Here is a 426,943-nt window from a genome sequence, read left to right on the forward strand (position 1 = left end):
GCGGCAGTTCATTGTTTGGATGTGACCGCGATGCACCAGCTTGCGTGTCGTTCGGTGTCGACTTGTTGCCGTCATAAATGTGTTGTGCGCGGCCGTTACGAGATGGGCAGCTTCAAGAACAATTCAATCTGGATATCGGGCTGGTGTCTGGGAGGCCGCGGAACGTGGCTGAAATCAATCGAGTGCGGCTGCGGGGCCAGCTTGCAGATAACTACGACGGGCTGGTCAAGAAATTGACCCGCCGTCTGGGATCGTCGGACTTCGCGTACGAAGCCCTGCACGAGACGTTCCTGCGGCTGGAGCGGGTCACTGACGCCGTCCCGATCCGCAGCCCCGCCGACTATATCTTTCGCATCGCGATCAACATCGCCCGGGATCGCCAGAAGGCGCAGAATCTTCGCGTCAGCGCCGCCGAAATCGATTCATTGCTCGACGTCAGCGACGACGGACCGAGCCCGGCGCGAATCGTCGAGGCGCGCTCCGATATTGATGCCTTCAAGCGTGCGCTGGCCGAATTGCCGGAGCGGCCGCGCGATGTGCTTTATAGTATTACGATCGAGGGACGGACGCCGAGCGATGTGGCAACCCGCCTCGGCGTCAGCGTGCGAACGGTGGAAAGCGATTTGAAGTTGGCCCTGAGCCATTGTGCCGATTGCCTCGATTATACTCTGATCCGTCGTCTCGGCGGTCCTCGTCCCCGTACGTGATCGCATTCGCCGCGGCCGCGACCCGCGCCGTCACCCGCAACCGGCTGTCGAAATTTGTTGCCGGAACAATTTCCAACAACTGCAGGCGCTTGACCTGAAATCAGGGTTCAAGCTGCAGGATTTTCAACCTCTGTTCTGCGGGATAGCGGGCTTTCCGTCGTCTATAGGGTAGAGAGCGATCTCATAAGGACCGTTTGGGTGCCTGGGAAAGGTTCGCCGGAAGTGTTGCGCCGCCTGAAAACACGTGCAGACCTGATCGGCCTGGCAAGCGATCGCCGCGCGGCCTCCCGGCGCGCGATGGGGCGCAAGCTGCAATTACCGGATGTTTCTGGTTGCGTTGTGCGCAATGGCCGATTGCGGTGCCCTGCTGCCGTCGGAATCGTCTATATAGCGAACTTCGCTATGTGCTCGACGCGATCGGGAGGTTGAGGTTTGGCGAGCAGGGTGATGAGCAATCCGTCGTGACCGAGCCGACCCGCACTTCCGGGCCCGATCCGTTGCTGGATGAGGCGCTTGACTGGGTTGTCCGGCTGAAAGCCGGCGCGCCGACACGCGCCGACGTCGACGCGTTGCAACGCTGGCGCGCGCAAAGTCCCGACCACGAGGATGCCTTCAGGGCAGCTGCCCGGCTGCTCCGCAGCGCGAGCGCCGCGGCAAAGGAACTCGCCGATGAGCAGGCCGCCGCGGCCCCCGCGGTGGCGTTGCCGCCCCGGCCATCACGCTTCTTGACGCGGCGCATCGTGTTCGGCGGTGCGATCGCAGCCGCAGCCGGCTATGTGATGATCCGCCCGCCACTCGACATGTGGCCGTCGATCGAGGAGCTCTCGGCCGACTACCGGACCGGGAAGGGCGAACAGCGCAAGGTGATGCTGGCGCCCGACATTTCGGTTGAATTGAACACCCAGACCAGCCTGGCGCTGCGGCCCGCGCCGAACGAGACGCGGGTCGAGTTGATTTCGGGCGAGGCCTCGGTGGTCGCCCGCAGGTCGTCGTCGACGCCGCTGGTGATGCTGGCGCGCGACGGCCGCATCAGCGCGCTGCAGGCCGATTTCAACGCGCGCTGCCTCGATGGCGTGGTTTCGGTGACGTGCCTCGACGGTATCGTCACCGTCGAGCAGGACGGCCGTTCCGTGCAGCTTCGCAAGGCAGAACAGGTCACCTATTCGCGCGCGGGCCTGCAGGCATCGCTTCCGGTCGACGCCAAGCAGGTCGCGGCCTGGCAGACCGGATTGTTGATCTTCCGCGACCGGCCGCTGGCGAGCGTCGTCGACGAAGTGAACCGGTACCGCGCTGGAAAAATCATCATTACCAATGCGGAACTGAAACGCCGGCTCGTCAACGGCACATTCCAGGTCGACAAGCTCGACAATTTCGTCGCCCAGGTCGAGCAACTGTTCGGCGCGCGGATCACATCGCTGCCTGGCGGTGTGGTGCTGATGAGCTGACTAAAGTCGAACGAATCGGCGCCGCGCGCTCGATTTCCTAACAAACCAAAAATTTCTTTTGCGCCGCCGCAGATTCTTTTGCGGGTTTGCGTTCGCCCAGTCGTCTTCAGAGTAAGGCGTCGTCATCGCGGCCTTCCTGTCGCGATGGCGCGCGTCTGCGCGAAGTAAGTGGGACGTCTGTGCGTAGTCGAAGAGATCATCGGGCTATTGGGCATCGTCAGCGATGCCGGATCGGGTTGCGTGTGTCGGCTGCGGCACTCACCGTGGTTGGCTCTGTAGCAGCTATCGTTCCGGCGCGAGCGGCGAAGGAAGCAGCGAAAGATGCGGCTGCGGCTACGGCCGCAGCGCCGGCGGACAAGCAGCCGGCGCAGGCGAATGCACCGGCGCAAAAGCCGTCGGCGCCGCTGCAGCGCTTCGACATCGGCGACTTCGCCGTACAGGGTGCCGATAGATTGCCGCAGGTCGAGATCGAGGAGGCGATTTATCCGTTCCTCGGTCCGGGCAAGACCTCTGATGACGTCGAGAAGGCGCGGGCCGCGCTGGAGAAGGCGTATCACGACAAGGGCTTCCAGACCGTCAGCGTCGCGGTCCCGCAGCAGAACGTGACGGGCGGTGTGGTCACCCTCAAGGTGACTGAGCTGAAGGTCGGGCGGCTGCGGGTGAAGAATTCGCGTTATTTCGATCTCGACCGGATCAAGGACAGCGCGCCTTCGCTGAAGGAGGGCACCGTTCCCAATTTCGGTGACGTCACCAAGGACATCGTGTCGCTCAACCAGTGGCCGGATCGCCGTGTGACACCGGCGCTGCGTGCCGGCGTCGCGCCGGGCACCGTCGACGTCGATCTCAATGTCGAGGACAAGGCGCCGTTCCACGCCAGCCTCGAAGCCAACAACCGGCAATCGCCGTCCACCACGGCGAGCCGCGTCTCCGCCACCGTGCATTACGACAATCTGTGGCAGCTCGGCCATTCCCTGAGTTTCACCTATCAGGTCGCGCCGGAACGCCCGAGCGATGCCGAGGTGTTCTCCGGCTCGTATATGGCGCGGATACCGAACGCCGATTGGCTTAATTTGCTGTTCTACAGCGTCAAGTCGAACAGCAATGTCGCGACGATCGGCGGCACCAATGTGGTCGGCCCCGGCACGATCATCGGCGAGCGCGCCGTGATCACGCTGCCGACGCGCGAGGGCCTGTTCCACACGCTGTCGGTCGGCATGGACTACAAGCATTTCGACCAGACCGTGAAGCTCGGCACCGACGGGTTCTCGTCACCTGTCACTTATTATCCCGTCGTCGCGACGTATGGGGCGACGTTCCAGGAAGAGAAGTTCACGACGCAGTTCAACGCCGGCGTCACCTACAACATCCGGACGCTGAGCAGCCCGTGGGACGAGTTCGACGCGAAGCGCTTCAAGGCTTCGCCGAGCTTCACCCACCTCAACCTCGACGTCTCGCATACCCAGGAGCTGCCGGAAGGCTTCCAGCTCTACGGCAAGGTGCAGGGCCAGATCGCCGACGGCCCGCTGGTCTCGAGCGAGCAGTTCAGCCTCGGCGGTCTCGATACCGTTCGCGGCTATCTCGAGTCCGAGGTGCTCGGCGACAACGGCGCGGTCGCCAATTTCGAGCTGCGCACGCCCAATGTCGGCAGCATGCTGCAGGGCGAGCTCAAGAGCGAAACCGGTGACGGCAAGCCGCGCTTCATCACCTTCAACGATTGGCGCTTCTTCACGTTCTTCGATGCCGGCTACGCGTCGATCCAGCAGCCGCTGCCTGATCAGCAATCGTCATTCGTCGCATGGAGCTACGGCATCGGCACGCGGTTCAAGAGCTTCGATTATTTCAACGGCATGGTCGCGTTCTCCGTGCCGGGGGTTACTCAGCAATACACGCACGCAAACAGTCCGCGCGTGAACTTCCGAATCTGGGGTGAATTCTGATGGGGATGGCTCTTACTCTCGAGCGACGCACGCGCCGGCCGGCGCTGCGTCGAGGCATTGCGAACGTCGCGACGGCGTTGTTGTTCGGGCTCGTCGCCCTGGTGGCGTCGCTCGCGCCGGCCAATGCGTGGTGGAACGACGAATGGTCGCTGCGCAAGAAGATCACGGTCGACGTCAGCGCGTCGGGCGCCAACGTCACCGATCCGATCGGCGGGGTGCCGGTGCTGGTGCGGTTGCATGTCGGCAACTTCCGCTTCAGCTCGGCGAAGGACGACGGCAGCGATCTGCGGTTCGTCGCCGGTGACGACAAGACGCCGCTGAAGCATCACATCGAGAAGTTCGATTCGCTGCTTGGCGAAGGCCTGGTCTGGGTCGCAGTGCCGAACATTGCGCCCGGCGCGCGGACCGATATCTGGCTCTATTACGGCAACAAGAAAGCGCTCGCGACCAGCGATCCCAAGGGCACCTACGATCCGGATACCCTGACGGTCTATCACTTCAACGAGCGCGGCACGCCGGCGATCGATTCCTCGGTGTGGGCCAACAACGCCCAAAGCGTCGGCCAGCCGGCGGACGGTTCTCTGATCGGGACCGGCTTGCGGCTCGACGGCCGCGCGCCGGTAACCGTGCCGGCCTCGCCGTCGCTCGCGGCGCCGGATGGTGCTGCGCTGACCTGGTCGGCCTGGATCAAGCCGGCCGCCTTGCAGCCCAACGCCGCGCTGTTCAGCCGGCGTGACGGCGCCAACGCACTGGTCGTCGGTGTCGACAATGGCAGCCCGTTTGTCGAAGTCACCAATGCGGGCTCCGTGCAGCGCTCGAGCGCCGGAGCACCGGTGGCGGCCGGCAGCTGGCATCATGTCGCCGTCGTTGCCGGAAACGGTCAGGTCACGCTCTATCTCGACGGCGTATCCTACGCCGCGCTCAGCGCGAGTCTGCCCGCCCTCAATACCGTTGGCCTGATCGGAGGAGACTCGTCGACCTCCAGTGCGTCTCCGATCGCGCCTGCGACGGCCCCGTCCGCAGCAACACCGTCAGTGCCCCCTGATGCGCCGGCCGCGGACGGTGGCGCCGCGCCCGCGGCGACGCCGGATACGGCGGCAACGCCGGCACCGGCGCCTGTAGCCGCCGCGATGGCCGGCTTCGTCGGCGACATCGACGAGCTGCAGATCAGCAAGGTCGCGCGGCCCGCCGGACTCATCAAGGTGATGGCGATCGGACAGGGCCCCGACCAGGCCAAGCTGATGGCATTCAGCGTCGACGAGGAGACTGCAAGCTGGCTGTCCGGCTACTTCGCGGTGATCCTGAAGTCGGTGACGCTCGACGGCTGGGTGGTGATCGGCATTCTCCTGATCATGGCCGCGGTCAGCTGGGTGGTGATGTTCGACAGAGCCTCGTATCTCAGCAAGCAGGCCAAGGCGAATGCCCAGTTCATGAAGGGGTTCCGCGAGATCGCGGCCGATCTCACCATGCTGGATCGCGGTGACGCCGACGATATCTCGACGCTGGGCGGACGCCTCACCGAGGCCGACGCCAAGATGATGCGTTCGTCCTCGCTCTACCGCATCTACCACATCGGCGCCGCGGAAATCCGCCACCGCTTCAGCAACTCGCAGCGCGCGCCGGTGCTGTCGGCGGTCTCGATCGCGGCGATCCGCGCGGCGCTCGATAGCGGCGTCGTCAAGGAGATGCAGCGCCTCAACCGACTGATGGTGGTGCTGACCATCGCGATATCAGGCGGACCGTTCCTCGGCCTGCTCGGCACCGTGGTCGGCGTCATGATCACCTTCGCGGCGATCGCGGCGAGCGGCGATGTCAACGTCAACGCGATCGCGCCCGGCATCGCTGCGGCGCTGGTCGCAACCGTCGCCGGTCTCGGCGTCGCGATCCCGGCGCTGTTCGGTTACAACTACCTGATCTCCCGGATCAAGGACCTGACCAACGATATTCAGGTCTTCGTCGACGAGTTCGTGACCAAGATGGCGGAATTCTATTCCGCCGACCGGCCGGACCCGATCGAACACCGCATCGCTGCGGAGTAACGGCCATGCAGATCCAGGCCGACTCCAAGCCCTATGACGACATCAACATCACGCCGATGCTCGACCTCGCCTACGTGCTGCTGGTGATCTTCATCATCATGACGACGGCGACCGTGCAGGGCCAGAAGGTCAATCTGCCGAAGGCCTCGGCGGCGCCGGGCCTTGCGACCCAGACTACCAAGGCGATCACGGTCGCCAATGACGGCAAGATCTTCCTCGACACTGTACCGGTGACCTTGGCCGAGCTCGAGCAGCGGCTGATCCAGCAGAAGGCGCTGACGCCGGAATTTCCGGTGGTGCTGCGCGGCGATGCGCAGGCGCAGTACCAGAGCGTGATGGATGTGTTCGATCTGCTCAGCCGTATCGGCCTGAGCCAGGTCGGGCTCGCCACCAAGCCGCTCGTGAAGTGAGCCAGTCGGGAAGCGACGCCATGATCACGCAGCCATCACCCTTCCCGCTGACCGAGCGCAGGACGCTGCGGTCGTGGCTGAGCGGCATGATGCGATCATTCGATCACGGCTGCGGCGCAGCGGACGTCACGCGCGCCGAGCCCGTTTCGCAGGTGTCGATCCGCGCCGGTATTGGCGCGGAACTCGGTGTGGTCCCGGTCGCCGCGGACGTGCGCGAAGAGCCGCGCGGCGAGGTGGTGGCATTTCCCGTTCATGGCGAGGCCCTGCTGGTCAAGCTCGCGGATGTGCTGCGCCGGTACGTCGCGGGCCGCGAGCCCGCCGACAACCCGCTGCGGCTGACAATCTCGCGATGCCCGTGGGCCCGCCTGTCGATCGACGCGATGGCCTATGTCGACTATTTGAGCGAGGTTGAGACCTTCCACGCAGCGATCGAAGCAGGCCCCGACACCAAGGTCATCCTGAAGACCACGGACTTCGACGCGCTTGCCAGCTTCGTCATGCAATACGTCAATGACAGGCTGCTCGACCGCGCCTCGGTGGAGGCCGCGCCATGAACGCGCCGATGCGGGACCAGAACGCGCGCGCCGCGCCGTCAGCCGACGATCACGATGTCGCCGTCGCGCCCGCAACAGCCGCGGCGCCGCCGACCGCTGCCCGCAACACGGCCGCCCGGAAGGGCGAGCGCAGCGCGCTGCTGCGCTACGGCGCGGTGGTGGCGGTGGTCGCGCTGTTCCTTGGCGGTATCGTCTACTTCTTTCTCGGTCACGACGATCTGCCGCCGCCGCGTCAGGTGCGCGATCTCACCATCGTCAATGTGACGCTGCCACCGCCACCTCCGCCTCCGCCGCCACAGCCGCAGCCCGAGCAGAAGATGATCGAGCAGCCCAAGATGGCGGAGCCCGAGTTCAAGGAAGAGAAGCCGGTCGACAAGCCGAAGGACGAGCCGGCCAAGGACGCCAAGAACGACGAGCCGCCCGGTCCGCTGTCGCTCGATGCCAAGCCGACGGGACCCGGCGATCTGTTCAATCTCGGCGGCAAGCCCGGCGGCAACCCGTATGGCGGAGGCGGCGGCGGTGGCAGCCGCTGGGGTTGGTACACCACGATCATCACCTCGCAGGTCGAGGCGGCGATCCGCGCCAATCCGAAGACCCGCAACATGGCGACGCAAATCCAGGTGCGGCTGTGGGTGGATGGCTCCGGCCACGTCACCCGCGTCGTCCTGACGCCGTCCTCCGGCAATCCGGAGATCGATGCGGCGCTTCGCAACGAGGTGATCGGCAGCCTGACGCTGCGCGAGCCGCCGCCCAAGGACATGCCGATGCCGGTGGTCACGCGCGTCACCGCGCGACGGCCGAGCTGACGAGACCGACTGACGAACGACCAACATTCGAACGACCAACCTACGAACTTCAATGTGCGAGTGAGAACTGGGGGACTGATGTTTAAGAAACGAGCTCACGCAGAATGGCGCGCGTTGCCGCTTGCGGTGTCGCTGAGCGCGCTCGCCTGCGCAACGCCGGCCGTGGGCCAGACCGCGGACCAGGCCGCCGAGCAGGGTCCCGCCGCCGCGGCGAAGCGGACCGATGCCAAGAAGCCGAAGGTGTCGAGCACCAAGCCGACATCGTCGAATGCCACCGTCAACCTCGTCAATCTCTTGGTGCAGCAGGGTGTCCTCAAGGAGGAGCAGGCCCAGGCGCTGATCAAGCAGGCCGAGGACGAGGCCTATGTCTCCCGCCAGGCCGCCAAGGACGCCACCACCAAGGCCGACGACGCTACCAAGGCCGCAACCGCCGCCGCGGCGGCGGCGCAGCCGCCGGGCACCAGGCACGTCACCTACGTTCCCGAAGTCGTCAAAAGACAGTTACGGGAAGAGATTAAGCAGGAGGTGATGGCCAAGGCGCAGAAAGAAAACTGGGCGTCGCCCGGAACCTACCCGGAATGGGCGCAACGCATCCGCTTCTACGGCGATGCGCGCGTGCGCTATCAGGGCAACTATTTCCCGACCGGCAACGACCAGGCCGGCGCCATCAATTTCAACGCCATCAACACCGGTTCGCCCTACGACCTTTCGTCCATCTCGAACCCTTATTCCGCGCCGACTTATGATGCCCTGCAGGACCGCAACCAGTTCCGGTTTCGCGGCCGCCTCGGCATGGAAGCGGACCTGCTATACGGGTTCACGGCCGGCCTGCGCATTGCGTCTGGCGAAAATAACTCGCCGGTGTCGACTAATCAGACGCTTGGTAGCAGCGGGGGCAACTTCTCGAAGTATGGCGTCTGGCTGGATCGCGGCTACATCAACTGGCAGACCTGGGGCGACGATCTGAGGATCTCCGCGGGCCGTTTCGACAATCCGTTCTGGTCGCCGACCGATCTGGTCTGGTACCGCGAACTTGGATTCGACGGTTTTGCCGTTCAGGCCAAGCACGAGGTGTGGGAGGGCTTCACGCCATTCGCGGTGGCCGGCGCATTCCCGATCTATAACACCGATTTCAACGCCGGAATCAATCTGACGACTCCGCCAACCAAGTTCGCGAGCCACGACAAGTGGCTGTTCGGAGGCCAGGTCGGTTTCAATGCGCGATTCAATCAGGACTATGCATTCCGGTTCGGCGTCGCCTACTACGACTTCGACAATGTGCAGGGCCAGCTTTCCAGTCCCTGCATCGTCGAGGTTGCAGCCGACGTTTGCGATACCGACCTGACCCGGCCGTCCTTTGCGCAGAAGGGAAACAGCTATTTCGCGCTGCGTAACATCATCCCCGATCCCCCTGGCACCGGCAACAATGGCGGCACCAGCTTCCAGTACCAGTATTTCGGACTGGTCAGCCAGTATCGCCCGGTGGTCGTCAGCGGACAGCTCGATCTCGGACAGTTCCATCCGACGCACATCGTGCTCGACGGCGAATACGTCAACAACACCGCGTTCAGCCGTTCCCTCATGAACGCTGCGGCGGTGAACAATCGCGGGCCGAGCCCGGATGGCGGCAACACGCCCGGCGCGTTCAACGGTGGCAATCAGGGTTGGCTCGGCCGCGTCACCGTCGGCGACAGGGAGATCAAGCATCTCTGGGATTGGAACGTCCACGCCGGCTACAAATACCTCGAATCCGACGCCACCATCGATGCCTTCGCCGACTCCGACTTCGGTCTCGGCGGCACCAACCTCAAGGGCTATTTCGTCGGCGGCAATATCGGTCTCGGCGAGAATGTCTGGGCGACCTTGCGCTGGATGAGCGCCAACAGCATCGCCGGCAACCCCTATGCCGTCGACGTCCTGCAAGTCGACCTCAACGCGAAGTTCTGACCATGCGCATCGCACTCTTCGTCCTGATGATGGTGATCGGAGCATTGAGCTCCGGCACCGCATTCGCCCAGTCCGAGACCGATCGCCTGCGCGACGCCCTGCGCAGCGCGACGGCGCAGACCCGTGCGCTGGAAGACCAGCGCACGGCGTTGCAGGCCAAGGTCGCCGACGCCGATCGCGAGAAGGCGGTGGCCAAGAAGGAGGTCGACGACCTCAAGGCGCAGCTGAAGAAAGCCGACAAGGAGCATCGCGACGCCGTCGACGAGTTCAATCAACGGCTCGCCGAACGCGATGAGACGCTGGAGAAGTGGAAGTCGGCTTACGAAGAAGCTGCCACTGTTGCCCGCACCAAGGACGCCGAGCGCGCCAAGTTCGAAGGTGAGGCCTCCGCCTACAAGGCCAGCACCAAGAGCTGCATTGCCAAGAACACCCAGCTGATCAAGGCCGGCAAGGAGATGGTGCAGCGCTACAAGGACCTGACCATCGGCGAGATCGTGGTTTCGCGCGAGCCGATGATTCAGCAGCGCCGGGTCGAAATCCAGAATCAGCTGCAGGAAAGCCAGGACAAATTCCTCGATCAGAAGGTGAATCCATGACGACCGCCACTATCGTGAAGCCGCTTCGGTCGATCGGTCTCGCCGCCGCCGTTGCGGCTTTCGTTGCGCCGCTCGATGTCTCGGCGCAAGCGCAGGCTCCCGCGCCACGGACGGTGCAGGCTCCCGTCAGGAAGCCACAGCCCGCGGCTCAGGCGCAAGCCGCCGCCACGCCCGCGCCGGCTCCGGTCGCTGCTGCGCCGAAGCCCACCGCGCCCGAGAATGTCATCGCGCGCGTCGGCGACACCAACGTCTCCGCCGATGATCTCCGCAGCTATGTCGCAGCTCTTGCCCCGCGCGAGCAGGCTGCGCTGGCCAAGGATCCGGCCATGCTGAGCCAGGCGGTCCGGCTGCTGCTCGCCAACCGCCTCGTGCTGCAGGAGGCGGTGGCGAAGAAGTGGGATCAGCAACCCGCCGTCGCCGCGCAGCTCGACCGGGCGCGCGAGGGCGCGGTGGTCGAGCTCTACCTGCAATCGGTGTCGACGCCGCCGGCCAATTTCCCGAGCGAGGACGACCTGCAGAAGGTCTATGAGGCCAATCGCGCCGCGTTCCTGATGCCGCGGCAATTCCAGCTCGCGCAGATCTTCGTCGCCGCGCCGAAGGAGGGCGACAAGGCCGCCGAGGACAAGGCGAAGCAGGAGCTCGACGACGTGCAGCGCAAGCTCAAGGCGCCGGGAGCCGACTTCGCGGCGATCGCGCGCGGCGACAACAACGCTGCCAAGGATGCCGGCGACCTCGGCTGGGTTGCCGAGAGCCAAATCCGTCCGGAGATCCGCAACCAGGTGATGGGGCTCGCCAAGAACAGCGTGTCCGAGCCGATCAAGCTCGACGACGGCTGGCACATCATCAAGCTGCTCGACACCAAGGCGTCCTATACCCGCACCTTGCCCGAAGTGCGCGACCAGCTGGTGCAGCAGATCCGCTCCGAGCGGTCGAACATGATGCGGCGGGCCTATCTCGCCGAGCTGCTGAAGCAGCATCCGCCCGTCCTCAACGAACTTGCCCTGTCGAGCCTGCTCGACGCGTCGAAAAAGTAATACGGAGATAAAGATGCCCGAGATCATCACCAATCTCACCATCGACGGATTGCGCGAGAGCTTCCAGAATGTCGGCTATCGCGTCGAAACGCTGACCGATCCGGTCGCCAACACGACCTATCTGCGCTCGGCGACGGCGGGGCTCGGCTTCGAAATCCGGCCGGGCAACCAGCTCGTCGGCGAGGAGCAGAGTTTTGTCGACGCCACGCTGGTCACCACGCTTCAGGTGCAGGGCGAGCTGCCGCTCGACCTCGTCAATCGCTGGAACACGACGCGGCGGTTCGGGCGGCTGCAGTTCAGCCAGCCGTTCCTGATGTTCTGCCTCGATGTCTCCGTGGCCGGCGGCGTGGCGCCGAACTTTGTGCGGGCGCAAATCGAGGTCTGGGACCGGCTGGTTCAGGAGCTGATCGCCTATCTGCGCGAGGAGCTGCCGAAGATCGTCGCCCGCAATGGCGCGGCGGCTGTCCCGCAGCCGAGTGCGCCGGCCCAGCAGCCGTCCCATGAGCACGCCGCGGAAGCAGGGGCAGGTCCGACGATCCAGTAAATCATGCGGACACGCGACGATCGGGGCCGTAAGCGACCGATGAATGACGGTGCCTCAACGATGAAGGCGGGCAGCTGCAGCCGATGGCGGAAGCTGCTTGATCCCGCTCGTCACCGGGGCAGCCGCATCGCAGCCGGCTGCCTTGTGCTCGCGCTTTGTCTTGTCCAGCCCGCCCGTGCCGAGGGAGAGACGCCGGCGTCGTCATTCAGCACGCGCTTTGCCGCCGTCGAGTCGGCAGACCCTTCAGCCGACGCCACGGCAAAGCCGCCGGCCGAGGCGACGGCGAAGCCGGCCGCGCCGGCCAAAGATGCGGCGAAGGACGGCGGCGGGAAAACGCTCCCGCCTCCGCCGGTAGGCCAGCCCGCGGTCTCGGACGCGCGCATGCGCTATCGCGCGCTGATCGAGAAGGAGGCCGCGGGAAGCGGACTCGCGCCCGAGATCGCCGAGGCGGTGATGGGCGTCGAGAGCGGCTACAATCCCGACGTGATCGGCGGCGTCGGCGAAATCGGGCTGATGCAGCTGCTGCCGTCGACCGCGCGCATGCTCGGCTTCTCCGGCTCGCTTGCCGAACTCGCGATTCCCGAGAACAACATTCACCTCGGCGTCATGTATCTTGCGCAGGCATGGCGCCTTGCCGGTGGCGACCTGTGCACCGCGGTCATGAAGTACCGTGCAGGTCATGGCGAGACCCGCTTCTCCTATCTGTCGGTGAATTATTGCGTGGCGGTGCGCGCCCGGCTATTTGCCCGCGGCTTTCGGGTGACCGGTACCGTACCGGTCGCGACCTTCGGCGAGCCGGGCCGTGCCGGTGGCGGCGGATGTAGCCGCAAATGCCTCGGCGGCGGCGGACGCATCGGCCGCGTCGATCTCGTCGCACTCAACACGCGGCTCAACGCGCTTGTGATCCAGGCCCGGGGAGGGAAATAGCAAGGCCGCTCTCATTCATATCGTTGCCTTGATATCCTCGCTTGATATCTGCCTCTGGCTTCCTATCGTTTGAAACAGTTGTGGTTCTGCAAGGAGCAGCACCGATGAAAGTGATCATGTTGGCGGTCGCCGTTGCCGGATTGTCGATGGTGCAGGCGCAGGCACAGACGCAGCAACACACGCCGCTGCCGGAAATTGTCGTCGGCACACCGCCGCCGGCGCTCAACCTTAACCGCGACACCAGTGGCGGCACCGGCCGGGCCGCGGCAAGAGGCAGCGGCGGCGCGCCCGCCGAGCGTTGCGGCGATGCGGCCTCGCTTGGCTGTATCAACGAGCGGCTCAAGAAGCAGGTCGATCAGGTCAATCCGCCCGTGACGAACACGCCGCCGATCGACGCGAAATCGCAGGATCTCAAGGTGGGCGTGGTCAACATCCCGGCGGTGCAGCAGCAATATGGCCGCAACTTCGGGGTTTCGGCGTTTCCGTACCGCCCGGCCGCGCCGGTCTACACGTCGCCGGTCGGACATCGGTGACGATCGTCGATGTCCAATGATGCTCGATCTTGGTGATGCGACTCGTCACATTTCCGATGGTGGCGTATGGGAAAATGAAGATGGCAATCGCTTACTGATTCCCAACCGCTTGCTGACTTCATGCGCAAATCCGATGTGACGTGTCCAAAATGCCAAGCCGGCTATCGCCGGATCGAACTGACGTCGAAGGGCGGCGCGGCAGGCGAGTTTCTATGCCTGGTTTGCCATGAAGTCCTCGAGAGGATGGACGGTTCGACCGACATCGCTTTCCGGCTGACGGTACAGCCCAACACGAACTCCTACGCGTTTTAGGACCGGCACCCCTGAAAGCGTGCGGGTAGGAAACGCTATTCGCCGCGGATATCGCTCGGGGCCTTGTTGGTCCAGCGGTGGAACGCACGCCTGAAGTTTGCTGCATCGCTGAAGCCGAGCGCCAATGCGATGTCGTCATTGGCCAGCGTCGTGCTGCGGAGATATTTCAGCGCGATCTGGGTCCGCAGCTCGTCGTGCAGCCCCCGGAAGGAAAAGCCCTGCTGGCGAAGCTGGCGCCGCAACGACCGGTCGTTCACGCCGAGCAGCTTGGCGATGGCCTCGAAGGTCGGCGGGTTTGCGATGTCGCGAAGCAGGATGGCGCGGATTTTTCCGGCAATGCCGGTCCGCAATCTCAAGTCGCCGAGCAAGTCGTCGCAGAGGGCGACGATGGTCGGATACGTCGTCTTGTTGCCGAGATCCGCTCTCCGGTCCAGCAACTGCGCCTTGAAGACGATCTGGTTGGCCGGCTGATCGAAACGCACCGGGCACCCGACATGATCGAGCGGAAGCTCGAAGTCCGGTGCCTGCGGATAGGCGAGCGTGATTTCAAGGGGAGCGAAGCCCGGTCCCATGATGTCGCGCATCAGCGAAATGTGGATGCCGATCTGCATCTCGGCGACGAACCGGTACAGCGCGGAATCGGCAAGTGCGTGCAGATTGGGCTCGATGGTCCACCTCGCATGGGCCTTGTCCTCGGCGAATTCGATCGTCGCCAGCGGCGCGGCGAGCGCGTGGTAGCGCATCGCGAATTCCATTGCCTTGCGAAAGTCCGGGCAGCACAGCAGCGCATAGCCGTACATTCCGTAGGTCGAGATGTGGATCGATGCGCCGATGCGATAGGGCAAATGACGGTCGGTCGACAGGCGCAGCGCGTTTTGACAAACCGTCATCAGCTGCGTCAGCGAGATCCGCGCCTGCGGTGAGTGGACGTCGGCCAGCGGAATTCGCGTGTCGCGCAGGATGGCGTCGGCCGGGACGCCGGCGCCGGCCAGCATGTCGAAGACGGCGCCAAGCTTGGTCGTCTCATAGACCTTATCGCTGGTGCCGACGGTCAGGATATCGTTGCGGGAGCCCACAGGCCTCTTCAGTCGCGTGGTTGGTTGCAAAGTGAACCAGCCTTTCCTTCGGTCGGAAAGCAGTGCGCCGCAAACCTGGCCCGAGTGGATTTCCGTTCGCTAGCCCTCGGAACATAGCCGGTTCGCGCCAAAACCCAAGACTCATCAATGGGCCTCCCTTGCTGCGCAGCAGCAAGACCGCCGCCATTGATGAGAGCACCTTGTCCGGTTGAGACCCCGCCGATGTCCGTTTCGGACCTTCACAAATCTCGGGCGTCACGCGAGGCTTCGTCCTAATGTCACACGGCCAGACCGTCGTGATGCAGCACGGCAGACCACACGATCCGCTCGCTTAGAACTGCGGACGCAACGGTCGGAGGACATGCCAGGTCGAGGGAGGCTTCCATGGTTGGAAGGCTGATTCAGACTGCCCAATCCGCCTATCACTATCCGCTCATCTTCAAGCAGCTTTGGCACACGCCGAGCGTCCAGGCGCCGGACCAGGAGATCGTCTATCGCGATCTCAAGCGCCAGACCTATCGACAGACCCGAGAGCGGATCGGCCGTCTCGCCTCGGCGCTCAGCAAGGTCGGCGTCGAGCCCGGCGACACCGTCGGCGTGCTCGAATGGGACAGCCATCGCTTCCTCGAAGCCTTCTTCGCGATCCCGATGATGGGGGCCGTGCTGCAGACGGTGAACGTCCGCCTGTCGCCGGAGCAGATCGCCTACACGATCGATCACGCCGGCGCATCGACGCTGCTGGTCAATGAAGAGTTCGTCGGATTGGTTGAGGGACTGAAGGCGCAACTGCCCAAGGTCAAGCGGATGATCGTGATGTCGGACAAGCCCTCGCCGCAGACCGGCAGCCTGTCCTTCATCGGCGAATATGAGAACCTGCTTGCGGCGGCCTCGCCGGATTACGACTTTCCCGATTTCGACGAGAACACCCAGGCCACCACCTTCTACACGACCGGCACCACCGGTCTGCCGAAGGGCGTCTATTACAGCCACCGCCAGCTCGTGCTGCACACGATCGCCGGGCTTGCGCTGTTCGGCATGGCCGGGTCGCAGGGGCGCTTCTCGCGCGACGACGTCTACATGCCGATCACGCCGATGTTCCACGTTCACGCCTGGGGCTTTCCGTGGTCGGCGACGCTGGCCGGTACCAAGCAGGTCTATCCCGGCCGCTACGAGCCGGCGATGCTGGTCAAGCTGATCAAGAGCGAAGGCGTCACCTTTACCCACGGCGTGCCGACCATCCTGCAGATGCTGCTCAACGCCGCCGCTGCGGCCAAGGTCGATCTCAAGGGCCTCAAGATGGTGATCGGCGGCTCTGCGTTGCCGAAGGCGCTGGCCAAGCAGGCGATGGAGGCCGGCATCGACATCTTCGCGGGTTACGGCATGTCGGAGACCGGCCCGCTTGCGGCGGTGTCCCATGTCCAATCCAGGGATCTCAGCGGCGATCCCGACGGCGAGGTCGAATTCCGCACCCGCGCCGGCATGGCCGGCCCGCTGGTCGACCTGCGCATCGTCGATCCCGACATGAAGGACGTGCCGCATGACGGCAAGTCGCCCGGCGAGATCGTGCTGCGGGCGCCCTGGCTTACCCAGGGCTACTTCAACAACCCCGAAGGCTCGGAGCAGCTCTGGGAGGGCGGCTATCTGCACACCAGCGATATCGCCGTAGTCAGCCCGGGCGGCTATGTCCAGATCACCGACCGGATCAAGGATGTGATCAAGACCGGCGGCGAATGGGTCTCCTCGCTGCAGATCGAGGATCTGATCTCGCAATGCGCGGGCGTGGCCGAGGCCGCGGTGATCGGCGTCAAGGACGAGAAATGGGGCGAGCGGCCGCTCGCGCTCGTGGTCAAGAAACCGTCCGGTGCCGACGGCCTCAGCGACGAGGCCATCAAGGACCATCTCAAGCTGTTCGCCGACAAGGGCGTGATCTCGAAATACGGCATCCCTGGCAAGATCCTGTTCATCGACAGCATTCCGAAGACCAGCGTCGGCAAGATCAACAAGAAGGAGCTGCGCGAGCTGTACGGCGACATGTGACGGCTCGGGTGCAGTCGAGAAAAGATCGTGGAGGACGATGTCATGAGCAACCTCACACTTGCCGGCCTGGGCGAACACGTCGGAAAGGAGCTCGGGCTCTCCGATTGGGTCACGATCGATCAGCAGCGTATCGACAATTTTGCGTCCTGCACCGGCGATCATCAATGGATCCACGTCGATGTCGAACGCGCGAAACGGGAGAGTCCGTTCCGCGGTCCGATCGCGCATGGCTATCTGACGCTCGCGATGGTGGCGCCGCTGGCGATGCAGGTCGGCATCATCCCGCGCGATGCCGCCGCCGGGTTGAACTACGGCGTCGACAAGGTGCGCTTCCTGGCGCCGGTGCCATCAGGCGCGCGGGTGCGGCTGCGGGTCGTGCTGTCCGGCGTTGAGCCGAGGGACGGCGGCCAGGTGATCATGAAAACCCTGAACACGCTGGAGGTTGAAGGATCAGAGAAGCCGGCGCTGATCGCCGAAACGCTGGCCCTTCTGATCCCCGCGGCGGGAGCAAAGCAATGAGCACGGAAAATCGCAGTCCGGAGTCCTCGGCGTCTGACATGTCCGAGGCGGCGTCGCGCAACACGCTGGCGCTCAATCCACTGGTCGGCATCCAGGGGCAGGATCTCGTCGAGGGCGCCGGCATCCTGTTCAAGGCGGTCATCAACGAGCCGAAGGTCGCGACCGAGCAGTGGCTGTCCTTCGTCGGCGAGCTCGGCTCGATCGCTGCCGGCAAGTCGGAGCGGGCGCCGAAGGCCGGCGACAAGCGGTTTGCCGATCCGACCTGGAAGGAGAGCTCGCTGCACTCCGGCCTGCTCAAGGCCTATCTGGCGTGGGGTGAGGCGGTCAACGGTCTGGTCGACAAGACCAGCCTCAGCGACATCGACAAGCAGCGCGGCATCTGATCACGGATATCCTGATCGATGCGGTCGCGCCGACCAACACCATGCTCACCAACCCGGCGGCGGTCCGCAAGTTCATCGACACCGGCGGACAGAGCCTGTGGAGCGGCCTGAAGAACTACATCGGCGACCTGACGCAGAATCGCGGCATGCCGTCGATGGTGGACATGAACGCGTTCAAGGTCGGCGAGAACCTTGCCACCACGCCGGGCGCAGTGATCTTCCGCAACGAGCTGATCGAGTTGATCCAGTACACCCCGACGACGCCGACGGTCAGGAAGCGGCCGCTTTTGATCACGCCGCCGCAGATCAACAAGTATTACGCGCTCGACCTGTCGCCGGACAAGAGCATGGTGCGCTTCCTGCTCGAGAGCGGTTTTCAGGTCTTTGCCGTGAGCTGGCGCAACCCGACGGCGGCGCACCGCGACTGGGGGCTCGACACCTATGTCGCCGCGCTCGACGAGGCGGTCGACGCGGCGCGCGAGATTTCCGGCAGCGAGGACATCTCGATGATGGGATCCTGCTCCGGCGGCATCACCTCGACAGCCTATTTCGCGACGCTCGGCAGCGCCGCCGAGAAGAAGATCAAGAACCTGGTGCTGGCGGTCTGCCTGCTCGATCCCAACTCGGCCGAGGAAAGCACGTTCGGCTGCCTGATGACGCCGGAGACCATGCGGGCGGCCAAGGCGACCTCGCAACTGCGCGGCATCGTCGATGGCCACGATTTGGCGCGGATGTTCGCCTGGATGCGACCTAACGATCTGATCTGGAACTACTGGGTCAACAATTATCTGCTCGGCAACCAGCCGCCGGCGTTCGACATCCTGTACTGGAACGCCGACACGACCCGCCTGCCGGCGGCGCTGCACGGCGACTATCTCGATCTCTATTTCTCCAACCCATTCGTCAACGCCGGCAAGCTGACGCTCAACGACAAGACCATCGACATGAGCAAGGTCAAGGCCGACAGCTACGTCGTCGCAGGGGTGACCGACCACATCACGCCGTGGAAGGGCGTCTACAAGACCGCGCAGATCATGGGCGAGGGCACCACTTTCGTGCTGTCGAACAGCGGGCACCTGCAGAGCCTGCTCAATCCGCCGAGCAATCCGAAGGCGTCCTTCATGATCGGGCCGATCTCCAAGGACAAGCCCGATGCGTTCATGGCCTCGGCCGAGAAGCGCAAGGGCAGCTGGTGGCTCGACTGGCGCGACTGGCTGCAGGCGCGCTCGGGCGACGAGGTGGCGGCGCCCGCCTCGCTCGGCAGCGCGCGCTATCCATCCCTTGGCGCGGCACCGGGGACCTACGTCTTTGACTGACGATCTCACCAGCGCTGACGAGGCCGGGCCGGCGGCGGTTGCGCAGCGCGGCACGATCGAGACGCGGCAGATCGCGATCGACGGCCAGCTGCTTCAGGTCGCGATCCGGCACGGCGACGGCAGCGGGCCGCCATTACTGCTGTTCAACGGGATCGGCGCCAACTGGGAGCTGGCGAAGCCGTTCCTCGACGCGCTGACCGGCACGTCAGCCATCATCTTCGACGTGCCCGGCGTCGGCGGATCGCCGAGGCCGGCATGGCCGTATCGTCCGTCGACCCTGGCGCGGCTCGCCGCCGGGCTGGTTGCGGAGCTGGGCTATGCCGAGGTCGATGTCGCCGGCGTGTCCTGGGGCGGTGGCATCGCGCAGCAATTCGCGCATCAGTTTCCAAAGCGCTGCCGCCGCCTGGTACTTGCCGCGACCGCGCCCGGTTTCACCATGGTGCCGGCAAGTCCGTCGGTGCTGTGGAAGATGGCGACGCCGCGCCGCTACACCGACAAGGGCTACATGAAAACGATCGCCGCCGACATCTATGGCGGCGCGTTTCGCGACGATCCGTCATTGATCGGCCGGCATGCGGCCGCGATGCATGGCGCGCGCAGCATGGGCTATCTTTATCAACTGCTCGCGATGACCGGCTGGACCAGCCTGCCCTGGCTGTGGTCTCTGCCGCAGCCGACGCTGATCCTGATGGGCAGCGACGATCCGCTGGTCCCTCCGGTCAACGGTCAGATCATGGCGAGCCTGATCCCGAACGCCGAACTGCGCCTGATCGACGACGGACATCTGTTCATGGTGACGCGGCCAAAGGAAACCGCCGACTTGATCGAAGCGTTTCTGGCTGACGAGAGTCGTCAGGCCGTGTCGTCATCCCTGCTCGCGCGAACGACGAGCTACTTCAGGGATCTCGTTCCAACGCCCGGAGGCGGACAGCAGAAGCCTTAAACACAGCAACCAGGGAGGATATCGTGACCGACAATACCTCTTACATAGACATGCTGCGCAAGTTCGGCAGAGATCTCGGCTTGCCGAAGCTGAACGTGGACGAATTGCTGCAAGCCCAGAAGAAGAACCTCGAGGCACTCGGCCAGAGCGCGAAGGTTGCGGCCGAGGGCGCGCAATCGGTAGCGCAGAAGCAGCGCGAGGTGATCGAGGCGGGCTTGCGCGAGGCCTCGACCTTGGCGCGCGAGTACAAGCCGCTCGGCAAGATTCATGAGAACCTCGCGCTGCAAACCGAATTCGCGCGGAAGGTGTTCGACATCGCGGTCAAGGGCGCGCAGGACAGCGCGTCGACGGCGCGGCAGTCGACCACGGAAGCGGTGAAGATCATCCAGGACCGGATGAAAGAGAATTTCGACGAGTTCCGCGCCAGCGTCCGCCCGAACAAGCCAACCTGACGTCACGATGAGACGAATCCCGGCAGGGCGTCGGTCGTGTCGGGAGCGCGAGAGTAGGGCGAAGCACCGCTATGCATCAGGGAGGACACCATGGCTAACGCGCAGGCGACACGGTCAGCCAAGCCGGATTACGCGCCGCCGCCGGTCAACGGCGACTTCTACGGGATTGCCACCGTCCTCAACGACACGGAGCGCGCGCTGGTGCAGCGTGTGCGCGCATTCACCGAGGGCGTGGTCGCGCCGCTCATCGAAGAGTTCTGGAGCCGCGACGAATTTCCGTTCGCGATCATCCCTGACATGGCCGAGATCGGCATCGGCGGCGTCGGCTATCAAGGCTATGGCGCGGCCGGCGGCAGCTGGCTGCTGAACGGCTTTGTCGCGATGGAGCTGGCGCGGGTCGATTCCTCGGTCGCGACCTTCTGGGGCGTGCACACCGGGCTTTCGGCAGGCTCGATCTATCTGTGCGGCGACGAATCGCAGAAGCAGCGGTGGCTGCCTGCGATGATGCGCTTCGAGAAGATCGGCTCGTTTGGTCTCACGGAGCCGCTGGTCGGCTCGGCGACGTCGGGCGGCATGCTGACCACCTGCCGCCGCGAGGGCGACGTCTGGATTCTCAACGGCCAGAAGAAGTGGATCGGCAACGCCACTTTCGCGGACATCAACGTAATCTGGGCGCGCGAGGAAGGCTCGAACCAGGTCAAGGGCTTTGTCGTGGCCAAGGACAATCCCGGCTTCTCGGTCGAGAAGATCAAGACCAAGATGGCGCTGCGCGTGGTGCAGAACGGCCTGATCACCCTGAAGGACTGCCGCGTGCCCGAGGCGGACCGCCTGCAGAACGCCAACTCCTTCAAGGACACCGCCAAGGTGCTGCGCATGACCCGCACCGGGGTGGCGTGGTTCGCCGTCGGCTGCGCGATGGGCGCCTATGAACATGCGCTGCGTTATGCAACCGACCGGCAGCAGTTCGGCAGACCGATCGGCGGCTTTCAGCTGGTGCAGGACCTGCTGGTCCGGATGCTCGGCAACGTCACTGCGACGCAGGCGATGATGCTGCGGCTCGGACAGATGCAGGACGAAGGCGTGATGCTGGACGAGCATGCTTCGCTGGCGAAGGCGTTCTGCACCGTCAAATGCCGCGAGACCGTCGGCTATGCGCGCGAGTTGCTGGGCGGCAACGGCATCCTGCTCGAAAACCATATAGGCCGCTTCGTGGCCGATGCCGAGGCGATCTATTCCTATGAGGGCACCCGCGAGATGAACACCCTGATCGTCGGCAAGTCGATCACGGGATTGAGCGCCTTCGTCTGAACCATTGCAAGGCGTCTAATACCGTCATTGCGAGGAGCGAAGCGACGAAGCAATCCATCTTTCCGCATGGTCGGCAATGGATTGCTTCGCTTCCCTCGCAATGACGGGGATAGATCGCGCGACCGTTCACTCCGCCGGCGGCAGGCTGCCTTGGCCGGCTTCGGCGGTTGTCCGCGACAGCATGCCGAGGGCAACGATCGCGGCGGCAAAGCCGGCGGCGGCGCCGACCCCGAGTGCCCAGCGCGGGCCGAGGTGATCGGCGACCCAGCCGACGATCGGTGCGCCGATCGGCGTGCCGCCGAGCGCCACGCCGAGCCGCAGCGCCATCACGCGTCCGCGCATCGCAGGCTCGGTCGCGAGCTGCATCAGCGCGTTCGAGGTGTTGGCGACGGTCAGCGCGGCGACACCGATCACGACGAGTGCTGCGGCGAACAGCCAATAGCTCGGCGCCAGGGCGGCGAGCGTGCAGCCGAGACCAAAGATCGCAGAGCCCAGCATCAGCGAAGAGAACCGCGGCTGGTCGCGGCTCGCGGCGAGCAGCGCGCCCGACATCGTGCCGAGCGCCATCACCGATGACAGCAGCCCGAAGCCGCGCGCGTCGGTGTGGAACACGCCGACCGCCATCGTGGAGATGAAGATCGGAAAGTTCAGTCCGAAGGTCCCGATCAGAAACAGCATGATCAGCGTCGCCCGGAGATCGGGGCGGGACCAGACATAGTGGAAGCCCTGCATGATGCTGCCCTTGGTGGGATGGGCGCGCGCGCTCGGGCGCAGCTCGGAGGTGCGCAGCAGGGTCAGCGAGGTCAGCACCGCGAGGAACGAGGCGCCGTTGAACAGGAAGGCCCAGCCGGTGCCGACGGAGGCGATGATCAGGCCGGCGACGGCCGGGCCGATCATGCGCGCGGCATTGAACGAGGTCGAGTTCAGCGCGATCGCGTTCGACAGGTTCGTGTCGCTGACCAGCTCGGCCACGAAGGTCTGGCGCACCGGCGCGTCGAGCGCTGCCGCGCAGCCGAACAGGAAGGCGAACACATAGACGTGCCAGAGCTGCACCAGTCCGGTGACGGTGAGAATCCCGAGGACCAGCGCGAGCACGCCCATCGTCGCCTGGGTCGCCATCAGCAGCTTGCGCTGGTTGAAATGATCTGCGGCAAAGCCGCTCCACGGCATCAACAATAGTTGTGGGCCGAATTGTAGCGCCATCACGATGCCGACGGCGGATGCGCTATGCTGCGTCAGCTGGGTAAGGACGAGCCAGTCCTGGGCGGCGCGCTGCATCCAGGTGCCGATGTTGGAAACCAGCGCGCCGGCCGCCCAGACCCGGTAGTTGAAGCTTGCGAGCGATCGAAAGACGCGTCTCATGGTCTCTGAGGTTCATTCCCGCCGTGAAACCGTCCGAACCGCCGCGCCAGGAACAGGCCGATCAGGAAGCCGCCGAGACCGAGCGCTGCGACGTCGCTGGTCGTTCTCAAGCCGAAGTCGCCGACGCGGCAGACCAGGAGATATCCGACCGCGAGGTTGAAGAAGCCCCACACGATGTTGACGGTCGATGACGACAGGCCCTCGCCCGGCGGCTTCGCGAACGGACTCTGGAACGGTTCGCCCATCATGCCGGCGACGACGTGAGGGATCGCGTTGGTGAGGAAGGCGCCGCCGAAGAAGTAGGCGACGAGGTCAAGCCAGTTCATGCGTATTGGTCCTTTCAAGCAGATCGATGATCGCCTGCGTCGAGCCGGTTTCGCCGAGCCGCGGGAACACCTGTTCGATGCTGTAGTCATGTGCGTTCGGCCGTGCATCGGTCATGGCGTCGATCGCGAGCGTGACGTTGAAGCCGGCCTCATAGGCCTGCCGTGCCGTGGATTCGACGCCGGTGCCGGTCGCAACGCCGGCGACCACGACCTGCGTGACGCCGCGGGCGCGCAGCTGCTTCTCGAGATCAGTGCTGGCGAACGCACCCCACGTCCGCTTGGTCACGACGATGTCGCCCGGCTGCCGATCGAGCTCCGGAATCAGGTCGGTCCAGCCGTCGGGAAATTGTCCGTCGTGGCGCGGCCGCTCGGTTCGTCCGGGTGCCGTGCCGTCGACATTGACCAGCACGATCGGCAGTCCACGCCGTCGAAACGCGCTGATGAGGGCGCAGGCGCGAACCACGACGTCTCCGAACGGATGCACGAACGGCGCGCCGACGAGCCCTGATTGCAGATCGACGACAATGAGGGCGGTGATCGGATCGAGCGTCGTCAGAGCCATGATCGCTTCCTGTTCTCACAATTGGCGCGGCGCGGCCGGCATCAATCTGCGACCAGCCGTTTCAGCAAGCCGACGGCGGCGGCGAGTTCATCCTGCTCCCGTGCCGACAACCGCGCGGCGATGGTGCGCGACAGCCAGTCCTGCCGCGCGGCGCGGCCGGTGCGCAGCCGCTCGCGGCAGCTATCGGTGAGCGACATGATGGTTTGCCGGCCGTCGTCCGGATCGGGCGCGCCGCGAACCAGACCCGCGGCCTCGAGCGATGATATCGCCGAGCTCATCGACTGCGGACGCATCCCTTCCGATCGCGCCAGGCTCGACACGGTCGCGGGGCCGTCCTTTTCGAGGCGCAGCAGCACCGCGACCTGGGACGGCGGAAGATCCTCGCGCTGGCCCTGCTCACGCAGCCGGCGCTTCAGCGTTCCGATCAACAGGCGAAGGTCTTCGGCGAGCGTGGATGTGCGCGCCGAGCCGGTACGGGCCGCTGCATTGTTCATGTCGGTGAGACTAGCAGATATACAGGTAAACTGTAAAGATTATCTTTGTAGTTTGTCTGCAGAATTCGCGCGGTCTGACCTCGGTGCGGCGGACCGGTTCGCTTGACGTCATCCGATGGCCAGGAGGCGCGGCGCGCACGACATTGTCCGTGCGTGGTAATGCCGGCCGCGGCTCGCAGGGAAATGAAATGGGCAGTGAGCGCCGGCCACATCGCGGCGCGATGACGACGCGTGCTATTCGCTCTCGCTGGTCGCCGGCAGTGCGTACATGTCCCGTGCGCGCCGGGTCGCGGCCGCATAGCGCGCGGTCGCGCTGAGGCTCATCAGGCCGGCGCGCACCAGTCCGAGGATGGCGCGGCGCGAGTGGAACGGCCCGGTCTTGCTCGCGGCATATCCGCGCGGGTAGAGCTGCAGGCGGCCGGCGAGCGCTTCCTGCAACGCCAGCTTCTGGGTCGCGCTCAGGCGCCGGCGCCGCGCAGGCTTTTCCGCTTCCGCCAACATGAGCTCGATACCCAACGATTTCCGTGGCGCGGCCTTCATTGTCAGCTCACACTCCGGCCGACTGGCGCGACCTTCCGCGAGGCGCGGCGCCCGGCCGGCATCGCCATGGACGCCGGCATGTGGCACATCATGGCTTGCGCTGTTGCTCATTCGTAAGACAGAACCGCATTTCGAGCAGCAGTGGCATCTGACGAAAGTCAGGATCAGTTATGACGAAAGTCATATTCGTTTGCGGCCGCTGCCGGCTTACGCCAGAGTGGGCTGCTCGCTGAGTTGATGGGCAACGCATGATCGATTTGAGCGCGGATTTGCTTGCGGCCGCAGGAGCCGACGTCATCGGTCTCGCCGTCATCGGTGCCGACCGAAGCATGCAGCGGAAGATCGGGCGGCTGGTCGAATGGCTTCCCGCGATCGGCGTCGATTGTTGCGAATGCATGCTGCTGGTCGGCATGGAGGCCGAGCTCGCGGCGCTTGCCGGAGGACAGCGGGATATGATCGCGCTGGCCGGTGTCCGCGGTGCCTCGCCTGACATCGCGCAGCCGATGACGGCGGTCGTGCTGTGGAATGATGCACAGTCGCATTACTTCGTCATCGCCATGCCGGACTTCGCGGGACGTCAGGTCGAAACGCTGCTCGGCAGCGAGCGCCGGGCCCGCCGCCTGATGGAGCAGCAGCTCGAGGCGGCAAGCGCGGAAGTGCGCTTTGCCTCGCTGGCGCGGACGCGGCTGCGGCTGGCGCGCGATCTGCACGATACGCTGGTGCATTCGATCGTGGCGCTGCTGACCCAGATCCGGCTGATCAGGCATTATCTGTCGGCCGACCCGGCGCGCGTGGCGGACAGCCTTGCAACCGCCGAAGACGCCGCCGCGAGCGGCCTCTCGCGCGCCCGCGAGGCCATCGATCGCCTGCGCACGCCCGACGATTTGAAGCTTGATCCCGATGTCGAGGGACTGCTTAGCGACTTCGCCGCGCGCAGCGGCGTCAGGGTGTCGATCCAGATCGACGAAGAGGCGCGTCCCGGTTTGCGCGATTGCGGCTTGACGGTTCAACGCATTCTCAGCGAGGCATTGCGTAACGTTCAGGCGCATGCGAAGGCACGCCGTGTCTCGTTTCACGCCTTCGAAGCGCCGGCCGCGGTCGGTCGCAAGCTCGTTGTCGAGATCCGCGACGACGGCCGCGGCTTCGATCTGGCGGTGCCCACGCCCGGACATTTCGGATTGATCGGGATGACCGAATTTGCTGAACTCGTCGGCGGAAGCTGCGCGGTGGAGAGCGCGCCCGGACAGGGAACGCTGGTCCGGATATCGCTCCCCGTGGCGGTGCCGCCGGCAGCGTCTGCCGGCCTGCTGGCCGATTGATGTCGTTGCCGCGCATTCAAGACCTTCGAGAGGATAACGGAAACCCGTGAGCAGAATTGAGAAGGTGCGGGTGCTGATCGCCGAGGATCAGACCCTGATCAGGGAAGGTATCGCCACACTGCTGGCCCAGCAGAACGACGATTTCGAGATCCTTCCCGGTGCATCCGACGGCGAGCAGGCCATCGAATTCGCGCGGCGCTATCGGCCGGACGTCATCCTGATGGACCTGCAGATGCCGCGTGTCGACGGCATCGCGGCGACCCAGCGGATCCTGCGCGAGTTGCCGCAGACCCATATCGTGGTGCTGACGACATTCGAAACCAACGACCTGATCTTCGAGGCGGTCAGCGCCGGCGCCAAGGCGTATCTCCTCAAGGACGCCAGGATGGAGGAGATCGCATCGACCATCCGCGCGGTGATCAACGGCCAGTCCGGGCTGTCGCCCAGCGTCGCCGCGCGCATCCTCGACGAGTTCAAGCGGCTACGCGGCCCGCGCGTCTCGGCGAAGCTGCCGGTTCGCGACGGGTTGACGGCGCGGGAGAATGAAATTCTCACGCTGATCGTCGAGGGCAAGAGCAATACCGAGATCGGTGAACGGCTGCATTTGGCCGAGGGCACGGTGAAGAATTATGTCAGCACCATCCTGGAGAAATGCCATGTCAAGAACCGTACGGAACTGGCAATAAAGGCAATAACTTACTAGAAATAATTGCCCTCAACCGCACGCCACGCGGTTGATCCGGCTGAGATTGCTCGCCTTTCTCTGGGCCGCGCCGACAAAATTGGCTATAGGTTTGTTTCGGATTTGCTTTTTGACACGGCAGGTCCGGATTGCGCGGCTTTGACTAAACAGGGAATGACCATGAAGGGTATCGAGCGCCAGACCAAGGATACGGATGGACTGGCAAACGCGGCGGCCGGCAATGGCGCGGAAGCCGCGGCACATGGCATGGCGGCGATCGATCAGGTCCGCGATCTCCTGTTCGGCGGCGCGCAACGCTCGATTGAGACCAATCTCTCGGGTCTGCGCGAGGAGATGCAGGCATCGCTGAAGCAGATGCAGGCGGACTTCAACAACGAGCTCACCGCGCTGCAGGCGCGGCTCTCCGACCTCGAACGCGATACCGAGCAGAAGCGCCTCGACTCGCTGAAGGATGTCGGTGCGGCCATCACCCAGCTCGGCGCTGCGATCAGCGGATTGGGATCCGGCCGCACGGGCAAATAGCATGGCAGCTGCTGCCGGCCAGAACCGCGAGATCGAGCAGCTCAGGACATTGCTGTTTCAGCCCGAGGCGACGCGTCTGACGTCGCTGGAGGCCGACCTCGACTCGCTGCAGCGCTATGTCGGCAACGCCGATCGCCTGGAGACGGCCACCGCCGGCATTCTGGTCGAGGCGCTGGAGCGCGCCGAGGTCAACCGGCCGCGCGAGCTCGCCACCGCGATTGCGCCGGTCGTGGTCTCAGCGATCCGCAGCGAGATCAAGAATTCGCGCGAGCAGATGATCGAGGCGCTCTATCCGATCGTCGGCCGGCTGGTCAGCGCCGCGGTTGCGAACGCGTTCCGGGAACTGGTTGCCTCGCTCGAGCAGCGCATCAATGCGCTGACCTCGGCGCAATTGTGGGTCGGGCGGGTCAAGTCGCTGGTGACGGGACGTCCGATCAGCGAGTTCGTGCTCGCCGACAGTCCGCCGCAGATCAACCGGCTCCTGATCATCGAACGCGGCAATGGCCGCCTGGTCGCCGACTGGAAGCGCGAGGCGACCGTCGACGAGCGCGCCGACCTGCTCAGCGCCATGGTCGCGGCGATTCTCGAATTCTCCGTGCAGGCGCTGGCCGGCGAGGGCAATCTGCAGACGCTCGATTTCGGCGGACGGCAGCTCGCGCTGCGCGCCTCGCCCCGCTTCATCCTGGCGGCCGAGTGCCTGGGGCCGCTGCGACCCGCCGACAATGCCAGGATCAATTCGCTGTTCTTCGATGCGATCGAACGCATCGACCGTGGCGCGGATTGCGATGCGCCGATGCTCGCCTCGCTCGCAACCGCGATCGAGACCGACGACACGCCGCGGCGGATCGCAAGCCGGCGCGGCAAGGTGATCCTGTTTGCCGTGCTCGCCGCCCTGGCTGCGCTATTGCTTTATTTTGCCGTGACGTCGGTGACGCGCGCGCTGCTGGAGCGGCGTACCCATGCCGCGCTGGAGCAGCTCGCCGCGAAGCAGCCCTTGCTCGCCACCTTCCCGCTGCGGCTCGACTTCGATCACGGTGGCCGAAGCGTGGCCGTCTCGGGCATCGAGCCGAGCCAGTTGGAAACCGCGCCGTTGATCGACGCGCTCGCTGCGGCCGCAACGCCGTACAAGGTCGTCGACCGCATCGGACTGGTGTCCACGCCGGAGCAGGCGGCGGCATCGCAGGCCGGCATTGCAGGCCTGCAGCAGAGCCTGACCCGCCTGCAGGCGAGTCTCGACCAGATGCGCGAGGCGATGGGTGCGCAGGCGAAGTCGGGCGACCAGAAATATGCCGCGCTGAGCGAGCAATATGACAGACTCGGCGAGCAGTACGCGAAATTGGGCGAGCAATATGCGAAGCTGCAATCCGTGGCCGACGGTCCGGCGGCGCGGCTCGACCGTTTCATCGCCTCGACTGCGGTCTTCTTCGTCAACAATTCAGACGAATTCCTCGACAACGACCAGGCCGATCAGCAGCTGCGCGAGCTCGCCGGGCTGCTGACGAACAATGATCTCAGGCTGCGGATCGTCGGCTATGCCGATCAGAGCGGCACCGAAGGCACCAACAAGACGCTGGGGCGCAAGCGTGCGGAGCAGGTGCAGCGCAAGCTGACCGCGCTCGGGGTCGATCCGTCGCGGCTGATTTTGGTTTCGCGCGCCGCGACGATGCCGATCACCGACCGGCTCGACACGACCGCCGGCGGCAACCGCCGCGTGGCGTTCGAGACGGTCTATCGAGGCGAAGTGGCCCGCTGATGCTCACCGCCAAAGTCATGCTGCTCGGCGATATGGGGGTCGGCAAGACCTCGATCCTCTATCGGCTGATCTACAACCGGTTCGAGGGCCAGTACAAATCCACGCTGGGTGTCGAGATTCTGAGCCATGACGTGGTGCCGGCGGATGGCAGCGATCCGATGCGGCTCGTGCTGTGGGACACCGACGGCGATTTCGGAACGCAGATTTTCGACACCGTCTATGTCACCGGCGCATCCGCCGCCATCATCGTGTCCGATGTCACGCGGCCGCAGACCGTGACCCGCATGGTCGAGCTGGTCCGCGGTTTCGAGGGGCGCTTCCCGGGGCGGCCCTACCGGGCGCTGCTCAACAAGATCGACCTGCCGGAGGCTGCCGGCAGCGCCGGCGCGATCGCCGAACTCGCCAAGTCGAGCGTCAAGCCGGTCAGCGCCAAGACCGGCGTCGGCATTGCCGAATGCTTTGTCGAGCTCGCCCAGACCATTCGCCGCCGTCAGCTCTAGTTCGCATAACTCCGCACAGGTTTGTGTCAGCCGTCCCGACTTCTCGGGGCTGGCGAATCGGGCCGGGACGGCTGACTTCATCGCACGTGGGGCGTACGATGAAACGCGCGACATGCGGTGCACGACCGCACGATTCTCTCTCTCCAACTGCACCACGCCGTCCCACACTCCGATAGTGACGATGGTCATCTTCCGCTCGGCCAATGGCCTGCCTATCGTCCACCCGTCACTGGAACCAGTCACGGGACCAACGGTGTCCCGGGCGCACGGAGCGAGAGAACATGAGCATTTTTGGAAGCATCATGGGTGCAATCTTCGGCCACGGTGCCCAGGCCAAGACAGCTGAGACGACAACGACGGCAGCACCCGGCGCCTCGCCGGCACCGACGTCAACCTCTGCATCTGCATCGCCGGCACCCGGCACATCCGCGGCGCAAACGGTCGACGTCGCGGCGATCGTCGACAAGGCGGCGGCCGCCACCGGCGAGAAGCTCGACTGGCGCACCTCGATCGTCGACCTGATGAAGGCGCTCGGCCTCGACAGCAGCCTTGCAGCGCGCAAGGAGCTCGCCAAGGAGCTGCACTACACCGGCGATACCAACAACACCGCCACCATGAATGTCTGGCTGCATCAGCAGGTGATGGCCAAGCTCGCCGCCAATGGCGGCAAGCTCCCGGCCGACATCAAGACCTGATCACCGTTTGAGCCGTGCGCGGCGTTCGCCTGGCGCACGGCTCCGAACCACGTGTATTGCGTAGGAGCAGTTGCGATGACCTCATCTCATCTTGCCATCCTGAACAGACCGCGGACCGGCGTCGTTGCCGCCTCGATCGCCGCAGGACTCGGCCTCGCGGCATTGGCGCTGGGCATCACCATCGCCGTCGCCCGCGCCGATAGCGCCGGCGACGAGCCGCAGCCGGCGCACGTGGATCCCGGTGTGCAGCGCGCCGCGCAGACTCTGCCGCCGGCGCGGGTCATCCTGCCGGCGCCGTGGGAGCAGGCCGCTCCCGTGCAGCCGGTCGCAGCACCAGCGAAGCCCGCAGATCACAAATAATCTTCGCGCCTCTGTAGCGGCCGTCGATCTGCGCATTTTGCGTAACGGTCGCTGCGAATGGCCCGCACACCGCCCAGCTCTGGAGCCTCGCAATGCCAGAACAGGTCAAACTGCCCCGAAAATTGTCGCAAGAGCCCGGCGGTCCGCCGTCGCTGCGGCCGAGCCACCGGCGGGTCATCGAGGAGCTCGACCGCTGGGCCAACAGCCCCGGCCTGCAGCCGCCGAGTGACGGAGAAAAACAAGCCGACGACAAGCGCCGGCGCAAGTAAGCGTGCCGCTGATGGACCCGCATCGCCGAGGATGCGGGCCCAGGGGTGCCGTCTTCGATCAGTTGAACGGCACGCGCGCCCTGGCCGAGAACGTCCAGATCCGGGCCGTGCCGCCGAGCCCGCCATACTCCGCGCCGAGGCCGAGCATCATGCCGCCCGCGAGCCTCGCGTTCAGCCCGCCGGTGACGCGGGCCGACCAGCCCTCCAGCACCAGCGTCGGGTTGACCGGGATGCCGTTCACGGCCAATGCCGCAGCATCGTCCCTGCTGAAGTAGTAGTCGCCATAGACGCCGAGATAGGGCGAGACCACCGCGGCGTCGGTCGTTGCCAGCGGATAGCTCAGCTTGACGCCGCCGGATGCGCGGCCGGTGACGAAGTCCCGCGCGGTCTGCAGCGTGCCGAGCGTGTCGACATAGGCGTTCTCATGCTCCCACAGCGTGTAGAGGCGCGCGGAGGGCTCGATCAGCAGGTTGCTCATCTTGTAATTGCCGGTCAGCCCGGTCGCGAACATCCAGCGGTCGCCATTGAAACTGCCCTGCGCTGTTCCGGCCACGCCATTGTAGCCGATCTGCGAGAAGGTCACGGCGGCGTCGTAACGCAGCGTCGGCGTGATCATCCAGCCGAGATAGCTGCCTGCGGTCCAGCCGTCACCGGTGAGCTTTCCGTTGATGTCCTGGGCCGTGTAGTTGAACGTCTCATAGCCGGCGACCGCGCCGACCAGGAGGTTCGGCATCGCCCGGTAGGTCAGTCCCATCAGGGCGTTGAGCTGGTTGCCGTAGACCGACGAACCTGTTGTCCCGACGCCCGGCGAGGTCGGCGACGACCAGCGGTCGATGCCGCTGCCCCTGACATCGATCCAGAACAGCCAGTCGCGCGGGTCACGGTTGATCGTCGTCTGGGTTTTGGGCGCCGCCTTGGTCGGCAGCTGCCGATCGATTGCCGCAAACGCATTGTCGATTCGCGAATTGCCGCCGCCGCGCGGGCCCGAACTGCGATCCGAGGCGTAGGCACCACGATTCCCGGTGTCCGCCTGCGCCGCGCCGTCTGACGGATCGGCTGCAAAGTTGAAGCGCATCCCGGCGCCGCCTGGCGTCATGAAGCTGCCGCCTTCGCTGAACCCTTCCGAGATCGCGTTGTCGATCGCGCCCGAGATCGCCTGGCCGGAGTTCTGCGCCACCAGCTTGGTGATGTCGATCTGCAATGCCCGCAGCTTCACGCTGTCGGCCGGGACGTTCACGCTCTGCGCCAGCGCCGGCGAGGTGCTGGCGTTGAAGGCGCCGCTGCCGGCATAGCTCGCCGTGATGGTGTGGCTGCCGATCTTGAGCGTCGAGCTCGAGAAGCTCGCCGTGCCTGCCGCGAGCATCACGGTGCGGATCGGCGATCCATTGTCGCTGAAGGTCACTGTGCCGGTCGGCGTGCCGGCTGAGGCGGTGACGTTCGCGGTGAAGGTCACCGATTGGCCAAAACTGCTCGGATTCTGCGACGAGGTCAGCGCGGTCTGGGTTGCCGTTGCGGCTGCAAAGGTGAAGCGGTCTGCCGCTGATGTCGCTGATGTCCCGGCTGCCGTCGTCACCGTGATATCCACCGTTCCCGTTCCCGCCGGCGAGGTCGCCGTGATCTGGGTGCTGGAATTGACGGTGAAGCTGGTTGCAGGGGTTGCGCCGAACGTCACGGCCGTCGCAGCGGTCAAACCTGTGCCTGTGATGATGACCGTCGTCCCGCCGCTGGTCGGGCCTGTGGTCGGCGAGATCGACGTTACCGTCGGCGCGGACGCGACATAGGTGTATTGATCCACGGGAGACGTAGAAGATGTCCCTGACGGGTTGGTCACGGTGACATCGACCGTGCCGGTACCCGCCGGTGCGACGGCGGTGATCTGCTCGTTCGAATCGATCGTGAAGCTCGTTGCACTGGTGGCGCCGAAGTGCACGGCGGTGGCGGTGTTGAAGCTGCCGCCCGCGATGACAACGGTGGTGCCGCCCGCCGCGGGCCCCGTCGTCGGGGAGATCGAGACCACCGCCGGTGGCGAGCTAGCCGCGGCGACCTGGCTGAACAGTGCGGCGGCGATCAGGGCGAGGGCGCATCCGGTGCGTCGCGCGATCGCCGTCAGTCTCGTGCAGAAGTCGGGTGCAAGACGCGAGGCGGCGGAGCGGAAACGAGTCCGCGAGAAATTTGCGATCGGCAACAAGGTAACCCCCGTCGCGCCGGCCCCGCTGCGGAATCGGCGCACATTCAAAAAATACGGGTTTGTTGTAGTACACGGCTCGCGCGGCACGCCGCGGAATCTCCGTACGCATCGGCTTTTGTAACGCGGCGTTGCTGGGCTGCTACGTCATTGCACGATTTGAGAAGCCGTTAGCGCACGATATTGCTGCGAGCAGGCCGTCATTCGCGTTCAGCGCACGCAAAGTGGGTCGTTGATAACGCACCCGTCTCATGAGGTGCTTGCTGCCGGATCGCGGCGGCTACGGCCGCAGGGCCGTCGCAATCAGCGCGGTCGAGGGGATAGCGAAGGTGTCTCCGATCCGCCCGCGCGCGATCTCGCTCCGGAAGGCCCGCGCAACCGTGGCGCTCTGCTCTGCATCGAGCCCGCTCCAATGCGGCATGAACTCGAACAGTTTGTCGACGTCGGCAGGATTGGCGACATGGAGCTTGAAGTCGTGGGTAATCTCGGCGACGACAGGATCGCGGAAGCCGGCCGCGATGACCGCAGCGCTGAGGCGGCCGGGATTGGCGAGCTCGGCGAGGCCCGTGCACGGCATCGGCGTGACGTTATCGGGGTAGAGCCGCCGGATGATCTGCGAGAGCAGCAGATACACGGCGGCGCCGTCGGCGCTCTTCCAGACCGCAATCGCCGCCGATCCGCCTGGCCGCGTCACCCGCGCCATCTCGCGCAGCCCGGCGCGCCAGTCCGGAAACAGCATCACGCCGAACACCGACACCGCCGCATCGAAGGCGGCATCCGGCAAGTCGAGCGCCTGGCCGTCCATCTGCCGTGCCTTGATATTCGCCACATCATGCGCGCGAACCCGTGCCACCATGCCGGCCGAGAAGTCGATCGCGGTGACGTCAGCACCCCTGCGCGCGGCCGCAAGCGCCGCGGCACCGGTGCCGGTGGCGACGTCGAGCACTTTCGACGACGGGCCGATCGGGAGCATCGCGACCGCGGCCTCGGCGAAGTGTGTCGTGAACGGCTGCGACTGCGCCTCGTAGGTCGCGACCATCTTGTCCCAGTGCGCGGGGTCATTGAACGGAAGCGGCTTCGCCTGGTCACTTGGCTGCATGAATCTGGTCCTCGAGACTTTGCTTGTATTTGGCGAGCCGGCGCTTGAAATCCTTCGCGAGCGCGTCGAGCGTCACCGCGCCGAGCCGCTTCAGGAAGAGGGCCTCGACCTCGCGAAACGTGCCTGACAGCGCGTCGTTGACGGCCTGTTCGACCAGGCAGCCGGGATTTTCCGACCGATGGCCCATCGCGACGATCGTGGGCGCGCCGACTGCGCGATAGATGTCGGCAAGCGTGATGTCGGCCGGATCGCGCGCCAGCGTCCAGCCGCCGCCATGGCCCTTCTCCGAACGGACCAGACGCTGCTCGCGCAGGCCCGCCATCACGCGACGCACGACCACCGGGTTGGTGGCCATCGCGTGCGCAAGTTGCTCCGACGTGACAGGCTCACCCGCTCCGATCATGTGGAGCAGGCCATGCAGGACACCAGACAATCGGCTATCGCGTATCATGTAACTTCATATGTTACATGATGAGCTGGACGTCAAGAGGGGGATGGCCGGGCGCATTGTCGTTGCTCGGCGCCCACCTCCCCTTGAAAAGGGGAGGCCGCTTTGCTCGTGAGAGCAAAGCGGGTGGGGATCTGCTCTCTCCATAAACACCGGCGTCTGCGGCTGGCCCCATCCCGACCTTCCGCCGTTCAGGGGAAGGAGAAGAGATCAGGACCTCCCCCTTCAATCGGGATTTGCGTGCCGGATTTGGCGACGCCGCGCGTTTAATCCCCATCGGGGTTTTTGGCGGGGGCGGTATCGTGGGCAGTGTGGCTGTTGATCGGATGTTGCTGGATGCGGCGGCGCATTATGGCGCGGGCCGCGCGACGGAGGCCGGCAAATTGTGCGGCGATATCCTCACCGCCGATCCCGACCATGTTCCGGCGCTGCATCTGTCTGCCGTCATCGCCTTCGTGACCGACCGCGCCGCCGAAGGCGCGGTGCTGCTGAACCGGGTGTTCAGCCTCGATCCGCATCACGGACCGGCGTTCGCCACGCTCGGCGATGCGCTCGCCGTGAAGGGCGAGCACGAGGGCGCGGTGGCGGCGTTCCAGCGCGGCATCACATTGCGGCCGAAGGATGCCGGCCTGCACATCAAGCTCGGCGTTGCGCTGTGCGAGCTGTCTCGCTTCGACGAGGCCGAGGCGGCGTTTCGCCGTGCGATCGCCCTCGATGGCGGCCTGACGCGGGCGCGGTTCAACCTCGCCGTCGCGCTGGCCGGGCAGCAGCGGCCGGTCGAGGCCGAGCAGGCCTATCGCGAGGTGATCGCGCGCGATCCGGCCTATCGCGGCGTCTGGCTCAACCTTGGCAATGCGTTGACCGATCAGAAAAAGCACGACGCCGCCGCCACCGCCTATCGCCGCGGGCTCGGCGCGGATCCCGATCATCCCGGGCTGCATAGCGGCCTTGGCGCGGCCCTCTACCGCCTGGGCCGGCTGGAGGACGCGGTCCTGCACTATCGCCGCGCGATCGCGCTCGATCCCGACAATTTCGCGCCGCGGCGTCTGCTGGCCATGGTGCTGCACGAACTGGGCGAGCGCGAGGAGGCGGTCCGCATCTATCGGCAGGTCTCGGCTCGCGATCCGTCCGATCACGTCATTCTCAACAATCTCGGTGCCTGCCTGTTCGAGCTCGGACAGGTCGACGACGCCATCGCCTGCGCCGAGCTGGCGCTGGCGCTCAAGCCCGACTATGCCGCCGCGCACACCAATCTTGGAATCATCTTCGAGACGCAGAACCTGGTCGAGGCGGCGGTCGCCGCGCATCGGCGGGCCATCGCGCTCGAACCCAATTACGCCAAGGGCCACGCCAATCTTGCGGTCGCGCTGCGCAATGCCGGCGAGATCGACGCGGCGCTGGTGGCCTCGCGCCGCGCCATCGCACTCGATCCCGAACAGCCGCTGGCGCATTACAACCACGCGCATTTCCTCCTGATGAACGGCGAGTTCGAGGAAGGTTTTGAAGAATATCAATGGCGCCGCAAGACCAAGATGCTCAGGGAAGGCGATCCCGTGTTCGACGAGCCGGAATGGCAGGGTGAGCCGCTGGCGGGACGCACGCTGCTGTTGTTTGCCGAATACGGGCTCGGCGACGCCATCAATTTCGTCCGCTACGTACCGATGCTGGCGGGCAAAGGCGGCCGGATCATTCTGCAAGTGCAGCCGGCGCTGGTCTCGCTGCTGCGGCCGATGCTGCCCGACGTCGCGGTGTTCGCCCGCGGCGAGCCGTTGCCGCCGTTCGACCTGCAACTGCCGTTGCTGAGCCTGCCGCGGATCTTCCGCACCACCGTCGAGACTATTCCATCGGCGGCCTCCTACCTGCAGGCGGACGCCACCAAGCTCGCGCGCTGGCGCGAGGCGCTCGCCGGCGTGTCCGTGCTGAAGGTCGGCGTGGTCTGGGCCGGCAACGCCAGGCACAAGGGCGACCGCCAGCGCTCGCTGCCGGCCGATGCCATGCTGCCGCGGCTGGTCACGTCTGGCGTGCAGCTCTACAGCCTGCAGAAGGAGCCGCGGCCGGACGATGCCCCGGTGCTGCGGCGTCTCGGTGCTGATGTTGTCGACCTCGCGCCGACGCTCGGCGATTTCGCCGACACCGCAGCGGCCGTTTGCGCGCTCGATCTCGTCATCGCCGTCGACACCTCGGTGGCGCATCTTGCCGGCGCGCTGGGCCGCCCGGTCTGGATGCTGTGCCCCTATGCGCTCGACTGGCGCTGGCTGCGCGATCGCGCCGACACGCCCTGGTATCCGACCATGCGGTTGTTCCGCCAGGATAAGCCGCAGGCCTGGGAGGGCGTGCTGACGCGGATGTCCGACGAGCTTGCACGCGTCGCACGAGGGGAGCGGGACTTGCTGCTGCCGCAGGCGGCACACGGCTGACGACCAGCCGAGCCTTCCGGCCAGTCACCCCGCGCTCATTCCCTGTGCGCCGCCGAGCAGCTTGGCGTTGAGCCGGCCGCCATCGAACAGCATTTCGGTCACCGCGCCGTCGACGTCGGAGACGGTGACCTGTCCGCCGCCGCTGCTGACGATGCTGGCCTGGGCGAGACGGCGCATCAGCTCCTTGATGAAGGCGGCGCTGACGCCCTCGGTGCGCCGCACGGCCTCGTCGATGACGGGCTGTTCGAGCGGCAGGCCCTTGCCATAGAGCCGGATCAGCTTGCCGCGTCCGGTCTCGTCGGGCAGCGGCACCTCGATCGCCTGGTCGATACGGCCGGGCCGGCCGGCCAGCGCGCTCTCCAGCTCTTCGGGCCGGTTGGAGGTCAGCACGAACAGGATGTCGCAATCCTCCTTCAGGCCGTCCATCTCGTTGAGCAGCTTGTTGAGCAGGGATTCCTCGCACGGCCCGCCCATGTCCTCGCGGTCGCGCGCGATCAGGTCGACATCCTCGATCACGACCATGGTCGGCTGCAGCAGGCGGGCAAGGTTCATATAGGCGCCGAGCAGGCCGACCTGTTCGGCGGTGATGATCAGCGTGGTGTGATCAGGCAGGTTGGTGGCGAGATAGCGAATGGTGTGGGTCTTGCCGGTGCCGGCGGGCCATAGAGCAGGATGCCCTTGCGGGTCGACTGGCCGAGCTTGCGCAGCAGGTCGCGGCTTTCGACAAAGCCGAGCACGTTGCGATCGAGCAGCCGCAGTGTCCGTTCCGGCAGGATCACGTCATCCCGGGCGACGGTCGGCAGGCGGTGCACGGTCACGCCGCGGGCGCGGCCGCGATAGTCAGCGGCATCCTCCAGTGACAGGATCTTTCCGCGATAGGATCGTGCCGCACGCACGGCAGCTTCCAGGTCGGCAAAGGTCCGCTGCACCAGGGCGTTTCCAGCGGCGCCCGCGGGCACCGCAAGCTCGATCCGCAAGCCCGGCTCGCTCTGATAATCGCGATGGTAGCTGAGCAGCACCGCGTAGCGCAGCTCTTCGGTCTGGCACAGCCACAAGCCATTGGTGAGGCATTTCACCGGCTCGGACTCGCCGACGTCGACGTCGTGATACTGCGGCGGGGCGATCGCTGGTGCGTTGCGGCTGTTCTCCATCAGCGCGGCGAAGGCCAGGGTCTCGTAGCGGTGTTCCTCATGAAGGCCGAAGAAATGGATCGGCGCGTCGAACAGCCTGTCGATCGCGATCTGAACATCAGCACGCATGTGACCGGGAAACTGCCGCGACCGGGTCAGGATCTGGTTGCGCGGCACTCCGGCAAAATGCCAATCGAGGGCTATAAAGGCATATCTGAACTCCTCGCCCGGCAGTTTTTCCGAGCTGGCCCTGGCGGCGAGCAAGCAGTTGCTGCACAGGCAGATCGTCTTGCGGACGAGAAAGACATCAGTCACGGGTTCCAGTGAGCCACAGAGGTTGCATGGCCGAGCCGCGTCGGCGGCCTCCGTCGTGATCGTTAACGGATAGCCATTGCTGCGGATCAGTTGCTGCGCGGACTCCAGCAGGGCTTGGGCCACAGGTGCTGGATAGGGACCGCATGCGATTCCGTTCAGGGTCTCGATCCGTGCGGTAGCGGCAACCGCCTCTTTCCGGGATTTGCCGAATACCGTGCGCAGCAGGTCGCGCATGAATTCTATCGGTGTCTCGCTGTCGTCGTGAATGAAGAGCCTGATCGGGCCGTTCTCGGCAAAGACGTCGTGCATGGCCACCTCGAAACGTAATCGGAAACAATAAGAACAAAATAAGAACATCATGACCGCCGGCCTGCGTCAAGCGAAAGATCCTGTCACCTCAGCCCTGGCGTGTGGTGCGCCGATCGATCGGTTCGACCGGGAACGCGTCGCATGCGTAAACGCCGCTCAACACCTGTGACGATCGTGTTGCGGCAAATGCCAAGAGATGGTCGTCGCAGCAGCAAACTTCCGACACATCATCAAGGCGAAAAGGGGCGATCCGACATGGCGCGAGCGCGAGAGCAGAGTCCTCCCGGGGGATCTGCGGTCGCGCAATTATTTTAATAAGAGGCCCTCGTGTCGCACAAACTTCGCTTTGCGATCCTTCTCGTCCTCACCCTGTTCGTCTCGCCCGCGCTGGCGCAGCCCGCCGCCAAGCCGGCGCCGCCGCAGCCCAGTACCAGCGACGCATTGACGCCGGAGCAGGCCAAGCGCGCGCTCGAGACGCTGCAGGACGACAAGAAGCGCGGCGAGATCATCAACACGCTGCGCGCCATCGCCAATGCCTCGCCGCAGGCGGCCGCGCAGCCGGCGCCCGAGCAGCATTCGCCGATCCCGCTCAGCGCGGACAGCCTCGGCGCGCAGCTTCTGCTGATGGTCTCGGAGCAGGTCGGCGAGATGTCGCGCGAGGTCGCCGACGTCGCGCGCACGCTGACGCATTTCCCGGCGTTCTATTACTGGTTCCTGCGCACCGCCAATGATCCGGCAGCCTATGGCCTCATGATCGACATCGCCTGGAAGCTGGCGCTGGTGCTCGGCTGCGCGCTCGCTGCCGAATGGGTGGTGTTCCGCCTGATCAAGCGGCCGGTCGCGTTCCTCGAAGCGCGGCTGCCGCAGACCGCGCGCGTGCCGGTGCAGGCGCTCGCCAGCGCCGATCCGCCGTCGTCGGTTGCCGACGTCACGCCGGAGGGCGATCTGCATCGCCGCCGGCTCAGCCTGGCACGGGCCTGGCAGTCGCTGGTCCGGCTGCCTTTCGTGCTCGGGCGCCTCGTGCTCGAGCTGCTGCCGGTGGTCGTGTTTCTCAGCGTGGCCGCCGCGCTGCTCAGCACTGAGATCGGCAATCAGTCGACCACGCGGCTCGTGATCCTCGCGGTGATCAACGCCTATGCCTTCTCGCGCGCGCTGATCTGTGCGGTGCGCGCGCTGGCCGGCCCGTTCGGCCTGGTCCGCGTCCGTGCCGAGACCGCGGCCTATATCGAGATATGGGCGCGGCGCATCGTCGCCGTCGGGGTCTCGGGGATCTGCTTGGCCAATGTCGCATTGCTGCTCGGGCTGTCCCACGCCGGCTACGCCGCGCTGCTCCGGCTTGTGATGCTGGTGGTGCACCTCTTCATCGTCGTCATCATCCTGCAATGCCGCCGCCAGGTCGCCGACGTCATCCGCGCGCCGGCCGATCGCACCGGCCTTGCGGCACGGACGCGCAATCGTCTCGCTTCGCTGTGGCATGTGCTGGCGATCGCGCTCGATCTCGCGCTGTGGGCGGTGTGGGCGCTGAACATCCGCAACGGCTATTCGCTGCTGCTGCAATATTTCGTCGGCACCGTCGCGGTGCTGCTGGTCACCCGGCTCGTCACCATGGTGGTGCTGAGCCTGATCGACCGCGGCTTCCGCATCAGCCCGGATTTGATGCAGCGCTTCCCGGGACTCGAGACCCGCGCCAACCGCTATCTGCCGCTGCTGCGCAAGGTGGTCACGGCGGTGATCGCTCTGGTCGGCTTCGTCGCGCTGCTCGAGGTCTGGGGCGTCGACGCCATCGTCTGGTTCTATGGCGGCCAGATCGGCTCTCGGCTGATCTCGGCGCTGGTGACGATCGGCATCGCCGCGCTCGCCGCGGCCGTGATCTGGGAAGTCGCCAATGCGCTGATGGACCGGCAGATCGACACGCTGTCGCGCGAGGGGCATTTCGCCCGCGCCGCGCGCCTGCGCACCTTCCAGCCGATGCTGCGCACCGCGCTGTTCTGCATCATCGTCGCGGTGGTCGGGCTCACCGCGCTCAGCGAGATCGGCGTCAATGTCGCGCCGCTGCTCGCCGGCGCCGGCATCGTCGGCATCGCGATCGGCTTCGGTTCGCAGAAGCTGGTGCAGGATCTGATCACCGGGCTGTTCCTGCTGCTCGAGAACACCGTGCAGGTCGGCGACACCGTCACGGTGTCGGGCCTGTCGGGCGTGGTCGAGAACGTCTCGATCCGCACCATGCGGCTGCGCGCCGGCGACGGCTCGGTGCATATCGTGCCGTTCAGCGCGGTGACGACGATCACCAATGCCAGCCGCGGCGCCGGCAATGCCGCGGTCAGCGTCAACGTGTCCTACAAGGAGGACACCGACCGCGCCGGCGAGGTGCTGAAGGACATCGTTTCCGGGATGCGCCAGGAGACGGCGTATCGCGCGCTGATCCGCGGCGATCTCGAATTGTGGGGCGTCGACAAGGTCGACGGCTCGGTCGTGACCATCGTCGGCCAGATCCGCTGTACCGACGGCGGCCGCTGGTCAGTGCAGCGCGAGTTCAACCGCCGCATGAAGCGGCGCTTCCAGGAGGAAGGCATCGAGATCGCCTCGATGGGCCAGACCATCCTGATGCAGCTTCCCGCGCCGACGGAGCCGGATTCCAACAAGCTGCCACGTCGCGCTGCGGGCTGATCTCTTTATCTTGCTCCACCTCTCCCGCTTGCGGGGGAGGTCGGATCGCATCGCAGATGCGATCCGGGTGGGGGCTCTTTCCACGATGTGACTCGCTGAGATACCCCCGCCCCAACCCTCCCCCGCGAGCGGGAGAGGGAGCACAGTCCATTGGCGGCGGGCCGCTCCAGCTCGATCCCAGCTCGCCGTAACTGCTGAGCGTGTTGCGCGTCTCATCGTTGCGACACCGTCTCGCGACGGTGAGACGGCAAGGGCCTCGCTGGGCCCGGGGCATGGCTTGCACTTGGCCGAAAACGCCGCCTTTCTCCTCCTCTCCTGCGATTTCCGCGCTGGCACAGCGCTTGCTCAACGCATTTTCGAATGCGCGGCAAGACGCATTGCATGACTGAATCACAAGCGAAGGAAGGAAACGCACATGGAGCTTGGCTACTTCACCATGCCCTCGCACCCGCCGGAGTGCGGATTGAAGGAGGGCCACGACTGGGACCTGCAGACGCTGCGCTGGCTCGATGAGCTCGGCTATCAGGAAGCCTGGATCGGCGAGCATCACACCGCGCCGTGGGAGCCGCATCCGTCGCCCGACCTGTTGGTCGCGCAGGCGCTGCTGCAGACCAAGAACATCCGTATCGGGCCCGGCGGCTTCCTGCTGCCGTATCATCACCCGGCGGAGCTCGCGAACCGTGTCGCGATGCTCGACCATCTCTCGAATGGGCGGCTCAATTTCGGCGTCGCGGCTTCGGGCCTGCCGAGCGATTGGGCGATGTTCAACGTCGACGGCATGTCGGGCCAGAACCGCGACATGACCCGCGAGGCGCTCGAGATCATCCTGAAGATGTGGTCAGAGCCCGGACCCTGGACCCACAAGGGCAAGTATTGGACGGTGTCGAAGCCGGACACGATGTTCGACTTCCTCAAGCCGCACATCAAGCCGTTACAGGGCCCGCATCCGCCGATCGGCGTCGCCGGCCTGTCGAAGAATTCCGACACGCTCAAGCTCGCAGGCGAACGCGGCTTCATCCCGATGAGCCTCAATCTCAACCCGGCCTATGTCGGCAGCCACTGGGACTCGGTGGAGGCCGGCGCGGCCAAGACCGGCCGCAAGCCGAGCCGCAAGGATTGGCGGCTGGTGCGCGAGGTGTTCGTGGCTGATACCGATGAGGAGGCGTGGAGGCTGTCGACCGGCGACATGATGGGCCGGATGATGGGCGAGTATTTCCTGCCGCTGCTCGGCCATTTCGGCTTCAAGGACTATCTGAAGCACGCCCCCGACGTGCCCGACAGCGACGTCACCGTCGAATATTGCGCACGCCGGAATTGGATCGTCGGTTCGCCCGCGACCGTCACCGAGAAGATCGAGAAGATCTACCGGGAGGTCGGCGGCTTCGGCGTGCTCTGCGTGTTCGGCTTCGACTACAAGCACAAGCCGGAGGCCTGGCGGCACTCGCTGGACCTGCTCAAGAACGAGGTGATGCCGCGGCTCAAGCACCTCGGTGCCGAGTTCGAGAAGGCTGCATGACAGATAGGCAGGGTGCGGGGCTTGCCTCGCACCCTGTCTCGCATATCTTTGAGGGAACTATTCCGGTTCAGGGTCAGGGCATGACGGTCGACGCACAGAGTTTCAAGCAGGCAATGCGGCATTGCGCGGGCGCGGTGGCGCTGGTGACGGTCGGCCGCGAGCCGGGACAGCGCACCGGCCTGACGGTGACCTCGGCCTGCTCGCTGTCGGACAATCCGCCCTCGGTGCTGGTCTGCGTTAACCGTAATGCCAGCGCGCATGAGCGCATCCGCGCCGAGCGGCATTTCGTCATCAACTTCCTGAACGAGGACCACGCGCTGCTGGCGCTGACCTTCTCCGGCCAGAAGGGCGTCAACGGCGACGACCGCTTTGGCTTCGGCCGCTGGACCACCGGCGCGACCGGCGCCCCGGTGCTGGAGGATGCCGTCGCGGCGTTTGATTGCGTCTTGGCGCAGGAGCTCGAGACCAAGACCCATTCGATCTTCATCGGCGAAGTCCAGCATGTCCGCGCCGTGACCACGGTCGATCCGCTGATCTATCTGCGCTCTGGCTTCCAGAGCGTGCGCAACATCCATGATCCGGTCGTGCTTGGCGACATCGATGCGCGGCGCGTCAGCTGGAACGAGTTTTCCTGAAGCGGCGACGGGCGGCACGCCTCTCCGAGTCAATCAGCACTGCTGACCAATCCTGATCAATTTTGACGAACGCGCCATCAACGCGAGCGGCATGATATAACTGCCGTCGCGTATGCAGGAGCGATCGATACGGCGGCGCGAGTTCTTCAACTCTCCTCGTCAGCCGGATGTCTGCGCGATCTCGCTTTGCGAGCCCGCAACGTTCGTCGATATGTCGATCAATCGCTGCGCCCATCGTGCTTGCCGCCAGCAAGCTTGAACCACAAGCGCGTCCCGAGATCGCCAAATCTCTGGTCATCGACAAGGGAGACCAAATCATGAAGATCGTTGTGATCGGCGGCACCGGACTGATCGGCTCCAGGACCGTTGCCATTCTGCGTCAACGCGGCCACGACGTTGTCGCCGCTTCGCCCAAGAGCGGCGTCAACACCATCACCGGCGAGGGGTTGAAGGAGGCACTGGCCGGCGCGGCCGTCGTGATCGACCTGGCCAACTCGCCATCATTCGAGGACAAGGCGGTGATGGCGTTCTTCGAGACTTCCGGGCGCAACCTTCTGGCGGCGGAGGCGCCGGCCGGCGTTAAGCACCATGTCGCGCTCTCGATCGTCGGAACCGACCGCACGCCCGAGAACGGATACTTCCGCGCCAAGGTCGCCCAGGAGAAATTGATCGAGGCGTCCGGCATCCCCTACACCATCATCCGCGCGACGCAGTTCATGGAATTCGTCGGAGCCATCGCCGATGCGGGTGCAGTTGGAAACACCATCAGGCTCTCGCCCGGTCTGTTCCAGCCGATCGCGGCGGAGGATGTGTCCGCCCTTGTGGCCGATGTGGCGCTCGAGCCGCCGCGCAACGGCATCGTCGAGATCGCCGGTCCCGACCGCGCGCCGTTCAACGAGATCGTGGCCCGCTACCTGAAGGCAAAAGGCGACCCGCGTCAGGTGGTGAAGGACCCCGACGCCTTGTACTGGGGCGGCCGGGTCGAGGAGCACTCGCTGGTGCCATTGGGCGAGGCGCGCCTCGGCCGCATCGATCTGAACGAATGGCTGCGCCGCTCGCGGCCGGCAGCCTGATGGCAGTTTCTATTTGAGCCACACCAGCAGCGGAACGGGCGCGCGGCCCTCGCAGGATAGCGTGCCCTCGTAATTGTGCGTCTTGCGGGCGCTGTAGGTGCAGGGCGCGCCGTCCAGCACCAGTTCGGCCGTTACCTGCGAATCCGCACCCGTGAATTGCAGCCGGATCTCGCCGGCGCGTTCCTCGGGTCCATCCTGGACGCAAATTCCGACATGCTTCATCTTCAGCGGTCCGGAGAACTGCTTGCGCGTGTCCGGTCCGCTTTCGGTGAGATGCCCGGTCAGCTCCCATTCGCCGAGCACGCCGGCCTGGCCGAGGATCTCCATCGCACCGAGCCGCGGCACGTGGCAAAGACAGAGCGCAACGGCGCCGAGCAGCGCCGCTCCCCCGTTGCGCGATGTCGTGAGCCGCATCACAGCTTGCTTCCGGTTGTCTGGCGCAATTCGATCAGCTCCGGCCTCGACAGATCCGCATCCGCAGTAAGCCGGGCGATCTGATCAGCGCATTCCCGGGTCTTGGCCTGATCACCGGACGCCTTGGCGCTCTTGATCATCCCGAGATAGGCCGCTAGCCGATTGGGCTCCTTCTTGAGCACGGCCTCGTAGGCGGCGAGCGCGTCGGCGGCCTTGCCGCGATCGAGCAGCATGGCGGCGTAGAGCTCGCGCGCCGGCGCCAGCGGTCCCGGGGTGACGGGATGCTTCTCGGTCTTGTCTTCCGCCTCCGCGGCGGCATTCATCGCGCCGAGCGCCTGGTCGAATTTGCCTTCGGCATATAGCACCCAGGCGCTCGCGATCTGCTGCTGGATGTCGACGATGTTGGACCAGTAGGCGTCCTTCGCGTCCTTCAACTTGTCGCGCAGCTCGGCGAGCTTGGCGATATCGGCCTTGGCGGCAGCCGGGTCACCGGAGCGCGCGGCGCCGACCGCCCGCGCAAAATAGGTGATGGCATCCGCGTAGGCGTACTTGGTCGGACGGACCTGAAGCGCAGCAGCTTCCTTCCAGTCGCCGCGCTCGAACACATAGCGGGCCTGGCTTGCCGCGACTGCGTAAGGCCCGGCGAACCGATCCTGTTTGAACGCGAGCTTGCCGAGCTCGTCGACCACCGCGTGCGCCTCCTTGTCCTGGCCCAGCTGCAGATATGCGTAGACCAGGTAGTCCATCGCGTGCGCCTGATCCTGCTGTTCGCCATCTTCCTTGGCGATGCGCGCGGATTCCTTGTTCGAGGCGATCGATTCCTTCCAGTAGCCGACGCGCGTGAAGATGTGCGACGGCATGTGCTGGGCATGCGGCGCGCGTTCGGCGATCTTGGCATAGCGCATCGCGGCGGGGAGGCCCTTCTCCGCGAGCGCCGGGTAATCGTAGAGATGGATCAGATAGTGGGCGATGCCCGGATGCTCGGGCTGCCGCTTGAAGATCGGCTCGAGCAGCGCCGCGCCCTTGAGCTGGTTGGCGTAGGTCTTGTCGCTCGGGGACGCTGCGACGTTCAGCGTGATCGCATAGGCGATCTGCGCCTCGTCATCGTCGGCATAGTGCGTCGCGACCTGCTCTTCAGCCGCGAGGAATCGCTGCACGCGGGTGCGGTGATCGACCTTGTCGTAGTCGACATACATCGCGGCGATCGCATCGATGTATTCGCGCTCGCGCGGAGTGTTCGCACCCAGCGCCTGGCCCTTCTTCACGGCTTCGAGGCCGAGCGGGAGGTTCTCCGGCGGCGGCGGGCCGTGCGGATTGTAGAGATAGCTGAGCGCGATCCCCCAATAGGCGATGGCGCATTGCGGGTCGGCCTCGAGGACTTCCTCGAAGGTGCGCCGCGATGCGCTGTACCAGAACGAATGCTGATACAGCATGCCGCGGTCGAACAGTTCCTGCGCTTCCGGTTTGCAGGATGTCGCAAAATGGACTTTGCCCAATCGTTGTTCAGTAGAATCCGAAGCAGCAGGTTGCGAAATGGTCGCGGCAATGAGGCCAACGACCACAGCGAGGGGAAACCGTGTCATGGGACCCGCTCCGTGGCGTTGAATGAAAGGTGTAGGATAGCACCGTTCCCGCGCGGCCGGAACAGGAGGTGCTGTTCTGGTCTAGCTGTCCAGCTCGATCCCTAACGCCTTGATCTTCCGGTACAACGTCGCGCGGCTGAGCCCCAGCACCTTGGCAGCGTCCGTCACTCTTCCGTCATTGGCGCGCAATGCTTCGACGATCGCGGCGCGCTCGCTCGCTGCGTGATCGGCTTCCACATGGCGCGTGCCGAACGGTGGCAAATCGAGGTCGGCCTCGGTGATGACGCCGCCCTCGGCGGTGGCGCCTGCGAGCCGCAACACGTGACGGAGCTGGCGCATGTTGCCGGGGAACGGATAGGCCATCAGCTGCATCCAGGCATCCGGCGCGATGCGGCATTGCGGCGCTTCCTCGTCGGCGATCTGCGCGATGATGTCCCTGCGATCGGCGCGTTCGCGCAAGGCGGGCAGCCGGATCTCCATGCCGCGCAGCCGATAGTACAGGTCGGAGCGGAAGCTGCCATCCTCCGCCATCCGCGCCAGGTCGCGATGGGTGGCGCTGATCAGGCGGATGTCGACGGCGACCGGCTTCAGCGCACCGAGCGGCCAGACCTCGCGATTCTCAAGCACGCGGAGCAGCCGCGTTTGCAGCGAAAGCGGCATGTCGCCGATCTCGTCGAGGAATAGCGTGCCGCCGCTGGCCTGCACGATCAGCCCCTTCGATCCCTCGCGCCGCGCGCCGGTGAAGGCGCCGGCCTCGTAGCCGAACAGCTCGGCGTCGATCAGGCTCTCCGGCATCGCCGCGCAGTTCAGCGCGACATAGTTGCGGCCGGAGCGATTGCTGGCCGCGTGGATCGCGCGCGCGAACACGTCCTTGCCGGCGCCGGTCTCGCCCCGCAGCAGGATCGGCAGATCGAGATTGCCGACCGTCATCAGCCGCTTCACGCCCTTGATCAGAGCGGGATCGCGGCCCGCGAGCCGCTGCAGGCCTGAAAACTGTCCGGCCGGCGCTTCGCGCGACGGTGCCGGCAGCGGGCGGGAGACACGCGCGCGCGCCGGTGGCGCCACGCGGCCGCGCCCCCATGGCGTGCCGTCGGCCCGGCGCAGCGTGACCGGCTCGTCCGCGGAACGCGCCGCGCGATCGTCCAGTTGAATCAGGCGCGACAGGTCGATGCCGTCATCGATCATCGCGTCCGTCAGGCCGAACTCGCCGCGCGCGGTGCGGCAGGCGCCGACCACGCGGCGGTCGTCGTCATAGGCGAGCATGCCATGCCCGTCGCCTGGGAGCGTCGCGATCCATGAGGCACGGTAGCGCCGGCGAAAGAACGACTGCTCGATCCGCCGCGTCGCTTCCGCGGTGACGGCGAGCGCCAGTTCATGCGCGCTGCGGCCAAGATCGCTGCGGCACGATGAGATGTTGACGGCGCCGGCGAGCCGGCCGGCATGATCGAACAGCGGCGACACCGCGCAGGTGAACATGTGCCACTGCTCGCGGAAATGCTCGTCGCCATGCACGATGATCGGCCGCTGCTCGGCGAGCGCGGTGCCGAGCCCGTTGGTGCCCTCAAAAGTCTCGGCGAAGTTCGAGCCGGTGTAGATCTTCCATTCCAGGAACATCCGTGCGTAATCGCCCCCGGGCAGCCGGCTCACCAGCATCGTCGCGTTGGGATCGGCGAGGTTGACGCAATAGCCGGAGTCGTGGAGCAAGCGGGCGAGATCCTCGAGTTCCGGGACCGCGACCTGGATCAAATCCTCCATCGGTTCGGCGATGTGCCGGACCTCGGCTTCGGTCAGGGTCTGCGGCGGCCCGCGCCGGGCTGGATCGAGGTTGTGATTGACCACGCAGCGCCGCCAGGACGCGGCAATCCGCGCCTCGGTGTCGACGCTGGCCACCTGATTGGCCGCCGATAAAACACGGGCGACGTGATTCGAGGCCGAAAGATTGGCCATCCAGAGGTCTCCACCCCTAATTTTCCGCGAAGTCTGGCACCCCGACGGCGAATGTCAATTGGCCGACGAGGTCGCGGGGAGGGGACCTTTGGAGGGATCATTACATCGGACGCGGCTCAATCCGCCGGCCGCGCCTCGGGAAATTTCCAGCTGCCATTCAGAACGTCGGAGCGCGGTTGAAACAGCCGCACCGTGTAATTCCACCCCTGCGTGATCGGCAGGCAGTTGGCGATCTTGCCATCGCAGCCGCCGAACTGGATGGTGACCGCGCCATCGGCGGCCTTCCTGGCGGTCACGCTGTTCACCACGTAGCTGTTGGTCGGGTTCGGCTGCAAATAGCCGTCACTGTTGTAGACCGTGAGCGACCAGAAACCATCGACCGGAACATTCTTCACCGTCAGCGTGTGGACCGTGCTGCCGTCGTTGCGCGCCGGCGTGATCGGGAGATAAAGCGCATCCTTCTCGGGATTGCCGCCCCACAGCATGGCGCTGCCGATCAGGTGCTTCACTGGGTCGACCTGCTGCGCGTCGGCGCCGAACATGCGCCCCGTATCGGAGACCGTGGTGCCGAGCTGCAGCAGCGCTGCCTTGACCTTGTTGAGGCTGGCTTCATCCCAGTTCGGAATATCGAACGTGCCGGCGCGTTCCTGCTTCGATGCAATCGCGTCCTGCAAGGCGTGAACCTGCCGGATCTCGTCGCTGTCGGAGAAATCGACCAGGAAGCGGACCACCGCAATGGCATAGCGCGTGCCGATCGTCTCGCGCGTCAGGATGTGGCTGCCCGCGCCGTAATAGACGCCCGTGGTGTATTGGTCCTCATTGACGATCTGCATCGCCATGAAGCGCCTTGCGCCGGCCGGCAGCGTGATCGTCACCGGTCCGGCATCGAGATCGAAGATCGCAAACGAGTACAGCGTATCGCGGTTGGGGCGGACGATGCCTTGCTGCACCGGTGGTGCAAGCTCGCGGCCATGACGGAATTTTCCGAAGCCGCCGCCTTTGACCACGCCGGCGAAATAGACGTCGGTTTGTGCCCGCGCGTAGTTCGCGACGGTGACGGGATGCGGCGGTGGCGCCGGTGTCTGTGCCGATGCGGCCGAACTTGCGAGCGCGAATGTCATGGCTGCCAGGATGCTCGTTTTCATAGGCTCTCCCGAGGTGAGGTCCTTCATGGCCGGAGAGGTAGGCCGGCCAAATATGAAAATGAATGCCTAGGATTGGCAACAAGCCTTCCAGATATGATAGGCTGCTCGCATGGATCTCAACGCGGTCAGGATGTTCGTCGCGGTCGTTCAGGCCGGCAGCCTCTCGGCGGGAGCCGCTCGGCTCGACATTCCGCTGCCGACACTGAGCCGCCGTATCAGGGACCTCGAACGGCAGCTCAAGGTGCAGTTGCTGGAGCGATCGGCGCGCGGCGCGAAGCTGACGGATGCCGGAGCGCGGCTGCACGAGCGCGCCGTCCAGGGCATCGAGCAGCTGCTGGAAGCCGAGCAGGTGGTCGTCAACGACCAGATGCAGTTGAAGGGACGATTGCGGCTGTCGTTGCCGCAGACATTTGAGCCGTGGTGGGAGCTGCTGGCCGCTTTCCAGCAGCGCTATCCGGACATCCAGGTTCATCTTTACTCGACCGAGCGTCGCGTCGACCTGGTCGAGGACGGCATCGATGTCGCGCTTCGGGTCGGCGCGATCGTTCACGAGGCGATGGTGGCGCGCCGCGTGCTGTCGTTCCGCAACGTTCTCGTGGCCAGTCCGCGGCTGATCAAGCGCTTCGAGCTGCCGAAACATCCGGACGCGTTACGTCACCTGCCGTGCGGGGTATGGGCATCGCGGATCGATACCCAGGTGCGATGGGAGCTGGGTGGGCATGTCGTCGAGCCCAATGCCGTGCTGTCCACCAACGACTATCATCATCTGTGCACCCGCGCGCTGCGCGGCGACGTGGTCACGGAGTTGCCGCCCTTCCTGGCAGCGGCGGCGATCCGCGAGAAACGCCTGATCCGGTTGCTGCCGCAACATCTGTTGCCGGAGTGGTCGCTCAACCTGCTCTATCCGCCGCATCGTCACCAATCGACCATCGTGCGAACCTATCTGGATTTCTGCCAGGGCTATCTGCCGAAGATCGTTCAGGCCTGCACAGTCTGAGTGGAGGTGGACGGCTTCAACCTTTCCTTCCCTCTTTCAGGAGGAAAGAGAAGGCGGACTTGTAGCCCGGATGGAGCGTAGCGTAATCCGGGGTTGCTCCAACCGCGGATGGTCCAGTCCCGGATTTCGCTGCGCTCCATCCGGGCTACGGAGCTATTTCACTTCGCCGGCCGTGAGCAGCACGAACGAGCGTCCGGCCGTCTTGTAGGTGCCGCCGAACGCAAACTGCGCGCCCGCCGGTTGCTCCGGCGCGTTCGTATCGAGCAGCAGCGACCACCGTGGTCCCGCTGACGTCGGCGGCAGCTTGAAGTCGACCTCGCCCTCGTAGCTGTTGAGGATCACAAGCACGGTGTCGTCTTCACCCGCGCGGGCGATGGCGGTCTTGCGGGCGCGGCCGTCGAGCACGACACCGAAACATTTGATCCAGCCGGTGGTCCAGTCGGCCTGCGCCATCTCCACGCCTGAGGTGCTGATCCAGACCACGTCGCGGATCTCGAGCTGTTGATCGCGATCGCCGGAAAGGAAGCGGCTGCGGCGCAGGATCGGATAGTCGCGCCGCAGCTTGATCATCCGCCTGGTGAAGGCGAGCTGCTTCTCGGCGTCGTCGGAAAAATTCCAGTCGAACCAGGAGATGTCGTTGTCCTGGCAATAGGCGTTGTTGTTGCCGCGCTGGGTGCGGCCGAACTCGTCGCCGCCGAGCAGCATCGGCGTGCCCTGTGAGGCCAATAGCGTCGCCAGCATGTTGCGCTTCTGGCGTTCGCGCAAAGTGCGGATATCGGGATCGTCGGTCGGGCCCTCGGCGCCGCAATTCCAGGAATGGTTGTCGGACGAGCCGTCGTTGTTGTGCTCGCCGTTCGCCTCATTGTGCTTGCTGTTGTAGCTCGCCCAGTCATTCAGCGTGAACCCGTCATGCGCGGTGATGAAGTTGACGCTGGCCCAGGTGCGACGGCCCTCGCGGTTGAAGACGTCGTGCGAGCCGAGCAGCCGCGGCGCGAGCGCGCCGGGTGCGGCCTCGCCGCGCCAGAAGTCGCGCACGGTGTTGCGGTACTTGTCGTTCCACTCCGCCCAGCCGGCGGGAAATCCGCCGACCTGGTAGCCGCCGGGGCCGCAGTCCCAGGGCTCCGCGATCAGCTTGACGGTGGCGAGCAGCGGGTCCTGATTCATCGCCTTCAGGAAGCCGGACTGCTCGTCGAAGCCGTAGACCTCGCGCGCCAGGATGGTGCCGAGATCGAAGCGGAAGCCATCGACATGCATGTGGCCGGCCCAGTAGCGCAGGCTGTCCATCACCATCTGGATCACGCGGGGATGCGACAGGTTCACCGTGTTGCCGGTGCCGGTATCGTTGATGTAGTAGCGCCGCTTGTCGGGCAGCAGCCGGTAATAGCTCGCATTGTCGATGCCCTTGAACGACAGCGTCGGGCCGTGTTCATTGCCTTCGGCGGTGTGGTTGTAGACGACATCCAGAATGACTTCGAGCCCGGCGCCATGCAGCCGCGACACCATCTCCTTGAATTCGCGAAGGCTGTTCGGCACGTCGGCGGCATAGCGCGGATCCGGCGCGAAGAAGCCGATCGTGTTGTAGCCCCAGTAATTGGTGAGGTGCTTGTCCAGCAGATTGCTGTCGTTGATGAAGGAATGCACCGGCAGCAATTCGACCGAAGTGATGCCGAGCGTCTTCAGATGATCGATCGCGGCGTTCGCGCCGAAGCCGGCATAGGTGCCGCGCAGGTGTTCGTCGATGCCAGGGTGCTGCCTGGTAAAGCCCTTGACGTGGGTCTCGTAGACGATGGTCTCATCCCAGTGCACGTCCTGCCGCTGCGCCTCCTGGACCCAGTCGAAGCCGGGATCGACCACCACGCATTTCGGCATGAACGGCGCGCTGTCGCGGTCATCGAAGGTGAGATCATCGCCGGTTTCCATCTTGTAGCCGAACACCGCCGGATTCCAGATCAGGCTGCCGGCATGGGCACAGGCATAGGGGTCGAGCAGCAGCTTGTTCGGATTGAATCGGTGGCCGCCCTCGGGCTGGTAGGGGCCGTACACGCGATAGCCGTAGAACGTGCCGGGCTGTACGCCGTTCATGAAGCCGTGAAACACTTGGTCGGTATATTCGGGCAGCTCGAAGCGATGCATCTCGCGCTCGCCGTCGAACAGGCAGACCTCGACCTTGGTGGCGTTGGCGGAAAACACCGCGAAGTTGGTGCCATGGCCGCTCCAATGGGCGCCGAGCGGATAGGGCAGCCCTTCCTCGATCACAAAATCGGACATCGTGTCCCCCAAGCCTGGAACTGACAAATCAACCAGCAACAAACGCCGCCGCGCGGAAAACGTTGCATTGGCTAGTTTAGCGGCGGTTACGCGTGGTTCGTGTGACGTCCGGGCAGGCCGAGCGTGGTCACGGCGTCGCGGATATTTGATTCACAGGCCATGCCACATACTCGCCGTCGTCCCGGCGCAGGCCGGGACCCATAACCACAACAGCAGCTTGTTGTGCGACGCTGGAACGACGAGCCGCTTCAGCAACACAAGCTGCGGAGTATGGGTCCCGGCCTTCGCCGGGACGACGATGAGGATGTAGGCGATGCCACACATTCACTGTCGTCCTTGCGAAAGCCAGGACCCATTACCCCAAATCTCGATTGTTGCGTGCCGCGGGGCCGCAGCTCACTTCACAACGCAGTCCTGTGGTAATGGGTCCTGGCTTTCGCCAGGACGACGGCGCGGCTTACAGCAACCGCATCCCCGTCAAACCCGCATGCCCATTCTTGCCAAGACCATCGCACTAGTTGCCCGTCAGCAGTGCAAACCGCCGTCGGTCGATCCGCTCGCGCGCCGATTGTCCCGCTGCGGCGCAAAGATCGGGTGCATAAAGCTGGCAGCTTCCGCGTTCTGCGATCGCCTTGTCGATCATGTCCAGAAGCTGCGCAGGCGCGATGTCGGGAGCCGCGGCAATGCGGCCGGCGACGACGTGCTTTTCCATTGTCTCGCGCTCAGCGTGATCGATATCGGGGTTGCGCCAGCAATTTGCGCACATGATCTTGAAGCTCTCCGAGTGTGAATAGATCACGGCGTCCCCGTCCAACTCTTCGCTGATGTCGGCCAATTGCCGTGCTGTCTCCTGCGTGCCTGCGAAAGCGAAGAACCGGTAATTCCGGCGCAGCAGCGTTGCCAGATGCGGGAAGACCGGTATCTGCTGCTCGCCATAGGTGTGATGCGTAATCGGGGCGCCGTCCATGAGGATGACGTCGCCATAATCGACGCCGAGATCGCGGTACAGCACGCTGCGGATGATGCCATGGCACGGACTCAATCGTTCGATCCAGACGGTTTCCTCCTCGCCTGGGTCATCACGATCTGCCGTCCGCTCAGCAAGGGGACGCTCCGCAAGCCTCACCTTGCAAGCCGGATATCCACCCTCCGGCAACCCAAAGCGCCCATGCTCGATTTTCTGCTCCATGCGTTTCCACACGCTCAACGCGGTCGCGGCGTCGCTTGCGCCGGTGGCGCAGATGCCGAGGTTCCATTCGGTGCTGTCGACAGCCTCCTGTGACAGGCTTGCCGCGGCGCGGTTTGCCGCCACGCCTTCCGCGAACCTGCCGCGCGTCTTGTAGAACAGCCCCAAATTGTAATGATATGCGCTCCTTTGCGGATCGATTCCGATCAGTCTCCGAAGACTGTCTTCGGCGATCGCATCGTGCTGGCGCGCCATCATTCGCGCCGACGTGGCGAGCCCGCGCAGGACGTGCTCCTGTTCCGGCTGCCCCTCGTAGCGCCTGGCCAAGCGGCCCAGCTTTGCGACCATCGTCTGAAATACCGGGTGTTCCGGCGGCGGCGCATTCAGATCGTCGATGTCGCGGACGGCTTCGAGGCACAGGCCGAGCCTCGAGAGGATGGCTATGTCGTCATCGTGGGCGTCTGCGATCTCTGAAAGAACGTCTGCCGCCTCTTCCCTTGCGAGGCTTCGTTCGTCGACAATCCATAACAACGCCATCGCGGCCTCAGGCTGGTGGCGCTGGGCCTTTCGTAGGGGTTGGATCTTCTGCGATGCAGCCTGCTTGCGGTCCGCCTGTCCTTCTGCAACGGCGTCACGCGCAATCGCGTCGATCTCGTCAAAAGAGAGAATTGCGCTCGGACCATTCGACATGAACATCTCCGTGGAGGCGCCTCGATGTGGGCAGGGACCGGCGGTGGTGGGACGCATCTCAACGCAGCGAGACTACATCAATTTCATGCCCTTCAAGCTGGTATGCCCGTTTTTGCCGACGATGATGTGATCATGCACGGCGATGCCGAGTGGCTTGGCGATGTCGACGATCGCCTTGGTCATCTGGATATCGGCCTGCGACGGGGTCGGGTCGCCGGAGGGGTGATTGTGCACCAGGATCAGCGCGGTCGCGGACAATTCCAGCGCGCGCTTGATCACCTCGCGGGGATAGACCGGGGTGTGATCGACGGTGCCGGTCTGCTGCACCTCGTCGGCGATCAGCTGGTTGCGCTTGTCGAGGAACAGCAGGCGGAACTGCTCCTTGTCGGCGAACGCCATGCCGGTGCGGCAGTAGTCGATGACGTCGTTCCACGACGACAGCGCGACGCTGCGCTTGATCTCGCCCTTGGCGATCCGCCCCGCTGCCGCGGCGAGCAGCTTGAGCTGGTTGATCGAGGCATCCTTGACACCCTCGACCTCGCGCAGCCGCGCCACCGGTGCATGCACGACCTCGGCGAAGGAGCCGAACTTCTTCAACAGCGCCTTGGCCAAGGGTTTGGTGTCGCGGCGCGGGATCGCGGCGAACAGCGCCATCTCCAGCAGCTCATAGTCGGTCAGCGCATCCGGCCCGGCGGCGTAGAAGCGCTCGCGCAGCCGTTCGCGATGGCCGTGATAATGCGGCGTCTCGTCGGTGTCGTCGTTGCTGGCATCGGGTTTGGCGGGCATCGGCCACAACCATGCCGTGCCTGCCGCGTTTTGCAAGGGCCGATGCAACTTCCCGGTTTGCCACGATGCGACGGGCGAACTACCGTTACCTGCAACGTTCAGGATCGAAAAGGGGGAGGGCGGCGTGACATCGTTCAAGGTGATCCGCTCGCGCGCCGAGAAGCGCAAGGGCGGGCCGAAGGCGCTCGAGAAACTGCTGCGGCCGCCGGCGGGCGCCAAGGCGCTGGCAAAGCTCGGCGACGACCGCGTGCTGGCCGAGATGACCAGACGCGTGTTCTGCGCGGGCTTTGCCTGGAGCGTGATCGACGCGAAATGGGAGGGCTTCGAAGCGGCTTTCCTCGGCTTCGAGCCAGCCAAGCTCGCCTTCAAGCCCGATGAATTCTGGGAGAAGCTCGTCAGCGACACCAGGATCGTGCGCAACGGCGCCAAGATCATGTCGGTGCGCGACAATGGCCGCTTTGTGCAGGAGATCGCGCGCGAGCATGGCAGCTTCGGCAAATTCCTGAGCGCCTGGCCGTCATCGGACGAGATCGGGCTGCTCGATCTGCTGACCAAGCGCGGCAGCCGGCTCGGCGGCAACACCGGACAGATGCTGCTGCGCTTCCTCGGTTGGGACGGTTTCGTCACCTCGCGCGACGTCGTCGCCTGCCTGCGCGACGCCGGGCTCGACATTGCCGAGGAGGTCAAGTCGAAGCGCGACCTTGCCAAGGTGCAGGCGCAGTTCAACGCCTGGGCGGAGGAGACTGGACTGTCCTATCTGCATCTGTCGCGGATCTGCGCGATGTCGATCGGCGAGAACCATACGCCCGAGGAGATCGTCGAACGCACGCGGAGCGACTACTGATAGAGCGTGATGAAGTCAGACGGAGTAGCAACGGCATCGGAACTGCGCTCCCTCTCTCGCTTGCGGGGGAGGGCCGGGGTGGGGGTGTTGCCACGAGCGAGATTCTCTGTGGGGAGAGAGCCCCCACCCGGATCGCATCTGCCGATGCGATCCGACCTCCCCCGCAAGCGGGAGAGGTCAAATAAGTATCAGACCGTTACCCACGGCTTCTCGCCGTGGCGCTCGGACAGCGTGAAGATCTCGACGCCGTCGGCGGTGACGCCGACCGAGTGCTCGAACTGTGCCGACAGCGAGCGGTCGCGGGTCACCGCGGTCCAGCCGTCGGACAGGATCTTCACATGCGGCTTGCCGAGATTGATCATCGGCTCGATGGTGAAGAACATGCCGGGCTTCAGCGGCGCGCCTTCGCCGGGTCGGCCGATATGGATGATGTTCGGCTCGTCGTGGAACAGGCGGCCGAGGCCGTGGCCGCAGAAGTCGCGCACCACACTCATGCCCTGCGGTTCGACGAAGCTCTGGATGGCGTGGCCGATATCGCCGGTGGTGGCGCCCGGCTTGACCGCGGCAATGCCGCGCATCATCGCCTCATAGGTCACCTCGATCAGCCGCTCGGCCTTCCGCGCGATGGCGCCGATCGCATACATGCGGCTGGAATCGCCGTACCAGCCGTCGACGATGAAGGTGACGTCGACATTGACGATGTCGCCTTCCTTCAGCGGGCGGTCGCCCGGCATGCCGTGGCAGACCACGTGATTGATCGAGGTGCAGGTCGAGTAGCGATAGCCGCGATACATCAGCGTCGCCGGATAGGCGCCGTGGTCGAAGGCGAACTTGCGCACGAAGTCGTCGATGACCGAGGTCGGGACGCCTGGCTTGACGATGTCGGTGAGCGCATCGAGGCATTTCGACACCAGGGCGCCGGCCTTGCGCATGCCGGCAAAGCCGCTCGGTCCGTGCAGCTTGATCTGGCCGGTCTTGCGAAGCGAGGTGTCGGTGGCGTCGATATAGCTCATGGGCGGAATGTTTTCTGCGGGCAAGGGGCTGATTTCAGGGCCTAATTTAATGATCGGCGCGCCCGGCGCAAGCCAAGCTTGGGCATGGGGACAATGCTCAAACGACTTGATTTTCCGGGCCAAATCCGGAACAGCGGCGGCCGCTTGCCCGAAAAAGCCGCACGGAGGCGCTAGCTGGAGACCTCGACCACGCTCTCGACCGGCAGCGCGCCGCCGCGGATCCGGAGTTCCCGCACCGGGTAGGGCACCTTGATGCCGTCCTGCTTGAAGGCATCCCATAGCGCCAGCATGACGTCGCTCTTCACACCGTCCATGCCGTCGGGATCGGCGATCCAGAAGGTCAGTGAGAACTTCATGCCGAGCTCGGCGAATTCGGTCAGGATGCAGTTCGGCGGCTTGCCCTTGAGCGCACGGGCGTGGGCCGTGGCGGTATTGATCGCGAGCTTGCAGACCAGCCTCGGATCGGCGTCGTAATTGGCGGCGAAGGCGATCTTCACCAGCGTATTCTTGTCGGTGTAGGTCCAGTTGGTGACCTTCTGCGTCACCAGGTCCTCGTTCGGGATCAGGAATTCGCGGCCGTCACCGGCGGCGACCGAGATGTAACGGGTCTTCATCGCGCTGATGCGGCCCTGGCTGTCGCCGATGGTGACGAGGTCGCCCGGCTTCACCGACTTGTCGACCAGCAGGATGATGCCCGAGATGAAGTTGGCGACGATCTTCTGCAGGCCGAAACCGATGCCGACACCGACGGCGCCGGACAGCACCGCCAGCGCCGACAGGTTGATCCCGACGGCGCTCAAGGCAATGGCGACCGCGACCACCATCAGGCCGATGCGAATGATCTTGACCAGCAGCACCTGGATCGACGGGGTCAGGTCGGTCGAGCGGGTGATCTGGCCGTCGATGAAATTGCTGGCGATATTGCTCAGCCACAGCGCCAGGATCAGCACCGCGCCGGCCTTGATCAGCAGCAGCGGGCTCAGCCGCAGACCGCCTACGACCACCGCGAACGAATCCAGTGTATCGGCCGCCCAGTCGAGCTGGCCGATGATGCTGAGGGCGGCGACCAGCCAGGCCGCGACCGAGACCAGTTTGACGATGAAGGCGTTGTCGATCACCGAGGTCACGAGGCGGATCACGAGCCAGGCCAGCGCCAGCTTGGCGGAGACCGCGATCAGATAGCTGCGGCTCGGCCAGGTCGCGTGCCACATCACGATGCGCGAGATCACCATCAGGATCGCGAACACGGCGGTGGAGGCGCTCGATACCATTACGCGGGCAAAGTGCCGGAGCGGCAGCGGCCAGCGGCTCGCCAGCGACGACAGGTTGACCCGCGCATGAATGGCGGTATCGGCGGCGTAGGCGAGGCCCGCGGCGGCGAGGATGATGCCGAACTGCAGATAGAACCAGGGCGAGGCGATCTCGGCGCCGACCGAGCGCGCTGCTATTTGGATCGATTCCAGGACGTCCTTCCAGCTCATGTCCATCGGCAAAGTCTCAACTTGAAGCGCGGGTCAGGCAAATGTGATTCGAAGATGCAGGGAGATTCCCACAAAGGCGCGCGCGCGACCATCGATACACCACAGTGTCGGGGCGAGTTAGAGCGTTTTCGAGCGAAGTGGTCACCGGTTCGCGTGAAGAAAACGCGTCAAAACAAGAATCGAGAGCCCCGTTCCGATTTTATCGGAACGGAAAAGGCTCTTGGGGCTCAGGGGACCGGGCACATTGCCGCTTAGGACAGAAATCGGTTGGCGTCCCAGTGTGGCGACGATAAGGATGCAATTGCAAGTATTTGAGACCTCCCAAGTCCTTGAGACCTCCAAAGGCGCATGGCATCCCTCGACTCCGTCAGTATAGCGATCCTGCTCGGTGCGGTGCTGGTGATGGCCGGCATCCTGTCCAGCCTGCTTGCGCTGCGGTTCGGCGCCCCCTTGCTGCTGGTGTTCTTGCTGGTCGGCATGCTGGCGGGCGATTCCGGCCCGGGCCGGCTGCAGTTCGACGACGTCCGCACCACCTATCTGGTCGGCTCGGTGGCGCTGGCGCTGATCCTGTTCGACGGCGGATTGAAGACGCGGTTTGCCAGTATCCGCACGGTGCTGGCGCCCTCGATGATGCTGGCGACCGCCGGCGTGCTGCTGACCGCGCTGATCACGGCGCCGGTCGCCCGCTATGTGCTCGACCTCAACTGGACCGAGTCATTGCTGGTCGGTGCCGTCGTGGCCTCGACCGACGCTGCGGCGGTGTTCCTGCTGGTGCACACCCAGGGCCTGCGCCTGCGCCCGCGCGTCGGCGCGACGCTGGAGGCGGAATCCGGCACCAACGACCCGTTCGCGATCTTCCTCACTCTGATGCTGGTCGAGTTCATCTCGATCGGCCAGAGCTCGGCCGCGCACATCGCGATGGAGTTCATCCAGGAAGCCGTGCTCGGCGCCATCATCGGCGTGATCGGCGGCAGGCTGGTGGTGATCGCGCTGAATCGCGTCGCGCTGCCGCAGGGCCTGCATGCGCCGTTCGTCACGACCGCGGCGCTGGTGATCTTCGGCGGCTCGCAGATCGTGCATGCCTCGGGATTCCTCGCGGTCTATCTCGCCGGTATCATCATCGGCAACCGGCCGACCCGCGCGCACAATTCAGTGGTGACCTTCCTCGACGCCGCGACCTGGCTGGCGCAGATCGTGATGTTCGTGCTGCTCGGCCTCCTGGTGTCGCCGCATCGTCTGCTCTCCAGCGCCGGCGGCGCGGTGCTGGTGGCGTTCGCGCTGATGCTGGTGGCGCGGCCGCTGGCGGTGCTGATCTGCCTTGCGCCGTTCAAGTTCAACTGGCGGGAGAAGGTCTTCATCGCCTGGACCGGCTTGCGCGGCGCGGTCGCGATCTTCCTGGCCTCGATCCCGATGCTGGTCGGCCTGTCGAAGGCGTATCTCTATTTCGACGTCGCCTTCGTCGTCGTCATCATCTCGCTGCTGCTGCAGGGCTGGACGCTGGCGCCGGCGGCGCGGCGGCTGCACGTCGCGCTGCCGCGCGCCGAACGCGGCCCGCGCCGCGTCGAACTGGACCTGCCCGGCCAGCTCGAGCAGCAGCTGGTCGGTTATCCGGTGCGGCCAAAGAGCCTGTATTTCCGCCGCGGGCTGATCCCGTCCTGGTCGAAGCCGACGTTGGTGATCCGCGACGAGCGGATCCTGACGCCTGTCGAGGCCGATCCGGTCGCGCCCGGTGACTACATCTATTTGCTGGCGCCGCCGGAGCGCGCCGAGGCGCTCGATCGCTTCTTCGTCGACATGGCGCCGTCGTCAGCGCCCGATCCGCATCTGCTCGGCGACTTCATGGTGTCCGGCGAGCATACGCTCAGTGAGCTCGCCGAGATCTACGGCGTCAAGGTCGACGAGCACCAGGCCAAGCTGACGCTGGCGGATTATTTCGACGTCAATCTCGACCGCGCGCCGAAGGAAGGCGCCGAGCTTGCGCTCGACGAGATCGTGCTGGTGGCGCGCAGCATCAGCGGCGGCCGCGTCAATGTCGTCGGCCTGCGCCTGCCGGAGGAAGACGAGAAGGTCGCGCCGCAGACGCGGATGCAGACTGTCCGGCGCAAGCTTGCCGATATCTGGGCGTCGGTCGCCGGCGTCTAAAGCGTCTTCGAGCGAAGTGGATGCCGGTTCGCGTGAAGAAAACGCGTCAGAATAAGACCGGCGCCGTCACTGCTTGCGCAGGAAGCTCGAATCCGGGGCGAACTTCTTGATCATGTCGGACAGGCCGTCGTCCGCCGGCGGTCCCTTGGACGCAGCGTCCGGCTTCGGCTCGTCCTTGAACTTCTGGCCGGAGATCTCGGCCAGCGCTGCGAGCAGCGTCTCGTCGAGATGATCGGCCGGTGTCTTTGCAGGCGGTGTCGTCGCAGGTGGCGTATTGGCGGGCGGAGGCGCGACGGGCTGGGCGCCGGCGCGGATCTCGGGCTCGCGCTGCGGCGGCGTTGGCTCTGCCACCGGCTTGAATGTGTCCGCCCGTCTGGCGGCGGCCTCGCTGACCGCGGCGATCAACGATGCTTCGAGGTCGGCGGGCGTCTCGGTCGGGACCGGTGGCGGTGCCGCCGGCATTGGCGGCGGCTCGGCAGGCCTCGCGTCCCGGGGTGCGCGACCGAACAGCGGTTCTCGCTGGCCCGCTGTCGACGGCCGGCTGTCGGTGGCCTTGCCAGGCTCCTTATTAAGCTCCTTGCCAGGCTTGAAGAGACCCGCGCGTTCGGCGGCGACCCTGGCGGAAGCCTCCTCGACCGTGGTGAGCAGGGACGCTTCCAGCGCATCGGCGGGGTTGCTCGGCGCAGTCGCCGGCTTGGCGGCCGGGGCGGCCACCTGCTTTGGCTCCGGCCGGGGCGGCGGCAGCGGCGGTGGCCGCGATGCTTCGACGGGTGCGGGCGGCGGGGCCGGCTGGCCGTCCCGGGCGCGCGCGATGATGCCGTCGACGATTGCCCCGAGCCGGCTTTTGTCGGGGGCGGCGAGATAGCTCGCCGCAAGCTCGTCGACATATTGCGGGCCGTAATCGGCCAGCACCTTGGCAAGCTGGGCGAGATCGGGATCGCTCTCGACCAGCCGGCGCCAGGTCTGCCGGTCGTAGGGCGCGTCCGCCTTCTTGTCGGGCCAGGCCACCCGGCGCGGCTGGCGTTGCGGTCCGGTGTCCTGGCCGGTTTCCTGGCCGATTTCTTGGCCAGTGTCTTGGCCGGTGACCGGGTCGAGGGTCGGCGGCTGTAGCCCGGCACTGAGGCGCGGTGGGGTAAATCCCCCAGCCCCGGCCGGCCCGGCATCATCACCGAGGCGTCGGCGGCGCTCGGCGACCTGCAGCGAGATCAAGCCGATGCCCATCAGCAGGAAGCCGAGCGCGGCCCACGAAATCGTGGCGCACAGCAGCCCGCCGATCAGCAGCAATACCCAGCCAGTCAGTCGCAAAGTGCACCTTTCCCCATGCCCGATCGGATGTCCCGATCCGGACCTAGCAGACAAGATGGGCTATCTTATGCCGACTTTCGGAAAAACGGCCAGCTACGCGCCGCCCGTCAACACCTTAACACCGCCGAACGCGGTGACCTGGCCGCGGCGCAGCATCACGATCTGGGTGGCGAGCTGGCGAAGCTCGGCCGCGTCGTGGCTGACATAGACCATCGGGACACCGGCCTCGTCGCGCAGCCGCACCAGATAGGGCAGGATCTCGAGCTTGCGGCTCTCGTCGAGCGCGCCCAGCGGCTCATCCAGCAGCAACAGCCGCGGCTTGGACAAGAGGGCCCGGCCGAGCGCGACGCGCTGCCGCTCGCCGCCGGAGAGTTTTCCGGGGCGCCGGTCGAGCAGGGCGCCGATGTCGAGCAGATCGACGACGCGTTTGTGTTGCGCAGGATCCTCGGTGAGGCCGTTCATGCGGCGGCCGTAATCGAGGTTCTGCCTGATATCGAGATGCGGAAACAGCCGGGCGTCCTGGAAGACGTAGCCAATGCGCCGCCGGTAGGTCGGGACATGAATGCCGGCCGACGTATCGTCGACCGTCTCGCCGTCGATCACGATGGTGCCGCGATCAGGACGAATCAGTCCGGCGATCGTATTGATCAGCGACGTCTTGCCGGAGCCGGACGCGCCGAACAGGCCGGTGACGCGGCCCTCGCTGGTGAACGATGCCGCCAGCGAGAACTCTCCGAGCTGCTTGGTGATGTCGACGCGCAGCATCGCTATTGTCCGTGCAGGCGTGCGGTGGCGCGGCGCGCGAACACTTCGGCTGCGACCAGCGCGCCAACCGCAAGCACGATCGAGATGATCACGAGCCGCGCCGCGGCAGTGTCGCCGTCAGGCGTCTGGATCAGCGAATAGATCGCCGATGAAATGGTCTGGGTCTCGCCGGGGATGTTGGAGACGAAGGTGATGGTCGCGCCGAACTCGCCGATCGCCTTGGCAAAGCCGAGCACCATGCCGGCCAGCACGCCCGGCAGCGCGAGCGGCAGCGTCACCGTTGCGAACACCCGCCAGGGCGCGGCGCCGAGCGTCTCGGCGGCCTGCTCGAGGCGGCGGTCGACCGCCTCGATCGAGAGCCGGATCGGGCGCACCAGAAGCGGAAACGACATCACGCCGCAGGCGAGCGCAGCACCGGTCCAGCGGAACGCGAACACGATGCCGAGATGATCGGCCAGCCAGCCGCCGACCAGTCCGCGTTTGCCGAAGGTCAGCAGCAGCAGATAGCCGGTGACGACGGGCGGCAGCACCAGCGGCAGATGCACGGCCGCATCAAGCAGCGACTTGCCCCAGAAATCGCGCCGCGCCAGCAGCCAGGCGAGCGCGATACCGAACGGGGTCGCCACCAGCGTTGCGATGACGGCGACCCGCAGCGACAGCAGGATCGCCGTCCATTCGGTCGGCGAAATCTCAAACACTAGCGCATATTCCCGAAGTTCGTATGCAAGTGCGGCTCCTCAGTTGCGAACTTCGGGGACAGACACCAGTAAGAGTCAATAGGCCAGTGCCACTGGTCGATTTGACGTTCCTCACGGTGCGCGCGGCAATCACTGAAGGAACGTCAAATCGGCGGCGCTGGGCTCAGGTCGTCGGGCTGATCAGGAACTTGAAGCCGTACCTCTCGAGGATCGTCTTCGCCGCGGACGAGCGCAGGAAGGCAAGATAGTCAGCGGTCTCGGGCTTGGCGGTCGTGGTCGCCGCGACCGGATAGATGATCGCGGGATGGGTGTCGGCCGGGAACGTGCCGATGATCTTGACGCCGGGCTCGACCTTGGCGTCGGTCGAATAGACGATGCCGAGCACGGCTTCGCCGCGCGCCACCAGCGTCAATGCCGCGCGCACGCTCTCGGCCATCGCGAATTTCGGCTCCGCCGCCTGCCAGGCGCCGAGCTTCTCGAGCGCGGCCTTGGCGTATTTGCCGACCGGCACCGCCTTGACGTCGCCGGTGGCGATCTTGCCGTCGCCGGCGAGCTTGGCGAGATCGAAGCCGGGTCCGATGCTGACATTGCCGATCATGGAATCCTTCGGCGCGATCAGCACGATCGAATTGCCGAGCAGGTTCACCCGGGTCGGCTCATTGATGTTCTTCTGCTTGATCGCATAGTCCATCCAGTCGATGTCGGCGGAGACGAACACGTCGGCCGGCGCGCCCTGTTCGATCTGCTTTGCCAATGCCGAGCTCGCGGCGTAGCTGGCGCTGATCTTGACGCCGGTCTTGGCGGTATAGGCCGCATCGATCTCATCGAGTGCGTTCTTCATCGAGGCGGCGGCAAAGACGGTGAGCGTCTTGTCTTCGGCGCTCGCGGGCGAATGGATCGCGCCGAGCAGGATGACGAAGGCAGTGAAAAGTCCGGCAAGCCTTGAAATCGAAAGTCGTGACATGGAAAGCGCTCCGTGCGAGCTCGCGCACGGACAGGCGCGCGCAAACCAGGCGTTGGGTGGGTTCTGGGCGCGACGGACGGAAGCGCTGTTCCGCTGGTCCCCGAAGGACTTACGGTCCTCGGGGATATCGCAGTGCAAACATAGCAGGCTGGGACTTACGGTAAAGGCGACCGTTTGTCTAACCGGTCGTGCTATTCGTCCGACGGCTGGATCGCAATCGACAGCGAGTTCTCTTTTGAGCCGCTGACCTGCAGCACGAAGGGGCTGGCAGTGAGGTCATATTTCATGGTCTTGCGGATACCGTCGCAATCGGTCGCGCCGCTGAAGGCCTTCGGCTTCAGGAAATGCCCGTCCTGCACCAGGTCGACCCAGGCCCCGGCCGACAGGCTGACGGTATAGAGCCCGGCCTTCGGTGCGGCCTTGAAGCTGGTGAAGCCGGCGAAGGTGCCGTCCTTCGGTGCGCGCTCCGGCGGGCTCGGCAGTTTGGCATCGGCCGGTGCGACCAATGCAAGTGTGATGACGGTCGGCGGCAGTGCGGCCTGTTCGCTGCCCGAGGCGAGCTTGGCGCGATCAGGCGCGGTGAGCGCGGCGCGTGCGCGGTCGATCGACCATTTGAACTTGTCGCAGCCGCTCGGCTCTTCCGCCGCGAAGGCGGGAACTGAGGCAAGCAGGAGCGATGCGGCGAGGAGCGATTTGCGCATGACTGGTCCAATGCAATTGTGACGGATGAAAGAGATCAGCGGCCCCGATCCATCGCTCGAACACGCTTACGGCGCGACGACACGCGAACATAACGCAGTTCGAGCCGGCCGGAAAAGCCGCCTGACAAAGATGTTATTGCTTTGAATATTACTGCTTGGCGTCGGCTGCGTTCAGCACCGTCTTGCAGGCCGCCGGCATCTGCGCCAGCGTCATAGGCGGACGCGGTTTCGGCGGTTTCGGCGGAGGCTTCGGATGCAGCACCGAATCCTTGAACCAGAAGGCGAGATCGGACGGCTTGCAGCCTTCGCCCTCCGATTGCGCCTTCTGCCCCTCGCATGCCGGGCTGCCGGACGGACACCGCATGCGGATGTGGAAGTGGTAGTCGTGGCCCCACCACGGCCGGATCTTCGACAGCCAGCCGCGGTTGCCCTTGGCCTCGCGGCATAGCGCCTTCTTGATCGCGGGATTGACGAAGATGCGCTGCACCGCAGGCTCGCGCGCCGCGTCGCGGAGGACCAGCACATGAGCCGGCGTGAACACGCGCGGATCGATATCGAGCCGGTCGTCGCGCACCATCATCACCGCCGACATCTCCTCGCGGTCCTCGCGCGACAATTTGCGATCGGGCATCGGCGTCAGCCAGATATCGGCGTCGAGCCCGATCTGGTGGCTGGCATGACCTGACAGCGCGGGACCGCCGCGCGGCTGGCCGATGTCACCGACCAGGATGCCGGGCCAGCCGGCGTCCTTGTGCGCGTTGGCTGCAAGCCGCTTCAGGAGCGCGATCATGTTGGGGTGACCCCAATAGCGGTTGCGCGACAGGCGCATCACCTGCCAGGTGTCGCCGTTCAGCGGCATCTGCGCGGCGCCGGCGAGACAGCCCTTGGTGTAGCCGCCGATCGATTGGGTCGGCATCGCTGCCGGCAGCACCTTGCGCGCGAACAGCTGCTTCGCCCCGATTGTTGGATCGCTGGGGTTAGCGAGCGGCGGCAATGGCTGCGGATTGAGCGAGCCCTTGTCCTGCGCACGCGCGGAGATGCTGCAGGCAAGGAGGGTCGAGATCAGGAGCGGGATCAGACGCAGGCGGGGTGTCATTCGGATCACTCTGTCTGCGCAAGGCTAACATGGATTCGAAGCAGGCCAACCGCGCTTTCATCCCATTTGCTTGATCGCCCACAAGGCGGATTAAGATGACCCGCGGCTTCCCGGCTCGCATGTGATCCACGACACTTTACAAGTACGCGTTGCAGGCGACATCATGCGCGCAATAATTTTCAGGCAGGCGTTGTTATGACAAGCGTATGTTGCGTACGGCTGGCGTTTGTCGCCGCGATTGCCGCGTCGACATTGGCGCTCTCTCCGGCGAAAGCCGACATCGTCGTTCACATCGATAAATCGTCGCAGCGCATGGCGGTCAGCGTCGACGGCGCGACGCGCTACAATTGGCCGGTGTCGACCGGGCGGCGCGGCTACGGCACGCCGAACGGCGTGTTCCGTCCGCAGATGCTGGCGCGCCGCTGGTACTCGCGGAAATACTACAACTCGCCGATGCCCTACGCGATCTTCTTCCACGGCGGCTTCGCCATCCACGGCACCTACGAACTCACGCGTCTCGGTGGACCGGCCTCGCATGGTTGCGTGCGCCTGCATCCCTCGCACGCCGCACAGCTCTATGGGCTGGTCGAGCGCAATGGCCGCGGCGGCACGCGGATCGAGATCACCAACTAAACCAGCTCCACAGGACGGTGTGAATCCGGTCGCGCCTTTACCTCGTGATAACCCTGTCACACGCTGGCAAACATTGATGCGCGTGCAGCGTTTTCGGCGCATTCACTGTGCAGGCGGACGCTGGTTTACCCTTCCTTCACCACGCTCCGGCGCTTCCACGCTGCAAATCTGCGCGCAGTGACGCTTGCGCAGCACCAGCTACTCGCATCCGGCGCGAGCTCGCCCGCAAAGCAGGCAGGTCCGGCTTTCTCAGGCAGCGCAGCTATTCGCCGAGAGATACCAATTTTTCAGACACTTATCGCAGAAATGTCGCCGAACTGGAATGCGCGTGGGGCGTGCCGATGATGCGGCCGAAAAAGATCAAGAAACCGAAGCAGGCCAAACTGTCCGGTCCTCAGGGCCGCCGGCCCAGACCGATGCCGAAGTTGTCCGGCAGTTCGCGCCGCACCGCCGTCGAGATCGGCGAACTGGTGCGCCAGCGCGCGCAGGCCGATGCCGCGATCGCCGAGGCCCGCAAGTCCAATGCGCGGCTGCGTGAGGCGATCGACATCCTGCCGCAAGGCATCGTGTTCCTGGACCCCGAAGGCCGCTACACCCTCTGGAACAAGAAATACTCGGAAATCTACAAGCGCAGTTCCGACCTGTTCGAGCAAGGTGCGCGCCTGGAAGACACCATCCGCGTCGGCGTCGCGCGCGGCGACTATCCCGAGGCCGCCGGGCGCGAGGAAGAGTGGATCGCCGAACGGCTCGACAGGATGTACCGGCCGGGCGAGCGGCACGAGCAGGTGCTGGCCGATGGCCGCGTGGTCCTGATCGAGGAGCGGTTGACCGCGGACGGCGGCATCGTCGGCTTGCGCGTCGACATCACCGAACTGAAACAGCGCGAGGCCTCGTTCCGCCTGCTGTTCGACGGCAATCCGGTGCCGATGATCCTGTGCGCGCTCGACGGAGAGAAGATTCTGGCGGTCAATGACGCCGCGATCGCGCACTATGGCTATGTTCGCGCCGAATTCGAGAAGATGACGATCAAGAGCCTGCAGGCGTTCGATGCCGAGCTGCCCTGGGCCGCAGGCCGCAGCAGCGACGAGCAGGCGGCGCGGACCTGGAAGCATGTGCGCGCGGACGGCACGCTGATCGACCTTGCGATCTATTCGCGGCAATTGATGCATGGCGACCAGCCGGCGATGCTGCTCGCGCTGATGGACATCACTGAGCGCAAGCGCGCCGAGGCGCGGCTGGCCTTCATGGCCCAGCACGACAGCCTGACCGGCCTGCCGAACCGCAATCTGCTGCGCCAGCAGATGGAAGACATGCTGCAGCACACCCGCCGCTCCACCGACAAGGTCGCGGTGCTGATGCTCGGGCTCGACAATTTCAAGGCGGTCAACGACACGCTCGGCCACGGCATCGGCGACAAGCTGTTGCGCGGGGTCGCCAAGCGCCTGCGCTCGACGCTGCGCGAGGAAGACGCGCTGGCCCGGCTCAACTCCGATGAATTCACCATCGTGCAGGGCGGCGTGATGCGGCCCGAGGACGCGGTGCTGCTGGCGCGGCGGATCCTGGATGCGATCGGCGAGCCCTATCTGCTCGATGGCCATTCGGTGGTAGTCGGCGCCAGCATCGGGATCGCGATGTCGCCCGGCGACGGCGAGGATTCCGAGAAGCTGCTAAAGAGCGCCGACATGGCGCTATCGCGCGCCAAGAGCGAATTCCGCGGCACCTTCTCGTTCTTCGAGGCCGAGATGGATGCGCGTGCGCAGAGCCGCCGCAAGATCGAGATCGATCTGCGCGATGCGATCCAGAATGAAGGCCTGCGGCCGTACTACCAGCCGCTGGTCGATCTCACCAGCGGACGGATCACCGGCTTCGAGGCCTTGGTGCGCTGGCCGCATCCGGAGCGCGGCATGATCTCACCCGGCGAGTTCATCCCGGTGGCCGAGGAGACCGGCCTGATCAATCCGCTGGGCGCGCTAATGCTGCATCGCGCCTGCAGGGACGCGGCGCAATGGCCCGACGACGTCCGCGTCGCGGTCAATCTGTCGCCGCTGCAATTCCGCACCGGCAATCTGCTGGCGCTGATCACCGACGCGCTGCGGCAATCCGGCCTGCCGGCGCGACGGCTCGAGCTCGAAATCACCGAGACGCTGCTGCTCGAGAAGAGCAGCCAGGTGCTGGCGACGCTGCATGCGCTGCGTGCGCTCGGGGTGCGGATGTCGATGGACGATTTCGGTACCGGCTATTCGAGCCTGAGCTATCTGCGCAGCTTTCCGTTCGACAAGATCAAGATCGACCAGTCGTTCGTGCGCGACCTCGGCGCGAACCCGGACGCGCAGGCGATCGTGCGTTCGATCGTCAGCCTCGGCGTCGGGCTCGGCGTCACCATCACCGCCGAGGGCGTCGAGACCGAGGCGGAGCTGAGCTGCCTGCGCGCCGAGGGCTGCCACGAGGGCCAGGGCTTTCTGTTCAGCCGCGCGCGGCCGAACACCGAGGTCGTCAGCCTGCTGAAGGCGCAGCGCGTCGCCACGGCGGCGTAGCAAAGCCGCCTTCACCGCGTTATTGCGAGCCATCCGGTCGGCGCGAAGCGCCGCCGGATGACAGGCTCCGCGAAGCAATCCATCCGGGGCGTGTACCCATGAAGCCGGTACGCGCGTGCGCGGGAATAGCGAGGTCCTGGTTGCCCTCAAAAACAGACATCGACGATGCCTAAGTGAATGTCCGCAAGCGGCCACAAGCTGACATTAGCCAAGCCGACCAACCATATGCCGTATTCGCAGCCCGTCACGCTGTAGCCGCCTCTGGCCACTCCGCTACTATCTGCTTCGGGTTAAACCAGTCAGCCGCTTCCGAGCGCCAAATGTGGCCGACAAAGGTGGGATTGCAGATCGGTGTGTTCAGCGTGCCGAGGCGGATGCGCACCGCTGCGTCCGGGTTGCCGAGGCGCTCGGCCGTCATTGCTGAGCCGCAAGTCCCGCAGAACCTCCGGACTTTGCCAGGCGACGATTCATAACTAATGAGGCGGTCCTCTCCCCGCAGCCAGCGGAAAGAATTGCGCGGCACGGACATGTTTGCGCCGAAGGCAGTGCCGCTCACTTTGCGACATGTGCGGCAATTGCAAAAGGCGATGGGCGCAGGGGATGCATCCGCCTCAAAGGCCACTGCACCGCACGCACAGCTTCCACTTAGCATGTCGCTGCCTCCTTGTTGACGTGCATCTGACCGACGTTGCGCCGGTCAATCCCGGTTAGTCGTATCCGGTATGGAGCGTACCCAAAATCCGACGAATAGGAGGCCCGTGCCAGCCGCCATTGAGTATCGGTGTGAGGCTATTATAATACAAATCGCATTTGGAAATAAGTGATATCACCTTGACCAATATCAGAAGCATCGACCTGAACCTGCTTTCCGCTTTTGACGCGCTGTACGATGAGCGAAGCGTCACGCGCGCCGCGGAGCGGCTTTCGCTCACGCAGCCAACCGTATCCGGCATGCTCCTCCGATTGCGACAAATGTTTTCGGATCAGCTCTTTGTGCGCTCTTCACACGGGATTGTGGCGACCCCGCGTGCCGAAGCCATTGCCGGCCCCATCAAGGAGCTGCTCGAGAGAGCACACTTGCTCGTCAGCGCCACCACGTTCTCGCCCATGAAAGCCGAAGGCACGATAAAGCTGATGGCAAGCGATTACATCCAGCACGCGGTCGTAGTGCCATTGATCGGCGCGTTGCGGCGACACGCACCAAAGCTCAAAGTGTTGGTTGCTCCGCGACAGGAGCTTGGAGTGACCGAGCGAATGGCGCGTAGCGAGATTGATCTCTACATCAGCTCGCGCGATGTGTCCGATCCGGACCTGCCGTCGATTCCGCTTTACCTTGACCGCTTTGTCTGCGTTGCGCGCAAGCGTCACCCATTCAACGGGCGCCGACTTTCACTCCGAGAACTATGCAAGTTCGATCATTTGCTTGTGCATCCTACAGGACGGAGCCTGCGGGGCCCCGCTGACGAAGTGCTGGCCGCGAGTGGCCATAAGCGTCGGGTCGCAGTCGCCGTACCGACCTTTCACATGCTTTTTGAACTGCTCGCCGCCGATGATTTTGTGGCCTTCGTCCCCGAGCGTGTCCTGCGCGGACGGCAGATTGACGTCAAGAAATTCGAGACAGGTCTGGACATTCCACCGATCGAAGTCGTGGTTAGTTGGCATCCACGCGTTAGTGACGACGCGCGCCACGTCTGGCTTCGGCAAACGCTCGCCGCTGTAACGCAGCAGTCCTAAAAATTCGGCCGGAGCAATGTCGGCTTCGGGTCACAAGGCGACATCCCCGCGGTCTAGACCGCGTGTCCGCTTACCCCTCGAAAGAGGACATCCCGCATTTATGAATACGCGCCCCAGCCTCACGCGCAGCTAGATGGATTGCTTCGTCGCTTCGCTCCTCGCAATGACGTGGAGCTAGGCCCTGCTGTCTGTCCGCTTCTTCTGATGATAGGTCAGCGCCAGCGCTACGCAGTGGCGCAGCGCGGGTTCGGGGAGCTTCCCCGCGACATCGAGCAGGATCGCGCGGTTGCCGCTGTAGCTGAGCTCGGGATAGAGCTCGCGGAAGGTCTCGACCAGATTGGTCTGGCAGTGGAAGTAGACCGCGACCTGGTCGGCGGCGGGCTTCACCTGATCGATCCGGACCGTGCTGCCGCTGCCGGTTTCCGGCGTGAGGTAGCTCGGCTGCCCCCATTTCAGCGTCTCTTCCAGCGCGCCGACGCCCCTGGTTGTCTTCGCGGTGTCGAAGATCAGGCGCCGCAGCGCCAGCAGCTTGGCTTTGACGGGGGCAGGGTAAGCGTCGAACAGCGCGTCGGTCGATTTTGCAGACGGTCGTGTCGCCTTGCTGGTCGATGTTGCCGGCTTGCGCATGGAGGGCTCCGCGAGGACGACGTATCGCGCCAATCTACCATAGCGCCTTGAGCGTCACATAGCCCGCCGCTCAAGCTGCGTTGCGCAGGCCGGCGAGGAACGTGTCGACGCTGTGCGACAGCGCGGAGGCGTGATCGCCCAGCTGGCTCGATGTATCCATCACGTTGCCGGTGAGGGCGCGCGATTGGCCGGCGGCCTCGCTCGCGCCGGCGATATTGGCGGAGACCTCGACGGTGCCGGAGGACGCCTGCTGGACGCTGCGGGCGATCTCGCGCGTCGCCGAGTCCTGCTGCTCGACGGCGGCCGCGATGGCGGTAGCGATGCCCGAGATCTCGCGGATGGTGCCGCTGATGTCGCCGATCGCGCTGACGCAGTTGCCGGTGGCGGACTGGATTGCGCCGACCTGGCCGGCGATCTCCTCGGTCGCCTTCGCGGTCTGGCTCGCCAGCCCCTTCACTTCGGCTGCGACCACGGCAAAGCCGCGGCCGGCCTCGCCGGCGCGCGCGGCCTCGATGGTGGCGTTGAGCGCCAGCAGGTTGGTTTGGCTCGCGATCGCGCTGATCAGGCGCAGCACGTCGCCGATCTTCTCCGCGGAGACGGCGAGGCTCGTCACCATCTCGGTGGTCTCCATCGCCTTGGCCACGGCATTGTCGGCAACGCGGCTGGAATGGGTGACCTGGCGGCCGATCTCGGTGATCGAGGAGGCCAGCTCTTCGGTGGCGGCTGCGACCGCATTGACGCTGGCCGACGCCTCCTCGGACGCGGCGGCGGCCGCCGCGGTCCGCTCAGAAGTGCCGTTGACGCTGGTGGTGATCTCGTTGGCGACGCGCTGCATGGCGCTCGACGATTGCGCCACGGCGGCGACCATGCCCTTGACGTCGGATTCGAAGCGGTCGGCCATCTGCCGCTGCAGCGCCTGCTTGTCGGCCGCAGCCATCACTTTGTCGGCCTCCTGCGCATCGCGCAGCGAAGAGGTTTCGAGCATGCCGCGGCGGAACACGTCGACCGCCTTCGCCATCGTGCCGAGCTCGTCGCGCCGCTCGCTGCCTGATATCGTGACGCTGGTGTCGCCGCTGGACAGGCGGTTCATGACCGCGGTGATCGCGGTGAGCGGCCGCGACAGGCCGCGGCCGAGCAGGAACGCGAGCAACACGGCCGCGGCCAGGATCGCGACGGTGCCGAGGATCAGATTGCGCTGCGCGCTTGCCGCGGCGGCTTCATAGTCGCTGGTGTCCTTGATGATCTCGAGCACGGCGACCGGTTCGCCGGCATAGTTTTTGATCTGCCCGAGATAGAGCTCCACCGCATGGCCGTCGAGCTTCGCGTCGCGCAGCAGGGCTGCACCGTTCATCACGCCCTTGAGCTCGTCCTGGGTGGCGACCACGGTGTCGCCGAAGGTCGAGGACAGCCGCTTGAAGCTCTTGCCGTCGAAGGAATGCACGGCGAGCTCGATGCCGAAGCGCTTCTTGGCGCGGTCGACGAATTCCTTGCCGAACGCGGCGCCGACGTCGACATTGGCCAGCGTCTTGCCGTCATGCATGACCGGGGTCATGCCGAAGATCGAAAGCGCCTCGCGGCCGGGCTCGACGCCGACGATCGGCTTGCCGGCCTTGATCGATTCCACCACCGTCGTGCGCCGCGTCGAGGCGTCGTCGCCGAACAGTTTTGGCGCATGGACCCGGTAGAAGCTGGTCGCCGGGGCCTGCCAGAACGAGATCAGCGGGATGCCTTGCGCCTTCATCGACGCCCAGGGCGCACTGAGCAGCTTGCCGAGGCCCTCGCGGTCGCCTTTGGCGATGGCCTCTTCGACCGGCGGCAGGGCGGCGATCACGGCCGAGACCGCAAGCGCGGCGCGCCCCTCATATTCGATTGCTGCAATCACGCTGTCATATTGCAGCTTGAGCTGCTGATCGAGCGCGAGCCGCGTCAGCGTGCGCTGCTGGCTGATGCAGAAGCTGCCGAGGATGGCGCAGGCGACTGCAACGGTCAGTGAGATCGCCAGGATCAGGCGGGCGGCAATCGATCGAAGCTTGAACATGGGGCCAGTGGAACTCCAGGCATTAGCGCCGGCCGCAAAGTCTCAGAAAAAGCTTAACAACCGGGTGTTGTTGCCGCCGGTATTCGTACCGCGATCATTGCAGGCGGGTGCGACTTTCGTACTGTCCGGCTAAAACGCAATGAGATTGGGTTGAAGCAGTCGGACCGCAGACCCGCTTCGCCTCTCCGCCCTGCGGGGCGGTCGAGACCGGTGAAGCTCGCTCTTACGCCGACGCACCCCGAGCGACGCTGAGCGTCGTCGGTCGAGAATGCCCCGAAGCGGACGTCGCGCAGTGAGCTACGTCCGGCCTCTCAGCCTAAGAGAATTTGCCCCATGTCCGTTCCGTGGCCCACCATATGAGCCCGCTGCCGCCGACAGCGAATACGCCCAAGCAGATCCAATCGTAAATCCCCGCGGCAACGACCCCAGTGCCCAACGCGACAACGGGTACGGTCATCGCAAGATAAAAAGGTCCAGTGTATCGGCAGTGCGTGCGACTACAGCGCTTCGCATTCAACAAGCATGCCGTGCCCATCCAGACGAGGGCGACGATCCAGACTACGGTGCGAAAAGATACGGAGACAAATAGACTGGCAAAAATAGCTGTTTTGGGGATCCACCACGCCAGCGAGCTGGTGTAAACGCCGCCAAGCCAGTCGCGGGAGGTTTGGGTTGGCACGTTGGTCGTCGCCGGTTCAGGTGCAGCAGGAGGCGGCCCCCGGCTCGCCAGAACGGACTGCCTGGATTGGCGGACAGGGCGCGGAGCCGTAGGAGCAGAACACGCAGCAATCGCCCGCCTTGGGCTTTAGCTTTGTTCCGCAGCCGGTGCATTCGTAGAAGAACTGACAGGCGTCGGTTGGCATGGTCTCGGCTTTGGCGGTGGCACAGTGCGGACAGGTGATGGTCGATTGAAGTAGCATCGGATCAGCTCTTGGGTGCGGACGGATAACCCGCCTTCGTGGTCGCCGAGGTAAGTTGGCTCACATCAGCTTTGGCGTCGTCATAGATCACCGTTGCCGTCTTGTCCTTGTAGGACACCGCTACTTTCGCAACGCCGGGGACGGCTTCCAGACTGCCTTTGACGATCGAAGGACAGGCCGCGCAATCCATGTTCTTTACAGCCAATGTAAGGGTTTTCTCTGCTGCCATGGCTGGAGACGACGCGATGATACCGAGGGCGAATGCTGCGGCGGCGAGGGGTTGCCTGTTCATGGGAAAATCTCCGGTTACGAGTTGAGAAAAAGCGGCGCGATGAAGTCGAGGCCGAGCGCGGCGACGACGAGGATCGTTGCGAGGACGAGGCTTGTCTTGACGATGCGGCTCGGCAGCGGGCGTGCGCAGGCCTCACCGTCAGCGCAGGCGCGCGTTGATGCGCGGTAAACTAGCCAATAGCCATATCCGAGGAGCGCAAGCGTCGCGGTGATGAAGTATGGCTGATAGGCTGCAAGCTGGGTGAAATTCCCGATCCATGCCCCACTGACCCCAAGGCCGAACAGCACCAGGGGCAAGATGCAACAGGACGAGGCCGCGAGCGCCCCGAGCAGCCCACCTGCCGCTATGAGACCTTGCCGCCGCCGGTTGTCGCCAATGTGATCAGCTTGATTGATTGTCATGGGCTAAACCGTACATCCTGTAGCGACTACAGGATCAAGGACGATTTCATGCGGACCATCACGTCTTCGGGAGCCGAAAACATCTCAATCGGTGAGTTGTCCAAGCATAGCGGCGTGAACATCGAGACCATCCGCTATTACGAGCGCATCAAAATGCTGCCGCCGCCCCCACGCACCGCAAGCGGGCGGCGGGTCTATGGGCCAACCGAAAAGCGGTCGTTGGCGTTCATCCGGCGCTCCCGTGACCTCGGCTTCACGCTTGAGGAAATTCGAGCCCTGCTGGCCTTGGGAGGTCCAGAACGTGCATCGTGCGCCGACGTGCACAAGATAGCGAGCGCTCATCTGGCGAGCGTTCGGAGTAAGCTCTCCGACCTCGTCAAGCTCGAAGCTATCTTGGCGGAAACGGTCGCTCGATGCTCTGAAGGCGCTACACCCGATTGCCCGGTGCTCGATATTCTGGATGCCGGTCGGGAAGGCTAGGCCATATATCCGATGCATGTCGGTTGTCGGCCCATAGCTGGCGGCCTGAATGACCTTCGAGAACGTCGGCTCTCCGACGTGAACCGGACGTCCCTGGGTTCGGTCGCGATCGACGGCTTTTGACCCAACGCGGACTTCCCTCTCAATGCAACTAGAAGCAATCAGTCCCTCGCGGTTTGAGTGTGAATAAGCCTCGAACATTGACCGCTCTATCGTTCGTGGGATCAATGCTTTGACGCGTAGATCGGCCTTGAGACCCCGCGCCGGTCACCGTAGAATTGAAGACCTGCAAACCAGCGACGAGTTGCGAGTTCAGCACAGGGAAGTTACTCGCGTCTAAAACTGACAATGGCTCTTCCTGTTGGCCCCTTGAATAGGTGACATCGTCATGAGCATGGGTTTAGACCGCAAACCGCAGGTACGCCGGACGACGCCGCCGTCGGAAAGTGTCGTTGCGAGCTGGTACGAGAACGCCAGTTTGCTCGATAGCTACAGCATTGACTTGAGTGCATCGGAACAGTCGAGCATGCGCGAGCTGGCGACGCGGACACTCGTCAATCCACCCGCGTGGCAAAAGGCGTTGATCGCGCTGCGCGACGCCATGGTTACGCCCTTTGGCATCAAAACCTCCGATACGGTCAGGACGGCCCCGGACAGCCATGAACGGGTGGACTTCTTCCCGGTGCACTGGGAGGGCAAGGACGAAATCGTGCTCGGTACCGATGACCGACACCTGGACTTCCGGCTATCTCTGCTCCGACGCCATTCTCCAACAGGCACGTTGCTCATCGCGACAACCGTCGTGCATACCCACAATGCCTTGGGCTTCACCTATCTCAACGCGATCAGGCCTTTTCATCACCTCGTGGTCAGGGCCAACCTGGCGCGCTGTGCACAAACACAACTGCAGTAGAGTCGACACGGCGGATTGATGAGTGCACGCCCTCGTTCAATCTGACTTCATCACGTTTCAGCGGGCGGTCGGCGGCGCGGAGAGATTGCCCGCCAGGATCGCCTTCCCCGCATCTTCATACTGGGTGTCGCGGGCCTGGATCTGCTGCGCGATCGCGTGCATGTCGCGAAACCGCCGCTCGAACGGATTCTTCGCGAACACCGCCGTTGCCCCCGACATGTGATAGGCGATGTCGACCACGGCGGCCGACTGGTGGATGGTCCAGGTCGCGGCGATGCGGATCGCGATGCGATGCGCCTCGCTGATCGGATCGCCGCGGGCGAGATCGCTCCAGACGTCGTGCGCCGTCGCGTACAGATAGGCGCGCGCGGCGCGCAGGCTCGCCTCGGTGCGGCCGATCTGGCCCTGCACGGCGTTGTTGTCGCGCATCGCCTTGAGGCCCTGCGGGGTCTTGCCGCGGGCGAGCTCGGTCGCCGCATCCAGCATGGCGCGCGCGACGCCGAGCGCGGTGGCGGCAAAGCCCATGCTGAACACCATGTTGGTGGAGAGCTTGTAGAGCGGACCGCCCTCGCGGCACGCGGCGGGATCGTCGCGCAGCGCGGCGAATTTTTCCGGGATGAAGAGGTTGTCGACCGAATAGGAATCGGTGCCGGTGCCCTTCAGGCCGATGACGTCCCAGACGTCGTACATCACAGCCTGCGACACCGGGAACAGGATGGTGCGGATTTCCGGCGAGCCGTCGGCCTTCTTGCGCGGTGAGCCGTCGGCCTCGACGACGCGAACGTGGGCACCGAGCCAGCTCGCCTGCCACGAGCCCGAGGCAAAGTCCCAGCGCGCACTGGCGCGGTAGCCGCCGGGCTCGGCGCGCACCTCATGGGCGATCGCGCCCCAGGCCAGAATGCCGGGCGCGGTGTTGAAGATTTCATTGGCGGCGTCGGGCTCAAGATAGGCCGCGGTCATGGCGCAGACGCTGCACTGGCCGAGGCACCAGGCGGTCGATGCGTCGGCCTTGGCGATCTCCTCCTGCATCTGCATGAAGGCATCCAGCGTCGCCTCGGCGCCGCCGAAACGCTTCGGCAGCAGCGCGCGATAGAGCCCATTCTCGACCAGGGCCGCGGTGACGGAAGGCGTCAGCCGCCGCGTCCGTTCGATCTCGTCGGCTTCGCTTGATATCAGCGGCGCCAGCGCGCGCGCCCGCTCGACAAGGTCTACTCCCTGCGGCTTGTTCATGCGTGTCCTCGGCCCCTTCCGACGTTCTTGTTGGGCGGGTTGAGGCAATGGTGGCCCATCCGGCAAAGGAGGGCAAGGCGGGGCGGCGCCGGCGCAGATCAGCTATCCATCGCGGCCGCGCGCGCGATCGACGCACGCATCCGCGCTCAGGCGGCGGCGCGGCCGAGATCGAGCGACGGCTGGCGCTTGGTGGAGAAGCTCAGCGCCACCGCGACCGCGGCAAGGCCGATCGCAAAGGAACCGGCGTGCAGCCACGTGTAGCCATGGAACGTGTCGAACACGTAACCGCCGGCCCACGGCCCGAGCGCCATGCCGAGGCTCGCGAAAGCCGACACCGCGCCGAACACTGTGCCCATGATGCGCGCGCCGAAGAACTCGCGCACCAGCACCGCATAGAGCGGCATCACGCCGCCATAGGCGAGGCCGAACACCACCGACAGCGCGTAGAACTCGCCGAGCTGCGCCACCGCAAGATAGGTCGCGATCGACAGCGCCTGCACCAGCAGGCCGCCGACCAGAACCGGCTTGGCGCCGAGCCGGTCGGCCAGCACGCCGAGCAGCAGCCGTCCGCCGAGCCCGGAGAAGCCGGCGAGGCTGTAGACCGTGACCGCGGTGAGCGGCGCGATGCCGCACACCATGGCGTAGGACACCATGTGAAAGATCGGGCCCGAATGCGCCGCGCAGCAGGCGAAATGGGCCAGTGCCAGCGTGATGAATTGCGGCGTGCGCAGCGCCTGCGCCACGGTCCATTCCGCTTGCGGCGCATTGCCAGCCGTTGCGATCGCGACGTTCGATCCCTGCGGTGCCGGGCGCACCAGGAATGATGCGGGGATCAGCAGCGCCCATGCAGCGATGCCGATCACGAGCATCGCGAAGCGCCAGTCATAGGCCGTGATCAGCCAGCTGGCGGACGGTGCGACCGTCACCGGCGATACACCCATGCCTGCCGACACCAGTGCGACGGCGAGGCTGCGATGCTTGTCGATCCAGGCGCTCGCAAGCGCCATCATCGGCGCATAGAAGCTGCCGGCGGCGATCCCGATCAGCACGCCGAAGCAGAGCTGGAATTGCCACAGGCTCTGCGCCTGGCTTGCCGTCACGAGGCCAAGCCCGAGCAGCAGGCTGCCGGCCAGCACCACGATGCGGGTGCCGAAGCGGTCGGACAGCGCGCCCCAGGCGAACGCTGCAAAACCCATGCAGAGGAAATCCAGCGTCGCCGCCGCCGAGACGCCGGCGCGCGACCAGCCCATCGCATCCGAGATCGGCTGCAGGAACACCGCGAGCGACAGCATGGTGCCGAAGCCGACGCAGGTCATCAGCGCGCCCGCGCCGACGACGACCCAGCCATAGTCGAACCGAGCGTCCTTGCTCATGCGTTTCCCCGGCGCTGTTGTTTATTGTGGTGCGCGCAGGGAGGATGGTGACCTATCCGAGGTCCGGGGGCAATATGACGGGCAACATGCCTCTTATTCCGGGATCAGCGGATCGTGCGTTGCATGCGCAAGATGTCGCAGCGACGCGCGGCTAGAGCGGGGTGAAGTGAGGTTGAATCGATTTGGCCCCGGGGTTGGTCCACCTCTCCCCGATGGGGAGAGGTCGATTTGTGCAGCAAATCGAGTGAGGGGCCGCAGCTCTCACGAGGGACCGTAAGCCCTCACCCGGCGCTCCGCGCCGACCTCTCCCAAGGGAGAGGTGAGCCTCCGACGCCGCTCCAGCCCAAACCTGATCTCATCACGCTCTACCCGCAGTTCCAGGCCCGGCCGATCGGCGTCCAGCTCCAGCACGGACCGTAGCTGCCGCCATTGTAGCGCCCGCCGCCGTGGAAGCCGGGGCGGCCGAAATAGTGCCAATCCCCGCCATAGTAATATTCCGGCGAAAAGTCCGGATAGCCGCGGGCGGCGCCGCGCGGGCCGAGCACCGGAATGGTCTCGTTGGGCGGCTGCCGGTAGCCGGGCAGGAAGCCATAGCCATGCCAGCGGGCGGTCTGCCGCTTCTTCGAGGAGGCGGCCGAGCTCAGATCCGGCTGCAGCAGTGCGAGGATGACGATCGAGAATGACAGGATGCGCAACATGATCGAAGCTTAGTCGGGCCGCCGCGTCGTGGCGATTCAAATCATGGTGCGTTTTGTTGCTGGGACAAGAATGGGCAACAAGCGTGCCTGCGACAGCGTGTCAGCTATCCGGCTACTGTGCATGGGGTTGTTTTCGAGATTTTCACCCAGAGCGGGACCGGCGTGCTTGTCGGCAAGCCGGCGGCAGTTCGAGACGGCGCCTCAGCTATCCACCTTGAGCGCGGCAATGAAGGCTTCCTGCGGGATGTCGACCTTGCCGAACTGCCGCATCTTCTTCTTGCCTTCCTTCTGCTTCTCCAGAAGCTTGCGCTTGCGCGTGATGTCGCCGCCGTAGCACTTCGCGGTGACGTCCTTGCGCAGCGCGCGCACGGTTTCGCGCGCAATCACCTTGCCGCCGATCGCCGCCTGGATCGGGATCTGGAACATGTGCGGCGGGATCAGTTCCTTCATCTTCTCGACCATGGCGCGGCCGCGGCCCTCGGCGCGGGTCCGATGCACCAGCATCGACAGCGCGTCGACCGGCTCGGCGTTGACCAGGATCTGCATCTTGACCAGGTCGGCCGGCTTGTAGTCGGTCAGATGATAGTCGAACGAGGCGTAGCCCTTGGACACCGACTTCAGCCGATCGTAGAAATCGAACACCACCTCGTTGAGCGGCAGGTCGTATTTCACCATCGCGCGGGAGCCGACATAAGTGAGCTCCTTCTGCGCGCCGCGGCGGTCCTGGCACAGCTTCAGCACGCTGCCGAGATATTCGTCCGGGGTGAGGATGGTGGCCTCGATCCACGGCTCCTCGATCTCGGCGATCTTGACCACGTCGGGCATGTCGACCGGGTTGTGGATCTCGAGCTCGGTGCCGTCGGTCAGCTTCATCTTGTAGATGACGCTCGGCGCGGTCGCGATCAGGTTAAGGTCGAACTCGCGCGACAGCCGCTCCTGGATGATCTCGAGATGCAGGAGACCGAGGAAGCCGCAGCGGAAGCCGAAGCCGAGCGCGGCCGAGGTTTCCATCTCGAAGGAGAAGCTGGCGTCGTTCAGCCTGAGCTTGCCCATCGCCGCGCGCAGCGTCTCGAAATCGTCGGCGTCGACCGGGAACAGGCCGCAGAACACCACCGGGATCGCCGGCTTGAAGCCCGGCAGCATTTCGGTGACGGGCTTCTTGTCGTCGGTGATGGTGTCGCCCACGCGCGTGTCGGCGACTTCCTTGATCGCCGCGGTGATGAAGCCGATCTCGCCGGGACCGAGCTCGTCGACCTGCGTCATTTTCGGCGTGAAGAAGCCGACGCGCTCGATGTCGTAGGCCGCGCCGGTGCCCATCATGCGGATGCGGCTGCCCTTCTTCATCACGCCGTCGACGACGCGGATCAGGACGACCACGCCGAGATAGACGTCGTACCAGCTGTCGACCAGCAGCGCCTTCAAGGTCGCGTCGCGGTCGCCCTTCGGCGGCGGCAGGCGGGTGACGACGGCCTCCAGCACATCGGGCACGCCGAGGCCGGTCTTGGCCGAGATCATCACGGCGTCGGAGGCGTCGATGCCGATCACGTCCTCGATCTGCTGCTTGACCTTCTCGGGCTCGGCCGCGGGCAGGTCGACCTTGTTCAGGACCGGCACGATCTCGTGACCGGCGTCGAGCGCATGGTAGACGTTGGCGAGCGTCTGCGCCTCGACGCCCTGGCTGGCGTCGACCACGAGCAGGGAACCCTCGCAGGCCGCCAGCGACCGCGAGACCTCGTAGGCGAAGTCGACATGGCCGGGCGTGTCCATCAAATTGAAGATGTAATCCTTGCCGTCCTTGGCGCGGTAGTTCAGCCGGACGGTCTGCGCCTTGATGGTGATGCCGCGCTCGCGCTCGATATCCATCGAATCGAGCACCTGCTCCTTGCCCGCCATTTCGCGATCCGACAGGCCGCCCGTCATCTGGATCAGGCGGTCGGCAAGGGTCGATTTGCCATGGTCGATATGGGCGACGATGGAGAAGTTGCGGATGTTCGAAATCGGGGCAGTTGTCATGGGGCGCGGGATAGCATCCGCACCCCAGCGCGGGCAACCATATTGCGGTATTTTGCAGGGATGTGACGGCGAATCACGGCCGTGTTTCAGTCAGATCTGCCGTGATCGATTTCCGGGCATGTTTCTGCTAGGTGTTTCGGCCCAAAACCGTGGATCTGACGATGCGCTGGACCCTTCTCGCCGCCGGATTGCTCGCCATGTTGTTCGCAGCGCCGGCGGCCGCCGACAAGCGCGTCGCGCTGGTGGTCGGCAATTCGACCTATCAGAACGTGTCGCGGTTGCAGAATCCGAAGGACGATGCGCAGCTCGTGGCTGGCACCTTGCAGCGGCTGGGCTTTGCGCTGGTCGGCGGGCAGGCCCAGGTCGATCTGGACAAGGCTGGCTTCGATGCCGCGATCCAGCGCTTCGGCAGCCAGCTGATGGGCGCTGACGTCGCGCTGTTCTATTACGCCGGTCATGGCATCCAGGTGCGTGGAACGAATTATCTGGTGCCGGTCTCGGCGAATCCTGTGCGCGAGGCCGATGTCGATTTCCAGATGGTCGATGTCGGCCTGGTGCTGCGGCAGATGGAAGGCGCGGGCACGCGGCTCAACATCGTCATCCTGGACGCCTGCCGGAACAATCCGTTCGGCGGGCGCGGCTTGCGCGCTGCCGATGGGGGCCTCGCCCAGATCCGCGCGCCGGAGGGCACGCTGCTGTCCTACGCGACCCAGCCGGGCAACGTCGCGCTCGACGGCGATGATGGCCACAGCCCCTACACGCGCGCGCTCGTCGACACCATGCAGAAGCCCGGGCTCGACGTGCTGCAGGCGTTCAATCAGGTCGGCCTCATCGTCAAGCGCGCGACCGGCAGCGCGCAGCAGCCCTGGGTCTCCACCTCGCCGATCGACGGCTCGTTCTATTTTGCCGGTAACACACCGGCGCAAGTCGCGACCGCCGATCCGCCGGCGACGGTGATCCCGCCACCGCAAAGCCTGCCGCCGCAAAACGTGCCGTCATCGGCACCGCCGGTGGTGCGCACGCAATCGGATTTCATCATCCCGGATTCCGACAGCCGCCTGCTGTCGGAAAGCGATCTCAGGCTGCTCAGCAAGGACGATCTGCGGATCGCGCGCAATGAAATCTTCGCGCGGCGCGGGCGCTATTTCAACGCGCCCGACCTGACCGCGCGGTTCAGCAGGTTCGCATGGTACGTGCCCCGCTCATGGGATCCGCCGCTCAATGCGATCGAGAGCGCGAATGTCGCGCTGATCGATCGCTTCGAATCCGGTAGCGGCACTGCGCCGAGCGGTTTCATCTTCCCGGATTCCGACCGGCGCCTGCTGACGCCGGCCGATCTGAGGCGGCTGTCGCGGGACGAGCTGCGGATCGCGCGCAACGAGATCTTCGCTCGCAGGGGACGCTATTTCGATTCCGCCGATCTCAAGGCGTATTTCGCCCGCTTCCCCTGGTATGTGCCGAACAGCTGGAATCCGAAGCTGAACGCGATCGAGGAGGCCAATGTCGCGCTGATCGATCAGGCCGGAAAGCGCTGAATGACCGCGCGCGGCACGGCCTGCATCGTTGCTCTGCTGGCGCTGCTGCCGCCGCTCGCACACGCGCAGAGCAACAGCGAACTGCTCGACCGCCTGGTGCGCGCCTATCCCGATGCGCTGTCCGCCCATGACGACACCACGATCACCTGGCGCGACGGCACGGTGATGCCGGTCGACGACGGCGTCTCCGGCAAGCCGTTCGATCAGCTGCTGCGCAATGCCTCGATCCTCGACCAGATGCGGCAGCCCTATCCGTCCGGGCCATCGGCGCCGCCGGCCCCGAACGTCGATCCCGGCCGTTTCCGCAATGAGGCCTTCTTCACGAAGATGTATGGCGACTGCAACACGGCGGAGGTCCGGCGGAACCTGGTGACGATCACCTGGCTGCCGCGGTCTTGGGGCAAGCCGGTTCAGGTCACGCGGGTCAATGGCGTCGCCGAGCGTCTCAAGCAGGTCTCCGCCGAGATCGACGCGCTCGATCCGGCGCTGCGCGCCGCGGCCTTCCCGATCGCCGGTGTGCTATCTTGTCGCGCCGTCGCCGATACCGGGCGGATGAGCATGCATGGCTATGCGGCCGCCATCGACCTCAACCTGAAGGTCTCGGATTACTGGCTGTGGGCAGGTAAAAGCAAAACCATCCCCTACAAGAACCGGATGCCGCGCGAGATCGTCGACATTTTCGAGCGTCATGGCTTCATCTGGGGCGGCAAGTGGTACCACTACGATACCATGCATTTCGAGTATCGGCCGGAGCTTCTCGGAAACTGAACCGGCTCCTTGGAGGCGTTCTCACGCCAAGCTGATTACACTGGCCACAAAAACGCGCTAAAGCGCGATGAAATGCTGGTGAGCAATCACTCATCGCTCCTTCCGCTTCCATTCGGCATGATCGTTCCGGGAAACCGCTTTCCACGTTTCCGGGTCATGCCTCAGGCACAGGCCATGTCGACCGCCACTGCTCTCCCTGCCGCAAGGCGAACCACCCGCAGACTGACGATCCGGCGGATCGCCGCCTGGATTGCCTCGCGCGCCACCGATCCCAAGACCAGCCTGTGGCTCGTGATCGGCTTCGCATTGGTTCACGCGGTGCTGTGGACGCTGATCCTGGTCAAGCTGAAGGCTGCGCAGGACGTCCATATGGATGTCGCGGAGGCCTATGCCTGGGGCCAGCGCTTCCTGCTCGGCTATGGCAAGCATCCGCCGCTGTCGGGCTGGATCGCCGGGGTCTGGTTCAGGATCTTCCCCGTCACCAACTGGTCGACCTACGCGCTCGCGATGGCAACCGTCAGCTTCGCGCTGGTGATGTGCTGGCTGATCGCGCTGCGCGTCGTCGATCGCCGCCGTGCGTTCTTCATGGTGGTGATGCTCGCGCTCTACCCGATCTTCAATTTCAAGGGCTTCAAGTACAACGCCGACCTCGCGCAGCTGGTGCCGTTGCCGCTGCTGGTGCTGGCCTATCTGAACGCGTTCGAGAAGCGCAGCTTCAAATCGGGGCTCTGGCTCGGCTTTGCCGGCATGCTGGCGCTGATGACCAAATACTGGGTGGTGACGATGATCGGCGCCGTCGGGCTTGCCGCGCTGATCCATCCGCAGAGGATGCAATTCCTGCGCTCGCCGGCGCCATGGGTTGCGATCGGCACGATGGTCGTGACGATGATCCCGCATCTGGTGTGGCTGGAGGAGGTGAACTTCGTGCCGTTCACCTATGCCGGCGACGTCTACGCGCTGTCGAGCCGCGAGCTCAACGTCCAGCTCGTGATCGGCTACATCGTGCACAATCTCGGCCTGCTCGCGATTCCGACCGTGCTGGGCCTTGTCGCGCTGCTGCTGGGGTCGGTGCCATGGCGGCCATCGGACGTGCTGGCGCGGATCTGGTCGCGCGGACCCAATCCGGCCGTCAACCTTCCGCAGGCGCTCAACATCTGGATCATCCAGCTGATCGTCGCGATCGGGCCGCCGCTCGGCGCACTGGCATTCACCGTCTACATCAAGACCGATTGGGGCATCCCGCTGTTCTTCCTGGTGCCGCTTGCGCTGGTTGCGATCCCCTCGCTGCGTTTCTCCCGCATGGCGCTGTTCTCGATCATTGCGGTGTGGTTCGTGGCCACGATCGCGACGCTGATCGCCGCGCCCAGCATCGCCACGCAGGAGATCGCCTCCAACCATATCGGCGGCTCGACCTACGCCGCGCGCTCCGAATTGGCGCGCGAGCTGACCCAGACCTGGCAGGACAGATTCCATTCGCGCTGGGCGGTGGTCGTCGCACGCTCGGACATCGGCGAGCCAATGACGTTCTACAGTCCGGATCATCCGGCCTCGCTGGTGCCGGGCGAAGCATGGTCGTCGGGGCTGACGTCGCTCGACGAAGCTAAGCGCCTCGGCTTCATCGGCGTCTGCGACACCACCGATCCGGTGTTCCTGCAGCCATGCGAGGCGTGGATGGCGGAGCATGCCAAGGATGCCGAGCCGCTGGTGATGAACACCATGCGCTTCTTCAACGGCCATCCCGGTCCATCGACGGTGTGGAAGGTCTATCTGGTGCCGCCAGCGAAGTAGCCATTTCCGGGTATAGTGCCCGTTCCGTCATCCTGAGGTGCGAGCTCTTGCGAGCCTCGAAGGATGAATCGGCCACCGGCGGGGCCGTGCATCCTTCGAGGCTCGCTCCGCTCGCACCTCAGGATGACGGGAGAGGCTTTCGCCTGGCACAGCGCGCGAGGCGGGCGCTTACGTGCCTTCTTCGTTGAACTTGCTGGCGACGAGCTCGGCGATGGCGTCCAGCGCCTGCTGCGCCTCGTCGCCTTTCGCGGAGACCACGACCGTGGTGCCGGGCCCTGCGGCCAGCATCATCAAGCCCATGATCGAGGTGCCGCCGACGGTTTCGCCGCCGCGCGTCACCCAGATCTCGGCGTTGAAGCGCTCGACCAGCTGGACGAACTTGGCCGATGCCCGCGCATGCAGGCCGCGCTTGTTGACGATCAGGAGTTCACGCGAGACGGCGCCCGCTGGCACGCCCGGGCCGACATGGTTTTCGCCCGGGGCCTCGCCGCTCATTTGCCTGCGAGAACGCGGCTGGCGATGGTGACGTATTTGCGGCCGGCTTCCTGCGCCATCGCGATCGCGTCGGGCAGCGAGCGCTCCTCGCGAACCTTGGCGAGCTTGACCAGCATGGGAAGATTGATGCCCGCGAGCACTTCCACCTTCGGGCGGCTCATGCAGGAGATCGCCAGGTTCGACGGCGTGCCGCCAAACATGTCGGTGAGGATCGCAACGCCGTCGCCGCTATCGACGCGATTCACCGCCTCGATGATGTCGCTTCGACAGAGGTCGGAATCGTCCTCGGCCCCGATCGTAATCGCTTCAATTTGTTTCTGCGGACCCATGACGTGTTCGAGCGCGGCTCTGAACTCGTCAGCAAGGCGCCCATGGGTCACCAGCACTAGACCAATCATCGGAAACTCCTCGCGGGCGCCCTTTGGTGCACCGCACGAACGCGCCACTTTGACCATCCAGAGGCCCTGCGCAAGAGGGCATCTTGGCTAGTCTCCCGGTTCCTGGCGGTAGAGAGGGGAGGCTGCGCCGGCAAAATCCGACGCGATAGTGGATGTGATATGGTTACCAATTCCCTTCTCACAATTGGCCGCAAGATTACGGGAACATGAACTTTCAGGTTGTCGTCAGCGCAGCGACAACCAGCGGCAGGGGTTGGAAGCCGGCCGGCACGGGAATTCGCGGTATTGAAACACCATTTAAGCAGATCTTGAGTGCCTCGGGCGGCGGCAGCCGCTCGGCATCGTCAGCGGCGAGGTCGACGATCAGGCCGACCACGGCCTCGCCTGCGAACGGACAATGGCGGATTCCGAGGCCTCGGATCTCGATCAGACCGGCCAATTGCTGTGCCGGGCGAACCCACAATTGTTCGCCGGCTGTGTCGAGATGGACACGGTCATCCCCCACTAAAATGACCGGCGGAAGCGCTCCGGTGCGCCCGGCGAGAATCAGATCGAAGGCCAGACGCGACTTGCCGGCGCCCGACGGGCCGCGGATCAGCACCGCACGCTCGCCGACCAGAACGGCGGATGCGTGCACGCTTGAATTGTCGCTCATAGTGTCGGCAGCCTGACCACGAAACGAGCGCCGGCGACGGTGGGCTTGCCGTCTTCGTCCGCAGGGCCCGCGCGGTTCTCGGCCCAGATGCGTCCGCCATGCGCCTCGATGATCTGCTTGGAGATCGAAAGCCCGAGGCCGGAGTTCTGGCCAAAGCCCTGGTGCGGGCGGTCGGTGTAGAAGCGCTCGAAGATCCGCTCCAGCGCGTCCTCGCCGATGCCGGGCCCGTCATCGTCGACCACGATCTCGACCTCGCCGCGGGTGCGGCGGCAGATGATGCGCACCTTGTCGCCCGGCTTGGAGAACGATTGCGCGTTCGACAGCAGATTCGAGACCACCTGGCCGAGCCGGGAATCATGGCCGGGCACCGAGAGCGTGTCGGTCGGTCCGCGGCCCTCGAAGCGGGCTTCGACGGCGACGTCGTGGCCGAGCCGGGTTTCGTTGGCGACGCTGGTCAACGTGGTCAGCAGCCGGCGCAGATCGACCGGCGCCATGTCCTGGCGCTGCAATTCGGCGTCGAGCCGGCTCGCGTCGGAGATGTCGGAGATCAGGCGGTCGAGCCGCTTGACGTCATGCTCGATCACCGCGAGCAGCCGCGCGCGGCTGTTCTCGTTGCGCGCCAAAGGCAGCGTCTCGACCGCCGAGCGCAGCGAGGTCAGCGGGTTCTTCAGCTCATGGGCGACATCGGCGGCGAACATCTCGATCGCCTCGATGCGGCTGTAGAGCGCGTTGGTCATGTCGCGCAGCGCGCCGGAAAGATGGCCGATCTCGTCGCGGCGTCCGGTGAAGTCGGGAATCTCGACGCGGGTCTGGATGCGGTGACGGACGCGCTCGGCGCTTTCCGCGAGCCGCCGCACCGGGCCCGCGATCGTGCTCGCCAGCAGCAGCGACAGCATGATCATGACGGCGGATGCGACCCCGCCGATCTTGAGGATGGCGAGGCGCTCGGACATCACCAGCTGGTCGATGTCGTCGCCTTGGGTGGTCAGCATCAATGCGCCGCGCACGGCGCGGAAATGCTGCACCGGAACGGCAACCGAGACGATGATCGCGCCGCGATCGGTGACGCGCACCGCGCTGCCCTTCATGCCCTCGAGCGATTGCGCGACTTCGGAATAGCCCTTGCCGCCTTCGGGGCCGAGCTCGCGGTAGATCGGCAGGTCGCCGCGGTTGAGCCAGGTCTTGATCGTGGCCTTGGTCTTCTCATACAGCGACGGCTTCTCCGACGGCGGCGGCAGCTCCATCCGCAGCACGTCGCCGCGCGCGAACAGGTTGCGGCTGTCGAGGATCAGGCCGCCATCGCGGTCGAAGATGCGGGCCCGCGTCTTGGTCGGCGCGATCAGGCGGCGCAGGGTCGGCGCGACGCGCTCGGGATTGATCGGGAAGTCAGCAGATTCATCCGGCTGGCCAAAACTCTCGCCGGGCTTGAGGTCGAGCAGCCGGTCGGGATCGATGGTGACGGTGTTGCCTTCGACGGTCGCAGACGCCGCGATCGCCTCCGAGATGATCTCGGCATAGACCAAAAGGCTCTGCGTGCGCGCCTCGATCAGGCCGGCGCGGAACTGCGAGAGATAGAGGATGCTGGCGACCAGCGCGACGAGGCCGGCGAGGTTGAGCGAGACGATGCGGCGGGTCAGGCTCGAGAACGACAGCGCGAAGAAGAATTGACCGGCGCGGCGCACCCAGCCGAGCGGGCGGCGCCAGCCCTTGTCCTGCGCCAATTCGTCGGCCACGGCCTCTTGATCGAGGAGCTGTGACGCGTCCTCGGTGTTCAGTCCCTGCTCGAGCTGCGTTCGATCAAGCACTGGCAAAGCTGCCGGTTGGTATGGATGTCGTCCCGCGAAGCAGACAGTCGCCCGAGCTTACCCCAGCCGTGCGGGGCCTGTCAGTTAACAAGCCGCCCGGGAAGCGCAGATCAGGCTTCCTTGAAGCGATAGCCGACGCCGTACAGCGTCTCGATCATCTCGAAATCGTCGTCGACCACCTTGAACTTCTTGCGCAGCCGCTTGATGTGGCTGTCGATGGTACGGTCGTCGACATAGACCTGGTCGTCATAGGCCGCGTCCATCAGCGCATTGCGGCTCTTCACGACGCCGGGGCGGGTGGCGAGCGCCTGCAGGATCAGGAATTCGGTCACGGTGAGCGTCACCGGCTCGTTCTTCCAGGTGCAGGTGTGGCGCTCCGGATCCATCCGCAGCAGGCCGCGGTCGAGCGCGCGGGCATCCGGCTCCTTCGGTGCCGCGGTCGGATCCTTCGGCTGGCCGCGGCGGAGCACGGCCTTGACGCGTTCCACCAGCAGGCGCTGGGAGAACGGCTTGCGGATAAAATCGTCGGCGCCCATTTTCAAGCCGAACAATTCGTCGATCTCTTCATCCTTCGAGGTGAGGAAGATCACCGGCAGGTCGGACTTCTGGCGCAGCCGGCGCAGCGTTTCCATGCCGTCCATGCGCGGCATCTTGATATCGAGGATCGCAAGATCGGGCGGTGACGTGCGAAACCCATCCAGCGCCGACGCACCGTCCGTGTAGGTCATGATGCGATAGCCTTCGGCTTCGAGCGCGATCGAGACCGACGTGAGAATGTTGCGGTCGTCGTCGACCAAGGCGATTGTGGGCATGAGCTGCTTTCACAATGAGAGTGGTTTAGACGGCGGGCACTCTGGCGACTCGCCGTAGAATATGGGCTTCGAACGCGGTCAACGAGCAATGCAAGCTGGGCTGAAGTGTGACCGAGTTCCGCAAAACGCTCTGCGACCCACGCGTTGGACCCCCATATAGCACCCTGAGACCGTGAGAAAAGGCCCTTTTTTCAACGGGAACCGGCCCGATTCGCCTCCAAAATGACCTGATAGGCCCATGCAACCGACCGCCGACTTCGACCCCGCCCACCTTGCCCGCTCGCTGCTCCGCCGCAGCCGCCAGGGCGCGCTCGCCACGCTGATGACCGGCTCCGGCGACCCCTATTGCTCGCTGGTCAACCTGGCCAGCCACCCCGACGGCTCGCCGATCCTGCTGATTTCCCGGCTGGCGCTGCATACCAGGAATATCCTGGCCGACGACCGGGTGTCGCTGATGCTGGACGAGCGCGCCGAGGGCGACCCGCTGGAGGGCGCCCGGATCATGCTGGCCGGCCGAGCGGAGGAGGTCGCGGAGGCCGAGCGGGAGCTCGTCCGCCGGCGCTACCTTGGCGCTCATCCGTCGGCGGAAGCCTTTGTAGAATTTAAGGATTTCTCGTTTTTCGTGATCCGGCCGGGCGGCGCCCATCTGGTCGCCGGGTTCGGCCGGATCGTCGACCTCAAGCCCGCGCAGTTTCTGACCGACCTCGGTGGTGCCGAAGCGCTGCTGGAGGCCGAGCCGGGCGCGGTGGTGCATATGAACGAGGATCACCGCGAGGCCATGGACCTCTACGCCACGCGGCTGCTCGGCGCGGACAGTGCCGACTGGCTGTGCACCGGCTGCGACCCCGACGGCATGGACATGCAGGCTGGCCGCGACACGCTGCGGCTCGATTTCCCCGAGCGGGTCAGCAACGGCACCGAACTGCGCAAGATGTTGGTGCGGCTCGCCGGCGAGGCGCGCGCCAAAGGATAGAGGGAGGGATAGGGAGCACGACCTGCTCACCCCGAACGGCGGTGCTGGCGTGACGAGGCATGGTGTCGCACGGTGCGGCTCCGCGCGTGTTTGCCGAGGCCGGGTGTAGCGCCTCTGACAGCGCGATCATTTCGTGCCGGCGCCGATATGATCTCCGATGGGCGCGATGCGGGTTGCGAGAATTCCTGACGCTGCTGCTCCGAAAAATCGCAGGGATCGCGAGCTTCAACCGGCGACGTGCATGTGCAACGCGGTGATTGCGTTACCATCGATCGCTACGATCAGTGATGCTGTTGCCGCTGAACGCAGCCCGTGTTGCGGAACATTCGCTGCTGCCGGGCATTGTAGTCATCCAGCTTCGACGACGGCGGATTGAGCTCGGCCGAATGCAGCTCAATGCCGACCCAGTGGTGCTATCCGCGTGCAACACGATCGTGGACGACATGCCTGGCACTGCAACGCAGCGTCAACTCGCGGCGGTCCATCGCAACGACACATCCTCAGCGCGAAATGCATACCCGGCATTCTCCCTGCCTGCTGCGTTGTTCGGCGCGGATACGCGCCAGTCGCTGGCACTCTTTGTGCATTGCAACGCCTTGCTCGCAGCGGGAAAGGCCACGAAACGTCGCCCGATCGCCGCGAAAACAACGAGAAAGCGAAAGCGTTTCGCGCTGCGGTATTTGCGCCCGATGATGTGCCCGCCTTGGAATCAACCAAAAGCCATTCGACTGGCTTGGCAAGCTCGGCGATCCCCACTATTAGGTCGCCGGACCGGGGCCGAGAGGCTATATTCTGATGACGGTCACCGCGGCGGAGCGCGACTAGCGATGTTCGCGCGAACAAGGATACGCGGGTTCGAGGAGGTTCTTCGTGCAAGAGACGGGCGTGCATAACGGTGCCTTCGGCGCCGACAAATTCGGCTTAAAAAATCTCAAGGGCGTGCATTGGAACTATGGCGCGCCGCAGCTCTACGAGCACTCGTTGCGATCAGGCGAAGCGGTGCTCTCGGCCGATGGCGCGCTTTGCGCGGACACCGGCGTGTTCACCGGCCGCAGCCCGAAGGACAAGTTCACGGTCCGCGATGATCTCACCGACAAGAACATGTGGTGGGCCGGCAACCAGTCGATCACCTCGGAGCAGTTCGCGACGCTCCATGCCGACTTCCTCAAGCATGCCGAAGGCATGACGCTGTTTGCGCAAGACCTCTATGGCGGCGCCGATCCGAAGCATCGCATCAAGACGCGCGTCTTCACCGAGCTTGCCTGGCACTCGCTGTTCATCCGCACGCTGCTCATTCGCCCCGAGACGTCGGAGCTCGCGAGCTTCGTGCCCGAACTTACGATCATCGATCTGCCGAGCTTCCGCGCCGATCCAAAACGTCACGGCTGCAAGTCGGAGAACGTCGTCGCGATCGATTTCGCCCGCAAGATCGTCCTGATCGGCGGCTCGCAATATGCCGGCGAGATGAAGAAGAGCGTGTTCACCACGCTGAACTATTACCTGCCCGAGAAGGGCGTGATGCCGATGCACTGCTCGGCCAATGTCGGCCCAGATGGCGACACCGCGATCTTCTTCGGGCTGTCCGGCACCGGCAAGACCACGCTCTCGGCCGATCCCAAGCGCACGCTGATCGGCGATGACGAGCATGGCTGGAGCGAGGACGGCGTCTTCAATTTCGAAGGCGGCTGCTACGCTAAGTGCATCAAGCTGTCGGGCGAAGCCGAGCCGGAAATCTATGCCGCCAGCAAGCGCTTTGGCGCGGTGCTGGAAAACGTCGTGCTCGGCGCCAATGATCGCGTGCCCGATTTCGACGACGGCTCGAAGACCGAGAACACCCGCTCGGCCTATCCGCTCGATTTCATTCCGAACGCTTCGCGCACCGGCTGCGCGCCGCACCCGAAGAACGTGGTGATGCTCGCCGCCGACGCCTTCGGCGTGATGCCGCCGATCGCCAAGCTGACGCCGGCACAGGCGATGTATCACTTCCTGTCCGGCTACACCGCCAAGGTCGCCGGCACCGAGCGTGGTCTCGGCAACGAGCCGCAGCCGGAATTCTCGACCTGCTTCGGTTCGCCGTTCCTGCCGCGCGATCCGTCGGTCTACGGCAACATGCTGCGCGAGCTGATCGCCAAGCACAATGTCGATTGCTGGCTGGTCAACACCGGCTGGACCGGCGGCAAGTACGGCACCGGCCGCCGCATGCCGATCAAGGTGACGCGCGCACTGCTCACCGCGGCGCTGAACGGCTCGCTCCGCAACGCCGACTTCCGCACCGACAGGTATTTCGGCTTCGCGGTGCCGACCTCGCTGCCGGGCGTCGAGCCGCACATCCTCGATCCGATCAAGACCTGGGCCGACAAGGCCGAGTTCGACAAGACCGCGCGTGCGCTGGTCGGCATGTTCCAGAAGAACTTTGCCAAGTTCGAAGCGCAGGTCGACGCCGAAGTCCGCGCCGCCGCGCCGGAAGTGAAGCTCGCGGCGGAGTAAACCGCTCGCGCTGATCTCGCGATTTGAAAAGGCGGCCCTCGTGGCCGCCTTTTTTGTTGCAGTCTCGCTTCCTCCATCCGCGCGCCTCTGCTCCGTCACCCTGAGAGCCTGACCGAAAAAGCAGTGAGTGATTTCAGTCGGCTGTGATTCCTTCGGATTTGCAAAGATTCGAGGGAGTGCACCATGCCATGGACCAAAATCACTCGTGCTCAGTATCTGCGGAACGGACTGCGCTATGCAAGCGACATGACCGACGCGGAGTGGCGTCTGATAGCCAGGAAGTTGCCGGGTCGGCGTCGATTGGGCCGCCCGCGGAAGGTTGATCTGCGCAAGGTGGTCGAGGCCATTTTGTTCATTCTGTCCACCGGCTGCCAATGGCGCGCTCTGCCGCGGGAGTTCCCGCCGTACTCGACGGTGCAAGGTTATTTCTATACTTGGCGCGATACTCGCCGATGGCACAGGATCGTGAAGGCTCTGGTCCGACAGGCACGGCGCAAACTCGGCCGCAAGCCGACACCGACGGCGGCCGTCATCGACAGTCAGAGCGCTTCGACGACACAAGCCGGCGGCCCGCGCGGCTTCGATCCGGGCAAACGTGTTAACGGACGTAAGCGGCACATCGTCACCGATACCAACGGTCTCTTGCTGGCCGTCCACGTTCACCCAGCCAATGTTCAGGACGTGCATGGTGCAGTCCCCTTACTGGAGCGCGTGCGAGAGCGCTTTCCGAAGCTGCGTCATGTCTTTGCTGACCGGGTTTATCGCGGAAAGCAGCTTGTTGGCGCGCTCTCCCATTGCGGGCCATGGACCATTGAGATCGTTCAGCGGCCGCCTGGGGTCAAAGGCTTCCAGCTCTTACCACGACGCTGGGTCGTCGAGCGCACCTTCGCGTGGTTCGGCAGGTGTCGCCGCCTCTCCAGAGATTTCGAGGGCTCCGCCTCAACTGAGGTCGCCTGGCTCCTCGTAGCCCATCTCAGACTCTTGACCCGACGCCTCGCTACGCCCTGAAAATACTCAGCTCATTTGGAGTCAGACTCTGAGGAGCGCGCAGCGCGCGCGTCTCGAAGGGTCGACGGGCACCAGCCGGGCCGTGCATCCTTCGAGACGCGCCTGCGGCGCTCCTCAGGATGACGGGATTGGACTCCTCCGCGGATTACTCACCCATCTCCGGCAGCACGGCGTTGCTCGGTGTCTGCCGATCGGTGATCTGCAGGCCGAACAGGCTGCCGATCAATTCGACCGCGACGCGCGCCGTGCGGCCGCGCTCGTCGAGGAACGGATTGAGCTCGACGATATCGAGCGAGCGCACCAGTCCGGAATCGTGCAGCAGCTCCATGATGAGATGGGCTTCCCGGTAAGTCGCGCCGCCCGGCACGGTGGTGCCGACCCCGGGCGCGACTTCCGGATCGAGGAAGTCGACGTCGAACGAGACATGCAGCACGCCGTTCTTGGCCCTGACGCGCTCGATGACGCGGCGGGTGAGCACGGCGACGCCGAACTCGTCGATCTGGCGCATGTCCGCGATCGAGACGTTGCGCTGCCGCAGCAGCTTGCGCTCCAGCGGATCGACCGAGCGCGTGCCGATCAGGTCGAGCTGATCCGGCGGGATCGAGACGCGCGGCAGCCCGCCGAGCAGGTCGTCGAGGCCGGGCTCGCCACACAGGAAGGCCGCCGACATGCCGTGCATGTTGCCGGTGATGGTGGTGGCCGGCGTGTTGTAGTCGGCATGCGCGTCGACCCACAGCGCGAACAGCGGCCGGCCCTTCTCCTGCCAGTAGCGTGCGACGCCGTTGATCGATCCCATCGACAATGAGTGATCGCCGCCCATGAAGATCGGGATCGCGCCGGAATGCGCCAGCCAGTAGGCGCGCTCGGCGAGGGCGCGGGTCCAGGTCTTCACCTCGTCATAGAATTTGGTGTTCGCCGGCGCCGGGCCGTCGGCGACCACGGCCGGGATCGCAAGGTTGCCGTGGTCGTCAACCCGGAAGTCGAGCTGCTCGAGCAGGCGCGCGATGCCCGCGGTGCGCAGCGCGTCCGGGCCCATCAGCGGGCCGGGCTGCGACGCGCCGATCTCGATGGGAACGCCAAGCAAAGCGATGCGCGAGGGTCTGGAATTGTCGGCTTCGGACATGCGGCAAGGCTCCCAAAGGCGTGGAACAGAAGCGACGCGCCAATGTTCCCTCAACCCTTGAAATAGGCAACCCGGTCCAATCCGGCCATGTGGATAGTTGAGTTGCGCCGAGGATGATTTTTGGTTGAACAAGTCGGGCCGCAGACTCGCTTCGCCTCTCCCGCAAGCGGGAGAGGGGGCGCACCGCGTTCGCATCGCCAGTTCAAGCCTTGAAATAAGCGATCTGCGTGGTGGTGGCGAGCAGGCGGCCGGACGGCGACCACAATTCGCCGTGCTGGTCGCCGTAGCTCTTATGGAAGGTCTTGGCGTCGGCGGTGGCGAGCACGCGGGTGGTGTCCTCCGCATCCATGTCGGCGGCATCGACGTGGAAATAGGTCGTCAGCGACACCGTGCCGAACGGCACCAGCTCGTGCCGCGCGTGGAACACGCGGCCGAAGAACGCGTCCGACATCGACATCAGCGACAGCGCATCGAGCTTGCGCGGCACGCGGTCGGCGATCCAGAGTTTTGAATAGGGGCTCGACGGCTGCTTGGCGCCATCGCCGCCGAGCTTCGGTTCGCCCTCGGCGAAGCGGAAATCATACTGGTTGGCCCAGGTCATCGCGAGCTTCGGATAGGGCCGCAGCTCTTCGAACGGCACCGCGCCGGGAAACTCGGCGGGCTGGTGCGACCACGACGGGCGGCGCTCGGCGAACACCGCGGTCGCCAAGGTCGTGACCTCGCCGCCGCCTTGCGTCATCTCGATCGACCAGTGCTGGCTCGATCGGTTGGCTCTGACCAGGCGGACATCGAGATCGAACATGCCCTCGGCGACCGGCGCACAGTAATTGACCGTCAGCGCCAGCGGATCGCCGGCGCGCTGCGGATGCTGCATCAGGGCGCGCAGGATCGTCGCGGCCGTGCAGCCGCCGAACGGGCCGACGAAGGCCCAGTAATCCGGGCTGGTCCGTCCCTGCCAGCGGCTGTCGCCGGCGGTCACAGCGGTGGCTTCATCGAAAAGGTGCGGAGCCTTGGTGAGCATGAATTACCTTGAATACTTGCTCGTCATTGCGAGGAGCGAAGCGACGAAGCAATCCATCCATCGGCATGTGCGGCGCGATGGATTGCTTCGCTTCGCTCGCAATGACTGCGTGAGGTTCACTGGCAATATCGCGGGCCAGCGCGCGGAATTCAATGATGTCGGACGTAATCGATTTCCGCGTCCCGGGATTACCCCTTCGCCTCGCGCTGGTTGTCGAGCTGCGGCGAGGCGCTCGGGTGCACCGGCACGTGCCAGATGTCCTCGGCATATTCGCGGATGGTGCGGTCGGAGGAGAACCACGCCATGCGCGCCACGTTGAGGATCGAGGCGCGGGTCCAGGCCGGAGGCACCTGCCAGCGGGCGTCGATGCCGCGCTGCGCCTCGTAGTAGGAATCGAAATCGGCCGAGACCATGTAGTGATCGAGGTAGCGCAGCGCGTGCCCGATCGAAGCGAAGCGCGCGGCATCGCCCGGCGAGAACTCGCCGCTCTCGATGGCGCGGATCGCGCGCTCGAGCCGCGGCGACTTGCCGATCACGTCGCTGGCATCGAGCCCCTGCTTGCGGCGGACCATGACGTCGCCGGCCTCGAGGCCGAAGATCGCGATGTTCTCCTCGCCGACATTGTCGCGGATCTCGATATTGGCGCCGTCGAGCGTGCCGATGGTCAGCGCGCCGTTCAGCGCGAGCTTCATGTTGCCGGTGCCGGAGGCCTCCATGCCGGCGGTCGAGATCTGCTCCGAGAGATCGGCGGCGGGGATGATCACCTCGGCGAGGCTGACATTGTAGTCGGCGAGGAAGGCGACCTTCAGCCTGCCGCCGAGCGAGGCGTCGTTGTTGACGACCTCGGCGACGTCGCTGATCAGCTTGATGATCAGCTTGGCGTAGCGGTAGCTCGCCGCCGCCTTGCCCGCGAAGATTTTTACCCGCGGCACCCAGTTCGCCGCCGGATCATCCTTCATCGCGTGATACAGCGCGATCGTCTCCAGGATGTTGAGCAGCTGCCGCTTGTATTCGTGGATGCGCTTGATCTGCACGTCGAACAGCGCCGACGGGTCGACCTTGATGTGGTTGCGCTCGCCGATCAGCCGCGCCAGCGCCAGCTTGTTGTGATGCTTGACGTCGCGGAAGCGCTTCTGGAATTCCAGATCGCTCGAGTGGGGCTCGAGCCGTTCGAGCAGCGAGAAGTCGTCGAGCACGGCCTCGCCGCAGGTCTCGCGCAGCAGCGCGGTCAGCCGCGGGTTGGCCAGCATCAGCCAGCGGCGGAAGGTGATGCCGTTGGTCTTGTTGGTGATGCGCTGGGGATAGAGATGATGAAGGTCGTGGAACACGGTCTCCTTCATCAGGTCGGAATGCATCGCGGAGACGCCGTTGATGCGATGCGAGCCGACGAAGGCAAGCTGGCCCATCCGCACGCGGCGGCCGCTGCGCTCATCGATCAGCGAGACCGAGGCGCGGTATTCGATGTCGCCGGGGAAGCGCTCCTCGGCGAGCGCCAGATGGGCCACGTTGATGCGGTAGATGATCTCGAGATGCCGCGGCAGCAGCCGCTCGAACAATTCGACCGGCCAGGTCTCGAGCGCTTCCGGCAGCAGCGTGTGGTTGGTGTAGGACAGCGTCGCGACGGTGATCTTCCAGGCCTCGTCCCAGCGGAAATTGTGCAGGTCGACCAGGATGCGCATCAGCTCGGTGACTGCAAGGCTCGGATGGGTGTCGTTGAGCTGCACGGCCGCCTTCTGCGCGAGGTTGCGCAGGCCGCCGTCGGAGGAAAGATGCCGCTTCACGAGATCCTGCAACGAGGCCGAGACGAAGAAATATTCCTGGCGCAGGCGGAGCTCACGGCCCGCCGCGCTCTCGTCGTTCGGATAGAGGAATTTGCAGATCGCTTCCGCGCGCGCCTGCTCGGCGCTCGCCGAGACGTAGTCTCCGGTGTTGAAGACGTCGAGCTGGAGCGGATCGGGCGCGTGCGCCGACCAGAGGCGAAGCGCGTTGACGTGCTTGCCGCGCCAGCCGACGATCGGCGTATCGTAGGCCATTGCCTCGACGGTTTCCGCCGGGTGCCAGGTGGCGCGGTCGCGGCCGCGCTCGTCGACATGCTCGACATGGCCGCCGAAGTGGACGTTGTAGACCACCTCCGGCCGCTGGAATTCCCAGGGGTTGCCGAAAGCGAGCCATTCGTCGGGATATTCCTGCTGCCAGCCCTGGTTCATGATCTGGCGGAACAGGCCGAAATCGTAGCGGATGCCGTAGCCGGTCGCGGGGATCGCCAGCGTCGCCATGCTCTCCATGAAGCAGGCCGCGAGCCGCCCGAGACCGCCATTGCCGAGCGCCGCGTCCGGCTCGCATTTGCGCAGGTCCGACAGATCGACGCCGAGGTCGCCGAGCGCGGCCTCGAATAGCGGCAACAGTCCCATATTGTTCAGCGCGTCGGTGAACAGGCGGCCGATCAGGAATTCGAGCGAGAGGTAATAGACGCGCTTGGAGCCGGCGTCGTAGGTCTGCTTCTCGGCCGTCAGCCAGTGGTGCACGATGCGGTCGCGCAGCGCCAGCGCCGCCGCCTTGTACCAGTCGCGCCTGGTCGCCATGCCGGCGTCCTTGCCGATCGCCAGCCGGAGCTTGGCGAGGATCGCGCCCTTGATCTCGGTCAGCGCCAGCTCGTCGATCGGCTGGTTCAATGCCGGGTAGTTTGTTTGTTCGTGCAAAGCGCTCAATCCCTGCCGTTCAGATTTTCCGGATCATGATGCGATCATAGTGTCCGGATCATGCCCCAAGTCGATGATACGCGCGTTGCATGGCAACCGAAACCGCCCGGAACGTTGCCGTGCATGGCGCTGCCGATATTTTATGCAAGGACCGGGCCGATTCAGGGGCCTTCGGAACCGTCGTTGCCGGTGCTACGATCGGCCGTGACAGCCGGGATTTTGTGGCAATTTGGCGGAGGATACGTGATGAGACTCCTGATCGAGATCGCCGCCGCGGCGTTGCTCATGGTGTGCATCACGGCGACGAGCGCAGCCTATGCCGCGGGCAAACCGGGCCGCAGCGCCGACGGCCTGAGCTGCAGCTTCAGCGTGACCCAGAACGCTTCGCCGGCCGCGCGCTGCGCCGCCATCAAGCGGCAATGCGGCGGCAAGTTCTACGCGAATGCCTGCGGCGACAAGCTGCTGTCCGCGGCGAATTAGACGGCCGCACAACGCGCCTTCACGCGTAATTGGAAACACCGTGGTGATACGGATTTCCAAGTCTTAACGAGTTCTTTACAAACACACCTGTCGCGCATGGGGCGGGCACATTTTTTCAGCTCCGACGCATTTCATTCCGAAGCAATTTTCAACGGGCCGCTGACTTAGTCAGCGGCCCAATTGCTTTGCGAGGGCTGTGCGAGCATGGCGACCGCATTTCTCATGGGGTAAAGGCAGTCACCGCAATTCGTCGCCCCGGCGAAGGCCGGGGCCCATAACCACAGCCGTCAGAGAAGATGGGACAGATCGCTCCACTCCGGATTGTCTTGCTCGATCAGGCGAACCTTCCAGTCGCGGCGCCATTCCTTCAGCGCCTTTTCCCGTGCGATCGCCTCTTGTGGTGAAGCGTAGACCTCCATGTAAACCAGTCGCGTGACGCCGTACTTCTTGACGAATTGTGAGCCGCGTCCAGAGCGATGAAGCGTAAGCCGATTGGAAAGATCGTTGCTGACGCCAATGTAGAGCGTCCCATGGCGGCGGCTCGCGAGAATGTAAACGTAATAGACTGCGGCATTCATTTCGGGGCACCGATCACGTGCGCTGTCCGATAGCGGTGGTTATGGGCCCCGGCCTTCGCCGGGGCGACGCCCATGAAGGGCATCAGAACGAATTAAGAACACTTTAGCAAGTCTTTGATATATCATTGTGATTCGGCGCCTGCGCCGACACAATATCTATGGTCTCTCAGTCTCCGCGAGGACTACATGTCCACCATCGCCTTTGATCAATTCGCTCTGACCCGGATTGCCGATTTCGCGCGGTCGCTGTCGCGGCTGCACCAGGCCTCGCGGCGCCAGCCGATCGATGATGACCAGCTCGACCGCGAGTTCAACGCGGTCTGCATGTCGATCTGGGGCTACACCACGGATGACTTCAGCGACGAGCTGTTCTCGAACGAGGATCACGCTTGGCTCGACTCGCTCGATGAGGCGCATGCGCGCATCTTCGCCGGCGAGCAGGGTTACGACCTGGTCGACGATCACGGCATGCTGACGGACTGGTGGGGCTATTGCTGGATGATCCTCGCCGAGAAGCGCGGCCTCCTCAACCCGGAGAACCGCGCCGCCGCGCGGGCCGCGATCGAGGAGAAATACATGGCCGCGCCGAACGTGATCGGCGTGATCGTGGCGCGGTAGCAATTTGTGACAGCGTCATTCCGGGGCGCCTCGAAGAGGCGAACCTGGAATCTCGAGATTCCGGGTCTGGTGCTTACGCACCATCCCGGAATGACGGCTTGCGCCGTCAGTTCGCCTCGGCCCGCTTGGCAGGCTTGGCGGCATGGCCCTTCGGCACCACCGAAGCTGGCGCCGACGGCGCCACATCGCGGCTGGTTTCCGGCAGCGGTGCGTCGCTGGCGATCTCGGCGCTGACGGGCGCGACCTTCATTTCGCCGAGCCGCGCGCGGACTGCCGCGGTCAACCCGGGATAGGAGGCGATCGGCGTGAAGTCGAACGACTGCTCGTTGCCGACGCGAACGCCGGTATAGGCGACGAGGCCGTCGGTGGTTGCGATCACGTCGCCGGCCTTCAGCGAGGCATCGAGCGCGAGGTCGACCGGCGCGAGCCCGGCCGGGTCGCGGCCGTTGCAGGTGCAGTCGGCGCGCAGCGCCTTGCGATAGGCGAAGGCGTTCTCACTGTCGGCGTAGCGCTCGCCCGTGGTCGATGCCGAGCTGTCGATATGGCTGCCGTAATAGACCTTGGTCGCGCTCGCGGGACAGAACGCCTGGCAGAGCTGCGCCGGCGTCGCGTTGCCGCGCATCGTCAGCGGGAAATACTTGCCGTCGCAGCTGCGCACGCAATAGGCCGGTCCGGAACCGGCCACGCGCGGCGCCGAGACCGGTGCGGACGACTGCCGTTCCGGCTGCTGGTTGAGGCCGAACGGATCGGCGAAGAAATTGGCTTGCGGCGGGGCCTGCCGGCCCTGCTGCTTCTGGGAACCGCCGAAGAAGAAATCGAACAGCCCTTCGGCCGAGACGGGGGCGGGCACGACCAGGACGGAACCCGCAAACGCAGCGGCGGCAAGCATCACGCGGCGCCGCATGCGCCGATCACTCAACTCTGTACGCAACGCCAACTCCACCCGACGCGCCTCGCCGCGGCGACAAGGTGCCCCGGCGGCTTCACCATAGTGCCGGATGGTAAACGAGCGATTGATTGGGGGTGACTGCGTCACAGGAAGGCGAGGTCGCGCAATTTCCTCTTCAGCTTCCTCGTCACCTCGCCCCGCCTGCGGGGAGAGGTCGGATCGCATCGCAAGATGCGATCCGGGTGAGGGGGTACAGGTCCCACGGCGCACACGACTCGCGGAAGCAGCTCCTCACCCCAGCCCTCCAAGAGCGAGCTTCGCTCGTCTCGACCCCGTAAGAACGGGGCGAGGGAGAAGAGACCTTCAATCCTTCAGGAACTCGCCGGCCTTGTACAGCGCGCGGAACGGCAGGCCGGCTTCGGCGAATGTCTCGGTCGCGCCTTCCTCGCGGTCGACCATGGTGAAGACCAGCGCGATCTCGCCGCCGGCCTCGCGCACGGCTTCCACAGCCTTCAGCGCGGAGCCGCCGGTCGTGGTGACGTCCTCGACGATCACGATGCGCTTGCCCGCCAGGCTCTCGCCCTTGGCGAGCCCTTCGACCGCGAGCCGCGCGCCGTGCTCCTTCGGCTTCTTGCGCACGAAGAAGGCAGCGATCGGATGACCCTTCAGCCATGACAGCTGTGCAATCGCGCCGGCGAGCGGCACCGCGCCCATCTCGAGCCCGCCGACGAAATCGAGCCGGTCGTCCTTCAGCGCCTCATAGGTGAGCTCGGCGAGCAGCGCGGCGCCTTCGGGATCGAGCATCGTCGGCTTCAGGTTGAAGTAGAAATCGCTCTTGCGGCCCGACGCCAAGGTGATCTCGCCGCGGCCGAACGAACGCTTGCGGATGATCTCGGCGAGGCGGGCGCGGGAGGCTGATTTGGACAAAGGCTTTTTCCCTTGAGGGGTTCTTGGGGGTTTGAGGCGGCCGGCAATCTATCGGCGGTCTGGCGCACATTCCAGCGGGTAAATCCCGCCGTCAACAGTGCCCGCGCCGCCATTTCAGCGCAGCCGCGTGCGGAAAGCGCGGTTGTGCGGCCGTTCCAATCCCCGTAAGCAGGCGCCAAAGACTCGCAAAACGCTCGGCCAAACATTTGCACGGGAAGCGGAAATGACCATCGAGCTGCACACCTGGAACACCCCCAACGGCCGCAAGATCTCGGTGGCGCTGGAGGAAATGGGGCTGCCCTACAAGGTGATCCCGGTGAATATCGGCAAGGGCGAGCAGATGGCGCCCGCGTTCCTGGCGATCAGCCCGAACAACAAGATCCCGGCGATCGTCGATCCGGATGGTCCCGGCGGCAAGCCGGTCAGCATCTTCGAGTCCGGCGCGATCCTGCTCTATCTCGGCGAGAAGACCGGCAAGTTCCTGCCGAAACCGCTGGCCGAGCGGATCCCAGTCTATGAGTGGCTGATGTGGCAGATGGGCGGTTTCGGCCCGATGCCGGGCCAGGTGCACCATTTCATCGCGCTGGACAACGAGCAGGACCGCGCTTACGGCCTGAAGCGCTACATGGCCGAGACGCGGCGGCTCTACGGCGTGTTGGACCGCCGGCTGGATGGCCGCGACTTCGTCGCCGGCGATCTGTCGGTGGCCGATTTCGCCATCCTCGGCTGGGCCTGGCGCCATCCGCGCCACAAGGTCGAGCTGGCCGACTTCCCCAACGTCAAGCGCTGGTACGAGACGCTGATGGCCCGCCCGGCGACGAAGCGGGGCATGGAGGCGAAGCTGGATTGAGACGTGGTGACTGCACTCTTCCCTTCTCCCCTTGTGGGAGAAGGTGGCGCGAAGCGCCGGATGAGGGGTTGTCTCCGCGAGTGAGCTCGTGGAGAGAGACCCCTCACCCGGCTTCATCTCGCTCCGCTCGATTTCGCCACCCTCTCCCACAAGGGGAGAGGGTACTTCCTAGGCCCGCCGTGCCTCGAGCGCCATCTTCATCGCGAGTCCCGCGAGCACCGTGCCCATCAGCCAGCGCTGCACCAAAAGCCAGGTCGGGCGGGTGCCGAGGAACACGGCGATCGAGCCGGCGGCGAGCGCGATCATCGCATTGACGCTGACGCTGATCACGATCTGGATCGAGCCGAGCGCGAGCGACTGCGTCAGCACGCTGGCGCCGGCGGGATCGATGAACTGCGGCAGCAGCGCGAGATAAAGCATCGCGATCTTCGGGTTCAGGAGATTGGTAATGAAGCCCATCGCAAACAGTTTGCGCGGGCCGTCGACCTTCAGCGCCTTGACCTGGAATGGCGAGCGGCCGCCGGGCTTAAGCGCCTGCCACGCCAGCCAGAGCAGATAGGCGGCGCCGGCGAAACGCAGCGCGTCATAGGCGTAGGGAATTGCAAACAGCAACGCGGTGATGCCGAACGCCGCGCACAGCATGTAGAACACGAAGCCGAGCGCCACGCCGCCGAGCGAGACGATGCCGGCCGCCGGACCCTGCGTGATCGAGCGCGAGATCAGATACATCATGTTCGGCCCTGGTGTCAGCACCATGCCGAAGCAGACGAGCGCAAAGCCGAGCAACGCGGATGTGTGGGGCATGGTGGATCTCGCAAGGGATACACGCACTTCTAGCGTGTCATCCGCCGCGCGGCCATGTTGGAATTGCTCTCGGAGCAATGTGGCGGCGAGCGAGATGCGAGGGCTCCCTCTCCCGCTTGCGGGGGAGGGCGGGGTGGGGGTGTCTCCGCGCAGAATCTTTGAGCGGAGAGAGCCCCCACCCGCCACGCTCCGGACGACGCTTCGCGTCGCTCGTCGCGTCGGCCTCCCCCGCAAGCGGGAGAGGCGAAGAAAGCTAATGCGCCTCGTCCCAGTTGTTCGCGGCACGGGCATCGACCTGCAGCGGCAGCGACAGGATCACCGCCGGGAACGGCGCGTCCTGCATCACCTTCTGCACCACCGGCAGCGTCGCCGCGACCTCGTTGTCGGGCACCTCGAAGATCAATTCGTCATGCACTTGCAGCAGCATCTGCGCCGAGAGCTTCTTCTCGGCGAGTGTGTCCTCGACCCGGATCATGGCGCGGCGGATGATGTCGGCCGCGGTGCCCTGCAAGCGCGCGTTGATCGAGGCGCGTTCGTTGAAGGCGCGCACCGAGGCGTTGGACGCCTTGATGTCGGGGTAGTAGCACTTGCGGCCGAACAGCGTCGTCACATAGCCGTTGCGGCGGCAGAAGTCCTTGGTCTCGTCCATATAGGCGCGGATACCCGGGAAGCGCTCGAAATACTTCTTGATGTAGGCGGAGGCTTCCTCGCGCGCGATGCCGAGCTGGTTGGCGAGGCCGAACGCCGAGATGCCGTAGATGATGCCGAAATTGATCGCCTTGGCGCGGCGGCGCACCTCGCTCGGCATGTCCTTGATCGGCACGCCGAACATTTCGGAAGCCGTCATCGCGTGAATGTCGAGCCCGTCGCGGAACGCCTGGCGCAGCACCGGCACGTCGGCGATCTCGGCGAGCAGCCGCAATTCGATCTGGGAGTAATCGGCCGACACCAGCTTGTGGCCGGGCGTTGCGATGAAGGCGCGGCGGATCTTGCGGCCGTCCTCGGTACGAACAGGGATGTTCTGCAAATTCGGCTCGTTCGACGACAACCGGCCTGTCGTGGTCGCAGCCAGCGCGTAGGTCGTGTGCACGCGATGGGTCTGCGGGTTGACATAGTTCGGCAGCGCGTCGGTGTAGGTCGATTTCAGCTTCGAGACCTGGCGCCACTCCAGGATCTTCTTCGGGAAGTCGTGGCCCTGCTCGGCGAGATCGTCGAGCACCTGCGCGGTGGTCGACCAGGCGCCGGTCTTGGTCTTGGTGCCGCCGGGCAATCCCATCTTGCCGAAGATGATGTCGCCGATCTGTTTCGGACTGCCGACATTGACCGGCTCGCCGGCGATCTCCTGGATCTCGGCCTCGACGCGGGCCGCGGTCTGGGCGAAATCGCCCGACAGCCGCGACAGCACCTGGCGGTCGATCGAGATGCCGCGACGCTCCATCCGCGCCAGCACCGAGACCAGCGGCCGCTCCAGCGTCTCGTAGACCGTCGTCATCCGCTCGGCGACGAGGCGCGGCTTCAGCACCCGCCACAGCCTCAGGATCAGGTCGGCGCTTTCGGCCGCGTATTCGGTCGCCTTGTCGATCGTGACCTGATCGAAGGTCAGCTTGCCCTTGCCGCTGCCGACGAGGCCGCCGTAGCTGACGACGGCATGCCCGAACCAACGCTCGGCGAGCGCCTCCAGCGCATGCGAGCCGCGGCCGGCATCGAGCGCGTAGGACATCAGCTGGGCGTCATCGATGTTGCGCAGCGTGACGCCGTGCTGCGCCAAGGTCACCGAGGTGAACTTGACGTTGAAGCCGACCTTCTGGATGCCGGTGGACTCCAGCAGCGGCCTCAAGGCCTTCAGTGCGTCGGCGGTCTTGATCTGCCCGGGCGCGAGGCCCGCATCGAACAGCCCGGCGCCGCCACCGGCCTGCCGGTGGCTGAGCGGGATGTAGCAGGCGTCGTTGGGCGCCACGGCCAGCGCCAGTCCCGACAGCTCGGCCTGCATCGGGTCAATCGATTCCGACATCGCCTCGATCGCGATGTAGCCGGTGTCGTGCGCGCGCGCGACAAAGGCGTTGAGCTGATCGAGGCTGCCGATTGCCTGATAGGCCTTGCGATCGAAGCCGGTCTTGCGGATCGCTTCGCCGCGGGCCTCGGCCAGCGTTGCCGGCGTGCCCTTCAGGCTGGAGTTCTTGTCGTCGCGTGCACCGGTCGGCTTGGCCTTCGGAAGCGGTGCCGCGGCCGATGTCGGTGCGTTGCCCGGCGCCGGCGTCACATCCGATGGCGGCAGCGGCGAGAACACGCTCGCGCCGCTCTTGTTGCCGGGATCGGCATCGACATTGGCAGGGTCGATCTGCGCATAGTCGGCGACGCGGCGGGTGAGGGTGGAGAACTCCATCGCTTTCAGGAAGGCGACCAGCCGGCGCGAGTCGGGCTCGTGCACCGCGAGGTCGTCGAGCGGCACGTCGAGATCGACCTTGTCGTCGAGCAGCACGAGCTGGCGCGAGATGCGCGCCTTCTCGGCGTTCTCGAGCAGCGCTTCGCGCCGCTTCGGCTGCTTGATCTCGCCGGCGCGGAACAGCAGCTGATCGAGATCGCCATACTCGATGATCAGCTGCGCGGCGGTCTTGATGCCGATGCCGGGCACGCCGGGCACGTTGTCGGTGGAATCGCCGGCCAGCGCCTGCACCTCGACCACCTTCTCGGGCGGCACGCCGAATTTCTCGATCACCTCGTCGCGGCCGATGCGGCGATCCTTCATCGTGTCGTACATCACGACCTTGTCGTTGACGAGCTGCATCAGATCCTTGTCCGATGACACGATCGTCGTGGTCGCGCCGCGCTCGGTGGCGAGCCGCGCATAGGTCGCGATCAGATCGTCGGCCTCGAAGCCGGCCTGCTCGAGACAGGGCAGCTCGAAGGCGCGCACCGCCTCGCGGATCAGGGCGAATTGCGGGATCAAATCGTCGGGCGCCGGCGGCCGGTGCGCCTTGTAATCGGGATAGAGCTTGTTGCGGAACGTGATCTCCGACTTGTCGAACACGATCGCCAGATGGGTCGGCCGGTGGTCCTCCGGCATGTCGCGGAGCAGCTTCCACAGCATGTTGCAGAAGCCGAGCACAGCATTGACCTGCAGCCCGTCGGACTTGCGGTTCAGCGGCGGCAGCGCGTGGTAGGCGCGGAAGATGTAGCCCGAACCATCGACCAGGAAGACGTGGTCCCCCTTGGCCGTGGGCTTGCTCGCAACCGGCTTGGCGGCGACGGGCTTGGCTGCGGTCTTCGGGGCGGGCTTGGCGGGGTCTTGGGAGGCTGTTTTCGGCATGGCCGAAACTTAGGGATTTTTGCGCGGATTGACAGCCTTAGTGTCGCTGAATCCGCCCGTGCCACACAACGAATTCGATGAATTCGAGACGCCGCTTCGCGGCTCCTCCAGCGACAAAGGCGAAGCCTTTGCGCGGGGATGACGGGAACAGCGCCAGGACGACGCCGAGAAGCTACGCCTTGTCCCCGGTCGGCGAGAACAGATAGCCGCCGCCGCGGATGGTCCGGATCACCGACGGCTTGGTCGGGTCGAATTCGATCTTGCGGCGGATGCGCATGATGCGCAGGTCGACGGCGCGGTCGAAGGCTTCCGCGTCGCGCGCATTGGCCAGTTCCAGCAGCCGCTCGCGCGACAGTACGCGCTTCGGGTTGGCGGCGAACACCTTCAGCAGGCCGAACTCGGAGGCCGTCAGCGGGTGCTCATTGCCCTCGTCGTCGCGCAGCGCCTGGGCCTCGAGATCGAGCCATTTGGTGCCGAACCGGACCAGTTGCTCCTTTTCGGCCTTGGCGCTCGCCGATTCCGGCGCGGCAGTCTTGGCGGGCCCGCTCCGCCGCAGCACCGAGCGGATGCGCGCCATCAGCTCGCGCAGTTCGCATGGCTTTGCCACGTAATCGTCGGCGCCGAGCTCGAGCCCGACGACGCGGTCGATCGGGCTGGCAGTAGCTGTCAGCATGATGACGGGGACGTTGATCTTGCTCTTGAGGTCGCGAATGATCGACAGACCATCCTCCTCAGGCATGTTGAGGTCCAGCACCACGAGATCGGGCGTGCTGCTCTCGATCTCCTTGCGCAGGCTCTTGCCGCCATCGCACAGCGTCACGCCGAAGCCGTGCATCTTGAGGTAATCGCCGACCATCTCGCGGGCCGGCGCCTCATCGTCGACGATGAAGATATGCGGGTTCTGGTTCATGATGTCTCTGTCGCCGGCAGTGTAACCGTAAAGGTCGACCCCTGTCCGGGGCCCGGGCTCTGTGCGGTCACATGGCCGCCATGCATGTCGATGATGCGCTTGACGATGGAAAGGCCGAGGCCGGTCGAGCTTTCGCCGGCGGTCGGCTTGGCCGACAGCCGCTGGAACCGACCGAACAGCCGGCCGAGATCCTCGGGGCTGAGGCCGGGGCCCTGGTCGGCGATCCGGATCACCGTATCGTCGCCCTCGTGGCTGACCATGACCGTGATCTTGCCGCCGATCGGCGAGTACTTGATGGCGTTGCTGACCAGATTGTCGATCGCCTCGCGGATCCGGTCGGAGTCGCACATCGTGACGAATTGCTGCGGACCCGAGACCGAGATGCTCTGCTGCTTGTTGACGGCCGAGGGCAAATTGGCCTCGGTGACCTCGTTGACGAGGGCCGCGACGTCGACCGGCTCGCGGCGGATGGTGATGTCGAAGGCGTCGGCCATCGCATCCGAGATCAAATGGTCGACCATCGAGGTCAGCCGCTTGGTGGCGTCCCTGATGTGCTCGACCTGGTCGGTGACGCTTTCCTTCGGCGAGCCGGCGCCGATCAGTTCGGTCAGCATCTCGGTGCGGCCGAGGATCACGCCGAGCGGATTCTTCAGATCGTGTGCGACGGTGCCGAGGATCTCGTTCTTGAAGCCGTTGGCGCGCTGCAGCCGCAGCCATTGCGCCGACAGCCGCCGGTTGGCCTGCATCAGCGCGCGGGTGCGCTGCGCGACGCGATCCTCGAGCTGGGTGTTGGCCTCTTGAAGCTGCTGGTAGAGGATCACGTTGTCGAACGCGATCGACAGCCGGCTCGAGAAGATCTCGACCAGCGCGCGGTCGGTGTCGGAGAGCTGGCGCTCGGCCTGCAGCAGCACCACGACCTCGCGGCCGCTGCCGGTGCGCGAATAGAGCACGCTGCGGTGGTCGGCGAACTCGTTCTTGCGGCGCTGGAAGGCTTCCTCCACCATGTGCCGCAGGTCGGGATCGAGCGCCTTCGAGGACGTCGTGCCGATGAAGCGGCTGTAGCAACCCGAGCAGGCCAGCACCGAGAAATCGGCGGCGGCCGAATTGCCGTCGTCGCGCAGCACCAGAATGCCGGCGCAGTCGACATTGAGCAGCGAAGCGAGTTGGGTCAGCACGCCCTCGGCCAACCGCTGCATCGACTTGAAGTCGTACAGCGTCGAGGCCGCGTCGATGATGATCTCGAGGCCGCGCCTGGTCTGCACCATGCGCTCGAGCTGCTGGTAGCTGCGCAGCGCGGCGGTCAGCGAGGTGAACAGCTTGTCGGCGGTGAGCTCGGTCTTCGCCTTGTAGTCGTTGATGTCGTATTGCACGATGACGCGCCGCTCCGGCGCCTGGCCGGGCTGGCCGGTGCGCAGGATGATGCGGACGGTCTCGTTCTTGATCTCGTTGCGGATGTATTCGACGAGCTCGAGGCCGGCGACGTCGGTCTCCATGATGACGTCGAGCAGCACGGCTGCGATGTCGGGATTGTCCCGCATCAGCGTGCGGCCTTCGGCCGCAGAGTAGGCCGACAGGATCTCCAGCGTCGCGCCATTCAGGTTGTAATCGCTCAGCGCAAAACGGGTGCCTTCGTGGACGGCGTGATCGTCGTCGATCACGGCGATCTTCCATTTCCGTACCGGCGAGTCCTCCGGGGGGCTCTCGGTGTCGTCGATCAGTTGGAGGACATCGTCCTGTTCGGCCATTGACTGGTTCCGTCGGCTGCTGCGTCAGTGATCGTGGGCTCGCCCTTGGCGATCCTGGGCATGATAATGCGAAAAGTGGTGCCTTGTCCTACCCTTGACTCCAGCATCATGCGTCCGCCGAGCTGCTGGGTGACGAGGTTATAGACGATATGGAGGCCGAGGCCCGTACCACCTTCGTTGCGTCGCGTCGTAAAGAACGGGTCGAACGCCTGTCGCTGCACGTCCGGCGTCATGCCGGCCCCGTCATCCGCGAAGATGATCTCGACATCATCGGTGCCGCGACCGCGCGCCGAGATCGTGATGCTGCCGGAGCGACCGTCGGCGAAGGCATGATTGACGGCGTTGAGGAAAAGATTGGTTAAGATCTGGCCATAGGCGCCGGGATAGCCGTCGATCAGGAGCCCGTCGGGCACATCGACGGACAGCGCGATCGCGGCCTTCTTCAGCACCGGCCGCAGGCTCGCCACGATCTGGTCGGTCGCTTCGCTCAAGGCAAACTGGCGGCGTTCGGCATGCGAGCGATCGACGGCGACCTGCTTGAACGACTGGATCAGCTCGCCGGCGCGCTGCAGGTTCGAGACCAGTTGCTGCGATGCGTCACGCGAGGCGCGCACGAATTCGTCGAGCTTGGAGCGGCGCAGCGGCTCGGTCTTCAGGTCGTTCTCGAACATCTCGCTGCGGCGGGCAAAGCTCGAGGCGACCGTCAGGCTGATGCCGATCGGATTGTTGACCTCGTGGGCGACACCCGCAACGAGCCCGCCGAGCGCGGCGAGACGCTCGGCATCGATCAGGTTCTGCTGGGCAGCGTTGAGCTCGAGCAGCGCGCTCTCGGCCTTCTCCTTGGCGCTGCGCAGCTCGTCCTCGGTCTTGCGCTTGGCGATGGCGTTTTCGCGGAACACCTCGACCGCACGCGCCATGGCGCCGACCTCGTCCTTGGCTGTGGTGCCCTGCACCGGCCGGTCGAGGTCGCCCGAGGTAATGGTGCGCATCGCGGCCATGATCTGCGCCAGCGGCAGCCGGATCGACAATGCGATCATGACGCCGGCCGACATGATGACGCCGAGGAAGATCACGGCGATCGACAGCACCCGGCGCGAGATCGACGTCAGCGTCTTGTCGAATGTCTCCTGCGCCTTCTGCTCGCGCTGGCGCATCTTCACCGAGAGATCGTCGATCGCGCCGATCGCGTCGGCCTGGCTGGCGTCGATCGAGTTGCGCAGCAGGTCGGTGCGGTTGGTGAGCTGTTCGCTGAGCTTGCCGAGCCCGTCGCGCAGCTCGGCGGTCTTGACCTTGAGCCGCGCCAGCGCCATGCGCTGCAGATCGTTCTCGGCCAGATCGGTCATGACGGGAATCGTCTTCTCGATCGTATCGACGTTGCGGCGGGCTTCCTCGGCCGACGAGGACGCAAGCGAGAGGTAGTAGGCGTTGGCGGCGACCAAGAGCGAGGTGAAAGCTTCGCGCGACTTGCCGAGCGCGGGCCAGATCAGTGCGTCGCGATGGCCGGTGGCGCCCTCGATGATCGAATAGAGCCCCGCCATATCCTTGGTCGGCGTCAGCACCTCTTCGTCATAGGTCTTGGAGATCGTGGTCTGCACGGTGCGCAATTCGCCGAAGCCGTCGAGGAAGCGGCTGGTGACGCGCTCCAGCTGCTCGACCGAGCCCGACAGCATCGGGTCGGTCGAGGCCCGGTTGGTCAGCGTGCCGAGCACGGCCTCGCGCAGCAGCAGGATTTCCGCGAACAGGTCCGGGCTCGGCTGGTTGATGTAGCGATGGATCAGGTTCTGCAGACGGCTGGTCTCGCTTTCGAGCTTGGCCAGGATCTTGTCGGATTCCCGGACCTGGCGGACATCGTCCCAGGCCGAGCCGAGCACCTTCGAGCCGTTCCAGATCAGCACCGCGAGCACGATCACGACCGCGGAATTGAGCAGCGCGATCGAAAGGATGCGCCAGCGGATCGGCACCGCACGCAGCAACTGGACGATGCGGAAACGGCCCTGCGGCCCAAAGGCCGCCCGCCGTCGCATCGTCCCGTCCTGTTTGGGCGCGTCCAAGATCCGGTCACTCCATGTTGCGGATGCGTTCGATCAGCGCAGCTATCGCCGGATCGCGCTCCGCCTTGGCATAGATGCCGGCCACCGCCGCCTCGAACGGCTTGCGGTCGAAGTCAGTCACGACCTTGACGCCGGCCTGCTCCGCCTGCTTGCGCGAGCGGTCCTCGAGCTCCCGCCACTTCTCGCGCATGTAGATGCTGGAGCGCTGCGCGGCTTCGCGGAAGATGGTCTGCTCGTCCGGCGTGAGGCTGGCCCAGGCCTTGCGCGACATCACCAGCACTTCGGGGCTCACGGTGTGCTGGGTCAAGGTGTAGTAGCCGGCGTATTTGTAGTGGCCGGTGGTGACGAAGGACGGCCAGTTGTTTTCCGCGCCGTCGATCAGCCGGTTGGCGAGCCCGGTCAGCACCTGGCCGTAGGCCATCTCGACCGGCTGGGCGCCGAGCGCGCGGATCATCTCCGACATCTGTGCGGATTGCTGCACGCGCAGCCGCAGCCCCTTGAGGTCGTCGAGCGAGCGCACCGGGCGGACGCTGTTATAGATCGAGCGGGCGCCGGAATCGTAGAAGGTCAGCCCGACGAAGCCGTGGGCCTCGAGACTGTTCAGGATCTCGTTGCCGATCGGTCCATCCAGCACATGCTGCAGGTGCTCAAGGGATCGAAACAGGAACGGCATCGCCAGCACGTTCACCGAAGGCACCATGGTTCCGATCAGTGCGACATTGGTCCGGTTCAGATCGATGGCGCCGGCCCGGGTCTGCTCCAGCGTCTCCTTTTCCTCGCCGAGCTGGCGGGAATGGAAGACCACGATGCGGTGCCGGCCGCCGGTGCGTTCGGCGATCAGGCGGTCCATGTAATTCAGCGCCTGGACCGTCGGATAGTCTTCATTCTGGGTATCGGCGGTGCGGAATTCGCGCGCAACGGCACTCGCCGAGACCACTGTGCATAACAGCGCGACGGCAAGCGTTATTGTCCGCGAAAGGCCGGCGCGGCGGTACACTGGCTACAGTTCCCCTTGTGATTTGTGTCCAGGGCGGGAGGAAAAGGTTCAACGCTTTTTTAGCAGATCGGCGATGGTTCGCCCATCGGCCAATCGTTAAAGCCGCGCTGCAACCTGCGGTGTCGATTGAATTTACGGTTGTAGCGCCTTATGACGGCGTGTCCGCATCCGGGAACGGCTGGTTGTGAAGTCCACCTTGAAGCTCGCCTCGAAGCTGCTGCACCTCGTCGTCGCGGCCCTTCTGCTTGTGGCACCAGCGCAAGCCGCGACCGAGATCATGTGGTGGCACGCGATGTCGGGCGAGCTCGGCAAGCAGCTCGAGAAGCTCGCGGCCGACTTCAACGCCTCGCAATCCGACTACCGGATCGTGCCCGCCTACAAGGGCAACTACACCGAGACCGTCACCGCGGCGATCTTCGCGTTCCGCTCGCGCAGCCAGCCGGCGATCGTTCAGGTCAACGAGATCGCCACCGCAACCATGATGGCGGCGCGCGGCGCGATCTATCCGGTGTTCGAGCTGATGCGCGATCAATCGGAGGCGTTCGCGCCGTCGGCCTATCTGCCCGCGGTGGCCGGCTACTATGCCGATGTCGACGGCAACATGCTGTCGTTCCCGTTCAACGCCTCGACGCCGATCCTGTACTACAACAAGGATATGTTCCGGTCGGCCGGGCTCGATCCGAGCGTACCTCCGAAGACCTGGCCGGAGCTCGGCATCGTGGCCAAGCGGCTGCGTTCCGCGGGTGCGATGTGCGGCGTGACCACCTCATGGCCGTCCTGGATCAATGTCGAGAACTTCTCCGCCTTTCACAACCTGCCGATCGCGACCAAGGCCAACGGCTTCTCCGGGCTCGACGCGCAGCTGATCTTCAACAACCCGCTGGTGGTGCGCCACATCGCGCAGCTCGCGCAGTGGCAGGCCGACAAGACCTTCGACTATAGCGGCCGCGGCCAGACCGCCGAGCCGCGCTTTCAGAAGGGCGAGTGCGGCATCTTCATCGGCTCGTCGGGCACCCGCGCCGACATCAAGGCCAATTCGAAATTCGAGGTCGGCTACGGCATGATGCCGTATGATCCCGACGTGCAGGGCGCGCCGCAGAACTCGATCATCGGCGGTGCGACGCTGTGGGTGCTGCGCGACCGGCCGCGCGCCGAATATGCCGGGGTGGCAAAATTCTTCGCCTATCTGTCGCGGCCCGAGGTGCAGGCCGCCTGGCACCAGAACACGGGCTACCTGCCGATCACCCGCGCCGCGTTCGATCTCAGTCGCACGCAGGGATTCTACGAGCGCAATCCCGGTGCCTCGATCTCGATCGAGGAGGTCACGCTGAAGCCGCCGACCGACAATTCCAAGGGCATCCGGCTCGGCTCGTTCGTCCTGATCCGCGACGTGATCGAGGAAGAGCTCGAGCAGGTGTTCGCCGGCAAGCGTTCGGCGCAGGCCGCGATGGACAACGCCGTCGAACGCGGCAACCGCCTGCTGCGCCAGTTCGAGCGCGCCAATCCGGATCGGTGAGGGTGGCCGTCTGGTCTGCTCAACTGCTTCTCCGTCATCCTGAGAGGATGTGAATGTATCGCTCACAAGCGGCGCCACACACTCAGGGTCGTCCTGGCGAAAGCCAGGACCCATTACCCCGGCCGCTCATCGTTGCGCGAGGCTAGGGCCGCGATCCCGCTTACAATCAAATTCGGTGGTTATGGGTCCTGGCTTTCGCCAGGACGACAGCGTTGATAGGCCGCGCGCGAATGCATCTTCCTTCCCTCACCGACTACGACAGCTACCGCGCCTGGCGCGGCGACACGTCGCGCTGGCTGCCGGTGGCGCGTGACATCGCCGACGGCCACGGCCTGCGCTGCGACGATCCGCACGTGTTCTCAACCGGCACCAACCTCGTGGTCGGGCTCGACGGTGAGCTGATCCTGAAACTGTTCCCGCCGTTTCTGCGCCCGCAATTCGTGTCCGAACGCGGTGCGCTCGCCGAGCTGCGCGGACGGCTCGGCATTCCGATCCCGGATCTCATCGCCGAGGGCGAGCGCGACGGCTGGCCCTATCTCGTCATCACGCACCTCGCCGGCACCGTCGGCTCGGAGGTGTGGCCGTCGCTGCCGGAAGCCGAACGGGAGCGCGTGCTCGGCGAAATCGGCGCCGCGATCGCCGAGGTGCAGCGCGTGCCGCCGGGCAGCCTGCTTGTGATCGAGCCGCGCTGGGAGGCCTTCATGCGCGGGCAGATCGCGCAGTGCAGGGCTCGGCACGAACGGCTCGGCCTGCCGGCGAAATTCCTCACCTCGCTCGACGATCTCCTGCGTGACGCCACTGAGCTGATCCCGATGCACGCGCCGCCGGTGATCCTGACCGGCGAGTACATCCCGGAGAATTTCCTGCTGGGCCGCCGGGCCGACGGCTGGCACGTCGCCGGCCTGTTCGACTTCGGCGACGTCCGGACCGGATGGGGCGAGTACGACCTGCTCGGTCCCAGCGCCTTCATGGCGGCCGGGCATCCGCGCCGGGTGCGCAGCCTGTTCGACGGCTTCGGCATCCCGCGCAGCGAGGTGACGTTCACGCTGAAGCGGCGGCTGATGGCGCTCATGATGCTGCACTCGGCCAGCGATCCGCTCCGGCACATCTGCATCGCGGGCTGGCCGGATCGGGTCGACGATCTCGTGCAATTGCAGGAGTTGATCTGGCCCGACTAGCTCTCTGGATGCGATATCGATCGCCGGCCAGAAAGCGAGCAGTGTCTACAATCTGCTTATCTATTAAGCAGATGGCCTTCCTTTGTATGCAATCCATGCCGCGCTGGCCGGCGTCAGAACAACATACCTTCGAAGATTTCTCTCATATCATCAGCGTGTTAGCGCCTCATAAGATCTCGTTAAGGGTTGGCACAATCCTTGCGATCTGAGTTCCAAGGCCGTTCTCACGGGCGTTGGAGCATCACATGAAGCGTCGCGATTTCCTCAAATCGGTGTCCGGGCTGGCCGCGGGGGCGCTGGCGCCGACCGCGCCCGCGATCTGGTCGCCGGCCAAGGCCGACGCGCGCTCCGAGACCCTGCTGATCGTCTCCGAAGGCGGTCCCAACAATCTCGATATCCACGGCGTCGGCACCAACGTGCCCGGCTATGAGGTGTCGTGGAATTGCTACGACCGGCTGATCAGCCACGAGATGAAGAGCGGTCCGGGCGGCGTGCCCTATTACGACCGCGACAAGTTCAAGCCTGAGCTCGCCGAGGACTTCAACATCGGCGACATGTCGGTCACCTTCAAGCTGCGCAAGAACGCCAAATTCCACGACGGCACGCCGGTGACGGCGAAGGACGTCAAATGGTCGCTCGATCGCGCCGTCAGCGTCGGCGGCTTCCCGACCTTCCAGATGAGCGCGGGCTCGCTCACCAAGCCCGAGCAGTTCGTCGTCGTCGATGACAACACGGTGCGCGTCGACTTCCTGAAGAAGGACAGACTGACGATCCCCGATCTCGCTGTGATCGTGCCCTGCGTCGTCAACTCCGAGCTGGTGAAGAAGAACGCCAGCGAGAAGGATCCGTGGGGTCTCGAATTCACCAAGCAGCAGACCGCGGGCTCCGGCGCCTACAAGGTGACCAAATGGACCGCCGGCACGGAAGTGATCATGGAGCGCAACGACGACTGGGTCTGCGGTCCGATGCCGAAGATCAAGCGTGTGATCTGGCGCATGGTGCCGCAGGCCGGCAACCGCCGGGCGCTGCTCGAACGCGGCGATGCCGATATCTCCTACGAACTGCCGTTCAAGGACTTCCAGGAGATGAAGACGAACGGCAAGCTCAACGTGGTCTCGCTGCCGTTCTCCAACGGCATCCAGTACATCGGCATGAACGTGACCAAGCCGCCGTTCGACAATCCCAAGGTGCGGCAGGCGATGGCCTACGCGATGCCGTATCAGAAGATCATGGATGCGGTGTTGTTCGGCCTCGCCAACCCGATGTTCGGCGCGGCAAAGGACAAGCCGACCGAAGTCGCCTGGCCGCAGCCGACCAAGTATTTCACCGACATGGAGAAGGCCAAGGCGCTGCTCGCTGAGGCCGGCTACGCCAACGGCTTCGAGACCACGATCTCGTTCGACCTGAACTTCGCAGGCGTCAACGAGCCGCTCTGCGTGCTGGTGCAGGAGAGCCTCGCGCAGCTCGGCATCAAGACCACCATCAACAAGGTGCCCGGCGCCAACTGGCGTACCGAGCTCACCAAGAAGGAAATGCCGCTGTTCACCAACGTGTTCTCGGGCTGGCTCGATTACCCAGAGTACTTCTTCTACTGGTGCTATCACGGCAATAATTCGATCTTCAACACGATGAGCTACAAGTCGCCGGAGATGGACAAGCTCATCGATGGCGCGCGCATCGCCGCCGCCAACGGCGACACCGCGGCCTATGACGCGGACGTCAAGGGTTTTGTCGACCTCGCCTTCACCGACATCCCGCGCATCCCGCTCTATCAGCCGTTCGTCAACGTCGCGATGCAGAAGAACATCTCGGGCTACCAATACTGGTTCCACCGCCGCCTCGACTACCGCGCGATGGCGAAGGGGTGAGGCGGTGATGCTGACGGTCCGCCACCTATCGGCACGCGCAAGTGAGGTGAGCACGCTTCTCAGGCTCCCTCCCCCCTTGCGGGGGAGGGTGGGGAGAGGGGTAGGCCGCATACGCGCAAGGACGACGCCAGGCGAGATCGTACTTAATCACTCGCTGCATCACGAGCGGATTGGTGGGGCGTTCAATCTGGCATCGGAGCAAGCGGCACCCCTCTCCCCAACCCTCTCCCGCAAGGGGAGAGGGAGCCCTACCAGTCCCGTTGTGGCGTTGCAGCCGGAAACAGCGAGGCGCAGATGCTGATCGTCCGCCAGCCATGGGCATATGGCGTTCATTCGCGTGAGGTGAGCACATCCCTCAGGCACCCTCCCCCCTTGCGGGGGAGGGTGGGGAGAGGGGTAGGCCGCATACGCGCATGGATGACGCCAGGCAAGATCGAGCCTAATCACTCGCTGCATCACGCGTGGATCAGTGGGGCGTTTCGGCTGGTAGCCGAGCAAGCGGCACCCCTCTCCCCAACCCTCGCCCACAAGGGGGGAGGGAGCCCTACCAGTCTCGCTGTGGCTTTGGATACCGGCGGGAGCACCCCATGCTGACCCTCATCGGCAAGCGGTTGCTATTCGCGATCCCGTCGCTGATCGGGGTGGTGATCGTGACGTTCCTGCTGACACGCGCGCTGCCCGGCGATCCGGCGGCGTATTTTGCAGGGCCTGCGGCGACGAAAGAAGCGGTCGACCAGATCAGGAAGAAGCTCGGCTTCGACAAGCCGCTGATCGAGCAGTTCGTCCGCTACACCAATGATCTCGCCCATGGCGATCTCGGCACCTCGCTGACCACGGGGCAGCCGGTCGCCGCCGAGCTGCGCAACCGTCTGCCGGCGTCGGCCGAACTCACGCTGCTCGGCCTCGTCGTCTCGATCGTGATCGCGATCCCGCTCGGCGTGCTGGCGGCGACGCGGCCGGGCTCCTGGATCGATCATCTCTGCCGGGTCACCACGACGGCCGGCGTGTCGCTGCCGGTGTTCTTCACCGGCCTCGTGCTGGTCTACGTGTTCTATTTTCGGCTCGGCTGGTCGCCGGCGCCGCTCGGCCGGCTCGACGTGTTCTATAGCGCACCGCCGACCGTCACCGGCTTCTATCTCATCGATGCGTTGATCGCGCGCGACTTCGAGGCGTTCCGTTCGGCGTTCAGCCAGCTGATCCTGCCGGCGGTGACGCTCGCGATCTTCTCGCTGGCGCCGATCGCGCGCATGACCCGCGCCTCGATGCTGGCGGTGCTGGCGTCCGATTTCGTCCGCACCGCGCGCGCCAGCGGCCTGTCGCCCGGCAAGGTGATCGTGACCTACGCCTTCCGCAACGCGATGCTGCCGGTCATCACCACGCTCAGCATGGTGTTCTCCTTCCTGTTAGGGGCCAATGTGCTGGTGGAGAAAGTGTTCGCCTGGCCCGGCATCGGCTCCTACGCGGTCGAGGCGCTGATCGCGTCCGACTTCGCGCCCGTACAGGGCTTCGTGCTGACCATGGCGGTCATGTACGTGCTGCTCAATCTTCTGATCGACATCCTCTATGGCGTGATCGATCCGCGCGTCAGGCTGGAAGGTTAGGGAGGGCGCATGAGCACCGTTGCACCGACCGTCGAACCCGCAGGTCCCGCCCGCACCTCCGGGCTTGCCGCGGTTCTCGAGCAGACCCGCTACGTGCTTGGCGAGAACAAGGTCACCGGCTTTGCCTTTGCGCTGCTGGTCGTGATCATGTTTGCCGCGCTGTTCGGGCCCTACGTGGTGCCGTACGACCCGCTCGCTTCGGATACCGCGGCTGCATTGAAGCCGCCGTCCGCCGCGCACTGGTTCGGCACCGATCAGCTCGGCCGCGACATCTTCAGCCGCGTCATCGTGGCAACGCGGCTCGACACCTTCATCGCGGTCGCCTCCGTCGTGCTGGTGTTCCTGATGGGCGGGCTGGCCGGCATCGCCGCCGGCTATTTCGGCGGCTGGACCGATCGCATCGTCGGCCGCATCGCCGACACCATCATGGCGTTTCCGCTGTTCGTGCTGGCGATGGGCATCGTCGCGGCGCTCGGCAACACCGTGCAGAACATCATCATCGCGACCGCGATCGTGAACTTTCCGCTCTATGCCCGCGTCGCCCGCGCCGAAGCAAACGTCCGCCGCAATGCCGGCTTCGTGCAGGCCGCGCGGCTCTCCGGCAACGGCGAATACCGCATCCTGCTCGGGCACATCCTGCCCAACATCATGCCGATCATGATCGTGCAGATGTCGCTCACCATGGGCTATGCGATCCTCAACGCCGCGGGCCTCTCGTTCATTGGCCTCGGCGTCCGGCCGCCGACCGCGGAGTGGGGCATCATGGTTGCCGAGGGCGCCGGCTTCATGGTGTCGGGCGAATGGTGGATCGCGCTCTTCCCCGGCCTTGCGCTGATGATCGCAGTGTTCTGCTTCAACCTGCTCGGCGACGGCCTGCGTGACATCGTCGACCCGCAGCGGAGGACGTGATGACGGGCAAATGCGGAGAGCGAAGCGCAACGTTTGGAAGTGAGGCGGGCACTGTTCTCTCATTCCCTCCCCCCTTGCGGGGGAGGGGCAGGGAGAGGGGTAGCCACGAACTCCGACCTTGCCTGGGGCCACCCCTCTCCCTGCCCCTCCCCCGCAAGGGGGGCGGGAGCGTGAGAGCGGTGCCCGCCTTACTTTGCATGGGGTTGTTTTGCGGATTTTTGGATGACGCCTCGCGTGAGGGGCGGCGCATATGACCGCCCAGCCCCTGCTCGACGTCAGCGACCTCACCGTCGAGTTCACGACGCGGCGCGGCATCGTCAAGGCGGTGCAGCACGTCAACATCTCCGTCGGCAAGGGCGAGACCGTCGGCATCGTCGGCGAGTCCGGCTCCGGCAAGTCGGTGACGTCCTATGCCGTGATGCGCATCCTGGATCGCGCCGGCCGGATCGCCGAGGGTTCGGTGATGTTTTCCGGCATCGACGTCAAGGCGGCGACCGAAAGCCAGATGCGTGACCTGCGCGGCCGCGAAGTCTCGATGATCTTCCAGAACCCGCGCGCCGCGCTCAATCCGATCCGCAAGGTCGGGCACCAGATCGAGGACGTGCTGCGCCAGCATGTGCAGCAGGCACAGGTCACCGATCGCGGCGAAACGGCGATCGAGGCGCTGGAGCAGGTCAAGATCGCGCGTCCGCGCGAGCGCTATCACGCCTATCCGTTCGAGCTGTCCGGCGGCATGTGCCAGCGCGTCGTCATCGCGCTCGCGCTGGCCTGCAACCCGCAGCTTCTGATCGCGGACGAGCCGACCACCGGCCTCGACGTCACCACCCAGAAGGCGGTGATGGACCTGATCGTCGAGCTGACCCGGCGCCGATCGATGTCGACGATCCTGATCACGCACGATCTGGGTTTGGCCGCCGCCTATTGCGACCGCGTCGTGGTGATGGAGAAGGGCCGCGTGGTCGAAACCGCAAAGTCGGCCGACATCTTCGCCGCGCCCCAGCACGACTATACGAAGAAGCTGATGCGCGCGACGCCGCGGATCGGGGTGTCGCTCAGGGATCTGTTGCCGGAGGAGGAGGCGAAGTCTCCGCAGCTAGCCTCCGTCATGGCCGGGCTTGACCCGGCCATCCATCAATCTTCGCAAGATGTTTCTTCCTCGATGGACCCCCGGGTCAAGCCCGGGGGTGACGAGAAGAGAGAACCGCTCCTTGTTGTCGAGAAGTTGGTGAAAGAATATCCCCGCCAGGGCGCAGGCTCGGTGCTCACAAAACTGTTCGGCCGCAAGCCGCCGGTCGAGGAGGAGATCTTCCGCGCCGTCGACGGCATCAGCTTCCAGGTCGACCATGGCGAGAGCGTCGGGCTGGTCGGCGAATCCGGTTGCGGCAAGTCGACGACGTCGATGATGGTGATGCGGCTCTTGGACCAGACCTCCGGCCGCATCATGTTCGACGGCGAGGACATCGGCGCCATCATGCCGCAATCCTTCGCGCGGCTGCCGCGGCGCAGCCAGATCCAGATGGTGTTCCAGGATCCGACCGACAGCCTCAACCCGCGCTTCACCGCGGCGCGCGCGATTGCGGACCCGATCATGCAGCTCGGCGACATCAGGGGGCGCGATGCGCTCCGCGACCGCTGCGAGCAGCTGGCGCGGCTGGTCGGCCTGCCGGTCAATCTGCTGGATCGTTTTCCGCATCAGCTTTCCGGCGGCCAGAAGGCCCGCGTCGGTATCGCGCGCGCGATCGCGCTGCACCCGAAGCTCGTCATCCTCGACGAGCCGACCGCGGCACTCGACGTCTCGGTGCAGGCGGTGGTGCTCAATCTGCTGCAGGACCTCAAGCAATCGATGGGCATGAGCTATCTGTTCGTGTCGCACGATCTCAACGTGGTGCGCCTGCTGTGTGATCGCGTCATCGTGATGCGCAGCGGTCGCATCGTCGAGCAGGGCGCATCCGATGACGTCTTGGGCAATCCGCAGGATGCCTATACAAGGGAGCTGCTCACGGCGATCCCGCATCCGCCGTTGCCGGTGTCCTGAAAAAACTTATCGGGAGCGAAATGGACGATCATCTCGACGACTACATGACCGCCGTCGCCCGGACGATGGCGTTGCCCTTGGAAGACGCCTGGCGTCCGGCGGTGCGCGCAAATCTCGAGGTCGCGCTGCGGCTGGCGCGGCTGGTCGATGACTTCCCGCTGCCTGACGAGCTCGCGTCAGCCGCCGTCTATTCGACCTGAGATCGCGATGTCCGAAACGTCCGCTTTCATGTCGGCCGCCGAAATCGCGCAGGCCGTATCGAGCCGCAAGATCACGGCTCTCGCTGCCACCGAGGCGGCGCTCGCGCGGATCGCTGTGCACGACAAGGTCCTCAATGCCTTCACCGACGTTACCGCCGATCGCGCGCGCACCCGGGCCAAGGCGGTCGATGCCGCGATCGCGGCGGGCCAGCCGGCAGGCCCGCTTGCCGGCGTGCCTTTCGCGGTGAAGAACCTGTTCGACGTGCAGGGCCTCTCGACCCGCGCCGGCTCGAAGATCAATCGCGACCTGCCGCCGTCGCCGCGCGATGCCACGCTGATCGAGCGGATGGAAGCGGCCGGTGCCGTGCTGGTCGGCGCGCTCAACATGGGCGAATACGCCTACGACTTCACCGGCGAGAACGCGCATGACGGCCCGTCGCGCAATCCGCATGATCCGACGCGGATGGCCGGCGGCTCCTCGGGCGGCTCCGGCAGCGCCGTCGGCGGCGCGCTGGTGCCGATCGCGCTCGGCTCCGATACCAACGGCTCGATCCGGGTACCGTCGTCATTCTGCGGCACGTTCGGCCTGAAGCCGACCTATGGCCGGCTATCGCGCGCGCGCTCCTTTCCGTTCGTCGCAAGCTTCGATCATCTCGGTCCGTTTGCGCGCAGCGTGACAGATCTCGCGCTGGCCTATGACGTCATGCAGGGGCCTGACACCGAGGATCCCGCCTGCGTCGCGCGACCGCTCGAACCGACCCTGCCGTCACTTGCCGAAGGCATCGGCGGACTGCGCGTTGCGATCGCCGGAGGCTATTTCCAGCAGAATTTGCTGCCGGAGGCCGTCGAAGCGGTCGCGCGCGTCGCCACGGCGCTCGGCGCCGCGCAGACCGTGGAGCTGCCGGAAGCGGCGCGCGCCCGCGCCGCCGCCTTCATCATGACCACGACCGAGGGCGCCGCGCTGCACCTCGATCGGCTGCGCAAGCGGCCCAACGATTTTGACCCGCCGGTGCGCGACCGCCTGATCGCGGGCGCGATGATCCCGGCGGTCTATGTCGACAAGGCGCAGAAATTCCGCCGCTGGTACCGCGCCAAGGTGCTGGAGCTGTTTCAGTCGGTCGACGTGATCCTGGCGCCGGCAACGCCGTGCACGGCGCCGAAGATCGGTCAGGCCACCTTTACGCTCGACGGGGTCGAGCTTCCGGTGCGTCCCAATATCGGTATCCACACCCAGCCGATCTCCTTCATCGGCCTGCCGGTGGCCGCCGTGCCGGTGCCGCTTGAACCGATGCCGATCGCCGTGCAGATCATTGCCGCGCCCTGGCGCGAGGACATCGCGCTGCGGGTCGCCTACGCGCTGGAACAGATGGGTGTCGCCACGGCTCCCGCGCCAAGAGGAATCTAGCATGGAAATTGATCTGCCCGACGTGCTCGCCGAGGTCACCGCGCAGTTCGAGCGCTACGAGAAGGCGCTGGTCTCGAACGATGTCGGCGTGCTCGACGAATTGTTCCGCAACGACAGTCGGACGCTGCGCTATGGCATCGGCGAGAACCTTTATGGCTATGCCGAGATCGCGGCGTTTCGTGCCGGGCGGCCGGCGGCCGGGCTGATGCGCAAGATCGACCGCACCGTGATCACGACCTATGGCCGCGATACCGCAATCGCCTCGACGCTGTTCTATCGGAACAGCGCACCCGGGCGGGTGGGGCGGCAGATGCAGACATGGATTCGCTTCGCTGAGGGCTGGAGAATCGTCGCCGCCCATGTCAGCGTCATTGACGAGCCCAAGGGGGTTTGAGCAAGGGTGATTGAAAGGGCGTTTCAGCCATGAGCCTGGACGATCTTCCGACCCGCGCGCCGCAGCCGCAGGGCACCGAGCCGGAGCCGCTGGTGCGGCGTGTCGATCGCGCGTCGTCGCTGGTCGACAAGACCACCCGCGCCGAGGAACTCCGGCTGCAGCTCGCCGACGAGATCGTGCGCGGCACGCTGCCGCCGGGCGCCGGGCTCGATGAAACCGATCTGGCACGCCGCTTCAAGGTCTCGCGCACGCCGGTGCGCGAGGCGTTGCGGCAGCTCGCCGCCAGCGGCCTGATCGACGCGCGCGCGCATCGCGGTGCCGTGGTGGCGCGGCCCTCGCTCGAGCGGCTCACCGGCATGTTCGAGGCGATGGCTGAGCTCGAGGCGATGTGCGCCGGCCTTGCCGCCGAGCGGATGACGGCGGCGGAACGTCACGCGCTGGAGGCGGTCCATGAGGAGCTGCGGGTATTGAGCTACACCGGCAATCCCGAGCGCTTCCACGAGGTCAATGAGCGCTTTCATAATGCGATCTATGCCGGCTCGCAGAACGCCTATATTGCCGAGATCACCCTGGCGACGCGGGTGCGCGTGCAGCCGTTCCGCCGCGCCCAGTTCCGCAACCTCGGGCGGCTGGCAAAATCCCACGCCGAGCACGACCGCGTCGTCGAAGCCATCCTGCGCGGCGACAAGCCAGGTGCGGCTGCCGCGATGCGCGCCCATATCGAGCAGGTGCGCGGGGAATACGAGACCTACGCGGTGTCGGTGTAGGGCGCGCAGCTCTCGTCATTCCGGGGCGCCGCAAAGCGGCGAGCCCGGAATCCATTCATCCGCGTTTGACGTAGATGACTGATTACGGGCTCTTCCTGCGACCGTCACCGAAGTGAAATGGATTCCGGGCTCGCGCTGCGCGCGCCCCGGAATGACGAAGGCTGCTACGCCTTCGCGCGCTCCGCCATGAACGCCCGCCAGCCGCCATAGGCCGAGATATCCTTCGCGCCGGCGATCGCGGCGGGCTCGACGATGAAGCCCTTGGCCTGCCGTCCGTCGGCCAGCCGGAGCGTGCCGATCGCCATTGGCGGCGGAATCGCGGCGACGAATTTTCCGAACGCGGCCGGCGACATCGCCCACAGCTCGAGCTTGATCGCATGACCAGCACCCGCCTCGATGCGCAGCATGCCGGGTTTCGGTGGCGTGGTGTCGAGCGCGTAGAGCTTGTAGTCCGCCGCGGTGACCGTCTCTTCCAGCAGGCGCGCATCGAGCGTGGTCAGTTCGTGGTTCAGCGCCATGCCGGAGAGATGCGCGCCGACCACCGCGATCGTGATCTCGTCGGCGCCGGCCCGCGCCGGGGCTGCGGCCAGCGGCGGCTGCGGCACCGCCTTGGCGCCGACGGCAAGTCCGGTGTCGGCGTGGAAGGCGCGGCCGATGCTGGCAAGCGCGGCGTCGTGGCCGGCCGGAGCGAGCAGCGTGATGCCGAACGGCGCGCCGTCAGGCCGCATCGCTGCCGGCAGCGCTAGGCCGCACAGATCGAGCAGGTTGACGAAATTGGTGTAGGTGCCGAGCCGCGAGTTGAGCTCGATCGGGTTGGCCAGCACGTCAGCGGTGGAATAGACCGTAGGCGCAGTCGGCAGCACGATCGCATCGCACTGCGCGAAGGTGCGCGCGGCAACGCGGCGCAGCGCCTGCAGGCGGTAGAGTGCGGAGAAGGTATCGGCCGCGGTGGGCCGCGCGCCGCCGATCGTGATCTCGCGTGTCACCGGGTGGATCGCGTCCGGCGACGACGCCAGGAGGTCGCGGATCACGAGATAGCGTTCGGCGACCCAGGGGCCCTCATAGAGCAGCCGCGCGGTCTCGTAGAACGGCTCGAGATCGAATTCGACCAGTTCGGCGCCGAGCGCCTGCCAGCGCTTGCAGGCTTCGCCATAGGCCTTCTCGGCTTCGCGATCGCCGAAGAAGATCAATTGACCGCTCTTGGGAATGCCGAGCTTGAGCTTGGCCGGAAACGCCGCGAGCGGTGCCAGCGGCCGGTCGCGCGAGAACGGATCGGCGTCATCCGGCCCGGCCATCACGGCAAGCGCCGCCAGCGCATCGTCGACGGTGAGCGAGAACACCGAGATGCAGTCGAGCGTGCGGCAGGCCGGCACCAGCCCCGCGTTGGAGATCAGCCCGAGGCTCGGCTTGAGCCCGACGATGTTGTTGAGCATCGCCGGCACGCGGCCGCTGCCCGCGGTGTCGGTGCCGAGCGACAGCGGTACGAGACCCGCTGACACCGCGACCGCGGAGCCCGAGCTCGATCCGCCCGGCACGAGATCGCCGCGCACCGGATTTTTTGGAATGCCGTAGGGCGAGCGCACGCCGACCAGGCCGGTGGCGAACTGGTCGAGATTGGTCTTGCCGATGATGATGGCGCCGGCCGCGCGCAGTTTTGCCGCGGCGGTGGAATCCTGCGCGGGCAGGTAGGAGAAGGCGGGGCAGGCAGCAGTGGTCGGCAGCCCCGCGACGTCGATATTGTCCTTCACCGCGACCGGCACGCCGTAAAGCGGCAGCGTCGGGTCTGCGAGCCGCGCGGCCTCGGCGAGCGCATCCTGCTCGTCGCGCAGGCTGATGAAGATGGCGGGGTCATTGTGCTCGCGGATGCGCTGGTAGCTGCGCGCCACCGTTTGTGCCGACGTCATGGTTCCCGCGCGGTGTGCAGCAACGATCGCGGCGACAGTTTCAGTCACGTGGTTGGCCCGTGTGTTGAGCGGCGAGGCATCGGAAGCCCGTCGCGAGGGAATTGCAGCCTGATCGAAGCAAGCAATGTGCCATTGTGTACAATTTACCTGCGCCCGCGGCGTGACGGATTATTGCACAATATCAGTTGCTTGAAATGCTCACCGAGAGCTGAAGCAATCTCGCCAGCGAGCTCACCTGCTCAATTTTCAGGCAGGCCCGATCAAGCCAAAATGCGACCGGTCGGTCAGGTGAAGCAGGCGAGGATCTGCAATAACCGTTCGCGGTTTTCCTTGCCGATCTTGTCGGCGACATGCCGCTCGTGCTCGGCGGCAAGCCGCCTGAACCGGGCCAGCGCGGTCTTGCCGCGGGCGGTCAAATGCAGCGCGTGGGAGCGGCGGTCGGTGGCGGAAGGAATCCGGATGACGAAGGCGCGTTCTTCCAGGCTGTCGAGCAGATGCACCAGCCGTGCGCGCTCGATCCCGAGCCGCTTTGCGACCGCCATCTGGCTGAGGCCCGGATTGGCCCCGATCACGGTCATGACCGAATATTGGGTCGGGCGGATGTCGACCGCCGCCAGCGTCTTGATGAAGTCCTGAAAGATCCAGAGCTGGAAGCGCCGCACCGCATAGCCGGCGTGGCCGACCAGCGCGTCGAGGCCGATGTCGTCGCCAGTGTCACCACCTTGCGTCCGGCCATTCGCCGTGCGCGCCTGGGGGCGGCGGATTGCCGCTCTCGTTCCTGCCGCCTTGCGCGATGTCTGTTGCCTGCTCGCCATCCTCCAAGGCTAGCGCGCCTGAGGCGGGAGGGAAAGATTGTTGTTGACGACAACAATTGATGTCCGCAACATTATGACCAAAGAGCCCGGCCGGGACTGCGCCGCCGCACCATGTTGCAGCGCGATCCTGATAAGATGCGGGCGAGGAGGAAACCATGACGACGGCCGTCGCCAGCGGAGACGATCCGCACCGCCTGTTCGCCACGCCCGCGATCGTTGCCGTCAGCCGCCCCGACGGCAGCATCCTGGTCCGCTCCATTACGCCGTTGAAGCCAAGCGCCCGCTGCGTCGGCGACTGGCTGGAGCATTGGGCGCAGCAGGCGCCGGACCGCATCTTCCTGGCGGAGCGCGCCAGCGCCGAGGCGCCCTGGAGCACCGTCAGCTATCGCGACGCGCTCGGAATCGTGCGGCGGGCCGCATCGTGGATCCTGGCGCAAGGGCTGAACACCGAGCGGCCGCTCGTTATCCTCGCCGACAACGGCATCAATCACGGGCTGTTCGCGCTCGCCGCCCAGCATGTCGGCGTGCCCTCGGCCGCGATCTCGCCGGCCTATTCCTTGATGTCGAAGGATTTCGACAAGCTGAAGAGCATGATCGCGCTGCTCGATCCCGGGGCGATCTATGTCACAGGCACAAAGCCGTTCGCGGCGGCGCTCGCCGCAATCGCGCCGCTGCATCGGGCGACCATCGTCAGCGGCAATCCCGATGATGCCGGGGCGCTGCCCTTCCGCACTGTCGCGGCGACGCCTGAATCACTAGAGGTCGCAACGGCCTTTGCGGCGGTGACGCCCGACACGATCGCGAAATTCCTGTTCACCTCGGGATCAACGGGCACGCCGAAAGCCGTGATCAACACCCAGCGCATGTTGACCTCGAGCCAGCAGGCCAAGGCGCAGACCTGGACGTTTCTTGAGCGGCCCGGCGAGGAGCTGATCATATTGGATTGGCTGCCCTGGAGCCACACCTTCGGCGCCAACCACAATTTCAATCTGGTGCTGCGCAACGGCGGCACGCTCTATATCGACGGCGGCAAGCCGGCGCCCGGCCTGTTCGCAACCTCGCTCGCCAATCTGCGCAGCGTGGTGCCGACGGTGTATTTCAACGTGCCGCGCGGCTTCGACATGCTGATTGCTGCACTGCGCACCGATGACGAGTTGCGCCGCAAGTTCTTCGCGGGCACCAAATTCGCCTTCTATGCCGGCGCGGCGCTGCCGCAGAATTTGTGGGACGCGTTGGAGGAATTGTCGCTGCAAACGGTCGGCCGCCGCCTGCCGATGGTGTCGGCCTGGGGATCGACCGAGACCTCGCCGCTGGCGACCGATTGTCACTTCCTGGCAAAGCGCTCCGGCAATATCGGCGTGCCGATCCCCGGCACCGAGCTCAAGCTCGTGCCCTCGGGCGACAAGCTCGAGGTCCGCGTGCGCGGGCCCAATGTCACGCCAGGCTATTGGAAGGCGCCCGAACTCACCCGAGAGGCCTTCGATGACGAGGGCTTTTACAAGATTGGCGACGCCGTCACCTTTGCCGATCCCGCACGGCCCGATCTCGGCCTGTTCTTCGATGGCCGCGTGGCCGAGGACTTCAAGCTCAATTCCGGCACCTGGGTCAGCGTCGGCACCTTGCGCGTCGCCGGCATCGCGGCGCTGGCGCCGCTCGCGCAGGATATCGTCGTCACCGGCCATGGACGCGACGAGGTGCGCTTCCTGGTGTTCCCGAACCTCGCCGCCTGCCGTTCGCTCGCAGGGCTGCCCGAGAGCGCCGGTGCGCAGGAGGTGATCGGCCATCCGGCGGTCCGTTCCGCGATCGGGCAGGGGCTGGCACGGCTGAAGGCGCAAGGCGGCCATTCCTCCGGCCACGCCACCCGTGCGCTGCTGCTCGCCGAGCCCGCTTCGGTCGACGGCGGGGAGATCACCGACAAGGGCTACATCAACCAGCGCGCCGTGCTGACGCGTCGCGCCGCGGCGGTGGCGGTCCTGGAGGACGACGCCTCGTCCGAGTGGATCGCCTGCACGGGGTGAAGTCATGGGAGAATTGGCTGCGTACGTCGCATCCCAGCGTCCCGTTGCTCGGTGCTTCGACGTGAGGAACGCACCAGCGGATGGGTTCCCTCCCCCCTTGCGGGGGAGGGTTAGGGAGAGGGGTACCGCACGGCGTGCTCTCAATGTGTACTTCGACGACACGGGCCCCGGCGTTGCGAAAGCGACGTTCGCGCCGATCATCTCGCCCGTGGCCACCCCTCTCCCCAACCCTCCCCCGCAAGGGGGGAGGGAGCCTGAGCGACGTGCTCACCTGACCTGATGGCGGCGTCACATCGCTCCACTTGCGACCCGACGACGCAGCGCATCACGTATTTTTAGTTGCTATGGCAACTAAGCTGTGCGAGTTTCCGCTCCAATCGGGACAGGGCCGGTCAACGGCCACGCTTTTGGGAGGACGATGTTGCGCAGCAGCGCGCGAACAGCACGCATGGACAACCGGGCGAATATCGCGGTGGCGCAGGGCGCCGCCCGCGCTGCCGCCGCGCGGTCAGGTCGTGCTTTGCCCGGTCACGGCGCCGAGATTCTCGTGCAGCCGGCGCAGCAGATCGATCAGCACCTCGCGCTCGTCCTTTTTCAGGCAAGACAGCAGCCGCCGCTCGCGCTCCAGCGCCGCGACGATGACCTTGTCGTGGATGGCGCGGCCGCGCGCGGTCAGGGTGATCGAATGGGTGCGGCCGTCGTCGGGCGCGGTGCGGATCGTCAGCAGGCCGCGCTTCTGCAGCGCCGCAAGGTTGCGGCTGACCGGTCCCTTGTCGAAGCCGATCACCTGGCAGATCCGGGACGCGGGAATCCCGGGCTCGATCGCCAGTTGCGAGATGATCCGCCACTCGGTGACGTTGACGCCGAAATTCTTCTGGTAAAATGCGGTGGCGCTGTTCGACAGCTTGTTGCCGATGAAGGTGATGAATGCCGGCACATAGCGATTGAGGTCCAGCAGCGGGCCATCGGTGGCATCTGCGGGATCGGCCGGTCTCGGCCGGCGGGGCTTTCGGGGGAGGGGCTGGCTGCTCATTTCTCAAATCATCGCTGCGAAACTGTTCGGGAGCAATAGACATGCGGCCCATGTTGACAAGATCAAACCTCGGGAGGTCCCGATGACTGCAACAGAAGGTGCGTCCGTCCCGCATCTCGACGTCGATCCGTTCGCGCTCGAGTTCTTCGCCGACCCGTTCCCGACCCATGAGCGGCTGCGCGAGGCCGGACCGGTGGTCTATCTCGACAAGTGGAATGTCTATGGCGTGGCGCGCTATGCCGAGGTCCATGCGGTCCTGAACGATCCCTTGACGTTCTGCTCCAGCCGCGGCGTCGGCTTGAGCGACTTCTCCAGGGAGAAGCCCTGGCGGCCGCCGAGCCTGATCCTCGAGGCCGACCCGCCGGCGCATACCCGCACTCGGACTGTGCTGAGCTCGGTGCTGTCGGCGACCGTGATGAAGCAGCTGCGCGGGCGATTTGCCGCCGCGGCCGAGGCCCGCGTCGATGCGCTGCTGGAGAAGCGTCGCTTCGACGCGATCGAGGACCTCGCGGAAGCCTATCCGCTGTCGATCTTCCCGGATGCGCTGGGCTTGCGGCCGGAGGGCCGCGAGCATCTGCTGCCTTACGCCAGCCTGGTGTTCAACGCCTTCGGGCCGCCGAACGAGCTGCGCAAGCAGGCGATCGAGCGCTCCGCGCCGCACCAGAGCTACATCGCCGAGCAGTGTCAGCGCGACAATCTCACCCCAGGCGGCATCGGCGCCTGCATCCACGCCCATGTCGATAGCGGTGCCATTACCGCGACCGAGGCGCCGCTCCTGGTGCGCTCGCTGCTATCGGCCGGTCTCGACACGACCGTCAACGGCATCGGCGCCGCCGTCTACTGCCTCGCCCGCTTCCCCGACCAGTTCCAGAAGCTGCGCGGCGATCCGACGCTGGCGCGCAACGCGTTCGAGGAAGCCGTGCGGTTCGAGAGTCCGGTCCAGACTTTCTTCCGCACCACGACCCGCGACGTCGAGCTCAGCGGGGCCAGCATCCCCGAAGGCGAGAAGGTGCTGATGTTCCTGGCTGCGGCCAATCGTGATCCGCGCCGCTGGGAAGCGCCTGATAGCTACGACATCACGCGTCGTACGTCGGGCCATGTCGGCTACGGCTCGGGCATTCACATGTGTGTCGGCCAGCTCGTCGCCCGCCTCGAAGGCGAAGTGATGATGGCGGCGCTGGCGCGTCGTGTCGGCAGGATCGAAATATCAGGCGAGCCAAAGCGCCTTTTCAACAACACGCTGCGCGGGCTGAGCAGCCTGCCGGTCGAGATCACGCCGGCCTGACGAGAAGCTTGGCACCGGCAAAAGGTTGCTTGCGGAAACATGGGAGCGGATACGATGAGGGGCTTTGGGGTTGGGCGATTGAGGATTGGACTTGCGCTGGCATTGGCCTGCGCCGCGGGCAGCGCACGCGCGGAGATTTCCGGCGAAGTCGTGCGTGTCGGCGTGCTCAACGACATTTCCGGCATCTTCCAGGACACCAACGGTATGGGCTCGGTGGAAGCCGCGCGCATGGCGGCGGAGGATTTCAACGGCGGCGGCAAGGGCATCAAGGTCGAGATCGTCTATGCCGATCACCAGAACAAGGCCGACGTGGGATCTGCGATCGCGCGCAAATGGCTCGATGTCGAAGGCGTCGACGCCATCGTCGACGTGCCGAACTCGGCGGTCGGGCTCGCCATCAACACCGTGCTGCGCGACTCGCGGATGACGTTCCTGGCGTCGTCGACCGCGAGCTCCGATCTCACCGGCAAGGCCTGCTCGCCCAACACCATTCAATGGGTCAACGACGCCTGGGCGACCGGCAACACCACGGCGGCCGCGATGATGCAGCGTGGCGGCAAGGACTGGTATTTTGTGACCGTCGACTATGCGCTCGGCAAAGGCATTGAAGCTGAAGCGACGAACTACATCGAGAAGCACGGCGGCAAGGTGCTGGGATCGAGCAAGCATCCGCTCGGCACCTCCGACTTCGCCTCCTTCCTGCTGCAGGCGCAGAATTCCAAGGCCAAGGTGATCGGCCTCGCCAATGCCGGCGGCGACACCATCAACGCGGTGAAGCAGGCGGCCGAGTTCGGCATCCAGGAGGGCGGCCAGACCATGGTGGCGTTCCTGCTGTTCGTCAACGACGTCCACGGCATGGGCCTGAAGGTCGCGCAGGGCCTGCAGTTGCTCGAGGCCTTCTACTGGGACATGAACGACGATACCCGCGCGTTCGCAAAGCGCTTTGCCGCGCGACCTGGTATGAACGGCAAGATGCCGAGCGGCAACCAGGCCGGCGTCTATGCCTCGACGCTCGCCTATCTCAACGCCGTCGCCGCCACCGGCAGCGACGACGCCAAGGTCGTGGTGCCGCAGATGAAGACCTTCAAGGGCAAGGACAAACTGTTCGGCGACACCACGATCCGCCAGGACGGCCGCGTCATCCACCCGATGTATCTGTTCGAGGTGAAGAAGCCGGAGGAGTCGAAATACCCCTACGATTATTACAAGCTGATCGCGACCATCCCGGCCGAGCAGGCATTCCGGCCGATCGCCGATGGCGGATGCGCGCTGGTGAAGTGAGGTTTGCTAGTGAAGTAAGATATTCGCCGCGCGCGCATCCTCCCCTGGAGGGGGAGGATCGGTTCGCATGAAATGCGAACCGAGGTGGGGTGAAAGTCCCCCCAGTCGAGCAGTGCCCGTGTTGAGAGATCACCCCACCCCGGATCGCACGTCGCTTCGCTCGCTGCGATCCGACCCTCCCCCTCCAGGGGAGGGTGAGAGGGCTGTCTGCGCGGAGCGACCGCAACCCCTCACCCGGATCGCATTGCGCTTCGCTTCATGCAATCCGGCCTCTCCCACAAGGGGAGAATTCACAGTCTATAGCAGGCTACAAGAGTCTACACGCGTTCATTAGATCATTGTAATTGCTGATATTATATCTACTCGGCTATAATTGAGTCCATGCCCGTCTACCCCCATCGTGAGGACACTTCGGGGGACACCCAGGGGATTTCATGGCTCGCCGTACACGCTCTGCATCTCTCGAAAACCGCACCAATCGCCTGAAGCTCGCCCCGCGCAAGAAGCCGTACACCGCGCTGATCGCGCCCGGCATCTTTCTCGCGTATCGCCGCAACGCTGGCCCCGGCACGTGGTCGGTGAAGTGCAACGGGTGGCTGAAGCGGTTCGCACTTGCCGATGATCACGAGGACGCGAACGGCAACAGCGTGATGACCTATTGGCAAGCGTTGGAGCATGCCAAGAAGCTGGCGCGTGCTGGTGAAGGCAACACCGAACAGCCGATCAGCGTCGCCGAAGCGGTCGACAGCTATGAGGCCGATCTCGAAACGCGCGACGGCAGCAAATACAACGCCAGTGGGGTCCGTCGCCATCTGGGTACTTTGGCGAACAAGACCGTCGCACTGCTGACCGAACGCGAACTGCGTGACTGGCGCGCCGGTCTGATCAAGAAGGGTTTGAAGGCTTCCAGCGCTGACCGCATCGCCCGTTCGTTCAAGGCGGCACTGGCGCTCGCAGCGCGGAATGACAAGCGCATCGGCAACGCCGCTGCGTGGAAAAACGGACTGAAGAAGCTGCCCGACAGCGAAGTCGCGCGCAACGTCATCTTGCCGGATCAAATCGTGGCTGCGCTGGTTCGCGGCTCCTACGAGGTGAGCCACGACTATGGCGTGACAATTGATGTTCTTGCAGAGACGGGCGCCCGTGAAAGCCAAGCGCTAAGGTTGCGCGTTGCTGATTTGGAAGATCGCGATCCTGCCGCACCCAAGCTCGTGATGCCGAGCAGCCGCAAGGGCAAGAGCCGCAGGATTGAACAACGGCCGCTGGCAATATCGCCCCGGTTAGCAAAGCAGTTGCGGCGGCGAGCGAACGGCAAGGCTCCGCACGAGCGGTTGCTCGATCGTATTCCGAAGCTGTCGGGCCGATTTCATCCCATTGCAAAGCGGCTCGACCTTGGCGCGGAGGTCACGCCGTATGCACTGCGACATTCGTCGATCGTGCGGCAATTGCTGGCACGAGTGCCAACGCGCGTCGTTGCTGCACACCATGACACGTCGGTCGCGATGATCGAGAAGAACTACTCGCGGTACATCATCGGTGATCTGAGCGAGGCAATGACGCGTGCTGCATTGCTCGATCTGCAATTGGTGCAGCCCCTCACAGGAAATCCTACGGTTGAGCGGCTGGCATCGTGATCCCGTAGCCGCGGCTTTGGATGCCGGTGAGTTGCTGTTTGCGTGCTCTTCGCGTGACGTTTGCAATTCCGGTCGCTACAGCCGAGTTATCCAATGCCGTCGCTAGACTTACCCAATGCCAAAACAGACTTATCCAACGCTACCATCTTCACAAAGCGCGACAAACGCCGCTCACTGCTTCGACACATGCCAATGAGTACGGAGAGAAAGAATGGCACGTTTCGAAGCGAACGGCAGCAAGCCGATCCGTCCCAATAAGTCGATTGATCCCGACGCCTATAGCATTGACGAGTTTTGCGCGCGGCACCGCATCAGCCGCCCCCTGTTTTACAAAATGAAGCAGCAGGGCTTGATGCCCGTTACGTTCAACGTCGGCACGCGTGTGCTGATCTCGCGCGAGGCCGCCGCGGTGTGGCGTCGCGCACGTGAGCATGCGGTGCAGGCGCCGAGTTAGGCTACCAATCTTCAGCAAACTGGGCGGCTGACACGGGCAGCCGCAAATCAACACATCCCCAACAAAGCAAGCAACACCCCTAGGGCCTCGCCGAAGGCCACTAGGGGAACGGATGCTTGTGACCTCTGGAAAGATACACATCATGAGCAATAGCACACACAACGACCACAGCGCAAAATGTCCTTTCGAGGAATACGCGAAGCTTGCCGCCGCGGAGACCGCGGACGTTGCTTATCGCGATCTGTTCGAACGTGATGAGTGGGTGCCGAAGCTCGGCACCCCTGGTGCCATCGCGCTTGGCTACGCCATGCGCGATTGGAACACGGTCCCCATTCCCCATTGTCAGAAGAAGCCGATCGGGAATGACTGGCAGCACCGCGTCATCACCGGCAGCAAGATCGAACGGTTCTTCGGCGACAAACCGCAGAACATCGGTGTGCAACTCGGCCTGAAGTCGGGCGGCTTGACCGATATCGACCTGGATTGCCCTGAAGCCACCGTGATCGCGCGCGCAGTGCTGCCGAAGACGGGTGCGATGTTCGGCCGTCAATCGAAGCGTGACAGCCACCACTTGTATTACACGTCGTTGGCGTCGGAGCTCGATCAGGCTGCGTTGCAGTTCAAGGACCCTAACAGCAAGAGCATGCTGTTGGAAGTCCGCATCGGCGGCGGTGACAAGGGTGCCCAGACCGTCTTTCCTGGCTCGGTGCATGAGAGTGGCGAGCCGATCAATTGGGAGGAGGACGATGAGCCCGCGCAAGTCAGCGATGATGAGTTGTTGCGGCAAGCGAAGCTGCTGGCGGCGCTTTGCTTGCTTGCCCGCTATTGGCCGACGAACGGCGGCCGTCACGACGCCGCCCTGACTGTTGGCGGTTTTCTGGCGCGGTGCGGCTTCGGCTTGCCGCGCGTCAAGCTGTGTGCCGAGTGGATCGCGCGCGCGGCGAACGACGAAGAATGGCATGATCGCGTTCGCGCCGCCCATGATGCAGCAATCGCCCATCAGAAGGGCGAACGCACGCGTGGCTATCCGGCGTTGAAGGATCAGTTCGGCGAGAAGGTCGCCGGTAAGATCGCCGAATGGCTCGACTTCAACGAAACCGGCTCGCAGCGCGATGATGTGTATCCCGACGCGATCCGTAACAATCGAACGATGCCGCGCGCCGGTTCCGCGAGCGTGTCCAACGACATTGTGACGGAGGACAGTGCCGCGCAGGAATTCATTGACCTGCACGGCGAAAGCTTGCGCTACTGCCATACCCGTGGCTCGTGGTTTTACTGGAACGGTGTCTGCTGGAAGCAGGACGGTACCGGTCGTGCGTTTGACTATGCTCGCAAGTTGTCGCGCCGTCTTTCGGAAGACCAGGACGAACGCAAGCGGTATATCACCAACAAAACCAGCTTTTCTGCTGGCGTTGAGCGTTTCTCGAAGCACGATCAGAATGTCGCGGTGACCAGCGAATACTGGGATCGCGATCCTTGGTTGCTGGGTACACCTGGCGGCACCGTCGATCTGCGTACCGGCAAGTTGCGTCCTAGTGCGCCTGAGGACGGCGTTACGAAGGTCACAGCCGTGACGCCCGCCAACAGCGGCTGCCCGCTCTGGCTTAAATTCTTGAAGGAGGCGACGAACGCCGATGATGGATTGATCCGCTTCTTGCAGCAGTGGTGCGGTTACGCATTGACCGGCGTTACGTCGGAGCATGCCCTCTTGTTCGTTTGCGGTCCTGGCGGCAACGGCAAGAGCGTGTACCTGAACACCACGTCGCATATCTTGCTTGACTACGCCACCGTCTCGGCGATGGAGACCTTCACGGCATCGAACAATGACAGGCATCCGACTGACCTCGCGATGTTGCACGGTGCGCGCTTGGTTACGGCATCGGAGACGGAGGCGGGTCGTGCCTGGGCTGAAGCCCGCATCAAGCAGATGACGGGCGGCGATCCCATCACCGCGCGCTTCATGCGGCGCGACTTCTTCACCTACGTGCCGCAGTTCAAGTTGACCATCATCGGTAATCATAAGCCGACCCTGACCAACGTCGATGAAGCTGCGCGTCGCCGGTTCAATATCGTGCCGTTCATCCATAAGCCCTCCACGCCCGACCGCCAGCTTCCCGAAAAGCTGCTGGCTGAAGCGCCGGGCATCTTGCAGTGGATGATCGAAGGTTGCCTTGATTGGCAGAAGAATGGACTGGTTCGCCCGAGCTGCGTGATCGAAGCGACCGAGGAGTACTTCAGCGATCAAGAAGTTTTTCCGCGCTGGTTAGAGGAAGAGTGCATCACTGGCGGCACGGTTTCCGAGGCCAGCAGCGTGCTTTACCGTTCATGGTCCGAGTACGCGCGTTCGGTCGGCGCGAAGCCAGGCACGCAGGCTGACTTCAAGGAGAGCATGCGGAAGGCGGGCTTTGCCTACCGCAAGCGCAACAATGTGCGCGAGTTTTGCAGCATTGCCTTGAAGCCGGCCGACGGCGCTGATGCGTGAAGTGTAGCTGAGTGGCAGGCGTGGCAAGCGTGACGGCTTTCTCTCATTACCACTACTACGCGCGCGTGGGGTCGATAAATGGAACAGGCTGTCACGGTTGTCCCGACTGTCACTCAACTCGCTGGGGCAGTTCGGCGGGTCCTTTCTGGCCCTCCGCCAATGCGGGTCGCGCTTGCGCGCGACACGCAACTAGGGCGTGCGAACTCCAAGGGTGTTGATATTAACGCGACCGCGCTCAAGCGGTCAGTGGAGATAACACGAGGTATGTTGACGTTGGACCGCAATCGCTTGATCGATCTTCACTTGCAAATGCTTGCGGAACTCGGATGGACACCGCCATCCGGTGACGTGATTGATGAGATTGCAAATGGCGGCCTGCTGACCGTGATGCAGGCGGCGACCGTTTGCGAAGTGTCCGATGAGACAATCCGCCGATGGAATGCAGATGCCGCTCGCAGGGGGCAGTCGCTCGGTAAAAAGGGCGCGACCTGGTTGATCGGCCGGGCGCGGCTGCTCGACTACGTTGAGAAGTATCAGGGTGGGCTGCCCGCGCGCGTGAAAGCTCAGAACAGGCTTCGGGAATTCTGGCCGAGATGGTCAGAGCCATCAGAGGACCGGCTTGGTTTGGAGAGCCGCCGAGCAAAGGCCCTGTGATTTTGCGCCGGTCGGATGTCCAAGCGGCGAGAACCCGGACGGCCAATGGGATAGGAAATCCTCGCTGGATTTGTTTCGGGCGTCATGAAAGTTGCTATTTAGGATCGCTTCACATAAGTTTCGCATCCTTGGGGTGAGGCAACGGACCGATCCTCATGGTGCAATCGTCCCGGCTTACTTTGGGAATGGCGGTATGGCCTAGTGCCCTGCCGTCACCCAGGGAGCCGGAATAGGCGAAGGGCCGCACGTCTTCGTCGACGGCGGCCCACTTCGACTTTTGGTATAATATGCTTCTCACCATACAATTTCCGCTAGCGGACTTGCGCCCTTTTCTGCTTGGCCCAAACCGCCGTCTCCCAAAGCCTGCTTGGCCCAATGCTCATCCCGGAGGTGAGTTCGTCCGTGGGATCGGCGGAATTGATTTTCGCCGTTTGGGCGGACTGCAGGGGTGGGTCGGCGAAGGCACGCACTGTCTCGCAACCAATCTCGTTTCGCTGGGCGATCTTCCCCAGCCACGGCTCTTGAATGAGGACGAGGTCCCTCCCGGAATTGTAACAACGCGGGTGAAGTTTCGAAGACTTTTCGCTGACGGAGTTGCGCTCGCGAAGTTCGAGTTGGGAATTGCGGCAGGCGGATATCTGCAAACGCGGGACTGGGGCTTATCGTACGATTTTGCAGGGCTGGTAACTGAAGTTGGTAAATTGCAGTGCCGCGTACCGGGTAGCGCAGCGGGGCCTTTGCTATTCTCTGGCAAGCCCTTGGCGACAAGATACGCTGAATGCAGCACCAAACGAGCAATCGATACGCAGGTCTTTGCCAAAGAAAGTCCGGATGAGGCGGGGCTCGTCGTGCCTGGCGACCCGCTGATCTTCATCGATTGTTCTAGTCAGAAGTTTGTTCTGCCGAAAGGCTTCCGTTCTGTCGTGATGCCCGGCAACTTCGACTTCCAAGTTTTCTTCGGGCTCCATCAACAAGGCGCGCTTCGCGTTCCAGTCTGGATACTTTTGCGCAATAAGCAAAGTGATGGGGCGCGGCATCTAAGAATTTTCTTGCAAAGAATGCATGCAGAGAAGGAAGTTCTGAGGGCTGTCCTTGATCGTATCGCTTCCGGTAAAATCGGCGCCTCCGCATCTGAAACACTGCAAAGATACCTTCTAGAAAGCACGCGCCGCATCAATCATTTGGAAGGTAGAGCCGACAAGAAGGCAGTAGATGGCATCGGTACGTTAGCCGCATCCTGTCTTCAATACGTTCAGCCAGGCTGGCTCGATACGCTTATGCAGCGCCTTGATGTGCTGAACGTTAGGCCAAACGTAAAGCGGAATGTAGCGGCACGCATTAGGCGAAATGACTTAATGCAGTTCGTCATTATCGACCAGAGCCAACACGACCACAGGAGAGGCATTTTCATGGGTGACGTTTTCTCAAATATTCAGAACTCGACGATCGTCAACAGATCGACGGTTGAGAGCGCATTCAATAAGACGAAATCAGAAAGCGGCGAGGAAACCGCGTCGATCCTCCTGAAGGTTGCTGAGTTCGTTGCCAAGTCAGGCAACAAGGAGGCGGGCGAATTGCTCGATCAGTTCAACGAGGAGCTAAGCAAGCCTCAGCCAAGGAAATCTCTGCTGAAGAGATCGTGGGACGGCCTTCTCGCGGCCTTGCCCACGATTACAACCGTCGCCGGAGCCGCAACAGCGATCGCTAAGTTGTTCACGTAGCGCGGCCTGATGTCCGGTGAAGCGATCTAGCTTAAATGTGGAACATACCACAAATTTCTGCGCTAGAAATGGGGACCCCCACGCGCACAATCTACGCAAGTGAGGTCTCCGCAGACTAGATTGCCTGAATGCGAAATCCATTCAGAAAGACCCAAGTGCAGAAGCTCGAACCCATCATCGCCGCGCTGACGAAGCGCGGCGAACAGCTCGTCGCCATGCGCGTCGCGGCCCAGGCGACCCTCGACAAGGCAACGAAGGCTCGTCAAGAGGCGCTGTTGTCGGGCGACCTCAGCGATCAGCGCGCCTTGGAGAACTTGCAGACTGCCGTGAACACGGCAGCGTCGTCTGTTGCGGGCTTGGACGATGCACTCGCTGTCCTCGACCAGGACAAGGCGGAGGCAGAAGTCCAACTCGCTGCGGCACTCGAAAGCGCCAAGCGCACGGCGGCGGCGGACAAGCTGGCTAAGCAGGTTGCTGCGATCGAGGCGGCGTTGCCGGGCTATCTTGAACAGTCCCGCATCCTCGCTGGCGCCTTGGCCGAGATCGGTCACTGGCATGTCGAGAGCGGCCAGATCGCTGGCTTTGTGCAGAACGTCATGGGGCAGACCGAAGTCGCCGCCAACTTCGCGTTGGTGGAACTGGCGGCGATGCCCGGCGCGATCCGCCAGGGGCGGCAGGTGATCCCCGGAGAGCCCCCGCCTGTGCCGGTCGCTGCGGCGATCGACCCGACGCCCGAAACGCAGACTGTCTTCATGCTGCGCAGCGCGCATTATCGCGACTATGACGGTCGCAAGCGGTTCGCGGGCCAGTGGGAGGATGCGATCATGCCGCTGGCGACCGCACAGCGCGCATTGCGCGAGCGTGTTGCGGTTCCCGTGACCGATCCGCGTCGTGCGGAACTGCGTGGTATGCGAGGAGGTGACTTCAATCCAACCGCGCCTGATGTCGTCGATCTCGATGCGATCGACGAGTATCAGAATGCGCCGCTCACTGAGCCCGATCCGGTGTTGCGCGCGGCGAATTTCACCGAGATCGACCGCAGCGACGAAGCGCGCTCGATCCAGATTGAGGTGCCGCGGACATGAAGTCAGCGCCCCCAGGTTGGCAGCCGCACCAGGTCGAAACACGCATCGATGGGTGGGTTGTCGATCCTAACGACGAAGCCCGTATCCCGGCCGCCGTGGCAGAGATGATCGCGCGCGCCATGCCGCAGCCGGGCAACGGCGTTGTCGCGAGTATCCGCGCGCGCATGCTGGCGCGGCACAAGAAGGTGCTTGGTTATGTCTGACGATGTTCCGGCTGAGGTAGGACCAGCGACCTTCCTCGCCAAGACGGAGGCCGCTGTCGAGGTCGGGCTGGTGGCCGATCACGACAGCGGTCTCGATGTGGAAGCCGATGACTACGATCGGTTGCTCGCGTCGCTCGGCCGCACATACGATGAAGACGAGCGGATCGCTGTCCATGAAGCTGGGCACGCGGTCTGCGCGCGTCTGCTGGGCCATGAAGTCGGTGGAGTGACTGTGAACCCGGACCCGGTCCGTGGTTCCGAAGGGCTGTGCTGGGGTGTAGAGCACGAGGAGGCGTTCGCGGAAGGTCGCGGAGGTGCCTCCGACGTTCGGGACGCGCTTAGCGCGATCATGCCGCACGCGGGCGACGATCGCCGACCCGTGGCCGATGTTTTCAGCAGCGTCTACACTCAGTGCATCGAGTTTATGGCCGGTCGAGCGGCGGAGCGCATGCTGCTCGATGGCGAACCCGCTACGCCTGTTGACGACCTGTGCCAGGCGCGTGAACTGGCATCGTTGATTTGCACCAGTGACGAGGCGATTGATGTATTCATCGCGCACTGTGACTTAGTCGCGCGCGATTTGCTGATGCCTTACGGCGATGTTGTGATGGTGTTGTCAACAGTTCTGCGTATCAAGCGCACGCTGGATGGTGCGGAGATTGATCAGATCATCTCGGATGTCGAAGCGCGAAAGGCGTTGGCGATTGAGCGTTTTCGTCGGGCCGAGTGGTGGAAGCGCGAGTTGGCGGCGAGCCGCTTTCGTGCCGAATGTGGTTACCTCGATGGAGCGGTTGCCACGTCCAGCCGAGGTCAAGTACCGTAGATCGCAATGCGTTGCGATCGGATGGCGCGGCGGACGTACCCCGCCTGACGATCACGAATGGCCCCGACGTGCAATGTCGTCGGGGTCATTGTTTTAGGGTGCAATAGTTCCCACGCGGATGTCGTCTAGCCTTCAGGCACCCCGGCCATGCGCAAGCCTTGATGCATGCGCTCACGTTTGGCGAGGTAGTTTGGGTTATCAGACTGCGCGCCATCGCGGAAGCGCCGAAGCGTAAAACTTGGAACAAGCGCAAGTCCTAGCCTTGCGGCGGCTCTCGCCTCGTCAAGTGAACCGAGCAACGCTAGTGCAGCGGCGAGTCCAAAATGTGTGAGAGCATGGTTTCGGTTGGCCTCGATGCTACGGAGAAGCCATCGGACTGCTTCAGCATCAGAGCCAAGCTGCAACTTGGCGAAGCCGACTGTCATGAACCATCGATGGGCGAAGGTATCGCGAGGAGAAAGGCGAAACGCTTCGTTCATATGCGCCTCGGTCTCCGCCCCGTGCCCCATAAAATATTTCGCAGTGCCGATTTGCGCGTGGGCTTCAGCCACATTGCGATCCAGAGCCAATGCTCTCGCGCATTCATCTATGCCCTGAGCCGCCCGCTTCGTGGCAATCAACACGGCTCCCAGCACCAAATGGGCAACGGCGTGGCTTGGTGCGACGGAGAGCGCTTTTGATACTTTTGTCTCGGCTGCCGACAGAAGGGAGGCCCGTTCGTCACTCAAGAAGGAGGAACCAGATATCAGATCGGCACCGGCCATCCAGATCACCGCCTCGACATTCCTAGGATCAAGGGCCGATGCCCGTTCAAAAAAGCCGCGAGCCTGAGCCACGTATTCCGGCGTCCAGCCCTTGTAAAGCAAAGCCTTTCCTTGGAAGTACAAGTCCATCGAATTGGGATGCGCAGCTTGTTCTGATCGCCTCGCCTCTTGCTCAGTGAGCTGTGCGTCGAGCGTGTTGGCGAGCCGCGACACGATCTCGTCCTGCATGTCGAACAGATCGGCGGTGGGCTTGTCAAAACGATCGGCCCAGATGTGCGCGCCGGTCTCCACGTCGACAAGCTGGACGTTTACGCGAAGTCGATTGCCACTACGCTGCACCGATCCTTCAAGCGCGTACCGCACGTTCAACTCGCGACCGACTTGTCTGAGATCAAGTGCCTTGCCCTTGTAAGTGAATGCGGTATGTCGACCAATCACGAACGAGCCGCCGATGCGCGACAGGTCTGTGGTCAAACTCTCGGTTACGCCATCAACGAAGTAGTCTTGCTCCGGATCACCGCTCATGTTGCCAAATGGCAGCACAACGATTGAAAGACGAGGCGGCGAAGACGAGGTCCTTGCGCTGCCATACGAGGTCACTGCGCCGGACGAACAATCCGCAGTAACCGCATAGACGCGAACCGTGCGTGCAATGTTCTTGAGAGACTGCTCGCCCAAGTCAACAAACTCGGCTGCAACCTTGCCTTGGAGGTGATCGTAGACAGCAGACGAGATGCAGATACCGCCTGGCTCTGAGATGCTTTCAAGACGCGCCGCAATATTGACGCCGTCCCCGAAGATGTCGTGGGGCTCGACGATTACGTCACCGATATTGATCCCAACGCGGAAAGCAATGCGCTTCTCTTCCGCATCGACAGCGGTAAGTTCCTTGGTGCTGGCTTGGAATTGAATAGCAGCTCGCATCGCTTCGACAGCGCTCGGAAACTCCGCCAAGAACCCGTCACCGGTATTCTTCACGATGCGGCCGCCGTGATCGGCAATAGCGGGCTCGACCGCAGTCGTTAGGAGCGCCATCAGTTTGGAGTGCGTGACCTCTTCGTCGCTATGCATGAGACGTGAGTAGCCCGCCACATCGGCGGCCAGTATCGCCGCCAACCTGCGCTCCACCCGATTTGGTCGCTCTTCCGCCATGGCTGCAAGCCAACCCTAAGATCACTCTACCGCAAGTCGGAGCCGAGTGCCAAACGAGCATTGACGGGTGCCATCAGCGAAAGAGCGAAACGGCCGCGAACCGCTTTCGCGCGGAATATGATTACCTCGATGGGGGCGGTTGTCACATACAGCTCCGGTCAGGTATCGTAATTATCAGCGCTCCCGATCGGATGGCCCGGCGGACGTATCCGGCCTGATGATCTCGGATGGCCCCGACGTGCGATATCGTCGGGGCTGTTGTCGCGGACCTACCAGTGCGAGCGATGGCAGCACAGGGTCGAAAGTTCTCCCGCTCAACTCGTCATAATCAAGTAAACACTTGCGAGGATGCCAGCGGCATCAATCTGGGGAAGTTGTGAACATAACAAAGGAAGTAGGCCATACGCTACACGCTTTGTATGCAGCGGTGCATCGAGCCCATAAAGCGCTTCCGGCAGTTTGGACAATTAACGAGTGCAACCGGATATTGAGCGCGGTAATGGCCGCAAAATCGTTCTCTTGGCGCGTTGTGGGGATAACTCCCAGGGCACTTCAGCAATTTTCGGAGTTGGATTTTCGATACAAAAGCCAACTCGGCATTACGCGAGCCCATATAGTCCCTCGTATTGAAACTGTGAGATCAATCCTCGAAGCCGAAGAGCCATTATCCGAAAGCGCATTTCTAGATATTTGGCTCAAGAATGATCTAACAGTGATCTGCTCTAGAGGCGAGAACAGAGCGGCATTGCCTAAGTACATTCCATTCGAAAACAATGATGGCTTTCTATTTTCGTGCGTTGGAAAGCTGGCCGGTTGGAGCCACAAAAGGCGAGAACAAGAGTTCCTGAGGGATTTGTTTCAGAAAACCCCCGCGACCAGTTTGGAGTGAACAAACAAACGTCGTCGTGATGAAGGAGGGCCCGGCGATCGACGAGATTTTCTCGGATGTGCAGGTGCGATGCGCGAGCATCAGTGCACGCCGCGCGCTAAGCTCTTGTGAAAACGGACTTCGCAAGCACGAGGTAACTATCGTCAGAGTAAAATTGAGGCCGCCGCCCGAGCCTGGTTTAGTGCGAAGAGTTTTGCGAGAGCGTCATCTTCCGAGATGTCAGCCGGCCAGTTGTAGGCGGTAGCCACGGCCGCATCCAGGTCGGCATGGGCGTTCGTGAGCCACGTGGGGCGTTCGTTGTATAAATTGGTCAACGTCCTCTTTTTCAAAATCTCTGCGGCATTTTCGTCAATCGGAAATATGCGGTCCGGAAAGCCGGGCACGACTTCTGGTTCTCTGTAGATCAGATCGAGAGGGTTTAGCCAGCTTTCGCGCAGTTCATTGAGGGCCTTCGCGGCGGCGGCTATTCCGGCAGATGCGGGATTGTCGACATGATTTGATGCCGGAATGTTTGGGGTCATTCCTTCCGGAAACGGGTACGTCTCGAACCCTGTACTTGGGGTGTACTGCGGATCATTGCCCACCCCATGCCATCCGCCGAGACGGAGCGACCAAGCTTCGTGAAATCGACTGTGAAGGAGCCCAAAAAATACATCATCGTCTCGAACAATGACGTTGACACGACTATCAGGCAGAACAGCGGGATTGACCCAGGCAAAAAAGCGATGCTTGGAGACGCGTGGGGTACCAATTAGTCGGCGAAATCCCTTCGCGGCTCGCCGCAGTCCGGGAACTGTCTCTCCATGTTGCCACCAAATTCTCTGCCGTCGCTCACGCTTGTTGCGCTCGCGGAGCGGTTTAACGTGGGTCTTGATGTATTTGAACGGCGCCTCATAAAGCGCGGCTTCCTTCTCGCTCATTTCAGCGAAGTCTACTATCCAAGTGTCCGATGGCCGCCTTGTCATATCCTGTCCGTTCAGCCACGGCCTTAGAACGTCGCTGTTTGGTCGGCCATTCGGGTTCTGGGGGAGAACTAGCCACTCGCGCGCAAGCGCACCAGCGATTTCAAACGGGCCTACTTTTACCGGTCCTTGGAAACAACAATCGGCGTTGAGCGACAGCCGTGAAACTTTTGTAAGGTCGGTTCGTCCACCCGTGAGATCGGAATGAATTGTTGTGACGCTTTTGCCGTCCAAGGTTTTTAGCTGAATACTCGGATTGCTGAGGCCAAAGCAAATCAAAGACACCCGGACAGCGGCGCCTTCGACAATCCAAGGTTCGTCTGAGAGGGCATCGAATATTGTGGCCGAAGAGACAATTTTGTCTAGGACAACTCTGTTTGACCCTCGACGAATTGCCTGAGTTGAGACAAGGCCAACAAGTCGCGTCGTCCCCGTACAGACCTTGCTTAGAGATTTTTCAAACCAGTACGTGACGAGATCAACCCCACCGGGCAGTCGGTCAGAAAATAAATCGCGTAGAGTGCTTACATATTCATTGCCTAAAGTGCCGAGCATGAGCTTGTCGCCGAGGAATGGCGGATTGCCGATTATGGCATCCGCTTCGGGCCACACCGCTTCTGATCCATCGTGGCTAACGAGAGCGTCGCGACATTCGATGGTATCTAACGGCTTTAAGATTGGGCGGTCCGAAACGCCGAAGCCATTACGGCGCATCCACTGAATTTCGCCGATCCACACAGATACGCGGGCGAGTTCGGCTGCATAGGGGTTGATTTCAATTCCCTTGACTGACGACGGGCCGACTTGCGGAAATTCACGGTGCAGACCTAACGCTTCGGCCTCGATGCTGATGCGGTGTTCAATATCCTTCAAAGCCAACAGCGCAAGATAGAGAAAGTTGCCGGAGCCACATGCTGGGTCCAGCACGCGGAACTCGCGGAGCTTGTTCAAGAAAGACCGATAAGTGGCCTCAGCCTGATCATGCGCTTTAGTCCGCGCGCTCGCTGATTTGGCTGAATGCGACTTCTCGACGAACGCGCCTATCGAAACCTTCGTGGTCTCCCATTCCGCAAGCCATGGCGCCACGACGACCGGATCAACAATCATCATGATCTTTTCGCGGTCGGTGTAGTGCGCGCCCAACTGCGAGCGCTTGCCTGGGTCGAGGCCGCGTTCAAATAGCGTACCGAGAATAGATGGATCGATCTCAGCCCAGTCCAGATTGGCCGCGGCCAGCGCTAGTGCAATGTCATCTCGGTCCAGAGGCAGTGCCGTATCATCGTTGAACAGGCCGCCGTTGAACCAAGCGACGTGTTCGAACCCCACCCGTCCGCCGGACTGCATCGCCTTGAAAAGGTCGCGCGCAAGGTACTGGAATTCTTCGGACCGCGAGGATGCATGTTCCAGCATCCGCTTGAACATGTTGTTGGGTAGAAGATCGACATCTTCGGCGAACATGCAGAAGACCAGCCGATTGATAAAATGAGCAACCGTTTCGGCGGCATGGCCTCGATCGCGCAGACGTTGGGCCAGCTTGGCGAATTCAGCGGCAGCTTCCTCGGTGAGAACCTGGCGGGTCTTTCCCGGCCTAAGCCGCTCGGGATCGGAGAACACCCATTTAAGCTTTTGCCGAGCATTGGCATCGCGCAGATCGCTGAGACCGAATTCGTGAACGGCTGAAACGGTATTGGTCCAGTTAGTATGGATTTCTAACCGGTCCATATCGCAGACGACCAGCAGCGGCGGATTTTCAAGTGCAAGAGCATATTGTTGCAGTTGCGCGAAAGCCGCCTTGAGGTCCTTCCGCTTGCCCTTGTATTCCCAGCCGAAATGAGCGCGCTTCCAGACATCGGCCCACCCCTCGCCGCCGGTTGTCTTGGTGGCGCCCCGCTCAAAAGCGTACCAATCGCCTTTTGGATCGGCGTCTGTCGGCGCCGGCTCGTCAAGCACCCGACAAAGATCAATAAAGTGGGATTGGGCGGCCGCTCGTTCGCTTAATTCGACGTTCTTCCACTTCCGGATGAATTCGTCAGGCGTCAATTCAATGGTCCCCAAAAAGCCCGGTCGGCATATCCCAACGGTTGCATCAACGGCAAAGGAGACGCCCAGGTCAACCCCTTCGTTTGGCTTTGCCCATGGAAACGGGCGCACGACGGCGGGGTATCAGGCCGCGATCTGATCTTCCTTATCCGCCCCGCGCCTCACGATCCGCAAGGCATCATCCGGCAACGGCCGCTGTAACTCCTTCGCCTCATCCCATGGCGCACGCATCCATACATTCCGCTCTTCATCGGTCGCCAAGATCACAGGCATCGCCTTGGGATGGATCGGCTCGACCACCGCATTCGCTTGAGTAGTAAGGAACCCATACACAAGGTGCGGCCCAGAGACCGGCTTTGATTTCGTTCCACGATCGCCCTTGAACTCGGTCCAGATGCCAGCGAATGCCGTAAGCGGCCGATCGTCGTTGAGCGCGAACCAAACCACGTCCTTTTTCTTGGTCTCGGGGTTCGGCTCAGGCGCGTACTCGGCGAAGCTGTTGAACGGCACGAGGCAGCGGTTCTCTGGCTTGAGCCAGCCGCGCCAGTGCGGCGATGATGTATTGCGGATGTTGGTGACGGGCGGGCCGCCGGTGCGTGGCGGAGGCGGCATACCCCAGCGCATTAATGCCATCTCCCGCTCTGGGCCGGAGTTGCGAATGACGGGCGCGGGATAGTCGGGGAAGACGCCGGGCATTGGCGCTAGATTGCCGATGTAGCGGTTGATCACGCGAAATAGCCCGATGATCGCGGATTGGTTTGTGGTGATTGAATAAAGATTACACATCCGCGTTCAGCGCGTCTCCGGAGCCAGCCGATCGAGCGTTACTACGCGTTTTGGGGCTGTTGCCAAAATTGGTTATCCGACCAAGTAGCACTGAAGAACGGCTTGAAAGGCACGAACTCTTTGAAGCCCTTAAACGGCAGGAATTGCTTGAAACCCTTAAATGGCTCGAACTGATTGAACGGCCTCATCGGGCCGCCCTGAGACGCTGCTGTGGAAAGCATAGCCGAACCGCCCTTGTCCCATATCCAGCCCTCCCTGTTCCAGCCAAGAAACTGACCATTAAAACTCCAGATGTGCTCGCCGTCTAGATAGGCGAGAGGACGCCCATCAAAGGCGTACACGTGGGTGTTATCGTCGTCGAGGTAGGCGACCGCTGCTCCATGTCGATCATAGTAAGTTAGCGCCATTTGTATCCTTTCTCGGTCATGGTAGTCGCGATCCGCTCGGGTCAAATTCGATTTCGATGATGTCCAATGCATCGCCCCTTTGGTCTCGGCGCCTCCATGCAATTATTGCCTCATCCTTCGTGTCGTAGGTGCGGCTACTGGGGTGAAACTCTCCGGCGAGCGGCCCGACGGGGTCCGCTTTGAATATTACAATCCACTGTTTCTTGAAGGTCATGCAAATCAGCCCAAAAAGCAGATAAGGCCCGACGACGTGGCCATTGATTACGCGGAACAGCGCGATTATCGCGGATTGCACTTTAAGGATCGGCTCTAATTCCGAGAAGGGTCTTGTTGATCCTGCTGCCCCGAACAAACCATTCGCGATCTAGCTCTCGCACGGAGACGTGCGGCTTCGCCTCAAGCTCCTCTCGAAATCGTCGGAGCAGCCTCGGATAATAACTCGCGATGCCCACCACCTGGCCGTTTCCATCAATGTCATGCTCAATATCGGCCCCCCTCAGAACCTGACGGTCCACGATTGGTAAGGTCGTGGGGAAGTACGCGGCCAGAAGCGCAGATGCGTAAGATGGGCCAAAGCCAGCAATCTTTGTATATGCGCATGCCGTCAATCCGAGGAATTCACTTGCCTCTGTGCAAAGAGCGTCGATGGTTTGGAATTCCCCGAGGTCGCGTCCACCGATCAGCATAGCCAGTTCGGAAAGCTGGCGGGTATAGTGAGGCAATTTCTCGCCTAGGCTACGCAGGGGCTCGACAACCGAGTTGTTACCGCCTTTGAAATTGCTGACTAGGGCCAATTCTACCGGCTCGATTTTGTAACGAGCATCTGGTGGCTTTAGCTCGATGAACCGAACAAGGTATTCAAAGGCGAAGTTCAACTTGTCCCATCGTTCCATGAACGTTGCGTTCCCCGAATGGCCTATCTTTGACCCGGCTACCGCGACGGCAGATCACTCGCCGAAATCATCGCCAGGCCGCAAGCGCCACCAGATGGCTGCGCTTGTACGGACGGCCTCCCGCTGGCACTTATGTAGTCGGTGTGCGCAATTTTGGTAATCGCGCGCCCCGGTAAAGCGGAGTGGCTTCGCTGACTGATCTTCGCTGCTTCGGGTAGACCTTGTTTTTTCATTCCACCTCAGCCTCTGTCACCTGTCCTTGAATGCGTCGCTCCAACCTGGATATCGTCCTAGTGAGATCGGGGTCCCCTAGCTTTTCTTCGGCCTCACGCAGGCGAGACATTGCCTCATCAAATATGCTGTATGCTCCGACGAGCTTGTAGTATTGAACGCCAACCTCTGCGTAGGCCGCGAGAAGAGATTTGTTTAGGGCAAAGCGGTTCATGCCAACGAGAGCCAAATCCCGTGCCTCTTCGAGGATTGTCACGCGGTCCTCAGCCATGAGGCCAGGTGACTTGCTTGCGCGGGCGACTAAGAGGTCTACTTTGTACCTGTAGACGGGGCCATCAAGAGAGAAGTCTGCCTCAAACACGCGGATTTCCGTCTCTGCTTTGTCGTAGTCGCCGCTTGCTATGAGGTTTCTGATAAGCCGGTGCCGTGGAACGCGCTCACCCGGTGCTGCGGATATCATCATGCGGAGGAGGCGGTTCTGCGTTTCCTTGCTGGGAATTGACGGAATGCCGGTATCGACATTGCAAAGTTCCTTAATAGTGCGGACTTCAATGTCGTACGTTGGTTGCAGGTTACGAATGACCTGTTCAAACAGCGCTACGATCTTGTCGGTATCATTGAACTTGTAACGAGTTACGATGTTGGCGATTACGGTGTGCCGAGCCCGCCACGCGTAAATGCTCTCTCGCTCGCTTACGTCGTATTCCGTGATGATATCAGTCAGTCCATCGAGCACCGCTGAGATCGACGATGCCGGGATGTGCAGCAGTCTTATCAGGAGCTGGCGATGCACCTTAACTCCTGCATTCTCTAGTGCAGCCACATATCGGTAGATGTCTTGTAGATTTGGTGCCAGCTCAGCGTACTCGCGCAAGATAATGTCATCGAAGTTCTCCGATGCAAATATGCTACGAAGGCAAACAAACATGTCTGCCTCGCACCGGTCTACGAGACGAAGCCGTTTCTCTGGACGGGAAAAGCCGTTGAACTGCGGCTCGATGAGCTTCTTGATGGATGGAGTGATATCTACGAGTTGTAAGAGGCGCTCGATCTCCTCGCCTGAGAGCTGAGAAAGACGAAACTCCTTGCCAAATTTATAAAGCGTCGCCGTCTTTATTCGCGGGTTCCATTGGTGGCGCGTTGCGACGAGTAAGAGCTTAAGATGCGGGTTGTCTGCGGCTAAAAGCCGGTCCGCCAGCTCATTGATTTCGAAGAGGTATTGATGAGCGTCGTCGATCAACAGGACGCCCTTCAGCCCTCGTTCGCGCAAATCGGCCGCTAGTTTGAACCACTCTGAAACCGCGAATGGCATGTCTTGCTTATGCTCCCAACACAGCACGTCCACAGCGCGGAGCTTTTGCAGCGCCTGCCTCGCGGCAGTCGTTTTGCCAACGCCGCTGGCTCCCAGAAGTGTTGCGGTTAGCGCGCTCTCCAACGTGAGCTGGGCGGTGATGTCTGAGGCAACGGTACGATCAAAAGTTAGCCCGGCAAGGATATCGGCATGACTAGCAGCGCGACCATTGAACATGCTTCCTACGTCGCTGCGTTTCGGATCAGAGCCATGCGCAACGTCAATTGTCGCAGGCCGCAACGCCGGATGCCTATCAAGAGGGTCATCGCCGACGATGACAGGCTCGTTGAATTTCTTTGCCGTAAGCCCCGCAAAAAACTCGTCAATTCCGCCAAAACACACAGTAAGACCGCGTGCTTCAAACAATGCTGCACGATCGTCATCGCGCGTGTACAGGAATAGGACGATCTGGCCGCCGTTATCCATTTGCGCGTTGAGATTTGCCGCCTTGTTTGCGATATCGCGTATATCTGGATCGACGAGTGAGTGACCGATGATAATAAGCATCGCGCCAGCAAGGTCACTTTTCAGCCTGGCGTAGAGCTGCTCACGGTAGAGAGAAGTGAGGTCGTAGTCGCCGTCCGTCAAAATGATGCGCGAACGGTCACCATCCACGACGTCCTTCTCTATGGTCCCATGCAGCTTGAAGACTTTCTGCGCGAGCGCATTCTCATGACCGCGGAAATCAAAGTCTGACGAGTAAACATTGATCGGAAGGTCGCGACGCCTGTAGGTCTGTTCAATCAAATCGTCGAAGTTTGTCGTATAGAGGCTCCGCCAATTATAGAGCGGAAGGTTCAATAATCCCCCAGTCGGCTTCAATGATCTGAACTGCTCCCGAAGTGCAGCGATCAGTGTCTTCCGTCCTGCCTTTCTCTCCGCGAGACTAGCGATCTCAGGCAGCGTGAAGCCGGTTTCTGGAAGTGTGAACCGTCGAGCAAAGAAATCGACCAGCGCTTGTGAAGTTGGTGCGCGCGAAGGAATAGAAGACCCTGCACCAAATAGAAGGACTGTTCGCTCCGGCTCTATTCGGCTTATTAGGCTCTGCACACTTTCAACCAAGGTAGCCTCCTGATTCGACTACCAGCGATTGTGGCGTCCCGTCTGCCTCTACCAAATGGATTTAATTTCGCTATCCCCGTTAGCCACAGCGCGGTAGCCATATAAGCTGCGACTGTGGTCGCCTACGGACGGGGCTAAATCAGGTGCAGAGAAAATACGGACACTATAGGGACCCCACCCGCTCAAGTGTTTGATTTAACGATGAATTTTTGTTTATAGCCTCTCCCACAAGGGGAGAGGCGGAGCGTATATGCCGCACGAGAATCGTTCTTGTCGTTACGCCGCCTTCGGGCTCGCCGTCCCGTCCGCCAACTTCACCCGCCCTAGCATCTCTGCAGCCGTCATCACATGCGCGGTCGAGAATGCGAGGATCGTCAGCGTGGCGCGATGCACCTCTTCGGCGGACAGGGCGCCCTGGCCGACATCCGGATAGTCGAACGTACCCGTCGCATCCGACAGGAAGACGACCTTGTAATTGTGGAACATGGCGTCGCGCGCGGTGGCGTGGCAGCAGTTCTCGGTGGTCGTTCCCGAGATGATGACCGTCGTGATGCCCCATTCGCGCAGGATGAGGTCGAGGTCGGTGGCGAAGAACGCGCTGTAGCGGTGCTTCTTGATGACGTGCTCGCCGGCTGCGGGCGCAAGGTCGTTGAAGATCTCGACACCTTCGGTGCCGTCGACCAGTGACGACCGGTCGGCGATCGGCGAGTAGAGATCGTCATACAGCCCCATGTCGCTGCCGTCGCGGCGATGCACATGCGCGGTGTAGATGACGCGGATACCCTTGTCGCGGCAGGCCTTCAGGGTCTGCGCCAGCCGCGGCACCATGGCGGCGGCCTGCGCCGACCGCAGCTTGGCGCCCTCGGCCACGAAATCGTTCTGCATGTCGACCACGATCATGACGGTTCGCGCTGGGTCGATGATGTCGCATTGATAGCCCATGTGGTGTCTCCTCTCCTGAAGGGAGACCGTTTCTACATCCGCCGCGGCCGCCATTCTTGGCTGCGCTGGCCAATCGCTGGCCCCTGCTTGCCAGAACGGAGGGGTGGACGCAGAATATCCGGCTGCCGGGTTGGGCAGGAGCAAGGTCCGATGCAGACCCCAGATCATACAGTCGTCGCGCAAACACTTGTTGCGCCGGGTGACAGCTTTGACCGTTGGCATCACGTCACCTGCCGCGAATTCTCGCTGACCGAATGCCGCCGCGTCGCCGACGAGGCGTTTGAGGCGTCGATCTCGATCCGCCATTTCGGCCCACTCGCGATCAACGACATCTGGTCGTCGACCCCGGCCGCCGACCGCATCCGGGTGATGCGCAGCGCGAGCGACGTCCGCAGGGACCCGCGCGACTATTTCATGCTGTGGCTGACGTTGCGCGGCGAGGTCAGCTTCGCGCAGGGCGGACGCGCGGTGCGGATGCGCCGGGGCGATCTCATGCTCCATGACCAGGCGCAGCCGTTCACGCTCGAATTCGCTCCGAGCGCGCGTTCGATCATGGTGTCGATCCCGCGGCCGCTGCTGCTTGCGCGCCTGCCGGATGCGCAGCGGCTGACGGCACGGCGGGTCGGCAACGCGTCGAAAGTGGGCGCGCTGGCGGGATCGTTGATCCGCCGGCTGGCGCGGCTCGATGACGAGGCCGGGCCGGCCGCGATAAGGCTTGGCGCCTCAGCGCTCGATATTTTCGCGACCACGCTCCAGACCGAGCTGACGGACGATGTGCCGCAGCGCGGCGACGAACGGCTGGCGCGGGTCAAGGCTTATATCGCGGCTAATCTCGACGATCCCGAGCTCGATCTTGATACAATCGCCGCGGCGCAGAACATGGCGCCGCGCACGCTCAATCGCCTGTTCGCACGCGAAGGTACGACGCCGATCCGCTGGCTCTGGCAGCAGCGCCTCGCCGGCGCCTATCAGGCACTGGCCGAACGGCGCTTCAGCCATGTCACCGATGCGGCGCTGAGCTTCGGCTTCAGCGACGTCTCGCATTTCAGCCGCGCCTTCAAGGCCGCGTTCGGCCGCTCGCCGCATCAAGTGATGGGCTGACGCTGTATCCGCCAGTGCGGCTGCGCGGCGGCACGGAGCGATCGCAACCCGCCGACCGGTTCGCGTTCCGCCTCGCTTCATTCGGTCCGCCTTGCGCACAAGGCGAGAGGCGAATCGAGATCGGCAGCACCTGACGCGGCGTGCAGCACCAAAGATGTTATTTCGGCGGAGGCGCCTTCGGGAAGGCCGACACCATCCGGATCTTCCAATTTCCGCCCTGGTTGACATACGCCCCGGTCCAGCGGCCAACCACATCAAGCGGCTCGCCATTCTGATTCTTGCCGGTGATGTGATATTCGCCAGTCGCGATAGCCGTATCGGTTCCCAACGGCTGGGCCTCGTCCACCGTTATTTCATTGTGGTTGAACCCAGCCTTGAAGATGCCTTCGTAGGTCTGGGCGATATCGGTGTGCGACCCGGTCGCATTGACGACCATCCCGCCGGGCGCATAGAGCGCAGCGATCCCGGCACCATTCTGCTTGTTGAAGCTGTCGGCATAGGTCGCCGCGACCTTCTCGAATTGTTGCTTCAGACTTTCGTCGCCAGCGGTCGCGGTCGCAGGCATCGCGAGCAACGCAATGAACAGATATAAGGCGGAAGACATTCGCATTGCATTCCCTCCTTAAAATCATTGTTGAGGATCTGTCTCGGCCAGCCGGGACCGCGATGGTGTAGCACATCGACCATCGATAAGAGCTGCCCGCGCGCCGCGATACGGCAATGCCGCTGGCTAAGAGGGGGTAGTCCCGCTGGCGGAGCCGCGGGGCTCCACGATAGGCGCACGCGCCGCTGCACTCGCTCCGCGCAAGCAGAGCGACGATCCGAAGTTGCGATGAAGCTTACCTCACGGCGCGCAGGAGAAACTCGCTGCCGCGTTCACCGGGCCTGCCTTGTAACGCGGCCAGGTCGGCCAGCGGCACAATGGCAGCGCGCGGATTGTGTCGAAGGCCGGCGCCTCGGTCTGCTGCTCGCGCACTTCGAGATCGCCGGGCGCCTTGCCGTTCTCGACCCAGTCGACCAGCACGGCCAGCATGTCGACATTGGCGGGAGCGCCGGAGCCGACATGGTCGACGCCGGGCGCAGTGTAGAGCCGGGCGAATTCCGCGACCTTGTCCTTGCCGAGCGTTTTCTCGACATTCTCGAAGTAGCGGATGCCGGCATAGGGGCTTTGCGCGTAGTCGGACATGTGTTCGAGGATCACGAGCTTGCCGCCGTGGGCGTGGAAGCGACTGAGGTCCGGATCGGTTGAATCCATCAGCGCGGAGACTTCCAGCACCCGCGCCTTGTGGTCCTCGGGCTTGTAGGTCGTGACGTCGAGTTTCGGATCGCGGGCGAAGACATACTGAATGCCGCCGGCGCCGTAGATCCAGGCGATGCCGTTGCTCGGAGCGGGCGGCTGCGCCGGTGCCGTGCTGCCAAGCCACCAGGCCTTCCAGCCGCCGGTCGGGCCGAACGCCGGCGTGTTCTCGCCGGACACGCCCCAGCCCGGATAGTCGTCGAGGCCGTTGGCGAGCGGGAAGGAGAACTTGTAAGGCGCATGCAGGGTCTCGATCGCGGCAATTTGCTTGTCGCTCAGGCAGTCGTCGCCGCTGTGTCCCGCGGCGCATGCCAGCGTGGCCGGCTTGAACGCGGCCTTGCAGCCGACGGGATCCTGCACCAGCGCGTCGTCGGAGCCGTCCTGCGTGTCGCAGGCCTTCAGCACGGCGTCGGCCACGAGCTTGACCTGCGCCGGCTTGATCCAGCCGTCGCCCATGGTCACGAGGCCGGAGCGGGTGCCGGCATGCTGCAACCCGACCCAGTTGATCACGGGGACGCGCGCGAAGATGCCGTCGAAATCGTCGGGGTAGCGCTGCGCCATGGTCAGCGCCTCACGGCCGCCCTCGGACGATCCCATGAAATACATCTTGGCCGGCGGTGTGCCGTATGCGCGAGTGATCAGCGCCCGCGCGACATCGCGCACCTTCTTGTAGGCCTTGTGCGAAAAATTCTCGAACGCCTCGTCGTTGAGCGCGAACAGCTGCGGCGGCTCGCCCGGCTTCGACTCGTGGCCGGAGTCGGTGCCGACGGTCGCGAAGCCGAGCGCCAGCGGCGAGGCCTTGTCGAACGGATAGGCCGGCGGCAGGCCGAGACCTGTGATCAGCACGCCGTTGAAGCCGCCGCCGCCATATTGCAGCGAGCGGCCGTTCCACTCGACGGGCAGGTTGACCTCGAACTTGATCGGCGGCGCGGTGGGATCGGTCGGCGTGATCTGCCCGAGCACCTTGCAGAAGGCGGGATTGGCCGGGATGATGCGGCCGGAAGGTGTCGGTCCCTTCTCGGCGACCGAGAGCGGCGACGGTGCCTGGAGCGTGGCGCTGTCGATCTTGGTCGCGCCATCGGTTGAGCCGGCCAGTCCGCCGCAGGTCGCCGCGGGATCGCCGGTCATCTTGGCCACTTGCGCCGACGCTGATGACGCTAGCGCGAGGAGTGAGCTTGCAAGCGCCAGGGCGCGCGCATTGATCCGCATTGTTTCCTCCCGGCAAAGATTGTTGCCATGGCAAATATTTCACGCGGGATGTCGGCGCGCAATGGCACGCGCCACTCCATCTCCGTCATCCTGAGGAGCGCGGCACGCGCGTCTCGAAGGATCGACGGCTCGCGTGGCGCCGCGCGACGATCATGCCTGGTACGATCTGGGCCGTGCATACTTCGAGACGCGGCCAAGAGGCCGCTCCTCAGAATGACGGGGTTAAGGTTGAGCTCGCGTGAACGCTACTGCGCCACCTTGCTGCTGCCCTGGGTGATCAGCCGCGCGGCGCGCTGGTCGCGCGTGTGGATCCAGAGCCAGTTCATCGCCACCGCAATCCGATGGCGCACGCCGATCAGGAAATAGATGTGGGCGAGGCCCCAGATCCACCATGCCAGGGAGCCGCGCAGCTTGAGCCAGCCGAAATCGATCACCGCCTTCTTCTTGCCGATCTGCGCGAGGCTGCCGGCATGCTTGTAGCGGAACGGCGGCAGCGTCTTGCCGTCGAGCCGGGCCTTGATCAGTGCGGCGACGTAGCGCCCCTCCTGCTTCGCGGCCGGCGCGATGCCGGGCACCGGATTGCCGTCGGGACCCTTGATCGTGACCGTGTCGCCGACGGCGAAGATGTCGGGATGACCGGGCACGGTCAGATCCGGCTCGACCTGCAGCCGATGGGCGCGGTCGGCCGGCGCGTTCAGCCATTCGGCGGCGCGCGAGGCGCGCACGCCGGCGGCCCACACGATGGTGCGCGCCTCCAGCCTCTTGCCGCCGAACACGACGCCGTCGGCCGAGCATTCGGTGACCGGCTCGCCCAGCATCACCTCGACGCCGAGCTTTTCTAGCGACGCTTGCGCATAGGCCGAGAGATCGTCGGGAAATCCTGCCAGCACGCGCGAGCCGGCCTCGATCAACACCACGCGCGCCTTGCGCGTGTCGATGTGACGGAAGTCATGCGGCAGCGTGTCCTTGGCGAGGTCGGCGATGGTGCCGGCCATCTCGACGCCGGTCGGCCCGGCGCCGATGATGACGAAGGTCAGTAGCGCCGCACGCTTGTCGGGATCAGTCTCGCGCTCGGCGCGCTCGAAGGCGACCAGGATGCGCCGCCGCAGCGTGGTGGCGTCCTCCAGCGTCTTCAGGCCGGGTGCGAACGGCTCCCATTCGTCATGACCGAAATAGGCGTGGCGCGCGCCGGTGGCGAGGATCAGCGTGTCGTAGGGAATGCTGCCGCCGTCGTCGAGCTGCACCTGCTTTTCTGCAGCGTTGACGCCGCAGACATTGGCAAACAATGTCGTCACCTCGGGCCGGTCGCGCAGCAGATAGCGGATCGGCCAGGCGATCTCGCTGGTCGCAAGCGATGCGGTCGCGACCTGGTAGAGCAACGGCTGGAACAGATGGTGGTTGCGGCGGTCGATCAGCGTGATCTCGACCGGCGCGCCTGCGAGACCGAAGGCGGCTTCGAGCCCGCCGAAGCCGGCGCCGACGATGACCACGCGATGAGGTTTGGCCGGCGCTTGCGTCATCTGATGTCGCCCTCGGTTCCGAACGGCTTCGTCATTTCATTATGTAGTCATTCGCAGCCTCATTCCAACATGAAATGCCAGATCACCCGATAGCAAAACCCAATCGCGGCAAGCCTTACGCATCCTGCCGCGCGGTCGTGGCGACAACTCGTCGCCGCATCGGCAGGAACAGTCCCGCCACCGCGCCGGCGAATGACAGCGTTGCCGCAAGGCTCATCGCTGCAGCAAATCCATTGGTGAAATGTCCGGACGAATCGGCCGTGCCATTGGCGGAGAAGGTCGCCACCACCGCCGCGATGCCGAACATCCCGCCGAGGAAACGGCCCATGTTGAAGACGCCCGACGCCTTGCCCATCTCGCTGACCGCGACCGCGCTCAGCACCGCGTTCTGCGCGGCCGGCATCGCCATCGAGACGCCGACGCCGGCGAGCATCAGTGGTGCGACCAGCGCGGAGTAGGGCATCGACGAGGTGACGATCTCGCTGATCCAGCCGAGCCCGATCGCCTGCATCAGGAGGCCGGTGACGACGAGCGTGCGTTCGCCGAACCGGTTGACCACGGCGCCGGCGATCGGCGCTGTGACGAACAGTGTCGCCGTCCACGGCAACAGCCGTAGCCCGGCACCGAAGGCGTCGAAGCCGAGTGCGATCTGCAGGAATTGCGGCAGCAGGAACAGCACGCCATACATCGCGGCATAGAACAGCACGCTTGCGGCGATGCCGGCCGCGAACGGTCGGGCCGCGAACAGCCGCATCGGCACCATCGGGCTCGTCGCACGCAGCTCCCACAGCACGAACATCGCTGCCAGCGCCGCGCCGGCGATCAGCGCGCCCGTCACTTCCGCGCTCGCCCATCCGGCGCTGTTGCCGCGCAACAGGCCCCAGACCAGCGCCAGCGCCGCGAGTGCGACCAGCGACAATCCGGTGATGTCGAGCGGCGCCGTCGGACCAAAACTTTCCCGCAGGCGCGCCAGCACGAGGGCGATCGCAATCAGGCCGATCGGCAGGTTGATCCAGAAGATCCAGCGCCAGCCGAGATGCTCGGTGATGAAGCCGCCGATCGCGGGGCCGATGATCAGCGCGCATCCGGTGATGCCGCTGAAGATGCCGAGCGCGCGGGCGCGCTCCTCGCGGCCGAACGCGCCGCTCAGGATCGCCATCGCCAGCGGCATCACCAGCGCCGCACCTGCGCCCTGCAAAGCGCGCGCGGCGATCAATGCCGCGGCATCGCCGGCCAGCGCGCAGGCCGCGGAGGCCACGACGAACAGGCCGATCCCGGCTGCGAACATCCTGCGTCGCCCAAAACGATCGCCGAGCGCCGCACCGGTCAGGAGCAGCACCGCGAAGGTCAGGTTGAAGGCATTGACGGTCCATTGCAGCGTCTCCACGGCGCTGCCGAAATCGGCGCGAATGGTGGCGAAGGCCGTGGTCATGATCATGGCGTCCAGCGCCATCATGAAGGATGCCAGCGCGGTGAGGCCGAGCACCCAGCGCTGCTCGTTGCGCTCTCGAGGGGTCTGCATGGTCGTTCTCCGTTGGCGGGCCGCTGGGGCGCGGCGCGCTCGTCGAAAAGACGATCCGGGATAGGCAAAGGATGCGGCCGAGAATTATTTTTGCCGGACCGCATCCTTTCGCCGCCGGCAAACGTCCTTGGGTATGACGCGGCCGGTTCGGGCCGCAGAACCAGGCCAAGGAGGCTGCAATGAGACGGACCCTGATCAGGTACAAGACCAAGCCGGAAATGGCGGACAAGAATGCCGCGCTGGTTGCGGCCGTGTTCGCCGAGCTGAAGGCGGCCAACCCGGATGGCGTGCGCTATATGACCCTGCGGCTGGAGGACGACACCTTCATTCATATGGTCGAGACATCGGCCGATGACGGCTCGAGCCCGATCCCGAAGCTGGCGGCTTTCCAGACCTTCCAGGACGGCATCCGCGATCGTTGCGCCGAACCGCCGCTGGTTCGCAGTGCTGTGATTGTCGGAAACTATCGTATGCTGGATGCGCCGTGACCGGAGTGAACCGACTTGGCGGAGCGACTATGACGTCACCACCCCAGGCGCCGACCGATGTCGAGGCGCTGCTGGCGGCGATGCGGCCAAGGCTGCATCGCTACTGCGCTCGCATGGTCGGATCGGTCATCGACGGCGAGGATGTGCTGCAGGACGCGCTGATCAAGGCGATGGAAGCCTTCGCGCCCGCAGCCCCGATCCAGCATCCGGAGGCCTGGCTGTTCCGGATCGCGCACAACACCGCGCTCGATTTCCTCAGGCGGCGCAACCGCCAGGAAGCGCTCCACGCGCCGGAGGAGGTGGACATGATGGCCGGAGAGCTTGACGACGTCAGCCGCCGCGAGATCGCGGCAAGCAGCCTGCGCACCTTCATGCGGCTGCCGGTGGCGCAGCGCTCCAGCGTGATCCTGATGGACGTGCTCGGCTGCTCGTTGCAGGAGGTCTGCGGCATCATGGATTTCAGCCTGCCCGCGGTGAAGGCCGCGCTGCACCGCGGACGCACGCAACTGCGTGCGTTCGCCCGCGAACCGGACGATGCGCCGCGGCCCGGCCTGTCGCCGGCTGATCGTCTCAGGCTGAACGCCTATGTCGGCCGCTTCAATGACCGCGACTTCGATGCCATCCGCGTCATGATCGCCGATGACATCAGGCTCGAACTCGTCAACAAGACACGGCTGAACGGCAAGGCCGAGGTGTCACGCTACTTCGGCAATTATGCGAAGATCGACGACTGGCACCTGGTCACCGGACAGGTCGAGGGCCGTCCCGCGATCCTGGTGTTCGATCCGAACGCGCAGGGTGGGCCGCCGCGATCGTTCATGCTGCTTGACTGGTCGGCCGACAAGGTCGCGACGATCAGGGATTTCCGCCACGCGCCCTATGCGATCGATGGCGCCGAATGGGCGGTGGATCAGGGGTGACTGATTGCTGCTTACGCTGTGGCTCGATGCCATGCCACAAACTCGGTGTCGTCCCGGACAAGCGAAGCGCGATCCGGGACCCATAACCACGAATGGTCATTGGTTTGCGATGCTGGGGCCACAGCCTGCTTCGACAACTCAAGCCTGTGGTTATGGGTCCCGGCCTGCGCCGGGACGACGGTGAAGAGAGGCCGCTACCGCGTCTTGCCGCCGAACTCGCCTTTGGCGATGCGCGCGACGCGGCTGCCGGCTGCGGCGGGCGCGCCGCTTCTTTCAAACAGCCCGTCGCCGCCGGTCTCGCGCGGCAACGGCGGCGCTTCCTCGGAGCGGCCGCCCGGCCAGAACGTCAGGACGAGGTTCATCGCGGCGTTGGCGAGTGCACCGACCACCGTTCCGGTGTGCTGGTAGGTCAGCGCGTATTCGGGAAATCGTCCGGCAATGGCCTTGTCGAGCACGATGAGGGCAATCCATGCCGCCATCACACACACCGGATCCCATCCGATGTCACGCACCCGCATCGACTGCAGCATGAAGCAGGCGACGAGCATGCCGTAGAAAGCAATGATCAGCGCCGGGCTGTTCGACGCCTGCGCCAGCAGCACGTCCGTCCTGCCGCGCGGCACATTGCCCGTGATCCCATAGACCAGCATCACAAAGCCAAGGCCCACAACGAGGGTGCAGAAGAAAAAGGCCAACCGGCCCATCCGGGCATTGAAGCCGAAGATGTAATTCAGCATGTGACGCACCCCTTTGGGCCCAGCCTCGCCCGGTGATGCTTTCAAGACCATGAAGCCCGCGGCGCCTTTGCCGGCCCGTGGTTTCCGGGTGCTTTACCGGATCGTTAAAGCCTGCTGCTGTTCTCCTCGGTCTGGATCGGGCCCTGCGACAATCGTTGCCTACGCAACCGGCATTATATTTCTTGCAATGGTCGATTTGGACGAATTATGATGCAAGGTGCTGGGGTATGCGCCGAAGGTTCTAATCGAGGGCCGTCGGTTCATGCTTGCTGCACAATTGCGATCTCGCGCACAAAACACGTCACAGAACGGCGCGCGCAAAGCGTGACCCCCAGGCCTCGTGATCAAGCCTGGCGGGATCTTTGGTTGAGGAGGGGAGTGAATATGAAAAAGGCATTCTGGCTGGCAGGCGCCATGGCTCTGGCGCTCGCGCAGCCCGCGACGGCGGCTGACAGCGTCAAGATCGGCTTTGTCTCGACCTTCAGCGGTCCGACCGCCGTGATCGGCAACGACATGCGCAATTCGTTCGAGCTCGCGCTCGACCACCTTGGCCGCAAGATCGATGGCAAGCCGGTCGAGGTGATCTACGAGGACGACCAGCAGAAGCCTGATGTCGGCAAGCAGAAGACCGAGAAGCTGGTGCAGTCCGACAAGGTCGACTTCATCGTCGGCTACATCTGGTCGAACGTGCTGCTGGCGTCGCTGAAGACCGCGGTCGATTCGAAAACCTTCCTGATCTCGGCCAATGCCGGTCCGTCGCAGCTCGCCGGCGAACTGTGCTCGCCTTACGTGTTCTCGACCTCCTGGCAGAACGACCAGACGCCTGCCGCGATGGGCCTCTACATGAACCAGAAGGGCGTCAAGTCGGTGTTCCTGATCGGCCCGAACTACGCCGCCGGCAAGGACATGCTGGCGGGCGTGAAGAGCACCTTCAAGGGCGAGGTGGTCGGTGAGGAATACACGGTGTGGCCGAGCCAGCTCGACTTCTCCGCCGAGCTGACCAAGGCGCGGAACTCCAAGGCCGAGTCGATCTTCGTGTTCTATCCCGGCGCCGCCGGCGTCCAATTCCTGAACCAGTACGCCCAGGCCGGCATCAAGGCGCAAATCCCGCTCTATACCGCCTTCACCGTCGACGAATTGTCGCTGCCGCTGCAGAAGGACAACGCGATCGGCATTCCCGGCGCGCAGGAATGGGTCAACGACCTGCCGAACGCCGAGAACAAGAAGTTCGTCGAGGATTATCGCAAGAAGTATCCCGGCCTGCGCCCGACCTATTACGGCGCCCAGGCCTATGACGCCGCCCAGCTGATCAACAGCGCCGTCGTCGCGGTGAAGGGCGACCTCACCAAGAAGGACGCGATGAAGGCGGAGATGGAGAAGGCCAACTTCAAGTCGCTGCGCGGCCCGTTCAAGTATGGCAACAACCACATCCCGATCCAGAACTTCTACCTTCAGGACGTGGTCAAGGACGCTGACGGCCAGCTCTCGCTGAAGACGGTCGCGACCATCGTCAAGGACGACCAGGACAAATTCCACGACAAGTGTTCGATGAAGTGAGCGGCGGGCGCCTTTTGGCGCGCAGCTTGCTTTCTTCACCTCGCCCCGCCTGCGGGGAGAGCATAGGCCGCCTCCGGCGGCCGTTCTTGACGAAGGACGCCGAAGCGCAGCTTCGGCTATGCGCGAAGCAATCGGGTGAGGGGGACTCTCCACGAGTTCAATTTGCGGAGGCAGCCCCTCACCCCAACCCTCTCCCCGCAAGAGCGGGGCGAGGGAGAACACGCAGCGAGCAATGCGGCGGTGGGCATGCACTGCCGCTGTTTTTTTAGGGATGATGTAGACCCACAATGTATCTCGTCGTCGAACAATTGCTGAACGGCCTGCAATTCGGCCTGCTGCTGTTCCTGCTGGCGGCCGGACTGACGCTGGTGTTCGGCATCATGGATTTCGTCAATCTGGCGCACGGCTCGCTCTACATGATGGGCGCCTATTTCGCGGCGACCTTCGTGGCCTGGACCGGCAGTTTTGTCCTGGGCGCGCTGCTGGCGCTGGGTGCCACGCTGCTGCTCGGCATCGTGCTGGAATATGTCGCGCTCCGGCATCTCTACGGCCGCGACCATCTCGACCAGGTGCTGGCGACGTTCGGCCTGATCCTGTTCTTCAATGACGCCGTCCGGCTGATCTGGGGCCCGGCCGGCCTCGCGCTGCCGCTGCCGGCCTGGCTCACCGTGCCGGTGCAGATCATTCCCGGCGTGTATTATCCGGCCTACCGGCTGATGATCATCGTGGTCGCGCTGGCGGTTGCCGCGATGCTCTATCTCGTCGTGATGCGCACCCGCGTCGGCATGCTGATCCGCGCCGGCGCCTCCAACCGCGAGATGATCGGGGCGCTCGGCATCAACATCAAGCTGCTGTTCACGCTGGTGTTCGGCCTCGGCGCCGCGCTCGCCGGTCTCGCCGGGCTGATGCAAGCGCCGATCCTCACGGTGCAGATCGGGATGGGCGAGAACATTCTGATCCTGGCTTTCGTCATCATCGTGATCGGCGGCATCGGCTCGATCCGCGGCGCCTTCATGGCCGCGGTCTTCGTCGGTATCATCGACACGATGGGCCGCGCCTTCCTGCCCGACCTGCTGCGCAAGGTGCTGAGCGGGGCGGCGGCCTCGACCGCGGCGCCGGCGCTGTCCTCGATGCTGATCTATCTCCTGATGGCGATCATCCTTGTGCTGCGGCCCGAGGGGCTGTTCCCGGCGGCCAAACGATGATGCCCAAGCTCAACGTCTCCAATGCCGTTGCGGCGCTGCTGTGCGCCGCGCTGGTCCTGCTGCCGGTCTATTCGGCGGTGACAGGCAACATCTTCATCCTGACGCTGTTCACCCGCATCGCGATCTATGCGCTGGCGGCCGCGAGCCTCAATCTGATCATGGGCTATGGCGGCATGATGAGCTTCGGCCATGCCGCCTATCTCGGCATCGGCGGCTATGCCGTCGGCATCCTCGCCGCCGAGGGGATCGGTTCCGGGTTCATCCAGTGGCCGATGGCGCTCGCGGTCTCGGCGCTGTTTGCGCTGTTGATCGGCGCGCTCAGTCTACGCACCCGCGGCGTCTATTTCATCATGATCACGCTGGCCTTTGCGCAGATGGCCTATTACGTCGCCTCCGCGCTGTCGCGCTACGGCGGCGACGACGGGCTCACCGTCTACAAGCGCAGCGATTTCGCCGGCCTGATCAATCTGTCGGACCGCAACCAGTTCTACTACCTCTGCCTCGCCTGCCTGTTCGGCGGCCTCTATCTGATCTGGCGCATCGTCAATTCGCGCTTCGGCCTCGTGGTGCAGGGCGTCCGCTCCAACGAGCAGCGCATGCAGGCGATTGGCTTCCATGCCAATCGCTATCGCCTGGTCTGTTTCGTCATCGCCGGTACGATCTGCGGCCTGGCCGGCGCGCTGCTTGCCAACAACACCGACTTCGTCAGCCCCGCCGTGATGTACTGGACCCGCTCCGGCGATCTGATGGTGATGGTGATCCTCGGCGGCATGGGCTCGCTGTTCGGCCCCGTCGTCGGCGCGATCGTCTATCTCCTGCTCGAGGAGCTGCTGTCGCAATTCACCGAATATTCGGGACTGATCCTCGGCCCGGTGCTGCTGTTGATCGTGCTGTTCGCGCGCGGTGGCATCATGGGCTTGCTCGGGAGGATGAGCCGTGGTTGATCCCTTGCCAAATCCTTTGCTGCGCGTCGACAATCTGGTGCGCCGCTATGGCGGCATCACCGCGACCGACAACCTCTCGATGGAGGTCATCCCGGGTGAGCTGCACGCCATCATCGGCCCCAACGGCGCCGGCAAGACCACGCTGATCAGCCAGCTCACCGGGCAGGTGATGCCGAATTCCGGCACCATCTACTTCGCAGGCCGCGATGTCACGCACCTGCCGTCCTACAAGCGCAGCCGGCTTGGGCTGGCGCGCTCGTTCCAGATCACCTCGCTGCTGAAGGATTTCTCCGCGATCGACAATGTCGCGCTCGCGGCGCAAGCGCATGACGGTCACTCGTTCCGCTTCTGGGGCAATGCGCGCAAGGAGCGGCATCTGCGCGACACCGCGCGCGCGGCGCTGGAGCGCGTCGGCCTCGGCCAGCGCGCCGATATCGTGGTCTCGCAATTGAGCCATGGCGAGCAGCGCGAGCTCGAGCTCGCGGTCGCTCTCGCCACCAAGCCGCAGCTACTGCTGCTCGACGAGCCGATGGCCGGGCTCGGCGTCACCGAATCCGCGCGGATGGTCGCGCTGCTGAAGGAGCTGCGCAAGGAAGTCACCATCGTGCTGGTCGAGCACGACATGGAAGCGGTGTTCGCGCTCGCCGACCGCATCACGGTCTTGGTCTATGGCCGCGTCATCGCCTGCGGCGTGCCGGACGCGATCCGCAAGGACGAAGAGGTCAAGCGCGCCTATCTCGGCGATCAGCATGCGGTGACGCGCCATGGTTGATACCAAAACCGCTGAACCCCTGCTCGAAGTCGACGCGATCGAGACCTGCTACGGGTTGAGCCAGGTGCTGTACGGCCTGTCGCTGCAGATCAAGGCGGGAGAGATGGTCGCGCTGATGGGCCGCAACGGCATGGGCAAGACCACGACCATCCGTTCGATCATGGGCCTGACGCCGGCGCGATCAGGCGCCATCCGCTTCGCCGGCGAGGCGGTGCGGGGCCTGCCGTCGTACAGGATCGCAAAGCTCGGCATCGGCCTCGTGCCGGAGGGCCGCCAGATCTTTCCGAACCTCACGGTGCGCGAAAATCTCGTCGCCGCATCCGGCAATCGCCTTGGCGCCTCCGATCCCTGGACGATCGACAAGATCCATGCGCTGTTCCCGCGGCTCGCCGAACGCACCAGCAGTATGGGCGTCACGCTGTCCGGCGGCGAGCAGCAGATGCTCGCGATCGGCCGCGCGCTGATGACCAACCCGAAACTCCTGATCCTCGACGAGGCCACCGAAGGCCTGGCACCGTTGATCCGCGACGAGATCTGGAGCTGCCTGTCGATGCTGAAGGGACGCGGGCAGTCGGTGCTGGTGATCGACAAGAACGTCGGAAACCTCACCCGCATCGCCGACCGCCACTACATCATCGAGCGCGGCAAGACGGTGTGGAGCGGGACGAGCGAGCAGTTGGTTGCGGAGCCGGAGCTGCAGCACAAGTATCTTGGGATTTGAGGCAGGGTCTGCGCTCTACCCGACGTCGTCCCGGCGAAGGCCGGGACCCATTGCCACCGCTGTATGTGGGTATAGCAGGCCGGGGCCACAGCGAGGCAAATACAACACCCTGTGGTTATGGGTCCCGGCCTTCGCCGGGACGACGAGGCAAGGGCCCCAGGTCCGGTCCCGTCATCCTGAGGTGCGAGCGGAGCGAGCCTCGAAGGATCGACGGCCACCGGCCGGGCCGTGCATCCTTCGAGGCTCGCAAGTGCTCGCACCTCAGGATGACGGGGGCACAGACGCCTCCTGCGCCTTGTATTCCCCTCAAAACATCTCGAAATATTCGCGCTGCTCCCAGTCCGACACTTCGGCCTGGAAGCGTTCGATCTCGGCGTTCTTGATGTGGACGTAGTAGTCGACGAACTCCGGCCCGAGCGCGCCACGGAAGAACGGATCGTCTTGAAGCGCGAAGACGGCTTCGCGCAGCGACTTGGGCAAGAGCGCGGCCTTGGTCTCGTAGGGTGTGTCGGCGGACGGGCCCGGATCGAGCTTGCGGTCGACGCCGTCGAGGCCGGAGAGAATTTGCGAGGCCATGTAGAGATAGGGATTGGCGGCCGGCTCGCCGATCCGGTTCTCCAGCCGCGTCGCCGGATCGTTGGGGCCGCCGAGCACGCGGATCATGACGCCGCGGTTGTCGCGGCCCCAGATCGCGCGATCGGGTGCCAGCGAATAGGAGCGGTAGCGCTTGTAGCCGTTGATGGTCGGCGTCGTGAACACGGTCGAGGCCCGTGCATGCTCGATCAGGCCGGCCAGCCAGGTGCGGCCGAGCGCGCTCAAGGGCTCGCCCGCTTCCTTCGCCATGAAGACGTTCTCGCCGCTGGCGCGCGATACCAGCGACTGGTGCAGGTGCCAGCCGCTCGCGAACACGTTCGGCAGCTTCGGCCGGCACATGAAGGTCGCGTGATAGCCGTGGCGGCGCGCGATCTGCTTCACCGCAGAACGAAACAGCACCATGATGTCGGCCGGTGCAAGCCCCACGGTCGGCGCGAAGGTGAACTCGCACTGGCTCGGGCCGAACTCGACCTCGACCGTCCGCAAGGGCAGGTCGAGCGCGATGATGTCGCGGCGGATGATCTCGAGCGCCGGCTCCATCTGATCGTAGCGCTGCTCAGTCAGATACTGATAGCCGTGCGACAGCAGGCTGACCGACGGCGGCCGTCCGGGCTGGCCGGCATCCTCCGGCGCCATGTGGGCGTCGTCGAGCTTGAACAGATGGAATTCGACCTCGAGGCCGGCGACGAAATCGTAGCCGCGGCCTGCGAGCTGATCGAGCACCTTGCGATAGAGGTTGCGGGTCGCGAACGGCACCGGCCGTCCATCGCTGAAATAGAGGTCGCAGAGCAGCCAGCCCGTGTTCTCTGCCCAGGGCAGCACGCGGAACGTGGTGGGGTCGGCGACCATCAGCACATCGGCCGCGCCCTCCATCTCCTTCATGCCGAAGCCGCCGCCGGCGGTGAACACCGGAAACACCGTCTTGTGCGAGGTGTCCTTGGCGAGCATCGTCGTGGTGATCGAGCAGCCGCCCTCCAGCGAGCGCACCGCTTCGCTGGCGATCAGCGTCTTGCCGCGCAGGATGCCGTGCTGGTCCGGGAATGACAGCCTGATGACTTCGAGGTTCTTCTCCTCGACGATGCGGCGGAGGCGATTCGCGGCCTCCTTCTGCTCGTCCGACCACAGGCCGTGACGCTCGACGAAGCTCACTGCGTCACTCCTTTGTTGCTGTCGTTCCGGGATGGTCCGAAGGACCAGACCCGGAACCTCGAGATTCCGGGTTCGATGCTGCCGCATCGCCGCGGAATGACAACTTCACACACATCACTCCGCCGCCGTCAGGTGGTGCACTTTGCCGGCGATCTCGCGCGGCACCGGGGCCGCCCAGGGCGCGCCGCGACGCCGCTTGACGTCGACCTCCATCCAGTAGAGCTCCCAGCCTTGGGTCGGCCCGATGCCGTCCATCGTCGCGGGGCCCTGGATGCTGCGCGCGGAGGCGTCGTCGAGGAACAGCATCGGCGTCTCGCCGCCGCCGACCTTCTCGATCTCCTGCCGCAGCAGCCGGCGATATTGCACGATCGCCTTGTCGCTCTGGCCAAGATGCTCGTTGGTGCGATCCTGGATCGCGCCCATCGATTCCACAGCCCACTGGTCGTGGACGTTGATGTCGCTGCCCATGCCGGTATAGGTCTCGGTCGCCTGCTCGTGGGGATCGAAGCCGTAATCGTTGCTGCGGTTCTTGCGCGATTTGTAGTCGGGCAACGTATAGAGCTCGAGCCGCTGGTCGCGCATCTTCTGCTTGTCGACCGGCGCCGCGTAGCTGGTGAAGATCGCGTACCAGTAGCAGTTCTCGTCATCGACCGGCACGTGCCACTGCGTGATCGTCATCTCGGTCGACATCGGGATGACGAAGCCATGCGGGAACAGCTGGTTGGTGACGCGCACATGGGTGCGCTCCTCGTCGAGCTCGCGCAGCGCGATCAGGCGCAGGCCGTATTCGGTGTGCTCGACATTGATGATCGGCCGGTCATATTCGCGCAGGATCTTGGTCATCGGCATGTCGCTGCCGGCGGAGGCGCCGCGGAACTGCTTGCCGTAGGCGGCCAAGGTGTCCTCGTCCTCGAAGAAGCGATGCAGGAAGGAGGCGTGCGCCGGATCGATGCCGACCTCGAGCGCCTGCAGCCAGTTGCAGTTCATGTGGCCCTTGAACGCGAACGTATGGCTGTCGGGTGCGACGAAGCAGTCGAGCTCCGGAAATGCCGGCGGGGTGCCTTCGCCGAGATAAGCCCACAGGATGCCGCTCTTCTCGACCACGGGATAAGAACGTTGCTTGATACCTTTGCAGAGCTGCGATCCAACCGGCTCGGCCGGCGTCTCGATGCACTGGCCTAACGTGTCGAACAGCCAGCCGTGGAAGGCGCAGCGCAGCCCGCCATGCTCGAGCCGGCCGAAGGCGAGGTCGGCGCCGCGATGCGCGCAGTGGCGATCGATCAGGCCGTAGCTTCCGTCCTCGCCGCGAAACAGCACCAAATTTTCGCCGAGCAGCCGCACCGGCCGGACCGGGCGCGGCCCTTCCAGCTCATCGACCAGCGCCGCCGGCTGCCAATACATCCGCATCAGCTTTCCGCAGGGGTCCTTAGCCCCCGTGCGGGTGATCAGATCGTTCGCTTCCTGGCTCATCATGGCGGCGTCTCCCGAATTTGGATTTGTTCGCCTATTGAACGAATGTGCGAATTATGCCATGTCTGGTTTGGACAGCAAGCGCAATTTTTGAACCGTTCAAAGCCCATGCCCAAGCTGAAGCGGACCGATCAGGAGCGCGTCACCGATTTCGTCGAGGCGCTCGATCGCGGCCTGCGCCTGTTGCAGGTGTTCGGCACAGTTACGGGTCCGGCGACGCTGAGCGATCTTGCGCGCGCCGCCGATTTGCCGCGCGCCACCGCGCGACGCATCCTGTTCACGCTCGCGCATGGCGGCTTCGTCGCAACCGACGGCAAGCTGTTCACGCTGACGCCGCATGTGCTGACGCTGGCGGGCTCGTTCCTGCAATCCAACCAGGTGGTGACGGTGCTGCAGCCGGTCCTCGATCGCATCGCCACCGCAGCACAGGAGATCGCCTCGCTCGCACTGCTCGACGGCGACGACGTCGTGTTCGTCGCGCGCTCGAGCCCGACGCGGGTGTTTTCCGCCGGTCTCGATATCGGCTATCGGCTGCCGGCGTTCTGCACGTCAGTGGGCCGCGCCATGCTCGGCCGGCTCGGCGATGCCGAGCTTGCGGCACGCCTGAAGGCGATGCGCCGCGATCCCGTGACGCCGCAGACCACGACCGATCCGAAGAAGCTGCTCGCCACCATCATCGCCGATCGCGCGCAGGGCTACTCGCTGGTCGACCGCGAGGCCGAGCCGCATTTCCGTTCGATCTCGGTGCCGGTGCGCCGCTACGACGGCACCATCGTTGCCGCCATCAACATGGGCGCGCATGTCGATCGTGTTCCGGCGAAGGAATTGATCGACCGTTTCCTGCCGCTGCTGCGCGACGGCGCGGAGGATGTGAAGAGCCGGTTGCTTTAATGCGCCTGGGACGTGAGGTGAACCGAGCGGCCGCGGCATCGGAAATGCGGTCCCCTCTCCCGCTTGCGGGGGAGGGTTAGGGTGGGGGCTCTCTCCGCGAGTCGCATCGCGGAGAGAGCCCCCACCCGGATCGCATCTTTCGATGCGATCCGACCTCCCCCGCAAGCGGGAGAGGTGCAGCGAGGCTGCCGTTCGACCGATTCAACCTAACGTCGCGGCCTACAGCGCCACGCTGCGCAGCCCGAACGAGCGCGCCTCGTTCTGCAGCACCGGCCGCACGGAATCGATCAGCCGCGCGGCGGCGGCATCGACCGAGAGGCCGGCGGTGTCGACCACCGCCGATGCGCGAGCATAAAGCGGTTCGCGGCTGACCAGGATGTTGCGCAATTCGGCCATCGCCGAGCGATCGTCGGCCATCGGGCGCAGATCGCCCTGGCGGCGGACGCGGGCCATGTGCTCTTCCGGCTCGGCCTTCAGCCAGATCGTGTAGAACGACGACAGGATCAGGTCGAAGGTCAGCGCCTCGGAGACGATGCCGCCGCCGGTCGCCAGCACCATCAATTCCTTGCGCGCGAGCAGTTGCGTCAGCGCGGCCTGCTCCATGCGGCGAAAGCCCTCCTGGCCGTACAGCGCGATGATCTCGGCGACCGATAGGCCGTTCTGCGCCTCGATCTCCTTGTTGAGCTCGACGAAGCTCCAGCCGATCTTCTTCGCCAGCATCCGCCCGAGCGTGGTCTTGCCGGCGCCGCGCAGGCCGATCAGCGCGATGCCGGAGAACGAGGCGCCGCGCGGCGCCAGCGGGCTGCTGCCGGCGAGCATGTCCTTGGCCTGCGCGATCTGGCTCGGCGACGCCTTGCGCAGGAGATCGCGGATCACGGCCCAATCCGGGATCGGCTCGCTCGAGGGGATCAGGTCCTCGAGATGCGCGCCCATCGCGCCTGCGACACGGCGCAGCAGCACGATCGAAACATTGCCTTTGCCGCTTTCGAGCTGGGCGATGTAGCGTTCGGAAATGCCGGAGACCTTGGCGAGCACCTTGCGCGACATGCCGCGGAGCGCGCGCATGGTGCGCACGCGCTGCCCGAGTTGTTCGAGGAAGTCGGTTTCCGGATCGTTGGCTTCGGTCATGATCCCCGTGCGACGCGCGGTCCTGACTGAATCAGGTCCAATGGTCTAGGAAACATAATGCCGACGAGGATTGACAGCAAGCCAATGTGGTGGCTTTGTATGAATTATAATTCTTAAATCTTGACGGGAGAGGGCGGGCGCGGTGCGCCTGTGCCTGAGGAGCGGGCCATGACCTACAACGCAGTCTCCTGGCTGCTCGACCGCAATGTCGATGAGGGCCGCGGCGACAAGGTCGCGTTCGACGATACGGTGTCGCAAATCACCTATGGCCAGTTGCAGCAGCAGACCCGCCGCGTCGGCAACATGCTGTGCCGGCTCGGCGTCCGCCGCGAGGAGCGGGTCGCCATGATCATGCTGGATACGGTCGATTTCCCGATCGTGTTCCTCGGCGCGATCCGCGCCGGCGTGGTGCCGGTGCCGCTCAACACGCTGCTGACCGCGGAGCAATACGCCTACATCCTCAGTGATTGCCGCGCGCGCGTGCTGTTCATCTCCGAGGCCCTGCTGCCGGTCGTGAAGGACATCATCGCGGGCATGCCCGACCTCGAGCATGTCGTGGTCTCCGGCAAGGATGCGCACGGCCACAAGAAGCTGTCGGACGAGATCGCGCGCGAGAGCGACGTGTTCGCGACGGCGCCGACGCATGCCGACGAGCCGGCGTTCTGGCTCTATTCGTCGGGCTCGACCGGCATGCCGAAGGGCGTGCGCCATCTGCATTCCAATCTCGCGGCGACGGCGGAGACCTATGCCAGGCAGGTGCTCGGCATCCGCGAGGACGATGTCGGCCTGTCGGCCGCAAAGCTGTTCTTCGCCTATGGGCTCGGCAATGCGCTGACCTTCCCGATGTCGGTCGGCGCCACCACGGTGCTCAATTCGGAACGTCCGACGCCGGCGGTGATGTTCGCGCTGCTGAACAAATATCATCCCAGCATCTTCTTCGGCGTGCCGACCCTGTTCGCGGCGATGCTGAACGACGAGGCGACCAAGACGCAAGCCGCGGGCAATCGGCTGCGGGTCTGCACCTCGGCCGGCGAGGCGTTGCCGGAATCGGTCGGCAATGCGTGGCGCGCGCGGTTCGGCGTCGACATTCTCGACGGCGTCGGCTCGACCGAACTGCTGCACATCTTCCTGTCGAACGCGCCCGGCGACATCAAATACGGATCGTCCGGCCGTCCGGTGCCCGGCTACAAGGTGCGGCTGGTCAACGAGACAGGGGCTGACGTCGCCGACGGTGAGGTCGGCGAGCTGCTGGTTGATGCACCCTCGGCCGGCGAGAGCTACTGGAATCAGCGCGCCAAGAGCCGCGCCACTTTCGAGGGCGCGTGGACCCGAACCGGCGACAAATACACGCGCGATGCCGACGGCCGTTACACTTTCTGCGGCCGCGCCGACGACATGTTCAAGGTTTCCGGCATCTGGGTCTCGCCGTTCGAGGTCGAGAGCGCGCTGATCACCCATCCCGCGGTGCTGGAGGCGGCGGTCGTGCCGGAGGCCGATCCGGAAGGCTTGCTCAAGCCGAAGGCCTATGTCGTGCTGCGGCCCGAGAGCTCGGCCGAAGGCCTGCACGAGGCGCTGAAGGAACACGTCAAGCAGAAGATCGGCCCGTGGAAATATCCGCGCTGGATCGATGTGGTGGAGTCATTGCCGAAGACGGCGACCGGGAAGATCCAGCGGTTCAAATTGCGCGACGGCGCACAATAATGTTTCCACTCGCGTCGTCCTTGCGAAAGCAGGGACCCATACGCCGCGGCCTTTGTTTTGAGAGATGCTGTTCGACGGCTTTGCCGCAACAACTAAAGCCTGTGGTTATGGGTCCCTGCCTTCGCAGGGACGATGAGTGAGGAAGGCTCCAGCATGCAAAACCTAAATCCCACAGGCTTCCTCAGCATCGACGGCGCCAATCTCGAGTACCGCATGATCGGTCCGTCACCCGAGACGGCGCCGACCCTCGTGATGCTGCACGAAGGCCTCGGCAGCGTCGGGCTGTGGGGCGATTTTCCGGAGAAGCTGCAGGCGGCGACCGGCGCCGGCGTGTTCGCCTATTCGCGCGCGGGCTATGGCGCCTCGTCGCCGGCGAAGCTGCCGCGTCCGGTCGACTACATGCATCGCGAGGCGCTCGACGTGCTGCCGAAGCTGCTCGACCGGATCGGTTTCCGCCGCGGCCTCTTGGTCGGCCACTCCGACGGCGCGTCGATCGCGGCGATCTATGCCGGCGCGCATCAGGATCATCGCCTGCACGGCCTTGCGCTGCTCGCGCCGCACTTCATCGTCGAGGACATCTCGGTGAAGTCGATTGCCGAGATCAAGACGGCGTATGAGACCACCAATCTGAAGGAGAAGCTGGCGCGCTGGCACAAGGATGTCGACAGCACCTTCCGTGGCTGGAACGACGCCTGGCTCAATCCGAAATTCCGCGACTGGGATATCTCCGAGTATCTCGCCTATATCCGCGTGCCGGTGCTGATCGTGCAGGGCGCGGATGACCAATACGGCACGATGCGTCAGGTCGAGATCGCCCAGGACGAGTGCTATTGCCCGGTTGATGTAGCCGCCATCACCGGCGCCGGTCACTCGCCGCACCGCGAGGCGCCCGCGGTCACGCTGGATGCGGTCACCGAATTCGCCAAGGCAGCCCTGCGGGACGACCCGGCACTGGCGGCCTGACTTTTGGTGCCGGTGCCAGGCCATTGGCCGAGCGGGCGAATTTCCCGAACATGAAACAAAATGCATGTTTTTGCGTTTTGAACTGGACCAGATCGAAAACATGCATTATTGTGCATGAAGACCTCGACGAACGAACCTTCAAACGAACAACAGATAAGGGTGGCCCATGGCTGGTGACGATCGCGTCCTTGCAGGCGGGGCGAAGTACATCGACTTCCAGACCAACCCGTCGCGCTACCGGCACTGGAAGCTCGACATCGCCGGCGACGTCGCGACGCTGACCATGGACGTCGACGAGAACGCCGGCCTGTTCGAGGGCTATCAGCTCAAGCTGAACTCCTACGATCTCGGCGTCGACATCGAGCTTGCGGACGCCGTGCAGCGGCTGCGCTTCGAGCATCCCGAGGTGAAGGTCGTGGTAATGCGCTCGGGCAAGAACCGCGTGTTCTGCGCCGGCGCCAACATCCGCATGCTGGCGGGCTCGACCCACGCCCACAAGGTCAACTTCTGCAAGTTCACCAACGAGACCCGCAATGGCCTCGAGGATTCCAGCGAGAATTCCGGCCAGAGCTTCATCACCGTCGTCAACGGCACCGCGGCCGGCGGCGGCTATGAGCTGGCGCTCGCGACCGACCACATCATGATGGCCGATGACGGCGCCGCCGCCGTCGCGCTGCCGGAAGTGCCGCTGCTCGCGGTGCTGCCGGGCACCGGCGGCCTCACGCGTGTGGTCGACAAGCGCAAGGTGCGCCGCGACCACGCCGACTTCTTCTGCACCATCGAGGAAGGCATCAAGGGCAAGCGCGCGGTGCAGTGGCGGCTGGTCGACGAGATCGCGCCGAACTCCAAGCTCGAGGGCAAGCTTGCCGAGCGCGTCAAGGAATTCGCCGCCAGGTCGAAGCGCAACGGCACAGGCAAAGGCATCGCGCTGGCGCCGCTGACGCGCACCATCGACGACAGCGCCATCCGCTACGGCTTCGTCAGCGTCGACATCGATCGCGCGGCGCGCATCGCCACCATCTCGATCAAGGCGCCGGAAGCTGCGGCGCCTGCCGACATCGACGGCATGATCGGACAGGGCGCCTCGTTCTGGCCGCTGCAGGTCGCCCGCGAGCTCGACGATGCGATCCTGCATCTGCGCATCAACGAGCTCGAGACCGCCATGCTGGTGTTCAAGAGCCATGGTGACCGCGCTAACGTCGTGTCCTACGACGCGTTCCTGGAGGCCAACAAGGCGCACTGGCTGGTCAATGAGGTCAGGCATTACTGGAAGCGCGTGCTCAAGCGCATCGACGTCACCTCGCGCACGCTGGTGACGCTGGTCGAGCCCGGCTCCTGCTTCGTCGGCACGCTGGCCGAGCTCGTGTTCGCCGCCGACCGCTCCTACATGCTGATCGGCCAGAAGCAGGGTGACAACCGCCCGCCGCCGGCGATCGAACTGACGGCGATGAATTTCGGGCCCTATCCGATGAGCCATGGCCTGACCCGGCTGCAATCGCGCTTCCAGGCCGACCCAATGGATCTGGAGCGGGCGCAGGCATCGATCGGCAAGGCGCTCGATGCAGAGGAGGCCGAGGAGCTCGGCCTCGTCACCTTCGCGCTCGACGACATCGACTGGGACGACGAGGTCCGCGTGTTCTTCGAGGAGCGCACCTCGTTCTCGCCCGACGGTCTCACCGGCATGGAGGCCAATCTGCGCTTCGTCGGTCCCGAGACCATGGAATCGAAGATCTTCTCGCGCCTGACGGCGTGGCAGAACTGGATCTTCCAGCGGCCCAACGCGGTCGGCGAAGACGGCGCGCTGCGCCGCTACGGCACCGGCCAGAAGGCGCAATTCGACATGACACGAGTGTGAGGCAAATACCGTCGTCATCCTGAGGTGCGAGCGCAAGCGAGCCTCGAAGGATGATTGGAGGCAAGAACGCCAGACAAGCATCCTTCGAGACGCGCTACGCGCTCCTCAGGATGACGGTTGAGCAAGACGCGATACGCACCGAAACGGTACCAAGGAGCACGGCCATGAACATCATGAACGTCGATTACTCGACCAAGATTCCAAACAACGTGAATCTCGCCGAAGACCGCCAGGTGCTCAAGGCGCTGGAGGGCTGGCACCCCGGCTACATGGATTGGTGGAGCGACATGGGTCCGGAAGGATTCCAGGAATCGCTGGTCTATCTGCGCACGGCCTATTCGGTCGATCCGCGCGGCTGGGCCAAGTTCGACTACGTGCGGATGCCCGAATATCGCTGGGGCATCCTGCTTGCACCGCAGGAAGAAAACCGCGTCATCCCGTTCGGCGAAGACTACGGCAAGCCGGCCTGGCAGGAAGTCCCCGGCGAGCACCGCGCCATGCTGCGCCGCCTGATCGTGATCCAGGGCGACACCGAGCCCGCCTCGGTCGAGCAGCAGCGCCATCTCGGCAAGACCGCGCCCTCGCTCTACGACATGCGCAATCTGTTCCAGGTCAATGTCGAGGAAGGCCGCCATCTCTGGGCGATGGTCTACCTCCTGCAGAAGTATTTCGGCCGCGACGGCCGTGAGGAAGCGGATGATTTGCTGCGCCGCCGCTCGGGCGATGCAGATAGCCCACGCATGTTAGGGGCCTTCAACGAGGCGACGCCGGACTGGCTGTCGTTCTTCATGTTCACCTACTTCACCGACCGCGACGGCAAGATGCAGCTGCACTCGCTGGCGCAGTCGGGCTTCGATCCGCTGTCGCGCACCTGCCGCTTCATGCTGACCGAGGAAGCCCACCACATGTTCGTCGGCGAGACCGGCATCACCCGCGTCGTGCAGCGCACCTGCGATGCGATGACGGAAGCTGGCATCACCGATCCGAACGACATCGGCAGGATCCGCGCGCTCGGCGTGATCGACCTGCCGACCATCCAGAAGAAGCTGAATCTGCACTATTCGCTGTCGCTCGATTTGTTCGGCTCCGAAGTGTCGACCAATGCGGCGAACGCCTTCAACGCCGGCATCAAGGGCCGCTACAAGGAGACCACGATCGAGGACGATCACCAGCTCAAGAGCTCGACCTATCCGGTCATGAAGATGGTGGACGGCCAGATCAAGATGGTCGACGAGCCGGCGCTCACCGCGCTCAACATGCGGCTGCGCGACGACTACACGCAGGATTGCGTCAAGGGCATGCTGCGCTGGAACAAGGTGATCTCGACTGCGGGCATCGACTACAAGCTCGCGGTGCCGAACACTGCCTTCCACCGCCAGATCGGCGAGTTCAAGGACATCCATGCGACGCCCGATGGCCTCTTGATCGACGACGCCACCTGGGCCAAGCGCAAGAACGACTGGCTGCCGTCGACCGCGGACGGCGACTTCATCGCCTCGCTGATGACGCCGGTGACCGAACCCGGCGAGTTCGCCTCCTGGATCTCGCCGCCCAAGGTCGGCATCGATAACAAGCCCGGCGACTTCGAATATGTGAGGATCGAGAGCTGAGTTTCAGCTAGCAGTTCCTCTCCTCCCGGAGGGGCCGAAAAGGGGTAGGCCGAGAAGGTCCTGGCTTGCCCCTTTTCTTTTTTGAGACGTGCGTTCGCTCACGCGCGATGAAGCGCCGGCGCTTCCCGGCTTGACACGCGTGATGCCTTCGCCCGGAGATCACAAGCTTCAACACATGAACCGCAATGACGGCTTGAGCCGGTTGTCGCGGATCGGGATTACGGCGGGGCCATCATGAGTGAAGAGATTTTTCCGGGGCCGACCCTGCGTCCGCTCAAGCTTCAGTTCGGTGAGCAGACGATCGCGGGCTTCGAGAGCGCGGGTACCGGCCGCGACATCTTGCTGATCCACGGCAATTCGTCGTCGTCGCAGATTTGGCAGAAGCAACTCCAGGGACCGCTTGGCGCCAAATACCGGCTGGTCGCGATCGATCTTCCCGGTCACGGCAGCTCATCGCCTGCGCCCGATCCAGAGCACGGTTATTCGGGTGCGGGCTACGCCGGCTGCATTGCGGCGGCCGCAAAAGAGCTCGGCCTGAAGGATGCGGTGGTGGTGGGCTGGAGTCTCGGCGGACACGCCGTGCTCAACGCAGCCCCGTCCTTGCCGATGGCAGCCGGGCTGATGATTTTCGGTACGCCACCGATCGCCAAGACGCCGGACGGGTTCTCCGGGTTCAAGGGGCTGTCGGCCACCACGTTCACGCCGGCGCCCAGCGATGCCGACATCGCGGCCTGGCTGAAAACGGTCTTCGCGCCGGACTATGCGCCGTTGCCCGCGTTCGTCGACACCGATTTCCGCCGCACCGACGGCAACGCGCGCGGCTATCTCGGCGCCAGCGTGCAGCCCGGCCGCTTCGCGGACGAGGTCGAGATCGTGCGCGGCCTCGCGATTCCGCTGGCGATCGTGCATGGCAGCGAGGAGCAGATGGTCGATCTCGGCTATCTGCAACGGCTGCCCGCGCCGACATTATGGCGCGGCCAGGTTCAGGTGATCGACGATGCCGGCCACGCCACGCAGTGGGAAAGAGCCGAAGCGTTCGACGGGCTGGTCGACGCGTTCGCGTCGAGCCTTTGAACGACGAATAGGGGGGCGCCTACTCGCCGTTCGCCAGTCCGGACGTGCACGGAGCCGCGCGACGATGTTGAGATTGTCACGCGTGAACGCTCGCACGCGGAGATTCCCGCGGCCTCCAGTGGCGACAGTCATGCCGAACTGGGGATCCGCTTCGGCCAGGCAATCCAGCCGACGACTATCGATAGTGTTGCCACGACAAGCGGCGCCACGCCGTGCCCGTATTCGCCGTGGAATGTGACGGTCGCAAGCGCTGCCAACATCACGATGCAGCCGAGCGCCGAGCCCCACAGCCGCGTCCGTGCCCGCGCCAGCAGAACGGCGGTCGTGAGTTCCAGCGATCCGGTTACGAAATGGAACCAGTACGGGTATCCCCACCGCAGATATTCTTCGTAGATTGACCCAGGGGCGAAGATGTTGCTGAGCGATCCCACGACGAAGAAAGCTGCAAGCGCCATGGCCGAGACTTCGCGCCAGGAAATCTTTGACATTTGTCCATCCCTTTCTGATGAGGGCGTCGCGGAGAGGCGGCCGGCCACGACGCATTCATTCCGAAGGAGATGCGAGTTTCCGGAACGGGTCCGAAAGTCGCATCTCATCGCTGATCCGCGGACCTAAGCCGTGGCGGCCTTCTGGGCCGCCGCGAAGACATCGCGGGGAAGCGTTGTGCCGACGACGCGCTCCGTGCCCGCTACGCCGAGGTCCAGCCAGCCCGCGTTGACGGCGTCGAACACCGCTTCAGCCGGTCCGGTTTGGCCCTTCGGAATACCGAACTGCTCGAATGCCGCCGGCCACTCGGCCCGCGGGACGGCGAAGGCCCTGACTTCGCGCTGCATGACATCGCCCAGTTGCGCTGCGACTTCATCAGCACTGATCATCGAACCAAGTTCGATGACGCGATGCCCCGACCACGCCGGCCCGGTCAGCAGCGTCGCCACTTCGGCACCGATGTCGTTCGTCGCGACCATGGTCGATTTCCGGTCGGTCGGGTTGTAGTAGACGGGGAGCGTGCCGCCCTGGGCGACGTGCAGGCCGTAGAGGAAGTTTTCGAAAAAGCCGCCGGCGCGCACAAAGGCGGTCGGCGATGTCAGGTTGCGAAGGCCTTGCTCCAGCAACGACAGGGCCGTGATCATCCCCAGCCCGCTGGTTCTGTTCGCCCCCATCGACGAGAGCCCGACGACCCGCGGCGGCGCGGCCTTGGTCAGCGCCTCGACATAATTCGCGATGATGCCCTTGGCTTCCTTGAAGTCCGGCGAGGGAGCCCAGACGGCTGGCAACATGACAAACGCGCCGTCGACGCCCTTGAGCGCCCGCTCGATGGCGGCCGTGTCGTTCCAGTCGCCGTCCACCAGTTCCACGCCCTGGTCCGTCCAGCTTGCCGCCTTGGCGCGGTCGCGAACCAGCGCGCGTACTTTCTTACCTTGCGCCAACAGATGCCTGGCCGTTGCGCCGCCGACTTTTCCTGTGATTCCAGTGACTAGAAACATGCGTATTCTCCGGATGCTAAATGGCCTATATTCTAGGGTAGGTCTCACATAGAGACCTTCGACCTGCACCGTAAGGAGGCAGTTTTTTGTAACCAGGAGAGAAAAAGGGGACCGGCATGAGCGACGCATTGAGCGCGATCGAGCGATTCAGCCGATATCAATCGGACGACGCCCAGTCGGTAGAACCCGTGCATTGCCCGGTGCGCGACGTGCTCGACTGCATCGGCGACAAGTGGAGCATCCTCATGATCATGACCCTCGCGACGGGACCGCGGCGCTTCGGCGAGCTTCGCCGAGCCATCCGCGACATCTCGAAGCGCATGCTCACACAGACGCTGCGTGACCTGGAGCGCGACGGACTTATCACCCGCCATGTCTTTCCGACCAAGCCGCCGAGCGTTGAATATCGCCTTTCCCCGCTAGGCCAATCCCTGCTGGACCCGATGGCGAGCCTCATCGATTGGGCCGACCGTCGCTATTCGGATATCCATGCTGCGCGCGTCCGCTTTGACGGAGCCCCGTGTGATGTCCCGCGTGAGTGATGTGAAGCAGAAGTTCACATCATCGCGTGTGGGAAGTCTGGCGGCGTGCTTCAGATGGAGCTAGCCGGAGGCGTCGGAAAGGGCGCCCCGCTGCGGGCGAGGCGCCCTTTGTGTATTACCAGTGATGCTCTGACGGGGGTGAGAGGCGCGGTCGCTTACCCCGCGATCTCCAGCCCTGCGGTCGCATAGACCACGCCGCCATCGACCGCGATGGTGTTGCCCACCACATAGTCGCCGGCACGCGAGGCGAGATAGATCGCAGTCCCCGCCATGTCCTCGTCGCTGCCGACGCGCTTCGCCGGCACGCGCTTGGCGACTTCGTCGGCGTGGTCGCGCGCGGCCTTGTTCATGTCCGACTTGAAGGCGCCGGGCGCGATCGCGGTGACGTTGATGTTGTCCTTGATCAGGCGCGTCGCCATCCGCCGCGTCAGATGGATCACCGCGGCCTTGCTGGCGGCATAGGAATAGGTCTCCATCGGGTTGACGAAGATGCCGTCGATCGAGGCGATGTTGATCACCTTGCCCGGTTTGTCATGGGTCGCTGCCGCGCGCAGCGGCTTGGCCAGCGCCTTGGTCAGGAAGAAGATCGACTTGACGTTGAGGTTCATCACCTTGTCCCAGCCGCTCTCGGGGAATTCGTCGAAGTCCGCGCCCCATGCCGCGCCGGCATTGTTGACCAGGATGTCGAGCTTCGGCTCGCGCTTGACGATTTCACCGGCGAGCTTCTCGCAGCCCTCGACGGTCGAGATGTCGATCGGCAGCGCGATGCATTCGCCGTCATAGGCGGCGGTGAGCTCCTGCGCGGTGGCCTCGCAGGGACCTGCCTTGCGCGCGGTGATGTAGACCTTCGCGGCACCCTGCGCGAGGAAACCGGCCGCGATCATCTTGCCGATGCCGCGCGATCCCCCGGTCACCAGTGCGACGCGGCCCTTCAGTGAGAACAGATCCTTGAACATGCGCTCCTCCATTGCGTTGCCAGTGGTTCTGGGCGCGGCCGGGGATCGAGTCAAGAACAGGGAAGGGATCGGTAGCCCGGATGGAGCGAAGCGAAATCCGGGGAAGTGCTATCCGCGGATGCGACCGTCCCGGATTACGCTTCGCTTCATCCGGGCTACGAACGGCCAATCACGCCGCGTCGATGCGGCGGAAGCCGTTCCACACCGCGGTGGCGGCGCCTGATGTCAGCACCGGCAGGAGCCGCGCGTCCTGGTAATTGCCGTTCAGCGAGACGCGCTGCAACGCGGTCAGATGGTCGGCGCTTTCGGGAAACAGCATGCCCGGCCGCGTCGTGACCGCGGTCCGAAAGCCGATCGACCTGGCGAGGGCGAATTCGCGCTGCCCGGCAGCGATCCGGTCGCCATAGGGATAGGCGAGATGCAGCGCCGGACGCTGCAGCATATCCTCGATCCGCGCCCGGCTGGTGGCGAGCTCGAACGATGCGACGGTCTCGCTCTGCTTGGCGAGATTGCAGTGGGTGATGGTGTGCGCGCCGATGGTGACCAGCGGATCGTCGGCAAAGCCGCGCAACTCGTCCCAGGACATGCAGAGCTCGCGCGCGATGCTGGCCTCGTCGACGCCGTGGCGGGCGCACAGCGCGGAAATCTCGGCCTGCATCTCCTGCTCGCCCGGCAGCGAACGCAGCCAGTCGTGCATGCGGCCGAACGCAACTCGCTTGGCTTGCGGCGTCGCGGTGTCGATCCGCGTCGTGACGCCGGCGATCGGCACCTCGATCGCCGATGTTGCCGCGATGATCCGCTCCAACGCGATCCACCACAATTTGCCGCAGCCCTCGGCGAAATCGCTCGCGACAAAGACCGTGAACGGCGCGCCGAACTCGCGCATCACAGGCAGCGCGAAATCGCGGTTGTCGCGGTAGCCGTCGTCGCAGGTGAAGCAGGCGAAGCGCCGCGCGAAATTCCGTTCGGTGAGGCGGCGATGCGCCTCGTCCATGCTGACGACATCGACGTCGAGCGCGCGCAGATGCGTCAGCATCGCGCGCAGGAAGTCCGGCGTGACCTCGAGATGATGGTTGGGCTGGAACGCGTCGGCGCGGCGCGGGCGGACGTGGTGCAGCATGAAGATGGCGCCGACGCCGGCGAAGATCGGCCGAAGCAGGATATGCGCCCCCGAGAAATACAACGCCTCCATCCCGGCACGGATCACGGTGTTGCGGAGTTGTTTCATGAGGGGCACGGGCTGGCCGATTTGCATTCCGTCGCAAACCTAGCGAAAGACCACTGAAGAAACTGTTATCCCGATCCAATATGGCGCCTCCGCCATGGCCTTTGATTTGGGGTTTGACAGTCAGCCAAGGGTTTGTTTTCTCTCTGGTTCCAGACCCGCAGGACGCTGAATGCACGGACTTTTCAAGTGGAGTAGCAAGTGGTGGCCGGGGGTGATTCCACTGGTCGTCCTGTGGGGCATCGCGGCCTGGACCTCAACGGTAACGGTCGAGGCGGATCTTGCTGCGCGCTCTAATGCCGCACTCAAGGACACCGTGCTCGACAAGCGCCGCATCAGCGTCGACGGCCGCGACGTGACCTTTGCGGCCAATGCCTTCTCCGAGGATGGCCGGCTCAGCGCAGTGGCCTCGGTCGAGGCCGTGCCGGGCGTGCGGCTGGTCAACGACGAGACCCGCCTCGTTCCCGAAGCCAAGCCCTTTGTGTGGTCCGCCGAACGCGACGTGGTGCGGGTCACGCTTGGCGGCAATGCGCCGCTGCCGTCGAGCAAGAGCAAGCTGACCGAGGCCGCGAAGGCGAGTCTTGGCGGCGTCGAGGTGGTGGATCAGATGGCGCTCGCACGTGGTGCGCCGTCGCGGTTCGACCCGGCGGCGCAGTTGCTGCTCGACCAGATCGGCAAATTGAAGGAAGGCAAGATCACGCTGACCGACAACAAGGTTGCTCTTGCCGGCATGGCGCGCGAGCTCGGCGGACGCGAAGCGGTCGCGGCGGCGCTGAAGAATCTGCCAGAAGGCTATTCGATCGCCGCCAACGACATCAAGGCGCCGCCTTACGTGTTCCAGGCCTACAAGGATCCGGTCGCCGTCACGCTGACGCTGACCGGCTATGTGCCCGACAACAACGTGCATGCCGCGCTGGTCGCCGCCGCCGGCCGCAAGTTCTTCAGCGAAAAGGTCGTGGACAATCTCAAGGCCAGCCTCGGCGCGCCGTCAGGGTTTGCGGCGGCCGTGGTGCCTGCGCTCGGCGCGCTGTCGCGGCTGTCGACCGGGACGCTCGTGGTGTCGGACCGCGAGGTGAAGCTGTCGGGCGATGCGCTCTATGATGCCGCGGCCGGCCAGATCCGCGACGGGCTCGGCAAGGATTTTCCGCAGGGCTGGCAGTACAAGGCCGAGGTCACGGTCAAGCCGGCGGCGGCGCCGGTCGATCCGACGGTGTGTCAGCAGCTGTTTTCCGAGATCCTCTCCAAGGGTAAGATCCGCTTCGAGTCCGGCAGGGCCGACATCGTGCCTGACTCCGCCGGTCTGCTCGACCGCCTGATCGAGACCGCGATGCGCTGTCCCAATGCGACGATCGAAGTCGCCGGCCATACCGACAGCGACGGTGAGGAGGCGGCCAACCAGGCCTTGTCGGAGCGCCGCGCGCAGGCCGTGGTCGATTACCTCGTGCGCGCCGGACTGCCTGCCAACCGCTTCACCCCGATCGGCTACGGCAGCACGCAGCCGCTCGCCGGCAACGAGAGTGAAGATGGCAAGGCGCAGAACCGCCGCATCGAATTCGTGGTGAAGTAGCGATGACTGTGCTTGCGACATTCTTCTGGGGTTGGCTGCTCGGCGCCGCGCTGCTCGGCTTCGGCATGGGCTGGATCGCGGTGGTGCATCGGGCGCCGGGCGTCTCGAAGATGTGGATGCGCTGGCTCGCGCTGCTCGCCGCCGCGCTGGTGGCGGCATCGTTTGCGCGGGTCGTGCCCGGTCGTTTCGGCTACGGGCTCGATCTCTTCCTGGTCATGTTCGCGCTCTATCTCGTCGGCTGCGCGATCGGCTCCTGGCTGCGCGACTGGGTGGTTTCGCGCAGCAGGCCCGCGAGCTGACCCCAAACCCCTGACCCAACAGGACTGAGCGGCGCCGCCGAGCGCGGGGCGGGCCGCACGCATTTTGCTGCTTGACATCAATACGTACGTACGTATTAAATGCGTCCATGCCAAAACCCTCTCTCCGCGATGCCATCCTCGACGCCGGCCTGAAGGAAATGTTCCGGACCGGCTATCACGGCACCAGCGTGCGCGACGTCACCACGGCTGCCGGCGCGCCGCAGGGCTCGTTCACCAACCATTTCCGCTCCAAGGAGTTGTTCGCGTCGGAAGTGCTCGACCGCTACTTCCTCTATGTGCGTGGCCTCGTCGCGGAAGCCCTCGGCGACACGACGTTGCCGCCGCGCGACAGGCTCCGGCGCTATCTCGATCTCATCACCGGCAAGCTGGCGCATGACGGCTTCACCCGCGGCTGCCTGATCGGCGATTTCAGCCTCGAGGCGGCGGGCTCGAGCGAGATGCTGCGCGAGCAGCTCGACGAGATCTTCAGGGAATGGCGCGCGCCGTTTGCGGCCTGCATCGCCGAAGCCCAGGCCAAACGCGAGATCGCGTCCGACTTCGATCCCGATGCGCTTGCCGATTTCCTGCTCGCATCCTGGCAGGGCGCGATGTTGCGCATGAAGGTCGAGCGCAGCGCGGCCGCGCTCGAGCGTTTCAAGACGATCGCTTTCCAAACCGTGTTCAAGGAGTTGCCATGACCATGTCTGCCGATATCAGTCTGCATCATCGCCCGGTGTTCGGGACCACGATGGCCTATCGCGAAACCGGACGCAGCGACGCACCGCACGTGCTGTTCCTGCACGGCAATCCGACGTCATCCTATATCTGGCGCAACATCATGCCGTTGGTGGCGCCGGTCGGGCACTGCATCGCGCCCGATCTGATCGGCTACGGCCAGTCCGGCAAGCCCGACATCGCCTACCGCTTCTTCGACCATGCCGACTATCTCGATGCGCTGATCGACGAGCTCGGCATCAGCTCGGCGTATCTCGTCGCGCAGGATTGGGGCACGGCGCTCGCGTTCCATCTTGCGGCGCGCCGTCAGCAATTCGTGCGTGGGCTCGCCTTCATGGAGTTCATCCGGCCGATGTCGACATGGAGCGATTTCGATCCCGATCACGGCGTGCGCGAAGAAACCTTTCGCAAGTTCAGGACCGAAGGTGTGGGCGAGGCGATGATTCTGGAAGGCAATGCCTTCATCGAGCGCGTTCTTCCGAACGGGATGCTGCGCAAGCTGAGTGAGGAAGAGATGGCCGCTTACCGTGCGCCGTTTACGACGCGCGAGAGCCGCAAGCCGACCTTGATGCTGCCGCGCGAGCTGCCGATCGCGGGCGAACCTGCCGACGTCGATCAGGCGCTCACCACAGCGCACGCGGCGCTCGCGGCATCGACCTATCCGAAGCTGTTGTTCGCCGGGGCTCCCGGAGCCTTGGTGTCGCCGGCCTTCGCCGCGGATTTCGCGGCGAGGCTGCAGCATTGCGCGGTCATTCAGCTCGGCGCGGGCGCGCATTATCTGCAGGAGGATCATCCGGAGGCGATCGGCCGCTCGGTTGCGGGGTGGATCGCCGGCATCGAAGCCGTGAACGCGCAACATCTCGCGGCATGAGTGGATGGGAGAGCACGCCATGACCGACCTCTCGATCATTTATTGCCGTCCGTGCGGCTACGAGAAGCGCGCCAGGGAGGCGGCCGCGCTGCTGCGCGAACGCTTCGGGCTCGATCCGGAGCTGGTGCCGGGCAAGGGCGGCGTCTTCGAGGTCAAGCTTGACGGCAAAGTGATCGCCCGCCGCGTCAAGGGGCATTTCCCCGATGCTGCCGAAATCGTCACCACAGTGGCTGCGGCACGGACATAAAAATTGACGCAGACTTGCCTCATCGCCGTCGCCTGACCATTGCGGCGGCGATTTTCACTACGCGGGCGCCGCGGCGTCGCTCCTGCTTCCCGTAGTTTTCCGGATGGCCTTGCGCACCGTTCGGCGGGCTAACTGCCGCACGTCGATGTCAAGTCTTGTCGAAGATGGCGAGAAACGCGCATATTTGTGCACCCGCTGTCATGAATCATCCCTAATATCTTGAAGATGCGCGTTTTATTGTCGTTTGACGAATTCCACTCCGGCTTAAAACGCGCTACAGGGGTCGGGGCACAGCGAAGCGCCGGCGGGGTTCGCCCGGGAGCCGTCGTCGCGGGATCGCAATTCGAGGTCTAGATGCTGGAAGCAATACGCAGGGCGATGGCGTTTCTGCGCCAGAAGCAAATCCTGCATCGGCTGGGTGTTGTCATCAGCATCGCCGTCATCGGCATCGCCTGCTACGTCCTGTATCATATGCTGCGCGGCATCGACACCAATGAGGTGTTCGAGGCCATCAAGAGCACCGAGCCGCGACAAATCGCGCTGGCGGGACTGTTCGTCGCAGCCGGCTATTTCACGCTGACCTTCTACGATCTGTTTGCGGTGCGCGCGATCGGCCACGCCCATGTGCCCTATCGCGTGAACGCGCTCGCGGCATTCACCTCCTATTCGATCGGGCACAATGTCGGCGCCAGCGTCTTCACCGGCGGCGCGGTGCGCTACCGGATCTATTCGGCCTGGGGATTGAACGCGATCGACGTCGCCAAGATCTGCTTTCTCGCCGGCCTGACCTTCTGGCTCGGCAATGCCGCCGTGCTCGGGCTCGGCATCGCCTATCATCCGGAAGCCGCAGCCAACATCGACCAGCTGCCGCCCTGGCTCAACCGGACGCTCGCGTTCGGCATCATCATCGCGCTGGTCGCCTATGTGGTCTGGGTCTGGACCCAGCCGCGGGTGGTCGGCCGCGGTCCCTGGACGGTGACCCTGCCGGGCGGCCCGCTGACGCTGCTGCAGATCGCGATCGGCATCGTCGACCTCGGCTTCTGCGCGCTGGCGATGTACGTGCTGGTGCCGGACGAGCCCAATCTCGGCTTCGTCGTGGTCGCGGTCATCTTCGTGTCGGCGACCCTGCTCGGCTTCGCCAGCCACTCCCCCGGCGGGCTCGGGGTGTTCGACGCCGCCATGCTGGTCGGCCTCTGGCAGATGGACCGCGAGGATCTGCTCGGCGGTATGCTGTTGTTCCGGCTGCTCTACTATATTGCGCCGTTCGTCATATCTGTAATCTTGCTGACGTTTCGGGAGGTTATCGTCGGCGCCCGACTCAAGCGGCTGCCGCAGACTGATTCGGGTCCCCGCGCTGAGCCGCATCATGAGGCGGTTCTGGTCCGCAAGCGTGGTGATTCCGGGGTCTGATGACGCGGCCCGATGCCTCCCGAGGGAAGGTCGATTTGACCGCGCCTGGGCGAGACACGAACCGACGGGAAGAAAGCCGCCGCGATGGCCATTGACGATACGCCGCATTCGATTTTCTCGCCCTGGCCCGACCGCTTGCGCCATTCTGCGCTGATCCTGCTTGCGGCAGCGCTGGCGCTGAGCGTGGTGGTCGCGCTCGGCGAGTTGTCGCTGCTGCGCGCCTGCGTGGTGTTCGTCTGCATCGCGGCTGCGGCGCTGGTGCCATGGCGGCTGCACGATGCCGGCACCTCGCGCGAGGATGTCCGCCACGGCAATCCGGTCGAGGCGACCGCCGTCAGCGCGGTCGTCGCCGGCATGCCGGACCCGGCCGTACTGCTCGACCGCGCCGGCCGCGTCATCCATCTCAACACCGCCGCGGCCCAGCTGGCGCCGGCGCTGCGCAAGAACGAGCTGGCGCAATTTGCCCTGCGTTCGCCGGAGATTATCACCGCGTTGCGCGAGGCGATCGCGACCACCGAGCCGCGCCGCGCCACCTACTCCGACCACGTTCCGGTTGATCGCTGGATGGAGCTGGTGATCACGCCGGTGCCGGTGCCGACCCAGTTCGGTGGCACCGAGAAATGCATGCTGATGACCTTCCACGATTTGACGCCGCTGCGCCGGGTCGAGGAGATGCGCGCCGATTTCGTCGCCAATGCCAGCCATGAGCTGCGCACGCCGCTCGCCGCCTTGTCCGGCTTCATCGACACGCTGCAGGGCCCGGCGCGCGAGGACGCGCGGGCGCGCGAGCGCTTCCTCGGCATCATGCACACCCAGGCCACCCGCATGGCGCGGCTGATCGACGACCTGCTGTCACTGTCGCGGGTCGAACTGTCGGCCCATGTGCGGCCCGAGGCGTCGATCGATATCGTGCCGATCATCCGCCAGGTGGCCGACGGGCTCGAGGCGCTGGCCAGCGAGCGCCAGGTCGAGATCGACGTCGACCTGCCACCGACCCCGGTCACGATTGCCGGCGACCGCGAGGAACTGCTCCGCCTGTTCGAGAACCTGATCGAGAACGCCCTCAAATACGGCGCCTCGGGCGGCCGCGTCATAGTGTCGCTCAATCAGGCCGTTTCGGGCGCATCGGGCGAGGGGAGCCCCGAAATCCGTGTCATGGTACGGGATTTCGGCCCCGGCATCGCCCCGGAGCACCTGCCGCGGCTGACCGAGCGGTTCTACCGGGTGGACGTCGGCGACAGCCGTAACCAGGGCGGAACCGGCCTCGGATTATCGCTGGTGAAACATATTCTTAACCGTCATCGCGGGCGTCTTCTGATCGAGAGCGTGCCGAAGAATGGCGCGACTTTTACCGCCTGTTTTCCCCGGCCGAAGACCCCGTTACCGAGCCAAAGCTAAGCATTTTCAGTCGCTTAGCACTGTCATCCAACTGTCATCCAACCTTCGTAAAAGCAGCACCGACCGCTCCTAGATGGACCGGTGTGGGCGCGATCGGGCGCAATTGGCGCTTCGCTCACAAGATGGAGACCACCCCATGAATTTCATCAAAGCAATCGTCGTTGCCGGCATGGTCGCCGCTTCGACGTCGGCCTTCGCTGCCGATATTACCGGCGCAGGCGCGACGTTTCCGTTCCCGATCTATTCGAAGTGGGCTGACGCCTACAAGAAGGACACCGGCAATGGCCTGAACTATCAGTCGATCGGTTCCGGCGCCGGCATCAAGCAGATCCAGGCCAAGACCGTGACCTTCGGTGCGACCGACGCGCCGCTCAAGGCCGAGCAACTTGAGAAGGACGGCCTCGTCCAGTGGCCGATGGTGATGGGCGCGATCGTTCCGGTCGTGAACGTCGAGGGCATCAAGCCGGGTGATCTCGTGCTCTCCGGCGAAGTGCTCGGCGACATCTATCTCGGCAAGATCACCAAGTGGAATGACGCGGCGATCGCCAAGCTCAATCCGAAGCTGACCCTGCCGGCCGACGCGATCACCGTCGTGCGCCGTTCGGACGGTTCGGGCACCACCTTCAACTTCACCGACTATCTCTCCAAGTCGAACGCCGACTGGAAGTCCAAGGTCGGTTCCGGCACCGCGGTCGAGTGGCCGGTCGGCGTCGGCGCCAAGGGCAACGAGGGCGTTGCCGGCAACATCGGCCAGACCAAGAACGCGATCGGCTATGTCGAATACGCCTATGCCAAGCAGAACAAGCTGACCTACACCGCGCTGGTCAACAAGGCCGGCAAGACCGTGCAGCCGACCGTCGCCGCCTTTCAGGCCGCTGCGTCGAACGCCGATTGGTCCAAGGCCCCCGGTTACTACGTGATCCTGACCGACCAGCCGGGCGAAGCCTCCTGGCCGATCACCGCGGCGACCTTCATCCTGATGCACAAGGACTCGACCGACAAGGCGGCCTCGCAGGAAGCGCTCAAGTTCTTCAAGTACGCCTTCGAGAAGGGTGGCAAGGCGGCCGAAGAGCTCGACTACATCCCGATGCCGGAATCGGTCGTCAAGCTGATCGAGAAGACCTGGTCCTCGGACATCAAGAGCTAAGTCCGACGCTTTGAACACCACCTGTGCCGCCTCTCAAGGGCGGCACAGGTCAAGTGACCAAGATCCGGGCTCCATCACCGCGGCAAGAAACGCGGGGCGGGGCCCGGGTTCGCGCCCCGGGTGGCGCAAGCCGGAACGACGCCCGGCCAAATGCGTCAGTGAAGATCGCTTCGGGGCGTAGCGGTTTGCGTAGCTTTCACATAGTAATGAGGGGATTGGCGTGGCAGACATGGCTGTTCAGAGCGATGTGATGGAAGCCGCGGGACCTTACGATCGCGCCAAGGCCCTCAGCGCCTTCAAGCTTGGTGATCTCACCTTCTATTGGATCACCCGTATCTCGGCGATTTCGGTCCTGTTGATCCTCGGCGGCATCATCCTGTCGCTGATCGCCGGCGCCTGGCCGGCGATGAAGGAATACGGCTTCGCCTTCCTCTGGACGCAGCGCTGGGCGCCCTCGGCCGATCCGCCGGTGCTCGGCGCGCTCGGCCCGATCTACGGCACGCTGATCACCTCGGTCATCGCGATGATGGTCGCCATTCCGGTCGGCATCGGCATCGCCATCTTCCTCACCGAACTCTGCCCGCAAATGCTGCGCCGCCCGATCGGCATCGCCATCGAGCTGCTCGCCGGCATTCCCTCGATCATCTACGGCATGTGGGGCTTCTTCGTGCTGGGCCCGTTCCTGGCCAACACGTTCCAGCCCTTCATGATCAGGATATTCGAGGGCGTTCCGGTGCTGGGTGCGGTGTTCGCAGGTCCGCCGTCCTATCTCAGCCTGTTCAACGCCGCGCTGATCCTCGCCATCATGGTGCTGCCCTTCATTACCGCGATCTCGGTCGACGTGTTCAAGACCGTGCCGCCGGTGCTGAAAGAGGCCGCCTACGGCATGGGCTGCACCACCTGGGAAGTCGTCCGCAGCGTCGTGATCCCCTACACTCGGGTCGGCGTGATCGGCGGCATCATGTTGGCGCTCGGCCGCGCACTCGGCGAGACGATGGCGGTGACCTTCATCATCGGCAACTCGTTCCGCATCTCGTCGTCGATCTTCGCGCCGGGCACCACGATCTCGGCGGCGATCGCCTCCGAATTCGCCGAGAGCGACGGCCTGCACCAGTCCGGCCTGATCCTGCTCGGCCTCCTGCTGTTCGTGCTGACCTTCTTCGTGCTCGCCGGCGCCCGGCTGATGCTGATGCGGCTTGAAACGAAAGCGGGGAAATAGCGCCATGAACCCGATCTACAAATCCCGCCGCCGCAGCGACATCGTCATTCGCGCACTCTGTGTCGGCGCGGCGCTGTTCGGCGTCACCTGGCTGGCGCTGATCCTGTTCACGCTGGTCTATAACGGCCTTGCCGGCCTCAGCGTGCAGCTGTTCACCCAGAACACGCCGCCGCCGGGCTCGACCGAGGGCGGCCTGCTCAATGCCATCGTCGGCTCGGTCATCATGACGGTGATCGGCGTCGGCATCGGCGCGCCGCTCGGCCTGTTCGCTGGCACCTACCTCGCCGAATACGGCAAGCACGACAAGCTCACCTCGGTGATCCGCTTCATCAACGACATCCTGCTCAGCGCGCCTTCGATCATCATCGGCCTGTTCATTTATGGCGCGGTGGTGGTGCCGATGCGCGGCTTCTCGGCGATCGCGGGCAGTCTCGCGCTCGCCGTGATCGTGATCCCGGTCGTGCTGCGCACCACCGAGGACATGCTGCTGCTGGTGCCCAATCCGCTGCGCGAGGCGGCTTCCGCGCTCGGCCTGCCGCGTTCGCTGGTGATCAAGCGGATCGCTTATCGTGCTGCGCGTAGCGGCTTGATCACCGGCGTGCTGCTGGCGACCGCCCGTGTCGCCGGCGAGACCGCGCCGCTGCTGTTCACCGCGCTGTCGAACCAGTTCTTCAGCCTGGATCTGACCAAGACGATGGCCAACTTGCCGGTGACCATCAACAATTTCGTGCAGAGCCCCTACGCCTACTGGAAAGAGCTGGCGTGGAGCGGTGCGCTGCTCATCACCTTCACTGTGCTCGCGCTGAATATCGGCGCGCGCATCCTTGGTGCCGAAAGGGCCGCAAAATGACCGAGCTTTCCGTCTCTACGACCGTCGCGAGCCACGTTCCCCAGGTGCCGCTGCCGGAAGCGCCGCCGAAAGTCACGGTGCGCAACCTCAACTTCTATTACGGCGAGCACCACGCGCTGAAGAACATCAACCTGACGCTGGGCACCAACCGCGTCACGGCGTTCATCGGCCCGTCGGGCTGCGGCAAGTCGACCCTGCTGCGCATCTTCAACCGGATGTACGATCTCTATCCGGGCCAGCGCGCGGTCGGCCAGCTGATGTTGGACCAGACCAACATTCTCGATCCCAAGCTCGACCTCAATCTGCTCCGCGCGCGGGTCGGTATGGTGTTCCAGAAGCCGACGCCGTTCCCGATGACGATCTACGAGAACATCGCCTTCGGCATCCGCCTCTACGAGAAGATCTCGAAGTCCGAGATGGACGATCGGGTCGAGAAGGCGCTGCGCGGCGGCGCGCTGTGGAACGAGGTCAAGGACAAGCTGAACGCCTCCGGCCTGTCGCTCTCCGGCGGCCAGCAGCAGCGCCTGTGCATCGCGCGCACCGTGGCGGTGCGGCCCGAGGTGATCCTGTTCGACGAGCCGTGCTCGGCGCTCGATCCGATCTCGACCGCCAAGGTCGAGGAGCTGATCCAGGAACTCTCAGAGGACTACACGATCGCGATCGTCACCCACAATATGCAGCAGGCGGCGCGCGTCTCCGACAAGACCGCCTTCATGTATCTCGGCGAGCTGATCGAGTTCGACGACACCAACAAGATCTTCACCTCACCGAGCGATCGACGCACCCAGGACTACATCACCGGCCGGTTCGGCTAGCGCATGGTCCGCAAAAGTGGGCACCGGTTTTTCGATCGGATCGTGCGAAACTGAGGACACCAAATCATGATCCCCGGGATCATGAGGGAGACAAGCGATGGCTTCTGAACATACCGCCAAGGCATTCGACAGCGACCTGCAGGAGTTGACTCGCCTGGTCGCCGAGATGGGCGGCCTCGTCGAGCGGATGATCACCGAGTCGGTCGACGCGCTGATCCGTCGCGACGTCGCGCTCGGCAAGCGCGTGGTCGCCGCCGACATCGAAATCGACAATCTGCAGCGCGTCATCGAAGAGCGCGCGGTGCTGACGATCGCCCGCCGCCAGCCGATGGCAATCGACCTGCGCGAAATCGTCAGCGCGATGCGCGTCGCCACCGACCTTGAGCGGATCGGCGACCTCGCCAAGAACATGGGCAAGCGCGTCGCTGCGCTGGAAAGCGATTTCCAGCCGCTGAAGCTGATCCGCGGTCTGGAGCACATGACCGACCTCGTGCTGTCGCAGGTCAAGTCGGTGCTCGACGCCTATGCCGCGCACGACCTGCCGGCGGCGATGAACGTCTGGAAGGGCGACGAGGAGGTCGATGCGATCTGCACCTCGCTGTTCCGCGAGCTGCTGACCTACATGATGGAGGATCCGCGCAACATCTCGTTCTGCATCCATCTGATGTTCTGCGCCAAGAACATCGAGCGGATCGGCGATCACGCCACCAATATCGCCGAGACCGTGTTCTACATGATCGAGGGCCAGCAGATCACCGACAAGCGTCCGAAGGGCGACATGACCAACTTTGCCACCACGGTGCCGGGTACCTAGGACATGATCCGCAGGCGCGGAGCCGGATTGTCTTCACGACAAGTCGTTTCCGCGGGGATTGTGCTCAGGAAAGTAAGCGTTTCGGTTTGCGTCTGGGCAACGGATCACCACAGAGAGAGAACTTAAACCGATGAGCGCACGCATTCTGGTAGTCGAAGACGAGGAAGCGCTGACGACACTGTTGCGCTACAACCTCGATGCGGAAGGCTACGATGTCGAAACGGTCGGGCGCGGCGACGATGCCGACACCCGCCTGAAGGAGCGCGTTCCCGACCTCGTGGTACTGGACTGGATGCTGCCGGGCCTGTCCGGCATCGAGCTGTGCCGTCGCCTGCGGGCGCGGCCCGAGACCAAGCAGCTTCCGATCATCATGCTGACCGCGCGCGGCGAGGAGAGCGAGCGCGTGCGCGGGCTTGCCACCGGCGCCGACGACTACATCGTCAAGCCGTTCTCGGTGCCGGAACTGCTGGCACGGGTAAAGGGCCTGCTGCGCCGCGCGAGTCCGGAGCGGCTGGCGACCGTGCTGACCTATGGCGACATCGAGCTCGACCGCGAGAAGCGCCGCGTGGCGCGCTCGGGACGTCCGATCGATCTCGGTCCGACCGAGTATCGGCTGCTCGAATTCTTCCTCGAGCATCCCGGCCGCGTGTTCAGCCGCGAGCAGCTGCTCGACAGCGTCTGGGGTCGCGATATCTATATCGATGAGCGTACCGTCGACGTGCATATCGGCCGCCTGCGCAAGCTGCTCAATCCGGGCCGCGAGCAGGATCCGATCCGCACCGTGCGCGGCGCCGGCTACGCGCTCGACGACCGCTTCGCAAAGGCCGAACCGCAGCCGTAGCCGACGTCGCGGCATTCACGAGCCGCAACAGCGTGTCGTCCCGGCCTAGTGCGCAATTGCGCACGGGAGCCGGGACCCATACGCCGCGGCCGGCGCGATGGGCAAGTGGCCAGACGACTTTCTAACAACACCCATTCGTGGTTATGGGTCCCGGCTTTCGCCGGGACGACGCCGGTGATGTAGGCGTAGCCCGGATGGAGCGAAGCGTAATCCGGGACTTCATTCTCCGCTTCAAGCACCGCCCCGGATTTCGCTTCGCTGCATCCGGGCTACGGGCCACAAAAAAATCCCCGCTTTCGCGGGGATTTGTTTTTGCAGTCCAGGCAGTTTCCCGAGTGCTACTTGATCTGTGGCTTCGCCGACGGCCGGCGGCGATCGGCGGCGGGCTGATAGGCGACGCGCGAGTGATGCGCGCAATAGGGCAGGCCGGCGAGCGCCTTGCCGCCGCAGAAGAAGAATTCCGGGCTCGAGGGATCGCCGACCGGCCAATGGCAGGTGGCCTCGTTGAGCTCGAGCAGCGACAGCCGCTGGCTCATCGGCACAACGTTGTCGAAGGAGATCGGATCGGGCTCCATCTCGACCTCGAAGGCATGTGCGAGCGCGGTGTTGCCGCGCGAGACCGGGCGCGCCACCCGCATCATGTGCTGGGCGGGGCGGGCCTTACGCTGCCGCGGCGCAGCCGTGGAGGGGGCCTTGGCGCGGCCGGAGAGGCCGAGCCGATGTACTTTGCCGATCACGGCGTTTCGCGTCACATTGCCAAGTTCCGCCGCGATCTGGCTGGCCGAGAGGCCGGATTCCCAGAGCTTCTTCAGCTGCTCGACGCGATCGTCGGACCAGGTCAATACAGTCATCACATTCTTCCTTTCGCATGGCGCCGGCCACTCATCGGAGCGGCGCTGCGAGCCAATCTGGACAAATATCCCTGCGGCCAGAATCCCTTAGCCCTCGCCGGGCACGGTGTTGCGCCCGAACGTTTACACGAGACACGAAGGCTACTTAGAGGGTCCAGTACTGCCGCACGAGATGTCGTACCCGACAGGCCAAACGCTACAATATGGCGTGACTCTGGCGCAAGAGTCCGCGGCCGTGCGTCCACATGTTCCCACAAAGTTAAGCGTTGCTATGAGGCTTTTCCACCGCACCGGAATGCTCCGGATTGCGCCGGTTTCGCATTGCAGGAAGGCCGGCAAAGGCCGGCTCCTGGCGATTGACACTGACCGGCCGCCGCATAGAATGACCCGCACGTGCCGCCCGCAAAGGCGGCCGTTTTGTTTTCCGAAGCTGGCGGTTGCTGCGTTGGCGTCAAGGCGCGCAGCAATTGACGGCTTCAAACCGGCAGTGAACGCCATGACCAACGCCTCGTCGCATCTGCTCCCCGTCTTCGCCCGGGTCGATCTCGGCTTCGAGCGCGGTGAGGGCGCCTGGCTGATCGCAACCAATGGCGACCGCTATCTCGATTTCACCTCGGGCGTCGCGGTGAACGCGCTCGGGCATGCGCACCCGCATCTGGTCAAGGCGCTGCAGGAGCAGGCGACCAAGCTCTGGCACATGTCGAACCTGTTCAAGAGCCCAGACGGCGAGGTGCTTGCCGCGCGGCTGTGCGAGCAGAGCTTTGCCGACTTCGTGTTCTTCTGCAATTCCGGCGCCGAAGCGATGGAGGGCGTGATCAAGCTGGTCCGCCACCACCACTTCTCCAAGGGCCATCCCGAACGCTACCGCATCATCACCTTCGAAGGCGCCTTCCATGGCCGCACGCTGGGCACGCTGGCTGCGACCGGCTCGGCGAAATATCTCGAGGGCTTCGGCCCGCCGATGGACGGCTTCGACCAGGTGCCGCACGGCGACATCGAGGCGGTGAAGAAGGCGATCGGCCCGCACACTGCCGGCATCCTGATTGAGCCGGTGCAGGGCGAGGGCGGCGTGCGCTCGGCGCCGCAGGCGTTCTTCAAGGCGCTGCGCGCGCTGTGCGACGAGCATGGCCTGCTGCTCGCATTCGACGAGGTGCAGACCGGCATGGGCCGCACCGGCGAGCTGTTCGCCTACAAGCGCACCGGCGTCACGCCGGACGTGATGTCGCTGGCCAAGGCGCTCGGCGGCGGATTCCCGATCGGCGCGGTGCTCGCGACCGCGCAGGCTGCGGCCGGCATGGCGCCGGGCTCGCACGGCTCGACCTTCGGCGGCAATCCGCTCGCGGTCGCCGCCGCCAATGCCGTGCTCGACGTCATGCTCAAGCCCGGCTTCTTCGAGCACGTGCAGAAGATGTCGCTGCTGCTCAAGCAGAAGCTCGCTTCGGTGGTCGACCGCTATCCCGGCGTGCTGTCGGAGGTGCGCGGCGAGGGCCTGTTGATCGGCGTCAAGGCGGTGGTGCCGTCGGGCGATCTGATCGCCGCGCTGCGCAACGAGAAGCTGCTCACCGTCGGCGCCGGCGATAATGTGGTGCGGTTCCTGGCGCCCCTGATCGTGACCGAGGTCGAGATCGACCAGTCGATCACGGCGCTCGAGCGCGCCTGCTCTGTGCTATCGGCGCCGCAGCCGAAGAAGGCGGCTGGATAATGAGCAAGCCGGTCCGTCACTTCCTCGACATCAACGAGCTGCCGCTCGCCGAGCTGCGCAACATGCTTTCCGCCGGAGCCGCCATGAAGGCGAAGCTGAAGGCGCATGAGAAGGGCAGGAAGCCGCTCGAAGGCAAGACGCTGGCGATGATCTTCGAGCGCCCGTCGACCCGCACAAGGGTGTCGTTCGACGTCGGCATGCGCCAGCTCGGCGGTGAATCCATCATGCTGACCGGCGCCGAGATGCAGCTCGGCCGCGGCGAGACCATCGCCGACACCGCGCGCGTGCTGTCGCGCTATGTCGACGCGATCATGATCCGCATCCTCAACCATGACGCGCTGCTCGAGCTCGCCGCTCATGCCACCGTGCCCGTCATCAACGGGCTGACCCGGCGTTCGCATCCCTGCCAGGTGATGGCCGACCTCATGACCTATGAGGAAAACCGCGGCTCGATCGAGGGCAAGACGGTGGCCTGGACCGGCGACGACAACAACGTGCTGGCCTCCTGGGCGCACGCCGCCGAGCGCTTCAAGTTCAATCTCAACATCGCGACCCCGCCGGAGCTCTCGCCGAAGAAGCCGATGCGGGACTGGATCAAGGCCACCGGCGCGCCGATCATGCTCGGCACCGATCCGGAAGCCGCCGTGCGCGGCGCCGACTGCGTCGTCACCGACACCTGGGTGTCGATGGGCGACAAGGAGGGCGAGCACCGCCACAACGTGCTGAAGCCCTATCAGGTCAATGCCAAGCTGATGTCGCTCGCCAAGCCGGACGCGCTGTTCATGCACTGTCTGCCCGCGCATCGCGGCGAGGAGGTCACCGACGAGGTGATCGACGGCCCGCAATCCGTGGTGTTCGACGAGGCGGAAAACCGCCTGCATGCGCAGAAGGGCATTCTGGCCTGGTGTTTCGACACGGTCGCGTAGCAACTGACATCGGTGGTTATGGGTCCCTGCTTTCGCAGGGACGACGTCGATTCCCGGTATGCTGAACCCCTTTATTTCATGGTCCGAGACCCCAGATAGAGCGCCATGGTTTCACAATCCCCCGACATCAAAATCCAGCCCGAGACGCCCATTCGCGCGCCCTCAGCGGTTCCTGTCGACGATGCCGTGCTGGCCTTCGAGGTCGGTGCGCTGGACTTGCGCGGCCGGCTGACCCGGCTCGGCCCCGCGCTCGACGAGATCCTGCACAAGCACGATTATCCGCCCGCGGTCGGCAAGCTGCTCGGTGAGGCCATCGTGCTGACCACGCTGCTCGGCTCCTCCGTCAAGTTCGAGGGCCGCTTCATCCTGCAGACCCGGACCGACGGGCCGGTCTCGCTCCTGATCGTCGATTTCCAGGCGCCCGACCGGCTGCGTGCCTATGCGCGCTACGATGTGGCGCGCCTCAAGGGCGGACAGAGCTCGGGTGAGCTGCTCGGCAAGGGCCACCTTGCGATGACCATCGATCAGGGCGCGAACACCAGCCGCTACCAGGGCCTGGTCGCGCTCGACGGCGGCGGCCTGGAAGAGGCGGCCCACGAATATTTCCTGCGCTCGGAGCAGATTCCGACGCGGGTGCGGCTCGCGGTCGGCGAGGAGATGCGCGGCGGCGAAGGCGGCAAGCTGCACTGGCGCGCCGGCGGCATCCTGCTGCAATTCCTGCCCAAGGCCCCCGAACGCGCCAAGCAGGCCGATCTGCATCCCGGCGATGCGCCGGAGGGCACGGCCACGCACAGCGTGCCGGATGACGACGCCTGGGTCGAGGGACAGTCGCTGATCTCCACCGTCGAGGATGTCGAGCTGATCGATCCCGATCTCTCCGGCGAGCGGCTGCTGTACCGCCTGTTCCACGAACGCGGCGTGCGCGTCTTCAACCCGCAAACGCTACGCGCGCAGTGCTCCTGCTCGCGCGATGCGGTGTCGTCGATGCTGAAGAGCTTTGCGCCGAACGATCGCGCCGAGATGGTCAAGGACGGCAAGGTGGTCGTGACTTGCGAGTTCTGCTCGTCGGTCTACGAATTCACGCCTCAGGAAGCCGGCGTCGAGTAGGCGGAAAACCGCCTACGAGGCCCGCTAAGCAAGCCTGTCAGCTCAGCAAGGTGCGGGTCTTGCCGGCGGCGTCATAGATCTCGATCTGAAGCATCGGATAAGCCGCCTTCAGTTGCCGGCCAGACGTTTCAGCAGCCTCGGCCGTGTCGAACTCCGACTTGAACTGTTTGTCGACAATGATCACGAAGCCTTCGGTAGGAGGCCGGTCGGCGCGCAGTGGTTTCTTCGGCTCGGGTTCGTCGATGGAGAGCAGGGATTTCTTCGTCATGGGAATCCTCCTGGATCGATCTCAACTCAGCCGGTGAAACGGCGCAAATTGGGTAAGTTTCATGGTGAATCTCCTGTTGTCGTAGTTGGCTCACATCGGCAGTCCATCGGGGACTGCGCCTCCTTCATTGTCCCATCGCGACAAAGCCGCAGCGCTCGATCTCGTGTCCTGGCGCGCCTCCAGAACCTTGTCGCGACCGGCATCATCCTTGTGCTTGTGCAGGAAGCGCGCGATCTGCCCGCGGAGCGCCGACGTCTCCAACAGTTTTCCGACCGATCCGGCGGTGTCGAAGATTTCCCGCTGCAGCGCCTTCGGCAGCACGTTCCATTGCATGATGATGGCCGCGCCGAGACACCGCAGGACGTACTCCTCTTCGGCGGCAAGGGCGGCGCCGCGAGAGCGGTCCTGCTCCGCAACGTTTATTGCGTTGTCGAAATTGTCCGCCAATCCTTGCTCGTTATCCGCGAGCGAAGCGAGGCGGTCTTGCTGCTCCTGAAACTTGCGGCTTTCGCCCTGACTGCTCGAACGCTTGATCAGTTCGCCGTATGCGGCTGCCTTGGTGCGGTACTGCTGAGATTTGAACATGGCGGGCCCTTTCCTTGGAGGTCTCCGCGCATTCCGACCAATCTCGATGGCTGACGAGGACTGATTTGTATATGGGAGGCAAAGGGTCGAATAACGAGCACCGGGGCCACAAATCACCGGGCACAAGCCAATCGGACGGCGCGCGTAAATATCTGCACCGCGACAACGTTTACCGCGGTCGCCAGTTCCTGAAGCACAGTTGGAAGCAATGTCGAAGCCGCCGCTTGGTGAGAGGCGACCGGAGGCCAGGCCCCATTGGCATCGGAAGAATGGCGGCCTCAGCCGGCCCCGTACCGGGGCTTCCTCCGCAAGATCGGCAGTCAGCTCGGCGTTCGCAGGCCGGGAGATGTCAGCCAATCATTGATGTGCGAGGCGGTTTCGACCAGCCGCGCCTTGCGAAGCATCGCGTCGCGCCGAAGGCCGGGCAGGAATGGCTTCGCAGCATCTCCTACCCTCACGGCTTCCAACGCCGGCAGATCATGAGGCGGCGGTTCAGGCTGGCTGTGTTGGGCAATCGGCATAAAGCTCTCCTGGTTACTGGCGGGAGCTTGCAGCACTCTCAGTCACCGGTATCGGCCAGAGGCGGAGCAGTGATGACCGCAGTAGATACCCCTTACGCCCGGTAGTCGACTCAATTCGTCATCGAGGGCCACATCCAGGCTTCGGCGCGAGTGACCTAGCACTCTCAGTCGCCGATAACAGCCTGAGGCGCACGGTGATCGTGCACGCCGTGACCTTTCCGCCAAGTAGCAAGGCGAGCCGCAATCCATTTGTCGGCGGGCCGGTGCGAGTGGGCTTGTCATTCGACAGCGGAGTAGCCACCTGATCAGCAGCGCAACTGTATTGTTACAGCATCCCCCTTGCGGAAGCGCGAAGCCTTAGCTGCCAAATCTTGTAACCGATCGACCAGACGTCACGTCGCTTCAATGCGCGCGTCGCGGATCACGACAAGCTGTGGCAATAAACCTGATAGGCCTTACCCATGATTGAATTTCCAAATCATAGTCGCTCATACGACCAAACGCGGCGCGCCGTGCGGTTTTGGGGATATGACAGTGCTATTGAGGCATCGTTCTTCGTCACCGAAGGCGCATTGAAGCGACTTCAATCGGATGCCTACCTCGACGAACCGGGCCTTCTGCACGCCTTCGATGCCAACCGCGATCGGATATGTGCCGCTGCGGCCAGGGTCTATGTCCGCGGAAGCAGGGGTTCCTACGATCTGGTCGCCGCGAATTTCTGAAACCGGCGGCCCGGCCGGCGGACTCGGGGCCACGCCGTTTGAGATGCAGCGCCTTCAAAAAAGAAAAGCCGCGGATTGCTCCGCGGCCGTTCTGACGCCGATGCGTTTCCTCAGTAGCGGTCGGTCCCGATTCCGACGCTCACGCCCGGAGCGCGGAACCCGATGCCGCCACGCTCGTCGTAGCCACGGCGCTCGATGTAGCGCTCGCGAGGTGCGTATCCGTATGAATCATCGGGCTCACGGACGATGACGCGGCGTTCGCCACGTGCGCGCCAGCAACGGCCGGTGTCATCGCAAACCATGCGAACGTTCTGGATGTTGCTCTCCGGCCCGACCGACGCGCCGAGTGAAAGCGGTGCGGCGAAAGCCGTGCTTGTGGCAGTCATGACAAGGGCACTTGCGCCGGCTGCCAAATAGATCGCGAGATTCTTCATATGATTTCTCCAAAAAGTGCTTGTGTCAGGGAGCCAAGAGTCTCGCGAGCCATTGGTTCCTGGCGCCGGCCGGTCGATTGCATTGATCGCGCGGCGGCCGTGCCGCCCCAATGCGCAATGGCACGTTGAAATGATGAGGAACCGAGGCCGGCCGTGCGCGTCCGTCCGTCGGGCAAATCAGAAAACCCGAAATTATTTCCATTATTCAGAAATTTGATGGTCCGCATCCCCGGTGACTGCTTGGGGCGCGGCGAGACCGGCATCGCGGCTAATTCAGCACCCTTTTCCCGTCCGGGCTCGGGCTATCCAGCGAGAAGGTCGGCACGTCGATGTCGAAGCGCTCGCCGGCTTCGGTGACCATCTGGTAGCTGCCGGTCATGAAGCCGGAGGCGGTCGGCAGCGGCACGCCGGAGGTGTATTCGAAGCGCTCGCCGGGCGCGAGCACCGGCTGCTCGCCGACCACGCCCTCGCCACGCACCTCCTGGCGGCGGCCGGTGGCGTCGGTGATGATCCAGTGCCGCGTCCGCAGCTGCACCGTTTCCTGGCCCGAATTGACGATCACGATCTTGTACGACCAGAAATATTCGCGCCGGTCGATCGACGAGCGCTCCGGCATGAAGTTAGGCTCGACGGTGACTTCGATCTGGCGGGTAACGGCGCGGTACATAAGGCTCAATCCGATGATCTCGGCGCAAAATCCGCTTTCGGCCGGATCATGCGCAAACAGGCGCCCATCATAGCCAATTGGTCAGCCGGAACCAATCGCCGGGCAGGCCGTGAAAAGCCGGTCCCGGGGGCCGTCTGTTCATCGTGGTTTCAACATAGTTCCGCTCTAAAGCGCGGCCGCATGTCGCCGCACTCTGTGCTTTGTCGGCAAGTTGTGGACCGATATTATCTTTTCAGCACGACCTGCGGGCGCCCGCAGCCGACACGGTGTTTGATGAGCTCGATTGCCGATCCCATAGCCGGTTCGCCGGTGGCTGACGCCAAGGCCGATGCAGAGGTCAAGGCGAAAGCCGTGGCGGCGGCGCCCGCGATCTCGCTGCCGGCGACCGGCGAGCGCGAGCTCCGGCTCGATTTGTTCCGCGGGCTCGCGCTGTGGCTGATCTTCATCGATCACCTGCCGACCAATCTTCTGACCTGGCTGACGATCCGCAACTACGGCTTCTCCGACGCCACCGAGATATTCATCTTCATCTCCGGCTACACCGCCGCCTTCGTCTACGGCCGCGCGATGTTGGAGGGCGGCTTCGTGATCGCGACCGCGCGCATCCTGCGCCGGGTCTGGCAGATCTATGTCGCGCACGTCTTCCTGTTCACGATCTTCCTCGCCGAGATCTCCTATGTCGCGACCTCGTTCGAGAACCCGCTTTACAGCGAAGAAATGGGGATCATGGACTTCCTGAAGCAGCCCGACGTCACCATCGTGCAGGCGCTGCTGCTGCGCTTCCGCCCGGTCAACATGGACGTGCTGCCGCTCTACATCGTGCTGATGCTGTTCCTGCCGCTGATCCTGTGGCTGATGAAGTGGAAGCCCGATGTCACGCTCGGCCTGTCGGTCCTGCTCTACGCGCTGACCTGGCAGTTCGATCTCTATCTCTCGGCCTATCCGAACGGCTTCTGGGCGTTCAACCCGTTCGCCTGGCAATTGCTGTTTGTGTTCGGCGCCTGGTGCGCGCTCGGCGGCGCGCGGCGGATGTCGCGCATCCTGTCGTCGAACATCACGATGTGGATCTGCATCGTCTATCTGGTCGCGGCGTTCTTCGTGACGCTGACCTGGTACGTGCCGCAGCTCGGCCACATCATGCCGAAGGTGATCGAGCAATGGATGTATCCGATCAACAAGACCGACCTGGACGTGTTGCGATTCGCGCATTTCCTGGCGCTCGCCGCACTCACCGTGCGCTTCCTGCCCCGGGATTGGCCGGGCTTGAAATCGCGCTGGCTGCGACCATTGATCCTGTGTGGCCAGCATTCGCTTGAGATATTCTGTCTCGGGGTCTTCCTCGCCTTTGCCGGTCACTTTGTGCTTGCCGAAGTATCTGGCGGTGCCGCACTGCACGCCTTGATCAGCGTTTGCGGCATCCTCATCATGTGCGGCATGGCGTGGATTATTTCGTGGTACAAGCACTCCGCCGACAAAGGCGCCTCGAAAAAAGGTGCCGCCGGCAACGCCGATCTGGCGGGAGGGGGAGCATGAAGTCCGGGTGGACGATGCTGAGCCTGACGCTGCTGGTCGCCTGTTTGGCGGCCGCGCCCGCGCGCGCCGGCGATACCGTCGAGCCGGCACCGGCGCCGCCCTGCGACGTGCCGGCCTATCTGCTGGCGAGCGAGAGCTCGCTGCCGAAGGTCACCGACGCGGTGAAGGCCAACAAGCCGCTCAGCGTGCTGGTGGTGGGCAGCCGCTCCTCGACCATCCCCGGCAACGAGGCGAGCGCCTATCCGGCCACGCTGCAGGCGGCGCTGAAGGAGGCGTTTCCGGCCGCCACCATCGATCTATCCGTAGAATTACAGGGAAAGAGCACCGCCGAGGAGACCGCGGGAACCCTTGTTAAGCTTGTTGAAGCAAAAAAGCCTACTTTGGTTATCTGGCAGACCGGAACGGTCGATGCTATGCGAGCAGTCGATCCTGACGATTTCCGCACCGCCATCAACGATGGCGTTGTTGTGTTGCGGGGCGCCGGGACCGACGTGGTGCTGGTCAATCTGCAATACAGCCCGCGTACGGAAACGATGATCTCTGCGCCGCCATATCTCGACAATATGAAGGTGGTTGCGCAGCAGCACGACGTTCCGCTGTTCGACCGGTTCGCGATTATGAAGCAGTGGAGCGACGCCGGATATTTTGACCTGTTCAGCACCTCGCACGGTGTCGATCTGGCCAAGAAGGTTCATGCCTGTCTCGGCCGCGCACTGGCGAAATTCGTGATCGATGCGGCCCATCTGGGCCCGGTGCAGCAGAATTAGAGGAAGCCGAGTTGATGCGTTTTGCCTTCCCTTTTCGTTTCGCCGCAGGGCGGAGCCTGCGCGCCGTTGCGGCGCTCGTGTTGCTCGCGCCGCTCTCGACCGTACCGTTGCGCGCGCAGACCGGCCAGGCCGACCAGCATGCGGCGCTGTCATCGGGAGCAAAGACTGAAGCAACCAGGACGGATGCTGCGAAGCCCGCCGGGGTCGAAACCGATGCGGCCAATCCGCAGCCGCAGCCGGGCGTCGCCGCGAAGGCGTTCGACAAGGTGAAGCAGGTCGCGAAATCCGCCAGCGACATCTTCCACCGCGTGCCCTGCCATCAGCCGACCGGCGTGCCGAACAGCACCGGCTCGTTGCCGCATGTCGCAGCCAAGCTCGCCGCCGGCAAGCCGGTCGTCATCATCGCGTTCGGCTCGTCCTCGACCCAGGGCTACGGTTCGTCGGCGCCCGAATTCACCTATCCGAGCCGGCTCGCCGCGCAGCTGCGCCGGCAGTATCCGTCGGCCGACATCAGCGTGCTCAATCGCGGCAAGGGCGGCGAGGATGCACCCGAGATGATGAGGCGGCTGCAGACCGAAGTGCTCGACGTGCATCCCGACATGGTGATCTGGCAGGTCGGCACCAACGCGGTGCTGCGCAACCTCGATCCGTCGGAGACCGCCAAGCAGGTCGAGGACGGCGTCGCGCGCATCCAGGCCGACGGCGCCGATGTCGTGCTGGTCGATCCGCAATATTCGCCGCGCGTCACCGAGCGCCCCGAAAGCGCGCGCGGCATGGTGAAGCTGCTCGGCCGCATCGCCGCGCTGCGCCATGTCGGCATCTTCCCGCGCTTCGAGGTGATGCGCGACTGGCACGAGAGGCAGGCGATCCCGATCGACGATTTCGTGACCGCCGACGGCCTGCACATGAACGACTGGGGTTATGCCTGCTTCGCCCAGCTGCTCGGCGACGACATCATCCGCTCGGTCGGCGCGATCAAGATCGGCGTCAACGTCCCCGGCGACGTGCGGACCTACCGGCCGATGTGATCGGCGCTGTCTGCTATCCCCACGCTCAATCTATCCCCGTCACCCTGAGGTGGCCGCTTCTTCAGCGGCCCTCGAAGGGTCGACGGCCCGGCTGTGGGGCCGTGCATCCTTCGAGGCTCGCAAGAGCTCGCACCTCAGGATGACGGGTTTGGCACCACCGCAATCGCTTGCTTCGACCATCCCGCCACATGCACCAGCAATCTTGACCTCGCCGCGGTAATCCGCTCCCTTGGCGCCTGTTACGAAGCCTTAAGGGAAACGCTCATGTCTTTCGTGCTGGCCATCGATCAGGGCACCACATCGTCGCGCGCCATGGTGTTTCGCAGCGACATCTCCATCGCCGCGGTCGCGCAGCAGGAATTTCCGCAACATTTCCCGGCCTCCGGCTGGGTCGAGCATGAGCCGGAGGACATCTGGACCTCGACCGTGATGGTGTGCCGCGAGGCGCTGGAGAAGGCCTCCCTGAAGGCGAAGGACATCGCCGCGATCGGCATCACCAACCAGCGCGAGACCACCGTGGTGTGGGACCGCGCCACTGGTCAGGCCGTGCATCGCGCCATCGTCTGGCAGGACCGCCGCACCGCCGACATCTGCGCCAAACTCAAGGCCGAGGGCCATGAGCCGGCGATCTCGGCCAAGACCGGCTTGATCATTGACCCCTATTTCTCCGGGACGAAGGTCGCCTGGATCCTCGATCACGTGCCGGGCGCGCGCGAACGCGCCGAGCGCGGCGAGCTGCTGTTCGGCACCGTCGATTGCTATCTGTTGTGGCGGCTCACCGGCGGCCGCGTGCACGCCACCGACGCCACCAATGCCTCGCGCACGCTGCTGTTCAACATCCACACCGGGGCGTGGGACGACGACCTCATCAATCTCTTGCGCGTGCCGCGCTCGATGCTTCCCGAGGTGAAGGATTCCTCCGCCCGGTTCGGCGAGAGCACGGCGGATCTGTTCGGCGGCCCGATCGCGATCTCCGGCATCGCCGGCGACCAGCAGGCCGCGACCATCGGCCAGGCCTGCTTCGAGCCCGGCATGATGAAGTCGACCTATGGCACCGGCTGCTTCGCGCTGCTCAACACCGGCACCACGCCGGTGGCCTCGAAGAACAAGCTGCTGACGACGATCGCCTACCAGCTCAATGGCCAGCGCACCTACGCACTCGAAGGCTCGATCTTCGTCGCCGGCAGCGCGGTGCAATGGCTGCGCGACGGGCTCGGCATCATCAAGCACGCCGCCGAGACCGGGCCCTTGGCCGATAAATCCGACAGCATGCAGAGCGTCTACCTGGTGCCGGCCTTCGTCGGCATGGGCGCGCCCTACTGGAATCCGCGGGTGCGCGGCGCGCTGATCGGGCTAACCCGCAACACCGGCCCGGCCGAGATCGCGCATGCGACGTTGGAGAGCGTCTGCTACCAGACCTTCGACCTGTGGGCCGCGATGCGCACCGACTGGCCGGAGGCCAACGCCGCCAACACCGTGCTGCGTGTCGACGGCGGCATGACCGCGTCGGACTGGACCATGCAGCGGCTCGCCGATCTGCTCAACGCGCCGGTCGATCGCCCGATGATCCAGGAGACCACGGCGCTTGGCGCGGCCTATCTCGCCGGCCTCGAGGCCGGGGTCTATCCGGAGCCCGCGAAATTCGCCGACAATTGGCGGCTCGAACACCGCTTCAGGCCGGCGATGAGCGAGGCGACCCGCGACCGCAAGCTCGCCGGCTGGGGCCGCGCGGTGAAGGGCGTGCTGGCGAGCGACGAGGGGGAGTAGTGGTCCATGCGAGCGGGCACTCTGCCCTTGCCTCTCCCGCTTGCGGGGGAGGCCTTATCGCATCGAAGATGCGATACGGGTGGGGGCTTTCTCCGCATCATGACTAGTCCCATCGCGGCGATACCCCCACCCCAACCCTCCCCCGCAAGCGGGAGAGGGGGCGCAGTGCCGCTGCGGCTGAAGACGTCTCATAACCAATAACAACCATCGGGAGAAACAACATGAACACGGATATCAACCGCGTCGCGAGACTACTCACCGCCGCGCTCTGCACCGCAATGCTTGCCGCACCCGCCGCCGCACGCGAGAAGGTGAGCCCGCTCGTGGCGGCGCGCGAGGTCAGGACCGACGTCGCCGGGCTGACGGCGCCGGGCCAGATCCTGGTCGACGTCTGGGGCATCCCGCACATCTATGCCGGCAACGAGCACGACCTGTTCTTCCTGCAGGGCTTCAACGCCGCGCGCGACCGGCTCTGGCAGATCGATCTCTGGCGCAAGCGCGGGCTCGGTCTGTTGGCGAAGGATTTCGGTCCCGCCTATGCCGAGCAGGACAAGGCTCTGCGTCTCTTCCTCTACCGCGGCGACATGAATGCGGAATGGGCCGCCTATGGCCCGAAGGCGAAGACCTATGCGGAGGCCTTCGTTGCCGGCGTCAACGCCTATGTCGCCGACGTCAGGGCCGGCAAGCGGCCACTGCCGATCGAGTTCAGGATCGCGGGCACCATGCCGGATCTGTGGTCGGCAGAGGATGTCGTGCGGGTCCGCAGCCACGGCCTGACCCGCAACGTCGCCTCCGAGGTGAAGCGCGCGCTGGTCGCCTGCGCCGCCGGTCTCGATGCCGATCGTTTCCGCGTCAAGCTGGAGCCGACCTGGACCACCAAGGTCCCCGATGGACTCGATCCGTGCAGCGTGCCGAAGGGCGTGCTCGCGGCCTATGACCTCGCCACGCGCCCGGTCAAGTTCGCCGCACCCAAGGACCAGAAGGCCGCGCTGGCGCATGATCCCGACACATACCTCGCCGAAGCCGATCAGCAGCGCGACACCATCGGCTCCAACAACTGGGTGATCGCCGCATCGCGCACCGCGACGGGACGGCCGATCCTCGCCAACGATCCGCATCGCGAACATTCGGTGCCGTCGCTGCGCTACATCGTCGGCCTCAACGCGCCCGCCATCTCCGTGATCGGCGCCGGCGAGCCGGCGCTGCCCGGCATCTCGATCGGCCACAACGACACCATCGCCTTCGGCCTCACCATCTTCAACGTCGACCAGGAAGACCTCTACGTCTACGAGCTCAACCCGGACAATCCGAACCAGTATCGCTACGGCACGGGCTGGGAGGACATGCGCATCGTGCACGAGAAGGAGGCGGTGAAGGGCGAAGCCGACCGCGACCTCGAGCTGAAGTTCACCCGCCATGGCCCGGTAATCTTTGTCGACGCCGACAAGAAGCATGCGTTTGCCGTGCGCTCGATCTGGTTCGAGCCCGGCACCTCGGCCTATTTCGGCTCCTCCGACTACATGACCGCGAAGACGTGGGGCGGTTTCCTCGGCGCGATGCGGCGCTGGGGCGCGCCGTCGGAGAACCAGGTCTATGCCGACACGTCAGGCAATATCGGCTGGGTCGCCGCCGGCAAGACGCCGCGCCGGACCAGCTTCGATGGCCTGATGCCGGTGCCCGGCGATGGCCGCTACGAGTGGCAGGGCTTTCTGTCGCTCGACGAGCTGCCGAAGCTGTATCAGCCGAAGCAGGGCTTCATCGCCACCGCCAACCAGATGAACCTGCCGGCGGACTATCCGGTCAATGAGCGCCGGGTCGGCTTCGAATGGTCCGACAGCGCGCGCTGGCAGCGCATCGTCGAGGTGCTGCAGGCCAACAGCAAGGTGACGTTGGCGGATGCGATGGCGTTGCAGAACGACGACACCGGCATGCTGGCGCGGCGCCTCGTCGCGTTGCTGAAGCCGCTGTCATCCGACGATGCCAATGTGAAGAAGGGCCTCGACCTGTTGAAGGCGTGGGATGCGCGCGACGCGGCTGACAGCGCTGCGGCCGCGGTCTACGAGGTCTGGATCGCGAACCATCTCGGCCCGGTGCTGCTCAAGACCACGGCGCCGAAGGCGGCCGAGATGATCGCGCCGGAAGCCTCCAGCATCTCCGCGATCGTCGATTATCTCGAAAAGCCGGACGCGGCGCTCGGCTGCGATCCCGCTGGCGGACGCGACCGCGTGCTCCGCGACAGTCTCGGCGCGGCCGTTGCCGACGTCGCCGACAAGCTCGGGGGCGATGCAACGACCTGGCGCTGGGGCCGTCTGCATGTCGCTAAGTTCGATCACGCGTTGATGCCGCTCGCCGACAAGGCGACCGCGGCGCAGATGTCGGTCGGCCCGCTCGCCTATGGCGGCGCCGCCAACGTGCCGCGTGCCGCCACCTATCGCCGCTCCGACTATCATCTCACCGCGGGCGCCTCGTTCCGCATGGTGCTCGATGTCGGCAATTGGGATGCGAGCCGCACCATCAATACGCCCGGTCAATCCGGCGATCCCTTCAGCGGCCACTACCGCGACCTCGCGCCGCTCTGGGCGACGGGCCAATATGTCCCGCTGCTCTACAGCCGCCCGGCCGTGGAAGCCGCAACCGCCGAGGCGATCACGCTGACGCCAAGGTGAGGGGCCAGTACGTCTCACTGGCTGCGCCACAAACTCCAGCGTCGTCCCGGCGAATATGCGGATGATGCCTCCAGCTACATCGTGCGCTTGATTCGCCAAAACACCGACTGACAAATCGGTAACTTTGTTACGCAGCGTTGCATTGCATCTGCCGCGACATGCGGATATGTCGCGCCGATCGTATCGAAACAAAGGTCGCGCGATGCTGCTGCCCGACGGCTACTCCGACATCCCCCACGGCAAGGTCGCCGCCGTCGTCACGCATCTGGAAATGACCGAGCGTCCGCCGCTGCGTGACGATCCGCCCGGCGCGTGGCGCCTGCGCAAGGTCGGACCGCCTGCGCTCGACTGGTACCGCGATCTCTACCGCCGCGTCGGCGAGGAGTGGCTGTGGTTCACCCGCACGGCGATCGATGACGCCGATCTCGCGGGTCGGATTCACGCGCCCGGCGTCGAGCTCTACGGTCTGCTCGTCGATGGCCAGGATGAAGGCCTGCTCGAACTCGATTTCAGCGTATTGGGCGAATGCCAGCTGCTCTATTTCGGCGTCACCGCAAAATTCATCGGCACCGGCGCCGCGCGCTTCCTGATGAACCGCGCGCTCGAGATCGCCTGGTCGCGCGGCGTTGCCCGCTTCTGGGTGCACACCTGCACCTTCGATCATCCCTCCGCGGTCGCGTTCTACCAGCGCTCCGGCTTCCGTGCGTTCAAGCGGCAGATCGAGGTGGCCGACGATCCGAGACTCGACGGCAGATTGCCGTGTGATGCGGCGAGGCATGTGCCGCTGATTGGGTAGTCGCGTGCTGTCGTCCCGGGCAAGCGTAAGCGCGACCCGGGACTCATAACCACGAACGCCAATTGCTTTGCGGTGCTGGGGCCACAGCGATCGCAACAACGAACAGCGGTGGTTATGGGTCCCTGCTCCCGTGCGCGATTGCGCACTAGGCAGGGACGTCACAGGATGTGTGACTGAGGAGCAACGGCTGCCTCAGCAGAATTAGCGGCGGGCAATGCTTCGTCGGAATGACTCGGCGTGTTGCAACCCGGCACAGCCCATCTAGGATGGTGCAAAGCGCAACCCGCTTGTTCCGTCGTCATGCCCGGGCTTGACCCGGGCATCCATCTTGCTTCGAGGAAGTTCTTGGAGCGATGGATTGCCGGGTCAAGCCCGGCAATGACGAGAGTATGCAAGCATGTTCCTGATCGGCCAGTACGACTCGCCCTTTGTCCGCCGCACCGCGATCGCGCTGCGGCTCTATGGATTGCCGTTCGAGCACAAGCCGTGGTCGACGTTCGGCGATGCGGAAAAGGTTGCGGCCTACAATCCGGTGCGGCGGGTGCCGACGCTGGTGCTCGATGACGGCGAGGCGCTGATCGAGAGCAGTGCGATCCTGGATTATCTCGACGAGCTGGTCGGGCCGGAGCGGGCGATGATCGCGCGCTCAGGGCCGGAGCGGCGCAGGCATCTGCGCATCATGGCGCTGGCGACGGGGCTTGCCGACAAGGCGGTGAGCCTGATCTACGAGCGCGTCCTGCGCAAGGAGCAGTTGAAGCTCTGGGTCGAGCGCTGCGAGGCGCAGATTGCGGGCGTGCTCGCGGTGCTGGAGCAGGAGCGCGCGGCGGTGCAGCCGCCATACTGGCTCGGTGATCGCATCGGTCACGCCGACATCGCGGTGGCCTGCGCGCTGCGCTTCACCGGCGAGGCGCATCCGCATCTGTTCGATGCGCGCTATCCGGCGCTGCAGGCCCACGCCGCGCGCTGCGAAGCGCTGCCGCCGTTCCAGCAGATCGTGCAGCCGCTGGCGCCGCCGAGCGGTTAGCGCGCGTATCGTCATCTCTCTCCGCCGTCCTTATCGTCGTCCCGGCGAAGGCCGGGACCCATAACCACGAATGCCGATTATTACGCATCGCTGGAACGGCGAGTCCCGTTAACGACGCCTGCTGCGGCGTATGGGTCCCGGCCTGCGCCGGGACGACGGCCGAATTTGAGACGCGCAGCGTGCTCAGAACCTTGCACCTTGGACTCACCGTCGTCCTGGCGAAAGCCAGGACCCATTACCCCGCATCTCAATTGTTGCGCGACGCTGGGGCTGCGATCCCGCTCATCATCGAATGCGGTGGTTATGGGTCCTGGCTTTCGCCAGGACGACGAACGGAGAGGGCCGTGCGCAATCCATTCCGTCACGACGTAATTCGCCACCCAGCGCGCCCCCGGGGGCGCGTGCTTCGGGCTACCCATTGCCGGTCCGATCTTCTATGGTGAACCACATCGGGTCGCATGCGGCGAACTCGATAATTCCATGATATCAAAGGCTTAAGGCTCTAATCGAAGCCTTTGGAGGGCGGTTTGACGCGGTATATTTCGACCCGGGGTGAGGCCCCGGCGCTTGGCTTCTGCGATGTGATGCTGACCGGGCTTGCCCGTGACGGCGGGCTTTACGTGCCCGAGACGTGGCCGCAATTGTCGCCCGAGACCATCGCCGCCTTCTTCGGCCGTCCCTATTGGGAGGTCGCGGTCGAGATCGTCCGGCCGTTTGTCGCCGGCGAGATTTCCGACGCCGAGCTCGGCCGCATGGCGAACGAGGCCTATGCCACCTTCCGCCATCCCGCCGTGGTGCCGCTCGACCAGATCGGGCCGAACCAGTTCCTGCTTGAGCTGTTTCACGGGCCGACGCTGGCGTTCAAGGACGTCGCGATGCAGCTGATCTCGCGGCTGATGGATCATGTGCTGGCCAAGCGCGCGCAGCGCACCACCATCGTGGTCGCGACGTCAGGCGATACCGGCGGTGCCGCGGTCGAGGCGTTTGCCAATCTCGACAATGTCGACCTCGTCGTGCTGTTCCCGAACGGGCGCATCTCCGAGGTGCAGCGCCGCATGATGACGACGACTGGCGCCGCCAATGTCCATGCGCTGGCGATCGAAGGCACGTTCGACGATTGCCAGGCGCTGGTGAAGGAGATGTTCAACAACCATCGCTTCCGCGACCAGGTGGCGCTGTCGGGCGTCAACTCGATCAACTGGGCGCGCATCGTGGCGCAGGTGGTCTACTATTTCACCTCGGCGGTCGCGCTCGGCGCGCCGCAGCGGACGGTGGATTTCACGGTGCCGACCGGCAATTTCGGCGACATCTTCGCCGGCTATGTCGCCAAGCGCATGGGGCTGCCGATCCGCTGGTTGCGGATTGCCGCCAACGTCAACGACATCCTGCCGCGTACGCTGAAGACCGGCAATTACGAGGTGCGCGAGGTGCACGCGACGGCGTCGCCGTCGATGGACATCCAGGTGTCCTCGAATTTCGAGCGGCTGTTGTTCGAGGCGAGCGGCCGCGACGCCGATCAGGTTCGCCGCCTGATGGCCTCGCTGAAGCAGTCCGGCCGCTTCGTGCTGCCGGATGCGACACTGGCCGCGGTGCGCCGCGATTTCGACGCCGGCCGCGCCGACGAGACCGAGACGGCGGCTGCGATCCGCGCCGCCTGGCGCGAGGCCGCCGATCTCGTCGATCCGCACACCGCGGTGGCGCTTGCGGTCGCCGACCGCGACACCTCGGATTCGAAGATCCCGAACATCGTGCTGTCGACCGCGCATGCGGCCAAATTCCCCGATGCGGTCGAGGCGGCCTGCGGAGTGCGTCCGCAGCTGCCGGCCTGGCTCGGAGGCCTGATGACCAAGTCCGAACATATGACTGTGATGAAGAATGATTCCGCCGAGGTCGAGCGCTTCGTGCTGTCGGTCAGCCGTGCCGCCAAGCAGGGAGTTGCCTGATGAGCGTTGAAATCACCAAGCTGCCGAGTGGCCTGACTGTCGTCACCGACACCATGCCGCATCTGGAGACCGCGGCACTCGGGGTGTGGGCCGGCGTCGGCGGACGCGACGAGAAGCCGAACGAGCACGGCATCTCGCACCTCCTGGAACACATGGCGTTCAAGGGCACCGCGCGGCGCTCCTCGCGCGAGATCGTCGAGGAGATCGAGGCCGTCGGCGGCGACCTCAATGCCGGGACCTCGACCGAGACCACGGCCTATTACGCGCGGGTGATGAAGGCCGACGTGCCGCTGGCGCTCGACGTGCTCTCCGACATCCTCGCCAATCCGTCGTTCGTGCCGGACGAGCTGGAGCGCGAGAAGAGCGTCATCGTCCAGGAGATCGGCGCAGCGCAGGATACGCCCGACGACGTCGTGTTCGAGCATCTCAACGAGCTCTGCTATCCGGACCAGCCGATGGGCCGCTCGCTGCTCGGCACCGCCAAGACGCTGAAGGCCTTCAACCGCGACACGCTGCGCGGCTATCTGTCGACGCATTACCGTGCTCCGGACATGGTGGTCGCCGCCGCCGGCGCCGTCGATCACAAGCGCGTCGTCGAGGACGTCGCCGAGAAATTCGCCAGCTTCGACGCCACGCCGGCGCCGGCGCCGCAGCCTGCGATGTTCGGCAAGGGCGGCTCGCGGGTGGTGCATCGCGATCTCGAGCAGGCGCATCTGACGCTGGCGCTCGAAGGCGTGCCGCAGACCGACCTGTCGCTGTTCTCGCTGCAGGTCTTCACCAACACGCTCGGCGGCGGGATGTCGTCGCGGCTGTTCCAGGAGGTGCGCGAGAAGCGCGGGCTGTGCTACTCGATCTACACCTTCCACGCCCCCTACACCGACACCGGCTTCTTCGGCCTCTACACCGGGACCGATCCGGCCGACGCGCCGGAAATGATGGAAGTCATCGTCGACGTCATCAATGACGCGGTGGAGACCCTGACCGAGGCCGAGGTCGCCCGCGCCAAGGCGCAGATGAAGGCCGGCCTGTTGATGGCGCTGGAAAGCTGTTCATCCCGGGCCGAGCAGCTGGCACGCCATGTGCTAGCCTATGGCCGGCCGCAGACGGTGGAAGAGCTGGTGGCGCGGATCGATGCGGTCTCGGTCGAATCGAGCCGCAACGCCGCCCGCGCGCTGCTGTCGCGCAGCCGGCCCGCCGTCGTTGCACTCGGCAGCGGCAGGGGTCTGGACACGGCGGTGTCTTTTGCGGAAGGATTGACGAAGTCGAAGGCAAAGACGCTGCTGCACTAGGAATTCTGCTTACCTCGCCCCGCTTGCGGGGGAGAGCAGAGGCCGCCTGCCGGCGGCCGTGGACGGAGATACGCCGAGGCGGAGCCTCGGCTATAGCCGAAGGCTTCGGGTGAGGGGGGCTATCCGCAGGCCGAGTTTGCGGAAACGGCCCCTCACCCCGACCCTCTCCCCGCAAGAGCAGGGCGAGGGGGAGCAGCTTGGCGGGGGAGTGTTGGGCCATGGCCCTGTTTCGTTTGCCGTCCGGTGGACCGGCTGCACTGATGCCGCGGGGGCACGGGCTTTTGCTGCGTGCGCCGCAGATGTCGGATTTCCCGCAATGGGCGCAGTTGCGCGAGTCCAGCCGCGCCTATCTCACGCCATGGGAGCCGATCTGGCCCTCCGACGACCTGACCCGCGCCGGCTTCCGCCGCCGGTTGCGCCGCTACAGCGAGGATATCGCCGCCGACCGCTCCTATCCGTTCATCATCTTCCGCGAATCGGACGGGGTGATGATCGGCGGGATCACGCTCGCCAATGTCCGCCGCGGCATCGTGCAGGCCGGCACGATCGGCTATTGGGTCGGCCTGCCGCACGCCCATCGCGGCTACATGACGACGGCGCTGCGGGTGCTGCTGCCCTCGCTGTTCGGCGAGCTCAACCTGCATCGCATCGAGGCGGCCTGTATTCCCTCCAATGCATCGTCGATCCGCGTGCTGGAGAAGTGCGGCTTCACCCGCGAGGGCCTGGCGCGGCGCTATCTCTGCATCAACGGGATCTGGCAGGACCACCTGCTGTTCGGCCTGCTGCATGAGGATTTCCGCGGCTGAATCCTAAGCCTATTGGCTGATGGCGGGCGGTATCCGAGCCGTTTCAAGATGCTTTCAACATGCCTTTGCAACATGCCGTTTCAACATGCCTTGGGTTCGCCGCCATTGGCTTGCTATAACGCCCGCGAAACGGGGAACTCTGGTTTGGAGGCTTTGGGGATATCGCATGGGTGACAGGGTGATCAGGTTCGCGCTCGCGGCGGCGGTATCGATCGGTCTCGGTGCCACCCTGCTGCCGGAGGCCAGCTCGGCGCAGTCGCTGAGCGACCGCTTCAAGAGCCTGTTCGGCGGCGGTTCGTCCGATTCGAAGCCGGCGACGCCCGCGGCGCCGCAGCCGCTCAACGATGCCGACGCCCAGTTGACCTGTCCGCCGGTGCAGATCCGCTCCGGGGCCTCGACCTATTCAGTGGCCGTGGACGGCAAGGAGGCGGTCGGCAACGACGTCAAGTTCCTGGCCTCGATCACGCGCACGGCGCGGCAATGCAATCTGAACAGCGGCCAGATCACGGCCAAGATCGGTATCCAGGGGCGGGTCATCGTCGGCCCCTCGGGCGCGCCGTCGACCATCCAGGTGCCGCTGCGCGTCGCCGTGGTGAAGGGCGGCGTCGGCGAGAGGACGATCGCGACCAAGGCCTACACCACCACGGTGCAGATGGACGACAGCGGCAGCGTGCCGTTCAGCCTGGTCGCCGAGGATGTCGTCTATCCGGCGCCATCGTCCGCGGACAATGACGATTACATCTTCTATATCGGCTTCGATCCGCAGGCGCTGAAGCCGGAGCCCAAGCCCCGCGCACCGCACAAGAAGAAGTAGCGGCGGCGGCCGTGACGGGGCCGGTGGAATAAGAAGCAGCAGGAACAAAAAAGGCCGGCGCGATCAGCTCGCGCCGGCCTTTTTCTTGAAGGCGTTGTGATCGCGTCAGTTCAGCTTGGAACGAACTTCGGCGATGCCCTTGCCGACGAGGTCGTCGGCAACCGAGCCCTTGACCGACTGCGACAGGATGGTCGAGGCGGCGGTCACGGCGGCGTTGGCCGCGGCGGCGCGCACATCGGCCACGGCCTGCGCCTCGGCCTGGGCGATCTTGCCCTCTGCGGTCTTGGTCCGCCGGGCGACAAAATCTTCCATCTTGGCCTTGGCTTCTGCCGCGATCCGTTCGGCTTCGGCCCTGGCGTTGGAGATGATGTCGGCGGCCTCGCGCTCCGCGCTGGCGCGGCGCGCCTTGTATTCGCCGAGCAGCTTGTTGGCCTCGTCCTTCAGACGGCGGGCGTCGTCGAGCTCGGCCTTGATGCGCTCGGCACGATGATCGAGCGCCGTCAGCAGGGTGCGATGGACGCCGAGGTAGCCGAACACGACCAGCAGAATGACGAAGGCGATCGCAACCCAGGTTTCCGGTTCGTAAAACATCGTCTATCCCTTCAGCGACGCGTCGACGGCGCTGTTGACCGCATTCGCGTCCGGCGTGACGCCGGCGAGTTGCTGGACGATGGCGCCGGCCGCATCCGCCGCGATGCCGCGGACGTTGCTCATGGCGTTGGTCCGGGTCGTTGCGATCTGCTTCTCGGCGTCGGCGAGCTTGGCCGCCAGCTTCTCTTCCAGCGCCTTGCGCTCGACTTCCGAGGCCGCGTTCAGCTTCTCGCGGGTCTCGTTGCCGATCGCCTGCGCGTTGGAGCGCGCATTCGCCAGCTCGGTTTCATAGGCCTTCAGCGCCGCGTCGGACTCGTCCTTCAGCTTCTGCGCTTCGGCCAGATCGCCCTCGATCTTGTTCTGGCGTGCATCGATCGTCCCGCCAACGCGCGGCAGGGCGATACGCGACACGATCAGATAGAGCGCGACAAATGCAATCGCCAGCGACACCAGCTGCGAGGCGTAATTGGAGGAATCAAACGGCGGAAAGGTTCCGCCGTGATGTCCGCCATCGGCCTCGGTGTGGGCGCCGGCATTCTGGCCTTCTGCCTCGCCATGACTCTCAGCCACGGTGTTCTCCTGTTGCTGTCATGCGCGCCGCCCTTGGTACGACCTTTGGGCGGCGCGACGGGTTACCGCGAGAGCGGAACCGGGGTGCCGCTCAGAGCGGAACGAACAGCAGAAGCAGCGCGATCAGCAGCGAAAAGATGCCGAGCGCTTCGGTCACGGCGAAGCCGAAGATCAGGTTGCCGAACTGGCCCTGAGCGGCCGAGGGGTTACGCACCGCAGCGGCGAGGTAGTTGCCGAAGATGATGCCCACGCCGACGCCCGCACCGCCCATGCCGATGCACGCGATGCCCGCGCCGATAAGTTTTGCTGCTGCCGGTTCCATTTGTAGCTCCTTGAGAAAGATAGACAGATTGGTGGGTGGAGATTCCCCGGACCGCTTAGTGTCCCGGATGAATGGCGTCGTTGAGGTAGATGCAGGTCAGGATCGCGAACACGTAGGCCTGCAGGAACGCGACCAGCAGTTCGAGCGCGTACAGCGCGACCGTGAGCGCCAGCGGCAGCACGCCGCCGAACCAGCCGAGCGCGCCCAGCGAGAAGCCGAGCATCGCGACGAAGCCCGCGAACACCTTGAGCGCGATGTGGCCGGCCAGCATGTTGGCGAACAGACGCACGCTGTGCGAGACCGGCCGCAGGAAGAACGACAGGACCTCGATGAACATGACCAGCGGCAGGATGTACAGCGGAACGCCGGAGGGGACGAAGATCTTGAAGAATTTCAGACCGTTCTTGTAGAGGCCGTAGAACAGGACGGTGAAGAACACCAGGAGCGCGAGGGCTGCGGTGACGATCAGGTGGCTCGAGATCGTGAAGGTGTAGGGGATGATGCCCACGAGGTTCGAGACGCAGATGAACATGAAGAGCGAGAAGATCAGCGGGAAGAACTTCATGCCTTCCGCACCGGCGTTGCCGCGAACCGTGCTGGCGACGAACTCGTAGGAGATCTCGGCGACCGACTGCAGACGTCCCGGAACCAGGTCCCGGCTGCTCGCCAGCATCAGCAGTGCAATCAGCAGCACCGCGATGAACATGTAGAGCGACGAATTGGTGAAGGCGATCGTGTGATTGCCGATGTGGCCGAGCGTGAAGAGGGGCTCGATATTGAACTGGTGGATCGGGTCGATTTTCATCCGCGCGGCTCTTGGTCCACCGGCCATCGTGCCGGTAATCGAATTTCAAATGTCGTGACTTCCCGCCAGCGCTCAGCGCTTGCCCGAGGCCACGCCCGCGGACCTCACCACGTTGAACACGCCGGCGACGAAGCCGAGCAGCGTTAACACGATGAAGCCGAATGGCGACGTCGACAGCAAACGGTCGAATCCCCAGCCAATCGCCGCTCCGACGGCAACGCCCGCGATCAGCTCCGAGGAAAGACGAAAACCGAGCGCCATCGCCGAAGCTCTGGCGGCACTGTCCCCGCTTTCAGTACCGGATTGATCAGTCTTGCTCCTGCGGCTGTCGCGAATTTCTGACAACCGATGATCGAGACTTCCGAGCCTTGCGGAAAGCGCAGCTTCGTCAGGAGGCGATTGATCGCGACTTCCACCTGCGCCGTCGTTGGTGTTCTCAGCCATGCTGCGAACACTAACCGAAGCCGCGGATGATGGAAATTGCGCCCGTCCCCGTCAAAAGCCGCGCGGACCATACTTACCGCGTCTAATCAAGTCAAGATTGCGTCGTAACCAGTTATTGCTTTGATTCTGCTGGATTTATTTGAAGATATTCAAGGTCAGAGTGACGCAGTGTTCGCAGTGCAACAGCTTGTATGCTTTGAAGCGATGTTGCCTGGCATTTCCGGCTCTGCTGGGATCGCCGAAAGTCCTTATCCTCTCATGCAGTCAAGGTTCCGCATGTCACGCCAGATCGATTACTACTTCTCGCTGCAATCGCCCTGGGCCTATATCGGTCACAAGCCCTTCGTGCGGCTCGTAAGTACTTACGATCTCAAGGTAAATTACCGGCCCGTGCTGCTGGTCGATTTGTTCTCGGAGACCGGCGGGCTGCCGCTCGCCCAGCGCCATCCGGTGCGGCAGCGCTACCGGATGATCGAGTTGCAGCGCTGGCGCGACAAGCGCGGGCTGAATTTTCACCTGCAGCCGGCCAATTGGCCGTTCAATGGGCGGCTTGCCGATGGCGTCGTGATCGCGCTGCTCGAGGCTGGCCTCGACCCCGAACCGTTCTTGCAACGCGCCTATCCCGCGGTGTGGGAGCTTGAGCTCAATCTTGCCGATGCTGCAACGCTCGTGAAGCTCGCCGACGATGCAGGCTTGCCCGGCCGGCAGCTGGTGGAGCGCTCGGGCTCCGATGCGATCAGCGCGGCCTATGAGCAGAATCGCCAGACTGCATTGGACGCCGGCGTATTCGGCTCGCCCGGCTATGTGCTCGATGGCGAGGTGTTCTGGGGGCAGGACCGGATCGAATTGCTCGAGGACGCGTTGAAGTCAGGCCGCAAGCCCTATAGCTCTGTGGTCTAGGGGCAGGAATCAGGTTGAGGCGGAGCAAGCCATGCCCATCGCGATGTCGTCCTCGAAATTGTCCATCGCAATCGTTGCCATCCTGATCTCAAGCGGTGCCGCGCTCGCGCAAGCCGCGCCCGATACCGAGAACGGCCGCTACGCGTTGTCGCCGGCCGGCGATGGCTTCCTGCGGCTCGACACCCGCACCGGCGCGGTGTCGACCTGCACCAATTCCAGCGCGGGCTGGGCCTGTTACATGGTGCCCGACGAGCGCGCGGCGCTGGATGCCGAGATCGGGCGCCTGCAGGCCGACAATGACAAGCTGAAAGGCGAACTCGCCGCGCGCGCACCATCGGCCAAGACCGACGAGGCGTTGCCGAAATCGGATTCGTTGAAGAAGGCTGAGCCGAAGGTCGCCGAGGGCGAGCGCAAGATCGAGATCCCGCTGCCGAGCGACCGCGACATGGATCGCATGATGTCGTTCGTCGAGCGGGCCTGGCGGCGGCTGATCGAGATGGCCAACCGCGTGCAGCGCGACGTCAACGGCGGCAAGATTTGAGGTTGCTTGCAAAATGTCGTCCCGGCCTTCGCCGGGACGACGTGTCGAGAAAGTACAGATGAACTCAGCGAGAACCATGTCGCGCTCGGCGCCATCATCGGTCGCGGCGACCAGCATTGCCTCGTCGCGCTTGACGGTCGAAACGTCCGGCGCCGGCTTCACCGACATCACGCGCGAGGTTGCAAAATTCCTGCGCGAGGTGCGCGCCGGCGAGGGGGCGGTGACGCTGTTCGTCCGTCACACCTCGGCCTCGCTGACGATCCAGGAGAATGCCGATCCGACGGTGCTGGTCGACCTGATGACGGCGCTCGATCGCGCGGCGCCGGAAGACGGCGGCTGGCGTCACGACGCCGAAGGCCCCGATGACATGCCGGCGCATATCAAGACCATGCTGACGACGACCTCGCTGCAGGTCCCGGTGCTCGACGGCGAGATGGCGCTCGGCACCTGGCAGGGCATCTATCTGATCGAGCATCGCGCCCATCCGCACCGGCGCGAGATCGTGCTGCAATTCATCGGCGCGACCAGAAGCTGATCGCAAATCGCGCGCAAAAATGAAACCGGCCGCGGAGCGCTCCGCGGCCGGTTCGTCGAAAGGTGTCAGCCGATCAGGTCTTGCTGATGTCTACGTTTTTGGTCTCCGGCAGGAAGATCGCGCCGACCACCGCGGTAATGGCCGCGAAGATAATCGGATACCAGAGGCCGGCATAGATATCGCCGGTTGAGGCCACGATCGCGAACGCCGTCGCCGGCAACAACCCGCCGAACCAGCCGTTACCAATGTGATAGGGCAGCGACATCGAGGTGTAGCGGATCTTGGTCGGGAACAACTCGACCAGCATCGCGGCAATCGGGCCGTACACCATGGTGACGAAGATCACCAGGATGAACAGCAAGCCGATCACAGCCGCGACCTGCGGGCGGAAGATGTCGAACGGATGCGACATCTTCACGATGCCGGCGTCGCCTGCTTTCGGATAGCCGGCGGCGGCCACAGCGGCGGTGATCGCCGCATTGCCGTCTTTGGCGTTGGCATAGGGGACGTCCTTGCCGTTGACGACGACCTTCACGCCGGAGCCGGCCGCGCCATACGTCGTCGAGTACTTGACCGACGATTGGGCGAGGAAGGCGCGGGCCGTGTCGCAGGGCGCGGTGAACACGCGGGTGCCGACCGGGTTGAACAGGTCGCCGCAGCCTGCGGGATCGGCAACCACCTCGACCTTGGCCGATTCGATCGCCTTCTCCAGCGCCGGGTTGGCGTTGGAAGAGATCATCTTGAAGATCGGAATGAAGGTCAGCGCCGCGATCGCGCAGCCTGCCAGGATGATCGGCTTGCGTCCGATCCGGTCGGACAGCGCGCCGAACACGACGAAGAAGCCGGTGCCAAACAGCAACGACCAGGCGATCAGAAGGTTCGCGGTGTAGCCGTCGACCTTGAGGATCGATTGCAGGAAGAACAGCGCGTAGAACTGGCCGGTGTACCACACCACGCCCTGACCCATGGTGCCGCCGAGCAGCGCCAGGAGCACGATCTTGGCGTTGCCCCAGTTGGCGAAGGCCTCCGTCAGCGGCGCCTTCGAACTCTTGCCCTCGTCCTTCATGCGCTGGAACACCGGCGATTCATTCAGCCGCAGCCGGATCCAGACCGAGATGCCGAGCAGCAGCACCGACACCAGGAACGGAATCCGCCAGCCCCAGTCCGCGAAATCCTTCTCGCCGGTGATCGACCGGGTGAACAGGATCACCAGCAGCGACAGGAACAGGCCGAGCGTTGCCGTGGTCTGGATGAACGAGGTGTAATAGCCGCGCCTGCCGTTAGGCGCGTGCTCGGCGACGTAGGTCGCCGCACCGCCATACTCACCGCCGAGCGCGAGGCCCTGCAGGAGGCGCAGCGAAATCAGGATGATCGGCGCCGCGAGGCCGATGGTCTTGGCGCTGGGCAACAGGCCGACGATGAAGGTCGACAGGCCCATGATCAGGATGGTGACCAAGAAGGTGTATTTGCGGCCGACGATGTCGCCGACCCGGCCGAACACGATGGCGCCGAACGGACGCACCAGGAAGCCTGCGGCGAAGGCCAGCAACGCGAAGATGTCGCGGGTCGCCGGGGGGTAGTCGGAGAAGAACTGCGCGCCGATGATGCCGGCCAGTGAACCGTAGAGATAGAAATCGTACCACTCGAACACGGTGCCGAGCGACGACGCCAGGATGACGAAACGCTCATCCTTCGTCATGCCGGCGGGCCGCGCCGAAGTTGCAGTCATAGTGGACATCTGGATTGCTCCCCCCGAATTATTGTTGCCATGCGAGCCCCGCCTGGCCGACTAGGCTCGAACGAGCCTGGGCTTCATTCGAGGGTAACATCGCAGTGAAACCCGCCCCAATAAGACTTTTGGCTTTTGCACGCTTGAACTTATCTTCGAGGGGTAGAATGGAATGGAACGTCCCCGCGTGCGTCTGTTGCGGCGCACAAGCTCGGCGGGTTAACTGCGTTGGCATCTGGTATTATCAAGGGCTTGCGTGATACTGCCACGCGGGCGACAACCGAACGGCGCGGGCTTGCCAAAGCCCGCTTGTGGGACTGAGATGACTGCTGCCGCCAATACTCATCTTGTCATTGCCGACGACCATCCGCTGTTCCGCGATGCGTTGCGTCAGGCGGTGTCCAGCGTCGTGAGTTCGGCCACGATCAGCGAGGCCGGATCGTTCGAGGATCTGACCGCGCTGTTGGAACGGGACTCCGAGGTCGACCTGATCCTGCTCGATTTGAGCATGCCGGGGATCAGCGGCTTTTCCGGCCTGATCTATCTGCGGGCGCAGTATCCGGCGATTCCGGTGGTCATCGTCTCCGCCAGTGACGATGCCGGAACCATCCGCCGCTCGCTCGATTTCGGCGCCTCCGGTTTCATCCCCAAACGCTTCGGCGTCGAGACGCTGCGTGACGCCATCATGAAGGTGATGGAGGGCGACGTCTGGGTTCCGCCGGATACGGATCTGTCAGCGGCCGGCGATCCCGACATGACGCGGCTGCGCGACCGTCTGGTGACGCTGACCCCGCAGCAGGTGCGGGTGCTGATGATGCTGTCCGAGGGGCTGCTCAACAAGCAAATCGCCTACGAGCTCGGCGTCTCCGAGGCGACCATAAAGGCCCATGTCTCGGCCATCCTGCAGAAGCTCGGCGTCGAAAGCCGCACCCAGGCCGTGATCGCCGCCGCCAAGATCGCCGGCGGCCAGTGGCGCCAGGGCACGCCGTCGAGCTAGTCATCGCCGCGCCCTTCGTTCCGTCACCCTGAGGAGCGCGCTCTTGCGCGCGTCTCGAAGGGTCGACGGCCACCAGTCGGGCCGTGCATCCTTCGAGGCTCGCTCCGCTCGCACCTCAGAGTCTGACTCCAAATGAGCTGAGTATTTTCAGGGCGTAGCGAGGCGTCGGGTCAAGAGTCTGAGATGGGCTACGAGGAGCCAGGCGACCTCAGTTGAGGCGGAGCCCTCGAAATCTCTGGAGAGGCGGCGACACCTGCCGAACCACGCGAAGGTGCGCTCGACGACCCAGCGTCGTGGTAAGAGCTGGAAGCCTTTGACCCCAGGCGGCCGCTGAACGATCTCAATGGTCCATGGCCCGCAATGGGAGAGCGCGCCAACAAGCTGCTTTCCGCGATAAACCCGGTCAGCAAAGACATGACGCAGTTTCGGAAAGCGCTCTCGCACGCGCTCCAGTAGGGGGACTGCACCATGCACGTCCTGAACATTGGCTGGGTGAACGTGGACGGCCAGCAAGAGACCGTTGGTATCGGTGACGATGTGCCGCTTACGTCCGTTAACACGTTTGCCCGGATCGAAGCCGCGCGGGCCGCCGGCTTGTGTCGTCGAAGCGCTCTGACTGTCGATGACGGCCGCCGTCGGTGTCGGCTTGCGGCCGAGTTTGCGCCGTGCCTGTCGGACCAGAGCCTTCACGATCCTGTGCCATCGGCGAGTATCGCGCCAAGTATAGAAATAACCTTGCACCGTCGAGTACGGCGGGAACTCCCGCGGCAGAGCGCGCCATTGGCAGCCGGTGGACAGAATGAACAAAATGGCCTCGACCACCTTGCGCAGATCAACCTTCCGCGGGCGGCCCAATCGACGCCGACCCGGCAACTTCCTGGCTATCAGACGCCACTCCGCGTCGGTCATGTCGCTTGCATAGCGCAGTCCGTTCCGCAGATACTGAGCACGAGTGATTTTGGTCCATGGCATGGTGCACTCCCTCGAATCTTCGCAAATCCGAAGGAATCACAGCCGACTGAAATCACTCACTGCTTTTTCGGTCAGGCTCTCAGGATGACGGTGAAATTACAAGGCTTCGCCCCTACTCTGCCGCCACCATCTGCTGCGTCCGCCATTGTCCGAGCAGGGCGCGAAGCGAGGCCGGCTTGACCGGCTTGTTCAGTACCGCGATGTTTTCCTCGCGCGCGGCCAAGCGCACCGCGGGGCTGCGGTCGGCGGTGATCAGGATCGCCGGAATGCCGTCGCCGAAGCGGCGGCGGATTTCGCGGATCGCAGCGACGCCGTTGCCGCGGTCGAGGTGATAGTCGACCAGCACGCCGGTGACGCGGCCGCCGGCGGCCTCGATCGCGCTGATCGCGCCGTCGGCATCGAGCACCGCGATCACCTCGGCGTCCCAGGCCGTCAGCAGCGTCTTCATGCCGTCGAGAATGGCGGGATCGTTCTCGATGCAGACGATCAGGGAGCCGCTCATCGGCGTCTTCGACAGCGGCGTGGCGGTGGTGACGGCCGCGGTATGGTTGACGGCGGTGGCGACCGGCACGGTGACCGAGAACGCCGAGCCGCCGCTGACATTGGCCGAAATCGCGATGCGGTGGTTGAGCACGCGCGCCAGCCGCTCGACGATCGACAGGCCGAGACCGAGGCCGCGGGCGATCCGGGCGCCCTGCTCGAGCCGATGGAATTCCTTGAAGATCTCGCCGCGCTTCTGCACTGGGATGCCGACGCCGGTGTCGAAGATGCTGATCTGCAGCGTGTCGCCGCGGCGGCGGCAGCCGATCAGCACGCGGCCGCGCGGGGTATATTTGATCGCATTAGAGATGAAGTTCTGCAACAGCCGGCGCAGCAGCGAGCGGTCGGATTCGACCGGCAGCGAGCAGGCGATGAAACGCAGATCGAGGCCCTTGTCGCGGGCGATCGGCATGAACTCGATCTCCAGCGAGCGCATCAAATCGGCCATCCGGAAGCTCGTGATCGCCGGCGTCATGGCGCCGGCATCGAGCCTGGAGATATCGAGCAATGCGCCCAGGATGTCCTCGATCGCCTCGAGCGAGTCGTCGATGTTCTCGACCAGGCGCGAATCCTCGCCGCCGTTCTGGCGCTCGACGAGGCTCGTGACGTAGAGGCGCGCCGCATTGAGCGGTTGCAGGATGTCGTGGCTGGCCGCCGCCAGGAAGCGCGTCTTGGAGGCGTTGGCGTCCTCCGCGATGCCCTTGGCGAGCGCGAGTTCCGAGTTGAGCCGCGTCAGCTCCTCGGTGCGGTCGCGCACCCGCTTTTCCAGCGTCGCATTGGCGCGCTCCAGCGCCTCCGCGGCCTCGAAGCTCGGCGTGACGTCGGAGAAGGTGATGACGAGCCCGCCACCCGGCATGCGGTTGGCGCGCACCTCGATCACCAGGTGGCGGTCGGTGAAGCGTTCCAGATAGGGCTCGCCCTCGGTGGTGTAGGCGCGGAGCCGCAGTTGCAGCAGGTTGTCGCTGTCACCGGCCGGCGGCGGACTGATCGCGCCCATGAATTCGAGGATCTCGGGCAGGGGTATGCCGAGCTGCACCAGATGCGGCGGCAGCGCGAGCAATTCGGAGAACTGGCGGTTGGAGCAGATCAGCTGCAGGTCGGCGTCGAACACCGCGATGCCCTGGCGCACGTGATTGAGCGCGGTCTGCAGGATCTCGCGGTTGAAATGCAGCGCGGCGTGGGAATCGTCGAGCAGCTTCAGCGCGGCCTTGGCCGACACCGTGCGCCGCTGCAACAGCAGCGACATCACGAGGCGCGAGGACGCCGCGCCGATCGAGGACGCGATCAGGCGCTCGGCGTGCTGCAGCAGCTCGAAATCGGCCGGCGCCGCGGCCTGCAACACGATATTGCGGTCGACGGCGAATGAGGCGAAGGCCTCGCGGGTGCGGTCGGGGCCGAGATATTGCGTCACCGTGCTCTCGATATCCTGCACCGTCACCGTGGTGCGCCAGCGCCGGAAGCTCGGCGCGATCGGCGCCAGCGCGTTCGGCACGAACACGTCGGCCTGCAGCAGCTCGATCGCGGACGGTGCGCGCGCCAGCGAGAACAGCACATAGGTGAGGATGTTGAGCCCGAGGCTCCACAGCACGCCGTGCAGCAGCGGCGCCAGGTCGGCGCCGAACAGCGCCTGCGGCCGCAGCGCCTCGATCCCGAACGGCCCGTGCTGCAACAGCATCAGCCCGGCGGTCGAGTTTTCCAGGAAGCTCGGGATGAACAGCGTGTAGAGCCAGGTCGCGAAGCCGACCAGCATGCCCGCCATGGCGCCGCGCGCGGTGGCGCGGCGCCAGAACAGCCCGCCGAAGAACGCCGGTGCGAGCTGGGTGATCGCGGCAAAGGACAATAGGCCGATCGCGACCAGCTGGGTGTTGCCGAGCGCGCGGTAGTAGAAATACGCCATCACCATGATGGCGAAGATCGAGAAGCGGCGCGCCTTCAGCAGGAAGTCGCCAAAATCCTTCTGGCCGGCGCCGATGTCGTCGCTGCGCGGCAGCACCAGCGGCAGCACGATGTCGTTGGAGACCATGATCGACAGCGCGACGCATTCGACGATCACCATCGCGGTCGCCGCCGACAGCCCGCCGACGAAAACGGCGAGGCTGAGCAGCTGCGAGTTGCCCTCGATCGGCAGCGCCAGCACGAACATGTCGGCATCGACAGCGCCGAACGGGAAGATGACGAGGCCCGCGATTGCGATCGGAATCACGAACAGGTTGATCGCGATCAGGTAGAGCGGGAACAGCCAGCGCGCCCGGGTGACCTCGGCAGGCGTCGAATTCTCCACCACGCTGACATGGAACTGGCGCGGCAGCAGCATGACCGCGCAGAACGATAGCAGCGTCATGATCAGGAAGTTGCCGATCGACGGCACATACTCGATCGCGCGCACCGCCTCCGGCGTCTTCAGGGCGCGCTCATAGAGCTCGACCGGCGAGAACATCCAGAAGGTGACGAAGGCGCCGGCAGCGATGAAGGCGACCAGCTTGACGATCGACTCGGCCGCGATCGCGAGGATCAGGCCGTGCTGGTGCTCGGTCGCGTCGGTGTGGCGGGTGCCGAACAGCACCGCGAACACCGCCATCGCCAGCGTCACCATCAGCGCGATGTCACCGATGATCGGGATCTTCGAGAACGCCTGATCCTCGCTCAGGATGGTTTCCAGCGACGAGGCCATCGCCTTGAGCTGCAGCGCGATGTAGGGCACCGAGCCGATGATCGCGATCAGCGCCACGGTGGCCGCGACCGCCTGGCTCTTGCCGTAGCGCGCGGCGATGAAGTCGGCGATCGAGGTGATGTTCTGCGACTTGGCGAGCGCGATGACGCGGCGCAGCAGCGGGGTGCACAGCCCGATCATCACGATCGGGCCGACATAGATCGCCAGGAAGTCGACGCTGGTGCGGGTGGCGAAGCCGACCGAGCCGAAGAAGGTCCAGGAGGTGCAGTAGATCGCCAGCGACAGCGGATAGATCCACTGGCTGGCACGGCCGCGCGCACCCGCCGACTTGCGGTCGCCGCGGCTGGCAATGAAGAACAACAATCCGATGTAGGCGAACGCCGTGGCGATAACGCCCCAGTCGTGCAGCATCGCTGCTCATCTCCTGTCCCGGCCGCTGGGAGGGCCGGGTGTCAGGATTATAACGCAAAGGGCCGGCCGCGCGATGCACGGCCGGCCCAAATTCGGGGGTGGACGCGGATAGGGTTACTCGGCGGCCAGCGACTTCTGGTGCAGCGGTAGGCCGAGCCGGTCCCAGACCTGGAGCAGGGCCTCGGCCAGCGCGTCGATCAGGCCGTCGTCATGGTAGGGCGAGGGCGTGATGCGCAGTCGCTCGGCGCCCTTGGCGACCGTCGGATAGTTGATCGGCTGGATGTAGATGCCGTGGTCCTCCAGCAGCAGGTCGGAGGCGCGCTTGCACTTCTCGGGGTCGCCGACGAACAGCGGCACGATATGGGTGTCGCTCGACATCACCGGCAGGCCGGCGGCGGTCAGGATCGCCTTGGTGCGGGCGGCGCGGTCCTGGTGGCGCTCGCGCTCCCAGTTCGAGGTCTTCAGATGGCGGATCGCAGCGGTCGCGGCCGAGCAGATCGCAGGCGGCAGCGCGGTGGTGAAGATGAAGCCCGGCGCGTAGGAGCGCACCGCGTCGATGATCTCGGCGCGGCCGGCGATATAGCCGCCGAGGCAGCCGAACGCCTTCGCAAGGGTGCCTTCAAGCACGTCGATCCGGTGCATCACGCCATCGCGCTCGGCGATGCCGCCGCCGCGGGGGCCGTACATGCCGACCGCATGGACCTCGTCGACATAGGTCATGGCGCCGTATTTCTCGGCGAGATCGCAGATCGTGGCGAGCGGCGCGACGTCGCCGTCCATCGAATAAAGGCTCTCGCAGACGATCAGCTTCGGCCGGTCGGGACCGGCGGCGATCAAGAGCTCCTCGAGATGCGCGACGTCGTTGTGGCGGAAGATCTGGCGCTCGCAGCCGGCCTGGCGCACGCCCTCGATCATCGAATTGTGGTTCAGCGCGTCCGACAGGATCAGGCAGTTCGGAATCAGCTTGGCGAGCGTCGAGATGCCGGTCTGGTTCGAGACGTAGCCCGAGGTGAACAGCAGCGAGGCTTCCTTGCCGTGGAGGTCGGCGAGCTCCGCCTCGAGCTGCACCAGCGGATGATGGGTGCCCGCGATGTTGCGGGTGCCGCCGGCGCCGGTGCCGACGCGGGTCGCGGTCTCGACCATGGCGCCGACCACCTTGGGGTGCTGGCCCATGCCGAGATAGTCGTTGGAGCACCAGATCACGACGTTGCGGCTGCCCTTCGGCGAATGCCAGGTCGCGTGCGGGAAGCGTCCCGCGATCCGCTCGAGGTCGGCGAACACCCGGTAGCGCCGCTCGTCATGCAGGCGGTTGAGGGCGGTTTGGAAAAACTGGCTGTAATTCATCGGCGAACCCAGAAAGCGGAACCTGACCAGAAAACCTGCCTCTTCTTAGAGCTTTTCCAGCTCTAATGTCCATGCATTGGCCCACATTCGGGCATGCGCCGCAGTTGGGCAAATTGCCCTAGCTGGGGTCTGTTTGGCTTGATTTCGGTCAAATCGCCGGACGATGCCTTGCCGCCCGGCCCGGCGCTCAAGTCGTCTTGAAGCGCAGCATGCCGTCGTCGTGCATCTCGGCCGTCAGGCGGCCCTCGACCAGCATGTAATTGACATGGGCGACCAGCTCGCCGGCGGCGAAGCCCATCTGGTGCTCGTCCAGCACGTGCTTGTGGAACACCACCGGGACCAGTTCCTTGGAGGTCTGCGGCACCTCGCGGCAGGCCTCGGCGATCAGCCGGCAGCGCTCCTCATGGTGATCGGCGAGCTGCTTGATCCGGGTCTTCAGCCCGTAGAACGGCACGCCATGGCCGGGCAGCACCATCACGTCATAGGGCAAAGTGGTGGTCAGGCTGGCCAGCGAGGCCAGATATTCGCCGAGCGAGTTCTGCTCGGGCTCGACCGCCCAGACGCTGACATTGGGCGAGATCTTGCTCAGCACCTGGTCGGCGGACAGGAACAGCTTGTCGGCAGCGCAATACAGCATCACCTGGTCGAGCGCGTGTCCGCCGCCGGTGATCACCTTGAAGCGCCGCGTGCCGATCACGACCTCGTCGCCATGGGTGAGGCGGTGATAGGACGGCGGCAGCACCGACACCCGCTTCAGGTAATCCTGGCCGCGGCCGAGCAGCTTCTCGGTCAGGTCCTCGTCCATGCCGTGGCGGCGGAAGAACAGCCGCTGCGCGTTGCGCCGCTCCTCGGTGCCGCGGTTCTGATGATAGACCGATTGCAGGTATTCGACCTGCGACATGTAGAGCGGGCAGTCGAAGCGCTCGGTGATCCAACCGGCGAGACCGACATGATCGGGATGCGAATGCGTCACGATCAGCCTTGTGACCTTGACGTGCTTCAGCGGTCCCTCGAACAGCGTGGTCCAGGCCGCGATCGATTCCTCATTGCCGAAGCCGGCATCCACCATGGTCCAGCCGTCGCCGTCGGCGAGCAGGTAGATGTTCACATGGTTGAGGCGAAACGGCAGCTTCAGCCGCGCCCACAGCACCCCGGGGGCTACCTCCACGACCTGGTCGTGGCCGGGGTGGTTCTCCCAGGGGTATCGCAATGCCTCCGCCGAGGAGGGAAGGCTGTCGGTCTTCGTATGCATGCTACCGACTTAGCGGGACCCGGGCCGCCGCGCCAGCCGAAAAATCAGATAGTCGTCCGGAGAATGGGGTGGCGAAGTGCCCGAATTCCGTAGCCCGGATGGAGCGAAGCGCAATCCGGGGCCAGTCGATCACGACGTGCAGTCCCGGATTTCGCTGCGCTCCATCCGGGCTACGGAATATCTGCCTTACGCCGCGCGGATGTTCGACAGGAAGCCGTCGATTTCGGAGCGCAGCACGTCGGCCTCGCGGCGCAGCGCGTCGGAGGCGCTGAGCACCTCGCCGGCCGCGGCGCCGGCTTCGGCCGAGGCGGTCGAGACGCCGACGATGTTGCTCGACACCTCGCTGGTGCCGCCGGCGGCGTGCTGGATGTTGCGGGCGATCTCGCGGGTCGCCGCGCCCTGCTCCTCGACGGCGGCGGCGATCGCGGTGGTGACGTCGTTGATCTCGCCGATCGTGCTCGAGATGTTGCGGATCGCGGAGACTGCCGTGGTCGTCACCTCCTGCATGCTGACGATCTGCTGGCGGATTTCCTCGGTCGCCTTGGCGGTCTGGCTCGCCAGGTTCTTCACCTCGGAGGCGACGACGGCAAAGCCGCGCCCGGCCTCGCCGGCGCGCGCCGCCTCGATGGTGGCGTTGAGCGCCAAGAGATTGGTCTGCGAGGCGATGGTCTGGATCAGGTCGACCACGACGCTGATCCGCGCGGCGTTGTCGGCAAGGCCCTGCATGGTGGTGTCGGTGGCGCTGGCTTCCTCGACCGCCTTGCGGGCGATCTCCGCCGAGGTGACGACCTGGCGGCCGATCTCGGAGATCGACGACGACAGCTCCTCGGTGCCGGCCGACACCGTCTGCACATTGACCGAAGTCTCCTCGGCGGCCGAGGCGACCGCGTTGACCAATGCGCTCGACTGGTCGGCGGTCGCCGACATGCTCTGCGCGGTCGACTGCATCGAGTTCGCCGCGCTCTGCAGGCTGCCGAGCGCAGTGCGGACCGTCGATTCGAACGTTGCGATTTGCGTCTCCATGCGCGAGGCGCGCTCGGCCTTGGCGGAGCGGTCCTTGTTCTGGTTTTCGGTGAGCTCGCGGCTCTCGATCATGCTCTCGCGGAACACCTGCAGCGCGTCCGCCATGACGGCGATCTCGTCGCGCTGGCGGCTCTGCGGGATCTCGGTGTCGAGATCGCCATCGGACAACAGCTGCATCGAGCGCTGCAGGCCGCGGATGCGGCGCAGGATGTTGCGTCCGACATAGAGCCAGACGAACAGGAACGAGCCGACCAACGTCAGCGCGCCCAATCCGATCATCACCGTGGTCGCGAGCGAGATCTGCTGCCGCGCCTGGAAGGTCGACGAGTCGGTCTCCTTCTGCACGGCGTCGACCAGCTGCTGGACGCTGATGCCGAGCCCGACATTGAGCTTGCGGGTCTCTTCCAGGATGGTCTGGCCGTAATCGATCGAGTCGAGCTCCTTCTGGCGGATCTTGAACACGCCGGTCTTGCCTTCGCCGAGCACCAGCAGCTTCTCCGCGGTGTCGCGCACCGCAACGATCGCCGGATTGTTCGGCAGGTCCTCGAGGTTGGACTTGACGCGGTCGCGGCCCTTCTTGAACTCCGCCTCGATCGCATCGAGCGTCTCGCTGGAATTGGCCGACAACGCCGCGGTCATGTCGGCGGCCATCAGATTGCCGGCGGCGAGCACGTTGCTGATCTGGCCGACGGTGCGCGCGGCTTCGGTGGCAGCGTCAGCGGAGACTTCGGCCGCGGCGAGAATCGCGTTGAGCCGGGTCTGCGCGTCGAGCATCGCGGGACCCGCAGCGGAGACGAAAGCGCCCTGCGCCTTGCGCAGCGCGTTGTACTGCTTGTCGCGCAGCGCGCCGACGTCGAGCCGCTCATGCGCCGCCGAGATCAGGCTCTTGGTTGCCTCGTCGGTGTTCTTGACGTTCTCCTGCAGCGCGCTGACCACGGACTTATCGGCGCCGAGTTCGATGATCTCGCCAAGCTTGGCATTGGTTTGCTGCGCGACCTCCTGCACTTTCTTGGTGCGATCGTTCAGCGCGTCCTCGCTCTGTACGGCGAGCAGGCCGGGCCCTTGGGCCGCGAGCGAGGCGCTCTGCGCGGAAAGCTGCAGGCTCGCGGCGAGCCGCGGAATGTCACGGCCGGAGAGATCGCTCATGGTGCCGCCGAGCTGATGCAGCACGATGCCGGCGCCTGCGCTGATCACGAGCGCCATGCCTGCGATCACGGCGAATGCCGCGAACAGGCTGCCTCTGACACCCATCTGCGGCAGATGGATACGCTTGAGATTTGGTTTGCCGAGCTTGAACCGAAACGCCATTGCCCCGTACCCCCTGGCCTTACCCTTGGCCACTACTCTTGGATGTTTCCCCGGCGCGGGAGTATCAATGCGGCGGGTTAACAAAATCGGGAAAATTGCGACGATCTGCCGGATTTTTCAGGGCTGCCGCGCGTCGGCGCCACGTTGGTTCGCTGTGCGGAATCGATGCGCGCGATCGGACGTAAAAAGGCCGGCGTGAGCCGGCCTTTCCACTCTCGGTTGTGGTGGCCCGTAACCTCAGTAGCGGCCGTAAGCGGGGCCGCCGAGGTTGCCGAGGTTGAAGCGGTAGTTGAGGCCCGCCTTCACCGTGTGCTCGTCATTGTGGAAGCTGCCGACCGGCACCAGCGCGCCCGGTGCGGTGAAGCGGCTGTCGCCGAAGTCGTAATACTGGTACTCGACCTTGGCCGACCAGTTCGGCGCGAACATGTATTCGGCGCCGCCGCCGATGGTCCAGCCGTTGCTGTGGTTGTCGGTGAGCGCGAAGGGGACCTGCGCGCCGCCGAGCGTCACCGTTTCGCTGTTGTCGGAATAGGCATAGCCGCCCTTCACGTAGATCAGGCCGGGCCCCCAGGTGTAGCCGACCCGGCCGGTGATCGAGGCGATGCCGCGCTGGTTGTTGTTATAGACATAACCGCCCGGGAAGATCGCGTTGAGCTGGTGGCCGCCGAGCCAGGAATACTGGCCTTCGAGGCCGATCACCCACATCGGCGACAGCTGCCAGTCGTAGCCGCCCTGGACGCCACCCATGAAGCGGGCGCTGGAGTCCGACAGCGCGAGGCCGTTGAACGTGTTGTTCTGCGAGAACACGCCGCCGAGATGGCCGCCGAGATAGAAGCCGGTCCAGTTGTAGAGCGGCGCGGCGTAAACAGGCGCGGGCGCCTTCTGGTAATAGCCACGGGAGCCGAGGTCGGCGGCTTGGGCGGTCGCGCCAAAGGCAGCGACGGCAACAGCTGCGGCTGCGGTTGCGAGCAGGAACTTCTTCATGGGGCAGTCTCCGGACAAGTCATGAGGCGCGGCGTGAATGGCGCCATCCATGGCGATGCGTTAGACCGCATTTGAATAAAATGCTGTCACCGAAAGACGACTTGGAGCGTTAAGTCGCAGGCCTTGCGACGAAACGTTTTGTTGTGCCTAACGAACGCTTAAGCGGGAATGACGGAAGGCTTAACACGCCGCGCGAGACGGGCTATTTCCGTTAACCAAGCCGTCCGCTAGTCCAGTCGCTTGCGCACGTCGTCGCGCATCTGCTCGCGGAACGCCTGGCGGCGTGCAGCGCGATCCCCAACCGGAACGTCGTGGCGATCGAACACGTCGAACTTCTCCAGGATCGGATAGTGCTCGCTCGCCATCGCCAGCACGCGCAGCAGCGCGGCGACCTTCGGGGTCGGGCCGGTGACCTCCCATTTGCGGAGTTTTTCGGCGCCGCCGGCCGCCGGCAACCCGCACAGCTTCGCCATATCAGCCGCCGTCAGCTTCCGGCCGAGTGCCTCGCCGAGATGTTCGCGCAGTTTCTTCAGTTCTGGGCCAGTCACTCTTGGGTCCGTTCCGCGATTTTGAAGTGTGAAGTGAGTCACATGACGTGATCGAGGTGCGGGCTATACGCCGCGCATGCGACTTCTAGAGCCTTTTCCGTTCCGATTGAATCGGAACGGGGTTCTGGATTCTTGTTTTGACGCGTTTTCTTCACGCGAACCGATACCCACTTCGCTCGAAAACGCTTCTGGAGGAAACCATCATGCACGGCATCATCGAAAGCCTCAGCCCCGAACACGCACAGATCGATTGGAAATGGGTCGGCAGTGTGTTCGCGTTCTACGTCGTGCTGATGATCGGCGGGCTGGGCGCGCTGCTCGCGCATTGAGTGCATGGACGGCGCGGCGCAGCGCAGGAACGCCTCGGCCTTTTGAGGGAAGATCTGAGTGTTGCCAGGCAGGGATGAAGTTGTAACGGAGGTATCGCTCTTGCTAAATCGCTAAGATTTTTCGCCTCGCTGCGCCGTGCGTGTCAGTTGTGGGTATTTTTGTCGTCTACTTCAACGGAAGGAGCTTTATCGTTGGCGACAAGCGCGGCTGAAAGTGCCGCGTCCCAGAATCTTCTGTCCATCTTTGATTTGATCTCCTCCTCATGGCTGAGGTCGCGGTCGTGTCCTTCGACAGCGAGCACCGCTGCCTGAACGAACTGCCGAGCGAAGTCAGCGAGGGCATCAAGATCGTCGAAGCGTGGGAGGTCAGTTGGCTGATTGTCGAACAGGTGATGAGCCAGCCGGCCCGTTCGGAACCTGCGAAGGCGTGATTGGGCGTCCTGATAATTTTGCGAGTTCACGTATGTTTCATACAGGCCTAGCGCGGCAGAGAAAGCATCTCGAAAACTTGCTTCGCCCAATTCTGCTCCGTCAACTAGCTGCGGATGCCATCCGCGAGCGTCCTTCGCAAGACTGTCTTGGACGTCCCCTCTCTTAAGAAGATGTGCGAGAACCGGAATCGAAGCTTTGTCCTGCTGCTCGATTGGGTATCGATCGGGGTCGGACACATCAAACAGGCGAGCTAACGCAAGCGCAACAGTCAACGCTAAGCTGTTTTGCGTCACGTTGAAAGTGTCGCCGAAGGGGGTGGGACGATTAAACCTATCTTCGCTTACGACATGATTTGCGGCATGCAAGGTCGCCCTCGCTCTCAGCGCAAACCACGTATCGGTGGCCAGCGAGGAAGTAATGAGCTTTGTGCGTCTTACGGCTTCATCGCTAGCCAAGGACGGGCGCTTCTTAGACATTCGCGTTCTGGGTCAGGCGTCCCTTGCGGGCGCGAGAGTTGCGGGCACGTTTAAAAGGTCCGCGACCTTGCCGATCTTCTTCTTCGAAAAACACCAAGCATAGAAGCCGTGTCTTGTGCGCGTCCAAGAAGCGCCGATTTCCTTGATCTGATCTTTCAAGGCAACGGTATCGCCAACCAAAATGAACGACTTCTCCGTGTACTCTTCCATGAGCATGCCGTCCTTCGGTTGCTCCGCCAGCTCTGGCTTCCTCGTATCGTCGGACGCCTTAATTGCCTTTTTCATGGCTTGTGCATCGACGGTGGAGGTGACGCTCATTTCCCGCATGATAATGGTTATCTGACGCGACAGCTTCTCGGTCAGCTCGGAAATCGTCTCGTACTGCTCTAAAAGCCCTTTTTGCCGGAGGCTTTCTCTGAATTGCTTTAGCTCTTCGAATTGCGACGTGTCCAAATTGTCAAGGTCGGCCCGTTGTTTGGAAAAGTAGAGCATGACCGGCTTTTTTTGCTTCATGCACCAGTTTATTTCTTCGACAGTGCTACTCTTCGCTTTTCCCGTAGGGGAGCCAAGGCGCGTCCAAAAGGCGCCGATCAGCATGTCGCATTTGCGGACCAACTGCTCATTGATCACTTCTTGTGGTCTATCAGACATGGATGGGGCGCTATGGGACTCCCACATCATCGGCAGGAGTACCTTGCCAGTATCCTTGGAGTGTAAAGCGTTCCAAGCGTACAAGCATTCAGCAATTGCCACTCTCTCTTGGGGCACGTCAGAAGACATTAAAGACAGTGGCTGGAAATGGCATTGGCTCCCTCGAGTGTTCCATTTTGCGCAGTGGCGCAGCCGTTAGACAAAGGAATCGTCCTGCCTAATCCCGTCCAACCCCAGGACGCCGAGCAGTTGCCATGACTGAGTAGGCTTCGCCATGTTGCCCGAGGCGAGCACCAGGCGCTTTGCAGAATCATCGTCTAGCACCGTGTGTATCAGGCGCAGCGCCGAAGGCTCAACGATTTCAGCAAGCTATTGTTGTTCCAGGGGAAGGATGGTGCTGCCAGACAGGATTGAACTGTCGACCTCTCCATTACCAATGGAGTGCTCTACCACTGAGCTACGGCAGCATGCCCGGGAAAAATTGAATCGGCCCCACGGGCCCGTCCAAGCGGGCGGTTCTTGCCACAGGCCTCCCGCTGGCGCAAGCGAAACAGCGCCCCGATTGCCGATGAAATCGGCAGAAACTGACATTCTGCGCCGGTGATTCTGCCCAATCCGGCCGATTCCGGTCCGATTGGGTTCCGATCGTGCCGGGAAGCCGGATTTGGCCCAGCCGCCGAATCATGCCGCCTGGCGCAACTGGCCGACCGGGCAGGGTGCGCGGGCGGCGGCCATTGGCTATGTTCGGCCTCGCGGAAGGCGCGACGGCGGTTCGAGAGTTTTGCAATGACAGGTGCGCACGACAGAGGCGGCGGGCAGGCCGGAGCCCGCGTGAAGGATTCGCGACAGGATCGTCTCAAGCTGGCGCTGCGCGAAAATCTGAAGCGGCGGAAATCGCAGGCGCGCGGTCGCGAGGATGTGGCTTCCGAACCAGCCCAAGGCTCACTAGAAGACGCCTCACCAGAAGACGCCTCGCCAGACGACGGCTCGCGAGATGACGGCGGCGGAAGCGAACCGGGCCGCTAGATCAATTTCTGCGAGATGGACATCAGTTCGTGCAGAAAATCCGGCAAAACGACAAGCCAGGGCCTGGGTTCTGGTTTCTAGTGAGAATCGAAACTCCGGCCGGTTGGCATTTGTTGCAACAAGAAGCGAGTCGCCGAGATGGCCATGGATGAGACGACGATCGATCGGCTGAACGCCACCGCCACCGCCTTTCCGCGCCATGAGCAGACCTTTCCGACCCTGACGGGGCACGAGATCGAGCGGATGCGCCGCTTCGGCGAGCCGCGGTCGTACAAGGACGGCGAGGCGCTGTTCGAGACCGGCAAGCCGGGGCCCGGCATGTTCGTGGTGCTGTCGGGCTGCGTGTCGATATCCCAGCGCGATGGCCTCGGCCGTGTCACGCCGATCATCGACCAGGGGCCCGGGCAATTTCTTGCCGAGATCGGGCAGCTCTCCGGCCGCGCCGCGCTGGTCGACGGCCATGCCGAGGGCCCCGTCGAGACGTTGTTGCTGCCGCCCGAGCGGCTGCGCGCGCTGCTGGTCGCCGAGGCAGACCTCGGCGAGCGCATCATGCGCGCGCTGATCCTGCGCCGCGTCAGCCTGATCCAGGGCGGCGCCGGCGGGCCGGTGCTGATCGGCTCCGCGTCGGTCGGCAACATGGCGCCGCTGCAGAATTTCCTGGCGCGCAACGGCCAGCCGCATCACGTCCTCGATCCCGAGACCGACAAGGATGCCGCCGACCTCGTGGCGCGCTATTCGCCGACACGCGCCGAGCTGCCGCTGGTGGTCTGCCCGAACGGCACGGTGCTGCGCAATCCGTCCGAGACCGCGCTTGCGATGGCGCTCGGCATGATCGGCAACAGCGCGCATGAGAAGCTCTACGATGTCGCCGTGGTCGGCAGCGGCCCGGCCGGGCTCTCCACCGCGGTCTACGCGGCCTCCGAGGGGCTGTCGGTCGCGGTGTTCGATTCCCGCGCCTTCGGCGGCCAGGCCGGCGCCAGCATGCGGATCGAGAACTATCTGGGCTTCCCGACCGGCATCACCGGCCAGGCGCTGGCCGGGCGCGCCTTCAACCAGGCGCAGAAATTCGGCGCCGAGATGCTGATCCCGGTCTCGATCAAATCGCTCGACTGCTCGAAGGCGTCGGGCGCGTTCACGCTCGCCACCGGCTGCGGGCACACGCTGCGCGCCAAGTCGGTGGTAGTCGCGAGCGGCGCGCGCTATCGCCGGCCGGCGATCGACAATCTCGAGAATTATGAGGGCCGCGGCGTCTGGTACTGGGCCTCGCCGATCGAGGCGCGGCTGTGCGCCCAGCAGGACGTCGTGCTGGTCGGCGGCGGCAACTCCGCGGGCCAGGCGGCGGTGTACCTGTCGGCACATGCGCGCAGGGTCAACATGATGATCCGCGGCGGCGGGCTCGGGGCCAGCATGTCGCGCTATCTGATCGAGCGCATCGAGGCGACGCCGAACATCGAGTTGATGTTCAACACCGAGGTGACCGGGCTCGAAGGCGCGGAGACGCTGGAGCGCGTGCGCTGGCGCAGCCGGCTCGCGCCCGACGAGTTCACCATGGACATCCGCAATCTCTTTTTGTTCGTCGGCGCCGATCCGGCGACTGGCTGGCTCGAGGGCTGCGGGGTGCAGGTCGATCGCGGCGGCTTCGTGATGACCGGCGTGCAGAACGGCGACGGCGCGCCCGCCGTGCCGCTGCTCGAGACCACGGTGCCCGGCGTGTTCGCAGTCGGCGACGTCCGCTCCGGTTCGGTCAAGCGCGTCGGCGGCGCGATCGGCGAAGGCGCGCAGGTCGTCGCGGCGCTGCACGGGTATCTTGCGGACGACGGCAGTCCGTCGCTGTAGCCGTAATGGGCGATCGATGCGGCGAGCACGAACTATCCCCGTCATCCTGAGGTGCGAGCGGAGCGAGCCTCGAAGGATGAATCGGCCACAGTGCGGCCGTGCATCCTTCGAGGCTCACTACGTTCGCACCTCAGGATGACGGGCCAAGCAGCATGCTTGAGGCAAATCCAAAGAGGGTAAAATGACAAAAGGCTGCACCCATATCGCCGGCATTCAGGATGTCACGCCGAGTGCGCTTGGCTGCGAGGAATGCCTGAAGAGCGGCAGCCGCTGGCTGCATTTGCGGATCTGCCGGACCTGCGGTCATGTCGGCTGCTGTGACGACTCGCCGAACCGGCATGCGACGGCGCATTTCCACGCCACCGGCCATCCCGTGATCGAGGGCTACGACCCGCCGGAAGGGTGGGGTTGGTGCTATGTCGACGAGGTGCTGTTCGACCTGTCGAAGCACAAGACCCCGCATAACGGGCCGATCCCTCGCTATTATTGATTCAATGTCTCACGAGGCGCACGTGTCGCGGCATGTGACGGACGCAAGGACCGTCCCCGTCATCCCTGCGCAAAGGGCTTCGCCTTTGTCGCTGGAGGTGCGAGCGGAGCGAGCCTCGGAGGATGTACGGCCCGGCTGGTGGCCGTGCATCCTTCGAGGCGCGCAAGGGCGCGCACCTCAGGATGACGGGGCAGCTAAAATCCGGCGCCCGCAAATTTCGCATGGGCTGTCGGCCGTCCTGCCATCGAACCATGTAGCAATTTTCAAAGACGCATCGTAACCTCGCGCGCGGGTCTCAGCGGGGAGTGCTCCACATGACGACGTTGGTGCTTGTGCACGTCATTATCAGCCTGATTGCAATCGTCGCCGGTGTGATCGTGATGTTCGGCCTGCTCGGTTCGCGCGCGATGCCCGGGCTGACCGCGATCTTCCTCATCCTCACGATCCTGACCAACGCCACCGGCTTCGTGATTCCGCCTCTGGTGACCGAGAAGCTGCTGCCGTCGCACATCATCGGCGGCCTCTCGCTGGTGCTGCTCGCGATCGCCTGCATCGCGCTGTATGCGATGCAGCTCAAGGGCGCCTGGCGCCCGATCTATATCGTGACCGCGATGGTCTCGCTCTATCTCAACGTCTTCGTGCTGGTCATCCAGAGCTTCCTCAAGGTGCCCGCGCTGCAGGCGCTGGCGCCGGCGGTGCCGCCGAACCCGCCGTCCGGGCCGGTATTTGCGGTGGTGCAGGGCATCGTGCTGGTGTTCTTCGCCGTGATGATCATCGGCGCCTGGCGCCGGTTCAGGCCGGTCACATTCGCCTGATCCGACACATCTGTTCATGCCACGTCATTCCGGGGCACGCGCTAGCGTGAACCCGGAATCCAGAGTCAATCGATCGAGAGTCCGGGTTCGACGCTGCGCGTCGCCCCGGAACGACGTAACGCAACAGGAGGAGCAATCAGATGCCCACCATCACCACCAAAGACGGCGTCGAGATCTTCTACAAGGATTGGGGTTCGGGCCAGCCGATCGTGTTCAGCCACGGCTGGCCGCTGTCGTCGGACGACTGGGACGCGCAGATGCTGTTCTTCGTGGGTCACGGCTTTCGCGTCATCGCCCATGACCGCCGCGGCCACGGCCGCTCCGCTCAGGTCGCCGACGGCCATGACATGGACCACTATGCCGACGACCTCGCGGCCGTCACCGCACATCTCGACCTGAAGAATGCCGTCCATGTCGGCCATTCCACCGGCGGCGGCGAGGTGGTGCATTACATCGCCCGCCACGGCGAGAGCCGGGTGGCGAAGGCCGCGATCCTCAGCGCAGTGCCGCCGTTAATGGTGCAGACCGCGGCCAACCCCGGCGGCCTGCCGAAGTCGGTGTTCGACGGCTTGCAGGCGCAGCTCGCGGCCAACCGCTCGCAGTTCTACCGTGATGTGCCTGCCGGGCCGTTCTATGGCTACAACCGGCCCGGCGCGAAACCGTCGGAAGCCGTGATCCAGAACTGGTGGCGGCAGGGCATGATGGGCGGCGCCAAGGCGCATTACGACGGCATCGTCGCGTTCTCGCAGACCGACTTCACCGAGGATCTGAAGAAGATCACCGTGCCGGTGCTGGTGATGCATGGCGACGACGACCAGATCGTGCCCTACGCCGATTCCGCCCCGCTTTCGGCCAAGCTCCTGAAGAACGGCACGCTGAAGACCTACAAGGGTTTTCCGCACGGCATGCCGACGACTGAGGCGGAGACCATCAACAAGGATCTGCTGGCATTCATCAAGGGCTGATGACGCTGCGTCATCGCGCAGCCTCGCTGACGTCCAAGCGAGGGAGCCACCGGCGGTAGGGTTCCCTCCCCCCTTGCGGGGGAGGGTTAGGGAGAGGGGCACACACGGCGCGCGCTCTCCATATCTCCAACGATGCGAATTGAGATTGCGAAGCTGTTTCCATCGTCGCTGATCTCGCCCGGGGCTTACCCCTCTCCCCAGCCCTCCCCCGCAAGGGGGGAGGGAGCCTGACTGATGTGCTCACCTCACGAAGTTCCACGCGTTCATGTATGTTCTCAACGCATCCACGGTCTGAGCGCATCTGGTGAGATCGAGGAAGGGGACGCGATATGAAAGTCATCCTGTTCGGCGCGACCGGCATGGTCGGGCAGGGCGTGCTGCGCGAGTGCCTGCTCGATCCCGGCGTCGAACGCGTGCTGGCGGTCGGGCGCAGCCCGACCGGGCAGCGCGATCCAAAGCTCGTCGAGTTGATCTGCGACAATTTCGTCGACTACAGCGCGATCGAGCCGCAGCTTGTCGGCTATGACGCCTGCTTCTTCTGCCTCGGCGTCTCCTCGATCGGCATGGACGAGGCGCGCTACCGCCATCTGACCTACGACATCACGCTGGCGGCGGCGACGACGCTGGCGCGGCTCAATCCCGGCATGGTGTTCACGTATGTCAGCGGACGCAGCACCGATTCCACCGAGCAGGGCCCGCTGATGTGGGCGCGGGTGAAGGGCAAGACCGAGAACGACCTGCTCAAGCTGCCGTTCAAGGCCGCCTACATGTTCCGGCCCGCCGGTATCCAGCCGCTGCACGGGGTGCGTTCGAAGACCGGCTGGGTGCAGGCGATCTATGTCGCGACCTCGCCGCTGCTGTCGTTCCTGGTGCGCGTTGCCCCGAGCTACATGACGACATCGGAACAGCTCGGCCGCGCCATGCTCAAGGTCGCCCGCGACGGCTACCCGAGGCCGGTGCTGGAGAGCGAGGACATCAATAGCCTCTGACGGGCCACGGCAGGGCCGGTTCCCTCGATCCGGATTTCCTTCGGCCACGTGGTATCTCTGGGACGCCAAGGCGCTATAAGTATCGGCATGTCGCCGCCTGCTCCCCTGAAACTGATCGCCCTCGATGCCGATGACCTCGCGGTCATCTCCGCCCATGTGCAGGACGCCCGCGTCCAGCCCGCCGACATCGTCTGGCGCCAGGACGAGAAGCGCCTCGTGGTCGGCCTGAACCGGCTGGATTGGGAGCAGACCCTGGCCGGTGCCACCTCGTCGCGCCGGCTGATCGCCGCGCTCAGGTTCGACCGGGTGCTGGCATGCAAGTCGCGCAACATTGACCTGGAGGCGCCCGAGGCCACCCTGGAACTGCTCGGGATCGAATTCCACGCCTCCGACCCGCCGGGCGGCAGCGCGCTCCTGATGTTCGGCCAGGGCGGAGCGCTGCGGCTCGATGTCGAGTGCCTGGAGTGCGAATTGACCGATCTCGGGCCCGACGATCTCGGGGTGGGGCCGGGTTGATTCTTGGTCGTCCCCGCGAAAGCGGGGACCCATAACCACCGAAGCAAGTCATTGGGGCGGGATGCGTACCCCAACCCTCGGCAACCGCCATTTGTGGTTATGGGTCCCTGCTTTCGCAGGGACGACAGCAATTTCAACCTCCCTTGAAGGGTTGACGGCCATTATCCGCCGCGCCATTGAGCAGGGACCCGAATTCCTCTTCAGAAAGCCGCCATGCCCGTTCGCCTGGACCGACAGAGCGCAGATTTCGACCAGCGTTTCCGCGAATTCCTGGCGGCCAAGCGCGAGGTATCGGCCGATGTCGAGCGCGCCACCCGCGCCATCGTCGACGACGTGGCGGCCCGCGGCGATGCGGCGCTGCTCGAGGCGACCAAGAAGTTCGACCGCCTCGACATCGAGGCCGCCGGCCTGCGCATCACCGCCGCCGAGGTCGACGCCGCGGTTGCGGCCTGCGACGCCAAGACCGTCGAAGCGCTGACATTCGCGCGCGACCGGATCGAGACCTTTCACCGCCGCCAGCTGCCCAAGGACGAGCGTTTCACCGATGCTGCCGGCGTCGAGCTCGGCTGGCGCTGGAGCGCGGTCGATGCGGTCGGGCTTTACGTGCCCGGCGGCACGGCAGCCTATCCGTCCTCGGTGCTGATGAATGCGGTGCCGGCCCGGGTCGCCGGTGTGCCGCGGGTGGTGATGGTGGTGCCGGCGCCGGACGGCAAGCTCAACCCGCTGGTGCTCGCGGCCGCCCATCTCGGCGGCGTCTCCGAAATCTACCGCGTCGGCGGCGCCCAGGCGGTGGCCGCTTTGGCCTACGGCACGGCAACGATCGCGCCAGTGGCAAAAATCGTCGGCCCCGGCAACGCCTATGTCGCCGCGGCCAAGCGGCAGGTGTTCGGCAAGGTCGGCATCGACATGATCGCTGGCCCCTCCGAGGTGCTCGTGATCGCCGACGACACCGGCAATGCGGACTGGATCGCGGCCGATCTCCTGGCGCAGGCCGAGCACGACGTCAGCGCGCAGTCGATCCTGATCACCGACAGTGCGCGGCTCGCGGCCGATGTCGAGCGCGCGGTCGAGGCGCAGCTTGCGACGCTGCCGCGTGCAGCGATTGCGCGCGCCTCATGGGACGATTTTGGCGCCGTGATCATGGTGGCAAAGCTCGACGATGCGGTCGAGCTCGCCAATGCGATCGCGGCCGAGCATCTGGAGATCATGACCGCGGACGCCGAAGGCCTGTCGAAAAAGGTCCGCAACGCCGGGGCGATCTTCCTCGGGCCCCATACGCCCGAGGCGATCGGCGACTATGTCGGCGGCTCCAACCACGTGCTGCCGACCGCGCGCTCGGCGCGGTTCTCCTCGGGCCTCGGGGTGCTTGACTTCATGAAGCGAACCTCGATCCTGCGGTGCGGGCCGGATCAGCTTCGTGCGCTCGGTCCCGCCGCGATGACGCTCGGCCAGGCCGAGGGTCTCGACGCCCATTCACGTTCCGTCGGACTGCGCCTCAACCTCTCATGAACAAGCCACCAGACGACGAGGATTCCAACAATCGCATCGTCGCGGTGACGCTCGACGAGGAATCGATCGGCCGTTCCGGGCCCGACATCGAGCATGAGCGGGCAATCGCCATCTACGACCTGGTCGAGCAGAATCTGTTCGCTCCCGAAGGCGCAGCCGGGCCGGGGCCCTACACCCTGCATATCGCGATCACCGGCAACCGGCTGATGTTCGACATCAGGAAAGAGGACGGCGCGCCCGTGGTGGCGCATCTCTTGTCACTGACGCCGTTCCGCCGCGTCGTGAAGGACTACTTCATGATCTGCGACAGCTACTATCAGGCGATCCGTACCGCGACACCGGACAAGATCGAGGCGATCGACATGGGCCGCCGCGGCATTCATGACGAGGGCTCGCGCACGCTGCAGGAGCGGCTCAAGGGCAAGGTGCGCGTCGATTTCGAGACCGCGCGGCGGCTGTTCACGCTGATCACTGTGCTGCACTGGAAGGGTGAAGGCGCATGATCCCGATGATGATCGCCGCCTCGGCAGACGACGGGGGCGTACCCCGGTCGAAAAAAGCCTGATCGCATGGAAGCGCCGCGCGCGCGCTCCCCGCAGGCCGTGCTGTTCGCATGCGGGCACAACGCCGTGCGCTCGCCGATGGCCGAAAGCCTGCTGCAGCAGATGTTCCCGCAAGGCGTCTATGTCCGCTCCGCCGGCGTGAAGAAGGGCGAGCTCGATCCGTTCGCGGTCGCGGTGATGGCCGAGTTCGGCCAGGACATTTCCGGCCACAAGCCGCAGACCTTCGAGGAGCTCGAGGATTGGGAGGGGTTGAACTTCGACCTCATCATCACGCTGTCGCCCGAGGCGCACCACAAGGCGCTGGATCTGACCCGGACGCTCGCCGCCGCTGTCGAATACTGGCCGACCCCTGATCCGACCGGCACCAGCGGCAATCGCGAGCAGAAGCTCGCCGCCTATCGCGAGGTCTGCGACGGCCTGTTGCTGCGCATCCGCCGCCGCTTCACCAAGGCCGGCGTGGCGAACCTGTGAGGCTCCACGCAGGGACCCGCGTGTTCCGATTCGCAAGGTCCGCCGCTTGTCGCCAGACTGACAAACAGCTGTGCTTATGGGGCCTTGTCGCCCACGGGGAAGCGCGATTCGCGGCCGGTTCCAAGGTTGTGCATCGATGCCCCATCCGATAGGTTCCGCCCGCGTCCGTCCCCCCGATTCAGCCCAAAAGCCCGCATGCTAGGCCGTCCCAAATTCGTTCTTGCTTCCGGTTCGCCGCGGCGGCTGGCCCTGCTCAACCAGGCCGGCATCGAGCCCGACGCGCTGCGTCCAGCCGATGTCGACGAGACCCCGCGACGGGGCGAGTTGCCGCGCGCCTGCGCCAACCGCCTGGCGCGTGCGAAGGCGGACGCGGCGCTGAAGTCGGTGCAGCTCGACGACGATCTGCGCGGCTCCTTCATCATCTCCGCCGACACAGTGGTGGCGGTCGGCCGCCGCATTCTGCCGAAGGCCAATCTGGTCGACGAGGCCGCGCAGTGCCTGCGGCTGCTGTCGGGCCGCAACCACCGCGTCTACACCGCGATCTGCGTGGTGACGCCGCGCGAGGCGTTCCGCCAGCGCCTGGTCGAGACGCGCGTGCGCTTCAAGCGGCTCAGCGACGACGACATCCAGGCCTATATCGGCTCCGGCGAATGGCGCGGCAAAGCCGGCGGCTATGCCGTGCAGGGCATCGCCGGATCCTTCGTGGTCAAGATGGTCGGCTCCTACACCAACGTCGTCGGGCTGCCGCTCTACGAGACCGTGACTCTGCTCGGCGGCGAGGGCTTTCCGATCCGCCACGGCTGGCTCAACGCCGTCGCGGTGTGAGGTATCCACTTTCGTGCAGCGACGGCAGTCGATTGCCGGATGCGATAGCTCTTCCCAGGGGCGCGCTGCCAAAATATCGAAAACAACCCCATGCAAAGTAGCCGGCGAGTGCCGGCGTTCGGCGCGGCACCTTGACTCGTCGGGCAAATCAGCGGCATTCTTCCATTATCCAGAAATCGCGGAGACGCCCCTCGCTCCGAGGCTATCGCCGTTCACTTGTGGGCGAGGTCGCCGTCTCGGGCCACGAGGCCAAGCACCTGCGCGGCCGGCGAAGACGCATACGATTGCCCGATCCGCAAGCAGCGAGGGGGCGCAGCGGAACATGCGGCAGATGGTGTAAACTCCGTCCCAGCCATGACCGACCAAGCCCGAACACCCCCGGCCGCCCCGCGCGCCTGCCCGATCTGCGGCAAGCCTGCCCAGCAGGCCTTTCTCCCGTTCTGTTCGCCGCGCTGCCGCGACGTTGATCTCAACCGCTGGCTCAGCGGCCGCTATGTCGTCCCCGGTCGCGAGGACGACGTGGAGGACCCGGAATAGCCAAGATTTCCCAACAAGTTGGGGAAACAACGCCAGGCGGGCCCGCCGCGCCGAAGCCCTTGGCGAAGGCGGGTGGACACAGCGCCCCGACCTCTCTATAAACCGCCCGCTCGCTGCGGCCTTTTCGGGCCCGCGAGTATGCCCAGGTAGCTCAGTTGGTAGAGCATGCGACTGAAAATCGCAGTGTCGGTGGTTCGATCCCGCCCCTGGGCACCATTCCTGAACAGATTTACGAACCCGGCGCTTGGGTTGTCCCTCGGGTCCGAATGTGGACCGAATATTGTCGTTTGAGCCGACGATCCGGATCTTGTCCTCCGAAACGATGATCGCGTCTACAACACTCGCCAGGGAGGCCTTCCGCGCGGCGACGTCGCCCGAGGTGAGCTGCTCACGCATCAGGCGAGTGAACCGATCAATGGCGACCGGATCAATCTCGATCGGGGTCGCGCTGGATTTCTTGGGGCCTCGGCCGCCTTGTCCCTGCCTGCCCTCAGAGCAGGCACCCGCTCCCTTAGGGTCGGATCAATTCGCGCTCTCGTCCTTGTGGCGTCCCTGCTTGCAGGACTGAACACACTTGTAATAGGTGTAGATCTCGCGTGTCCGCGAGGTGCCGGTGGCCGTCGTCAGGGCGCGTGAGTTTTGGCAGTCGCAACGCACCAGGCCGCCCAACAGCGACGGCGCTGAGGTCAGACAGGTCCTCTGACCCTGGGCTGACGCGATGTCATGAGGGCCTGAACTTCATCGAAGACGGCACGGTCGATGATTGCCGGAATCTCATATTCGACGATTTCTGAGACGTCCTTGCGTTCGCCATCGCCCTTGCGGTTGAATTCGTTGAAGCGACGCACGCCCGTGTAGGCGACGCGAGTGAGGATTTCATGGATCGTGCCGGTGCCGAAGAGCGAGCCGTTCCTGGAGCGGTAGCCGTGCTGGTTCAGCCACATCGCATTTTCTTGATTCCGAGCGGGCCAAAATGCCGCTTCCTTGTTCGGGGCAGACTCTGAGGAGATGTCCTGCGCCCACGGCGCACAGAGCGACTGAGTGGTTCGCGGCGATCTAGTGTCAGTGCATTAGGCATCCACGGACCGCGATGTTCGCAGGCTGTAGCTTGCTAAAGTGGAATACGACGCCGCCTATCCTCAAGCCTTCACTGGTACGTTGAAGCCGGTCGGTACTTCATTTGATATCGATTGGTTCGTTTCAAATCGACTTTCGATAACGGCTGGGTAGAGGTCTCTTCGGTGGATAAGGCAAGGACATTTCCATCTCAAACAAGCAGCTCTCTCGGAGGGCAACGTTGGACGCCTGAGGAGGATGATCAACTCCTCGAGCTGGTGCGCCGCAAGCAAGAGTGGCCTGCTATTGCAACCACATTGAAGAGGACGTTCTCCAGCGTTCAGAATCGCTTTCGTTTCCTGAAGCACTCGCAAAGGCGTGCAGCGTCGATTGTTCTGGCCACGGCGACGAGAGCGGAGGATCCCGAGTCCGCCCCCGATTTGTCCTGCGGCGCTCTCGGTATCGCTGGACGCCGACATGTAGATTCCTTGTGGGAGGAAATTAGGCAGGAAGGAGTGCGGTCTAAACGACATGAGCCTTTAGTCCCGCACGATGAGGTTCGCGCGATGATTGGAGCTATTGTGAGAGAAGTTATGCTGTGTCGTCTCAACTCGGGGGGTGAGGCTTACGATCTCTCGCGGGCGCCCTCAGATTGGATGCGCCAGGAGCGAGAAAAAGTAGGTTGGTCTGGGTGCGGGCTGCTCCGAGGCTAGTGGATCTTTGCCAAAGCGAGGAATCAGCCGGTCAAACCTGACTACACAGTTCCCTTCCCTTGGGGGTAGTTGGGAGAACCGAAGCGGTTGCGCTGCGGCTTCGGCTTTTGCTTCTAATCGACAATAAAAGTCAAAAAAAATAATCATTATCAGTGCCTTACGGCGCATCCCGTTTGTAACGGGGCCGTGATCATTTCGCAACAGTGGCTTAAAAACAGCGCAAACGGCCCCAAACGCGAGCGGTCTTTTGTTGCGTGATCGGGGGCCTTCTGTCTCATATGGAACTGCGACGGAGGGGGGCATCCCAAGGTCGTCCCGTTTTAGGTGGTTCGCTTAAGTCCCTCGCGTTCATGCGGGTGTGTCCGAAGGCGCGAAGCGACTGAGCGGGGATTTAAGGGACAAAGGGAACCAACCTGAGGGTGTCTTACCCGGCGGATCCGGAACCTTCCCTGAGATAGAGCAACTTGGAGGTTTAACATGAAGATGGTTAAGAGCCTTATCCTCGGCTCGGCGGCGGCTCTCGCCGCGGTCGGCGGAGCTCAGGCGGCCGATCTTCCCGTCAAGGCCAAAGCGGTCGAGTACGTGAAGGTTTGCTCCCTGTATGGTCCCGGTTTCTACTACATCCCGGGCACCGATACCTGTATCAAGCTGGGTGGCTACCTGCGTATGGATGTTCTCGCGAACACCAACTCGGACAACACCGGCAACACCTCGGGTGCTGGCGGCGCACAGAACCGTTTCACCAACGGCTACACCTGGCGCTCTCGTGAAGACCTGAACATCGATACGCGCACGGCGACCGAATACGGTGTCGTCCGTACCTTCTTCGATGCGACGTTCTCGTGGACGTCGGACACCTACGCCGGACAGGGCACCGGCGCGACCGTTTACTCGCCGATCGGCACGGCTCAGGCTCCGAACAACGCCAACTCCGGCGCGGTTGCAGGCGGTACGGTCGGCGTCTACTACGCCTTCATCCAGTTCGCCGGCTTCACCATGGGTAAGGCGGTCTCGCAGTTCTCGGCTCCGTGGGCCAACTATCCGGGCAACAACTACGACGGTCTCGTCGGCGGCGGCGGTACGATCACTGGTGTGAACCAGTTCACCTACACCGCTCAGTTCGGCAACGGCGTGTCGCTGTCTCTGTCGGCTCAGGATCAGACCCAGTACTATCAGGCTGGTGTGGCCAATCTTGGCGCCCTCAGTCCTATTGGCGCCGCTATCGGCGCTACCGGTCCTTTCGGCGCGAGCGACTACGCTGGCACGGTTGCACCGGACTTCGTCGCGATGCTGCGCGTCGACCAAGCTTGGGGACTGTTCCAGGCGTCGTTCGCGGCGCATGACAACCACGCGGCCTACTACGGCGGCACTGAGTTGACCGGTCATCCGGACGACAAGTGGGGCTGGGCGGGTCAGTTGGCTCTGTCGATCAAGAACATCCCGACCGGACCTGGCGACACCATCAACATGCAGGGCGTGTATACGGACGGTGCGACCCGCTACAACATCCAGGACCTCGCCGGTAGCGCAGGTGCGAATACCATTTACGGTGGCACCAATCTGGCCGGCGCCTATCAGAGCGTAGCGTTCGGCATCGCGCCGGACTCGGTGTTCGCGACCGGAACACAACAGCAGTTGGTCAAGACGTGGGGCTTCCGCGGTGCATATGTGCACAACTGGAACCCGTACTGGAACACGTCGATCTACGGTGCCTATGCTGGTATTATGTACAACGACACGGCCAAGGTCCTGATCTGCGGTATTGGCGGCGTCGGTGGTTCGCTCCGGAGCGCACTTGCTCCCGCGGGCAGCGGAGCTGCTATCACGACCTGCAACCCCGACTACAACATTGCGCAGATCGGCACGCAGACCCAGTGGACCCCCGTCAAGAACCTGACCTTCTCGGCGGACTTCACCTACACCCATCTGGATCAGAAGGCCGCAGGTACAGTCGTGGCGCCCAGCACTCCGATTGGCAAGCCCGCAGCTTTGTACGAGCTGAAGGACCAGAATACGGTTCTCCTGATGCTCCGCGCTCAGCGCAACTGGTAATACCGGTTGGCCTGACTGCCATCTAATCGAGACCCCGGCGCCAAAACGCCGGGGTTTTGCTTTTGAGAGAACGATTGAGCGGCTCAAAATCCAGTTGAGGGTAAGACCGTTCAGCGGCCGCTTTCGCGACGACGGGGTGATCTGCGAGTCTGCCGGAGGGGCTGGATCGTTGGGCTTAGAATGCAAGCGCTCAGCTGATGCCCTGGCTTTGGATTAGATTAAATGTGCCAGAAGACCTCCGGCTTGAACCCGAGGTTTGGACCTAAATCGCCGGGGGGTTGTCCTTTTTTTGACGGAGCGCAATTGAGCGGCTCGAGATCACTTGAGGTAGGATTAGTAGACCTCGACGCTGACCTTGGGTCCACGGCCTATAGGGCGTGGACTCATTAGCACGCAGCCAAATTCGGATTGATGCGAGCTTGACGAACGCCAGATAGTTGGCGACGAGTTTGTCATATCGGGGTGCGACACGCCGACATTGCTTGATCTTGTTGAAGAACCGCGCGATCAAGTTCCGCGCGCGATACAGATACGGGCTGAAGCAGATCGGGTCTTTGCGATTTCGTTTTGGCGGAATGTTCGCCCATGCTGGCATAAGGGACATGGCCGGACTTGCGGCTGGCGCGGCCTCGTCGCGAATGACCCTTAGCCGACCTTGCGCCGATGCTGCCGGAGGCGCGGTGCGGGCTCGAAAACAAATTCGTAGAGCATGTCGTTTTGGCGGTCCGCCGTTCGACTGGGGGTCAGCGGAGCCACTTCGGTTGTGGCTGGAGCTCACAATGTGACTGATTAGCTATCAGATCAATGATCTTACGGGGTTGGCAATGACGATCTCGCATCGATTTATCGAGGCAAATGGCATTCGAATGCACTTGGCCGAAGCAGGGAGCGGCCCCGCCGTGCTTCTCTGCCATGGCTTTCCGGAGTGCTGGTATTCGTGGCGGCACCAATTGGAAGCGCTCGCTGCCGCCGGATATCGGGCCATCGCGCCCGACATGCGTGGTTACGGGCAGACGGACAAACCGGATGCGATCGATCAATACACTCTATTGCATTTGACCGGAGACATGGTCGGATTGCTCGACGCGATCGGTACGGATCAAGCAGTCGTTGTCGGACATGATTGGGGAGCGCCGGTCGCTTGGCGCTGTGCTCTGTTCAGACCGGATCGATTTAGGGCCGTCGTTGGCTTAAGCGTGCCGTTTCAGGTGCGTGGTCCCAACCGACCAAGCACCCTCATGCCGAGGACCGAAAAGCAGCGCTTCTATCAACTGTATTTCCAGACGCCGGGCGTTGCCGAGGCAGAACTCGAAAAGGACGTCCACAACGCAATCAAGACAACATTGTTTGCTCTATCCGGCGATGCGCCGGTTGAAGATCCTGCGTCGCTCACGATGCTTCCTATTGAGGGGGGGTGGCTTGATGGGAAGCCTACAACCCAATCATTGCCGACGTGGCTCACGGACAATGACATCGAATTTTACGTTGATGAGTTCAAGCGCACCGGCTTTGGAGGAGGTTTGAATTGGTATCGCAACATTGATCGGAACTGGGAACTGCTCGCACCATGGTCTGGCGCAAAGGTTCAGGTCCCGGCACTCTATATCGTTGGCGACCGAGACGGGGTTTACAGATCGCCGAGTTGGAGCCATCTCGTCCCTAGCCTGAAACAGTTCGTGCCCTTGCTTCGCGAGACAATAGTCTTGAAAGGTTGCGGTCATTGGACTCAGCAAGAGCGCGCCAAAGACGTAAACAATGCGCTCCTGGAATTCCTGAAACAGAACTGATGCACTGAGTCCGCTCATGGCCCATCGCGTCATTTCGCTGCGATGCAGAAGTTGATCGCTACCGGGGGATAGCGGACTCTCGCGAGCCGTCAGCTCGGCCGATTTATGGGTTCACGGCTAGCGAAGATTAATCGCGATCCCGCCCAGGCCTAGCGAAGCTTCGAAGCCCCCTTGAACTCCGCGCAATTCCAGGATGACGCCTCGCGCATTCTGTAGCCGCGCGACCTTGACGCCGCCCACAACTGCGATACCTGCGCCGGCTATGATTTGACCAAGTTGGCTGTAGCGGGGGACGATGCCCACGATCGGGCCTTTGAGCAGGTGACGTCCGTAGTGGGGATGATGCGGGAGCGGATGGCTCAAGGACAGGTACTCACCGATCAGCGAGCGCCTGCTAATCCGCTCGAGCGACTCGCACAATAGTCGACGCTGAGCGCCGCGGCGATGGCCAGTCCCGAGACAAACGCGCGGCGGTTCATGCTGGACCCGGTCGGTCGTGACGGGCCCACGGTAGCGCAGCCGGCGCGAGGCGGCCACGGAAATGGCGGTGCGATCAGGCCGCCTGTTTCGGCGTCCAGACGCCTGCCGGCACCGGTTCGGCCGGCAACAGACTGGCGCCGGCGGCGCCCGCGATCGACATCGTGATCTCGTGGATGTCCTGCACCGACCGCTGCATCGAGAAGCGCGGATAGAGCTCGCGCATCGTCGTGGCGGTCGCCGCCTGCGCCGCGGCCGGATCGGCCAGCACGGCCTCGACGGCGGCGGCGATGCTGGTCGTATCCTGGTTGAAGGTGAAGCGGGCGAGATACGGCATCTCCGCAGCCGAGAAGCGGTTGGCGTCGAACACCGGCACGGTGCCGGCGCCGAGCGCGAAGAACACCCGGTCGTGCAGCGACAGGTCGATATTGGGATTGAGCGAGACCGCGGCGAGATAGCTGCCGAGGCCTTCGCGCATCGCATCGAAGGTCATCGCGCCGAGCACGCGGGCCGGGCGTCCGCTGACGTCGAGATCGCTCCAGCCGCCGCCGATGAAATCGACCGGATAGTCGGCGAGCACCGCGCCCACCTCGCGCGTGCGCACCCCTCTGGTGTAGTTATCGAGCCGGGTCAGGATCACGTTGAACAGGTCGCCGCCCGGCTTCAGATAGACGAGATGCCGCTCGGCGACATCGACGATGATTTTTGGAAACGCGCCGCAGGTCTTGCCGCGCGCCTCGGCGATCGCATCGAACAGCAGCGCGAACAGCTTTGGCGGCATCGTCTTGCGCCAGCCGCGCTCGAGCGCCAGCGGATTCCAGCCGGACTTGGCGAAGATCAGCCGGCCGTTGCGCTGCTCGGGCGGCAGGCCGCCGAAGAAGCCGGGATCGGGGATGCCCATATGGGTCGCGAACACGGCGCCGTTGGCACCCAGATGATCGCGGTTGAACGCGGCGTGGTCCGGGAACACGTAGCCATGCGCGGCATAGCGGCTCTCGAGTCCGTGCCGCTTGGCAAAATAGCAGGGGTGATCGCAGAACCAGGTGAAGACGGGGATCTGGGCGACGTCCCAGAACAGCCTGCCGTCCTTGGTGTGGATATCGAGCCCGATGCCGGAGAAGCCGAGCGCCATCGTCTCGGTCTTCCGCGGCAAGAGCGCATTGAGCCGGGCCGAGAAATCCGGCGCCAGCAGGTCGAGCATCTTGACCTCATGCCCGAGCCGGTCGAGCTCGGCGGCGGCCATCGCAAGGATACCGCGCAGCGAATCATAGGTCGTGTTGCTGGAATACAGGACGCAGATTACGGACATGGGGCCCCCGCGCATGATGCTGTTGCTGCGCGCGCGGACAAATCCACCGCCTCGCATGCTTCTCGTTCAACGGCCGAGCCGGCTGTTCCGGGCACGGAATTATCATGGCCTTAACCAAAATCTTCGCCGGAAGTCTGCCGCAGCGCCGTTGAAGCTCCGTCGAGATGTCGCGGCGGCCCATCGCCCGGGCCCGCGCGGGGCGGGGGCCACATGCAGCTTGAGTGCTTCGACGTCGTCGTGGTGGGCGCTGGCTTCTTCGGCGCCGTGATCGCCGAGCAGGTGGCGAATGGGCTCGGCCGCTCGGTCTGCGTGCTCGACCGCCGTCCGCATATCGGCGGCAACGCCTATTCGGAAGTCGATTCCGACAGCGGTGTCGAGGTGCACCGCTACGGCACGCATATCTTCCACACCAATTCCGAGACCGTCTGGCGCTATCTGCACCGCTTCACCGAATTCGCCGACTACCGTCACCGCGTCTTCACGGTGGCGAACGGCCGCGTCTATTCGATGCCGATCAACCTTGCGACGGTGTGCGCCGCGTTCGGCCGCATCATGTCGCCGGACCAGGCGCGCGCCGTGATCGCGGCCGAGGCGGCGGCGCATGGCGCCGCCGGGAGGCATGGTGCCTCCGGGATCGGCAATCTCGAGGACAAGGCGATCGCCTCGGTCGGCCGCACGCTCTACGATCTCCTGATCCGCGGCTATACGCAGAAGCAGTGGCAGACCGATCCGCGCGAGCTCTCGGCCGATATCATCGGCCGCCTGCCGGTGCGCTTCACCTTCGATGATCGCTACTTCGCCGACCGCTACGAGGGCATGCCGCTCGACGGCTACACCGCGATCTTCCGCCGGATGCTCGATCATCCGGGGATCGCGGTGCAACTCGGTGTCGACTATTTCGACGTCGCTGACCGCATCACGCCCCGCCAGCTCGTGATCTATACCGGCCCGATCGACCGCTTCTTCGGCTATGCCTGCGGCCATCTCGGCTGGCGCACCGTCGACTTCGCGCGCGAGGTCCATGACGTCGCCGATTTCCAGGGCGCCGCCGTCATCAACTATGCCGACGCCGAGGTGCCGTTCACCCGCATCCACGAGTTCAGGCATCTGCATCCGGAGCGCGCGCATGCTGCGGCGCGGACCACGATCTACCGCGAATATTCCCGCTTCGCCGGCCGCACCGACGAGCCGTATTATCCGATCAACACCGCCGCCGACCGCGCGATGCTCGCGTCCTATCACGCCATGACGGCGTCGCATCCGAACGTCGTCTTCGGCGGCCGGCTCGGCTCCTACAAATATCTCGACATGCACCAGGCGATCGGCGCCGCACTGAAGACGTTTGAGCACGAGGTCGAGCCGTTCTTCGCTGCAGGCGACGTCACGGCGGGAGACATGCGCCCCGGCGACACCGCCGCGCGCCGCGACGCCTTGTCGCCTCTGCCGGCGTGATCTAATTCTGCCGGAGCGGGCAGCGAATTCATAACAATCGCCCGCGGTCCCTGGTGAGGAAACAATGAGAACGTTCGCCATTGCCGCGGCTGCCGCCGCCACATGTCTTGCCGTCAACATCGCCCACGCCGCGCCGCCGCTGCCGGAAGCTTCGGCGCATCAGGCCGGTTTCTCGGATCAGGGGCTGGCGCGGCTCGACGATTTCTTTGCGCGCGAGATTGCGGCCAAGCGCGTGCCCGGCGCTGTGGTGGCGATCGCGCGCGACGGCAAGCTCGTGCACTACAAGGCCTATGGCCAGCTCGATCCGGTCAAGGGCACGCCGATGCCGATCGATGCGGTGTTCGCGCTGGCCTCGATGACCAAGCCGATGGCGGCGGTTGCGGGGTTGACGCTGATGGAGCAGGGCCGGTTGCCGCTGCAGGCCAAGGTTGCCGAGTTCTATCCGGCGTTTGCCGACATGAAGGTCGGCGTGCAGCAGGCCGACGGCTCGCTGACGATGGAGCCGCAGGCCCGGCCGATATTCGTCCACGATCTCTATCGCCACACCTCGGGCCTGATGTATGGCGGCCGGCCCGACAGCTCGAGCGCGCTGGCGCGGCTCTATCCCGACGGCACGGCGCCCGCGGTCGAAGGCGACACGGCGGCCTTCATCGACCGCATCACCAAGCTGCCTCTGGTGCATCAGCCCGGCACCGAGTTCGAATACGGCTTCTCGATCGACGTGCTCGGTGCCGTCGTCGAGAAGGTTTCCGGCCAGCGGCTCGGCGACTATCTCTCGGCCAATGTCTGGAAACCGCTCGGCATGAAGGAAGCGACGTTCCACCCGACCGACGCCCAGCGCGCGCGTCTGGCGCATCCGTTCCCCAACGACCCGCTCACCGGCAAGCCGCAAGCCATCAAGCTGCTCGACACGCCGACCAAGTTCGACTGCGGCGGCGCCTGCTCGTTCGCGACCGTCGGCGACTATGTCCGCTTCGGACAGATGCTGCTCAATGGCGGCGAGCTCGACGGCAAGCGCATCCTCAGCCCCAATACGGTGCGCCTCATGACGTCGAACCATCTCGGGCCCGAGATCAAGAACAACGTCGCCGCGGTCGAGCCGCATCGCGGCGGCTTCGGCTTCGGGTTGGCGGTCGCGGTGCGGACCAGCGAGGGGCTGTCGTCGGTGCCCGGCAATCCCGGCGAGTTCACCTGGAACGGTGCCTACGGCACGCAGTTCTTCTGCGATCCGAAGGAGCGCCTCGTCGTGGTGGTCGGAACCGCAGCTCCCGGCGAGCTGCGCAAATATTATCGCGAGAACGTGCAGGACATCGTCTACGGCGCGATGGTGAGGTGAGCCGCATCGTTGCGGCGTCAATCATAGCGGCTGACGAATAGCAAAAGGCCCATCGCTCAAGCCGAGCGATGGGCCTTCAGATTTGCGTGGGCTACCACTGCCGATAGACGCCGGTCAGCGTGCCGTTGTTGTTGCCCTCGGGACCGGCGTCGCTCGTGATCATGTTTTGGTGAGAGTTGTTCGCACCCTGAACGGCCGGCGCCGTCGCTGTGCCCGGTCCAATGCATCTGGTGCTGGGCCGCTATGCGTTTCCGGCTATAACGCCCCGCAGCCGGCCGCGCCCGCAGTGCTTCGAAAAGCCGGACGCTTCGTAAAAGGAAGCCCGCCGACCGGGGCGGGCAAGGTCTCAGGGAGGAAAACGCTCTGACAAGGGAGCGTACGGCCAGTCTCCCCGATTCGATGGCGGATGCGAAGATCGTATAACTACTGTCATCAGGGTCGGCATTATGCGAATGCTGCTGCGGCCCGAGGCCGGCGGGCAAGGCGAATCTAACAGGGGAAGTTCATGAGCACGTCTGGAGTTTTTGCCCGCGTCGTCGCGGCGATCGGGGCCGGCGCCGTGGCGTGGCGGCGGATGCAGGGCGCCGAGCCCGCACCGGCCTGGGGCAGCGCGCCGCAAATCCCGGCGGCGAAGTCGCAGGGCGCGATCCCGACGCTGAAGATGCCGACCGCACGGGGCTGGGACAAGGGCCAGCTTCCGACCGCAGCAGCAGGGCTCAAGGTTAACGCCTTTGCCGCCGGGCTCGATCATCCGCGCTGGATCAACGTGCTGCCGAACGGCGATGTCCTGATCGCGGAGGCGACGCAAATCTCGGGAACGCCGCGCAGTGTCTTCCACTACGCGATGCAGGCGACGATGCGCCGCGCCGCCGCGCTCGGCGTCAGCGCCAACCGCATCACGCTGCTGCGCGACCGCGATGGCGACGGCGTCGCCGAAAGCCGCGGTGCCTTCATGGAGGGGCTGCGCCAGCCGTTCGGCATGGCACTGATCGGCGACACCTTCTATGTCGGCAACACCGACGGCGTGGTCGCGTTTCCCTACACCGCGGGCGCGGATCGCATCACGGCGGAGGGACGCAAGCTCGTCACCTTCAAGCCCGACGGGCACTGGACGCGCAGCCTGCTGCCGAGTGCCGACGGCAAGAAGCTCTATGCCGGCGTCGGCTCGCTCAGCAACATCGCCGAGAACGGCATGAGGGTCGAGGAAGGCCGTGCCGCGATCTATGAGCTCGATCTCGCCGCCGGCACCAGCCGCATCTTCGCCGGCGGCCTGCGCAACCCGGTCGGGCTCGCATGGGAGCCGACCACCAATGTGCTTTGGACCGTCGTCAATGAGCGCGACGGCATCGGCGACGAGACGCCGCCGGACTACCTGACCTCGGTGCGCGACGGCGGCTTCTATGGCTGGCCCTATTGCTACTGGGGCAAGACGGTGGACGATCGCGTGCCGCAGGATCCGGCGATGGTCGCCAAGGCGATCCAGCCGGACTACGCGCTCGGCGGCCACACTGCATCGCTCGGCCTGTGCTGGATGCCCCAGGGCACGCTGCCGGGTTTCCCCGACGGCATGGCGATCGGCCAGCACGGCTCGTGGAATCGCTCGACGCTGTCGGGCTACAAGGTGGTGTTCGTGCCGTTCACGAACGGCCGTCCCTCGGGTCCGGCGCGCGACATCCTGTCGGGCTTCCTCGCGCCCGACGAGAAGGTGTCGTATGGCCGCCCGGTCGGCGTCGCGCTTGGCCCCGACGGCTCGCTGCTGGTGGCCGACGATGTCGGCAACGTGATCTGGCGCGTGACGGGGGCGTAGGCGGCAGGCGAGCTAGTTCTTCGCCGGCGTGTACCCGTCCGTCAGCGTTTGCATGAACGCGACCAGCGCATCTTCCTCCTGGTCGGTGAGGCCGAGATGGCCGGTCTTGCTGGTGTTCATGTTGTCGGTGGTCTCCGGCGCCGGCCAGCAGCCGGTGCCTTCGCGCGTATCGTGTACGGCGCAACGCGGCAGCACGTCACGCGTGTTGTAGAAGTGGACGATCTCTTTCAGGCTCTTGAAGTAGCCGTTATGGCCGTAGGCCTTGACGAAATCGGGCGATGGCCGCTTGTCGACATTGCGCAGCGTGGGCACCCGAAATCGGCCGCGGGTCTGCGGCGCCAGCGGCTTCCAGCGCGCGTCGACTGCGGAGGGTTGACTGAGCGGATGACCGTTCGCCAGGAAGGCGCCAACTCCGCCATCGACGAACGCAGTGCCATCCTTGTTCGCGACATAGCCGCGATCATCAGGCGTGTTTTCCACGTAATACGGTAGCTCCGGGTTCGCCGGCGTCCCGATGTTGCTGGCGGTGAAGTCGGTAAACAGTGGATCTTCTCCGGGGCCGCCGTCGCGATGACATTCGTTGCACCGGCCCTTGCCGCGGAAGACCTCGTATCCCTGCTGCTCCAGCGGAGTGAAGGTGGCTTTTCCGGCCTGCACCGCATCGTATTTCGAGGAAAACGCCGTGACCTCATGCGAGGCTTCGTAGCCTGTGATCGACTGCGCCATCTGGTCGAAGGTGCTTGCCGCGCGGCCGCGATCCAGATTGCCGAGATGCACCGGAAGCGGATCGCTGGCGGATGGTGGTCCGGGCGTGTCGCAGACTGTCTCAACGTCGGCCGGCCAGTCGATCGCGAACGCCTGTGCGCCCCAAATGGCCTCGAACAAGCCGCGATAGGGGCGCTGCGAGGCGCGATACACCGCGCAGGCGATGTCGGGCAGGCCCATCTCGACCGGATTGGTCGGCGGGCCTTCGGCCTGCTCGGCGGCGGGATTACCGAGGCGCCGTCCGGTCGCGCGCATGTCCCAGAAATTGCCGCCGACCAGGTCGCCCTGACCTTCGTTGTAGTGCAGGACCGGTGCCAGCGGCGCGTAGGTGTGGGTCTGTGGCTTGCGTTCGCTGAAGCGGGTGCGGACGGAGCCGGGATAGGAGCCCGTGGTGCGGTTGATCTCCGAGATCGGTCCAGTGAATCCGGTCTCCGGCGCATGGCAGAAGGCACAGGCTTCGTTGCGATTCACCGACAGTTGCTTGTCGAACAGCAGCAACTTGCCGAGCAACTCGATCTGCTGCACCTGATTGTCGGGAACGGCCGCGAGGCGCGTCAGGGTGTCGGCCTCGATGCGGTCGATCGCGGCTTCGACGCGGGCGATGTCGGCCAGCGTTGCCGGTGACAGCGGCCCGGCGCCATCGCGCGCAAGCAGGATCGGAATTGCCGAGCACGTTGCCGCGACCGCAACGGCAGTCCCGGCAAGAATCCGAAAGCTCATTTCGTATCCCCCAGAAATTCACGATGGAGCCTTCGCGCGTTGTCGGAGCAGGACCGGCAGCGTGCAAGTCACGTCTGCGGCATTCAAATGGGTTCTTGATCGGCTATTCGTAGCGCGACCGGGTCAGGACGTATCTGCCGTGTAAGCTGCTCCCGCTTCCCGCCAAGGCGCGGCTTCGATCGGAGCCGCGCCGTTTCATTTTCGCCCGATCCGTTAGCCTTGACTTACCGTAAGCACAGACTTACGATAATTTCGACAACGGACGATACGATCATGATCAGCGCAGAACGCGCGCTCGACGCGCTGGGAGACCCGACCCGCCGCCTGGTGTTCAAGCGGCTGCGCGAGGGCAATCGATCGGTGCAGGAGATCGCCGACGGCCTCAAGGTGAGCCGTCCGGCGGTCTCGCAGCATCTTCGGGTACTCAAGGATGCGGGCCTCGCCGTGGTGCGGATCGAAGGCACGCGGCGGCTCTACGCCATCGACACTCGCGGGCTGGAAAGCCTGCGCGGCTGGCTCGACGGATTCTGGGACAAGACACTCACTGCGTTCAAGCAAGCGGCCGAACGCGAAGCCGCAAAAGAGAGGAGATCCCGATGACGACGCAAGCGACCTCCGACAGTTACGATCCCTACAGCGTCCGCAAGGTGATGAATGTCGAGGCGCCGCCGGCGGTGGCTTGGCGTGTCTTCACCGACCAGATGGGCACGTGGTGGCCGCTCGCGCATTACAAGATCGGCAAGACCAACGCGGTCGATGCGATCATCGAGCCGCACGTCGGCGGCCGCTGGTACGAGCGCGGCGACGACGGCAGCACCTGCGACTGGGGCAGCGTGCTGCTCTGGGAGCCGCCGTCGCGCCTCGTGCTGTCGTGGGACATCACGGCGGACTGGCAGTACGATCGGAACCTGAAGACCGAGATCGAGGTGCGCTTCGTCGCCGACGGCAAGGACGCCACCCGCGTCGAGCTGGAGCATCGCAAGCTCGACCGTTACGGCGCCCGCGCCGCCGAGATGCGCCGCGTGTTCGATACCGAAGGCGATTGGGGCCGGCTGCTGGCGATGTTCGCGGCGCGCGCCGCGCAGGGGCCGCAGTAGGCGGCCGCGCCGGCTCAGCTTACGCCGTCAAGCAGCGGCTAGCGTCGGCGCGTGAGTCTGCGGCTCAGGAACTCGCGGATGGCTTGCGCGATCTCGGCGACATGGGTTTCCAGCGCGAAGTGGCCGGTGTCGAGGAATTTGACCTCCGCCTTCGGATTGTCGCGCTTGAACGCTTCAGCGCCCGGCGGCAGGAAGAACGGATCGTTCCTGCCCCACACCGCGAGGAACGGCGGCTGATGGGTGCGGAAGTAGGTCTGGAAGGCCGGGTAGAGCGCGACGTTGCTCTTGTAGTCGCCGAACAGATCGAGCTGCACGTCATGGGCGCCGGGCCGCGTCATGTAGTAATTGTCGAGGTTCTGGCCGTCCGGCGACACGGCTTGCGGATCCGACGTGCCATGGGTGTACTGCCAGCGCGTGGTGTCCGGCGTCAGGAAGGCGCGCAGCGCGTCGCGGTTCGCCGGCGACGGGTCTTGCCAATAGGCCTTGATCGGGGTCCAGCCGTCGCTGAGGCCTTCCTCATAGGCGTTGCCGTTCTGCGAGATGATCGCGGTGATCCGTTCCGGATGTTTCACCGCCAGGCGGAAGCCGGTCGGCGCGCCGTAGTCGAACACATAGACCGCGAAGCGGTCGAAGCCGATCACCTCGGTGAAGCGATCGATCACGCCGGCGATGCTGTCGAACGTGTAAGCGAACTTGTCGCGCGGCGGCATGTCGGACTGGCCGAAGCCGGGGAGATCAGGCGCCACGATGTGGAACTTGTCCGCGAGCAGCGGGATCAGATCACGGAACATGTGTCCCGCGCTCGGGAAGCCGTGCAGCAGCAGCAGTTTTGGCGCGCCAGGCGAACCGGCTTCGCGGTAGAACACCTTGAAGCCGTCGACATCGGCCGTGCGATACTTGATCTCGGACATCTGTCACTCCTGTGGTCGTGATCGTGGGGAAGGTTAGGATTTGGTCTGCTAGGCAAGCGCGCCGATCGCTTCCCGGATGAAGTCGGCCACGAGCTTTGGTGCCGTCACGATCGGGGTGTGATCGACGGCATGTGAACGGACGGCAGCCTTCATCCGCGCCGCCATGCTGCGCTGAGTCTCGGGCGCGATCATCCGATCCTCCTCGGCAACCAGGAACCAGCTCGGGACATCCTTCCAGAGCGGGCGGCCGACCGGCACGGTGATGCAGGCTGGCGAGATCGGCCGCTGCACGGCGGCGAGCACCGCGAGGTCCTCGGCGCGTGCGCCTTGCGCGAAGGCCGATGCGAAGGCGGGCTCGGGCAGCCAGATCAGGCCGTTCGCGTCAGGTGCGAGCTTGGGCGCGAACGGATGCGGCGGTGCGCGATAGAACACATCGGCCACCGTCTCGCCCTCGTCCGGCGCCAGCGCCGCGACATAGACCAGCGCCTTGACGCGCGGCGAGCGGGTCTCGGCGATCACAGCGCCGGCATAGGCATGGCCCGCCAGCACGACCGGTCCCTCGATGCGGTCCAGCGTGCGGTTCAGCGCGGCGACGTCGTCGGCGAGCGACGTCAGCGGCAACGGTGCCGCCACCGCGGTGATGCCGTCGGCGTCGAGCGCGGTGATCACCCGCGCCCAGCTCGACCCGTCGGCCCATGCGCCATGAGCGAGCACCACGCTGACATCCTTGTTCGACATCTTGAGCTCCCTTGTTTCAGGCGGAACTGTCAGTAACCTCTAGAATGGCATTTGACAGGTTACGGCGCTTATGATCCAGTGTTCGTAACTTGTCAACAGGCTTTTATCAGGTTATTTGCGGCGAGATCGAATAAGCCGCCAGGAGGGCGTCACCGTGCAATCCCACCCGCCCGCGATGTTCATCGCCGATAGCCTCGGTCTCGATTTCATCAATTCGATCGCGACCCCGGTCGATACCCCGGTCGACTGGATCGCCGATGGGGGCGGCCTGTTGCGCTGGCTCGCGCAGGCAAAGCTGGTGCCGTCAGATGTGGTCGACGAGCTGAAGGCGCGCGCGGCACCGGGCGACCTCGACCGCGTCGCCGGTCAGGCGCGCGATCTGCGCGAATGGTTCCGCGGCTTCGTCCGCAAGCATATGGGCCGGCCGCTGACGCCGCGGGCGCTTAAGGAGTTGGAGCCGCTGAACCGGCTGCTCGAAAGCGATCAAGCGTTCAGCCGCATCGTGCCGCATCGTCACGATGATCATGACGGTTTCGCGCTGGAGCGGACGCGACGCTGGCGCTCGGCCGAAACGCTGCTGCTGCCGATCGGCGAGGCGATGGCCAAGGTGGTCTGCGAGGAAAGCTTTTCCGACATCAAGGCGTGCGAGGGCCCGGCCTGCACGCTGATGTTTGCCGATCACACGCGGGCGCGTGCGCGCCGATGGTGCAGCATGGCGGTCTGCGGCAACCGCGCCAAGCAGGCCGCGCATCGCAGCCGGATCAAGGACAGGGGCTGAGACCAGAGCACGCTTCGGTTCGACGTCGCCGGCCAGCTGATCCTCCGTCATGGCGCGAAAGGTAACGGCTCCTGACGGATCGCGCGCCTAACGGGAACTCAGAAATGCCTCCAGGCCCGATCGCTCGGAAGCGCGTAAAACCGGAATGAAATCCATAGCGGTTCTCAACCATGCCCCTTGAGCCTTCCTCAACTTCCCCGGCCGATGCTTCGCCTGCCGCACAGGACGGACCAGGATCGACAAGGAGCTTGAGCATGCCGGCCAAAGGACGAGCGACCGCGACCAATGCCACCGCGCAATCGCGCGAGGATATCCTGAACGCGCGGGCCATCAGCACGCTGGGCGCCGGCGTCGTCAACGCGATGAGTGCGGTCGGCGCCGCCGTCATCAAGAAGCACAAGCCGGCGCTCGGCAAGAGCCCGGATTGGTTCTGGCACGTGTTCGCGAAATGCGAGGCCAAGGCTGCACGCGTCGCCGAGCAGGCTGCGCGCGATCCGGAGGCCTGTGGCGATGCCACCTTCATCGAGGTCTATGCCGCGCAATTGCCGAAGCTGATGGCAACCGCGCTCGATAGCCACGACAAGGCGCTCAAGGCGAAGTGAGGTCGCGTCGAGAGGAGGCTGTCAACGGCGATCGTGCCGTTGTCGTTCCCCCGCTCTCTCAATTGCGTTGCTGCGCAGGGCAGCCATGCGCCTGAAACCATAACCCGCCGCCGTTCGTAACCAACGGGTGGCAGAAGTCCGCGCCCGCGGGCTTCCGGATTCTTCAATCCAAGGCGGTGGATGGTGAAGCACCTTATTTCCGATGAAGAAAAGTGTGAGGCGTGCAACGGGACCGGCTTTCCAGCGGTGAAGCAGCCGGGCGAGCCGGGACGGAAGATTTATCCCGAGCCCTGCAAGAAATGCGGCGGCAAGGGGCGGATCAGGAAGGCGACGTGGGGCAAGTAGCGGCCTGAAGCAATCAGCCTTGTAGTCTCGTAAGGCGGGTTAGGCGAAGCCGTAACCCGCCATTGCTCCATCGCACCGCGTTGCGGTGGGTTACCAACCCGCCCTACGTTGCTGCGGCGATCGGGGTGCGAGCGCGTGTGAGGCGCGTCACGGCGGCCACGCGCGCCGCGAGCCATTGATAGCGCCATGAACGGGCGGTCCTCCCGTCAATCATGGAGCTGAAGATTATGTCCTCCCTTGCGATCAGCGTTTCCGATGACGGCCTTGCTCTGGTGCCGGAGCATGATCAAGCCGCCGCGTCCCTCGTTCCCGCCGATGCCGCCGGCGCGCCGCAGCGCCAGTTCTGGGAGACCGAGCACACCCGTCCGGATTTCCAGCCCGCCAACGAGGCAGCACCCGAGCTGGTCGCAGCCACCGCGAACTATCTCGGCGAATGCATGCGGCATCCCTATCTGCCGGTGTCGGAAATCCGCGCGCGGCAGTTCGCCCGCATCAAGGAGCTGGTCGAACTCGCCTACCGCGACATTCCGGTCTACCGCGCCAAGTATGATGCTGCCGGCTTCAAGCCGGAGCATCTGCGCGACTATGACGACATCCAGAAGATCCCGGTTATCACCAAGCCCGAGCTGGTCGCGGCCTTCCCGGAGCAGTGCGTCAACAAGAAGTACAAGCCGGAAAACCTGTTTCCGACGCGCTCGTCGGGCTCGTCCGGCCAGACGTTGCTGATCCGCGTCGACTATGACGCCGTGATCACCGACACCATCCAGGGCGTCCGCCAGTTCGCGATGCAGAGCGGCGGCAATTATCGGCCTGAGGATCTGCTCGCCCATGTCTACACCGTGCCGTGGTGGTTCGATTCGATCGGCGGCGACTATCCGACCGCCTTCATCTCGAACCTGATCCCGCCGGCGCGCGTCGCCCAGCATCTGCGCTATCTCGGGCCGAAGATCCTCTCGCTCTATCCGTCGAGCCTCGATGCGTTGATGCCGCATGTCGACGAGTTCCGCTCTTCGCTCAATCTCGCGGTGACGCATTCGGAATATTCCTCGCGCACTGCTCGTGCGGAATGGTCGCGCCAGCTCGGCGTGCCCGTGCTCGACGAATATTCCTCCGAGGAGGCGACGCGGATCGCGCTCGAGATGCCCGACGGCCAGTATCACGTCTGCGAGGACACCGTGCATCTCGACGTGCTCGACCCCGTCACGATGCAGCCGCAGGCTGCCGGTCAGTCCGGCATCGCCGTGATCACCAATTTGCTCAACGAGGCAATGCCGTTCATCCGCTACGTGCAGGGCGACTACATCACGCAGCCGGCCAACCCTGCGCCGTCGGATATCAACTGGTCGCAGATCGCCAGCATCGACGGCCGGCTCAATGACGCCTTCGTCAACCGCGACGGCCGCAAGGTGCCGGCCGGCAGCATCCTGGATGCGACCTATCGCTGGATGTTCGACTGCAACCTGCATCTGGCGCAGTTCGAGATCGTGCAGCGCGGCGTCGACCTCGTCGAGGCGCGCGTCGTGCTCGGCCAGGATACGCCGATGTCACGGCTGCACGGCTCAGTCGCGCATCTCGAGGATCTGCTCGCAGCCTGCCTCGAGCATCCGGTCCGGGTGCAGGCCAACGCGCTGCTCGCGTTTCCGCCCAAGGTCGGCAAGCGCCGCCCGATCCGCCGCGAGATCGATTAATGCCAGCCGCACGGGTGGATGCCATGACACAGTCATTGAACCGCATCGCCGCCATGACGGCGCGTTATTACTACATCCTGCGCTCGTCATGGCTGCGGCTGCTCGAGATCATCTACTGGCCGGCGATGCAGATGCTGGTGTGGGGTTTCCTCTACACCTACCTCTATCAAAGCAAGTCGGCGATGGCCTCGACCGCCGGCCTGCTGCTCGGCGCCGTCCTGCTCTGGGACGTGCTGTTTCGCGGCCAGCTCGGCTTCACCTTCACCTTCCTGGAGGAGATCTGGTCGCGCAACCTCGCCAACCTGATGATGAGCCCGTTGCAGCCGTTCGAGCTTGCGGCCTCGCTGATGCTGATGAGCCTGATCCGGCTGGTGATCGGCACGTTGCCGGTGACATTGCTGACGCTGCTGCTGTTCGGCTTCAACGTCTATGCGATGGGGCCGGGGTTGATCGCGTTCTTCCTCAACCTCGTGCTGACCAGCTGGGCGATCGGGCTCGTCGTCGCCGGCCTCGTGATCCGCCAGGGCCTCGGCGCCGAAAGCCTCGCTTACTCGATCATGATCGTGCTGCTGCCGCTGTGCTGCGTCTACTATCCGGTCGAGGCGCTGCCTCTCTGGCTGCATCCGGTCGCCTGGTCGCTGACGCCGACCTATGTGTTCGAGGGCATGCGCGCCGTGCTGCTCGACGGCACCTTCCGCACCGACCTGATGATCGAAGGCCTCGCGCTCAATGCCGTCTATCTCGGCTTGGGCTTCGCCACATTCGTCGCCTTGTTGCAGAGCGCCCGCCACAAGGGCGGCCTGCTCACCATGGGCGAGTAAGGGGAGATATCCATGAGCCGCATCGAACGTTTTTTGCCCCGCAGACATTTGACACCGGTGTCGCCAAACACCACGCCCGCGCAGGACAACGCGCCTGTGAGCCTCGGTATCGATGAGGCGCCGGCCATCGCGGTCGAGGACCTCTGCAAGAAGTACCGCACCCATTGGGCCGTCGACGACGTGAACTTCAACGTGCCGAAGGGCTGGACCGTCGGCCTGCTCGGCGGCAACGGCGCCGGCAAGACCACCACCATCGCCATGATCATGGGCCTGGTGGTTCCAAGCTTCGGCCGCGCCATGGTGCTCGGTCACGACATGGCGACCGAGCGTCACAAGGTGCTCAGCCGGATGAATTTCGAAAGCCCCTATGTCGCGTTGCCCGGGCGGCTCACCGTGCGGCAGAACCTGACGGTGTTCGGCCGGCTCTATGGCGTCGCCAATCTCAAGGCGCGGATCGAGGAACTGATCGAGGACTTCGAGCTCGGCGACGTGCTCGACCGCGTCACCGGGCGGCTCTCGGCCGGGCAGAAGACCCGCGTCGCCGTCGCCAAGGCGCTGATCAACGAGCCGGACGTGCTGTTGCTCGACGAGCCGACCGCATCGCTCGATCCTGACCGTGCCGAGTGGGTGCGCAGCCGGCTGCGCGCCTATCAAAAGCGCCGCGGCGCCACCATCCTGCTGTCCTCGCACAACATGACCGAGGTCGAGCAGCTCTGCGACTTCGTCGTCATCATGAGCCGCGGCCGCGTCGTCGCGATGGGGCGTCCGGGCGAACTCGCCGAGCGCTTCAAGTGCCGGGACCTTGACGAGGTCTTCATCTATCTGGCGAGGGTCGCGTGATGCCGCTGCTTGGTTCCCCGAGCCGCGAACCGATCGCGATCCGCCGGGAGCGCCGTTCCGACGTGGCGGCGCGCGAAGCCCTGCTCGATGCCGCGTTTGGCCCGGGCCGCTTCGCCAAGACCTCGGAGCGGCTGCGCGAGGGGCGCAAGCCGGCGCGCGGCCTTGCCCTGGTCGCGCGGCGCGGCGGGCGGCTGGTCGGCACATTAAGGCTGTGGCCGGTCGTGACCGGCACCGGTCACGCCTGCCTGCTGCTCGGCCCGCTCGCGGTGGCGGCGGATGCGCGATGTCTCGGCATCGGCGCCGCCCTGATGCGGCAGGCCTTGCGGCGGGCGCAGCGGCTCGGCCACCGCGCCGTCATCCTGGTCGGCGATGCAGCCTATTATGACCGCTTCGGCTTCTCGGCGGCGCAGACCGGCGCGTTCCGCATGCCCGGCCCGTATCAGCGCGATCGCCTTTTGGCCTGCGAACTCGTGCCAGACGCGTTGCGCGGGGCGGGCGGCCTGATTGTCGCAGCCAGCCGGCCGCGATCGCGGTTGTCCGGATTGGTGGACAGGATCGCCGGCGGCCAGGCCCCGCTCGGACAGCCGGCCTGATCCGGCACCTTTTCCGGCTTGGGGGGTCTTGGGGGCATGGCGGTTTGGTTGTTCTTGGCGTAAAGCAGCCCAAATCGTCATGCGGCTGTGCCGCCTGCCGGGTACGCAGCCTCAGGTCGTCCTGCTCGACGTTCTGCACCCGGACCAATCAAGGTTTTCCATCCCGTGCCCTTCCCGACCACAAGTTCGCCGCTCGCCCGCGCCTTGGCTGAGCGCAACTACGAACAGCCGACCCCTGTCCAGCTCGCCGTGCTCGCGGACGACGCCGTCGACCGTGATCTTCTCGTTTCGGCCCAAACCGGGTCGGGCAAGACCGTTGCCTACGGATTGGCCATGGCAAAGGATCTGCTCGACGGCGCCGAGCGGTTCGAGCCGGCCGCCGCGCCGCTGGCGCTGATCGTCGCGCCGACCCGGGAGCTCGCCTTGCAGGTTCAGCGCGAGCTCGCCTGGCTCTATGAACATGCGGACGGTCGCGTCGTCTCCTGCGTCGGCGGCATGGACCCGCGCCGCGAGCAGCGCGAGCTTGCCGCGGGCGCCCACATCGTGGTCGGCACACCCGGCCGGTTGTGCGATCATTTGCGGCGGGGGCGTCTCGACATTTCGGGATTGCGGGTCGTCGTCCTCGACGAGGCCGATGAGATGCTCAATCTCGGCTTCCGCGAGGACATGGAGTTCATCCTCGAGACCACGCCGGACACGCGCCGAACCCTGCTGTTCTCGGCGACGTTTCCGCGCGGCATCGTCGCGCTGGCCAAGCAGTATCAGCAACAGGCGTTCCGGATCGAGGTCGCGGGCGACGAGGGCGGCCATGCCGATATCGAGTACCGCGCCATCCGGGTGGCCGCCGACGATGTCGAGCACGCGGTCGTCAACGTGCTGCGCTTCCATGAGGCGCCGAGCGCGCTGGTGTTTTGCAACACGCGAGAAGCCGTCAGGCATTTGCAGGCGGCGCTGCTGGAGCGCGGGTTCTCCGTGGCCTCGCTGTCAGGCGAAATGACCCAGAACGAGCGCACCCAGGCGCTGCAGGCGTTGCGCGACGGACGGTCCAGGGTCTGTGTCGCGACCGACGTGGCGGCGCGCGGCATCGACCTGCCGAGCCTCGACCTCGTCATTCATGCCGATCTGCCGAAAGATCCGGAGGTCATGCAACATCGCTCGGGCCGCACCGGCCGCGCCGGGCGCAAGGGTGTCAGCATCCTGCTGGTGCCGCCGGCACGGCGGCGCCGCGCCGAATTGCTGCTGAATCTGGCCGGCATCGATGTGGTCTGGGGTTCTGCGCCGCAGGCGGACGAGATCCGCAAGCTCGATCATGACCGCCTGCTGCAGGACGCGGTGTTCTCCGAGGAGGTGACATCAGACGATCAGGTGCTCGCGCAGGCCTTGCTTGCCGAACGGTCGCCCGAGGCGATCGCCGCGGCGCTGGCCCGGTTTTATCGCGCGCGGCTGCCTGCGCCCGAAGACATTCTCGATCCCGGCGATGGCCGGAGCCGCGATCGCGACGATCGCCGCGGCGAGCGCACCTCGCGCCGCGAGGATCGTCCCGCCGGGCCGCGATCGAAGACCGGCAAGTCCTCCCCGCGTCACGGCATGGAGGAGGCCACCGTCTGGTTCCGCGCCTCGATCGGACGCAGGAAGAATGCCGAAGCCCGCTGGCTGTTGCCGATGATCTGCCGTCGCGGCGGCATCGACAAGCACGACATCGGCGCCATCAAGATCCTGGACACGACCACCGAGTTCGAGATCGCCGCGCGGGTCGCAGATTCCTTCGCCGTCAAGATCAAGCGTCCGGACAAGGAAGACACCATCCGCATCGAGCCGCTGGCGGACGCTCCGCAGCGGCAGGCACCCTCGGACAAGCCGGCGCGCAAGCCCAGGCAGGATGCTTGGCGCGACAAGGATGACGGCGGCCACAGCGCACCGCGCCGCGACGAGCCGCGCGACGACGCGGCCGCAAAGCGACGCGGCAAGCCGGACCGCGAGGCGAGAGCGTATTCGAACGAAGGCGCGGGCCGTTCGCGTGAAGACTACGCGCCAAGGCAGGAACCGAGAGCTGCGTTCCGGTTCGACCGGGACGGCAAAGGCGCGAAGCCGAAATCTGGCGATGAGCCAAGGTTTGCAAAGAAGAAGCAGCATCGAAGCAAACCCGGCCAGGCTGGACACTGGCCAGACGTGTCGGCGGCGAAACCGAAGTTCGGCAAGAAGCCAAAGAAAAAGCATCGCGGCTGAGCTGGCGCCGGTGGCGCAGCACTTCGGTCAACGCCCCGCTACGAGCCAGAATACAAGGCCGCGTTCCAACCAACACCTGTCATCGCCCGGCTTGACCGGGCGATCCAGTACGCCGCGGCTTCTCGGCTCAAGCGCCGGCGCCTCTGGAATACTGGATCACCCGCATGCGCGGGTGATGACACCGAATATGCTATTTAACGTACGAAGCCGAACTCACGCCACCAGCGCGATCTTCGGCACGGTGGCGAGCACCGACTGGTTGCGGCCGTTGGCCTTGGCGGCGTAGAGCGCCTTGTCGGCGGCTTCGATCAGGTCGGACCATTGCTGGCCTGCAAGCGGCCGCATGCTGGCGACGCCGACGCTCACTGTCGTGATCAGCTCACCCTCGCACCATTGCTGGACCTTGCCGCGGATGGTCTCGGCCAGGTTGAAAGCCTCGAGCGCGGTCATGTTGGGCAGCAGCACGGCGAATTCCTCGCCGCCGAAGCGCGCCGGGCAATCGCCGGCGCGGCGCACCGCATCCGAAATGCAGATCGCGATTCCCACCAGCACCTGATCGCCGGCCTGATGCCCGTAGGTGTCGTTGTAGGCCTTGAAGTGATCGGCATCGATCATCAACAGCGCGACCGGCTGGCCGTAGCGGCCGGCACGGCGCCATTCGCGGTCGATCTCGGTATCGAACTTGCGCCGGTTCTTCAGGCCGGTGAGCGCGTCGGTGGTCGCCAGCTCCTCGAGCTTGTCCTCGGCGTCGGCGCGGCGGACGATCTCGCGGGCCAGCACCAGCGTCGCGCTGAGCACGAACAGCACCAGAAAGGCCATGATTGTGCCGATCCGGACCGCCTCGGTGCGCCACAGATTGAAGACAGCTTCGAGCGGCTTGCCGACCACCACGTAAAGCGGCCCGCTGCTGCTGCGTCTGACATAGAGCCGCGGCGTGTCGTCGACCGGGCCCTTGCCGGAGAACGCGCCGCCCACCTTCAGGTTCTCGGATCGCCAGTCCAGCTGCTCGGCGAGGTTCTTGCCGATCACGTCGAGATCGAACGGCGTCCGCATGATGATGGTGCGGTCGTTGCGTAGCACCGTGATGGTGTCGCCCGGCGTGAGGTTCAGCCGCCCGAACAGATCGTGGAAATAGCTGAAGCGGATCGAGCCGACCACGACGCCGAGAAAGCGGCCGTCCTCGCCGGTGATGCGCCGGCTCAGCACGATGGCGTAGGCGCCGCGATGCAGCATCGGCCGGCTGACATACAGCCCGGCGTCGGGATGGTCGCGCTGGATGGCGAAATACTCCTCGTCGCTGCGGTTCTCCGGCTGCGGATCGAGGCTTGCTGCGTCGATGGTCAGATTGCCTTTGGTGTCGAACACCTGGATCGCGCCGAAATGCTTTGCGGTCGCGGCGTGATCGAACAGGATCAGCTGGCGCAGTTCCTTGCTGACGCCGCGGATCTCCGGCATTTCCAGATTGCTGGCGACCGCGCGCAGCGACAGGTCGTAAAGCTCGACGTTGCGGCTGATGTCGGCCTCGATCCCTGACGCCAAATTCTCCAGGGTCCGGCGGGCCAGCTGTTCCTCGCCGCGGCGCATGTCGAACATCACGCCGGCGCAGATCGCGGAAAAGCCGAGGACGGTCGCAATCGACGCCGCGATCAGCAGCTTTGCCGATAGCCGCCAACGCCGCCTTGCGTCGTTTCCCCGTCGAAATGGCATGTCCCACTCCAAAGCGTCGTCATGCAACGGGAAATCTTGTTGTCGCCTTAAATGGCGACAGCGGCCGCCGAATGGGTTAACGGGTGGTTGCCGGACCCTGGTTTATTGTCATCGAGGATGTTGTGAACGACTACGACGCGCTGCGGGATTATCTGAAGAAGCAGTATTTGCCCGAATTCGTGCTGACCTTCGACGAGATCGAGGCGATCATCGATGCGGCGCTGCCGCGCGCCGCGCACCGGGCGTCGTGGTGGGAAACCCTGCGCAGCCCGCAGGAGAAGATGCCGCAGCGCGAAGCCTGCCTCGACGCCGGCTACATCGCCACCCGCCAGGCCGACGGCAGGAGTGTCAGGTTCAAGCGGATGCCGAAGCCGCGCTAAGGCGCGATCCTGAGAGGTCGGACAGTAACCGCGAAGAAGGTGCGCTCCCTCTCCCGCTTGCGGGGGAGGGCTGGGGTGGGGGCTCTCTCCACGAGTCGCATCGCGGAGAGAGCCCCCACCCGCAACGCATCTTCGATGCGATGCGACCTCCCCCGCAAGCGGGAGAGGTGCAGTGAGTTCGCGGCAGGACCGATGCTAACTTACTTGATCGCGCGTTAGCTTGCGGCTTCCAGCCGTTCCTCGGTAAGCAGGCGCGTCGCGGCATCCGCGTCCATCGGCTCGCCGAAGGCAAAGCCCTGCGCGTATTCGCAGCCGAGCTGGTAGAGCTCGACGGCGTCCGAATCCGTCTCGGCGCCCTCCGCGACCACTTCCATGCCGAGATCGTGCGCCAGCGCGATGATCGATTTCAGGATCACCGGGCGGGTGCCGCGGCTCGTGGTGCGGACGAAGGACTGGTCGATCTTGATGGTGTCGAACGGGAAGCGCTGCAAATAGGACAGCGAGGAATGTCCGGTGCCGAAATCGTCGAGCGACAGCCCGGTGCCCAGCTCGCGGATCCGCGCCAGCATCTGGGCCGCGTGCTCCGGGTTCTCCATGACCAGCGATTCCGTCAGCTCCAGCTTCAGCGTGCCGCGCGCCACCGAGGAGCGCGACAGCACGGTGCGGATATCGTGGATCAAATCGTGGCGCAGCAACTGCCGCGACGACACGTTGACCGACGCGAAGATCGGCTCGCGCGCGCGCATCGCGCGCTGCCACACCGCGAGCTGGCGCGCGGTCTGGTCCATCACGAACATGCCGAGATCGACGATCAGGCCGGTCTCCTCGGCGACGTTGATGAACTCCGACGGCGACATCCGGCCGAGCTTGGGATGGTCCCAGCGCACCAGCGCCTCGAAGCCGGCGATCGCGCGATCCTCCAGCCGCACGATCGGCTGGTACAGGATTGTGAGCTCCTGGCGCTCGATGGCGCGGCGCAGGTCGCTCTCCAAGGTCAGGCGATCGGTCTTCCGCGCCCGCATCGCCGGCTTGTAGACATCGATGCGGTCGCCGCCGATCCGTTTCGAATGATACATCGCAAGCTCGGCGTCCTTGATGATCTCGTCGGTCAGCGGCGCCGCCGGGTCGGACAGAGCAAGGCCGATCGAGGCGGTCAGGAAGATCTCGCGGTCGTTGAACGCGATCGGGGCGCGGATGGTCTTGCGGATGGTCTCGGCGAAATTGGTGATCCGCGCCGGGTCCTGCTCGGACAGCAGGATCAGGCCGAACTGGTCGCCGGCCATCCGCGCCAGCGTGTCCTGCGGCTTCAGGATGCGGGTCAGACGGCGCGCCAGCGTCAGCAGGATGGAGTCGCCGACCGCGATGCCGACGGAATCGTTGACCTGCTTGAAGCGGTCGAGGTCGATCACCATCAAGGTCGGCCGCAAGTTCGGCATGGTCTTGGCGAGGTTCGCCACCGCGCCGAGGCGATCCATGAACAGCCGGCGGTTCGGCAGGCCGGTCAGATTGTCATGCACGGAGTCATGCAACATCCGCTCTTCGGAGTTCTTGAACTCGGTGACGTCGGTCAGCGTGCCGACCACGCGCGAGACCTCGCCGTCGGAGCCGACCACGGGCCGCGCCTTCAGCGCGAACCACATGAAGTGGCCGTCGGGCGTGCGCAGCCGGAAATCCTGCACCAGGCGGCCGCGGCGCTGGTCGAGCACGCTGTCGAGTGCGGCGCGGAAGCGGTCCTGGTCGAGCGGGTGCAGCACTTCGAGCCATTTCGCCGCCGGGCCTTCCAGCGTGCCACGCTTCAGGCCGAGCAGCGCCTCGGTCTCGGGGCTGGTGAACACCTTGTCGGCGGACACGTCCCAGTCCCAGATCAGATCGCCGGAGCCGGTCAGCGCCAAGGCGCGGCGCTCGACATCGGAGACGACGCCGGTGGTGGCGCCGCCGCCGGCGAAGGCGTGCTGCATCACCGTAAAGCCGATCAGCATGACGATCAGCACGAGGCCGCCGAGCAGCGCCGGGCCGACGATGTCGTTGGTGACGGAACCCGCGACCGTCATGCCGGCCGCGACCACCCAGACCACCAGCAAGAACCAGGTCGGGATCAACAGCACCGCGCGATCGAAGCCGTGGGTCGAGAGATAGACGATCAGCGCGAAGCCGGCGAAGGCGATCATCACCAGCGACATCCGCGCGATGCCGGAGGCGACCGCGGGATCGAACAGCGCCAGCGCCACCAGCGAACCGAGGAAGACGAGCCAGCCGATCGTGATGTGCGAGTAGCGGACGTGCCAACGACTGAGATTGAGGTACGCGAACAGGAACACGAGCAGTGTCGCCGCGAGGATCGCCTCGCCCGCCGCGCGCCAGACGCGCTCGGCGTTGTTCGACATGTCGAGCACCTTGCCCCAGAAGCCGAAGTCGACGCCGATATAGACCAGCACCGCCCAGGCCAGCGCCGCGGCGGCGGGGAACATGATGCTGCCCTTGACCACAAACAAAATCGTGAGCACGAGCGCGAGCAGGCCCGAGATGCCGATCACGATGCCCTGGTACAGCGTGAACGAATTGACCTTGTCCTTGTAGGCGTCGGGTTCCCACAGATAGAGCTGCGGCAGCTTGTCGGTGCGCAGTTCCGCGACATAGGTGACGACAGCGCCGGGATCGAGCGTGATGCGGAACACGTCGGCGGTCGGACTCTCCTGCCGCTCGGGACGATCGCCGACCGACGGCGTGATGGTGGCGATGCGCGACAGGCCGAGGTCGGGCCACAACAGGCCCGACGACACGATGCGATAATGCGGCGCGACGATCAGGCGGTCGAGCTGGTCGTCGGTGTTGTTGGCGAGTGCGAACACCACCCAGTTCTGACCGCCTTCGCGGGCGCGAACTTCGATGCGGCGCACGATGCCGTCGGTTCCGGGTGCGGTGGAGACCTGGATGCGGTCGGTTTCGCTGCGCTGATGGTCGAGAACCGCGGTGAGGTCGATCGCCGGCGCATCGCTGCGCACGCTGACCGCGTCGATCGCATACGCGTCAGGCGCAGCGGCAAACATCATGAGGCCCAGCGCCAGCAGCGCAAGGCACCTGATCAGACGCAATGTCAGTACTCCGCGATCGACAAACTGCCCGGGCCCGGCGACCGGCCCGGAGGTGGCGCGATAAATGACACGAAAGCGAAGGGAATCAAAGGGTTTCCGCCCCTGCTTCCGTCGCGAGAGTTAAACCACCAACACAATTTTGCCAATATGTTCGCTGGTCTCCATGCGGCGGTGCGCATCGGCTGCCTTTTCCAGCGGGAATGTGCTGTCCATCAGCGGTTTGACGCGTCCTTCGCGCAGCAAGGGCAGCACCTTCGCCTCGATCGCCGCGACCATTGCCGCCTTGTCCGCATTACTACGGGGGCGCAGGGTCGAGCCGGTGTGGTGCAGCCGCTTGACCATCAGCTTGGCGAAATTGGCCGTGGCCTTCGGTGTTCCCGACAGGAACGCGATCTGGACGATACGGCCCTCGACCGCGGCGGCGTCATAGTTCCGGTCGATATAGTCGCCGCCCACCATGTCGAGGATGACATCGGCGCCGTTGCCGCCGGTCGCCTTCTTCACCGCCTCGACGAAATCCTCGGTCTTGTAGTTGACCGCGTAATCGGCGCCGAGCTTGAGGCAGGCGTCGGCCTTGTCCTGCGAGCCGACGGTGACGATCACCTTGGCGCCGAACGCCTTGGCAAGCTGGATCGCCATGGTGCCGATGCCCGACGAGCCGCCGTGAATCAGCAGCGTCTCGCCGGCTTGCAGCGCGCCGCGCTCGAATACGTTGTGCCACACGGTCATCAGCGTTTCCGGAATCGCGCCGGCTTCCTGCATCGTGAGCTGCGGCGGCACGGTCATCGCCTGCGCGTCCTGAGCGATGCAATATTGCGCGTAGCCGCCGCCGGCGACCAGCGACATCACCTTGTCGCCGACCTTGTGCTTTGCGCCTTCGCCGAGCGCGACCACTTCGCCCGCGATCTCGAGGCCGGGCAGGTCGCTCGCGCCGGGCGGCGGCGGATAGGAGCCGGAGCGCTGCGCGACGTCAGGGCGATTGACGCCGGCGGCCGCGACCTTGACCAGGATTTCGCCGGGACCCGGCACCGGCAGCGCGCGGGTCTCCGGCACCAGCACCTCCGGGCCACCTGGCTTGCTGATGGCAACGACGGTCATTTGCGCGGGCAGGTTTGGCATGGTTCGTCCCTGGTCAGTGAAGTGGATTGGCTGGTGGCATACCGCCTTTTCGAACGAAGCGAAACGCCATTAAGTCCCGAACCGCCTCGTCAGATGGTCGGCTTTTTCGGGGGTGATTTTCTCGACCAGCGGGCCGAGCCTTGCGACCGGCGTGCCGGCACCACTGTCCAGCAGCGGAATGAGTGGGCCATTGGGCCAGGACGGGATCACATCGTCGCGACCAAAGGCGCGGAGCACGCGCTCCGCGAGATCAGGCACGATGCTCCACGCCAGCGTGGCGCAGAGTGCGACAAGATTGAGGCCTGTGCGGGTGATGATCGCGGCACGTGCCGGATCGGACTTGATGGCCGTCCATGGTGCTGCGTGTTGCAGGTAAGCGTTCGCGGTGTCCCAGATCGCGCGGGTCGCAGCCGCGGCCGCGCGAAACTCCAGCGCGGTGTGATGGCGGTGGAGCGCTGCGATGCGCTGCTCCAGATCATCCGCGAGCTGCCGCTCGGCCTCACCGGGTGCATCGCCATCCGGGATGCGGCCCTCGAAGGCGCGATGCGCGAAACTGATGATGCGGTTGGCGAGGTTCCCGAAGATATCGGCGAGATCCTTGTTCACATCGGCAACGAATCTGGCGACGGCAAAATCGGTGTCGGCGCTTTCGGGCGCGTTGGCGATCAGCCACCAGCGCCAGAGATCGACCGGCAATTCCTCCAGCGCCGCGTCGGTGAAGATGCCGCGCTTCCTGCTGGTCGAGAACTTGCCGCCCTCGTAATTCAGCCAGTGGAATCCCTTGATCACATCGGCGGTCTTCCACGGCTCGCCAGAGCCGATCAGCGTCGCCGGAAAGCTCACGGTGTGGAACGGGATGTTGTCCTTGCCGAGAAACTGGATGTAGCTGACGTCGTCCGCTTGCCACCACCATTCCCGCCAGTCGCGATCAGGCGCAGCTGCGGCCCATTGCTGTGTCGCCGCGATGTAGCCGATCGGCGCATCGAACCAGACGTAGAACACCTTGCCGTCAAAACCCTCGCGCGGCACGGCGATGCCCCAGGCGAGATCGCGCGTGATGCAGCGGTCGCGCAGCTCGGCATTGAGCCAGCTCTTCGCGGTCGACACCACGAAGGGCGGCCAGCCGGTGCGGCTGTCGATCCACGCGCTGATCTTCTCGACCAGCTGCGACTGGCGCAGGAACAAATGACGGCTGTCGCGGATTTCGAGCGCGCGGTCGCCTGATAGCGCCGAGCGCGGATCGATCAGCTCTGGCGGGTCGAGAAGCGTGCCGCAATGGTCGCACTGATCGCCGCGCGCCGATCCATCGCTGCAATGCGGGCAGGTGCCGAGTACGTAGCGGTCGGGCAGGAAGCGCCGGTCGGCCGGCGACCACACCTGCCGCGAAATGCGCGGCTCGATCAGCCCGGCTGCGTCGAGCCGGCGATAGAAGTGCTGCGTCAGCGCATGATTGTGCGGCGCGCTGGTGCGGCCGAAATGATCGAAGGAGAGACCGAAGCGCCGGTAGATGTCGGCCTGGACGGCGTGCTGCGCATCGCAGAACTCTCTGACATCCTGCCCTGCCTCGAGGGCGCCGAGCTCGGCCGGCGTGCCGTGCTCGTCGGTCGCGCAGATGAAGAGCACGTCGTCACCGGTCTGCCGGCGGAAGCGGGCGTGGACGTCGGCGGGCAGCAGCGAGCCGATCAGATTGCCGAGATGCTTGACGCCGTTCACGTAAGGAAGGGCGCTGGTAATGAGAATCTTGCTCATGGGGTGAGGTCTTTCGCGTTCGGTGATGCCGACCCCCAAGAAAAATTTTCGACGAAATCAAATCGAAAATCAAAAAGCCCTCCCGCATGATCGGAAGGGCTTGGGGTCGGCTCATGCCTGGCGCGCAGGCGCACTATCCCGTCCGGTCAGACTCCTTGCGGTCGGGCCGGGGCATTCGCGTCAGATGTTGCGCGCACACGAAAGTCACTGCAAAATTCTCCTGCACGAGGACATTACCAGCTCTGGACGCACGGCGCCAGATTCATCGCGGGGAGGACACATGCCGATTGAGGATGAGGACCGGCCGCGGAAGAAGATCACCCACGAGATCGGACAGGATCTCTCGCTGCTGTCGGTCGAGGAATTGACCGAGCGCATCGCGCTGCTCACGACCGAAGTCGATCGCCTGAAAGAGGCAATAACGAAGAAGCGCGCGTCGAAGGACGCCGCGAACGCGTTCTTCAAATCGTAGCGCTGCGACATCATTCGGTCCCCGTAGCCCGGATGAAGCGAAGCGCAATCCGGGGCCGCGCTATCCGCGGATGGACCGTTCCCGGATTTCGCTGCGCTTCATCCGGGCTACGCGCCGGCGTGCACGCACCTGTCCCAAACTAGGTCAATGGCCGACATGGCAAACAAAGCCTGAAGAAATCCGTTCATTTACGATCGGTTAAGCTTTCTCGATTATGACTGCATTGTCCTCGTTTGGACACCGAGTGGCTCCTGTCCACTCTGTTTGACGCCTCCCTGTTATCAACTTCAAAAGCCGCCGGAAACGGCGGCTCTTTTTTGTGCGTCCTATCCGTTGGAAACCATAAATCCGGTTGCGGCTGGACTCTTCGGCGCGCCCGCGCAATGATTTGTTCATCATAAGCTGGCGCGTCAGATGCCAGCGGGCGTTACGATGGTGTGAGGGCGTTAACCATGGCGGATCGTTCCCAGAACGAAGCCGGGCTTGTGCTGTTCAGTGAACGGCTGACCAATTCTGCGGCATTTGGCGTGCTGTTCCGGGAAGGCATGGATTTGGTCGAGCAGACCGCTGCCTATCTCGACGGCGACGGCCGTGCCGAGGCCAAGGCGCTGGAGCGTTCGGTCAGCCTGACCTATGCCACCGAAAGCATGCGCCTGACCACGCGGCTGATGCAGCTCGCGTCGTGGCTGCTGCTGCATCGCGCGGTCAAGGAAGGCGAGATGACGCTGACCCAGGCCAATCGCGAGAAAACCAAGGTGAAGCTGTCGGCCGCCGATCCCGGCCCGGTCGACATGGTGACCAAGCTGCCGGAGCAATTGCAGCAGCTGATCGCCCGCTCGATGGATCTGCAGGCGCGCGTCCGCCGCCTCGACACCACGATCCATGCGCCGGCGCCGGATCGTTCGTCGATCGGCAACCCGCTGGTGCCGCAGCTCAACCGGCTCAAGGCTGCGTTCGAGCAGTAAGATCTGCGTGAGACGTCGCTGCGACGTGCTCGAGCCGCGAGGCCACAATGGTCCATGATCTGATCGCAGCAGCCGAAGCGGTTACTGACGAGCGGTCGTTCATCCGACTTCTGCAACTGATGGCGCTTGATCGGCAGGACGAGCAGCAAAAGGAATTGGCAAGACCAACTTCGCCATATTCAGCTGGACCAAACGGTTGGGAAAACGGTTCGATAGAGGCCTTCTTAGGTGCCGCGGCTTCGTGGGCCGAGGACACATCACGGACAGCCAATCTCGGACCAGAAGCTTCTGATGCTTGGCGTCGTGCAGCAATGATCGTTGTCGCGGGTGCATTCTACGAGTGAACGCGTTGCCGGCGCTGCGGTGCATCTTGATCGATCACGCGTCGCAGCCGTATCGCCGCTGCCTCCAGTCCCTCCGGTTCGAATCCACCAAAGCCGAGCATGAGGCCGGGCCGTGCTGCCGCATCGTACATCGGTGAGATCGGTCGCACGACGATGCCGGCGGCGAGCGCGGCCTTTGCCAATTGCACATCGTCGAGGCCGTGCGGCAGCCACAGCAACAGATGCATGCCCTGGTCGCTCGGCTGCAGCGTGAAATCATCAGGCATGTGTCGCTCGAGCGCCGCGATCAGTGTCGCGCGCCGCGCGGCATAGACGCCGCGGATGCGCCTGATATGCGCCTCGAACAGCCCTTCGCGCATGTAGGCCGCCAGCACATGCTGGTCGGCAGTCGGTGAATGCCGGTCGAGCAGCGCCCGCGCGCCGGCGAAGGCGTCGATCAGCGCAAGAGGCGCCACGACGTAGCCGAGCCGCAGCGAGGGAAACAGCACCTTGCTGAGCGTGCCCAGATAAATCACGCGCGACGGCGCGAGGCCCTGCATCGACGGGAACGGATGGCCCGCATAGCGCAGCTCGCTGTCGTAATCGTCCTCGACGATCCACGCATTGCTTCGCTGCGCCCACGCCACCAGTGCGTTGCGGCGGGCCATGCTCAAGGGCATGCCGAGTGGATATTGATGCGAGGGCGTCACGAAAGCTGCGCGCGCATCCGGACACGCGGCAACCGCCGCATCGACGTCGACGCCCTGTGCATCGACGGCAACACGCGTGGTGACGAAATCGAGATCGTCGAGCACGGCGCTCATGCCGGGATAGGCCGGATCCTCGGTCCACACCCGATCGCCCGCCGACAGCAGCACGCGGCCGGCAAGTGAGAGGCCCTGTTGCGTGCCGGCCGTGATCACGACCTGCTCGGGCTCGCAATGCACCGCGCGGGATTTGCGCACATAGTCGGCGATCGCCTGCCGCAGCTCCATCAGGCCGCGCGGATCGCCGTAGCTCGAAGGCGCCGCCGCGCGCGACGCGCGCACGCGGTTGCCGAGGCGGCGCCAATTGTCGTCGGGCGCAACCGCGCCTCCGGGGACCGCAATCGCAAACGGGACTTCGGGCATCGGCGTGAAGGCCGCCACCACCTTGGCAAGCCGCATCGCGCGCGGCGGCAACGCGATCGGCGCAGTCCTGTTCGGGCTGCGACCCGCCGGCGGGTGGACCGGCCGTGCTTGCTCGGCAAGCGTCGCCGCGACGCGGGTGCCGGCGCCGACCTGCGATTCCAGATAGCCCTCGGCCTGCAGCTGCTCGAAGGCTTCCGTCACCGTGCCGCGCGCCACGCCGAGCGAGGCCGACAGCGCGCGGGTCGACGGCAGATACTCCCCGGCCTTCAGCTCGCCATTGGCGATGGCGCCGCGCAGCGCCCGCGCGATCTGCCGCCCGACCTGTCCGGCGGTGCGGTCGACCGTCCGCAGCGAGGGGATGCTGATGGTGGCGCGCAGGCGAGGCATAGTGGACCAGTCATTGTGATCGAAAGTGGCTCTTATCATAGGCCACTTCGGCGCTATGTTGCGAGCAACAATTCGATGAGGTCTGCCAAGAGGTCTGCCATGTACCTGCCGCCGCATTTCAAGATCGATGAGCTCGGCCCGATCCACGCCGCGATGCGGGCGTCGCGCCTCGCGACATTGGTCACCGCGACGGCCGACGGGCTGATCGGAACGCCGCTGCCGCTGATCCTCAATGAAAACGAGGGCGACTACGGCACGCTGTACGGTCACGTCGCGCGGCCCAATCCGCAATGGAAGCTGCCCGCGGTCGGCGAAGCGATGGCGATCTTCACCGGGCCCGACGCCTATGTGACGCCGTCCTGGTATGTGACCAAGGCCGAGCACGGCAAGGTGGTGCCGACCTGGAATTACGTTGCCGTCCACGCCTATGGTGCGGCCGAGTTCTTCGAGGATGCGGACCGGCTGCTCGATGTCGTAACGCGACTGACCCGATTGCACGAGAGTACGCGCAAGGAAGTCTGGCAGGTCAGCGATGCGCCCGATGATTTCATCAAGGCGCAGCTGCGCGGCATCGTCGGCTTCCGGATGCCGATCACACGGATCGACGCCAAGAAGAAGATGAGCCAGAACCGCAAGCTCGAGGATCGCGCCGGCGTCATCGCGGGCCTTGGCGCCAGCGACGATCCGGGTGATCGCGAGGTCGCGGCGATGATCCCGGCGAACTGAGACGCCGTGAACAAATTGCAGGCCGTCATTGCGAGGAGCGATAGCGACGAAGCAATCCATCCATCGGCATATGCGGACAGATGGATTGCTTCGCTTCGCTCGCAATGACGGCGAAGGAAGTAGCGCCCGCTCAGCCCCTTATCGTCCAGAGATTGAGCCTGTACATGGAATTGTACCTTGCCTTTGCGGTCACGACCGCGACCTTCGCGCTGATCCCGGGTCCAGCCATGCTCTATGCCGCGGCCCGCACTTTGGCGGGCGGCCGGCGCGCGGGGCTGATGGCCTCGCTCGGCCTGCATCTCGGCGGCTACGTCCATGTCATCGCCGCGGCGGCCGGCCTCGCGCTGCTGTTTCATGCGGTGCCGCCGCTATTCACAGCGATGAAGCTCGCCGGTGCGGCCTATCTGGTCTGGCTCGGGCTGTCGCTGTTCCGCGATCGCGGCACTGCAAAGAGTCCCGTGTTGGCGCCGCTCTCCGCGGAGCGCGCCTTCGCGCAAAGCATCGTCGTCGAGGTGCTCAATCCGAAGACCGCGATCTTCTTCCTGGCGTTCCTGCCGCAGTTCGTCGACGCGTCGGCCAGCGTGCCGGTCTGGGCCCAGCTGTTCCTTCTCGGCACCATCGTCAACCTGACGTTCTCGGCGGTCGATATCGTCTGCGTGTTCTTCGCCAGCGCCGTGATGACGAAGCTGCAGCGCTCCAGGAGGTCACAGCGCATCATGCAGCGGATCGGCGGCAGCATCCTGGTCGCGCTCGGCGCGCGGCTGGCCTTCCAGGATCGCTAGGGTCACGGCTTGACCCGGGGCCCATCATTGTTGTGCGACGCTGGGGCCACGGCCCCTTCAACAACACAACCCTGTGGTTATGGGTCCCTGCTTTCGCAGGGACGACGATTGTGGATGCAGGCCGTGCGACACATTCAGTGTCGTCCTGGCGAAGGCCAGGACCCATTACCCCGAAGGCTCGTTGTCGCGCGACGCTGGGGCCACAGCCCTCCTCAACAACACGACCCTGTGGTTATGGGTCCCTGCTTTCGCAGGGACGACGATTGTGGATGTAGGCCGTGCCGCACATTCAGTGTCGTCCTGGCGAAGGCCAGGACCCATTACCCCAATTCTCAATTGTTGCGCGCGCTCGGGCGCCGATCCCGTTCATCACCGAATGCGGTGGCTATGGGTCCTGGCCTTCGCCAGGACGACAAATGGAGCGAGCAGCCCAAAACAAAAACGCCCCCAAGATGGAGGCGTTTTGCGTTTGATCGCGAGGGCGATCCCGAAGCGGACTTTAGTCCTTCTTGAGGAAACCCGAAAACTTCTTCTGGAAGCGCGACACACGGCCGCCGCGGTCCATCAGCTGCTGGGTACCGCCGGTCCAGGCCGGATGCGACTTGGGGTCGATGTCGAGGTTCAGCGTGTCGCCTTCCTTGCCCCAGGTCGAGCGGGTCAGGTACTCGGTGCCGTCGGTCATGACGACCTTAATCGTATGATAATTCGGATGAATATCGGCTTTCATGGCAGTTCCTTCGGCGCGCCAGCGCCCGTCTCAAGACATCTAGGTACGGGATTTGGGCGGCTCTATAACCCATGGTGCCGGCCAAGACAAGCCAAGAAGGGGCTTAAGCCCATCACCGGATTGGGACTTTACCGGATTTGCCAGCCGGGGGTCGGCGGGCCTATGTGGGGGGCGATAGAACCGGTCTAGATAATGAGTGTAGCCGAACAGCTTGAGACCCCTCGCGGCACCCCCGAGCCGCCGCGCGACGCGTTGCTCGATGAGGAGGCCTTCATCGAGGGCCAGATCATGGAGCCGGCGAAGAGCCGTGCCCGCTTGCGGCCCCTGCTTGCGCTGGCGCCCTATGTGGCGCGCTACAAGGGGCGGGCGATCCTCGCGCTGATCTCGCTGACGATTGCGGCGATCACGACGCTGATCGTGCCGGTCGCGGTGCGGCGGATGATCGACCTCGGCTTCACGCCCGAAGGCATCGCGATGATCAACAGCTATTTCAGCGTGATGATCGCCGTCGTCGCGGTGCTCGCCTGTGCCAGCGCCTCGCGCTACTACCTCGTGATGACGATCGGTGAACGCATCGTCGCCGATCTCCGGCGCGACGTGTTCGCGCATCTGATCTCGCTGTCGCCCTCGTTCTTCGATTCCGCACGGAGCGGCGAGCTGGTGTCGCGGCTCACCGCCGACACCACGCAGATCAAATCCGCGGTCGGCGCCTCGGTGTCGATCGCGCTGCGCAATCTGATGCTGTTCTTCGGCGCCGCCGCGATGATGGTGATCACGAGCCCGCGGCTCTCGGGCTTCGTGCTGCTCGCGATTCCGATGATCGTGATTCCGCTGGTTGCGTTCGGCCGCTGGGTGCGGCGGCTGTCGCGCAACGCCCAGGACACGCTGGCCGATGCCAGCGCCTATGCGAGCGAGCTGGTCAATGCGATCCGCACCGTGCAGGCCTATACCGGCGAGCGGCTCGCCCGGACGCGCTTTGCCCGCGAGGTCGAGCAGGCCTATGACGCCGCGCGCAGCTCGACCAAGGCGCGCGCGATGCTGACGTTGATCGTCATCTTCATCGTGTTCGCCAGCGTCGTCGTGATCCTCTGGGTCGGCTCGCACGACGTGCTGATCGGTGCCATCAGCCCCGGCCGGCTCGGACAGTTCATTCTCTACACGGCCTTCGCCGCGAGCGGCCTCGGCCAGCTCAGCGAGGTCTGGGGCGAGGTCTCGGCCGCATCGGGCGCCGCCGAACGGCTGTTCGAGATATTGCGCGTCAGGCCGCAGATCGCAGCTCCCGCATCGCCGCGCGCACTACCGCAGCCCGCGCGCGGCGATGTCGGCTTCGACAATGTCAGCTTCGCCTATCCGACCCGGCCCAACGCGCTCGCGGTCGACGGCGTATCGCTGGAGGTGCGCTCCGGCGAGAAGGTCGCGATCGTAGGTCCCTCCGGCGCCGGCAAGAGCACGCTGTTCCATTTGCTGCTGCGCTTCTACGATCCGAAATCGGGCACCATCTCGCTCGACGGCGTGCCGATCCGGCAGGCCGATCCGGCCGACGTGCGTGCGCGGATCGCGCTGGTGCCGCAGGATTCCGTGGTGTTCGCCGCGAGCGCCCGCGACAACATCCGGTTCGGCCGGCCCGATGCCACCGACGCCGAGGTGGAGCGCGCCGCCGATCTCGCCCATGCCACCGAATTCCTGCGCCGGCTGCCCGAAGGCTTCGACGCCCAGCTCGGCGAGCGCGGCGTGACGCTGTCGGGCGGCCAGCGCCAGCGCATCGCGATCGCCCGCGCGATCCTGCGCGATGCGCCGCTGCTGCTGCTCGACGAGGCGACCTCGGCGCTCGACGCCGAGAGCGAGACGCTGGTGCAGACCGCGCTGGAGGAATTGATGCGCCGTCGCACCACGCTGGTGATCGCACATCGCCTGGCGACCGTGCTGTCCTGCGACCGCATCCTTGTCATGGACCAGGGCAGGATCGTCGAGCAGGGTACCCACACCGAACTGGTTGCCGCGGGCGGCCTCTATGCGCGGCTGGCACGGCTGCAGTTCGAGGGGATTTGAGCGGGCCTAACGCGCTTATGCCGCTCCTATGAGATCGCTTGCGCGTTCCCCTCGAAAACCTATTGCTGCGCAAGGATAGTCACGCCGCGCCATGGATCGGCGCGCGGGGTGTTCGATCGATGCGCAGCGAGGGAGCGACCGAACCGCAGGGCAAGCTGCTCTGCGCGTGGCAACTCGCAATGCTGCGCTTCGTGGTCACGTGCGACGACGCCGACCGGATGCAGGTGCTCGCAATGGCTGGTGAGCTCGATCGATCGGGTGGCTCGGCCGACGGCTCGTTCCACTTCTTCCGCAGGACGACCGCGGAACTCTGTCACGCCATTACCGGCAGTGACCCGCATGCCGAGGCTATTGTCCGACGCTTCGAGGTGCAAATCGAAAATCCCCGGCTGCGTCGCGCCTTCGAAGCGGCCATCGGGATGGATCGGACCCCGCCGAAGATCGTCGCGAGCCGCACCAGGCCGAGAGCCGATCTCTGGAGGGGGCTCTCCCCACGACGCGCAAGTGCGACGTAACGAAGCTCACTGCCAGACCCGTCATCCCCGCGCAAAGGCTTCGCCTTTGTTGCTGGAAGTGCGAGCGGAGCGAGCTTCGAACGATGCACGGCCCCGCTGGTGGCCGTCGATCCTTCGAGGGCCGCTGAAGGAGCGGCCACCTCAGGATGACGGGGAGAAAGGAAATCAGCGGAGACGACGTTGATCCTACGCGGCGATAGATGCGATGCATTTTTGTCTCTTGGCCCCGCATCGGACCGGTCGTAAGCCTTTGATGAAAGCGGCCGGCCGGGACCGCGGTTTTGGACAATGCGGGGAGTGGCGAGATGGGTGGTTTGGTGATCAGCGGCGGCCGGGTGGTGGATCCGGCCAGCGGGATGGACGCGATCGGCGACGTCGCGGTGGTCGACGGCCGGATCGCCGCGGTCGGCACCGGCCTCGGCGGCGCCGAGCGGCAGATCGATGCCACCGGACTTGTGGTGGCGCCCGGCTTCATCGACCTGCACGCGCATGGCCAGACCATTCCGGCCGATCGCATGCAGGCGTTCGACGGGGTCACGACATCGCTCGACCTCGAGGCCGGCGTGTTGCCGGTGGCATCCTGGTACAAGCGTCAGGCCGAGAAGGGGCGGGTGCTGAACTACGGCGCGGCGGCCAACTGGGCCTTCGCGCGGATCGGTGCGATGACCGGCTCGAATGCGGAAAGCTCGCTGGAATCATTCGGCGCCGCGATGCGCGATCGCCGCTGGATCGAGAACGTGGCGACCGAGGGCGAGGTCGGCGGCATTCTCGCGCGCCTTGCCAACGGACTGAATGAGGGCGGCATCGGCATCGGCATTCTCAACGCCTATGCGCCGGGCGCCGGCGTGCAGGAACTGACTGCGGTGTGCCAGCTCGCCGCCGATCATGCGGTGCCGACCTTCACCCACGTCGCCTACATGTCCCGCATCGATCCAGAGAGCGCGGCCGAGGCCTATATCCGCCTGATCGGCTATGCCGGCGCCACCGGCGCGCACATGCACATCTGCCATTTCAACTCGTCGAGCAAGACGGACATCGAACGCTGCGTTGCGCTGATTGCGAAAGCGCAGGCGCAGGGCCTGCCGATCACGGTCGAGGCCTATCCCTACGGCACCGGCTCGACCGTGCTGGCGGCGACCTTCTTCAGCGATCCCAAATTCGAGGAGCGCAACGGCCTCGGCTACGATTCGGTGCAGCGCGTGACCGACGGTCATCGCTTCGGCAGCCGCGAGGAGCTGCTGGCGGCGCAGGCCGCAGAGCCCTCGACGCTGGTGCTGTGGCATGTGCTCGATATCGAGAACAACGCGCATCATCGCGATCTGCTCGACATGGCGGTGCTGTATCCGGGCGGTGCGATCGCGTCCGACGCGATGCCGTGGACGCTGTCGGACGGCCGCCCCTACACCGGCGACGCCTGGCCGCTGCCTGATGATGCCACCTCGCATCCGCGTTCGGCCGGCTGCTTCACTCGCTTCATCCGCGAATGGGTGCGCGAGCGCAGGAAGGTGTCGCTGCTCGAGGGCATCCGCAAATGCGCGCTGATCCCGGCGGAAATCCTGTCCGCGAGCACGCCGGCGATGCGCGCCAAGGGCAGGTTGCAGGTCGACGCCGACGCCGATGTCGTGGTGTTCGACTTCGAGACGCTCAGCGATCGCGCGACCTTCTCCGCGATGAACCGCCCGGCGGAAGGCGTGCGGCATCTCGTGGTCAGCGGCCAGCCGCTGATCAATGATGGCGTGCTCGACGTCGCGGCACGGCCGGGCCGGCCGGTGCGCCGGCCGGTCACTGGGGGCTGAGGTGGCGGTCCCGATCCTGCTGGTCGCGGGTTTTCTCGGGGCGGGCAAGACCACGGTCGTGAACCATCTGCTGGCGCATGCGCAAGGCCGGCGCATCGCCGCCGTGGTCAATGATTTCGGCGCGATCAATATCGACGCGGAGCTGATCGCCGGCGCCAGCGATGGCGTGGTCAGCCTGAGCAATGGCTGCATCTGTTGCACGCTGGAGGGCGATCTGCTGCGCACGCTCGCTGGCCTGCTGCGGCGTGATCCGCGTCCCGAATTCATCGTGATCGAGACCAGCGGGATCGCCGATCCCGCCGACATCGTGCGCAACCTGATGGATCCGGTGATCTGGAAGGAGGCGCCGCTGGAGACCGTTCTGTGCGTGGTCGACGCGACGCAGCCTGCGGCGATGCTGAACGATGCGCTGCTGCGCTCGCAGCTGCGGGCGGCAGATGTGGTGGCGCTGAGCAAGGTCGATCTGGCCGATGCAGCCGCGTGCGCCGCGATCCGCGATGCGGTGCGGGCAGTGCGTCCGGCGGCCGTGGTGGTCGATGCGCTGCATGGCGAGGTGCCGGCCGCGCTGCTGTTTCCCGCGGACCTCGATCAGTTGCCGGCGCCGCGCGAGACCGCGCCGCGACGACCGGTATCCGATCGGTTCGAGACCCTGAGCTGGACGTCGGAGCGGAAGGTAGCGCTGCCGCGCTTGCAGCAGGCGATCGGCAGACTGGCGCCGAAGCTGGCGCGGGCGAAGGGATTGTTCGAGACGGTGGAGCAGCCCGGCCGGCTGACGGTGTTTCAACTCGCCGGCGGCCGCGCGACATTGGCCGCCGGCGGCGTGCCGACACCCGGCGTGCCACGCACGCGAATCGTGTTCATCGCCGAGATGGGCGCGCTGTCGCGAGCCGAGATCGATGAGGTGATGCAGGGATGCGTCGAGTGATCCGTCATCCAGAGAGAATGTGAATGCATTTAGCGTCGTCCTGGCGAAAGCCAGGACCCATTACCCCAACCGCTTGTTGTTGTGCGACGCTGAGGCCGCTATCGCACTCCCAATCGAATTCGGTGGTTATGGGTCCTGGCTTTCGCCAGGACGACTGCGTGGGGAGGCCGCTCGCTACAATTCTCACACCGTCACCCTGAGGAGCGCGAAGCGCGTCTCGAAGGGTCGACGGCCCGGCTGGTGGCCGATGCATCCTTCGAGGCTCGCTCCGCTCGCACCTCCAGCGACAAAGGCGAAGCCTTTGCGCAGGGATGACGGGGATAAGAAGTACCCGCGTCGGCCCTCGCTGTCCCCGTGTCATCGCCGCAGCATCATCCCGCAAAGCATGTGTGCGACAATCGCATCGAATTGACAGTCCATCCCGCACCACCTATCGTTTTTGCCGACGGTTCCCTTCGGGGATCAAAAGGGAATGCGGTGCGAGGGTAACCCCAATGCCGCAGCTGTCCCCGCAACTGTAAACGGCGAGCCTTTCGTCAATTTGCCACTGGGCCATCGGTCCGGGAAGGCGTCGACAGGCGATGACCCGTGAGCCAGGAGACCTGCCGTCAGTCGTGGTCACACGCGAGCACATCGGGCGGGGGCGTCCTGGTGGGATGGGAGCACTGCCTCTGGGGCAATGCGCCAGTCCGCGTTCGCGGTGACGTGCCACGTTACCGCGAGTCCTTTCATGTCTCCGTCCTCTCCCGCCGCGCGCCGTTGGCGCCTCGGTCTCGTTTGCTCCCTGTCATCGCTGCTGTTGCCGGCTGAAGGTTCGGCACAAACATCCCCACCCACAACGCTCGATCCGATCGAGGTCGCGCCCTCGACATCAGCAAAGCCCAAGCCTGCGGCGCGAAGCCGCAACTCGGCGACGTCGTCGCGGCCGCGCGCCAGACCTGCGACGGCCGCGGCAACCGCTGGCGCGCCGCGCGCCGCGGCGTCGGGCGCATCGGGAACGGCATCGCCGACGCTCAATGCCACCACACAGGGAGGCACCGGCAGTCGCCTCAATCTGACGCCGCTGCAGACGCCGGCCAGCGTCGAGATCATCACGGCGCAGACCATCGCCGAACGCGGCCAGCATAATGTGCTTGATGCCGTCACCCAGAACGCGGCCGGATTCACCGCAACGCCGGCGCCTGGCAATGGCGGACTGTCGTTCAGCACCCGCGGCTTTGCCGGCAGCAACTCGGTGATGACGCTGTATGACGGCACGCGCTTCTATATCGGCTCCGGCACCCTGACGTTCCCCTACGACACCTGGTCGACCCAGCGCGTTGAAGTGCTGCGCGGCCCGGCCTCGGTGCTGTATGGCGAAGGCGCGATCGGCGGCGTCATCAACGTCGTTCCGAAAAAGCCGCAGGGCACGCCCTACAACGAGGCCGAGGTCTCGCTCGACAGCAACATGGCGCGACGGCTCTCGGTCGACAGCACCGGTCCGATCAATCCCAATGTGTCCTACCGCATCAACGCCACCGGCAACATGTCGGACGGCTGGGTCGATCGCGACAGGACCTCGAATGCGGTGGTCTCCGCCGCCGTGCGGGTGCAGGCATCGGACAATCTCGCCTTCACGCTGTCCGAGGATTACGGCGACCGCAGCCCGTCGCGCTATTTCGGCACGCCGCTGATCAACGGCTCGATCCAGGACGCGCTGCGCTTCAAGAACTACAACGCATTGGACAGCGCGATCCGCTATCAGGACAGCTGGACCCAGTTCAAGACCGAGTGGGACGTCGCCGACGGCATCAAGATCAACAACACGCTGTATTACCTGACCAGCGAGCGGCACTGGCGCGATATCGAAAACTACACCTGGAACCCGAAGACCCAGCTGATCGACCGCTCCAGCTACATCGAGATCTTCCACGACCAGAAGCAGCTCGGCAACCGGATGGATACGACCTTCAGCGGTCACGTCTTCGGCCTCGCGAACCAGTTTGTCGCCGGGTTCGACGTCAACCGAATCGACTTCACCCACACCAACAATTCGCCCTATGGCGGCGCGTCGTCGGTCAACCCTTACGTGTTCGATCCCGGATCGTTCTTCGCGACGACCACGGCGACGACGCCGGGCTTCAACGCGATCGTCAATCAGTACGCGCTGTTCGCCGAAGATCGGCTGTCGCTGACCGATCAATTGTCGCTCGTCACCGGCGTCAGGTACGATCGTCCCGAGGTCGATCGCACCGACTACAAGACGCCGGCGAACAGTTTTGAAACCACGCTGTCGGGCACCAGCTGGCGAACCGGGTTGGTGTACGAACCGATCAAGAACCTCGCGTTCTATGGTCAGTACGCGGTCGGCGTCGATCCGGTCAGCAACCTGATCTCGCTGTCGACCTCGCAGAAAACCTTCCAGCTCGCGACCGGCAAGCAGACCGAGATCGGGGTCAAGCAGTCGTTCTGGGGCGGCCGCGGTGAGTGGACGCTGGCCGCTTACGAGATCGTCAAGACCGGCCTGACCATTCCCGATCCCAGCAATCCGACCGCCGGCCTGGCACTGCAGATCGGCCAGCAATCATCCCGCGGGGTCGAAGGAACGATCGGGCTCGCGCTGAACGACGGCTGGCGCGTCGACGCCAATCTTGCGCTGCTGCGTGCGAGATACGACAACAACAGCCAGGTGGTTAGCGGGAAGGTCGTCAGCTACAACGGCAATGTTCCGGTCAACGTTCCGCAGCAGGTCTCGAACGTCTGGCTGACCTGGGACTTCGCGCCCAACTGGTCGGTCTATGGCGGCGTGCAGATCGTCGGTGCGATGTACTCCGATCTCGCCAACACCCAATTGCGGCCGGGCTACAATGTGGTCAATGGCGGCATCAGGTGGAAGCCGGATGACCGCACCACGGTTGCGTTCCGGGTCTATAATCTGTTCGACAAGGTCTACGCGGTGACCTCGAACGGGACGGGACAGTGGCTGCTCGGCATGCCGCGCACCGCCGAATTGTCCGTCAACGTGAAGTTCTGACCATGCGCAACGCTCTGATCCGGCGAGCGCGGCGATGGCTTTATGTCGTCCATCGCTGGATCGGCATTGCGACGTGTCTGTTCTTCGCGATGTGGTTCATCTCCGGCCTCGTCATGATGTATGTGGCGTTTCCGCGCCTCACTGACGACGAGCGCCTCTCTGCGCTCCCTGGCATCGTTTGGAGCAAGGTGCAGGTCGCTCCTGATCGCGCGATGGCGGTCGCGGGTGTCGAGCGTTATCCGCGTGACCTTCGCCTGTCGATGATGGACGACGCGCCGGTCTATCGCGTGAACGGCTGGAACGGAGGCGCCATCACCATCTCGGCGATCGATGGCCGGGTGATCGATCGCGTCACGCCGGATCAGGCGCTGGCCATTGCACGCCATCATCCGCACGCGGTGCGTCCGCAATTGCTCGACACGGTGACGCGCGACCAATGGTCGGTCACCGCGCGCTTCGATCCGTTGCGGCCGCTCTATTTGATCGGCCTCGGCGATCCCGATGGCACCGAGCTCTACGTCTCGTCGCGCACCGGCGAGATCGCGCTCGACACCACGCGGCAGGAACGCGTCTGGAACTGGCTCGGGTCGATCCCGCACTGGATCTATCCGACCGTGCTGCGCAAGGACGGGCCGTTGTGGCGGGACGTGGTGCTGTGGATCTCGGGCATCTGCCTCGTCGTCGCGGTCACCGGCTTCTGGATCGGCATTCTGCGCCTGCGGCTGACGCGCCGTTACGCTGATGGCGCGATCTCGCCCTATCGCGGCTGGATGGCCTGGCATCATATCGCCGGCCTCGTCGGCGGCATCTTCGTCTTCACCTGGATGTTCAGCGGCTGGCTGTCGCTCAATCCCGGCGGCGCCTTCTCCGGGCGCGGCCTCACGCGCGAGATCGCGGTCGCTTACAGCGGCCACGACACGCCCGATATCGTCGCCGGCTTGCCGTCGCCGCCGCCGGTATCAGCCGTGGAGGCGCGCTTCGTCTGGATCGGCGGACATCCCCTGATGGTGCTCGACGCTAGCGGCGGCCGTCGCAGCCTCGCCGATCCCGTGACCGGCGCGCCCGTGACGCTCTCGCAGGATGAGATCGTCGCGGCCGCCCGGCGCGCGATGCCGAAAGCTGCGATGATATCGGCGCGACAGCTCGATGAGCCGGACGCCTACTGGTACACGCTGCACCATGCGCGCGAGCTTCCGGTGCTGCGGATCGGCTTCGACGATCCCGCCCACACCTGGCTGCACATCTCACCTAGCACCGCCGAGATCCTCGACCGCAGCGACGACAGCCGCCGGTCCTATCGCTGGCTGTTCAACGCGCTGCACAGCCTGGATTTCCCGCTGCTGCTGCGCATCTCGCCGGCGCGCGATGTCGTGGTCTGGCTGCTGTCGGCGGTCGGCACCATCGTCTCGATCAGCGGTATCGTGATCGGCTGGCGCCGGCTGCGACGGCGCAAGGTGCGGCCGGTGCGAGGCCCTTGTTAGCAGATTGTCACAATCTGTTTCTATGTTGCGCCTGCCGCGGGGTTTGACGAACGGCTCTATCGATCACCGATAGATCGTGCTGTTCGGCTGGGCTTGAGGATCAAGGCGGCGCCTCATGCACTTTGTTCAATGGGTCGGAAGATCGGGCTGCGCTCGAAGCATGATCGGATGTGGCAGCGCTTTCTTGGCCTGGTCATAGGCACTCTCGTTGCCGGGAATATCCAGACGGTAACGATGGCCGCAAGCCTTGAATCAGTTCGGACGCCGGCAACGGTCGACTTCGATATTGGCAGCCAGCCTCTGGTCTCCGCGCTCGATGCCTACAGCGCGGCCACCGGTCTTCAGGTCGTTTACGACGCCACACTGGCCGGGGGACGCCGCGCGCAGGCCGTCAAGGGATCGATGACGCCCGACATGGCGTTGCAGCTCCTGCTCGAAGGAACCGGTCTGGTCGCGGTCTATGCCGCGGCGAACGCCTTCACGATTGTACCTGCGGCCACTGCGCCGCAGACGGCGTCGATGCGCGGCTTCATGCCGTATCTTGCGTCCGTCCAGAGCAGCATTGAGGAGGCATTCTGCCGGTCAGCGCTGACCGCGCCGGGCGGCTATCGGATCAAGTTCAGGTTCTGGATCGGGCATGCCGGCGAGGTGCTGCAGCCCCAGTTGCTCGGCTCGACCGATGACAGCGCGCGCGACCAGGCGATCGCCGCCCTGTTGCGTGCTGTCGTCATCGGCCGACCGCCGCCGCCGGATATGCCGCAGCCCGTCATGATGGCGGTTTCGCCGCGGCCGCCTTCCGAGACCGGCGACTGTGCCGCGCGTGACCCGAGGCGCCCGGGACTGGTCGCGCGATGACGGAAACCACTTCGACCACGCTTCGGCAGGTGCTCGTCGAGCGCTACGACGAGCTTCGACGCCGCCTCGCGCGGCGTCTCGGCGACGAAAGAGCCCGCGAGACCCTTCACGAGACGTGGCTGCACCTTCGCGACAAGAACGGCCCGGGCGTGGTGGACAGCCCGATCGGCTATCTGCTGCGCAGCGCGCTCAATCTTGCGATCAGCCGGGAGCGCCAGGAGACGCGCCGCATCAAACGGTTCGAGGTGCAGCCGATGCTCGAGATCGCCGACGCGGCGCCCGGGCCGGAACGCGAGGTCGAATCGCGGGAGCAGATTGCGCATCTGGAGCAGGTGCTTGAGGAGCTCACGCCGCGCCGCCGGACGATCCTGCTCGCATCCCGCCTGGAAGGCACGCCACTCCGGGAAATCGCCGCGCGCCTCGGGGTTTCGCAGCGCTTGGTGGAGCTTGAGCTGAAAGCCGCGCTCGAGCACTGCGCCAAGCGGTTTAATAAAAAGGTCACAAGGCGTTTCGGTCCGGCGCCGCGGGAAACGTCCTGATAGGAGAGCGTCAGAGTGTTGCGTATTTGGATGGACGTGCTGCCAAGAGAAACGCCCGATCGATGACACGCAGCGACGAACCGTCGGAGGAGCTGACCGCGATCGAGAGCGAGGCGCTTGCGCGCGTCCAGCGGCTTGGTTCGGGTCGGGCCACCCGGCGGGACATCGAGGAAGTCAGGCATTGGGGAAGCCAGAGCAGCGCCCATTCGGAGGCGCTGGCGCAGGCCAGCCTGCTCTGGGATCAGCTCGGCCCGGCCGGCGCCAACCTGTTGAAGCGGCGCAGCGATTCCATGCTGGCCGACGTCCGGCGGCAGTCGCGGATGACGCGGCGGGCGATGCTTGGAGGCGCGCTGGCGACGTCGGCCGCCGCCTATCTCGTGGTGTCACCACCGATGCAGCTGTGGCCGTCGCTGCAGGACGTGATGGCGGACTATCGCACCGCCGCCGGCGAGCAGCGCAAGCTCACGATCGATGGCGTCGTCAAGGTGACGCTGAACACCGGAACCAGCGTCAATGTTCACTCAGGCGACAGCAGCCAGGATCGCATCGAGATCCTGACCGGCGAAGCCGTGTTCGCCGCTGCTTCGGCGAGCCGCGAGGTGCGCGTGGTTGCCGGCGACGGCGAGATGAGTGCACGTCAGGCGCAGTTCAACGTCCGCCATGAGCCGCGCAGCACCTGCGTGACGTGCCTCGATGGCGAGGTCCGGGTCACCCGTCACAGTTCCGTCGCGGCGCTGCGCGCGGGACAACAGGTCAGCTATGCAGCGCTTGGTCTCGCGGCGCCCATGTCGGTCGATCCCGCCGAGGTGACAGCCTGGCGCGACGGAATGCTGATCTTTCATGACGCTCCGCTCGGCAACGTCGTGACGGAGATCAATCGTTACCGTTCGGGCAAGGTCATGGTGACGAACGCGGAATTGGAACGCCGTCTCGTCAACGGCCGGTTCCGGATCGACAATGTTGATGGCATCCTGACCATGTTCCAGCAGATCTTCGGCGCGAAGGCGCGACATCTGCCCGGCGGCATCGTGCTGCTGAGCTGATGTTGAGCGGCCGTGCAAGCGCGCATCATGTCTGCGCAGGAATTGTGATGCAGCCCGCGATTTTGTCGTTCGGTCCCGCCGATCAAATGGCGTCCTTGGAGACGAGAAGCCTGGCATACGGTCAAGCCGTGTGACGAGCATCTGCGCAGATCCGATCCGCGCATCTTTCCGTCCGTTGTTCCCGGGGAACATCCTATGCAGTCTCGTCAGCGCGTTGCCCGCCGTCCTCGCCTCGATCCGCGTCGGGTCGTGCCGCCTTCTTCGCGGCAGCGGATCGGATTGGCATCCCACTCCATGCTGCTCGCGGGAACAAGCACGCTGGCGCTGCTGCTGACCGGGCTTGAGGGCGCATCCGCGCGTCCATTCGGCAATTTCGCGACGACGAACTCGGCTCCGGCGATCGCCAGCGATGCCGCAGCTGCCGCAGCCCAGCAGGCCACTGATGTCGCGAGGCAAAGCCAGGGCGCGCTGATGCGGGCGACCCAGGCCATCCAGGCGTTGCAGGCTGCGCAGTCCGCTGCGCGTAGCGCAGCTGCAGCCTCGCAGCGATCGGCCACGTTGCCGCAGGTGGCGGTGCCGAACGGCCTCGCGCCGGGCGGCCTTCAGGTTGCGCCGGGCGCCGTGCCCGGTTCGAGCCTTTGGCAAGGTGCAGCCCTGCCGAGCCAGGCCGCAAGCGGTGGCCAGACCACGGTCACCGTCAATCAGACCGCGCCGCAGGCGATCCTCAACTGGCAGAGTTTAAACGTCGGCAGCCAGACCACGCTCAATTTCAGCCAGCAGGCCAGCAACTGGACCGCGCTCAATCGCGTGGTCGGCAATGCCGGACCGAGCCAGATCCTCGGCCGCATCACCGCGCCGGGGCAGGTGCTGGTGATCAACCAGAACGGCATCATCTTCGGCGGCGCGAGCCAGATCAATGTCGGCTCGCTGATCGCGTCCAGCGCCAATATCGCCGACAGCCAGTTCCGCGCCAGCGGTCTCTATTCGACCCAGAGCGGCACCAATTATCTGCCGAGCTTCACCGGTGCCGGCGGCAAGATCGTGGTCGAGAGCGGCGCGCTGATCACCACCAATGCGCCGTCCTCGGTCACGACGGGCGGCGGCTTCGTGCTGCTGATGGGCACCGAGGTCGACAATGCTGGCGCCATCACCACGCCGAAGGGGCAGACCCAGTTCGCGGCCGGCGACGATTTCATCCTGCGCGCCGGCTATGGCACCAACACCAACCAGAACTCGACCACGCGCGGCAACGAGATCGCGCCGGTGCTCTATCGCGGGAGCGGCAGCGGGACCGTCAGCAACACGGGTCTCGTCCTCGCCCAGCAGGGCGATATCACGCTCGCCGGCCATGCCGTCACCCAGGATGGCATCCTGGTCTCCACCACCTCGGTCAATCAGCGCGGCGCCATCCATCTGCTCAATTCGGCGTCCGACGCGACCGGCAGCGTCACGCTGACCAATAACGGCATCAGCCTGATCCTGCCGGAGACCGATGCGGCGGCCGCGCTGGTCTCCGGCATCGATCCGAGCGTGACCGCGCTCAATTCGCAGCGCGATGCCCTGATCGCCTCGGCCAAGCCGAACCTGCTGGCGACCGGCCAGTTCGACAATCTCTCGACGCTGTCCGATCGGCCCGATCAGTCGCGCATCGAGATCGTCACCGGCGGCACGATCGATTTCAGGAACGGCTCGCTGACCATGGCGCAGGGCGGCCAGGTGACGGCCTCCGCCGGCAAGCGCGTGTTCGCCGAAAGCGGATCGGTGATCGACGTCTCCGGCACCACCGGCACCGTGCTGCCGGTGTCCGCCAACTCGATCAAGGTCAATGTCCAGGGCAATGAGCTGCGCGACAGCCCGCAGAACCGCGACAACGGCACGCTCATCAACAGCAATCTGTGGATCGACGCCCGCGATCTGACCCTGGTGCCGGCCGGCACCGGCGGCTATGCGACGGACCGCTACTACACCGCGGGCGGGTTGCTCGAGGTCTCCGGCTATCTCAACAACACCGGCCACAAGATCGGCGAATGGACTGCGGTGGGCGGCACCATCACGCTGTCAGCGCCGGAGGTGGTGGCGCAGCGCGGCGCGATCTTCAATATCTCCGGCGGAGCGGTGCAGTATCAGAGCGGCTATGTGCGGCAGACGCTGCTGCTCGGCAATGACGGCCGCATCTACAATGCCGACGATGCCCCGGCCAATTTGACCTATGTCGCGGTGGCGAACGGCTTCATCGTCAATCACGCGCACTGGAACGTTATCGAGGTCTATCTCAGCCCGTTCGGCAGAGGCAGCTCGCGCTGGGAGAACGGCTACACCGTGGGCCGCGACGCTGGCAGTCTCGTTCTCGCGACCCCGACCTCTGTGTTCGAGGGCACGATCCTCGCCAATGTGATCGACGGCGAAAACCAGATCGCCAAGCGCCCGACTGGTGTCACCGACGGCTACAAGCTGACGCAGAACACCGTGCCGCTCGCCGGCACGCTGGCGCTCGGGCAGTACAATGGCTATGGCCTCGCCAACGCCTACAACACCGATGTGTCGTTCGGCAACGTTGCGCCGGTCACTGGCGGTCTCGACCTGACTTCCGCGCTGCCGGCCGGTCGCGTCAATACGGCCTGGTTCGATGCGCCGGCGCTCAACAGCTTCGGCCTCGGTGGCCTCAACATCAACACGGCCAACAAGATCTCCATCGATGCGCCGCTGCAATTGTCATCTGGCGCGCAGGTCAAGCTGATCGCTCCGACCGTCGATATCGCGGCCGGCATCACCGCGCGCTCCGGCACCGTCACCGTCAGCAACATTCTCAACTCGGCAACCGGCACGTTTTCGCTGACGAATTCGGCTGGAGGCGCGGCGCTGACGCTGGAGCCCGGCGCCGTCATCGATACGCGCGGCCTGTGGGTCAACGCGCAGACCAATCCGAACAGCGTGTCGGGCCTCGGTTTCCTCGACGGCGGCAACGTCACCTTCGATTCGACTCAGGACGTTAAGCTCGCTGCCGGCAGCACGGTCGACGTGTCCTCCGGCGGCGCCGTCCTCATCAACGGCAAGACGCAAGGCGGCAAAGGCGGCAACGTCACGATTCTCGCGGGGCACACCCAGCAGGATGCGGGAACGCCGGGCGATGGAAATCTGGTTCTCGATGGTGCGATCCGCGCCTGGGGCGTCACTGGCGGCGGCACGCTGACGATCTCGACGCCAGGCAACATCCTGATCGGCGACAGCGCTGAACTTGCCGGAGGTGTGCTGCCCGCAGGCACGCCTGCGCCGGTCGCATTGAAGTTCGCCCAACCGCTCACCATCCCGGCGGGGCAGCCGTTGCCGGTGCCGCTAACGCTCACCTTCACCTCATTGGTCTATGACGTGCCGACCCCGGTCGATATCCGGAACGCGGGTGTGCCCAGTGTGCCAACTGGCGCGGACTGGCCCGTTCCAACCGGGATCACGGTGCAGACACGGGTGAACGGCAACACGCAGTATTGGAGCACCGGATCCGTGTTGCCAGCGGGGTCGATCATCTCCGGCTTTAGTCTCGGCGGAGCCACCGGCGACGTCATTCCGGCCGGCACGGTCATTCCTTCAAGCGTTTTTCCCAACGGCCTTCCGGTCCTGCCCTACCAGATCACCTACGCAGCTGGGTCGGTTCAATCAACGCCGATGACTTACCCGGTCGGCAGCACTATTCCGGTCGGCGGGGTGATACCGCAAACCGTCGCCGTCGAGCCCGCGCCATCGCTCAATCCTGCGTTCTTCACCGCCGGCTTCTCCAATTACGACATCAATGGCGGGCTGGGTGTTGTGGTGGCCAACAACACTGTGCTTGCGGCCGCGATGCCGGTCTACCGGTTCACAGCTAGCAGTTATGCGGCACCGGCCCGCACCGATCCGTCGTCGGCGTTGGAGCTGTGGACCCCGCCGCTGTTCACCGGGGATCCGCGCAAGGCCGCGGTAACCCAGCGCGGCGGTGCGAGCCTCACGCTGCGTTCGCTCATCAAGCCCAGCACTGGCGGCGCGATCGTGGTTGGCGACGGCGCCTCGGTTAGCGTCGATCCAGGCCAGAGCATCACGCTCGATGCCTTCGGTCAGATCAGCGTGTTCGGCAATCTGACCGCGCATGGCGGCAGCATCAATTTGGTCAATGATGCCTACGGTTCGCCGGTTCGAGCAGGCTTCAACTTCGACCTGAGCGGCAACGGCCGCGGCATTTCGATCTGGGTCGATGCCGCTGCCAAACTCGATGTCTCGGGCCTGGCCTATCAGGCGTCCGATATATCAGGACATCCATTCGGGAAGGCGACGGACGGCGGCTCCATCACCATCAATGGTGGTGGTGCCTTCGTGATCGTGCGTCCGGGCGCCGAGCTCAATGCAGATGGCACCCAGGTCGCGATCGATCTCGCGGCGGGCGGTACGGCTTTGTCAAGCCGCCCACAGATCGTCACAACGAATGGCGGCTCCATTACGCTGTCATCGCAGAGCGGTCTCTATCTCGACGGCGATATCCACGCCTTCTCCGGCGGAGCCGGCGCCTCCGGCGGCAGCCTGTCGATCGCGCTCACTACGCCGAACTTCGACGGGAATTCCTTCCCCAAAGGGGTGGCACCGGCCAATGTGATCGTTCCGAGCCTGATGACCGTGGTGCAGGCGCGTCCGGCTTCCTCGCTGCCGGAGGATATCGCCCCGGGCACGGCCGCGTCGCATCTGACGTTTGGCCAAGCCACCGTGAGCGCCGACATGGTCAAGGCCGGCGGGTTCGACAGCCTGACGCTGACGTCCGGCGACTACATGGCGTTCTCCGGCAATGTGTCGCTGGCGCTGGGGCGTAGCCTGACGCTGACGGCGGCGGCGTTCGCGTCGGGAGCTCCGGTGACTGGACCGGTCGATCCTTCGATGCCGGCCACGACTGGTAACGTGAGGGTGTCAGCTCCCTACATCCTGTTTCGTGAAGCGACGGCCGTTGTCCCCGACGGGACCATCAGCGGCAGCATCCGCAATCCCGGCGGTGCGGCCTTGCCGACCACGGCCACGTTCGAGGCCGACGCAAACCAGATCGACATCCAGGGCCTCATCGGCTTCTCGGCGCGTTCGCCGAACCACATGTACGCGCCGGGGTTCCTGACGACGAAGCTCGTCAGCCAGGGCGACATCCGCTTCCTGTCGATGCCGGGGGTTGTCGCGACCCAGCTGTCCACCAGCGGCAATCTCGATCTCCTTGCCGCGCAGATCTATCCCGCGACCAATGCCGTTGCCACCGTCATCGCAGGCAGTGGAAATTCCGATCCGACGACGACGCTCACGATCGGACGCACCACCGATGCCATTCCGGACGCTCCGCTCTCCGTGTTCGGCCAGCTCGCGTTCCAGGCGCCGGTGATCGAGCAGGGCGGCATCGTCCGCGCGCCGTTCGGTCTTTTGACCTTCGGCCTGAGCTGGCCAGTGTACACGCCGCACGTCGACCTGCTGCCCGGCAGCCTGACTTCCGTTTCGATGGCTGGCCTGACCATCCCCTACGGCGGTACGATCGACGGCGTCACCTACACGTATAACGGCACCAGCATCCGTACGATCGGCCTCACCAACTTCAACAACAACGGGCCGCAATCCGGCATCATCCTGGATGGCCAGTCGATCAACGTCGCGAGCGGCGCGATCCTGGATATGTCGGGGGGCGGCACGCTCGCCGGCGCGGGTTTCGTCTCCGGACGCGGCGGCTCGGTCAACGTGATCAACACGCCGCTCGTCAACGCCAACCCCGCGACGCTAGTCAGCAAGGCGAGCGACAAGGTCTATGCGATCCTCCCTGGCTACAGTTCAGGCTATGCGCCGATCGCGCCCGAAAATGGCGCCGGCGATCCCGCGATTGGTCAACAGGTCACAATTCCGTCCGGTGTCCCGGGACTGCCGGCGGGAACGTACACGCTGCTGCCGTCCAACTACGCACTGCTGCCCGGCGCGTACCGCGTGGAGCTTGGCGGCAGCACCACGACACCGGTCGGCAGCCCGATCACAATCGGCAACGGCACCTACGCAGCTACAGTCACCACCGGCATCGCCAACACCGCGATCAAGGGTAGCCTGCCGGTGACCGCGCTGATCACCGCAGGCACCTCGGTTCGCAAATACTCGCAGTTCAACGAGCAGAGCTACAGCGATTTCCTGCTTGCCAACGTGGCGCAGTTCGGCGGCGTGCGTCCGCTGCTGCCGAGCGACGGCAAGACGCTCGAGATCATATTCGAGATGCCGAACGCCACCCCGATTGGACCAGCGCTCACATTCGACGGCACCGCGCTGTTTCAAGGTACGCAGGGCGGTAATGCCGGTCAGGTGGCGCTGCTGAATGTCGGCGAGGTTTATGCGGACGCGCCGACCCAAGGATTCTCCAGTCCCTCGGTCGGCGCCGCCGATCTCAATGCGCTCAAAGCGCCGCGCCTCCTGGTCAACGGAACTGTCATTACCTCGAATGGCACGCTGTTCCTTAGTCAACCCTACGGTCATGATCTGTTCATCCGCGATGGCGTCTCCCTCTCCGCCGGGGAGATGTTCTTTATCGGCAACAATATCAGCGTCGGTAACAACGTGACGCTCAACACCGTCGGACAGGGCGCAGTCCCGTTCGATTCCGTGTCGACCGGCATGAGCTATGCGGTCAGCCAGTTCACTGTGCTGGCGCTGTCCAATGGTGACATCAACTTCCTGCCATCGAATGTCGGCAACGGTTCGATTACTATCGGCGCCGGCTCGTCGCTCTATTCCGAAGGGACGCTGGCGTTCGTGACCAAGGGCGCTTCCGCGATCGATCCGACCGCCCATTTCGGGTCGAGCAACATCGCGCTCGCGGTCGGCACCATCAATATCGGCGACGCCGCGACCGTGGCCGCGGCCGGCGCACCCGCCGGATTGATGTTCGATCAGACGCTGTTCAACACGTTGGTCAACGGTGATCCCCTGCACAATGCGCCGGCGTTGAAGACCATCACGCTTGCCGCGGCGAATTCGATCAACCTGTTCGGAAACGCCGGCCTCGACGCCACCGGCAGCGGTGTCAACCTGGTGCTGAACACCTCGGCGATCTATGGCTACGGCGGCGCCGGCGACAGCTCGACCATCGCCGCCGACAAGATCACGTGGAATGGCCTGAGCGGTGCGACGCCGCCGGCCATCGCCGCAGGCGGGCCAGGAACCGGAATCGGTACCCTCAATCTCGTCGCCAATGAGATCGACTTCGGCCGGTTCGCCTCGCTCGACACCTCGACGGCAAGCCGCGTGATCTACGGCTTCAGCAACGTCAACATCACCGGCAACTCAAGGATCATCTCGGCTGGCAACAGCAAGCTGTTCGTCTACCAGTCACCGAGTTCGGATCCTGCCGCCGTATTCGGCCAGAGCGGCAGCGGCGGCAATTTGACGCTGACGACGCCGCTGCTCACCGGTGCGCAGAAGTCGATCATGGCCTACTCCGCCGGCGGTGCGCTCAACGTCGTTGCGCCCGCGGGCATCGCGCCAAGCGCGGCCGGGTCTACCGTGGCCGGCGCCGAGATCGACCTGACCGGCGGCAGCGTCGGGATCGACAGCACGATCCTGCTGCCGAGCGGCAAGCTGGTCGTCAACGCGACGGGCGATATCGCACTCGGCGGCGCAAGCCGGATCGACCTCGGTGGTCGGCCGTCCACGATCCAGGCGGCGACCGTCTACGGGTTCGGCGGCACCGCGATCTTCAACAGCGCACAGGGCAGCCTGACGCAACTTGCCGGCTCCGTCATCGATGTCTCCGCGACCAACGCCGGTGCCGGCTCGATCAGCATCGCGGCGGCGAATGGGCCGGTCACGCTCGGCGGCGTGCTCAACGGGGCGGCGACAAATGGCTACGCGAGCGGCGATTTCAGCATCGCCGCCGGCCGACTGTCCAACTCGGACTTCGCTGCGCTCAACGCCCTGCTGACCCAGGGCGGCTTCTTCGACGCGCGTGCCTTCGACATCAGGAACGGCGATCTGGTCGTCGGCGACGGTGTGAAAGCCAGCAACGTCACGATCGCCACCGACAACGGCAGCCTGACCGTCGTCGGCACCATCGATGCGTCCGGTGCCGCACCCGGCACCATCCGGCTCTCGGCCGGCAATGGGCTCGCGCTGGCGCCGACCGCCGTGCTCGATGTTCACGGCATGGTGCTGCAGGTCGACGGCTACGGCCAACCGATCGAGGCGAGGAACCGCGGCCATATCGAGCTGACCGCGGCAGGCGGCGCGCTCACGCTGGCATCAGGCGCGACCATGAATCTCACCACCCCGAACGGCGTCGCCTATGGCGACGTGGTGCTGAACGCCCAGCGGACAGCCGAGACCTCGGGCGATATCGCGATCAACGCAGGAGGTCCGGTCAACATCAAAGGTGCCTACAGCATCGCGCTCAACGCGTTCTGGACCTATGACCTACCGGGCGGCAGCACCATCAACCAGGCGACGCTCGACGGCTACGACGTCGCGAGCACAGCGTTCATCAACGCCGCGTTGGGCAATGCGGGTTTGGCGGCGCGCGTCGCGGGTCTTTCCGCGTACGGCAGCACCTACCATCTGCGGCCGGGCGTCCAGATCACCTCGAGCGGCGATCTGTCGACGTCGGGTGATATCGATCTTGCCGGCTACCGCTACGGGCCGAACGCCAATCGCGACGCGACCTCCGCACGCTACGGCGCCGGCGAACCGATGGCGCTCGTGATCCGCGCCGGCGGCAGTGTGACTGTCAAGGGAAGTATCTCGGACGGATTCAAATCATCACCGGGAGCGCCGGCGAGCATCAGGATCTTCGACGCCACCAACAGCCCGTACTTCACCCAGCGCTCATTCAGCGGCTACACCTATTGGTACGACGGTCAGACCGACGTCTACGTCGTGAGCAATTGGACGGTTCCGAACGACGACTTCTACAACTGGTGGATCAACAACTTCTGGGGCCCACTGGTCGATACCAACAACAACTCCTACAACCCCGGGGATACGATTCCTGCCGGTACGATACTGAGTGCCAGTAACAGCTATGGGTTCGCGTTTGAGCCCGGCAGCATGCCGACCGTTGCGGTTGTGGCGACCCCTGCAATTCCTGCGGCGGCGGGCACCGCGGCCGGAGCCCAGATGCTGGCGCCGGGTTCGCTGTCCGCATCGATCCGCCTCGTCGCGGGTGCCGATCTCGCCGCCGCCGACCAGCGCACGTTGCAAACGACCCAGGCGCTCAACGGGAGCGGCAACCTGACGCTGAGCGATCCAGCCTACAATTCGTCGCGCAACGGCACGTTCTTCAGCGTGCTGCGCACCGGCACCGGCAGTCTCGACCTGCTGGCCGGCGGCAGCTTCAGCGAGGCCACGCCATATGGCGTCTATACGGCCGGCACCCAGGCGGCGCCGATCCTGGCGGCCGACGGCAGCAATCCCTACGACCTCGTCGGTGTCACCAGCAGCGGCAACTCGCACGCCTGGTACCCCGAGCATGGCGGCGACCTCCTGCTCACCGCGCAACGGGATATCACCGGTAACATCCAGATCGCGGACAACAACATCCGGTTCGCCGACTCCAATCTCACCGCCAACTGGCTCCGGCTGCAAGGCGGTGGCGCCTCCGCCGATCCGGCTGCCTGGTGGATCAATTTCGGCTCGCTTGCGAAGACCAACCCTTATGATAACGGCCAACAGCTGATCGGCTTTCAGGGGATTGGCACGCTCGGCGGCGGCAATCTCATCGTGATCGCGGGCGGCAATGCCGGCGTGACGGGCAATAGCTCGACCGGCCTCGACCTGGCGGTCGCCTCGACCGGCCGTATTCTGCCGAATGGCACGTTGGTAGAGACCGGTGGCGGCAATCTGGTCGTGAAGATTGGCGGCGGACTCAATCCGGTGGTGCCGACGACGCCTTACGGTCAGGGTCAGGTGCCGGACTATTTCGGCTCGATCACCAACCTGCGCGGCGACACCACCGTCAGTGCCGGGTCGGTCGGCGCGCTGGCCCCGAACACCTGGGGCTCCTATCTGGTTTCGTACGATCCGCGCGCCGTTGATCCCAACGTCTTCAAGCGCTCGCTCAAGACGCCGGGGCCGCTCGTCATGCCGGGCGATGGCAGCGTCAGCATCGTTACGCGCGGCGACCTCGTGCTCGGCGGCGCGGGGGACGCCGGCATGGCGTCGCCGGTCGATCTGAACGGCATTGCGTATACGGTGCGCAATGCCGACGGCACCACGACACTCCACAGCCGCGGGCAATCGAACTTCACATTGTGGACGCCGGCGACCGCGATCAATCTCTACGCGGCGGGTGGTGATGCGGCCGTATTGAGCGGAGTTTCCTTCAGCGGCACGGCTTTCTTTCCGGGAACGCTGATCGTCGCGGCCGCCAACGGTGATATCCGCTTTACGGAGCCTGGGGCCGGCGGCGGAGTGCCGACAATCGAGCTGACGTCGTCGCCGCTCGGCCAACTCGAATTGTTGGCGGCCGGCTCGGTCTACGGGACGAGCCAGGTCGTGGCGATGTCAGGCGCGGACATGAGCACGCTGGCGACGCCGTTCAATCCTGTCTTTGCCACTGGCACCGGCGGCGCCGGCAGCTCCAATGCGTGGGCGAACGCCGCCAATCGCATCAATCCCATCAGTCCAATCGCCTTCGGCGAGGACACGCCCATCTCCAACCTGCATGCAGGTGATAACCGGCCGGCCCTGGTCTACGCCGGCGTCGACATTGTCGATCTCACCCTCGGCCAGGCTCAGCCGGAGAGCCCGAGTGGTGGCGCGTATTTCTATCCGACCCACAGCACCTGGTATATCGCGGCCAAGCCGTTCGAGGTCGTTGCCGGCCGCGATATCGTCGGCACCGGTCCCGTGCCCAGTGTGTTCCTGAACAACGGGCCGAACGACATCTCGCTGATGCAGGCCGGCCGCGACATCTTCTATCAATCCGTCGCTGTTCTCGGTCCTGGCCTGCTTCAGCTACAGGCTGGCCGCAACCTGTATCAGGGCTACTACGGCTCTCTGCTCAGCGTGCGCGATATCGTCAATCAGTCCAACACCACGGGCGGTGCCGGCATCGTCACGATCGCCGGTGTCGGCGCCAGCGGTCCTGATTACACCGATTTCGCCAAGCTGTATTTCAACGCAGCGAACCAGCTTCCCGGCGACGGCACGCCGCTCGCCGGCAGCGGCAAGGTCGCCAAGGCCTACGCCGACGAATTATACGATTGGCTGCATAAGCGCTTCTCGTCCGGTCAGAACTATATCTACAAGGGCCAGTCCTACATCTTCACCGGCACGAAGGACGACGCGTTGGCGTTCTTCCTGTCGCTGCCCGTGGAGCAGCAGGGCGTGTTCGTCCGCGACATCTACTACAAGGAGCTCACGCTCGGCGGTCGCGAATACAACGACAAGGCCAGCCGCCGCTACGGTAGCTATCTGCGTGGGCGCGATGCGATCGCCACGCTGTTCCCGGATCAGGATGCGCAAGGCAATCCGCTGACCTATTCCGGCAAGATCACGATGTTCAGCAGCGTCACGGGCTCCACCACCGTCAACGGCGTCACCGTCCCGGTGGTCAGCGATGCCGGGATCAACACCCAGTATGGCGGCGACATTCAGATCCTCAATCCGGGCGGGCAGACCATCATCGGGGTCGAGGGCGTGACGCCAGGTCCTGGTGCTGGCCTGATCACGCAAGGCCAGAACAGCAATATCGATGTGTATTCGCTCGGCAGCGTGCTGCTCGGCCAGAGCCGCATCATGACCACGTTCGGCGGCAATGTGCTGGTGTGGTCGGCGACCGGCGACATCAACGCCGGCCGCGGCTCGAAGACGACGGTGATCTATACGCCGCCGCTGCGCACCTATGACGCGTATGGCAATATCGCACTGTCGCCGGCGGCACCGGCCAGTGGTGCCGGCATCGCGACGCTCGCGACCATCCCCGGCACTCCGCCGAGCGACGTCGACCTGATCGCGCCGCTCGGCACCATCGATGCGGGCGAAGCCGGCATCCGTGTCTCAGGCAACGTCAACCTCGCCGCGCTGCAGGTGGTCAACGCCGCCAACATCCAGGTGCAGGGCACCTCGACCGGCATTCCGACGGTTCAGGGGCCGCCGGTCGGGGCGCTGACATCAGCGTCAAACACGGCCGGCGCCAGCCAGCAGGCCGCGGCGCCACCGCCAAAGAACAATGACCAGCCGTCGGTCGTGATCGTCGAAGTGCTCGGCTATGGCGGCGGTGACGGATCTCCGCCCCAAGAGCAGCCGGAGCAGCAGCGCAAGCCGCGCGAAAAACAGAGCTACAACGAGAACAGCGCCTTCCAGGTCATCGGGCTCGGCGATACGACGGCCTCGTCAGGCAGGTGACGCGCGAGGATGCAGGACCGTGGCTCGGGAAAGCGATCGCGCGATGCAAAGGTCGCTTTCCCGGAATCGCCAGCGCCTTGCGCGCACCCCATGAGGCTTATACGGCCGGCGATTACTTGACCGTCAGATGCACATCCGGTGCCTGCCGGTCGGGGACCCATTCCAATGCAAACCGCTGGCCGGCCATGATCTCATAGGTCGAGAGCTTGGATGCGACCGCATCGCGGAAGCGGAGATAGGCATCGCGCTGTCGCCCGCCGGTGCGGGCCGCCGCCAGATTGAGCCATTTGTAGGCCAGCAAGAAATCGGTCGGAACGCCGTGGCCCTTGTCGTAGCTCAGGCCGAGCATGGCTTGTGCGAACGGGTCGCCCTGCATGGCGCCGCGATAGTAGAGATCGGCGGCGGCCGCGTAGGCCTGCGGTACGCCGAAGCCGTGCTCATACATGAAGCCGAGCATGCCGAGGGCTCTTGCGTTGCCGCGATCGGCGGCGGGCGAGAGCTCGTGAAATGCCCTGACATAGTCGCCGCGATGGAAGGCGGCCGTTCCGCGCGCAAGGCTATCGGCGCTCGCGACCGATGTGGTCATCGCCCAGGCCATGACCGCAAGCGAAGCGCAAAGGTTTGTCCGAAGCGCGCGCGTGAGGAGCATCGTGTCGCCCCGCTCAATGGAAGCTGGTGGTGATCGGCGCATTGGTCGTCGTCGTGGCGATGCTGCCGCGCAATTTCGATCGCAGCTCCTCGGCCACGATCTGGGCGTCGGAACCGTTGCGGATGATCTGCGGGCGGATGAAGATGATCAGCTCGGTGCGTTGCGTCGCGTTGCTCTGATGCCCGAAGGCATCACCGAGGCCGGGAATCTGGTCAAGCACGGGAAGCGCATTGCGATTGCCGCTCTGCTGTTCGCTGATCAGACCCGCCAGCAGCACGGTCTGGCCGTTGGCGACCGCGATCTGGCTCTTGACCCTCCGTTCCGACACCGTCGGGGTCAGGCTGTTCGCGCTGGTCTGCGGAACGTTGCTGATCTCCTGCTCGACATCGAGCCGCACGGTGCCGTTCACACTGACGCGCGGCGAAACCCGCAGGATGATGCCGGTGTTGCGATAGTCGATGGTGTTGACCACCGTGTTGCTCCCGGTCAGCACCGTCGCGCTGCCGGTCGACACCGGGACGACGTCGCCGACCTGCAAGGTCGCGACCTGGTTGTTGATCACGACCAGCGACGGATTGGAGAGCACCTTGACGCTGGTCACGGCATGCAGCGCATCCAGGATCAGGCTCGGCTGCGTCTCGGATCCGATCAGGAAGTTGAAGCCCGGGAAGGCGCGGTTGATGAAGGCATTGGTGACCGAGCCTGCGACGGAGGCGACCCCGGTGGTCGCGTCCGTGGTGGTCGCGGGCGCCGTGGTGGCCTGGGTGCCGGTGAACGAGCCCATGTTCGGCTTCAGGCCGAGGTTCCTGCTGGTGAGATAGGTCTGCACGCCATAGGACAAAGTGTTGTTGAGCGTGACCTCGGCGATCGTCGCATCGATCGCGACCTGGAGCTGCGGCTCGTCGATCTGCTGCAGCGTCGCCTCGATGATGCGGTAGTTGGCCTGGTCGGCATAGATCAGCAGATTGTTGTTCACGACATCGGGCGTGATCCGCACGTCCTGCATGACGGGCTGGCCGTTGCCTGAGCCGGAGCCAGCGCCGCGTCCGCTATCCAGCGCGGCATTGTTGCCCTGGCCCTGATTGGGATTGTTCGCTTGCCCGCCCGCGCCAAATCCCTGGCCGAGGCCCTGGCCCGCTGCGCCTGTCCCTGACGTGCCGCGCGAGGCAAAGCTGCCCGAGTTCGAGCCCGAGTTGCTGTTTGCCGACAGACGATCGGCGACGCTCGACGTCGACGAGGTGCCGGAGCCGGGCGCGAGCTGGCTGTCGGCGCTGTCGAGCAGATTGCCGGACGATCCGCCGAGGAACATGTCGGTCAGAACCCGCGCGATCTGGCGCGCGTCGCCGTATTTGACGCGGTAGACATGGACCGAGGTGCGCGCGGTGTCGTTGCGGTCGAGGCGCTTGATCCAGGTCGCCGCCGTGTGCAGCATGTCCGGCTTCTTGGTCACCACCAGCACCGCATTGAGGCGTGCGATCGGCATGAACTTGATGACGTTCTGGCTGAGGCCGTTCTCGCCGGAATCGACGATCTTCTCCAGCTCGGCGATGACGGGCGCGGGCGAGCCGCTCGAGATCGGGAAGATGCCGACCGATTGGCCGCGCATCCAGTCGACGTCGAAGCTGAGCACGGTGTCGACGGCGGTGCGGCGCTCGGCGCCGGTGCCCTGGATCAGGAGCAGATTGCGCGTCGTGTCGGCGCGGATCGAGCCCGCCCTGGTGGCGAAGCTGTCGGTCAGCTTCAGCAGGGTCTGCGCCGACACATATTGCAGGGGGACCACCGAGATGCCGAATCCGGGTTCGGGATTGGCCGCCGCGGCATCGACGCGGCCGCCGCCGACGGCGTCGCCGAGCGGCGTCAGGCGATAGCCCGCGGTATCCTTCAGCAGCACCACGCCGCTCAGGCGAAGCGCGTTTTCAAGCACGAAGACCATGTCGGATTTCGGCACCGGGCGGACCGACACCAGGCTCACCGTGCCCTGGACCCGCGGGTCGATGGTGTATCCGACATGCAGGATGTCGCCGAGCACGACCTTGGCGACGGTCGCAACCGGCGTGCTCTCGAAATTCAGATCGAAACCATTGCCGTTCGAGGCCGGCTGCGGCCGCGCGTCGGCGACCCCGGTTACTTCGCTTCCCTCATACATCGCCGCGCGGACGCTGCCGCCCTGGCCGCCGCCCGCTGCCGCCAGCCCGCTCACCGGTTGCGGCTGGCGCGGCAAGAGATCGAGCGATCGCACCTTGTCGGTGACGTCGACCTGGGACGCGTCCACGCTCTCGCCGACCGTCGCGGAATTGCAGGACGCCAGCAACCCCAGCGACGTCAGGGCAAAAATGGCTGCCAGGCCGCCACGGATCGTCGGGCAGCGGCCCACTGTGCCTACGCGTTGCATGAAGGCCCTTCGCTCTGACTAACTGAAATTTCGACGGCGTGCGACGATCGGTCCTACCCCGATGGGACTCTTAGCGATCGAACATGACAGAAATAAATTGGTTACATGATTGTCGTTCGCGACCTGACCATCGCATCGCACCAAGTCTGCGCAGCCGGCGCGCCGCCGTGTCCGCGATGCCACGTCAAGGTTTCTTGAGCCAGGCGAACGATGTGACTTCGCACAGCTGTCACACTTCGGATCGATAACCGCAGAATTGCCGGGAGGCCGACGCGACGGCGGATGGCACGGACTGATCCGGGATAGTGTGGCGGGATATCGAGAATGGCCAACGACCTGTCCGTTCGGTTCGTGGATTATCTGCGCCAGAACAATCATTTGGCGCCGATCGACGGATCGGCGGAGCGGAGCGGGCAGGGCGCCGACGCCAGGCAATTGAAGCTGTGGGAGGTCACGAGCCTCGCACCGACCGAATTCGCCGACGAGGCCGCGCGCTTCTTCGCGCTCGGCCGCCTGACGCTCCAGGAGATGACCTCGGCCGAACCGCTGGTCGGGGCATTCTCGCCGCGCTTCCTGCGTGAGACCATGGTCTATCCGTGCCGAACGGCCGATGGGAGCACTGTCCTCGCGGTCGTCGACCCGACTGACCAAGCGACGCTGCGGGCGGCGCAGATCGTGCTTGGCGCCGGCATCAATGTGAAGGTGGCATCGTCGGAAGACGTCGCCATCGCGCTGAACAACTCTTCCAGCGCCGAGGAGGCCGACACCGCCGATCCGGCGGCGGCGCTGCCCCGTGAGGACGACATCGAGAGCCTGCGCGATCTCGCCAGCGGTGCGCCGGTGGTGCGCGCGGTCAACGATCTGATCGAGAAGGCCGTCGAGCTGCGCGCCAGCGACATCCATATCGAGCCGTTTTCCGCCGGCCTCATGGTGCGCTTGCGCATCGACGGCCTGCTGCGGCCGGTCGCGGCGCTGTCGGGGGTGCTGCCACAGGCGGTGGTCTCGCGCATCAAGATCATCGCCAACCTCAATATCGCCGAGCGCCGCCTGCCACAGGACGGCGCGGCGCGGCTGCGGGTCGGGCGCACCGACATCGATATCCGCGTCGCGATCATGCCGATGCAACACGGCGAATCCGCCGTCATCCGCATCCTGCCCAAGGATCGCGGCCTGCTGGTCGTCGAAAAGCTGGGATTCTCCGAGTCTGACGAAGCCAAGCTGCGGCGGCTGCTGAAGCTGCCGTACGGCATGGTCGTGATTACGGGGCCGACCGGCAGCGGCAAGACCACGACGCTGGCGACGATCCTCTCGATCCTCAATGAACCCAGCCGCAAGATTCTGACGATCGAGGATCCGGTCGAATACGAGATCCCCGGCGTCAACCAGTCCCAGGTCAAGCCGGCGATCGGTCTGACCTTTGCCACCGCGCTGCGGTCCTTCGTTCGCCAGGACCCTGATGTCATCATGGTCGGTGAAATCAGAGACTCCGAGACCGCGCATGTCGCGGTGCATGCGGCGCTGACCGGGCATCTGGTGCTGACGACGCTGCACACCGAGACGGCGGCGGCCGCGGTACCGCGCCTGCTCGACCTCGGGGTCGAAGGCTATCTGCTGCGTTCGGTGCTGCGCGGCGTGATCGCGCAGCGTCTGGTCCGGCAATTGTGCGAGCGCTGCAAGAGCGCGCGGCCGCTGGCAACGGCCGATTTCACCGAGGATCCCCGGCTCGCCGCGCTCGGATTCCGGGACGGCGAGATCATTCACGAGCCATGCGGCTGCGAGCGTTGCGGCGCGACCGGTTATCGCGGCCGTCTCGGCGTGTTCGAGCTGCTCGAATTATCCAATGAACTGCGCGAACTGATCGGAGAGCGAAGCGACGGAATGAAGATCGATACGATGGCGATCCGGGCGGGCATGACCACGATGCTCGATGACGGGGTTGCCAAATGCCGCGCCGGACTGACCTCGCCCGCCGAGATCCTCCGCGTTGCAACGGTGCGGTGACGCCGTGCCGAATTATCGCTACCGCGCTTTGACCCAGGCCGGCGAGATCGTGAACGGCACGATCTCGGCTCCGACGGCGGCCGAGGTGGCGCGGCGGATCGAATATCTCAAGCTGCTCCCGATCGAAACCACCGAGGACAAGCGCGCATCCGGCGCCGCCGGTGCCGGCAGTCTGTTCGGCGGGCCGAGTGCAGCCGAGGTCACCACCTTCACGCGCGATCTCGCGCTGCTGCTCAAGGCCGGCGCGCGTCTCGACGATGCCCTGGAGCTTTTGTCCGGCGATGCCGATGTCGGCCGGATGCGTCCGGTGGTGGCAAAGATCCGCGCGGCCCTGCTCACCGGCGAGAGCTTTGCAGATGCGGTGGCGGATCATCCGACCCTGTTCCAGCCGATGTACATCGCCCTGGTCCGGGTGGGGGAAATCTCCGGCACGCTCGACTCCGTGCTCGAGATGCTGGGGACCGAGCGCGCACGCTCCGAGCAGATGCGGCGCAAGCTGACCGATGCCATGCAATATCCGGCCTTCGTGCTGGTCGCGGCATCCGGCGTGATGCTGTTCTTCCTGCTGTTCGTACTGCCGCAATTCTCGACCGTGCTGGGCGATTTCGGCGGCAAGTCGGATACGGCGCTCGCCAGCTTCATCGCGGTGTCGGATTTCCTGCGGGCCAATGCCACGGCGGCGAGCCTGATCAGTGCGGCCACGATTGCGCTCGCATGGTGGCTGCTGCGGCAGGCGCGCGTGCGTGCCGCGCTGGTCAGCGGGATCTCGCGGGTGCCGGGCATTAGCAGCGCCTTCCAGTTCTATCGCGCCAGCCTGTTCTGCCGCAATCTCGGCGTCCTGCTCGGCAGCGGCGTCAACCTCACGGCCGCATTGCGCATCCTCGTCGACATCATGGCGGTGACCGGGAGCGGGGCGAACTGGACCGCCGCTGCCGACCGCGTCCGCCATGGCGGAAAATTGTCGGACGCGCTCGCCGTGGCGGACAGCCTGCCGCCGATGGCGGTCCGCATGCTGCGGCTCGGTGAAGAAACCGGGCAGCTGCCGGTGCTGGCCGGGCGGGTCGCGGAATTCTACGAAGCAAAATTGCAGCGCAGCCTGGACCGTGTCGTCGGCATCGTCGGTCCACTGGCGATCATCACGATCAGCACCGTCGTCGGCGGACTGATCGTATCGGTCATGACGGCGTTGCTCTCGGTCACGCAGCTAGTCGGTTAGAGCAGGGGTCATCGGTCATGATATCGCGCAACACGATCATCGAAACATTCTCCATGCGAGCGGGACGCGATCCCGCGCGCCCGCGACCGCCAAGGCGCTCGGGGCAGGCGGGCTTTACCCTCGTCGAGATGCTGGTGGTGATCGCGATCATCGGCCTCATCATGGGGCTGATCGGGCCGCGCGTGCTCAACTATCTCAGCGAATCCAAAGTCAAGACCGCGCGTATCCAGCTGCAGAGCTTCTCCAGCGCGCTCGACCTGTTCTACCTCGACGCCGGGCGCTTCCCGTCCACGGCGGAGGGACTTGCCGCGCTGGTCCGGCGCACGCCGGGCGTCGCCGCCTGGAATGGCCCCTATCTGAAGGGCGGCAACGTTCCGAGCGATCCCTGGAACCATCCCTATCTCTATCGCTCGCCCGGCGAACACGGGCCGTATGACATCGTCTCCTATGGCTCCGATGGTCAGGAGGGCGGCAGCGGCACCTCGGCCGACATCTCGCTTGAAAAGGCGACAGCCGCCAACAACGACCAACAATAAGGATGCATGGCGAGCATGAATGAGGCGTCGCAGCGCGGTTTCACCCTGCTCGAGATGGTGTGCGTGCTTGCCATCATCGCGCTGCTGGCGGCCGTGCTGCTCCCGTTCATTCCGCACCAGACCTCGCGATCGCGCTTGCAGGCCTATGCGTTGCAGACCGCAACGCTGCTGAAGGCCGATCGCAATGCCGCCATCGAGCGCAGCACCAGCGTTGCGACGCTGGTCGATGCGGCGAGCCGGGTGATCCATTCCGGCGCGTCGCGCATGACGGTGCGAATCCCCGATGACGTGCGGTTCGATGCGGTGCTGCCGCAGAGCTGTCAGCGCCGCGCCGCACTGTCGACCATCCGCTTCTTCGCCAATGGCGGTTCCTGCGGCGGCTCCATCGCGCTGACGCGGCTCGATGCGGGATATGAGGTCCGCGTCAACTGGCTCACCGGAAGGGTTGAAATCGTTGCTCGCGACGTCGCCGCCAACTAACCGCACTGATGCAGGGTTCACCATCATCGAGGTGCTGGTGGCGCTGGCGCTGGTGGCTGTCTCGATCGTTGCGATCGGCGCGGTCATGGGCGTCAAGACGCGCGGCGTCCGGGCCATGGAGCAACACGTCGCGCTGATGCAGGCGGTGCGCACATTGATGACGGTCGGCATTCCGCCGCGCGCCGAACTGCAGTCGGGCACGTCGACGGGGCAGGCGGAGGGCTACCGCTGGACCATCGAGGTCAGTCCGCTCGGTGGCGACTGGACGGTGCCCGAGGGCAACGTGCCCTGGGCGCCCGAGCTGGTGCGCATTCGCGTCAAGTCTCCGGGCGGTGCATTGTCCGACATTCGCACCGTGCGCCTGATGCCGAGGTCTTCGGAATGACCCCGGCAGGCACAGCACAGCGAAGAGGCGAGCGCGGCTTCACGCTGATCGAGACCATCGTCGCGCTGGCGCTGATGGGGCTGTTGCTGTCGGCGCTCGCCAGCATCACGGCGCAATGGCTGCCGAGCTGGAACCGGGGGCTCGACCGGATCCAGCGCAGCGAACTGATCGGGGTCGCGCTGGAACGGATCGGTGCCGATCTCGCCGCGGCCGAGTTCGTTGCCGCCAACCGCGATAGCCACAAGCCGCTGTTCGACGGATCGGAATTGTCGGTCACGTTCGTGCGCACGTCGGTGGGGCCGAATGCGGGGCCGGGGCTCGACGTGGTGCACCTTGGTGAAACCCGGGATCGCGGCGAGTTCGTCACAGTTCGTTCGCAGGCGCGCTTCACGCCGCTGGCCGATGGGGTGTCGCTGTCGGAGCAGGTGCATCTCGGCAGCCCGGTCGTGCTGCTGCGCGCACCCTATCGCCTGTCGTTCGCCTATGCCGGTCCTGACCGCGCCTGGAAGAGTGCATGGAAGGATGCCAACAAGCTGCCGGCGATGATCCGGTTGACCGTGCGTGACGCGGCGAGCCAGCGCGTCCTGTCGGTTTCGACCATCGCGCCGGTCCATGTCCAGATTCCGAGTGATTGCACCAAGCCGGACGGCAATTGCGGCGACAAGCAAAGTTCCGATGGTGCCACCGATCAGGGGAAGACGTGATGGCGGCGTCTCGCAATCTCGGCCGATCGCCGGCCAATCGCGGCTTCGTCATCGTTGCGGTGCTCTGGATTCTGCTGGCGCTGTCGTCGCTGGCGATCATCTTCTCGGCCTATCTTGCCGCGTCGGCGCGCGCGTTGGCGGCCAGCGACTTGTCGCTGCAGACCGAGGCGCTGGTGTCGGCCGGGCTCGAACTCACTGCCTATCAGCTGACGCTGACGGATGAGAAGACGCGGCCGCAGTACGGGGCGTTTCATTTCGGGCTGGACGACGCCAGCGTCGGTGTCTCCTTCACGTCGGAGGCCGGCCGTGTTGACCTGAACTACGCGTCGAAGGAAATGCTGATCGGCCTCTTTGTCGTGCTCGGCGCCCGGAAGGACGCGGCCAGCGAATACGCCGACCGGATCGTCGGCTGGCGAACCCGGCCCGCGCCGGGCAGCGAGAATGTGGAGGCCGCGCGCTACAACGCGCTCGGCTATTCGCCGCGCCAGGGGCTGTTCACCCATGCCAACGAGCTGGCGCTGGTCGCCGGGATTCCCGAAGCCTTCGTCGATCGTGTGTTGCCGTTCGTGACGGTGTTCAACGGCAGTCCGGATGTCGATCCGGCGATCGCCGCGCCGGAAGTCGCTCTTGCCGTGGATAAGGCATCGGGGAAGCAGCAGGACGGCTTCGGCGCGCCTGCTCCCTCGCCAAACGGCGGCCTCAGTTCCGGATCGCAGGCGCCGAACCCGCAAACTGCGGCATCGACCGCGCAGAGCCCTTGCTACCGGATCGCAATCTCGATCCGGTTCCGCAACGGTCACCGCACCACGTCTGAAGCGGTGATTGCGCTCGGCGACAAGGCCGAGCCATATCGTGTGTTGTCCTGGCAGAACGATGTCGAGCCACGAAGTATAGTTCTGCCGCGGAGGAGGGGTTGATGGCAATACTCGCCGAAGCACGGCAATGGTTCGAGCAATGGATCGGCGCGGTTGCGACTGCCGTCGACGGCGTTGCGGGCAGGTTCATGCGCCGGCGCAGCATCGAGCTCGACGAGAATGCCGACGGCACGTTCACGGCCCGCGCCGCCGCGGCGAGGGATGGCTCGCCGGCAGCTCCGGTTTCGTTCCGGCTCGATCACGACGCGCCGCAGCCTCCGTTGTCAGCGGAGTGGAAGACGGCGTTCGACGGCAGCCGCATCGAGGTGCGATTGCGATCGGATCACGTCGTCAGCCGCGTGCTCGATTTCCCGAGCCAGGCGGGCGACTTCCTCGATGGCATGATCCGCGCGCAGGTCGACCGGCTGACGCCATGGACCGCGGCTGATGCGGTCTTTGGCTGGGGTCCGCCGCGGTCGATCTCCAATGACCGTATCGAAGTCGCGTTCAGTGCGACCGCGGCGAGCAAGGTCGATCCGCTGATCCGGATGGCCAGGATGCTCGGCGCCGCCACCGTTGCGGTCTCCGCGCCGGCGGTTGGCGGCGATGGCGCCCAGCAGCAGGTGACGCTGCTCGACAAATCGTTGCGCGGCCTTGCCGGACCCGCGGCTCCGCGCCTGTTGCGCATCGGCCTGGTCTCGACGGCGGCCGCGGCCGCGGTCTCCCTGCTGCTCAACATCTATCTCGGCGGCTGGCTGCAATCCGAGCAGGAGGACCTGCAACACCGGATCTCGCAGCGCCGCGCCGCGCTGCGTCTCGATGCCAATGGCGACTCGTCCGGTCTCGGCCTGCTCGCCAAGCGCAAGCAGACGACGCCATCGAGCGTCATGGTTCTGGAAGCGATCTCGCGCGTCTTGCCCGACACGACCTATGTGACGGAGCTCCGCATCGAGGGCAACAAGGTGCAGGTGGTGGGACTGACCCAGGATGCGCCATCCCTGATCCGCCTGCTGGAGCAGTCGCCGCAATTCACCCGCGCGACATTCTTCGCGCCGACGACCCGCGCCGCGAATGAATCGGCGGAGCGGTTCCACGTCGAGGCCAATATATCCGCTTCCTTTGGGTCCGGCTCATGAGCGTAGCATCCCGATCGCTGACGGCCGTCAGCACTTCGCCACTGGTCGCGACCGCGAGCTATCTCGGCCTGTTCGTGCTGCTGCTCTTCGTCGTCATCTCGTCGCTCTCGGACATCATCGGCCTGCGCAGCGATGTTGCGGCGTCGGCCGGAATGCTGGAGCAACTCGAGGGACGGTCGAAGGCGAATACCGCGCCCGGTCAGCCCGCGATGCCGACCGGTTTCGCCTATCTCGAAGGGGCGACCGTCACCGTTGCCGGCGCCACGCTGCTGCAGCGCGTGTCGGGTGCGGTGATCAAGGCCGGCGGCAATGTGCTGTCGACGCAGCTCGACGTTCCCAACGCGCCGGCCAAGGCCGGCTTCATCAGCATGGTCGCGAGCAGCGAGATCGAGCAGGCGCAGTTGCAGCAGGTGCTCTACGATCTCGAAGCCGGCATGCCGTTCCTGTTCATCGACCAATTGGTCGTGCAACCCGTCGCCGACGAGGCGGCGAAGGGCGCCGATCCCGGCAAGCTGCGCGTGCTACTCGGCGTCTCCGGACAATGGCGAGGAGCCAAGTGATGCGACGCTTCGCTGCAACAATCGTGCTGTTGGCGGTGTCGGCCTATTCGGCGCCGGCTGCGGTGCCTGACCCATCCGGCGATGCACTGGACGCCGGGATGCTCGACGATACCCGTCTGGGCGGACCGGTGCTGAGTTCGCCGCCGCCATCCGAACCGGTCACGTCGGTCCGCGTGGCGCCTTCGCCGGCGCCGACGCCCCGGCCGCTCAGCGCAAATCCGCTGTGGGGCATTCCGCTCAAGACGCTGTCCAACACCCGTGACCGCCCGGTGTTCTCGCCGTCGCGGCGGCCGCCGCCTGCCGTCGTTGCGGAACCGGAAGTCAGCAAGCCGTTGCCGCCGCCACCGCGCAAGGTCGCGCTCGAGCCGCCGCCGCTGTCGCTCGTCGGAACGATCGCGGGAGACGATGAAAGCTTCGGGATCTTTCTCGATCAATCGAACAAGACCGCATTGCGGCTGAAGCTCGGCGACGATTTCCAGGGATGGAAGCTGCGGGCCATCAGCGGCCGCGAAGTCACCATGCAGAAAGACGAGCACGACGCCGTGCTCACATTGCCCCAGCCAGGCACCGAGGAGAGCGGCGATGTCCGCCTCGTTCCGGTCAGTACCGACAGGAGGCCGTTGGCTGCGCGGATCCAGCGGTGACTGTGCGTTGGCTAGGGTTGAGCCAGAAGGAGATGGCGGTTGTGAGCCTTGACCCTAGTTCGAACCGAACCGAAAAAGACTGAGTGCGAACATGACCCACATGGCAATCAGCACGAAGTTGCTGGCGGCGAACGGGACCAGTCGGTGCATGACCCTGTTGTAGGTCAGATGGATAATGCTGTGGCCCATCCGCAGCACGACATAGGCCCAGGCCAGAGGCAGGAAGACTACATTGACCCTGCTGGTTGCGTAGAGCGCTAGCGACAGGACGTGAAACAGCACCGGCACTTCGAGGGTGCTCATATAGTTGCGATTGGGAAGCGAGACGTCCGCCGGCACCCTCGCCGATTCGCCGAGCTTGTAATCGTCCGGCGTGGTTTCGCCGCGAAGTGCGGATTGGATTCGTTTGATCGGCATCATACCCAGCGGGATGAAGGTGAGCAGCGCCATCACGATCATCGGCCAGAAGATATATTCCTGTGCCATCCCCTCTCTGCCCGCGTAACACCGGGAACCTATTGCGATTTCTCGCAGATGTCATCCACGAACTCGCGTGGGGTGGTCGATCCTAGCTCAATCCGAGCCAGTTCTGCAGGGCCGGCGTCAGGAGTAGTCCGAGCGCAAGAAAGGGGCCGAACGGGATCGACGTCTGGCGCTTCATCTCGTGTCCTGCGAGTTGCAGGCTGCCGGCGACAGCAAGTGCCGCGAGCGCCGCGATCAGCAGCAAAGTCGGAATGCCAAAAGCTCCGACCCAGATCGTTGCGGCGGCAAGAAACTTGACGTCGCCAAGTCCCAATCCGTCGACATGCCGCAAGACGAAGTAAAGGCGCTGCAAGAGGAAGAACAGGACGCCGACGAGGGCGGCGATCGCCATCGCACTGAACGCGGCTGTCATGCTTTCAGTGACCACGACATGTGCGAGCCCGAGTGCCGCGATCGCAAGATTCAGCCAATCGGGAATGATGCCGTGGCGCAGATCGATCAGCGCGACGGTGCAGCACAGCACGCAAAGCGCGCCGTAGGATGCAATGAAATAAAGAGCTTCGCGATCGATTGGCATGGTGGCGGGACAAGTGTGACGCGTGAACACGCTGTGTTGCAACAACTCGCGCGCGTTGAACAGTGCATTTTCAATCGAGCAATGCGTTTGCGGGAATGTGATCGTCAACAACGATCGCGAAGCAGAAAAGATGCGACAAAAAGTCTGCGCTGTCACAAATCCGCATAGGATACCGACAATAGTTCGGCCGATTACGTGCCGCGAGCCCTTTGCGGCAGACGAGTGGGTTGGCTATGCACAAGATGCGAGTGGCGGCGTGCCTTGCTTTGCTGGCAGCGTCGGCAGGCGTGCGCGCCGCGAACGCGGGCGCTCTCGAGGACGGCGCCGAGCGCTATCGGCCGTATCTGATCGAGGGCGTTGCCAGCGCGCTGGCGGGTGCGCGTGCGTTGCGCGAGCGCGCCGCTGCGGTGGATTTGCCCGGTGCACGGAAGGCTTGGCTGTCGGCGCGCGCCGGTTGGGAGCGCTCGGAGGTGTTCACCGCAGGCTTCGTCCCAGAGCTCGATGCGCAGATCGACGCCTGGCCGAACGCGGACAGCGGGTTCCATGCCATCGAAGCCAAGCTGTTCGGAGCCGGTAGTACCGACGTCGCTACCGATGCGACTGGCCTTGTCGAGCACCTGAACGATCTTCACGGCAAGCTCAAGGATATCAAGCTGACGCCGCAAGGCCTCCTGGATGGCACCGTGCGGCTCGCTTACGAAGTCGGCGAGAGCAAAGCCGATGGCGGCGAGTCGCGCATCAGCGGCACCTCGCTGGACGATATGCGCAACAATATCGCCGGCATCGACTTCGCCTATCACACGATTTTCTCCGCCGCGCTCAACACGGTCGACGGCAAGCTTGACGAGATGGTGACGAACCGGATCGAGCAGCTCGAGGCGATCGTCGCGACGCCCGACCTGCCGCATGTCAATATCGCCGATCTGCGCCAGACCAGCGAGGAGCTGGTCGTCGCGTTGCAGAGTGCCTCGGCAAAGCTCGGGCTGCAGCGCCCGACGCTGGAGGCGCAGGCGCGATGAAATCGCTTCAGCTGCGTCCGGCTGCGCTGCTCTCCGCGGTCATCGCCCTTGCGTTGCTTGGGCGCGCGGCGGCGTTTCCGGTCGATGGCGACAAGACCGTGCTGCCGGTTGCGACCGAGCTGAACGAGGATGCGCTCGACAAGCCGCGCGAGGTGTTCCAGTCCGAGCGGACCGGCGCCAAGTCGTATCTGGTGAATCTCGGCGATCTCGCCTTCAATTCGCCGGGGCTGCTCGGCGAGGTGGCGCGGCAGGCCGGCGTGAGCTGCGGCACCTGCCACGTCAATGGCGCAAACAACGCCAAATTCTTCATGCCGAAGATGTCGAGCCGGCCCGGCACGTTCGACACTACGGGGCCGCTGTTCAATCCGAAGGCCAACAACCTTTCGTTCGATCCGGTGCGGATTCCGAGCCTGCGCGGCGCCCGCTATCTCGCACCCTACGGCGCCGATGGCCGGTTCGCCTCGCTGCGTGACTTCGTCCACAACGTCATCACCAGCGAGTTCGCAGGTCCCGAGCCGTCGCCGGCCACGCTCGATGCGATCGTGGCCTATCTTCACGACATCGATTTCCTGCCCAATCCGAGCCTTGGTCCCGCCGGGCGGCTGGCCGGCAAGATCACCGACGCGGAGCGTCGCGGCGAAGCGCTGTTCGCGAAGCCGTTCCCGCACGATCCGGCGCTGAGCTGCGCGGGGTGCCACGTGCCATCGTCCGGCTTTGTCGATCATCAGCAGCATGACGTCGGCTCGGGCGGCCTGTTCAAGACGCCGACCCTGCGCAACGCCGACTTCAACGCGCCGTATTTCCACGATGGCCGCTTCGACAATTTCAACCAGGTCGTCGATTATTTCGACCGGACCTTTCAGCTCGACCTCTCGGCGCAGGACAAGGGCGACCTCGTTGCCTATCTCACGGCCGTCGGCGACGGCGTGCAGCCCTATGAACGCGACGGCGCCGGTGCAACGCTGAAGGAGATCAACGATTTCTCGACGGTGCTCGCGACCGCGATTCCCGCCGGCGACAAGGACATCGTCGCGCTTGCAGTCGATACGATCGGCCGCGAGCTGCGCGAGTTGACCGAGCAATATCCCGATCGCAAGAACACCAGCGTGTCCGGCGGCGAGCAGCAGCGCGTGCTTGCGCGCAGCGGGCTGAAGGAGCTCGTGCTCACGCTGCGGCGAATCGAGATGGCCGTTGCCGCAGGCCGCAACGCCGACGCTGCAACCGAGTTCAGGAATTATCGCAATCTGATGGCGGCTGCGGTGCCTGCGTTACTGGCGAGCGCCGAGCCGTGGTCGTTGTTCAATCAAAATGTGCATGATCAGCATTACGCCGCGCTTCGCGAGGTGATGCGCTCCGGGCACGTCTCGCATTGATTGAGCTGAATTGTAGGGCATTTGCGATCCGCGTCGCTGCGTGGAGCGCTGCATCCGAATTCGATCTTCAGTCGGAGAGTCGAATCGTGGAGATGCAGCGTGCAGCAGCAGATGTCTTCACAGAAAATATTTGAACGTTTCGAAATTTCTCGCGCGCTTTCACGCAAGCGAAAACCATGCGTCATACTGTCGCACTAAGCAGTGTGTGTTGCTAACCGCAAACACCCTGAGGTCGACAATGAGTTTGAACTACAAAAAGCACTGGCGAACCAGCACCGCGCTCTGCATCGCGTCAACGGTGCTCGTCGCAACAGCCGCATATGCCGCTCACTATCCGGGCGGACACAGTGATTGGGACAAGCGCCCGCATCACAATCACCAGGCGCATCAGGAAGCTGATCGCGTCAAGAATGACCACGATCATGACGACAAGGATCGCGGCGGCAAGGGCAAGACCGCTTCGCCGATCAAGCACGTCATCATCCTGATCGGTGAGAACCGCGGCCTCGATCACACCTTCGGTATCTACAAGCCGAAGGGCAAGGGGCAGACCATCTCCAACCTGTTGTCGAGGGGCATCGTCAACGAGGATGGAACGCCGGGACCGAACTTTGCGCAGGCGCAGCAGTACTCGGTTGCGGGCCAGCCGTCCTTCTACATCGGCGCGCCGGCGATCGCGAAGTCGCCCTACAACGCGACCAATGTGATGCCGCAGCCGAACACCAACGGGACGCCGACCGCGCAGAACGACACTTCGCCCCCGTTCAAGACGATCGCCGAAGCCAGCGTCGAAAAGGACATGGACCCGGCCGATCTCGACATCCTGACCACCGGCTTCAGCGGCCTGCCGACCGGTGTGCTTGATACCCGCGTTCCCGGCGCCGGCGGTCTCAACGGACCGTTCCCGCTGCAGGGCGAGCAGATCAGCGACGACGACTACACCGGCGATTCGACCCATCGCTTCTATCAGGACTGGCAGCAGGAAGACTGCAGCGCCGCCAGCGCCACCAAGAAGAACAATTCGGGTTGCCTGAACGATTTGTTCCCGTTCGTGATGGCGACCTATTCGGCGTCCAACAAGAGCATGGCCAACTCGATGGGCTTCTACAATGCCCAGCAGGGTCAGGCCCCGATCCTGAAGATGCTCGCCGACCGCTTCACGCTGAGCGACAACTTCCACCAGTCGTTCCACGGCGGCACCGGCGCGAACCACTTCATGCTCGGCACCGGCGATGCAGCCTTCTGGAGCGACGGCAAGGGCAATCCGGTGACGCCGCCGGCGAACCTGATCGCCAACCCGAACCCGGTCGCGGGCTCGGTCAACCGCTACACGGTCGACGGCAATTGGAGCAACTGCTCTGACGTGTTCCAGCCCGGCGTGAAGCCGATCGTCACCTACCTCAACAATCTGCCGTACGCGGCGGAGCCGAACTGCAAGCCGAACCACTACTACATGCTCAACAACGTCAATCCGGGCTATCTGCCGAACGGCGCGCTGTCGGGCGGCAACAACGTCCCGCCGTCGTCGGTTCGTACGATCGGTGACGCTTTGATCGAGAAGAACATCACCTGGGCGTTCTATGGTGGTGCGTTCAACGACGCCGTGGCGCTTTCCAACGCCGCGGTTGCCGCCAACCCCTCGAACCCCAACCTCGGCGCCGCCGCGGTCGCCGATCCGGCGCACGCGCTCGGTGTTGCCTACTGCCAGATCTGCAACCCGTTCCAGTATGCGACCTCGATCATGGCCAATCCGACCGTGCGTCAGGCTCACATGAAGGACACGGCGGATCTGATCACGGCGATCCAGCACAACACGCTGCCCGCAGTGTCGTTCGGCAAGCCGGACGGTCTGCTCGACGGTCATCCGCAGAGCTCGAAGGTTGATCTGTTCGAGGCCTATGTCCTGAACGTGCTCAACGCGCTGGACAACAATCCGGAGCTGAAGGCCGACACCGCGGTCTTCATCACCTGGGACGAAGCCGGCGGCTACTGGGACTCCGGCTACACGCAGTCGATCGATTTCTTCGGCGATGGACCGCGTATTCCGACCCTGATCCTCTCGCCCTATTCGACGGGCGGCAAGGTCAACCACAACTACGCCGACCACGTTTCGCTGCTGAAGTTCATTGAGCGCAACTGGGCTCTCGAGCCGCTCACGCACCGCAGCCGCGACAACCTGCCGAACCCGACCTACTCGAAGAACAACGAGTACGTCCCGACCAACAGCCCGGCACTGTCTGACCTGTTCGATGCGTTCGACTTCAGCAAGCCGGTCACGTTGTCCTACACCGAGTGATCGAGATCTCGTCCAGGACGAGGTCTTGAGTCCATCCGAAGCCGGCGCCGATCGAACCATTGGTTCGGTCGGCGCTGTCATGTTCTGCCTGCCCGCCAGCCGATCGACCGGGGATATGCGATGAAGCGCGACGAGACGACGTGCAAGACGATGTGGAAGGGAGGCAGGAGTGCCGTGTTCGCAATGGCCATCCTGGCCAACGCAGCGGTGCCGGCAGCGGCGCAGCAGTTTTCCGCCGACCTCCTCGCGCGGAAGGACGATATGGCAACCGCCATGGGAACGCTGCGGGTCTCGGGCGGAAAAGCGCGGATCGATGCAGCCGCGCTGCCCGATGGCTTCTTTCTGCTCGATACCGCCAAGCCCGCCGCCTATTTCGTCCGCCCGGTCGCACACGTCTATATGAAGGCCATGCAATCGAGCCCGCTCACCCAGCTGTTCGTCCCGGTCGATCCGGACGGTCCCTGCCGGCAATGGCTGGCGATGGCGCAGCTTTCCGCGCCGGTCGATCCCGCGACATGGCACTGCCAGCGCAATGGAGAGGAAGCGATCGCGGGGCGCAACACCGACGTCTATCGAATCACGGCACCGTCCGGCTTGAGCTTTACCGGCTGGGTCGACCGCGCGCGCGGGTTTCCGGTGCAGATCAAGACCGCGGATGGGACGGTGATCGTCGCCGATCACATCCGCGACGAGCCGCAGCCGGCGCAAACCTTCGAAATTCCCGCAGGTCTGCGCAAATTCGACCCGGAGGCGCTGATCCGCCGGATCCAGCAGAGCGATGTATGGGTCGCGCCGCCGGCCGCGCAGTGAGCGCGTCGCGCGTTACTGCGGCTGTCGGCTTGTCACCGGCAGCATCCGGCCGAGCGCCGTGTAGTGCGACTGATGCACGTTGCTGTTGAAGAGGGACCAGGGCTCGGCCTTCTTCAGGGCGACCGGAACGTCGAAATTCACCAGCTGGGCAAATTTGCGGTATTCCACCATCGCTTCGTCGATCCGGCCGGCGCCGACCTCGAGGTCGATGCGGCGCAAGGTCAGAACGAGATCCTTCAGGATCGCGCGCGCGGCGAGCCGCTCGTCCTTGCCGCCGACCGAGGTGTTCCTGATGTCGGGGATGTGCTCGGTCAATTCGCGCAGTTCGGCGCCGACCCCGGTCACGGCCAATGACACCACTGCGGTGTCGGCGGCCGGGATCGCGACCTCAAGGACGCTCGAGAGCTCCAGCACTTCCTTCATCCGGAGCACGACGCCGTCCTTGTCGAAGGCGCGTTCGCCGTCGCCGACCGCATTGAGATAGGCCACGAGGTCCTGCGTGTCCTGGGTCGACAGTTCGAGGTCGAACACGCGATCGAAATGATCGACGACCTGTTCGTAGCTGTCATAGCGGCCGTCGTGGAAGTAGGGCGCATTGAAGTTGGCGTTGAGCAAGGTGGGGGTCTTGACCAGCCCGCCCGATCCGACGTCGTGACGCAGCTGGTCGTTGAAGGTTCCGGCCGGAATATGACAGCCGGCACAGCTCAGCTCGGCCTGCTTCGGGAACGGCTTGAAGAACAGCGCCTCGCCGCGCCGTTCCTCAACACTGGCCTGCGCGGCAAGCCTGCCGCCGGGCGCAATCTTCGGATTGGGCAGGAAATCGATATCGTTGATATAGGCGACGAGGCCGTCGAGAACCGCATCGCTCGGCCGCGGCCCGGAAAACTCATTGACGATGACATTATATACGAAGTCGCGCAGCGAGGTCATGCGCCCGTCATGTCCGTAGGGGGCGAGGAAGCGGGCGCCCCGCAGGCTCGGAATCCTGACCGGATCGAGGATGCTGTTGAACGTCTTCGCGTTGAAGACAAGGCTGGTCGTGTCGAAGGTGCCGGGGCGGGAGGATGCGCCCGGAACGAACAATTTCGGGTTCGATGCGCCGTTGACGTGACAGGTGCCGCAGCTCATCTCGGCCTGGCGGGCCTTGCCGCCCAGGATGGAAGGCGAATTGAACGCGAGATCGCCGAGATTGACCAGATAGGACTTGCGCCCGCCCATCGCTTCGGAATGAAAGATTTCGCGCGGCCGCGCCAGCGCGTCCTCGGAAAATTCGGTGCCGGCCGGCAGCACGGTCTGGTCGCCGCCGAGCGGGAATGCCATCGCGCAGAATGGGAGAAGCGCAACGACGACTGCCAGCAACGCGACCCGTGCGGTTCGAACGCCACGGTCGGCCGATGCCGCACCACATTTTCCGGAACCGGACGCCAGAATATCCCAAACCATTGCGAGAAAACGCCCCTGTCACAATGCATTTGCGCTGCCGCACCTCGGAAGATGTCACGGAGGTGACAGTTTCCTGTCGGCAGGATCAATGACCATCTGTTTGGATAGACGACTGTTGATTGCGGTTTGATGACGATCGATCAACGAGACGCAAGCCGGTCTGAATTTGACAGAACGAAGATTTATCGGTGCGTGCATCTTTTCACGCATTTGTGCGCGCGTCGAAAAACGGTCATCCCGGCGAAATGTGTTTTGCATAGCGTGTAACTCCATTTCTATTTCTTTCTGAATCAGGAGAGCACTATGCGGCTTTGGGGAGCCATTCCGGCGCTCGCAGTTGTTGCTGGCGCCGTTGCCATCTCACCGGTGGCAAACGCCGAGAATTTGGTCGAAAAGATCGTTGATGAGTTCAAGCACGAGGTCAGGGACGAGCTGCGTGACCTGCGCGACCGCGGCCATGAAGGTGTGCATCAGTACAAGCACATCGTCGTGATCTACCAGGAGAACCACAGCTTCGATAACCTCTACGGACACTGGGGCGATGTCGGGCGTGACCGGATCAACGGTACCTCCGACGCCGATCAGGCGCACACGCTGCAGGTCCGGCAGGACAACCAGACCGTCTATGCCTGCCTGTTGCAGAATGACGTCAACCTGACCTCTCCGTCGCCGCAACCGACGACTTGCACCGACAATACGGGCTCGGTCTCGATCCTCAGCGCCTTCAAGAACAAGCCGTTCGAGATCAACGACTTCATCCCGACCTCGGCGACCACCTGTCCGAAGCCCCTCGGGTCTTTTGCGGCGCACGGATTCCTCAACGGCACCGGCGCGCCCGGCGGCTGCACTGAGGACATCGTGCATCGCTTCTACAGCGAGCAGTACCAGCTCAACGGCGGCCGGCAGAACCGCTACATGACTGGCAGCGATGCCGCGGGTCTTGTCATGGGCTACTACGACACCAAGAAGCTGCCCATCTACACCTATCTCCACGGCCACGGTGCGCCGAACTATGTCATCGCCGATAGCTTCTTCCAGGGCGCCTTCGGCGGTTCGTTCCTCAACCACCAGTTCCTGGTCGCGGCCGCGGCGCCGCAGTTCGTCGGTGCCTTGAACGACGGCAGCGCCAATGACTTCCACGCGATCGTCGACGCGAACGGCATGCCGACCAGCACGCCGCTCTATACGCCGCTCTCGACCGTGAAGGACGCGCAGCTGACGGCGAAATGCAACCAGCCCGGCCTGCCGGCCGGCCTCGCCTGCGGCGACTACGCGGTCAACACCACGCAGCCGACCTATCAGCCCTATTCACCGGGCACCCCGGACATCAAGCGCCTGCCGCCGCTGCACACGCCGAACATCGGCGATCGGATGTCGGCCAAGCACGTTGACTGGGCCTGGTATTCGGGCGGCTGGTCGAACGCCAATGGCGATGTCGGCGCGTCCGGCTGGACCAATGGCAACGGCACGACCTGCACCGATCCGAACCATGTCTCGACGGCGGTGTTCCCGAACTGCCCGGACGTGGACTTCCAGTACCACCATCAGGCGCTCAACTACTTCGCCAATTTCGCGCCCGGAACGCAGGCCCGCAGGGATCACCTGAAGGATGAGGCGGAGTTCATCCAGGCGGCCAAGAACGGCCGGCTGAAGCAGGTCAGCTTCATCAAGCCGATCGGCGAGGAGAACGAGCATCCGGGCTACACCAGCGAATCCGAAGGCAGCCAGCATCTCGTCGATCTCGTCAAGGCGATCGTCGAAGGGCCGGATGGCAAGGACACGCTGATCGTCATCACTTATGACGAGTTCGGTGGACAGTGGGACCACGTTCCGCCCCCGCCGTTCAACCGTCATGGCGCCGAAGCCAAGGCTGCGGACCAGTGGGGCCCCGGCACCCGCATTCCGGCGCTGCTGATCGCCAAGCGCTTCAACAAGTCGGGCGTCGCCCATGAGGACTTCGACACCACGTCGATCCTCCGGATGCTCGAAAAGCGCTTCGATCTCGATCCGCTGGTGACGCGTCCGGTGCGCAGCCTCTCGGCGGCGCTGAAGGCCGGCGAAGGCTGGCACTGACCCGAGAAACGATCCTGGCCCGCGCCAACGTCTGACGCGGGCCAGGACCTTCACCAGGCTTCAGGGCCCTTACAGGATCAGATCGTGTTGCACGTGCGTAACCTGGTCTGACAAGAAACTCGTGCCGGCCATCGCAGCCGCCGCCCCGGTCGTGAGGCCTTGAATATCGACCTGAAGGCTGGTCGCGGCCGAATCGCCGTCCTTGTCAGTGGCGGACACATCGAACAGCAGATCGGTGCTCGGGATGGTCGTCTTCTCGTTGTAGGTGATGTTGTTGACCGTGAAGGTGGTGTTTCCGCTGGTCGCCTGGTTGTAGTCGACCTCCACCAGATTGAACGTCTTTCCAACGAACAGCGTGTAAGTCGACGTCGCGTCGTCAAAGGTTGAGGTATTGATCAGCGAAGCATCCGAGGTTTGCTGCACGACGACAGTGGCGTTGCCGCTATGTGGCTTCGGAACATCGATGCTGAAGTCGTGCACGTCGGTGCTGCCATCCAGAACCTTGAAGACCACGCCTGCCGTGCCATTGCCTTGCCATTGGGTCAGCATGAAGCTGATCTGCGGCTGCTCGTTGGAGAACGAGAGGTTCAACTGCTCGTTGGGATCCATGCTCAGTCCGGTATCGCCGACCGCGATGCCGTTGTTCGACGCCTTGACATCGATGGGAAGGCCACTGTTGTCGGATCCGGTGATCAGAAGCTCTCGATCCGGAGCCGTCAGGGACGGTGTGCCGCCGCCCGAGGCGCCGAACGTGGAGCCGGTCACGGTCACCTGCTTCAGCACGTCGACGCTTACGAGATCGAAAGAGAAGGTCCCGTTCGGATTAATCAGCAGGGTGAAGTACGGATCTGTCAGCGCACCGCCCGAATCCGCGAGGTAGGCGTCCATTTCGACGCCGCCGCTCACCGCATGGGTCGAATAGTAGAACGTGTAGTCGTCGCCATTTCCCGTGACGTGAACCGAACTGATGCCGCCGCCGAGGTCGGACGTGGCCAGATCGTATCCCGTGCTGCCGACCGCGCCGTTGTGGACGGCAACCTGCATCGCGGCGTCGCCATCCGCGCCGAAATTGAGGTGGTAGGTGCCGTTCGCGGTCTGGTTGTCCTGACCGATGATGGCGGTCTCCGGGAAGCCGCCGATTGTCGGGCCGTCGTCGGTGATCGTCAATTGCTTGCCGAGGTCAAGGCTCGCGCTCTGGAAGTCGCCATCCTTGTCGGTGACGGTTGCAACCAGGTTTACAAGTCCGGCGCTCAGCGTAACGCCTTCGCCGCCATCGGGGCTGGTCCCGAAAGGCTGCGTTACCGCGCGGAATTCGGTGAAAGTCACGAGCCCCGTCGCCGGGTCGACTTCGATGGTGAATGCCAGCGTGCCGGTCGTTGTCCCGACGTGACCTTCGATGGTGTTGCCGTTCAGGACCAGCACGTCGGCGAGGCCAGTGTGCGAGTCGATCAAGCCCGACGCGGTATTGTTGCCACCGGTGATCGTCAGCGCGTAGGCGATCGTCGCGCCATCCGCGCCTTGAACCGACGTGAAGGCCGTTGAGAAGTCAGCTGATGTCATCGTCTGCGACGCATCCGGCGCGGAGCCCGCGACGTTGTCGTCCAGCGTCGTCGCGGTCAGATGCGTCTCGCTCAGCGTGAGCGATGGCACGGTGCCCGTCGCCGTGATGCTCGGGCCATCGTCGGTAATGGTCAGCTGCTTGCCGAGGTCGAGGCTCGCGTTCTGGAAGTCGCCGTCCTTGTCGGTGATGGTTGCAACCAGATTGACGAGGCCCGCCCCGAGCGTCACGCCCTCGCCGTTGTCGGGGCTGGTGCCGAGCGGCTGCTTCACCGCGCGGAACTCGGTGAAGGTCACGAGCCCGGTCACCGGATCGATTGTGATGGTGAATGCCAGAGTGCCGTTGATCGCGCCGACATGGCCCTCGATCGTGTTGCCGTTCAGAACCAGCAGGTCGGCGAGGCCAGTGTGCGAATCCACCAGTCCCGACGCGGTGCCGTTACCGCCGGTGATTGTGAGGGCGTAGTTGATGGTCGCGCCGTCGGCGCCTTGAACCGAGGTGAACGCGGTCGAGAAGTTGGTCGATGTCGTCGTCAGTGCCGCGTTCGGCACCGAGCCCGCGATATTGTCATCGAACACTGTTGCCGTCAGGTGCGTCTCGCTCAACGACAGCGATGGCGTCGCGCCATTTGCCCTGATGCTCGGGCCGTCGTCCGTGATGGTCAGTTGCGTGCCGAGGTCGAGGCTCGCGCTCTGGAAGTCGCCGTCCTTGTCCGTGATCGTTGCAGTCAGGCCCACGATCCCGGCCGCAAGCGCCACGCCTTCGCCGCCGTCCGGGCTGGTGCCGAACGGCTGCTTCACCGCCCGATACTCGGTGAAGGTCACAAGCCCCGTGGCCGGATCAATCGTGATGGTGAACGCCAGCGTACCATTGGTTGCGCCGACGTGGCCCTCGATCGTGTTGCCGTTGAGAACCAGCAGGTCGGCGAGGCCGGTGTGCGAGTCGATGAGGCCCGACGCCGTGCCGTCGCCGCCTGCGATCGTCAGCGCGTAGGCGATCGTCGCACCGTCCGCACCTTGAACCGAGGTGAACGCCGTCGAGAAGTCTGCCGACGTCGTCGTCTGCGCCACATTCGGCACCGAGCCCGCGATGTTGTCGTCGAACACCGTCGCCGTCAGATGTGTTTCGCTCAGCGACAGCGATGGCGTGGTGCCGTTGGCCCTGATGCTCGGGCCGTCGTCGGTAATCGTCAGTTGCGTACCGAGGTCCAGGCTCGCGCTCTGGAAATTGCCGTCATTGTCGGTGATGGTCGCGACCAGGTTCACGAGCCCGGTGCCGAACGCGATGCCTTCGCCGTTGTCCGGGCTGGTGCCAAGCGGCTGTTTCACCGCCCGATACTCGGTGAAGGTCACGAGTCCGGTTGCGGGATTGACCGTGATGGTGAACGCCAGTGCGCCGCTGGTTCCTCCGACATGCCCCTCGATCGTGGAGCCATTCAGTACCAGCACGTCGGCGAGGCCGGTATGCGAGTCGGTCAGACCCGATGCCGTGCCGTTGCCACCGGTGATCGTCAGCGCGTAGCCGATGGTCGCGCCGTTTGCACCCTGAACCGAGCTGAAAGCCGTCGAGAAGTCGGCCGACGTCGTCGTCAGCCCCGCGTTCGGCGCCGATCCCGCGATGTTATCGTCGAACGCCGTTGCGGTCAGATGCGTCTCGCTCAACGTCAGCGAGGGCGTGGTGCCATTGGTGTTGATGCTCGGGCTATCGCCCGTGATCGTGAGCTGCGTGCCAAGATCGAGACTCGCGTTCTGGAAGTCGCCGTCCTTGTCCGTGATGGTGGCAACGAGGCTTGCAACTCCGGCGCTCAGCGTGACGCCTTCTCCGGCGCCGTCGGCTGATTGCTTCACCGCGCGGTACTCGGTGAAGGTCACCTGACCCGTCACCGGATTGAGCACGATGCTGAACGCCAGGGTGCCCGTCGTCGTACCGACATGGCCTTCGATGATGTTGCCATTCAGAACCAGCACGTCGGCGAGGCCGGTGTGCGAGTCGATCAGGCCTGACGCAGTGCCGTTTCCGCCCGTGATCGTCAGCGCGTAGCGGATTGTCGCTCCGTCCGCGCCCTGGATCGAGGTGAATGCCGTCGAAAAATCAGCTGACGTCGTCGTTAGCGTCAGGTCCGGTGCCGAGCCCCCGATGTTATCGTCGAGCGGCGTTGCGGTCAGGTGCGATTCACTCAGCGTCAGAGATGGCGCGGTCCCGTTGGTCCTGATCGTCGGGCCGTCGTCGCTGATGCTCAACCTGCTGCCGAGGTCGAGGCTCGCGCTCTGAAAGTCGCCGTCAGTGTCGGTGATGGTTGCTATCAGGCTGACGATTCCGGCAGTCAGCGACAGGGCCTCGCCGCCGTCGGGATCGGTGCCGAACGGCTGGGCCACCGGGCGGAAGTCGGTGAAAGTCACGCGCCCGGTGGCGGGATCAAGCGTGATGGTGAACGCCAGGGTGCCGCTGGTCGTGCCGACGTGGCCTTCGATGGTGTTGCCATTCAGAACCAGCACGTCGGCGAGGCCGGTGTGCGAGTCGGTCAGGCCCGAGGCCGTGCCGTTGCCGCCGGCGATCGCCAACGCGTAGCGGATCGTCGCACCATCCGCGCCTTGAACCGGGCTGAACGCCGTCGAGAAATCGGCCGACGTCGTCATCAGTGCCGCGTCCGGTGCTGAGCCGGCGATGTTGTCATCGAGCGCCGTTGCCGTCAGATGCGTCTCACTCAAAGTCAGCGACGGGATCGTCTGGTTCGTCCGGACGCTCGGGCCGTCGTCGGTGATGGTCAACCGGCTGCCGAGATCGAGGGTCACGAACTGGAGCTCGCCGACGTCATTGGTGACGATCGCGTACAGGGTCACGGCTCCGGTCGCGAGCGCCGCGCCTTCGCCGGTGTCCGGGCTGGTGCCGAGCGGCTGCGTTACCGCGCGGTATTCGGTGAAGGTCACGCGCCCCGTCACCGGATCGAGCGCGATGGTGAAAGCCAGCGTACCGTCGATCGCGCCGACGCGGCCCTCGATGGTGGTGCCGTTCAGTACCAACAGGTCAGCCAGGCCGGTATGCGAGTCGATCAGGCCCGAGGCGGCGCCGTTACCGCCGGCGATCGTCATTTCATAGCTGACCGTGGTGCCACTCAGTCCATTGGCGGTGTTGAACGCAGCCGAGAAGTCGGCCGAAATCGTCGTCAACGCCGCGTCCGGCGCCGAGCCGGCGATGTTGTCGTCCAGCGCGGTTGCCGTCAGATGTGTCTCGCTCAGCGTCAGCGACGGCGGCGTTCCGGCCCCGATCAGCGGGCCGTGGATGGTGATCGTGATGACTCGCGGGGTGCCGTCTATCGCGGTCACCGTGAAGCTGTCGGTCAGCACATCGCCGACATGGAGGGCTTGCACGGAGCTGTTGGCGCCGTCGAGCGTGTAGGTCCACACGCCCGCTGTCGTCATTGTGAAGAAGCCATAGCCGCCCACGCTTGTCGTCGGCGTGTTCACGGCCGTGAAGGTGTTGGCGGGATCATCGGGATCGGTGTCGGTGAGCGTTCCGGTCGCGATGAGCAGGCCGGGCGAGGCACCGCTGACGCCGGTCGCTCCGACCACTGAGCCGGTCGTGACGCCGGAAATGATGGCGGCGTCTTCGACACCCACGATGGTGATGTCGAAGCTCTGACTGGTAGAGAGCAAGCCGTCGGTCACCGTGATGACGAAGCTTTGGATCGCATTGACCTTCAGCGCGTTGATCGCATCGTTGTTCGGAACGAAAGCATACGCACCGGTCGAGCTGTTGAGGTAGAACGTGCCAAACGCGCCGACGCTCGAGATGTCGTAGGTCTTCGAACCCATCACCGTGTTGCCTGCAACACCTCCGGCGATGCCGAAGGTGAGCCCGCCGTCGAAACTGATGGCAGAGAAGGTGCCGTGCGTCGCGCTGAAAGTGTCAAATGTCGGCGTATCGATTTCAGTCGGCGCCGCTCCGAGATTCAGTATCGGCGGCTTCGGCGGCGCCTTGAAGAATTCAAAGAACGGGAGGATGGTCTGCGGTAGCGGCCCGAGTTGATTTGGCACCAGCGGCGGGTCAGGCTCGGAAAAATTGATCGGCTGCAGCAGCGACGACCCATCCTGGGTGGGCATGCCGGACCCTTTGGCCCAAACTCCTTTCGCGTAGTTGGCAAGCGTCTGCTGCTGGGCGTCCCGCAACTCCTCCATGTGAGCCGGGCTATTCGTGACCTGGTTCACCCCGACCGACGACCCTCTGGGGCTCAAGATGATCGTCACGCCGGGATCGTCGACGACGATGTGTCTGGGGTTCGCCTCCTTGGTCACCAGCTCGAACACGCCGTGGTGGAGGTCCTTGTAGTTGATGGTGTCGTCATCCAGGAACGTGACGTTCGGCTCCGCAGCGCGCGCGTTCTCTAGCAGCGAGAACGTCAGCGCCGCGAATGTGAGCATGCTGAGGCCGCTGGCCCGAACGGTGCCAACAGGCGTGTCCGCCGTGAGGACGTCCGACCCGGCCAGCCGGCTGCCGATGAAACGGAGGATGCTTCTGGCTTTTGCGAACAGCCCCGGCGCGCTGGCCGAGTCATGGGCCAAATTCCAGGCCAGGTCGCCCAGCTCGAGTCGGGTGCCGGCCGGCAGGTTGAGCACTGTGCCATCGATCAGGCGGATTTCGACCCGCCCGCCGGCTGCGATCTCGATGACGTCACCCTGGCAAACGGGATCGCCGGCCACGGCTTGAAGGGCGATGCCGCGCGCACGCGCAATGGTGCCGCAGCCGACCGCCGTATGAACAACGCCAACCACTCGGGGCAGCTGACCTGAAACGGCCGAGCTCGCGCCCCCGAACGCTACGCCGGACGCAACTAACATTGGCTTTTCGCCTGCTGAACGGCTCAAGCGGAGCGTGGTGCCGCAGTTTTCTTGATCTGGCTTGCGCTCGCCGCGAAGGGAAAAATCCCCGCACCGGCAGCCATAGGCTTGCCCGCTGAAACGTTCTGATTGAAACTAAATTCGGTAGTGAAAATCGGCTTCCAGTACGGCGGGGAGAGTCATCGCGGAAAAGACAGAACTGCTGTCCATTATCGCGAGTGCAGCCCCACTGAATTTAGTGTATATTTACCGAGTAGATTGTCCACATATTAATTTTTATTCGAGCTGCGTCAGGCCCTTAGGCCTGTTTGCAGCAACCCGTTTGGCACTCAAGGTCCTGCGGTCTCGGCCCGGTGGTCCATGTCTCCATCGTGCCGCGACACGACAAGATCTTCTCGAAAGGGAGGGGATCGTGCGTATCCGTTTCATTGTACAATTGCTCGCTGGCGTGGTTTTCACGTTCGTCACATTGACGTCTGGCTCGGTGCAAGCGCAGACCGAGCCGGCCCAACCCGCGGTTCAGAACTCCTCGGCGAACTTCATCGGGAAAGTCGTGACGGTCACCGGTGCTGTCACGATCGAACATCCGAGCGCGGTCGTCGTCCAGGCGGCGCTGTCTGATCAATTGCCCCAGGCGAAGGTTGGCGACTTCGTCTATCTGGGCGACGTGGTGCAGACCGGAGCCGATGGACGGGTCGCGATCAACTTCACCGATGGCACCTCGTTCAATCTGTCGAGCAACGCCAAGATGGCGATGACCGAATTTGTCTACGACCCGAACGGCAAGTCGAATTCGACCTTGTTCAAACTGGCTAATGGAACGTTCACCTTCGTTGCCGGCAATATCGCGAAGACCGGTGACATGAAGATCGACACGCCTGCTGCAACGATGGGAATTCGAGGCACCACGCCGCGCATCGAAATATCCGACGACGGAACGGTCAGGTTCGCGACGCTCGTGGAGGAGGGCAAGAGCAAGCTTCTCAGGAAGCCCGCGACACGCGTGACCCCGCAACGCGAGCAGAACACCGACCACAGGTTCAATCCGAACATTTGCCGAGGGTGCTAGGCGAGCAAGGCGTCGGCCTTGAGCGGCTACTCACGCAAATCTGCGACGCTGCATCGTCAAAACCGGAGCGCGACATGAAGCCTCGTGCAGGTTCCGGTCGGAGTGGTGGCCTCGCGGCGCTTCTCGTCCTGCTGTTGCTCGCATCGCCGGCTGGCGCGCAGGACGCGAAGCCACGGGAAAACTATCTGCGGAATATCGAGCTGTGCAGCGGCCACGACCACGCGCAGGCGGACGCGCGCATTGGTGCGTGCACGGCGCTGATCGATGCGGGTCAGGACATGACGCCGGCCGGCCTTGCGATCGCCCACAACAACCGCGGCAACGCCTACGCCGCCAAGGGAGACTATGACAGCGCCATCCGGGATTTTGATCGATCCATCGAACTCAATCCTACCTACACCAAGCCGTTCAACAACCGCGGCGTGGCTTACTTCACGAAGCGCGACTACGATCGCGCGGCCGAGGCTTTCGATCAGGCCATCAAGCTCAACCCGAACTACGGCGAGGCCTTTGCCAATCGCGCGCGCGTTTTTCTGAGGAAAAATGACTATGCCCGCGCCGTGCAGGATTACGATCAGGCCATCCGCCTCGAGCCGAACCTGGCCGGCGTGTGGAATGGACGTTGCTGGAGCCGCGCCATCCTTGGCGCGTTGCAGGAGGCGCTGCAAGATTGCAACAAGGCGCTGCAATCGGGGTCTGTCAATGCCGCGACCTACGATTCGCGCGGCCTGATCTACCTGAAGACGGGCGAGCTTGGCGCGGCGATCGACGACTATACCTCCGCACTTCGCATCGATCCGAAACTGGCCAGCGCGCTCTACGGCCGCGGGCTGGCCAAGCTGAAACAGGGCGACAAGGCCGGCGGCAACACCGACATGGCGGCCGCCAAGGCGCTTCAGGGCAGCATCGGCGACGACTTCACACGCTACGGCGTGCAATAGAGCATGATCCGGAAAAGTGTGGCGCGGTTTTCCGAAAAGATCATGCTCAAAACAAAGAGATAGAGCGGGATGATGACTCGAAGAAGGGTCATCCCGCTCTAGACGCGCAGGCCGACGCGGGCCACCGCAAGGACGATGGCCGGCTTGATGCCGTCGCTAGTCCATGATCTCGACCGTCGCCGAACGGCCGGCGACCAGTGCGATGCGATCCGGCAGCTTATCCAGCGTGATGCGCACGGGAACGCGCTGCGCCAACCGAACCCAGCTGAAGGTTGGATTGACGTTCGCGAGCAGGCTCGCGCCTTGCCCGCGGTCGCGATCCTCGATGCCGGCGGCAATGCTCTCGACATGCCCGGTGAGCCGGACCGGCTCGCCCATCAGCCGGACCTCTGCCCTGTCGCCGACGCGAATGCGCGCAAGCTTGGTCTCCTCGAAATAGCCCTCGACATGCAGCGTGTCGCTGTCGACCAGCGCCATCACGCCCTTGCCGGCGGTGACGTAGGTGCCGGGCCGCAGCTCCATATTGGTGATGGTGCCGTTCACCGACGCGTGGACCTCGCTGCGATCGAGGTTGAGCTGCGCCACAGCGCGATCGGCGACCGCCTGGTCATAGGCGGCCTTGGCCTGGAGCTGGGTGGCGAGGACCTGCTCCTGCTTCTGCTGCGACACCGCATCGGTGGTCAGCGCGCTGTAGCGCTTGAGGTCGGCGTCGGCCTGATCCAGCGTCGCGCGATGGCCGGCGACCGCAGCGTCGGCCTGCTGCAATGCCAGGGCAAACCGTGCGCGATCGATCCGGAACAGGATATCGCCGCGATGCACTTGCTGATTGTCCTTGACCAGCACGTCAGTGACGAAGCCGGAGACGTCGGGAGCAACCTGCACCACGTCGGCGCGGACCCTGCCGTCGCGAGTCCATGGCGACTCCATGTAGTAGACCCAGAGCGCGCGGCCGACGGCGAGCGCGGCGACGAGCGCGATCGCGGTCAGCGCAACCCGGCCGAGCCAGGCGAAATTCCCTTTCATGGCAGAAACTCCGAAAGATAGACGACGATGCCGAGCAGGCATACGTACAGGGCGAAATTGAACAGCGCGCGATGCCAGACCAGCCGGTAGAGCCCGACGCGCTGCATGATCCGGCTGATCCCCGCGCTCAGCGCATAGGCCACGATCAGCCACAGCAGCAGCGCCGGGACCAGGACACCGTAGATGTCGAGCTCATATCTCATGCAGCAAAACTCTCCTCGGGCCGCGATCGATACGCAGGTGAATCGGGAAACAGGCCGCGGCGGATGCCGACGAGGCCGAGTAATGCATCGTCCCGCGCGCGCTCATTGGGATCCTTGACGACCGCGGTCAGCGCCGCATCGATGCAGGACAGCAATTCGGCCGGCATCGCCTCGTCCGCATGGGCGCGAAATGCCGCCGCGAGGTCGTCCAGCATGTCGTCGATGGCGCGCACGGTCGATGCGGCGAGGCCGTAACGGGCCCGCCTGAGGTCGATGATGTTGAGCCCGATACGCAGCTGGACCAGGCTGTCGGCATCGCGGCGGTCGCTCTCGGAGATGAAGGCAATGCGCTGCACCAAGAGGCCGAGCCGATGCAGCATCAGGCCGGCAAACTGCGCGCGATCGCCATGGCCGCGCCGCTCGGCCGCGACCGCGAGCGTCTGCCAGCCCGACGTCATCAGCCGTTTGGCGATCCATTCGGCGCCGACGCCGCGCGCGACCCGCGTCACGATCTCGGCGATGACGACGCCGAGGAAGAAGGCGACGGACGTGTTGGCAAAACTGGCAAAATCGGCGCTGTAGGTCGATTGCAGCGCCAGCAGCGTCGCGGTGTTGGCGGCGAGCGCCATGCCGATCGGCGCGGTTTTGGGCCGTGCGATCAGGAAGCCGTACAGCAGGAAGGTCGGCGCCAGCGCGGCGATCAGAACCTCGACATGGGAGATGCCCGGCACCAGGGCGAATTGATAGATCGCGACGACGACGATCGCGACCAGCGAAAACAGGCCGAAGGCCCGGATGCTGCGCGCCGGCTCGTCCTGCGCGGCGAAGAAGGAGCAGGCGACCGCGGCCATCATCGGCGCCGAGGCGCCATCGGCCCAACCGGTCGCGATCCACAGGCCGCAGCAGATCAGGATGGCGACCGCCGCCCCCGCGGCTGACCACAGCGCCATGCCGTGGTCGCGATGACGGACCGGCGCGGCGCCCGATTCCGGGTGGAACGCCAACGGGACGGTGGAGATATCCTGGCCCGCGGCAATCGCATCGCCGATTGCGCGGCAGTCGGCCGAGATGTCGACGAGCTCGCGGAGCCGGAGCAGCAGGCTGATCGTGATGATGCGCTCGCGCGGCGCGAGGCCGTCGAGGGCAGATTGCCGCGCGGCGATCGCAGCGCGGATATCATCACCGGATTGCCGCTGGCGATCGTCGTCCACGATCCAAGCGGCGAGATCGCCGATCAGGTGCCGTAGCTCCGGCTGCCGTTGCAGCGCCGCTTCGCCGAGTGCGGCGAGCCGGTCTTCGATCGACGTGATGATCGGCAACAGCATCAGCATACGCAGCCGGACCTCGCCGAGGCCACGCGCGGTGCCGGCATCGGCCAGCCGGTCATAGGCGACATGGGTCGCCAGCGTATCGATCTCGACGATGTCGGTCGCGAGGCGAAGGCGTTGCGCCCGGCGCGTCTCGCTGGTCCCGCGATCAAGCAGGACGTCGCGGGACAGGCGACGCGCATCCGACAGCCAGCTTCTGACGCGGCCGCCGACCGCCGGCGCGACGCTGCGCGGAAACACCACGGTCGACACCAGGCTGGCACAGATGATGCCGAGCGAGATCTCCTCGACCCGCGCCAGCGCAACATCGAAGATGCTGCCCGGGTCGGCGACCGACGGAAAGCCAATCAGTGCGACGGTATAACCGCCCAGCATGAAGACATAGCTGCGCGGCGTGCCGTCGAGCAGCGACAGATAAAGGCACAGTCCGACCCAGAGCGCGATCGCGAGGCACAGCAGCTCCGGCGCGTTGACCAGGTTCGGCACCAGGGCGACCGTCATGCTGGCGCCGACCAGGGTGCCGATCACGCGGAAGAACGCCTTCGAGCTGGTCGCGCCGGCCAGCGGCTGCGACGTGATATAGACCGTCGCCATCGCCCAATACGGCCGCGGCAGATCGATCGCCAATGCGATGACAAGCGCCAGCATCGACGCGGCGAACGTCTTCAACGCGAAGATGAGGTCCGCGTGGCGGACCAGGAACGGCTCTTCCGCTCGCATGACTATTTCGCCTCTGCAGCGGTCTTGGCTAAAGCAGTCTTGGCTGCAGCGCTCTTGGCGTCTTGCAGGCGGCTCGCCCGCGCGTCGATGCGCTGCAGCGTCTCGAAGGTTATCGCAAGTTCCTCGCTGCCGATATCCTTCAGCACGCTGGCCCGCACGCGGCGCAGCACCCGGTTGGTCTCCTCGACCTTGGCTTCGCCGGCCGCGGTGAGATGCAGTGTCTTGGCGCGCCGATCGGTCGGGTCCTCGCGACGCTCGACTAGGCCTTCGGACTGCAGCAGATCGATCAGCCGCACCAGCGAAGGCCCCTCGATCCCCAGCTCGTCGGCGAGCACGCCCTGGCGGACATTCTCGCCCTGCCGCGACAGCACCAGCAGCGGTATAGCCGTCGCGTAGGACAGGCCGTGATCGGACAGCGCCTGATCCGACTCGCGCCGCCAGATCCGCCCGAGCCTGGTGATCAGGCGGCCGATCTCGGCGTGGATATGGGATTGCGAAGGAGGCATGCAAATTAGATAGGATACAAACTATTAGGCTGCAACTATATAATCCGGAACGTTCCTGGTGATCACGCAAAAGCGATCGAGCAAGCGGCAATGGGCACGAGCTCCACGACGGGAGCTGGCGAAGAATTTGGGGGCGAGAGCAGCCTGGCGCTGGTCCCGACCTTCATCGTCGTGGCCGTGGATGCGACGGGATTGGGGATCATCCTGCCATTGCTGCCGTTCTACTCGCAGCGGCTTGGCGCGACGCCATTCGTGATCGGCGCGCTGATTTCGGTCTATGCGCTTTGCCAGCTGATCGCCGGCCCGGTCGTCGGCGCGCTGTCCGACCGGTACGGTCGCCGCAAGGTGCTCCTCGTCAGCCAGATCGGCACCTGCGTCGGATTCGTGCTGCTTGCCGTCGCGGGCAACCTGACTCTGGTGTTTCTGGCCCGGATCGTCGACGGGCTGACATCCGGCAACATCTCGGTGGCGCACGCCTATGCGGCCGAGCACAGCGCGCCGCAGGCCCGCAAGCAGGCGCTCGGCATGACCAGCGGCGCGATCGGGACCGGCCTATTGGTCGGCCCCGCGCTCTCGGGGCTGCTTGTCCACTACGGCGACACCGCGCCGGTATGGGCTGCCGCAGCGTTGTCGCTGATCAGCATCGTTGCCACGATCGTTCTGCTGTCGCCGGATCATCCGGCCGCAGAGGCGCTCTATCAGCAGCGGGTGCCCGAGCCGGCGCTGCCGCACACGATCCTCGGGTTGCGGTATGCGTGGCGCGTGCTCGGTCTGCTTATCGTGTTCTTCTTCGTCAATTCGATGTTCCTGTCGCAGATCGGCCTGTTCCTGTCGGCGCGGTTCAGCTGGAACGGGCATGCCTTCGGCGCCCGCGAGCTCGGCGCGGTGTTCGCCTATGCCGGTTTCATCAACATGGTCGTGCAATGTGCCCTGATCACGCGCGCGAATATCTTCGCGTCCGATCGCATCATTGTCCTGGCGGCGTTCGCCTGCATGGCAGCCGGATTGGTCGGACTTGCGTTCGCTGACCGGATCAGCCTGCTTGTGGCCTTCCTGACGCTGATCATCGTCGGCATGATGTTCGCCCGAAGCACGCTGACTGCTGAACTGTCGCGCAGCACCGCGATCAACCGGCAGGGCATGATCATGGGCCTCAACCAATCGCTGATGTCGGGCGCCAATATCTGCGCTCCGCTGCTGAGCGGCGCGTTGATCGGTCACCAGTTGTACGTCAGCTGGACGCTCGTGATGGCGGCGATCGCAATGCTCGGCGTCATCCTGGCCGGGCAACTCCTCCCGCTGGAGGTCTGACGGCGCGGGCTCTCGTTCGGACGTGCGAGGTGGGTGCCGGCTCGGCGACGGATCGCGCGCCTATCCCGGTAGAGATCATCGCGCCAGCGCTCATGCCGATAGCTCGGCGGGACCAGCCGGCCGCGATGCAGAGCGGTGCACTATCTTCCTTCCTGTCGTCATGCCGTCACATCATTCGGGTGATTATCTCTCCCCGTCGAATGCAACCATAGATAGATTTTGGTGGTATCGGATAAGAGGCTCCCGAAGCCTCTTGCAAGCCGTTGGGGGAAACAACAATGATCAGGTTCGTGCTCGCGCTCTTGGTATGCATGCTGGGGCTTGCCGCAGAGGCGTCCGCATCATGCAGTTCGCAGCCGGGACTACAGACGCAGTTCTTTTCTGCAGGTCAGCTCAGTCAGGTCGCATCGGCTGCAGCGCAGACGACGAACGATCAATTCAACGGGGCGCAAGGCCAACTTGCGACCCAGCTGACCAATCTGTTCGGCTCCACCAAGGGCGCGATTCTGTCGAAGCTGACCGCGGCCTCACCGCTTTACGGCAGCATCAACGACGACGGTCTGGCGCTGATTTTCGCGAGCACGCTGGCGTTCGAACTGCTCGATGCATGCACGCCGATCAACGGCACCTTCTCTGCAATCGATACCATCAACAACCGGGCGACGATGGGTATCGCATGCCAGGGGTTCGCATCTCTCGCGTTGCAACTGTTCTATCAGGTGAAGCCGAGTTCGACGCTGATGGTGGTGAATTTCGGCACCAGCAGGGATTCGTCGGTCGACGATCACTCGATCCTTGCGGCGTTCGGGGCCGGGACGGGGGGCGGGTCCGGCGTCGACCTCTTCGTCGATCCAACCGTATCGATCGTCGCGCCTGTGAGCCTCTGGGGGCTGCTGGCCCACCAGAGCGTCGCGCAATCGGCGATCGTCCAGTTTTCACAACGGATCGGGAATCCGGAAGGTGTCTACCGGCAGGAAGACATCGGCATGATCACGCAAGGGACGCTGGATTTCAGGACATTGCTCTACGCGTATTCCGGCCTCACCGATCCCGCAAATCCGACGTTCGGGAAAACGCGCTTCCTGGATCCGACGTTCGTCAATCGCACATATCAGGCGATCTATGATCTCACCAGCTCGACGGCCTCGTCGAACCTGGGTGCGCCGGCATTCTGGTATGTCGACGGGACTGCTGGCAGTTTGTGGGAGCTGACGTCAGCGGGCCTCTACAACACCGGCTATAATGCCACCGCGATCGGCTCGGTTACCAATGGCATCTATGTCGTTCAGGCGAGCACCGGCAACCTGCTTGCAAATCTCTCCGGCACGACCGGGTTTCGCAATGTGACGTCCGGCGGAGCAAATCTGCAGGCGACCAGCATCGCGCCTCACGTCAACAACGCGTATCTGTGGTTCGTCGATCCCGCCGGCAAGCTTTGGTATACGAACTCGGCCGGGCAGGCGTTCGCGGGCAATTCGGGCGGAACGGCAAAGGTCGTCGGTACCGGCGATACGGTGCAGCAGCTGACGACGGCGGGGCAGCTCTATCAGGCGACCGCGACGCAGGGCTTCACCCTCGTCGATGCCAGCGTCCAGGGCTTGTGGCAGTCGAAACCGACTGGCTGGGACTTCGCGGCGAGCGCTCCCAAATGCCAGACGACGTCCGATCCGGCCTGCCGCGGCGACGCGGTCAAGCTCAATGCCTGGAACGGCACCTACGGCAATCTGTATTATCGCGACGGAACGCAGACCACACCGAACTGGGCTTCCATCCACACGGGAGTGGCTGCCGTGGTGCTTGGCTTCCAGGGAGCGACGGTCAACTACCTCACCGGAACCGGTTACATCTGTTACTTCAACTCGAGCACAGAGTGGGGCGTCGGCGGCAACAACAATGAGATCATACCCGGCGGGGATTGGACCACGGCCAATGGAGGCCCCAGCCTTCCGTTGACGCCGCCCGCGTGGGGTGGCGTGGCCTATGGCAGCGGAACCCTGAGCGCGTACGGGAAAATCTACATCCAGGCCGCAAGCTCAAACGGCTATTCGTACTACAAGCTCTCGGATCGCTGGGTCGACGCAACCGCAAACAACGTGGCTTGTCCTTGAGCCGTTTGCGCCGCCGTGCGGCGCGCATGATCGAGGGACGCGATCGTCCCCTCCGGCGATGTGATTTCGCTGTGCTTGGTCGCACAGGCAGCAGCGCAGGGCTTCAGTCCTGCGCGGTGACCGCACGTCGTGATCGCTGCATTTGCCTTACCTGGTCAACGCGCGCTCTCAACCGAAGTTGTGCATCAGCCTGCTCCAGTCTTCGCCCGCGAGGCCGCCGACATAGATATCGCCGCCCACAACGGCGTCGTTCACTTCAGGAATGCGTGTCAACGCCATGGCGAAGGCGGCGGTGCCGGAACACGAGCCGGCGCTGCAACTCCAGCCCTGCCATCGGGGCGGGTTGCGCACGGCCGCGGGCCTCGACATGGCCGGTGCGCTTGAGGTGGCGGAACATCGCACTGAGCACGCCGACCTCTTGGCCATCTCGCGGTCAATCCGGGTGTGTCTTGACGTTCGTAGGAGTCGCAGCACGCATAAGGGCAGCGCCTTACGGATCCAGCTCAGTATCCCAGTAGAGATAATCGAGCCAGCTCTCGTGCAGATAGTTCGGCGGGAAGAGCCGGCCGTTGCGATGCAGCTGATGCACCGTGGGGGCGTAAGGCGTCTGCTTCGGAAACATCTTGGCCTGCTGTGGCGTCAGATTGCCCTTGCGCAGATTGCACGGCGAGCAGGCGGCGACGACGTTCTCCCAGGTGGTCTGGCCACCCTTGCTGCGCGGAATGATGTGATCGAAGGTGAGGTCGTCGCCCGACAGGCAATATTGGCAGCTGAATCGGTCGCGAAGGAAAACGTTGAACCGGGTGAAGGCGGGGTGGGTGGTCGGCTTGACGAAGGATTTGAGGGATACGACGCTCGGCAACTGGATTTCGAAGGAAGGACTTCGTACTGCCCGGTCGTAATATTCGACGATGTTGACACGATCGAGGAACACCGCCTTGATCGCGTCCTGCCAGGACCAGAGCGACAGCGGGTAATAACTCAGCGGCCGGAAGTCCGCATTCAAGACCAGCACCGGCCAACCGCCTTGCGAGACATGTGCGTTCAAATAACGCTCCTGATCTCCCATTAGCTGCGAAGCAGCATGCACTCACATACTACAGGCAGCGTGACGGGATTGTGAAGAGCAATGAGCGGCTTATCCGCCATGCCCTGCCATGTTCCTGCCCCGATTGCCTCCCGCCCGCGAGGCCCGTAAAGGGAGCCGCAAGGCCCTGTCGGCCAGTGACGGACCCTGCCGATGACCACGACCGCAAGCTATCTCGAGGCGCCGCGCCGGTTGCGCGCATTCGTGCGTGCGCACGAGACGAGCCTCGTGGTGCTGGCGCTGCTGATCGGCGCCATTGGCGGCCTCGTGGTGGCGGTCATGAGCGGCCTCGTCACGGTGCTGCATTCGGTGCTGTTCAATCTGCCGCTGGGCGATCGGCTGTCGAGCCAGCCCAGCATCGATCCCGTGCGCGCCCTCGTGGTTCCAACGGTCGGCGGACTGGTGCTTGGCGTAGCGTTCCTGCTGCTGCTCAGGGTCCGGCCGGCCCGGGAAATCGACCCGATCGAGGCCAATGCGCTTTATGGCGGCCGGATGTCGTTCCGCGGCAGCGTGATCGTGGCGCTGCAGACCATCTGGTCGAGTGGCGTCGGCGGCTCGGTCGGGCTCGAGGCCGGCTATACCCAGCTGTCCAGTGGCCTGGCCGCCTCGCTGGGCCGCGGCTTTCATCTCCGCCGCAACGACCAGCGAATCATGGTCGGCTGCGGCGCCGCGGCGGCGATCGCGGGGGCCTTCAGCGCGCCGCTGGCGGGCGCGTTCTACGCTTTCGAACTTGTGATCGGCGGCTATACGCCGGCGAGCCTGACCCCGGTCGGTGTGGCGGCGGTGGCCGGCTATTTCGTCGCCCATGCCTTCGAGCCGCTGCCGCTCGGCGTCGGCGTCGGAACCGTCGGCGACGTGCTCGGACGGGATCTTGCGATCGCCGCGCTGCTCGGCGTGGTTGCGGCCCTGACCGGAATTGCGATCATGCGCGGGGTGGCGCTGTGCGAGACGCTGCTCGCCAAGACCCGGCTCTGGCCGCCGCTGCGGCCGGCGCTGGGCGGGCTCGCGGTCGGCGCCATGGCGCTGCTGACGCCGCAGGTGATGTCGTCGGGCCATGGCGCGCTGCGCTTCGCCGGCATCGTGGCGATGCCGCTCACCTTCATCGCCGGCGTGTTTGCGCTGAAGGCGGTGGCCTCGATCGTCTCGCTCGGTTCGGGCTTCCGCGGCGGATTGTTCTTCGCCACGCTGTTTATGGGCGCGCTCGGCGGCCGGCTGTTCGCGGCCGGCGTCGACATCGTGTGGCCGGGGCTCAATCTCGATCCCAACGCTTACGCCGTGATCGGCATGAGCGCGCTGTCGGCCTCCGTGATCGGCGGTCCATTGACGATGTCGTTCATCGCGCTGGAATCCACCGGCAATCTCTGGCTCACCACTGCGGTGCTGGTCGCGGTCATCATCTCGACCACGATCACGCGCGAGTTGTTCGGCTATTCGTTCGCGACCTGGCGGCTGCATCTGCGCGGCGAGACCATCCGCAGCGCCGCCGATATCGGCTGGATCCGCGATCTCACGGTCGGCAAGATGATGCGGCAGGACATGACGACGGTGAACGCCGCGATGCCGATCGAGGCGTTTCGCGAGGAATTCCCGCCCGGCTCGAAGACCCAGGTCGTCGCGATCGACGGCGAGGGACGCTATGCCGGGCTCGCGCTGGTCGCGGAGGTGCACGCGCCCGATCTCGAGGCCGACAAGGGACTTGCCGCCATCCTGCGCTACGCCGACGTGGTGCTGCATCCCGCCATGAACGTGCAGGAGGCGATCGCGGTGTTCGACGCCGCCGAAGCGGAATCGCTCGCGGTGGTCGAGGACGACGGCGACCGGCGGCCGATCGGCCTGCTCACCGAAGCGCACGCGATGCGGCGCTATGCGGAAGAGTCAGAGCTGCGTCGCCGCGAGGTGATCGGCGAGATTTGATTGCGATAGGTGTGATCAACGTGTGGTGCTTACTATTTGATCCGTCATCCTGAGGAGCGCGGAACGCGCGTCTCGAAGGATGCACGGCCACCAGCCGGGCCGTCGACCCTTCGAGACGCGCGCGATGCGCGCTCCTCAGGGTGACGGGGTAAGACAAAGGGCGGCCTTTACAAAACTACACCGTCACCCGCTCCAGCTTCTGCAAGCAGCGCGTCAGGCGCACCGCGGCCGGCATCTCGGTGTCCGGGAAGCTGGTCTTCCAGTCGGTGACGCCGACTTCGCCGACATAGATGTCGCCGCGCGAGTCCAGCGCGATGCCGTGCGGCGCCAGGAATTTGCCAGTCTCGACGCCGGGGCCGTGCTCGCCGCCGAGCCGGGCGATGCGCTTGCCGGTGCCATCGACGATCGACAGCCGCGGGCCCAGGTTGGGCACCTTGCGGTTGACCGCCATGCCGGGGCCGAGCTCGCCGATCACGAAGTTCGGCTGCTTGCCGCCGCCGCAACAGCACAGCGCGCAGGGCCGGTGCAGATTGTTCCACTGGGTCTCGTATCTGCCGTTGCCGTCGAACACCTGGACGCGGTGGTTCTCACGGTCGGCGACGTAGACCCAGCCGTCGGCGTCGGTCGCGATGTTGTGCACGATGTTGAACTGGCCGGGATCGGTGCCGGGCTCGCCCCAGGTTTTGATCAGCCTGCCGTCCGGCGTGAATTTGTGGACGCAGGCATTGCCGTAGCCGTCCGAGACATAGATCTCGCCGTTCGGCGACAGCGCGGTGTGGGTGCAGCGATGGAACGGCTCGCCGCTCATGAACGGCGCAGGCTTGTTCGGGATACCGATCGTCAGCAGCACCTTGCCATCGCTCGAACACTTGCGCACGGTGTGGTCGCCGTCGTCGGTGCAGTAGAGATTGTCGTTGGCGTCGATGTGCAGGCCGTGGGCGCGCGCGAACAGGCCTTCGCCCCAGCTCCGGGTGAAGTTTCCCTCGCGGTCGAGCACCACCATCGGATGTTCGCCGCGGTTGAAGACGTAGACACGATCCTTGCTATCGACCGCGACGGAGGCGACATCCGTCAGGCTCCAGCCGTCGGGGAGTTTTGCGAAATTCTCCACCACGCGATAGCGGTGCTCGCCGGTGCCGAGGATGGTTGGCATGAGGTTTTTCCTCTCGGGTGTCGTTCCGGGGCGCGAAGCGAACCCGGAACCTCGAGATTCCGGGCTCGCGCTTCGCGCGCCCCGGAATGACGGTGTTGGCTATCGTAGCTTCGCCACCGGCCCGACATCGCGCGGCAACAGGCCTTCCTCGATCGCCTTGATCTGCAGCGCCAGATAGCGCGAGTTGATGCGGCATTGCGCGAGGCTGCCGGCGATGAACCACAGGCCGGGCTGCGGCGTGCGCGTATACATGTTGCGCAGCTCCTGGCCGTCGCCAAAACCCCAGATCGGGCCGACCCGCGCGGCCATCGCCTCGCCGAACAGCCTCTTCACCAGCTCTTCCTGCGGCCGGTAGCCGGTCGCGAGCACGATCAGATCGGCGGCCACCGTCTCGCCGCTCTTCAGCCGCGCGCCTTCGCTCACGAACGTCTCGATGTCGGCGAACTGTTTCAGGTCGATCGCGCCGCTGGCGACGAGATCGGAGCAACCGACGTTGAAGTAGTAGCCGCCGCCGCGGGTCAGGTACTTGAACTGCCAGCCGGTGCCGCCATCGCCGAAATCGAGCTTGAAGCCCTTGCGCGCGAGCCCGTCGAGCAGCGGTCTGTCGAGCTCCTTCGACTGCTCGGTCATCAGCACATGGCTGCGCTTGGCGAGCGCGAGCGGCATCGAGGTCGCGATCAGATCGTTGTCCTCGAGCGAGCCTTCATTGTAGGCGGCATAGGCGAGCTGCGCGGAGGGCTCGATATTGGTGATCAGCGTCGAGGAGCGCTGCACCAGCGTCACCTCGGCGCCAGAGGAATGCAGGTCCTGCGCGATGTCGTGGCCGCTATTACCGGTACCGATCACCAGCGCCCGCTTGCCTGCCCAATGCTCGCCGTCTTCATAGCCGCTCGAATGCAGCACCTTGCCGGAGAAAGTCTTCAAGCCGGGGATATCAGGCACGCTCGGAATGCCGCTGACGCCGGTCGCCATCACGACATGGCGCGGCTGCAGTTTCCTCGTCGTGCCGTCGGCGCGGCGCAGTTCGACGGTCCAGCGTCCCTGTGCGTCGTCATAGCTGCCGCCGACGAATTCGGTACCGGTCCAGAAGTTCAGCTCCATGGCATCGACATAGGATTCGAACCAGTTGGCGAGCTTGTCCTTCGGGATGTAGGTCGGCCAGTTCGGTGGGAACGGCATGTAGGGCAAATGATTGACCTGCACCTGGTTGTGCAGGGTCAGCGCGTGGTAGCGCTTGCGCCAATTGTCGCCGACGCGCGCCTCGCGGTCGACGATCAGCGCATCGATCTTGAGCTGTTGCAGCCGGGCGGCGATCGCAAGCCCGGCCTGTCCGCCGCCGACCACCAGCACATCGGGATCGCGGCCGGCATATTCGGCGGATGTCTTGCGCAGGTCGAGCCAGTTGGGGCCGCGGAAGTCGCGGGAATATGCTTGTCCGCGCGGCCTTGTGTGTCCCTGCTGCTCCTCGAATCCCTTCAGTTCCTCGAGCGCGGTCAGCAACGTCCAGGCCTTCAGCCGATCGTCGTCGGCGGCGTCAGGGATCAGCCGCACGATGCCGTGGCCGCGGCCGACAGCGGTCTCGAACTTGAAGATCGCCTCGATCGCGTGGGTGCCGGCGCGCATCACCCGGCGGGGCGCCGCACGCTCGGCATCGATGCGGAAGTCATGCGGCGCGCTGCGGCGCGCATGCGCCGGCAGGTCCTCGATGATCGCAAAGGCGCGGTTGACGGTCTGGATGTTCCAGCTCAGCGCCAGCACGTCGCGCCAGTAGCTCTCGGGATGGAACAGCGGCTTCAGCAGCACATCGTCGGGGCCCGCCAGCGCATCCTCGAACTGCACAAGCCAATTGTCGGCGGCGACCGAAATATCGTCCGTCTTGTCGAGCATTGAGCGTTTCTCGTCATCGGCCGCCTTGGTGACGTTTTCTTGGCGGCGTTCCCTTGCTGGCAAGCCTATACCCATTGGCGAGGCCGCAGAAAGGGCGCGACGGGATATCGCCTATTCGGCCAGCGACAGGATCAGGCCTTGATCCGGCGGAACGCGGCCCTGCAGGGTATCGAGATAGGCCTCGCGCACCGCGGCCGGGCCGCGCCGCTCGACGACATCGAGCCAATTGGGCAGATGCGGCACGAGCTCCGTCCACGCGGCGCCGAAACGCTGGTCGATGCCGCCGGGACCCCATTCCTTGGCGCGCTTGCGGATCTGGTCCGGGGCGAAGAACCACACCGGCTTGGCGCCGGGCAGCGTCGGCTCGTCCGGCTCGCTCGCGCGATGCGTGAGCCCGACACGGCCGGAATAGACCATCTGCGCACCAAAATGCCGGTGCAGGGCCTCGCGCAGCGCACTGTTGCCGGCCATGTCGACATAGGCGACAGGCTCAGCCGCCGGGATCGCGGCGACCTGGTCATAGGTGACGACCTCGTCATAGCAGCCGAGCGAAGTGACGAAATCGACATTGCCCTTCGAGGTCAGCCCGATCACCCGGATACCGCGCTTGTGCAGGAGATGGGCGAGCCCGAACGCGGTCTTGCTCGAGGCCGACGACAGGATGACGCGGCGTGCGCCGTAGAACGCGTTCTCGGCCAGGGCGTCGTCGACCAGGAACGACAGCATGAACAAGGGCAGCAGGAGCGCGCGGAAGTCGCCTTGCTGGCCGGCATAGGTCGGATCGCCGGAGACGCGGGCATAGGCATTGTAGACCGGCGAGACCTCCTGGCGGTGCGCGGCGCCGTCGCGCAAGCCGCGCTTGCTGACATCGGCCGCTTCAATGACAAGATGGGTCGCCATCGGGAAATAGCCGAACAGCGTTTCGCCGGCGGTGATCATGGGATGTTTCGAGGCCAGCACCTCGCCAAAGCCCCACACCGGGATGATGCCGTAACCGTCGGGCGCCGGAAACAGCTGCCAGTATTTCAGCTGCTCGCCGATCACCGCGTAGGTAATGTTATTGGCGGTGAAGGCGAAGCGGGTCACCTTCACCAGCAGCGCGTCGGCCGGCAGCGCCGCGGCATCGGGCAATCGCGTCTCGATCACCTTGCATTGCTGCAGGTCGTTGCGGATAACGATGAAGTCAGTGGCGTTCATGGCGATGATCCCGGCGTCAGGTGCGCCGGCATCGTTGCGTCGATCGCCGGCCTTTTGCAACAGCAACTAAGTTTGAAACGCCGTTCGCCTCACCGTCACCTCGTCAGCGAAGCTGCCCTTCGCGGTAGAGGTCGCGCAGCTTGCGCTTGAAGATCTTGCCGGTGGCCTCGCGCGGCAGCGCGTCCATGAAGCGGATGTCCCTCGGCACCTTGAAATTGGCGAGCTTGCCGCGGAGGAATTCCTGGATCGCCGCAACCGAGAGCATGCTGCCCGCTTCCGGCTCGACGCAGGCGAACAGCCGCTCGCCATATTCGTCGTCGGGCACGCCGAATACCGCGCAGTCGCGGACGCCCGGCATGCCGATCAGGGTATTCTCGATCTCGGCGGGATAGATGTTGACGCCGCCCGAGATCACCATGTCGCGCTTGCGGTCGCACAGGAACAGATAGCCGTCCGCGTCGAGATAGCCGACATCGCCGACGCTGATCAGGCCGTCGTGATCGGCCTCGGCGCGTGCCTTGGCGTTGCCGTGATAGTCGAAGTCCGAGATCAACGTCTGACGCATGAAGATCTCGCCGGGCTCGCCGACGTCGCATTGCGTTCCGTCGGGCCGGAAGATCTTGACGATGCCGCCCTCGATGGCGCGGCCGACCGTGCCGGGCTTGGCCAGCGCTTCGGCGGACGAATGCCACACCGGGATGCCGGTCTCGGTCGAGCCGAGATACTCGTTGATGACGGGGCCCCACCATTCGATCATCGCGCGCTTGACGTCGACCGGGCAGGGCGCCGCGCCGTGCACGATGAAGCGCAGCGACGACAGGTCGTAGCGACGCCGTGTCTCGTCCGGGAGGCGCAGCAGCCGCACGAACATGGTCGGCACCATATGCATGTGGGTGACATGGTGACGCTCGATCAATTGCAGCAGATCCTCGGGATCGAAGCGCGGCTCGAGCACGATCGCGCAGCCGCAGCGAAACGCGAGCATGCCATAGGAGTGCGGCGCCGAATGATACATCGGGCCGTTCATCAGGATCACCTGGTCCTCGTTCGGCTTGACGCCGTAGGTGATGGCGCCGACGCGCGCGGCCGCCGCCTGCTGCTCTGATGGCATCGGCTTGCGCTTGACGCCCTTTGGCAGTCCCGTGGTGCCGGACGTGTAGAACATCGGCGCTGCGCCGATCGGCGCGTCGGCCAGCGGTTGATGCGTTTCACGCCAGATATCCCAATCGGTCATGCCGTCGGGCACGCGCGTGGACGCCGGCGCCACGCCATAGGCCGCGGCAATCTCCGGCGGCGTCGTCACCACCAGCAGCTTGATCCCCGGCGGCAGCCCGTCGTGGATCTGCGGCAGCAGATCGGCGTGGCAGACCAGCGTGTCGGCGCCGCTGTCGGACAGGATGTAGGCGACCTCGTCGGCCTTCAGATGCCAGTTGATCGGCACCACCGGGCTGCCGAGCGCGGCTGCGGCCGCGACCACCTCGAACAACGCGAAATCGTTGCGCAGCATCATGCCGACCGGCTTGCCGCCCTGCACGCCGAGCGCGCGGAAGCCGGTCGCCGCCCGCGCGATGCGGGCGTGAATGTCGCTATAGCTGATCTGTCGGTCGCCGCTGATGATCATGCCGGGTCTCTCCAGGCGGTTGTCCGGGCGTCAGGCGCTGGCCCGCAGGAAGTCGCTGCGCGCCTCGGTGTACTCCGCCTTCAGCCGCGCCACCAGTTCGGCGACCGGCGGGGCGTCGGTGATCTGGCCGATGCCCTGGCCCGAGCCCCAGATGTCGCGCCAGGCCTTGGCCTTCGTGTTGCCGCCGGAGCCGAAATTCATCTTCGACTTGTCGGCGACCGGCAGATTGCCCGGATCGAGGCCTGCGGCCGCGATCGACGGCCCGAGGTAGTTGCCGTGCACGCCAGTGAACAGGTTCGAATAGACGATGTCGTGCGCGGCGTATTCGGTCAGCGCCTGCTTGTACCTGATGTCGGCGTTGGCTTCCTCGGTCGCTATGAAGCGGGTGCCGACATAGGCGAGGTCGGCGCCGAGCGCGAGTGCGGACGCGATGCTCCAGCCGTCGGAGATCGCGCCCGACAGCAGGATGGTGCCCTTGAACCACTGCTTGACCTCGCGCACCAGCGCGAACGGCGACAGCGTGCCGGCATGGCCGCCCGCGCCGGCGCAGACCAGGATCAATCCGTCGACGCCCTGCTCGGCGGCCTTGCGGGCGTGCTTCACGTTGATGACGTCGTGGAACACCACGCCACCATAGGAATGCGCGGCCTCGACGATCTCGGACGGCGGCCGCAGCGAGGTGATGATGATGGGCACCTTGTGCTTCACGCAGGTTTCCATGTCGTGCATCAGCCGGTCGTTGGAGGCGTGGCAGATCTGGTTGACCGCGTAGGGCGCGACCTTCTTCTCCGGGTGCTTCGCCTGGTACTCCCCGAGCTCGTTCTCGATCTGCGTCAGCCATTCGTCGAGCTTCTCGACCGGGCGGGCGTTGAGCGCCGGGAAAGAGCCGACGATGCCGGCCTTGCACTGCGCGATGACGAGCTCGGGCCCCGAGACGATGAACAGCGGGGAGCCGACGACCGGCAGTTCGAGCCTGTTGGCGAGCGAGGCGGGCAGCGACATTGTTCGGATCCTCCATGCGCGCCGCCCGGCCGGTGGCCGGGGCGGATCGCGATTTGTTATGATGGCTGGAGCGGCGGCTCCCTTGGCGCGGCAATATAAGGCTGGACGGCTGCGTCATGACGTTCAATATTGAACAGCTGATTGGCCAGAAATGAACATAGGTGCGGCGGCGGCATGGATTGGGAGCTTTGCAAGACGTTCGTCGCGGTGGCCGAGACGCGCAGCTTCGCCGGCGCGGCGCGGCGGCTGCGCATCAGCCACCCCACCGTCGGCCGCAACGTCGCGGCGTTGGAGAAGCAGCTCGGGACCCGCCTGTTCGCCCGTTCGAATGACGGCTTGTCGCTGACATCGCATGGCCGCAAGTTCCGCGAGCACACCGAGGTGATGGCTGCTGCGGCGCTGCGCGCGGAGGCGGCCGCGTCCGCCACCGGGGAGCAGGCCCGCGGCGTCGTGAAGCTGTCGATCGGCGCGACGCTGGCGGCGCATTGGCTGATGCCGCGCCTCGGGCCGTTCCTGCGCGATCACGCCAACATCCAGCTCGAGATCATCACGCACCCGTTTCCGGCGAGCGTGCGGCGCCGCGAGGCCGACGTGGTGCTGCGGCCGGTCGATGCCGGAGACGAGAACCTGATCGGGCGCAAGATCGGACGGCTCGGCGCCGGCTTCTACACGTCACGCGGTTATGCGGCCGGGCGCAAGCTGCCGGAACGGCCGGATGAGTGGCGGGGGCACAGCGTGATCGGGTTTGCCGACCAGGCCTCGAATGCGCGCCTGGCGCGGTGGAGCGATGTCATCACGCGGCAGGGCACGCTGGTGATGCGTTGCTCCTCGCAGGGCGATATGCTGGCAGCGGCGCGGGCCGGGCTCGGGATTTGCGCGCTGTCCTGTCTGGTCGGGGCCGACTATCCCGATCTGGTTCGGGTCGCTCCGCAAAAGCTGTCGAGCCTCTCCGATCTCTGGCTGCTCGCCCATCCCGACCTGGTCGAGCTTCCCTCGGTGCGCGCCGTCATCGGCTTCGTCACCGATTGCGCGCGCGAGGACCGCGTCAGGCTGCGCGGTTAGAGCGTTTTCGAGCGAAGTGGATACCGGTTCGCGTCAAGAAAACGCGTCAAAACGAAAATCTAGAGCCCCGTTCCGATTCCATCGGAACGGAAAAGGGCTCTAGAACGTGTTTTCAGGCGCGGGCCCGCCATAACGTTACCGCGAGCAACACGAAGGCAGCGCAAGTCCACAGCGACTGCCAGTTCTCTGGCCCTTCGTTGAGCCCTGTGTAGGCTGCGGCTGCAAGGAAAATGCCGGCAAACATCGTTTCCGCCAGAGGGCGGTTTCCCTTCCCGGGAGGATTGAGCAGCGTCAAGGCTGCAAAAGGCACCGCCGCCATCGTGAGGGGTGCGAACGGAAAATCGATGAAGCGCGGGTCGAAGATGAGACCGAGTGCTGTCGCTGTGCCGATCACGGCGGTGACCATCAAGGCCAATCCGTGCATCGTCACCAGTATCGATTCAGTGTGGTAGCCCCTCGGACCCAGCAATTCGGCAAAGCTGGGCGCTGCGCGGCCCGACATCAGGGCGTTGGCACCGAACACCGGCGAGGCCGTTGCCGCCACAAGAAGCGAGCCCCACACAAGCCAGCCTCCGGTGCCGTAGCTCTCATAGACCAGTCGTTGCGCGGCGACCCCGAACAGGATTCCGGCCGTGGTCGCAGAGAGTCCGACCGCAAGCCATGACGCGAAGTCGGGCTCCTTCGGCTTACGGCGCGAGGTCAGCCAGGCTGCGCCGAATACCAGGATCGCCAGCGCCATTCCGCTGCACATTTGCAGTTTCCAGAACGGAAAATTGCTGATCGGCAGGCCGGCCGGATACTTCAGTGTTCGCTCTTCGGAATCGAACAGGCCCCAGGATCCGCCCACCGTGCCCTCGATCTCCCGCTTCCATCCTTCGTCATAGGCCTCGAACAGGTTGACGCGGAAATGCTCGCGCCGGGCAAGGTCGAGCACCTCCGAGACCACCCGCGCCTGATTGACGCGTGACGGCAGCGCGGATTCGCGCATGCGCCCCTCGCTCGGCCAGCCTACTTCTCCGATAAAGATTTCCTTGCCCGGAAAAACCGCCGCGATCTGCTGGCGCATCTCGTCAGCGTGAGCGGCGGCACGTTCCGCGGGGATCGGGATATTCTCCCAGTACGGCAGGATGTGAATCGTGATGAAGTCGACGGCGTCGGAAAGTTCGCGATTGCTCAGCCAGAACTCCCAGACGTCGGCATAGGTGACGGGGACGCTGACCTGCGCCTTGATCGAACGGATCAGGTCGCGGAGGTCGGACGCCGCCATTTCCTTGCGCAGGAGAACCTCGTTGCCGACCACGAGCGCAATGATCGTGTCGGGATATTGCTTGGCGAGGCGGATCGCCGTTTCGACCTGCGTTGCATTCTTCTTTCGATCCCGATCGAGGAAAATGCCCTGAATGACTTTCAGCCCCGCCTTGGCTGCGAGCCCGGGGATCTGGTCGAGACCGAGATCGGTCGCATAGGTGCGGATGCAGTTGGATATCTTCGCGAGTTGCGCGAGATCTTCCGCGATCTGTTCCGGCGTGACCTGCGTCGCGGGAGCAAGTGATGTCTGATTGTTGCGGAACGGGGCGTAGGAGATGCACTGAACTTTGTCATTTGGATCAATTGGTGCGCGCACCAGGCTGACCGGGATGCCCAGCCACCACCACGCCGCGGCGATAGCCCCGAGGGATATCAGGAGAAGCGTCAGTGGAGTGCGAAGTGAAACCAGGTCCGTCCTCCTTGCAGGAAGGATGTGCTGGGAAAAATGGGCGAGGCCGGCAAATTGAATAAGTATTCGTCTGCTCTTGCTATATCATGCGATCACGTAGTTGGAATGTTTTCTCGACGACCTACTTCGCGCCGGCGATCACGCCTTCGCGATTCCTGAGTACGCGATAATAGGCCCACCACAGATGCGCGGCGGCGCCGCGCAGCGGACGCCACGGCTCGGCAAGCGGTGCCATCTGCTTCGGCGTCGGCCGCTCCTTCAGCCCGAGCCCGACCTTGACCGCTTCCTGCACGGCGAGGTCGCCGGCGGGCCACGCATCGCCATGGCCGAGGCAGAACAAGAGATAGACGTCGGCGGTCCACGGGCCGATCCCGGGCAGCGCGGTCAGCGTGTTGTGTGCGGCATCGGCCTCTTCGTTGGCGAGCACGTCGAGATTCAGCCGCTCCTCCGCGAGCTCGCGCGCGATGTGCTTCAGCGTCTTGATCTTGGCCGCGGAGAGCCCGAGCCGGCCAAGCCGGTCGGCCCGCGCCTTGCGGATCGTCTCATGGTGGAACGGGTCGAATGCCTTGCTGACGCGGCCCCAGATCGCGGCAGCACTCGCGGTCGACAGCTGCTGGCCGCAGACGATCGCGGCAAGTCCCGCAAACCCCGGCTCGCGCTGCCGGATCGCCGGCATGCCGGTCAGTTCGAGGATCGGGCGCAGCCGTCGATCCTGGTCGACCAGCTTCTGGATGGCCTCGTCGAGGTCGGTCTGGGTTTCGAGATGAATCAGCATTGCGGGATCTGCATCGGCTTGTCATGCGCGGGCTTGACCCGCGCATCCATCTCCTATCGTAACAGAGTCTTGTCCAGCCGCATGGTCCGGAAAAGTGGAAACCGGTTTTCGCTTGCGACAAACGCAAGGCGTTTGCGCGAAGATCATGCCCAAACAAGGATCGCCGGGTCGAGCCCGGCAATGACCCGCGATCGAACGCCATGCCACCCGTTTTCCGTTTTGCCCCGAGTCCGAATGGCTACCTCCATCTCGGTCATGCCTATTCCGCGCTGCTCAACCATGACCTCGCGAAGCAGTCGGGCGGACGCTTCCTGCTGCGGATCGAGGACATCGACGCGACGCGCTGCCGGGTCGAGTTCGAGCAGGCGATCTACGAGGATCTGGCCTGGCTCGGCATCGCCTGGGAGACCCCGGTGCGGCGGCAGTCGGAGCATTTCGCCGCCTATCGCGCGGCGATCGACCGCCTGTCGGCCGAGCGGCTGGTCTATCCGAGCTTCGAGAGCCGCGCCGAGATCGCGCGGCTGGTCGCGGAATGCGAGGCGGGTGGCGCGTGGCCGCGCGATCCCGATGGCGCGCCGCTCTATCCGGGAACGGCGAAATCGCTGTCGGCCGGGGAGCGCGACCGGCTGATCGGGCAGGGCGCGCCGTTCGCGCTGCGGCTCGATATGGCGGCAGCATGCGCGCGCACCGGCGGCCTGCGCTGGCAGGAGGCGGGCGAGGGGCCGGCGGGCGAGACCGGGGACGTGGCGGCCCGGCCGGAGGCGTGGGGCGACGTGATCCTGGCGCGCAAGGAGACCCCAACCAGTTACCATCTCTCGGTCGTGATCGACGACGCCCTGCAGGGCGTCACCGATGTGGTCAGGGGCGTTGACCTGTTCTGGTCGACCAGCGTGCATCGGCTGTTGCAGGAGCTGCTTGGCATGCCCGTGCCGGCCTACCGGCACCATGCGCTGATCCGCGACGCCGCCGGCCAAAAGCTGTCGAAATCGACCCGGGCGACTGGACTGCGCGAGCTGCGGGCGGAGGGCGTAAGCCCAGCCGATATCCGCCGCCTGGTCGGCTTGCTCTAGCGTTCTGCACATGATTTCGGAATAATGGAAGTCTGCCGCTGATTTGCCCGACGTGTCAAGTTGCCGTGTCGAACGCCGGTAGCCGCCGGCTCCTTTGCATGGGGTTGTTTTCGATATTTTGGCGGTGCGTCCCTGTGACGGCAGGCTATCGCGTATGGCTGTCAGCCAAGTGCCATGTGCGACAGCCCTGCCCGCAAGCGGGTGAGGTACCGCGGATGGATGGACTGGTTACCATCATCCTGACTTGCCTTGGCTACACCCAAAGGGCGCCGTGACTCTGCCGCTCCTGGCATGCCATGCTGCCCGCGGGGCGGGGTCACGGAGATCATGGCGAAAGCATCGCGCGGAGGGCGCAGCAAGCGGCGAGCCAAGGGCGAGCCGTCGAAGACCCGCGTCGCCAAGGCGGTCACCAAGGCGGTCGCGAAGCCGGGCCGCAAGCGAACTGCGCCGAAGCCCTCCCCGAAGGCCAGTCCCGGCCTGATCGAGACCGCGCTTGCCGCCTTTGCCCATGAGGTCAGGACCCCGCTGACCGGAATCCTCGCGATCAGCAACCTGCTCGCGACATCGGATCTCGGCGAGCGCGAGCGGCGCTGGGTCGATACCATCAAGGCTGGCGCCGAACATCTGGCGAGCCTTGCGACCCTGTTCGTCGACGCTGCCCGGAGCGAGGGGCCAGGGCTCGAGATCCGGCAGGACTTCTTCGACCTGCGCACGCTGGCGCGCCACGCCGGGGATTCACTGGCCGGCCGCGCCGCAGCCAAGGGATTGCGAGCCTCGGTCGATATCTCCGCGAAGCTGCCGGCGTTTGCGGTCGGCGATCCCGTCCGGCTGCGCGCGGCGCTGGAAAACCTGATCGACAACGCCGTCAAGTTCACCGAGCAGGGCAGCATCGAGTTGCATGTCGCGCCGGTGCGCGCGGCCAAGAGGGCGGCCAAGGGAAAGGCGGACGGCAGGATCGGGGTTGCCTTTGCGATCTCCGACAGCGGCATCGGCCTGACGCTATCGGAGGTCAAGCGCCTGTTCCGGCCGTTCTCGCAGGCCAATGTCTCGATCGCCGCGCGGTTCGGCGGCGCCGGGCTCGGCCTGTCCTCGGTCAAGCAGCTCGCGCGCGCCATGGGCGGCGACATCGTCGTGGCCCAGCGCAAGGGCGGCGGCACCGTCTTCACGCTCAACGTGGTGCTGGTCTCAGCCGCAGGACCGGCCGGTGCGTCCTCGAGCGAAGGCGCGCCGGTGCCGTCATCGCAGGGGCTCCGCCTGCTCAGCGTCGAGGACAATCCGTTCGGCCGCGTCGTGCTCAACACGATCCTGACCGAGCTCGGTCACCATGCCGAATTCATCGGTCAGGGTGAGGGCGCGCCCGATCGGCTCGGACAGGGTGCCTTCGACGCCGTGCTGATGGACATGGTGCTGCCCGGCATCGGCGGCGTCGAGGCCATCAAGCGCATCCGCGCGCTGCCGCCGCCGCATGGCCGGATATTGATCGTCGGGATTTCCGGGCGTGCCGAGGACGAAGCCGCGGCGCGCGCCGCCGGCGCCGACGCCTTCCTGGTCAAGCCTGTTTCTCCGCGGGCGCTCGCGACTGCGCTGCTTGAAGCGAAACGCCGCGCGGCAGCCGCGACTTGATGATCGCGGCGTTGAGCTCGCCGCCGAACACGAAGATCGCGGCGATGAAATACAGGAACACCAGCGCGATTACCACCGAGGCGAGCCCCGCATACATCGTGACGTAATTGTTGGCGAAGCGCGCCAGATACATGCCGAAGCCGATGCCCGAGATCAGCGACGCGACCACGGTAAAGATGATGCCGGGCAGGATCTGCGTGAAGCCGCGGCGGCCCGCCGGCAGCCAGGCATGCAGGATGAAGAGCGCGATGACCAGCGCCAGCACCGTGATGCCGTAACGGGCGGTGTTGAGCAGGCTCTCGTTCGATTCGACGAAGAACGGAATATAGCGCCGCGCCGCCTCGATGATCAGCGGCCCGAGCACGATCAGGAACGCCATCGCGAGCGAGGTGAACGCCGCGACCAGCGTGTAGCCGATCGATTCCAGCCGCAGCCAGTACCAGCGCCGCGGCTCGATCACGGCATAGGCGCGGTTCAGCGCCACCCGCAGCGCCTCGACGCCGTTGGAGGCGAAGTACACCGCGAGCACCGCGCCGATGGTCAGGATATCGCCGCGGGTGTTGGTCAGCACGTCGTGGATCTGACCGGACAGCGCCTCGGCGACCTGCTGCGGCCAGACCTGCAGCAACAGTCCGACGGCCTGGTCGGCAAGCTCCTTGGAGCCGAAGAAGCCGGCCACCGACGTCAGCACGATCAGGAACGGAAACAGCGCCATCAGGGTTGACAGCGCGATGTGGCTCGCGATCGCCCAGCCGTCGTCGGCGAGGAACGTGTAAAAGGCATCCATCACGACGTCGTAGACGTAACGAAGCTGCTTCACATTCCACCCGGCATTGTCGAAAACCGCTCGGTCCGAGACCGGACCCAGCATCTGATATTACGCGGTGAAAAGCCAGTTGGTTGCATACGCCGCCTGTGTGGAAGTCCGCGTCCTGCGGTGTTATGTACCGCAGATGACATCTGTCCTCAGCACGATCATTCTTCCCATCGCCGTCGGCGCCGTCGCATTGGTGCTCCTGCTCGGCCTCGTCAACATGATGAAGGGCGGCTCGCCGAACACATCGCAGAAGCTGATGCGGCTGCGCGTGCTGCTGCAGTTCGTCGCCATCGTCATCGCGATGCTCGCGGTCTGGGCGATGGGGCGGTAGACGCGATGCGCAAACCTTAGAGGATCACGGCCATGGTCGTACTCAATCGGATCTACACGCGCACCGGCGATGACGGCACCACCGCGCTCGGCTCCGGCGAACGGCGGCCGAAATACGATCTGCGGGTTACCGCCTATGGCACCGTCGACGAGACCAATGCCGCGATCGGCGTGGTGCGGCTGCATCTGGCCGACAGTCCCGAGGTCGATGCGATGCTCGGCCGGATCCAGAACGATCTGTTCGATCTCGGCGCCGACCTTGCGGTGCCTGAGCGCGAGGGCAAGACCGAGCGTCTGCGGGTGCTGGCGAGCCAGGTCGAGCGGCTGGAGCGCGACATCGACAGCCTCAACGACCAGCTCGCGCCGCTGACCTCGTTCGTGCTGCCCGGCGGGACGCCGGCTTCTGCATATCTGCATCTCGCCCGGACGATATGTCGCCGCGCGGAACGGATCATGGTGGAACTCGCGGCCCGACCGGACGAGACGGTCAATTCCGCTGGCATCCAGTATATGAACCGACTGTCGGATTTCCTGTTCGTTGCCAGCCGCTTCCTGAATAATAAAGGGGCGGGGGACGTGTTGTGGGTGCCGGGCCAGAACCGCTAAACTGGTTCAAAACCGGGGGACGGTTTTTTGGCTTTGCCGCGTTGACCGGGGGGTACGGGACCTTTAGGTTCCGCGCCAGCCAACCGAAACCCATAAAATCAAAGCGAAAGAGGATCGATGAAGGTTCTTGTGCCGGTAAAGCGGGTCGTCGACTACAACGTCAAGGTCCGCGTCAAGAGCGATGGATCGGGCGTGGAGCTCGCCAACGTCAAGATGTCGATGAACCCGTTCGACGAAATCGCCGTCGAGGAAGCACTGCGGCTGAAGGAAGCCGGCAAGGCGACCGAAGTGGTGGTGGTGTCGATCGGACCGGCGCAGGCTTCCGAGACCATTCGCACCGGGCTCGCGATGGGCGCCGACCGCGGCATCCTGGTCAAGGCCGAAGGCAATGTCGAACCGCTCGCGGTTGCCAAGATCCTCAAGGCGGTGGTCGAGGCGGAGCAGCCCGGCCTCGTCATTCTCGGCAAACAGGCAATCGACGACGATAGCAATCAGACCGGCCAGATGCTGGCTGCGCTGCTCGGCTGGTCGCAGGCGACCTTCGCCTCCAAGCTCGAGGTCGATGGTTCTGATTTCAAGGTCACGCGCGAAGTCGACGGCGGCCTGCAGACCATCAAGCTCAAGGGCCCGGCGATCGTTACCACCGATCTCCGCCTCAACGAGCCGCGCTATGCGTCGCTGCCCAACATCATGAAGGCGAAGAAGAAGCCGATCGACGACAAGAGCGTCGCTGACTACGGCGTCGATGTCACGCCGCGTCTGGAAGTGCTGAAGACCGCGGAACCGGCAGGCCGCAAGGCGGGCGTCAAGGTCAAGGACGTCGCCGAACTCGTGAACAAGCTCAAGACCGAAGCCGGGGTTCTCTGATGACGACGCTGTTGATTGCTGAACACGACCACGAGACCCTGAAGGACTCGACCAACAAGGCGCTGACCGCGGCGAGCCAGCTCGGTGGCGACGTCCATGTGCTGGTTGCCGGTGGCGGCCAGGGCACCAAGGCGGCGGCGGAAGCCGCCGCCAAGCTTGCCGGCGTCGCCAAGGTGCTGGTGGCCGAAGGCCCCGCCTATGAGCACGACCTTGCCGAGCCGCTGGCTGCGCTGATCGTCGCGCTGGCGCCGAACTATGACGCCTTCGTCGCGCCCGCGACCTCGCGCTTCAAGAACGTGATGCCGCGCGTTGCAGCGCTGCTCGACGTCATGCAGGTCTCGGAGATCATCAAGGTCGTCGCGCCCGACACCTATGAGCGGCCGATCTATGCCGGCAACGCGATCCAGACCGTGAAGTCGAAGGACGCCAAGAAGGTGATCACGGTCCGCACCTCGACCTTCGCCGCGGCCGGCGAGGGCGGCAGCGCCGCGATCGAGAACGCCGCATCCGCCGCCGATCCGGGCCTGTCCACGTTCGTCGGCGAGGAGGTCGCCAAGAGCGACCGTCCGGAACTGACCTCGGCCAAGATCATCGTCTCGGGCGGCCGCGCCATGCAGAGCCGCGAGAACTTCGCCAAATACATCGAGCCGCTCGCCGACAAGCTCGGCGCCGGCGTCGGCGCCTCGCGCGCCGCGGTCGATGCCGGCTATGCGCCGAACGACTGGCAGGTCGGCCAGACCGGCAAGGTGGTGGCCCCGGAACTCTATGTCGCGGTCGGCATCTCCGGCGCGATCCAGCATCTGGCCGGCATGAAGGACTCCAAGGTGATCGTCGCCATCAACAAGGATGAGGACGCACCGATCTTCCAGGTCGCCGATTACGGCCTGGTCGCCGACCTCTACCAGGCGGTTCCGGAGCTGACCGAAGCGCTCGGCAAGCTCGGAAAATAAGCGACAAGACACCGGCCGGGTGGCTAAGCTCCGGCCGGTGTTGTTATTTTCGAGGCAATGATCCGGAAACGTTTTTCCGGAAGGATCATGCCCGACAGGGGAAATGGGATCGGGGTGTGATTGCCTGCAATCACATCATGCTCCCGGGAAACGTTTTCCGGCGGATTGGGCAACCCGGAAGGCTTCACTTCGGGTATCGTTGGAATTGGGCAGGCGCGACATGCGCGCCGTTCCGGTGGATGACAAGATGACGGTGGCAATCAAAAAGGTCGGCGTGATCGGTTCGGGCCAGATGGGCAATGGTATTGCCCATGTGGCGGCGCTGGCCGGTTTCGACGTGGTGCTCAATGACGTCTCCGCGGACCGGCTGAAGTCGGCGCTGGCGACCATCAACGGCAATCTGACCCGCCAGGTCGCCAAGAAGGCGATCGGCGAGGGCGAGCGCAAGCAGGCGCTCGACCGCATCGCCTCCGCCGAGACGATCGATGCGCTCGCCGATTGCGATCTCGTGATCGAGACCGCGGTCGAGAAGGAAGAAACCAAGCGCAAGATCTTCCACGACGTCTGTGCGGTGCTGAAGCCGGAAGCGATCGTCGCGACCAACTCGTCGTCGATCTCGATCACACGGCTCGCGGCCTCGACCGACCGCCCGGAAAAATTCATCGGCATTCATTTCATGAATCCGGTGCCGGCGATGGAGCTGGTCGAGCTGATCCGCGGCATCGCCACCGATGACACGACCTTCGACACCGCCAAGGCGTTCGTCGCCAAGCTCGGCAAGCAGGTCGCGGTGTCGGAAGATTTCCCCGCCTTCATCGTCAACCGCATTCTGCTGCCGATGATCAACGAGGCGATCTACACGCTGTATGAGGGCGTCGGTAACGTCGAGGCGATCGATGCCGCGATGAAGCTCGGCGCGCACCACCCGATGGGCCCGCTCGAGCTCGCCGATTTCATCGGCCTCGACACCTGCCTGTCGATCATGCAGGTGCTGCACGAGGGGCTCGCCGACTCCAAGTACCGGCCGTGCCCGCTGCTGGTGAAATACGTCGAGGCCGGCTGGCTCGGACGCAAGAGCCAGCGCGGCTTCTACGACTACCGCGGCGACAAGCCGATCCCGACGCGGTAATCCACGCGCTCTCGTCAGATCAGTGTCCGCAGCAGCGCAAGCGTCGCGGGCACGAGACCTGCAATCATCGCCACACCCATTCCAAGCCCGAGCAGATGCGCCGTCAGCGCGAGGCGCTGGCTTTGCCCGCGCGCCGTCATTGCAGCGCCTCGCAGGCGCGCTTCAGTCGCCTGCCGGCCTCCTCGATGATCGATGACGGGTTGGCGAAGCTGATCCGGATATAGGGCGACAGCCCGAGATCCTCGCCCGGGAACACCACCAGATCGGCTTGCTCAAGCAAGTAAGCCGCAAAATCGCGGTCGGTCGCGATCACCTTGCCGTTGGCAGCGCGCTTGCCGATCACGCCGGCGCAACTGACCAGCAGATAGAACGTGCCTTCGGGCGGCGTGCAGGAGAGCCCGCTGCATCCGTTCACGAGCTCGGCAAAGTGGTCACGCCTCGCGCGAAGGATGGCGGCACGCTCGGCCAGCACGTCCTGCGCACCATCGAGCGCGGCGACCGCGGCGGCCTGGCTGATCGACGAGGCGCCCGAGGTAGTCTGCGACTGGATCGTGATCATCGCGCGGATCAGCGCCGATGGGCCGGCGGCATAGCCGATCCGCCATCCCATCATGGCGTAGCTCTTGGCGAGGCCGCTGACGGTCAGCGTCCGCGGCCTCAGGCGCGGTTCGATCTGCGCAAGCGTCGGCGCAGCTCGGCCATTGAACACGATGTGCTCGTAGAGCCCGTCGGCAAGCACCCAGATATCGGGATGCTGCAAGAGGATCGCGGCGATGTCAGCCAAATCCTCCGGGGAATAGACCGCACCGGATGGATTGACCGGATTGTTGATCACGATCCAGCGCGTCCGCGCCGATATCGCCGCCTGCAAATCCTCCGCACGCAGCTTGAAGCCGTTGTTCTGCGCGCACGGCACGACCACCGGCGTCGCGCCCGCCAGCCGCACCTGATCGAGATAGGGCGCCCAATACGGTGCGGGGATGATCACCTCGTCTTCAGGCGCAAGCGTCGCCAGCAGCGCGTCGAACAGAGCCTGGGTCGAGCCGTTGGTGATAACGATCTCGTCCAGCCGATAGTCGAGGTGATGGTCGCGCAGCAGCGCGGTCTGTACCGCGCGCTTCAGCTCCGGCGTGCCGTCGACATCGGTGTAACGGGTTTCGCCGCGCAATGCCGCTTCATGCGCCGCCGCGATCACATGATCCGGCGTCGGGAAGTCGAGATTACCCGACGACAGCTCGATGATGTCGCGCCCGGCGGCGCGCAGTTCGCGGGCGCGACGGCGCAGCACCGATGCGGGTGAAGGCTTGATGCCTCCCATGCGCGGCGAGAGGATCGGTGTCGCGATCATCGGACGTACTGCGCCTCACCGTTGCCGAATGACCAGTTTTCCGGAAGCACCTCGACGAGGTTGATGAAAATGTCCTCGGCGCGCAGGCCGGGACTTTCCGTCAGCAGTCCAGCGATGCGTCGGTAGAGCTTCTGCTTCTGCGCCACCGGGCGGGTGTTGCTGACCGTGATCTGAATGATGACCAGATCGTCGCTGCGCCTGATGCCGAGATAGTCCGGGCCATAGGCGAAATCGTCGTCGTCGTCGTGCTCGGAGATCGTCATGAAGCGATCGCCGTCCGGCACATCGAAGGTTTCGCGCATGGCGCGATAGAGGCTGTCGAGAACGGCCTTGCGGTAGGCGGCGGGCTTGCCCCGCCGCAGGGAGACGCGGGTCAGCGGCATGATGATAGCTCCTGGAGGCGATCGTTGCGTTCAGCTAATCCTAGGGGCTTCTTGATCATTGAAAAACGGTATGATAACGCATTTCAATGATTGCCAATTTAAATGTCTGGCCATGAAGGCACTCGATGTCGAGGCGGTACAGGCCTTTGTCCTGGTGGCCGACCTCAGCAGCTTCACGCGCGCGGCGCAGGCCATGGAGACCACGCAGTCCGCGGTCAGCCTGAAGATCAGGCGGCTTGAAGATGGGCTCGGCCGCCGGCTGCTGGAGCGAACGCCGCGGCTGGTTCGACTGTCCGCGGAGGGCACCGCCTTCCTCGGCGCGGCGCGCAATCTGGTGGCCGCGCATCAATCGGCGCTCGGGGCGTTTGCGGTCGAGCATCGTCGGCTTGTCGTCGGCATCAGCCACCACATCGTTGGATCCGAATTGGCCTCGCTGTTGAAGCGGATGAACACCACCGATCCCGGACTGGTGATCCAGTTGCATGTCGATACGTCACGTTCGGTGCTCAGCGCATTCGACGACGGCAGGCTCGATGCTGCGATCGTGCTGCGCCACGACGCCAAGCGCCGCGATGGCGACGTGCTGTTCGAAGAACCCTTCGGCTGGATGGCCGCGCCCGATTTTCACCATCGGCCGGGCGAGCCGCTGCGCCTGGCGACGCAGGCCGAGCCTTGCAGCGTGCGCGCCATGGCGGTCGAGACTCTCGACGCCGCCGGCATCGACTGGACCGAGGCGTTCGTCGGTGGCGGGCTTGCGACGATCGGCGCCGCGATTTCCGCGGGGCTGGCCGTCGCCGCGCTGGCGCGCCGGGTGGCGCCGGCCGATACCGTCGACCTCGGGCCAAAGCTTGGCCTGCCGCCATTGCCGTCGCGCGACGTCATGCTTCACTCAAAGCTGTCGGACGCGCGGACACGGCAGGCGCTGCGCACTTTAGGTGCGGCTTTCGCGGCGAACGCGGCTTGACCTCGCAGGCATTGGCCGCTCCTCAATCTGTCAGGCGACATCCTGCGCGCTTGAGCATGTCGCGGATGATCAGCGGCGTGGCCGGTGTCTCGGTCGCGGCGGTGGCAGCCGCGCTTGCGATCGCGTCGCGCGCCTGCTGCGCGTCGAGTGTCAGCCGTCGGGCGCAGGGCGGCAGGCGGTGCGCGGCATCGAGCATCCAGCCGGCGGTTTCGCCGGTACCGGCCAGATAGGCCGTCAGCGTCTGCCGCGCAGTCGGATTGGTCGCGGCCTGGTCAAGCATGGCCGTGACCTGTGCGACCGAGATCTGTCCGCGCGATGTCGAGGGCTGCGCATGCGCCGCTGTCGTCAATAGAAGGACGGCGCAGATGGCGTGGGTGGGACGAACGAGCATACCTTCATCTCCTGAGACGTGTTGACTTGCAGATATTAATTATCGTAAAACAATAATATCAGATCAGCAATCCCGAGGTTGAGCCATGTCCCTGTCCCTCTCGTCAGAGCTTTCCCCATCCGCGTGGCCGGCCCGCCTCGAACGCATCCGCGCGGTCAGCCGCATGCTCGCCTATGCCTGCACCAGCATCTCATTCGTGCTTGCGGTCGGCTTGCTGGCCTACTGGCTGGCGAGTCCGGATGAGGCGATCCTGCGCGATGCGGGGCTGACGGGCATCGCGTTCCATCCGATCGGCTGGCTCGTCCGCCTGATGGGTCTGCTCGTCTCGGCGTTGCCGCTCGGCTGTCTGATCTGGGGCTTGTCGCGCGTGCGTCGAGCCTTCACCTCGTTCGCGGCAGGGCGCTTCTTCACGGCGGCAAACGTCGCGGGGTTGCGTGACCTGGCGATCGCGATGCTGCTCTCGACCCTGCTGAAGCCGGTGATCGGCGCGCTGCTCTCGATCCTGCTGAGCTGGCAAACCTACGCGCAGGGCAAGTCCATCGTCATCGCGCTCGGCTCCGACACGCTGCTGGCGCTGCTGTTCGCGGGTCTGGTGGCGGTGACGGCCTGGGTGATGGCCGAAGCCAATGCGATCGCCGACGAACACGCCCAATTCGTCTGAGGCCGCTGCGATGCCGATCCGGGTCCGGCTCAACGTGATGCTCGCCGAGCGCAACGTGAAATCGAAGGAGCTCGCCGAATATGTCGGAATCACCGAGGCCAATCTGTCCCTGCTCAAGCAGGGCAAGGTGAAGGGCGTCAGGTTCGATACGCTGGAGCGGATCTGCACCTATCTGAAGTGCCAGCCCGGCGACTTGCTGCGCCATGAGGACGACGATGCGTCAGCCTGACGCGGCTATCGATTCCCGGGCGAGATCGCGACCCGGGTGACGAAGCAAGACCTGCGCGGCGTTCGCGCCCTCAGTGGTAGGATATCATCGATCTACACCGCTGATTTAGGTGCGCTGGGGCGTCAGACTTCGCAAGGAGTGCGGCATGCTCGTTATTGAACTCGATGCCAAGGGCTGGCAGTCATTCCAAGATTTTAGCAATGCGCTGAAGGCGGCTCTTGGTTCGTGCGATGGCCATGGCAACAGCATAGATGCTTGGATTGATTCAATAATCTACGGTGGCATGAACGAAGTTGAGGCGCCTTACGTTGTCTGGATCACCGGAACCGCGCGGTGCGACGTAACGCTCAAAGAGGAGCTAGTGACATTCTCTGAGGCGATCAGTGAGGCGCGGGCATGGAAGCTGAAGCACCACGGGATCGACGTAGACGTGAGCTTTCGTATTCGAGACGGGTCAAGACCTTCAAATTGAGACGTCGTCGAGTGGGATCGCGCCCCGAGGACGATGCGTCAGCCTGACGCGGCCATCCGTTACCCAAGCATTAACTTTCGCGCGCTACGCAACAGCAAGTTTAGGAGTGCCGCGTATGGACATGATGAGCATGGTGTCGAGCATCTTGTCGATGCAGCAGGGCAATTTGCAGGGTGAGATCGCGACCCGCGTGACCAAGCAGAACCTCGATGCGGAAAAGTTCGCGGTTCAGACCCTGCTCGGCACGCCGTCGACCGCCAATCTCGGTCCGGGCGTCGGCGGCAACCTCAACGCCGTCGCCTGATCAGAACCCCGCCGCGGCCGGGGCTAGCGCCGCCTTCACCAGCTTGATCGCATCGTCGCTCGCCCATTCGGCGGGACCGGCGATATTGGCAATTTCGCAGCCCTTGCCGTCGACCAGCACCGAGGTCGGCATGCCGAGTGCCTTGCCGATGTTCTTAAGGTCCTGAAAGACCTTGGCTTTCTGGTCGCTGAAATAGCCGAGATTGTTCAGATTGGCTTCCTTGAGGAAGTTCTTCGGCTTGTCCGGATCGCGGGTGTCGATGTTGATCGCGACCACCTCGAAATCCTTGCCGCCGAGCTTGGTCTGCAGGCTGTCGAGCGCCGGCATTTCCTTGCGGCAGGGCACGCACCAGGTCGCCCACAAATTGACCAGCACGGTCTTGCCGCGCCAATCCGACAGTTTCTTCGGCTGGCCGTTGGCGTCCTCGAAAGTCAGGTCGGGAAGCCTGAGCGGCGTGGTCGCCATGGTCAGCGCCGCGACCTCGCCATGGGCGAGCGGGGCGATCTTCTTCGCCAGATCCACCGCGCTGTTGCAGGCGACGTCGCCGCCGGCGGGATGCCGGAGGCCGGAGACCCCGACATAGCCGATCACGGCCCCGGCCAGCACGGCGCCGATCACCAGCGGGATGCGCCATTTGGCCGTCGGCTTGGCGGTCGGTTCGGATGGGGTCGTCTCGGGCATATCGTTTGTCATCCTGGGTCAGATATGGCTATGCAGTGCCGGGAATACGTCCGGAACCGCCATGCTGTTTCGCCACTACGGCTAAAGAAACAGCACGGCCTGAAATACAAATTCGTGAGCGAGATGTCATGAGCAACAAGATGTGGGGCGGCCGGTTCTCGGAGCGTCCCGACGCCATCATGGAGGAAATCAACGTCTCCATCGACGTCGACCGTCACCTTTACGCCCAGGACATTGCCGCGTCCAAGGCCCACGCCGCGATGCTCGCTGCGCAGGGCATCATCACCTCAGCTGATGCGAAAAATATCGGCAAAGGTCTAGACACGATTTTGTCAGAAATCGGCAAGGGCGATTTCGACTTCAAGCGCGCGCTCGAGGACATCCATATGAATGTCGAGTCGCGGCTGTCCGAACTGATCGGGCCCGCGGCGGGCCGGCTGCACACCGCGCGCTCGCGCAACGACCAGGTCGCGACCGATTTCCGGCTCTATGTCCGCGACACCATCGACGAGACAAATGCCGCGCTGGCCGCGTTCCAGCAGGCGCTGGTTACCCGCGCGCTGGAGCATGCCGGAACCGTGATGCCGGGCTTCACCCATCTGCAGACCGCGCAGCCCGTGACGTTCGGTCATCACTTGCTGGCCTATGTCGAGATGGCCGGCCGCGACCGCGGCCGCTTTGCCGATGCGCGCAAGCGGCTGAACGAATCGCCGCTGGGCGCCGCCGCGCTCGCCGGCACCTCGTTTCCGATCGACCGCACTGCGACCGCCAGGGCGCTCGGCTTCGACCGGCCGATGGCCAATTCGCTCGACGCGGTGTCCGATCGCGATTTCGTGCTGGAAACGCTGTCGGCGGCCGCGATCTGCGCGGTGCATATGTCCCGCTTCGCCGAGGAGATCGTGATCTGGACCTCGCCCTTGGTCGGTCTCGTCAGGCTCAGCGACAAGTTCACCACGGGCTCGTCGATCATGCCGCAGAAGCGCAACCCGGACGCGGCCGAGCTCGTGCGCGCCAAGACCGGCCGCGTGATCGGTGCGCTCACCGCGCTCCTGATCGTGATGAAGGGCCTGCCGCTCGCCTATCAAAAGGACATGCAGGAGGACAAGCAGGGCGCCATGGAGGCGTTCGAGGCGCTGTCGCTCGCAATCCGCGCCATGACCGGCATGGTCGAGGATCTGGTGCCGGACGAAGCCAAGATGAAGGCCGCGGCCGGCGAGGGCTATGCCACCGCGACTGACCTGGCCGACTGGCTGGTGCGCACCCTGAAAATGCCGTTCCGCGACGCCCACCACGTGACCGGGCGCATCGTCGGCCTGGCCTCGGCACAGGGCGTGGCGCTGCACGAACTGCCGCTCAAGGCCATGCAGGAGGTCGAGCCGAAGATTACGGCAGAGGCACTGAAGGTGCTGAGCGTCGAATCCTCGGTCAAGAGCCGCACCTCGTTCGGTGGTACCGCGCCGAAGAATGTGATGGCGCAGGCCAAAGCCTGGGCCAAGCGGCTGGAAAAAGAGCGAAAATTGGGCTGATCCGGAAAATTTGGTCGTGATTTCTCAGGCCTCCGCCTCTCGCCAGAGCATGCCAATGTTTGTATGGTGCCGTCCGAATTGGGGAATTCGTCGTGATTAGCAAGAACCGCCTGACCCCCTCGGGATGGGCCATCATTGTGCTGAGCGCTGCAACGCTTGCGCTCGGCGGCTGCGGCCGCAAGGGACCGCTCGACCTGCCGCCGACCGCGAACGCCGCGCCGGCCGCAGCACCGGGCGACACCGAGCGCGAGCGCGCGGAACAGCCCAGCGTGTTCAATCCGACCTATGGCTCGGATGCCGCGCCGGCGGCGTCGAAAGGCAATAAACGGTCGTTCGTGCTCGATCCGCTGCTCGGTAACTAGTATTTAAAAGCCTGTCATGAACCATTTCGACTATCGCAACGGCGTGCTGCATGCCGAGGCGGTCAATCTCATTGAGCTGGCGGAGGCCGTCGGCACGCCGTTCTATTGCTATTCGACCGCGACGCTGGAGCGCCACTACCGCGTCTTCACCGAGGCCTTTGCCGGCGAGAAGGCGCTCGTCTGCTACGCGATGAAGGCCAACTCCAACCAGTCGGTGCTGCGCACGCTGGCCAAGCTCGGCGCCGGCGCCGACGTGGTGTCGGGCGGTGAGTTGAAGCGGGCGCTGGCGGCCGGCATCCCGCCGTCGAAGATCCTGTTCTCCGGCGTCGGCAAGACCGAAAGCGAGCTGCGTGCCGCGCTCGCCGCCGACATTCTCTGCATCAATATCGAGTCCGAGCCCGAGCTCGAGATGCTGTCGCGCCTGGCGGTCGAGATGAAGACGACCGCGCGCATCTCGGTGCGGGTCAATCCCGACGTCGATGCCGGCACCCACGCCAAGATCTCGACCGGCAAGTCGGAGAACAAGTTCGGCATTCCGATCGCGCGCGCCCGCGAGGTCTATGCCCGCGCGGCGAAGCTGCCGGGCATCAAGGTTACCGGCACCGATGTCCATATCGGCAGCCAGATCACGGATCTCGGTCCGCTGGAGGCGGCGTTCCGGCTGCTCGCCGAATTCGTGCAGACGCTGCGCGCCGACGGCCACAACATCTCGCATGTCGATTTCGGCGGCGGCCTCGGCATTCCCTATTACATGGATCGCGCCGCGCCGCCGGCACCGGCCGCCTACGCCGCGATGGTCAAGCGCGTCACCCATAATCTCGGCTGCACGCTGATGTTCGAGCCGGGCCGCCTGATCGTCGGCAATGCCGGCATCCTCGTCACCCGCGTGATCCATGTGAAGCCGGGCGATGCCAAGAACTTCGTGATCATCGACGCCGCGATGAACGACCTGATCCGGCCGACGCTATATGAGGCGCATCACGATATCCTGCCGGTGCGCCGGCCTGCGGAGGGCACGCCGACCATGGTCGCCGACGTGGTCGGCCCGGTCTGCGAGACCGGCGACTATCTCGCGCTCGACCGTTCGCTGCCGCAGCCGAAGGCCGGCGATCTGCTGGCCGTCATGACCGCCGGCGCCTATGGCGCGGTGCAGGCCGGCACCTACAACACGCGGCCACTGGTGCCGGAAGTGCTGGTCAAGGACGACCAGTACGCCGTGGTCCGCCCGCGCATCGACGTCGACGCGCTGATCGCGATGGACAAGCCCGCGCCGTGGCTGTGAGGCACCGATAGCCCCTCATGCTCGTGTCGTCCCTGCGAAAGCAGGGACCCATAACCACCGCTTGTTGTGTTTGCAGTTAGCTGGGGCCCCAGCCCCTCAAACCACAAACGCCTGTGGTTATGGTTCCCGGGTCGCGCTTCGCTTGCCCGGGACGACAGCATTTATTTGTCGACAGGAGATATCAAAAACGCCGGCAAGCCCGGAAGCTTGCCGGCATCGCGTGCCTCACGGCCCGTATTTCGGGGCCGGCGTCTGGTTGAACTCGTGGTCGTGTGCGACACAGGTGAAATTCGCTGCAATGCTGCTGCTGCCGCTGCCGTTGTACTGTGCGACTTTCGGGAAGACGCAGAGCGGCCGCGTGAACTGGACCGCGGGCGGCGTATCGGCAACGAACTTTGTGGCGAGGATGGTTTCCGGCGCCGTGCCGTTCTCGACCCAGTTGACCAGCGGAGTGAGCGCGTCGAACGTGTTGGGACCGGGCCCTCCGGAACAGTGGTACATCCCAGGCACCATGAACAGCCGCGCGTAGCTCTGGGTCCGCCGCAGCGCCGGGTTGCCACCCGGGAAGAAGCCGGCGGGCTGGAAGCCGTGGCCTTCGTTGCCGACCAGGGCATTGAAGTAGTTGATGCTGCTCTGCGACGGGATCAGCGGGTCGGCCCAGCCGTGATACATGATGAGCTTGCCGCCATGCTCGCGGAACTCGCCGAGATCGGTGCTGGTTGCGTTCAGCACCTCGGCGAGCTGATCGTCGACCTTGTCGACCGCGCGGTGAAAGTCGAAATTCGCAAAATTGACCTTGCTTGACGGGTAGCCGAAGCTCGGGCCGAACACCCAGTAGAACAGGCCGTCGAAGGCCGGTTCGGGAAGTTGCTCCTGGAACGCAAGGCCGAGTGCGAGCACGTCGTCGGTCTCGTTGCCGCGCTCGGAGCCCGGATTGATGATCTGCCCGTTCACCGGGTCGATCGTGCCCGCGTAGTATTTCTGCATGGTCGTGACCTGATCGGCCGTCAGGCATGCCGGCGGCTGCTTGCCGCCGGTGCACAGCAACGACTTCGGATCGAAACCACAATCGCGCGGATCGGTCAGGAACTGGTCGGTGCCGGCGCCGCCGTCGTGGCCGACGCACTGCTTGAGCACCGTCTGGTTGATCAGCGTCATCTGGCCTGGCTGGATGAACCGGCCGGGGCTCGCATGCGCGTTCTGCCAGCCCGCAAGCCCCGCCATATGCAGGTGGGTGCGGTTGAACGCCGCCGCGCCCGCCAGGATGCCGTCATAGTCGTCGGGGAAGCGCTGCGCCTCCATCAAGGCATTCTGGCCGCCGGTGGAGCAGCCGGCGAAGTAGGCCGTCTTCGCGCGCTGCCCATAGAACGCGTTGGCGATCTCCTTGCCGCGCACGGTCATCAGGTGAATGGCCCGGAAGCCGAAATCCTTGATCCGCTCGGGATGTCCGAACAGGCCGGTCGACGGAGCGGCCGGATCGCCGAACTCGGTCGCGAGCGGATTGCCCATGTTGCCGTTCGAGCCGCAGAACAGCGGATTGCATCCCGAGGATCCGGTGCCGAGGTCGCTGTTGGTCGCGGCAAAGCCGGCCTTGATGCCGCTCGCAAGCTCGCTGTAGGTGATGTCGCCCTGGAATCCGCCGCCGCCGGTGCCCAGGAACCTGCCGTTCCACGTGCCCTCGGGCAGCCAGACCTCGATCTTGATACTGGAATCCGAACTCGGCGTAAGGGTTGCGGTCACCCGGCAGAACGGGGGAAGACCGGTGATCGTGGTCGGCGGGTTGCCGGGAACGACGAACGTTCCGGTGCCATTGTCGGTCGCCGAATTGATGACGGTGTGCTGCAGTTGCAAGGATTGCAGATTGCTGCACGGCGTCGCCATGGCTGGCGAGGCCGCGATCACGATGCCGGCAAACAGGGCCATGCTCGCGCCGACACGATAGGGTCGATGACGCCTCATTCTATCCTCCCCGATTTTTGCAGTTTTGTAGGGAAGACAGGATAGCTGGCCGAGATGACAACTTGAGGATGACGGGGAGCGATGGCGTTCGCGCTCCTTGTCGCAATGCACAAGCCCGCGCCGTGGTTGTGAGGCACTGAGCGTGCCGCACCAACGGTGTCGTCCTGGCGAAGGCCAGGACCCATAGCCACCACTAATGCTTGTCTTGCCGCGCTGGGGCTCCAGCTTCGCTAGCCGCGAACGCCGGTGGTAATGGGTCCTGGCTTTCGCCAGGACGACGCGGCTTATTTGGCGGCGTGACTGCCTTTTCCACCGCCGCCGACGATCACGCCCGCGGCCTTTTCGATCGGCTTGATCGCCGCGGTGAAATCCGACTCCGGTCCCTCGTCGCGGATGATGACTTCCCAGAGCCGGCCGACCGCTTCGGCGACTTCCATCGACAGCCCGAGCGAGCGCATCTCCTCGACCGCGAGCCGCACGTCCTTCACCATCAGGCCGGTGGCGAAGCCGAAGTCGAAGCTGCGCGGCAGCACCGAACGCGGAAACTTGTCGCGACTCGCGGTGTTCAGCCCCGAGCCCGCGTTGATGACGTCGATCATCACGGCCGGATCGAGCCCGGACTTCACGCCCATCACCACCGCTTCCGAGGTCGCAACCATCGCGGTCGCCGACAGGAAGTTGTTGGCGAGCTTCATGGTCTGACCGGAGCCCGGCTTGGTGCCGATGAAGAACACCTTGCCGATGACGTCGAGCGCGGATTTTACCAGCTCGAAATCGGCGCGCGGGCCCGACACCATCACGGCCAGCGTGCCCTTCTCGGCGCCGGAGACGCCGCCGGAGACCGGGCTGTCGATCTGCACGATGTTCTTCTTCGCCAGCAGATCGTGGATCTTCACCGCCATCTGCGAGCCGACGGTGGAGAGATCGATGAAGCGCTTGACGCGCTTGCCCTCGATCACGCCGCCAGCGCCGGTCGCAACCTCGAGCGAGGCCTGCAGCGAGGGCAGGCTCGCCATCACGGTCTCGACGCGGTCGGCGATATCCTTGGGCGACGTCGCAGCCGCGGCGCCGAGCGCAACCAGCTGATCGACGGCGTCCTTGCGCATGTCGAACACGGTGAGCTTGTGGCCGGCCTCGATCAGCCGGCGCGCCATCGGGAAGCCCATCTTCCCGAGGCCGATGAATCCGATTTCCATTTCTCGTTTCCTCTACGTCGTTATGTGCCGAGCCGCGCGCCCCACATTCGATGTCGTCCCTGCGAAGGCAGGGACCCATAACCCCAGGACTAAGTTGTTTGGTTTAGCTGGGGCCACAGCCGTCGTAACGACAACGAGCTGTGGTTATGGGTCCCGGCTCGCGCTTCGCTTGGCCGGGACGACAACGAGTGGAGTTCGCTCACGCCTTGTTGTCGAGTTCGGCGAACACCTCGCGCGCGATACGGAAACTGTCGACGCCGGCGGGAATGCCGGCATAGATCGAGACCTGCATGAAGATCTCGCGGATCTCGTCGCGCGACACGCCGTTGGTTAGCGCGCCCTTGATGTGCGCCTTCAGCTCGTGCGGCCGGTTCAGGATCGAGATCATGGCGAGGTTGAGCATGCTGCGCGTCTTGCGCGGCAATTCCTCGCGGCCCCAGACCGCGCCCCAGCAATATTCCGTGACGAGTTCCTGGAACGGCTTGTTGAAGCTGTCGGAGTTCTTCAGCGCATTGTTGACATAGGCCTCGCCGAGCACCGCCTTGCGGATTTCGAGCCCCTTGTCGTGTGTTTTTTGGTCCATGTCGTTTCCTCATGCGTAAGGCGTTGGTTCGGCCGGGACGTTACGGGGTCGAACCGCCGCAGTCACGCCTTCGTGTTATGCGTATTTCCCGGTGTGGGTTACGTCCCGGAACGGGTGCCTCAAAGCCGCCGCTGTGCTAGGCTGACCTGCCGGCTACCCCGGAGATCTTATTGAGCGGAGCCAACATCGACCCGTCCGAGAACCCGTCACGCGCCGCCCGCGACAGCGATGCGGACGCGCGGCTGAAGCTGACGCAGTTGAAGCTGACCGAGGCTCTGCAGCGGGCGAAATTCGCGATTGCGTGGGAACGGGCGTGGCCGCATCTGGCGCGGTTCCTGACGGTCGCCGGTCTGTTCCTGGTCGCGTCCTGGGCCGGGCTGTGGCTGGTGCTGCCGTTTGCCGCACGCGTGGCCGGCGCCGCCCTGTTCGGCATTGCCGCGCTCGCGGCGCTGTTGCCGCTGGTTCGCTTCCGCTGGCCGAGCCGCGAGGAGGGGTTGAGTCGGCTCGACCGCGGCGCCGGCGTCCGCCATCGCCCCGCGACCACGCTCTCCGACACGCTCACCAACAAGGATCCGTTCGCACTGGCGCTGTGGCAGGCGCAGCGCGAGCGCACGCTGGCCTCCATCAAGCGCATCCGCGCCGGCCTGCCGCGGCCGCGGGTCTCGCTGCACGACCCCTGGGCGCTGCGCGCGCTGGTCATCGTGATGCTGGTCGCGACCTATGTCGCCGCCGGCGACGAGCGCGGCCTGCGGGTCGCCTCCGCGTTCGACTGGAACGGCATCATGGCGCCGGCCAATGTCCGGGTCGACGCCTGGGTGACGCCGCCGAACTACACCGGCAAGCCGCCGATCATCCTGTCCAACGCCAACAAGGACGCGGCCGCGGCCGACACCACCCCGCTCGCGGTTCCGGCCGGCAGCACGCTGCTGGTGCGCTCCAGCGGCGGTACCATCGACGTCGTGGTCGGTGGCGGCGTCGCCGAGGTCGCGCCGGAGGGGCAGGCGCCCAAGGGCACCAATGAGCGGCATTTCAAGATCACCGGCGACGGCACCGCGCATGTCCGCGCCCCGGCCGGGCAGCCGCAGTGGAAGTTCACCGCGACGCCGGACCGCCCGCCGTCGATCGCGCTCGCCAAGGATCCGGAGCGGCAGGCGCGCGGCGCCCTGCAGATGTCCTACAGGCTCGAGGACGATTACGGCGTCACCGAAGCGCGCGCGCAGTTCGCGGCGCGGCCGGCCGATGCGCCGAAAGATGCCGACGGCAAGGCCGCGCAGCCGCGTCCGCTGTTCGAGCCGCCGCAATTTCCGCTGGTGCTGCCGAATGCGCGCACCCGCAACGGCGTCGGCCAGACCGTCAAGGACCTCAGCGAGGACCCTTACGCCGGCGCCGATGTGACGCTGACGCTGACCGCGAAGGACGAGGCCGGCAATGAGGGCAAGAGCGAGCCGTTCAACATGCGGCTGCCCGAGCGGCTGTTCACCAAGCCGCTGGCGCGCGCGCTGATCGAGCAGCGCCGCATCCTGGCGCTCGATGCCAACCAGAACGGCCAGGTCTACGCCGCGCTTGACGCGCTGATGATCGCGCCGGAAATGTTCATGCCGGAAACCGGCTATTACCTCGGCCTCCACACCGTGAGCCGCCAGCTCGAGGCGGCGCGCACCGACGACCAGCTGCGTGAGGTCGTCGCCAGCCTGTGGGCGCTCGCCGTCACCATCGAGGACGGCAACATCAGTGACGTCGACAAGGCGCTGCGCGCGGCGCAGGACGCGCTCAAGCAGGCGCTGGAGCGCGGCGCGAGCGACGAGGAGATCAAGAAGCTCACCGACAATCTGCGCGCGGCGCTGGACAATTTCCTGCGCCAGATGGTCGAGCAGTTCCGCAACAATCCGCAGCAGCTCGCGCGCCCGCTCGATCCCAATGCCAAGGTCCTGAGCCAGCAGGATCTCAAGAACATGCTCGATCGCATGGAGCGGCTGTCGCGCTCCGGCGACAAGGATGCGGCGCGGCAGCTGCTGGAGCAGATGCAGCAGATGCTGGAAAACCTGCAGATGGCGCAGCCCAACCAGGGCGACGACGACATGCAGCAGTCGCTCAACGAGCTCGGCGACATGATCCGCAAGCAGCAGCAGTTGCGCGACAAGACCTTCAAGCAGGGCCAGGATTCCCGCCGTGACCGCATGCGCGGCAAGCAGGGCGACCAGTCGATGGGCGATCTGCAGCAGGATCAGCAGGCGCTGCGCGACCGCCTGAAGAAGCTGCAGGAAGAGCTCGCCAAGCGCGGCATGGGTCCGGAGCAGCGTGGCCAGAAGGGCCAGAAGGGGCAAGGCCAGAAGGGCGATCAGGCGCAGCAGGGCGACCAGGGCGGCGATCAGGGTGATGACGACGGCGACGGGCTCGACCAGGCGGACTCCGCGATGGGCGATGCCTCCGGACGGCTCGGCGAGGGCAATGCCGACGGTGCGGTGGATTCGCAAGGCCGCGCGCTGGATGCGCTGCGCAAGGGCGCGCAGAGCCTCGCCGACGCGATGCAGCAGGGCGACGGCGACCAGCCGGGCGATGGCCCGGGCAACCGCGCCGGCCGCCAGCAGAGCGGTGGCAACCAGACCGATCCGCTCGGCCGTCCACTGCACGGCCGCGAATTCGGCGACGACTACACGGTGAAGATTCCCGGCGAGATCGACGTCCAGCGCGTGCGCAGGATTCTCGAAGAGCTGCGCCGCCGCCTCGCCGATCCGTCACGCCCGCAGATCGAGCTCGACTACATCGAGCGGCTGCTGAAGGATTATTGAGGCTCAATTGTCATTGCGAGGAGCGCAGCGACGAAGCAATCCATGCTTCCGCCTGCGTTGAACCGTGGATTGCTTCGCTTCGCTCGCAATGACGGAGGCGAAGGTCCCGCGCCCTCCACTGTCATCGCCCGGCCTCGACCGGGCGATCCAGTATTCCAGAGACTCTTGTGATTGAATCGAGGAGCCGCGGCGTACTGGATGCCCCGCCTTCGTGGGGCATGACACCCGCAATGACGGCTAGCTCGCCTTCCTTGCCGCCAGCGCATCCGCCACCGCGGTGCGGATATCAGCCACAGAGAACGGCTTGGTCACCACGTCGTGCACGATCGCTTCGAGGCCGGAGGCGCGCTCGCGCTGGTGGGCGAAGCCGGTCATCAGCAGGATCTTCAATGCGGGGAAGTCGCGGGCCGCGGTCAGGGCCAGCGCGATGCCGTCCATGACAGGCATCTGGATGTCGGTGAGCAGGAGGTCGAACGCGCCTTCATCGCGCGTCAGCATCTCCAGCGCCTCGGCGCCGTCCTGCGCGGTCACGGTCTCATGGCCGTCCATGGCGATGGCGCGCGCGACCAGCGAGCGCATCGAGTCTTCGTCGTCGGCGATCAGAACACGCGTCATGGTGATGGTCGGTTTCCGAAAGTGGTGGCCGTCAGCCTCAGGCGCGGCCGCCGGTGAGATCATGCTTGTTGAAGAAGCGTACGTCGATATTGCGGCCTTCGGGCGGCGGCGAGGCGAGGCGCGATTTGAAGAAGGCGCGCTCGCCGGGATTGAGCACCGGCTGCTCCAGCACTGCATTCCAGGCATAGATCTCGGCGCCCTGGGCGTCGCGGACCGAGAAACGCAGCCGCGGCAGTTCGACCGGCTTCCGGGTCTGGCCGACGATCATGCCCTCGATCACCAGCACCGGCTTGCCGTCCACGGTCTCGTTGGTGATCTTGAGGTCCTTGAAGGCAAGCCCGCGCAAATTCACGTCGAGCCCGACCATCTTGTAGAACAGCGCGGTCTGCGGCAGCAGCCGCACCACGTCGTTGCGCCAGACGAACAGCGCAATGATCAGCGCGCCCATCGCGGCGCAGGTGGTCGGCAGGGCGCCGATCACGGGCATGAAGGGAATCCGGGGCAGGGAGGGCAGGCGGAACAGGCGGGGAAGCCGCGGCAGGCGGAAGCGGCGCTTTGCGGCGTCCTGGGTGCCGGCATGGGCCGCGGCATCCGCCTCGGCCACCGCCGGCCATTCCGTGGCGGCGTCCCCGTCGGCGGGTAAATCGGCCGAAATCGAGGGGCTCTCGACCATCGGGGTCGCGTCGGCCTCCTCGCGGCCCATCGCGTCCCATTCGGCGGCGAGATTGGAGCCCGCGGCCTCGTAGGCCAAGGTGGGTGCGGTCGCCCCGATCGCGTCCTCCGGCCGGGCCAGCCAGACCTCGCGGCAGCGGGAACAGCGGACCGTGCGTCCGGCCTCGCCCAGGGTGGCCGGATTGATGGCGTAGGATGTTGTACAATGCGGGCAGACGATATGCATATGGAGCCGAATCTCCACCGTGTGGTATGCCCGGATGCTACCGAGCGACCGTTAACGAATCGGAAACCATAACCGACGCACAAGCTTTCTGTGCGGTTCGCGGCCGCTCGGCGGGTGTTCGGGCCGCCGTCTTTGTTGGGTATTGGGCCACAGGCCCTCTCGAACGGAGCTAGCGCATTGGTTCGGTTCGAAAATGTCGGTCTGCGCTACGGGCTCGGCCCGGAGATTTTGCGCGACCTCTCCTTCATGATCCCGGCGCACTCGTTCCAGTTTCTCACCGGGCCGTCCGGCGCGGGCAAGACCTCGCTGCTGCGGCTGTTGTTCCTGTCGCTGCGGCCGACCCGCGGGCTGGTCAACTTGTTCGGCAAGGACGTCTCCCTGCTGAGCAAGGACCAGGTCGCCGACCTGCGCAAGCGGATCGGCATCGTGCTGCAGGATTTCCGCCTGCTCGACCACATGACGACCTACGAGAACGTCGCGCTGCCGTTCCGCGTGATGGGCCGCGAGGAATCGACCTACCGCCGCGAGGTGATCGACCTCTTGAAATGGGTCGGCCTCGGCGAGCGCATGGATGCGCTGCCGCCGATCCTGTCGGGCGGCGAGAAGCAGCGCGCGGCGATCGCGCGCGCGGTGATCTCGCGGCCGCAATTGCTGCTGGCGGACGAGCCGACCGGCAGCGTCGACCCGACGCTCGGGCGCCGCCTGTTGCGGCTGTTCATCGAGCTCAACAAATCGGGCACCGCTGTTATCATCGCGACCCACGACATCACTTTGATGGACCAATACGAGGCGCGGCGGCTGGTGCTGCATCAGGGACGGCTGCACATCTATGAGTAGGAGCGGCGACGAGAAAGTGTCGTTGGTCGATCTCGGGCGCGAGCGCCCGCAGGTCCCGGCCACCGCGCGCAACATGTCGCCTATCGTGCCGCGCGCCTCGATCTCCGGCCGCGCGCTGGTCGCGGTGGTCGCCATCATGACCTTCCTCGCCTCGCTGACGACCGGCACCGTGCTGCTGGTCAGCGCGTCGGCGGCCGAATGGCAGTCGGAAGTGTCGAGCGAGATCACCATCCAGGTGCGCCCCGCGCCGGGCCGCGACCTTGACCGCGATGCGCAGGCCGCCGTAGAGGCGATGCGGGCGCAGTCCGGCATTCTCGAAGTCCGTCCGTTCAGCAAGGAGGAATCCGCCAAGCTGCTGGAGCCGTGGCTCGGCAGCGGGCTTTCGATCGACGAGTTGCCGGTGCCGCGCGTGATCGTGGCGCGGGTGCAGCCGGGCACCACGCTCGACCTCGCCGCGTTGCGCGCGCGGGTGACGCAGGTGGCGCCGACCGCGAGCGTCGACGATCACCGCGCCTGGATCGAGCGCATGCGCTCGATGACCGGCGCCACGGTGTTTGCCGGGGTCGGCATCCTGATCCTCGTGATCATCGCCACCATCATCTCGGTATCGTTCGCGACCCGCGGCGCGATGGCGTCCAACCGTCCGATCGTCGAGGTGCTGCATTTCGTCGGCGCCAGCGACAGCTTCATTGCCAACCGCTTCCTGCGGCATTTCCTCCGGCTCGGCCTCGAGGGCGGGCTGATCGGCGGCGGCGCGGCGATGCTGGCGTTCGGCTTCTCCGAGTCGATCGCCAACTGGTTCTCCGGCACGCCGGTGGGCGACCAGTTCGCGGCGCTGCTCGGCACGTTCTCGCTGCGTCCGTCGGGCTACCTCGTCCTGGCGTTGCAGGCGGTGCTGATCGCGGCGATCACCGCATGGGCGTCGCGGCGCACCCTGTTTGCCACGCTCGACGACATCGACTGACGGCCCGCGGCGTCGCAATCATGGGGCCGGTTTCGTGATCGCGTTTCGTCGCCAGAGTGTGATTTCGCGCGCATCGGCGTGGCCCGGGCCGGGCAAAACCGGTTTCCACTTTTCCGGATCATGCTCTAAAATCCCCGGGGGGAAGGATATCAGCATCACATGAGTTTGCAGCCCGACGATACGTCGCCGAAAGGCCATGCCGCGCAGCCGCGCGGCTGGCTGCGCGTCGTCATCGTCGTGCCGCTGGCGCTTGCCTTCGTTGCCGCCGCGGTCGGCTTCATCGGCTTCCTGTCGCAATTGCGCGGCGTCGAGACCGACCCGCCGCACAATGCCGACGGCATCGTGGTGCTGACCGGCGGCTCGTCGCGGGTGTCCGACGCGATGGAGCTGTTGGCCGCGGGCTACGGCAAGCGCCTCTTGATCTCCGGCGTGCATCCGACCAACGACGCCAACGACATTTCGCGCTCGGTTCCGGACAGCCAGGGGCTGATGCGGTGCTGCGTCGATCTCGACCGTTCGGCGGTGAACACCCGCAGCAATGCGGCGGAGACGCGGCGCTGGGCGCACGAGCGCGGCTTCAAGTCGCTGATCGTGGTGACCTCGAATTACCACATGCCGCGCGCGATCGTGGAACTGTCACATGCGATGCCGGATGTCACGCTGATTCCGTTCGCGGTGGTCGGCGACAAATGGCGCGACGAGCCGTGGTGGACGAGTGGCGGAACGTTCCGTCTCTTGCTATCGGAATACGCCAAATATGTCGCTGCGGAGATGCGGGTGCGGCTGGCCGATATCGGCCTCGACCTGACCTCCGATCTTGCCGAGCCGGCAGTCGCGCCACGCCGCCCGGCAACGGCGCAGGCGGACAGGGACTAGGCATGATCCGGAAAGGTGCGGAGCGGTTTTCCTTCGCGACAAGCGCGGAACGCGTTTGCGCGGAGATCATGCTCAAACAAGGACTGAAATGATTTTCCTGCGCTCGCTGATCTTCAACGTACTGTTCTACCTGGTGCTGGTGCTGCTCTGCATCGTCGCGCTGCCGGCGCTGCTGCTGCCGCGCGCCGCGATGATGGCGATCGAGGCCGCGTGGGCCAACGCCAGCCTGTTCCTGATGCGCGTGATCTGCAACATCCGGATCGAGTTCCGCGGCGTCGAGAAAATTCCGAGCGGGCCGCTGGTCGTCGCCTCCAAGCACCAGTCATTCTGGGAGACGTTCGCGCTGGTGCGCTTCTTCGAGCATCCGCTGTTCATCCTCAAGCGCGAGCTGATGATGATCCCGGTGTTCGGCTGGTACCTGAAGAAGGTCGGCATGATCTCGGTCGAGCGCGGCGGCGGCCCGCGCTCGCTGATCAAGACGCTGAAGCGCGCGGCAGCCGAAGTGAAGCTCGGCCGCCAGCTCGTGATCTTTCCGGAGGGCACCCGCACCGCGCCCGGCGCTGCGCCGAACTACAAGGCCGGCGTCGCGCAGATCTACGCCGAGAGCGGCGTGCCGTGCCTGCCGATCGCGCTCAATTCCGGGCTGTTCTGGCCGCGCCGCACCTTCATGCGCTATCCCGGCACGCTGGTGGTCGAATTCCTCGATCCATTGCCGGCCGGCCTGCCACGCGACGAGTTCATGACCCGCCTGCGCGAGGCGATCGAAACCGCCACCACCCGCATCGTCGATGCCGGCCGCGCCGAGCAGGCGAAATTGTTCGGCGGTGTGCCGAGTGCGGCGAAGGGGTAGGCGGAGAGTTACCGCATCACGAACGGATTCGCCGGCACGTCGGTCGCGGTCGAGATCCAGACGCTCTTGGTTTCCTGATATTCGCGCACCGCGTCGATGCCGCTTTCGCGGCCGACGCCGGAGAACTTCATGCCGCCGAACGGCATCATGTAGCTGATGGCGCGGTAGGTGTTGACCCACACGGTGCCGGCGCGGAGCTGCTTCGGCACGCGGATGGCGCGCGCGAGATCCTTGGTCCAGATGCCGGCGGCAAGGCCGTAGATCGTGTCGTTGGCGATGCGGATGGCGTCTTCCTCGGTGTCGAAGGAGATGATCGACAGCACCGGGCCGAACACCTCCTCGCGGGCGATCCGCATGGTGTTGTCGACATCGGTGAAGATGGTCGGCTCGACGAACTGGCCGCCCTTGATACCCTCGCCGGAGGCCGGCTTGCCGCCGAGCAGGCAGCGCGCGCCTTCGGCTTTCGCGATATCGATATAGTCGAGCACCTTCTTGTACTGCGCGGGCGTCGTGATCGGGCCGACATTGGTGTCGGCTTGCATGGGATCGCCGATCTTGGCGGATTTCGCCAGCTCCAGCACGCGCGCGACGAACTTCTCCTTGATCGAGTTCTGCACCAAGAGGCGCGAACCGGCGATGCAGGTCTGGCCGGTGGCGGCGAAGATGCCGGAGATCGCGCCGGCCGCAGCCGCCGTCAGGTCGGCATCCTCGAACACGATGTTGGGCGACTTGCCACCGAGCTCGAGCGAGACGCGTTTGAGGCTCTTGGCCGCGGTCTCGTAGACCTTTGCGCCGGTGGTGTCCGATCCGGTGAAGGTGATCTTGGCGACGCCGGGATGCGAGATCAATGCGGAGCCTGCCTCCGGCCCGAAGCCGGTCACCACGTTGAAGATGCCGTCGGGAATTCCGGCTTCCTTGGTCAGCGCCGCGAATTCGAGCGTGCTGGCCGAGGTGAATTCCGAGGGCTTGACCACCACCGCGCAACCGGCGGCGAGCGCGGCGGCGCATTTCCAGGCGACGAACAGCAGCGGCGAATTCCAGGCGGTCAGCGCCGCGACGACGCCGACCGGCTCATGCGTCGTGTAGGCAAACGTATCCGCCTTGTCGATCGGCACCAGGCCGCCCTCGAGCTTGTCGACGAGGCCGCCGAAATACCACCACCACTCCGGATGGTAGCGGAGCTGGCCCAGCATCTCGGCCATCAGCTTGCCGTTGTCGCGCACCTCGATCTCGGCGAGACGCTCCGCGTTGGCCGCGACGAGGTCGCCGAGCTTGCGCATCACCTTGCCGCGCGCGGACGCCGTCATCTTCGCCCACGGGCCGCGCCACATCGCCTCATTGGCGGCTTTCACCGCCTTGTCGGCATCGGCCGCCGAGCCGCGCGGAATTTTGGCCCAGGCCTCGCCGCGATAGGGATCGATGCTGTCGAACCACTCGCCATTGGCGGGATCGACATACTGGCCGTTGATGTAGAGCTGATAGGTCTTCATGACATCCTCCCGCAAGGCGACGGTTCTGGTTGGCGAGACCGTATCACGCATTGCGCGACGCCGTCATAACGCAGCCGCGGGAATGGGTTGCAGGCAGTGTGGGCCGGCATCAGCCGTGCGGCGCGGCAAGCTCCGCGGCAATGATCGCGCCGAGCGCCATGTCGCTCTGCTGGCCAAAACCGTGATGCACGATGTTGCCGTCGCGGCCGATCAGGATGCTGGTCGGGGTTCCCTGCATGCCGTAGCGCTGCATGGTGACGGGGATCGGCGTGCCGTCGCCGGCCTCGTCGACGCCGATCGGGAAGGTCAGCCGGTATTCGTGGATGAAGGCTTCCAACGATACCGGCGTCATCGCCGCGTGGTGCTCGAACACGGTGTGCAGCCCGATCACCTGCAGGTCCGAATGCTTGAATAGCTCGAACGCGCGCTGTGTCTGCGGCGTGCCGTGGCTGACGCAGCCGGGACACAGCATCTGGAAGGCGTGCAGCAGCACCGGGCGGCCGCGCAGCGCGGCCAGGGTCAGGGGCTCGCCGGCGTTGAACCAGCGCGAGGCGGCGATTTCAGGTGCTGGAGTCACGGCTTGGTTCCTTGCGTCCGCCCACCGCGCAAGGTTGGCAAGATCGCGGTCGGCCTGTCAACGCTTGGCGCTCAGGACGCGCGTGCCGTGGCCCGGCGTGCGCGGCGCGCGGCACGGCGGCGCTGGACCCAGAGTCTCGCGCGGTCGAGATAGAGATAGACTACCGGCGTGGTGTAGAGCGTCAGGATCTGGCTCAGGATCAGGCCGCCGAAGATCGCGATGCCGAGCGGCTGGCGCAGCTCGCTGCCTTCGCCGAGGCCGATCATCAGCGGCACCGCGCCGAACAGCGCGGCGAGCGTCGTCATCATGATCGGGCGGAACCGCATCAGGCAGGCCTCGTAGATCGCATCGCGCGACGACAGCCCGCGCTGGCGCTCGGCATCGAGCGCGAAGTCGATCATCATGATGGCGTTTTTCTTGACGATGCCGACGAGGAGGATCACCCCGATCATGCCGATGATGTCGAAATCGGTGTGCGACAGCATCAGCGCCGCCACCGCGCCGACGCCGGCCGAGGGCAAAGTGGAGAGGATGGTCAGCGGGTGGACGTAGCTCTCGTAGAGCATGCCGAGCGAGATGTAGATCGTCGCGAGTGCTGCGAGAATCAAAAACAGCTCGTTCGCCAGCGCCTGCTGGAAGATCTTCGCGGAGCCCGCGAACCCGCCGGAAATGCCCGCCGGCATGCCGAGTGTGCGCATTGCGTTCTCGATCGTGGTGGTCGCGGTGCTGAGCGAGACGCCCGGCGGCAGATTGAACGAGATGGTGCTGGCGACCAGCAAATCCTGGTGGTTGACCGCAAGCGGCGTCTCGCCATGCTCGAAGCGGGCGACACTCGACAGCGGGATCATCGTCTCGGCGCTGGTCGAGACCGCGGTTCCGGTCGAGGCGACGCCCTTGCCGGTGGCGCCGATCGAGTTGGTGGCCTGATTGCGCACCACATTGGCTGCGACCGAGCTGATCGAGTTCTTCTGCGACGACGAGGCCACCGTGCCGGCCACCGCATTGGTGCTCTGCGTGCCGGTCGCCGATCCGCCCGAGGTCGAGATGTAGACCTCCTTCAGGGTCTGCGGGTCCTGCGAGAAGCGCGGCGCGACCTCCATGATCACGTGATACTGGTTGCGCGCGACGAAGATGGTCGAGACCTGGCGCTGCCCGAACGCGTCATAGAGCGTGTTGTCGAGCTGGCTGACCGTGATCCCGAGCCGCGAGGCGGCGTCGCGATCGATCACCAGATTGGCTTGCAGCGCCTTGTTCTGCTGGTCGGTGTTGACGTCGGCGAGCGTCGGTTCCTTCTGCAAGGCGGCGACGAGCTTGGGCGTCCACTCGTTCAGCTCCTCGAAGGTCGAGCCCTTCAGCGTGTATTGATAGGCCGCATTGCCCGAGCGGCCGCCGGCGCCGAGATCGCCGATCGATTGCAGGAACAGGGTGGCGCCCGCCACCTTTGCCAAGGGATCGCGCAGCCGCTCGATCACCTTGTCGGCGCGCAGCTTGCGTTCGTCCATCGGCTTCAGCGAGGCGAACACGGTGCCGGTGTTGGTGCCCCCCGGACCGACGCCGCCGCCGCCGGTGAAGCCGACCGCGGTATCGACCGCCGGATCCGACTTCACGATGTCGATGAACTGGGTCAGCTTCTGCTGCATCAGCTGGAACGAGGTGCTCTGGTCGGCCTGGATCGAGCCGATCAGCAGGCCGGTATCCTGTTGCGGAACGAAGCCCTTGGGCACCACCGTGTAGAGATGGACGTTCAGATAGAGCGTGCAGCCCAGGATCAGCATCACCAGCAGCGGATGCCGCAGCGCGAGGCCGAGCGTCGCGCGGTAGCCGCTCAGCATCAGCTCGAAGGCGCGCTCGTTGATCCGGTAGATCCAGCCATGCGGCTGGCCTTCCTCCTTGCGCAGCAGCACCGCGCACATCATCGGCGTCGTCGTCAGCGAGACCACCAGCGAGATCACGATCGCGATGGTGATGGTCATGGCGAATTCGCGGAACAGGCGGCCGACCAGCCCGCCCATCAAGAGGATCGGCACGAACACCGCGATCAGCGACACGCTCATCGACAGCACGGTGAAGCCGACCTCGCGGGTGCCGACCAGCGTCGCCTCCAGCCGCGACATCCCGGCATCCAAGTGACGGGCGATGTTCTCCAGCACCACGATGGCGTCGTCGACCACGAAGCCGGTCGCCACCGTCAGGGCCATCAGCGAGAAGATGTCGAGCGTGTAGCCCAGCAAATACATCACGGCAAAGGTGGCGATCAGCGACACGCCGACCGCCACCACAGGCACCAGTGTCGCCCGCGCATTGCGCAGGAAGGCGAACACGACCAGGATTACCAGGGCGACGGCGATGAGGAGCGTGATCTCGACGTCGTGCAGCGAGGCCCGGATCGTCTTCGAGCGGTCCATCGCCAGCGTGATGTCGATCGCGGGCGAAACCGAGGCCCTGAGCTGCGGTATCAGCCCTTTTACGCTGTCGACCATCTTGATGATGTTGGCGCCCGATTGTCGGTACACGATCATCACGACGGCCGGCTTGCCGTTGGAAAGGCCGAGCGTGCGCACATTCTCCACGGAATCGATGACGTCGCCGACATCGGTCAGGCGCACCGCCGCGCCGTTGCGGTAGGCGACGACGAGCGGCTTGTAGTCGGCGGCCTTCCGCGCCTGGTCGTTGGCATAGATCTGGTAGCGCTGGTCGCCGACGTCGATGCCGCCCTTCGGGCTGTGCGCGTTGGCGCTCGACAGCGCGGCGCGGACGTCCTCGAGCCCGATGCCGTATTTGTAGAGCGCCGGCGGGATCAGCTCGACGCGCACCGCGGGCAGCGAGCCGCCGCCGACCGAGACTTCGCCGACGCCCTCGACCTGCGACAGCTTCTGGGCCAGCACGGTCGAGGCGGCGTCATAGAGCTCGGCGGGGGTCAGCGTGTCCGAGGTCAGGGTGTAGATCAGGATCGGCGCCGAGGCCGGGTTGAACTTGCGGTAGGTGGGGTTGGCGCGGAGGTTGGTCGGCAGGTCGGCGCGCGCGGCGTTGATCGCCGCCTGCACGTCGCGCGCGGCGCCGTTGATGTCGCGGTCGATGTCGAATTGCAGCGTGATGCGGGCGGAGCCGAGCGAAGACGACGACGTCATCTCGGTGACACTCGCGATCTGGCCGAGATGACGTTCCAAGGGGCTCGCCACGGTGGAAGCGACGTCGGCCGGGCTGGCGCCGGGCAGGGTCGCCTGCACCATGATGGTCGGGATGTCGACGTCGGGCAGCGGCGACACCGGCAACTTGAAGAACGCAATGATGCCCGCCACCACCAGTCCAAGAGACAGCAGCGTGGTGCCGACCGGCCGGCGGATAAAGGGGGCGGAGAGGTTCATTGCATCAGTGTCGATGTTCGCGGATGAGCTTCTATCTGTCGGCGCCGCGATGCAAAAGCCTAAATGTCACGGGCCGCGGCCATACAGCCGCCGCGATTGATCGGATCGCAACAGACGCCCGACGACGGCCGTATTCCCGGCCGCATCGTTCTTGACCACGCGGAGGCGGACTACTTGGCCGCATTCTGGCTCGCGCTGACAAAGTAGAAATCCTCAGCTCCCGGCACCGAACCGTAGCTGAAGGGCTGCTGCCGCCGATCCGTCGCGGCCATGACGTCGTCCCTCACGAGGTCGAACAGCTTGCGGATCTCGATTCGTGGCGTCTGCATGCGCTTGATCAGGGCCGTCACGAACGGGCTGTGACCGCCGTCGCCGTCGAGCGCGACCTGGCCGTGCTTGGCGGCGTAGACCACGAGCGTGCCGCTGTCGGGTTCGACCTGGGCCAATCCCCTGCCGATCGAGCGTGACGCGACGGTGCGCTTGATCTGGTTGGCGAACGGATTGTCGCGACAGGCATCGAGAATGACGAGATGCAGCTTGCGCGCCCCTTCGGTCGCGCCCATCACCTGGGTCAGGGCGACGGCCTCGAACGACACGTCGCGGTCGGTTGTGAGTTTCGCATCGACCGGCACCAGATAGTTCTCGCCCGCCATCTCCATGCCGTGTCCGGCATAGTAGATCACGGCCCAGTCGGCGCCGTCAGCCGCGTTGGCGAATGATTTGAGGGCTTCGACCAGGCCATCCCGGCTGGCGTCGGTGACGAGGCGGACATCCTGAAAGCCCACCGCGCGCAGCGTGTCGGCGATCGCCGCGGCGTCCTGGCCGGGGTTCGGCAGCACCGGGACGGAGCGGTATTTCGAGTTGCCCACGACGAGGGCGATGCGCCGTTCGGTTGTCGTTGCCTTCGGGCCTGCGCCGATCGGCGGGATCGGAACGGCCGCGGCGAGCGCGGGGACAGGATTGGCCGGGCCAGGTTTGGCCGCGCCGTGATCGGCGACGACGCTCTTCTCCGTGGCGGCGACCTGATCCAGCCGTTGCAGGCCTTCCCTGGCGACGCGCTGGCCCTGGGTGCGGTCGAGCTGATCGAGGCCGATGACGTCGAGCGCATGCCGGAAGTCGGCGCGCGCAGCGTCGATATCGCCCTTCTTCTCGTCGGCGAGACCTCGCCGTGCGTAATTCAGTGCGCCCTGTGCATTCAGTTGCGTGGCGTGGTCGTAGTCGCGCATGGCCTGGTCGAGCTCGCCTCTGCTGGCCAGCGTCAGGCCGCGCAGCGAGTAGAACTCGGATTGCCCATCCTGGATGCCGATCGCGCGGTCGATATCGCGCGCGGCATTGTCGAGATCGCCGGCGCCGATCTCGATCACGGCCCGGCAATAATAGGGGCCGGCTGCGCGCGGCGCGAGCTTGATCGCATCCTGGCAATGCAGCGCCGCGAGCCGGTCCTTGCCGCTGAAATCATAGACCAGCGCGCGATTGACATAGGCGTACCACGAGTTGGGATCGAGCTCGATGGACTTGCCGTAATCGGCCAGCGCGCGATCATAGTCTCCGGTGGCAACGAACAGCTCGGCGCGATTGTTGAACCAGCCGGCGCTGAACGGACCGGCAGGCTTGAGCCGGATCGCCTGATCGAAGTCGCTCAGCGCGCGGTCATAGGCCTGGTTTTGCAGATAGACCTTGGCCCGCTGGCCGTAGGAAGGCGCAAACGACGGATTGATCGCGATCGACTGATCGTAGTCCGATTTGGCTTTCTCCAGCTCGCCCTTGTTATGCCAGGCCAGTGCCCGGTTGTAATAGGTGATCGCGAGGTCGCGCCCCCTGGGATTGGCTGCGATCAGGCGGGTGCAGGCGGGGATCGCGAGATCCGGGCGCGGCTCCTTGGCGTCGCACGCCGCGCCATCCTCTCTCAGAGCCGCATACGACGGTGAGTTCAGCAGCAACAGCAGGCCGATTGCGGCGAGCTTGGGCAATGAGGGGCGCATTCCAGTCGTTCCATTCCAGCGACCGGAAATTGAAACCACAATATTGTTCGCGCCGTGGCAAAATTCCGCGAACCGGTTCCTCAATGCGCGAGATCGACGCCAATGGCGCGTCGGCACTCAGGCCTGATCGAGCCCGTCCGCCGCACGTGCATCGCGATGCAGCGGGCCGGAATCATGCAGCATCGTCGCGAGCTGGTGCAGTTGGGTGTCGCGAAAACCCTGCTTCTCGATCGCCGCGACGGTCGAGAGCACATAGTCGCGGTTGTTGCCGGAGCGGCCGTGGCCCTGCTGCACCAGGCGCAGTTGCTCGGAGAGCGACAGCCGTCCGGCATATTGCACATGGCCGCGATCGACCACATAGGCCAGCGCGGAGACGCGTTCGCGCGCCGCATTCTCCAGCCACACCGAGCGCATCACCTCGCGATACACGTTGGTGGTCTGCTCGCGCGCCCGCAAATAGGCGATGGTGTCGTGGCGCAGGCGGGCGGCGACACGGAACGCGATGCCGCGGCAGGCGCCGCCGCGGTCGAGGCCGAGCACCAGGCCCGGCTTCTCCGGCGTGCCGCGGTGGTCGAACGAATAGACGCAGAGCGCGCGATGCTCGCCGATCAGCCGCGCCGGCACCTGCTCGAGGAACTCGAAGCCCGGCTTCCACATCAGCGAGCCGTAGCCGAACACCCAGAGGTCGCCGTCGGTTTCGGAATGGGGAGGATTTGCTGACATCGCGCAGATGGGCTAGCAGAACACGCTGTCGAAGCGAAGCAGATTCCGTGATGTTTCCAAGGGTTACGCAAGGGTTACGTAAGGGTCACGCAAAGGTTGCGCGAGGATTGCGCAAGAGGTGCGCAAGAGGTGCGTAAGGGTTGCCCGCGGCTTGCTGCCGCTTCGATTTTGACAAATTCGCCCGCCAAAGGACGCCGCATGTCCGATTTGAACTCAGCTCCCCGCCGTCGCTCGCGCTTCGGCCTCTATGCCGTCCCTGTCGCGGTCCTGATCGCCGCGGTGCTGTGGAGCGGCTTCTGGTTCTTCGCCGCCTCGCAGGTCGGCGTGCAGGCGGATGCCTGGCGCGCGCAGGAGGCAAAGGCCGGCCGGGTCTATGATTGCGACAAGCGCTCGGTGGCGGGTTACCCGTTCCGGCTCGAAATCCGCTGCGAGCAGCCCAGCGTGATGCTGGTGTCGCAGACCGCCTCGCCGCAAATGTCGTTCGTGGCGCGGCTGGTCGAGATCCTGGTCGTGGCGCAGATCTATGATCCCAAGCTCGTGATCGCGGAGTTCAAGGGCCCCGCCACGATCGCCGAGCGCAACGCGCAGCCGACCTTGTCGGTGAACTGGAGCCTCGGACGCTCAAGCGTGGTCGGCCTGCCGGCGGTGCCGCAGCGCGCCTCGCTGGTGTTCGACAATCTCGCCATCGACCGCACCGGCGGTCCCGCGCCGACACCGCTGATGCGTGTCAATCACATCGAGCTGCACGGCAGGCAGGTCGATGGCTCGGCGCCGGACAGCCCCGCGATCGAGACCGTGCTGCAGATCGCCGGTGGCACCTTGCAGGACGTGCATCCGCTGCTCACCCAGCCGTTCAACGCCGACATCCATGCGCGGCTGAACGGCCTGAAGGATTTCTCGCCCAAGCCGTGGCCGGATCGTTTCCGCGAGATCCAGGCGGCCGGCGGCAGCGTCGAGATCCAGCAGTCGCGGATCGAGCAGGGCGACGTGCTTTCGGTGGCGGCCGGCACGCTCCGTCTCAACGCGCAAGGCCGCATCGAGGGCGATCTGCAGATGACGGTCGCCGGCCTCGAGCGCGTCATCCCCGCGCTCGGCATCGACAAGATGCTGGAGGAGGGCGTACCGCAGTCCACGCTCGATCGCGTCGCGCCGGGCGTGAAGAGCCAGGACCTCAGCAATCTGTTCGGCGCGCTGGACCGCGCCATCCCCGGCCTCGGCAAGGTGATCAAGCAGAACGCCAATGCCGGCATCTCCGCCGGCATCAATTCGCTCGGCACCGAGGCGACGCTCGAAGGCAAGAAGGCGCGCAGCTTCCCGCTGCGCTTCACCGATGGTGCGGTGTTTTTGGGCCCGCTGAAAGTCGCGCAGATTCCGCCGCTGTTCTGAGCAGCGCATAGCTCGAAGCTCGGTAGGGCGGGTTAGGCGAAGCCGTAACCCGCCATTGTTCACCGCCAGCTGTGCGGCGGATGACGCTACGCTAAACCACCCCACGCGCCGTTACGCATGCTCAAACGGGCCGACTTCGCGGATCACCTTGCAGATCTGCAGGAAACCGCTGGCGTAGAATTCGGCATGTCCGCGCTGCATGGTTTCAACATGGTCCGGATGATGGCGCCAGGCTTCGAGCGCTTCTTCCGAGGCAAAGCGAAACAGGGTGAGCTCCTCGCCATCCGCCGCCTTGAACGATTTCACCGACAGGAATCCCGGAAGGCGGCTGACGATTTCGTACATGCGTTCGCCCAGCCGGTTGTATTCCTCGAGCGAGGCGCCATCCCGTAACTTCAGGTCACCGACTACAATGACTTCACCGATCATCTTGCTGTCCTTCGTCCATCGCATGTCCATGGCAGCCTGAAACGGGTGCCGAACGACAATTCGATCTTGTGACCGGTGTTGTTACGCGTGCGCCGCCGCTCACCGCCGGCTGAGAGGCGAATTGTGCTGCGCAAAATCCACCCTCCGCACTGCGCGGACTCCTTAATCCCTCGCGCGCGATATCGTCCGTCGCGGCAAAACATTCCCGCGGCCGCGATGAGAAAAACGTGACCGGAATATTGCGGGCCGCCGCGAATATCAGTCCCCGAATACCGCTCTCTCTCGCCTGAGGAAACAACCTCGTGTGGAGGAAGCGATGCGAATTCTCGGGGGGATTCTGCTCGGCAGCGTGCTGTTGTCGGCAGGTCCAGCGTTGGCGGACGACGATGCGTCGGAGCTGAAGGCGTTGAAGGCACGCCTCAAGCAGCTCGAACAGAAAATGGAAGTGCAGGCGCGCAAGGAGGAGGCGCTGGCGGCAAGACAGAGCGCAATGCAGAACACGCACATGGCGGCCAAGGCGCCGGTGCCGTTCGATCCCTGCGCATCGGGCAAGCTCTGCTACAAGGGCGTCACCTTCACCTTCGGCGGCTGGGTCGATCTCACCGGCATCTACCGGACCCGCAATCTCGCCTCCGACACCGGCTCGGTCTACGCCTTCATTCCGTTCCCGCAGAGCAAGAACTTCAACACCGGCGAGTCGCGCTTCTCGGCGCGGCAGACCCGATTCTCGGTGCTTGCGGAAGCCGAAGTCTTCGCCAACACCCGCGTCGCCGGCTACGGCGAAATGGATTTCGAAGGCGCGGCGCAGACCGCGAACTCGGTCGCTACCAACTCGTTCAACCCGCGGCTGCGTCAGGCCAGCGTCGAGGTCAGCCGCACCGATCTCGGCCTGCATGTGCTTGCCGGTCAGAGCTGGTCGCTGAATGCGCCGAGCAAGTCCGGCATCGATCCGCGCGGGGTCGATGCGCCCGGCGTGATCGATTTCGAATCGGTGCCCGGCTTCCTTGCGGCGCGGCAGCCCGGCATTCGCGTCTGGCAGGACATCGGGCCCGAATTCAAGCTCGCGGTGTCGGCGGAAAATCCGCAGACCTCGTTCTTCGGCGGCAACACGCCGCTGGTCGGCACGCCCGCGGCCGGCCCGCAAGGCGTGCTCAACCCGAACCTCCTGGTCAACCTCACCGGGCCGGGCGGCAGCTTCTTCAACAACGCCAACAATGTCAGCCTCAATCACGTGCCCGATTTCACCGTGAAGGGCGCGTGGGATCCGCGGCTTGGGCCCTACAAGCTGCATGTCGAGGGCTGGGCGATGTATCGCGACTTCTACGATCGCTTCAACTTCGCCAATCACGACGTCAACACGGTGAGCTTCGGCGGGCACTTCTCGGCGGAGATCGTGCCGCAGCTGCTGGAGCTGCAGGGCTCGGCGTCTCACGGCGCGCTCGGCCGCTTCACGGCGACGCCGTTCCCGGACGCGACGGTGCGCCAGGACGGCTCGATCCAGCCGCTGCCGATCACGGCGTTCCTGCTCGGCACGGTCTGGCACACGACGCCGTCGCTCGATCTCTATGCCTATGCCGGCCTCGAGAAGACCAAGGCGACGTTCTCCAACGTCGGCACGGTGCCGTTCGGTTACGGCAACCCGCTCTACAACAATCTCGGCTGCAACGTCGAGAACTCGCCGGCGGCGACCTGCAACGGCAACACCTCGGAGGTCAGGCAATACACGGTCGGTTTCTACGACACGATCTTCAAGGGCGACTACGGGGCGATCAAGGCCGGCGTGCAGTATTCCTATAACCAGCGCTTCGCCTTCCAAGGTGTCGGCGGCGCGCCGAAGACCGACGACCACATCGTCATGACCCAGGTCCGCTACTACCCGTTCTAGGACTCCGGTTACCTCGCCCCGCGTGCGGGGAGAGGCGTAGGCCGCCTTCGGCGGCCGTCCATGAGAACGCCGAAGCAGAGCTCCGGCTACGACGCATCGAAGATGCGATCTGGGTGAGGGGAGTCTCCGCGAGTTCGTTAGCCTAGCCAGCATTATTGCGGAGACGGCCCCTCACCCCAACCCTCTCCCCGTCAGAACGGGGAGAGGGAGCGTAGAGCTGGAAAGGAACATGCAGATGAGGATCGTGAGCAGCAAGGAGAGGGCCGTGATCGCCCGCGAACTGATGATGGTCAGCCGCGCCGCGCATGTGTTGCAGCGAACCGGTCTGGCGATGGCCGGCGCCATGGGCGGCACCTTCGTCGCCGCCCAGCTCGCGAAGGGGCACATCGCTTTCTTCGGTACGCTTGCCTTCATCGTGACGACGATCGTGATCGGTGCCGTCGGCTTCTATCTCGGCATCGATATTCCAAGGCCCGCCTTGCGCGCCACGGGGCGCATCGATGCCGTCGAGCTGATGAGCGCCGGCGGCATCTTCCTCGCCGCGCTGGCTGCGCTGGTGTCGGTCTACGGCATCGTATTCGACGAGATTCCGCCGCGCGCCTGGGAGTTCGTGATCGGCTCATGGTGGTTCGGCGGCGACGTCATGCTGGCAACCGCCGGCCTCGTCGGCCGCCAGCGGCTGACCCAGAAGGTTGCGCCGATATCGGCGGCGGGGCCGATCCGGGATCAACGGTTGCGACGGTGAGCCACGCGGGTAACTGCACTGCTGGATGTTGGCCCAGTCGCTATTTCGGGATGACCTGTGCATGATGAAGGATCATCAGCGGGCGGTCACCGTCCTTTTCAAAAAGATTGGTGACGAAGTCCTTGATGTTGAGAGGGTCGCCGCCAGCCTTCAAGTGCAGTGTCGCCTTCTCCAGACCTCAGACCCAGGCGAATTTCCCGTCCGTTTGGATCTCCGTCACCGAAGTTATTTGAGCCTCAAGCTTGGCTACTTTTCGGTTTCGACGACGTACCGCCGTATGACCTTGGTTGCCTTGTCCCGCTGGGGTGCAAGGTCCGACCAGGCCTTCGACTTGTAGAATGCTACCGCGTCATCCATGCTGTCCCATTCGACGATCGCCGCACTCTTGGGAGGCGGTCCCCCCTCGATTTGAACAACCCGTCCGGCTGCGGTGCGCAAGGCTCGACCATGGGCTGCCTCTATCGCCTTCCGGGCGGCCGGGAGGTAAGCGGCCTGGGCTGAAGGGTCGAGGACTTCAATTTCGCTGACAGTGTAAGCTTTCAGCTTGGCTCCTTGAGCGTGGAGGCCGTGGACTGCGATGGCTCCGATGGTGACACCTGCGAGCAATGTCATTGCAAAAGCTTTCATGACTGACTCTCCGGTTGCCTTGCCGATCATCCGGCGGTCAATCGTACTGCTATTTGAGACCATGCGGTGGGCAATCTAGGATTAGCCCTGGCACCCAACGTCTAGGGGAACGCCACATAATAGCGGCGCCGAAGTCGCGGGTGATGACATCGCGTTGTTTGACATCTTGAATCGAGAACCATCCTCAGCGTCGTCCTGGCGAAGGCCAGGACCCATTACCCCAAATCGCAATTGTTACGCGACGCTGGGGCCGCGATCCCGTTCATCACTCAATGCGGTGGTTATGGGTCCTGGCTTTCGCCAGGACGACGAAGTGGAGAATACCGCGCGCCTGATCCTACTTCTTCAAATTCGAATGCGGACGGCCGAAGTCGGGTCCGGCGGAATCCCGGCCGATCTCGACGATGCCGCGGCGGATGGCGCGGGTGAAGTGGTCGAACAGCGCTTCGCCGTCGCCCAGCGCAGAAGGTCCGGAGACTCGCATTAGAGTGATCGAAAATGCTCTAGCTACCCCAGCCGAAGCGGTAGTTGAAGCCCACCTTGACGGCATGCTCGTCGTCCCTGAAGCGGACGCCGACGATCGTGGCGGGGCCGCCGGCGAAGGTGGTGTTGCCGAAGTTGTAATACTGATACTCGGCCTTCGCGGACCAATTCCGCGCGAACATGTATTCGAGACCGCCGCCGAGGGTGAAGCCGCTCCGGTGACTGCCATTGGTCGCAACGACCACCGGAATTCCGCCGGAGCCAGCGCCGATATTGAGGTTGTCGCGGACGGCGTAACCGCCCTTGGCGTAGAGAAGCGCGGGGCCCCAGGCGTAGCCGAGCCGGCCGGTGATCGAGCCAAGCTGATTGCTTGTTACCAGGGTGCCTGCCGGAAGAGCCGAGCCTTTGCCACCGTTGCCGGTGAGCCCACTAAACTGAACCTCGGTACCGATTACCCAGTTCGATGCGAACTGGTAGTCGAAGCCACCCTGCAAGCCGCCCAGGAATCGGGCCTTGTCCCCGCCGAGGCTGTTGTTGCCCGCGAAGTCACCACCGATGTGGCCGCCGATGTAGAAGCCGGTCCAGTTATAGACCGCCTCCGGCGCCGTATAGGCCGGCGCCTTCGGATAGGTGCGCGCCGGAAGATCGGCCGCGAACGCGGGAGCCGCGCAGGCGATACCAGCGACCGCACCGAGCAGAAGCTTTTTCATGAGATTGGTGTCCCGTTGTTGTGGTTGTGTGGCCAGGTCCGGAGGACCGTCGTCGATGCGCGTGTATGTTGTGGCGACTTGCGTGTTGAAGGGTCTTCCTGCCCCGCTTCTGACCTATAACCTTGGGGCCGGCTCAAGCGGTTTATCGCCTGCCGCGCCGAAAAAGGCCTTGAGCCGGACCTAAGGTCACACCGTAAGGTACGGACGAAAGGGCCTCCGTCGATGAACCAGCCGAGAGACAAAGCCGGCAAGGACGTGTTGCTGACCGCGGCAGAGTGCGCCGCTCGCATCGGTCTCACGGTACGCGGACTTCGGCTCTATGAGAGCCGCGGCCTGATTTCGCCGCGCCGCACGGCGAAGAGTTGGCGGCTTTATGGGGCTGCGGAGATCAGCCGGCTGCACGAGATCCTCGCGCTAAAGCGAATGGGGCTCAGCCTCGCGCAAATCGCCAAGCTTCTCGAAGGCGGCGCGATCGATCTCGACCGAATCCTGGCCATGCAACAATCGTCGATCCTTCAACTGCGCAACCGCGCCGATGAGGGCCTTGCGCTGGTGAATGTGGCGCGTTTGAAGCTTTCCGCCGGCGGATCGCTCTCGATCGCCGACCTCATTGCGCTGGCCAAAGAAACCAACATGGCCGAAGCATCCTTCGATGCCGTCGCGCAACGGCGCTACGAACAGGCCCGGCCCCGCGCTGCGATTCAAATCGATCCCGGCGTGATGGAGCGCTACGTCGGTCATTTTCGGTTTCAGGCCGGCGGGCAGGTGGTGACGATCACGCGGGATGGCGGTCATCTGTTCGCGAAGCCGCTCGGACAGTTCGCCTCGGAAATATATCCCGAAAGCGAGCACACGTTTTTTCTCAAGACCACGGCGGCGCAGATTACCTTCGCCGTCGAGCCGGATGGAATCTCGAACGCCCTGACGCTTCATCAGGGCGGGTTGACGCACGACGCGACCCGGATCGACGACCAGCAGGCCCAAGATGCGGCGACCGCGCTGGCAAAGAAGATCGACAACAAGACGCCGTCGCCGGGAACCGAGGAGGCGATCCGCCGCCTGATCATCCAGCACCAGCAAGGTGCCGTCGACTACGCCGGCATGAGCGACATCATGGCGGCGGTGGCCCGCGAGCAGGCTCCGGCGATCATCGCCGCGCTGGATCTGGCCGGGCGCATGCAAACGATTCGCTTCAAGGGCGTCGGGCGAGACGGTTGGGATGTCTATGACGTCAACTTCGCCAATGTCGACATGGAATGGCGGATCATTTTGGCATCCGACGGAAAGATCGATGGCGTGTTGCTTCGGTCGCTACCTTGACCAGACGCGGTGAAAGCGGCGCTGCCGATCGGCACCCGGCTTTCCCTGCGCCTCTGATCAAGTGAGGGCGGAACGAAGAGCAAAGCTCGGGCAAATCACGTCGCGAGAATGCGAAGCCGCGTCCCCACCCACACTGTCATCGCGCGGCTCGACCGGGCGATCCAGTACGCCGCGGCCTCTCGGCTCAAGCGCGGACGTCTCTGGAATACTGGATCGCCCGGTCAAGCCGGGCGATGACGCCGCGTGGTGTGACAACTTGAATCGCGATCCATCCTCATCGTCGTCCCGGCGCAGGCCGGGACCCATAACCACAAATGCCGATTGTTATGGATCACTGGAACGGCGAGTCCCTCCAACCACATCTGCCGCGGAGTATGGGTCCCGGCCTGCGCCGGGACGACGGAGAGTATGCGGACCGAGCCCGACTACTTCTTCAAATTCGCATGCGGCCGGCCGAAATCGGGCGCGGCGGAATCCTGGCCGATCTCGACGATGCCACGGCGGATGGCGCGGGTGCGGGTGAAGTGGTCGAACAGCGCGTCGCCGTCGCCGCGCCGGATCGCGCGGGTCAGCTTCGACAGGTCCTCGGTGAAGGTGCCGAGCATCTCGAGCACAGCGTCCTTGTTGGCGAGGAACACGTCGCGCCACATCGTCGGGTCCGACGCTGCGATGCGGGTGAAGTCGCGGAAACCGCCGGCGGAGAACTTGATGACCTCGGATTCCGTCACCTGCGCCAGCTCGTCGGCAGTGCCGACGATGGTGTAGGCGATCAGATGCGGCAGATGGCTGGTGATCGCGAGCACGAGGTCATGATGATCCGGCGTCATGACCTCGACCTTGGCGCCGAGCGCGGCCCAGAACGCGCGCAGCCGGTCGGTCGCCGCGGGATCGGTGCCTTCGGGCGGCGTCAGGATGCACCAGCGGTTGATGAAGAGTTCGGCGAAGCCGGAATCCGGGCCCGAGTGTTCCGTGCCGGCCACCGGATGCGCCGGCACGAAGTGCACGCCGTCAGGCAGATGCGGCGCCATGTCCTTGACGACGGCGCCCTTCACCGAGCCGACGTCGGAGATGATGGCGCCGGGCTTGAGATGGCCGGCGATCTCGGCCGCGACCGGGCCGCAGGCGCCGACCGGGATGCAAAGGATGACGAGATCGGCATCCTTCACCGCCTCGATATTGGTCTCGACGACGCGATCGGCGATGCCGAGCTCGGCGACGCGGGCGCGCGTCTTCTCCGAGCGCGCGGTGGTCACGATCTCGCCTACCAGGCCTTGCGCGCGCGCGCCGCGCGCGATCGAGCCGCCGATCAGGCCGAAGCCGATCAGCGCGATGCGGTTGAAGAGCGGAGCCGTGGTCACGTCGGTGTTCACTTTCCACCTAAGAAGTCGCGCAGGCCCTCGACCACGAGGCGGTTGGCTTCCTCGGTGCCAATGGTCATGCGCAGCGCATGCGGCAGCTTGTAATTGTTGAGGGCGCGCAGCACGAGGCCGCGCCGCGTGAGATAGGCGTCGGCTTCCGCGGCGGTCTTGCCCTTGTCGGCCGGGAAGTGGATCAGAACGAAATTGGCGACGCTCGGCGTCACCTTGAGCCCGAGCTTGCCGATCTCCTCGGTCAGCCAGTTGCGCCACTGTTCGGTGTGCGTCCGCGACATCTGCACATGGGCAGAGTCCTCGATCGCCGCCACCGCCGCCAGCATCGCCGGCGTCGTGACGTTGAACGGACCGCGGATGCGGTTGCAGGCATCGACGATATGCGCCGGGCCGAACATCCAGCCGACCCGCAGCGCGGCAAGGCCGTGGATCTTCGAGAAGGTATGCGTCACCACCGTGTTGTCCGTGGTCGCGACCAGCTCGATGCCGAGCTCGTAGTCGTTGCGCGAGACGTAGTCGGCATAGGCGGCGTCGAGCACCAGCAGCACATGCGACGGGAGTTCGGCGCGCAGCCGCTTGACCTCGTCGAACGGGATATAGGTGCCGGTCGGATTGTTCGGGTTGGCGAGCCAGACCAGTTTCGTGCGGGGCGTCACCACCTTGAGGATGGCGTCGACATCGGCGGTGAAATTGGTCTCGGCCGCGATCACGTTCCTGGCGCCGTTCGCCATGGTGGCGATCGGGTAGACCAGGAAGCCGTGGGTGGTCGAGATCGCCTCGTCGCCCGGGGCGAGATAGGTGTGCGCCAGCAAATTGAGGATCTCGTCGGAGCCGGCGCCGCAGATGATGCGATCGGGATCGAGGCCATAAGCGCGGCCGATCGCCTCGCGCAGCACGCGCGAGGTGCCCTCCGGATAGTCCTCGAGATGGTCAGCCGCGGCCTTGTAGGCCGCGATCGCCTTCGGAGACGGACCGAACGGCGTCTCGTTGGCGGACAGCTTGAACACCTTGCGGCCCGGTTCCGGCACCGGGCTCTTGCCGGGCGTGTAGGGCGCAATATCGAGGATGCCGGGATTCGGCACGGGGCGGGACATTATCAACTCCGGATATACTACGGGCGGCCGGCTCTTACTTCAGGTCCTGGCCGATCCGTTAGAGGGCACCGTATAGCGCGTTGCGTGGCTGCCGACGAGGGCCGAAGAGCGCACCGAGGCGCCGGCCTCGATCAAGGCGAGCTTGATCTTCTCGAAACCCTTGTTCGTCAGGTCTTGCCCGGTGACCGACACCAGCAGGGCTGCGCCGTCGAAGGCGGTGTCGGGGACCGCGACGATCTCGGCGAGCGGCGCCAGCGCGCGGGCGACATCGGCGTTCCAGCCGGAGACGCGGACGCTCCAGGTCTGCACCTCGGTCACCATGGCGTCGTCGGCGACCCGCGAGATCACGAACACCGGCAGCGCGGCGGGATGGTCGGCGCGTTCGAGGAACGGCAGCCGCGCGATGATCTTCGGCGCGCCATCGGCTTCGAGCGCGTTCCACCACGGCGTGCGGCTCGCGATCGCGGAGACCAGCGCGAGGTCGCCCTTCGACTTCGCCGCCGCCTCGACCGCGGCCTGGGCGCTGAAATGCGACACGTAAGGTACCACGAAGCCGAAGTGAAACCGCGCCGAGTCGCGCATCGCGGACTCGCCCACGGAAACATCGGCATGCACCGCGAACGGCGCCTGCACATAGGTGAAGGTCGAGATGATGACGCGCCAGATGCTCTCGATGGTGTCGAGCGGCAGGATGCCGCGATGGCGCCGCACCAGTTCGCGCATCATGCTGGCCTCGCGCGCCGGGCGGAACGCCGAGCCGACCTCCTGGGTCTTCTTGACCTGGATCAGACGGTCGATGATGTCGCCGCGCGCCATCAGCAGGCGGTGAACCTGCTCGTCGATCGCATCGATCTCCTTGCGCAACTCCTGCAGCGAGGGCGGCGACGGGGGTGGGTTGGACATGCTCTCAAACCTTGTCGTCCGGGCGGCCCGATGCCGCGCCAGACAGGGTCCCTGATTAGGAAAGACGGCCAGCGAAAGCAAAGAGAAACGTCGCAAGCGTGCCTTGCGCATTCGGTTAACCATCGGCGCCCGGCAAGGGGAGGTTCACTGGCCTCCTTGACGACGGGGGGCCTGAGGACTAGGTTCGCTCCACTCCGTGGTCATTTGAGCCGGCCGGCTTGCAGCCACGTTAAACAACTCGCTAAACAGGCCGGGGACAGATCAGCTCCCGGCCGAACCTTGTTCAGGCCGGGTTTTTTATGGCCTGATTTCTGTTCGAGCCCTCCCGCGCGAGGGCAGGGTCGCCTAGATGAGCAACGTGCGTCCGATACCGAGCCCGCAAACCCCGAGCGATGATCGCGCCCATGAGGCCGATCACCCGTCGTCATTGGTGGCGAAGTTCGGCATGGATCAGCCGCTCAAGCTCGATTGCGGCATCGATCTCGCGCCGTTCCAGATCGCCTATCAGACCTATGGCCAGCTCAATGCTGACAGGTCCAACGCGATCCTGATCTGCCACGCACTGACCGGCGATCAGCACGTCAACAACACCCATCCCGTCACCGGCAAGCCCGGCTGGTGGGACACCATGGTCGGCGCCGGCAAGCCGATCGATCCCGAACAATACTTCATCATCTGCTCCAACGTGATCGGCGGCTGCATGGGCTCGACCGGGCCGGCGTCGCTGAATCCGGCGACCGGCAAGGTGTGGGGGCTCGATTTCCCGATCATCACGATCCCCGACATGGTGCGCGCGCAGGCGATGCTGATCGATCGCCTCGGCATCACGACGCTGTTCTGCGTGGTCGGCGGCTCGATGGGCGGCATGCAGGTGCTGCAATGGACCGCGGCCTATCCCGAGCGCGTGTTCTCGACGCTCGCGATCGCCTGCTCGACGCGCCACTCGGCGCAGAACATCGCGTTCCACGAGCTCGGCCGTCAGGCCGTGATGGCCGATCCGGACTGGCGCGGCGGCCGCTATGTCGACGAGGACACCCATCCGCATCGCGGATTGGCGGTGGCACGGATGGCCGCGCACATCACCTATCTCTCGGACGCCGCGCTGCATCGCAAGTTCGGACGGCGGATGCAGGACCGCGAGCTGCCGACCTTCTCGTTCGATGCGGATTTCCAGGTCGAGAGCTATCTGCGCTACCAGGGCTCGTCCTTTGTCGAGCGCTTCGACGCCAACAGCTATCTGTATCTCACGCGCGCGATGGACTATTTCGACATCGCCGCCGATCACAATGGCGCGCTGGCGAATGCGTTCGCCGGCATCAAGACGCGGTTCTGCGTGGTGTCGTTCACCAGCGACTGGCTGTTTCCGACCTCGGAATCGCGCGCGCTGGTGCACGCACTGAATGCGTCGAGCGCACGGGTGTCGTTCGCCGAGATCGAGACCGATCGCGGCCACGACGCGTTCCTGCTCGACGTGCCGGAATTCCTGGAGATTTCCCGCGCCTTCCTGCAGGCCGCGGGCAAGGCGCGCGGACTGAAGGACAACGGCCAGTCATGAGCATGCAGCAAACCTTGCCCTTGCCGGGCGTCGCGCCGGAGCGGACCGGCGGCTATCGCACCGATCACCTGCTGGTCGCCGACATGGTGCGGCCGGGCTCGCGCGTGCTCGACGTCGGCTGCGGCGATGGCGAGCTGCTGCAGCTCTTGGAGAGCCGCGGCATCGACGGCCGCGGCATCGAGCTGTCGCGCGAAGGCGTCAATGGCTGCGTCGCCAAGGGCCTCGCGGTGGTGCAGGGCGACGCCGACACCGACCTCGTCAACTATCCCGACGACGCGTTCGACTATGTGATCCTGTCGCAGACCCTGCAGGCGACGCGGCAGCCCAAGGTGGTGCTGGAGAACCTGCTGCGGATCGGCCAGCGCGCCATCGTCTCGTTCCCGAATTTCGGGTTCTGGAAGATGCGGCTGCAGCTGCTGGTCGGCGGTCACATGCCGCGCACCGAGAATCTGCCGGCGAGCTGGTACGACACGTCGAACATCCATTTCTGTACCATCAAGGATTTCGTGCAGCTCTGCGAGGAGATCAACGTCAAGATGGAGCGCGCGGTGGCGCTCGATCTCTACGGCCGCCCGGTGCCGCTCAACCTGCCCTGGTGGGTGTGGAACATGTTCGGCGAGCAGGGCGTGTTCCTGCTCAGCCGGGGTGAGAAGGCGAAGTAGCACCCTTCGGCGTCATTCCGGGGCTCGCGAAGCGAGAACCCGGAATCTCGAGATTCCGGGTCTGGTCCTTCGGACCATCCCGGAATGACGGCTTACACCGGCGCCGCCACCAGCGATCTCGGATCGCGCACCGGCCAGCGGCCGGCCTCGGCCAGTGCGATGAAGCGCTCGACCATCTCGTTGAACAGCGCCGGCTCCTCGAGGTTGAGCACATGGCCGGACTTCGGGAAGAACGACAGGCCGGCGGCCGGCAGATGCTGCTTCAGGAACATGCTCGGCGCGATGCAATTGTCGTCCTCGTCGCCGCACAGGATCAGCGCCGGCGTCGCGGCGCGCTTGATGGCGTCGGTCATGGTGTAGATCGAGGGCCTGCCGCCCTGGAAGCTGCGCATCGTGTTGGCTGAGCCCTTGGCGTCGTGGCGGGCGAGCGCGGCGTAGAAATCGGCATGGCCGCGCGGGTCCTTGACCAGGAATGGGATCCGGCTCGGCGCCTCGCGGGTCACCTTGGCGACTTCGGCGGAGCCGATCGCCTCGTACTGCTCGGCATTGGCGCGGCACTGCGCGCGGAAGGCAGCGAGATTCTCGAGGCTGGAGCCCGAGCCGACCGCGGCCAGCGTCATCGACAGCGCGCGCTCCGGCGCGTTGAGCGCGACCTGCAGCGACGAATAGGAGCCCATCGAGAGACCGATGAAATGGGCTTTCGCGATGCCGAGATGGTCGAGCACCGCGAGCGCATCGGTGTAGAAGTGCGTGTAGGTGTAGACGTCGGCGTTCGCAGGCACGTCCGACGGGGTGTAGCCGCGCGCGGAATAGGCGATGCAGCGGTGACCGCGCGAGAAGTAACGCATCTGCGGTTCCCAATTGGTGTGATCAGCTGCGAACTCGTGCAGGAAGACGATCGGGGTGCCACTGCCTGCCTCTTCGAAATGCAGGCGGACATTATCTTTCGTGATGGCATGGGGCATTGAAATTCTCCTCTCGTTGGCCGCCCCCAGATTTGCAATTAATTTCCGCGGCTGCAATGCGGCAGTTCTGGCTATTTTCGTCATGGAATTTGCGCGGAATGACCCCGAAATCGTTTCCGCAACGCCGCATGAAATCTTCCTCGCGCCACATCCCGATCTTCAAAACCACCGCCGCATTCCCTTGGGAACGCGACGGGGAGTTGGGGGGCATTTCAGAGGATCTCGTGAAGTATGGTTCAGTTGCTTGCGTATCGCCGGTCGCTTCGAGTTTTGGCGCTGGCTCTGTGTTCGCTCACGCTCGCCGTGATCTCCGCCGCTCCGGCGTCAGCCCGTCCGCACCATTCGCGTCACGCGCATTCGGCTCATGCCGGCCATCACGCGCGGCATTCCGCCCATCATCACCACCGGCACACCGCGCGGCTGTCGCGCGCCGAGCGTCGCTCCCAGACACAGGCGGGCGGCTTCGGCGAGGCCAATGCGGCCGTAATGCCCGGCGCTGAGGCCACGTCCAACACCGACGTGAGCGCGACAGGTGGCTTCGGCTCATCCGGCATCGTCGACACGGCGCGCCGCTATCTCGGCGGCAATCCGACCGGCCGCTCCAGCCTGTGGTGCGCGCGCTTCATGAACATGGTGCTGCAGCAGACCGGCCATCGCGGCACCGGCTCCGACATGGCGAGCTCGTTCGCCAAATACGGCACGCGCGTTTCGGGGCCGCAGGTCGGCGCCATCGCCGTGATGGGCCGCCGTGGCGGCGGTCATGTCGGGATCATCACCGGCGTCGACGCCAAGGGCAATCCGATCATGATCTCGGGCAACAGCAGCCACCGCGTCCGCGAGGTGCCGATCTCGCGCGGCCGGATCTACGCCTATGTGATGCCGACGAATTGATCAGGGACTGGCCACCTCTCCCCTGAGAATGGGGGAGGTGGTCATACGCGGTGCGAGATCAACCGATACTGCCGGCTGGCCTCACTTCTCGTGCTCCTTCGCCTCGATCGTGTCGACGTTGGTCGTCTCGAGGTTGCTCAGGGGGACTTCGACCGCAGCTGGTTGATACCAGGCGAATTGCGAGAAGTAGTTCGCGAGCACCTGATCCTTGAAGAACCGGCCATGCCGCGCGAAAATCTCGTTTCGCGCGATGCGCAGCTCGATCGCCGACATGTCCTTGAGATCGGCCTCACTCAGAAATCGTCGATCGGAATCAGGAAAGAGAAAGCCGTCATGCGCCTTGGCGCGCTGCGTGACGGAGGCCGGAACGGCGGGCGGCGTCGCGCGTCCGACGGTGGTCTGATCGTCCTGTCCGCCTGACTTCACCACGGTATGTTCGAACGCGGGCCCGACGGTCCAGACGGCCAGCGCCAATGCCGCGGCGGCGAGGCCTGCGCCGTACTTCCAGTAGCGCTTGATCGGCGAAACTTCACGCAGCGGCGATCGCCCGGCCTCACTCAGGACCTCGTTGATCGTATCGATCAGGCGGGTCATGTGCATGCGAAAATCCTGACCCGAGTCGACCCGGGCGGCGTTGCAGAAGTGCAGGAAGCGAAGCGATTCCGGCAGCTCGGCGGCCTCCGGCATGGTTGCGCCGTTCACCAGCAGCGGCAGCAGCGTCTTGTTGTGCTTCAGCGCCGTTTCGATCTCGAAGCGCACGGAATCTGCGGGATCCTCCAGACGCGCAGGTTTCCCATCGTCGGTCTTGCCGATCCAGTGCGGACCGATCACCGCGATGACGATGTCGCAGGCGACGATGGCCTTGGCGATCCGGTCGACGAAGTTGGCGCCGGTGCGAATGCTGTTGACGTCGAAGAAGACGGATTTCTCACCGTACTTCTCGATCAGATGGTCGGCGATGCGGCCCGCTGTGTCCTGATCGACCCGCCGGTACGAAACCATGATCATGCTCATGGCAACCCCGTGCAATCAATTTCGACAAATTTGCTGCAATTCAAAATGTCGAGTGAAGTCTATTGCACGCAACCGAACATTGCAATGCGATGCACGTTTATGCGGTCTTCAAGGAATACGGAACCTGGCGTGACCTAGTGCGGTTCCGCGGCAATCGTGTCACCGACGGCCGCGCCGCCGTCGCTGATGATTTCGGCGTAGATGCCGCATTCGTTGTTGCCGAAGCGCTGCATTAGCGTGTTCGGGACCGAGAGGTCGCGCGCGCCGGTGTCGGGATCGACATTCACCGCAGCACAACGTGTGATCCGCTTCACAACTTTTGCCCGTGCGCTGCCGATCGCAATGGTCTGGTCGAGCAGGCTGGCTTCATGCCAAGCCGGCCAGCCCTCGACATAGAGGTTGGCGCGGAAGCGCAGCGGATGCACCGGCGCCCGCACCATGTCCTCGATCGCCCGCAGGCTGGCCAGGTTGATGATCGAGACCACCTTGCGCGGCACGTCGGAAAAACTGTGCCCGGGGCTCACCAGCACCTTGGGCGCTCCCTTGATCTGGCCGGCGTGACGGACAGTGAAATAGCGCTCGATCGCGGCGCGCCCGGCTTCGGTTTCGAGATCGCCCTGCGCCACCATCGCGCCGTCCCGGCGCAAGGTCAGCACATGGCTGTCATCGTCGAAATGGGCGCGCAGCGGCGCCAGCCACTCGTCCCGCTGCAGCATCAGGAAATGCGGCTTCGCCAGCCATTTCGGCGCCGAGGGATCGAAACCGCTCGGGCCGTTCTCGATCGCGTAGCGGCGATCGGAGCGGAGCGTCTCGCCGACCTTGAGCTCGGCGCGGGGCAGCGGCTCGGGCGTCAGACCCTTGACGGGATAGCGGTAGATGCCGGTGATCCGGGCGGAGGAGGCTTGCGTGGTGTCCATCTGCACGCTCTAGCCTGTTTGGCGCGCGAGGAGAACCGCCGCCGACGGTGAGGCAGCTAGTCGGGCCGCGCCGCGCCTGCGGCATCCAGCACGCGCTGCATGAAGACGAGGTCGAGCCAGCGGCCGAACTTGCGCCCGACCTCCGGCATCCGCGCGACCTCGACAAAGCCGGCCTGCGCGTGCAGCCGCAGCGAGGCGGGATTGCCGCCGTCGATGCCGGCGATCATGACGTGCTTGCCGAGCGCCGTCGCAGCCGTCACCAACTCGTCGACGATGACGCGGCCAAGGCCGCGGCCGCGATGATCGGCGTGGATATAGACGCTGTGCTCGACGCTGTAGCGGTAACCCGGGAAGGCGCGGAAATCGCCGAACGTGCCGTACCCGAGAACCGCAGGCCCTTCGGCCGCGACCAGCACCGGGTAGCCGAGCGCCAGCCGGGCCTCCATCCAGGCCAACCGCTCGGCGTCGGAATCCTGCTTCTCGGTCCAGATCGCATTCGAGTTGGCGACCGCCTCGTTGAAGATTGCGGTGATCGCAGGAATGTCCTGCTCAGTAGCGGGGCGGATCATCATTGGTCGTTCCTCGAGGGGCCTCTTGAACAACCCCGATCGTCCACTATATAAGACATCATGTCAATTATAGAAGACAATGCCGATGAGGCTCTCGGGCGGCGGGTTCGCGCCGAACGGGAGGGGCGCGGCTGGTCGCTGGCGGAACTCGCTGGGCGGGCAGGTGTGTCCAAGGCGATGCTGAGCAAGATCGAGCGGGCGGAGGCCAGCCCGACAGCGGCGACGCTGTCGCGGATTGCCACGGCCTATGGCCTGACCATGGCTGCACTGTTCGAGGTTGCCTCACACAGTTCCCGCCTACAGCGGGCCAAGGATCAGCCGGTGTGGCGCGATCCGAAGGCGGCCTATCTGCGGCGGCAGGTGTTCCTGCATCCGGCCAATCCGCTGGAGCTGGTGGAAGTCGAGCTGCCTGCCGGGCAGGAAGCCGGTTTCCCCGCCAGCGCCTATCACCTTGTCCGTCAGGTGGTCTGGGTCATCAGCGGCCGCCTCACCTTGATGGAAGGGGCGGAGCGCCACGAGCTCGCTGCGGGTGACCGCGTCGAGCTCGGGCCGCCCTCGGACATCGTCTTCCGAAACGAAACTGCTCAGCCCTGCCGCTACCTTGTCGCCATCGTGCGGCGCTGAGCTCCATCGGGCGAAATCGCAGACTGTGGCTCTTCCGTTTCGGAACCAAGTGCCCACATCTGCGGCAAGCCTGAAAAATGATGGCGACGACCAGAGGCTGGTTGAGGAACGTCAACGCGGCCCGCGGAAAACCCAATGAAGATGCCGGAACCATGCCTGAATGGGTGGTGACGGCAGGCCGAGGGAAAACGAATGAACATTGAGAAGTACACCGAGCGCTCGCGCGGATTCATCCAGTCTGCCCAGTCGCTCGCAATGCGTGACGGTCACCAGCAGTTCTCTCCGTTGCATCTGTTGAAGGTGCTGCTGGACGACAATGAGGGGCTCGCCGGCGGTCTGATCGACCGTGCTGGCGGCAATTCCAGAGCAATCCTGAAGGCGACCGAAGAGGCGCTGGACAAGCTGCCGAAGGTCTCAGGCAATGGTGCCGGACAGGTCTACCTGTCGCCGGAGCTGGCGCGCGCCTTCGATGCGGCCGAAAAGGCCGCCGACAAGACCGGCGACAGCTATGTCACGGTGGAGCGGCTGCTGCTCGGGCTCACGCTCGAGAAGGGCAGCGAGGCGGCCTCCATCCTGAGCAAGGGCGGCGTCACGGCGCAGAACCTGAATGCGGCGATCGAAGCGCTGCGCAAGGGCCGCACCGCTGATTCCGCAACGGCTGAAAACGCCTACGACGCGCTGAAGAAATATGCCCGCGACCTGACCCAGGCTGCGCGTGACGGCAAGCTCGACCCGGTGATCGGCCGTGACGAGGAAATCCGCCGCACCATCCAGGTGCTGTCGCGGCGAACCAAGAACAATCCCGTCCTGATCGGTGAACCCGGCGTCGGCAAGACCGCGATCGTCGAGGGGCTGGCACTGCGCATCCTCAACGGCGATGTGCCGGAGAGCCTGAAGGACAAGAAGCTGCTGTCGCTCGACATGGGCGCCTTGATCGCCGGCGCGAAATATCGCGGCGAGTTCGAGGAGCGGCTGAAGTCCGTCCTGCAGGAGGTCTCGTCCGCCGAGGGCGGCATCATCCTGTTCATCGACGAGATGCACACCCTGATCGGCGCCGGCAAGACCGACGGCGCGATGGACGCGTCCAACCTGCTGAAGCCTGCGCTTGCGCGCGGTGAGCTGCACTGTATCGGTGCGACCACGCTCGACGAGTACCGCAAGCATGTCGAGAAGGATGCCGCGCTGGCCCGCCGGTTCCAGCCGATCTATGTCAGCGAGCCGACTGTCGAGGACACCATCTCGATCCTGCGCGGCTTGAAGGACAAGTACGAGCAGCACCACGGCGTGCGCATCACCGACTCCGCGTTGGTGGCCGCGACCACGCTGTCGAATCGCTACATCACCGACCGCTTCCTGCCCGACAAGGCCATCGATCTGATGGACGAGGCGGCGGCGCGGCTGAAGATGCAGGTCGATTCCAAGCCGGAAGAGCTCGATTCGCTGGATCGCGACATCATCCGGCTGAAGATCGAGCAGGAGGCGCTGAAGAAGGAGAACGATGCCGGCTCGAAGAGCCGCTTGCAGACCCTGGAGAGGGAGCTCGCCGGGCTCGAGGAGAGGTCGGCGGCGCTGACGGCGCGCTGGAGCGTGGAGAAGAACAAGCTCTCCAACGCCCAGAAGCTGAAGAGCGAACTCGATGCGCTCCGCGTCGAGCTTGCCAATGCGCAGCGTCGCGGCGAATTCCAGAAGGCGGGCGAACTGGCTTACGGCCGGATCCCCGAGCTGGAAAGGAAGCTCGCCGACATCGAGGCAGCTGAAAGCGGCAAGCAGAACGGCGGCGAGATGATGGAGGAGGCGGTCACCGCCAACCACATCGCGCAGGTCGTCTCGCGCTGGACCGGCGTGCCGGTCGACAAGATGCTCGAGGGCGAAAAGGACAAGCTCCTGAAAATGGAGGACGCACTCGCCAAGCGCGTCGTCGGCCAGGCCGAAGCCGTGCGTGCGGTGGCAACCGCCGTGCGCCGCGCCCGCGCGGGCCTGCAGGATCCGAACCGGCCGACCGGCTCGTTCATGTTCTTAGGTCCCACCGGCGTCGGCAAGACCGAGCTGACCAAGGCGCTCGCCGCTGACCTGTTCAACGACGAGACCGCGATGGTCCGCCTCGACATGTCCGAATACATGGAGAAGCACTCGGTCTCGCGGCTGATCGGCGCACCTCCCGGCTATGTCGGCTACGACGAGGGTGGTGCACTGACCGAAGCGGTGCGGCGCCGGCCCTACCAGGTCGTGCTGTTCGACGAGATCGAGAAGGCGCATCCCGACGTCTTCAACGTGCTGTTGCAGGTGCTCGATGACGGCCGCCTGACCGATGGTCAGGGCCGCACCGTCGACTTCCGCAACACGCTGATCATCATGACTTCGAACCTCGGTTCGGAATTCCTGGTGAATCAGCCGGAGGGCGAGGACACCGCGGCGGTTCGCGATCAGGTGATGGGCGTCGTGCGGGCGCATTTCAGGCCGGAATTCCTGAACCGCATCGACGAGATCATCCTGTTCCACCGACTGCAGCGGAACGAGATGGGCCGCATCGTCGAGATCCAGTTCGCGCGGCTGACCAAGCTGCTCGAGGATCGCAAGATCGAGCTCACGCTCGACGCGAAGGCGCGGAATTGGCTCGCGGAGAAGGGCTGGGATCCGGCTTACGGCGCCCGCCCGCTGAAGCGGGTGATCCAGCGCAGCGTGCAGGACCCGCTGGCCGAGATGATCCTCGCCGGCGAGGTCAAGGACGGCGATCGCGTCGTGATCTCGGAGAAGGGCAACGTGCTGACCTTCAACGGTCAGGTGCCCAACACCGCCGAGATCGTGCAGTTCGATGCCCGGTCTCGAAGCGCAAGCTGAACTGACACGCGCATGCAAAAGCCCTCCCCGCGGTCGCGGGGAGGGCTTCGTTGTCCAGGCTAGTCCTGCGGAACGATCGGTGGACTAAGCTGAGCGGGCTCGTCGTCATCGGCGGGTTCGAGTTCGGACAGAATATCGACCAGCTCGCGGGTGCGGCCGGTGGCCAGCGGCCTGCCGGCGTTCATCAGCGGCTCGTCATTGGCGAGCCAGGCCTGGGCTTCGGCAAGCTCGGTGATCGTGGCGCCGGATGCGATGATCCTGGCGATGGTGACATCGTCGGCGTGGCCGACGGCCTTCAGCACATCGTCGCGGGTGAGCTGGGTCATGGCGCAGATCCTTGTGCATATCTTCGTTGGGCACGACCAAATCCCCGCCCGCCGGCGATCCGCGCCAGCGGGTAGGGACGCATCGGTTCAAGGCCTCAGCTGTGCGTTGTGAGCCGGGGCGGATGCTGGGACATCGCCCAGAGTTCGATCGCGGCAAGGGCCGCGACGGCAATGCCGATCACCACGTGCACGGTCGTCGCGGTGGTCATTGCCTGGAACCCGAGGACCCAGGGCGAGACCATTGCCCAAAGCCCGACGATGAGGTTCAGCCATTCCTCCCAGACCGCAAATGCCGCGAGCGCGGCGATCGCAAGGACCGCCATCACGAGGCCGACGATGTGGGCGTTGGTGGAAACCGTTCCGGCGTCGAACTTGAACAGCCACGGCGAGAGGAAGAGAATCGCGCCGAGGATCAGGTTTGCGACGTCGCACAGTTTTGCGTTCGTCCAGTTCTCCATGACACCCTCCATTGGAGGTTTTACTGCCGAATCAACTGGTTGACCGCCGTTCGGGTTCCCATCCTGGGGCGCGAAATTTGTTGAAGCTGGCGGCGTGACGGCCTGCAAACGGCATCGCATCTGATCTGCGTCTGCAGCGTTTCATGGGATCTACGCGGGGCCGGACGGGCCGGCCTTTTGCATCATCAGCGGTTGCTGATGGACCGGGTCAGCGGCGCGCTGCCGGTGGCATCCGAGACGATGCGCGAGCTGCCGCGGCTGGACATCTGGGCTTCGATCCCGTCGCGCGCCTTCTCGAAGCCCGCCAGCATCGGGCCCTCGAGCGAGCGGCCACGCGGCAGTTTCACGCGCATCGGATCGACGAATCGGCCGTTGACCAGGATTTCGTAGTGGACGTGCGGGCCGGTCGACTGGCCGGTCGAGCCGACGAAGCCGATCACCTGGCCCTGCCGCACCTTCTTGCCGATCTCCATGCCCTTGGCGAAGGCCGACATGTGGCCGTAGGCCGTCTCGTAACCGTTGGAGTGCTTGATGCGGATATATTTGCCGTAACCGCCCTCGTACCCGACCTTCTCGAGCATGCCGTTGCCGGAGGCAAAGATCGGCGTGCCGTAGGCGGTGGCCCAGTCGACGCCGGTGTGCATCTTCACGTAGCCGAGGATCGGATGGCGGCGGCCGCCGAAGCCCGAACGCATGATCGCGTTGTTGACCGGCTTGCGGACCAGGAACTTCTTCGCGCTCTTGCCGGTCTCGTCGTAGTAGTCGACGACCCCGTCGTCGGAGCTCTGGAAGCGGTAGTATTTCTTGGTTTCGCCGCCGACGGTCAGCGCGGCGTAGAGCACTTCGGTCTTTTCGGTGCTGGTGACGCCCTCGTCCTCGCCGGCATAGAACACGTCGAACGAGTCGCCCGGCTGGACCTTGCGCTGGAAATCGACGTCATAGGAGTAGATCTTGACCATATCGTCGATGACGGTCGGCGGCACCTTGTTGCGCAAGGCGGTCTCGTAAATGCTCTGATAGAGCCGCACGCCGCTGCCATCATCCTCTTCATCGTCGCTGGAATTATCGGCGGTATCGGTCGTGGTGTTCATGCTCTGCACGTCGACCGCAACGTATTTGCCGATATCGGACAGCGCGGCGACGGCTTCGACGACGGAGTCGTTGGCGACGATCACCCGATAGGGTTGCAGCCGGGCGCCCGGTGCTGACGGCGCCATCAGGATCCGCACCTTCTGGCCTTCCTTCAGCCCGCCGTCGCGGCCTCGCGGGCCGAGCGTTGCGGCAATCGCCTTCGCCTCGTCGGGCGTTGCGCCCTGATCCCGCAGAATCGAGGTGATGCTGTCGCCCTTCTTGACGAGGTGAACCCGTTCACCGACCGGATTGCCGCCGGTGACCTGCTCCTTGGTCTTCGGCAGCAGGGTGACGTTCTCCGGCACCACGCGGGTCTCGAAGCCTGCATAGGGGTCGGAGGTGTTGCCCTCGGTGGCGTAGGCCATCCTGATATCGGGGCCGGCGCCGGTGGCATCGGCCGCGGCATTGGCGAGCGATGCGTAGCGCACCGAGCCGCCGGAGCCGCGCCAATTGGCGGCGTCGCGGACCCGCATCAGCACGTCGTCGAGTGCGACAACCGCGGCGAGCTTGGCTTTCGGCAGCACGGATCCGAGATCCTTGGTGACGAAAGAGACCTCGGCGTCGGGCTCGGCGGCGTCGGCCGCATTCGGATCCTCGGCCGCCGCCGGCGTGTCGGAGCCGACATCGGTCAACAGACGCTGCGCGTTGAACGCCGGAATCTTGGACGACAGATCGCTCGTGGTCATCGAGAGATTGCCGGAAATCCGGATGAAGGGCCGCACCCGCATCACGTCGCGATTGCCGACGCGGGTCACGGTCGACACGCGCACCAGGCTGCGGGAGGCGGAGGATTCGCTCGGCGGCGGCAGACGGTCGCCCTTGTGCAGGCTGACGACGCGATCATTGCCGGTGAAGGCGCCGCGCAGCGCGCCTTCGACGCGCTCCGGCACCTTGGCAAACGTCATCTCGCCATCAAGCGACGCAAAAACGGCGCCGCCGATCAGGGCCGCGCCACATAAACCAGTCAGAATGGTGCCGCTGAACCATTGTACGGAGACACGGCGGCGATCGATCACCGCAGCCTCGGTGCCGTCGACTGAAAGCGGCGGTTCGTGACCGAGATCGATCATCCCGGTCTCGCGCCCAATGCCGCTTCCGCGTGACGCCCGTTGGCTCAACCCGATATCCCCCCAAATTCCAGCAACAGCGATCGACCTCTGCTCGTCCTCGTCCCCACCTCAATCCCCTGAAGAGGAATCTCGGCAGTGTGGCGAGCCACACGCATCGAAGTCGAGAAGACGATGGCCATTAGCTAGCCGCACTCTCGAACGTCAATGGTGTGCAGATCTCTCGATGTTGCTCGGCCGCGAAGGGAAGAGGCGACGGGTTCTTGGAGAAAATCGCCTGGTCCCCCTGAAGAACCACCCGAGCCCCCACAGGTTTCGAGCGGTTCACTGCATGTCATATAGCCAGAACGTCGCAGGATTGTGGCTCAAGTGCGGCATTTAAGGTGGAAAAGTTTCCTGAAGCAGGTCGATGCCGCCGCCCGGTCTGGGGCGCCGGGGAACCCGTTCCGGAGGGCTGGGGAACCCGTTCCGGAGGGTCTCACGAGCCCTTCGGCGACAAACTTTTTTTAAAGTTTTTTGCGACGCGCGTTGGGTTGCGAATTTTTACCTCCGACCTAAGCCACGGAAAATACGAGAGCTTTTTCGCACTGCACACACGATTTGGGCGTGCGACGATTTGTTGACAATGGTCGTTGACAATCCCGAGGGGTGGGGACTATAAACCAACCACTGAGCGCGGCGCCGCCGGGTCACTGACCAAGGCGAGCGAACGCGCCACTGATGCTCCTCACTTCGATGAGTGACACAGCAGCCGACATAAATCGGTTGAGGTTCACTGTTCGTCGCTGAAGGGTAGAACCACCCTCTAAGGGTGTGGGGTCATCGGATCCCGGGCTGTTTGACAAGTGAAGATGAAGAAAGAGAAACGTGGACGGCGGAGTCCTTGCGTCTCTCGGAATACTTGAAAGCTTCGGCTTTTGACTTTCTGAGGGTGGACGAAAGACTTCGGCGGTACACGTTTAAAGGTTACACCATCGTTGCCAGCGATGTGAATCGTGGGCAGCTCGCAGACTTTGGTCGGCGAAGAATGGTGGGACCTCGTCAAACGTTGTGATCAGCCGGTTCAAAGTTCAAGTCCAACTTGAGAGTTTGATCCTGGCTCAGAGCGAACGCTGGCGGCAGGCTTAACACATGCAAGTCGAGCGGGCATAGCAATATGTCAGCGGCAGACGGGTGAGTAACGCGTGGGAACGTACCTTTTGGTTCGGAACAACACAGGGAAACTTGTGCTAATACCGGATAAGCCCTTACGGGGAAAGATTTATCGCCGAAAGATCGGCCCGCGTCTGATTAGCTAGTTGGTGAGGTAATGGCTCACCAAGGCGACGATCAGTAGCTGGTCTGAGAGGATGATCAGCCACATTGGGACTGAGACACGGCCCAAACTCCTACGGGAGGCAGCAGTGGGGAATATTGGACAATGGGCGCAAGCCTGATCCAGCCATGCCGCGTGAGTGATGAAGGCCCTAGGGTTGTAAAGCTCTTTTGTGCGGGAAGATAATGACGGTACCGCAAGAATAAGCCCCGGCTAACTTCGTGCCAGCAGCCGCGGTAATACGAAGGGGGCTAGCGTTGCTCGGAATCACTGGGCGTAAAGGGTGCGTAGGCGGGTCTTTAAGTCAGGGGTGAAATCCTGGAGCTCAACTCCAGAACTGCCTTTGATACTGAAGATCTTGAGTTCGGGAGAGGTGAGTGGAACTGCGAGTGTAGAGGTGAAATTCGTAGATATTCGCAAGAACACCAGTGGCGAAGGCGGCTCACTGGCCCGATACTGACGCTGAGGCACGAAAGCGTGGGGAGCAAACAGGATTAGATACCCTGGTAGTCCACGCCGTAAACGATGAATGCCAGCCGTTAGTGGGTTTACTCACTAGTGGCGCAGCTAACGCTTTAAGCATTCCGCCTGGGGAGTACGGTCGCAAGATTAAAACTCAAAGGAATTGACGGGGGCCCGCACAAGCGGTGGAGCATGTGGTTTAATTCGACGCAACGCGCAGAACCTTACCAGCCCTTGACATCCCGGTCGCGGACTCCAGAGACGGAGTTCTTCAGTTCGGCTGGACCGGAGACAGGTGCTGCATGGCTGTCGTCAGCTCGTGTCGTGAGATGTTGGGTTAAGTCCCGCAACGAGCGCAACCCCCGTCCTTAGTTGCTACCATTTAGTTGAGCACTCTAAGGAGACTGCCGGTGATAAGCCGCGAGGAAGGTGGGGATGACGTCAAGTCCTCATGGCCCTTACGGGCTGGGCTACACACGTGCTACAATGGCGGTGACAATGGGATGCTAAGGGGCGACCCTTCGCAAATCTCAAAAAGCCGTCTCAGTTCGGATTGGGCTCTGCAACTCGAGCCCATGAAGTTGGAATCGCTAGTAATCGTGGATCAGCACGCCACGGTGAATACGTTCCCGGGCCTTGTACACACCGCCCGTCACACCATGGGAGTTGGTTTTACCTGAAGACGGTGCGCTAACCCGCAAGGGAGGCAGCCGGCCACGGTAGGGTCAGCGACTGGGGTGAAGTCGTAACAAGGTAGCCGTAGGGGAACCTGCGGCTGGATCACCTCCTTTCTAAGGATGGTTCTTCAGCGAGCTCACGCTCACTATCGAACCGTTTTAGAAACATTCAGGGGCCAACAGTTTCAGGATTGTTGAGCTCCATTGGCGGGATTTCGCCGTCTTCGTTTCTCTTTCTTCGCGGACGAACACGCGCCAGGGGCTGAGCGCTGTGCGACGCACCGACTTCGCGTCGGGTGCGCGCCGGCATGTCTCTCGTGTTAGGGGCTTGTAGCTCAGTTGGTTAGAGCGCGCGCTTGATAAGCGTGAGGTCGGAAGTTCAAGTCTTCCCAGGCCCACCATTTTGATCGAGTGCGGAGCATTCGTCTTCTGGTACGGGGCCATAGCTCAGCTGGGAGAGCGCGTGCTTTGCAAGCATGAGGTCGTCGGTTCGATCCCGTCTGGCTCCACCAGATGGAATTGAAGCTCGACAATGCGCCTTG

At 64.6% G+C, this 426,943-nt stretch carries 365 protein-coding genes, 4 tRNA genes, 1 rRNA gene, 2 pseudogenes and 2 riboswitches; of the genes and pseudogenes, 214 read left to right on the forward strand and 158 right to left on the reverse strand.

The genetic code is table 11. The annotated features are described in order from the left end of the window. Nucleotides 1-164 precede the first annotated feature (164 nt). The 13 genes from AAFG07_RS03175 (at nt 165) to AAFG07_RS03235 (ending at nt 13,479) form a co-directional block, all read left to right on the forward strand. The gene (locus AAFG07_RS03175) at nt 165-707 is read left to right on the forward strand and encodes an RNA polymerase sigma factor (RefSeq protein WP_229171442.1); all 543 of its coding nucleotides are present in this window, start codon (nt 165-167) and stop codon (nt 705-707) included. Between the two features lie 461 nt (nt 708-1,168). Then, nucleotides 1,169-2,152: a FecR domain-containing protein gene (locus AAFG07_RS03180; protein WP_342725978.1), complete on the forward strand. Its 984-nt coding sequence runs from the start codon at nt 1,169-1,171 to the stop codon at nt 2,150-2,152. 263 nt (nt 2,153-2,415) lie between these two features. Beyond that, the gene (locus tag AAFG07_RS03185; protein ID WP_342725979.1) at nt 2,416-4,089 is read left to right on the forward strand and encodes a ShlB/FhaC/HecB family hemolysin secretion/activation protein; all 1,674 of its coding nucleotides are present in this window, start codon (nt 2,416-2,418) and stop codon (nt 4,087-4,089) included. 5 nt (nt 4,090-4,094) lie between these two features. Beyond that, a complete protein-coding gene (locus tag AAFG07_RS03190; RefSeq protein ID WP_342725980.1) occupies nt 4,095-6,128 on the forward strand; it encodes a DUF2341 domain-containing protein in 2,034 nt (677 codons plus the stop codon). Nucleotides 6,129-6,133: 5 nt separating this feature from the next. Beyond that, on the forward strand, nt 6,134-6,538 hold the full coding sequence (locus tag AAFG07_RS03195) for a biopolymer transporter ExbD (protein WP_342725981.1): 405 nt from the start codon (nt 6,134-6,136) through the stop codon (nt 6,536-6,538). A 20-nt stretch (nt 6,539-6,558) separates the two neighbouring features. After that, nucleotides 6,559-7,092 carry a hypothetical protein gene (locus AAFG07_RS03200; protein ID WP_342725982.1) on the forward strand — a complete coding sequence of 178 codons (534 nt, stop codon included), beginning with the start codon at nt 6,559-6,561 and terminating at the stop codon, nt 7,090-7,092. Beyond that, nucleotides 7,089-7,898: a TonB C-terminal domain-containing protein gene (locus AAFG07_RS03205; RefSeq protein ID WP_342725983.1), complete on the forward strand. Its 810-nt coding sequence runs from the start codon at nt 7,089-7,091 to the stop codon at nt 7,896-7,898. The genes AAFG07_RS03200 and AAFG07_RS03205 overlap by 4 nt, the downstream gene beginning before the upstream one ends. Before the next feature lie 78 nt (nt 7,899-7,976). Then, on the forward strand, nt 7,977-9,845 hold the full coding sequence (locus tag AAFG07_RS03210) for a putative porin (protein WP_342725984.1): 1,869 nt from the start codon (nt 7,977-7,979) through the stop codon (nt 9,843-9,845). A gap of 2 nt (nt 9,846-9,847) precedes the next feature. Next, complete coding sequence (locus AAFG07_RS03215) at nt 9,848-10,441, forward strand: hypothetical protein (protein ID WP_342725985.1); 594 nt, start codon at nt 9,848-9,850, stop codon at nt 10,439-10,441. Then, nucleotides 10,438-11,475: a peptidylprolyl isomerase gene (locus AAFG07_RS03220; RefSeq protein WP_342725986.1), complete on the forward strand. Its 1,038-nt coding sequence runs from the start codon at nt 10,438-10,440 to the stop codon at nt 11,473-11,475. The genes AAFG07_RS03215 and AAFG07_RS03220 overlap by 4 nt, the downstream gene beginning before the upstream one ends. 13 nt (nt 11,476-11,488) lie before the next feature. Then, entirely contained in the window at nt 11,489-12,019 is a 531-nt protein-coding gene (locus AAFG07_RS03225) for a YbjN domain-containing protein (protein ID WP_342725987.1), read from the forward strand. A 60-nt stretch (nt 12,020-12,079) separates the two neighbouring features. Next, on the forward strand, nt 12,080-12,946 hold the full coding sequence (locus tag AAFG07_RS03230) for a transglycosylase SLT domain-containing protein (RefSeq protein ID WP_342725988.1): 867 nt from the start codon (nt 12,080-12,082) through the stop codon (nt 12,944-12,946). Between the two features lie 104 nt (nt 12,947-13,050). Further along, nucleotides 13,051-13,479 (forward strand): hypothetical protein, encoded by a 429-nt coding sequence (locus AAFG07_RS03235; protein ID WP_342725989.1) that lies wholly within the window; start codon nt 13,051-13,053, stop codon nt 13,477-13,479. Between the two features lie 347 nt (nt 13,480-13,826). Here the strand turns inward: AAFG07_RS03235 and AAFG07_RS03240 are convergent, their stop codons facing one another. Then, entirely contained in the window at nt 13,827-14,867 is a 1,041-nt protein-coding gene (locus tag AAFG07_RS03240; protein ID WP_342725990.1) for an AraC family transcriptional regulator, read from the reverse strand. A 384-nt stretch (nt 14,868-15,251) separates the two neighbouring features. Here AAFG07_RS03240 and AAFG07_RS03245 point away from each other — a divergent pair, with 384 nt between their 5' ends. The 7 genes from AAFG07_RS03245 (at nt 15,252) to AAFG07_RS03275 (ending at nt 21,825) form a co-directional block, all read left to right on the forward strand. Next, complete coding sequence (locus tag AAFG07_RS03245) at nt 15,252-16,904, forward strand: fatty acid--CoA ligase (protein WP_342725991.1); 1,653 nt, start codon at nt 15,252-15,254, stop codon at nt 16,902-16,904. Between the two features lie 42 nt (nt 16,905-16,946). After that, the gene (locus AAFG07_RS03250; RefSeq protein ID WP_342725992.1) at nt 16,947-17,423 is read left to right on the forward strand and encodes a MaoC family dehydratase; all 477 of its coding nucleotides are present in this window, start codon (nt 16,947-16,949) and stop codon (nt 17,421-17,423) included. Next, on the forward strand, nt 17,420-17,806 hold the full coding sequence (locus AAFG07_RS03255) for a hypothetical protein (RefSeq protein ID WP_342725993.1): 387 nt from the start codon (nt 17,420-17,422) through the stop codon (nt 17,804-17,806). Before AAFG07_RS03250 ends, AAFG07_RS03255 begins: the two co-directional genes overlap by 4 nt. 14 nt (nt 17,807-17,820) lie before the next feature. Next, nucleotides 17,821-19,122, forward strand: coding sequence for an alpha/beta fold hydrolase (locus AAFG07_RS03260; protein WP_342729039.1), 1,302 nt, complete (start codon nt 17,821-17,823; stop codon nt 19,120-19,122). Then, nucleotides 19,115-20,065 (forward strand): poly(3-hydroxyalkanoate) depolymerase, encoded by a 951-nt coding sequence (phaZ, locus tag AAFG07_RS03265; protein WP_342725994.1) that lies wholly within the window; start codon nt 19,115-19,117, stop codon nt 20,063-20,065. Before AAFG07_RS03260 ends, phaZ begins: the two co-directional genes overlap by 8 nt. Before the next feature lie 23 nt (nt 20,066-20,088). After that, nucleotides 20,089-20,517, forward strand: a complete 429-nt coding sequence (gene phaP, locus AAFG07_RS03270; RefSeq protein WP_342725995.1) for a TIGR01841 family phasin — start codon at nt 20,089-20,091, stop codon at nt 20,515-20,517. A gap of 90 nt (nt 20,518-20,607) precedes the next feature. Next, entirely contained in the window at nt 20,608-21,825 is a 1,218-nt protein-coding gene (locus AAFG07_RS03275) for an acyl-CoA dehydrogenase family protein (RefSeq protein WP_342725996.1), read from the forward strand. 126 nt (nt 21,826-21,951) lie between these two features. Here the strand turns inward: AAFG07_RS03275 and AAFG07_RS03280 are convergent, their stop codons facing one another. The 5 genes from AAFG07_RS03280 to AAFG07_RS03300 all read right to left on the reverse strand — a co-directional run bounded on the left by AAFG07_RS03280 (nt 21,952) and on the right by AAFG07_RS03300 (nt 25,109). Next, a complete protein-coding gene (locus AAFG07_RS03280; RefSeq protein WP_342725997.1) occupies nt 21,952-23,187 on the reverse strand; it encodes an MFS transporter in 1,236 nt (411 codons plus the stop codon). Continuing rightward, nucleotides 23,184-23,513: a hypothetical protein gene (locus tag AAFG07_RS03285; protein WP_342725998.1), complete on the reverse strand. Its 330-nt coding sequence runs from the start codon at nt 23,511-23,513 to the stop codon at nt 23,184-23,186. Before AAFG07_RS03285 ends, AAFG07_RS03280 begins: the two co-directional genes overlap by 4 nt. Beyond that, on the reverse strand, nt 23,500-24,075 hold the full coding sequence (locus tag AAFG07_RS03290; RefSeq protein WP_342725999.1) for an isochorismatase family protein: 576 nt from the start codon (nt 24,073-24,075) through the stop codon (nt 23,500-23,502). Before AAFG07_RS03290 ends, AAFG07_RS03285 begins: the two co-directional genes overlap by 14 nt. 41 nt (nt 24,076-24,116) lie before the next feature. Beyond that, entirely contained in the window at nt 24,117-24,569 is a 453-nt protein-coding gene (locus AAFG07_RS03295; RefSeq protein ID WP_342726000.1) for a MarR family transcriptional regulator, read from the reverse strand. A gap of 234 nt (nt 24,570-24,803) precedes the next feature. Beyond that, complete coding sequence (locus tag AAFG07_RS03300; RefSeq protein WP_342726001.1) at nt 24,804-25,109, reverse strand: hypothetical protein; 306 nt, start codon at nt 25,107-25,109, stop codon at nt 24,804-24,806. A gap of 248 nt (nt 25,110-25,357) precedes the next feature. Between AAFG07_RS03300 and AAFG07_RS03305 the strand changes: the two genes are divergently transcribed. The 8 genes from AAFG07_RS03305 to AAFG07_RS03340 all read left to right on the forward strand — a co-directional run bounded on the left by AAFG07_RS03305 (nt 25,358) and on the right by AAFG07_RS03340 (nt 31,230). After that, the gene (locus AAFG07_RS03305) at nt 25,358-26,428 is read left to right on the forward strand and encodes a histidine kinase (protein WP_342726002.1); all 1,071 of its coding nucleotides are present in this window, start codon (nt 25,358-25,360) and stop codon (nt 26,426-26,428) included. A 46-nt stretch (nt 26,429-26,474) separates the two neighbouring features. After that, nucleotides 26,475-27,131, forward strand: coding sequence for a response regulator transcription factor (locus AAFG07_RS03310; protein WP_342726003.1), 657 nt, complete (start codon nt 26,475-26,477; stop codon nt 27,129-27,131). 159 nt (nt 27,132-27,290) lie between these two features. Next, nucleotides 27,291-27,653 carry a hypothetical protein gene (locus AAFG07_RS03315; RefSeq protein WP_342726004.1) on the forward strand — a complete coding sequence of 121 codons (363 nt, stop codon included), beginning with the start codon at nt 27,291-27,293 and terminating at the stop codon, nt 27,651-27,653. A 1-nt stretch (nt 27,654) separates the two neighbouring features. Further along, entirely contained in the window at nt 27,655-29,406 is a 1,752-nt protein-coding gene (locus AAFG07_RS03320) for an OmpA family protein (RefSeq protein WP_342726005.1), read from the forward strand. Beyond that, complete coding sequence (locus AAFG07_RS03325; RefSeq protein ID WP_342726006.1) at nt 29,406-29,906, forward strand: Rab family GTPase; 501 nt, start codon at nt 29,406-29,408, stop codon at nt 29,904-29,906. The genes AAFG07_RS03320 and AAFG07_RS03325 overlap by 1 nt, the downstream gene beginning before the upstream one ends. Nucleotides 29,907-30,187: 281 nt before the next feature. After that, nucleotides 30,188-30,601, forward strand: coding sequence for a DUF3597 domain-containing protein (locus tag AAFG07_RS03330; protein WP_342726007.1), 414 nt, complete (start codon nt 30,188-30,190; stop codon nt 30,599-30,601). 75 nt (nt 30,602-30,676) lie between these two features. Further along, the gene (locus AAFG07_RS03335; protein ID WP_342726008.1) at nt 30,677-30,961 is read left to right on the forward strand and encodes a hypothetical protein; all 285 of its coding nucleotides are present in this window, start codon (nt 30,677-30,679) and stop codon (nt 30,959-30,961) included. 92 nt (nt 30,962-31,053) lie between these two features. After that, a complete protein-coding gene (locus AAFG07_RS03340; protein ID WP_342726009.1) occupies nt 31,054-31,230 on the forward strand; it encodes a hypothetical protein in 177 nt (58 codons plus the stop codon). Between the two features lie 58 nt (nt 31,231-31,288). Here the strand turns inward: AAFG07_RS03340 and AAFG07_RS03345 are convergent, their stop codons facing one another. The 3 genes from AAFG07_RS03345 to AAFG07_RS03355 form a co-directional block, all read right to left on the reverse strand. Then, entirely contained in the window at nt 31,289-33,415 is a 2,127-nt protein-coding gene (locus tag AAFG07_RS03345; protein WP_342726010.1) for an Ig-like domain repeat protein, read from the reverse strand. A 280-nt stretch (nt 33,416-33,695) separates the two neighbouring features. After that, the gene (locus AAFG07_RS03350) at nt 33,696-34,514 is read right to left on the reverse strand and encodes a methyltransferase domain-containing protein (protein ID WP_342726011.1); all 819 of its coding nucleotides are present in this window, start codon (nt 34,512-34,514) and stop codon (nt 33,696-33,698) included. Beyond that, nucleotides 34,501-34,965, reverse strand: a complete 465-nt coding sequence (locus AAFG07_RS03355; RefSeq protein ID WP_342726012.1) for an Rrf2 family transcriptional regulator — start codon at nt 34,963-34,965, stop codon at nt 34,501-34,503. Before AAFG07_RS03355 ends, AAFG07_RS03350 begins: the two co-directional genes overlap by 14 nt. 323 nt (nt 34,966-35,288) lie before the next feature. Here AAFG07_RS03355 and AAFG07_RS03360 point away from each other — a divergent pair, with 323 nt between their 5' ends. After that, on the forward strand, nt 35,289-37,379 hold the full coding sequence (locus AAFG07_RS03360; protein WP_342729040.1) for a tetratricopeptide repeat protein: 2,091 nt from the start codon (nt 35,289-35,291) through the stop codon (nt 37,377-37,379). Nucleotides 37,380-37,403: 24 nt separating this feature from the next. On the opposite strand, the gene AAFG07_RS03365 is transcribed toward AAFG07_RS03360, so the two are convergent. Next, on the reverse strand, nt 37,404-38,012 hold the full coding sequence (locus AAFG07_RS03365) for an ATP-binding protein (RefSeq protein ID WP_342729041.1): 609 nt from the start codon (nt 38,010-38,012) through the stop codon (nt 37,404-37,406). Beyond that, nucleotides 37,970-39,133, reverse strand: a complete 1,164-nt coding sequence (locus AAFG07_RS03370; protein ID WP_342726013.1) for an ATP-dependent Clp protease adaptor ClpS — start codon at nt 39,131-39,133, stop codon at nt 37,970-37,972. The genes AAFG07_RS03365 and AAFG07_RS03370 overlap by 43 nt, the downstream gene beginning before the upstream one ends. 327 nt (nt 39,134-39,460) lie before the next feature. On the opposite strand from AAFG07_RS03370, the gene AAFG07_RS03375 reads away from it, so the two are divergent. The 4 genes from AAFG07_RS03375 (at nt 39,461) to AAFG07_RS03390 (ending at nt 45,024) form a co-directional block, all read left to right on the forward strand. Next, on the forward strand, nt 39,461-41,800 hold the full coding sequence (locus AAFG07_RS03375) for a mechanosensitive ion channel domain-containing protein (RefSeq protein WP_342726014.1): 2,340 nt from the start codon (nt 39,461-39,463) through the stop codon (nt 41,798-41,800). Nucleotides 41,801-42,215: 415 nt separating this feature from the next. Next, nucleotides 42,216-43,316, forward strand: a complete 1,101-nt coding sequence (locus AAFG07_RS03380) for an LLM class flavin-dependent oxidoreductase (protein WP_342726015.1) — start codon at nt 42,216-42,218, stop codon at nt 43,314-43,316. Nucleotides 43,317-43,396: 80 nt separating this feature from the next. Further along, nucleotides 43,397-43,951, forward strand: coding sequence for a flavin reductase family protein (locus AAFG07_RS03385; protein WP_092122778.1), 555 nt, complete (start codon nt 43,397-43,399; stop codon nt 43,949-43,951). Nucleotides 43,952-44,268: 317 nt separating this feature from the next. Beyond that, nucleotides 44,269-45,024, forward strand: a complete 756-nt coding sequence (locus AAFG07_RS03390; RefSeq protein WP_342726016.1) for an SDR family oxidoreductase — start codon at nt 44,269-44,271, stop codon at nt 45,022-45,024. A 9-nt stretch (nt 45,025-45,033) separates the two neighbouring features. On the opposite strand, the gene AAFG07_RS03395 is transcribed toward AAFG07_RS03390, so the two are convergent. The 4 genes from AAFG07_RS03395 to AAFG07_RS03410 all read right to left on the reverse strand — a co-directional run bounded on the left by AAFG07_RS03395 (nt 45,034) and on the right by AAFG07_RS03410 (nt 50,113). Further along, the gene (locus tag AAFG07_RS03395) at nt 45,034-45,438 is read right to left on the reverse strand and encodes a hypothetical protein (RefSeq protein ID WP_342726017.1); all 405 of its coding nucleotides are present in this window, start codon (nt 45,436-45,438) and stop codon (nt 45,034-45,036) included. Next, entirely contained in the window at nt 45,438-47,021 is a 1,584-nt protein-coding gene (locus AAFG07_RS03400; protein ID WP_342726018.1) for a hypothetical protein, read from the reverse strand. Before AAFG07_RS03400 ends, AAFG07_RS03395 begins: the two co-directional genes overlap by 1 nt. An 81-nt stretch (nt 47,022-47,102) precedes the next feature. Then, the gene (locus AAFG07_RS03405; RefSeq protein WP_342726019.1) at nt 47,103-48,968 is read right to left on the reverse strand and encodes a sigma-54-dependent Fis family transcriptional regulator; all 1,866 of its coding nucleotides are present in this window, start codon (nt 48,966-48,968) and stop codon (nt 47,103-47,105) included. A 116-nt stretch (nt 48,969-49,084) separates the two neighbouring features. Continuing rightward, a complete protein-coding gene (locus AAFG07_RS03410) occupies nt 49,085-50,113 on the reverse strand; it encodes a DUF1254 domain-containing protein (protein ID WP_342726020.1) in 1,029 nt (342 codons plus the stop codon). Between the two features lie 109 nt (nt 50,114-50,222). Here AAFG07_RS03410 and AAFG07_RS03415 point away from each other — a divergent pair, with 109 nt between their 5' ends. After that, nucleotides 50,223-51,110, forward strand: coding sequence for a LysR family transcriptional regulator (locus AAFG07_RS03415; protein WP_342726021.1), 888 nt, complete (start codon nt 50,223-50,225; stop codon nt 51,108-51,110). 153 nt (nt 51,111-51,263) lie between these two features. On the opposite strand, the gene glgX is transcribed toward AAFG07_RS03415, so the two are convergent. The 4 genes from glgX to radC form a co-directional block, all read right to left on the reverse strand. Then, nucleotides 51,264-53,378: a glycogen debranching protein GlgX gene (glgX, locus tag AAFG07_RS03420; RefSeq protein WP_342726022.1), complete on the reverse strand. Its 2,115-nt coding sequence runs from the start codon at nt 53,376-53,378 to the stop codon at nt 51,264-51,266. Nucleotides 53,379-53,528: 150 nt separating this feature from the next. Beyond that, nucleotides 53,529-53,702: a hypothetical protein gene (locus AAFG07_RS03425; protein WP_342726023.1), complete on the reverse strand. Its 174-nt coding sequence runs from the start codon at nt 53,700-53,702 to the stop codon at nt 53,529-53,531. A 190-nt stretch (nt 53,703-53,892) separates the two neighbouring features. Beyond that, on the reverse strand, nt 53,893-55,254 hold the full coding sequence (locus tag AAFG07_RS03430) for a prenyltransferase (protein WP_342726024.1): 1,362 nt from the start codon (nt 55,252-55,254) through the stop codon (nt 53,893-53,895). 72 nt (nt 55,255-55,326) lie between these two features. After that, on the reverse strand, nt 55,327-56,040 hold the full coding sequence (gene radC, locus AAFG07_RS03435; RefSeq protein WP_342726025.1) for a DNA repair protein RadC: 714 nt from the start codon (nt 56,038-56,040) through the stop codon (nt 55,327-55,329). Between the two features lie 124 nt (nt 56,041-56,164). Here radC and AAFG07_RS03440 point away from each other — a divergent pair, with 124 nt between their 5' ends. Further along, nucleotides 56,165-56,884 carry a DNA-3-methyladenine glycosylase I gene (locus tag AAFG07_RS03440; RefSeq protein ID WP_342726026.1) on the forward strand — a complete coding sequence of 240 codons (720 nt, stop codon included), beginning with the start codon at nt 56,165-56,167 and terminating at the stop codon, nt 56,882-56,884. Nucleotides 56,885-57,072: 188 nt separating this feature from the next. Here the strand turns inward: AAFG07_RS03440 and map are convergent, their stop codons facing one another. Continuing rightward, on the reverse strand, nt 57,073-57,897 hold the full coding sequence (gene map, locus AAFG07_RS03445) for a type I methionyl aminopeptidase (RefSeq protein WP_342726027.1): 825 nt from the start codon (nt 57,895-57,897) through the stop codon (nt 57,073-57,075). A gap of 170 nt (nt 57,898-58,067) precedes the next feature. Continuing rightward, entirely contained in the window at nt 58,068-59,384 is a 1,317-nt protein-coding gene (locus tag AAFG07_RS03450) for a mechanosensitive ion channel domain-containing protein (RefSeq protein WP_342726028.1), read from the reverse strand. A gap of 342 nt (nt 59,385-59,726) precedes the next feature. Between AAFG07_RS03450 and AAFG07_RS03455 the strand changes: the two genes are divergently transcribed. Beyond that, nucleotides 59,727-61,520, forward strand: a complete 1,794-nt coding sequence (locus AAFG07_RS03455) for a potassium/proton antiporter (RefSeq protein ID WP_342726029.1) — start codon at nt 59,727-59,729, stop codon at nt 61,518-61,520. Nucleotides 61,521-61,586: 66 nt separating this feature from the next. Here AAFG07_RS03455 and AAFG07_RS03460 read toward each other — a convergent pair whose 3' ends face one another. From AAFG07_RS03460 to mepA, 6 genes are all read right to left on the reverse strand, one after another. Beyond that, entirely contained in the window at nt 61,587-62,825 is a 1,239-nt protein-coding gene (locus tag AAFG07_RS03460; protein ID WP_342726030.1) for a hypothetical protein, read from the reverse strand. A 93-nt stretch (nt 62,826-62,918) separates the two neighbouring features. Beyond that, nucleotides 62,919-63,590 (reverse strand): molybdenum ABC transporter ATP-binding protein, encoded by a 672-nt coding sequence (gene modC, locus AAFG07_RS03465; RefSeq protein ID WP_342726031.1) that lies wholly within the window; start codon nt 63,588-63,590, stop codon nt 62,919-62,921. Nucleotides 63,591-63,592: 2 nt separating this feature from the next. Beyond that, complete coding sequence (gene modB / locus AAFG07_RS03470) at nt 63,593-64,288, reverse strand: molybdate ABC transporter permease subunit (protein WP_342708339.1); 696 nt, start codon at nt 64,286-64,288, stop codon at nt 63,593-63,595. A 163-nt stretch (nt 64,289-64,451) separates the two neighbouring features. Next, the gene (modA, locus tag AAFG07_RS03475; RefSeq protein WP_342729042.1) at nt 64,452-65,237 is read right to left on the reverse strand and encodes a molybdate ABC transporter substrate-binding protein; all 786 of its coding nucleotides are present in this window, start codon (nt 65,235-65,237) and stop codon (nt 64,452-64,454) included. A 206-nt stretch (nt 65,238-65,443) separates the two neighbouring features. After that, nucleotides 65,444-65,953 carry a hypothetical protein gene (locus AAFG07_RS03480; protein WP_342726032.1) on the reverse strand — a complete coding sequence of 170 codons (510 nt, stop codon included), beginning with the start codon at nt 65,951-65,953 and terminating at the stop codon, nt 65,444-65,446. Between the two features lie 148 nt (nt 65,954-66,101). Next, complete coding sequence (mepA, locus tag AAFG07_RS03485; RefSeq protein WP_342726033.1) at nt 66,102-67,049, reverse strand: penicillin-insensitive murein endopeptidase; 948 nt, start codon at nt 67,047-67,049, stop codon at nt 66,102-66,104. A gap of 195 nt (nt 67,050-67,244) precedes the next feature. Between mepA and AAFG07_RS03490 the strand changes: the two genes are divergently transcribed. Both AAFG07_RS03490 and AAFG07_RS03495 read left to right on the forward strand, forming a co-directional pair. Next, on the forward strand, nt 67,245-67,682 hold the full coding sequence (locus AAFG07_RS03490) for a L,D-transpeptidase (RefSeq protein ID WP_342726034.1): 438 nt from the start codon (nt 67,245-67,247) through the stop codon (nt 67,680-67,682). Between the two features lie 341 nt (nt 67,683-68,023). After that, entirely contained in the window at nt 68,024-70,216 is a 2,193-nt protein-coding gene (locus tag AAFG07_RS03495) for an EAL domain-containing protein (protein ID WP_342726035.1), read from the forward strand. Nucleotides 70,217-70,460: 244 nt separating this feature from the next. Here AAFG07_RS03495 and AAFG07_RS03500 read toward each other — a convergent pair whose 3' ends face one another. Continuing rightward, the gene (locus AAFG07_RS03500; protein WP_298368353.1) at nt 70,461-70,868 is read right to left on the reverse strand and encodes a GFA family protein; all 408 of its coding nucleotides are present in this window, start codon (nt 70,866-70,868) and stop codon (nt 70,461-70,463) included. A 179-nt stretch (nt 70,869-71,047) separates the two neighbouring features. Between AAFG07_RS03500 and AAFG07_RS03505 the strand changes: the two genes are divergently transcribed. After that, nucleotides 71,048-71,950 carry a LysR family transcriptional regulator gene (locus AAFG07_RS03505; RefSeq protein ID WP_342726036.1) on the forward strand — a complete coding sequence of 301 codons (903 nt, stop codon included), beginning with the start codon at nt 71,048-71,050 and terminating at the stop codon, nt 71,948-71,950. Nucleotides 71,951-72,124: 174 nt separating this feature from the next. Here AAFG07_RS03505 and AAFG07_RS03510 read toward each other — a convergent pair whose 3' ends face one another. The 5 genes from AAFG07_RS03510 to AAFG07_RS03530 all read right to left on the reverse strand — a co-directional run bounded on the left by AAFG07_RS03510 (nt 72,125) and on the right by AAFG07_RS03530 (nt 76,228). Further along, nucleotides 72,125-72,577: a DUF1801 domain-containing protein gene (locus AAFG07_RS03510; RefSeq protein ID WP_342726037.1), complete on the reverse strand. Its 453-nt coding sequence runs from the start codon at nt 72,575-72,577 to the stop codon at nt 72,125-72,127. A gap of 70 nt (nt 72,578-72,647) precedes the next feature. Further along, a complete protein-coding gene (locus AAFG07_RS03515; protein ID WP_342726038.1) occupies nt 72,648-74,615 on the reverse strand; it encodes a methyl-accepting chemotaxis protein in 1,968 nt (655 codons plus the stop codon). 695 nt (nt 74,616-75,310) lie between these two features. Further along, nucleotides 75,311-75,535, reverse strand: coding sequence for a GDCCVxC domain-containing (seleno)protein (locus tag AAFG07_RS03520; RefSeq protein ID WP_342726039.1), 225 nt, complete (start codon nt 75,533-75,535; stop codon nt 75,311-75,313). Nucleotides 75,536-75,539: 4 nt separating this feature from the next. Then, nucleotides 75,540-75,827, reverse strand: coding sequence for a mercury resistance system periplasmic binding protein MerP (gene merP / locus AAFG07_RS03525; protein WP_342726040.1), 288 nt, complete (start codon nt 75,825-75,827; stop codon nt 75,540-75,542). 14 nt (nt 75,828-75,841) lie between these two features. Next, a complete protein-coding gene (locus AAFG07_RS03530; protein ID WP_342726041.1) occupies nt 75,842-76,228 on the reverse strand; it encodes a mercuric transporter MerT family protein in 387 nt (128 codons plus the stop codon). 48 nt (nt 76,229-76,276) lie between these two features. On the opposite strand from AAFG07_RS03530, the gene AAFG07_RS03535 reads away from it, so the two are divergent. Further along, a complete protein-coding gene (locus tag AAFG07_RS03535) occupies nt 76,277-76,708 on the forward strand; it encodes a helix-turn-helix domain-containing protein (protein WP_342726042.1) in 432 nt (143 codons plus the stop codon). Between the two features lie 388 nt (nt 76,709-77,096). Beyond that, nucleotides 77,097-77,621: a DUF2867 domain-containing protein gene (locus AAFG07_RS03540; protein WP_342726043.1), complete on the forward strand. Its 525-nt coding sequence runs from the start codon at nt 77,097-77,099 to the stop codon at nt 77,619-77,621. A gap of 57 nt (nt 77,622-77,678) precedes the next feature. Here AAFG07_RS03540 and AAFG07_RS03545 read toward each other — a convergent pair whose 3' ends face one another. The 4 genes from AAFG07_RS03545 to lepA form a co-directional block, all read right to left on the reverse strand. Continuing rightward, nucleotides 77,679-78,851, reverse strand: coding sequence for an acyl-CoA dehydrogenase family protein (locus AAFG07_RS03545; protein ID WP_342726044.1), 1,173 nt, complete (start codon nt 78,849-78,851; stop codon nt 77,679-77,681). A 146-nt stretch (nt 78,852-78,997) separates the two neighbouring features. Then, entirely contained in the window at nt 78,998-80,224 is a 1,227-nt protein-coding gene (locus tag AAFG07_RS03550; protein ID WP_342726045.1) for an MFS transporter, read from the reverse strand. 365 nt (nt 80,225-80,589) lie between these two features. Beyond that, nucleotides 80,590-80,922, reverse strand: a complete 333-nt coding sequence (locus tag AAFG07_RS03555; RefSeq protein WP_342726046.1) for a hypothetical protein — start codon at nt 80,920-80,922, stop codon at nt 80,590-80,592. A 201-nt stretch (nt 80,923-81,123) separates the two neighbouring features. After that, entirely contained in the window at nt 81,124-82,935 is a 1,812-nt protein-coding gene (gene lepA, locus AAFG07_RS03560) for a translation elongation factor 4 (protein ID WP_342726047.1), read from the reverse strand. A gap of 161 nt (nt 82,936-83,096) precedes the next feature. On the opposite strand from lepA, the gene AAFG07_RS03565 reads away from it, so the two are divergent. The 3 genes from AAFG07_RS03565 to AAFG07_RS03575 all read left to right on the forward strand — a co-directional run bounded on the left by AAFG07_RS03565 (nt 83,097) and on the right by AAFG07_RS03575 (nt 87,026). Continuing rightward, entirely contained in the window at nt 83,097-84,470 is a 1,374-nt protein-coding gene (locus tag AAFG07_RS03565; protein WP_342726048.1) for a YARHG domain-containing protein, read from the forward strand. After that, the gene (locus AAFG07_RS03570; protein WP_342726049.1) at nt 84,471-85,238 is read left to right on the forward strand and encodes a M15 family metallopeptidase; all 768 of its coding nucleotides are present in this window, start codon (nt 84,471-84,473) and stop codon (nt 85,236-85,238) included. A gap of 174 nt (nt 85,239-85,412) precedes the next feature. Next, nucleotides 85,413-87,026, forward strand: coding sequence for a glycosyltransferase family 39 protein (locus AAFG07_RS03575; protein ID WP_342726050.1), 1,614 nt, complete (start codon nt 85,413-85,415; stop codon nt 87,024-87,026). A 168-nt stretch (nt 87,027-87,194) separates the two neighbouring features. On the opposite strand, the gene AAFG07_RS03580 is transcribed toward AAFG07_RS03575, so the two are convergent. The 5 genes from AAFG07_RS03580 to AAFG07_RS03600 all read right to left on the reverse strand — a co-directional run bounded on the left by AAFG07_RS03580 (nt 87,195) and on the right by AAFG07_RS03600 (nt 91,191). Continuing rightward, the gene (locus AAFG07_RS03580; protein WP_342726051.1) at nt 87,195-87,521 is read right to left on the reverse strand and encodes an HPr family phosphocarrier protein; all 327 of its coding nucleotides are present in this window, start codon (nt 87,519-87,521) and stop codon (nt 87,195-87,197) included. Beyond that, nucleotides 87,518-87,919: a PTS sugar transporter subunit IIA gene (locus AAFG07_RS03585; protein WP_021076632.1), complete on the reverse strand. Its 402-nt coding sequence runs from the start codon at nt 87,917-87,919 to the stop codon at nt 87,518-87,520. The genes AAFG07_RS03580 and AAFG07_RS03585 overlap by 4 nt, the downstream gene beginning before the upstream one ends. Before the next feature lie 214 nt (nt 87,920-88,133). Beyond that, the gene (locus AAFG07_RS03590; protein ID WP_342726052.1) at nt 88,134-88,574 is read right to left on the reverse strand and encodes an HPr kinase/phosphatase C-terminal domain-containing protein; all 441 of its coding nucleotides are present in this window, start codon (nt 88,572-88,574) and stop codon (nt 88,134-88,136) included. Then, nucleotides 88,571-90,379 (reverse strand): sensor histidine kinase, encoded by a 1,809-nt coding sequence (locus AAFG07_RS03595; RefSeq protein WP_342726053.1) that lies wholly within the window; start codon nt 90,377-90,379, stop codon nt 88,571-88,573. Before AAFG07_RS03595 ends, AAFG07_RS03590 begins: the two co-directional genes overlap by 4 nt. A gap of 110 nt (nt 90,380-90,489) precedes the next feature. Continuing rightward, on the reverse strand, nt 90,490-91,191 hold the full coding sequence (locus AAFG07_RS03600) for a response regulator transcription factor (protein WP_016843287.1): 702 nt from the start codon (nt 91,189-91,191) through the stop codon (nt 90,490-90,492). A gap of 238 nt (nt 91,192-91,429) precedes the next feature. Between AAFG07_RS03600 and AAFG07_RS03605 the strand changes: the two genes are divergently transcribed. The 3 genes from AAFG07_RS03605 to AAFG07_RS03615 all read left to right on the forward strand — a co-directional run bounded on the left by AAFG07_RS03605 (nt 91,430) and on the right by AAFG07_RS03615 (nt 95,659). Continuing rightward, nucleotides 91,430-92,164 (forward strand): DUF2470 domain-containing protein, encoded by a 735-nt coding sequence (locus AAFG07_RS03605; RefSeq protein WP_342726054.1) that lies wholly within the window; start codon nt 91,430-91,432, stop codon nt 92,162-92,164. Nucleotides 92,165-93,034: 870 nt separating this feature from the next. Next, nucleotides 93,035-94,651 carry a phosphoenolpyruvate carboxykinase gene (locus tag AAFG07_RS03610; RefSeq protein ID WP_342726055.1) on the forward strand — a complete coding sequence of 539 codons (1,617 nt, stop codon included), beginning with the start codon at nt 93,035-93,037 and terminating at the stop codon, nt 94,649-94,651. Nucleotides 94,652-94,834: 183 nt separating this feature from the next. Beyond that, a complete protein-coding gene (locus tag AAFG07_RS03615) occupies nt 94,835-95,659 on the forward strand; it encodes an IS5 family transposase (protein ID WP_342722065.1) in 825 nt (274 codons plus the stop codon). A gap of 145 nt (nt 95,660-95,804) precedes the next feature. On the opposite strand, the gene rocF is transcribed toward AAFG07_RS03615, so the two are convergent. The 3 genes from rocF to AAFG07_RS03630 all read right to left on the reverse strand — a co-directional run bounded on the left by rocF (nt 95,805) and on the right by AAFG07_RS03630 (nt 100,511). Next, nucleotides 95,805-96,782, reverse strand: coding sequence for an arginase (rocF, locus tag AAFG07_RS03620; protein ID WP_342726056.1), 978 nt, complete (start codon nt 96,780-96,782; stop codon nt 95,805-95,807). Between the two features lie 202 nt (nt 96,783-96,984). Beyond that, on the reverse strand, nt 96,985-97,803 hold the full coding sequence (locus tag AAFG07_RS03625) for a thioesterase family protein (RefSeq protein WP_342726057.1): 819 nt from the start codon (nt 97,801-97,803) through the stop codon (nt 96,985-96,987). Nucleotides 97,804-97,991: 188 nt separating this feature from the next. Next, a complete protein-coding gene (locus AAFG07_RS03630; RefSeq protein ID WP_342726058.1) occupies nt 97,992-100,511 on the reverse strand; it encodes a glycogen/starch/alpha-glucan phosphorylase in 2,520 nt (839 codons plus the stop codon). A gap of 237 nt (nt 100,512-100,748) precedes the next feature. Here AAFG07_RS03630 and AAFG07_RS03635 point away from each other — a divergent pair, with 237 nt between their 5' ends. Continuing rightward, entirely contained in the window at nt 100,749-100,982 is a 234-nt protein-coding gene (locus AAFG07_RS03635) for a hypothetical protein (protein WP_173640662.1), read from the forward strand. 287 nt (nt 100,983-101,269) lie between these two features. On the opposite strand, the gene AAFG07_RS03640 is transcribed toward AAFG07_RS03635, so the two are convergent. Next, nucleotides 101,270-101,560: a GIY-YIG nuclease family protein gene (locus AAFG07_RS03640; RefSeq protein WP_342726059.1), complete on the reverse strand. Its 291-nt coding sequence runs from the start codon at nt 101,558-101,560 to the stop codon at nt 101,270-101,272. Between the two features lie 186 nt (nt 101,561-101,746). On the opposite strand from AAFG07_RS03640, the gene AAFG07_RS03645 reads away from it, so the two are divergent. After that, the gene (locus tag AAFG07_RS03645; RefSeq protein WP_212317066.1) at nt 101,747-102,178 is read left to right on the forward strand and encodes a hypothetical protein; all 432 of its coding nucleotides are present in this window, start codon (nt 101,747-101,749) and stop codon (nt 102,176-102,178) included. A gap of 106 nt (nt 102,179-102,284) precedes the next feature. Here the strand turns inward: AAFG07_RS03645 and AAFG07_RS03650 are convergent, their stop codons facing one another. Next, complete coding sequence (locus AAFG07_RS03650; RefSeq protein WP_342726060.1) at nt 102,285-103,082, reverse strand: DUF2865 domain-containing protein; 798 nt, start codon at nt 103,080-103,082, stop codon at nt 102,285-102,287. Nucleotides 103,083-103,430: 348 nt separating this feature from the next. After that, nucleotides 103,431-103,994, reverse strand: a complete 564-nt coding sequence (gene pyrE, locus AAFG07_RS03655; RefSeq protein WP_092122894.1) for an orotate phosphoribosyltransferase — start codon at nt 103,992-103,994, stop codon at nt 103,431-103,433. A gap of 223 nt (nt 103,995-104,217) precedes the next feature. Here pyrE and AAFG07_RS03660 point away from each other — a divergent pair, with 223 nt between their 5' ends. After that, entirely contained in the window at nt 104,218-104,844 is a 627-nt protein-coding gene (locus AAFG07_RS03660) for a glutathione binding-like protein (protein ID WP_342726061.1), read from the forward strand. A 168-nt stretch (nt 104,845-105,012) separates the two neighbouring features. Here AAFG07_RS03660 and AAFG07_RS03665 read toward each other — a convergent pair whose 3' ends face one another. The 6 genes from AAFG07_RS03665 to AAFG07_RS03690 all read right to left on the reverse strand — a co-directional run bounded on the left by AAFG07_RS03665 (nt 105,013) and on the right by AAFG07_RS03690 (nt 114,658). Next, nucleotides 105,013-105,648 (reverse strand): LysE family translocator, encoded by a 636-nt coding sequence (locus AAFG07_RS03665; RefSeq protein WP_342726062.1) that lies wholly within the window; start codon nt 105,646-105,648, stop codon nt 105,013-105,015. Between the two features lie 253 nt (nt 105,649-105,901). After that, a complete protein-coding gene (gene polA, locus AAFG07_RS03670; RefSeq protein WP_342726063.1) occupies nt 105,902-108,955 on the reverse strand; it encodes a DNA polymerase I in 3,054 nt (1,017 codons plus the stop codon). Nucleotides 108,956-109,127: 172 nt separating this feature from the next. Next, nucleotides 109,128-109,865, reverse strand: a complete 738-nt coding sequence (locus tag AAFG07_RS03675; protein ID WP_092122905.1) for a response regulator — start codon at nt 109,863-109,865, stop codon at nt 109,128-109,130. Beyond that, nucleotides 109,862-111,610, reverse strand: a complete 1,749-nt coding sequence (locus AAFG07_RS03680; protein ID WP_342726064.1) for a DUF3369 domain-containing protein — start codon at nt 111,608-111,610, stop codon at nt 109,862-109,864. Before AAFG07_RS03680 ends, AAFG07_RS03675 begins: the two co-directional genes overlap by 4 nt. Next, entirely contained in the window at nt 111,580-113,634 is a 2,055-nt protein-coding gene (locus AAFG07_RS03685; RefSeq protein WP_342726065.1) for a HAMP domain-containing sensor histidine kinase, read from the reverse strand. The genes AAFG07_RS03680 and AAFG07_RS03685 overlap by 31 nt, the downstream gene beginning before the upstream one ends. A 34-nt stretch (nt 113,635-113,668) precedes the next feature. Further along, a complete protein-coding gene (locus tag AAFG07_RS03690; protein WP_342726066.1) occupies nt 113,669-114,658 on the reverse strand; it encodes a TRAP transporter substrate-binding protein in 990 nt (329 codons plus the stop codon). 277 nt (nt 114,659-114,935) lie between these two features. Here AAFG07_RS03690 and ugpB point away from each other — a divergent pair, with 277 nt between their 5' ends. The 10 genes from ugpB to AAFG07_RS03740 all read left to right on the forward strand — a co-directional run bounded on the left by ugpB (nt 114,936) and on the right by AAFG07_RS03740 (nt 126,531). Next, nucleotides 114,936-116,174 carry a sn-glycerol-3-phosphate ABC transporter substrate-binding protein UgpB gene (gene ugpB, locus AAFG07_RS03695; protein WP_342729043.1) on the forward strand — a complete coding sequence of 413 codons (1,239 nt, stop codon included), beginning with the start codon at nt 114,936-114,938 and terminating at the stop codon, nt 116,172-116,174. A 230-nt stretch (nt 116,175-116,404) separates the two neighbouring features. After that, the gene (locus AAFG07_RS03700) at nt 116,405-117,352 is read left to right on the forward strand and encodes an aminoglycoside 3'-phosphotransferase/choline kinase family protein (RefSeq protein ID WP_342726067.1); all 948 of its coding nucleotides are present in this window, start codon (nt 116,405-116,407) and stop codon (nt 117,350-117,352) included. Nucleotides 117,353-117,597: 245 nt separating this feature from the next. Further along, complete coding sequence (locus AAFG07_RS03705) at nt 117,598-119,220, forward strand: ABC transporter substrate-binding protein (protein WP_342726068.1); 1,623 nt, start codon at nt 117,598-117,600, stop codon at nt 119,218-119,220. 587 nt (nt 119,221-119,807) lie between these two features. Further along, nucleotides 119,808-120,821, forward strand: coding sequence for an ABC transporter permease (locus AAFG07_RS03710; protein ID WP_092122920.1), 1,014 nt, complete (start codon nt 119,808-119,810; stop codon nt 120,819-120,821). Between the two features lie 9 nt (nt 120,822-120,830). Beyond that, a complete protein-coding gene (locus AAFG07_RS03715; protein ID WP_342726069.1) occupies nt 120,831-121,730 on the forward strand; it encodes an ABC transporter permease in 900 nt (299 codons plus the stop codon). 250 nt (nt 121,731-121,980) lie between these two features. After that, nucleotides 121,981-123,765, forward strand: coding sequence for an ABC transporter ATP-binding protein (locus tag AAFG07_RS03720; RefSeq protein WP_342726070.1), 1,785 nt, complete (start codon nt 121,981-121,983; stop codon nt 123,763-123,765). Between the two features lie 20 nt (nt 123,766-123,785). After that, nucleotides 123,786-123,965, forward strand: coding sequence for a DUF4089 domain-containing protein (locus AAFG07_RS03725; protein WP_097676916.1), 180 nt, complete (start codon nt 123,786-123,788; stop codon nt 123,963-123,965). A 28-nt stretch (nt 123,966-123,993) separates the two neighbouring features. After that, nucleotides 123,994-125,370, forward strand: coding sequence for an AtzE family amidohydrolase (locus AAFG07_RS03730; protein WP_342729045.1), 1,377 nt, complete (start codon nt 123,994-123,996; stop codon nt 125,368-125,370). A gap of 1 nt (nt 125,371) precedes the next feature. Then, entirely contained in the window at nt 125,372-125,764 is a 393-nt protein-coding gene (gene hpxZ, locus AAFG07_RS03735; protein ID WP_342726071.1) for an oxalurate catabolism protein HpxZ, read from the forward strand. A gap of 29 nt (nt 125,765-125,793) precedes the next feature. After that, nucleotides 125,794-126,531: a GntR family transcriptional regulator gene (locus AAFG07_RS03740; protein WP_342726072.1), complete on the forward strand. Its 738-nt coding sequence runs from the start codon at nt 125,794-125,796 to the stop codon at nt 126,529-126,531. Nucleotides 126,532-126,695: 164 nt separating this feature from the next. Here AAFG07_RS03740 and atzF read toward each other — a convergent pair whose 3' ends face one another. Both atzF and AAFG07_RS03750 read right to left on the reverse strand, forming a co-directional pair. Beyond that, nucleotides 126,696-128,435: an allophanate hydrolase gene (gene atzF, locus AAFG07_RS03745; RefSeq protein ID WP_342726073.1), complete on the reverse strand. Its 1,740-nt coding sequence runs from the start codon at nt 128,433-128,435 to the stop codon at nt 126,696-126,698. A gap of 284 nt (nt 128,436-128,719) precedes the next feature. Then, nucleotides 128,720-129,250 (reverse strand): MarR family winged helix-turn-helix transcriptional regulator, encoded by a 531-nt coding sequence (locus tag AAFG07_RS03750; RefSeq protein WP_342726074.1) that lies wholly within the window; start codon nt 129,248-129,250, stop codon nt 128,720-128,722. 155 nt (nt 129,251-129,405) lie between these two features. Between AAFG07_RS03750 and AAFG07_RS03755 the strand changes: the two genes are divergently transcribed. Beyond that, the gene (locus AAFG07_RS03755; RefSeq protein ID WP_342726075.1) at nt 129,406-131,268 is read left to right on the forward strand and encodes a feruloyl-CoA synthase; all 1,863 of its coding nucleotides are present in this window, start codon (nt 129,406-129,408) and stop codon (nt 131,266-131,268) included. A 508-nt stretch (nt 131,269-131,776) separates the two neighbouring features. Here the strand turns inward: AAFG07_RS03755 and AAFG07_RS03760 are convergent. Next, nucleotides 131,777-132,301 (reverse strand): MarR family winged helix-turn-helix transcriptional regulator, encoded by a 525-nt coding sequence (locus AAFG07_RS03760; RefSeq protein WP_029082941.1) that lies wholly within the window; start codon nt 132,299-132,301, stop codon nt 131,777-131,779. Between the two features lie 82 nt (nt 132,302-132,383). Between AAFG07_RS03760 and AAFG07_RS03765 the strand changes: the two genes are divergently transcribed. From AAFG07_RS03765 to AAFG07_RS03810, 10 genes are all read left to right on the forward strand, one after another. Beyond that, nucleotides 132,384-133,586 carry a cytochrome P450 gene (locus tag AAFG07_RS03765; protein ID WP_342726076.1) on the forward strand — a complete coding sequence of 401 codons (1,203 nt, stop codon included), beginning with the start codon at nt 132,384-132,386 and terminating at the stop codon, nt 133,584-133,586. A gap of 54 nt (nt 133,587-133,640) precedes the next feature. After that, nucleotides 133,641-134,867, forward strand: a complete 1,227-nt coding sequence (locus AAFG07_RS03770) for an ABC transporter substrate-binding protein (RefSeq protein ID WP_342726077.1) — start codon at nt 133,641-133,643, stop codon at nt 134,865-134,867. 434 nt (nt 134,868-135,301) lie between these two features. Continuing rightward, on the forward strand, nt 135,302-136,501 hold the full coding sequence (locus AAFG07_RS03775) for a site-specific integrase (RefSeq protein WP_342726078.1): 1,200 nt from the start codon (nt 135,302-135,304) through the stop codon (nt 136,499-136,501). 211 nt (nt 136,502-136,712) lie between these two features. Then, nucleotides 136,713-136,955 carry a hypothetical protein gene (locus AAFG07_RS03780; protein WP_342726079.1) on the forward strand — a complete coding sequence of 81 codons (243 nt, stop codon included), beginning with the start codon at nt 136,713-136,715 and terminating at the stop codon, nt 136,953-136,955. Between the two features lie 142 nt (nt 136,956-137,097). After that, nucleotides 137,098-139,437 (forward strand): phage/plasmid primase, P4 family, encoded by a 2,340-nt coding sequence (locus AAFG07_RS03785; protein ID WP_342726080.1) that lies wholly within the window; start codon nt 137,098-137,100, stop codon nt 139,435-139,437. Nucleotides 139,438-139,701: 264 nt separating this feature from the next. After that, the gene (locus tag AAFG07_RS03790; protein WP_342726081.1) at nt 139,702-140,091 is read left to right on the forward strand and encodes a hypothetical protein; all 390 of its coding nucleotides are present in this window, start codon (nt 139,702-139,704) and stop codon (nt 140,089-140,091) included. Between the two features lie 287 nt (nt 140,092-140,378). Then, the gene (locus AAFG07_RS03795; protein WP_342726082.1) at nt 140,379-141,812 is read left to right on the forward strand and encodes a hypothetical protein; all 1,434 of its coding nucleotides are present in this window, start codon (nt 140,379-140,381) and stop codon (nt 141,810-141,812) included. A 155-nt stretch (nt 141,813-141,967) separates the two neighbouring features. Next, nucleotides 141,968-142,897 carry a hypothetical protein gene (locus tag AAFG07_RS03800; RefSeq protein WP_342726083.1) on the forward strand — a complete coding sequence of 310 codons (930 nt, stop codon included), beginning with the start codon at nt 141,968-141,970 and terminating at the stop codon, nt 142,895-142,897. Continuing rightward, complete coding sequence (locus AAFG07_RS03805) at nt 142,894-143,100, forward strand: hypothetical protein (RefSeq protein WP_342726084.1); 207 nt, start codon at nt 142,894-142,896, stop codon at nt 143,098-143,100. Before AAFG07_RS03800 ends, AAFG07_RS03805 begins: the two co-directional genes overlap by 4 nt. After that, entirely contained in the window at nt 143,093-143,923 is an 831-nt protein-coding gene (locus AAFG07_RS03810) for a hypothetical protein (protein WP_342726085.1), read from the forward strand. Before AAFG07_RS03805 ends, AAFG07_RS03810 begins: the two co-directional genes overlap by 8 nt. 125 nt (nt 143,924-144,048) lie before the next feature. On the opposite strand, the gene AAFG07_RS03815 is transcribed toward AAFG07_RS03810, so the two are convergent. The 7 genes from AAFG07_RS03815 to AAFG07_RS03845 form a co-directional block, all read right to left on the reverse strand. Further along, nucleotides 144,049-145,839 (reverse strand): adenylate/guanylate cyclase domain-containing protein, encoded by a 1,791-nt coding sequence (locus AAFG07_RS03815; RefSeq protein ID WP_342726086.1) that lies wholly within the window; start codon nt 145,837-145,839, stop codon nt 144,049-144,051. Nucleotides 145,840-146,871: 1,032 nt separating this feature from the next. Next, nucleotides 146,872-149,730, reverse strand: coding sequence for a DNA methyltransferase (locus AAFG07_RS03820; RefSeq protein ID WP_342726087.1), 2,859 nt, complete (start codon nt 149,728-149,730; stop codon nt 146,872-146,874). A 123-nt stretch (nt 149,731-149,853) separates the two neighbouring features. Then, nucleotides 149,854-150,516 carry an SOS response-associated peptidase family protein gene (locus tag AAFG07_RS03825; RefSeq protein WP_342726088.1) on the reverse strand — a complete coding sequence of 221 codons (663 nt, stop codon included), beginning with the start codon at nt 150,514-150,516 and terminating at the stop codon, nt 149,854-149,856. 41 nt (nt 150,517-150,557) lie between these two features. After that, nucleotides 150,558-150,923, reverse strand: coding sequence for a 4-fold beta flower protein (locus tag AAFG07_RS03830; RefSeq protein ID WP_342726089.1), 366 nt, complete (start codon nt 150,921-150,923; stop codon nt 150,558-150,560). A gap of 296 nt (nt 150,924-151,219) precedes the next feature. Beyond that, the gene (locus AAFG07_RS03835) at nt 151,220-151,816 is read right to left on the reverse strand and encodes a hypothetical protein (RefSeq protein WP_342726090.1); all 597 of its coding nucleotides are present in this window, start codon (nt 151,814-151,816) and stop codon (nt 151,220-151,222) included. A 229-nt stretch (nt 151,817-152,045) separates the two neighbouring features. Continuing rightward, nucleotides 152,046-154,460 (reverse strand): SIR2 family protein, encoded by a 2,415-nt coding sequence (locus tag AAFG07_RS03840; protein WP_342726091.1) that lies wholly within the window; start codon nt 154,458-154,460, stop codon nt 152,046-152,048. A gap of 276 nt (nt 154,461-154,736) precedes the next feature. Beyond that, nucleotides 154,737-155,402: an isochorismatase family cysteine hydrolase gene (locus AAFG07_RS03845; protein ID WP_342726092.1), complete on the reverse strand. Its 666-nt coding sequence runs from the start codon at nt 155,400-155,402 to the stop codon at nt 154,737-154,739. Nucleotides 155,403-155,552: 150 nt separating this feature from the next. Between AAFG07_RS03845 and AAFG07_RS03850 the strand changes: the two genes are divergently transcribed. Further along, nucleotides 155,553-156,503, forward strand: coding sequence for a helix-turn-helix domain-containing protein (locus tag AAFG07_RS03850; RefSeq protein ID WP_342726093.1), 951 nt, complete (start codon nt 155,553-155,555; stop codon nt 156,501-156,503). Nucleotides 156,504-156,660: 157 nt separating this feature from the next. Here the strand turns inward: AAFG07_RS03850 and AAFG07_RS03855 are convergent, their stop codons facing one another. The 4 genes from AAFG07_RS03855 to AAFG07_RS03870 all read right to left on the reverse strand — a co-directional run bounded on the left by AAFG07_RS03855 (nt 156,661) and on the right by AAFG07_RS03870 (nt 162,051). Continuing rightward, nucleotides 156,661-157,107 (reverse strand): nuclear transport factor 2 family protein, encoded by a 447-nt coding sequence (locus AAFG07_RS03855; protein ID WP_342726094.1) that lies wholly within the window; start codon nt 157,105-157,107, stop codon nt 156,661-156,663. A 240-nt stretch (nt 157,108-157,347) separates the two neighbouring features. Further along, entirely contained in the window at nt 157,348-158,928 is a 1,581-nt protein-coding gene (locus AAFG07_RS03860; protein ID WP_342729046.1) for a tannase/feruloyl esterase family alpha/beta hydrolase, read from the reverse strand. Nucleotides 158,929-159,254: 326 nt separating this feature from the next. Then, complete coding sequence (locus tag AAFG07_RS03865) at nt 159,255-160,529, reverse strand: NAD(P)/FAD-dependent oxidoreductase (RefSeq protein WP_342726095.1); 1,275 nt, start codon at nt 160,527-160,529, stop codon at nt 159,255-159,257. Nucleotides 160,530-160,644: 115 nt separating this feature from the next. Continuing rightward, nucleotides 160,645-162,051 carry an MFS transporter gene (locus AAFG07_RS03870; protein ID WP_342726096.1) on the reverse strand — a complete coding sequence of 469 codons (1,407 nt, stop codon included), beginning with the start codon at nt 162,049-162,051 and terminating at the stop codon, nt 160,645-160,647. Between the two features lie 179 nt (nt 162,052-162,230). Here AAFG07_RS03870 and AAFG07_RS03875 point away from each other — a divergent pair, with 179 nt between their 5' ends. Then, nucleotides 162,231-162,539, forward strand: coding sequence for a hypothetical protein (locus tag AAFG07_RS03875; protein WP_342726097.1), 309 nt, complete (start codon nt 162,231-162,233; stop codon nt 162,537-162,539). Nucleotides 162,540-162,568: 29 nt separating this feature from the next. Continuing rightward, entirely contained in the window at nt 162,569-163,459 is an 891-nt protein-coding gene (locus AAFG07_RS03880; RefSeq protein WP_342726098.1) for an RNA polymerase sigma factor, read from the forward strand. A gap of 194 nt (nt 163,460-163,653) precedes the next feature. On the opposite strand, the gene AAFG07_RS03885 is transcribed toward AAFG07_RS03880, so the two are convergent. Beyond that, nucleotides 163,654-164,196: a hypothetical protein gene (locus AAFG07_RS03885; protein ID WP_342726099.1), complete on the reverse strand. Its 543-nt coding sequence runs from the start codon at nt 164,194-164,196 to the stop codon at nt 163,654-163,656. Nucleotides 164,197-164,580: 384 nt separating this feature from the next. Between AAFG07_RS03885 and AAFG07_RS03890 the strand changes: the two genes are divergently transcribed. The 5 genes from AAFG07_RS03890 to AAFG07_RS03910 all read left to right on the forward strand — a co-directional run bounded on the left by AAFG07_RS03890 (nt 164,581) and on the right by AAFG07_RS03910 (nt 169,395). Continuing rightward, nucleotides 164,581-165,753 carry an ABC transporter substrate-binding protein gene (locus tag AAFG07_RS03890; protein ID WP_050426229.1) on the forward strand — a complete coding sequence of 391 codons (1,173 nt, stop codon included), beginning with the start codon at nt 164,581-164,583 and terminating at the stop codon, nt 165,751-165,753. Between the two features lie 287 nt (nt 165,754-166,040). Continuing rightward, a complete protein-coding gene (locus tag AAFG07_RS03895) occupies nt 166,041-166,958 on the forward strand; it encodes a branched-chain amino acid ABC transporter permease (RefSeq protein ID WP_176533954.1) in 918 nt (305 codons plus the stop codon). Beyond that, nucleotides 166,955-167,902 carry a branched-chain amino acid ABC transporter permease gene (locus tag AAFG07_RS03900; protein ID WP_342726100.1) on the forward strand — a complete coding sequence of 316 codons (948 nt, stop codon included), beginning with the start codon at nt 166,955-166,957 and terminating at the stop codon, nt 167,900-167,902. The genes AAFG07_RS03895 and AAFG07_RS03900 overlap by 4 nt, the downstream gene beginning before the upstream one ends. A gap of 4 nt (nt 167,903-167,906) precedes the next feature. Next, nucleotides 167,907-168,674 (forward strand): ABC transporter ATP-binding protein, encoded by a 768-nt coding sequence (locus tag AAFG07_RS03905; protein WP_342729047.1) that lies wholly within the window; start codon nt 167,907-167,909, stop codon nt 168,672-168,674. Continuing rightward, the gene (locus tag AAFG07_RS03910) at nt 168,667-169,395 is read left to right on the forward strand and encodes an ABC transporter ATP-binding protein (RefSeq protein ID WP_342726101.1); all 729 of its coding nucleotides are present in this window, start codon (nt 168,667-168,669) and stop codon (nt 169,393-169,395) included. The genes AAFG07_RS03905 and AAFG07_RS03910 overlap by 8 nt, the downstream gene beginning before the upstream one ends. A gap of 306 nt (nt 169,396-169,701) precedes the next feature. On the opposite strand, the gene AAFG07_RS03915 is transcribed toward AAFG07_RS03910, so the two are convergent. After that, entirely contained in the window at nt 169,702-171,138 is a 1,437-nt protein-coding gene (locus tag AAFG07_RS03915; RefSeq protein ID WP_342726102.1) for a glutamine synthetase family protein, read from the reverse strand. 114 nt (nt 171,139-171,252) lie between these two features. After that, entirely contained in the window at nt 171,253-172,611 is a 1,359-nt protein-coding gene (locus tag AAFG07_RS03920) for an aromatic ring-hydroxylating dioxygenase subunit alpha (RefSeq protein WP_342726103.1), read from the reverse strand. 105 nt (nt 172,612-172,716) lie between these two features. Between AAFG07_RS03920 and AAFG07_RS03925 the strand changes: the two genes are divergently transcribed. After that, a complete protein-coding gene (locus AAFG07_RS03925) occupies nt 172,717-173,499 on the forward strand; it encodes an IclR family transcriptional regulator C-terminal domain-containing protein (RefSeq protein WP_342726104.1) in 783 nt (260 codons plus the stop codon). A 219-nt stretch (nt 173,500-173,718) separates the two neighbouring features. Here AAFG07_RS03925 and AAFG07_RS03930 read toward each other — a convergent pair whose 3' ends face one another. Then, nucleotides 173,719-174,627, reverse strand: coding sequence for a helix-turn-helix transcriptional regulator (locus AAFG07_RS03930; protein ID WP_223974998.1), 909 nt, complete (start codon nt 174,625-174,627; stop codon nt 173,719-173,721). Between the two features lie 168 nt (nt 174,628-174,795). Between AAFG07_RS03930 and AAFG07_RS03935 the strand changes: the two genes are divergently transcribed. The 5 genes from AAFG07_RS03935 (at nt 174,796) to AAFG07_RS03955 (ending at nt 181,830) form a co-directional block, all read left to right on the forward strand. Next, nucleotides 174,796-176,328, forward strand: coding sequence for a benzoate-CoA ligase family protein (locus AAFG07_RS03935; protein WP_342726105.1), 1,533 nt, complete (start codon nt 174,796-174,798; stop codon nt 176,326-176,328). 153 nt (nt 176,329-176,481) lie between these two features. Beyond that, nucleotides 176,482-177,291 carry an alpha/beta hydrolase gene (locus tag AAFG07_RS03940; RefSeq protein WP_342726106.1) on the forward strand — a complete coding sequence of 270 codons (810 nt, stop codon included), beginning with the start codon at nt 176,482-176,484 and terminating at the stop codon, nt 177,289-177,291. 166 nt (nt 177,292-177,457) lie between these two features. Continuing rightward, entirely contained in the window at nt 177,458-179,146 is a 1,689-nt protein-coding gene (boxC, locus tag AAFG07_RS03945; RefSeq protein ID WP_342726107.1) for a 2,3-epoxybenzoyl-CoA dihydrolase, read from the forward strand. Between the two features lie 173 nt (nt 179,147-179,319). Further along, the gene (gene boxB / locus AAFG07_RS03950; RefSeq protein WP_342729048.1) at nt 179,320-180,756 is read left to right on the forward strand and encodes a benzoyl-CoA 2,3-epoxidase subunit BoxB; all 1,437 of its coding nucleotides are present in this window, start codon (nt 179,320-179,322) and stop codon (nt 180,754-180,756) included. Between the two features lie 234 nt (nt 180,757-180,990). Continuing rightward, complete coding sequence (locus AAFG07_RS03955) at nt 180,991-181,830, forward strand: alpha/beta hydrolase (protein WP_342726108.1); 840 nt, start codon at nt 180,991-180,993, stop codon at nt 181,828-181,830. 128 nt (nt 181,831-181,958) lie between these two features. Here AAFG07_RS03955 and AAFG07_RS03960 read toward each other — a convergent pair whose 3' ends face one another. Together AAFG07_RS03960 and AAFG07_RS03965 are read right to left on the reverse strand one after the other, a co-directional pair. Beyond that, on the reverse strand, nt 181,959-182,318 hold the full coding sequence (locus AAFG07_RS03960) for a DoxX family protein (protein ID WP_342726109.1): 360 nt from the start codon (nt 182,316-182,318) through the stop codon (nt 181,959-181,961). Between the two features lie 123 nt (nt 182,319-182,441). Beyond that, a complete protein-coding gene (locus AAFG07_RS03965) occupies nt 182,442-183,314 on the reverse strand; it encodes an NmrA family NAD(P)-binding protein (RefSeq protein ID WP_342726110.1) in 873 nt (290 codons plus the stop codon). A 116-nt stretch (nt 183,315-183,430) separates the two neighbouring features. Between AAFG07_RS03965 and AAFG07_RS03970 the strand changes: the two genes are divergently transcribed. Next, complete coding sequence (locus tag AAFG07_RS03970; protein ID WP_207833556.1) at nt 183,431-183,856, forward strand: helix-turn-helix domain-containing protein; 426 nt, start codon at nt 183,431-183,433, stop codon at nt 183,854-183,856. A 155-nt stretch (nt 183,857-184,011) separates the two neighbouring features. Here AAFG07_RS03970 and AAFG07_RS03975 read toward each other — a convergent pair whose 3' ends face one another. Together AAFG07_RS03975 and AAFG07_RS03980 are read right to left on the reverse strand one after the other, a co-directional pair. Further along, on the reverse strand, nt 184,012-184,812 hold the full coding sequence (locus tag AAFG07_RS03975) for an SDR family NAD(P)-dependent oxidoreductase (RefSeq protein WP_342726111.1): 801 nt from the start codon (nt 184,810-184,812) through the stop codon (nt 184,012-184,014). 169 nt (nt 184,813-184,981) lie between these two features. Continuing rightward, on the reverse strand, nt 184,982-186,040 hold the full coding sequence (locus tag AAFG07_RS03980; protein ID WP_342726112.1) for a polysaccharide deacetylase family protein: 1,059 nt from the start codon (nt 186,038-186,040) through the stop codon (nt 184,982-184,984). A 169-nt stretch (nt 186,041-186,209) separates the two neighbouring features. Between AAFG07_RS03980 and AAFG07_RS03985 the strand changes: the two genes are divergently transcribed. The 13 genes from AAFG07_RS03985 (at nt 186,210) to phoB (ending at nt 198,250) form a co-directional block, all read left to right on the forward strand. Further along, nucleotides 186,210-187,604, forward strand: a complete 1,395-nt coding sequence (locus tag AAFG07_RS03985; RefSeq protein ID WP_342726113.1) for an OmpA family protein — start codon at nt 186,210-186,212, stop codon at nt 187,602-187,604. Nucleotides 187,605-187,606: 2 nt separating this feature from the next. Beyond that, the gene (locus tag AAFG07_RS03990) at nt 187,607-187,903 is read left to right on the forward strand and encodes a hypothetical protein (protein ID WP_342726114.1); all 297 of its coding nucleotides are present in this window, start codon (nt 187,607-187,609) and stop codon (nt 187,901-187,903) included. A gap of 107 nt (nt 187,904-188,010) precedes the next feature. Further along, on the forward strand, nt 188,011-188,601 hold the full coding sequence (locus AAFG07_RS03995; RefSeq protein ID WP_342726115.1) for a TetR family transcriptional regulator C-terminal domain-containing protein: 591 nt from the start codon (nt 188,011-188,013) through the stop codon (nt 188,599-188,601). Further along, on the forward strand, nt 188,598-189,509 hold the full coding sequence (locus AAFG07_RS04000; RefSeq protein ID WP_342726116.1) for a haloalkane dehalogenase: 912 nt from the start codon (nt 188,598-188,600) through the stop codon (nt 189,507-189,509). Before AAFG07_RS03995 ends, AAFG07_RS04000 begins: the two co-directional genes overlap by 4 nt. A 19-nt stretch (nt 189,510-189,528) precedes the next feature. After that, on the forward strand, nt 189,529-189,756 hold the full coding sequence (locus AAFG07_RS04005) for an Rdx family protein (protein WP_342726117.1): 228 nt from the start codon (nt 189,529-189,531) through the stop codon (nt 189,754-189,756). A gap of 354 nt (nt 189,757-190,110) precedes the next feature. Then, a complete protein-coding gene (locus tag AAFG07_RS04010) occupies nt 190,111-191,166 on the forward strand; it encodes a UPF0104 family protein (RefSeq protein ID WP_342726118.1) in 1,056 nt (351 codons plus the stop codon). An 84-nt stretch (nt 191,167-191,250) separates the two neighbouring features. Then, complete coding sequence (locus AAFG07_RS04015; RefSeq protein ID WP_342726119.1) at nt 191,251-192,564, forward strand: ATP-binding protein; 1,314 nt, start codon at nt 191,251-191,253, stop codon at nt 192,562-192,564. Between the two features lie 136 nt (nt 192,565-192,700). Beyond that, nucleotides 192,701-193,711 carry a phosphate ABC transporter substrate-binding protein PstS gene (gene pstS, locus AAFG07_RS04020; protein ID WP_342726120.1) on the forward strand — a complete coding sequence of 337 codons (1,011 nt, stop codon included), beginning with the start codon at nt 192,701-192,703 and terminating at the stop codon, nt 193,709-193,711. Between the two features lie 229 nt (nt 193,712-193,940). Next, nucleotides 193,941-194,930, forward strand: coding sequence for a phosphate ABC transporter permease subunit PstC (pstC, locus tag AAFG07_RS04025; RefSeq protein WP_342729049.1), 990 nt, complete (start codon nt 193,941-193,943; stop codon nt 194,928-194,930). 4 nt (nt 194,931-194,934) lie between these two features. Next, a complete protein-coding gene (gene pstA, locus AAFG07_RS04030) occupies nt 194,935-195,780 on the forward strand; it encodes a phosphate ABC transporter permease PstA (protein WP_092123044.1) in 846 nt (281 codons plus the stop codon). Continuing rightward, the gene (pstB, locus tag AAFG07_RS04035; RefSeq protein ID WP_029079896.1) at nt 195,777-196,595 is read left to right on the forward strand and encodes a phosphate ABC transporter ATP-binding protein PstB; all 819 of its coding nucleotides are present in this window, start codon (nt 195,777-195,779) and stop codon (nt 196,593-196,595) included. The genes pstA and pstB overlap by 4 nt, the downstream gene beginning before the upstream one ends. Nucleotides 196,596-196,692: 97 nt before the next feature. Continuing rightward, on the forward strand, nt 196,693-197,409 hold the full coding sequence (gene phoU / locus AAFG07_RS04040; RefSeq protein WP_050403109.1) for a phosphate signaling complex protein PhoU: 717 nt from the start codon (nt 196,693-196,695) through the stop codon (nt 197,407-197,409). Between the two features lie 130 nt (nt 197,410-197,539). Further along, on the forward strand, nt 197,540-198,250 hold the full coding sequence (gene phoB / locus AAFG07_RS04045; protein ID WP_016844067.1) for a phosphate regulon transcriptional regulator PhoB: 711 nt from the start codon (nt 197,540-197,542) through the stop codon (nt 198,248-198,250). Nucleotides 198,251-198,588: 338 nt separating this feature from the next. Here phoB and AAFG07_RS04050 read toward each other — a convergent pair whose 3' ends face one another. Further along, nucleotides 198,589-199,101 carry a GcrA family cell cycle regulator gene (locus tag AAFG07_RS04050; protein WP_021076557.1) on the reverse strand — a complete coding sequence of 171 codons (513 nt, stop codon included), beginning with the start codon at nt 199,099-199,101 and terminating at the stop codon, nt 198,589-198,591. Between the two features lie 496 nt (nt 199,102-199,597). On the opposite strand from AAFG07_RS04050, the gene AAFG07_RS04055 reads away from it, so the two are divergent. The 3 genes from AAFG07_RS04055 (at nt 199,598) to AAFG07_RS04065 (ending at nt 202,836) form a co-directional block, all read left to right on the forward strand. Further along, on the forward strand, nt 199,598-200,803 hold the full coding sequence (locus AAFG07_RS04055; RefSeq protein WP_342726121.1) for an aspartate aminotransferase family protein: 1,206 nt from the start codon (nt 199,598-199,600) through the stop codon (nt 200,801-200,803). Beyond that, entirely contained in the window at nt 200,803-201,729 is a 927-nt protein-coding gene (gene argF / locus AAFG07_RS04060) for an ornithine carbamoyltransferase (protein ID WP_342726122.1), read from the forward strand. Before AAFG07_RS04055 ends, argF begins: the two co-directional genes overlap by 1 nt. Before the next feature lie 105 nt (nt 201,730-201,834). Beyond that, a complete protein-coding gene (locus tag AAFG07_RS04065) occupies nt 201,835-202,836 on the forward strand; it encodes an Hsp33 family molecular chaperone (RefSeq protein WP_342726123.1) in 1,002 nt (333 codons plus the stop codon). A gap of 37 nt (nt 202,837-202,873) precedes the next feature. On the opposite strand, the gene AAFG07_RS04070 is transcribed toward AAFG07_RS04065, so the two are convergent. Together AAFG07_RS04070 and AAFG07_RS04075 are read right to left on the reverse strand one after the other, a co-directional pair. Then, nucleotides 202,874-203,104: a hypothetical protein gene (locus AAFG07_RS04070; RefSeq protein ID WP_342726124.1), complete on the reverse strand. Its 231-nt coding sequence runs from the start codon at nt 203,102-203,104 to the stop codon at nt 202,874-202,876. Between the two features lie 90 nt (nt 203,105-203,194). Next, nucleotides 203,195-203,689: a hypothetical protein gene (locus AAFG07_RS04075; protein ID WP_342726125.1), complete on the reverse strand. Its 495-nt coding sequence runs from the start codon at nt 203,687-203,689 to the stop codon at nt 203,195-203,197. A gap of 982 nt (nt 203,690-204,671) precedes the next feature. On the opposite strand from AAFG07_RS04075, the gene AAFG07_RS04080 reads away from it, so the two are divergent. Beyond that, nucleotides 204,672-204,932 carry a DUF1488 domain-containing protein gene (locus tag AAFG07_RS04080; protein ID WP_092123059.1) on the forward strand — a complete coding sequence of 87 codons (261 nt, stop codon included), beginning with the start codon at nt 204,672-204,674 and terminating at the stop codon, nt 204,930-204,932. Nucleotides 204,933-205,042: 110 nt separating this feature from the next. Here the strand turns inward: AAFG07_RS04080 and AAFG07_RS04085 are convergent, their stop codons facing one another. Both AAFG07_RS04085 and apaG read right to left on the reverse strand, forming a co-directional pair. Continuing rightward, nucleotides 205,043-205,366: a hypothetical protein gene (locus tag AAFG07_RS04085; RefSeq protein WP_342726126.1), complete on the reverse strand. Its 324-nt coding sequence runs from the start codon at nt 205,364-205,366 to the stop codon at nt 205,043-205,045. Nucleotides 205,367-205,634: 268 nt separating this feature from the next. Further along, a complete protein-coding gene (gene apaG, locus AAFG07_RS04090; protein WP_342726127.1) occupies nt 205,635-206,033 on the reverse strand; it encodes a Co2+/Mg2+ efflux protein ApaG in 399 nt (132 codons plus the stop codon). Nucleotides 206,034-206,306: 273 nt separating this feature from the next. On the opposite strand from apaG, the gene AAFG07_RS04095 reads away from it, so the two are divergent. The 11 genes from AAFG07_RS04095 to AAFG07_RS04145 all read left to right on the forward strand — a co-directional run bounded on the left by AAFG07_RS04095 (nt 206,307) and on the right by AAFG07_RS04145 (nt 220,466). Then, nucleotides 206,307-207,566, forward strand: a complete 1,260-nt coding sequence (locus AAFG07_RS04095) for an OpgC domain-containing protein (RefSeq protein WP_342726128.1) — start codon at nt 206,307-206,309, stop codon at nt 207,564-207,566. After that, nucleotides 207,563-208,333 (forward strand): SGNH/GDSL hydrolase family protein, encoded by a 771-nt coding sequence (locus AAFG07_RS04100; RefSeq protein WP_342726129.1) that lies wholly within the window; start codon nt 207,563-207,565, stop codon nt 208,331-208,333. Before AAFG07_RS04095 ends, AAFG07_RS04100 begins: the two co-directional genes overlap by 4 nt. Nucleotides 208,334-208,347: 14 nt before the next feature. After that, on the forward strand, nt 208,348-209,361 hold the full coding sequence (locus AAFG07_RS04105) for an SGNH/GDSL hydrolase family protein (RefSeq protein WP_342726130.1): 1,014 nt from the start codon (nt 208,348-208,350) through the stop codon (nt 209,359-209,361). A 264-nt stretch (nt 209,362-209,625) separates the two neighbouring features. Beyond that, nucleotides 209,626-211,128: a glycerol kinase GlpK gene (gene glpK, locus AAFG07_RS04110; RefSeq protein WP_342726131.1), complete on the forward strand. Its 1,503-nt coding sequence runs from the start codon at nt 209,626-209,628 to the stop codon at nt 211,126-211,128. Between the two features lie 221 nt (nt 211,129-211,349). After that, nucleotides 211,350-213,794, forward strand: a complete 2,445-nt coding sequence (locus AAFG07_RS04115; RefSeq protein ID WP_342726132.1) for a penicillin acylase family protein — start codon at nt 211,350-211,352, stop codon at nt 213,792-213,794. A gap of 202 nt (nt 213,795-213,996) precedes the next feature. Continuing rightward, entirely contained in the window at nt 213,997-214,590 is a 594-nt protein-coding gene (locus AAFG07_RS04120; protein ID WP_342726133.1) for a GNAT family N-acetyltransferase, read from the forward strand. A gap of 397 nt (nt 214,591-214,987) precedes the next feature. Next, a complete protein-coding gene (locus AAFG07_RS04125; protein WP_342726134.1) occupies nt 214,988-215,614 on the forward strand; it encodes a glutathione S-transferase family protein in 627 nt (208 codons plus the stop codon). A gap of 527 nt (nt 215,615-216,141) precedes the next feature. Further along, complete coding sequence (gene thrC / locus AAFG07_RS04130) at nt 216,142-217,557, forward strand: threonine synthase (protein ID WP_342726135.1); 1,416 nt, start codon at nt 216,142-216,144, stop codon at nt 217,555-217,557. Further along, nucleotides 217,557-218,846, forward strand: a complete 1,290-nt coding sequence (locus AAFG07_RS04135; protein WP_092123081.1) for a pitrilysin family protein — start codon at nt 217,557-217,559, stop codon at nt 218,844-218,846. Before thrC ends, AAFG07_RS04135 begins: the two co-directional genes overlap by 1 nt. Before the next feature lie 218 nt (nt 218,847-219,064). Beyond that, a complete protein-coding gene (locus tag AAFG07_RS04140) occupies nt 219,065-219,652 on the forward strand; it encodes a GNAT family protein (protein WP_092123083.1) in 588 nt (195 codons plus the stop codon). Between the two features lie 166 nt (nt 219,653-219,818). Then, on the forward strand, nt 219,819-220,466 hold the full coding sequence (locus AAFG07_RS04145) for a hypothetical protein (protein ID WP_342726136.1): 648 nt from the start codon (nt 219,819-219,821) through the stop codon (nt 220,464-220,466). Between the two features lie 105 nt (nt 220,467-220,571). Here the strand turns inward: AAFG07_RS04145 and AAFG07_RS04150 are convergent, their stop codons facing one another. The 5 genes from AAFG07_RS04150 to AAFG07_RS04170 all read right to left on the reverse strand — a co-directional run bounded on the left by AAFG07_RS04150 (nt 220,572) and on the right by AAFG07_RS04170 (nt 223,198). Then, nucleotides 220,572-221,057, reverse strand: coding sequence for an ATP F0F1 synthase subunit B (locus AAFG07_RS04150; protein WP_342726137.1), 486 nt, complete (start codon nt 221,055-221,057; stop codon nt 220,572-220,574). A gap of 3 nt (nt 221,058-221,060) precedes the next feature. After that, nucleotides 221,061-221,627: a F0F1 ATP synthase subunit B gene (locus AAFG07_RS04155; protein WP_342726138.1), complete on the reverse strand. Its 567-nt coding sequence runs from the start codon at nt 221,625-221,627 to the stop codon at nt 221,061-221,063. Nucleotides 221,628-221,718: 91 nt separating this feature from the next. Continuing rightward, the gene (locus tag AAFG07_RS04160) at nt 221,719-221,949 is read right to left on the reverse strand and encodes a F0F1 ATP synthase subunit C (RefSeq protein ID WP_016847054.1); all 231 of its coding nucleotides are present in this window, start codon (nt 221,947-221,949) and stop codon (nt 221,719-221,721) included. A gap of 55 nt (nt 221,950-222,004) precedes the next feature. Beyond that, nucleotides 222,005-222,754: a F0F1 ATP synthase subunit A gene (locus AAFG07_RS04165; protein ID WP_342726139.1), complete on the reverse strand. Its 750-nt coding sequence runs from the start codon at nt 222,752-222,754 to the stop codon at nt 222,005-222,007. 72 nt (nt 222,755-222,826) lie between these two features. Further along, nucleotides 222,827-223,198, reverse strand: a complete 372-nt coding sequence (locus AAFG07_RS04170) for an AtpZ/AtpI family protein (RefSeq protein ID WP_092123093.1) — start codon at nt 223,196-223,198, stop codon at nt 222,827-222,829. Nucleotides 223,199-223,474: 276 nt separating this feature from the next. Between AAFG07_RS04170 and AAFG07_RS04175 the strand changes: the two genes are divergently transcribed. From AAFG07_RS04175 to AAFG07_RS04185, 3 genes are read left to right on the forward strand one after another with little or no spacing between them, the layout of a single operon-like run. After that, nucleotides 223,475-224,098, forward strand: a complete 624-nt coding sequence (locus tag AAFG07_RS04175; RefSeq protein ID WP_342726140.1) for a 2-hydroxychromene-2-carboxylate isomerase — start codon at nt 223,475-223,477, stop codon at nt 224,096-224,098. 31 nt (nt 224,099-224,129) lie between these two features. After that, on the forward strand, nt 224,130-224,639 hold the full coding sequence (locus tag AAFG07_RS04180; RefSeq protein WP_342726141.1) for a hypothetical protein: 510 nt from the start codon (nt 224,130-224,132) through the stop codon (nt 224,637-224,639). A gap of 58 nt (nt 224,640-224,697) precedes the next feature. After that, nucleotides 224,698-225,174 (forward strand): secondary thiamine-phosphate synthase enzyme YjbQ, encoded by a 477-nt coding sequence (locus AAFG07_RS04185; RefSeq protein ID WP_342726142.1) that lies wholly within the window; start codon nt 224,698-224,700, stop codon nt 225,172-225,174. A 73-nt stretch (nt 225,175-225,247) separates the two neighbouring features. On the opposite strand, the gene AAFG07_RS04190 is transcribed toward AAFG07_RS04185, so the two are convergent. After that, the gene (locus AAFG07_RS04190) at nt 225,248-226,873 is read right to left on the reverse strand and encodes an MFS transporter (protein ID WP_342729050.1); all 1,626 of its coding nucleotides are present in this window, start codon (nt 226,871-226,873) and stop codon (nt 225,248-225,250) included. A 352-nt stretch (nt 226,874-227,225) separates the two neighbouring features. On the opposite strand from AAFG07_RS04190, the gene AAFG07_RS04195 reads away from it, so the two are divergent. Beyond that, nucleotides 227,226-227,900, forward strand: a complete 675-nt coding sequence (locus AAFG07_RS04195) for a response regulator transcription factor (RefSeq protein WP_050630075.1) — start codon at nt 227,226-227,228, stop codon at nt 227,898-227,900. A gap of 147 nt (nt 227,901-228,047) precedes the next feature. On the opposite strand, the gene AAFG07_RS04200 is transcribed toward AAFG07_RS04195, so the two are convergent. The 7 genes from AAFG07_RS04200 to AAFG07_RS04230 all read right to left on the reverse strand — a co-directional run bounded on the left by AAFG07_RS04200 (nt 228,048) and on the right by AAFG07_RS04230 (nt 238,953). Then, nucleotides 228,048-228,872 carry an IS5 family transposase gene (locus AAFG07_RS04200; RefSeq protein ID WP_342722065.1) on the reverse strand — a complete coding sequence of 275 codons (825 nt, stop codon included), beginning with the start codon at nt 228,870-228,872 and terminating at the stop codon, nt 228,048-228,050. Between the two features lie 112 nt (nt 228,873-228,984). Then, nucleotides 228,985-232,494: a PAS domain-containing hybrid sensor histidine kinase/response regulator gene (locus AAFG07_RS04205; RefSeq protein WP_342726143.1), complete on the reverse strand. Its 3,510-nt coding sequence runs from the start codon at nt 232,492-232,494 to the stop codon at nt 228,985-228,987. A 114-nt stretch (nt 232,495-232,608) separates the two neighbouring features. Next, on the reverse strand, nt 232,609-233,838 hold the full coding sequence (gene hemA / locus AAFG07_RS04210; protein WP_342726144.1) for a 5-aminolevulinate synthase: 1,230 nt from the start codon (nt 233,836-233,838) through the stop codon (nt 232,609-232,611). A gap of 187 nt (nt 233,839-234,025) precedes the next feature. After that, nucleotides 234,026-235,090, reverse strand: a complete 1,065-nt coding sequence (locus tag AAFG07_RS04215) for an MBL fold metallo-hydrolase (RefSeq protein WP_342726145.1) — start codon at nt 235,088-235,090, stop codon at nt 234,026-234,028. A gap of 186 nt (nt 235,091-235,276) precedes the next feature. Next, nucleotides 235,277-237,421, reverse strand: coding sequence for a methyl-accepting chemotaxis protein (locus tag AAFG07_RS04220; RefSeq protein ID WP_342726146.1), 2,145 nt, complete (start codon nt 237,419-237,421; stop codon nt 235,277-235,279). A gap of 237 nt (nt 237,422-237,658) precedes the next feature. Continuing rightward, nucleotides 237,659-238,405 carry an outer membrane beta-barrel protein gene (locus AAFG07_RS04225; protein WP_342726147.1) on the reverse strand — a complete coding sequence of 249 codons (747 nt, stop codon included), beginning with the start codon at nt 238,403-238,405 and terminating at the stop codon, nt 237,659-237,661. Between the two features lie 227 nt (nt 238,406-238,632). Then, complete coding sequence (locus AAFG07_RS04230; RefSeq protein ID WP_342708256.1) at nt 238,633-238,953, reverse strand: hypothetical protein; 321 nt, start codon at nt 238,951-238,953, stop codon at nt 238,633-238,635. A gap of 203 nt (nt 238,954-239,156) precedes the next feature. Between AAFG07_RS04230 and AAFG07_RS04235 the strand changes: the two genes are divergently transcribed. Further along, the gene (locus AAFG07_RS04235; protein ID WP_342726148.1) at nt 239,157-239,282 is read left to right on the forward strand and encodes a hypothetical protein; all 126 of its coding nucleotides are present in this window, start codon (nt 239,157-239,159) and stop codon (nt 239,280-239,282) included. 143 nt (nt 239,283-239,425) lie between these two features. Here the strand turns inward: AAFG07_RS04235 and AAFG07_RS04240 are convergent, their stop codons facing one another. The 3 genes from AAFG07_RS04240 to AAFG07_RS04250 all read right to left on the reverse strand — a co-directional run bounded on the left by AAFG07_RS04240 (nt 239,426) and on the right by AAFG07_RS04250 (nt 241,308). Further along, nucleotides 239,426-240,190 carry a hypothetical protein gene (locus AAFG07_RS04240; RefSeq protein ID WP_342726149.1) on the reverse strand — a complete coding sequence of 255 codons (765 nt, stop codon included), beginning with the start codon at nt 240,188-240,190 and terminating at the stop codon, nt 239,426-239,428. Between the two features lie 12 nt (nt 240,191-240,202). Next, nucleotides 240,203-240,841, reverse strand: a complete 639-nt coding sequence (locus AAFG07_RS04245) for a hypothetical protein (protein ID WP_342726150.1) — start codon at nt 240,839-240,841, stop codon at nt 240,203-240,205. 392 nt (nt 240,842-241,233) lie between these two features. Then, nucleotides 241,234-241,308, reverse strand: a tRNA-Thr gene (locus AAFG07_RS04250). A gap of 697 nt (nt 241,309-242,005) precedes the next feature. Between AAFG07_RS04250 and AAFG07_RS04255 the strand changes: the two genes are divergently transcribed. From AAFG07_RS04255 to AAFG07_RS04310, 12 genes are all read left to right on the forward strand, one after another. Continuing rightward, nucleotides 242,006-243,703: an FAD-dependent oxidoreductase gene (locus AAFG07_RS04255; RefSeq protein ID WP_342726151.1), complete on the forward strand. Its 1,698-nt coding sequence runs from the start codon at nt 242,006-242,008 to the stop codon at nt 243,701-243,703. A 181-nt stretch (nt 243,704-243,884) separates the two neighbouring features. Continuing rightward, nucleotides 243,885-244,193, forward strand: a complete 309-nt coding sequence (locus tag AAFG07_RS04260) for a UBP-type zinc finger domain-containing protein (RefSeq protein WP_212317195.1) — start codon at nt 243,885-243,887, stop codon at nt 244,191-244,193. 314 nt (nt 244,194-244,507) lie between these two features. Next, nucleotides 244,508-245,008 carry a hypothetical protein gene (locus AAFG07_RS04265; RefSeq protein WP_342726152.1) on the forward strand — a complete coding sequence of 167 codons (501 nt, stop codon included), beginning with the start codon at nt 244,508-244,510 and terminating at the stop codon, nt 245,006-245,008. 140 nt (nt 245,009-245,148) lie between these two features. Then, complete coding sequence (locus tag AAFG07_RS04270; RefSeq protein WP_342726153.1) at nt 245,149-245,973, forward strand: alpha/beta hydrolase; 825 nt, start codon at nt 245,149-245,151, stop codon at nt 245,971-245,973. Nucleotides 245,974-246,302: 329 nt separating this feature from the next. Then, complete coding sequence (locus tag AAFG07_RS04275) at nt 246,303-246,962, forward strand: epimerase (RefSeq protein ID WP_342726155.1); 660 nt, start codon at nt 246,303-246,305, stop codon at nt 246,960-246,962. Nucleotides 246,963-247,049: 87 nt separating this feature from the next. Next, complete coding sequence (locus AAFG07_RS04280) at nt 247,050-247,478, forward strand: DUF2948 family protein (protein ID WP_342726156.1); 429 nt, start codon at nt 247,050-247,052, stop codon at nt 247,476-247,478. A 213-nt stretch (nt 247,479-247,691) separates the two neighbouring features. Next, nucleotides 247,692-248,987, forward strand: coding sequence for a histidinol dehydrogenase (gene hisD, locus AAFG07_RS04285; RefSeq protein ID WP_342726157.1), 1,296 nt, complete (start codon nt 247,692-247,694; stop codon nt 248,985-248,987). Beyond that, nucleotides 248,984-249,490 carry a UPF0262 family protein gene (locus tag AAFG07_RS04290; RefSeq protein ID WP_092123128.1) on the forward strand — a complete coding sequence of 169 codons (507 nt, stop codon included), beginning with the start codon at nt 248,984-248,986 and terminating at the stop codon, nt 249,488-249,490. Before hisD ends, AAFG07_RS04290 begins: the two co-directional genes overlap by 4 nt. Before the next feature lie 66 nt (nt 249,491-249,556). Then, nucleotides 249,557-250,021: a low molecular weight phosphatase family protein gene (locus AAFG07_RS04295; protein WP_092123130.1), complete on the forward strand. Its 465-nt coding sequence runs from the start codon at nt 249,557-249,559 to the stop codon at nt 250,019-250,021. Between the two features lie 195 nt (nt 250,022-250,216). After that, on the forward strand, nt 250,217-250,846 hold the full coding sequence (locus AAFG07_RS04300) for a Maf-like protein (protein ID WP_092123132.1): 630 nt from the start codon (nt 250,217-250,219) through the stop codon (nt 250,844-250,846). A 354-nt stretch (nt 250,847-251,200) separates the two neighbouring features. After that, nucleotides 251,201-251,383 carry a DNA gyrase inhibitor YacG gene (gene yacG, locus AAFG07_RS04305; protein WP_342726158.1) on the forward strand — a complete coding sequence of 61 codons (183 nt, stop codon included), beginning with the start codon at nt 251,201-251,203 and terminating at the stop codon, nt 251,381-251,383. A gap of 140 nt (nt 251,384-251,523) precedes the next feature. After that, nucleotides 251,524-251,599: transfer RNA gene (locus tag AAFG07_RS04310), tRNA-Phe, on the forward strand. 470 nt (nt 251,600-252,069) lie between these two features. On the opposite strand, the gene AAFG07_RS04315 is transcribed toward AAFG07_RS04310, so the two are convergent. Continuing rightward, nucleotides 252,070-252,327, reverse strand: a complete 258-nt coding sequence (locus tag AAFG07_RS04315; RefSeq protein ID WP_342726159.1) for a recombinase family protein — start codon at nt 252,325-252,327, stop codon at nt 252,070-252,072. A gap of 1,302 nt (nt 252,328-253,629) precedes the next feature. Here AAFG07_RS04315 and AAFG07_RS04320 point away from each other — a divergent pair. Next, a complete protein-coding gene (locus tag AAFG07_RS04320; RefSeq protein WP_342726160.1) occupies nt 253,630-255,204 on the forward strand; it encodes a porin in 1,575 nt (524 codons plus the stop codon). A gap of 388 nt (nt 255,205-255,592) precedes the next feature. On the opposite strand, the pseudogene AAFG07_RS04325 reads toward AAFG07_RS04320, so the two are convergent. Further along, nucleotides 255,593-255,793: pseudogene (locus AAFG07_RS04325) on the reverse strand (transposase); the annotation flags it as partial. A 235-nt stretch (nt 255,794-256,028) separates the two neighbouring features. Here AAFG07_RS04325 and AAFG07_RS04330 point away from each other — a divergent pair. Continuing rightward, nucleotides 256,029-256,991 (forward strand): alpha/beta hydrolase, encoded by a 963-nt coding sequence (locus tag AAFG07_RS04330; protein WP_342726161.1) that lies wholly within the window; start codon nt 256,029-256,031, stop codon nt 256,989-256,991. Nucleotides 256,992-257,544: 553 nt separating this feature from the next. Here the strand turns inward: AAFG07_RS04330 and AAFG07_RS04335 are convergent. Continuing rightward, nucleotides 257,545-258,777, reverse strand: a complete 1,233-nt coding sequence (locus AAFG07_RS04335) for a hypothetical protein (protein WP_342726162.1) — start codon at nt 258,775-258,777, stop codon at nt 257,545-257,547. Nucleotides 258,778-258,987: 210 nt separating this feature from the next. Between AAFG07_RS04335 and glf the strand changes: the two genes are divergently transcribed. From glf to AAFG07_RS04350, 3 genes are all read left to right on the forward strand, one after another. Beyond that, complete coding sequence (gene glf, locus AAFG07_RS04340; protein WP_342726163.1) at nt 258,988-260,229, forward strand: UDP-galactopyranose mutase; 1,242 nt, start codon at nt 258,988-258,990, stop codon at nt 260,227-260,229. A gap of 64 nt (nt 260,230-260,293) precedes the next feature. Continuing rightward, nucleotides 260,294-261,565, forward strand: coding sequence for a serine hydrolase domain-containing protein (locus AAFG07_RS04345; RefSeq protein WP_342726164.1), 1,272 nt, complete (start codon nt 260,294-260,296; stop codon nt 261,563-261,565). Nucleotides 261,566-262,070: 505 nt separating this feature from the next. After that, nucleotides 262,071-263,372 (forward strand): sorbosone dehydrogenase family protein, encoded by a 1,302-nt coding sequence (locus tag AAFG07_RS04350; RefSeq protein ID WP_342726165.1) that lies wholly within the window; start codon nt 262,071-262,073, stop codon nt 263,370-263,372. A gap of 12 nt (nt 263,373-263,384) precedes the next feature. Here AAFG07_RS04350 and AAFG07_RS04355 read toward each other — a convergent pair whose 3' ends face one another. Next, nucleotides 263,385-264,857 carry a cytochrome c peroxidase gene (locus AAFG07_RS04355; RefSeq protein WP_342726166.1) on the reverse strand — a complete coding sequence of 491 codons (1,473 nt, stop codon included), beginning with the start codon at nt 264,855-264,857 and terminating at the stop codon, nt 263,385-263,387. A 273-nt stretch (nt 264,858-265,130) separates the two neighbouring features. Here AAFG07_RS04355 and AAFG07_RS04360 point away from each other — a divergent pair, with 273 nt between their 5' ends. Continuing rightward, the gene (locus AAFG07_RS04360) at nt 265,131-265,457 is read left to right on the forward strand and encodes a metalloregulator ArsR/SmtB family transcription factor (RefSeq protein ID WP_141340053.1); all 327 of its coding nucleotides are present in this window, start codon (nt 265,131-265,133) and stop codon (nt 265,455-265,457) included. After that, nucleotides 265,454-265,954, forward strand: coding sequence for an SRPBCC family protein (locus tag AAFG07_RS04365; RefSeq protein WP_342726167.1), 501 nt, complete (start codon nt 265,454-265,456; stop codon nt 265,952-265,954). The genes AAFG07_RS04360 and AAFG07_RS04365 overlap by 4 nt, the downstream gene beginning before the upstream one ends. 38 nt (nt 265,955-265,992) lie before the next feature. Here the strand turns inward: AAFG07_RS04365 and AAFG07_RS04370 are convergent, their stop codons facing one another. Then, entirely contained in the window at nt 265,993-266,865 is an 873-nt protein-coding gene (locus tag AAFG07_RS04370) for an alpha/beta hydrolase (RefSeq protein ID WP_342726168.1), read from the reverse strand. Nucleotides 266,866-266,913: 48 nt separating this feature from the next. After that, the gene (locus tag AAFG07_RS04375; RefSeq protein WP_342726169.1) at nt 266,914-267,603 is read right to left on the reverse strand and encodes an alpha/beta hydrolase; all 690 of its coding nucleotides are present in this window, start codon (nt 267,601-267,603) and stop codon (nt 266,914-266,916) included. 175 nt (nt 267,604-267,778) lie between these two features. Between AAFG07_RS04375 and AAFG07_RS04380 the strand changes: the two genes are divergently transcribed. The 7 genes from AAFG07_RS04380 (at nt 267,779) to AAFG07_RS04410 (ending at nt 275,496) form a co-directional block, all read left to right on the forward strand. Beyond that, nucleotides 267,779-268,381, forward strand: a complete 603-nt coding sequence (locus AAFG07_RS04380) for an ABATE domain-containing protein (protein ID WP_342729051.1) — start codon at nt 267,779-267,781, stop codon at nt 268,379-268,381. Nucleotides 268,382-268,635: 254 nt separating this feature from the next. Beyond that, nucleotides 268,636-268,983 (forward strand): hypothetical protein, encoded by a 348-nt coding sequence (locus AAFG07_RS04385; protein WP_342726170.1) that lies wholly within the window; start codon nt 268,636-268,638, stop codon nt 268,981-268,983. Between the two features lie 572 nt (nt 268,984-269,555). After that, the gene (locus tag AAFG07_RS04390; RefSeq protein ID WP_342726171.1) at nt 269,556-271,016 is read left to right on the forward strand and encodes a hypothetical protein; all 1,461 of its coding nucleotides are present in this window, start codon (nt 269,556-269,558) and stop codon (nt 271,014-271,016) included. Nucleotides 271,017-271,039: 23 nt separating this feature from the next. Continuing rightward, entirely contained in the window at nt 271,040-271,837 is a 798-nt protein-coding gene (locus AAFG07_RS04395) for an ABC transporter permease (protein ID WP_342726172.1), read from the forward strand. Nucleotides 271,838-271,849: 12 nt separating this feature from the next. Next, entirely contained in the window at nt 271,850-272,677 is an 828-nt protein-coding gene (locus AAFG07_RS04400; RefSeq protein WP_342726173.1) for an ABC transporter ATP-binding protein, read from the forward strand. Beyond that, the gene (locus AAFG07_RS04405) at nt 272,677-273,270 is read left to right on the forward strand and encodes an N-acetyltransferase (RefSeq protein WP_342726174.1); all 594 of its coding nucleotides are present in this window, start codon (nt 272,677-272,679) and stop codon (nt 273,268-273,270) included. Before AAFG07_RS04400 ends, AAFG07_RS04405 begins: the two co-directional genes overlap by 1 nt. A 165-nt stretch (nt 273,271-273,435) precedes the next feature. Further along, entirely contained in the window at nt 273,436-275,496 is a 2,061-nt protein-coding gene (locus tag AAFG07_RS04410) for a DEAD/DEAH box helicase (RefSeq protein WP_342726175.1), read from the forward strand. A gap of 213 nt (nt 275,497-275,709) precedes the next feature. On the opposite strand, the gene AAFG07_RS04415 is transcribed toward AAFG07_RS04410, so the two are convergent. Beyond that, on the reverse strand, nt 275,710-277,203 hold the full coding sequence (locus AAFG07_RS04415) for a sensor domain-containing diguanylate cyclase (protein WP_342726176.1): 1,494 nt from the start codon (nt 277,201-277,203) through the stop codon (nt 275,710-275,712). Between the two features lie 122 nt (nt 277,204-277,325). Between AAFG07_RS04415 and AAFG07_RS04420 the strand changes: the two genes are divergently transcribed. Beyond that, entirely contained in the window at nt 277,326-277,583 is a 258-nt protein-coding gene (locus tag AAFG07_RS04420; RefSeq protein ID WP_342726177.1) for a hypothetical protein, read from the forward strand. Nucleotides 277,584-277,798: 215 nt separating this feature from the next. Here the strand turns inward: AAFG07_RS04420 and AAFG07_RS04425 are convergent, their stop codons facing one another. The 3 genes from AAFG07_RS04425 to metG form a co-directional block, all read right to left on the reverse strand. Further along, nucleotides 277,799-280,675, reverse strand: coding sequence for an EAL domain-containing protein (locus tag AAFG07_RS04425; RefSeq protein ID WP_171947977.1), 2,877 nt, complete (start codon nt 280,673-280,675; stop codon nt 277,799-277,801). A 120-nt stretch (nt 280,676-280,795) separates the two neighbouring features. Next, the gene (locus tag AAFG07_RS04430) at nt 280,796-281,794 is read right to left on the reverse strand and encodes an NAD(P)H-quinone oxidoreductase (protein WP_342726178.1); all 999 of its coding nucleotides are present in this window, start codon (nt 281,792-281,794) and stop codon (nt 280,796-280,798) included. A 69-nt stretch (nt 281,795-281,863) separates the two neighbouring features. Beyond that, on the reverse strand, nt 281,864-283,543 hold the full coding sequence (gene metG / locus AAFG07_RS04435; RefSeq protein WP_342726179.1) for a methionine--tRNA ligase: 1,680 nt from the start codon (nt 283,541-283,543) through the stop codon (nt 281,864-281,866). Nucleotides 283,544-283,823: 280 nt separating this feature from the next. Here metG and AAFG07_RS04440 point away from each other — a divergent pair, with 280 nt between their 5' ends. From AAFG07_RS04440 to AAFG07_RS04450, 3 genes are all read left to right on the forward strand, one after another. After that, nucleotides 283,824-284,015, forward strand: coding sequence for a DUF1192 domain-containing protein (locus AAFG07_RS04440; protein WP_342726180.1), 192 nt, complete (start codon nt 283,824-283,826; stop codon nt 284,013-284,015). A 452-nt stretch (nt 284,016-284,467) separates the two neighbouring features. Further along, nucleotides 284,468-284,980 (forward strand): DUF1465 family protein, encoded by a 513-nt coding sequence (locus tag AAFG07_RS04445; protein WP_092123179.1) that lies wholly within the window; start codon nt 284,468-284,470, stop codon nt 284,978-284,980. Nucleotides 284,981-285,027: 47 nt separating this feature from the next. After that, nucleotides 285,028-285,324, forward strand: coding sequence for a hypothetical protein (locus AAFG07_RS04450; protein ID WP_342726181.1), 297 nt, complete (start codon nt 285,028-285,030; stop codon nt 285,322-285,324). Here AAFG07_RS04450 and AAFG07_RS04455 read toward each other — a convergent pair. Then, on the reverse strand, nt 285,315-286,820 hold the full coding sequence (locus AAFG07_RS04455) for a PLP-dependent aminotransferase family protein (protein ID WP_342729052.1): 1,506 nt from the start codon (nt 286,818-286,820) through the stop codon (nt 285,315-285,317). The two genes, AAFG07_RS04450 and AAFG07_RS04455, sit on opposite strands and share 10 nt — an antisense overlap. Before the next feature lie 99 nt (nt 286,821-286,919). On the opposite strand from AAFG07_RS04455, the gene AAFG07_RS04460 reads away from it, so the two are divergent. Continuing rightward, nucleotides 286,920-287,546: an FMN-binding negative transcriptional regulator gene (locus AAFG07_RS04460; protein ID WP_342726182.1), complete on the forward strand. Its 627-nt coding sequence runs from the start codon at nt 286,920-286,922 to the stop codon at nt 287,544-287,546. Nucleotides 287,547-287,710: 164 nt separating this feature from the next. Continuing rightward, nucleotides 287,711-288,328 (forward strand): LysE family translocator, encoded by a 618-nt coding sequence (locus tag AAFG07_RS04465; RefSeq protein WP_342726183.1) that lies wholly within the window; start codon nt 287,711-287,713, stop codon nt 288,326-288,328. Nucleotides 288,329-288,827: 499 nt separating this feature from the next. Here the strand turns inward: AAFG07_RS04465 and rpmE are convergent, their stop codons facing one another. Next, a complete protein-coding gene (gene rpmE / locus AAFG07_RS04470; protein ID WP_016845230.1) occupies nt 288,828-289,055 on the reverse strand; it encodes a 50S ribosomal protein L31 in 228 nt (75 codons plus the stop codon). A gap of 192 nt (nt 289,056-289,247) precedes the next feature. Between rpmE and AAFG07_RS04475 the strand changes: the two genes are divergently transcribed. From AAFG07_RS04475 to AAFG07_RS04520, 10 genes are all read left to right on the forward strand, one after another. Then, complete coding sequence (locus AAFG07_RS04475) at nt 289,248-291,104, forward strand: ABC transporter ATP-binding protein/permease (RefSeq protein WP_342726184.1); 1,857 nt, start codon at nt 289,248-289,250, stop codon at nt 291,102-291,104. Nucleotides 291,105-291,223: 119 nt separating this feature from the next. Beyond that, the gene (locus AAFG07_RS04480) at nt 291,224-291,619 is read left to right on the forward strand and encodes a hypothetical protein (RefSeq protein ID WP_342726185.1); all 396 of its coding nucleotides are present in this window, start codon (nt 291,224-291,226) and stop codon (nt 291,617-291,619) included. Nucleotides 291,620-291,924: 305 nt separating this feature from the next. Next, nucleotides 291,925-293,415 (forward strand): amidohydrolase family protein, encoded by a 1,491-nt coding sequence (locus AAFG07_RS04485; RefSeq protein ID WP_342726186.1) that lies wholly within the window; start codon nt 291,925-291,927, stop codon nt 293,413-293,415. 1 nt (nt 293,416) lies between these two features. After that, nucleotides 293,417-294,340: a GTP-binding protein gene (locus AAFG07_RS04490; protein WP_342726187.1), complete on the forward strand. Its 924-nt coding sequence runs from the start codon at nt 293,417-293,419 to the stop codon at nt 294,338-294,340. A gap of 429 nt (nt 294,341-294,769) precedes the next feature. Further along, a riboswitch (cobalamin riboswitch) is annotated at nt 294,770-294,965 on the forward strand. A 105-nt stretch (nt 294,966-295,070) separates the two neighbouring features. Next, complete coding sequence (locus AAFG07_RS04495; protein WP_342726188.1) at nt 295,071-297,353, forward strand: TonB-dependent receptor; 2,283 nt, start codon at nt 295,071-295,073, stop codon at nt 297,351-297,353. A 2-nt stretch (nt 297,354-297,355) separates the two neighbouring features. After that, nucleotides 297,356-298,834 carry a PepSY domain-containing protein gene (locus tag AAFG07_RS04500; protein ID WP_342726189.1) on the forward strand — a complete coding sequence of 493 codons (1,479 nt, stop codon included), beginning with the start codon at nt 297,356-297,358 and terminating at the stop codon, nt 298,832-298,834. A gap of 93 nt (nt 298,835-298,927) precedes the next feature. Then, complete coding sequence (locus AAFG07_RS04505; protein ID WP_342726190.1) at nt 298,928-299,689, forward strand: STN domain-containing protein; 762 nt, start codon at nt 298,928-298,930, stop codon at nt 299,687-299,689. Continuing rightward, nucleotides 299,686-300,228: a sigma-70 family RNA polymerase sigma factor gene (locus tag AAFG07_RS04510; RefSeq protein WP_207833465.1), complete on the forward strand. Its 543-nt coding sequence runs from the start codon at nt 299,686-299,688 to the stop codon at nt 300,226-300,228. Before AAFG07_RS04505 ends, AAFG07_RS04510 begins: the two co-directional genes overlap by 4 nt. A 62-nt stretch (nt 300,229-300,290) precedes the next feature. Further along, nucleotides 300,291-301,271: a FecR domain-containing protein gene (locus tag AAFG07_RS04515; protein WP_342726191.1), complete on the forward strand. Its 981-nt coding sequence runs from the start codon at nt 300,291-300,293 to the stop codon at nt 301,269-301,271. 279 nt (nt 301,272-301,550) lie between these two features. Then, nucleotides 301,551-313,631, forward strand: a complete 12,081-nt coding sequence (locus AAFG07_RS04520) for a filamentous haemagglutinin family protein (RefSeq protein ID WP_342726192.1) — start codon at nt 301,551-301,553, stop codon at nt 313,629-313,631. Between the two features lie 112 nt (nt 313,632-313,743). On the opposite strand, the gene AAFG07_RS04525 is transcribed toward AAFG07_RS04520, so the two are convergent. Both AAFG07_RS04525 and gspD read right to left on the reverse strand, forming a co-directional pair. Further along, on the reverse strand, nt 313,744-314,217 hold the full coding sequence (locus AAFG07_RS04525) for a tetratricopeptide repeat protein (RefSeq protein ID WP_342726193.1): 474 nt from the start codon (nt 314,215-314,217) through the stop codon (nt 313,744-313,746). A gap of 76 nt (nt 314,218-314,293) precedes the next feature. Continuing rightward, nucleotides 314,294-316,672, reverse strand: coding sequence for a type II secretion system secretin GspD (gene gspD, locus AAFG07_RS04530; protein ID WP_342726194.1), 2,379 nt, complete (start codon nt 316,670-316,672; stop codon nt 314,294-314,296). Nucleotides 316,673-316,996: 324 nt separating this feature from the next. Here gspD and AAFG07_RS04535 point away from each other — a divergent pair, with 324 nt between their 5' ends. Genes AAFG07_RS04535 through AAFG07_RS04580 form a run of 10 tightly spaced genes read left to right on the forward strand, consistent with a single transcriptional unit; the run spans nt 316,997 to nt 325,188 of the window. Continuing rightward, a complete protein-coding gene (locus AAFG07_RS04535; protein ID WP_342726195.1) occupies nt 316,997-318,673 on the forward strand; it encodes a GspE/PulE family protein in 1,677 nt (558 codons plus the stop codon). Nucleotides 318,674-318,677: 4 nt separating this feature from the next. Further along, nucleotides 318,678-319,889: a type II secretion system F family protein gene (locus AAFG07_RS04540; RefSeq protein ID WP_342726196.1), complete on the forward strand. Its 1,212-nt coding sequence runs from the start codon at nt 318,678-318,680 to the stop codon at nt 319,887-319,889. 53 nt (nt 319,890-319,942) lie between these two features. Beyond that, nucleotides 319,943-320,425: a type II secretion system major pseudopilin GspG gene (gene gspG / locus AAFG07_RS04545; RefSeq protein ID WP_342726197.1), complete on the forward strand. Its 483-nt coding sequence runs from the start codon at nt 319,943-319,945 to the stop codon at nt 320,423-320,425. A gap of 15 nt (nt 320,426-320,440) precedes the next feature. Then, a complete protein-coding gene (locus tag AAFG07_RS04550) occupies nt 320,441-320,905 on the forward strand; it encodes a type II secretion system protein (RefSeq protein WP_092126604.1) in 465 nt (154 codons plus the stop codon). Beyond that, complete coding sequence (locus AAFG07_RS04555; RefSeq protein WP_212017817.1) at nt 320,880-321,290, forward strand: prepilin-type N-terminal cleavage/methylation domain-containing protein; 411 nt, start codon at nt 320,880-320,882, stop codon at nt 321,288-321,290. The genes AAFG07_RS04550 and AAFG07_RS04555 overlap by 26 nt, the downstream gene beginning before the upstream one ends. Continuing rightward, on the forward strand, nt 321,287-321,994 hold the full coding sequence (locus AAFG07_RS04560; protein WP_342726198.1) for a type II secretion system protein: 708 nt from the start codon (nt 321,287-321,289) through the stop codon (nt 321,992-321,994). The genes AAFG07_RS04555 and AAFG07_RS04560 overlap by 4 nt, the downstream gene beginning before the upstream one ends. After that, nucleotides 321,994-322,911 carry a type II secretion system minor pseudopilin GspK gene (locus AAFG07_RS04565; protein ID WP_342726199.1) on the forward strand — a complete coding sequence of 306 codons (918 nt, stop codon included), beginning with the start codon at nt 321,994-321,996 and terminating at the stop codon, nt 322,909-322,911. The genes AAFG07_RS04560 and AAFG07_RS04565 overlap by 1 nt, the downstream gene beginning before the upstream one ends. Continuing rightward, complete coding sequence (locus AAFG07_RS04570) at nt 322,911-323,984, forward strand: PilN domain-containing protein (protein WP_342726200.1); 1,074 nt, start codon at nt 322,911-322,913, stop codon at nt 323,982-323,984. The genes AAFG07_RS04565 and AAFG07_RS04570 overlap by 1 nt, the downstream gene beginning before the upstream one ends. Beyond that, complete coding sequence (gene gspM / locus AAFG07_RS04575) at nt 323,981-324,544, forward strand: type II secretion system protein GspM (protein WP_342726201.1); 564 nt, start codon at nt 323,981-323,983, stop codon at nt 324,542-324,544. Before AAFG07_RS04570 ends, gspM begins: the two co-directional genes overlap by 4 nt. Beyond that, entirely contained in the window at nt 324,544-325,188 is a 645-nt protein-coding gene (locus AAFG07_RS04580; protein WP_342726202.1) for a hypothetical protein, read from the forward strand. Before gspM ends, AAFG07_RS04580 begins: the two co-directional genes overlap by 1 nt. Nucleotides 325,189-325,242: 54 nt before the next feature. Here the strand turns inward: AAFG07_RS04580 and AAFG07_RS04585 are convergent, their stop codons facing one another. Continuing rightward, a complete protein-coding gene (locus tag AAFG07_RS04585) occupies nt 325,243-325,674 on the reverse strand; it encodes an MAPEG family protein (RefSeq protein WP_342726203.1) in 432 nt (143 codons plus the stop codon). 82 nt (nt 325,675-325,756) lie between these two features. Beyond that, nucleotides 325,757-326,248, reverse strand: coding sequence for an A24 family peptidase (locus AAFG07_RS04590; protein ID WP_342726204.1), 492 nt, complete (start codon nt 326,246-326,248; stop codon nt 325,757-325,759). A 233-nt stretch (nt 326,249-326,481) separates the two neighbouring features. On the opposite strand from AAFG07_RS04590, the gene AAFG07_RS04595 reads away from it, so the two are divergent. The 4 genes from AAFG07_RS04595 to AAFG07_RS04610 all read left to right on the forward strand — a co-directional run bounded on the left by AAFG07_RS04595 (nt 326,482) and on the right by AAFG07_RS04610 (nt 331,746). Then, entirely contained in the window at nt 326,482-327,267 is a 786-nt protein-coding gene (locus AAFG07_RS04595) for an EfeM/EfeO family lipoprotein (protein ID WP_342726205.1), read from the forward strand. Further along, on the forward strand, nt 327,264-328,640 hold the full coding sequence (locus AAFG07_RS04600; protein ID WP_342726206.1) for a cytochrome c peroxidase: 1,377 nt from the start codon (nt 327,264-327,266) through the stop codon (nt 328,638-328,640). The genes AAFG07_RS04595 and AAFG07_RS04600 overlap by 4 nt, the downstream gene beginning before the upstream one ends. Nucleotides 328,641-328,878: 238 nt before the next feature. Further along, nucleotides 328,879-330,936 (forward strand): alkaline phosphatase family protein, encoded by a 2,058-nt coding sequence (locus tag AAFG07_RS04605; RefSeq protein WP_342726207.1) that lies wholly within the window; start codon nt 328,879-328,881, stop codon nt 330,934-330,936. 120 nt (nt 330,937-331,056) lie between these two features. Continuing rightward, the gene (locus AAFG07_RS04610) at nt 331,057-331,746 is read left to right on the forward strand and encodes a hypothetical protein (protein ID WP_342726208.1); all 690 of its coding nucleotides are present in this window, start codon (nt 331,057-331,059) and stop codon (nt 331,744-331,746) included. Nucleotides 331,747-331,758: 12 nt separating this feature from the next. Here the strand turns inward: AAFG07_RS04610 and AAFG07_RS04615 are convergent, their stop codons facing one another. Next, nucleotides 331,759-333,066: a cytochrome c peroxidase gene (locus tag AAFG07_RS04615; RefSeq protein WP_342726209.1), complete on the reverse strand. Its 1,308-nt coding sequence runs from the start codon at nt 333,064-333,066 to the stop codon at nt 331,759-331,761. A 426-nt stretch (nt 333,067-333,492) separates the two neighbouring features. Between AAFG07_RS04615 and AAFG07_RS04620 the strand changes: the two genes are divergently transcribed. Then, entirely contained in the window at nt 333,493-335,262 is a 1,770-nt protein-coding gene (locus tag AAFG07_RS04620; protein ID WP_342726210.1) for an alkaline phosphatase family protein, read from the forward strand. Nucleotides 335,263-335,331: 69 nt separating this feature from the next. Here AAFG07_RS04620 and AAFG07_RS04625 read toward each other — a convergent pair whose 3' ends face one another. Then, complete coding sequence (locus tag AAFG07_RS04625; protein ID WP_342726211.1) at nt 335,332-341,589, reverse strand: DUF5801 repeats-in-toxin domain-containing protein; 6,258 nt, start codon at nt 341,587-341,589, stop codon at nt 335,332-335,334. Between the two features lie 388 nt (nt 341,590-341,977). Between AAFG07_RS04625 and AAFG07_RS04630 the strand changes: the two genes are divergently transcribed. Both AAFG07_RS04630 and AAFG07_RS04635 read left to right on the forward strand, forming a co-directional pair. After that, entirely contained in the window at nt 341,978-342,724 is a 747-nt protein-coding gene (locus AAFG07_RS04630; RefSeq protein ID WP_342726212.1) for a FecR domain-containing protein, read from the forward strand. A gap of 134 nt (nt 342,725-342,858) precedes the next feature. Then, a complete protein-coding gene (locus AAFG07_RS04635; protein WP_342726213.1) occupies nt 342,859-343,665 on the forward strand; it encodes a tetratricopeptide repeat protein in 807 nt (268 codons plus the stop codon). A 156-nt stretch (nt 343,666-343,821) separates the two neighbouring features. Here the strand turns inward: AAFG07_RS04635 and AAFG07_RS04640 are convergent, their stop codons facing one another. From AAFG07_RS04640 to AAFG07_RS04655, 4 genes are read right to left on the reverse strand one after another with little or no spacing between them, the layout of a single operon-like run. Beyond that, nucleotides 343,822-344,688, reverse strand: a complete 867-nt coding sequence (locus tag AAFG07_RS04640; protein WP_342726214.1) for an HlyD family secretion protein — start codon at nt 344,686-344,688, stop codon at nt 343,822-343,824. Then, nucleotides 344,685-344,891 carry a DUF1656 domain-containing protein gene (locus AAFG07_RS04645; RefSeq protein ID WP_342726215.1) on the reverse strand — a complete coding sequence of 69 codons (207 nt, stop codon included), beginning with the start codon at nt 344,889-344,891 and terminating at the stop codon, nt 344,685-344,687. The genes AAFG07_RS04640 and AAFG07_RS04645 overlap by 4 nt, the downstream gene beginning before the upstream one ends. Beyond that, nucleotides 344,888-346,939 (reverse strand): FUSC family protein, encoded by a 2,052-nt coding sequence (locus AAFG07_RS04650; protein ID WP_342726216.1) that lies wholly within the window; start codon nt 346,937-346,939, stop codon nt 344,888-344,890. Before AAFG07_RS04650 ends, AAFG07_RS04645 begins: the two co-directional genes overlap by 4 nt. 2 nt (nt 346,940-346,941) lie before the next feature. After that, a complete protein-coding gene (locus AAFG07_RS04655) occupies nt 346,942-347,445 on the reverse strand; it encodes a MarR family transcriptional regulator (RefSeq protein ID WP_342726217.1) in 504 nt (167 codons plus the stop codon). 90 nt (nt 347,446-347,535) lie between these two features. Here AAFG07_RS04655 and AAFG07_RS04660 point away from each other — a divergent pair, with 90 nt between their 5' ends. Both AAFG07_RS04660 and AAFG07_RS04665 read left to right on the forward strand, forming a co-directional pair. Continuing rightward, nucleotides 347,536-348,756, forward strand: a complete 1,221-nt coding sequence (locus AAFG07_RS04660) for an MFS transporter (protein WP_342726218.1) — start codon at nt 347,536-347,538, stop codon at nt 348,754-348,756. Between the two features lie 278 nt (nt 348,757-349,034). Next, on the forward strand, nt 349,035-350,864 hold the full coding sequence (locus tag AAFG07_RS04665) for a hypothetical protein (RefSeq protein ID WP_342726219.1): 1,830 nt from the start codon (nt 349,035-349,037) through the stop codon (nt 350,862-350,864). A 168-nt stretch (nt 350,865-351,032) separates the two neighbouring features. Here AAFG07_RS04665 and AAFG07_RS04670 read toward each other — a convergent pair whose 3' ends face one another. Further along, nucleotides 351,033-351,215, reverse strand: coding sequence for a hypothetical protein (locus AAFG07_RS04670; RefSeq protein WP_342726220.1), 183 nt, complete (start codon nt 351,213-351,215; stop codon nt 351,033-351,035). Between the two features lie 139 nt (nt 351,216-351,354). After that, nucleotides 351,355-351,912 (reverse strand): HNH endonuclease, encoded by a 558-nt coding sequence (locus AAFG07_RS04675; RefSeq protein ID WP_016845270.1) that lies wholly within the window; start codon nt 351,910-351,912, stop codon nt 351,355-351,357. Nucleotides 351,913-352,104: 192 nt separating this feature from the next. Between AAFG07_RS04675 and AAFG07_RS04680 the strand changes: the two genes are divergently transcribed. After that, a complete protein-coding gene (locus tag AAFG07_RS04680) occupies nt 352,105-353,865 on the forward strand; it encodes a chloride channel protein (protein ID WP_342726221.1) in 1,761 nt (586 codons plus the stop codon). Nucleotides 353,866-354,040: 175 nt separating this feature from the next. Here the strand turns inward: AAFG07_RS04680 and AAFG07_RS04685 are convergent, their stop codons facing one another. From AAFG07_RS04685 to AAFG07_RS04705, 5 genes are all read right to left on the reverse strand, one after another. After that, the gene (locus tag AAFG07_RS04685; RefSeq protein ID WP_342726222.1) at nt 354,041-355,018 is read right to left on the reverse strand and encodes a peptidyl-alpha-hydroxyglycine alpha-amidating lyase family protein; all 978 of its coding nucleotides are present in this window, start codon (nt 355,016-355,018) and stop codon (nt 354,041-354,043) included. Between the two features lie 99 nt (nt 355,019-355,117). Beyond that, nucleotides 355,118-356,905, reverse strand: coding sequence for an NAD(P)/FAD-dependent oxidoreductase (locus tag AAFG07_RS04690; RefSeq protein ID WP_342726223.1), 1,788 nt, complete (start codon nt 356,903-356,905; stop codon nt 355,118-355,120). A 111-nt stretch (nt 356,906-357,016) separates the two neighbouring features. Further along, nucleotides 357,017-358,102: a DUF2855 family protein gene (locus tag AAFG07_RS04695; RefSeq protein ID WP_342726224.1), complete on the reverse strand. Its 1,086-nt coding sequence runs from the start codon at nt 358,100-358,102 to the stop codon at nt 357,017-357,019. Between the two features lie 103 nt (nt 358,103-358,205). Further along, on the reverse strand, nt 358,206-359,723 hold the full coding sequence (locus tag AAFG07_RS04700; RefSeq protein ID WP_342726225.1) for an acyl-CoA synthetase: 1,518 nt from the start codon (nt 359,721-359,723) through the stop codon (nt 358,206-358,208). Nucleotides 359,724-359,753: 30 nt separating this feature from the next. Then, entirely contained in the window at nt 359,754-360,725 is a 972-nt protein-coding gene (locus AAFG07_RS04705) for a nitronate monooxygenase family protein (RefSeq protein ID WP_342726226.1), read from the reverse strand. A gap of 174 nt (nt 360,726-360,899) precedes the next feature. Between AAFG07_RS04705 and AAFG07_RS04710 the strand changes: the two genes are divergently transcribed. Further along, entirely contained in the window at nt 360,900-361,787 is an 888-nt protein-coding gene (locus tag AAFG07_RS04710) for a LysR family transcriptional regulator (RefSeq protein WP_342726227.1), read from the forward strand. A gap of 112 nt (nt 361,788-361,899) precedes the next feature. Here the strand turns inward: AAFG07_RS04710 and AAFG07_RS04715 are convergent, their stop codons facing one another. Beyond that, on the reverse strand, nt 361,900-363,483 hold the full coding sequence (locus AAFG07_RS04715) for a glycosyl hydrolase family 17 protein (RefSeq protein ID WP_342729053.1): 1,584 nt from the start codon (nt 363,481-363,483) through the stop codon (nt 361,900-361,902). Between the two features lie 142 nt (nt 363,484-363,625). Further along, complete coding sequence (locus tag AAFG07_RS04720; protein ID WP_342726228.1) at nt 363,626-364,279, reverse strand: DNA-3-methyladenine glycosylase 2 family protein; 654 nt, start codon at nt 364,277-364,279, stop codon at nt 363,626-363,628. Nucleotides 364,280-364,479: 200 nt separating this feature from the next. Between AAFG07_RS04720 and gluQRS the strand changes: the two genes are divergently transcribed. After that, nucleotides 364,480-365,349, forward strand: coding sequence for a tRNA glutamyl-Q(34) synthetase GluQRS (gene gluQRS / locus AAFG07_RS04725; protein WP_342726229.1), 870 nt, complete (start codon nt 364,480-364,482; stop codon nt 365,347-365,349). Nucleotides 365,350-365,676: 327 nt separating this feature from the next. Then, nucleotides 365,677-366,972, forward strand: a complete 1,296-nt coding sequence (locus AAFG07_RS04730) for an ATP-binding protein (RefSeq protein ID WP_342726230.1) — start codon at nt 365,677-365,679, stop codon at nt 366,970-366,972. On the opposite strand, the gene AAFG07_RS04735 is transcribed toward AAFG07_RS04730, so the two are convergent. Next, complete coding sequence (locus tag AAFG07_RS04735; protein WP_298378108.1) at nt 366,899-367,792, reverse strand: YihY/virulence factor BrkB family protein; 894 nt, start codon at nt 367,790-367,792, stop codon at nt 366,899-366,901. The genes AAFG07_RS04730 and AAFG07_RS04735 overlap by 74 nt on opposite strands. A gap of 133 nt (nt 367,793-367,925) precedes the next feature. On the opposite strand from AAFG07_RS04735, the gene AAFG07_RS04740 reads away from it, so the two are divergent. The 5 genes from AAFG07_RS04740 to AAFG07_RS04760 all read left to right on the forward strand — a co-directional run bounded on the left by AAFG07_RS04740 (nt 367,926) and on the right by AAFG07_RS04760 (nt 371,671). After that, the gene (locus AAFG07_RS04740) at nt 367,926-368,120 is read left to right on the forward strand and encodes a twin transmembrane helix small protein (protein ID WP_097673957.1); all 195 of its coding nucleotides are present in this window, start codon (nt 367,926-367,928) and stop codon (nt 368,118-368,120) included. Nucleotides 368,121-368,152: 32 nt separating this feature from the next. Beyond that, nucleotides 368,153-368,725: a cob(I)yrinic acid a,c-diamide adenosyltransferase gene (locus AAFG07_RS04745; RefSeq protein WP_342726231.1), complete on the forward strand. Its 573-nt coding sequence runs from the start codon at nt 368,153-368,155 to the stop codon at nt 368,723-368,725. 117 nt (nt 368,726-368,842) lie between these two features. Continuing rightward, complete coding sequence (locus tag AAFG07_RS04750; RefSeq protein WP_342726232.1) at nt 368,843-369,592, forward strand: electron transfer flavoprotein subunit beta/FixA family protein; 750 nt, start codon at nt 368,843-368,845, stop codon at nt 369,590-369,592. Then, on the forward strand, nt 369,592-370,542 hold the full coding sequence (locus tag AAFG07_RS04755) for an FAD-binding protein (protein WP_212318268.1): 951 nt from the start codon (nt 369,592-369,594) through the stop codon (nt 370,540-370,542). The genes AAFG07_RS04750 and AAFG07_RS04755 overlap by 1 nt, the downstream gene beginning before the upstream one ends. A 247-nt stretch (nt 370,543-370,789) precedes the next feature. Continuing rightward, a complete protein-coding gene (locus tag AAFG07_RS04760) occupies nt 370,790-371,671 on the forward strand; it encodes a 3-hydroxybutyryl-CoA dehydrogenase (protein WP_342726233.1) in 882 nt (293 codons plus the stop codon). 14 nt (nt 371,672-371,685) lie between these two features. Here the strand turns inward: AAFG07_RS04760 and AAFG07_RS04765 are convergent, their stop codons facing one another. From AAFG07_RS04765 to AAFG07_RS04775, 3 genes are read right to left on the reverse strand one after another with little or no spacing between them, the layout of a single operon-like run. Continuing rightward, nucleotides 371,686-371,811 carry a hypothetical protein gene (locus AAFG07_RS04765; RefSeq protein WP_342726234.1) on the reverse strand — a complete coding sequence of 42 codons (126 nt, stop codon included), beginning with the start codon at nt 371,809-371,811 and terminating at the stop codon, nt 371,686-371,688. Beyond that, on the reverse strand, nt 371,808-373,019 hold the full coding sequence (locus AAFG07_RS04770; protein ID WP_342726235.1) for a pyridoxal phosphate-dependent aminotransferase: 1,212 nt from the start codon (nt 373,017-373,019) through the stop codon (nt 371,808-371,810). The genes AAFG07_RS04765 and AAFG07_RS04770 overlap by 4 nt, the downstream gene beginning before the upstream one ends. Further along, nucleotides 373,016-373,402 carry a tautomerase family protein gene (locus AAFG07_RS04775; protein ID WP_342726236.1) on the reverse strand — a complete coding sequence of 129 codons (387 nt, stop codon included), beginning with the start codon at nt 373,400-373,402 and terminating at the stop codon, nt 373,016-373,018. The genes AAFG07_RS04770 and AAFG07_RS04775 overlap by 4 nt, the downstream gene beginning before the upstream one ends. Before the next feature lie 112 nt (nt 373,403-373,514). Between AAFG07_RS04775 and AAFG07_RS04780 the strand changes: the two genes are divergently transcribed. Continuing rightward, nucleotides 373,515-374,366 (forward strand): LysR substrate-binding domain-containing protein, encoded by an 852-nt coding sequence (locus tag AAFG07_RS04780; protein WP_342726237.1) that lies wholly within the window; start codon nt 373,515-373,517, stop codon nt 374,364-374,366. Nucleotides 374,367-374,388: 22 nt separating this feature from the next. Here AAFG07_RS04780 and AAFG07_RS04785 read toward each other — a convergent pair whose 3' ends face one another. Beyond that, nucleotides 374,389-374,757, reverse strand: a complete 369-nt coding sequence (locus tag AAFG07_RS04785) for a chlorophyllide reductase (RefSeq protein WP_342726238.1) — start codon at nt 374,755-374,757, stop codon at nt 374,389-374,391. Nucleotides 374,758-374,842: 85 nt separating this feature from the next. On the opposite strand from AAFG07_RS04785, the gene AAFG07_RS04790 reads away from it, so the two are divergent. The 4 genes from AAFG07_RS04790 to AAFG07_RS04805 all read left to right on the forward strand — a co-directional run bounded on the left by AAFG07_RS04790 (nt 374,843) and on the right by AAFG07_RS04805 (nt 376,423). Next, nucleotides 374,843-375,418: a DUF2975 domain-containing protein gene (locus AAFG07_RS04790; protein ID WP_342726239.1), complete on the forward strand. Its 576-nt coding sequence runs from the start codon at nt 374,843-374,845 to the stop codon at nt 375,416-375,418. Between the two features lie 10 nt (nt 375,419-375,428). After that, complete coding sequence (locus AAFG07_RS04795; protein WP_021079458.1) at nt 375,429-375,647, forward strand: helix-turn-helix transcriptional regulator; 219 nt, start codon at nt 375,429-375,431, stop codon at nt 375,645-375,647. A 145-nt stretch (nt 375,648-375,792) separates the two neighbouring features. Beyond that, entirely contained in the window at nt 375,793-376,119 is a 327-nt protein-coding gene (locus AAFG07_RS04800) for a barstar family protein (protein ID WP_342726240.1), read from the forward strand. 115 nt (nt 376,120-376,234) lie between these two features. Then, entirely contained in the window at nt 376,235-376,423 is a 189-nt protein-coding gene (locus tag AAFG07_RS04805; protein ID WP_097673948.1) for a putative motility protein, read from the forward strand. On the opposite strand, the gene AAFG07_RS04810 is transcribed toward AAFG07_RS04805, so the two are convergent. Then, entirely contained in the window at nt 376,424-377,104 is a 681-nt protein-coding gene (locus AAFG07_RS04810) for a TlpA disulfide reductase family protein (RefSeq protein ID WP_342726241.1), read from the reverse strand. It abuts the gene before it with no gap. A gap of 128 nt (nt 377,105-377,232) precedes the next feature. On the opposite strand from AAFG07_RS04810, the gene argH reads away from it, so the two are divergent. The 3 genes from argH to lysA all read left to right on the forward strand — a co-directional run bounded on the left by argH (nt 377,233) and on the right by lysA (nt 380,274). Beyond that, on the forward strand, nt 377,233-378,630 hold the full coding sequence (gene argH / locus AAFG07_RS04815) for an argininosuccinate lyase (protein ID WP_342726242.1): 1,398 nt from the start codon (nt 377,233-377,235) through the stop codon (nt 378,628-378,630). A 92-nt stretch (nt 378,631-378,722) separates the two neighbouring features. Further along, a complete protein-coding gene (locus tag AAFG07_RS04820) occupies nt 378,723-378,992 on the forward strand; it encodes a lipoprotein (protein ID WP_342726243.1) in 270 nt (89 codons plus the stop codon). Between the two features lie 16 nt (nt 378,993-379,008). After that, nucleotides 379,009-380,274 carry a diaminopimelate decarboxylase gene (lysA, locus tag AAFG07_RS04825; RefSeq protein WP_342726244.1) on the forward strand — a complete coding sequence of 422 codons (1,266 nt, stop codon included), beginning with the start codon at nt 379,009-379,011 and terminating at the stop codon, nt 380,272-380,274. Between the two features lie 225 nt (nt 380,275-380,499). On the opposite strand, the gene AAFG07_RS04830 is transcribed toward lysA, so the two are convergent. From AAFG07_RS04830 to AAFG07_RS04840, 3 genes are all read right to left on the reverse strand, one after another. Beyond that, nucleotides 380,500-382,233, reverse strand: coding sequence for a tannase/feruloyl esterase family alpha/beta hydrolase (locus AAFG07_RS04830; RefSeq protein ID WP_342726245.1), 1,734 nt, complete (start codon nt 382,231-382,233; stop codon nt 380,500-380,502). 284 nt (nt 382,234-382,517) lie between these two features. Further along, nucleotides 382,518-383,429, reverse strand: coding sequence for an NAD(P)-dependent oxidoreductase (locus AAFG07_RS04835; RefSeq protein WP_342726246.1), 912 nt, complete (start codon nt 383,427-383,429; stop codon nt 382,518-382,520). 199 nt (nt 383,430-383,628) lie between these two features. Then, on the reverse strand, nt 383,629-384,012 hold the full coding sequence (locus tag AAFG07_RS04840; RefSeq protein ID WP_018268955.1) for a carboxymuconolactone decarboxylase family protein: 384 nt from the start codon (nt 384,010-384,012) through the stop codon (nt 383,629-383,631). A 170-nt stretch (nt 384,013-384,182) separates the two neighbouring features. On the opposite strand from AAFG07_RS04840, the gene AAFG07_RS04845 reads away from it, so the two are divergent. Next, nucleotides 384,183-386,801, forward strand: a complete 2,619-nt coding sequence (locus AAFG07_RS04845) for a TIGR02302 family protein (protein WP_342726247.1) — start codon at nt 384,183-384,185, stop codon at nt 386,799-386,801. Between the two features lie 237 nt (nt 386,802-387,038). Here AAFG07_RS04845 and AAFG07_RS04850 read toward each other — a convergent pair whose 3' ends face one another. Together AAFG07_RS04850 and AAFG07_RS04855 are read right to left on the reverse strand one after the other, a co-directional pair. After that, nucleotides 387,039-387,416, reverse strand: coding sequence for a response regulator (locus tag AAFG07_RS04850; RefSeq protein ID WP_097674090.1), 378 nt, complete (start codon nt 387,414-387,416; stop codon nt 387,039-387,041). Nucleotides 387,417-387,453: 37 nt separating this feature from the next. Then, nucleotides 387,454-388,314 (reverse strand): MJ0042-type zinc finger domain-containing protein, encoded by an 861-nt coding sequence (locus AAFG07_RS04855; protein WP_342726248.1) that lies wholly within the window; start codon nt 388,312-388,314, stop codon nt 387,454-387,456. Nucleotides 388,315-388,491: 177 nt separating this feature from the next. On the opposite strand from AAFG07_RS04855, the gene ftsE reads away from it, so the two are divergent. The 4 genes from ftsE to AAFG07_RS04875 all read left to right on the forward strand — a co-directional run bounded on the left by ftsE (nt 388,492) and on the right by AAFG07_RS04875 (nt 391,841). Continuing rightward, the gene (gene ftsE / locus AAFG07_RS04860) at nt 388,492-389,151 is read left to right on the forward strand and encodes a cell division ATP-binding protein FtsE (RefSeq protein ID WP_021079468.1); all 660 of its coding nucleotides are present in this window, start codon (nt 388,492-388,494) and stop codon (nt 389,149-389,151) included. Beyond that, entirely contained in the window at nt 389,144-390,115 is a 972-nt protein-coding gene (locus AAFG07_RS04865; protein WP_342726249.1) for an ABC transporter permease, read from the forward strand. The genes ftsE and AAFG07_RS04865 overlap by 8 nt, the downstream gene beginning before the upstream one ends. Nucleotides 390,116-390,274: 159 nt before the next feature. Beyond that, nucleotides 390,275-390,991, forward strand: coding sequence for a YdcF family protein (locus AAFG07_RS04870; RefSeq protein WP_342726250.1), 717 nt, complete (start codon nt 390,275-390,277; stop codon nt 390,989-390,991). Between the two features lie 88 nt (nt 390,992-391,079). Next, the gene (locus tag AAFG07_RS04875; protein WP_342726251.1) at nt 391,080-391,841 is read left to right on the forward strand and encodes a lysophospholipid acyltransferase family protein; all 762 of its coding nucleotides are present in this window, start codon (nt 391,080-391,082) and stop codon (nt 391,839-391,841) included. 8 nt (nt 391,842-391,849) lie between these two features. Here the strand turns inward: AAFG07_RS04875 and AAFG07_RS04880 are convergent, their stop codons facing one another. The 5 genes from AAFG07_RS04880 to AAFG07_RS04900 all read right to left on the reverse strand — a co-directional run bounded on the left by AAFG07_RS04880 (nt 391,850) and on the right by AAFG07_RS04900 (nt 399,978). Beyond that, nucleotides 391,850-393,331 carry an aldehyde dehydrogenase gene (locus tag AAFG07_RS04880; RefSeq protein WP_342726252.1) on the reverse strand — a complete coding sequence of 494 codons (1,482 nt, stop codon included), beginning with the start codon at nt 393,329-393,331 and terminating at the stop codon, nt 391,850-391,852. A 109-nt stretch (nt 393,332-393,440) separates the two neighbouring features. Then, nucleotides 393,441-393,908, reverse strand: a complete 468-nt coding sequence (locus AAFG07_RS04885) for a TlpA disulfide reductase family protein (RefSeq protein ID WP_342726253.1) — start codon at nt 393,906-393,908, stop codon at nt 393,441-393,443. A 71-nt stretch (nt 393,909-393,979) separates the two neighbouring features. Then, on the reverse strand, nt 393,980-397,273 hold the full coding sequence (locus AAFG07_RS04890) for an efflux RND transporter permease subunit (protein ID WP_342726254.1): 3,294 nt from the start codon (nt 397,271-397,273) through the stop codon (nt 393,980-393,982). A 170-nt stretch (nt 397,274-397,443) separates the two neighbouring features. Then, a complete protein-coding gene (locus tag AAFG07_RS04895; RefSeq protein WP_342726255.1) occupies nt 397,444-399,255 on the reverse strand; it encodes a caspase family protein in 1,812 nt (603 codons plus the stop codon). Nucleotides 399,256-399,372: 117 nt separating this feature from the next. Further along, nucleotides 399,373-399,978, reverse strand: coding sequence for a gamma-glutamylcyclotransferase (locus AAFG07_RS04900; protein WP_342726256.1), 606 nt, complete (start codon nt 399,976-399,978; stop codon nt 399,373-399,375). A 198-nt stretch (nt 399,979-400,176) separates the two neighbouring features. On the opposite strand from AAFG07_RS04900, the gene AAFG07_RS04905 reads away from it, so the two are divergent. Continuing rightward, nucleotides 400,177-401,364, forward strand: coding sequence for a DUF2125 domain-containing protein (locus AAFG07_RS04905; RefSeq protein ID WP_342726257.1), 1,188 nt, complete (start codon nt 400,177-400,179; stop codon nt 401,362-401,364). A 111-nt stretch (nt 401,365-401,475) separates the two neighbouring features. On the opposite strand, the gene AAFG07_RS04910 is transcribed toward AAFG07_RS04905, so the two are convergent. Beyond that, nucleotides 401,476-401,793, reverse strand: coding sequence for an antibiotic biosynthesis monooxygenase (locus tag AAFG07_RS04910; protein WP_229169529.1), 318 nt, complete (start codon nt 401,791-401,793; stop codon nt 401,476-401,478). Between the two features lie 316 nt (nt 401,794-402,109). Here AAFG07_RS04910 and AAFG07_RS04915 point away from each other — a divergent pair, with 316 nt between their 5' ends. Together AAFG07_RS04915 and AAFG07_RS04920 are read left to right on the forward strand one after the other, a co-directional pair. Then, on the forward strand, nt 402,110-403,678 hold the full coding sequence (locus tag AAFG07_RS04915; RefSeq protein ID WP_342726258.1) for a hypothetical protein: 1,569 nt from the start codon (nt 402,110-402,112) through the stop codon (nt 403,676-403,678). A gap of 229 nt (nt 403,679-403,907) precedes the next feature. Further along, complete coding sequence (locus AAFG07_RS04920; RefSeq protein ID WP_342726259.1) at nt 403,908-404,423, forward strand: hypothetical protein; 516 nt, start codon at nt 403,908-403,910, stop codon at nt 404,421-404,423. A gap of 246 nt (nt 404,424-404,669) precedes the next feature. Here AAFG07_RS04920 and AAFG07_RS04925 read toward each other — a convergent pair whose 3' ends face one another. From AAFG07_RS04925 to AAFG07_RS04935, 3 genes and pseudogenes are all read right to left on the reverse strand, one after another. After that, nucleotides 404,670-405,050 (reverse strand): DUF1330 domain-containing protein, encoded by a 381-nt coding sequence (locus tag AAFG07_RS04925; RefSeq protein ID WP_342726260.1) that lies wholly within the window; start codon nt 405,048-405,050, stop codon nt 404,670-404,672. A 337-nt stretch (nt 405,051-405,387) separates the two neighbouring features. Then, a pseudogene (locus AAFG07_RS04930) lies at nt 405,388-405,507 on the reverse strand (prephenate/arogenate dehydrogenase family protein); the annotation flags it as partial. A 46-nt stretch (nt 405,508-405,553) separates the two neighbouring features. After that, nucleotides 405,554-406,243 carry an outer membrane beta-barrel protein gene (locus AAFG07_RS04935; protein ID WP_342726261.1) on the reverse strand — a complete coding sequence of 230 codons (690 nt, stop codon included), beginning with the start codon at nt 406,241-406,243 and terminating at the stop codon, nt 405,554-405,556. A gap of 255 nt (nt 406,244-406,498) precedes the next feature. Here AAFG07_RS04935 and AAFG07_RS04940 point away from each other — a divergent pair, with 255 nt between their 5' ends. Then, on the forward strand, nt 406,499-407,563 hold the full coding sequence (locus AAFG07_RS04940; RefSeq protein ID WP_342726262.1) for a MerR family transcriptional regulator: 1,065 nt from the start codon (nt 406,499-406,501) through the stop codon (nt 407,561-407,563). A 425-nt stretch (nt 407,564-407,988) separates the two neighbouring features. On the opposite strand, the gene AAFG07_RS04945 is transcribed toward AAFG07_RS04940, so the two are convergent. The 3 genes from AAFG07_RS04945 to AAFG07_RS04955 are packed head-to-tail and all read right to left on the reverse strand — an operon-like array spanning nt 407,989 to nt 410,930. Continuing rightward, complete coding sequence (locus tag AAFG07_RS04945) at nt 407,989-408,921, reverse strand: prephenate/arogenate dehydrogenase family protein (protein ID WP_342726263.1); 933 nt, start codon at nt 408,919-408,921, stop codon at nt 407,989-407,991. A gap of 8 nt (nt 408,922-408,929) precedes the next feature. Next, nucleotides 408,930-410,027: a histidinol-phosphate transaminase gene (gene hisC, locus AAFG07_RS04950; protein WP_342726264.1), complete on the reverse strand. Its 1,098-nt coding sequence runs from the start codon at nt 410,025-410,027 to the stop codon at nt 408,930-408,932. A 39-nt stretch (nt 410,028-410,066) separates the two neighbouring features. Then, entirely contained in the window at nt 410,067-410,930 is an 864-nt protein-coding gene (locus AAFG07_RS04955) for a chorismate mutase (protein ID WP_342726265.1), read from the reverse strand. 186 nt (nt 410,931-411,116) lie between these two features. Next, a riboswitch (SAM riboswitch) is annotated at nt 411,117-411,196 on the forward strand. Between the two features lie 83 nt (nt 411,197-411,279). On the opposite strand from AAFG07_RS04955, the gene AAFG07_RS04960 reads away from it, so the two are divergent. Both AAFG07_RS04960 and metW read left to right on the forward strand, forming a co-directional pair. Continuing rightward, nucleotides 411,280-412,485 carry a homoserine O-acetyltransferase gene (locus tag AAFG07_RS04960; RefSeq protein WP_342726266.1) on the forward strand — a complete coding sequence of 402 codons (1,206 nt, stop codon included), beginning with the start codon at nt 411,280-411,282 and terminating at the stop codon, nt 412,483-412,485. Continuing rightward, a complete protein-coding gene (gene metW, locus AAFG07_RS04965; RefSeq protein ID WP_342726267.1) occupies nt 412,482-413,147 on the forward strand; it encodes a methionine biosynthesis protein MetW in 666 nt (221 codons plus the stop codon). Before AAFG07_RS04960 ends, metW begins: the two co-directional genes overlap by 4 nt. A gap of 92 nt (nt 413,148-413,239) precedes the next feature. On the opposite strand, the gene AAFG07_RS04970 is transcribed toward metW, so the two are convergent. Further along, nucleotides 413,240-414,112, reverse strand: a complete 873-nt coding sequence (locus tag AAFG07_RS04970) for an alpha/beta hydrolase (RefSeq protein ID WP_342726268.1) — start codon at nt 414,110-414,112, stop codon at nt 413,240-413,242. Between the two features lie 231 nt (nt 414,113-414,343). Between AAFG07_RS04970 and AAFG07_RS04975 the strand changes: the two genes are divergently transcribed. After that, on the forward strand, nt 414,344-415,003 hold the full coding sequence (locus tag AAFG07_RS04975) for a TIGR02594 family protein (protein ID WP_342726269.1): 660 nt from the start codon (nt 414,344-414,346) through the stop codon (nt 415,001-415,003). A gap of 81 nt (nt 415,004-415,084) precedes the next feature. On the opposite strand, the gene AAFG07_RS04980 is transcribed toward AAFG07_RS04975, so the two are convergent. The 3 genes from AAFG07_RS04980 to AAFG07_RS04990 all read right to left on the reverse strand — a co-directional run bounded on the left by AAFG07_RS04980 (nt 415,085) and on the right by AAFG07_RS04990 (nt 417,506). Further along, the gene (locus AAFG07_RS04980) at nt 415,085-416,017 is read right to left on the reverse strand and encodes a YARHG domain-containing protein (protein ID WP_342726270.1); all 933 of its coding nucleotides are present in this window, start codon (nt 416,015-416,017) and stop codon (nt 415,085-415,087) included. Nucleotides 416,018-416,151: 134 nt separating this feature from the next. Continuing rightward, entirely contained in the window at nt 416,152-416,934 is a 783-nt protein-coding gene (locus AAFG07_RS04985) for an MOSC domain-containing protein (RefSeq protein ID WP_342726271.1), read from the reverse strand. A 56-nt stretch (nt 416,935-416,990) separates the two neighbouring features. Continuing rightward, nucleotides 416,991-417,506: an N-acetyltransferase family protein gene (locus AAFG07_RS04990; RefSeq protein WP_342726272.1), complete on the reverse strand. Its 516-nt coding sequence runs from the start codon at nt 417,504-417,506 to the stop codon at nt 416,991-416,993. A gap of 57 nt (nt 417,507-417,563) precedes the next feature. Between AAFG07_RS04990 and AAFG07_RS04995 the strand changes: the two genes are divergently transcribed. Both AAFG07_RS04995 and clpB read left to right on the forward strand, forming a co-directional pair. After that, the gene (locus tag AAFG07_RS04995) at nt 417,564-418,127 is read left to right on the forward strand and encodes an XRE family transcriptional regulator (RefSeq protein ID WP_092123328.1); all 564 of its coding nucleotides are present in this window, start codon (nt 417,564-417,566) and stop codon (nt 418,125-418,127) included. Between the two features lie 192 nt (nt 418,128-418,319). Continuing rightward, on the forward strand, nt 418,320-420,965 hold the full coding sequence (gene clpB / locus AAFG07_RS05000; RefSeq protein ID WP_342726273.1) for an ATP-dependent chaperone ClpB: 2,646 nt from the start codon (nt 418,320-418,322) through the stop codon (nt 420,963-420,965). 59 nt (nt 420,966-421,024) lie between these two features. Here the strand turns inward: clpB and AAFG07_RS05005 are convergent, their stop codons facing one another. The 3 genes from AAFG07_RS05005 to AAFG07_RS05015 all read right to left on the reverse strand — a co-directional run bounded on the left by AAFG07_RS05005 (nt 421,025) and on the right by AAFG07_RS05015 (nt 423,998). Continuing rightward, nucleotides 421,025-421,291 carry a hypothetical protein gene (locus AAFG07_RS05005; protein ID WP_342726274.1) on the reverse strand — a complete coding sequence of 89 codons (267 nt, stop codon included), beginning with the start codon at nt 421,289-421,291 and terminating at the stop codon, nt 421,025-421,027. Between the two features lie 95 nt (nt 421,292-421,386). Further along, on the reverse strand, nt 421,387-421,749 hold the full coding sequence (locus AAFG07_RS05010; protein ID WP_342729054.1) for an SPW repeat protein: 363 nt from the start codon (nt 421,747-421,749) through the stop codon (nt 421,387-421,389). A gap of 185 nt (nt 421,750-421,934) precedes the next feature. Further along, entirely contained in the window at nt 421,935-423,998 is a 2,064-nt protein-coding gene (locus tag AAFG07_RS05015) for a M23 family metallopeptidase (RefSeq protein ID WP_342726275.1), read from the reverse strand. Nucleotides 423,999-425,024: 1,026 nt separating this feature from the next. Here AAFG07_RS05015 and AAFG07_RS05020 point away from each other — a divergent pair. From AAFG07_RS05020 to AAFG07_RS05030, 3 genes are all read left to right on the forward strand, one after another. Then, a 16S ribosomal RNA gene (locus tag AAFG07_RS05020) occupies nt 425,025-426,515 on the forward strand. A gap of 210 nt (nt 426,516-426,725) precedes the next feature. After that, a tRNA-Ile gene (locus tag AAFG07_RS05025) sits at nt 426,726-426,802 on the forward strand. Nucleotides 426,803-426,837: 35 nt separating this feature from the next. Further along, nucleotides 426,838-426,913 (forward strand) — tRNA-Ala (locus tag AAFG07_RS05030). Nucleotides 426,914-426,943 lie beyond the last annotated feature (30 nt).

This window comes from Bradyrhizobium sp. B097 (assembly GCF_038957035.1).
Lineage (GTDB): Bacteria > Pseudomonadota > Alphaproteobacteria > Rhizobiales > Xanthobacteraceae > Bradyrhizobium.

Bases quoted from the DNA above. Each gene is read 5' to 3' on its own strand.
- AAFG07_RS03190 (WP_342725980.1), top strand. From the start codon at position 4,095: ATGGCTCTTACTCTCGAGCGACGCACGCGCCGGCCGGCGCTGCGTCGA.
- AAFG07_RS03195 (WP_342725981.1), top strand. From the start codon at position 6,134: ATGCAGATCCAGGCCGACTCCAAGCCCTATGACGACATCAACATCACG.
- AAFG07_RS03200 (WP_342725982.1), top strand. From the start codon at position 6,559: ATGATCACGCAGCCATCACCCTTCCCGCTGACCGAGCGCAGGACGCTG.
- AAFG07_RS03205 (WP_342725983.1), top strand. From the start codon at position 7,089: ATGAACGCGCCGATGCGGGACCAGAACGCGCGCGCCGCGCCGTCAGCC.
- AAFG07_RS03210 (WP_342725984.1), top strand. From the start codon at position 7,977: ATGTTTAAGAAACGAGCTCACGCAGAATGGCGCGCGTTGCCGCTTGCG.
- AAFG07_RS03215 (WP_342725985.1), top strand. From the start codon at position 9,848: ATGCGCATCGCACTCTTCGTCCTGATGATGGTGATCGGAGCATTGAGC.
- AAFG07_RS03220 (WP_342725986.1), top strand. From the start codon at position 10,438: ATGACGACCGCCACTATCGTGAAGCCGCTTCGGTCGATCGGTCTCGCC.
- AAFG07_RS03225 (WP_342725987.1), top strand. From the start codon at position 11,489: ATGCCCGAGATCATCACCAATCTCACCATCGACGGATTGCGCGAGAGC.
- AAFG07_RS03230 (WP_342725988.1), top strand. From the start codon at position 12,080: ATGAAGGCGGGCAGCTGCAGCCGATGGCGGAAGCTGCTTGATCCCGCT.
- AAFG07_RS03235 (WP_342725989.1), top strand. From the start codon at position 13,051: ATGAAAGTGATCATGTTGGCGGTCGCCGTTGCCGGATTGTCGATGGTG.
- AAFG07_RS03245 (WP_342725991.1), top strand. From the start codon at position 15,252: ATGGTTGGAAGGCTGATTCAGACTGCCCAATCCGCCTATCACTATCCG.
- AAFG07_RS03250 (WP_342725992.1), top strand. From the start codon at position 16,947: ATGAGCAACCTCACACTTGCCGGCCTGGGCGAACACGTCGGAAAGGAG.
- AAFG07_RS03255 (WP_342725993.1), top strand. From the start codon at position 17,420: ATGAGCACGGAAAATCGCAGTCCGGAGTCCTCGGCGTCTGACATGTCC.
- AAFG07_RS03275 (WP_342725996.1), top strand. From the start codon at position 20,608: ATGGCTAACGCGCAGGCGACACGGTCAGCCAAGCCGGATTACGCGCCG.
- AAFG07_RS03280 (WP_342725997.1), bottom strand. From the start codon at position 23,187: ATGAGACGCGTCTTTCGATCGCTCGCAAGCTTCAACTACCGGGTCTGG.
- AAFG07_RS03285 (WP_342725998.1), bottom strand. From the start codon at position 23,513: ATGAACTGGCTTGACCTCGTCGCCTACTTCTTCGGCGGCGCCTTCCTC.
- AAFG07_RS03290 (WP_342725999.1), bottom strand. From the start codon at position 24,075: ATGGCTCTGACGACGCTCGATCCGATCACCGCCCTCATTGTCGTCGAT.
- AAFG07_RS03295 (WP_342726000.1), bottom strand. From the start codon at position 24,569: ATGAACAATGCAGCGGCCCGTACCGGCTCGGCGCGCACATCCACGCTC.
- AAFG07_RS03300 (WP_342726001.1), bottom strand. From the start codon at position 25,109: ATGAAGGCCGCGCCACGGAAATCGTTGGGTATCGAGCTCATGTTGGCG.
- AAFG07_RS03305 (WP_342726002.1), top strand. From the start codon at position 25,358: ATGATCGATTTGAGCGCGGATTTGCTTGCGGCCGCAGGAGCCGACGTC.
- AAFG07_RS03315 (WP_342726004.1), top strand. From the start codon at position 27,291: ATGAAGGGTATCGAGCGCCAGACCAAGGATACGGATGGACTGGCAAAC.
- AAFG07_RS03320 (WP_342726005.1), top strand. From the start codon at position 27,655: ATGGCAGCTGCTGCCGGCCAGAACCGCGAGATCGAGCAGCTCAGGACA.
- AAFG07_RS03325 (WP_342726006.1), top strand. From the start codon at position 29,406: ATGCTCACCGCCAAAGTCATGCTGCTCGGCGATATGGGGGTCGGCAAG.
- AAFG07_RS03330 (WP_342726007.1), top strand. From the start codon at position 30,188: ATGAGCATTTTTGGAAGCATCATGGGTGCAATCTTCGGCCACGGTGCC.
- AAFG07_RS03335 (WP_342726008.1), top strand. From the start codon at position 30,677: ATGACCTCATCTCATCTTGCCATCCTGAACAGACCGCGGACCGGCGTC.
- AAFG07_RS03340 (WP_342726009.1), top strand. From the start codon at position 31,054: ATGCCAGAACAGGTCAAACTGCCCCGAAAATTGTCGCAAGAGCCCGGC.
- AAFG07_RS03350 (WP_342726011.1), bottom strand. From the start codon at position 34,514: ATGCAGCCAAGTGACCAGGCGAAGCCGCTTCCGTTCAATGACCCCGCG.
- AAFG07_RS03355 (WP_342726012.1), bottom strand. From the start codon at position 34,965: ATGATACGCGATAGCCGATTGTCTGGTGTCCTGCATGGCCTGCTCCAC.
- AAFG07_RS03360 (WP_342729040.1), top strand. From the start codon at position 35,289: ATGTTGCTGGATGCGGCGGCGCATTATGGCGCGGGCCGCGCGACGGAG.
- AAFG07_RS03370 (WP_342726013.1), bottom strand. From the start codon at position 39,133: ATGCACGACGTCTTTGCCGAGAACGGCCCGATCAGGCTCTTCATTCAC.
- AAFG07_RS03380 (WP_342726015.1), top strand. From the start codon at position 42,216: ATGGAGCTTGGCTACTTCACCATGCCCTCGCACCCGCCGGAGTGCGGA.
- AAFG07_RS03385 (WP_092122778.1), top strand. From the start codon at position 43,397: ATGACGGTCGACGCACAGAGTTTCAAGCAGGCAATGCGGCATTGCGCG.
- AAFG07_RS03390 (WP_342726016.1), top strand. From the start codon at position 44,269: ATGAAGATCGTTGTGATCGGCGGCACCGGACTGATCGGCTCCAGGACC.
- AAFG07_RS03395 (WP_342726017.1), bottom strand. From the start codon at position 45,438: ATGCGGCTCACGACATCGCGCAACGGGGGAGCGGCGCTGCTCGGCGCC.
- AAFG07_RS03400 (WP_342726018.1), bottom strand. From the start codon at position 47,021: ATGACACGGTTTCCCCTCGCTGTGGTCGTTGGCCTCATTGCCGCGACC.
- AAFG07_RS03405 (WP_342726019.1), bottom strand. From the start codon at position 48,968: ATGGCCAATCTTTCGGCCTCGAATCACGTCGCCCGTGTTTTATCGGCG.
- AAFG07_RS03410 (WP_342726020.1), bottom strand. From the start codon at position 50,113: ATGAAAACGAGCATCCTGGCAGCCATGACATTCGCGCTCGCAAGTTCG.
- AAFG07_RS03415 (WP_342726021.1), top strand. From the start codon at position 50,223: ATGGATCTCAACGCGGTCAGGATGTTCGTCGCGGTCGTTCAGGCCGGC.
- glgX (WP_342726022.1), bottom strand. From the start codon at position 53,378: ATGTCCGATTTTGTGATCGAGGAAGGGCTGCCCTATCCGCTCGGCGCC.
- AAFG07_RS03425 (WP_342726023.1), bottom strand. From the start codon at position 53,702: ATGTGTGGCATCGCCTACATCCTCATCGTCGTCCCGGCGAAGGCCGGG.
- AAFG07_RS03430 (WP_342726024.1), bottom strand. From the start codon at position 55,254: ATGTCGAATGGTCCGAGCGCAATTCTCTCTTTTGACGAGATCGACGCG.
- radC (WP_342726025.1), bottom strand. From the start codon at position 56,040: ATGCCCGCCAAACCCGATGCCAGCAACGACGACACCGACGAGACGCCG.
- map (WP_342726027.1), bottom strand. From the start codon at position 57,897: ATGAGCTATATCGACGCCACCGACACCTCGCTTCGCAAGACCGGCCAG.
- AAFG07_RS03450 (WP_342726028.1), bottom strand. From the start codon at position 59,384: ATGGACATGAGCTGGAAGGACGTCCTGGAATCGATCCAAATAGCAGCG.
- AAFG07_RS03455 (WP_342726029.1), top strand. From the start codon at position 59,727: ATGGCATCCCTCGACTCCGTCAGTATAGCGATCCTGCTCGGTGCGGTG.
- modC (WP_342726031.1), bottom strand. From the start codon at position 63,590: ATGCTGCGCGTCGACATCACCAAGCAGCTCGGAGAGTTCTCGCTGGCG.
- AAFG07_RS03480 (WP_342726032.1), bottom strand. From the start codon at position 65,953: ATGCGCAAATCGCTCCTCGCCGCATCGCTCCTGCTTGCCTCAGTTCCC.
- mepA (WP_342726033.1), bottom strand. From the start codon at position 67,049: ATGACACCCCGCCTGCGTCTGATCCCGCTCCTGATCTCGACCCTCCTT.
- AAFG07_RS03490 (WP_342726034.1), top strand. From the start codon at position 67,245: ATGACAAGCGTATGTTGCGTACGGCTGGCGTTTGTCGCCGCGATTGCC.
- AAFG07_RS03495 (WP_342726035.1), top strand. From the start codon at position 68,024: ATGATGCGGCCGAAAAAGATCAAGAAACCGAAGCAGGCCAAACTGTCC.
- AAFG07_RS03500 (WP_298368353.1), bottom strand. From the start codon at position 70,868: ATGCTAAGTGGAAGCTGTGCGTGCGGTGCAGTGGCCTTTGAGGCGGAT.
- AAFG07_RS03510 (WP_342726037.1), bottom strand. From the start codon at position 72,577: ATGCGCAAGCCGGCAACATCGACCAGCAAGGCGACACGACCGTCTGCA.
- AAFG07_RS03515 (WP_342726038.1), bottom strand. From the start codon at position 74,615: ATGTTCAAGCTTCGATCGATTGCCGCCCGCCTGATCCTGGCGATCTCA.
- AAFG07_RS03520 (WP_342726039.1), bottom strand. From the start codon at position 75,535: ATGCTACTTCAATCGACCATCACCTGTCCGCACTGTGCCACCGCCAAA.
- merP (WP_342726040.1), bottom strand. From the start codon at position 75,827: ATGAACAGGCAACCCCTCGCCGCCGCAGCATTCGCCCTCGGTATCATC.
- AAFG07_RS03530 (WP_342726041.1), bottom strand. From the start codon at position 76,228: ATGACAATCAATCAAGCTGATCACATTGGCGACAACCGGCGGCGGCAA.
- AAFG07_RS03535 (WP_342726042.1), top strand. From the start codon at position 76,277: ATGCGGACCATCACGTCTTCGGGAGCCGAAAACATCTCAATCGGTGAG.
- AAFG07_RS03540 (WP_342726043.1), top strand. From the start codon at position 77,097: ATGAGCATGGGTTTAGACCGCAAACCGCAGGTACGCCGGACGACGCCG.
- AAFG07_RS03545 (WP_342726044.1), bottom strand. From the start codon at position 78,851: ATGAACAAGCCGCAGGGAGTAGACCTTGTCGAGCGGGCGCGCGCGCTG.
- AAFG07_RS03550 (WP_342726045.1), bottom strand. From the start codon at position 80,224: ATGAGCAAGGACGCTCGGTTCGACTATGGCTGGGTCGTCGTCGGCGCG.
- AAFG07_RS03555 (WP_342726046.1), bottom strand. From the start codon at position 80,922: ATGTTGCGCATCCTGTCATTCTCGATCGTCATCCTCGCACTGCTGCAG.
- lepA (WP_342726047.1), bottom strand. From the start codon at position 82,935: ATGACAACTGCCCCGATTTCGAACATCCGCAACTTCTCCATCGTCGCC.
- AAFG07_RS03565 (WP_342726048.1), top strand. From the start codon at position 83,097: ATGCGCTGGACCCTTCTCGCCGCCGGATTGCTCGCCATGTTGTTCGCA.
- AAFG07_RS03570 (WP_342726049.1), top strand. From the start codon at position 84,471: ATGACCGCGCGCGGCACGGCCTGCATCGTTGCTCTGCTGGCGCTGCTG.
- AAFG07_RS03575 (WP_342726050.1), top strand. From the start codon at position 85,413: ATGTCGACCGCCACTGCTCTCCCTGCCGCAAGGCGAACCACCCGCAGA.
- AAFG07_RS03580 (WP_342726051.1), bottom strand. From the start codon at position 87,521: ATGAGCGGCGAGGCCCCGGGCGAAAACCATGTCGGCCCGGGCGTGCCA.
- AAFG07_RS03585 (WP_021076632.1), bottom strand. From the start codon at position 87,919: ATGATTGGTCTAGTGCTGGTGACCCATGGGCGCCTTGCTGACGAGTTC.
- AAFG07_RS03590 (WP_342726052.1), bottom strand. From the start codon at position 88,574: ATGAGCGACAATTCAAGCGTGCACGCATCCGCCGTTCTGGTCGGCGAG.
- AAFG07_RS03600 (WP_016843287.1), bottom strand. From the start codon at position 91,191: ATGCCCACAATCGCCTTGGTCGACGACGACCGCAACATTCTCACGTCG.
- AAFG07_RS03605 (WP_342726054.1), top strand. From the start codon at position 91,430: ATGCAACCGACCGCCGACTTCGACCCCGCCCACCTTGCCCGCTCGCTG.
- AAFG07_RS03615 (WP_342722065.1), top strand. From the start codon at position 94,835: ATGCCATGGACCAAAATCACTCGTGCTCAGTATCTGCGGAACGGACTG.
- rocF (WP_342726056.1), bottom strand. From the start codon at position 96,782: ATGTCCGAAGCCGACAATTCCAGACCCTCGCGCATCGCTTTGCTTGGC.
- AAFG07_RS03625 (WP_342726057.1), bottom strand. From the start codon at position 97,803: ATGCTCACCAAGGCTCCGCACCTTTTCGATGAAGCCACCGCTGTGACC.
- AAFG07_RS03635 (WP_173640662.1), top strand. From the start codon at position 100,749: ATGAGACTCCTGATCGAGATCGCCGCCGCGGCGTTGCTCATGGTGTGC.
- AAFG07_RS03640 (WP_342726059.1), bottom strand. From the start codon at position 101,560: ATGAATGCCGCAGTCTATTACGTTTACATTCTCGCGAGCCGCCGCCAT.
- AAFG07_RS03645 (WP_212317066.1), top strand. From the start codon at position 101,747: ATGTCCACCATCGCCTTTGATCAATTCGCTCTGACCCGGATTGCCGAT.
- AAFG07_RS03650 (WP_342726060.1), bottom strand. From the start codon at position 103,082: ATGCGGCGCCGCGTGATGCTTGCCGCCGCTGCGTTTGCGGGTTCCGTC.
- AAFG07_RS03660 (WP_342726061.1), top strand. From the start codon at position 104,218: ATGACCATCGAGCTGCACACCTGGAACACCCCCAACGGCCGCAAGATC.
- AAFG07_RS03665 (WP_342726062.1), bottom strand. From the start codon at position 105,648: ATGCCCCACACATCCGCGTTGCTCGGCTTTGCGCTCGTCTGCTTCGGC.
- polA (WP_342726063.1), bottom strand. From the start codon at position 108,955: ATGCCGAAAACAGCCTCCCAAGACCCCGCCAAGCCCGCCCCGAAGACC.
- AAFG07_RS03675 (WP_092122905.1), bottom strand. From the start codon at position 109,865: ATGAACCAGAACCCGCATATCTTCATCGTCGACGATGAGGCGCCGGCC.
- AAFG07_RS03680 (WP_342726064.1), bottom strand. From the start codon at position 111,610: ATGGCCGAACAGGACGATGTCCTCCAACTGATCGACGACACCGAGAGC.
- AAFG07_RS03685 (WP_342726065.1), bottom strand. From the start codon at position 113,634: ATGCGACGGCGGGCGGCCTTTGGGCCGCAGGGCCGTTTCCGCATCGTC.
- ugpB (WP_342729043.1), top strand. From the start codon at position 114,936: ATGTGGTGGCACGCGATGTCGGGCGAGCTCGGCAAGCAGCTCGAGAAG.
- AAFG07_RS03700 (WP_342726067.1), top strand. From the start codon at position 116,405: ATGCATCTTCCTTCCCTCACCGACTACGACAGCTACCGCGCCTGGCGC.
- AAFG07_RS03705 (WP_342726068.1), top strand. From the start codon at position 117,598: ATGAAGCGTCGCGATTTCCTCAAATCGGTGTCCGGGCTGGCCGCGGGG.
- AAFG07_RS03710 (WP_092122920.1), top strand. From the start codon at position 119,808: ATGCTGACCCTCATCGGCAAGCGGTTGCTATTCGCGATCCCGTCGCTG.
- AAFG07_RS03715 (WP_342726069.1), top strand. From the start codon at position 120,831: ATGAGCACCGTTGCACCGACCGTCGAACCCGCAGGTCCCGCCCGCACC.
- AAFG07_RS03720 (WP_342726070.1), top strand. From the start codon at position 121,981: ATGACCGCCCAGCCCCTGCTCGACGTCAGCGACCTCACCGTCGAGTTC.
- AAFG07_RS03725 (WP_097676916.1), top strand. From the start codon at position 123,786: ATGGACGATCATCTCGACGACTACATGACCGCCGTCGCCCGGACGATG.
- AAFG07_RS03730 (WP_342729045.1), top strand. From the start codon at position 123,994: ATGTCGGCCGCCGAAATCGCGCAGGCCGTATCGAGCCGCAAGATCACG.
- hpxZ (WP_342726071.1), top strand. From the start codon at position 125,372: ATGGAAATTGATCTGCCCGACGTGCTCGCCGAGGTCACCGCGCAGTTC.
- AAFG07_RS03740 (WP_342726072.1), top strand. From the start codon at position 125,794: ATGAGCCTGGACGATCTTCCGACCCGCGCGCCGCAGCCGCAGGGCACC.
- atzF (WP_342726073.1), bottom strand. From the start codon at position 128,435: ATGACGTCGGCACAAACGGTGGCGCGCAGCTACCAGCGCATCCGCGAG.
- AAFG07_RS03750 (WP_342726074.1), bottom strand. From the start codon at position 129,250: ATGGCGAGCAGGCAACAGACATCGCGCAAGGCGGCAGGAACGAGAGCG.
- AAFG07_RS03755 (WP_342726075.1), top strand. From the start codon at position 129,406: ATGACGACGGCCGTCGCCAGCGGAGACGATCCGCACCGCCTGTTCGCC.
- AAFG07_RS03760 (WP_029082941.1), bottom strand. From the start codon at position 132,301: ATGAGCAGCCAGCCCCTCCCCCGAAAGCCCCGCCGGCCGAGACCGGCC.
- AAFG07_RS03765 (WP_342726076.1), top strand. From the start codon at position 132,384: ATGACTGCAACAGAAGGTGCGTCCGTCCCGCATCTCGACGTCGATCCG.
- AAFG07_RS03770 (WP_342726077.1), top strand. From the start codon at position 133,641: ATGAGGGGCTTTGGGGTTGGGCGATTGAGGATTGGACTTGCGCTGGCA.
- AAFG07_RS03775 (WP_342726078.1), top strand. From the start codon at position 135,302: ATGGCTCGCCGTACACGCTCTGCATCTCTCGAAAACCGCACCAATCGC.
- AAFG07_RS03780 (WP_342726079.1), top strand. From the start codon at position 136,713: ATGGCACGTTTCGAAGCGAACGGCAGCAAGCCGATCCGTCCCAATAAG.
- AAFG07_RS03785 (WP_342726080.1), top strand. From the start codon at position 137,098: ATGAGCAATAGCACACACAACGACCACAGCGCAAAATGTCCTTTCGAG.
- AAFG07_RS03790 (WP_342726081.1), top strand. From the start codon at position 139,702: ATGTTGACGTTGGACCGCAATCGCTTGATCGATCTTCACTTGCAAATG.
- AAFG07_RS03795 (WP_342726082.1), top strand. From the start codon at position 140,379: ATGCTTCTCACCATACAATTTCCGCTAGCGGACTTGCGCCCTTTTCTG.
- AAFG07_RS03805 (WP_342726084.1), top strand. From the start codon at position 142,894: ATGAAGTCAGCGCCCCCAGGTTGGCAGCCGCACCAGGTCGAAACACGC.
- AAFG07_RS03810 (WP_342726085.1), top strand. From the start codon at position 143,093: ATGTCTGACGATGTTCCGGCTGAGGTAGGACCAGCGACCTTCCTCGCC.
- AAFG07_RS03815 (WP_342726086.1), bottom strand. From the start codon at position 145,839: ATGGCGGAAGAGCGACCAAATCGGGTGGAGCGCAGGTTGGCGGCGATA.
- AAFG07_RS03825 (WP_342726088.1), bottom strand. From the start codon at position 150,516: ATGTGTAATCTTTATTCAATCACCACAAACCAATCCGCGATCATCGGG.
- AAFG07_RS03830 (WP_342726089.1), bottom strand. From the start codon at position 150,923: ATGGCGCTAACTTACTATGATCGACATGGAGCAGCGGTCGCCTACCTC.
- AAFG07_RS03835 (WP_342726090.1), bottom strand. From the start codon at position 151,816: ATGGAACGATGGGACAAGTTGAACTTCGCCTTTGAATACCTTGTTCGG.
- AAFG07_RS03845 (WP_342726092.1), bottom strand. From the start codon at position 155,402: ATGGGCTATCAATGCGACATCATCGACCCAGCGCGAACCGTCATGATC.
- AAFG07_RS03850 (WP_342726093.1), top strand. From the start codon at position 155,553: ATGCAGACCCCAGATCATACAGTCGTCGCGCAAACACTTGTTGCGCCG.
- AAFG07_RS03855 (WP_342726094.1), bottom strand. From the start codon at position 157,107: ATGTCTTCCGCCTTATATCTGTTCATTGCGTTGCTCGCGATGCCTGCG.
- AAFG07_RS03860 (WP_342729046.1), bottom strand. From the start codon at position 158,928: ATGACCGGCGATCCCGCGGCGACCTGCGGCGGACTGGCCGGCTCAACC.
- AAFG07_RS03865 (WP_342726095.1), bottom strand. From the start codon at position 160,529: ATGACGCAAGCGCCGGCCAAACCTCATCGCGTGGTCATCGTCGGCGCC.
- AAFG07_RS03870 (WP_342726096.1), bottom strand. From the start codon at position 162,051: ATGCAGACCCCTCGAGAGCGCAACGAGCAGCGCTGGGTGCTCGGCCTC.
- AAFG07_RS03875 (WP_342726097.1), top strand. From the start codon at position 162,231: ATGAGACGGACCCTGATCAGGTACAAGACCAAGCCGGAAATGGCGGAC.
- AAFG07_RS03880 (WP_342726098.1), top strand. From the start codon at position 162,569: ATGACGTCACCACCCCAGGCGCCGACCGATGTCGAGGCGCTGCTGGCG.
- AAFG07_RS03885 (WP_342726099.1), bottom strand. From the start codon at position 164,196: ATGCTGAATTACATCTTCGGCTTCAATGCCCGGATGGGCCGGTTGGCC.
- AAFG07_RS03890 (WP_050426229.1), top strand. From the start codon at position 164,581: ATGAAAAAGGCATTCTGGCTGGCAGGCGCCATGGCTCTGGCGCTCGCG.
- AAFG07_RS03895 (WP_176533954.1), top strand. From the start codon at position 166,041: ATGTATCTCGTCGTCGAACAATTGCTGAACGGCCTGCAATTCGGCCTG.
- AAFG07_RS03900 (WP_342726100.1), top strand. From the start codon at position 166,955: ATGATGCCCAAGCTCAACGTCTCCAATGCCGTTGCGGCGCTGCTGTGC.
- AAFG07_RS03910 (WP_342726101.1), top strand. From the start codon at position 168,667: ATGGTTGATACCAAAACCGCTGAACCCCTGCTCGAAGTCGACGCGATC.
- AAFG07_RS03920 (WP_342726103.1), bottom strand. From the start codon at position 172,611: ATGATGAGCCAGGAAGCGAACGATCTGATCACCCGCACGGGGGCTAAG.
- AAFG07_RS03925 (WP_342726104.1), top strand. From the start codon at position 172,717: ATGCCCAAGCTGAAGCGGACCGATCAGGAGCGCGTCACCGATTTCGTC.
- AAFG07_RS03930 (WP_223974998.1), bottom strand. From the start codon at position 174,627: ATGACCGAAGCCAACGATCCGGAAACCGACTTCCTCGAACAACTCGGG.
- AAFG07_RS03935 (WP_342726105.1), top strand. From the start codon at position 174,796: ATGACCTACAACGCAGTCTCCTGGCTGCTCGACCGCAATGTCGATGAG.
- AAFG07_RS03940 (WP_342726106.1), top strand. From the start codon at position 176,482: ATGCAAAACCTAAATCCCACAGGCTTCCTCAGCATCGACGGCGCCAAT.
- boxC (WP_342726107.1), top strand. From the start codon at position 177,458: ATGGCTGGTGACGATCGCGTCCTTGCAGGCGGGGCGAAGTACATCGAC.
- boxB (WP_342729048.1), top strand. From the start codon at position 179,320: ATGAACGTCGATTACTCGACCAAGATTCCAAACAACGTGAATCTCGCC.
- AAFG07_RS03955 (WP_342726108.1), top strand. From the start codon at position 180,991: ATGAGTGAAGAGATTTTTCCGGGGCCGACCCTGCGTCCGCTCAAGCTT.
- AAFG07_RS03960 (WP_342726109.1), bottom strand. From the start codon at position 182,318: ATGTCAAAGATTTCCTGGCGCGAAGTCTCGGCCATGGCGCTTGCAGCT.
- AAFG07_RS03965 (WP_342726110.1), bottom strand. From the start codon at position 183,314: ATGTTTCTAGTCACTGGAATCACAGGAAAAGTCGGCGGCGCAACGGCC.
- AAFG07_RS03970 (WP_207833556.1), top strand. From the start codon at position 183,431: ATGAGCGACGCATTGAGCGCGATCGAGCGATTCAGCCGATATCAATCG.
- AAFG07_RS03975 (WP_342726111.1), bottom strand. From the start codon at position 184,812: ATGTTCAAGGATCTGTTCTCACTGAAGGGCCGCGTCGCACTGGTGACC.
- AAFG07_RS03980 (WP_342726112.1), bottom strand. From the start codon at position 186,040: ATGAAACAACTCCGCAACACCGTGATCCGTGCCGGGATGGAGGCGTTG.
- AAFG07_RS03985 (WP_342726113.1), top strand. From the start codon at position 186,210: ATGCACGGACTTTTCAAGTGGAGTAGCAAGTGGTGGCCGGGGGTGATT.
- AAFG07_RS03990 (WP_342726114.1), top strand. From the start codon at position 187,607: ATGACTGTGCTTGCGACATTCTTCTGGGGTTGGCTGCTCGGCGCCGCG.
- AAFG07_RS03995 (WP_342726115.1), top strand. From the start codon at position 188,011: ATGCCAAAACCCTCTCTCCGCGATGCCATCCTCGACGCCGGCCTGAAG.
- AAFG07_RS04000 (WP_342726116.1), top strand. From the start codon at position 188,598: ATGACCATGTCTGCCGATATCAGTCTGCATCATCGCCCGGTGTTCGGG.
- AAFG07_RS04005 (WP_342726117.1), top strand. From the start codon at position 189,529: ATGACCGACCTCTCGATCATTTATTGCCGTCCGTGCGGCTACGAGAAG.
- AAFG07_RS04010 (WP_342726118.1), top strand. From the start codon at position 190,111: ATGCTGGAAGCAATACGCAGGGCGATGGCGTTTCTGCGCCAGAAGCAA.
- AAFG07_RS04015 (WP_342726119.1), top strand. From the start codon at position 191,251: ATGGCCATTGACGATACGCCGCATTCGATTTTCTCGCCCTGGCCCGAC.
- pstS (WP_342726120.1), top strand. From the start codon at position 192,701: ATGAATTTCATCAAAGCAATCGTCGTTGCCGGCATGGTCGCCGCTTCG.
- pstC (WP_342729049.1), top strand. From the start codon at position 193,941: ATGGCTGTTCAGAGCGATGTGATGGAAGCCGCGGGACCTTACGATCGC.
- pstA (WP_092123044.1), top strand. From the start codon at position 194,935: ATGAACCCGATCTACAAATCCCGCCGCCGCAGCGACATCGTCATTCGC.
- pstB (WP_029079896.1), top strand. From the start codon at position 195,777: ATGACCGAGCTTTCCGTCTCTACGACCGTCGCGAGCCACGTTCCCCAG.
- phoU (WP_050403109.1), top strand. From the start codon at position 196,693: ATGGCTTCTGAACATACCGCCAAGGCATTCGACAGCGACCTGCAGGAG.
- phoB (WP_016844067.1), top strand. From the start codon at position 197,540: ATGAGCGCACGCATTCTGGTAGTCGAAGACGAGGAAGCGCTGACGACA.
- AAFG07_RS04050 (WP_021076557.1), bottom strand. From the start codon at position 199,101: ATGACTGTATTGACCTGGTCCGACGATCGCGTCGAGCAGCTGAAGAAG.
- AAFG07_RS04055 (WP_342726121.1), top strand. From the start codon at position 199,598: ATGACCAACGCCTCGTCGCATCTGCTCCCCGTCTTCGCCCGGGTCGAT.
- argF (WP_342726122.1), top strand. From the start codon at position 200,803: ATGAGCAAGCCGGTCCGTCACTTCCTCGACATCAACGAGCTGCCGCTC.
- AAFG07_RS04065 (WP_342726123.1), top strand. From the start codon at position 201,835: ATGGTTTCACAATCCCCCGACATCAAAATCCAGCCCGAGACGCCCATT.
- AAFG07_RS04070 (WP_342726124.1), bottom strand. From the start codon at position 203,104: ATGACGAAGAAATCCCTGCTCTCCATCGACGAACCCGAGCCGAAGAAA.
- AAFG07_RS04075 (WP_342726125.1), bottom strand. From the start codon at position 203,689: ATGTTCAAATCTCAGCAGTACCGCACCAAGGCAGCCGCATACGGCGAA.
- AAFG07_RS04080 (WP_092123059.1), top strand. From the start codon at position 204,672: ATGATTGAATTTCCAAATCATAGTCGCTCATACGACCAAACGCGGCGC.
- AAFG07_RS04085 (WP_342726126.1), bottom strand. From the start codon at position 205,366: ATGAAGAATCTCGCGATCTATTTGGCAGCCGGCGCAAGTGCCCTTGTC.
- apaG (WP_342726127.1), bottom strand. From the start codon at position 206,033: ATGTACCGCGCCGTTACCCGCCAGATCGAAGTCACCGTCGAGCCTAAC.
- AAFG07_RS04095 (WP_342726128.1), top strand. From the start codon at position 206,307: ATGAGCTCGATTGCCGATCCCATAGCCGGTTCGCCGGTGGCTGACGCC.
- AAFG07_RS04100 (WP_342726129.1), top strand. From the start codon at position 207,563: ATGAAGTCCGGGTGGACGATGCTGAGCCTGACGCTGCTGGTCGCCTGT.
- AAFG07_RS04105 (WP_342726130.1), top strand. From the start codon at position 208,348: ATGCGTTTTGCCTTCCCTTTTCGTTTCGCCGCAGGGCGGAGCCTGCGC.
- glpK (WP_342726131.1), top strand. From the start codon at position 209,626: ATGTCTTTCGTGCTGGCCATCGATCAGGGCACCACATCGTCGCGCGCC.
- AAFG07_RS04115 (WP_342726132.1), top strand. From the start codon at position 211,350: ATGAACACGGATATCAACCGCGTCGCGAGACTACTCACCGCCGCGCTC.
- AAFG07_RS04120 (WP_342726133.1), top strand. From the start codon at position 213,997: ATGCTGCTGCCCGACGGCTACTCCGACATCCCCCACGGCAAGGTCGCC.
- AAFG07_RS04125 (WP_342726134.1), top strand. From the start codon at position 214,988: ATGTTCCTGATCGGCCAGTACGACTCGCCCTTTGTCCGCCGCACCGCG.
- AAFG07_RS04135 (WP_092123081.1), top strand. From the start codon at position 217,557: ATGAGCGTTGAAATCACCAAGCTGCCGAGTGGCCTGACTGTCGTCACC.
- AAFG07_RS04140 (WP_092123083.1), top strand. From the start codon at position 219,065: ATGGCCCTGTTTCGTTTGCCGTCCGGTGGACCGGCTGCACTGATGCCG.
- AAFG07_RS04145 (WP_342726136.1), top strand. From the start codon at position 219,819: ATGGGTGACAGGGTGATCAGGTTCGCGCTCGCGGCGGCGGTATCGATC.
- AAFG07_RS04150 (WP_342726137.1), bottom strand. From the start codon at position 221,057: ATGTTTTACGAACCGGAAACCTGGGTTGCGATCGCCTTCGTCATTCTG.
- AAFG07_RS04160 (WP_016847054.1), bottom strand. From the start codon at position 221,949: ATGGAACCGGCAGCAGCAAAACTTATCGGCGCGGGCATCGCGTGCATC.
- AAFG07_RS04165 (WP_342726139.1), bottom strand. From the start codon at position 222,754: ATGAAAATCGACCCGATCCACCAGTTCAATATCGAGCCCCTCTTCACG.
- AAFG07_RS04170 (WP_092123093.1), bottom strand. From the start codon at position 223,198: ATGGCTGAGAACACCAACGACGGCGCAGGTGGAAGTCGCGATCAATCG.
- AAFG07_RS04175 (WP_342726140.1), top strand. From the start codon at position 223,475: ATGTCACGCCAGATCGATTACTACTTCTCGCTGCAATCGCCCTGGGCC.
- AAFG07_RS04180 (WP_342726141.1), top strand. From the start codon at position 224,130: ATGCCCATCGCGATGTCGTCCTCGAAATTGTCCATCGCAATCGTTGCC.
- AAFG07_RS04185 (WP_342726142.1), top strand. From the start codon at position 224,698: ATGAACTCAGCGAGAACCATGTCGCGCTCGGCGCCATCATCGGTCGCG.
- AAFG07_RS04190 (WP_342729050.1), bottom strand. From the start codon at position 226,873: ATGACGAAGGATGAGCGTTTCGTCATCCTGGCGTCGTCGCTCGGCACC.
- AAFG07_RS04195 (WP_050630075.1), top strand. From the start codon at position 227,226: ATGACTGCTGCCGCCAATACTCATCTTGTCATTGCCGACGACCATCCG.
- AAFG07_RS04200 (WP_342722065.1), bottom strand. From the start codon at position 228,872: ATGCCATGGACCAAAATCACTCGTGCTCAGTATCTGCGGAACGGACTG.
- AAFG07_RS04205 (WP_342726143.1), bottom strand. From the start codon at position 232,494: ATGCTGCACGACTGGGGCGTTATCGCCACGGCGTTCGCCTACATCGGA.
- hemA (WP_342726144.1), bottom strand. From the start codon at position 233,838: ATGAATTACAGCCAGTTTTTCCAAACCGCCCTCAACCGCCTGCATGAC.
- AAFG07_RS04215 (WP_342726145.1), bottom strand. From the start codon at position 235,090: ATGCATACGAAGACCGACAGCCTTCCCTCCTCGGCGGAGGCATTGCGA.
- AAFG07_RS04220 (WP_342726146.1), bottom strand. From the start codon at position 237,421: ATGGCGTTTCGGTTCAAGCTCGGCAAACCAAATCTCAAGCGTATCCAT.
- AAFG07_RS04225 (WP_342726147.1), bottom strand. From the start codon at position 238,405: ATGAAGAAGTTCCTGCTCGCAACCGCAGCCGCAGCTGTTGCCGTCGCT.
- AAFG07_RS04235 (WP_342726148.1), top strand. From the start codon at position 239,157: ATGCACGGCATCATCGAAAGCCTCAGCCCCGAACACGCACAGATCGAT.
- AAFG07_RS04240 (WP_342726149.1), bottom strand. From the start codon at position 240,190: ATGTCTAAGAAGCGCCCGTCCTTGGCTAGCGATGAAGCCGTAAGACGC.
- AAFG07_RS04245 (WP_342726150.1), bottom strand. From the start codon at position 240,841: ATGTCTGATAGACCACAAGAAGTGATCAATGAGCAGTTGGTCCGCAAA.
- AAFG07_RS04255 (WP_342726151.1), top strand. From the start codon at position 242,006: ATGGCCATGGATGAGACGACGATCGATCGGCTGAACGCCACCGCCACC.
- AAFG07_RS04260 (WP_212317195.1), top strand. From the start codon at position 243,885: ATGACAAAAGGCTGCACCCATATCGCCGGCATTCAGGATGTCACGCCG.
- AAFG07_RS04265 (WP_342726152.1), top strand. From the start codon at position 244,508: ATGACGACGTTGGTGCTTGTGCACGTCATTATCAGCCTGATTGCAATC.
- AAFG07_RS04270 (WP_342726153.1), top strand. From the start codon at position 245,149: ATGCCCACCATCACCACCAAAGACGGCGTCGAGATCTTCTACAAGGAT.
- AAFG07_RS04275 (WP_342726155.1), top strand. From the start codon at position 246,303: ATGAAAGTCATCCTGTTCGGCGCGACCGGCATGGTCGGGCAGGGCGTG.
- AAFG07_RS04280 (WP_342726156.1), top strand. From the start codon at position 247,050: ATGTCGCCGCCTGCTCCCCTGAAACTGATCGCCCTCGATGCCGATGAC.
- hisD (WP_342726157.1), top strand. From the start codon at position 247,692: ATGCCCGTTCGCCTGGACCGACAGAGCGCAGATTTCGACCAGCGTTTC.
- AAFG07_RS04290 (WP_092123128.1), top strand. From the start codon at position 248,984: ATGAACAAGCCACCAGACGACGAGGATTCCAACAATCGCATCGTCGCG.
- AAFG07_RS04295 (WP_092123130.1), top strand. From the start codon at position 249,557: ATGGAAGCGCCGCGCGCGCGCTCCCCGCAGGCCGTGCTGTTCGCATGC.
- AAFG07_RS04300 (WP_092123132.1), top strand. From the start codon at position 250,217: ATGCTAGGCCGTCCCAAATTCGTTCTTGCTTCCGGTTCGCCGCGGCGG.
- yacG (WP_342726158.1), top strand. From the start codon at position 251,201: ATGACCGACCAAGCCCGAACACCCCCGGCCGCCCCGCGCGCCTGCCCG.
- AAFG07_RS04315 (WP_342726159.1), bottom strand. From the start codon at position 252,327: ATGTGGCTGAACCAGCACGGCTACCGCTCCAGGAACGGCTCGCTCTTC.
- AAFG07_RS04320 (WP_342726160.1), top strand. From the start codon at position 253,630: ATGAAGATGGTTAAGAGCCTTATCCTCGGCTCGGCGGCGGCTCTCGCC.
- AAFG07_RS04330 (WP_342726161.1), top strand. From the start codon at position 256,029: ATGACGATCTCGCATCGATTTATCGAGGCAAATGGCATTCGAATGCAC.
- AAFG07_RS04335 (WP_342726162.1), bottom strand. From the start codon at position 258,777: ATGTCCGTAATCTGCGTCCTGTATTCCAGCAACACGACCTATGATTCG.
- glf (WP_342726163.1), top strand. From the start codon at position 258,988: ATGCAGCTTGAGTGCTTCGACGTCGTCGTGGTGGGCGCTGGCTTCTTC.
- AAFG07_RS04345 (WP_342726164.1), top strand. From the start codon at position 260,294: ATGAGAACGTTCGCCATTGCCGCGGCTGCCGCCGCCACATGTCTTGCC.
- AAFG07_RS04350 (WP_342726165.1), top strand. From the start codon at position 262,071: ATGAGCACGTCTGGAGTTTTTGCCCGCGTCGTCGCGGCGATCGGGGCC.
- AAFG07_RS04355 (WP_342726166.1), bottom strand. From the start codon at position 264,857: ATGAGCTTTCGGATTCTTGCCGGGACTGCCGTTGCGGTCGCGGCAACG.
- AAFG07_RS04360 (WP_141340053.1), top strand. From the start codon at position 265,131: ATGATCAGCGCAGAACGCGCGCTCGACGCGCTGGGAGACCCGACCCGC.
- AAFG07_RS04365 (WP_342726167.1), top strand. From the start codon at position 265,454: ATGACGACGCAAGCGACCTCCGACAGTTACGATCCCTACAGCGTCCGC.
- AAFG07_RS04370 (WP_342726168.1), bottom strand. From the start codon at position 266,865: ATGTCCGAGATCAAGTATCGCACGGCCGATGTCGACGGCTTCAAGGTG.
- AAFG07_RS04375 (WP_342726169.1), bottom strand. From the start codon at position 267,603: ATGTCGAACAAGGATGTCAGCGTGGTGCTCGCTCATGGCGCATGGGCC.
- AAFG07_RS04380 (WP_342729051.1), top strand. From the start codon at position 267,779: ATGTTCATCGCCGATAGCCTCGGTCTCGATTTCATCAATTCGATCGCG.
- AAFG07_RS04385 (WP_342726170.1), top strand. From the start codon at position 268,636: ATGCCGGCCAAAGGACGAGCGACCGCGACCAATGCCACCGCGCAATCG.
- AAFG07_RS04390 (WP_342726171.1), top strand. From the start codon at position 269,556: ATGTCCTCCCTTGCGATCAGCGTTTCCGATGACGGCCTTGCTCTGGTG.
- AAFG07_RS04395 (WP_342726172.1), top strand. From the start codon at position 271,040: ATGACACAGTCATTGAACCGCATCGCCGCCATGACGGCGCGTTATTAC.
- AAFG07_RS04400 (WP_342726173.1), top strand. From the start codon at position 271,850: ATGAGCCGCATCGAACGTTTTTTGCCCCGCAGACATTTGACACCGGTG.
- AAFG07_RS04405 (WP_342726174.1), top strand. From the start codon at position 272,677: ATGCCGCTGCTTGGTTCCCCGAGCCGCGAACCGATCGCGATCCGCCGG.
- AAFG07_RS04415 (WP_342726176.1), bottom strand. From the start codon at position 277,203: ATGCCATTTCGACGGGGAAACGACGCAAGGCGGCGTTGGCGGCTATCG.
- AAFG07_RS04430 (WP_342726178.1), bottom strand. From the start codon at position 281,794: ATGCCAAACCTGCCCGCGCAAATGACCGTCGTTGCCATCAGCAAGCCA.
- metG (WP_342726179.1), bottom strand. From the start codon at position 283,543: ATGAGCAAGATTCTCATTACCAGCGCCCTTCCTTACGTGAACGGCGTC.
- AAFG07_RS04440 (WP_342726180.1), top strand. From the start codon at position 283,824: ATGCCGATTGAGGATGAGGACCGGCCGCGGAAGAAGATCACCCACGAG.
- AAFG07_RS04445 (WP_092123179.1), top strand. From the start codon at position 284,468: ATGGCGGATCGTTCCCAGAACGAAGCCGGGCTTGTGCTGTTCAGTGAA.
- AAFG07_RS04450 (WP_342726181.1), top strand. From the start codon at position 285,028: ATGGTCCATGATCTGATCGCAGCAGCCGAAGCGGTTACTGACGAGCGG.
- AAFG07_RS04455 (WP_342729052.1), bottom strand. From the start codon at position 286,820: ATGCCTCGCCTGCGCGCCACCATCAGCATCCCCTCGCTGCGGACGGTC.
- AAFG07_RS04460 (WP_342726182.1), top strand. From the start codon at position 286,920: ATGTACCTGCCGCCGCATTTCAAGATCGATGAGCTCGGCCCGATCCAC.
- AAFG07_RS04465 (WP_342726183.1), top strand. From the start codon at position 287,711: ATGGAATTGTACCTTGCCTTTGCGGTCACGACCGCGACCTTCGCGCTG.
- rpmE (WP_016845230.1), bottom strand. From the start codon at position 289,055: ATGAAAGCCGATATTCATCCGAATTATCATACGATTAAGGTCGTCATG.
- AAFG07_RS04475 (WP_342726184.1), top strand. From the start codon at position 289,248: ATGAGTGTAGCCGAACAGCTTGAGACCCCTCGCGGCACCCCCGAGCCG.
- AAFG07_RS04480 (WP_342726185.1), top strand. From the start codon at position 291,224: ATGCGCAGCGAGGGAGCGACCGAACCGCAGGGCAAGCTGCTCTGCGCG.
- AAFG07_RS04485 (WP_342726186.1), top strand. From the start codon at position 291,925: ATGGGTGGTTTGGTGATCAGCGGCGGCCGGGTGGTGGATCCGGCCAGC.
- AAFG07_RS04495 (WP_342726188.1), top strand. From the start codon at position 295,071: ATGTCTCCGTCCTCTCCCGCCGCGCGCCGTTGGCGCCTCGGTCTCGTT.
- AAFG07_RS04500 (WP_342726189.1), top strand. From the start codon at position 297,356: ATGCGCAACGCTCTGATCCGGCGAGCGCGGCGATGGCTTTATGTCGTC.
- AAFG07_RS04510 (WP_207833465.1), top strand. From the start codon at position 299,686: ATGACGGAAACCACTTCGACCACGCTTCGGCAGGTGCTCGTCGAGCGC.
- AAFG07_RS04515 (WP_342726191.1), top strand. From the start codon at position 300,291: ATGACACGCAGCGACGAACCGTCGGAGGAGCTGACCGCGATCGAGAGC.
- AAFG07_RS04525 (WP_342726193.1), bottom strand. From the start codon at position 314,217: ATGACCACATCGGTCGCGAGCGCCGATAGCCTTGCGCGCGGAACGGCC.
- gspD (WP_342726194.1), bottom strand. From the start codon at position 316,672: ATGCAACGCGTAGGCACAGTGGGCCGCTGCCCGACGATCCGTGGCGGC.
- AAFG07_RS04535 (WP_342726195.1), top strand. From the start codon at position 316,997: ATGGCCAACGACCTGTCCGTTCGGTTCGTGGATTATCTGCGCCAGAAC.
- gspG (WP_342726197.1), top strand. From the start codon at position 319,943: ATGCGAGCGGGACGCGATCCCGCGCGCCCGCGACCGCCAAGGCGCTCG.
- AAFG07_RS04550 (WP_092126604.1), top strand. From the start codon at position 320,441: ATGAATGAGGCGTCGCAGCGCGGTTTCACCCTGCTCGAGATGGTGTGC.
- AAFG07_RS04560 (WP_342726198.1), top strand. From the start codon at position 321,287: ATGACCCCGGCAGGCACAGCACAGCGAAGAGGCGAGCGCGGCTTCACG.
- AAFG07_RS04565 (WP_342726199.1), top strand. From the start codon at position 321,994: ATGGCGGCGTCTCGCAATCTCGGCCGATCGCCGGCCAATCGCGGCTTC.
- AAFG07_RS04570 (WP_342726200.1), top strand. From the start codon at position 322,911: ATGGCAATACTCGCCGAAGCACGGCAATGGTTCGAGCAATGGATCGGC.
- gspM (WP_342726201.1), top strand. From the start codon at position 323,981: ATGAGCGTAGCATCCCGATCGCTGACGGCCGTCAGCACTTCGCCACTG.
- AAFG07_RS04580 (WP_342726202.1), top strand. From the start codon at position 324,544: ATGCGACGCTTCGCTGCAACAATCGTGCTGTTGGCGGTGTCGGCCTAT.
- AAFG07_RS04585 (WP_342726203.1), bottom strand. From the start codon at position 325,674: ATGGCACAGGAATATATCTTCTGGCCGATGATCGTGATGGCGCTGCTC.
- AAFG07_RS04590 (WP_342726204.1), bottom strand. From the start codon at position 326,248: ATGCCAATCGATCGCGAAGCTCTTTATTTCATTGCATCCTACGGCGCG.
- AAFG07_RS04595 (WP_342726205.1), top strand. From the start codon at position 326,482: ATGCACAAGATGCGAGTGGCGGCGTGCCTTGCTTTGCTGGCAGCGTCG.
- AAFG07_RS04600 (WP_342726206.1), top strand. From the start codon at position 327,264: ATGAAATCGCTTCAGCTGCGTCCGGCTGCGCTGCTCTCCGCGGTCATC.
- AAFG07_RS04605 (WP_342726207.1), top strand. From the start codon at position 328,879: ATGAGTTTGAACTACAAAAAGCACTGGCGAACCAGCACCGCGCTCTGC.
- AAFG07_RS04610 (WP_342726208.1), top strand. From the start codon at position 331,057: ATGAAGCGCGACGAGACGACGTGCAAGACGATGTGGAAGGGAGGCAGG.
- AAFG07_RS04615 (WP_342726209.1), bottom strand. From the start codon at position 333,066: ATGGCATTCCCGCTCGGCGGCGACCAGACCGTGCTGCCGGCCGGCACC.
- AAFG07_RS04620 (WP_342726210.1), top strand. From the start codon at position 333,493: ATGCGGCTTTGGGGAGCCATTCCGGCGCTCGCAGTTGTTGCTGGCGCC.
- AAFG07_RS04640 (WP_342726214.1), bottom strand. From the start codon at position 344,688: ATGAAAGGGAATTTCGCCTGGCTCGGCCGGGTTGCGCTGACCGCGATC.
- AAFG07_RS04645 (WP_342726215.1), bottom strand. From the start codon at position 344,891: ATGAGATATGAGCTCGACATCTACGGTGTCCTGGTCCCGGCGCTGCTG.
- AAFG07_RS04650 (WP_342726216.1), bottom strand. From the start codon at position 346,939: ATGCGAGCGGAAGAGCCGTTCCTGGTCCGCCACGCGGACCTCATCTTC.
- AAFG07_RS04655 (WP_342726217.1), bottom strand. From the start codon at position 347,445: ATGCCTCCTTCGCAATCCCATATCCACGCCGAGATCGGCCGCCTGATC.
- AAFG07_RS04660 (WP_342726218.1), top strand. From the start codon at position 347,536: ATGGGCACGAGCTCCACGACGGGAGCTGGCGAAGAATTTGGGGGCGAG.
- AAFG07_RS04665 (WP_342726219.1), top strand. From the start codon at position 349,035: ATGATCAGGTTCGTGCTCGCGCTCTTGGTATGCATGCTGGGGCTTGCC.
- AAFG07_RS04680 (WP_342726221.1), top strand. From the start codon at position 352,105: ATGACCACGACCGCAAGCTATCTCGAGGCGCCGCGCCGGTTGCGCGCA.
- AAFG07_RS04685 (WP_342726222.1), bottom strand. From the start codon at position 355,018: ATGCCAACCATCCTCGGCACCGGCGAGCACCGCTATCGCGTGGTGGAG.
- AAFG07_RS04690 (WP_342726223.1), bottom strand. From the start codon at position 356,905: ATGCTCGACAAGACGGACGATATTTCGGTCGCCGCCGACAATTGGCTT.
- AAFG07_RS04695 (WP_342726224.1), bottom strand. From the start codon at position 358,102: ATGAACGCCACTGACTTCATCGTTATCCGCAACGACCTGCAGCAATGC.
- AAFG07_RS04700 (WP_342726225.1), bottom strand. From the start codon at position 359,723: ATGATCATCAGCGGCGACCGACAGATCAGCTATAGCGACATTCACGCC.
- AAFG07_RS04705 (WP_342726226.1), bottom strand. From the start codon at position 360,725: ATGTCGCTGCCCGCCTCGCTCGCCAACAGGCTCGAACTGCCGGTCGTC.
- AAFG07_RS04710 (WP_342726227.1), top strand. From the start codon at position 360,900: ATGGATTGGGAGCTTTGCAAGACGTTCGTCGCGGTGGCCGAGACGCGC.
- AAFG07_RS04720 (WP_342726228.1), bottom strand. From the start codon at position 364,279: ATGCTGATTCATCTCGAAACCCAGACCGACCTCGACGAGGCCATCCAG.
- gluQRS (WP_342726229.1), top strand. From the start codon at position 364,480: ATGCCACCCGTTTTCCGTTTTGCCCCGAGTCCGAATGGCTACCTCCAT.
- AAFG07_RS04730 (WP_342726230.1), top strand. From the start codon at position 365,677: ATGGCGAAAGCATCGCGCGGAGGGCGCAGCAAGCGGCGAGCCAAGGGC.
- AAFG07_RS04740 (WP_097673957.1), top strand. From the start codon at position 367,926: ATGACATCTGTCCTCAGCACGATCATTCTTCCCATCGCCGTCGGCGCC.
- AAFG07_RS04745 (WP_342726231.1), top strand. From the start codon at position 368,153: ATGGTCGTACTCAATCGGATCTACACGCGCACCGGCGATGACGGCACC.
- AAFG07_RS04750 (WP_342726232.1), top strand. From the start codon at position 368,843: ATGAAGGTTCTTGTGCCGGTAAAGCGGGTCGTCGACTACAACGTCAAG.
- AAFG07_RS04755 (WP_212318268.1), top strand. From the start codon at position 369,592: ATGACGACGCTGTTGATTGCTGAACACGACCACGAGACCCTGAAGGAC.
- AAFG07_RS04760 (WP_342726233.1), top strand. From the start codon at position 370,790: ATGACGGTGGCAATCAAAAAGGTCGGCGTGATCGGTTCGGGCCAGATG.
- AAFG07_RS04765 (WP_342726234.1), bottom strand. From the start codon at position 371,811: ATGACGGCGCGCGGGCAAAGCCAGCGCCTCGCGCTGACGGCGCATCTG.
- AAFG07_RS04770 (WP_342726235.1), bottom strand. From the start codon at position 373,019: ATGATCGCGACACCGATCCTCTCGCCGCGCATGGGAGGCATCAAGCCT.
- AAFG07_RS04775 (WP_342726236.1), bottom strand. From the start codon at position 373,402: ATGCCGCTGACCCGCGTCTCCCTGCGGCGGGGCAAGCCCGCCGCCTAC.
- AAFG07_RS04780 (WP_342726237.1), top strand. From the start codon at position 373,515: ATGAAGGCACTCGATGTCGAGGCGGTACAGGCCTTTGTCCTGGTGGCC.
- AAFG07_RS04785 (WP_342726238.1), bottom strand. From the start codon at position 374,757: ATGCTCGTTCGTCCCACCCACGCCATCTGCGCCGTCCTTCTATTGACG.
- AAFG07_RS04790 (WP_342726239.1), top strand. From the start codon at position 374,843: ATGTCCCTGTCCCTCTCGTCAGAGCTTTCCCCATCCGCGTGGCCGGCC.
- AAFG07_RS04795 (WP_021079458.1), top strand. From the start codon at position 375,429: ATGCCGATCCGGGTCCGGCTCAACGTGATGCTCGCCGAGCGCAACGTG.
- AAFG07_RS04800 (WP_342726240.1), top strand. From the start codon at position 375,793: ATGCTCGTTATTGAACTCGATGCCAAGGGCTGGCAGTCATTCCAAGAT.
- AAFG07_RS04805 (WP_097673948.1), top strand. From the start codon at position 376,235: ATGGACATGATGAGCATGGTGTCGAGCATCTTGTCGATGCAGCAGGGC.
- AAFG07_RS04810 (WP_342726241.1), bottom strand. From the start codon at position 377,104: ATGCCCGAGACGACCCCATCCGAACCGACCGCCAAGCCGACGGCCAAA.
- argH (WP_342726242.1), top strand. From the start codon at position 377,233: ATGAGCAACAAGATGTGGGGCGGCCGGTTCTCGGAGCGTCCCGACGCC.
- lysA (WP_342726244.1), top strand. From the start codon at position 379,009: ATGAACCATTTCGACTATCGCAACGGCGTGCTGCATGCCGAGGCGGTC.
- AAFG07_RS04830 (WP_342726245.1), bottom strand. From the start codon at position 382,233: ATGAGGCGTCATCGACCCTATCGTGTCGGCGCGAGCATGGCCCTGTTT.
- AAFG07_RS04835 (WP_342726246.1), bottom strand. From the start codon at position 383,429: ATGGAAATCGGATTCATCGGCCTCGGGAAGATGGGCTTCCCGATGGCG.
- AAFG07_RS04840 (WP_018268955.1), bottom strand. From the start codon at position 384,012: ATGGACCAAAAAACACACGACAAGGGGCTCGAAATCCGCAAGGCGGTG.
- AAFG07_RS04850 (WP_097674090.1), bottom strand. From the start codon at position 387,416: ATGACGCGTGTTCTGATCGCCGACGACGAAGACTCGATGCGCTCGCTG.
- AAFG07_RS04855 (WP_342726248.1), bottom strand. From the start codon at position 388,314: ATGCATATCGTCTGCCCGCATTGTACAACATCCTACGCCATCAATCCG.
- AAFG07_RS04865 (WP_342726249.1), top strand. From the start codon at position 389,144: ATGAGTAGGAGCGGCGACGAGAAAGTGTCGTTGGTCGATCTCGGGCGC.
- AAFG07_RS04870 (WP_342726250.1), top strand. From the start codon at position 390,275: ATGAGTTTGCAGCCCGACGATACGTCGCCGAAAGGCCATGCCGCGCAG.
- AAFG07_RS04875 (WP_342726251.1), top strand. From the start codon at position 391,080: ATGATTTTCCTGCGCTCGCTGATCTTCAACGTACTGTTCTACCTGGTG.
- AAFG07_RS04880 (WP_342726252.1), bottom strand. From the start codon at position 393,331: ATGAAGACCTATCAGCTCTACATCAACGGCCAGTATGTCGATCCCGCC.
- AAFG07_RS04890 (WP_342726254.1), bottom strand. From the start codon at position 397,273: ATGAACCTCTCCGCCCCCTTTATCCGCCGGCCGGTCGGCACCACGCTG.
- AAFG07_RS04895 (WP_342726255.1), bottom strand. From the start codon at position 399,255: ATGCGCCCCTCATTGCCCAAGCTCGCCGCAATCGGCCTGCTGTTGCTG.
- AAFG07_RS04900 (WP_342726256.1), bottom strand. From the start codon at position 399,978: ATGTCAGCAAATCCTCCCCATTCCGAAACCGACGGCGACCTCTGGGTG.
- AAFG07_RS04905 (WP_342726257.1), top strand. From the start codon at position 400,177: ATGTCCGATTTGAACTCAGCTCCCCGCCGTCGCTCGCGCTTCGGCCTC.
- AAFG07_RS04910 (WP_229169529.1), bottom strand. From the start codon at position 401,793: ATGATCGGTGAAGTCATTGTAGTCGGTGACCTGAAGTTACGGGATGGC.
- AAFG07_RS04915 (WP_342726258.1), top strand. From the start codon at position 402,110: ATGCGAATTCTCGGGGGGATTCTGCTCGGCAGCGTGCTGTTGTCGGCA.
- AAFG07_RS04920 (WP_342726259.1), top strand. From the start codon at position 403,908: ATGCAGATGAGGATCGTGAGCAGCAAGGAGAGGGCCGTGATCGCCCGC.
- AAFG07_RS04925 (WP_342726260.1), bottom strand. From the start codon at position 405,050: ATGAAAGCTTTTGCAATGACATTGCTCGCAGGTGTCACCATCGGAGCC.
- AAFG07_RS04935 (WP_342726261.1), bottom strand. From the start codon at position 406,243: ATGAAAAAGCTTCTGCTCGGTGCGGTCGCTGGTATCGCCTGCGCGGCT.
- hisC (WP_342726264.1), bottom strand. From the start codon at position 410,027: ATGTCCCGCCCCGTGCCGAATCCCGGCATCCTCGATATTGCGCCCTAC.
- AAFG07_RS04955 (WP_342726265.1), bottom strand. From the start codon at position 410,930: ATGTCCAACCCACCCCCGTCGCCGCCCTCGCTGCAGGAGTTGCGCAAG.
- AAFG07_RS04960 (WP_342726266.1), top strand. From the start codon at position 411,280: ATGAGCAACGTGCGTCCGATACCGAGCCCGCAAACCCCGAGCGATGAT.
- metW (WP_342726267.1), top strand. From the start codon at position 412,482: ATGAGCATGCAGCAAACCTTGCCCTTGCCGGGCGTCGCGCCGGAGCGG.
- AAFG07_RS04970 (WP_342726268.1), bottom strand. From the start codon at position 414,112: ATGCCCCATGCCATCACGAAAGATAATGTCCGCCTGCATTTCGAAGAG.
- AAFG07_RS04975 (WP_342726269.1), top strand. From the start codon at position 414,344: ATGGTTCAGTTGCTTGCGTATCGCCGGTCGCTTCGAGTTTTGGCGCTG.
- AAFG07_RS04980 (WP_342726270.1), bottom strand. From the start codon at position 416,017: ATGAGCATGATCATGGTTTCGTACCGGCGGGTCGATCAGGACACAGCG.
- AAFG07_RS04985 (WP_342726271.1), bottom strand. From the start codon at position 416,934: ATGGACACCACGCAAGCCTCCTCCGCCCGGATCACCGGCATCTACCGC.
- AAFG07_RS04990 (WP_342726272.1), bottom strand. From the start codon at position 417,506: ATGATGATCCGCCCCGCTACTGAGCAGGACATTCCTGCGATCACCGCA.
- AAFG07_RS04995 (WP_092123328.1), top strand. From the start codon at position 417,564: ATGTCAATTATAGAAGACAATGCCGATGAGGCTCTCGGGCGGCGGGTT.
- clpB (WP_342726273.1), top strand. From the start codon at position 418,320: ATGAACATTGAGAAGTACACCGAGCGCTCGCGCGGATTCATCCAGTCT.
- AAFG07_RS05005 (WP_342726274.1), bottom strand. From the start codon at position 421,291: ATGACCCAGCTCACCCGCGACGATGTGCTGAAGGCCGTCGGCCACGCC.
- AAFG07_RS05010 (WP_342729054.1), bottom strand. From the start codon at position 421,749: ATGGAGAACTGGACGAACGCAAAACTGTGCGACGTCGCAAACCTGATC.